Origin of the sequence: Corynebacterium sp. ES2730-CONJ (genome assembly GCF_024834055.1) — a bacterium.
In the GTDB taxonomy this organism is placed as follows: Bacteria; Actinomycetota; Actinomycetes; order Mycobacteriales; family Mycobacteriaceae; genus Corynebacterium.
On record NZ_JANUXZ010000001.1, the window covers coordinates 115,343 to 494,339 of the forward strand.

Here is a 378,997-nt window from a genome sequence, read left to right on the forward strand (position 1 = left end):
GGACAACCAGTCTCCATGCTCATTCCAAAGGTTGTAGGCTTCAAACTCACCGGAGAGATCCCAGCAGGAGTAACCGCTACCGACGTAGTTCTCACCATCACCGAGATGTTGCGCGAGCACGGAGTTGTGCAGAAATTCGTAGAATTTTATGGGAACGGGGTCAAATCTATCCCGCTGGCTAACCGCGCAACTATTGGCAATATGTCGCCAGAGTTTGGCTCCACGTGCGCAATTTTTCCTATCGACGAAGAGACCACCAAATACCTGCATCTAACAGGCCGCTCCGAAGAGCAGGTAGCCCTCGTCGAAGCCTATGCAAAAGCTCAAGGGATGTGGCTTGAAAAAGACGCCCCGGAAGCCCTCTATTCCGAGTACCTCGAGCTAGATTTGAGTACCGTAGTACCTTCACTCGCCGGTCCGAAACGCCCTCAGGACCGAATTCTGCTATCTGACTCAAAGCAACAGTTCCGCGCAGACCTACCGACCTATACTGCCGATACCGACACCCTCGAGCCGGTCCGCCTTGAGGGCGCGTTCGAGCGCACTGCTAATTCCTCTCGTTCCGGCAACGGAGAGAGCGCCGCTTTAGCGAATACAGGTCGCCCATCTCGACCCGTGGTTGTTACCTCACCAAATGGCGGCGAGTTCACTGTTGACCACGGCATGGTCGCTATCGCCTCCATCACGTCGTGCACCAATACCTCAAACCCATCAGTGATGATCGGGGCCGGCCTCATCGCCCGTAAAGCGGCAGCCAAGGGGCTCAAAGCAAAACCATGGGTAAAGACCATCTGCGCTCCTGGATCCCAGGTTGTAGACGGTTATTACCAGCTAGCAGATCTCTGGAAGGACCTCGAGGCCTTAGGATTTTATCTATCCGGTTTTGGGTGTACCACCTGCATTGGAAATTCGGGCCCCCTACCGGAAGAGATTTCAGCTGCAATTAACGAATACGATTTGGCTGCCACAGCTGTCTTGTCTGGAAACCGCAACTTCGAGGGCCGCATCTCTCCTGACGTGAAGATGAACTATCTGACGTCCCCGATCATGGTTATTGCCTATGCTATCGCTGGCACGATGGACTTTGATTTCGAGACCCAACCTCTTGGAGTCGATCAGGACGGAGCCGAGGTATTCCTCAAAGATATCTGGCCCTCTACCGAAGAGATCGAGGAGACGATCGCGCAATCGATCAGCCGCGAACTTTACGAAGCAGATTATGCAGACGTTTTCAAGGGGGACAAGCAGTGGCAAGCACTCGATATCCCCACTGGGACCACCTTCGAGTGGGACGACGACTCCACCTATATTCGCAAGGCTCCATATTTCGACAATATGACTGTAGAGCCTGAACCTGTTACTGATATTGCAGGCGCCCGCGTCCTAGCTAAACTTGGCGACTCAGTGACCACAGATCACATCTCCCCTGCTTCTTCAATCAAGCCAGGCACTCCCGCAGCCCAGTACTTGGACGAGCACGGTGTCGCCCGAGAGGACTATAATTCCCTCGGATCACGCCGTGGAAACCATGAGGTCATGATGCGCGGAACCTTTGCCAATATCCGCCTCCAGAATCAGCTCGTCGACATCGCGGGTGGCTACACCCTCGACTTCACACAGGACGGTAACCCTCAAGCGTTTATCTTCGATGCTTGCCAAAATTATAAGGCTCAAGATATTCCTCTGGTTGTGCTCGGAGGCAAAGAATACGGAACCGGGTCGTCGCGAGACTGGGCTGCTAAAGGTACTAGTCTTCTTGGCGTAAAAGCCGTGATCACAGAATCTTTCGAAAGGATTCATCGCTCCAATTTGATCGGAATGGGCGTGATCCCCCTGCAGTTCCCGGAGGGTGAGTCGCACGAGAGTCTCGGTCTGACTGGTCACGAAATTTTTGACATTGAGGGAATCGCAGCCATGAATTCGGGGGTTACCCCTGATACCGTCAAGGTCACAGCCCGCTTAGATGGCAAGGTTGTCGCAGAATTCGACGCGATCGTACGCATCGACACTCCAGGGGAGCTCGCATACTACCTCAACGGCGGCATCTTGCAGTACGTGCTTCGCAATATGGCTAAGTCATAGGAGTCAGTTCGCTGTGGGATTGAGGACGATCCCAATCCTGAGGGAAGCCAGATGGCTTCCCTCAGCCTCCCATAAATTTCGAGCTTTAACGCACTGAAAAATAAAGGACTTCGCGATGCCTATTGTGTCCGATAGCGAACTCATCTCGCGACGCCAAGATATCCTCGATGGCGCCAGGCGCTGCTTTGCCGAATACGGCTACGAGGGGGCCACCGTGCGTCGATTGGAGCGATCAATTGGCAAATCACGTGGAGCGATCTTCCATCATTTTAAGGATAAGGAAAACCTCTTCCTCGCTCTTGCTCGCGAAGATGCCGAACGGATGGCGGAGGTTGTAAGCAAAGACGGATTAGTCGAGGTGATGCGCAGTATTTTGGAGAATCCCAAAGACTATTCGTGGTTATCCACGCGGCTCGAAATTTCAACTATGCTACGCACTGACTCTAGTTTTCGGCAACGGTGGATTGAACACCAACGCACTCTAGACGATGCCCTGCGCGAGCGGCTGCGCCTCAACCTGGAAAAGGGCGGCTTGCGTACTGACGTGAGCTTGGAGGTTTTACATACATATTTGGAAACGGTATTCGATGGGCTCATAACGAGGCTATCGTCAGGAGCCGACACCACCGACCTGCAAGCTATCCTACAAATTGTAGAAGGTAGTGTACGAAGTAGTTCTTCATAACCTACAATAAGACTTCTTATGGCTGATTTTCTTTTTGTATCCTTGCGCCAAGGTAAAAGTGGACACCCAGTCGCCTTATCCGAGTTTGCTGACTTTCGGCGGGCGAGCAACCTGGGAGCCTCTGACATCGACCATATAATTTTAGAATCCGAGCGCGACACAATTGGGGACACCTCGCAGTACGCAGGCATAATAGTCGGGGGAAGTCCTCTCCACGTCTATCCTGAACCGTATTCTGTATACCAACAACACGTGCACCGTCAGCTCGATATGCTGATCTATGGCGATAAACCTGTCTTTTTAATATGCTTTGGCGCTGGCTACTTGGCGCACGCCACTGGTGGAACTGTCGCCCGTAAGCACCCCGAAGAAACCGGTATTACCGTTGTTGTCCCCGCCTCTCAAACCGACCCCATCATGCAAGGCCTGCCAGCGAGATTCCAGGCGCTTACCGGCCATACGGAAGCCATCGAGACTGTCGGCCCAGAGGTTGAGGTGCTAGCTTCTGGACCTAGTTGCCCGTACCAGCTGATCCGTTTCCGCGACCACGTTTGGGCCTCCCAGTTTCACGGAGAGATGGACTACGAAGGGGTCAGGGCTCGCATGAGCTTCTATATGCACAGTGGGTATTTTGATCCACAGGATTTTGACAAGATTCTCCAGTCTGTCGAAAACTTTGACCCACGCTGGGCGAGACACGTCCTGTGCAATTTTATCGCCCACTCGCGCAGCCTCACCGCTACAGGCCCCCGTTAATTGTGCTACCCAACGCCGGGTTCTTCTGGGGTCGATGAATATTCTCAAAACCCTGTAACATACTCCCTATGTTTGCCATTATGACCGTTACCGGTATAGATCATACGGGGATTATTGCCGCAGTATCGACAGCCCTAGCTGAACTCAATGTAAATATTCACAATGTGTCGCAGACACTCATGGAAGACTACTTCACCATGATTCTTCATGTTGCCTTCGATGAAGACTCCATTGATCTCAAAATGATTCAAGAACGCATGGAAGCGATTGAAAAGCGGGAAAAGCTGGTTATCAGAATCCAATCGCAGGCCATCTTCGATGCTATGAATCTCATTTAAAGAAAGATCGAGATGACTATTCAACATTCTTCCGATGCTGTACTAGAAACAATCGCCATGATCGAGCAGTACCGGCTCGATATCCGCACGGTAACCATGGGAATTTCACTGCTCGACTGCGTGCGCGGATCCATGCAAGAAACCTGCGATGCTGTTTATGAAAAAATAACAACCCAAGCAGCACACTTGGTAGAGACCTGCGTAGGTATCGAGCGCGAACTTGGTATCCCGATAGTTAACAAACGTATCTCTGTCACCCCCATTGCTCTGATTGCTCAAGCCCACAAAGAATCTCCCCTGCCACTGGCCCATGCACTCGATCGCTCAGCCAAGACGGTAGGTGTGGATTTTGTAGGTGGTTATTCAGCCCTTGTAGAAAAAGGCATGACCGCTGGGGATCGGCGCCTAATCGAGTCCATCCCACAAGCGCTCACAGAAACCGATCTGGTGTGTTCGAGTGTAAATATCGCCTCATCGCGTGCCGGGATCAATATGGATGCGGTGGCCTTGATGGGCAGAGTTATCAAAGAGGCAGCGGAGCTGACCAAAGAGCGCTCCGCTATCGCCTGCGCCAAGCTCGTAGTCTTTGCCAATGCTGTGGGGGATAACCCCTTTATGGCTGGCGCTTTCCATGGTGTCGAAGAACCAGATTGCGTGGTCTCCGTAGGTGTATCCGGCCCTGGCGTGGTTAATCGGGCTCTGGGAGATCTCAAGGGCGCTAGCCTTAACGACGTGGCTGAAGCCATTAAAAAGGCTGCATTCAAGATTACTCGTACGGGTCAGCTAGTAGGTACCATGGCAGCGCAGCGGCTTGGTATCCCGTTCGGAATCGTCGATCTGTCCTTAGCCCCTACCGCTGAGATCGGCGATTCTGTGGCTCTCATCATGGAAAATATGGGGCTGGATCAGGTGGGGACTCACGGCACAACAGCTGCGCTTGCTCTACTCAATGACGCTGTAAAAAAAGGCGGTATGATGGCGTGCTCACGCGTTGGAGGGCTGTCCGGCTCCTTTATCCCAGTATCTGAAGATAAGGGCATGATTGACGCAGTTCGGGCCGGGAATATCAGTATCGATAAATTAGAGGCGATGACCTCAATCTGTTCGGTAGGTCTCGATATGGTGGCGATCCCGGGCGAAACTTCAGCATCTCTCATTTCTGGGATGATTGCAGATGAATCAGCTATCGGCGTGATGAACCACAAAACCACCGCTGTGCGCGTTATACCGGTCCCTGGGACCAAGCCTGGCGACGAAGTTAATTTCGGCGGGCTGCTAGGCTATGCGCCCGTTATTCCAGTGTCTCAAGTAGATAACTCTCAGTTTATTTCACGTGGCGGTTTTATTCCCGCCCCGCTGCACGGACTAAGAAACTAAACGATCGTTCTCACCGTCTCGCAATGAACCTCCTTCTTATCATGGGAGGTTCATTTTTTTAGGCCACGGCTGAGAAAAAGTATGGGTCCGATGATGTCGATGAGCGTAATAAAAAACCAGCGTCTTTTTGATCCGCGGATTCTGTCATGCGGAGTGTAATAGAGAAAGTGCCATGCTGTGAGGGCAGCACATAGATCTATTCCAAGGAGCGCCAAGAGTTTCTTCGACATCTCACCATAGTACGTGATGGTTGGTTAAGATAGCTCCACGATCTCCATATATTCGTCGCTCCACAGATCTTCATCGCCATCAGGGAGGACGATAACGCGCTCTGGATTGAGTGCTCGCACAGCGCCTGGATCGTGAGTCACCAACACCACAGCACCCTCGTAGGTGGCCAGGGCGTCGAGAACCTGTTCGCGGGAGATCGGATCTAAGTTATTCGTCGGTTCATCGAGTAGAAGTACATTAGCCCGAGAGGAAACGAGGCTAGCTAGCGCAAGACGGGTTTTTTCACCGCCCGAAAGGGTCCCGGCTGGCTGGTCTAGTTGCTCCCCGGAGAACATGAATGCTCCTAGTAGTCCACGCAAATCCTGCTCCCCTGCTTCGGGGCAAGCGGCGATGGTGTTTTCCCACACCGTTTGATCCGGATCGATGGTGTCGTGTTCTTGGGCAAAGTAGCCAATTTTCAGGCCGTGGCCAGTGACTACTCCCCCCTCACCATCGGTACGTTCTACCCCCGCAAGTAACTTCAACAGCGTGGTCTTGCCAGCGCCGTTGAAACCCAGAACGACCACCCGGCTCCCTTTGTCAACTGCGAGATCGACTCCAGAGAATACTTCGAGCGAGCCGTACATCTTGGTCAGACCACGACCATTGAGAGGAGTTTTTCCACAGGGAGCTGGAGCCGGAAATTTGATATGGGCCACGCGGTCGCCTGCTCTAATCTCATCGGTTTGTGCGACCATCTTCTCCGCCCTTGCCAACATCTGCTTTGCAGCGGCTGCTTTAGTGGCTTTGGCACCCAGGCGAGCTGCCTGGTCCTTGAGTGCGGACGCTTTTTTCTCAGCATTTGCGCGCTCGCGGCGGCGCCTAGCTTCATCAGTAGCACGAGCGTCGATATACTTCTTATAGCCCATATTATAAATATCAGCTTCTGCTCGAACGGCGTCGAGAAACCAGATCTTATTACATACGGCCTCGAGGAGTTCCACATCGTGGCTAATCATAATCAAACCACCCTCGTGCTTTGAGAGAAAGCCACGCAACCATAGGATCGAATCAGCATCAAGGTGGTTTGTCGGCTCATCGAGAAGAAGGGTGGTCTCGGATTTACCGCTTCCAGCCGAAGCTGCGAACAGTATCTGGGCAAGCTCTACACGTCTGCGTTGCCCTCCGGATAGGGTTTTAAGGGATTGATCGAGAATCCGCGCCTCTAGGCCCAGATTATCGCAGATGCGTGCGCACTCTGCGTTGGCTTCGTAGCCTCCGAGGGCATGGTAACGTTCCTCTAATTTTGTATACTGCCTAATTGCTTTGTCGCGTTTAGCATCACTGCCAGCGGTTTCCATAATCGACTGTTGCTTGGCCATATTGCGATTAATAGCATCGAGGCCACGAGCGCTGAGCACCCGCTCACGTGCGGTCTGCTCAATATTTCCCTCACGTGAGTCTTGAGGTAGATAACCAATAGTGCCTGACCTGACTACGGATCCTCCATAGGGTTCGGTTTCTCCCGCTAGGATTCGCATAGTGGTGGTTTTACCCGCCCCGTTACGGCCTACTAGGCCAATTCTATCGCCTGGCTGGACTCGTAAATGCTGCCGCGTGGCGTCAAGCAGGGTGCGCGCACCCACTCGGACTTCAAAGTCATTGGTCACAATCACAAAGCGCCATCCTAGCACCCGAGAGCAAAGGGAGAAATTCCTCCCTTGGGGAAAGCCTGGACTACACCGAGAATCCTAGCGCACGCAGTTGCTCCCGGCCTTCCTCAGTGATCATATGCGGACCCCATGGAGGATTCCACACCCAATTGAGCTGCAGTTTTTCAATTCCGCCGTTACCGACTACCGCACTCTGCGCTTGGTCTTCGAGAACATCGGTCAGCGGGCAGGCTGGTGACGTGAGCGTCATATTGATATGGGCTTCATTCTCATTTTCGATCCAGATATCATAAACCAAACCTAAATCCACCACGTTGATGCCTAACTCGGGATCGATAACGTCGCGCATATACTCTTCGATGTCGAATGCTTTGGCTTCATCCGCCTCGCTTTGTTCGGGGATGATATGAGTGCGGTCAATGATTCCGGTATGTGGGTCGGCGTGCGGTGGTTCTACATCGTGGTTATCGGTCATTATTAGTCACTTTCCGTTAATTATTACGATCGAGAGATTCGCTCAAGGCCGCTTCGAAGGCTTTCCATCCCAGAAGTGCGCATTTTACCCGAGCGGGGTATTGGGAGACTCCTGCGAAGGCCACACCGTCACCGATCATGTCGTCGTCGCCCTCATAGGTGCCTCGCGAGGTAATCATTTTCTCAAATTCGGCTATTTTCGCGCGCGCTTGCTCGACTGTTAATCCCATCAATTCCTCCGCCATTACTGAGGTGGAAGCTTGGGAAATTGAACATCCTTCCGCTTGGTACGAAATATCTTTTACTTCGCCGTTGGATCCAAGAGCAAGCCGAAGAGTCAGTTCGTCCCCGCACGAGGGATTTACATGGTGAACCTCGGCATCATGGCCTTCGCGCAACCCAGAGAACTTTGGGTTCTTGTAATGATCAAGGATAACTTCTTGATACATGGATTCCATATTCATTGTGGCTTCCTTTTTTCCTAGCGCGTCCCGAAAAAGTTCTGAGCTGTAGCGATAGCCCCAACTAACGCGTCTATATCTGCCTTGTCATTATAAAGGTAGAAGGAGGCGCGTGCCGTGGACTGCATCTGCAGCTTTCGATGTGCTGGCCATGCGCAGTGGTGTCCAACTCTGATGCACACACCCTGATCATCGAGAATTTGCCCTAAGTCATGGGGATGAATTCCCTCGACATCGAAACTAATGACCGAGCCACGGTTGTCAGCCTTAGTGGGGCCGGCGATTTCTAACCCTGGGATGGAGGATAATTGCTCCAAACCATAGCGGGTGAGCTCTTGCTCATGGTGATGAATTGCTTCCATCCCAATAGCGTTGAGAAAGTCACACGCCGCACCTAGTCCCACTACCTGTGAGGCCATTTGCGTACCTGCTTCAAAGCGCTGCGGGGCCGGCGCATAGGTGGAATGATCCATGTGCACGACCTCGATCATGGAACCCCCAGTTAGAAATGGCGGCAACTGGTTGAGCAGCTCACTTTTACCATATAGTGCTCCGACTCCCGTAGGACCAAGCATCTTATGGCCGGAAAAGGCCGCAAAATCAACGTCGAGCTCCACCACGTCAACTGGCATATGCGGAACTGATTGACACGCATCGAGAACGATGAGTGCACCTACCGCTCTAGCCTTGCTGACCAGGGCGGGAATATCAGAAATAGCGCCTGTCACATTTGACTGATGGGTACAGGCAACGACCTTTACTGAGTCATCGAATCGCAAGGAGTCGAGATCGATACGACCCGTTTCATCCATGTCGAGCCAGGCGAGCGTGGCCCCCGTACGGCGACAGAGTTCTTGCCATGGCACGAGGTTGGCATGATGCTCCAGCTCGGTGACTACTACGGTGTCGCCGGCACCAACGGCCCACTCCCCTGCGCGGGGATCCCCAAGGGTATAGGCAAGGAGGTTGAGTGCTTCGGTCGCGTTTTTAGTAAATACCAATTCGTTTGGCTGCGCCCCTATAAATTGCGCGATACGCCCGCGTGCACCCTCATAGGCGTCGGTAGCTTCTTCAGCAAGCTGATAGGCTCCGCGGTGTACTGGGGCGTTCGTGTAGAGGACAAACTCCTCCTCCGCGCGCCACACCGGCAACGGGCGCTGCGAGGTTGCCCCAGAATCGAGGTAAACCAGGCGGTGTCCGCCTCGAACAGATCGGGAAAATACGGGGAATTCCTGGCGGATACGCTCGATATCAAGGGTGCCCGACGGTGTATGAAACATAAGTTCCTCGCTACTTTTTCAATATTGGGGAAAGGTTAGTTGAGGAACTGATCGTATCCATTAGCTTCCAGCTCATCTGCTAATTCAGCACCACCAGACTTTACAATTTTGCCGTCGGCAAAAACGTGCACGAACTGCGGGTTAACGTAGGTGAGGATGCGCTTATAGTGCGTGATCATGAGGATACCGCCATCGTTGTCCTGCTGGTAGCGGTTAATACCATCGGAAACAACTCGCAATGCGTCAACATCGAGGCCTGAGTCTGTCTCGTCCATAATGGCGAATTTGGGCTTGAGCAAACCTAACTGAAGAACCTCATGGCGCTTTTTTTCACCTCCAGAGAATCCGTCATTGACACTGCGTTCGCTAAAGCTTTTATCGATGAGCAAATTCTCTTGCTCAGTTTTTACCTCATTGATCCATGTCCGTAGCTTTGGCGCTTCACCGCGAACAGCTGTGGCGGCGGTTCGCAGGAAATTTGCCATGGAAACCCCGGGAATTTCGGTTGGGTACTGCATCGCCACAAACATCCCGGCGCGAGCACGCTCATCGACGTCCATATCCAAGATATTGACGCCATCGAGGAGAACCTCCCCCTGGGTGACGTGGTAGCGCGGATGCCCCGCTATGGTATAGGAAAGTGTGGATTTACCGGAGCCGTTGGGGCCCATAATAGCGTGCGTTTCACCAGATTTGATGGTGAGATTTACTCCTTTGAGGATCTCTTTCGGCCCAGCGTTTTCATCTGTGGGGATGACTTGGGCATGGAGATCTCGGATTTCAAGGGTGCTCATTAATATTCCTTATGAGTTAAGAGGGGTTTAAGATGTGGCTTTTTTAAGCGTGCGCAGGGTTTCTAGCTCTTGCAGAATTCTGTTTTCGAGGTCCTCACGAATGGGATCAAACGGAATTTTTCCGATCACTTCAGAGAAGAAGCCTCGCACGATGAGCCGTCGAGCTTCATCCGCCGGTATTCCCCGGGATCGTAGGTAAAACTCCTGCTCATCATCAAATCGTCCGACTGTAGCTGCATGACCTGCGCCTTGAATTTCACCAGTTTCGATTTCCAGGTTTGGCACAGAGTCGGCTCGTCCACCTTCCGTAAGAACAAGATTCCGGTTCGCTTCGTACGTGCTGGTTCCTTGTGCGTTCGGGCGGATGAGGACGTCGCCTACCCATGCGGTGTGGGCCTCAGCCCTCTTCTCTGCTGAATGGGATTGCAAGGCCCCTTTGTACAACACATTTGACGTGCAGTTCGGCTGCGCGTGATCGACGAGAAGTCGCTGCTCAAAAAATTGTCCAGAGTCCGCAAAGTAGACGCCCAATAACTCGGCGTCCCCGCCAGGAGCGGTGAATCGGACGCGAGGTACAATGCGCACGAGATCTCCACCGAACAGGGCAGCATAATGGCGTAGGGTGGCATCGCGACCAACTACAGCCATCTGCGAACCGCAGTGGACAGCATCGTCATCCCATGAGTCGTCGACGATAACATTCAATTTCGCATTGTCGCCTACAATGAATTCGATATTGTCAGCGTGTACTCCGGACCCTTTATAGCGAAGATTAATGGTGGCTTCTGCCGCTTCGCCTACCTCGATGACCACATGACTAAACGTGGTCACGTCATGGCCAGCACCGGTAATAGTGATGGAGATGGGTTCTGGATTTATCGCCGCGTCTGCAATCTGAACCACGGTGGCATGAGAGGTCGAGGTAAAAGCTTGGGCGCTTATTCGATCGATAGGTTTACCCGCGCGTCCAATCAAGGGCGAATCCATGGTGACCTTCTCGACCTCCACGTGTGTTGCCGTTTCAGGAACCGCAATGTCGATGAGGGTGTCCGTTACGGGTGCGAAGCTCCCGTCGTGAAGCCCTTTGAGGCGACGCAGCGGAACGAACCGCCACACCTCGTCCTTTCCCCGTGGGATTTCGAATTCGTTAACATCCGTGGAAGAGAATATGTCGCCCTTGTTACCATGGACGGTTGAATTTTTTTCTGTAGTACTAGCCATGTGGGTTAGCCCACCGATCCTTCCATTTGCAATTCGATGAGACGGTTGAGTTCGAGGGCGTATTCCATGGGCAATTCCTTGGCAATAGGCTCGACGAATCCGCGCACAATCATAGCCATAGCCTCGTCCTCAGCAATACCTCGAGACATAAGGTAGAAGAGCTGTTCCTGGGATACCTGAGAGACAGTCGCTTCATGACCTAGCGAGACATGGTCATTGCGAATATCGTTATAAGGATAGGTATCCGAACGTGAGATATTGTCGACGAGCAGGGCGTCGCATTCAACATTCGATGTTGAATGGTTGGCATTAGCATTAATGCGTACAAGCCCACGATACGCTGCTCGGCCGCCTCCTCGAGCTACCGATTTCGAGACGATATTCGACGATGTATGAGGTGCCATGTGGACCATTTTCGCGCCAGTGTCTTGGAATTGGCCTTCACCGGCAAAAGCTACGGAAAGGACTTCTCCTTTAGCGTAGGGACCGGTCATCCACACCGCTGGGTATTTCATGGTGACCTTGGAGCCGATATTGCCATCGACCCACTCCATCGACGCACCTTCCTCACACTTGGTGCGTTTGGTCACAAGATTGTAGACGTTATTAGACCAGTTTTGGATGGTGGTATAGCGGCACCGCCCGCCCTTCTTCACAATAATTTCCACCACAGCTGAGTGTAGGGAGTCAGATTTGTAGATCGGAGCGGTACAACCTTCGACATAGTGCACGTAAGCATCCTCGTCAACGATAATTAGAGTGCGCTCGAATTGGCCCATATTCTCAGTGTTGATGCGGAAATAGGCCTGCAGAGGAATATCAACGTGCACTCCTTTAGGCACATAGATAAAAGAACCACCTGACCATACGGCAGTATTCAATGCTGAGAACTTATTGTCGCCAGCTGGAATGACCGTTCCAAAGTACTCGCGGAATAACTCCTCGTGCTCCTTAAGTGCGGTGTCAGTATCGACGAATATGACCCCGAGTTTTTCTAAATCTTCTCGAATCTGGTGATACACCACTTCAGATTCATACTGTGCAGCTACTCCTGCTACGAGGCGTTGTTTTTCAGCCTCGGGGATACCTAGACGGTCGTAGGTATTGCGGATATCTTCGGGAAGCTCTTCCCAGCTCGTGGCTTGGCTCTCAGTGGAGCGCACGAAGTATTTGATGTTGTCAAAATCGATTCCACTTAGGTCCGCACCCCAGGTGGGCATAGGCTTCTTGCCAAAAAGATCGAGAGCTTTGAGTCGCTGTTCCAGCATCCACGCTGGTTCCTGTTTCTTGTCAGAGATATCGCGGACCACATCCTCATTCAGGCCGCGTCGCGCCTGTTGTCCTGCATCATCACGATCATGCCAGCCGTAGTTATAAGGACCAATGGACTCGATGATCTCATCGTCTGTAGGGGGTTGGAGAGTGTGGGGGTTTACGGGTGCTTGGGTCATTGAATACGTTCCTCTCAAGCAATTACTAGGAGACCGATGTAGATCTATTAACGGGGCGGATGGGTATATTAGTCGTGCAGATACCGTGGCCATCAGCGATTGAGGCGAGTAGTTGAACATGGCGGCCGAGCACTTTCGCTATCACCTCATGCTCGGCCTCGCATAACTCAGGGAAATCGGCGGCCACTTCCGAGATCGGGCAGTGATGCTGACAAATCTGAACGCCTTGTCCGGCATTGTTCATAGAAGCCGCGTAGCCGTGTTGTGTAAAGACGTCCACGAGCTCGCTTACAGCTTCCTCAATCGTGTCGCCTTCACAATTAAAATCTCCGATAAGTTCTAGCGCACGTTTGCGAGCGAAGGCCCTAACAGCCTCCTCCCCGCCGTGTTGCCTTAATGTTTTCAAAGCTGCCACTGCTAGCGAGTCATAATTGTGGCCAAACTGTGCTCGACCTCTGTCGGTTAGGCTAAATGCCCTGGCGGGTCGCCCCCGAGTGGATCGTTGATGCGCGGAAACCGATGTTATTTCCGCGAGGCCTTCCCCGACCAATATATCGAGATGGCGGCGAATTCCTGCAGTAGAAAGGTTCAAATGTTCGGCTAATTCGGAGGCGGTAATGCGATTATGCTTGAGAATTTCGCTCATGATGGCATGACGCGTTTCACCATCAGTTGAGCGCGATTCTCCGCGATTGATGTGGCCCATCGCTTCACCTCCTTGTACTGCCCTAATATCGCCCTAATATCGTTATGGAGCTGACCGTCTAGATTTCTTTAGACAACACTAGTGTTACCTAAATGGCGGCACTGTTACAACCCCGAAAAGTGCCTATCGCTCTCACCTCTAGTATTTAGGGCACCCTATCAACGGTTTTGCTACTCAAACAGGGTGAGGGTGGTCGTTTTTTCTCAGACTCCTCTCAGTGCGTTCCACGGTTGCGAAACACTTGCGATGCGAGGTTTCAGCTTGAGCCTAAGTCCGTTACTGCAAAAGATTGAGTTAAGCTGAGTGAGTGAGCAAGAATGCACCCTTGTGGTGGAACCGAGCCCTCCGCACCGTGCTGCGTATTCAATCAATTCCACCCTCTCTACAGACGGAAAGCGGTGAACGCTATCACGATACCTCCCTGCTGGTAAAGGCCACCAGCGGCGTCGATCTCATCAAGACTCTCCGCGATGGCAGCGTAACCCTGATCGGCGATTCTACCGAGGCGGAAATGGAACCCACAGTCAGGGATCGTATCCACACCCCACTCACGGCCATTGATCTCGAACGTTTCGCCTTCACCAGATGGATGGGCACACTAGGATCCCTACTCCTTAGCCTAGGGGCCCTGGGAGCAGGAGCCCTGCCCGTAGTGAACTCACCTTATACTGTCTTTCCTGGTGGCACTCTCATGGCTAGAATGCTCCAAGCATCAACAGTGCTGTGCTTTGTTGGCATAGCTCTCTTAGTCCTAGCGTGGCTATTTATGGCGCCGTTTGCCGGGGTAGCCTTGAAAGAGGCTCATACGCGTATGGGTCTTATTAGCATGTCGATGACCAGGCGTACTTTCGTGGCTTGGAGCTTACCGCTGATCGCAAGCGCACCTATGTTTACTCAAGATATTTACTCATACTTAGCCAACGGTGCGATTGTAGTGATGGGTCTCGATCCATATAGCGCGGGACCTGTAGATCTCCTCGGGACTGACAACGATCTGGCCCGTTCGGTACCGTTCATCTGGGCCCATTCCCCCTCCCCTTACGGGCCCGTAGCATTAGGAATCGCTGCCTTGATCTCATTCCTCACCAATGACTCCATCGTGCTTGGGGTTCTTGCTCACCGCATCATCTCTCTCCTTGGGGTTGCTCTAGCCGGATGGGCTCTTACTCACCTAGCAAAACGCTGCGGTGTTCTCCCGCAGGCCGCATTATGGCTAGGGATACTCAACCCGCTCACTATCCTCCACCTCATTGGTGGCATCCATAACGAGTCGATCCTGCTCGGTTTACTCATGGCAGGCATTGAAGTCGGCTTACGCGGAGTGGATTACATGGAACGCTCGGGCTCGAGGCGAGCAGTCATTTTGCTAGCAACCAGTGGCCTTCTCATTAGTCTCGCAGGAATGGTTAAAGTTACCGGCTTTATCGGACTCGGTTTCATCGGAATGGCTATTGCTAGAGTCATTCACCTGCGCGGCCGCAGCACACCCTCAGCTTGGCTGATCGCTGTTGCGCTGCAGACCTTTTGCATGATCGCTGCTATCCTCACCGTCACGTGGGTCAGTGGGATCGGCTCAGGGTGGATCACTGGCCAAGGCGGGGCCATAGCCGTACGCAGCTGGATGTCTATATCAACTGCCCTCGGAGTAATCTTCGGATTCGTGGGGAAATTTCTCTACTTAGGTGATCACACCGAAGCTATCCTCATCATCACCCGACTGTCGGGGTTGGCGGTTGCAGGTTTTGCTATGGTGCGGTTACTCCTGCGCACCTATCAGGGCGCCATTCACCCTGTGGGTGCGCTTGGGATATCAACTCTAGTAATGGTGGCGTTCTTTCCCGTCGTACACCCGTGGTATATGCTGTGGGCGATTCTACCCTTGGCCGCGTGGGCTAATAGGGAGGTTTTTAGAGCCGCAGTCATTGCGTATACGCTCTTACTGAGCTTTTTCGTTCTTCCGCGGGGGTTATCACTGCCTCCAGAAACGGTACTTTCGATTTATACCGCCTCAGTCGTTGGATTGGTAGTAATTATCAGCCTCATGTACGTTTCCTACCGGAGAAATTTCAAACGTCGCATAGACTAGGGTGTTGTGAAGATGACTCCCACCAAAACCCCTGCTCTCAGGGTCTCAAGATTGAGCAAGGTTTTCGGAGATATACAGGCGCTTAAAGATGTTAGTTTCAGCGTTCCCGAGGGAAAAGTTCTGGCTCTCCTAGGCCCCAATGGTGCTGGTAAGACGACGCTGATTGATATCTGCGAAGGTTTTCAGAAGCCGACGCACGGCGCTGTCAGCGTTTGCGGTATCGATCCGGTTACCAGGCCTCAGGATGTGCGCGCAATTATTGGCATTATGTTGCAGGAATCTGGATCTTATTCGGGCATTAGGGTCGAAGAAATGCTGAAGTTGTCGGCGTCCTATAATGCTAATCCCCTTGATCCCGATTGGCTGATTGAATTGCTGGGCTTGGGTAATGTCAGGTCAACGACCTATCGGCGACTTTCCGGAGGGCAAAAGCAGAGACTAGCTTTAGCTCTCGCCCTGATTTCGCGCCCGAAGGTGGTCTTTCTCGATGAACCCACAGCCGGATTGGACGCACAATCTCGTGTTCTAGTCTGGAGATTAATAAGGCAACTACGCGCCGACGGGGTTACGGTCATCTTAACCACGCATTTAATGGACGAAGCCCAGGCTTTAGCTGACGAGGTGGTCATTATCGATCAGGGAAGCGTGGTCGCAGCCGGTAGTCCTAGCGAACTGCGTAAAGAAGCCTCTCCGGGCTTAAAATTCGAAACGGATCGAGACCTTGACATAACCGCTGCGCCGTGGGCGGCCTTGGGCGTTGAAGCGATTCGCCCCTTGGTGTACTCGATACCAACTGAACCCACCCCAGCCTTGATTTCTCAGCTTGCCCGATTGGCTGCCGAACAAAACGCCCTAATTATTTCATTGTCGACCGAGGCCCGAAGTCTCGAGGATATTTTCCTTGAGATCACTGGACGCGCTTTAAGAAGTTAGAAAGAGCTATTCTATGACTATTTCTCAACCGCAGCCTGGTCATATCCCCCCAGGTATCTTTAGCCCACAACCACAGCGGGCCTCTGTGATGCATATGCTGAAGTCCCAGGGAAAAATTGAAGCCTTGTTATTTTTGCGTCATGGAGAGCAATTTCTGCTGAGCTTTGTCATCCCGATTGGCATCATCATTGCAGCATATTTTCTCCCTCAGCTCGATACGTATAGCCCCCATTCCCCGATTTTCCCTACGGTTCTTGCTATCGCAGCGATGAGCTCGGGCTTTTCAGGTCAAGCAATTTCTCTAGCTTTCGATCGTCGCTATGGGGCGTTGAAAAGGGCGGGCGCCTCGGGTGTACCTGCCTCCACAATTATTCTGGGAAAAGTAGTAGGACTGCTTGTAGTCTCCAGTTTGCAGGTAGCGTGCCTTACCCTGGTTGCACTTATAACCGGGTGGAGGACGACCTTCGGCTTCGGGGTCATTGGTGTGGTCATCTTTTTTGTCGGGGTTGCCTGTTTTACTGCCTTGGGAATGTTCCTTGGTGGAACTCTCTCCTCTGAAATGGTGCTGGGTTTAGCAAACCTTATATGGGTGCTTTTGGTGGGGGCGGCTAGCTACCTGACCTTCAACGTCGAGTCCATCCACCCGCTGTACCACATTATTCCTTCCGTAGCTCTGGCTGATGGAATTGGTTCAGCATTTGCCGGTCAGTTTCCAGGTTTCGCTGTGCTCAGCTTGATAGTATGGACAATCCTGGGCATCGCTGCATCGATCCGTTTCTTCTCTTTCACAGATTAGTCGAGTACTATTCATAAGATATTTCTCACAGATTCATCGGTTAGGTGTTAATAACTTTCAGCGCCTTGCGTTGCGGGGTAAAATAATCGCGTGTCTAGCATGCAAGAATCTATCCAGCGCCGAGCAAAATTCCTTATCCCATATCAGCGGCGATTAGTACTATTTGTGCTGCTTGCCCAGGCAGGTATTACTGTGACTGGCTCCATTGTCCGGGTGACAGGATCAGGCCTCGGGTGTAATACATGGCCTTTATGCCACGAGGGCTCCCTCGTGCCAGTTCCGGGGGCTGCACCGTGGATTCACCAAGCAATCGAGTTTGGCAATAGGCTCCTCACTTTTGTTCTCATCGGCATAGTCATCGCTGCCTTTATTTCTATTGTGGCTGCTCATCGACGCAAAGAACTCGTGATACACGGAATTGTCCAGGGAATCGGTGTCATCATTCAAGCTGTTCTCGGCGGAATCTCGGTTCTGCTAGATCTTCAGTGGTGGTCCGTCGCCATTCACTTCCTGCCGTCCATGCTCCTCGTCTGGTTAGCTGCCATCTTCTATATTCGAGTGGGGGAACCCGATGCTGGTATCCCCCACCGCACCTACGATCAATCACTGCGCTACCTCGTATCCTTCGCAGCTGGGTTGCTAGTTCTCGTGCTCGCTACTGGAACCATGGTGACAGGAGCCGGGCCTCACGCTGGTGACTCCGAAGCAGGAATGCAGGGGCGTCTTGAGGTCGACATTGCATGGATGGCCCATATTCACGCGTGGACAATGTATTTATTGCTCGCAGTGGTCACACTTATCGCCGCATCGTTAGCTTTTCAACGCGTTCCAACCAAAACCAAGACAACGACCCTGTGGCTTATCGCTACAATAGTGCTCCAGGCACTCATTGGAGTCATACAATACCGCTTAGGGGTGCCTCGCTGGACGGTGCCTGTCCATATCGGCTTCAGCTCTGTCGTCGTGGCGCTCCTCGGCTTCCTCTATGCCCAAGGCTGGAGCCGTCACCCAGAAGACACCTCGCCTGAACAGGAATATCATCAACTCTGATTTTTAACCCCCTAGCAGATCCTAGGGGGTTCGTTGTATCACGATTGGGACGATTCCTCGCGATCACTGGTGAAATTCACTGATCAAATGCATATGACTAACCCAGGAAAAGATCTCATCGATGCATATCGTGCAGATATTAATAGATCGTGACCTCAGATCAGCCCTGAGCAGTAATTGCGCTCCGCTTGGGGTTGATCAGGATGTGTTCGAGCTAAGAGAGATAGCCAGCTTCGCTAGGAATTAAGGCAGTGACTACAGTCGACGGTCTATTAGTTGACCACGAGTTTATATTCAGTTACGAATAATTCCCCCATAAAAGACCTGCAGGGTCAAGCTAACTCAATAGACGATAGGCAGTGCAATATCAGCCGAAACCTAAAACCACAGGGACGAGAAGAAAATGTTAATCGCGCACACGTCATATCGTTGTGTTCGGCTTTTATGACCATGCCGCCAGGTCGTATAAAACTTGGGGCATAGCGTGTTCATTAAATTCAGCGGCATCGGCTTCCTGGTGTGCGGTGATAACTAAAGCGGCACAGCCTATATGACCCCACAGTCACGGATCGAGATTTCATGCAGCAGACAAATTTCTCAATACTAACGCGTGTGCTGTGGCCAGCAATCCGCTACGAACAACCACGATACTTCCCAGTTCAACGGGCTAATTGCTAGCTCAAACCGTCTCTATCCACTGATATATCTAGGTTTTTCCCTGCCTCGCCTTAGGCAACTGTCTAAGCTTTCTGAGCAGTCAGACATTCTTTGTTCTGAGCAACTCGCCACACTTTGGCTTGTGGTTCGGTTGTCCCTCTTTTGCTCCCTAACGAGAACGGCAGGGAGATGCTGTGGTGTCAGAAAGTGTGGAGTATACAGGCGAGGTTTTCTCGATCACCAAGCTTCGAGGCATAAGGTTCGCAGAATCAAGCGGATGGACACGAGCTTTCTCGAGGCAAAAGTTTCAGCTAAGTAGCTGGAAATTGTTCTAATTCACACCATCTAATTTGCCGAGATACGTCGTGTATCTGCCAAATTCTGGGATAGTTCCGACCTAGCGGGCCCTGCGTTAACTCATCGTACTGTTTGATGTAGGTCATGAGGAGCTGCGTGCTCTATCCCCGAGGCACCTTGATTCATTGATATATGCACACGCGTATTAGGAGAACCCCGGTTAGGCATAGAATCATCGGCTAAAGGATTAGGTGTGCATTCTCGCGTGTATAGCCGTCGCTTCGGCGTTGAGAAAAAGATCATTGTTTCACGTCCCCTTTAGTCAGCTGTCACTGCTCCAGCCTGGCAGCAGATAGACAATAACCCTTGAGATGCCCCCATGAGGATGACGGAAACCGCACTGGCGATTTCTCCAATCGTTCTCTTGTGGTGTACAAAATATCTCGATGTGCATTTAACTGGCGAGAGTGCAGCCACAACCATGAGGCTGATGAGCTAAGAAAGGCTATGTGACTATCGTATAGTTTCAAGCGATACGCTCGGCTTTTGCTACGTTTCCTTGAGCTCGAAAGTCTGAGGAAGTGTGCGCCCGGGGACCGAGGCTCATTCTTAGGCCACAAAAAAGGGATCAAGCATCGCACCGAAAGTTTCCAAGCCTAAAATAGCGTCGACCGATAGCGCTACAAAGAGCACAGCTAAATAGTTATTCGACAAAATGAAGAGCTTGAGTGGTTTGACCGGCACGCCACGCTTGACTCCTTGATGGAGCCGAATCGCCATAAATAGAAAGCCTGCTCCTGAGATGATTGATCCCACTGCATAAATCCATCCAGCCGCGGGAATAAGAAGGAAGGTGGTTATAACCGTGGCAACGGTATAGCCAACAATCTGCCGAGTCACCTCAACTTCCTCCCGGACTACCGGCAGCATGGGCACTCCAGCGGCCTTGTAATCTTCCTTATACTTCATGGCCAAGGCCCACGTATGCGGGGGCGTCCAAAAGAAAATGATCAGGAAGAGTACGATGGCCTGCCACCAGTGAGCCAGGTCTGTTCCAGGCATATTGTCTTTAATTACGGCCCACCCCACTATCACAGGCATGCAGCCCGCCGCGCCACCCCAAACGATATTCATATGGGTGCGCCTTTTTAAAAACTTTGTGTAAACAAAGATATAAAAAGCAATGGTGAGCATCACACATACGGCCGCTAAAAGCGAATTGCAGAGGAGCCAGAGAAAAAGAAAGCTCAAAACAGTAAGCGCCCACGCGAAGATGGTGGCATTTCGGTTGGAAACCGTGTGCCTGACAAGGGGGCGCGAACGAGTCCTCCCCATTTTCTGATCGATATCGGAATCCGCCACCATATTGAAGGTATTAGCAGCTGCTGCCCCCATCCAGCCTCCTATGACGGTCAACAGGATGAGCGCGATATTATTCTCCCCACGCTCAGCCTGCAGCATGGCGGGAATGGTTGCTACCAAGAGGAGTTCAATGACCCGGGGCTTCGTCAACGCAATATAGGCCTTGATCGTCTCCAAGGATTATCTCCTCCATAATTTCTGTGAAAGTACGTTTCTCAGCATACTGGAAAAACTCAACGAAAAGATTTGAGCCACAGTCATCGAGCGGGGGAAACGTTATCGTACCTAGTCCAAGGTACTCCTCATTGAAGAGTTTGGCTTATCAAAACTCCCTCGCTTCGTTCATTTTGTTCGCCGTATACCAGCTCCAGCCAGCTCGCTGCCATCCTTGAAGCCAAATGGCGCTAAACTGTGGGATGTGGTTCGCGCATAAACTCGCTTGCGCGAGCCTCGACCACGAAAAAATATTAAAGGACGGACTATCACTGTGACCTTATCTCCTGAGCTTAAAAAGCATACGGTTCGCAATTATCCAGATCACTGGAGTGATTTGGATACACAAGCCATTGACACCGCTCGCATCCTCGCTGCAGATGCCGTGCAGAAATGCGGCTCAGGGCACCCCGGCACCGCAATGTCACTGGCGCCGCTTGCCTACACCCTGTATCAGCACACGATGAATGTTGACCCCCAGGACGATCAATGGGTAGGCCGTGACCGTTTTGTACTCTCGTGTGGTCACAGTTCGCTCACTCAATATATCCAGCTGTTTTACGGAGGTTTTGGCCTGGAACTCGATGACCTCAAGGCCCTGCGTACCTGGGGCGCAAAGACCCCAGGTCACCCCGAGTACCGCCACACTAAAGGCGTGGAAATTACCACCGGACCACTCGGTCAAGGGTTAGCCTCCGCGGTGGGTATGGCTATGGCGGCACGCCGTGAGCGCATGCTATTCGATCCGGATACGCCCCAAGGTGAGTCACCATTCGATCACTATATCTACACCATCGCCTCCGACGGCGATATGCAGGAAGGGGTAACGTCTGAGGCCTGTTCGCTCGCGGGTACTCAGAAGCTAGGTAACCTCATCGTCTTTTGGGATGATAATAAAATCTCCATCGAAGAGGAAACCGATATTGCCTTTGACGAGGATGTTTGCGCACGCTATCGGGCGTATGGATGGCAAGTACTAGAAGTTGAGAGTGGCGAGGATATCGTCGCCATCGAAGAGGCTATTGCTGCGGCCCAGGCTGACCGCCAGCGTCCATCGTTTATTCGGGTTCGTACCATCATTGGTTATCCCGCCCCAACTATGATGAATACCGGCGCTGTCCATGGCGCTGCCCTGGGCGAAGAGGAAATCGCCGCCACAAAGCGAGAACTCGGCTTTGATCCTGAAATCCACTTCCCTATCAGCGATGAGGTATTAGCTCACACCCGCAATTTGGTCGAGCGCGGTGCAAATAAGCATGCCGAATGGTCACAGAAATTCGAGCAATGGTCTCAACAGCACCCCGAAAAACGGGAGCTCTTCGAGCGTCTTAATAAGCGTGAGCTACCAGCTGACTTCGATGCTGATCTACCGACGTGGGAGGCCGGGGACTCAGTGGCTACCCGCAAGGCCTCAGAGTCGGTCATTCAGGAACTGGCGAAAACCCTGCCTGAGCTTTGGGGCGGCTCCGCCGATCTAGCTGGTTCCAATAACACCGTGATGAAGAGTGAAAAATCATTTGGACCAGAGTCTATTAGCACCTCCACCTGGACTGCGGCACCAGATGGCCGTAACCTCCATTTCGGTATTCGCGAGCACGCCATGAGTGCGATTATGAACGGAATCGCGCTGCACGGGGGCACGAGGCCGTACGGCGGAACCTTCTTAATTTTCTCCGACTATATGCGCCCCGCTGTGCGTCTAGCCGCCCTCATGGGAACTGATGCTTACTATGTCTGGACCCACGATTCCATTGGACTTGGCGAGGATGGTCCCACTCACCAGCCAGTAGAGCAACTGGCCAGCCTTCGTGCTATCCCCGGACTATCACTTATTCGCCCCGCCGACGCTAACGAGACTGCAGCGGCTTGGCGCGCAGCGCTACTCTACAAGGAAGGCCCAAAGGGTTTAGCGCTCTCGCGCCAGAATCTCCCGGTCCTAGACGGCACTAAAGAGAAGGCTCGCGAGGGACTTCGTCGTGGCGCTTATATACTCAAGGAAGCCTCTGCCGCTACGCCTGAGGTCCTACTCATGGCCAGCGGATCCGAGGTTCAGTTGGTAGTAAAGGCAGCTGCTCAATTGGAGAAGGAGGGTATTGCCGCCCGCGTTGTTTCGGTTCCCTGCCTCGACTGGTTCGAGGAGCAAGACCAGGCCTACCAAGAGTCCGTACTGCCACCTCACGTACGCGCCCGCGTTGCTGTTGAGGCGGGAATCTCCATGCCGTGGCATCGCCACCTAGGATTGCAGGGGCGGGCTATATCGCTCGAACATTTTGGCGCCTCGGCTCCAGCCGACAAACTGTTTGAAGAATTTGGTTTCACGGTCGACAACGTCGTGAAAGCCGCTAAAGACAGTCTGGCTGCCTAGGAACCAGTAAAGAAGTAGTGCGGGCGGAACTGAGATCTGAAAGTTTCGCCCGCATTTAAATACTTTCGTTAAAAACCTCAAGGATGAAACCATGAATGCAATAGATAAGCTCCAAGCCGTTGGAACGTCCACCTGGTTAGATGACCTCAGCCGTGATCGCATTAACTCTGGAAATCTTCGACGAGTTATCTCCGACAAAAGTGTTGTGGGAGTGACCACCAACCCCGCTATTTTTGCTCATGCAATGTCGCAAGGCTCTGCCTATGATGATCAGATTGCAGCGCTTAAAGAGCAGGGAATGCCCGCAGACGAGGCCGTCTATGAAATGAGTATCCAAGATGTTCGCGACGCGTGCGATATTTTCCGGGATATCTACCTCGAAACTCAGGGGAAAGATGGCCGCGTCTCGATTGAAGTAGATCCGCGCATTTCAGATGATGCGGCCGCAACTTTAGCTCAGGCGCGGACCCTATGGGAGCGTGTTGATCGGGAAAACCTCATGATCAAGATCCCGGCCACCGAAGGCTCGCTCCCCGCAATATCAGCAGCACTTGCTGAAGGAATCAGCGTTAATGTCACGCTCATTTTCTCCGTCGAACGCTACGGCCAGGTGATCGAGGCCTATATCGACGGAATCAATGCCGCCTACCGAAACAATCTGGATGTGACAAAAATCCACTCTGTGGCTTCGTTTTTTGTCTCCCGACTCGACACCGAAATCGACGCGCGACTCGAAGATATCGGCACACCGGAAGCTCTGGCCATGCGGGGTAAAGCGGGCATAGCTAACGCTCGAGTGGCCTACGCGCTATTCGCTGATCAATTCAAGAGTGCAGATATGCCAGCAGGTGCGCATATTCAGCGGCCGTTGTGGGCTTCGACCGGCGTCAAAAATCCCAACTACCCCGCCACCCTGTATGTAACCGAGCTGGCGGGCCCACTAACCGTTAATACAATGCCTGAGAGCACAATTGATGCCACGCTTGAAGCGGAAGATATCAAGGGTGATACCCTCAGTGAAGCCGAGAACGACGCGGCCAAGGTGCTCAGCACCTTACAAGATCTAGGTATTGATCTGCCAGATGTTTTCGAAAAGTTGGAAGCTGAAGGGGTCGAGAAATTCGTGGCAGCGTGGGAGGACCTGCTGGAATCAATGGGAGCTCGGCTGCAGTAATAGCGAAGCCCTCATTGCAGTGGGCTATCGCGGTTATGTGCAGAGTGTGAGGTTAATTCTGGTGCCGAGTAAGATGCGAGGACGTGAGTAAAAGCGTGCAAAAAATAGATAGTGATCCTCAAGAGTGGCTTCATCCGTTAAGAAGCACCAGCGACAAAAGGCTACCTCAGATAGCTGGCCCCTCTGGCATGGTGATCTTCGGAGTGACTGGTGACTTGGCTCGGAAAAAACTCTTACCAGCCATTTACGATCTCGCCTCCCGCGGGTTATTACCAGCTGGATTCTCCCTCGTGGGCTACGGTCGCCGCGACTGGACAAAAACGGATTTTGAAGAATATGTTCTCAAGGCGGTTAAATCTGGAGCCCGCACTGACTTCAATGAGAATATTTGGCACCGATTGGCCGAGGGCATGCACTTTGTTCGAGGCAATTTTGATGATGACCAGGCATTTGATTCGCTCGCAGCCAAGCTTGAAGAACTGGATCGCGACCGTGGAACCGCAGGTAACTGGGCATTTTACCTTTCGGTGCCGCCGGACTATTTCTCCGATGTCTGCCACCAGCTAGAGCGCTCCGGAATGGCTAAGGGCCCCAAGGGCTCATGGCGACGGGTCATCGTGGAAAAGCCCTTCGGGCATGACCAGAAAACTGCGAGAGAGCTAAACAATATCATTAATTCCGTCTTCCCAGAGCACGCGGTCTTTCGCATCGATCACTATCTAGGCAAAGAAACTGTGCAAAATATTATGGCGCTGCGCTTTGCCAATCAGCTTTTCGATCCGCTCTGGAATTCCCACTATATTGACCACGTGCAAATTACTATGGCCGAAGATATCGGTCTAGGAGGGCGCGCTGGCTACTATGACGGCATCGGGGCTGCCCGCGATGTTATTCAAAATCACTTGATCCAACTTCTCGCTCTCGTTGCCATGGAAGAACCGATCGACTTCACTCCAGAACAACTCCAAGCAGAAAAGATTAAAGTACTGCGCGCAACCCGCCCTGTTGAGCCCTACGGTAAAACTACTGCTCGAGGCCAATACACGGCTGGCTGGCAAGGGTCTGAATTTGTCCGAGGTTTGCGCGAGGAAGATGGATTTGATCCAGATTCCACAACCGAAACATACGCCGCCTGTACCTTAGAAATTAATTCTCGTCGATGGGCCGGGGTCCCCTTCTTTTTGCGAACAGGTAAACGACTGGGGCGTCGCGTCACTGAAATAGCTCTCATATTCAAAGATGCCCCCCATCAACCTTTCTCCGAGGGATCACGCCACGCCCAGGGCCCAAATGTAGTTGTTATTAGGGTTCAGCCCGATGAAGGGATGCTGCTGCGCTTTGGCTCTAAGGTCCCAGGGTCGGGAATGGAAGTGCGCGATGTGAATATGGACTTCTCCTACAGCGAAGCTTTTACAGAAGAATCTCCTGAAGCCTACGAACGTCTCATTCTTGATGCCCTCCTCGATGAGGCGTCTCTCTTCCCCACCAACGAGGAGGTTGAACTCTCTTGGAAGATTCTCGACCCAATCCTCGATTATTGGGCTAGGCGCGGGCGTCCCGATGAATATGCTGCAGGTACGTGGGGGCCCGCTTCTGCTGATCGTATCCTCGCTGGTTCGCACCGTGTGTGGCGGCGTCCATAGATGAAGGTAGCAAACTGATGATTTTTTGCCTAGATAATTCCAGTACCAGCGAGATTGCTAATACCCTGGTAAAAATGCGTGATAATGGCATGCAGGGCACCACGTCCCGAGTGCTTACTTTGCTGGTAGTCGTCGCAGCTACTGATCCTCTTGAGAGCATCATCGAGGCAACTAAGATGGCTTCGCGAGAACATCCTTCTCGTGTCATCGTTCTTGTCAAAGGCGATACCGACGCTGACCATCACCTCGATGCTGAGGTGCGGATCGGAGGTGATGCGGGTGCTTCCGAGCTCATTATCATGAAGCTCCACGGTGAGGTCAATGACCACCTGGTTCATGTGGTGACTCCGTTGCTGCTTCCAGATACCCCAATTGTAGTCTGGTGGCCATTTAGCTCCCCCGCTTTTCCTAGCGAGGATCCGCTGGGAAAGATAGCCCAACGTCGTATCACCGATGCACGCTTTGATAAACTTGTCGATGCTTTGTACCACCGCCGCAACTCCTATGCGCCAGGTGATACCGATATCGCATGGGCTCGTCTCACCCCATGGCGCGGCGTATTAGCTTCGGCATTGGATCAACCTCCACATGAGGACATTCGCTCAATTACAGTCTTCGGTCCTGCGAACTCACCTTCTGTCGATTTGGCAGCTGGTTGGCTGGTCGATCGATTAAGGGTACCCACGACCAGAAAGATTTTGGAGGTGGACTCCGATGACGAGATCCCAGTGGCATTGGTGGAGATCGAAAGAGAATCTGAAATATTGGTGCTTCGATCAGACCCTCAAAATCAGACAATTTGTGTTGAATCGGGCGATATGAAGGCCAAGGTGGCGGTCAATGTTCGCTCAACGGCAGACTGCTTAGCAGAGGAACTTCGTCATCTCGATCCCGATGCCGCATACCACAAGGCTCTGCGTGGCCTAACCGCCGTTCATTACCCATCGGTTTAATTTCTGAAGGAACTAAGAGAAATGGTAAAAATAAACAGCTTTAACACCGTGGAGCCGCTTCTAGAACAGGCTGCAAGAGACCTTAGGCGTCTTATACTCTCGATTAACAGCACTGGTGGAGCGCACTCCGACGGTGTGGCCCGGATCGTGCTGACAGGCGGTGGGGCTGGGATTGGCATCCTCAGAGAACTGAGGACCATGGATATCAATTGGGAACTCGTTCATCTCTTCTTCGGTGATGAACGTAATGTGTCCGTCGATCACAGCGATTCTAACGAAGGACAGGCGAGGGAGGCGCTCCTAGACCACATTGATATTCCTGAGGCGAATATCCATGGGTACGGATTAGGTGGAGTCGACTTAGAGGACGCGGCGCACTCCTATGAAGCTGTCCTGAGCGATTTTGCTCCCCAAGGTTTCGATCTTCACCTCTTGGGAATGGGCGGCGAGGGCCATATCAATTCCATATTCCCTCACTCTCCTATCCAAAAGGAAAGTCGACGATTAGTTCTCCCCGTTTTCGATTCACCTAAGCCACCGCGGGAGCGCGTATCTTTGACCTACCCGGCGATTCGCCGCTCAGATTATGTGTGGTTCTTGGTCTCTGGGTCAGAGAAATCCCGGGCAGCATCTGCGTTGGTTGGGTGCGAGGATTTTACCCAGTGGCCGGCTACTGGTGCGTATGGGCGAAAGGAAACAGTTCTCTACGCGACTCAGGATGTACTCAGTTAAGAAAAAATCCCCTCGTTAGAGGGGATTTTTCTTATACTGCATAAGATTGGATGAGATTTAGAGCAACGATACAGGTCATCCAGATGAGCCCTGTAACAATGGTGAAGCGATCGAGGTTCTTTTCTACCACGGTAGATCCCGAAAGGTTAGACTGAACGCCGCCACCAAAAAGGCTGGAGAGTCCGCCACCTTTACCGCGGTGCAATAAAACAAACAGAGTCATCAAAACACTGGAAAGCACCAAAATAATCTGCAGGGCGAGAACCATTTAATAAAACCTTCTTTGATTCGTTTTCACAGCTACCCTATGGAGCAGCTTTTCGTCTTCACCATGATACACCACATTATCACTAGCCTGAATTCCGCAGTGCGGTTGCTAAACCGTTCATCGTTAAACGAATCCCGTAGCCGACGGAGGCCTCTCGGTCACCCTCGGATCCATCTGCACGATACCGTCTCAGCAATTCCGCTTGGATAACATTGAGTGGCAGCAGATAAGGATACCGGCGACGCACTGATCGAGCGAGCTGCGGGTTGTCGTAGAGCAGTTCTCTGGCTCCCGAAATAGCGAGGAACATTTCCTTAGTGAGCTCGTATTCTGCCTGGATCGTTTCATAGATCCGAATAGCGGCTTCTTGATCTTCAACTAATTCTGAATACAACTTGGCTAGAGTCATTTCAGTCTTCGACATCACCTGGGCCATATTGGACAGCAGCGCATCGAAGAATGGCCACTCCTTATAGAGCATCCTTAGCTTTTCTAGGCGTGCGTTAGGATCTTCACCCTGTTCAATCCAGCATTTCAGCGCGGTTCCCACGCCAAACCATCCGGGCAGCATCACGCGTGATTGGGTCCAGCTTAGTACCCATGGAATAGCCCGTAGATCTGAGATAGCCTCAGTCTGCTTGCGCGAGGCAGGGCGTGACCCTATATTCAGTGACCCAATCTCAGCCAGCGGCGTCGATGCTTTGAAATAGTCAATGAAACCTGGGTCCTCATGAGCTAAAGCTGCATACTTTTCCTGGCTTAGGGCCGAGATATCTCGCATAATCTGGTGTGCTTCTTCTCGCGCGGGATTCTTCTTTTTCAGTAGCGTCGCCTCTATAGTGGCAGCAAGCAGTGTTTCCAGATTACGACGGGCCGTCTCCAGCGTTCCATATTTGGCAGATATAACCTCTCCCTGTTCGGTGATGCGCACCGCGCCCTGAACAGCACCATGCGGTTGGGCTAATATCGCGTCGTAAGAAGGTCCGCCTCCTCGACCCACAACACCTCCGCGGCCATGGAATAAACGCAGCCTGATATTATGGCGCTGGCTAAGTTGAACGAGATCCACTTCGGCGTCGTAGAGCGCCCAATTCGCGGCAAAGTATCCTCCGTCCTTATTGGAATCTGAATATCCGAGCATGACCTCCTGCATATCGCCGCGCTGGCGAAGGTAGGAACGGTAAAGCGGGATGCCCCATAGCTCCTCGAGGATAGTAGAACCAGCGGCCAAATCATCGATAGTCTCAAATAGCGGAATAATATCGATATCGCCTGTGGGATGATCTCCGTTGGCCTCGATAATGCCGAACTCTTTGAGTAGTACCATCGGCTCTAAGATATCGGAAACGGATTGTGCCATCGATATGATCGAGTGAGGAATCATCCGAGGACCGAACTTATCTATCGCCCGCTTAGCTTCTTCGAGCAAATCAAGCTCGCGTTGGGTGGCCTCGCTGAAGTCTCCTCCGCTCTTAGAAATGAGTGGTCGCCGCGAGCGCAATTCGCGCAAGAGTATTTCTCTCTTAGACTGCTCATCGAGGCTACGATAATCTTCTGTCACCTGAGCGTGGGCGAAGATCTCTGTCAGAGCGTCCTCGTAGCTATCAGAATTTTGACGTAAATCCATCGAGTAGAGATTGAAACCGAAGGTCATGAGGGCCGTGCGCACTAACGCTAATCGGTCTTCAGCGATTGTGTCATCATTTGAAGCACGCAGCGAGGCGTCAATGATCTCTAAGTCACGAGCAGTTTCCTCGGCGCTGGCATAAGGTTCATGGATCTGGTACCAATCGTCCTCTGGTGCGGCGGATTCGATGAGGGAGGCTAGAGTGGCCATCATGCGACCGCGAATTCCATGAATCGCACGTCGATAGGGTTCATCCACACGGCCGGGTATATCGTTGTGCCCCTGAGCGGCCAGTTCTAGTAGCTCTTCGGTGACGCTCGAAATCCGGTCTGAGATACTGAGTTCATGTTCGAGCTTATGCAGCTGCGCTATATAGTATTTCAGGACAGTTTCGGCAGCACGGGTAGTGGCATAATGAAGCGTTTTTGCTGTGACATAGGGGTTTCCGTCGTGATCACCACCGATCCACGAGCCTGGCTTGATGGCAGCGCCTTCACGGGCGCGGATGCCATAGTGGTCAAAAAGTTGGTGCTTCACGCTTTGGTTAAGCTCAGGGATGGCCTGCAGAAGGGCTAATTTATAGTACCGCAAACCCACCTCAATCTCGTCTTCGATTGTCGGCCGGGCTACTCGCATCAAAGCAGTCTGCCAGAGGGTATTCATCCATCGCTTAATCTCATTCTCGATGTGGGACAACCGGGATTGAGTGAGGGCATTTTCTCCAGCTTGAATAACTCGGTGCCGGCGTCTGAGCTGCTCAGTGATATGACTCTGGGCATCAAATACTGTGCGACGTCGAGTTTCGGTGGGGTGCGCGGTTAGTACCGGCGCGATTTCGGCATTGGCTAGCATATCCGCTATATCTTCCCCAGCTACTTCGGAGTCGACGAGCTTTTTCCAGGTTGCTTCCAAAGTGGAGTCTTTTGCTGGCTCCCCCTTCTCGCGCGAAGCAACAAATTCGCAATGGTCGTGAAGGTCCTCCACAACGTTGGCCAGGAGAGCAAAGTGGTAGAAGCCGCGAACCACAGGCAGGAATGCTTCTGAAGTTTGGTCACGGAACATAGCAACTAGCTCCTGGATACCTGCCTCATTTCTGGCTACCTTGAAGGACAGTTGCCGAGCCGCCTCGACCCGCTCGAGTACCTCCTCACCCTCTTGCTCTGCGATAACCTTGCCGAGGAGTGAACCGAGATACCGCATATCTTCTTTCACTGAAATTGTCATAACTGCTGATCAGCCTCACAATAGAAAAGTACTTTAAAACCGCCTGTGTTAACGCAACCGGCTGAATATGCGCCACCTACCCTAGTTGTTAGTGCACGCAGCGCTGAGATGGTGGACAAAAAGGAGAGGCTTCGACCTTCACAAGCGCCGAAGCCTCACCGTTAACCTCTTATTTATAGGGCGCCACCAGCAGCATTAGCTGCCAGTTTTGCGAATGCCTCACCGTCGAGGGAGGCACCGCCCACGAGGCCTCCATCTACATCGGGCTGAGACACTAACTCAGCCACAGTCTCAGCCTTTACCGAACCGCCATAGAGGATCCGCATCTGATGAGCGATCTCCTCGCCGGCCAGTTCCTTGAGCAAACCGCGGATTGCGGCGCATACTTCTTGAGCATCCGCAGCGGAAGCAACTTTGCCGGTACCGATTGCCCAGACCGGCTCATATGCGATCACGGTCTTGGCGAGATCATCGGCGCTCAGTCCGGCCAGCGATGCACGAGTTTGCTCGACTACATACTCTACGTGCTGTCCAGCCTCACGGATGGGCAGTTCTTCGCCGACACATACTATGGGGTGCATGCCATGCTTGAGCGTAACTTGAGCTTTGGCGGCGACGAGTTCATTACTTTCCCCGTGGTATTCGCGACGCTCAGAGTGGCCGATAACAACCCAGGAGCAGCCGAGTTTCTCGAGCATGCCAGCTGCAATTTCGCCAGTATAGGCGCCAGATTCGTGACGGGATACGTCTTGAGCGCCGTAGGTGATCTGTAGCTTGTCACCCTCTACGAGGGTTTGCACCGAGCGTAAATCAGTAAAAGGTACAGTCACTGCGACGTCGACCTTCTCGTAGTACTCCTTGGGCAAAGCAAAAGCGAGCTTTTGAACGCAGGCAGTCGCCTCGAGGTGATTGAGGTTCATCTTCCAGTTGCCAGCGATAAGTGGTTTACGTGCCATATTTTTCACATTCCTTTCCGTGCGAACCTCACGGGATTCGCCGGGTAGTCGATCCATTGAGGCAAGGAGGTTGTATCCTTGCCTAGTGTTGAAGTCTTCTAGCCTTCCAGTACCTTCACGCCAGGCAATTCTTTACCTTCAAGGAATTCTAGGGAGGCGCCACCACCAGTGGAGATATGGCTAAATCCCTCCTCCTTGAGGCCAAGGCTACGGACAGCGGCCGCGGAATCGCCGCCACCAACAACGGAGAAGGCTCCGCCAGAGGTAGCATCGATGATTGCTTCAGCGATTCCCTTAGTGCCCTTCGAGAAAGCCTCAAATTCGAAGACGCCCATGGGTCCGTTCCAGAAGATGGTCTTAGCTTCCTTAATCACAGCGGCGTATTTCTTGACAGTTTCAGGTCCAACATCCAAGGACATCCATCCCTCCGGAATGCTGTCGCGTTCAACGATCTTGGTTTCTGCGTCTTGAGCGAAGTGGGAGGCGGAAACGAGATCAACAGGAAGAACGAGCTTGTCTCCAAAAGTTTCCATCAGAGAACGGCAGTTATCAATCTGTTCCTCCTGAAGCAGGGATTCTTGAACGTTGATGCCCTTGGCTGCGAGGAAGGTATAGCACATGCCTCCGCCGATAATGATCTTATCTGCCTTGCTGGCAAGTGCTTCGATTACCCCGAGTTTATCGGAGACTTTGGCGCCCCCCAGGATGACGGTATACGGGCGCTCGGGAGCGTCCACCATCTTGCGGAGCACGTCGATTTCCTTTTGCACCAGATGACCAGCATAGTGGGGCAGCCGCTTGGCCACATCATAAACCGATGCTTGAGCACGGTGGACAACGCCGAATCCATCGGATACAAAGGCCCCCTTCTCAGCAGCAAGGGCTACGAGCTGGTCGGCGAAGCTGCCACGCTCGCCTTCGTCTTTCGAAGTTTCACGAGGGTCGAAGCGTACATTCTCAAGCAGCAGGACATCTCCATCGTTGAGGCCATTAGCGCGCTCGTGGGCGTCCTCCCCCACGACATCCGCTGCTAGAGCGACGTACTGTCCGAGGGCCTCAGACAGGGCCTCTGCGACAGGAGCGAGGGAATATTTTTCGTTCACTTCACCCTTGGGGCGGCCCAGATGGGCCATGAGAATAACGCGGGCACCGGCTTCGGAAAGAGCCTTAATAGTAGGCAGCGAGGCAGTGATACGACCGGCGTCGGTAATTTCACGGGCGTCGTTGAGTGGAACGTTGAAATCAGAGCGCACGAGGATGTGGCGTCCGCTCACGCCTTCTTTGATGAGATCTTGGAGAGTTTTGACAGCCATTTTAAGACAAGCCTTTCTAGAGGTAATGAGGAGAAAACAAGAGGAAAGCCCCAGCCCCTACCGTGAGGTAAGTGCCGGGACTTTCACTAGTCTGTGCCGCTAGAGGTACTATGACGATGACTCACGAGCGGCTCAGATCACGTTTCTTAGAGGCGCTCGCCCACGTACTCGGTGAGAGCAACAAGCTGGTTGGAGTAGCCCCACTCGTTGTCGTACCAAGAAACAACCTTCACCTGGTCGCCGATGACCTTGGTCAGACCGGAATCGAAGATGGAAGGGGAAGGGTGGGTAACGATATCAGTGGATACCAAAGGCTCATCACTGTAGGTAAGAGCACCCTTGAGCGCGCCCTCAGCGGCCTTCTTCACGATCTCATTGACTTCTTCAACGCTGGTCTCGCGGGAAGCGGTGAAGGTCAAGTCGGTAGCGGAACCAGTGATAACTGGAACGCGCATTGCAAAGCCGTCAAGTTTGCCTTTGAGCTCTGGGAGAACCAAGGCAACAGCCTTGGCTGCACCGGTGGAGGTAGGCACGATATTCACGGCTGCAGCGCGGGCACGGCGCAAGTCGCTGTGAGGTGCATCGTGGATGCGCTGATCACCGGTATAAGCGTGGATGGTGGTCATGAGACCCTTTTCAATGCCAAGACCATCATTAAGGGCCTTAGCAAGAGGTGCCAGGCAGTTAGTGGTGCAGGATGCGTTGGAGATGATGTGATGGTTCGCAGGATCGTAGTCGGTGTGGTTGACACCAACAACGAAGGTTGCATCTTCGTTCTTTGCTGGAGCGGAGATGATAACCTTCTTCGCTCCGGCCTCGAGGTGAGCCTTCGCTGCATCAGCGTTGGTGAAGAAACCAGTGGACTCGATAACGATGTCAACGTTGAGGTCGCCCCATTTGAGGTTCTTTGGATCGCGCTCTGCAGTGACAACGATCTTGTGGCCATCTACGGTGATGGACTCGTCGTCGAAAGCGACCTCTTTACCCAAGCGGCCTAGAACGGAGTCGTTCTTGAGCAGGTGAGAAAGGGTCTTGTTATCGGTCAGGTCGTTAACTGCTACAACCTCGATATCGGCGCCGCGCGCCTCAATGGCACGGAAGAAGTTGCGGCCAATACGACCGAAGCCGTTAATACCAACACGAATAGTCACTGATTATCTCCTTGAAAAAGTAGAAATACTTGTTTTGTCCGACATATGAGTTCGAAGCTGAGTTAGATCCCGTATGGGAATTTCTCACTTACGCAAATGCTTCGAAAGCTTTGTGCCGTCACCTTTACAGTGTAGCGAGTTATGGGTCTTTGCGCACGGATGATTTCATCGAGCGTATAGCGGCCATTTCGGCTTCTCTGCCATCTTTGGGGGTACTTTCCTGCGATATAACCCCTGAAAATCGAGAATCCGGTTCTCAAAAACCACATAGCTAGGCATGTCTACCCCCAAAGGTGCCACCCCTATCCCATAGTTCATAACAATCGTATGTGGGATTCCCACTTCTTTAGTGAGGCCGGGTGAATATGGTCACACCGCTATCTCATGCGAAGAGAATGAGGATCGGACTTCGTGAAAAAGATAGTCCAATAACAGCTATAGCTCGTCCAGTAGCTCCTCGGTAACCGCGGTCAGGGTATTGGGAAGACCAAGTTCCTCTGCGCGTTTGTCAGCCATGGATAAGAGCCGCCTGATTCGACCGGCCACTGCATCTTTGGTCATTTGGGGATCAGCAAGCCTCCCTAGCTCCTCCAATGAAGCTTGGCGGTGTCTCACCCTCAGTAAGCCTGCTTCTGCAAGATGGTCGGGAACATCGTCCCCTAAGATCGCCATGGCTCGTTCTACCCGGGCAGCCGCCGCCACTGCGGCACGCGCTGAGCGACGGAGATTGGCATCGTCGAAATTGGCCAGTCTATTCCCGGTTGGGCGAGCGTCCAAGCGCTGACGTTTTTGGTCCCACTGGATGCGACTGGAATGAGCGCCAAGCCGCGATAGCAGTGCCGAAATGGCCTCGCCGTCGCGAATAGTTACTTTCTCCTGTCCCCGTGACTCTTTAGTCTTTGCGGTTATGCCAAAACGCCTCGCACACCCAGCCAAAGCCAGGGATGCCTCTTGTCCGGGGGCAGCGATCTCTAAACCGCTGCTGCGCCCTGGGTCGCCTAGCGTGCCCGCAGCCAGGAAAGCTCCTCGCCATGCCGCCTCTTGGTCTGTGACCGCCCCTGCAATGACTTGGGGTGGTAGACCAACAACGGTATGTCCTGAGCGAGTGACGAGTCCCACGCGCCGGATGAGCTTATCAGCATCCTCGCTTATTCTCAGCAAGTATTTGGGGGCTTTCCTTGAGGAATGCGCACCTAGTTCCATCAGGGAAACGTGGTTTCCAAATAGATCCTCGATCTCTTCCTTGACGCGGCGCGCCACGCAGAGCGCATCGAGCTCTATCTCTACGACGATATGATGCGGAAGGTGCTCGATTGTCCCCGCCAAACGTATAACGGCTGCGATTTCGGCAATGCGTGAGCTTCGCCGAGTGACCGTCACAGTGCACAGTTCTTGCTTTATCTGAGCGCTTAGTCCGGTCATACGACACACCTTCTTTTCCAGTGATCTCTATAATTGGGCGGCCAGCATTCACCTCGACTCATCAGGATTGGCTGCTCGCCAAGGAGATATTGTACTAGCTGTGGCGAGAATGGAGAGTTCCCTCCCCCTCACCCGCCCGATCTGAATACTCCTGTCGCAGTGCAGCTGCCAATTTCCGGGGGTCGTGACGTGAAGTATAAGCCCCCCTATAGTCTGCTTCTCTTAGATCGTAGAATTTTAATTGTGCTCCTATGCTCTCAGCAGCACGCTCGAGGTGAGTGCGATCAGCTTGTGTACCCAATGCAGAGGAATCAGCAATAACGATATCGGCGCTAAAGTTCTGCGCATGCTGTCGCATAATATGCAAGTGTCGTTCCGCACTAAAGCCGGCTGTCTCCCCTGGTTCGGCATCCAAATTGAGTATGACGATACGGAGCGCGGAGCTTTGATTAATGGCTTCCACCATCTCAGGAACAAGCAAATGCGGCAAGACCGAGGAAAACCAAGATCCAGGTCCCAAAGTAATCACATCGGCCTGCTCCACTGCGCAAAGTGCTTCAATGCATGCCGACGGCTTATCGGGGATAAGCCGCACTCGGCGCACCTGGCCCACAGTGGTGGCAACAGCTACTTGCCCCCGCACTTCGCGCATAATTCTTGGATCCGATTCCAGCCCTTGGACCTCCGCCTCGATATCAAGTGGTTGATCAGCAAGCGGTAGTACGCGACCCTCCGCTCGTATCATCTCAGCAACGGCATCGAGAGCCGCCACTTCGGAACCGAGCACGTCATAAAGACCAGAGATGAGCATATTGCCCACTGCGTGTCCTGCTAACGCTCCGTGCCCTCCAAAGCGGTGCTGTAGAGTTTCCTCCCACAGTTTTCCCCGCTCATCGTTTGGAGCAAGAGCTGCGAGAGCCATCCGCAGATCCCCTGGAGGTATTTGACCAAGTTCGCGGCGGATTCGACCAGAAGATCCTCCGTCGTCTGCGACGGTTACGATCGCAGTGATTTGGTGCGGGCTAAGTTGGCGCACCGCGCGTAGGGTTTGGAAGAGGCCATGGCCGCCGCCGAAACTTGCCACTCGAGTATCAAAAAACATTAGTCCAGCCTAGTGGCGATCGATATCGCGATGGCTAACGGTGATATCAAGATCGTCGATAGCACTGAGCCGCCGCCCGATCTCCTCCGCGATGGCAACTGAGCGGTGATGTCCACCAGTACATCCGATCGATACAGTGATAAAACGCTTGCCTTCATGGGCGAAGCCCTCGCGCATATCCACGAGCATGCGGAAAAAATTGTCGAGAAATTCTTCTGCTGCCGGTTGACTCAGAACATATCGGGCTACTGGCGCATCGATACCTCGGAACGGCCGCAACTCCGGAACCCAGAACGGGTTGGGCAGGAAGCGGACGTCCACCATGATATCGGTATCTCGTGGGGTGCCGTGCTTGAAGCCGAAGGATTGAACGGTAATATGCTGTTTTTGGCCAGAGAAATCCGAGAAGTTTGGCTCGATTGATCGGCGCAAGTCATGTACTGAGAGATCAGAGGTATCGATAACGACATCAGCGGATTCCTTGATGGTGGCGATGAGTTCGCGTTCGCGCTCAATGCCGACCAGTAGAGTGCCGCTGCCTTGGAGGGGATGGGTACGACGCAAGTTATCAAAACGCTTGATGAGCACATCGTCACGCGCATCCATGAACATGACCAGCGGTTGCAGTCCCTTTTTCTTCAACTCATCGATGACTTCATCGAGGCCAAAAGAGAAGTCAAGAGACCGCACATCTGAAACTATTGCGAGCTTATTGACAGGGGAGCTATCTCGCGCGCAGAATTCCACCAAATTGACTAGCAATTGTGGAGGTATATTTTGGGTGACGTACCAGCCCATATCCTCGAGCACTCGAGCTGCCGATGATAGTCCGGCTCCCGACATCCCCGTAATAATGACCGGTGGGTACTCAGGATTAGCTATAGAGTCAGTGTGCATACCAAAGATTATAACGGTCTCAGAAGCTTCCGCGGGCTTAAAGCTGGATGCGGGGATCAGGAATCTTTATGCAAGGCTTGGAAAACCTGAGCCGCAAGTGCTGGGCCGAATCCCTTAACCTCACGGATTTCTTCTTCGGTTGCAGCCTTTAATTTTTTAACGCTGCCAAAATGTTTAACTAGTTGAGAACGTCGATAGGTTCCTAACCCTGGAATATCGTCCAACTCACTCCGGCGCATACGAGTACTGCGCTGCTGTCGGTGAAAAGTTATAGCGAAGCGGTGGGCTTCATCGCGTAACTGTTGAATGAGGAAGAGCGCTGCGGAATTTCGTGGCAGAATGAGCGGGTACTCCTCCTGGGGTATCCACACTTCTTCTAGACGTTTTGCGATTCCAATCACTGCCACATCGGTTATCCCTAATTCATCAAGGACAGCCTGGGCTGCGTTGACTTGAGGGAGGCCGCCGTCGACGACGAAAAGCTGAGGCGCATAGGCAAAGCGCTGACCCTGGTCCTCGTTCAATTCCTCATCGCTGAAAACATCGCTAGTGTCCTCGGGCATGGCACGCTTATCTTCTTGATAGCGCAGGAATCTACGCCGTGTTACCTCGGCTATTGAGGCGACATCATTAGAATGTCCATCCCCCGCTGCCTCTTTAATTTTATAGCGTCGATAGTCGGATTTCTTCGGTAGACCATCTTCGAAAACTACGAGAGAAGCTACAACATCTGTGCCCTGGATATGGGAGATATCGGTGCATTCAATGCGTAGCGGTGCTTGTTCGAGGAAGAGTGCATCCTGGATCTCTTGAAGGGCTGCCGATCGAGCTGTGAGATCACCGACGCGTTTGATTTTATGTTGCTTCAGTGCTTCCTCAGCATTGCGTTCAACTGTTGTCATCAACGTGCGCTTATCACCGCGTTGTGGAATTCGGATATCGACGCCACTACCCCTTAGATCCTCGAGAAAAGCACGGGTGTGATCCACATCCGCGGGTGGAATCTGTACTAGCACCTGGCGTGGTACTACGTCTCCAGGGCGCCGTGCCGCATGATCAGAATTGTGCGATTGCTGATCAACACCGCGCCTGATGATTTTCTTCTCAGATTCGAGCGTATAGCTTTCCTGCTCGAGCGCTTGTGAATAAAATTGGATGAGGAAATTTTGCATAACTTCGCGCAACTCCGCCTCTGTATCATCGGTGCGGTCTACCACCCATCCCCGTTGACCGCGCACCCTGCCCTGGCGCACGTGGAAGAGTTGAATGGCGGCGGCGAGAGGATCGTGTGCAAGGGCTATAACATCGGCATCGGTGCCATCGCTGAGCACGATTGCCTGCTGTTCGGTGATTTTATTGACTGCCCCCAGGTCGTCACGCAACCTGGCCGCCTTCTCAAAGTCGAGCTCTTCAGCTGCTGCGAGCATCTCCCGTTCTATTCGTTTAACCACTGAGTCGGTACTGCCAGACATAAAGCTCACTAGACCATTAACGATCGCACGGTGCTCCGCTTCATCGACCTTCCCTGTGCACGGCGCACTGCATTTATCGATATAGCCCAACAAACATGGACGGCCCAGCGATTCGTGGCGTTGGAACACTCCCTTGGTGCACGTGCGCATGGGAAAAACGCGAGTCAAAAGATCTAAGGTTTCCCGCACCGCCCACGCGTGGGAAAAGGGCCCGAAATACCTAATTCCCTTTCGTTGCGGGCCGCGGTAGAAAAACGCTCGGGGAAAGCGTTCACCGACGCTGACCGCCAACACTGGGTAGGACTTATCATCTCGGTACTTAATGTTGAACTGCGGGTCGAATTTTTTAATCCACGTATATTCCAGTTGTAGCGCCTCAACCTCGCTACCGACGACTGTCCATTCCACTGCCGCTGCAGTGGTGACCATTTGGCGAGTACGTGGATGTAGCTGAGAAAGATCTTGAAAATAGTTGCTCAGACGGTTACGGAGATTCTTAGCTTTCCCGACGTAGATCACCCGCCGATTGGGGTCGAGAAATTTATAGACGCCCGGCTCGCTTGGGATGGTCCCTTTGGCCGGGCGGTAGCTAGCTGGATCTGCCACTCTTAATCTTCCGGCATGAATTTAGCCTCAAGGGCGCGGAACTTCTCTACCGCGTCGACAGAACGCAGGCCATCGGCCTTGAGAATGGCCCAAATGGGAACGTATTCGAAGTCTGGTAACTCGAGACGCGCCATCCATGCTCGTTGAGGGATGTCCAGACCGTAAATGACTGCCCACGGATAAAATTGAGTGCCAATGAAATTGCGGACCTCCACCCCATCTTCGTTTGCACGTAGCCGAGGCCGTGAGAGTGCGATATAGATTACTGTGGCAAAAACGCAGCCAACGAGAAAATATCCTATCTGATCAATGAGGGTAACGGCCGCTCCGGTGTCTCCGACGGCAACGATAAAGGCCAAAAAGGTATGCAGCGCTACGGTAATCAGGGAAAATACGATGGCGTATAGTCGCATTTTGCCGCTGGATATATCAAGCATCCACGGCTTGGTGGTGGTAAGAGCCGCATCTGCTGCCACATAGTTCTGGAGCGTGCGCTCATTCATGCTGGTGGGCTTTTTTTCTTCCACTGCTCCCCTACTTTTCTGATCACAGTCGTCGTAGTGGCCATTCAATATGTTTCATAGAAGCATAGCTAATGATCCTGGACGATATCTTCCACTGGGGATTATACCGATATTTCAAAGGGTGCTTGGTAACCCAGGCTACTGGCTTAACCCTCTCCACCCATATCAAGTGCAATCTCCGAAGCTAGTACGGTGGGGCTACGGAGCTCTTTGAAGCGCGCGAGATACTTGCCCACTATATTAAATTCCACGTTAACGATATCGCCGGCGACAACCTTGGCCAGATTATTGGGTGTTGTCGGTACCGCTACCTCAAAGAATTCTGGGCCTAGCTGTTCGACGGCCAAACTGGTGCCGTTCAAAGCTACCGATCCCTTGAGAACCAGATATTTCGCACAGCCGACGGGAATGCCGAACCTCAGAATGTCACCGCTATGACCTTTGACCCGCGTTCTCAGCGTGCTCACGGTGTCGATGTGCCCTTCGACTATATGTCCTTCAAGTCGTGCATGCGCGTGCAGTGGGCGTTCAAGGTTAACGTGGGCCCCTCGTAGGAGGCGCCCTAAATTGCTGTGATCTAAGGTGTGCGTGGTGATATCACTCACCCAACCGCTCTCCCCAAGCGATTTGATGGCTAGACCCACACCATTTACGGCGATGATCGCGCCATTATCGGCATCACTAAGAACCTTTTGTGCGGCGAATTCAATCTCGGTGCAGTGGTCGCCTTTGCGAATATCTTTTACAATTCCCACTTCTTCGATGATTCCAGTGAACACGAACGGTTCTTCTTCCCATAGCAGATAGCCACGACCCAAGTCACAACCCTAAATATCTAACCTTAATCGATCGACGAGTCTGGTTTGGGGTTTTTAGCAGCTAACCACGTTTAGCTATTGGTTGCAGCTCGAGTAGCTAGTTCTCTGAGGTGAGCTACAACCGCGTGCGGGTTTGGAGAGCCAAAAACTGCAGAGCCGGCTACAAAAGCATCGCAACCTGCGGCGGCTGCCTGCTCGATCGTATCGGTTCCAATGCCGCCGTCGATCTCTATGAGTGTGGAGAGATTGCGATGGGTGATTTCCTTTCTTAACTGCCGGACCTTCTCCAATTGCTCTGGCATAAACGACTGGCCTCCGAAGCCTGGCTCAACGCTCATCACTAATACAAGGTCGAATTCGGCGAGTACGTCTATATACGGCGTTAGGTCCGTCCCTGGGCGTAGGGAAAATCCTGCCCTGACCCCGCGGCTGCGAATATGACGCGCTAGTGCCACAGGGTCATGTGTTGCTTCCACATGAAAGATGACGCACGCGGCGCCCGCATCGATATAGGAGTCTACCCACTTCTCAGGTTCCTCAATCATCAGGTGAACGTCGAGTTCTTGCGAAGTGAGCTGGTGCACGGTTTCTGTGACCATCGGACCAAACGAAAGATTAGGAACGAAGTGACCATCCATAATATCGACGTGGATCCAGTCAGCATTGGATACCGTCTTAATGTCCTTGGCCAGGTGGGCGAAATCAGCAGCCAGAATGGATGGGGCAATAATGGCGCGGGATTCTAAATCACTCATGCCCCCATCGTAGTCGCTTCTGTTGAATGCGTTAGTTCTTCCTTAATACAGCGAAGAACATGGCATCTGTGCCATGTCGATGTGGCCACATCTGTACAGACAACTCATCTCCAGTCTGCTCCATACCGAGAGCAAACGGGTGAGCATCGCACTCTGTCACCGGGAGTTTTTCTACCGCCTTGTCGACGATGGCGCGAGTTTCGCGGAGATCAGGAGAGCAAGTGGAATACACCACTACTCCACCTGGCCGCACTAAGGTAATCGCCGATTCCAGCAACTCATACTGCAAGGTAGAAAGTTGGGTGATATCCGCTTCTTGTTTGCGCCACCGTGCTTCGGGGCGACGCCTGAGAGCACCCAAACCGGAACAAGGAGCATCGACGAGAATGCGATCGAAGCCTGGTTGCAGTCCAGAGTCTCGACCATCAGCGGTATGAACCGTCACCGGTAGATTGCGCACAGTTTGGGCCACTAACTGGGCACGGTGTGGCTGTAGTTCTACTGCGTCTACACGAGCCCCCTCCATACGTGCGAGGCTCGCGATCAGTGCAGTCTTTCCCCCCGGACCGGCGCATAAGTCTGCCCACCGGCCGGTGTCGTCGCCTTCTAATTCAGCCTCTACCAAGGCTCTAGCAATAAGCTGCGAACCTTCGTCCTGGACTGCTGCAAGTCCTTCCCTGACTGGTTCGAGACGTCCCGGATCACCTGATTTTAGATAAACGGCATAGGGGGAATATTTCCCGATCTCTCCCCCAGTTATAGCAGCCAATTCCTCCGCAGAGATCTCACCGGGACGCGCCACAAGGTGCACTGTAGGACGCAAGGAATCAGCATGAAGCGCCTCCTCTAATTCTCCTAAACCGAGAATTTCAGCGAAGCTTCGCGCGATCCATTCAGGATGTGCATGACGAAAAGCAATCGCCTCTAATTCGCCGTGAGGTGTCAGCGATTCCAGCAACTTTTCTTTATCTTTTCGGGAGATATGGCGCAAAATCGCATTACTAAAGCCTTTGGCTTTCTCCTGCCCGATAGCCCCTACGAGCGTGACAGTGGAGTCAACTGCGGCATAGGGGTCAACCCTGGTGTAGAGGAGTTGGTAGGTTCCGAGCCGCAGAGCGGCCAAAACGCCCTTGTCGATCTCTGGCAGCGGGCGTGAAGAGCAATGCGCGATCACGGCATCGACGACCCCTTGTACGCGGAGTAATCCATAGGTCAACTCCGTGGCGAAAGCGGCGTCGCGGCGCTTCAAGCGGTAGTCACGCAGTAGTTGCGGAAGAGCCAGGTTCGCGTATGCCCCTTCCTCGTTGACGCGGTAAATAATATCGAAGGCCACCGCGCGGGCGAGGTCGACGTTCAGCAGATCATGTGGGTCTCCACCGGGAGTGTAGTAAAAACGTGACGAGCTTTTCTCATAGGTTTTGCTGCGCTGTGATCGCGGGCTCTGAGAGTCCGATGAGGGCGGGACAGCTTGGATGCCCTTCTTAGCGTTGGAACGGGAGCGAAAGCCACCAGCCGAAAATGTCATTGCATAACCAACCCTTCTGTAGTACTCAAACCCCGCGCCCAGTCAGCAGCGTTCATCATTTTTTTGCCCGGCGCTTGAACTTCAGTCAAAGCCACACTACCTGAACCGGTTCCTACCAGAACTCGTCTCTTCTCGATCAGAAGCTCCCCGGGCGCCAATGAATAAGCCGCATGGTCCTCGCAGAGATGCACGCGCCCAAGTTTTATCCTGTCGGCGCCCAGCATTGTCCAAGGCCCGGGCGTTGGAAGATGGGCTCGGATATGTCTATCGATATGCGCAGCGCTGAGTGTCCAATCGACCCGAGCGTTAGCAACGTTGATCTTGGCCGCATGTGTTACAGAACCTTCCTGGGGTTTCAGCAGCGCCGTACCCGAGGCTAACTGATCCACCGACGAGACGAGGAGATCCGCTCCCAGATCGCTAAGGTGAGCCAATAACTCTCCCGCCGTCTCAGTACCGATCATGGGGTATTCCACGGTGTCGATGAGCGCACCAGTATCAAGTCCCTCATCGATCCTAAACGTGCTTGCTCCAGTTAGTCGATCACCGGCAGCAATAGCAGCTTGAACGGGGGCTGCTCCGCGCCACCGAGGTAGCAGGGAGAAGTGGAGATTGATAAAACCGAAAGGTACCGCATCCAGCAGATCACTGGGGATCATATTTCCGTAAGCAACGACAGGGACACAGTCTGGATTGAGTCGCGATAACGCTGCGCGAAATTCATCTCCATCTTCGGTTCCCGCTTTCAGCGTATGCGGCCGTAGCACTTCTATGCCGTTGTCAATAGCAAGCTGCGCCACCGGTGAAGGATGAAGGGCACGCCCTCGTCCTTGGCGAGCGTCAGGTCGGGTCAGGACAGCCACAACCTCGTGATCTGAGGCAATAAGTTTTTCTAAGGCTCCGACCGCGGGCTCTGGGGTCCCTGCGAAAATTAGACGCATATAGTTTTTCTTTCTGTACTGGCGAGGACTTTTCCACATTTAGCTTGTATTTTCTGCTCCCTACTATAAGCGACTCGAAATCCTTTGCAGAAAAATAGCGTGAGCTCTCGAGCTAGAGAGCACCAGGAGAGATAGGCTTAGCCAATCCGGAGAGGATCCACTTGAATGCGCAGGGGTAATGTTTGCTTCTTGAGTGCCCTCGCATATGCGGCTTTGGAGAGCGCCCTGCCAAGCTCGTCCTTGGGGAAAAGAGGAGCTCGAATAAGAATCCGCTGTGGTGGACCGAAGGAATCCTGATCATATTCACCGGGTAAACTCTGTCCAGGTGGCAGATCCACAGGTCCTAAAACTACGGCGGATGGTGGCAGTTCGACGATTCTCAAAAATTGTTCCACGGCACCCGCAGCGCCATCAATGGCTGCCATATGAACGGCAGGGGGCAAATTTACTTCGGAGCGTTCGGCTAATTCTCGAGCCGCGTGCCCAGGGGCATCCCACCTGATCAAATGCTGCACAACGGCTAAGCCTGGGTCCGCAACGATCACAACCTCTCCCCCATGCCGACCGGGAATGACCAAGCTGGAGGCGGACATCCAAGATTTAAAAGCCTCCTCGGTGGCCCGCAGATCTTGCCGCCCTAGGAGTGACCATGTATCCAATAACACCGCTGCTCCATAGCCGAGACCGTCAACGGTCGGCTCCGCCCCCGGTGTGGCAATAACGATGGCTGGCTTGTCTACGACGGTGGCGAGTATATTTTTCCCTCCCGACGTTCGGATTGGCGTCTGTGGGAAAGCTAGTCCGAATTCTTCAGCAGTCCTTTCTTGCCCTAAGACGACTGCGCGTAGCTGTTGTTTGCCACATTCCATACATCGATAATTCGGTTCTTGGCGGCCACACCACTTACATTCCGGAACCGCTGCAGCAACCGGATGGTGCCTGTCCGACGGTGTGAGGGCACGAGGATGCATCCGAGAGTTAGAAATTCCTAATGGTCCGTTGCACCCTCGACAGCGGGCGGGATGCCTACAATTGCCGCAACTGAGAACAGGAATATAGCCTTTTCTAGGTACCTGAACAAGAGCAGGAAGCCCTTTCTCTAGACTGGAGCGGATCGCTTGGAAGGCACTACTGGGTAGACGAGAGTTGCGGGCATAGCGGTCGCGTTCGAGAGCGAGATCGGTATCCGCGCTGGCATGTATTCTTGGCATCGAGCGCCTAATAACTTCACGGGGAGCACTCAGATCGTGAACCCAGCCTGATTCCACGAGCAACTGGCTTTCGGCGGTTCGTGTCCACCCAGCGAGGATGAGTGACGCTTTTTCTTGAGCTGATCGAGTAGTTAAAACTTCGCGGGCGTGTATATAGGGAGCACGCGGGTCGACGAGATTCTCATCACCATCATCCTTTAATATAATCAGCGATAATTTATTAACCGGTGCAAAAGCCGCACTCCGAGTACCTATGACTAAGCGGCCTTGGCCGTGCAGGACCGAGAGAAAGCGGCGGTATCGCGCCTGCTTACCTAAGGATGACGTAAGAATAGTAATTTGCTTGGTTCCAACAAGGGTACGCAGAGCCTTCTCAAGGCGGTCCACGTCACGCTGGTGTGGCACCACGATGAGTGCCCCTCGCCCCTCGAGTGCGACTTTTACCGCTAGATTGGCCATAGCTAGCGCCCAGTCCTCCTGGGGCGCAAATTGCCATGCTGCCCGAGCTATTTTCTGAGCGAGTACCGCATCGACGAAACTAGTTCCGTGAGAGTATTTAGCGAATGCGCTCAGGTCAGGCTCGCTAACCTCACCGCAGTCTTCCCATGCTGTTGTGGTATCAGAAGTTTCAGCTGCTGCATGGCGGCTCGGAATGGCAGCACGTATGAGATCGCTGGTGATCCCCCCATATCGCGCTGCTAAGGCGGCAATTAAGGCTCGCAACTTCTCGGTGTACACAACCTCGGGAGAAATCACTCGCTCGAGCCATTTCAGTTCTCCTGGGTGATCGGGGTCAGAAACGCGGTCGATTACCACCGCGTTAACTAGGCGGTGAGCAAATCGGACCCTTACCATGACCCCTGGCTGGCAGTCTTCGGATTGTTCAGCGTCGATACGATACTCGAATATTCGGTCGAGTTGAGATAGCCCCAATAAAGGCAAAACCCGCGCCACCGGAGCATAGGGTGCTGGTTCGCGAGTTTTAGCCATAGTAGAAATATATACGATAGGTGCGACGCTCGGCTGTTAGGCTCGGGCTGCTAGAATTCGGTTTGCCACCTCGGAGAGTTGATCAACCCGATCAAGCCTTTCCCATGGAAGATCCAGATCCTCACGGCCGAAATGACCGTAGGCTGCTGTCTGCCGGTAGATTGGGCGCAGCAGATCGAGGTCGTGGATGATGGCGGCGGGTCTGAGATCGAAAACCTCCGTTACTGCATATTGGATATCTGCATCGCTGAGTCCGTTGAGAGCCGTTCCGAATGTCTCGACGTATAATCCTACTGGGTTAGCTCGGCCGATTGCATAGGCTACCTGCACTTCTGCCCGTCGAGCCAAGCCCGCTGCCACAATATTCTTAGCAACCCATCGCATGGCATAGGCCGCAGACCGGTCAACCTTACTGGGATCTTTACCCGAGAAAGCTCCACCACCATGGCGAGCCATGCCACCGTAGGTATCAACGATAATTTTGCGCCCCGTCAGACCTGCATCCCCCATGGGGCCGCCGATAACAAAGGACCCCGAGGGGTTTACCAGTACTTTCTTATCCGCGGTTGTGATCAACTGATCGAGCTGGGTTTCTGCAATCACCCAGTCGATGACATGGGTCGTGATCTGTTCGGCCAGCCATTCCTGCGTAATCTCAGGATCGTGTTGCGCCGATACCACAACCGTGTCAAGTGCCACTGGACGATCGTTTTCGTCATAAGCGAGTGTTACTTGAGTCTTACCATCGGGTCTCAGGTGTCCTACGATTGATTCCTTTCGCACCTGGGTAAGGCGTCGCGCAAGTCGATGCGCTAAGTAAATCGGCAACGGCATATAATCGGGAGTTTCGTCTGAGGCGTATCCAAACATCAGACCTTGATCGCCCGCTCCAGCTTGATCATTTTGATCTTCAATTTCGCCGCTCCGCGCTTCTTGTGACACTGAGACCGAGCCGCCAATTTCTGGACTTTGCTCGCCGATGGCTATATTGACGCCGCAGGTACTTCCGTCGAAGCCTACATGAGAGGATACGAAGCCAATCTCTCTGAGCGTAGAGCGAACTAGGGTGGCAATATCAACATAGGACTGGGTTCGTACTTCCCCCACCACGTGGACCTGTCCAGTGGTGACGAGTGTTTCCACTGCAACGCGAGAATCCTTGTCGCTAGCGAGCATGGCATCGAGAATGCCATCCGAGATGGCATCACAGATTTTATCTGGGTGCCCCTCAGTCACGGATTCACTTGTGAAGTACCGAAGTGCGGTGGTCTCAGACATATAATTTTCCTCTAGTTCAATTTTAGGGGCCTATGCGTCGGCCTTTACTTTTACATAGGATCGCGTCACACATAGCTTCAGCGATGCGAATGAACTCACCCTAATATAGACCAAGCTGTCTAAAATCACAAAGACCTGGTCTCCAGATGGGACTCGACGCTGTCGAGAATGGCTGAGGCAATAACGGCCTTGGATGCCTGGGCTAACTCACTCGTATGCCCGTCGCGGTGCAAGATATAACCAGCATTTGTTGTTTGACCGAATACTTTCCCGCTCCCAACTTCGTTGAGCATCATCAGGTCACAGCCTTTTTTAGCCAGTTTGCGCAGCCCGTAGTCTAGCGCTGTATATGTGCTATCACCGGTTTCTGCAGCAAAACCCACTATAACAAGCGATTGCGGTAGGGTGCCTTGGTCGCGCTGCTCCACCACCGAGGCCAGAATATCGGGATTCTCAACCATCTCGATGGTGGTTAGCCGTGCGGCCGCAGAGCCGTCTTTTTTTAATTTTGTTGTCGCCAGCTGAGCTGGGCGATAGTCCGAGACCGCCGCTGCCATGATGAGCACATCCGCATCTGCTAACTCTTCAGTTAATGCCTGATGCATATCGAGCGCAGATTCCACGATGATCAGGCGGGCACCGGCGGGCACTGGTAGTTCTTGGGTATTGCCAGCGATGATCACCACGTTGGCGCCGCGCTGGGCGGCAATCTCGCCCAAAGCATAGCCTTGACGCCCGGAGGAATGGTTGCTGATGAACCGCACTGGATCGATGGCCTCTTTAGTCCCCCCCGCTGTGATGACGATTTTCCGGTTAACTAAGCTCTGCTCGAGGTGAACCCCGGCACCAACACTGCGTGCGAGCTCGGCGATTTGGAGCGGCTCCAGCAATCGCCCCGGACCTGAGTCCTTACCTGTCAACCGTCCATGGGCTGGATTGAGCACGACGTAACCACGAGATCGCAGCACCGCGACATTGTCGACAGTGGCGGCATTCTCCCACATCTCGGTATGCATGGCAGGAGCAAAGACCACTGGGCATGTGGAAACTAAAATGGTAGCTGCGAGCAAATCATCAGCTCGGCCACTAGCAACCCGAGCCAGCAAATCAGCTGTTGCTGGCGCTACGATGATCAGATCCGCCTGCTGGCCAATGCGTATATGCTGGACACCAGCGACATTTTCAAAAACTGAGGTAGCTACGGGATTACCACTGAGCGCCTCGAAGGTGGCTGAGCCGACAAATTGCAAAGCGGCCTCAGTAGGAACCACGATGACATCGTCCCCACATTCCTTGAAATGACGAATCAAGGCACATGCCTTATAGGCAGCTATGCCTCCGGCGACGCCAATGACGATGGTGCGCGGTGTACTCACCTAAAATCCTCTCGCTTGGATATCCACGATCTTCTATTAAATTAGATGGCTGCGATAGTGGTCAATAATAACCGAAAGCACCTCCGACAAAATCTGCCGAAGGTGCTAGCTGGCGGAAGCCGCTGAGAACTCCCCACAGCGGAATCGTCTAGCCTTCCTCGTGGTCAAGAAGTCCAGATTCAATTTCTCGCAGAGCGATTGATAGTGGCTTTTCTTGGTGCTCCGGAGTGACTAGAGGCCCAACAAATTCGAACACTCCCTCGTCTTCCTGCTGAAAGTAGGAGTTAATTTGGCGGGCACGTTTGGCCGCAAATATGACAAGGGCGTATTTGGAAGATACCCGTCCGAGCAGCTCATCGATAGGAGGTGCCGTAATGCCCGTAGGCTTGTCGTAGACGCCCTGATTTTTCTCGTTAGCGTTGCTCACGTTAGTTTCTCTTCACCTTCATTGTGTTGATAAATTTTCCCTGCCCTGCACTTAGATTAGCCGGCTTGGGTATTGCATACAAAAAGTACTCAGCCTGAGCAGTCAGGCATGATACTCAGCTTCGAAAGATGCGCACCAGCCGAGTAACCGCTTCTTCGAGGTCGTCGTTAACAACAATATGGCGGAATTCGTGCTGCGCTTCCATCTCTACCCGGGCGGTCTCTAAGCGCCGATTGACGGCAGCTTCATCTTCGGTGCCACGACTAGTAAGGCGCTCAACAAGTGTGTCCCAACTAGGTGGGGCCAAAAATACAGATTCAGCCTCAGGCATCATAGCCACTACGTTGCGCGCCCCTACGAGGTCGACCTCGATGAGAACAGGGCGTCCGGCTGCAAGCGCGTTCTTGACGGGTTGAGCAGGAGTCCCGGAGCGCTGCAATCCTCCATGGATATCAGCCCACTCCAGCATTTCACCCTTGTCGATGCACTCTTGGAAGTACTCAGCAGTGACAAAGAAGTAGTCCCTGCCATCCTGCTCGCCAGGGCGAGGCCCCCGTGTTGTCATCGATACGGAAAAATAAAGGTCGGGTAGTTCCTCGCGCAGCCTTTTCACCACCGTGGATTTGCCCACTGCGGAGGGACCGAGCAAAACAACCAACCGACCACGGGCGCTGGCGCCACTCATGTGATTAATCCTCGGAGAATCCGAAACGCTCCAGGAGCGCACGGCGCTGACGATCGCCGAGACCACGTAGACGACGCGTCTGAGCAATTTCGAGCTCTTCCATGATTTCCTTGGCCTTGACCTTACCAACCTTGGGCAGGGACTCCAACAGCGCAGAAACCTTGGTCTTTCCGATAATTTCGTTCTCGGAAGCCTTCTCGAGGACTTCCTTCAAAGTGATGTCGCCGCGCTTGAGTTCTTCCTTGAGCTTAGCGCGAGCTTTACGTGCTTCTGCAGCCTTTGCCAGGGCTTCTTTACGCTGCTCGTTGGTCAACTGTGGGAGTGCCACGTTGGAGCCTCCAAATCGTTAGGGAAATACTGGATTAAAATTCTTGTAGTGCGCCTTTGCACAGATCACGCAAAGGCTCATGCGAAAATCTACCACAAAATATTTGTATTACAACGTTGAAATTAATAATGCTGTTCTGCCCGCTTCACGGTAATTTGCAAATCTTCTGGTACTACCCTATTTCTCGGTTAAAACCGCAGGTCAACAACGTGTAGACCTGCGGTCTGAATAAACCCTCTGAACTGGTGTTATGAGAATTCCTCAGCACATTTTCGAGCCTCGTCGCGGAGTTTGCTAGCACTCGGCCCATATCTGAGGATCGCCCGCGAGATATTAGGGAAACTTAAATCGGTTACCCCCTTTGTAATGCGAGCAACATCACTCGCCTGTGCTCCCTGAGCACCCACTCCCGGGAGCAAAACTGGCCCGTTGAACTCACTGAGATCAGGAGGGTTATCCACTGTTGCTCCAATAACCACGCCGATATCACCCACGGAGTGAGTATGGTGCTGGTTATTGACTGATGCGGCCGCGTTAACGATCTGTTGGGAAACCCTAACGCCGTGGGCGTCACAGTGGTTTTGAAGGTGTCGAGCCTCTGGGTTGCTTGTTGCAGCCAGGACGAAAAGGCCGCCCTTATGGTGGTGAGCGAGCTCGATAACAGGCTGGAGAGAGCCAAAACCTAGATATGGGGAGACCGTTACGGAATCGGTTCCCAGCGGCGAGGAGGGATCCAACCACGCCCGAGCATATCCTGCCATAGTGGAACCAATATCGCCTCGTTTGGCGTCGGCAAGCACTAGAGTTCCAGCCTGCCTAAGCTCACTCAGAACAGTTTCTAGCACCGAGATACCAGCAGCTCCGAAAGCCTCGTAGAAGGCAACTTGAGGCTTGATCAAAGCCACATGGCCGGCGAAGGCTTCAACGCAGATCTCAGAGAATTTCTCGATACCAGATGGGGAGTACTCTAAACTCCACGCGCTCAGTAACTCAGGGTGTGGGTCGATCCCCACACATAAACGGCCCCACCGTCGCCCCGCTTCACGCAACCGGTAACCAAAACCAGCACCTTGTTCCATATCAATTGGATTCATGGCGGCCCACTGCGTGATCAAGTTCTTGCAAAGCTCGCACCGAGAGAGTGCCGCGACGTCTAGCCTCTATCCCCTGCACTGCCGCCGTGACGCCTTGAACAGTGGTCACTAATGCAACACCTGCACCCACTGCGGCGACACGAATCTCATAGCCATCGTGAAGAGCCCCTGCGGATCCCGCTGGAGTATTGAGAATAAGGTCTACCTTGCCCTCGTGAATTAAGTCCACAATCGACTTACGTCCTTCGTAGCCTGGCTGGTCTACTTCGGAGCGTTTGAGCACCTGCTCGCATTCAACGCCATTACGGCGCAACATGGCTGCGGTACCAGAGGTGGCTAAAAGTTTGAATCCGAGGGATGCTAAACGCTGAATTGGGAAAATCAGGGTTCGCTTATCGCGGTTGGCAACTGACACGAAAACGGTACCCTGAGTTGGTAGCGCTCCGAAGGCTGCTTGCTCAGCTTTGGCGTAGGCCGCACCGAAATTATCAGCCAGTCCCATCACCTCACCCGTGGACTTCATCTCGGGAGAGAGCAAGGTATCGAGCATGGTGCCATCGGGGCGCCTAAAGCGAGTAAAGGGAAGCACCGCCTCCTTCACTGCGATTGGGCTTTCTAAGGGGAGCGATCCACCATCATGGTCGGTAGGGATCATTCCCTCTTCTTGCAGCTCCGCGATGCTAGCACCTGTCATGATTCGTGCCGCCGCTTTGGCTAGATGGACCCCGGTTGCTTTTGATACGAAGGGCACTGTACGAGAGGCACGTGGATTGGCTTCGATGACGTACAAAATATCGTCCTTCAGAGCGAACTGAACATTCATCAATCCCTTGACCCCAATCCCATGGGCAAGGGCCGTCGTGGAACGTCGCACATTTTCGATATCCTCGGCACCCAAAGTCATTGGCGGGAGAGCACAGGCCGAATCACCAGAGTGAATTCCAGCCTCCTCGATATGCTCCATAACACCTGCTAGATAGACATTCTCGCCATCACACAAAGCGTCAACGTCGATTTCGATAGCATTATCTAGGAAGCGGTCTACGAGAACAGGATGATCGTTCGTAATTTCCGTGGCTCGGTCTATATAGCTCTCGAGAGATTTTTCATCGTAGACGATTTCCATACCTCGCCCGCCCAGTACATACGAAGGGCGCACAAGTACGGGATAACCAATTTCGGCGGCTACCGCGCGGGCTTCCTTAAAGGAGGTTGCGGTACCGAATTCCGGAGCTGGTAGTTCCGCTTTTCGCAAGACTTCGCCAAACTCGCCGCGATCCTCCGCGAGATCGATAGCCTCGGGGCTGGTGCCGATAACGGGAACCCCAGCATCGCGTAGTTGGGCCGCGAGACCCAGAGGAGTTTGACCCCCCAGTTGCACGATCACACCTGCAACGGTGCCCGACTGGGACTCAGCATGGTAAACCTCCATAACGTCTTCGAAGGTCAGTGGCTCAAAGTATAGCCGGTCGGCCGTATCGTAGTCTGTGGAAACAGTCTCCGGATTGCAATTGATCATCACGGTTTCGTAGCCCACCCGTGATAATTCAAGAGCCGCGTGCACACAGGAATAGTCAAACTCAATACCCTGGCCGATGCGGTTCGGGCCGGAGCCCAAGATGATAATTTTCGGCTTTTCCCTCTGTGGGCTCACCTCGGACTCGGCGGCTGGATCGAGTTCATATGCCGAATAATAATACGGGGTCTGGGCCTCAAATTCTGCCGCGCAGGTATCAACAGTTTTGAACACCGGACGAATTCCTAGCGACCAACGCAAGCGGCGAATCCCCGCCTCACCAGCGAATTCTGGTCGCAACTGGGCAATCTGACGGTCGGAGAGGCCATAGAACTTAGCTCGGCGCAACAAGTCTTCTGACAGAGTTTTTGCGGCGATCATTTCTTCGCGGAAATCTACTAGTGATTTCAATTCACCCAGGAACCACGGATCTATTCCGGACTTTTCGTGAACCTGCGCGATTGTGGCACCAAGACGAAGCGCCAATTCCGCGTCATATAAACGGCCTTCGGTCGGACGAACGAGGTCCTCGAGGACGGCCTGGAGGTCTCGGGCGCGATCGCCGGCGAATACTTCATCGTCTACGGCCCAAAAGCCAGCCTGCTTATTTTCCAAAGACCGCATGACCTTTCCTAAGGCTGCGATATAATTGCGCCCGAGACTCATGGCTTCGCCTACGGATTTCATGGTGGTCGTAAGCGTATCGTCGGATCCTACGAATTTCTCGAATGCAAAGCGAGGAGCCTTAACGACCACATAATCTAAGGTAGGTTCGAAAGCTGCTGGCGTTACCTTGGTGATATCATTATCGATCTCATCGAGGGTATAACCAATGGCTAATTTGGCTGCTATTTTGGCAATAGGAAATCCCGTTGCCTTCGAGGCCAATGCCGAGGATCGCGACACTCTGGGATTCATCTCGATGGTGATCAGGCGCCCATCCTTTGGATTGAGCGCGAACTGGATATTACATCCACCAGTATCAACACCCACTTCGCGGATGATTGCGATACCCTGATCGCGCATTTTCTGGAATTCGCGGTCGGTCAAAGTCATGGCGGGGGCCACCGTCACGGAGTCACCTGTGTGCACACCGAGAGCATCGACATTCTCAATCGAACAAACAACAACGACGTTATCGGCGCTGTCACGCATCAATTCGAGCTCATATTCTTTCCATCCCAGGATGGATTCTTCGATCAACACATTGGCCTCAGGAGATGCAGCTAGGCCGCCACCGGCTATACGCTCAAGATCGTCCTCGTTATAAGCCAAACCAGAACCTAAACCACCCATAGTAAAGGAGGGTCGCACAACGACAGGGAGACCAAGTTCTGCAACGGTTTCATGCACTTGTTCCATATTGTGGCAGACTCGTGAACGGGCAGACTCTCCGCCAATCTTCGCTACAATATCTTTGAATTTCTGACGGTCTTCACCCCGTTCGATGGCTGCTATATCAGCGCCGATGAGCTCAACACCGTATGCGTCGAAGGAACCGCGCCGATCTAGCGCGATGGCGGCATTCAGCGCAGTTTGGCCTCCGAGGGTCGCCAGCACTGCATCGATGGGGTGTCCTTGAGCACGCTCTTTTTCGAAGATCGCCTCTATATATTCGGGTTCAATCGGCTCAACGTAGGTATGATCGGCAAACTCTGGGTCGGTCATAATCGTGGCCGGATTAGAATTAACCAGGCTAACTCTCAAGCCCTCGTCCTTTAAAACGCGGCAGGCTTGGGTGCCCGAGTAGTCAAATTCGCAGGCTTGACCAATGACGATTGGACCTGATCCGATAACCAGGACGTGCTTGATATCTTGGCGTTTTGGCATTGTACGCTTCCTCCTGGTTAGTTTTTCTGCTGCGCTGCCATCACGGCAACGAATTGGTCAAAAAGCGGCTGGGCATCCGTGGGGCCGGCTGCGGCCTCGGGGTGATACTGCACAGAAAAAGCGCGGCCATTGACAAGAGCTACACCCTCAACAGTGCCGTCGTTTAAGCACGTATGTGTTATCTGCGCTCGTCCAAAGGGGGTATCGAAACTTTCACCCGGTGACCCCTTTAGAGCGAATCCGTGATTCTGGGAGGTGATATCGATCTTGCCGGTGAGGTGATTAAGAACGGGAACATTGATACCCCGGTGACCGAACTTCAATTTATATGTCTCAAGTCCCAGCGCACGGCCGAGGATTTGATTCCCGAAACATATGCCAAAGAGAGGTATTTCGTGTTTGAGGATCTCTTTGACAATTCCGACCATGATATCTGCGGTAGCAGGGTCCCCTGGTCCATTGGAGATAAAAATACCGTCAGGCTGATGGGCCATAATATCTGCAAAGGAAGTATTAGCTGGAACAACAACAGTTTTAATACCGCGGCGGGCAAAATTACGTGGTGTATTCGATTTGATACCCATATCGTAGGCAACCACCGTAAACTGGGGGTCTCCCTCACTATCCACGGTATACACATCATCGGTACTGACTTGCTCCGCCAGGCTCTGCCCAACCATCTCAGGTTGGGATTTGACGATCTGGATGAGTTCGTCAAGTGGCTTGTCGGCATCGTCACCGGAGAAGATACCAGCCGTCAATGAACCGAAATGCCGTAGATGCCGCACTATGGCACGGGTATCGACGCCCTGGATACCCACGATATTCTGAGCGACCATTTCCTCTTCCAGGGAACGACGAGCACGCCAGCTGGAAACGGTGGTGGAGAGATCGCGAATCACGAGACCAGCGACCCAAATGCGGTCATCGCGAGATTCACCGTCTTCGTCATTCCACCCAGTATTTCCAATCTGAGGGGCGGTGGTCACCACGATCTGTCGATGATAAGAAGGATCTGTCATGGTCTCCTGATATCCGGTCATCGCAGTGGTGAAGACCGCTTCACCTAAAGTGCGGCCAAGAGATCCGAAGCTTAAGCCGCGGAAAACCTTGCCGTCAGCTAGAACAAGGAGCGCTGGGGTGCGCATAGGGTTATTCACTATATGAGCCTTTCGAGAATTTTCCTGCTTATTGAGCTTCGGGCGCCCTAAGCTGCGTGATGGTACCGCGTAAAATGGTGGCAATAACCCTAGCGTCAAAAGTCATCCCCGCATAGGGCGTATTGGAAGACTTCGAAGCCAGGGCCAATGGATCGACTGTCCACGGCTGATTCTCGGCAATGAGCGTGAGATTCGCGGGTTCGCCTTCAGCGATGGGGCGACCGTGGCCCGGAAGCCGGACGAGTTCGGCGGGCCGTTCAGACATGACTTTTGCGACAAAACGCCAGTTAGCCAAGCCGGAAGAGACAAAGAGTTGAGCAATGATGGCAAGCGAGGTTTCCAACCCCAGCATTCCTGGGCGAGCGTTCTCAAACTCACAGCATTTCTCCTCAGAACCATGAGGAGCGTGATCGGTAGCAACTATATCAATGGTGCCATCCAGCAGGGCATCGCGTAACGCCACCGTATCTGATTCCTCACGTAGCGGAGGGTTGACTTTATTCACGCCATCATAAGTTTCTAAACGCTCGTCGGTGAGCAACAGGTGATGCGGGGTAACCTCGGCGGATATGGGAATATCCTGACTCTTGGCCCAGCGCACCAACTCAACGGTGCCCTTAGTGGAAGCATGACAAATATGCATCCGGGTGCCATAATCCCGACAGAGTAGAGCATCGCGAGCCACTATGGACTCCTCGGCAACACGTGGCCAGCCCTGCAAACCTAATGTGGCAGCTCGTTTTCCTTCATGTGCCGACGCTCCATCTGTTAGTCGCGGATCCTCACAATGCTGAGCAAGGAGTACGTCCGTACCCTTAGCGTATTCAATAGCCCGGCGCATCAATAACGGATTGTCCACACATTTTCCGTCATCGGAGAATAGCCGCACCTTGGCTTGTGAACGCGCCATCATCCCAAATTCGGTCAGTACCTTGCCTTCAAGGCCCTGCGTAATCGATCCGACGGGGTGAACATCGCACAGACCTATGTCTTGGCCTTTAGCCCACACGGCCTCAGCGATGATCGACTGGTCCATCACGGGTTGAGTATTAGCCATAGTAAATACTGCAGTGAAGCCACCGCGGGCGGCTGCGAGCGATCCCGTCGCGATGGTTTCGGTATCTTCTCGACCTGGTTCACGTAAGTGCACGTGAATATCTACCAGCCCAGGCAGTAGAACAGCACCCTGACCATCGATGATCCGATCAGCTTGGGTTTGTTGCGAATCGAGTTCGATGATGACCCCGTTGTCAATGAGAATATTTTGGGGTTTGCCTTCGCCATAGGGGCGTATGTTTTTGAGCAATAAGGTTCCAGGAGCCGCCGGTGCGAGCTCACCCGTGGCAGGATAATGAACTGAATCAGACATCTATGTTTTCCTTCTCTGACGCGTGATTTAAAAGCCGTGGTTATCGGAATGAGCAAGCAGCGTAAATAACACTGCCATCCGGCTGTGAACACCATTGTTCACCTGCTGTAGCACTGCAGTGCGAGGTAAGTCAGCGACATCGTAGCTAATTTCCATACCGCGCAGCATTGGGCCTGGGTGCATGACAATGGCCGACTCTTTGAGCAGGGATTCCCGCTCGCGATTCATCCCATACAGGGTTGCGTATTCGCGGTGTGACGGGAAAAAACCTCCATGCATGCGTTCTTTTTGAACACGCAGCATCATTACGACATCAGCGTCTTTAAGCTCGGAATCCATGTCATAGGAGGTTCGAACTGGCCAGTTCTCCACTCCCTGAGGAAGCAGGGTACCTGGTGCTACCAATACTACGTGAGCTCCAAGGGTGCTGAGAAGATCAACGTTGGATCGTACGACTCGGGAATGGAGACAGTCACCGACGATCACGACCTTCTTGCCCTCAATCTCGCCCAGGCGTTGTCGCATAGTGACGGCATCAAGAAGAGCCTGGGTAGGGTGCTGATGCGCACCGTCGCCAGCGTTGATGACACTAGGGCCATCACCGCCTGGGGCGACCCACTCGGCCAATTGCGCGGCGGCACCAGCAAAAGGATGCCGAATGATGAGGGCATCCGCGCCTACAGCTTTGAGTGTGAGTCCCGTATCTTTGAGCGATTCTCCCTTTTGCACCGACGACGATGAGGCCGAAATATTGATAACATCGGCACTCATCCACTTACCCGCGGTTTCGAACGAGGAACGCGTTCGCGTGGAATTTTCATAAAAAACCGTGAATATAGTCCGCCCGCGCAGCGTCGGCAGCTTCTTGATTTCTCGACCCATAAGGGCCTCGCGGAAACGGTCGGCCTCGTCCATGAGTGCAAGGATCTGATCTTTGCCTAGGTCACCGATGGAAAGTAGGTGCTTCATCTTTACTTGTCGCTTCCTCGAGTTAGGATAACCGCGTCACGGCCATCAATTTCATGTAGCAGTACGGTGACATCTTCGGTGCGAGAAGTGGGAAGATTCTTGCCCACATAATCAGCACGAATGGGTAATTCGCGGTGACCGCGATCAACAAGGACTGCTAATTGTACTGAGCGGGGCCGCCCCAAATCGCGCAGAGCATCAAGTGCGGCGCGGATAGTTCGTCCCGAATAAAGGACGTCATCGACTAAGATGATATGAGATCCGTCAACTCCCCGAGTGGGAATTTCTGTGGGTTGCAGAGCGCGATGTGGCTTAGAGCTGAGATCATCACGATAAAGGGTGATGTCTAGGCTTCCAGTAGGAATATCTACGCTTGAAAACTCGGCGACTTTTTGCTGTAAACGCTTAGCCAGAGGTACGCCCCCGGAGGGGATGCCTAATAACAGGATGGACGAATTGTCAGCGGCGTCAAGGGCCGTTTTTTCGATAATTTGGTGCGCGATGCGTGCGATAGTGCGCGCCACGTCTTCAGCTTTAAAAAGCTCGACCGTAGCGGGTTTAGATTCGCTCATCGTGACCTCCTTCCCCGCCTCTCTGTGCGGTCCGTTAAAGGATGTCGTGCCCCGAATGGGGCGATGGACAGTATGAAATTGTTGCGATGGCTGATCCGCTGGCCACCGCAAAGCGACCGTATAGATTCAACTAGGTGAGATGATAGCACCTCAGGTAATAGACTATAGCAATTTCGAGCGAGCAACTCCCCCACAACTGCCATTGTGTACCCGAACTGGTAAAGCTTCCGAGCAGAAACTGGAATGAGGGCAGCGGCTGCTAGCTGGTTCATAGTCTCCCCTCATTGACAAAAAAGCCCTAAACTGGTGGGTAACGATTATCTCTACGCCTTTAGTTAGGCGCCAAGATAGGCAGAGCCTGCAAGGCTCTCCTTATCGCCATGATTCGACACGGCCGTTCTCCTAAGATCTGCCACGTCGTTTCAGCGACGTTGCCGAGTTTTAAAGCTATATCAAGAAAGAGCACACATCCTTATGAGTCTTCATTCCACCCACGTTGTCCCCGCCCCGAGGAGTGAGGTGTGGGAGTGGCATAATCGAAAGGGAGCAGTATTAAGACTCTCCCCTCCATTTTTCCCTTTCAACCCGATCTCTGAGGCGGAGTCCTTAAGCACGGGTACAACCGTTTTTGCACTCCCAGCAGGGCTGAAGTGGGTAGCCCGCCACGACCTGTCGGGGTATGTTGCTGGACGTCAATTCACTGATATCTGTGCCACAGCTCCGATCCAAGTACTGGCTAACTGGCGCCATACTCATATCTTCGACGACACCTCCATCGACGATATCCAGGCGACTGCTATCACCGATGATGTTCGCACCCGGCTGCCCAGTTTGAGCTTGAATCCAATGTTTGCGTATCGACAGCACCAAATCATCAACGATTTCCAGGCTAAAGCCCGATTCGAGGTGATAAGTGATCGGAAACTACGCGTTGCGATCACAGGGTCGAACGGAACTGTGGGACGCGCTCTCGCTGCGCAACTGAGCACTCTGGGTCACACAGTTATCCCTTTGGTGCGCAGCAATCCCGAGGGTGACCAACGCCTTTGGGACCCCGAGTGCCCCGATAAAAAGCTTCTCGAGAATGTTGATCTCCTCGTTCACCTCGCCGGTGAACCTATTTTCGGCCGCTTCAGTGAGGCCCACAAGAAGGCGCTTTGGGATTCTCGGGTGGAGCCAACCCGTAAACTCGCCCAACTCGTAGCTCAATCGGATGATTGCCACACGATGATCTCAGGCTCCACGATCGGAGTCTACGGTCACGACCGTAGTGGCGAGACCCTCGACGAAGAATCTGACACGGGCGAAGGATTTCTCGCGGATTTGGCTCGCAACTGGGAGGCTGCGACCAGTCCTGCCTCTGAAGGAGGCAAGCGGGTAGTTAACCTACGCACGGGCATCGTTATTTCAGGGCGTGGTGGTTTTCTGCCAGTCATGCGCACGCTTTTCTCGACAGGGTTAGGGGGGCACCTCAGTGATGGTTCTCAAGGTTTCTCATGGATTGCGCTCGATGACCTGACTGACATAATCATCACCGCGGCTCTTGACGGTCATATATCGGGCCCCATTAATGCCACCAGTCCCAACCCTGTTACCAATGCCGAGATGTCTAAGATGCTAGGGGCTCAGTTAAGGCGACCGGCGATATTCCCAGTCCCAACGCTTGGTCCCAAAATCCTCCTGGGTTCGCAGGGGGCCGAAGAATTTGCGCTGGCCGATCAGCGGGTACTACCGCGAGTGCTATTAGCTCGCGAGCATATTTTCAGGTATCCGGGCCTTGAGCAGGCTTTGGCTCATGAACTCGGCAATGAGGAGCTTGTCGACGCTTCTTAGACTGTTCCCCTGCCCAGGACGCTGAGCGGCCTGGGCATTTCTTATCCAGCTGTGGTGCGCCACGTGAAGTCTCAGTGTTTCGCACAGCGATAACCAGGTTACGAGACTTTCCCTGTATATACCCATAGAGGCTCTCGCCTGATTGATATCGTCGGCACGTCGACCGCATGAACGAAACTCTATCGAGTTTCCACAGCCACGATTCCAAAGATTAGATCACAGATCCACCACCGTTCGGTATTTCTGATCCACAAATGCGTTAACCCTTCGAACCTCTCGTCGAATACTTTCTTCAGTCCTCTACAGCTGGAATGGTTGCTACCGTGCGGGCGATATCGTTTCCTCGACGGGGCCGCTGCCACTAAGAATATGAACCCAGTTCACGCACACATAATTCGGACGAAAAGGCTCACCAACGTGGATCAATGGCAAAGTTTTACTTCTCATGAGCCGAATCAAAACTCAATACAACTTTGGGTGCGAACTTCGATGAATCTACCCGTAGGGAGGAATGCAACATAATCTGCGCCACGATCGCAGATATTGCTCCGCCAAAAGTTAAAAGCCGCACCTCCAACCCTGTGGTCTAGGGAGTTGAAGGTACGGCTACGCGCTTAGATGACTACGAGGAGCGTCCCGGAGTAAAGAGAGTAGTCTGGCCGTCCCTGTCCAGGTCAATGTGGTCAGAGGCAAAACCGCTCTGGTAGTTATTGGAATCGAATCGAATATTGATATCGCTTAACTCACTGGGTTTGACCGAGAGAGCTAAAATCCCAGCATCGAGCGGGCGATCAGTTTCTGCCCTCATCTCGGAGATATCACGGCCAGCAATGGTTCCGGACCATGTGCCTTCTGTCACGGGAGTAATTTTGTCGTTAACTTTTTCCACAAAGCTAAAGACAACAGGCGCGGGATTATCGGCTGCGTCAGCTTTAGGAAAATTCGCCACCATAAACTGATCAGTCTGAGGCAAATTGGTGGAGGGCGCAGCAAAGACAATAGCCGGGGACGCAACTTCTTCGTGGGTGGGCTTCGGATCCTCGATTACCACTGTGGTGCTTTCAGCGGCACGCGATCGGTTTACCTCCACAGTGTCGAGCTTCTCGCTCGATCCTGTAGCGAGCGCGGTTAATTGACCGGCTGTCTCCCCAAGTTGTGGATCGTCGAATAGCGTGGTCCCGATATCTTTCACCAAAGTAGGCGCGTTGTCTGGAATCTGGGCCTTCAGCTCACTGACGTTGATTCCGGCGCTGCCCACTATGGACAAGAGAACTGAGGTGATGAGGGCGATAATCTGCTGGACCACTGGAGAGTTGAAGTCGATGTCACCAAGAACTGGCAGGTTGAATTTCACTGCGCCATACCAACTTTCATTTGAGGGCTATGTCTAAGCGCTGAGTCGGCGGCTTACCATATCAACAACACAAGAAACATCCGACACAACTGACTATTTAAAAAACTTCTCTCATTCTAGTCACATCTGTAACAAAATAGCGAGAAAATACCCCCACCACTCTTAAATGATGGGGGTAGCCAAGCTAGATATATTTAGTCGTCTGGGTCGCGACCATCAAAGCTCTCATCGTCGGTTAAATGGGCCTCCGCTTCAGCAAGGGCATCGGCGAACCCCATACTATGCTCGTCCTCATGACCGTCTGGATCATCAAAGGCGCGCAGTTCGTCAATATTTTTCGCAATTGAATCAAGCACGCCGTTGATATAGGCGAATGCATCATCGACTGAGTACTGCGAGGCTAGCTCGATACCGTCCTTGATAGCCGTTTTAACTGGAACGTCCTCATTAAAGATAAGCTCCCATACAGCCACCCGCAGGATAGCTCGATCAACGGCTGATATGCGGTGTAGTTCCCAGTTCTCAGATAGATGAGAGGCTATGACCGAATCGATTCTATCGAGCTCTTCTGCAACCCCTGCCACTATTTCCCTGGTATATGGGTTCACTGGAGCGATCTCACTAGCTGGAAGAGCAGCTAATGAGACTCGATCAGATAACAGGGCTACCGGGTCAATATCACGGGCCTCGGACTCGTAAAGGAAATCAACCGCGCGGCGTCGCGCTTTATAGCGCGATCCATGACGCTTATACTGCGCTCGCGGTGCTGGCATAGGATTATTTTCGGACTCAGCCACGATCTAGTGATTCACGCGTGAGAGGTAGGAGCCGTCCCGGGTATCGACCTTTACTATATTACCGGTCTCCACGAACAACGGAACTTGGATTTCTGCGCCCGTTTCCAACGTAGCGGGCTTAGTTCCGCCGTTCGAACGATCACCTTGCAGTCCCGGTTCGGTGTGAGCAATTTTCAAATCAAGAGAAATGGGAAGCTCTGCAAAGAGCGGCTCTCCCTCATGGAAGGAAACTTGGATGGTTGTGTTCTCAAGGAGGAACCTCGCTCCCGAGCCAACGATATGCTCAGCAAGTTCGAGCTGCTCATAGCTCTTTTCATCCATCACCACGAAGGAAGAACCATCGTGATAGAGGTAGGTCATGTCTCGGCGATCCACGGTGGCTGTCTCAACCTTAACTCCAGCGTTAAAAGTTTTATCGGTCACCTTTCCGCTGACAACGTCCTTGAGTTTGGTACGCACAAACGCTGGGCCTTTACCTGGTTTAACGTGCTGGAATTCGATAATCTGCTGGAGCTTATTGTCGATCTTGAGAACGAGTCCGTTCTTGAAATCAGCGGTTGTTGCCACCTTTATACTTCCTTCTTCATCATTGGCATGAGTGAACGTACAAGATAATACATGATGCATCGCGGTTATTTTAACTCTTCCTCCCGAGACTGCAGACCTGGGGAGGGAGGGAATTTCTCTTAAACGATCATGAGATCTTTGCTCAGACCTGTGAGATTTTCTGCAGCTCCAGCCTGCACAATCAAGGTATCCTCGATACGAACACCTCCGCGCTCGGGTATGTATATGCCAGGTTCGATGGTTACCGTCATTCCCTCGCACAATACTCCCGCGGCATTCTTCGCTGCAGCTGGCGCTTCGTGCACATCGAGTCCGACACCGTGTCCGGTGGAATGGACGAAGTAGTCGCCGTACCCTGCTTTAGTAATAATATCCCGACATGCCTTGTCAACATCGGCAAGCGAGGTACCAGGTACTGCAGCCTTGCAACCAGCCAATTGTGCTTGTAGCACCACATCATAGATTTCTTGGGAAAAGTCCGTTGCATATCCGACAATCACGGTTCTTGTGGTGTCGGAATTATATCCCGCCGCGTAGGCACCAAAGTCTATAGTCACGATATCGCCCTCGCATAGTATCCGATCCCCAGCTTGGTGGTGCGGCATTGCAGAATTCGGGCCAGAAGCGACGATGGTGTCAAAACTGGGCCGCTCGGAGCCTCGCACCCGCATCTTATATTCCAAGTCAGCCGCAATCTCAATTTCGCTACGACCCGCTCGGATGCCACCCTCATCGAGAAGTTCTTGAAAGGCGGAATTTGCTATATCTGCGACACGTCGCAACCGCTCTTGTTCCTCTTCTCCTTTAATACGGCGCATCTTTTCAATGACCTGGGTGACAGGGACTAGTTCGAGACCCTCGCCAGCAGCTTTCTTTAAAATCTCCAGCTGAGTTACCGTGACAAAGTCAGCTTCGAAACCCAGTCGAGCAACGCCGCTGAGACCCTTGATGAGATCCGGGGCACATGCGCGGGCTTCTCGGGCCTTGATATCGGGAACCTCCGCGGCTATTTGTGTTAGGTATCGTCCGTCAGTTGCGATATCTGCCTGCCCATCAGCGTAGACAACCAAACCAGCGTTAGAGCCAGTAAAACCGGACAAGTAGCGCACGTGAGTGAGGTGGGAAATCACGAGAGCATCTAGATTTAGCTCTTTAAGTTCGTGGGCAAGTATTTTCCTGCGATTAACAAAGTAAGAACGTGCGTCCACCATGAAAATTACCTTTCTTCGAAACTCCATTCGGCCACCTTCGACCAAACTTTGCATGATCTTACTCCTGCTGCACAGGTCCTTGGGTTCTAGCTAGCTTCCGCTATTAGATAATCGAGAGCCAAAAGATAGCCACGTACACCCAGACCCGCAATTGTCCCCTTGGCAATGGGTGAGAGATAGGAGTGGTGCCTAAAGCTCTCTCGGGCTGCGATATTTGATAGATGCACCTCGATGAAACCTGCACCCTCGGATATTTCAGCAAGAGCATCTCGAAGGACTACCGAGGTATGTGTCAACCCCCCAGGGTTGATAATTATTGGTTGTTGTTTATCGACGGCTTCATGTATCCACTCCACAAGCTCGCCTTCATAGTTAGATTGCTTACAGGTAACTGTGAAACCCATGTCATTGGCATGTGCATGAAGGAGCTGTTCCAACTGGGCAAGCGTGGTCGAACCATAAATGTGCGGTTGCCTTTTACCCAACCGATCCAGGTTGGGCCCATTGAGTATTAAAATACTGCGACTCATCGCATTCTCCTTCTAAGAAATTCGCGCATAGGCCTCTTTAAGCTGTGCAGTTGTTGCGTCGTCGATTCGCGTCGGCGTAGCCACGTCGTTGAGGGCCACAAACCTTATCCGACCATCTCTGTTCTTCTTATCCACGCTCATCGCAGCGTAGAGATCCTCGAATCCAGCGTTTTGATAGCGAATCGGTAGACCGATTGAGGAAAGGATTTCCTCATGAAGCGCCACAAGATCACCTGTCATCACACCCTTGATCTCACTTAGGTGAGCAACGAATGCCATCCCTATCGCTACAGCATCACCATGTCGCCACCGGTACTGCTCATAACGCTCTACTGCATGACCAAAAGTATGTCCATAATTGAGGATCTCTCGCAACCCTGACTCCTTGAGATCCTGCGCGACCACATTCGCTTTGACACTGACTGACCGATGAATCAACTCCGGAAGGTCACCTGTGATATCGAGGCAGCGGGTGGGAGATTGCACATAGAGCTCCAAAATCTGGGGATCAGCAATAAAGCCTGTTTTTATTATTTCAGCGCTGCCAGCAATTCGGTCAGATTGAGGAACTGACGCTAGATATTGGATGTCAATAAATACTGCCGAGGGCTCATGGAAAGCTCCTACTAGATTCTTGCCACCGGGAGTATTGATGCCGGTTTTGCCTCCCACCGCAGCATCCACCATGGCTAGCACAGTAGTGGGGATGTGGATAACTTCTATCCCGCGCATCCACGTTGCGGCAATAAAACCCGCAAGGTCGGTGGCAGCTCCCCCACCAAACCCAATTATTACGTCGCGTCGGCCGATCTTCAACTCGCCGAGGCGATCCCACAGCCTTTGTGCAGTCGCATAGGTCTTTGCTTCCTCGGCGTCGGGTATCTCAATGATAGTGCTCGGAATTTCAGCCCATTGCTTTATAAGCTGGTGCGCATAGTGAGCTACCGTTGGCTGACATAACACCACAACCCGGCCGGGACTCAGGCTAGAGACGTGGGCAGCGCACTCCGCTTCGAGGCGCTCCCCTATGCACACCCGGTAGGGGCGGGGCCCACGCACATTCACCTCGGCCAACATACTCATTGACAATCCTTAGCATCATAGGATTCCATAAAGCTTAAGATATCCGCTACCACCTGCTGAGGTGGCCTGGTATCGGTGGGGATCCGGATATCCGCTACCTCTCGGTAAAGCGGAATTCGAGGTTTCACCAGTTCTTCGTAGGACATATCATCGAGTAAAGGTCGCGCCGTGGTATCGCGAGTTCTCAGGTCTCCTTCCTCAATGCTCACATCTATCCATGCCACGGGATGATCAATCAGAAGCTTTCGGGTTGCATCCTCCTCGATCGCGCCTCCACCAAGACTAAGCACACCGTTAAGCTGTAGCGCCTCCGCGATCACCTCGGCCTCTATAGCGCGAAAAGTCTCAATTCCTTTGGCCTCAATGAAGTCACGGCACCGCTGACCTGTCCGCTGTTCTATCAGCTCGTCGCTATCAATATGCGCAATATTTAGGGCACTGGACAAACGACGGGCGATAGTTGTTTTGCCGGCACCAGGGGGGCCAACGAGAACTATTTTGGGAGCCATTTTATTCCTTCCTAAAACGCTAGCCTGCGGGCGATCTGGTCTTGGTAGGCCGCGAAATTGCGAGAAGTTTCCACCAGGCTGTCGCCTCCAAATTTTTGCAGCACGGCTCGAGCTAGCACGAGAGCAACCATAGCCTCAGCCACCACTCCGGCCGCAGGAACTGCGCAAACGTCAGATCGCTGGTGGATCCCGGTGGCTGCACGTCCAGAATCGAGGTCCACAGTGCGCAGGGCGCGGGGTACCGTTGATATGGGTTTCATAGCACCTCGCACCACGAGACGTTCCCCATTAGTCATACCACCTTCAACACCACCAGCTCGGTTTGAAAGACGCCTTACCGTGCCGGATTCATCGCGCACCATCTCATCGTGAGCCTGACTGCCAAGGCGTCGAGCTTCCTCAAATCCATCGCCAATCTCGACCCCTTTGATAGCCTGTATGCTCATGACTGCCGCACTAAGTTGTGCATCTAGACGTTCTTCAGCACTGGTATGAGATCCTAGTCCAATCGGTAGACCGTCAACAATTACCTCGAAAATTCCTCCGAGGGTATCTCCCTGCTTCTTAGCCGCTTCAATCTCGTTGATCATTGACGCCTCAGCTCGCGGGGAAAACGCGCGCACGGGCGACTGGTCAATAGTTGTAGCGTCGGCTGCAACAGGGCTGGACCCGGGATCGACCTTAGAGCGACCTATAGAGACAATATGGCTGAACACTTCGACTCCCATGAGCTCTCGAAGGAGATTACGGGCGAGCGTAGCAATAGCGACTCGAGCGGCAGTCTCCCTAGCGGAAGCACGCTCGAGAACGGGACGGGCCTCCTGAAGATCATATTTCAACATTCCCGCGAAATCTGCATGTCCTGGACGAGGCCTCGTCAGTTTTTTCGCCCGACCAGAATCCAATTCTCGAGCCACGTGGGGATCATGTTCATCAAGACGATGAGGTGACATGACGGTGGTCCACTTAGGCCACTCAGTATTTCCAATCATCAAAGCGACGGGGCTCCCCATAGTTAGCCCGTGACGAATTCCCGACAGGAGACTAAGTTCATCTGCCTCAAATTTCATCCTCGCGCCCCGCCCGTAGCCTAGTCGGCGCCGCGCAAGTTGATAGGAAATATCCTCAGTCGTGATGGGCACGCCTGCGGGCATCCCCTCCATCACGGTGATGAGAGCTTGGCCGTGAGATTCGCCTGCTGTAGTCCATCGAAGCATGTGGCAATTATTGCACGAATAAGGGTACTTATGAATTCTACCCCCATATGAAATAGGTGCACACTGTCCCCGCTATCATCGCGGGGCCGTGGGCGATCCGTTGCTTTTTAAGGGCACAAGCTAACGCGATGGTGAAAATCTGCGCGAATATAATGGCCCACAGGACGTGGCTGCCGGCAATGAGACCTAAGGAGGGAGCGAGTTTTACATCACCCAAGCCCATTGCTAATGACTGCCCAGTTATTCGTGCACCTACAGCGATCACCGCATAGAGTCCGGACCAGACAATCGCTGGCCACCACAAATCTGATAGATAAAATGCTGGTACGAGGGCTGGAAGAGTAAGAATATTAGGAAGTCTATGGTAGCGAATATCAAAATAGCTCAGTGCTGCCATCCAAAACCCTGTCACTACGACCATCATGAGCTCTAAGGCTAGATGCCCGAGAGCTCCCTTGTCTTAAGAAACGGGCTTTTCCACAATATTCTCAGTTTTCCATAGAGAGGTGCTGGTTAAACGCGCTTCGCATCTGCTCTCGGGGAGCCGAACGACCAGTGAATATCTCAAACTGCTCATAGGCTTGATGAAGTAGCATCTCGTGGCCGCCGACCGCAGCCAGTCCCCGCGATTGAGCGAGCTGGACAAGGGGCGTGGGCCACGGGTCATAGATCACATCGAGTAGCGAAGTGCGGGCGAGAGCATCTTCATATCCCGCCAAAGCTCTACTGGGAACCGTGGAAATGAGAATATCGGCTCGCGCGGCTAGAGTAGCAAGATCCGCAGAGAAATCGCAGAATGCCAAATCGATCCCGACGGATGCTGCCAGAGAAGAAAACTCGGTAGCGCGGTCACTCCTGTTAACGATGGTGATCTTTTGAACACCAAGCTGGCCTAGTGCAAATACTGCCGGCCGAGCTGTTCCCCCAGCGCCGATAATAAGAGCCTGTCGAAACGGTGAGCGCGCTATTGCCACGAGGGCGCCAGTGATCCCCACACAATCAGTGTTATCGGCACCCCATCCGGTGCCTCTACGGACGAGGGTATTCGCTGATCCAATTACCTCTGCTCGCTCTGATTTGAAGTCAGCGCACTTTAAAGCGGCGAATTTGGCCGGCATGGTTACCGAAAAACCTAAGAAGTCCGGGGCAGCCGATTTTAAGAAATGTGCCAGCTCTCCTTCCTCCACAAGGTGCGCGCTGTAGCTCCAATCGTCCATATCAAGTGCTTGATACCCGGCATTGTGGATCAAGGGCGACAAGGAATGCTTGATAGGGGAACCGAGAACTGCAGCGCGGGGCACGAGATCATCAACCTATCGCTGTGAATCTAGTACGCCATTGGCGAGTGATTGATCGACTGCCTGCAAATGTTCCTCGAAGGTATTGGTAAAGACGGTTGTACCGGACTTGTCTACGGTCACAAAGAAGAGCCACTCGCCTGGTGCGGGGTTCTCCATGGCCTTGATAGCGGTAGTTCCGGCGGCTGCAATAGGAGAATCTGGAAGCCCGTCTTTAGCATAGGTATTCCACGGAGTCACTCGAGCACGGTCCTCCGCAGTTGTAGCTACCTCGACATCGTCGAGGCCGTAGTTGACAGTCGAGTCAAATTCTAGGCGCATGGGTTCTTCCAAACGATTGAGAATAACCCGTGCGACCTTGTCAAAATCACCCTCTGGAGCTTCACGCTCTACTAGAGAGGCTGCGGTTAACAATTCGTAAGGGGTCAATCCGATGGCTCGAGCGCGTGCTTCGATATTGGTATTTTCAAAGGTTTTGGAGGAACGCTTGAGCAGGTCGGCGAGAATTTCCTCGGCGCTAAAATGCGGGTCCACGACGTATTTGCCTGGCACGATCAGCCCCTCCAACCGGCGCGGATCGCTTGACCGTGCGGCCACCTGTGCCCTAGCCCACGTGGGGATATGGAGGTCATCCACATTGGCTGTTGCACCTGCTTGTTGCAGATCGGCGACGGACACGCAATTTGTCGAGCCCTCAAAACAGGTGACCGTAGATATCTGAGAATAAATGCCTGGGCGTTTCTTTCCTCCGACTACATTGACATCCATGAGGGTGGCACCACCTGGTATATCTAGCAGGTCGACTTGTTTGTCGTTATCAAGGAGGGCCCGCACCGCGGCAGCGGCACTCATCCCCTGGCGGAGGCGGTAAACTCCCGGCTGAATATTCCCAGCGGCTGGGTTGTTGGCGGCTGCGGTCTGAAATGCCGGGTCACTTGCAACAATTCCGCGCTCAACCAATTCAGGGCCCTTTTCGGCCATTGATGAGCCTTCTTCAATGACCACTAATTCCACTGCTCCGCTACCTTCGCCTTGAAAATCATAGGGTTTCTGGGTCGCGATACTAGCGCCGATATAGATTATTGCTCCGATAAGAAGCACTACCGAAGCGACGATTACGGCTACAGTACGCTCTCGGCGCTTGACATCATATGATTCGGTATCCATCCAACGTATCCATTTCCTCGGTTGATTCGCAGTGCTCGGCAGCTTAACTAATACTCATTGAATTATCAGACTAGTTGCTTTACCTATAATTATGGCAAATGGCGGTTGATATAGGCGAGTCGCCCATCCAACCACGACTGCAAAATTTCTACCGCTGCCGCTTGGTCGATTATCTTACGCCCCGCCTTCTCGTTGATACCTGATGTTCTTAACGCTTGCTGCGCGACCACAGTACTTAAGCGTTCATCAGCCATGCGTATAGGAATCTCGGGCAATCTCTGGGCGAGCCGCTCTGCAATATCCTGGGCGTGGAGTACACTTTTTGATCCGTGACCACGCAGGTCACGCGGTAAGCCCACGACTACTTCCACGACGTCGTTCTCTTCAACGATATCCACGAGACGATCAATGTCGGCTTTATCGTAGTCGTGGAAGCCAGTTTGTCGTTTTATAGTTTCCAGTGGCATGGCCATGGTGGCGCTGCTTCCCGAGAGCGCTGTACCGATACGCACAGTTCCCACATCTATCCCCAGACGGCGGCCCAATCCGGGATCATTGTGGCCGGGTTGATCGGGTTGCGGTGACTCCATCGTCAGTTGCTTCTCCTTAGATTGATGTTGAAAAAACAGGAGAACGAGCGTAGCTTGTCCTCCTGTTTCACCGTTGATGTTATGCGTGCTTGCGCAATTCGTCCTCGACAGCGTTAAATGCGCTCTCGATGCCATCTCTATTACTGCCAGATCCTTGGGCGAGATCAGGTTTTCCGCCACCGCGGCCATCGATATAGGAACCAATGAGCTTGACCAAGTCGCCAGCCTTAATACCAGCATCAATAGCTGCTGGGGTGACCGCTACCACGAACGGAACTTTATCCTGGTCAGGTGCAAGTAGCACCACCACTCCGGCGCCGTTGATTTTAGAGCGAATATCAGCAGCTAGTGATCGCAGATCCGAAGACTGTGTTCCCGCAGCTACCGTGGTGGTCACTAACTGGAAAGAGGCTATAGTTTGCGCCGTATCAAGTAGGTGACCTGCGCTGGCCATGAGTTGAGCTTGACGTAGATCAGCTATTTTTTTCTCGGCTTCTTTAAGTTTGGCAGCCAGCTGCGCCACTCGATCGGGTACTTCTTCACTCGGCGCTTTCAGCACTGTAGCTAAGCTCGAGACGGTGGCGTTTTGACGCGAGAGGTGGCGGAAAGAGTTCAGGCCCGAATAAGCCTCAATCCGCCGCACGCCAGATCCCACGGAAGATTCGCCGAGAACTGATACTGGGCCAATCTGTGAAGAATGGGATACATGGGTCCCGCCACATAATTCGATGGAAAATGGTCCACCCATTTCCACGACTCGGACTTCATGTCCGTAGTTCTCGCCAAAGAGCGCAAGGGCCCCCATGGACTTCGCTTCTTCAAGAGAAGTCTCAAGAGTGTGCACTTGCCAATCGCTATCGACCGCTTGGTTGGTGATTGCTTCGATTTGGGCTAATTGGCTCGGACTTAGCGCCTCTGTGTAGTTGAAGTCGAAGCGCAAATAACCCGGCTTGTTCATAGATCCCGCCTGTACGGCTGTAGGACCGAGCACCTGACGCAGAGCAGCGTGGATAATATGGGTAGCCGAGTGTGCTTGGCGAGCCATGTGTCGCCACTCTTGATCGACACTTGCGGTTACGGTATCACCGAGACCAAGGCCACCAGCGGTCACAGTTGCGCGATGAATCCATAATTTCTTAGCAATCTTTTGTACGTCGTTAACCTTAAGAATCGTGTCACCATAGCGGATTCGTCCACGGTCACCTAGCTGTCCACCAGCCTCCGCATAAAGCGGGGTGGTATCAAGGATCACCTCAACGACGTCACCTTCATGGACTTCCGAGACCTTCTCGCCCTCTCGCAGCAAGCCAATAACCCTAGAATCAGCTTCGAGATTGTCGTATCCCACGAACTGTGTCGGGTGCTCATCCACCCACTCTCGGTAGATCGACAGATCGGTGTGCCCGTGTTTCTTTGCCTGAGAGTCGGCCTTGGCTCGAGCTCTCTGCTCGTTCATCAACTTATCAAAGCCCTCGGTGTCCACTGTCAGGCCGGCCTCTTGAGCCATTTCCAGGGTCAGATCAATTGGGAAACCATAGGTGTCATGAAGCGCAAAGGCATCGGCGCCGACGATGGTGGACTGTCCGCGATCCTTGACTTTATGTGCGGCATCTTCGAATAATTGGGTACCAGCTTCGAGGGTTTTCAGGAAGGCCTTTTCCTCGGTTATGGCCACCCGCAGAATGCGCTCACGATTGTCAGCAATCTCGGGATAGGACAAGGTCATCGTGTCCATGATGGTATTCATAAATACCTCCATTGTTTGTCCCTTTGCCCCCAAAAGGCGTGCTGACCGGGTGAGGCGGCGCAGCAGTCGACGCAAGATATAACCGCGTCCTTCATTTCCTGGAGTTACGCCATCGAGAATCAGCATCATGGCAGTGCGGGAATGGTCAGCAATCACGCGGAAGCGAATATCGTTGTCGTGATGGGCCCCGTATACGGCTCCTGTCTCACGCTGCGCGACCTCAATAACAGGGCGCAACAGGTCGGTTTCATAGACATTGTCTACGCCTTGGAGAAGGCAAGCAACACGCTCGATGCCCATACCAGTATCGATATTCTTTTTAGGTAGTGGGCCGAGGATTTCAAAATTGTCCTTACCAATTCCGGCACCCCGCTCATTTTGCATAAAAACTAGGTTCCAGATTTCCAAGTAACGGGAGTCATCAGCAATTGGACCCCCGTCCTTGCCGTAGGCCGGACCACGGTCATAATAGATTTCGGAACACGGGCCGCACGGTCCCGGAATTCCCATCGACCAGTAATTGTCGGCCATACCAAGTCGCTGAATTCGCTCTAACGGAATGCCCACCTGATGGTGCCAAATATCTGCTGCTTCATCGTCATCAAGATAAACGGTGACCCACAGTCTTTCCGGGTCAAAGCCGTAACCACCATCCTCCACAGAGTCGGTTAAAAGGGACCACGCGTGCTTAATGGCCCCCTCTTTGAAATATTGCCCGAACGAGAAGTTTCCTGCCATCTGGAAGAACGTATTGTGCCGAGTAGTTATTCCTACTTCCTCGATATCGAGAGTACGCACGCATTTCTGGATTGACGTTGCCGTGCCATTAGCAAAGGGGGGATTTTGCTGCCCCAAAAAGTAGGGTTTAAAGGGCACCATACCTGCATTGACAAAGAGCAGATTGGGGTCATCCAAAATAAGCGAGGCAGAAGGTACGGCCTCGTGACCAGCCTTGACAAAGTGGTTGGTAAAGCGCTCTCGAATCTCGTGAGTTTGCATTCTTCCTCTTTCTTATTTGCGCCCTTGGCTAGGGTGCACACACAAAACCGTTATTCTAGCACCTAGCCTCGAGTTAGTTGCCTTAGCCGCTCAAGTACCCGTTGCAGCCGCTTCTCACCGCCATGGTCAGTGGGACGATAGTATTCAGTCCCGCACAACGGATCAGGCAAATATTGCTGAGCGACCACCGCCAGGTCGCTATCGTGCGGATAGATATACCCTAAAGAATTGCCCATCTCCTTAGCACCGGAATAGTGGCCGTCACGTAAGTGGGCAGGGACAGTTCCAGTTTTACCTTTTCGTATATCATCAATCGCTGCATCGATAGCTCTTAGGGCGGCGTTCGATTTTGGTGCAGTGGCTAGGTAAATTGTGGCCTCCGCCAGCGGTATACGGGCCTCGGGTAAACCAATCAAAGCCGCCGCATCAGCTGCTGCAACCGCAATAGTTAGCGCGTGCGGATCGGCTAGGCCGATGTCCTCTGCAGCATGAATGATCAATCTGCGTGCAATAAACCGAGGGTCCTCCCCCGCCTCGATCATGCGAGCCAAATAATGGATAGCGGCGTCGGGGTCAGAACCGCGAATGGACTTGATAAAGGCGCTTGTCACATCATAGTGTTGGTCCCCATCGCGGTCATAGCGCACCACCGCCCGGTCCATGCTCTTCTCTACGATATCTACGCTTATCTCTCCCCCGTCTGGAACAGCTTCTGCAGCCGCTTCCAAATAGGTAAGAGAGCGTCTAGCATCTCCCGACGCTAGCTGTACCAGTAGCGCTCGAGCATCCTCGCTCAGAGAAATGCGAGAGTTAAGGCCACGCTCGCTGCCGACTGCACGCTGCAGAACATCACCGATATCCTGCTCACTCAAAGGCTGAAGGTGCAGAACGAGAGAGCGGGAGAGTAACGGAGCAACAACGGAAAAGCTGGGATTTTCTGTTGTGGCAGCCACCAAAAGAATATCTCGACGCTCGACCGCAGCAAGCAGGGCATCTTGCTGATTTTTTGAGAATCGATGGACCTCATCAATAAACAGCACAGTTTGCTGACCACTGCGCAGTGCAAACCGAGCTTGTTCGATAACCGCCCGGATCTCCTTGACTCCCGTATCGAGGGCAGAGAGCCCTTGGAAGCTGCGATTGGTTGCCTGCGAAATCAGTGAGGCTATCGTAGTCTTCCCCGTCCCCGGTGGACCATACAAAATGACACTGGCGGCCCCGTCCCCCTCGATCAAACGCCGCAGAGGTCGCCCATCACCTAAAAGATGTTTTTGACCGACCACCTCTTCCAGTGATACTGGCCGCATCCGCGCAGCAAGTGGAGCTTGAGAACTTACACGGAAATAATCACCGCCTTGTGGGGCAGGTGGATGTGTCTCAAAAATCATATACAGAAATCATCTACTTAGACGCTCAGCCGGCTGTTCATCGACGCGGCAAACTGTGCGACGTCTAGGATGCCTTCATCAAGATCTCGGGAGGCAAAACGCCGTAGAGCTTCGAAGGTTTGCTGTAAATCCTTTCTTATCAGCAAGACGTCCTCTTCGAGCTTTTGGGCGTTTTCGTCAAATAATTCATGGGCCCACGGGTCCACAGCCTCATATAGTGCCTGCACCAAACGCTCCGTGTTGGAAGCATCTTCGTTGATCGAGGAGAGTAGTTTAGCCTGCTGCGGGTCGTCGAGATCGATATGGGTCAATGCAATGGAAAAGAATGACCAGCCTACTAAGGCGGTAAGGATGCGCATATTTAAGCGAGCTCGGGAGGCTGTATTGGGCCACAAATTTGCCACCTCGTGCACCCAAGCGTCGATAAAGAGATCTGCCTCCTCGTCACTCATGGCTTGGGCCGAAATGAAGTGGGGGAACCCAGCTATGACAGATGCTACATCGAATGTTACATCTCGGAAGCCAGCCCACTCGTAGTCGAGGAAGTGAAGGCGATTTTTGACCACCAGGATATTGTCGGGGCTTAGATCAAAGGGGGTAAAGGCCCGGTGATTTCCGGAAATCAGGCGCCGTGCCGCGGTAGCAGCGACCCGCTTTACTTCGGGCGGAACTTCTATTCCAGCTGTTTCGACCAGTCTAATCCCGAAAGGGATGGACGCCGAAATTAATTCCTCGCGGTAGTTATTGAGAGCTACAATTTCATCGTTTTGATTTAACATTCTCGATAGCAGGATTCGAAAATCAGGCTCACGGCTGGCGGTAGCTGCATGCATTTGTCCTAAAGCTCGCCCTAGCCCACGCAATAGGGTGTCACGAGACGTTTGACTAGCTACGTTAAGTAGATCAGCGACGGTATCACCATCTCCAGCATCGGAGATGATGAGAATTTTTTGAGTGATATCGTGAGCAAGCAGCACTGGGCCAGGACGTACCGATTCCGGCATGCTGGTGGTGAATTGATAGGACGCTATTTCCCGCATGAGCCGCGATTGGGTCGCAGGATGATCGGCACCGGGAAGATATTTGACTACCAGTGATTTTTGCTGCAGAAATGGCGAGGGTTGCACCCTAGCTCTCAGCACCACAGCGCTACCGGATCCAGCAAGTTCTTCGACCTCCGCAAGTCGCTGTTCTCCGCCATAACGTTGAGAGAGTACTGATTCGGCGACTGCGATGATCTCGCTGTGCTGGGGGGAATTCATGAAACCACACCTTTTTCGAGTCAAATAGGTTTAAAGGGGGCTACCCTTACAACTAATGGTTAGCCCCCTCATCTTAGCGGTGATTGCGAACTCTTAGCTCTTTTTCTCAGCTTTCTTAGGCTGGGGCTTGAAATCCACACCGGTCTCCTTACGCTGCTGCGCGGGAATCGGAGCGGGAGCGTCCGTCAGTGGATCGACTCCGCCCCCTGACTTTGGGAAGGCGATCACATCACGGATCGAATCGAATCCTCCCAGAAGCGATACGATGCGGTCCCAACCAAAGGCGATACCACCATGAGGCGGCGCTCCAAAAGCAAAAGCTTCAAGGAGGAAACCAAATTTCTCGGCTGCTTCCTCTTTACTAATGCCCATCACTTTAAATACCCGCTCCTGGATATCCTTGCGATGAATACGAATGGAGCCGCCCCCAATCTCGTTACCGTTGCACACAATATCGTAGGCATAAGCTAAGGCTTGACCAGGATCGGTGTCAAAGGTGTCGAGACACTCAGGCTTAGGCGAGGTGAATGCGTGGTGCACAGCCGTCCACTGTGAATGGCCCAACGCCACGTCGCCCGAGGCGGTTGCATCAGCCGAGGGCTCAAAGAGCGGAGCATCGACAACCCAGGTGAAGGCCCACTCGCCATCCTTGATGAGATCTAGTTTGCGGGCGATCTCATTACGTGCCGCACCTAGCAGCGCGCGTGAGCTCTTGGTGTCACCTGCAGCAAAGAAAATACAATCGCCGGGTTTAGCACCGACATGGGCGGCAATACCAGCACGTTCCGAATCGGATAGATTTTTCGCGACGGGACCAGCTAGTTCGCCCTGATCATCGATAAGGATATATGCGAGACCGCGGGCGCCGCGCTGCTTGGCCCACTCCTGCCAGGCATCAAGCTGGCGTCGAGGTTGCGAGGCGCCACCTTCCATAACAACGGCACCAACGTACTCGTTTTGAAAGACCCTAAATGGTGTATCTTTGAAGAAATCGGTGCACTCGACCAACTTGATATCGAAGCGAAGATCAGGCTTGTCGGAGCCATAATATTTCATCGCATCTGCGTAGGTCATCCGTGGGATCGGCGTGGAAATCTCGTAGCCAATGAGTTTCCACAGTTCCTTAACAATCTCTTCGGCCAACGCAATAACGTCGTCTTGTTCCACAAAGCTCATCTCAATATCGAGCTGCGTGAACTCAGGCTGGCGGTCGGCGCGGAAATCTTCGTCTCGGTAGCAACGCGCAATTTGGTAGTAGCGCTCCATCCCAGCAACCATGAGCAGCTGCTTGAATAGCTGAGGGGATTGTGGCAGCGCGTACCACGAACCAGGGCGCAAACGTGCCGGCACGAGGAAGTCTCGGGCGCCTTCGGGGGTAGAACGAGTGAGAGTTGGGGTTTCGATCTCGACGAAGTTGTGGTGATCGAGAACCGTACGGGCAGCTTTGTTGGCTGCCGAACGCAGGCGTAACGCTCCCCCTTGTGCTGGTCGACGCAAGTCTAGGTAGCGGTATTTCAGTCGAGTTTCCTCGCCCACTTCGCCGCTCTTACTCGAGTCCTCTACTTGGAAAGGCAGCGGCTCTGCTTCGTTGAGCACCTCGATATCGCTGACGTTGACCTCAATATCGCCACTAGCAAGCTGAGGGTTCTCGGAACCCTCCGGGCGTGGTTCAACAGATCCGGTAATTTTAATGCAGAATTCGCTACGCAAGTGGTGTGCCTTTTCGGCCACGTCACTCTCACGGAAGACCACTTGAGCTAGGCCAGAGGAATCCCGTAGATCTATAAATATCACACCACCGTGATCACGACGACGGGAAACCCAACCAGTGAGGGTTACTGTTTCTCCAGCTAGTTCCTTGCGGAGTTCACCGGCGAGATGAGTGCGCAGCACGTGCACCAAATCCTTTCCATTTCTCTCAATAAGTCAAGAATGCAGACTCTCTTCTAAGCAATTCACCTTACACGCGTTGCACGAAGCTCCCAATATTCATCTCCCAGCTTTACCCATAGATTCTTGACCGTCTTATCTCCGAATTTCAGTCCCTGTGATCTCAACTGCCGCAACCGAGACCGATTACTGAGGCACTCTCTGCTTGCGCAGAAACGTATATGATCAAGAGACTTGTTGTGGACCAGATCAAAACCTGCTCATGCGATGTGATCAGGGTGGAGAGGGAACTAATGACTTTTCGTCATAACCAACGTAAAACTGCCCCCCGAGCTCGTACCGGTGGAGGAACCGGAAAAATCGCCTTGGGCGGAGGGGCAGGAACCATCATCCTTGTGCTGATTGTGTGGGCCCTTGGTGGAAGTCCGCAGGAAATCCTAGGCTTGCTCAACGGCCTTAATAGCCAAGACTCCTCGATGAGCGCGCCGGCGGGTCCGGCCCAATCCCTCGACCATTGCAAGACTGGCGCAGACGCCAACAACTACGTTGATTGCCGTATCGAGTTCACGGCCCTTTCCCTAGATGCTGTGTGGGCACGCGAATTACCACGACAAATTGGAATTAACTACAACAAGCCAGGGCTAGTGATCTTTACCGGCCGCACGCGATCAGCCTGCGGTGTGGCCGGTACCGCAACGGGGCCTTTCTATTGCCCTGGTGATAGGACCGCTTATTTTGATCCGGAATTCTTCCACCAGTTAGAAACACTCGGGGCCCGGAATGCTCCTTTTGCTCAAGAATATATTGTGGCCCATGAATTCGGCCATCATATCCAGCAACTGCAAGGAACACTGGGGCTATCCAACTATAACGATCCCGGCCCAGAGTCGAATGCGGTGCGTATAGAGTTGCAGGCTGATTGCTATGCTGGCATTTGGGCGCATTTTGCCGACAAAGGACCCGATGCTTTTCTGGAACCCGTCACCCGGGAGCAGGTGTTGGATGCACTCGCCGCCGCCCGAAGTGTGGGTGACGATCATATTCAACAACACAGAGGCGGTGAGGTTCGCCCGGACCTTTTCACCCATGGTCGTTCAGATCAGCGCGAAAAGGCCTTTTATGCCGGCTATCGTTCGGGAGAGATGAGCCAGTGCTCCCTCGACGCCATCCTCAATACAACTCGCTAAACGGACATCTCTGGACGGAAATCTCGCATCGTCCACTGCCGACGCCTCTTAGCAGCCAGCATGAATAGGCTCATAAATCCCATACCGATACCTACGAGAACCAGAACAGCTATGACGCCGCGGTGATTAGCGAATATCGAACCGTGATAGATCATCTCCCGCAGAAGATTTACCGAGTAGGACATGGGATCTATGGTATGGAATAAGCGCAGAGAGGTAGGCTGCGTCTCAGGTGGGTGGAGCCCGCCTGAGGAAACCACCTGCAAAGCCATAACTGCAATACACGACACCCGACCAACCGCTGGCCCCAGGAGAGCATTGAAGCCCTGCGTAATGGTGACAAAGCTCAACGAGACCAGGCACATGAATAACCACAAACCCACTTCATGGTGAGCGCGCAACTGTAAGGCACCTGCTTATACTACGAACATCGCTGTAGCCTGCGACAAGCTGATCATCGCTGCTGGAATATAGCTAGCGAGCACCCCGCTGAGCACTCCCGACCCAGAATCGACGGTGCGCCTGCCTAGAAGGCGCAGCAACACGACGATCACAGTGGAACTCTTGAACAACCCCAAAGAAACGAAGATGGGACTCAGTCCTGGACCAAATAGTCCGAGAGAATCCCGCGTTTCTAAGATTGGGACTCGCGTCGATATGCTGGCCGCCGCATTATCGGCACAATGGGGCATCTCATCGCGAGCTTGATGCAATTTCAAAGCTAGTTCGCCACTGCCGGCATCTAAAGTAACTAGCCCACTAGCCAACTGTGCGGCACCCACCGTGAGTTGCTCGGATCCGGCTGCCAACTGGGAGGTGCCGGAGGCAAGTGTGCGAATCCCACGACAAGTTCCGCAGAGCCGCCGTGCAGCAATTTTAGGCCCGACCTAGGCGATTTGCCCCGTGAGTCGCTTGATTGATACCCGATCGATATGCAGCATCAAGGTTGCTGAGCTGATGGTAAATTTCTTTTGCCCCATATTCAGTTGGTGCATCTGAGATATGAGATCCGGTCCCGAGCCTAGGCCACGCGCTCGACTATCGGACACCAGACTATCGGCAGCGTCGACAAGTGCTACTGCTTGGGGAATGCCCGTCAACCGCAACTCGGCACTCTAGTCAGTCAGTGGTACGAGAGCCCTTTTTTTGCGCGGCCACGAGACCAGTAGCGCTGCCGGTAAGTTTTTCTACGCCTTCCGAAAGCTTTTCCGCACCAGCGCCTAGCTGATTGGTGGCAGTTTGTAACTGATTCATACCCGCTGCACGTGCAGCGGCTCCCTCTACCGCGTCCCCTAGCTTCTCGCTAAGTAAGGTGGCACCGTTATCAAGCTCAACAACGCCAGCTTCAGCCCGCCGCATACTCTGTGCAAGCTCCGCGCTACCATCACGGAGTCCGGTAGCCCCCGCTTCCGCTCGAGCATAATCAACATGGAGAGGTGTAGCACCGACACTGGCACGCTCTAAACCTTTATCGATCGTGGAAAATCCCACCACCAATTGGTCGGCGACCTCGGTTCTCAAGTTTTCGCTTATAGTTGCGAGCACTCGTGTCACTACGTGGTTACCGAGGGTGGTTGCAATCAACCCATCAGCATTATCAAAGGCGGCATTAATAATAGCTCGGAGAGGATGGGGACTCGAGGCACTGACAATTGCCTGAGAAAAATCCCGAGGGATCTCCAGCCCAAAGTAGTACGTGCCGCTACCGAACCCCCTCTTTACTTCTGCAGCAGATACAAGATGACAACCAACAGCCTTCCCCTCAATAATTTTTTTAGGGCAACGAGCTCGCCGGCATTGACGTCCTCGCCCTTCACTGTTGCAGGCTGATCGGAGTTGATCAGGGCAACCGGTAATTGGTTGAGCCTACCTATAGGGTCCTAGTAACTCCATACGGAAAGGCCACCAAAAAGAAGCGGAAATAAGACGACACCCAAAATCACCAGCGGCGGCAACGTTCCGCGGCCAAAGCGTCCCAGCTCAGTGCCGATATGGAAAATACTCACAGCTATTTAACTCTCCCACATTCAGCATGCTGGTCCAGGTCTACCTGGTTCTGTGAATCTGGATGGGTCAAATTTAAAAAGATGCACTCTATTCCCGCCGTGTCACTGTTGCAGGAGCTAACGATCACTGGCATTGTAGCGCTGAACGCTCCGAGAATTTCCATACGCTGCTGCCACAGCTTTATACTGCGCAATTGGTCACAACCGTCGACGACCGACAGTCGTGCCTGCGGCCTGGACATTAAAGCCAGCACTATTGTTAGTAGGAATCGCTGATACGGCTCCAAATCTCCTACTATCGTTCTACTGGCTCTCGTATCTGGAATGCAGTCCTCTCCTGTAACACCGCCGGCAAAGCCAAGCGCTGAGACTAAAAACTGATAATATGCGAGATCGTCGATGCTGTTGGGTGTGCGGCGATACCATGGCAGCTGCCAAGCCGCCTGCTCTCGCACCACACTGCGAACTGTCAAACTCAAGGACCCCCGCAAGTCCAATAGCAGAAAAGCGTTCCTGGAGTGAGCGTGAATATTGGAGAAAAAATAACACCTCTTTTGGATTTCATGCGCCCAGCAAAAGTGAAGGAAAGGAGAGTTGATGCTCGTTTACGCGCTGTATAGGGGAATGTTGGCCCTCGATCCGGAACGCTAAAACCCGGGTACTCGTGTCCCGATTAGACTCTCAGCCTTCGGACAATCAAAAGCTCACCCACTGTTTCTTCGACCTCTTCTGAAGCCTCACTTCTTGACATATCAGCCACTAAGCCGCTGGTGTTGGGGTAATAAATTTGATCCCTCTAGCTAGTTTAATCCGATATTGCCGCACTGAAACCCACAAGGTCTGACCGCGTCTATAACCGGGACGGTAAGCAAACCATGCGCCCATAATTTTTCCAATCTCCGCCCTTCCACTTATTCTCTTTATTCTCTGTGACTTGAGCTGTTCCACCCGCATCCGTAATGACGCCACCCGTTTCACCTATCGAACAATTTTCGACCCTTGCGGCAGTATTTTTAGTTACAGTCAAGATATGGATTCCGCGACGACCGACTCCCACGTCCACCGTGCTTGGCCCTTCCTAGCAGCTTTCAATGATATCGAAAGCCTTTTGCGCGGTGAATTACAAGCCCCTCACCACGAAAGTTTTCGGCAACTTGTCTATGGTGCTGTTAAAGACAAATTACTAAGTAAAGATCAAGCTCAGATGCTGATCGATTTTGCCGAGCTTCGTAACGCCCTTGCGCACGGTGCCTATGATGAAGACTTCGAACCGATTGCCGAGCCCAATGAGAAAACGGTGCGCCAAATCGTCGCGCTACGGAAAATGCTACACACGACGCCTCCGGTAATGCAGGTGCTGCCCCCACAAAAGGTCCGCATCTTCAAACCACATCATCCTATTGTCCAGCTGCTGAGTTCTCGTGTGAACAAGTACCCGATCTACAAAGGAGATATATTCCAGAGATTATTGATTCCCGCCGATATCATCGACTATTTGCGCGACAGTTCTTCGCAATGGACAATCCCTGAAACGCTGCGAGTTGAGGACATAATAGCCCAGTCAGCCAAGCACCGACCTGTAGTTTTTCTTGATCAACTCGCTACGGTCCCCGAGGTTATCACAGCACTGAATACAATCGGTGAGTCCGAACGTCCGCAGGCGGTCATCATCACAGCTCATGGGCGGCGCGATGAGAAAGCGATACGTCTGATAACAGCAAGCGAAGCAATCCGCCTAGCGCAGAGCTAACGGTGCTCCTTTCCGTGCCATTTATTACGATCGCCAATTATGACTATCAGCGTGAAGGATCTTTTCAGTATCGGGATTGGCCCGTCATCGTCCCATACTGTCGGACCCATGCGGGCCGCTAAAATCTTTGCCGAAACCGCCGCCCTGCAACCTGGCGATCATGTGACGATCACTCTGTATGGCTCGCTTGCGGCTACCGGGAAGGGTCACGGGACCGACCGTGCCATACTTTTAGGTCTAGCAGGCTATGCCCCGGAAACTATATCCCCTCATACAACACCGGTATATGGAACCGCTATTCCTGTAGACGGTAAGATCGCTGAAATCACGTATCACCTAGAGTTCTCACCCGTACCCCTCGCCGAACACCCCAACGCACTCACCTTCGCAACTGATGCGATCAGCCGTAGATATTTCTCGGTAGGTGGCGGCTTTGTTGTCAGCGCAGATGACCTCGGGATATCTCAGCGTTTAGCTAACACCGCCAGCTCCGCGAGCTCCCGAGAGCCTCATCCCTTTCATTCCGCACACGAGCTATTAAAACTGACACGGAGTATCCGGCTCCCGATTCCGGACATTATCGTAGCCAACGAAAGCGCTATCGATAACTCAGGCCTCGACGTCTGTGCCTATCTTGACCTGGTATGGCAACATATGCAAGAGTGCGTCCGCTCGGGTCTGACAACACGCGGGGTACTGCCAGGTGGATTGCATATTGCGCGCCGGGCGCCCGATCTTTATGCGCGTCTCACCACCCTTGAGGACGCAGAGCACCAGGATATTTTAGCGGGTATGGAATGGCTCAACGTCTACGCTTTAGCTGTCAATGAGGAAAACGCAGTGGGCGGAAGAGTTGTGACTGCGCCCACCAACGGTGCCGCGGGTATCATCCCAGCAGTCATGCACTATATAAGAGATTTTCGGAAGCCGAGCAACCCCATGTGGCACCGCGACTTCCTCCTGACCACAGGAGCTATAGGGATAATAATCAAGAAAAATGCCTCCATTTCCGGGGCCGAGGTTGGCTGCCAGGGAGAGGTTGGTTCTGCGGCTGCTATGGCGAGTGCCGGATTGGCCCAAGTTTTGGGCGCAAGCCCTTCACATATCGAAAATGCTGCCGAAATCGCACTTGAACATAATTTAGGTTTGACGTGCGATCCGGTAGGCGGCCTTGTACAAATCCCCTGTATCGAAAGAAATGCAATTGCAGCTGTTAAGGCTGTCAATGCGGCGCGTCTGGCCCTGCTCGGCAGTGGTCTGCACCGAGTTTCACTCGACGATGTCATCCAAACAATGGCCGAAACCGGCCGCGATATGATGAGCAAATATAAAGAAACCTCCACGGGTGGTCTCGCAGTCACCCTAGGTTTGCCGGTCTCTCTAACCGAATGTTAGACAGCGGCTGCGCCAGAGGGCTGATCCTTTATATATCGAGCACGTATTCAATCACCTTATTGCGGGCAACCTCGATCTGTTCGTGAGTTTTGAGGTTCTTCACGCTCACCACCCCGGCTGCCAGCTCGGAATCGCCAATCACCACAGCGATCCGCGCCCCCGCACGATCTGCGCCCTTCATGGCCCCTTTCAGCCCGCGATCGCCGTAGGCCATATCCGCACTAATCCCCGCGGCACGCAGCTCATCGATAATTTTCACCATAGCGCTTTTCGCTTCGCCGCCTAAGGCGATGCCATATACTTCAACTTTACTATTATCGGTGAGGCTTCGGTTTTCCGCATCGAGCGCCAGCAGAGCTCTGTCAATTCCGAGACCGAAACCGATTCCGGAGAGGTCTTGACCTCCTAATTGTGACATCAGGCCATCATAGCGGCCCCCGCCCCCGATTCCGGACTGCGCACCCAGACCGTCGTGGACGAATTCAAAACAGGTCTTGGTATAATAGTCTAAGCCGCGCACCATACGAGGATTGATTTCATAGTGCACCTCCAGGTCGTCGAGATGCCCCGTTAGTTTTTCGAAGTGGGCTTGGCTCTCGGCAGACAGATAATCTAGCATCAGCGGAGCGTTATGAGTCATCTCTTGGACCTCTGCACGCTTATCATCTAAGACTCGCAGCGGATTTAATGCAGCACGGCGACGAGTTTCCTCATCGAGCGGTAAAGTGAACAAGAATTCTTGCAGCTTTTCACGGTATTGTGGTCGGCAATGGCGGTCACCCAAACTTGTCAACTCGAGGCGGTAGCCTGTGAGCCCGATGCTTCGGAAGCATCGATCAGCTAGCGCAATGACTTCGGCATCAAGGGCGGGATCGTCCACTCCAATAGCCTCAACGCCCATTTGTTGCAACTGCCTGTAGCGTCCGGCTTGCGGGCGCTCATAGCGGAAAAATGGCCCCTGATAGCAAAGTTTAACGGGAAGCTGTCCGCGATCCAGGTTATGCTCGATTACCGCGCGCATGACACCCGCCGTGCCCTCAGGGCGCAGGGTCACAGAGCGGTTTCCACGATCCGCGAAGGTATACATCTCCTTGGAGACCACATCCGTTGATTCCCCTACACCGCGGGCGAAAAGTGAAGTTTCTTCAAAGATTGGCAACTCGATATGCTCAAATCCGGCGCGGTGGGCGTGGTTGAGAAATGTATCACGAACTGCTAAGAATTCACGCGATCGTGGGGGAATATAATCGGGGACGCCCTTAGGGGCGGAGATTTTGGAGAGCTTCTTTTCAGACACGAATTTCAACCTTAGTGAGTTATGCGAATTTAGCAAGAAATGGATTTGAGCGTTTTTCTTCACGTATCGTGGTCAAAGCCCCGTGTCCGGGAAGCACATCGAGGGTATCGTCCAGGGCCATCACTTCCTCCCTCAATGACTTCTCCATATCTGCTGGGGAAGAAGTAGGTAGATCAGTGCGTCCAATGGTTCCTTGGAACAGCACATCTCCAGTAAAGACGACCTTTTTTCCAACCAGAAGTATGGATCCGGCTGTGTGCCCAGGCGCGTGACGAACACTCAGCACCTCCTCTCCGACATTCAAGGTATCTAAATGTCGGAGAGCCTGTAGATTTTTTACTTGAGGCATGTGGTGGGCTCGAAATAGCACGCGCGATTCGTCGCTGAGGCCGGCCCCACCGTCAAGCATAAAAGCGTCGTCAGGGTGAATATAGACCGGTATATTAAAGCGATTCCCCAGTTCGGCGGCGCTGCGAGTGTGATCGAGGTGCCCATGAGTGAGCACGATACGCTCGGGATCTACTCGCTCAGTGCGACAGTGAGCTACTACTTTATCGATGGCATGCATACCTGGGTCGATAATTGTTGCCCGCCCCTCATACGTCAGAATATAGCAATTCGTTTGGTAGGGGCCCGTGGGGAATCCGAATATCTTCATGCCAACCACATTAAAGCACCTGGAGGGCGGGCTCCAAGAAGTTTTGGGATACGAACTCTAACTTTTAGCCCAGCACCGCAAGTGCCGCATCATAACTAGGCTCTTGCGCGATTTCTTCGACAAGCTCCACGTGGCGGACGATACCACTCTCATCAACCACGATGACCGCCCGGGCGAGCAAACCAGCGAGTGGAGAGCCAGCAAGAAGAACTCCCATATTTTTTCCGAAACTGGAGCGGAAACTCGAAACAGTTTCGACCTTGTTAATGCCCTCTGCCCCGCAGAATCGAGATTGCGCGAAGGGAAGATCTGCCGAGATACAGAGGATGACTGTATTGTCCAGTTGCGAGGCTTTTTCATTGAAGACTCGAACCGATTGGGCACATACCCCCGTATCTACCGAGGGGAATATATTAAGTATAAGACGCTTGCCTTCAAAATCGGCATTCGTTACTTCGCTTAGGTCTCCTTTAACGAGCGCGAATGATGGTAGTTTGTCGCCGACCACCGGGAGGTCTCCGACTAGTGGAACTTCGTTTCCGTGGAAATGTGTAGTACTCATAGTCTTCAAGAGTAGCGCCACTTCACCGACTTCACCGTCGATAGGCTAAAGTCGTTGAACGGGGACGATATCGAATCAGTCCGTGGGCTTTTCCCTTGATCGTCTGATGAACTCTGTTCCCGCTTCACTCCCACCTTGGCAGTTGATGACCGACGGGGTGGGGGGCAGCCTGCTCCATCACTAGCATACGTCGAAGATTAAGGAATTTTGGTGAGCGATAACAAACAACGTCGTGAAGAAGCACTACGCGATTTGGAGAAGGAGATTGCTTCGCGGGATCGAGCCGAGCGCCTTAAACCACTGGGATTGATTCTCACTGCAGCTTTAGCAATTGTGGTTATCATAGGCGGCGTTGTTCTCGCAGTGAAGTACACCGGTGATGACGCCAGCAATTCAGCGGCGGAGTCAATCGATCAAGAGGACTCTTTTGCAGCCGAACCTCTGACTCTAGCCCGCGCTGAGTCTCTGCAGGATACGGTAAGTTGCGACTACGCTGAGTCTGGTACTGCTGCAAAGAAGGTGAGCTTGCCAGATACATCCAATATCCAGGCAACTGGCACAGTATCTGCAACAATGACTACGAATAGCGGCGAGATCAATCTCGACCTCGATCGCTCGGTTTCCCCCTGCACGGTTAATGCCTTCACGCACTTAGCTTCAGAGGGTTATTTCAACGACACCGTCTGTCACCGTCTGACTACGTCTGAAGGCCTGAAAGTACTGCAGTGCGGTGACCCCACCGGAACTGGCACTGGTGGGCCTGGCTTTAGTTTCGCCAACGAGTACCCCACCGACGAAGCGTCTGAGGATGCGGCAACTTTACCGGTGATCTATCCCCGCGGCACCATCGCAATGGCTAATTCAGGCCCTGATACCAATGGCTCGCAATTCTTCCTTAACTACGGCGATTCCACCCTCCCTCCCCAATACACCTACTTTGGCAAGATCGATGAAGCTGGTCTTAAGACCTTAGATGCTATCGCCAAGGAAGGTGTCGACGGCGACGCGATGGACGGTGCACCAGCCAAAGAAGTCAAGATTTCTAAGGTAACCGTGGGCTCTTAGATCTTCCGGGCCACCTACCCAGCGAAAATACCCGATGCTCGAGAATGACCTCTGGCATCGGGTATTTCCATATGCACAGGCTACGATCTTGGCTAGGGCCCTTGAAAAAACTGAAGAACTTCCCTATCTTGGTCACTGTAGGCGTATCTGGAATATTGACATCTTCAACGCCAGATTCACTTCACTTACTCTCATCTCGAAAGAAGGCTTTTATGAAGCGCTTTTCCCGTTCCACTGTTGCTGCCCTGGCTCTGTCTGCAGCCATGATTGGTGGCGCGACTACCCCCGCTATCGCCGCTGAGGCCCCGAAGGATGACTCCTTCTTTGCTGGACTCGCCTTTATGTCCTCGGAAACCGATGCCAACGGCAATACCATCCCCAGCCCTGACAAGGTCAAGGATTTTATCAAAATGATCAGTGATATCCTGCGCACCCTGGAATCTCTCACCAGCCTCGCCGGCAAAGCAAATAACCTATTTGGTTAATGCGGGTTATCGCAAATGCGGTGACAGTTGCCCTTGAATGGGGGCAAGTTAAAAACACTCGAAGGGCGAAGTTAGAAATTGACACAAGTTGTGAGACAATTACTGTCACAAGCGAGAGGAAAATTTCTTCCGCCCGGCTTCATTCTTAGCATTGCTTTCACTCATGCTAAGATCAAAGCACTCAACACAGATCTACCCTCTTAATAAAAGGATAAGTATGAAAATTATTCGCACCGCCGTGGCTTCCATTGCCACCGCTGCTCTGTTGACCACTGGAACCGCCGCTGTTTCCCAGGCTGCGACCACTACTTCAACCTCCACTGCCCCTGATTCACCTAAGCCAACCGGTGAGCGCTCATCCTCCGAGGACCTTCAGGCTGGTTCCCAGGATGCAAACGGCAATATCTCCGCCAAGAAGATTGGTGAATGGATCGGGGTTATCACCAGCGTCATCAGCGTTTTGGGTGCCCTGCTAGGCTTCCTCGCTAAGGCTCAGAAGCAACTTTTCTAATTCGGTAACTACAGTAACGCCGTAGCTACGTACAGTTATTTTGACGAGTGGAATCTCTTTGCAGAGAATCCACTCGTCTCCTTGTTTCTACGTTTGCTAATGTCTTTAGCAGACCATCAGCTCTATCAACTGATGTGATTCACGGCCGTCACTTTTACCGCCTTGGTTCTGAGACGGAACTGGGACGGCTGACGCAGGAAACATCATATACGCTCCACAAGAAAGCTCAGAAACAATCATGAAAAAGTTAAAGCGGAACCTAGCCACAACCATCGCTTTGAGTATTGCGCTCAGCACCACCGTCTCGCCAGTCACCGCAGCAGAACCTCCTGCTGTACCGACGACTAGCGCGCCGATGGCTTCTCCAGTGGAGACGTCCGTACAAATACCCGTAACCACCACTCCCTCCGCAAGTGCGTCAGAGACCACCAGTGAGGTCCCACTCCCGGAGAAAACCTCCACAACTAAAGCCCCTTCTCCTACCATCGAACCTAAGCCTGAGAAACCGAGTAAAGAGGGCTCCAGCTTCAAAAACGTCCTCTTGGCTCTCATCAATGCCATCACTGGAGGTAATCTCTCCAATCTTCTCGGGCTGGGAGGAGATGCTAATAAGGGTGGCACTAATAACGAAGCAACAGAGGATAAAGAGCCCCAAACCGACCTGGAAAAAGCCACCGCTTGGATCGGTATAGCGGCCACCATCTTTAGCGCTCTCGGGGCACTTTTTGGCCTGGTTGCTAAAGCTCGAGAATTATTGAAGATTTAAGCTAACAGCAAGGAACTGCACCTACCCGCACGAGGGAGGTGCAGTTAAATTATGTTCACAGCACTCGGTAGACATCGAAAACGCCCTCAATGTTTCGAAGTTGCACCATGAGCGCTCCCAGTTGCTTTTTATCAGATACCGTAAATTTAAAGCGCACTGTCGCGATATGATCATCGGCTGCTGTTGAACTCATCGACAGGACAACAACCTTCTGCTCACTAACTACCTTGGTAATTTCCATTAAGAGGCCGGTGCGATCGAGCGCCTGCAGCTCGAGATCCGCCTGAAATACCCCTCCGCTACCTTCGTGTGCCCATGACACTTCTTTTAGGCGCTCTGGTTCTTTACGCAGTTGAGGCGCATTGCGACAATCTGCTCGATGGACACTGACTCCCCCACCGCGGGTAACATAACCAAAAATCTCGTCCCCTGGTACCGGCGTGCAGCACTGTGCGAGTTTAGCCATAACATCAGGAACATCTTCAACGAGGACACCAGCCTCGGAGGTTGCGGGAACTCGACTCGATACCAGCTCGCTAAAGGGTGTGCGTGAAACGAGATCATCCTCGGCGTCGTCGAGATCACCAAATTTAGCTATTAGTCTCTTTGTTACATGAGCTGCCGACACCGTACCTGCACCGATTGCGGTATAGAGCGCATCTACATCGTTATAGTGCAGTTCCCGAGACACTGCCTTCATTGATTCCGCGGTGAAAAGACGGTGTAGCGGTAAACCCCCGCGCTGAATTTCGGCGGCGAGCGCGTCACGTCCGGCATCGAGGTACTCCTCGCGGCGCTCTTTAGCAAACCACTGTCGAATTTTTGCCTTTGCGCGAGGGCTGACTACAAAATCCTGCCAATCTCGAGAGGGGCCGGCCTGGCTATCTTTGGAGGTGAAGATCTCCACTCGGTCGCCGCTGTCCAAGGTGGATTCTAGAGCAACGAGCTTGCCATTGATCTTAGCCCCGATACAGCGGTGCCCCACCTCTGTGTGGACCGCATAGGCAAAGTCAACGGGGGTTGACTTAACTGGAAGACTGATGACATCACCGTGGGGTGTGAATACAAATATTTGCTTAGCGGTGAGATCAAAGCGGAGGGAGTCTAAGAATTCATTGGGATCGGCTGCCTCTCGTTGCCAGTCGAGTAATTGGCGCATCCAGGACATCTGATCGACCTCGGATTCGCCACCCTTCTGCGAACCTTTAGTTTCCTTATAGCGCCAGTGAGCTGCAATACCGTATTCAGCATTGAAGTGCATCTCCCGGGTCCTGATCTGAATCTCGAGTGGTTTGCCACCCTCGCCCATCACCGTAGTGTGGAGGGATTGATAGACTCCAAATTTTGGACTTGAAATATAGTCCTTGAATCGCCCTGGCATGGCCGCGAAGAGGGAGTGCGCTACGCCCACCGCGGCGTAGCAGTTATGCACCGTGTCGGTGAGGATGCGAATTCCAACCAGGTCAAAGATCTCGTCGAATTCTTTGCCGCGAATGATCATCTTTTGGTAGATAGACCAGTAATGTTTCGGCCGACCCATCACTTCGGCTTCGATATTAGCCTCTTTGAGCCCTTGATGAAGTTGATCAATAATCTCGGTTAAGTATCGGTCCCGTGAGGGGGCCCGGTCGGCAACTAATCGGACCACTTCCTCATACTTCTTGGGATAGAGGATAGCGAAAGCCAAATCCTCCAACTCCCACTTCACGCTCGCCATGCCAAGACGGTGTGCCAAAGGTGCGATCACTTCGAGTGTTTCGCGGGCCTTCTTTGCCTGCTTTTCTGGCGGTAAGAAGCGCATAGTACGCATATTATGAAGCCGGTCGGCTACCTTAATAACGACCACTCGCGGATCTTGGGCCATTGCGACGATCATCTTTCGTATCGTCTCAGCCTCGGCCGCCGCTCCCAATGCGACTTTATCGAGCTTGGTGACGCCATCGACTAACCTAGCTACTTCTTCGCCAAATTCCATCGATAGATCGTGGATTGTATAGTCTTCGCAATCTTCGACGGTGTCGTGGAGGAGGGCTGCAATAAGCGTGGTGGTGTCCATACCAATTTCGGCAGCGATCGTGGCCACCGCTAACGGATGGGTGATATAAGGCTCCCCCGACTTTCGCAGAACACCAGCATGGAGTTTTTCTGCGGTGTCATAGGCGCGCGAGAGAGTCGCTATGTCGGCCTTCGGATGAAATTGCCGGTGAATACTCAAAAGTGGATCTAATACAGGATTTACTTTTACGCGGTTGCTGGTTAAGCTCCGCGCCAAGCGAGCTGACATGCTGCGCACAGTAGATGGCTGTTTATTAGTACTGCGTTGACTCATCTCATCTCAGCTTTCCCTATTAGCCCTGTCTTAACTTTGAATTTAACAATACCCGTACCGAGAGAGACTTCGTCGATATCGGAAAGATAAGATATGCGGTTAATCGTTAACCACAAATACTGGAGCTTGATCAATACGATGACGACCACCTAAGCCAGCAACTTCCAGCACGACGCCATAACCGGTCACGGTGCCGCCGAGTTCTGAGATCAAATTGGTAGCGGCAATAAGGGTTCCCCCGGTGGCGAGGACGTCGTCGATAAGCACGACCTTTTTGCCCTGGAGGTCAATGCCAGAAGCCGGCAATTCCAAAGCGGCGGTCCCATATTCAAGTGCGTATTCCTGGGTGTGCACCGGCGGAGGCAGCTTTCCTTTTTTACGAATGGCTAGGATGCCCAAACCGAGCCTGTAGGCTACTGCCGAACCGAGAAGAAAGCCCCTGGCATCTAGACCACCAATGAGGTCTGCGCCCATCTTCTGTGCCGCCGCTGCAAGGTCATCCACCAGTAATGAGAAGGCTTCACCGTCAGCGAGGACTGGGGTTAGGTCTTCAAAAATTACCCCTTGAACTGGGAAGTCCTTGACGAAGCGAGTTTTCTCGGAGAGTGCTTGCTGAGAATTGGCGAAGCGGGCTGTTCGGGCAACGGTCATGGTTTTCAGTCAAACTTTCTGTCAATCGAGGACTAGGCCTCATCCAACCGCCTGAAGTGAGCGGAATCGAGGTTATAGCTTCATACCCCTAAAAGGTATGAGGAATTTGGTCTAGCAGCAAATCTCAGAATTCACCTTCGGGGGCAGCCTTACTCCTGCCAGCGATCAATATTCCAGCTCAGTCCGTAGAGATCGGTATTTTCCACCACGTTGGCGATCTTCTTGTCAATGATATAAATACGGGGTTCTACAGCGATGGGGATACTGGGGACTAAATCCCAACTGCGTTGTTCGGCTTCACGAGTCGCGCCTATATTCGATGTAGAGGTAGCTCGGATCGGGAACTCTAGCATAGGGTCGACAGAGAGCAGATTGGCATCAGCTCCCCCTTCTTGGCTGTAGTACACCCCGAATTCATTGCCAAGAACCTCAGATAGATTCCCTAAACTAGGTGCTTCGCGGGATACATCGACAATAGATACGCCAGCGTCTTGACAAGAATCCGCAATCGCCTGCACCATAGCAGCCTTTCTTTTATCAGGGCCGAAATACCCAATGCGGACGGTTTGACCGCTGATGCGGGTAGCTGCAGGTATATCTGTTGCGCGGTGCGGATCGGTGATATCACGCATTTTGAGGTGGACGGGGTCCTGGGGTCTCACGGTGCGCACGGTCGTGGCAGGGGTGTCTACACCTGAAAACTCTTTACTGATATGCGCCAGCCGGGGCTGATCAATGCAGGCGGCAAAAGCGCGTCGGTTCTCAGGGTCAGCAAAGATACCTCCACTGCCAAGAACCAGTTGTTCACTGAGAACTCCAGGCTTATATATGATAGTAAAGGGGTTATTTGGGTCGTTTCTATTGACCCACGAGGCCTGAGAGGTCGAGGCTACTTCCGCAATTTGAATATCTCCACGCCCAGCTAAAGTCTGAATATCCGAACCAGAGGGCCACACAATCAAACGCTCGAGAGCAGACTTTTCACCAAAGTACCGCTCGTTACGCACCAGAGTAACTTCCCCACTCGATCCTATGGATTCAATCTTTAGTGGTCCTGAGCTTATTTGCAGCTCGGGGTCGAATTGATCGAGGTTGAACCCTGTGTTCCAAATCTGAGCGATAGGTTCCATTGCCGCAGGGTCTCGGGATTTCAGCACGTTGCTAAAAACGTCCAATGGCATGTCCAGCTTCGCTGCAATTGCATGCGCAGGCAGCAGAGTCCCCGCATTGAAAAGATGACGCCATCGTTCGCCGAAGTTATCTTTGAAAACTACTATGGCTAGCTTCCCACCGGGTACGCACTCAACGCTATCAACCTGCTGATAGAGGGGCATAGCAGAATCAAAAATTGGCCTTTGGGTGGCCGCGGTAAATGCGAGAAGGAAGGAATCGCATGTTATGGGAGCGCCGTCAGAATAGACTGCTTTATCGGAGATTTGAATCTGAACACGCTGTTGCGCACCCGGCAGGAGCCTAGCGTCCATCAGATCCGAATTGGGTATTGTCTGTCCCTCAGGTCCAGTGACGTAAATACCTGGGTACAGCCTTCCTGCTAGTTCGTGGGCATTCGTGGATCGTCCCAAACTCGAACCTACATTCGTAGTCAATAAGGGGCGATCGACGGCGTAGCCAAAGATATGTGGTGAAGAATCTTCCCGGGACGATGGGGAGGAGCATCCAGCTAAGACGGCTGCCAAAGAACTAAGGAGCGCTACGCATACACGCCCCCACATTTCGTGCTTCATAACGACCCCTTGTTAGATATGTTATTAGATCCCAGCCTAGTTCTTTAAGAGCCGTTGCAACTAATTTTTCGCTCTCCCAAAGGAATGTGAAGGTCACAATATATCTGTGCTCGACCTTATTGCACAAAGACAAACTCCCGATCACCTCTCAAAGTAGTGATCGGGAGAAAACCTTCATTATTTATACCCGGTTTAAACTCTACGAGGGCGCCAAGAGCTAGGGCCTCGATGATTGAGATCTGGTCCCTGAATCTGTCGTTTCGGCGCTCCATCAAGGTCCGCTAAAACGTCGGCATCAATGCGACCAGTTTCCCGTAACTGTTCAACAGCCACATTATGTTCCTTAGTCTTAGCTGAGCGGTTCTTCAGAGAAACGAGGAAGGGGGTAGCAAGGAAGATCGATGAAATGGTACCTTCGATCACACCGATAAGCTGCACCAGCGCCAAATCTTTGAGCGTTCCCACGCCCATGAGCCATACAGCAACAACCATCAGCGCGATCATGGGTAGTACCGAAATCACAGTTGTAGAAATCGAGCGCATGACCGTCTGGTTGATTGCAAGATTGGCATGCTCGGCATAAGTCATTTTTCGATTGCCTAGATAACCAGCGGTATTCTCCCCCACCTTATCGAAAACAATCACCGTGTCGTAGAGAGAGAAGGCAAGTACAGTCAAAAGACCGATAACGGTGGCTGGCGTTACCTCAAAGCCGAAGAGGGCATAGAGTCCGGTGATGAAAACGAGGTCCACACCGAGTGCTCCTAGGGCGGCCACAGCCATCTCCCGCTGGAGGCGGATTGCTATATAGATGAAGACCGCCAGTAGGAAAACGCCCATCGATATAAACATCCGGTTGGTAATTGTTGAACCCCATGATTCCGAAACGGTAGAATCACCAATCACATCAGGGGTAGCCTCGCCAACAAGGTTTTCTGGCTGGTACTCATCGAAGATCGCTCGACGCGCGCTGTCGATCTGCTCTTGGGTGAGCCTTTCGGAATTGATCTCTAAAATACGAGTGTCGCCGGACCCGACGATCTGAACCAGTGCAGGTTCAATTCCAGTAGCTTCCTCGAAGGTTTGCGAAACTGCTACCTTGTCAAGGTTGCCGGCAGGCATATTCATCTTGGTGCCGCCCTGGAAATCAATTCCCAAATTAAAGCCGCGGAAAAGAATGCACAGTAAGCAGACCACAATGATGGCAAGCGTGACCATATAGCTCACCCGGCGCTTGCCGACGAAATCCAACCCACCCTCACCGGTGAAGATTTTTTCCAAAGTCGTTTTCGAAGACATATTACTTCTCCTCATTCGAGGTAGGGGCTTGAGGCTGCGCTGCTGTGGCCATCTCTGGCGCAGCTGTGTCCAGCGGGGCAGATATGTTGTTGCGCGCTACGTAATCAAAAACTCGACCCAGACCGTTGGCCGCAGGCTGAGCAGTCCACGGACGACGCGACGCAAGTATGACCAAAGGTGCCGTGAAGAGGAAGGTAATGAGCAAATCAAATACCGTAGTCAGACCTAATGTAAAGGCGAATCCCTTAACTTCGCCTACTGCAAGAAGATAAACCACGACTGCAGCGATAATCGTAACGAAGTTACCAGTGATAATGGTGTTCTTGGCTCTGTCCCATGCATGGGGCACCGCTGAGCGGAACGTTCGGCCGTTGCGGATTTCATCCTTGATACGTTCGTAGATCACCACGAAAGAGTCGGCGGTGGTACCAATGCCGATGATCAAACCAGCGATACCAGCTAGATCGAGAGAATAACCGATGAGTCGACCCAGCAAAACTAGGGAACCGTAGACAAAGAGTCCAGACATGATCAGAGAAACAAGAGAAATCACGCCAAAAAAGCGGTAGAAATACAGGCTGAAAAGAGCCACTAAAATCAACCCGACGAGGCCCGCTATCAATCCAGCCTTGAGGGAGGCCACACCTAAGGATGCGGGGACAGTGATGGCCGTTCCACCTTGTTCGCCATTTTCACCGGCGAAGGACAGAGGTAGGGCGCCATACCTGAGATTATTAGCTAAATCCTGAGCTTCCTTATTAGTGAATTTACCTGTGATGGAAGTAGCCGAACCAATGGGAGTTGGGGACTGGATCACTGGAGCGGAAATCACCTTGGAATCAAGGGTGATGGCTACGTTGCGCTTGAGATAGTCCTGCGTGAGCTTAGCCCATGTAGCAGAGCCTTCGGAACCACCATCCGACTTGAAAGCGAAACTAATTTCCATCTGACCAGTCTGGGAGTTAAGACCTCCTGTAATAGGTCGGGCGGTGTCGATTTCCTCACCAGTCAAGCGCTTCGCTTGTGGCCCTTCTGTCTCGCCTACGAGCAAAGGTGCGGGGTCTAGAATATAGACTTGGGAATCCTCTTCGGAATCAGCCGAGCCGGGGTCGCAAGCCACCAGAGGTTTGGCTGGGTCGTCACTGCCTTGGAGGAGGTCTGGGTTGTCGTCGCAAATCAGCAGCGTTGCCGCTGCAAATTGGCGGAGTGGATCACTCGATTGGCGATCCTCATGCATGACTTCGAGAATTTTTTCCCGGCGCGCCGCAGATTCAATGGAATTTTGGGGAGCTTGCGGAGCTTTGGCAGTCACCGTGATCGTCGATATATCCGCGGCATCTTTTTGCTCCGCGTTATCTTTGCTGCTTTCTTCATTCGCAGCGAAAGAAGAGATCTTCTCCAATTTTTCATTGAGCTGATCGGGGCTAGCTACTCCTGCCTCGACCCAGCGATTAGCCATATCTTGGACCACTGGGATCAGCTTTGAAGTATCGAAGTCTCCTGGGTTGGCTACAGGCCTAAAGAGTAGCTGTGAGGTTTGCCCAACAGCTCGAGCCTGAGAGGTGTCTTCTCCGGGGACTGTGATGACAAGGGTCGAGCCATCGATGATGACACTTGCACCAGAGACTCCCATACCGTTGACACGATTTTCCAAAATGGTTCGTGCTTGTGCGAGTTGGTCTTGGGTCGGATCGGAGCCTTGCGGGACAAGGGTCACGCGGGTGCCGCCCTGGAGATCAATACCCAACTTGGGGCTCGCGCTGCGATCGCCGGTGAAAAAAATGAGGGCGTAGACTAAGACGAGAAGGGTGATGAATCCCGCAATGGCTCTCTTGGGCCACTGCTCCCATCGACTTCCGCCGCTTCGTGTTGTCGAAGCCAATGAAGTTTCTCCTTGTATCGGATGTGTAATGAAGGTTATCGAGGTGCCCCTTCCCTTAAGGAAGATACCTCGTCGCCGAGTGTGTTAACCCGCTTGACATAGGCCAAGCTAACAACCTGAATCTATCCTAGACCCAACTTCTCGACAGTTTGTATATGCACCCAGCTATGCTACGCCATGGTTCGACCGATCGGCGATTTTCTAAGAGGAAGTCTCATATATAGTGGAGGTCCCTGCGGGTTGAACCCGTGGGGACCTTGAGCGAGAAAGCCTGCTTTTAAGCGTCTTCGTGATCTGGAAGGGTGCGTTGCTCCTGGGTGAGGTTGCGCACGACTACTGCCTTTTCCCACGTGCTAACTACCCCAGGGGAAGTTTCTAGCTCCACGGTTGCTTCCGCTATGCCTACAACGGTGCCGTGGAGACCTGCGGTCGTAAGAACTTGATCGTTAATCATGAGGGCCTCTTGGAGCTCATGGATTTCTTGAATTTTGCGCCGTTGTTTCCTTTGCATGAGGAAACTAGGCACAAAAACCACTGCCAGAATTAGAATGAGAAGAAAAATTGAATCCATACACCCAGTGTGCCAGATAGCTAAGGGAAAGTTGGAAAACTCACACCCTTTTTAGCGCAGTCCGGTTCCAGGGCACCCCTCGGGTGGTTCCAGATCTAGATGGCGCCATGCTGCTTGGGTGGCCACACGCCCCCGCCCGGTGCGGCTAATCATACCGGCGCGAACTAGGTATGGTTCACACACTTCTTCGACTGTCGATGCTTCTTCCCCGACGGCTATGGCTAGAGTCGATACTCCTACGGGACCGCCTCCATGGCTCTTGATAAGTGCCTCCAAGACCGCGCGATCGAGACGATCGAGTCCCATCTCGTCTACATCGAAGACAAGTAATGCGGCCCTAGCTGCTTGCAGATCGATATAGCCGGTGCCATGAACCTCGGCGTAGTCCCGAACCCGTCGCAGGAGACGGTTAGCGATGCGTGGTGTACCTCTGGAACGAGAGGCGATTTCCACAGCTGCCACCGGTTCTATTTCAACGCCCATGATCGTAGCGGCCCGACTCACAACCTTGGTGAGTTCTGGAGTGTCGTAGAATTCCATCTGCGCAGTAAAACCGAAGCGATCGCGCAACGGTCCGGTGAGCATGCCCGAACGAGTAGTTGCTCCCACGAGGGTAAATGGGGCTAGTTCCAGCGGGATTGAAGTGGCACCCGGTCCCTTGCCGACGATCACATCGATCCGAAAATCTTCCATCGCCATATAGAGCATCTCTTCTGCAGGTCGCGCCATCCGGTGTATTTCATCGATGAAGAGGACATCACCCTCCATGAGATTAGACAGCATTGCGGCGAGATCACCAGCACGCTCCAGTGCCGGGCCAGAGGTCATCCTCAAGCTCGTACCCATCTCATAGGCAATAATCATCGCCATCGTCGTCTTTCCAAGACCGGGAGGGCCGGAAAGCAGAACATGGTCGGGGGTTACTCCGCGGTTCTTCGCTCCGGTGAGTACAAGATCGAGTTGATCGCGGACCTTTGGTTGGCCGATGAACTCCGTCAAACTACGCGGTCGCAGCGTGGTTTCCACATCGTTTTCCCCGTCGTTTATGGTGGGGTTGATGGGCGCATCGGGACGACGGTGCCCCGAAGACGGTTGGGGGAGTTCAAATTCGGTTTTCTCTACGCTAGCCATAATTTTTCCGCAGTTGCTCAATTCGTTCTATTCTTCCCAAGCGCCGCCAGGGTTGCGCGCAGCGCAGCAGATGTTGTGATGTCAGGGGATTCGTTTAGTACCGCGGCCAGAATTGGCGCCGCTATTTTTTCACTGAATCCCAGACCCACTAGGGCTTCGAGCACTTGATCGGCAATGGCGGAATGGGTGTCGATAGCTAAGGTATTCGCTTCGCTCTCGGCGCTTCCAAAACTGGTGACCTTGTCTTTGAGATCAACGATTAGGCGCTCAGCCATGCGCTTGCCCACTCCAGGAATTTTTTGCAGCCCCTTAATATCATGTTCGGATATCAGTGTCGAAAGCTCTTCGGCATCGTAAACGCTTTGTATCGCTACAGCGAGCTTGGGACCCAGACCCGAAACGCTTTGCAAGAGTGCGAACATATCTCGATCATCAGAATGCCGAAAGCCGTAGAGCGTTTGCGAATCCTCGCGCACAATCATGCTAACCAGCATGAAAGTCTCTTCGCCGCGGCGCAGTGTTCCAAGGGTTTTAGGGCTAGCGACTACCTCGTAGCCGACCCCGTGGCATTCAATGACTGCACTTTTTAAGGTGATATCAACGACGTGCCCCCGTAAGGAAACGATCATAATCGCCTGCCTCCATTTTGTCTTGATTCATTAACCATAGTCTAGCGGCGCCATGCCCCTCGCGGTCGTGTCTGTTGCTGTATTAGGGACCGCAGTTCCGCGTCGGACGGTGCAATATCAGCGGCGCGCTGGAGTGCTTGCTGCTTTGCTTTTCCGAGGACGCCGTTGTGGTGCCGCATGAGTGACTGGGCTCGGACTTGATTCTCCTGTTGCGCTAAGATCATCGGGGCCCGCCAGCAGTGACACACAGCAAGAGCTAAAGCATCGGCGGCGTCGGCGGGTTTCGGAGCCTCATTCAAACCGAGGATACGCGTGATCATCGCTGTCATTTGCTTCTTATCGGCGCGACCATTACCAGAGATAGCTTTCTTCACTTCTGACGGAGTGTACAAATAACAACTCAAATCGCGTTGGGCAGCAGCAAGCATAAGGACGCCCACGCCGTGAGCGGTGTTCATCACTGTTGATACATTGCCACGTTCGAAGATGCGCTCGATAGCTACCACGTCAGGCCGATACTCATCCATCCACTCGTTGACGGCCTTGCTCAACTCCAACAAACGCTTCTCTATCGCGGCATCGACGGGAGTTCTAACCACACCCACCGCCACGGGGATAACACTGCGACCACGGCCGGCTTGCACCACCGAAAGGCCACATCGCGTTAATCCAGGGTCGATGCCCATTATGCGCAACCCCTCGATGGACTTGACAGACATCCGCACCTCTCCCCTGAGCTTCTTTTGTTGAGCCTTTTATCGAGCCATTTATCGAGTCTCAGAATCTTTTGATATGAGAATTCAGAGTAACACAATCTATCACACAGATGTTCGATCACCCTTCGCTCAGCATCCGCCTCGCAGATATAGAAAATCCCCGGTGCTCGTTTCGCAGCACCGAGGAATCTTCGTGTTATTCAGCGTGAAGGGCAGCGATGACCTCGTCACTGAGGCTCATATTCGTATAGACGTTTTGAACATCGTCAGAATCCTCTAAAGCGTCGATCAGCTTCATAATTTTCTTGGCGTCGTTAAGCTCCAACGGAACTTCGACGGAAGCACGGAAATCGGAATCGGAATCTTCAACCTCAATTCCGGCTTCTTGAAGAGCTTCACGTACTGCCGTTGATTCACTAGGGGCACTTAGAATCTCGAAGTTGTCGCCTACCGCGTTAACTTCTTCGGCCCCGGCATCGAGGACCGCCATCAAGATATCGTCCTCGTCCAGTTCACCGCGCTCAACGAGTACGACTCCCTTACGGGTGAAAAGGTAGGAGACGGAACCGGATTCGGCCATATTGCCGCCGTGTTTGGTCATCGCATTACGCACCTCGGAAGCCGCGCGATTGCGATTGTCGGTCAAACACTCGATGAGAACGGCCACACCATTCGGGCCGTAGCCCTCGTACATTATGGTTTGCCAGTCGGCTCCGCCAGCCTCTTCGCCGGACCCACGTTTCCTGGCGCGTTCGATATTATCGTTAGGAACCGAGGCCTTTTTAGCCTTGCGGATCATATCGTCGAGGGTTGGGTTGGCGGAGGGATCACCGCCGCCGGTGCGTGCTGCGACTTCGATATTTTTGATTAATTTGGCAAACTCCTTACCACGTTTGGCATCGTTTGCTGCCTTTTTGTGTTTAGTCGTTGCCCATTTAGAGTGGCCTGACATTGGCTACCTTTCCTCCTCTACACCGCTACAGCCTGTCTTGAAGGTGTAGCGAGCTACGAGTTACGTATATGTTCAGCTCTGTTGTATATAGCTATATTTAGCTCTTTGACCTAACAAAGCTCCAATTATACGGTAAAAGCGCTCCCGATCGGTACTTCTCCTGCTTGAATTGGACACCGTCACCCTCAATGAGAACACCCTGATCCCGTCGATATACGTTGAGATATTCTATACCCAGAAACACTGGTTTAGAATTCTTCTGACATCCCTTCATTGCTCGGAAAAGGACATATTGATGCCCAAGATCACTCGCACCATCAGTATCCACTTCGCTTTGTGGTCGTTGTGGCTATGCGGCCGTGGCATCATGCTGTTAATGCGACCCTTCTGGGTAGATTCAGACGCTGATATTCATTACTATTTTGCCAGCCTCACGGACCCAGCCTCTTCAGGAACTGCCGAATATCCACCCGTAGGAATATGGCCCGCTGAGGTCACATTATGGCTCGCTGGAGAAGATCCGGAGAGATTTCTCCTCACATTTATTGCGCTCATTCTACTGTGCGACGCTGCTTTTCATGGGGCGCTCATATACGGCAGTCGCGGGCTTGGTACTAAAGATCGGGTCTTTGCCAGCGTATTTTGGTCCTTATTTGCGCCCCTTCTTGGTGCGGTCTACCTTTACCGTCTCGACCTCCACCCCGCTGCTGGGGTTGGAATCGCGGCACTATTTCTTTTCTCCTATCCTGCTCTGACCGCGGTCTTTATCGGATGGGCTACCATGGTTAAATTGTGGCCAGGTCTTCTAGCGGTGGCTTCTGTTCGAGGATATAGAAATACGCGCACATATATCGATATCGGTGTCGGCGCGATCACCTTAACCGTGCTCACCATCGCTGTTTTACTACGCTCTGGAGTCTGGCGTTTGCTAACCCCTTTGACGTATCAGGGTGAACGTGGGCTTCAAATCGAGTCGGTCGTTGCTACCCCGCTGCTATTTCGAGCAGCTCAGCCAGGATCGGATGAGTACGAACTTTTTTATGCAGCTTCTAAAAGTTTCGAAATTACTGGCCCCGCCGTAAGCCTAGCCCTATCGATAGCATCAGCGCTCATGCTTCTCACATTTTTGATGGCACTAACCTTTGCGCTTGTAGTATTCCGCTATGACCTGTGGAACCCACAGTTGGCGCTGAGTTTTATGGTTTCTGCAACGTCGATGTTGTTGGTGGCTAACAAAGTATTTAGTCCTCAGTATATAACATGGCTTGGCCCAATGGTCGCGGTAGCGGTGGTCTTCTGCCACCGCAAACTCGTAAGTGCTATTGCATTATTGACTTTGGCATTAGCAGGGCTGAGTCATTGTATTTATCCCTTCCATTACGCTGACCTTTTCTCCTCGGATAATCCTTTGGCCATAGGCTTGGTGGCTATCTACCTAAGAAACAGTTTGGTGGTAGCCCTCATGCTCATCAGCATGGCGTGGACGATCGTAGAGCTGCGAGCTGCCTATGCACACCGACGGGTGCCTACTCTTTAATCTCGTCATACGCGTGCAAAGCAGCGGTGCGGGAAGCCTTCACATCAACAACCGGCTCCGGGTAGATGGGGGTGTGGAGCTCTGGAACCCACGATGAGCAGTAATGGTAATCTGCGTCGAAGCGCTGCTGCTGTGTGATGGGATTGAAGATACGGAAATATGGGGCCGCATCGTCGCCGCAGCCAGCTACCCACTGCCAATTGAAGGTATTGGAGGCTAGGTCAGCGTCCACCAAACTGTCCCAGAACCACTCCTCACCCATTATCCAGTGGGTTCCAAGGTTTTTAGTGAGCAGGGAGCCGACAACCATGCGAACCCGATTGTGCATCGTGCCCGTTCGCATCAGTTCCCGCATCCCGGCATCGACCAATGGGATTCCAGTCTCACCACGGGCCCAAGCGGTAAATTCTGCCATTTTATTATCGGGCGCGATTTTCCTTTGATGAATGTCATCGATGCGGTAGCTTTCTTTCCACCATGGGAAGACAGCAAATTTTTCCCTCAAGGGAGTATCTATCATCTGAGGGTTCTCATAGAGTCGGTGCCAGGCAAAGTCTCGCCATAGTAACTCTTTGCGAAAAACGTGAGCATCAGCGCTATCTCCAACAAGTTCGAAGAGCCGGCGTATGCTAATTTCACCGAATCGTAAGTGAGGGGCGAGCCCACTGGTCGCCTTGACCGCAGGAAAGTCCCTGCCCTTGTGGTAGTTAGTTGGTGTACCAAATTTCTCCACCACCTCCCAGGCACCCTGTTCGCCGGGTTTGAAGGGAAATTCTTTAGCCCAATTGGGTTCCCCGCGATCTGCTGGCAGGAGTCTCAACTGGGCGATTTCCACCATACTGGCCTCAAGATCGGCACCGGCCCCATCGAGTTGCTCGATGAAGGAATTATCGGAAAGAACATCGGCTAGATCAACGGAAGACTGCGCGTGCAGAACCTCAAACGAGCGCTTGGAAAATGGGGTGTACACCCGATACGCCTCACCCTGTAGGGTCCGCACCTGCCAAGGTTCAAGTAGAAGGTGTCCGGGGTAACTGTGGGCTTCAATTCCACTCTCATGCACCATGCTCTTGATATGGGCGTCCATCTCACACCACGGCTGGTAGTACCTGCGAGACCAGGCTACGCTCTGTGCCCCTAAATCATGAGCTAGCTGTGGAATGAGCTTACGCGGGTCACCTAAGGCGATCTGAAGTCGGATATTGTAATCAGCTAGCTGCGTGGCCAAGGAGACGAGACTGTGGTGCAACCACCACTGAGAGGCTCGGCCAAGGGGGCGAGTCGATGAGGAGGTATCAAGAATATAGAGGGCATGAATCCGACTGTGGCCAGCCAGCGATTCCAATGCCTTATTGTCTTCGAGACGTAGATCGTCGCGGAACCACATGAGGGATATTTTCTCTGTCATCTTTTTCCTTCTTGGTTAAAAAGCGCCGACTCTAATCGGTCTCATCGTAAACGAGTTCGAAGTACTCGGGAAGTTTGGCAGTCCCGCCCAAGTGAAAAATACGCACCACTGGTTGTAGCCGCAGACTGCGGGTTGAGGTCACAGCGTCGTTATAGAATCGGTGCGCGATATGAACCCGTGCTTGAGCATCGACAATAGCGGGTTCGACGGTATGACCATCAGCTGATATTGCTCGTGCAATCTCTCGTTCCTTTTCACTTCGTCTCCTAAAGTTGCCTGGAACTAGTCCGATCGCCTCAGTGCCGGCAGTTAGGTCGCGGTACTCGGGTGCCAATGCCGCAAATACTGCTGCGCGGCGATCGAGTGCCGCCTCGAGAGCCGCGAGCGCCGCCTCAGTGCGAATATGAAGACGATGGAGACGCGCTGCGGTGGAATAAAGCGTGAATAAGAAGATCGCACCGATGACCGCACATATGACCGCAATGATGGTAGTCACTGACTCTCGACCGTCACTTTCGTACCGTCACAAACAGTCTCATATACCCGCATGATCTGATCAGCGATATTCTTCCATTCAAAATCAGTAGCACGACTACGTCCGGCCTGACGCAGCTTTTCTCTTTCGAGGGGGTTGGCAATGAGCTCTTTTAGGGCGTGATGCAGGGAGGCTGGGTCACCAGTTTTAAATAGTCGAGCAGCGGGTACGGCTGAGTGGGCATCTGAAACCGCGGCGAAAGCCTCGAGATCACTAGCTACTACCGCACATCCAGCCGCCATCGCTTCGACCAGCACAATCCCAAAGCTCTCCCCTCCAGTATTGGGGGCAACATAGATATCGGCCGCTCCCAAAATCCTTGCTTTATCCTCTTCGCTTACCCGCCCCGCAAAGCTCACACCTGGTTGGGGGCGCACAGAACCGTCTCCCATAACAGTAAGATGTGCGCATTCTTCGAGTCCTTGAAATGCCTCGAGGAGGATATCTAGCCCTTTACGCGGCTCATCTATCCGCCCTAGAAAGGCGATTTCGACCTTTTGAGAGCTAGTCTTGATCTCAGATCGCCGGAAAAATTCAGTATGAACTCCGTTAGGGATCAGAACGGGATCTCCCCCTAATTGTTCAACCTGCCAGCGTCTAGCCATTTCCGAAACTGCAATCCCACCCCGAATTTTTTCCAAGTGGGGCCTTAGTATCGGCTGAACCAAACGCAATAGCCGTGAATTGGCTGCTGAGGCATGATACGTGGCCACAATTGGTCCGTGTGCGATGGATAGACTGACAAGGGAGTAGCTCGGAGAGTTCGGCTCGTGGATATGGAGGACATCGAATTCCCCTTGTTCGATAAAATCTCGAGCGTGGGCGAATGTTTTCGGCCCAATACTCAACCGGGCCACCGAGCCGTTATATTTAATTGGAATGGATGGCCCACCAGGGTGCACGAAGTCAGGGAGGGTGTCTGGGCGGGTACTTGGCCCCAGAACAGCAACGTCATGACCTTGACGGCGGAAAACTTCAGCGAGATCCAGGATATGAGCCTGCACTCCCCCAGGATGATCAAAGGAATAAGGACACACGAATCCGATTCTCATATAATCCCTCCTCTCCACAGGCCGATATTACGATCCCACTCAGTCTAATAGCCCGTCAACTTCAGCAATGAAAAAGCTTAAGTGCCTCTTCGATCAGTTGGCCATACTGGCTGCAGGACATGCCAGTCTGCGGGGTGCTCTCGGATATTTTCTTCCATAATTACTGCCTGAGCTTGCAACATCTCCGCCAAGGTTGTGTGGGCTATCGGTTCGGAGATTTTTATTCCCCACCCGGGGTGAGCGGCGTTCCCCTCGAACCAATTAGCTACGACCAACAAATCGGCTCCGGTATCTAAGGCAAGTTTCACGGCACCAGTTGGCATCGTTGTTTCTTCGCCAAAAAATTGGACTTCTAACCCCCGCCCACCTAAGTCACGTTCTCCCAGCAGGCAGACCACCGTTCGAGATTCAAGATCGCGAGTAAGTTGGCCCATGGGAGATCGACCCAACTCATCTCGGTGAGGGTACACCGTAAAGCCCAGACTTTCCCGAAAAGTGAGGAAGGCTCGGTATAGGATCTCCGGCTTTAGGCGCTCAGCTACGGTACTAAAACCACCCGCTAGGTGCACAAGATAGAGGCCTGCGAGATCCCAATTTCCTGAGTGGGTCAGAACTAAAATTGTCCCGCGTTCTTCGGATAGGGATTTCAGCAGATGCTCTTTACCCTGGATATTCTGCTCAATTGCATCAATGACACTGGGGTCATGAGCAATAAGTGGCAACCGAAAGGCTTCTAACCAATAACGCATATAAGAACGCATTGAGTTTTTTACTAAATCTCTGGTGGTATTTTCAGGACCCACAACCCGCATGAGATTTCTGCGTAGCTGCTCCAAGCCGCGTCCATTTTTACTCGCACGATCTGCAAAGCACATAAATAACGGAGCTGCGATGCTTAAGGGCAACCACTTAACCACAGACCAGCCCGCAAGATAGGCATAGGTGGAGGCGAGACTAAGAAATTTCTTGGTTTTTATAGGAGTCATCGTGAGGCTCTTATTCTCATCAGTGGATCTTAAAGCTTCGCCCCGGTTGGTGGAGCAATGGGGTCAAGTGCTCGGGGATCCTTTTTGGCCATGGCTAGACGCTGAATAACAGTAAAGACGCTCCCGACTGCCAAAACCCAGAGAGCTATATCAATAGCCCATGGTACTCCTAGCCCAGTGAGTCCCAGCCCTAGCAAACCAATGATCAGGCGCTCTGCGCGCTCGATGAGCCCACCATCCATGGTCAAGCCACTAGCTTCTCCGCGTGCTTTCACATAGGAGATGACCTGTGAGGCAATAACCACAGTAAAGCTAGCCGCGATCAGGGAATGTGAAGCCTCGTAGCTAAAAATCAGCCACCACGTAATCGAGGCAAATAGCACTCCGTCGGTAATACGATCGCACGTGGCGTCGAGAGTGGCACCAAAAGCCGTGCCCGAGCCGCGCAGCCGTGCCATTGTGCCGTCAATGAGATCAAATGTTGTAAAAAGAGCCGACAGTACAGCTGCTAGAACAAGATGGCCTGTAGGTATCAAGGTCACGGCGATAATAATGGTAATGAATGCTCCGATAACGGTGACAGCATTTGGGGTCAGTCCGACCTGCAATAGCATTTTAGCCAGCGGTTCCGTGAGCACTGCCGCTGGCTTGCGTCCTCGTACGCTAAGCACCGTTCGCTCCAATATCGCTAGGATCTGACTGGGTGAGATCACGCCACCCTGCCGCCAGGAGGCTGCGAGTATCACGCAGCAGTTGCGGCAGTACTTTGGTTCCTTCGATGACTGTCATGAAATTAGCGTCGCCATTCCACCGAGGCACGATATGTAGATGCAAGTGTTCCCCTACGCTCCCACCTGCTGAGCGCCCTAGGTTAAATCCAACATTAATGGCGTCCGGTTGCGACACCTGCTTGAGAACCCGCACTGCCATCTGAGCGAATTGCATGAGTTCGGTCATCTCTGCAGCCGTGAGATCTTCGAGATTCGCTTTCTGCTCATAAGGGACGACCATCATGTGCCCGGCATTGTAGGGGTATAAGTTGAGCACGCAGTACACCAGCTCACCTCGGGCTACGATTAGACCGTCTTCATCGCTGAGCGCTGGGATGCGGATAAAAGGGTTATCACGCTGAGATGATTGGTCATCGTGAGCGCCTTTGTTCACAATATAGTTCATGCGATAGGGAGCCCATAAGCGGATAAGTCGATCTGGGATACCTACTCCAGTATCGACATAATTGGATTGACTATCGTCCACGCTACTCACTTCCCATATCGTGCTTCCCGAATCCTGCACAAGGGCCTACTCACCCTCGCTTCGGCGGTCGAGCTGTCGTTACCCTGTGCCATCACCATCCTATTCTAGATAACAATCAGCACGCACAGACACAGCGGCGGGCTAGCCCAGATCTTTCTGGATCTAGCACCGCCGCGTTCTCGGCTCATTAACGAGCCGCTAATTTTTCCTTAATAATTTCGGCAGATGGCTGGGAATTTTCTCGGCCAAAAATCCAGGCCTCGATGATCGCTACCGCGTCGCCAACGGGAACTCCGTTAACTTGACTACCATCTAGGAAACGGAAGGATACTGCCTGCGCTTCCACATCCCGCTCTCCGGCAAGTAACATAAACGGTGCCTTAGCCTGGGTGTGATTTCGGATCTTTTTCTGCATCCGGTCATCAGAGGTGTCAACGCTCGCACGGATTCCGCGGGCCTGAAGTTGCCCGCACACCATTTCAAGGTGATCTGAGAACGCCTCGGCAACGGGAATACCCACTACTTGGTGCGGAGCTAGCCATGCAGGAAAAGCACCTGCATAGTGCTCGAGAAGCACTCCGAAGAATCTTTCAATCGAACCAAAAAGTGCACGGTGAATCATAATAGGGCGCTTCTTGGACCCGTCAGAGGCAGTGTACTCCAGATCGAAACGTTCTGGCAGATTGAAATCTAGTTGTACCGTGGACATTTGCCACGTGCGCCCAATGGCATCGCGCGCCTGTACCGAGATCTTCGGGCCATAGAAAGCTGCACCTGCCGGGTCGGGTACCAATTCGAGGCCCGAATTGTCTGCGACTCGCTGCAAGATCGCGGTCGATTTCTCCCAAATTTCATCCGAACCCACAAATTTATTGGGGTCCTTGGTGGAAAGCTCAAGGTAGAAATCATCCAAGCCATAATCGCGGAGCAGAGAAATGATGAAATCTAAGACTGTGGTGAGCTCACGCTCGAGTTGGTCCTCGGTACAGTAGATATGCGCGTCATCCTGGGTGAACCCTCGAGCTCGTGTGAGCCCATGTACGACTCCTGATTTTTCGTAGCGGTACACGGTACCAAATTCGAAAAGGCGAAGCGGGAGTTCGCGGTAGGACCGACCTCTCGATGAAAAGATCAGATTGTGCATCGGGCAATTCATGGGCTTGGCATAATAATCCTGCGCCGGCTTAGTAACAGTGCCATCATCAGCACATTCGCCGTCGAGTTGCATAGGAGGGAACATCCCCTCCGCGTAGAAATCGAGATGCCCTGATTTCTGGAAAAGGTCACCCTTAGTAATATGCGGGGTATTAACGAAAGAATAGCCAGAAGCAATATGGCGACGGCGTGAATGCTCCTCCATTTCAAGGCGGACAATCCCGCCGTTGGGGTGGAAGACTGGGAATCCTGAACCAATCTCGTCGGGAAAGGAGAACAGATCAAGTTCCGCGCCCAGTCTGCGGTGATCGCGCTTTTCTGCTTCTTCTAACATATGCTGATATTCAGAGAGGATATCGGCGGATTCCCATGCGGTGCCATAGATTCGCTGGAGGCCGGCCTTGGTCTGGTCGCCGCGCCAGTACGCCGCCGACGAACGCGTCAGGGCGAATGCCGGAATGTACTTGGTGGTAGGGATATGCGGTCCGCGGCACAGATCGTACCATTCAACCTCGCCGCTGCGCGGATTCACATTGTAATATCCCGTTAGTTCCCCTGAACCAACTTCGGTTGCCTCATCAGAAGTAGGATCGACTGAACCTTTGTCCTGTATGAGCTCGAGCTTATAGGGCTCATCTCTCAGCGCTTCCTCTGCCTCAGCTTGCGTGGCATAAACGCGACGTTCAAAACGCTGCCCTGATTTAATAATCTTCTTCATGCGTTTTTCCAAACGCCTGAGATCGTCAGGAGTAAAAGGTTCGGCTACGTCGAAATCGTAGTAGAAACCGTTCTCGATAGCAGGGCCAATTCCGAGTTTTGTCCCAGGGAACTCCGCTTGAACAGCCTGCGCTAAAACGTGAGTGGCGGAGTGGCGGATCACCGCTCGTCCGTCCTCGGTATTAGCGGGAACAGGGGTCAACTCAACGTCTTGATCAGGGATATAGGAGAGATCCCGTAACTGGCCGGTGGCATCCTTAACGCACACAATCGCCTCTGGACCCTTATTGGGTAAGTCCAATTCCCGCATTGCAGCACCGGCGGCTACACCTTGGGGACAAAGAAAAGCGGCATGGGGATTTGCGGCAGCAGTAAGCTGTGCCATATGGGGTGTGCTCCTTTGAGCTCAGGCGCCCCCGTCAGACCTGGACGCGAGCGCAGAAGAATGGGATAAACCGCTACCGACACCATCACTACGAAGGATATGGTCAGACATACGCAGTACGAGGTTGGCAACTAGCAAGCTATTTTAACTGATGCTTGAATCCTTCGAAAATATCGCTTGAGGAGACCGACGAGCCGTTATGTCCGGACTGGGACTCTGATCCACTTCACGAACTTAGGTTTCCAGCAGTGATTGGCCCCAGAAGTGCTCTGGGCCATCCTCTGAAGTTCCAGGCGGTACAATAAACACAGCCGAGCCGATGTGGGTATTCCACTCATTCAACCGGTCGCCGGCATCGAGACGCTTCTGGATCTCAACAAACTGCCGGAGCGGATTCTGCTGGAAACACACAAAGACTAATCCCGAATCCGAGGTACGGGGCGAGCCAGGCTGCGGCGGATCGTCAAAGTTATACGCTCGGCGACGCAACCGTTGCTTTGGTTTATCCGCCGGCGGTGCGGCAAGCGCCATGTGGCTACGCGGGTCGATAACGGGTAATCCAAGCTCATCCGTGGCATCAAAATCTGCGTCGTCGTGCTCGCGCTCGCCTGTCAAGGGAGCGCCCGTGTCGAGGGCGCGACCAAGCGCGACTTCTCGAGAGGTGCGATCGAGGCGCTCCCAGTCATCGAGGTCCATACTGATGCGCCGAACGACCATGCAGCTGCCCCCGTGCGCCCAAGAAGGCGCATCTTGCTCGGAATCGATCCAAATATAGTCGTCATATTCATCCTTGCTATGAGGATTGACAGTGCCATCAATTTGACCGAATAGATTGCGGGGAGTTTCATCGGGTTTGAGAGCCCCATTGGCATTGAGGAAGCCCTCTTGCACCCAGCTCACCTGAGCAAAATCGAGAGCTGCTAGTTGCATGCGTCGGCTAGCGAAAGCGAGGGTTAGGGGGTCATCGGAGCATATTTGCAGCACCATATCCGCCTCGCCCCACCGGGGGTCTAGAGCGTCGCGCTCGAAGGCAGGCAGCGGCCCCAACCACGATGGTCGCTGGTCCGCTGCACCGATGATATCGAAAAGTCTTGCTCCGAATCCGCAGGTAATGGTGAGATTAGCTGGCTTATTGATCATTTCGGGCTCAAGGGAGCCTAAAGGGGCCTGACCGCGACACAGTCGACGAGCATCTTCCGTCCACAGCTTCAACAAGCGGCGTACCGATTCGCGATCATTATTGGAAAAAAGTTGAAACGCGACGACTCGCAGCAAGGCCTGTGCAGGAGTTGCTATCCCTGCCTGGTGCGGACCGTCAAAAGGTACACGAGCGTTTTCTAGGAAGGGGTCCGCATCGGTGTCAGCTGGCTGAGCTTCAGCTAGAGGAGTCGAGATTACCGAAGCGGCGCCGACGGATGCCCCCGCGCCGAGGAGAAAATCCCTCCGGCTAAATCCACTCAAATTGCGTCCCGCGTTATGCGGACACCCCGTACTCATTATTGCATCACCTTAAAAATGTCGTTGTGCGGGCACTAGGACTCGCAGCCTTATGAAAAGCGTGTGAATGATCGAAAGTGGGAGGAGGAAATATCCCAAGAAATTCCCCGCTCCCACCATCACTATTTATCCCATACTCAATGCGATGGAATTATTTCTCCATCTTCTCCATCTTATCGTCATGGTCCATCTTGTCGTGGTCCATGTGGTCCATGGAATAGTCCTCGTCGCCAGCGGAGATAGTCCGTACTGGGATATCTTCAAATTCCAGCTCTGAACCGTCGGCTAGACGCAACTCGATATCGAGATCGTCACCGGCCAGCACCGGTTCCGTGAGACCCAAAATCATGAAGTGGTCATGACCAGGTTCGAGAACAGCAGTCTGACCTGCCGGGATCATTAGACCATCAAGCTTCTGCTGCATTTTTCCATCGACAACCTCGTGAATCTCGAACTTCGCGGCATCAATATCAGCACTGAAGCTGGTGATGTGGAGATCTTGATCAGAGTTATTGTGCAGCACACCGAAAATGGCGGTCATTCCACTGTCCACACCAGCAGCTTTAACGTAAGCATCGGAGAACGTCAGGGCTGGCGTATCTTCCAGGATTTCCTCTTCTGGGGAAATCGTGGTAGCGATGGGGTCCTCGATCAAAGGAGAGCCAGCCTCTTTATCGGAGCAGCCAACCAGGGCGAGCCCGGTGAGAGCAACAGCGGAAGCGGCGAGTCCAGCTCGACGTACGAATAAAGATTTCATAGGAATATATTCCTCCTGTAAGATTTGTTGAGATTAATTGGGTATTTCCCTCAGTGCTTAGCGGCCATTTTTAGGTTTGCCGCCTTTATTCCTCTGGCGTTGGCGGGCAATTGCTAGCGCCACAATAATAGCACTAAGCGCCACTACACCTAGCAGCCACAACCACCACTGCTGTGAGTCCGATGTAGTGTCTGCGGGATCGATTGCAGCTGATTCCGACGGGCGAGCAGCCGTTATTTCTGGAGTAGTCGAGGGTGCGCCAGAGGCGGTCCCTTGAACTGTGAACGTGGTTTTACCGCGGGTTGAATGCCCATCGGAGGAAGTAATTTGGAAGCCTATGGTGTACGCCCCAGGCGGCAGAATAAGATCAGATGGCATATCAAGACTTACTAGTCGACCGTCTACCTCAGGTTCCCCGCTCGTAATAATGGTGCGGTTTTGGTCAGTCAAGGCCATAGAGTTGAATCCCTCTTTTGGCTCAGCAGAGAACTCGAGGACCAGCCGACGTGGGGTGCCGTCAATGACCTCCCCATCGGCTGGCGAACCACCGACTACCACATCATGTGCTTGCGCATGATGGATAAAGTCTGGGAACAAAGCTCCTACACTCATCGGTAATGCGCTGAGGCAGCCTATGGTGGCAACTTTTCGCACTAATACCTTCATATATCCTCATTCTCGTCTTGATATTCTATTTCGAAGCGTACTACGACTAGGGATTTTCTGCCTCCTTTAGCCCACCTAGCTATACCCGTGAGGACGGAGAGAGACATTGATCTCTCAATCCCTTTGGGTTACGCCTATTACCCCTCATTAGTTTGGTGCTGAGTTTAAAATACCCAGCCGGCCCTCGATATTGTCTTTAGATGATCCGGGAAATTCCTTGTGGGATCCACGCTGCATCACCTCAACGATCCATAATGCCTTGACTCATAGGAACTGAACGAAAGTATATTCCAGTTTCTAGTCTTCCTAGACTCCTTCCTCAAAGAGAACTTTGGCCACATTCGGCTGACCGTAGTTCAACGCTAACTTCTCCACACGCGCGCAGTTGGGACTTGACTATATGGGAGTAGAGATGAGGTTAGGAGAGGAAGAGTGGTGATCGTGCTCCTCCTTCGCTGCCGCCCGCCGGTGGACGGGGAATATGCCGAGCTTTGATTTGAAAATCAGCAGATCTCAAGCTCGTTGTCCTTTGTGAGGACATTCGTACAAACCGAGATATTCTCGTTGCGCAATCAGGGTTATGAGGATGAGGCTACGGACCCCTATGGAAGAGAGATAGTCAGTAAAAATGCCGCACCAAGCGCAGGGCTCCCACACATATAAGGGGTTCACCCGGTAAAAAAATTCGATGGGCGATTGGGGCATGCCGCAGACCTCTCACTCCAGTGATGTCAGTTCCGAAAGCCAAATATAGGGGTTGGCGCGGATTCGCAGATCACTGAGCACGACTCCTCCGACGTACCTGATGGCTTGTCCGCGGTACAGCGTTAATCTGATGGCACAGGCGATTTATCGCACTCTACTTATCAAGATACTTGTTGCTAAAAGAAAGCACCCAGCAGGGACAAATGCCTCGATTGTATTGGGCATAAGTATCAGCTGGGTGATGCATGGAGCGGATGACGAGACTCGAACTCGCGACCCTCACCTTGGCAAGGTGATGCGCTACCAACTGCGCTACATCCGCATGAGTTTGTCAAGGGTTGGTGCGCGATACTGGGATCGAACCAGTGACCTCTTCCGTGTGAAGGAAGCGCTCTCCCGCTGAGCTAAACGCGCAAAATTGGAGGTGGAAACGGGAATCGAACCCGTGTGCACGGTTTTGCAGACCGTTGCCTCACCACTCGGCCATTCCACCGTGGCATTCCTGCCTCGGAGCACTGAAGAGTGCCTGAGCGGATGACGAGACTCGAACTCGCGACCCTCACCTTGGCAAGGTGATGCGCTACCAACTGCGCTACATCCGCATATATTGTTTTAAAGAGCTTCTTTGCTCTGGTGCGCGATACTGGGATTGAACCAGTGACCTCTTCCGTGTCAGGGAAGCGCTCTCCCGCTGAGCTAATCGCGCATAGCTTTGTGTTCAAAGCTGAGCGGATGACGAGACTCGAACTCGCGACCCTCACCTTGGCAAGGTGATGCGCTACCAACTGCGCTACATCCGCAGACGACATTCCATGGTAGGGATTTTGTCGTGCGGATGAAACTTTAATGCCTCATTGCATCTGAACGCAAATCCACGAGCCAAAACCCCATTGAGCTGGAGCTGAGCAGATTTCGCAGATTTTCTAGGCCCTAGGAAGTCAGATGGCGGTGATGCCGCGCACCGAACCCGCTAAATCCCAAACCTGTCACTTCGTTATTATTAGACTCATTAGTCATGAGCGCTCCGGTTGTTTACCCTGTAATTTTGCCCGCTGGCGACACTCCACCACCTGATTTCCTCACCCACCAGGTGGGTCTCAGCACTGTGAGATTTGATTTTGGTACTCGGCTGATAGGGATCACAAGCATTAATGGGTCATCGACTCTTGCAGGCACCAGTGGGGGGTTGGGCAATGCTGTAGATCAAGCTTTATTACTGTATATGCGAGCTCTTTCCGACGTCGTTTTCGTGGGCGCGCAAACGATTCGTAGCGAAAAATACGGCCCCATAGTGGAAAATCTTCAAAGTCAACGTATTCGCCGCACATTTGGGCGCGATCTACCGCCTCGGATTGCTACTCTTACAGCAACACTGGATTTTTCTGGTGCAGCGGAATTTTTTGCTGGCACGCCCCCACTGATTTTCACTACCTTTAAAGCTGCGAGAAGATATCCAGAGCGCCTAGCATTCGTGAAGAATCAAGGAGCTGAGGTGATTTTTGGCGCCAATCTCAGCCCGCGCTACTGCGTTGGTTGGCTACGACGAGCTGGAATGACGAATATTTGCGTGGAAGGTGGAACGCGTGTCATCACCGATCTGATGTCAGCGGATCTGGTTGATCACCTTCATCTCACTTTGAGCCCGTGCATCATTGATAGCTCGAATCTTCGCCTATTTGGGAACCACATCGACGACGCGCGTCACTTTCAACTCCATTCTCTCGCGGCGACCGATGATGGAACCGTTTTCCTCCACTACGAACGATCGAAACGATATATGGTTGAAGATTGAAGAATTTTAGACTCCGTTCGAAGGTAGGGTGGGACTGCAGTGGCATTAGCTATCCAGCAAAAACTTGATTCCTTGTGGGTGCGCCGCGCGCCTCAGCATGCTCGTGACCACCACCCAGCACCGCGCGGGACTTCCATGGACTCTATTGGCAATGCGTGCCTATGGCCGTTGGCTCTCTTGCTCGTGGTTCACCGGTTATTCTTCCTCGCCATCAACGGTTCGATCACCGACGATTATACGACCGTCTATACGGCGCTACGCCGCTTTATCGAGGGTGTCAACGTTTATAATGAAAATTACACATTCGTTGATCCGCATTATCTATACAACCCCGGCGCGACACTCATCCTAGCGCCTCTCGCCTTTCTTGAGCCCTTTGCTGCGGCGCGCTTTGCTTTCATTTGCTGTAACGCCGCCGCGATCATTGTGTCATTGGGGCTACTAACGCGCCTGAGCGGCTTTAAGCTTTCCTCTCTAGCCTTCCCCACCGCGATTAGCATCGCATTTATGACAGAAGCGGTGCAGAACACGCTTGTCTTTTCTAATATCAACGGAGTTTTACTGTTGATTTTCACCGGCTTTATTATTTGCCTGTGGTCGGAGCGCACGGTATGGGCAGGTATCCTCATCGGCTTTGCCATATTGATCAAGCCTATTTTCTTGCCCCTGCTTTTCTTGCCCGCTGTTCGCGGACAAATTTCGACAATCCTTGCTGGTTTAGGGGTACCGCTTATTCTCAATCTCGTTGCATGGCCTATTATCCCAGGCGCCAGTGACTATATCCGGCGCACTATCCCGTATTTGGGCGAGGTGCGCGATTACGCCAATGCATCATGGCAGGGATTCTCCGTCTACTTTGGTCTGCAGCCGTTTCTCGCCACGGGTGTGTGGGTTCTTTTCGCCTCGATAGTTGTTGTTGGTGTTATCTTCTTGCTGAGGATTCGACTCACCGATCCTCTCGTATGGATCACGACGACGTCTGCACTCATTCTCAGTGGGGTTTTTCTGCTGTCGTCGCTCGGTCAAATGTATTATTCGATGCTGCTTTTCCCTTTTGTTTTTACGGTATTCTCGCGAATGAGCGTGCTGCATTCGTGGGGTGCCTGGGCTGGTCTATACCTGGCACTAGCGCCGCTCGATTACGGATCAATCGTGAGTCCACAGCTGGGCTGGTGGCTCAATGTCTATCAAGCTACCGCCGGTTGGGCATTGCTTATCGTTGCTATATCCACCACGGCGGTACGGTGGACATTGATGGAGGGGAAGCAGCTCTAGACGCCCCTGGTGATCTTTGGTAGGTTTCTAGTATTAAGCACACCCAATTTAATAAGGAGATGCAATGACTGACTTTAGGAAACTTAGCGATTCCCAATGGCGCGAGCGCCTCAACTCCGAAGAATACCGAGTGCTACGCCAGGCTGGAACCGAAGCTCCACACACCGGACAGTATACTAATACAACAACATCGGGGATTTACTCCTGCCGGGCCTGTGGCACGGAGCTGTTTCGCTCCACGGAGAAATTCGACTCTCATTGCGGCTGGCCTTCTTTTTTCTCCCCGCTAGCTGGAGATCGGATCATTGAACGTGAAGACCGCTCACTAGGGCACGTCCGTACGGAAGTCATATGCGCACACTGCCACTCCCATTTGGGCCACGTTTTTTCGGGCGAGGGCTATGACACACCTACCGATCTGCGTTATTGCATCAACTCCGTATGCTTAACTCTGCAACCGGAGCAACCTTGAGCAATTGGCAGTAAAAAATCCCCGCCATATAGCGGGGTTTTTTCTATGGGAGAGCTTTAATTAGCTCGGCGAGATCTGTCACCCTCCGCCCTGTAAAGAAGGGTAGCTCCTCGCGAACATGCAGCCTAGCCTCCGTGTAGCGCATATCATGCATCAGATCAACGATACGATGAAGTTCCGGTGCCTCAAAGGCCAGCATCCACTCATAATCGCCAAGGGTAAAGGATGGGACGGTATTTGCCCGCACATCAGGATATCCCCGGGCTTGCCTGCCGTGTTCAGCAAGAATCCGACGGCGATCTTTAGCATCCATTACATACCAGTCGTAGGAACGAACGAAAGGGTAGACACAAATCCACGCACCTGGATCTTCGCCCATAATGAAACTAGGAAGATGGGATTTATTAAATTCGCTAGGGCGGTGCAGGCCATTTCCGAACCAGACAGCTGTTGATTTTCGCCCCAGCTTAGTCTCACGCCTGAAGCTTGTGAGGGCTTTCTGAATATCTTCCCACTGCTCCGCATGCCACCAGATCATGAAGTCCGCCTCAGCCCGACAACCCGCAAGATCATAAAGACCCCGCACCGTGATCAAACCTGAGTTTGCCATCTTTGTAAAAAATTCTTGAGCATCAGCCGCAATCTCGGCCTCCCCTTCGTGTACCGCCAAAGGCTGCACCTTGAATACAGCAAATTGTGAGTACCGCTGAATGTTATTGAGCTCTTCGAAGTTTAGTTTCTCTGCCATCTAAAAGATCCTTTGCACTGCCGGCCGACTGGTTGGAGCGGGATATCTGCCCCGCACTTTAGAACTAAACCCATTATATCGACACTCATCCAAAAGATTGAACCCCTACTAGAATATAAGTATGGTTCTCATCACGCAGGCTGGCCTAATATCCGGCATCTTTCCGCCCATAGGCGGCGTGGCAACTCACAGAAGCTTAGATTTTTCGATACCTTTTGATTCGTGACCGAAAATCCCAAATCTCCACTCCCCAAAGAGTCTGGCTCAGACGAGGCCATACCGGAGAACTTCTCGCGCGCCGTGGAGTCCATGCACCAGGCTCAGCTACGCCCAGAAATCTCTCTCGGCACCATTCGCCCACCACAGCGGCTTGCACCTTTTTCCCATGCCATTGGCTTGGAGGTCATTCATGATGATCAACCGCTGACAACACACAGCGACGATGACGCATTCGGTCGGCTGATCCTGCTTCATGACCCACACGCTGAGGATACTTGGGATGGTGATATGCGCTTAGTTGCGTATATCCAGGCCGATATGGATTCCCAAGTAGCAGCTGACCCTCTTCTTCCGGAGGTAGCGTGGCAGTGGTTAGCGGAGGCACTTGAAGGCGTTGGGTATACGAATTTAGGGGGAACAGTCACCTCCACCACATCTGTTCGCTTCGGGGAGATTGGTGGCCCACCATCGGCATACCAGCTCGAGATGCGAGCATCGTGGACCGCTAGCGAAAGCGATCTGAGCACTCACGTCGCAGCCTTTGCGGAAATCTTAGCTCATGTCGCTGGTCTGCCACCCGAGGGTGTGCGCGAATTAGATTCAGTGAACTCTAAGTAGAAGAATATGTCCAGAATCTTGGGTGTCCCACGCGAAGGAACCCCCTCCGTGGCCACAGGCGCCCGCGAAATAGCCGCTGCGGTCAGTGTCTTGGAATTCGGCTACGGCCCTTTTGCCATCGATACTGAACGGGCCGCAGGTTTTCGCTATGACGACCGAGTCTTTCTGCTCCAGGTTCGCCGCGAGGGGGCTGGAACAGTGTTGTTCGACGTCGAAAGTGATCGCGCAGCCACTTCAACATATCTGGAACCAATCCTTAATGGCGCCGATTGGATTCTCCATGCAGCAATATCGGACCTACCCAGCCTAGCGGCCCTTGGCCTGCATCCAGGGAGACTTTTCGATACCGAAATAGCTGGACGGCTTTTAGGCTACGACAAGGTCAACCTTGCAGCTATGGTTCAGCATTACTTTGATCGGGAGCTGCTCAAGGGCCACGGAGCCGAAGACTGGTCTAGGCGGCCCCTTCCTCAGGAGTGGATTAACTATGCCGCTCTCGATGTGGAGTTGCTCATCGAATTAGCTCGCCTTATGGCCAAAGATCTCAAGGATGCAGGAAAAATCACTTGGATAGAACAGGAATGCCAGTTCGTTCAGACTCGCTTTGCCCACTACCAAGCCCCATCAAGACTGTGGACCGACACCAAAGGCCTTAACTCTCTGAAAACCCCCCAAAAATTAGCTGTTGCCCGCGCCCTATGGCAGGAGCGTGAACGAGAGGGTTCGATGGAAGATCTGGCCCCGTCTGCAATTTTGCCGGATCGGGTTTTGGTGGCTCTAGCATCGTCCATGCCGACTCATGCCTCTAAAGTTCTCCGCACCAAGGGCTACCCTCACCGGCTTCGCTCTCGGGCTACGACGTGGGCGAAAATTATTGCAGAGGCCAAGAGAACTGACTCAGCTCTATGGCCAGATCCGCTCGAACTTCCCCACAAAGTGCACACCACATCAGGCGGTGAGATCACCGTATTATCCAAACGTGCTATACAGCAGCACTACCCTGCAGTCTACGAAGAACTGGAGTGGGTAAATAGTCAGCTGGCCAAAAGAGCAGCTGAGTTAGCTGTGCCGCAAGAGAATATCATCACTCCAGCCGATAGCCGCGCTCTGGTGTGGGCGATTGCCCACGAGGGTCTCGTCAGCAGCGAACGGGAACTGCAGAGCTACCTAAAGGATGTTGGGGTACGCCCTTGGCAGGCGGGACTAGTATTCCGGATTTTCAGCCGTCTCATCAATAGGGCACGACGCCACTAAGGTTTCAATCCATCCCTGCAACGACGCTGTAATGCCGCGAGCATCCAAACCTACCTCCGCAAGTAATTCATTGCGGCTGGCATGTTCCGGAAAGATTTCAGGGAAAGCTAACTGCCGAATCGGGGTATCGATATCGCTTGCTGCTAGAGATTCCGCGATCATCGATCCGATGCCACCATGGATAACGCCGTCCTCAATGGTAACGACGAGATCATGGTCGAGTGCCATTTCGAGAATGGAGGGGGCGACGGGCACCACCCAACAGGGATCAATCACCGTAAAGTCCACTGGTATATGTGTGCAAGCCTCAACCGCCGAGAGGGCCGGCTCAGCCATAGGACCCACCGCAATGACAAGTATCTTCTTCTCTGCGTCTCGAGCCGAGCTATAGAGGACTTCCACACCATCTGCACGTTTTTCCAGGGCCGGAAAGACTGGGGGCAGTGCCCCTTTTGGAAAGCGCACAACGCTGGGCCCTTGAATCTCTATTGCCTCATCGAAAAGCTCACGTAATTTTAGCCCATCTCGCGGGGCGGCCACGTGGATACCCGGGACTATGCCAGTAATCGCAAAATCCCAAACGCCGTTGTGGCTTGCTCCGTCGCTCCCGGTGACGCCAGCGCGGTCGAGAACCAGGGTAACGGGCTGTTTTAAAAGAGCTACGTCCATGAGGAGTTGATCAAAAGCCCGATTGAGAAATGTCGCGTATACCGCAACCACGGGGTGTAAACCCCCCAGCGCCAAGCCGGCTGCTGAGGTCAAGGCGTGCTGTTCGGCGATGCCAACATCAAAAAAACGTGCGGGAAAGCGCTGCTGAAAGGGCACCAGTCCGGTAGGGCCCGCCATCGCTGCTGTAATGGCAACGATATCATCGCGGCGTCCCCCGGCCGCTACCAAGGCCTTACTGAAAATCGCCGTCCAACCAGGAGAATCTTTGGAGACAGGTAGTCCAGAAACAGGATCAATAGCGCCGGTGGAGTGCATGAGTTCCGCTGCGTCATTTTCAGCAGGTGGATAGCCGCGACCTTTTTCTGTAACGACGTGAACGATAAGAGGACCTTCGAAATCACGAGCATAGTTGAGAACATCTTCGAGAGCTTCGGAATCGTGGCCATTGACAGGACCAACATATTTTATTCCCAGCTCATTGAACATCTCTGTGGGTATGACTGTGGATTTGAGCCCCTCCTTAAACGCATGGAGTGCATCAAAAGTTCGCTCCCCCACCCAGCCGAGACGCTTAAGGGTATATTTGCCGTGCTCCATCACTCTGTCATACGTAGGGAGAGTGCGTAGCTTTTTTAGATTCTCCGCGAAACCACCGATTGTGGGCGAGTAACTGCGCCCATTGTCGTTGACAACGATTACGACTTTGCGTTTTTTGGAGGCGGCAATATTATTGAGCGCCTCCCAGCACATGCCACCTGTTAAAGCGCCGTCTCCTACTACTGCGACGACACAGCGATCGGTTTCCCCTTTGATTTCAAAAGCCTTAGCCAGTCCGTCTGCATAGCTTAAAGAAGCAGAGGCGTGAGACGACTCAACCCAGTCGTGCGGAGATTCTTTCCGAGACGTATAGCCAGATAGTCCACCCTTTTGCCGAAGAGTATCAAATTGGTTCATGCGCCCCGTCAGCATTTTATGCACGTAAGACTGGTGGCTGGTGTCGAAAATGATTGGATCTTTAGGCGAATCAAAGACTCGGTGCAGTGCGATGGTGAGTTCCACAACGCCTAAGTTCGGCCCCAAGTGGCCTCCGGTGGCGGCTACTTTCTCAACTAAGAATTCTCGTATTTCCTCAGATAGCTGCGCCAAATCTTCAGGCTTGAGCCTCTTGACATCAGCGGGGTGTGTAAGTGTTGCGAGAATACTCATGGGCGAAAGAGAAACCTTTGTCCTTTCTCATACTGATCGAAAATCGGTCCTCTCCGATCAGATTTGGAGGGAGTCCACAGGGTCACTGTTTTTCCCACGCACTAATAGTTATTGTCCATCATATCGGCTGAGCGTCTCAGACGGCTAATACTCATTCTACCCCGTAACTTAAGCCTAAGAGCGCAGGAAGAGGCCCATGCTTTCCAGATGATGGGTGCCAGGGAAAGCGTCAATCATCACGCACTCAGAGAAAATATACCCCTGATCGACAAATCGTCGCACATCTCTCGCAAAGGTCGCAGGGTCACAACCGATATGAATAACGATATCCGGTTGAGCAGCAGCAATACCCTCGATAACCCCTGACGCAGCCCCGGTACGAGGCGGGTCGAGGACTACAATATCCGGGTTTGGCAACTCTCCCAGGGCAGCCTCAACGGAATTAGTAATAAAGGTTATCCCCCTATCGAAAGCCTTTCGCCCCGCGCGCGCTGATCCCGGAGATGTTTCCACCGAGTAAATTGTGGCTTGGGGGTTTGACCCTTCCCGAATGGCTGGAACGAGCGCCCCCACTCCCCCATAGAGGTCCCAAGCTAGCAACTCGTGAGACTTAGGACCGTAGTTTTTCAACCACGAGGTAATCTGCTGCGAATACGTTTCGAGGGCAGCCACATGAGCTTGCCAGAATGCTGTTGCTGGGATCTTAAAAGTATATCCAGCGACTTTTTGGATAGCGTGATCGCTGCCTTCTATGACCTTTGTGATGGTTTCACTCCGCCGCCCGCGAGGCGCTTTGGAGATCTCGACGATATGACGGTTATGATCGTCGTCCATGACCACGATCACCTCTGCATGAGGGGTAAAACGACGCGCCTCTTCTCCCACCACTGAATCAAGCAGTCCTGGCACTGCTTGAGCACACGGGGCCGCAGATATAACGTCATTCGACCGGAGAGCCCGCATTCCCGCGCGGCCTTGGTCGTCAACACCCAATCGCATGCGGGTCCGCCACCCCTGATAAGGATTGAGTGCCAGTTGCTGGATGTCGGGCAGATTTTCTAGTCCACCGAGGCGGGTGAGTTGGTCTCGCAAGATGGTGGTCTTTAAGCCCACGGCGCTTTTGGGTTCAAGGTCTCCAAAGTCGCAACAGCCGGCGCCTAGAGCAGCTGCGGGACACCGTTGTTCGACCCTCGCGGGTGCTGGTTCGAGGACATCGATGAGTAGCGCTCTGGCAAAGTTCCGCTTCACCTTAGTGACCTCAGCTAGGACAGTATCACCTGGGTAGGAGCTTTGGACAAAGATCACTCGGCCGTCGAAGATGGCGATACCCTCCCCACCGTGGGCCACTCGCGAGATCTTGAGCTCGAGTCGCTGCCCCGTGGACAGTTTTGGTTCAGTGGAACTGGGGTAAAAGTTCATGACAATAACCTAGTTTTCGTCGTTGTTGGTTAATCCGCAGGCGTGGTTTTGAGGGCCGCGGTGGCTTTGCGCACCATGACTACGGTAAATACCATGACGAGTGCGGACAGTGGCCACCCCATCAGCAGACGCGCTATGGCCAGGGAATTGGTGGCATCGGAATTATAGAAAAAGTTTTGAACATAAAAGCGCACGGCAAAAACCACAGCCCACCCCGCGGTGGCCCAGGTATAAGCCCTAACTGCCTGCGGGTTTTTTTGCCACGCCATGCCGTCCCCGTTGATCCCTTTCCATATCACTCCGACCAAGGGCCATCGCACAATAATGGATACAATGAAGATCGCTGCATACAAGGCCGATATCCAAATTCCGAAAAGGAAGTAGCCTTTCGCGGACCCGGTATACCAAGCGATGCCGGCCGCAATAGCCACGCCAAAAAAGCCGGAAATGGCGGGCTGGAGATTCTCTTTACGCACAAGGCGCCACACTAGGATTGCCACGGCCACTAGAAGTGCTGCTGCGATACCAGAATGCAGCCCCCATCTATTGTTGACGGGCACAAAGGTGATCACAGGTACACTCGATGCGACTAGACCCCCGAGGCCGCCCATTTGGTCTATAAGATTGGGTTTTGTCTCAGAATTAGATTGGTGATCGTTCACAGATAGTCTCCTGGACTTAATTCAAAGACACGGAGTTATTGGGGAAACCTCGACCGTTGTTCTGCTGGGAGCGGCGTTGCATCTCCTGGGCGACCTGTTCAGCCAAAGGCTGCGGAAGAGCTACCGGCAAAGAGGTACCAGGAAGAATCGGATCGTTGCCACGGTAGACGAAAGTACGCGCCGCTATCTCGCGGCCCAAGGCTGCCATATCATCGGCTTTATCGAGCGGGGCCGCCAAGGTCATACGTAGCATCCAGCGAGGGCCATCAACGCCGATGACACGGATGGTTCCGCCCTGTTGCGGGGCTGCCCCCACAATTTCCGGTCCCCAGGGGCCCATTTCTTCGCTCACACTGAGACCTTGTTTGCTCATGTCCGCGGTGATTTCTGCGCGAGCCTCATCCCAGTGTCCTCCAGAACGAGGGGCGGCAAAGGCAACCGGTGTGCAACGACCATATTCAGTGAGGACATGGAGCATCGTAGGACCGTTGGGTCCCATCTCAACCTGCACCTCGGAACCTATAGGGAGCGGCACCTGTAGGGAACCTAGATTGAGGATGCCTTGGGCAAAGTCTCCAAACTCGAACTCATCGATATCGACCGAGTCGCCGTCGAAAGGCCCCATGCCCCCATTAACGGCGTCATGAGCTGGGTGAGCTTCGAGCGGCTCTGTCTCGGACTTGTGGGGGGCACTACTATTATCTTTTGAGAACGGCCAGAGTGACATGTCCAGATACCTCTTTATCATTATATTTACGTCATGTGGCGCCAGCTAGAACGCCTGATTAAATCTCAGCGCCTTAGAGCCATTATCTCTCAGCGTTGAGAACACCTATCCCAGCCTAACGTAGACCAGTTGATCCGTGCCCCCCGACTCCGCGCTCGGTGTCATCGAGTTCAGCAACCGCTACGAAATCAAAGAGTTCCACTTTTTGTACGAGGAGCTGAGCTATGCGCTCTCCACGCTTTATTACGATAGGTTCACGGGGATCGAGATTGATGAGACACACCTTAAGCTCCCCACGATAACCAGCATCGATAGTGCCCGGAGCGTTGACAATTGACAGTCCTTTTTTCAATGCCAAACCCGAACGCGGATGCACGAGGCCGACGGATCCTACAGGCAGGGCGATAGCGATCCCAGTAGGGACGAGAGAGCGCTCACCCGGCTCCAGGGTTAAATCGATGGTGGAGTACAAGTCCACGCCTGCGTCGTCACGGTGGGCCCGCCTCGGAACAGGAAGGCCCGGATCGAGCAATTTCAGGGCGACTGTTTTCACTGGCTCGGTATAGGTATGCACAGAGTAATTCCTTTGTTGAGACTTAAATATTCGCAAGACTTCTCGCGTTATCTCCTGCAAGCAGGATAGCCTAAGACCTAGCGCTCAGCCTAGCGACCAACTCCTTGGCTTTTTCCCGAAGATCGCCGCTACAATGAATACCGTGAGTGACAGTGAAAAGAAAACAGCGTCGAAGCCGGCCATTCTCTACTCCGAGCGCCAGTGGGTGCCGTGGTATTGGTGGCTGATGGCAACCTTCGTAGTTTCGCTTATTTCCGCGCAACTGGGTCTCAACAGAAGTCTAGTGTGGACTGTGGTGTCAGCGGTTTCCTTAGGCGCTCTTGCAGTCTGGCTCCTGCTTAGCATGTCGAGTACTCGGGTGCGAGTGGAACGAGATCCCGACGGCACCCGATGGCTGGTCACTGGCCAAGCAAACCTCCCCCATACTGTAGTGTCCCGCAGCCTAGCTGTTCCAGCAACCGCTAAACGTAATGCGATGGGACGACAGCTCGACCCTGCAGCCTTCGTGGTCTCCCATGGGTGGGTCCCAGAAATGGTGATGCTTGTTCTTGACGATCCCGAAGACCCCACCCCTTATTGGCTTGTGGCAACCCGCGATCCTGAGAAACTATTGCGGGCCTATCTACCCGATCAAGCCGATAAAGCGACACAGTCCCTGAACTAGGAGGTGCGGACGCTACTTTTCTAAGTAGCGTCTTTTTTAGGCACAATCCATGCAGATGATGCTGCCGTCGTCCTCGACGTGGTCGATTCGTTTCTTGCGCTGCACAATAAAGCATGAGGAGCACGTGAATTCGTCATCGCGACGGGGAACCACGGAAACGTTCAATTCCTCGCCTGTGAGATCGGCTGTGGGGATCTCAAAGGAATCGACCATCTCATCGTCATCATCGAGTGTCGATGAAGCTGATTCTTGAGCCTTGAGACCTTCGAGAGAATCGGCCTCAATGTCATCGTCGGAACGACGGCGTGGTGCGTCATAGTCGGTAGCCATACCTTCGATCCCCTCGCTTTCGGTTTAGCTAGCTGCACCCTCTCAAAGGATGCGAGATTGTGAAGTGTTAGTTGTCGCTATTTATACACGGAATCGAGTTTCTTGTCACACTCTTTCCCATTTTCGAGCAAGCAATACCATAATGCAGCAGCGTTTATGCAAGCAAAAAAGCGCTCCTACTTGCAGCTACACAGCGACTTTCTCCATGTGAGTACCTATTTTAAGAGCTTATAAAGCTCTCGGAGAATTTAAGATTTATCACTATCAGGATATTGGGATGGTCTCGTACTCGTCCACTAAACTATGCGCCATGAGCAGAATTGGATTTGGAATCGATGTTGGCGGCTCTGGAATTAAAGGAGCTCGCGTTGACTTGGATACCGGCGAATTCGTCGGTGATCGCATTAAGATTTTGACGCCGAAGCCCGCCACCCCTCAAGCCGTTGCGGACACGTGCAACGAGATCTTAAGAATCGCAGGATGGGATGGGCCGGTCGGCATCACCCTCCCCTCGGTGATCAAAAATCAGTTCGTGCTTTCCGCAGCTAATATCGACCCCTCGTGGATTGGCGTAGATGTTCGCGAGTTATTTGCTCATCACCTCGGCGAGGCTCGCCTGATCAGCGTACTCAACGACGCTGATGCCGCCGGCTTGGCCGAAGTGACCTTCGGCGACGAAAAAGCATCAAAGGGTGCAGTTATTTTGCTAACCTTCGGTACCGGTATCGGATCCGCCTTCATTGTAGATGGCACCCTGTTTCCAAATACAGAGGTAGGGCATATGATCGTCGAGGGACGTGAAGCTGAGTCATTCGCTTCGTCTTCCGCTAAAGACAGGGACGAGATTGGCTACACCAAGTGGGCCGCTCGGGTATCCACAGTTCTCAAGGAATACGAGAGGATCTTTAATCCCACGCTGTTCATCGCCGGCGGTGGCATCTCCCGCAAGGGCGACAAGTGGATTCCGAAACTAAGCAATGAGACCCCTGTTATTGCAGCAAAATTGCGTAATCGCGCTGGTATCGTGGGTGCTGCACTGGCGGTCGAGCACCGCTTATTCCCCTAGATTACCGCTAGATTGCTTAGTGTCGCTGCGTTGGATATTTCCGAGGAGAATCCAACGCAGCTAATTCCAGAGTATTATTTAGGCTTTTGCCTGCGCGTGCTCTATAATTGCCGTTTGTCTGACGGAGACCCAAGGTTTGGCTCTCCCCGGATTCTATGATCTTAATAATAAAGTCACTACGCGCAGCGCATAGACCTGATACGTCCCCTGCGAACTACCCTTCACCCTTAACGGACTGACATTAAGATCACCGAGACACGTCAATATCTCTCGTTCCCACCCGGGAAACTAGCAGTACCATGGACTTTGTTATAGGAAAGACTCGTGGGTATCGCACGGGGATATCGGCATAACTGTTAATTTTTCTTTATGCTGGAATAAGCATCATAGTGATGGTCACTAATGTGCATAGAGTTTATTTTTGTCGTTAACGTAGTGACCACGCCGGAGAAGGGGCAATTGTGACTGAAACGAAAAAGACTGCAGCAAAGAAAGTAGCGCGTAAGACGACCCGCAAGGTAACCAGAAAAGCTACCAGTAAGAGCGCATCGACATCGCAAGAGCCAACTGTATCCAGCGCTCAAGTAGAGGAAAGTACTGACACCGAATCGACTACCAAGCGGGTCGTGAAGAAGGTAGCGAAGAAGGTCACGCGGACAAAATCTGCTCAGAGCGCGACTAGAGCCGAAGCCGAAGCCGACGCAGGTTCCGAAGAGTCGGCGTCTTTGCCTAAAAAGGTCTCTCGGAAGGTTGCTAGCTCCCGTAAGGTGCAGCCCAAAGCCGAAGACGCTCCGGAGTCGGAAAAACCGAAAACTCGAGCTAAAAAGACTGCAAAGAAATCTGCGAAGAAGACGGCCAAAAAGACTCGGACTAAAAAAGTTGCAGAACCTGTTGTCGAGGTAGAAGATACCGGCGTTCTCGACGAGTCCTCCGATGAAGACGTTGACGTTGATCTCATCGCCGATGATACTTTGATTGACGATGATGCTGAGGATTTCAGCGCTGAAATCGATGAACTCGACGTCCCAGATGACGACGACGAGGATGCTGAAGACGACGAGGACGATGGGTCGTCGGTATGGGACGAGGATGAGTCCGCAGCCTTGCGTCAAGCCCGTAAGGATGCCGAGCTTACGGCCTCAGCCGACTCGGTTCGCGCATACCTCAAACAGATCGGTAAAGTTGCGCTGCTCAATGCTGAGGAAGAAGTTTCACTCGCTAAGCGAATCGAGGCTGGACTCTATGCAACCTACCGCATGGACCAGATGACAGAAGCTTTTCATAATGGCGATAAGGAAGCGAAACTGACCCCCGCAGTCAAGCGCGACCTCAGGGCTATCGCTCGCGATGGCCGCAAGGCCAAGAACCACCTACTCGAAGCAAACCTACGTCTCGTCGTTTCCTTGGCGAAGCGCTATACCGGCCGGGGTATGGCTTTTCTTGATCTGATTCAAGAGGGCAACCTTGGACTCATTCGTGCTGTGGAAAAATTTGACTATACCAAGGGCTACAAATTCTCAACTTACGCCACGTGGTGGATTAGGCAGGCTATTACCCGCGCTATGGCCGACCAAGCACGAACGATCCGCATTCCAGTCCATATGGTGGAGGTCATAAATAAGCTCGGACGCATTCAGCGTGAACTGCTTCAGGATCTTGGCCGTGAACCCACTCCGCAAGAACTTGCCAAGGAAATGGATATCACCGAGGAAAAAGTCCTCGAAATTCAGCAGTATGCGCGCGAGCCCATTTCGCTGGACCAGACGATCGGTGACGAAGGCGATAGCCAGCTGGGTGATTTCATTGAAGATTCTGAGGCCGTTATCGCAGTCGATGCGGTGTCGTTCACGCTTTTGCAGGACCAACTGCAAGATGTCCTCCATACCCTCACCGAACGTGAAGCTGGAGTTGTGAGACTTCGCTTCGGGCTCACGGATGGCATGCCACGAACCTTGGACGAAATCGGCCAGGTCTATGGTGTTACACGCGAGCGTATCAGGCAGATCGAATCTAAAACCATGTCTAAGCTGCGCCACCCCTCGCGTTCCCAAGTACTGCGCGATTATCTTGACTAACGCTGGACGTTAATATCACAATTTTAGACCCCTCGGATAGTCCGAGGGGTCTAAAAATTTCGCTCATTCCCAAGCGAATACGGCAGGCCATATATCGTATTAGTGGCCGATTTCAGCCGCGGTGAGGTGACCTCGATGGGAAGATCGCGTATACACTCTATTACTCCAGTGCCACACTAGCTATATCTGCATAACAGACCCGCACTACTTGTAGTAACTCACCGTTGCACCTGCGTCAGCTGTGGTGAGGGAGCAGCAGAACCGGCACCTTGCTGGGCTGTCCACGCACTATCGATCTCGGCGTCGACGAGGGGTGTCGGACTCCACATGCGTTTTTTAATGGGTGAAGCATGAAAATCTAAACCAGCACATAACTGGGCCTCCGCGATCGCTGCGTAAAGGTTACCCACCCCCAAATAGGACGTTATTAGGGTAAAGAGCAGTTGGGCGCAGCGCTATTCTCCACACACAGTCTTACACGATGTCAGCCATATAATGCCGTATAAGAGTGACCCGCGCCCCCTAGGTACGTAACTGTACCGATGGTCCGAGAGAAACCTCATGCCCACGGTCTATAAAAAGCCACAACAAATATGGGGACCATACTCGTCCGGGCTCGGTCGCATGCATATCTACCGCCAGCGCCCCGGCAAAAGTCGAAAGTCCAGCACCAGGCTGAGCCGTGGTCCGGATTACACAGCAAATGAGTATTTTGCGCGTCTACACATGGCTGCACCTCGCACTCGTAGCTTGATCTCTCTACCCAGGTATCTGTGCCAATAAGCAAAAAAGTGGTTACCGTAGCTCTTGACCACGGTAACCACCTCACCTAGGTAGTAGTAGCTACTACTGGTTAACGAGCTGCTGCTCGATGCAGGTTTGAAGCTCCTCACCCTCATACTGGGCGCAATCCCCCACGATAGCGCCGAACTGCGCAAAGACGAGTCCGAAAACGATGGTTAGTAGAAGTGCCAGAATGCTCAAGACCAGACCTGTGATGGCCATACCTTTTCGACCGGCACCTGGGGCGAATTTCTTCACCTTAACCAAGGCTACAATGGAGAGCACGAGTCCCACCAGTGCTACAGCCCAAGAAATGATAACGCCAACAACGGTGAGGGTGAGCACCAAAGCTACAGCCGAAACAATCAGAGCTGCAAGTGCGAGGCCATTTTTTGCTACGACGACCGGTGTTGCTGCAGGCGCGGGATCGACGGGATTGTAGGCGGGCAGGCTCTGCTCTGGTTGTACGAACTCGTCATTGTTGTTATAGGGATTGGTCATAAAGATGTCCTTAGAGAGTAGTTATTTGTAAATATGGAGAAAATTTTTCTCCGCGTTCTACGGTATTGCTCCCCTGCGCTTTCGTTTCTGTAGCTTCGCGGGGTACATACCAGCGGGGACTATCCTACAGCACTTATTCTCTGCAACGTTTAAGCCCCACCACTCCATAGCCACAATCGGGGCTACCACCGTCGCAAATAGGCTATACGCTCGCGCAACTGATCAGCAGAGCACATTGCCGTGGGGGGGCCTCCGCATCTAGCTCTTACTTCTGTGTGGATGGCCCCGTGAGGACGTCCAGTACGGGCCGCTTCCATAGACACTAGGCTATTGAGCTCTTTGCGCAGTGTTGGGATTTCCTTACTAGCAACGTGATCGGTGGAAGAGTCGCTAACGTGGTTAGCCCTTTCTTTTTCTCGCTGGGCAATTTGCTCGGCCTGCCTCTGACGCAGTAATTCCCGCATCTGTTCAGCATCGAGAAGGCCTGGTAAGCCGAGGTAATCAGCCTCCTCAGCCGAACCTGCAATCGAACCCGTTCCATACGTAGAGCCATCGTATATCAAGGAATCAAGCTCCGCCTCGGCTCCTAAAGACTCATAACTACGTTCTAGATCGGGCTCGGTTTCTGTCCGGTTAGCTTGAGCCAGAAGATCATCATCAAAACCTTCTTTAGATCGGTGAGGTTTACCCAAAACGTGATCCCGAGAAACTTCCAACTGTGCCGCTAGTTCCAGCAACACGGGTACCGACGGTAAAAAGACGCTCGCGGTCTCCCCAGGGCGGCGCTTTCTTACAAAACGTCCAATTGCCTGAGCAAAGAAAAGCGGTGTTGCAGCGCTCGTGGCGTATACGCCCACGGCCAACCGCGGCACATCCACCCCTTCGCTCACCATGCGCACCGCCACCATCCATTCATCGCTGCTTGCGGAGAACTCCTCAATCCGATCTGATGCACCCACTTCATCGGAGAGGACCACAGTAACCGGTGTTGAACTCCAGTTTTCCAAGATCTTGGCGTAGGCGCGCGCTGTGGTCTTATCAGTAGCGATAACTAAACCACCAGCATCGGGGATCGATTTGCGTAATTGGAGAAGCCTCGTGTGGGCCGCACCGAGGACAGCAGGTATCCAGTCGCCTTTAGGGTCAAGCGCAGTGCGCCAAGCGCGTGCGGTTTGCTCCGGTGAAAGAGCCTCGCCAAGGCGCGCTGCGTATTCTTCACCAGCGGAGTTACGCCAACGTGCCTCCCCTGAGTAGGACAGGAATACCACCGGCCGGACCACGCCGTCGGCGAGAGCATCGGAATAGCCATAGGTGTGATCGGCTTGGGAGACGAGGTGCCCCTCGCCATCTTCGTCGTAGCGGACGAAGGGGATCGTGGAATCATCGGAGCGAAACGGGGTTCCCGTGAGCGCGAGGCGCCTCGTGGCATCGCGATACGCCTGCCGGATTCCATCGCCCCAGCTCTTTGCATCCCCGCCGTGGTGAATCTCATCAAGGATCACGAGACTCCTGTGCGCCGTGGTGATGGCATAGTGCTTGAATGGGTGCATGGCAACTTGGGCGTAGGTCACCACAATGCCATGGTAATGAGGGTTAACTGCGCCCGAATTTTTGAAATGAGGATCTAGAGAGATTCCTACCCTCGACGCCGCCTCCGCCCACTGCACCTTCAGGTGCTCGGTGGGAACCACCACGATGACTCGTTCTACGACGTGGCTGTTTAGCAACTCGGTGGCAACCCGCAGCGCGAACGTCGTTTTTCCAGCTCCTGGAGTGGCAACAGCGAGGAAATCTGAAGGTTGAACGGCAAGATATTTCTCTAGCGCTTGACGTTGCCAAACGCGCAGATCATTACTCACTATTTGCGCATACTCCTGTAAATGCTTTCGCAGTCGGGACACACGGGGGACCCAGGTTTTGCTTGCTTGGTTACGGGAAAGGTTTCACCGCAGAGAGCAACCACGATGCGACCGGATACTGCCGATTCCACTATCTGATTTTTCTTCACATAATGGAAAAACTTCGGAGTATCGTCGTCAAGAAGCTCATCGCTACGAATATCTGGACGTTCGATCGTTTGAGTTTGAGTAGTCACTCCTCCTATTGTGCCCCACGTTCGCCTCTGACGCGAAGCGAGACTAGGTTTATAGCTATGGAGCAGGATAAACGAGATACCTCGCACACAGGCGCGGCACCTGACTCCTCGCCTACCATTATCGACGCTACCTTCCGACCACTCTCCGCACAACGGATGAGTCAGAGAATATGGTGGCCTGGGAGAAGGAAAAAAGCTGCGCTCATTACGTCGGCTCGGCAGTCCCCGGCTGAGAATCGGAAGCAGCGCGAACGCCAATATGCGATCATCCAAGCGATCAGGCTGCCATTTCTAGCACTCGCGGCATTTAGCTACCTATATCTCGAGTTGGTGTGGTTCTCTGCCGTGCTATTTGTCATCTCGGTCCCGTTACCATGGATCGCGGTAGTCATCGCTAATGGAGTGGGACAACCGCGTGATCCGCGCGAAAGATCTGTGTACAAGCCGGCTCTGGCGCGCCAGCAATTATCCCACAATTCCCGGCCTGGTCCCGCCGCTATTGACTCCGGCGATACAAACTAATCTGAGAAAGTGACGAAACTTTATGAAATTTCCCGCCACTGATCATCTGCAGGAACAACACGATGACTTTGTGCGTTGTGCTGCCCAACTAAAGGCAGCCCTTATCAGTTACGAGTTCACGGCTGATGGGGTGCGCGAATTTTTAGGCGAGAATGCCTATAAGGCCCTCTACCGAGGCGAACCCCATGCGGTGCTTTTTTCTATGAGAAATAGCCGAACCCAACCACTGGCTCAATTAATAACTGTATTTCTCCTTCATCGGGCGTTAAGCGAGGAAGGTCTCACCAAAATTTTCGGCAGCGAACTGCTCCACGACCTGATTCGAGTCGGCATCTTGGGGCCTAAATCCGCAAACGATAGCCACGTGACTGCGCTCATCGATATCCATCCCCACAGAGTTGACGGCAATGACTATTTTGTTTTTTCGGACTGCGATGCCTCTCAGTTGAGTAACTACATCCCCGGAAAGGATCACGTTCTAGGGGTGGGTGCAGCCAGCCTCTCTTTGTTATCGGCAACCAGTCGCAGTGCTGTGTCCTCGGTACTCGATCTGGGAACCGGGTCCGGCATCCAGGTATTGGGCCAGTTGCACGCGGCAGAGTCGATCACGGCGACCGATATTCATCCACGTGCTCTGCTATTTGCCCACGCAACCCTCGTGGACACAGCAGGGCTGATATCCGATAACCGCGCCACCGTTGATATTCAGCGCGGGAGCTGGTTTGAGCCAGTCCGCGGGCGTCGCTTCGACCGCATTATCGCCAACCCACCCTTCGTGGTTGGTCCTGATGATGTCTCGCATATCTATCGAGATTCAGGTCTCGCTCTTGATGGAGCAACGCAGTTATTGATGGAAAATATACCCGACTATCTCAATATGGACGGCACAGCTACGCTTTTAGGATCGTGGATTCACGAGTCCGGGCACTCCTTCCAGCAGCGTTTAGCATCGTGGCTTCCAGATAAGGGTGTGATGTGTTGGATACTCGAACGCGACCGGGTTTCGCCTGAACATTATTGCGGCACGTGGCTACGCGATGAATCCATCGATCCCCGGAGCGAACAGGGTGCTCACAAGACTCTCCATTGGCTCGACTTTTTTGCTTCCCATCATGTCTTAGCCATCGGATTCGGTTTTGTCTTCATCAAGAGAATCTCTGATGATCTGCCGTCAGATATTCTTGTTGAAGAACTCACCCACCCCATTGAGGATCTTGCTCAAGAGGCTGAAGAGTATTTCGCCCGTATCTCGTGGCTGCACGCCCAGACCGAGAACGAGATTCTGCAGGCTCGCTATCAGGTGCGTCCCGGTATTGCCCAGGAGGAGATAAGTGTGGCAAATGCAGAAGAGGCTATGGGCTTTGTTCCCGCAGCCAGGCGAATAACCCGCATGGACGGACCGAGATGGTCTCACGATATCGACGCCGAGCTAGCCGCTATTTTGGCTGGGCTACACCCTGAAGGCCTTAACCTCAGCGAAGTTATCGAACTCTTTGCTATCAGTCGTGGTCTCGATCCGGATCTAACCCAACAAGCTGCGCTCCCCGCGGTAGTGGATCTGATTCGTCACGGATTTATCATTCCTGCCGATCTTCTATCTGGGTCCTAGTATGAGGGCAGTTTTAATGCGTGTCAGCGAGGCTCAAGTTAGGGTAGATGGCCACATAGTTGGCCAGATTTCGTGTCCGGAATATGGCGGCATACTGGCCCTTATTGGTGTCGCAGCAACTGACGATGAATCTGACGTTGACACGATGGTGCGCAAGATAGCAGAACTGAGAATTCTCAAGGGCGAGCGTAGCATCTCGGACTTAGCAGCCCCAGTTCTCCTTGTTTCCCAGTTCACCCTTTTAGGACGAACCGCAAAAGGGCGGCGACCTTCGTGGTCCGATGCCGCTCACGCTGAGCAAGCGCGTGCCCTCTTTAATGCTGTAGTTTCGAAGCTCGCCAACCGCGGTATTTCCTGCGAACAGGGGGTATTCGGGGCAGATATGCAGGTGGAGAGTGTTAATGAGGGGCCGTATACGGTTCTCGTGGATACTCGAGCCACACTGTGACAGCGAAGGAAATAATTTTTTTCCAGAAGTAGGCGCGCATTCGGCCTAGGGGAACAAAATCCATCGATGCCCCGTTGTTAAATATAGAAACGTCGCTACCACATCTACCTCAGATTAGTTTATCGCTGTGAGTAAAGTAGCGTGCTTGAGTATAAGACGGAGAAAGCGGGGCACAAGTCGATGACGGCTGCTAAATACACCGAGAACACTGATGATGCTGTGCAGGAAAATATTCTCGACGACCCCCGTCCAGAAGTGGATACCCGCTCGCGACGGGGACAAACCAATGATAACCCCTCCGCAGATCTTGTTCGTGTCTATCTCAATGGTATTGGCAAGACCGCCCTGCTTAACGCGGAAGATGAGGTCTACCTCGCTCAAACTATCGAGGTCGGTCTGTATGCCGAGCATCTCCTGCAATCGGCCGAACGTCCCCTCACCCGAGCCATGAAACGCGATTTGAAAGTATTAGTACGCGACGGGCGAAAGGCTCGATCACACCTCCTGGAAGCTAATCTGCGGTTAGTTGTTTCCTTAGCCAAAAGATACACCGGTCGCGGGATGCCTCTGCTTGATCTCATTCAAGAAGGAAACCTGGGGCTCATCCGTGCCATGGAGAAATTTGATTATTCGAAAGGCTTCAAATTCTCCACGTATGCAACGTGGTGGATTAGGCAGGCGATTACCCGGGGGATGGCGGATCAGTCGCGCACTATTCGCCTTCCAGTTCATCTGGTTGAGCAAGTTAATAAGCTCTCGCGAACCAAGCGTGAGCTCTATCAGCACCTCGGGCGCGAGGCTACCCACGAAGAGCTTGCCGAGGAAACGGGTATTGATGCCTCAAAGATTGAGATGCTTCTACGCCAATCGCGTGATCCCGTCTCGCTTGATATGCCGGTGGGCGCGGATGAGGAAGCTCCATTAGGTGATTTCATCGAGGACTCTGAGGCTGCAGATGCAGAAGCTTCGGTGGTTGCTACCCTGCGACATGCCGATATTAGAGAGGTAATCTCCACCCTAGAGCAGCGCGAACAAGATGTGATCCGAATGCGTTATGGGCTCGATGATGGCGTTCCTCGCACCCTCGATCAGATTGGGCGCCGTTATGGGCTTTCGCGGGAGCGGGTACGTCAGATCGAGCGCGAAGTCATGCGGAAATTGCGCGATGGCGATCGGGCCGAAAAATTACGAGCCTATGCCCACTAGATAAGACGATCGGGTTATCCCCTTGGGGGTAACCCTTTTCTCAAGGTTGTTCGACGCCTGATTAACGCCTGATTAACGCCCTGAATGTGCCAGCCTTAGTGCCTGTGCTAGGTGTGGTGGACACCACTTCTCCGCCTTGGGGCTTTTGTTGTTATTATTTATTCCACGAGACCTCTGCGTGGGTCATCCCACATTTTGTTTACTATTAAAATTCACCCGAGCATAAATTCCACCTATAATTATTGGGAAAAGCGCCCTGGTGGTGACTCACTGCGAATGGAAGGCTAAGCCATGAAAGACCTCGTTGACACTACTGAAATGTATTTGCGCACCATCTTCGAATTAGAAGAAGAAGGGATCACTCCCCTACGGGCACGTATTGCCGAGCGCCTCGAACAATCCGGACCTACAGTGAGTCAAACTATTGCCCGTATGGAACGCGACGGCCTCGTCGTTGTCGCTAGCGATCGCAGCCTCCAGATGACTGTGAAGGGGCGAGCACTCGCCATTTCTGTCATGCGTAAACACCGCCTGGCCGAGCGCCTGCTTGTCGATATCTTAGGCCTCGACATTAATAAGGTGCATGAAGAAGCGTGCCGCTGGGAACATGTTATGAGCGAAGAAGTTGAGCGGCGTGTTATTTCAGTGATTGGCAATTGCGAACGGTCACCCTTCGGCAACCCCATCCCAGGGCTTGAGCAGCTCGGTGTTCACCTTCAGGAGCCCGCAGGTCCGGGGGTCCGTGCCACTGATACTAGGAATATCAGCACTATTCAGCAGGTACGCATCGTTCAAATTAATGAAATCCTCCAAGTAGACCCACATTATTTCAAAATGTTGTATGACGCGGAGATGACTGTGGGAACCACGGTAGAACTCCAGCACCGCGAAGATGGGGGCATCTCTCTGATAAAGGGAGACAAGGTGATCCACCTCGATGAGGAGATGGCTCACGCCGTTCGGGTTGAAGCTCTCTAGACACTAGAAAGGCTAAGGGTTTGAAACTCCTAGTTACCGGAGGCGCAGGCTATGTAGGTAGCGTGTGCGCCCAGTACCTCATAGAACGCGGTCACGAGGTTGTCATTATCGATAATTTCTCCACCGGAAACCGCGAGGCCGTACCCAAGAAGGCGCAGCTTCACGAAGGCGATGTGGCTGACCTCATTGATCCCGTGCTCGCTTCTGGGCGTATCGACGGCATCCTCCACTTCGCAGCTCGCTCCCTTGTAGGTGAATCAGTAGAAAAACCTCACGACTACTGGCACGGTAATGTCATCACCACTCTTGGCATTCTCGACAGCATGCGACGCCATGGGGTTAATAACCTGGTTTTTAGTTCCACGGCTGCTACCTACGGTGAACCCGATGAGGTGCCCATCACCGAAGATATGCCTACTTCGCCGACGAACCCATACGGGGCCACGAAACTAGCGATCGATCATGCTATTTCTTCGTATGCTCATGCCTATGGCTTGGGAGCCACGTCACTGCGGTATTTCAACGTAGCCGGAGCTTATGGACCTATCGGAGAAAACCGAGAGATTGAAACCCATTTAATACCGCTCGTCCTCCAGGTTGCTATGGGGCATCGTGAAAAGATCATGATTTTCGGCGACGATTGGCCGACCCCAGATGGTACCTGTATTCGCGACTATATCCATATTCTTGACTTAGCCCAAGCACATGCCCTTGCACTAGAGAGTAATACTCCCTTCACCCACAGGATTTTCAATCTTGGTTCTGGTGATGGTTATTCGGTCAAAGAAGTCATAGATACCTGCCGAGAGGTTACTGGTCATTCGATCCCTGCAGAAATTAAGCCCAGACGTGCCGGGGATCCAGCTGTGCTTATTGCATCCTCGAGCAAAGCTCAGAAAGAGCTGGGCTGGAAACCAGAGCATAAGGACCTGCGCACCATTATAGAAGATGCGTGGGCGTTTACCTCCAACCTTGGAGATCAAGCGCACAGTAGCTAGGCGGCAGCGCGGCCATTTTTGAGGAGGTTAAGCCAGGTACGGTCACACCCTCTTTTTGCGGCCTCGATGAGCTCTTCTTTTTTACCTGCTGTATAACACTCATATATGAGTTGACTAAGTCGGTGATGAGGGTCCAACTCCCCCACGGCGCGCTCATCATTTGGGTTGGCGATGCAGTGGGCAAGGTTCACGCAACATAGGGCATTTGCCCGAATATCTCCGCCGTACCGCGCTGCCACCTCGTGGGCAAGTTTTATGGCCGCTCCGGGGCTTATAAAGAGCACTCGAAGAACGGCGTCTCGTAGGGTTATATGCCCCATAAACTGGGCGAGCACATCTATATCGCAATCAGTGATCGGCCGTAAAGGATCCGCTTCGATGCTGAGAAGAATGGTCGCTAGGTCGTGACAGCGATTCAACAGAGTGTCGGGATCAACCTGAGCGCGAGCCACCATCTTTCTACTTTTAGCTTCCGTGGATGCAGCGGAAGTTGGGATGCGACCAGTGATAAAACCCTTTTGCTTGAGATTGGATTTCTTATCGGTAAAAGCAAGATGGTACCGCTCACCGGCGCTCAAGGAAGGGATGAGCCAGCAGCCATCGAGAGGACGGAGTGGGTGGAGAGATTTGAGCAATGGGCCAGGATCTAGCTCGCCGTGGATGATGAGACCGAAACAATACCGTGGAGCCATCGCCGATATTTTCTCTGCTAGCTCTGGGACGGCTTCGGTATCTCTGAGGGCGAATACCGCCACAATGGAGTGCGAAGCATCAAGCGCCGCTACAACTATCCTTTTATCTGACGGAGCTCCAAGGTATGGCGAAAGGCTGGACAGGAATATTGCAGCGTCGAATGGTTTCATATATCCATCAGAGCGCCTCGTGTTGGTCCTCGCGCGGCGGAGCGTCGTGGGGTCCGGATAATTGTGGATAACGAGGTAGTTTTAAGAAAAACTCAGTGTTTGACTAAATCGGCTAGAATTGACCTTTAACTATCTACTAGGGAGGTGTGCCATGGAAAAGCGCATATATGAACTCGAATTTCCTGCTCCGGAGTTTTCTGCGGCGAGGAACGAGGGCCCCTCTCTCATTATTGCCCTCGATGGCTTCGCCGATGCCGGCTCCGCTGTGAGTGACAGCGCGGAGCATCTTCTGGCCGCATTAGAGCATCATCTCGTCGCTTCCTTTAACAGTGACGAGCTCTTAGATTATCGCTCCCGCCGTCCTACAGTAACGGTGGACAATAACTCGGTCGCCCATATTGACGATTTCATGCTGGCGCTTCATGTGCTCAAAGATACGAAGAATAAGTCCTTCCTTCTGTTGTCCGGTCCCGAACCAGATCTACGTTGGGAGGCCTTTAGTGAGGTCATTGCCGATTTGGTCGAGCAGTTCAATGTCTCCCGCACGCTGTGCCTCTACGCCGTTCCTATGACAGTTCCCCACACACGTCCCCTGGTTCTAAGCGCGCACGGCAATTCACAGGAATTACTCGCTGAGCACTACACCCTTGATACACGCTTAGAAGTACCGGGATCAGCATCGCTTTTTATCGAAAAGGCGCTGGCGGATTCCGGGCGGAAAGTGGGCGGCTATACAGCACATATTCCCCACTACGTGGCAGCCTCTGACTATCCCGAGGCAACATTTACCCTTCTTCAGGAGGCCGCCAATACATTGGACCTGGAGTTACCGTTGGGAAGCTTGAAGGAGGATATACCTAAGGTATTTGCCATGATCCAGGAGCAAGTGCAGTCTCATCCTGAAATGTTGAGTATCGTAGAACATCTTGAGCACCAATATGATGAGTCGATGGCGCGTTACCGAGAGAAAATCGAATCCGAACGGGGACGTGCTTCCCTTCTCGGCAACGAGATTCTTGATGCAGAGAAGCTTGGTGCTGAGTTTGAACGTTTTTTGCAGGACATTGAAGATGATAAATCTGAATAATTGAGTTCAAAGAGCTTTTCTGAGTTAAACAGCTAAGTCGTAAGCGAGGGTGGCTATGAAATTGACCGAGGTATTGCCCGATTTAGCGGAGGTGCCTGATTCTCTCATTGATGAGGTTATCTATGACTCCTTCCAGCAATGGGCTACGTCCCGCTCAATTAGCCTCTACCCTGCTCAGGATGAGGCAGTTTTCAGCTTAGTTGCTGGTGATAACGTTATCCTTGCAACCCCCACAGGAAGTGGGAAATCAATGGTGGCCATTGCAGCACACTTCATTGCTCTCGCTCGCGGCCAGCGTAGTTTCTACACCGCCCCCATTAAAGCTTTAGTTAATGAAAAATTCTTCGCTCTGTGTGAGATTTTTGGCGCGGAATCTGTCGGCATGATGACTGGCGACGCCACTGTCAACGGTAACGCTCCGATCATATGCGCGACCGCAGAAATTGTTGCCAATATTGCCTTGCGTGAGGGTAAAGATGCAGATATAGACCTAGTAGTAATGGATGAATTTCACTATTACTCCGAGCCGGATCGTGGTTGGGCGTGGCAAGTACCTCTTATCGAATTGGCACAAGCCCAATTCTTGCTTATGTCTGCAACTCTGGGCGAGACTCGCTTTTTAAGGGAGGATTTGAGCGCCCGAACTGGTCGGACAACTTCCCTCATCGGTCAAGATACAAAGCGTCCGGTTCCGCTTGATTTCTCGTTTGTCTACACCCCCATTCATGAGACAATTGAGAATATTCTGAGTACCTCCAAGGCTCCTGTCTATGTTGTACATTTTACCCAGCGCGATGCCATTGAGAGAGCGCAATCGCTAACCAGCCTGTCCATAGTCAATGCTGAAGAGAAAAAGAAGATTGCACAAGAGATAGGTGATTTTCGTTTCACCACCACCTTCGGCAAAACTCTATCTTCACTATTGCGGCGTGGAATTGGAGTGCACCATGCTGGCATGTTGCCGAAATATCGGCGTTTAGTGGAAAAATTATCGCAAACGGGTCTACTGAAGGTTATCTGCGGAACAGACACACTCGGCGTGGGCATTAATGTCCCAATCCGCACGGTACTCTTTACGGGATTAGCTAAATTTGACGGCTCTAAGATGCGCATTTTAGCATCCCGGGAGTTCCACCAGATAGCGGGTCGAGCGGGTCGAGCAGGCTTTGACTCTGTTGGCTACGTGGTCGTTGAGGCAACCGAACATGAAATTGAGAATTGGCGGATGCGAGAACGCGCAGGTGCAGATCCTGCGAAAATCAGGAAGCTACGCAAAAAGTCTGCACGTGATGGGGAAATTACCTGGACTAAGAAGACCTTTGAACGACTCATCGAAGCGGAATCTGAGGGTTTACGCAGTCAGTTCAGAGTAAGCACCTCCATGCTGATTAATATTTTGTCCCGCGAGGGTGACGGATTTGAGCATATGCGCCATTTAGTGCGCAGTAATCACGACCGGCGCGGCAAGCAAAACAAAGATATTCTCAAAGCTCTCGAGCTATTCCGCAGTCTCTTGGATGCTGGGATCGCCAAGCGACTTGAAACCCTAGATGCCACGGGGAGACGCTATATTCTTACCCAAGAGCTCCAGCGAGATTTCGCCCTCAATCAACCATTGAGTCCTTTTGCAATGGCGGCTCTGGAACTCCTCGACCCGGATAGCCCCACCTTTGCTCTTGATGTGGTGAGTACGTATGAGGCGATTCTGGAAGACCCCAGAGTCCTCTTGATTGCACAGCAAAAGCAGCGTCGAGGAGAAGAAATCGCGGAATTGAAGGCAGAGGGGGTTGACTACACCGAGCGCATGGCCATAGTTGAGGATATTACGTGGCCCAAACCGCTAGCGGAAGAGTTAGAAAAAGCCTACGAGCTCTATGCTCAGGAGGTCCCCTGGGCACGAGAATTCGAGCTACGACCCAAATCGGTCGTGCGAGAAATGATAGAGAAAGGCATGACGTTCTCGGATCTGGTGGCCACCTATTCTTTAGCCCGCGCAGAAGGGGTCATCTTGCGCTATCTCACGGACGCCTGGCGCACACTACGACATTCAGTGCCGACTGAATTTCTCAATGAGGAGCTAGACGATATTATTGTTTGGCTCGGCGAAGTAGTGCGCCAAGTCGATTCTTCTCTTGTCGACGAATGGGCGCAAATGGCAGATCCTGACGCGCCTATCTCCGAAGTGACTCTCCAGCAGGAATTAGCCTTTGGAGTGGAAGATCCAACGGCAGTCAGCGCTAATCGTCGTGCCTTCGGCATTATGGTGCGCAATGCAATGTTTCGGTTGCTGTCGCTTTTCGCCTGGGAGAAAGAGGCAGAGCTCGAGACCATGACCGATTATTTAAGCCCTCAACCAGACTTTGGGGCTTGGATGGATAATTATTTTGACGAGTACGCGGATATAGACACAAGTTCCGCGGCGCGCAGCGGTGACTACTTCCACCTTAAGGAGGAAGGCAGGGTTATGAAGGCCACCCAAATCCTCAAGGATCCCGAGGATGATCGGGCTTTCCGTTTCATAGCTCATGTCGATCTCGATGCCTCAGATGAGGCGGGCGAAGTACGCTTTGCTTCGATCGATTTTGTCGGATAAAGGAAAAATCTCCTCGGTTGGAAGACCAAGGAGATTTCAGGCGTTTGCTGTACTAGCTGAGAATTTCGTCGATATCGAAAGCTTGAGCTAGCCCGTGAACGGTTGCTGCGATCTTGATGGCCTCGAAGATTTGCTCCTTGCTGAGCCCTTCTTTACGCAGAATGTCCTCATGCGCAATCGTGCAGTGTTCGCAGCCGTTGATGGTCGAAACTGCGGTGGCCCATAGTTCAAAATCTGACTTGTCCACTCCGGGATTAGCCATGACATTCATACGAAGGCCTAAGCGGACCTGGGCATAATCGTCGCCGAGCCACCCTTTGGCGCGATAAGCGACATTATTCATGCCCATAATAGAAGCTGCAGCAAACGCTGCTTCATACGCTTCGGGGCTCAGATTTTCCTTAGCTTCAGCAGCTATTTCCTGTAGTACCACAGCATTACGGGATGCTGCTGCTGCAGCTAAGAAGGTACCCCACTTTTGCTGCTCAGTGAGAACTGAAGCACGCGCGAGCGAACTCACGTTGAGTTTAAGATCCTTAGCGAATTGCGGCACCGAAGTCTTGAGGTTGTCAATGCTCATATTATTTCAGGCCTTCTTGAAGAACGGAGAAGCGATCGATGCTCTTGGTCGGATCGTTCTTTTGCCAGTTGCAGGCGCAAACTTCTTCCGACTGCAGAGCGTCAAGAACCCTCAGGACCTCGTCAACATTGCGACCCACGGCATCTGGAGTCACTGTGACAAATTGAATATATCCATCAGGATCTACAATAAAGGTTGCCCGATCAGCTACGCCGTCGGCGTTTTCAACACCGAGAGCGCGAACCAACTCGTGCTTGATATCGGAGAACATCGGGAAAGGAATGCTTTTGAGATCTTCGTGCTGTGCTCGCCAGTTGAAGTGGGAGAACTCGTTGTCAACGGAACCACCGAGTACCTGGGTATCGCGATCTTCGAAATCCTCGTTGAGCTTTCCAAAAGCAGCAATTTCGGTTGGGCACACGAAGGTGAAGTCTTTGGGGTAGAAGAAAATTACCTTCCACTTACCTTGATATGCGTCGAGGGAAACAGTCTCGAAGTAGTCTTCAGGTGAGGCGGCGTTGACATCGTGCAAGTCGCCACCTTTGAGTGCGGTGAGACTGAATTCGGGGAATTTTTCGCCAATAGACAAAACTGCCATGGGTATGCTCCTTCAAGCGGATGGTTTCTGAAACTGTCGGCCGATGAACCGGCTCTCCATTGATATCTTACATCCGATAGACACATTGCGCTAACGACTGAACCTATAATTAAAGAATGGAGAAAAAGGTTTTGACTATCAATCTTGCTAACTGGGTTCCCTCACCCAGGGTTACCCACTCAACTCAAAATATCGACTTTCATTGTTAATTTTCTGCTATAGATCAACTGAAAATAATACTTCCTTTGCTATTGTCTATAGCTATGATGAACAAAGAGTATCGGCCTACCCTCGCCCAGCTTCGCACCTTCGTCACTATTGCGGAGAATAAACATTTCGGTACAGCGGCCAGTAAATTAAATATCTCCCAACCCTCGCTCTCACAAGCCCTCGTTGCTCTCGAACAAGGCTTAGGAGTACAACTGATTGAGCGTTCCACCAGGCGAGTTATTATTACTCCAGCCGGCGAGAAGCTCTTCCCACTCGCCAAGGCTACCTTAGACGCTGCAGACACCTTTATCGCCCACGCTCACGGCGCCTCAGGCACGCTTACCGGCCCCCTCTCTTTAGGTATTATCCCCACCATCGCACCCTATATTTTGCCGCAGATATTTACGAAAGTACGAGAAGAGTATCCCAATTTAGAACTCCAAATCGTTGAAGATCAAACACACCATCTCATTAACCAGTTGCGAGATGGCACCATAGACTGCGCATTACTAGCTTTACCTACGAATACAGCGGGTCTGCATGAGATTTCTCTCTACACAGAGTCCTTTCTCATGGTGGTTCCTGCTGATCATTCCCTAGCCGGGCGCGACGACTTAGTATTGGAGAACCTCAAAGATGTATCGCTCCTCCTCCTTGATGATGGCCATTGTCTCCGGGATCAAGTAGTAGACTTGTGCCGCCAGGCTGACCATAACTTTTTACCCACAACATACAAAGAAACTCGCGTGGCGTCCCTAACCACCGTTTTACAGCTCATTACCGCAGGTATGGGAGCTACCCTCATTCCCGAATCCGCTGAAGCAATCGAGTGCTCTCGAACGCATGTGGCCACAGCATCTTTTGCCGAGGGAGTCACGGCTTCGCGAGAGGTAGGCTTAGCGTTTAGAAATTCCTCAATACGTACCACTGACTTCGAACTCCTAGGACAGCTTATTACCCGCGCCTTTGATGATATTCGGCACCAGCGTCCTGGGATCAGGTAAAAAAATTGCCCGCATAGGCGGGCAATTTTTTTCTACATCTCCGGGTACTCTCCGTGAGCAAGCTGCCGATACATATGCACGGAAAAATGGTATATGGCGGGCAACAGAATGACTGCGCCCAAACCGCAGGTCACGATAGTTCCCAGACCGGCTACTAAACCAATGAGAAGGGTGGCTCCTAAAACTGGGAAAAAGTTCTTCAGAACAATTGAGATTGACGTGCCGATGGAACCAATTACCGAATCGCGGCGATCAGCAACCAAATACTCACAGAAGCTTAAGAACAGCGAGGCAATAAAGAGCCACAAGTTAGAAACCAACACGGTCGTAATAAGAGCCCCAATGGCCACTGTGGGGAGGCCAGTTTCTGGATCAACAAACATCGTGGAGGAGTTAGCACCGAGAGCTACTTGAATGAGAAGCGTTGGTACCTGAATAATCAGGCTTACAAGAAGCGCCACAAGGAAAACAGGAACATAGTTAGTGCGCTCTTTCATTCCTGCCCAGCTCAATGGGCGACCATCAATCTGGTCAAGGAGGAGAGCCAGCAAGAATGGGGAAAGTGCAGCAATGATTAGGGAGATCCCAAATGTGAGGAGGGTCGAACTCAGCGAATCCTCTGCTTGTACCTCATAGATAGCTCCATCAACCGCGTTGGGGTCAGCGATCATCCCACCTGAGCTGTAAAACCCTAAGACACCGTACGCTATACCGACAATCAGGCTCAGCAGGAGAAAGAGCGCCGCCCCGCCGATCCAGAGTAAAGGCTTAGCAAACGTAGCCTTGAAGGCGTAGCTAAAGGCCATCATGATATCGAGGCCCTTGTCCCGAGTCACCATGCGTGTTTCAGTGTAGGGGTTGATCTTATCTGGCCGATCCTGGACAGGATCGGAAAAGCCGGCTGAGGTGCCATCACCGTAGTAGCCATATGGATTTTCGCTATACGGTTGAGCATTCTCCGGGTGCTGGAAACCCTCAGAACCTGGATCTTCACCTAATGGTGGCTCGTGCTTGTCTGTCATGATTTATGCCTTCCTGTTACGTGAAATACGAATACGGATATAAGGGTATCCAAAAACTTTCACCACTGCTGGCACCACCCCTCAATGTGAGGCCCTTAAAATGGGCGCCACCCTTTCCATACACTAAAGTGATTTAGCAACTATGTCTATACCTACATCACATGACCACAACACAAATCAGCGAGGTCGCCGGCGACGCAATCAGACACAGCTAGATCCAGCGCACTCGCAGCTAAGAGATACGCTTCGAGCTCGCTTGGATAATGTGAGCCTAAGTGATGCCCGAGTTTTTGGTATCAGACTTAAAAAAGCACGCAGCCTGAAGGCCCTTTGTGCGATCGAGAATGATATCACCCGCGCCGAAAAACTCGTCCATTCGCGCAGTATGCTCGTACCCGACATTGTCTACCCTGCTAGCCTTCCTGTTTCCGGCCGTAGAGACGATATAGCGGCAGCGATCCGCGATCACCAGGTCGTTATTATCGCTGGCGAAACTGGCTCAGGTAAAACCACGCAATTGCCCAAAATATGCCTAGATTTAGGGCGCGGGCGACGGGGGCTCATCGGGCATACCCAGCCCCGTCGACTAGCAGCACGAACCGTAGCGGAACGAATAGCCCAAGAACTCGGCCAACGTGTAGGCGAAACCGTGGGTTATGCCATCCGCTACGACGATTCGGTTGGGCCAGCGACCGCTGTCAAACTGATGACGGACGGTATCTTGCTGGCCGAAATGCAACGAGACCGCTATCTCAACAACTACGACACCATCATTATCGACGAGGCACACGAGCGGAGTCTCAATATTGACTTCCTGCTCGGCTATCTCAAACAGCTTTTGCCTAAGCGCCCAGACCTTAAGGTGATTATCACCTCCGCAACCATTGATCCCGAACGCTTCGCGCGTCATTTTGGACCCTCGCCTGATAAGCCCGCACCCATTATTGAGGTATCGGGGCGAATCTACCCCGTGGACATTCTCTACCGCCCCTTGGAATTGGTCGAAGCAGATCGAACGGTAGAAGTGGATCCTCTCGATGGGCTTCTTCTCGCTATCGAGGAACTTATGGGCTACGGTGAGGGCGATATCCTATGTTTCTTCGCCGGCGAGGCCGATATCCGAGAAGCACTCGAGGCAATTGAGGGCCGAGGGTGGCCACGTGTAGAGGTCGTTCCGCTCTTCGGACGCCTATCTAATAATGAGCAACACAAGGTCTTTAGCCCACATTCCATCAGGCGCATAGTTTTAGCAACCAATATCGCCGAAACATCCCTCACAGTTCCAGGGATTCACTACGTGATTGACACTGGCACAGCACGAATCTCGCGATATTCGGTCCGCACCAAAGTCCAGCGGCTGCCAATAGAACCGATATCCCAGGCTTCCGCTAACCAACGATCCGGCCGATGTGGACGTGTAGCCGACGGTGTAGCTATACGGCTGTACTCGGAGCAGGATTTCCAATCTCGCCCCGAATTTACCGATCCTGAAATTCTGAGAACGAATCTAGCCAGCGTTATTCTCCAAATGTCAGCTCTCAACCTTGGCGATATCGAGGACTTCCCTTTTATCGAAGCCCCCGATACCAAGGCCATCCGGGACGGAGTATTGCTGCTGCATGAACTCAACGCCCTCGAACAGACGGAAACAGCAAATGGGAGCTATAAACTTACCCCAATTGGTCGAGACGTGGCTCGCATCCCGCTCGACCCACGTATGGCCCGTATGCTCGTTAAAGCGTATAAACTGGGGTGCCTGAAAGAGGCCCTGATCGTCGTAGCCGCCATGAGTATCCAAGAAATTCGCGAGCGTCCCCTCGACAGCCAAGCTCAGGCGGATCAACTCCATGCCCGATTTAAAGATAAGAAATCCGACTTCTCGACCTATCTCAATCTGTGGGAATATCTGGCAACGATTCGCCAAGAATTATCTGGCAACCAATTCCGCAAGCGTGTATCCCGAGAATATCTCAACTATATGCGCATTAGAGAATGGTTTGACTTAGTTCACCAGCTGATAAATATCTGCTCCCAATTAGGGTGGAACCTTTCTACTGTGCAGGAGCTCAGTGATTTTGTTCGGGGAAAAAAGCAGGGACTTTCTCAGTCACACGACTTGCTCATAGACCAAAATCAGACTGATGCCTTGCACCAATCTCTATTATCGGGTCTTCTCTCCCATATCGGTATACGAGAGCTGGACAGCAAAGAATACCGAGGCTCCCGCAATACTCGGTTCATGATTTTCCCCGGATCCGCGCTCAGTTCTTCGAAGGCGCCGTGCGTGATGGCTGGCGAACTCGTAGAAACGTCGCGTCTCTGGGCCCGCGATGTTGCGGAAATAGATCCACGGTGGGTGGAAAAATTAGGTGGCCCGCTTCTCAAGCATCAGTATTCGGAGCCGCACTGGTCGGCAAAAAAGACGGCAGCGATGGCGTACCAAAAGTCCACTCTCTACGGAGTTCCTGTTGTCATCGACCGGCTTGTCCCCTATCACCGAGTTGATCTGCGAGCTGCCCGGGATATCTTCATTCGCCACGCTCTGGTACAGGGCGAATGGACCACTCACCATTCTTTCTTCCACGAGAATAGGGAAAAACTTGACCGCGCACAGGACATCGAAAGCCGCGCTCGCCGACGCGATATCGTCGTGGACGAAGACACGCTCTTCGATTTCTACGAGCAACGAATCCCTGAACATATTGCTTCGGGGCGCTCTTTTGATAATTGGTGGAAGCGGAATCGGGCGAAAAATCCGCATCTTTTAGACTTCAATCCCGAGAATTTGGTCAACGAACAAGCCCGCGATATCACCGAGGACCTTTACCCAAGCTTCTGGCACCTTAAAGATATGAAGCTGGAACTCAGTTACGAGTTCGATCCCGGCAGCCATAATGATGGCCTCACGGTTTATGTCCCGGTGCCGCTGCTGGCTGGACTCGACCCAGATCCATTTCAGTGGCTTGTTCCTGGTCTACGCGAAGAGCTCATCACTGAATTAATCAGATCGCTACCCAAACCTCTGCGGCGACAAATCGTTCCAGCTCCAGAGTTTGCGAAAAAAGTTCTCCCCCTCCTTGATGCCAGACTTTCTACTCCGTTAACCGCACAGTTATCAGAGCAACTAGGAAAGTTAGGTGCCCAAGGTTTAAGCCCTAGCGCATTTGATTGGGAAAAAGTTCCTGATCACCTCAAAGTGAATTACGCCGCGATCGATCGTCGCGGGAAGGTCATTGATCACGACCGCAATCTCACTCGTCTAAAAAAGCGGCGTTCGGATCAAATCAAGTCCTCCGTGGCAAATATTTCCCAAAACGTCAATACCCGCATTTCACAGACGTGGGCTGCCGACACTTTAGGAACTATCGCCGAGGAAGCGGCTGCCACGGTCGACGGACTGCCCGTGACCACCTATCCCGCATTAGTAGTTACTGAAAAGGGCGTAGCTATTCAGGCGATGGGCACCCGGGCCGAAGCTGAGCAGGCGATGATGACCAGTACGATGACCCTGTTGATGCGGGCCATTAACGTCAACGATCAAAGGATGCTTAATGGACTTAGTCTCAAGCAACGGGTAGCGGTGGAGAATTATCCCCATGGAGGTTCGCACGGACTCGTCAACGATGCTCGTATCGCAGCAATTCGAGATGCACTTATCGATCACGGTGGCCCGGTGCGAGACCCAGAGAGATACCAGCAATTAGAGGCTCTCATCAGAAATGATGCTCCGTCTAGGGTGCGCAGGATGATTGTAGATATTGCACCAGGACTGGTCGAATACTTGGCTGTTTCTGCAGAGCTACACAACTGGACCGGCGAGGCCATCGAGGATATGAGGAAGCAATTAGCGTTCTTGCTACCAGCACAAGCGCTAACGATTTATGGGATAAGACGTCTGCGACACCTTCCCCGGTATCTCAAAGCCATGCAATATCGGCTCGATGATATGGCGGCCAACCCCGATCGAGATGCAGAGTATCAGCATCGAATTGAAAAGCTTGAAGATCAGTTATCACTTCGCATCGAGAACCTCCCCCCAGCGCGGCGACGGTCACGTGAGGTCAAAGATATTCAGTGGCTCATCCAGGAGTTACGCGTCAGTTTCTTTGCTCAGCGATTAGGCACAGCGGAAAAGGTCTCAGAAGCAAAAATTAGTAAAGCTATCACTCGCCTGACATAAATTTAAAAGGGATGGGGGCATACTCCCTCCATCCCTTGGATCTTTTTAGTTGTTTTCAGCCTCGCGCTCGCGGCGATGCATCAGGCGAATCTCAGCCTCAAAGTCGGCAGCTGATTCGAACGATTTATAAACCGAAGCAAATCGAAGATAGGCCACCTCATCGAGTTCTCGCAGTGGATCGAGAATAGCCAAACCAATATCATTGGCGTGAATCTGCGAGGAACCGTGCGACCGGACAGTGGCCTCCACTTGCTGCGCAAGAAGCTTCAAAGCATCATCGCCCACATCGCGCCCCTGGCATGCTCTTCGAACTCCAACAATCACCTTTTCCCTACTAAAGGGTTCAGTGAGGCCGTTCCGCTTCATCACGAGTAGTTGAGCTTTTTCTACCGTGGTAAAGCGCCCGCCACACGACATGCACTCGCGCCGGCGTCGAATCGCCGCACCAGATTCGGCGACCCGAGAGTCGATCACTTTTGATTGCTCATATTGACAGAAGGGGCAGTGCATAGTCGTACTCATACCTTTTCGGATAAAAAGCGATATTTACCTACATCATAGACCGCCCCGATTTAACCACCCAGCGGAATCGAGGAATAGGAAGCGACGGCATATGCACTTTCCCCGTCGGGTTGGCTACTAGCCCCCTCGTCGTTAGCGACGAGCAGTCCGAAGAATATGAAAAGACCAAAGATGCCACCCGCAATATAATTTTTCCAAGCGCTATCACCTTCGTCGTGAGAAACTATCTCCGGATAGGTTGTACCGCGCTGCGGCTCATGCTCGAAGGGGTTGGATACGAGCGAATAAGACAACGTGCGTATATAACGAGGTCCGCTACTACTATGCGTGAGCGATCGAATAGCTCCTCCATCCCAAACCTCAGCCGGAGGAACCATAACAGCATCTGCCTTGTTCAATGGTTCTAATATCGTCATGGTGTGGCTCCTTATATCTCGCTAAAATCACCGGGTCTGGACTCATGATCTATTTCTAACAGTTATGTTCGAATTTAACGTCCCCACAGATCCAAAGCGGGGCTCAATACTATCCATTTAGCAACTATGTTCGAATTATGCTCATGTTCGAGAGATATGTCAATATACAAGTGTGAAATCTCATTTTTTTGCTGCTCAGGAACGCCTTGGGTGGGCGCAGATTTTTCGAACACTATCGCGCAAATAGTAAGTGCGTTCTAATAATTCGGAGTTCTTTACATCTAAACTCGCACAATCGAACACGGTGCCCTAAACTAAATAATCGAATACCTTGGCGAGTCAACTCGCGAGGACCAACCCACTCAAGGAAAGCGCATTATGGCCTCCAAGAAGACCTCCGACGCAACCAAAATTTCTGGCACTCTAGCTCGGGAGAAATTATCAAAGCGCCAGGAGACCATCCTCCAAGTCATCAACGACGCTCTGGTTCTGCGCGGCTACCCGCCCAGCATCCGAGAAATTGGGGATGCCACTGGCTTGCAGTCCACTTCCTCTGTTGCCTATCAACTCAGAGAGCTCGAGCGCAAGGGCTATATAAAAAGGGATGCAAATAAGCCGCGTGCTGTTGATATCAAGGTCAACCTCTCTCCACAGCGCACTGCCGCCAAGAAGGATTCTCAACCCATCAGTGTTCAAGACGAGAGTGATCGTGCACATACTTCCTATATACCGCTCGTCGGGGCGATTGCGGCAGGCAACCCGATTCTAGCCGAGGAAAATATCGACACCTACTACCCTGTACCCAAAGATTTTGTAGGTGATGGCGACCTCTTCATGCTCCAGGTCGTTGGCGAGTCCATGCAAGACGCCGGAATACTGGACGGCGACTATATCATCATCCGATCTCAGCCTGTTGCCAATAACGGCGAGTTTGTGGCGGCTATGATCGATGGGGAAGCTACGGTCAAGGAGTTCAGAAAAGATCGAACCGGCATCTGGCTGCTGCCACACAACCCAGTCTTCGACCCCATCCCCGCAACTCCCGAAACCGAAATCTTGGGAAAGGTCGTCTCGGTATTTCGCACCTTTTAGGAACTACCGCCCGAACCCTGCGGGGGTACAAACATTACCCCCGAAACGGAATTGTCAGTGAAATCACAGGAAACAACATAAACAAAGAACTAGTGTGTTTATCAGTTTTTCCCCAGCTAGATGAGTCAATTTGAGCGGCCTCGTAGAGGTATAGGTGTGGTTTTTAGGTCGTGATCGCACGGCCACTTCTGATTTTCCCCACATAAACATGCAAGAATAAAGGGAGGAATTTTCCAAACAAAAAGAAAACGGGCATCATTTCTCGCAGGCCTATGCCCGTTTCTAGGGCACCCGCCGCACATGCTCGGGGCAATATGAGGAGTGATTGAGACCATGTATTCAGAAGAACGCCGCCGCCAAATTGCTTCTCTTACCGCTGTGGAAGGACGAGTTAACGTCACCGAATTAGCCGCACGCTTTAATGTCACTGCCGAGACAATCAGACGTGATCTTGCGGTTTTAGATCGCGAGGGTGTCGTCCACCGGGTCCACGGAGGCGCGGTGGCGAACCAGACTTTTCAAACCACTGAATATCCCCTCGATACCCGAGCCCGTTCGGCCTCGGGGGCAAAAAATTCCATCGCACAAGCAGCGGTCAGATTCCTTCCGCCTTCACAGGGAGGAATATTCCTTGATGCCGGTACAACAACAGCAGCCCTGGCAGATATCATCGCGCTACAACCCCAAGCCAAGCAATGGGCGATCGTCACTAATTCTTTGTCCATTGCTCTTAATTTGGCCAATTCAGGTCTCGACGAAATCCAGCTACTCGGAGGCAGCGTTCGCTCAATTACCCAGGCAGTTGTCGGTGATACCGCACTAAGAACCCTCGCACTGCTGCGTGCTGAGGTTGCGTTTATAGGGACTAATGCCCTCACTCTTGATCACGGTCTCTCGACAGCGGACGCGCAAGAGGCTGCTATTAAATCCGCCATGATCACCAATGCACGCAAGATCGTCGTCCTGTGCGACTCGACTAAAATGGGTACAGATTATCTCGTGAGCTTTGGTTCAATTGCAGATATCGATGTTATCATCACTGATTCCAATGCCCCCGAATCCTTTGTAAAAGCACTGAAGGAAAACAATATAGAGGTAGTAATCGCAGACTAGGCACAAAAATATCCCGCTAGTCATAGCTACTAGCGGGATTAGTTCTAACCTTCGAGGATGTCACGCACCTTGGCGCGGGCATCCTTAGCACCGTCTGCGTGGAGAGCAGCCTGAGCAGCTCTCTGGCAGGTCTCAAAATCAACGGCTGCTAGCTGTGCACCCACTCCGGCGATAGCTGTCGCAGCGGTTGATAGCGAGTTCACACCTAAACCGGTGAGCACGCATGCAAGCATGGGATCTGCTGCTGCCTCACCGCAAACGCCAACAGCGGTATTCGTCCGCTGGCCTTCCTTGCACGTGAGATCGATCAAACGCAGCACGGCTGGCTGCCATGGATCCGTGAGATAGGCGAGCTGAGGAGACAACCTGTCGGCGGCCATCGTATACTGTGTCAGATCATTGGTGCCAATGGAGACGAAGTCTAGATACTGCATGATTTTATCTGCCATAAGGGCAGCCGCCGGAACCTCAATCATGGCACCTGCGACGAGGCCACGCTCGCGGCACAAATCTGAGAACCACTTGGCCTCTCGAGTTGTGGCTACCATTGGAGCCATTACCCACGTCGGAGCGGACTCGTCACGGCCTAGTTCACGAGCAGCTTGTGCAATAGCGTCGAGCTGACGGGTCATCAGTGATTCATTAGACAAGGCGATGCGCAAACCACGAACGCCCAGAGCTGGGTTAGTCTCGTCAATAAGGGATGCAAAAGCTATAGGCTTATCAGAACCAGCATCCAAGGTGCGTACAACTACTTTGGAGTCCGGGAACTGTTCGAGGACCTTTCGGTAAATGTCGGCTTGCTCATCAACACTTGGTTCTTCGGTGGCATTCAGGAAACACAACTCAGTTCGGAATAGACCGACTCCCTCAGCTTGTGATTCCTCAGCTGCAATGCGAGCGGCTTTACCGTCTTGCACATTGGCCAACAGCTGAACAGCATAGCCGTCCTTGGTTTGTGCCGGACCTCGCCACTTGGAGACCCACTCAGCTAATTCATCCGACTTGCGCTCTGCTGCTTGAGCAGTCTCCGGATGAGGCTCTACCTCGATAGTTCCCAGGTAACCGTCCACCAGTACGTGCGTTCCGGCTTTGATATCGGTGATTTCTGATCCAGCTGCGACAATGCACGGCACGTTGAGCTGGCGTGCAATGATGGCAGTATGAGAGGTAGGACCGCCTAATTCCGTGACTAAACCGACGAAGTATTTAGTATCAAGCGCCGCGGTATCTGCTGGAGAAAGATCATCGGCGAATAGCACCACGCGCTCATCGACATCGGGGAGCCCAGGCTCTGGTTCACCGCGAAGCTCCGCGATTACACGATCGCGAATATCCTTCAGGTCCGTGGTGCGCTCGGCCATAAGACCACCAGCGGCTTCAAACATGGACACAAATTTATCGGTGGCAGCCATCACAGCGTACTCCGCGGTGTGTCCACCCTTGATTCCCTTGGTCACTAGCTTGCGCCAGCCACGGTCGTTTACCATACCTGCGGTAGCCTTCAGTACAGCAGCGGCGTCGCCCACGGCATGCTCCGAGCGCCTGAGTAGGCGTCCGGCCACAATATCGGCAGCTCCAGCGAAGCGCTCTACCTCTGGCGCCCGAAGATCTTCGGCAAGCTGGGGAGACTCTTTGGGCAGCTCGGGGCGGGCGCTGATCCATACAGCCTTCGCGTAGCGGACACCCCCTACCACACCAGTACCTTTATATTTCGTGTTACCAGTCACATCGCTTGTCAATATAATTCATCCTCACTTTTACATAGCTAACAAACCCAGAACACCACAAAAATCCCAAAAAAGCAATACGATTCACACATTCGGGCGTCAAAACTCACCCTCTTTGTTGGGTTTTAATTGACATCTAAAAATAATAAGGCTTACTCTTCAAGGAAGATCCTGTTATCCTCTCAGCAGCGCGTCACTGAGCTGCACCTTAGCTTCGATGGCTGGATATCAACTCCGTATCAACTATGAGATATTTCAGCCATGAGCTAGGTTGCGGGATCCGCAACGGTTCAGGTGCCCCTCATAGCACCACACGGAAAGCGTTTTGTCCTGTTCTTCATACGCGCAACCCGGCTTTGTGCCATGGTGCCTTCGATGAAAGCCAGTAATTTTTGTGATCGTCACCCTCACTACCAACCCGAGCATAGATACAACTTTTCTGCTAAACGACGAGCTGCGTCCAGGTGGAGTGCACCGCATGGAAACGTCACTCAGTTCAGCTGGAGGCAAAGGGATTAACGTATCCCACGCTATCTTCAAGGCCGATCGCCGAACTCTGGCAGTTTTCCCTTGTTCGAAATCTGACCCGCTCCTCCCCCTCATCAGGCAGACCGGGATCCCCTACCGAAACCTCGAAACTTTAGGTTCTACACGAGTTAATACCACGCTTTCTTCCCCGAAGGGCATAACGACAAAGCTGAATGGCCAGGGTGCATCCCTCAATAGGCGAGATCAACTGCGACTGGTAGACCTGCTGCTGAACACCCTTGATCATGCGAGTTGGGTGGTACTGGCCGGATCGCTGCCGCCTGGGACCTCGCCGTCTTTCTATACGGAGCTCATCACCCTTATCAAAGGTGAATTCCCTCATCTCAACATCGCTGTTGATACGTCGGATGCTCCCTTGCAGTCGGTTAGCGACAACCTCCTGATAGCGGCGCCTGACCTTCTCACCCCCAATAGTTTCGAACTCGGCCAGATTATCGGAATACCCGGGGAAATGCTGGAAAAAAAGGCCTTCGACGACAATATCGAACCTATCATCTTGTCTTCACAGAAGATTCTCAAGCGCGGCGTCAAGGAACTATTGATCACTCTCGGAGCAGCAGGAGCAATATTGGCTACAGAAAGCGGCATATTTTTCGCTAAGGCGCCACATATCAATGTGCGCTCGACGGTCGGCGCGGGTGACTGCGCTCTGGCGGGTTATCTCATGGGGCGTACTAGGGGGCTGTCTTACCCCGACTCTCTAGCTTTGGCGACCGCTTATGGCTGCGCCGCCGCTTCTTTGCCAGGGACCGAGATACCAGACCCCGCTGGAGTACATCCGGAGCGCATAAAGATTAGCCAATGGACTTAAAAGACCCACTTAGGTAGCACAAGCGTCGATAATTGCCTAGAATCAAGTTTGACTCTTGAATTGCGACTTCTAACGTCGCAGCTACGTATAGCTCTGAGTTAATACAAGAGAATGAGTTTAATGACCCGGTGGGCACGTTATGCGTCCACTTTTACTGAAAGGATCCATTCCTATGGCTTCTAAGACCGTTGTTGTCGGCTCCGCAGTCGGCCTACATGCCCGCCCTGCTTCCATCATTGCCGAGGCTGCTGGTGAATTTGATGAGGACATCTTCCTAAGCATTGAAGGCGAAGACGATGACGAAACTGACGCTGCGTCCTCGTTGATGATTATGGCCCTCGGCGCAGAGAAGGGTGACAAAGTTACGGTTGTTTCGGAAAACCCTGAAGCCGTAGAGAAAATCGCTGCCTTGATCGAAAAAGATCTCGACGCCTAGGGCATATCGAACAAACGCGGGTCACTATGAGCCCGCGTTTTTTATTTGCGCCTGAGGAATTTCCTCAAGAGCTGCAGTGCAGGCTCCCTATTGAAGAAGTTCCGTTTTACCCCCTCGGTTATTGTATTTTTTGCGACCTTCGGCACCTTTTTCCCTTGACTGACACGAGCCTTTTGCAGCTCACCTTGAAGTTGGGTCGCTTGCGCGCCCAAGGTTTGCAAACCGCCTATGCGTTGCTCGCCCATGAGAGCCCCACCCTGTTCTAGGATTTCTAAGGCTGGTTCAAAAGCTCCGCGGTCTCTTAAACGTTGTGCTTCCTCAAGGCTGGAAAGCTTTGTGTCGAGGCCTTTGATCACCTGAATTTCTGCAGCGCTAACGCCCTGGGCGGTCACCGCGTCTTCGTTTTCGGTGTTAATCAGCAGATAGTAAACAGCGAGCTCAAGATCATCGAGGATTTCGGTGGCTTGAGTGGTTGCCAAATTAGTGGATGTGGAATAGAACTCGTCTGAGAACTCTGCCATCTCTAATTCCAGACGCATCTCCCCAATTAATCCTAAGGCGCGTTGAAGGTCGACGCGGGAGATGATTGCACTGTTTATCATTAGCATCCGCAGGGGGGCATGGAAAATGGGCGGAATGAGATCCATATGACCGCGGAGTAAAGGTTCAATCGCTGCTCCCAGGCGCGCCCCAGCGCGCAGGAATCCCTCGCTCATGAGTTTGTTACTCACGTCGTAGAGAACTTTGATCATAAGTGGCTCGTAGACTTCAGTCTCCTCAATAAGTCCAATGAACTCATCCGTGGCGTCGACTAAAGCATTAGACTCATTGCTGGCCTCGAGCTCAATTTCCGCAGCTTCGCTGATCATCATATGCAGTCTGAGGACCGAAATCTCTATGTGGTTTTCGGCAATCATCTCCTCGTCTTGAGCCTCAAGAAATTCCTCAAGGAAGAGCTGAGTTCTCATTTTGGCGATTGTCGCCACGGAATTGCGGATTGCCAAAGATTGCGCGAATTCTTGCGAAAGTGTGTCCCACAGGGAGATAGCTTCGGAACACAGTAACAGGATCTCCGCTGTTTCCTTGGTGGGTTGTGCCATAAAATCACTGATACTGATTTGGAATGCTGCGAATACGAGATCGAGACTCGTTTCATTTCCAAATTCGGGATATCTCCGGGCAAAAATAGCCAACGCTCGCGCCCGCTCAATAGAGCGCCCCGAGGACAGTTTGAGGGCTCGGAAAAAGTCCACATGGATAAAAAATTGCTCAGGTTCGCCATTCCATTGCTGCTCTAGACCATGAGCGTGTTCGTCGAGGACAGTGCGAATAAGATCCACATCTGCTAGCCGCCACAACATCAATTCCAACTCTACGAGGATCATGCGTAGCTCAAACTGCTCCGTTTGGTGATAATTGTTGTATAGCTCCACGGCGGCATCAAGCAGACTACGCATGAGTGCGATATCCACCGTGACCTCAAATTCCTGCTGTTTGAGGTGTTGGATATGTATAAAGGCCATATTGCGCATCTTCAGTACCTGCAGAGTGGGCTCTGGCACCTCGAATCCGTAGCCACTGTGCTCCCCGAAATATTCGTCATCGCTGAGTGCGATCGTACAAGCGTCAACAACCAGATGCCAGGCCTCCACTGCTTGTTGGCGACGCAGTTGCGCGTCCTTAGATTCTTCCGCGAAAACCTGTTCCTCGTTGGAGGTTTCCAGCGCCCGGGTGGAGTCCTGAGCATCAGCAACCAATTGGTGGATTTTCTCGAGATAGTTTTCGCTCATATCGTATAAGGTAGCAAGATTTTCACTGCGATATTAAAGGAGGCTGCCCAAGGAACGAGATGCACAATATCTGGCACATAAAATATGAGCGCTGGCACCTCTCCCCTCGCCTATTGTCAACAGACTATACAAGGGACGCTCCAGCACACCCTGCCTTAAATATCCCTAACTTCTATAAAGTCCCTAGAGCGCCTATCGGTGCATTCGGCCTTGCTAATCCTGATGATCCACTTAATCCCCTGCCAACTATAACAGCCAGATCTGCCGTGGTAACCAGCAGAAATAGAACATGGAAAAATAGGTGCGACTTATCCTGGGTCACCCCATGCCTAAATATGCGCGACCACTTTCGTAGATAGCCGACAACTAGCCGGCGGAGCACAGCATATACCAACACGATCGCATCGATCCCTCTATCCAAGGCCTATTTTTCAAGAGAAAAGAGAGACAAAACTCCACCTACACATGCGTCGCCCCTAAGGATATCCGCCATGATCACGATTGGGTCCAGGATTTATCTCAGGATCGAGGAATAAAATCAGCCGCGACAGCAGGCTCGGGGTATAGGACAGGAAGACCCCAAGGGTAAGCTCAAGGGGTTAGAAGTTGGAAGACTAATATCAAAACACAGCTCAGAACTGTGCGTTCTGGCCTTCGCCCAAGGTAGTATACACCCGTTTCAATAGCGGGTAGATGATAATAATGCCAACAGAACCCCACGCTATGCCTTCTAGTTCTACTCCAAATATCGGAAGGGTGAGATTACCAATGCCTGCGACCAAGGCGATAGCGGCGGCGGTTAGATTAACCGGATTGTTAAAGTTAACATGATTGTCTTGCCAAATTCGCACGCCTAACATGCCGATGAGACCGTAGAGCACCAATGCTGCCCCACCGAGAACACCGACAGGAATCGTGAAGATTAAAGCACCAAATTTTGGAATGAAGGCTAGAATCACGGCAGTAAGTGCCGCAATCCAATACGCAGCTGTTGAATACACCCTGGTAGCAGCCATAACACCAATATTTTCGGCATAAGTAGTAGTACCGGAACCACCGAAGCCGCCAGCTAGGGTGGTACCAATTCCATCAGCAATAAGAGCATCACCCGCAAGGTCGTCGAGGTCGCGTCCAGTCATTTCACTGACTGCTTTAACATGACCGACATTCTCAGCGATGAGGACAATGACCACCGGTAGGGTAATAAGGATTGCGGAAGCGGTAAACTGCGGCGTATGAAATTGTGGCAAACCAACCCATGGTGCCGCAGCTATAGTCTCGCGGGCCCCCTCCGAAAGATTGCCACTTATGGCTGCAAATAACCAGCCGATAATGACACCTAGAAGGATTCCCAACCGCGCGATCATTCCGCGACCAGCAACCGTGCAAAATAAAATTGCAGCCAGGGTGACTGATGCCACCACTGGCTGCTCTTGGAAATTATTGACGGCTGCTGGTGAAAGATTGAGACCTATGAGAGCCACGATCGCTCCCGTGACAGCCGGCGGCATCACCATATCGATGACCTGCTTACCCATCGCCTTAACAATAAAACCCACCGCGATGAGGGCGATACCGGCAGCGAATACGCCACCTAACTGCACTGCGATCCCCTCGGATTGGCTCGCCATGAGGGGCGCGATAAAGCCAAACGACGAGCCTAAATAGGAAGGCAGGCGATTCCTGGTGACCAAAAGGAAGATCATTGTCCCCAAACCTGAGAACAATAAAGTGGTATTAACGGGGAAACCAGTAAGGGTAGGCACCAAGAGCGTAGCGCCAAACATGGCGATCACATGCTGCATACCGATCCCGATGGTGCGACCCCAACTAAGTCGCTCTTCAGGTGCTACAACTGCACCAGGTTGAATTGTCTTGCCGTCTCCGTGGAGGGCCCAGCCCAGGGTAGATTTACTCACAAAGGCTTATTATCCAACGGCATATGACGTTTTGTAAATTTCTCCCCCAACCAGGCTCTAGGCATGACCTTCCGCAGAGGCGATCTGGAACTCCGCCAACTGGTTGGCCATAGACTGAGGTAAGCGAACGTCCATCCTCGTTCCCTCTTCGGTGTGGGATTCCTGCAGCACTGTTCCCAGGTGGTGCAGCTTAGAGACGATATCGCCACGGGTATAGGGGATGAGCAGCTCGGCATGGGCATCGAGGGAGTTGAGGAAAAGCTCAACTCGAGCTTCTAACGCTGGAATACCCTCACCAGTTTTGGCAGAGACGAAGACAACATCGTCGAGCGCATGTCGCAATTCAGCGAGAACCAACGGATCAGCCTGATCAATCTTGTTCACCACGATGATCTCCGGGGGAGCGTCGGCTTTTTGCTCACGCACGATTTCACCGATCACCTCGTTAACAGCAGCGATCTGCTTGAGCGGAAAGGGATCCGAACCGTCGACAACATGGAGGACCAGATCTGCCTCCACAACCTCTTCAAGGGTTGATCGGAAGGCCTCGACCAACTGCGTGGGAAGGTGGCGCACAAAGCCGACCGTGTCGGTGAAGACCACGTGGCGACCATCGCCAAGTTCTGCTTTTCTCGTGGTAGGATCAAGGGTGGCGAAGAGGGCGTTCTCCACCAATACCCCGGCCCCTGTCATGGCATTGATCAACGAGGATTTTCCAGCATTGGTATAGCCCGCGATGGCTATCTGGGGGATCGAGGAATCGCGGCGCTGTGAGCGCTTAACGTCACGGGCGGTCTTCATCCCAGAGATCTCTCGACGTAGCTTCGCCATATCAGAACGAAGTCGGCGGCGATCGGCTTCAATTTTAGTTTCGCCAGGACCACGCAGACCGACACCACCATTGGAGCCTGCACGTCCACCCGCTTGGCGTGATAGTGCCCCACCCCACCCACGAACGCGAGTAATCAGATATTCCATTTGTGCAAGCGAGACCTGTGCTTTTCCTTCTTTACTCTTCGCATGTTGCGCAAAGATATCGAGAATCAGCATGGTGCGGTCGATAACTTTGACATCGAGAGCTTTCTCTAGTGCAATCATCTGGCTGGGACTTAGCTCACCATCGCAGATAACAGTATCTACTCCGGTGTCATTAACGATCTCTTTGAGTTCTTTAACTTTACCGGAGCCGATATAGGTACTGGGGTCGGGACGGTCGCGCTTTTGGTAGAACATATCGGTGATATGCGAGCCTGCAGTCTCTGCGAGAGCTGCCAATTCCTGCATTGTTGCTTCGATCTCGGCGGTAGTGCCCTCGGTCCACACGCCCACGAGGATGACTCGCTCGAGACGGAGCTTCCGATACTCGACGTCATAACCGTCTTCTTGGTCGGTCGCATGGAGTTCGGACTCACCGCCGATTCGCCTTAAGGAACTACGCTGTTCCAAATCGAGTTCACCGACCGTAGGTTGAGCGCTCACTAGGCCGGTGAGGTCGTGGCCGGAAGGCTCGGTGGGTACTGTCTGCTGGTGGTCGCTGAAAGCTTGGGCGAGTAGTGCGTCGTGGTCGATTTCGTTATTTTTCTTATTATTGTTCATCGTTACTACTCATTGTCTCACTTCCTAGGCAGTCTTGGCCAATATTTAACTGGTATTCATAAAATGGTAAAGACCGATCCCACTGGATAGTATGGGTCCTATGAGTCATGATTTGGAAGCCCTAGGCTTGAACTACGAGCACTGGCAAGATGCCGTGGAGGCAGCTATTGCTACTAATAATCTCTCTGTCACAGGCGAGGTTCGCGGCGGACAATTAATCCAATACGCCGACCCCTCTGGGGCTCAGATCAATATCCTAGCTGTGGAACCCTTCGCAACATTCGCGGGGTTTGAAGCCGAGACCACGAATTTTGGGCATATCGCGATGATCAATGATGTGCTCGCACTTGTGGAGGTTGTTGATTGCCACGGCGCTCCGATCACGACCCTGACAGTTAATCTCGCTCAAGGTCCGTTGTTGGTCGATGAGTCACAACAGCGCTGGCAACAAGTGGGTATCACGGCGCTGGTTGACGAGCACACACTCGTCATACACCCAGATGAACAAAGATATCGCGATGCCTCCGGTCGTGAATCGGGGTACATCGAATCTCCAGGAGCCGAAGTAATTAACGCTGGCTCAGCTGCCTCTGCTCCAACAGCCGCTGTTAAATTTAGCGCGCGCGTCTTGCAAGCCGAGTATCGCCGTAACGCCCTCAATGGTCAGCAGTTCATACACTGCACTATCGATGCTTCGATAGCATTGGACCTATGCATGCCATACCAAACAGAGCTGCCTGTGAAGGGCAGCGTCATCACGGGCGAAGCTCTCTTGGTGGGATCTGTAGTCGCTCCTCAGGGCTGTAGTTCGGGGGGTTGCGGCTGCGGCTCCGGTGGTTGCGGCAGCCATTAATAATTAGACGCTAAGAGACGAGATCTTGTAATCTGAAGGCCTTATGAGCGAATTAGAAGCAATCGACGGTGGGAACCCCCAGCCAACGTGGCCGTGGCCCGTGGTGCTGGTGTGCTGTGCACTGTTGATCTTCTTTTTCAAAATCGAGGGAGTCTTACTGTCTGTCTTCATCCTGGCGGGGGTCTTTCTCATTACTAAATTCCAACCAAATTATCAGGAGGGCTCGGCCCTGAAGTCCTCGATCACTCTGTCGAAAGAGGATATTGAGGACGTATTGGCCGAGTACGACAAATTCTTACATGGTATGGAGGCAGACGATCTAGCTGATCGCACAATCATAAGACCAGCCCTAGCTGACTCGGATTGTACGGAGCCCGATATTTCAGAGTTTATCTTCTTGTCTAAGACGTCCAAGCGCTTCGTCTCCCGCCTCGATTCACGTTTGCGCCGCAACCTCTCGGTAACCCAACTAGAAGAACTTCTCAAGATCACCGATGCCCGAGCCCTCGAACTGCAAGAGTCGTGGATACGGGCACGCCGCGCTGCCCAACGGCTCGGCACTGATTACAAATCTTCCTAGCGATCAGTATAGGCTTTAAGATCGATCGTTCCCCGCGCTACGATCTGCGAAGGGCCACTCAAAATTGCCCTGTCTTCGGTAATTTCCACAGTCACCTCGCCGCCGAGAACCCCTACGTGCAGCGTCCCAGTGGTATCCCCCCGATCTGCAAGAGCAGCCACGGCCGCAGCTACGGTTCCCGTTCCACAGGAACGGGTCTCACCTACTCCGCGCTCATATACACGCATATAGATATCTCCACCGGGTTTGAGCGCAATGATCTCCACATTCACACCAGAGGGGAAAAAATCACGATCAAAGACCGGTGGCGCCATCTCCAGAGAATTAAGGTGCTCTGCCGTCATTCCAGGTACCACACAGGCAAGATGGGGGTTACCTGTGCTCACTGCTAATCCAGCAAAGGCTTGTCCCGCTACGGTACACGTGGATAGACCGCGGACCTGAACCGATCCCATATCAACGCTGACCATCGCACGGTGAGGATCGGCGGCTAAAACCCGCACCCGACGCGCCCCTGCGCGTGTTCCTACCGTAAATTCGGTTGTACCCACGAGGCCTTCCACGCTGAGCACGTGGGCGAATACTCGTAGTCCATTCCCGCACATCTCGGCCACTGATCCATCTGCGTTGTAGTAGTCCATAAACCAGTGTGTTGCGTTAATGCCCTCGGCGAGCTCAGAGATATAGCCTCCTTCCTGTAGCGCCCCGGCATGAGCAACGCGCAGCAACCCGTCGGCACCGATACCGGAATGCCGGTTGCAGAGGGCCTGGATGATCTCGGGGGCTAAATCTAAGCTGGCAGCTGGATCGACAACGATTATGAAGTCATTTTCCGTACCATGACCTTTTATAAAAGGTACGAGATGGGCTGAGGTATTCACTGATCGATCCTTTCTCGGTTAAGGGGCACTTATAGTTTCTAGGATATCCATGGTTTGAGATAGGGTATCGCCGCTGGCCTTGATCCACTGCACCCGCGGATCTCTACGGAACCACGATCGCTGGCGGCGGACGTATCGCCGTGTCCCTATCACAGTTTTCTCCCATGCCTCTTCAAGATCCATATTTCCGGTGAGTACCTCCAGCATTTGGGAGTAACCTATGGCGCTGCCCGCAGTCGAATCAGCTCGTAACCCATGGTTGCGGTAGAGATTTTCCACTTCTGCTGCAAAGCCGCGATCGAACATCAGGTGGGTGCGCTGTTCGATTCGTGGGTTCAGCCACTCAGGTGTGGTAGCCAAACCAATGATGGTTGTATTCCAGCGCGGCGCGGCGCTTTTATCTGGCTGCGAGGCTTTATACGGTTGACCAGTTAATTCAATGACTTCAAGGGCGCGAACGGTCCTACGAGGATCTTTATCTTCGATGATTTCTGCAGCGACAGGGTCGAGGTGATGCAGATAGGCGTGGAGTTGGTCAATGCCATCTGTTTCGAGGCGCTGTTCCCAATAGGCTCTTACTCCAGGATCGGTTGGAGGGAATTGCCAGTCGTCGATTAGCGATTGTACGTAAAGCATGGACCCACCAACGAGTAGAGGGGTTTTTCCGCGTCGTTGGATATCTTCTACACAGGCGATAGCTCGCGCTTGATAATTCGCAACCGATGCCCGTTCGGTGACATCGAGGATATCAAGTAGGTGATGCGGTATTCCCTCGCGCTCACCGACGGTGAGTTTGGCGGTCCCTATATCCATGCCCCGGTAGAGTTGCATGGAATCAGTATTGACAATCTCTGCATTAAGGTGGTGGGCAAGTGCGATGCTCAGGCTGGACTTTCCAGAGGCTGTAGGCCCGATTATCGCCACTGGATGAGGCAAAGTGGCAGCCATAATATCCCTTCGTGTTGCATACTTGAGGTCCTAGTGTAGAGCAGTATCCACACGGATATTGATATGTGCAACATAGCGCGCTACTCCCAGGCTGGAGTCGACGTGAATGAGTTCAGATTTGAGGAATTCCTGTCGGTAGTTGGCCAGTTCTAACCATAGGTCGGGGTTTTCCACACCGGCCTCGAGAAGAAAATTGTACGAGATCCTTCGAAAATTTCTTCCCTGGAGAAGATCGAGGCACCAGCGATCACTTGCGCTAGATTGCGGTAGCAGACTTAAAGGAGCGCGTTCGGTCATGCCGGCGCTTCCGTCGAGCATGAGGATAATGACCTCCCCATCGCAAAGGGGGCCTATAGACTCACTCGTGTGAGTGATGGAAGCCTCTTCGTATGGAAGTAGGTGTCGAGCGATAATCTCTGGTAGATAGTGGCCTGAACTGACCCGATACGAGGTGGGTGCCCACGCCTGCAAGCTGCCGGTGTGACGAGTAAAGTCACGTCTACACTTGCGGTACACAATGCGAGTTGAGGCGGCCTTCCCTGTCACTAGCTCGGTGAGCTTTGCCCTCGCCCGCTGGTACAGTAAGGCTCCTTGCTCATCACCGCGACCGATCCCGGGGATAATGGCCGGAGAAGGCGGAATGAGAATCAAATCGCTTGCCATAGAGTTTCCTCGAGACTGATCGTTGAAATTTCTCCCACACCATTCTAGCGTGTCTGAGTGGCTAGATTCTCTACCCCCGCTTGGTTAGCTGGGGGATCATCAAGCAATGACATTCATTGGCTGCAGCGGTATGTTTATCACAGGAGCATTTTCATCTCTCCGCTCTGTGAAGTGGGAGATGCTCTCTCTAGTTGTTTCCCGTTGAGGCAGCCGCGTCGCGCGGCACGATCGCATGAAGTAAAGGATGGCACCGACCATGACCAGTATCCCTAAACCCGTACCCCGCCCTGGCACTCTTGCTGGTGCTAAGCCCGCCACGGTGGCACCAATAGTTACCGCTACACCGGTGAGCGATCCAACTCAGTGGGGTCGTGTAGAGGAAGACGGCAGCGCCTATGTCACCACCGCTCACGGGGATCGTCTTATTGGCTCATGGCAGGCTGGTACTCCTGCTGAGGGTCTCGCACATTATGGGGCGCGATACGATGATCTTGCAACTGAGGTCGCATACCTGGAAAACCGCCTCGTCAGTCACCCTAATGAGGCATCGCATATCAAGACTAAGGCTAACGAACTTTTTGCCAGTCTCGCAGATGCTGCAGTTATCGGTGATCTTGCAGCCCTTGAAGATCGTCTGAAATCTACCATTGCAAATGCCGATGAAGTAGGACATAAGGCTAAGGAAGAAAAGGCACGGCGCCGCGAAGAGAATATCAAGCGCAAGGAGGCGCTCGCCCTGGAGGCGGAGGATCTCGCGGAGAAGTCCACCGACTGGAAACAGGCGGGTGACCGGATTCGGGAAATCCTCGATGAGTGGAAGACCATTCGCGGCATCGATAGGAAGACTGATGACGCTTTGTGGAAACGCTATTCCCGGGCCCGAGATTCTTTCAACCGGCGCCGGGGGGCTCACTTTGCCGAACTCGATCGAGGACGCGCTGCAGCTCGTCGTGTCAAAGAAGATCTTGTCGCTCGTGCAGAGGAATTAAAAGACTCGACGGATTGGGGCGAAACCGCCCGAGCTTTCCGCGATTTGATGAAAGAGTGGAAGTCTGCTGGGCGTGCACCTCGTGACGTTGACGATAAATTGTGGGAGGCTTTTAAGAGCGCCCAGGATCACTTTTTCGAGGCACGTAATGCCCAGGCCCATGAGCGTGATGTGGAATTTGAGCACAACGCCCAGGCTAAGCAGGAGCTTCTCGATCAGTATGATGCGCTGATCAACCCCGAGAATGGGCTGGATAAGGCTCGAGCTCACTTGCGAGAATTGCAGGAAAAGTGGGAAGCCATCGGATTTGTTCCTCGCGATAGGGTGCGCGAATTCGAGCAGAAGATCGGCAAGCTGGAAAAGCGCGTGACTCAGGCTGCCGATGAGCAGTGGCGGCGCACCGATCCCGCGGCGCAGGCGCGCGCCGCTCAATTTAGTGCCAAAGTTACGGAGCTTAATGCTCAAGCTACTGCTGCCGAAGAAAAAGGGCAGGCCAAAAAAGCTCAGTCACTGCGTGAGCAAGCTCAGCAGTGGCAGGAATGGGCAGATGCTGCGTTGAGCGCAGTTGAAAATCGCTAAATAATAAGCGGCCAAGATACCCATCTTGGCCGCTTATCTAATCGTCTACCGGTCTTATTTTTCGTTTGCGTGATGCTCGCTGTCGTCTGTCATCAATAAGCAGTGGATTCGGCTCTGGATTTACCCTCGCCTGGCGCTGGGCGTATCCCACTTCATCCAGGTTTTCTCGGGCAGCTCGCATCTGGGCGATCTCCTTTTGCCGATCTGTACGCTGCCACACAATCAGGCTCAGCACTACTACCGCAAAGATAACGGATCCGACCTCTAGATAAAATCCGGGACCTATCCCTGGAGCCGCTCCTACTTCTTTATCCTGCAATCGCATCCACAAGGCGAAGACGGAACTAACAAGACCGACTCCGCTCAGCAGCCAGGCCACCCAGCCGAATATGGTGCGAGACGTCGTCAACAGAAGACCTCCCATGACGAGCACACCGAGGGCGGAGACAATAACAAATACCTGCTCCGCGATCCCGATGCGGATTCCCTCCGATGGTGCGCGAAGGAAGAGTACCTGCCAACCACGCATATCACCCGCGTGCGGTATGAGCAGGCCCACCGCGAAGAATAATTGGGCAAGCCGGAGGTAGGGCCCATAGGGGCGGTAGGAGATGATGCGTGATGCCTCCCGCTCCTCAAGTGCTAATTGTGCTGGGCTAAGATTCTCTAGCTCTGCTGACACCTATTTCTCCTCGCCATCAACATATTGCTTGTTGCAGCATCATTCTACACCCTAACAACAGCCACCTTGTTCGTCCGGTACTCGAGCTGGCCGGCCGATGGGAGGCAGGCCCAGGCGCACGCCAACTGGCGGGGTAGTTGGTAGTTGTCCTTGCGCGCTCATATCACCGGCCTTTGTCGCACGGTAGGTCAATACCCCGTGGTCAGCTGTCACATAATAGGACTTCGCACCAGTGATTTCCACGGTGACTATATCGCCGGGGCGAATATCGATCGAAGAACCGTCAGCGTGCATTTGTGGTGCGAAGTGAACGAGTCGACCATCTCGAGCTCGTCCTGAGAGCCGGTGGGTGAGCTCATTTTTGCGTCCTGCTGCTTCTTGCACTAATAACTCGACTTGGCGGCCGATAAGCTTACAGTTTTCTTCGAAGCTGATCTGCTCTTGCAGTGCTATCAATCGTTCGTACCGCTCTTGCACAACGTCTTTGGGTATCTGGTTCTCATACTCGGCTGCTGGAGTTCCAGGCCGCGGTGAGTATTGGAAGGTATAGGCAGAAGAGAAACGTGATTGTTCTACCACAGCAAGAGTTGCTTGGAAATCTTCCTCGGTTTCGCCTGGAAAGCCCACGATAATATCGGTAGTAATGGCAGCGTGTGGAATCTTGTGCCGCACTTCCTCCAAAATTTTGAGGAACTTCTTTGACCGATAACTGCGACGCATCTCTTTGAGAACCTTGTCGGATCCCGATTGCAGAGGCATATGCAATTGGGGACAGATATTGGGTGTCTCAGCCATCGCATCGATGACATCTGAGGTGAATTCAGCAGGGTGAGGCGAAGTAAAACGCAATCGCTCCAAACCGTCTATTGTCCCGCAGGCACGCAGCAGCTTGGAAAAAGCGAAACGATCGCGAGGTAAATCTGGATCCGCAAAGTGGACACCATAGGCATTAACATTCTGCCCGAGCAACGTCACCTCACTAACGCCTTGATCTACCAAGGCCTGTACCTCGCTGAGAATATCACCTGGGCGGCGGTCTGTTTCCTTGCCTCTGAGAGATGGAACGATGCAGAAGGTACAGGTATTATTACATCCCACCGATACCGATACCCAGCCCGCATAAGCCGACTCACGCTTGGCGGGGAGCACGGAGGGGAACTGTTCAAGCGCGTCAAGGATTTCTACCTGGGCCTTGTTGTTGTGCCGCGCCCGATCTAGAAGCGCCGGAAGTGATCCGATATTGTGGGTTCCGAATACTACGTCTACCCACGGAGCCTTTTTCAGCACCACATCTTTGTCTTTTTGTGCCAGGCAACCCCCCACCGCTATTTGCATATGTGGTCTTTGCTCTTTGAGTGCACGCAGATTGCCAAGAGTGCCATACAGTCGCATATCGGCATTTTCGCGAACTGCGCATGTATTAAAGACTATAAGGTCAGGGTCTCTTCCTTCGGCGACGTGCTGATATCCGGCTTCCTCAAGCAGGCCCGAAAGGCGCTCTGAGTCGTGGACATTCATCTGACAGCCAAAGGTGCGAACCTCGTAGCTAAGTGGAGACCGCGATGAATCGGTAAGGGCTGAAGGATTATTGGTGGCAGACACTTGGGTGATTCTAGCGCTTGCCTTAATTTTTGACGAACTGCATCGAGAACTTTCGTTCTTAGAATTAATCAGACTACCCTGCCGTTTATACCTCACCCCCGCCACACGTGATCGTGCAGCACTTTTTCTACTTTTCCCACACCCGCCTTACTGCAGTGACATAAGCATCACCAGGCTAGAACTATGACACAAAACACATACGGGCATGGGAGCCCCTCCTCCGATCGGTTCCCTATTATCAGGCTCGATGGCGTCAACAAGTATTTCGATGACTTCCACGCTCTGAAAAATATCAACCTCGATATACCGCGCGGTCAAGTGGTCGTCGTCATTGGGCCATCGGGCTCGGGCAAGTCCACGCTGTGTCGCGCGATTAACAGACTAGAAACCATCGAACAAGGCACCATCTATATTGACGGTGAGCGTCTACCTGAAGAAGGAAAAGATCTCGCGCGGCTTCGCAGCGAGGTGGGCATGGTTTTCCAATCATTCAACCTTTTCCCTCATATGACCATCCGTGACAACGTCACGCTCGGCCCCATCAAGGTGCGGGGTATGCCTAAAAACACAGCTCAGGCCCTCGCCCTCGATTTGCTCGACAGGGTTGGAATTGGAAATCAAGCGAAAAAGTATCCAGCTCAACTCTCAGGTGGCCAACAGCAGCGAGTTGCTATAGCCCGTGCTCTGGCAATGCAACCCAAGGTGATGCGATTCGACGAACCGACCTCTGCTTTAGACCCTGAAATGGTTAACGAAGTTCTCGACGTGATGACAGACCTTGCCCACGAAGGTATGACTATGGTCTGCGTCACTCACGAAATGGGATTCGCACGCAAGGCTGCGCACCGAGTTCTTTTCATGGCCGACGGTGAAATCATCGAAGACAGCGATCCTCAGTCCTTCCTCGATAATCCGCAGCACGAGCGGTCTCAAGATTTCCTCGGCAAAATCCTATCCCATTAAATCCCTTTACAAATCTCTAGGAGAACCACTTATGAAAAACTCTCACTCCACCTCTATTGCTTCTATGACCACCCTCGCAATTGCCGGATTAGCTACCCTTACCAGCTGCGGTTCTACCGAGGAGTCTGGCGCAGGACTAATCGCACATATTGAAGCAGGATCAGTCACAGTAGGAACTAAATTCGATCAACCTGGACTCGGCCTCAAAGAAGCCTCGGGGGAACTCACCGGACTTGACGTTGATGTTGCCACCCATATCGTCAACCGAATCGCTGCCGATAACGGCTGGGAGGAGCCGGAAATAACATGGCGCGAGAGTCCTTCTTCGCAACGCGAAACATTGATCCAAAACGGCGAAGTCGATCTCATCGCGGCCACCTATTCGATCAACAAATCGCGCACTGAAGCTGTCAACTTTGGTGGCCCCTACCTGCTTACTCATCAGGCACTACTCGTGCGCTCAGATGATGACCAAATCACGAGGCTAGAAGATCTTGGTGCTGGCAAGATTTTATGTTCGGTATCGGGCTCCACCCCCGCCCAAAAGGTCAAGGACTCGCTTCCAGACGTGCAACTTCAAGAATATGACACCTACTCTTCATGCGTGGAGGCGCTGCGCCAGGGCAATGTCGATGCCATGACCACCGACGCCACTATTCTCAATGGCTACGCAGCTCAGGATGAAGGCGCCTTCACAGTGATCGAGATGACTAAGGACGATATGCCTTTCACTGATGAACATTATGGCATTGGTCTGGCCAAGGATGATCAAGAGGCTACTGACGCTGTTAACAAGGCACTACAAGAAATGTACGACTCCGGTGATTTTGCAGCGCTCATCACCAAAAACCTCGGTAAAAATGCCACTGGTGTCTCCACTGACGTCCCAGGAGACCTTGCCTTTATTGGTTAGATCACTCAATCAGCCCAGCTGATTTTTGAGATGCTTTCCATCGAAGATGGCAGTTTTTGCCTCTTTATTGTAGAGGTAACTATTGAGAAGGAACTATATGGATGCACTATGGGCACAACTCGGGCCAGCTATCCTTCCGGCTTTTTGGATCACCATTAAACTGACTATCCTTTCTGCACTAGGGCGCTGGCCATCGGGACCATCCTGGTATCTATGCGGGTGTCCCCGATTGGGATCCTGCGCACGCTAGCCACCCTCTATATCAATACAATAAGAAATACTCCGCTCACCCTGGTCGTGCTGCTCTGTTCCTTCGGCCTCTACCAAACCCTCTGATTGCAATTAGCCCAGCGCGACTCTACATCTTATCTCGTAGATAATAACTTCCGTCTCGCCGTGATTGGATTCACCATCTATACCTCTGCTTTCGTAGCAGAAAGCTTGCGGGCTGGGATTAATACCGTGGACTTCGGCCAGGCGGAAGCGGCGAGATCTTTGGGCCTTAATTTCCGGCAGACCTTCATCGCTATAGTATTCCCCCAAGCATTCAGAGCCGCTGTTGTCCCTCTCGGCAATACCCTTATTGCCCTGACCAAAAACACTACCGTAGCTTCGGTTATAGGAGTAGCTGAGGCATCTCTTTTGATGAAAGAGGTTATTGAGAAGAATGCCAACCAACTGTGGATCATTTTCGGATGTTTTGCTCTTGGCTTCATGATTCTTACGATCCCTATGGGGCTTATCGTAGGCCGCGTCTCGCAGAAAGTGGCGGTTAGTAAATAATGTCTACTCGTGCCACAGTTCTCTACGACACTCCGGGCGCCCGCGGCCGTCTCTTCAATCGCATCTACACCTTTGCTACCTTGGTTATGGCTCTCGCTATAGCTGGATGGATCTTCACCATCCTGGGAAGAGAGGGACAACTCGAGGCCGATAAGTGGACCCCTTTTCTTCGTGCTAATACGTGGACGACCTACCTTCTTCCTGGTCTCCTGGGTACCCTGCAGTCGGCTTTTGCATCGGTCATCCTAGCTATCGCCATCGGAGTGCTCCTTGGGCTCGGAAGATTATCGCAATGGCGAATCATCTCTGTGTGTTGCGCTGCCTTCGTGGAGTTTTTTCGCGCAATTCCCGTCCTGCTTCTGATTATCTTCGCTTATCAGCTTCTCGCGGTATACAATATCGTGTTTCCTCGTTACCTAGCTTTCACAGCGGTCGTAATCGCCCTCACCTTGTACAACGGTTCGGTCATAGCCGAATTTTGCGCTCTGGTATGAAGAATTTACCCAGGGGTCAGTACGAGGCGGCGGCTCTCGGCCTCAGTCATGGACAAACGATGAGGTCAGTTATGCTCCCTCAGGCCATTGCCGCTATGTTGCCGGCGTTGATCGCTCAGGCGGTGATCGCTATTAAAGATTCGGCGCTAGGTTATCAGATTGGTTTCGTAGAGGTAGTCAGACAGGATATTCAATCATCGGCTTTCAACCGAAATTATCTAGCCTCACTTGTCGTGGTGGCAGCCATTATGATTCTCATCAACTACACCCTCACCGTGTTCGCGGAAAGGGTGGAACGCCAATTGCGCGCCGGGCGCGCTCGGCGGAATATTTTCGCCACGGTCCCCTATCAACCCGATCCTGGAATCGATACCAAGGATTCCGTTATAGTTGATTGGCACGATCCAAACCACAAGGATCTGCGCGACCCTGGGCGATTTTAGAGTGCTTTTATAACTTACGCGCTGAGCTTAGTTCACTGATTCGCTCATCCAGCACTGATCGTCCGATGTTTAGGCTTAGAGAATCTGAGTACCCGCGCCGCGCTAATACGCCGACAATACGACGCAGAAATTTTTGGTAATCCTGGTAATCAGAGGGGGCTGTATGTACACTCCGAGCCTTTTTCTCAGCAAGAGCTAGAGCGGCGCGATACTCGTCGTTTTCGTCGATTTGAGCGAGTGCTTTTAGCCTGAGGTCCTTAACAATTCCTTTGTCGCGAAGCTCGTGGTCTAGGGCCTGTTTCGACTTACCCCTCTTCTCATGACGCTGTCGCACCCACTCAAAAGCGAAACTCTCGTCATCGAGAAGGCGCGAAGAGCGAAAATCGTGAATGACTTCCTCGATAAGTGCTTCCGCGAACTCCATATCCATCAACCGCGATCGCAGTTCCGCTTCGGAGCGTGGCCGCTGATCGAGGAGCAACAAGGCGCGCCTGCGGATTTGCTGTTTAAGTTTGTCCTTTTCCTTGTCGAATAGGGAGCTGCCATCTCCGGCGTAATTGTTAAGAGCTTTCTTCAGTTCGGCGAGTGTTTGCGCGTGCGACGTCATTGTGGAAGTTTTTTAGTCCTCGTCATCAAAATCAACATTGGGCACGAGATCTACTGGCTCATCGCTGAGTTCATCGTCAGTATCGGCATACTCGCCCACTTTAAGCTTTTGTAGGATTTTTTGCTCGATCTCATCAGCCAACTCTGGACTATTGCGGAGATTAATCCGCACTTTTTCCTTGCCCTGTCCCAGCTGATCTCCCTCGTAAGTAAACCAGGAACCGGATTTTTTAATGATGCCGTTATCAACGCCCAGATCGATCAATGAAGATTCACGAGAAATACCCTCCCCGTACATGATGTCGAATTCGGCAACCTTAAAGGGAGGCGAAACCTTATTCTTGACCACCTTCAACCGAGTCCGGTTACCAATGGCATCTTGGCCATCCTTCAGGGTTTGGATACGACGCACGTCACAGCGTACTGAAGCGTAGAATTTGAGCGCTTTTCCACCTGTAGTGGTCTCGGGAGAACCGAACATCACTCCAATTTTTTCTCGAAGCTGATTAATAAAAATCGCCGTAGTCCCTGAATTATAAAGAGCACTAGTCATTTTGCGCAGCGCCTGGCTCATCAAACGGGCTTGCAGTCCCACGTGAGAATCGCCCATCTCCCCCTCCACTTCAGCTTTTGGTGTCAAAGCAGCGACAGAGTCGATGACAATAATATCGATGGCACCGGAGCGCACTAGCATATCGGCAATCTCAAGTGCCTGCTCACCGTGATCTGGTTGCGAGACTAACAGCGCATCAGTATCAACACCGAGTTTACGCGCATATTCAGGATCTAAAGCATGCTCAGCGTCGATAAATGCCGCTATTCCGCCAGCCTTCTGCGCCTCTGCAATGGCGTGCAGAGCTACCGTGGTTTTACCGGAAGATTCTGGACCGTAAATCTCTACCACGCGCCCGCGGGGAAAACCACCGATACCAAGGGCGATATTGATTGCGGTATTGCCAGAGGATATCGCACTAATAGGTGGACGTTTCTCGTCACCCAGACGCATCACAGCACCTTTGCCAATCTCCTTTTCAATAAGAGCGAGCGCTGCATCTAGAGCTTTAGTCCGGTCGCTTCCAGCTGGCGCTTTAGATTTAGTGGTTTTCTTCGGAGCCATAGGGCATTCTTCTTTCTTGTCGGCAGTCTTAGGCGGGATGCTATAACGAACACTCCGCATTCATCTTCTATAAGACTGCTCTGTATTAGTTGCAGTTCCTTAACGATCTGTGTGTAATCATAATAAATGAGATGGTTCGAACCGTTAGTTTACAGGAACATATGTTCGAAAAGAAATCTTAGCGCTCTGTCAACTCTAAAGATCTTGACCGAGCCAGCGTTCCTCTGGAATGCGGAAATCGTGACAAAGCCCCCACCAGATTTCTCGCACTTCGGTACCCTCGGCTAGTAACTGCCGAGCAGTTTTGCCAAATTTTTCGATAACATGACTATCGACCAGCCAGGCACCTTGAGCCGAGCCGAATTCTTCATTAACCAATTGGTGAAATTCCGTCAATCGCATAGGGATAGTTTAGCCATATATTGAGCGGCTGCTTTTCTTGAACGGCGTTAAATACTATGGTTATGAATATGAATTCGTCCTCTTCACGCGCAGGCGTCCAAGATCTTGCCTATATTGCTGTATTTACAGCTCTGATCATTGTTCTAGGCTTCGTTGCCATCCCCATCGGTACAGCCGGTGTGCCTATTGTATTGCAAAACGCTGCCATAATTCTCGCTGGGCTCGTTCTTGGTCCGAAGCGCGGACTTAGCGTAGCTCTGCTTTTCTTGGGCATCGGTCTACTGAACCTCCCAATCCTAGCGGGGGGACGCACTCTTTTCGCCGCCCTCGCTGGCCCCACAGTGGGCTATCTTGTAGGTTATGTATGCGCTGCATTCGTGGCAGGTCTCATTGCCTATCGTGCCCCCAATTCAGACCGCGCACGCAGCACACTCTTCATCACTCTGGGTGGTTTCGCCGGCCTATTACTGCAGTATTTCTTCGGCGTTGTCGGGTTAATGCTGCGCGCTAACATGGATTTGACTGCTGCGGTAGTGGCTCAAGGACCGTTCATTCTTCCTGATATTGCCAAGGTTGTGTTCATCATCTTCATCGCCCTCGCAGTTCATGCTGCTTTCCCAGACCTCAAGCGTCGATAAAACAAGCATTCATTAGCGCTGCTACGGGGACAGCCCTGTGCAGCGCTTTTAACGAAAGTATCCCCATGAGCGTCATCGCATTCGAGAATGTAACCGTCAACTACGATGATCGGCTCGTGCTTAGTAATATTTCCACCGAGCTCACTGAGTCGCGCATCGGTATCATAGGGGCAAATGGCGGTGGTAAATCCACTCTAATCCGGCTGATCAACGGTCTCAGCGAAGCCTCGACCGGTACTGTCACCGTGGATGGGATCGATGTAGCCAAAAAGGGCAAAGAGATTCGCAGAAAAGTAGGTTTTGTCTTTTCGGATGCCGATAATCAGATTGTGATGCCTACTGTTGCCGAGGATCTTGCTTTTTCTCTGCGCCGCCTCAAGCTTCCCAAAAGCGACCGTCAAAAACGGGTAAAGGACATACTCGAGCAATTTGGCCTGGCTTCCCACCACGATCACTCGCCGCATCTTCTATCCGGCGGCCAAAAACAGCTCCTCGCTTTAGCTAGTGTCATGATGGTCGAACCAGATATCATAATTGCCGACGAGCCTACAACCTTGCTCGATATGCGCAATAGGCTCGAGATAAAGAAGACTTTTGCTCGTCTCCCCCAGCAACTGATCGTGGTTACCCACGACCTAGATTTCATTCGCGATTTCGATCGCGTGCTGCTCATTCATGATCATCGAATATATGCTGACGGCAAACCCGAGGACGTCATTGCGAGCTATGAGACTCTCATGCAGGAGATGACGGCATGATTCGTTCTGTTCCCCTCGGGGTTTATATCGACCGAGACACGGTCATACATCGCTTGGCTCCCATCTGGAAATTTCTCTTTCTTTTTATTTTCGTTGTGACCACAACAATCTGGGTGCATAGCGTCTATCTAGCTCTGGTTTTGGTAGGGGCGGGTCTGGCCCTTCATGCTCTCGCTAGAATCCCTCTTCAGGTGGCTTGGGGCCAACTATGGCCGGCCCTTCCTGTGCTCATCATGCTCGGTCTCTTTCAGGCGTGGCAGCTTGGGATTGCCGAGGGGGCCAGATTGGTGCTGGTTATTTTTTCGGCACTAGTGCTCGCTACGCTTTTTACTCTCACCACTCGGCTCGAGGATCTCATGGATTCTCTAGAGTTTTATCTCAGACCACTAGCTAGATATGGGATGAATGTAGATGCCATTGTGCTAGCCATCTCACTGACCTTACGTCTGATTCCGGTGATGCTGAGTACCGTCAATGAGGTCCTCGATGCTCGCAAAGCACGCGGCGCCGATTTCTCGGTCTTAGCTTTTGGAACCCCTGTGATCATCCGGGCTATTCGCCGTGCCCGCGGTATTGCTGATGCTTTGTGGGCACGAGGAGTTGGAGACTAGAAAAGGTGCCCTTGAAAGGACACCTTTTCTTCTGCAGACTATTATCTAAGATTCGTCGCGGAGTTCATCAAGACGGCGGGTCACGGGGTCGTCTCCGCTAATTGCCTTTTTCTCGCTAGTAGCCATCTCTGCGCGTATCTGCTCGAGACGAGAATGTCCAGCAAGCTGCACTCCGGCCTGCTCGATTTCGACCATGCGACCACCAACCGAGTTCTCGGCAAGCTCAGCGGTCCCCAGCGCATTGGCATAACGACGCTCGATTTTCTCGCGCACCTGATCCAAATTAGGGGTATTACGCGCGGTAATCGAATTCATCGAGGTGATGGAATCAGCCACCTTCTCCTGCATCTTCGCTTGCTCTAATTGGGAAAGCAGCTTCGTCCGCTCAGCTACCCTCTGCTGCAGGGCCATGGAGTTGCGTTCTACTGCTTTTTTCGCTGCCGTTGCTTGCTGCAGAGCTTGATCATGTAGCTGCTTAGTATCCTCTACAGATTGCTCTGCGGTTACGAGCTGGGCAGCAAAAGCCTCGGCAGCGTTTTCGTATTCCTGCGCCTTCTGATCGTCGCCAGCAGCGCGAGACTTATCTGCTAACTGCAGTGCCTGACGCGTATTAGCCTGAAGTTTTTCAATTTCAGCAAGACGCCGATTCAATTGCATTTCCAATTGACGCTGATTTCCGATCACTGCCGCAGCTTGTTGCGAGAGTTCCTGGTGCTGGCGCTGGGCATCCTCAATAGCTTGCTGAATTTGAACCTTCGGATCGGCATGCTCTTCGATTTTGCTATCGAAGAGAGCCATGAGATATTTCCAGCCTTTAGTAAACGGGTTAGCCATCGGGAATTAAGCCCCTTTCAGGAACGAGTATTAGTGATAAAGATCTGCACGTCCATCTTAGACGATCGCACGCTCTCCTACCTAGAAAGCCTTTAGACGCCAACGAGCTCCGGCTCAGCGTTACTGAGCGCCATGGACCCAGCAGCCTCAATTAAAACATCGGCAACACTGGTTCCCAGCGCATGACAGACACTAGCCAATAGTTCTGAGGACACCTCTTTGCGTCCACGCTCAAGCTCTGAGAGGTACCCGGGCGATACTCGTGATATTTCTGCGAGTTCTCGCAGCGTGACACCTCGCTCGGCGCGAAAGGCACGTAGTGCTGCACCAAGAGCTTGCCGCAGCAGCGGCTCCGAAGCCTTTGGCTTGGGCTTTTCAATAACTGCAGTATATTTCATCATCACTCAGCTAACGTTCTAGCTATCGCAGAAGTTCCCGAACTAGATTCCAGGAAAATCCTCAAGGCAGCCCTAACAGCTAAATACCGGATGGCGTCGCGGTCGCCGCAAAGATATGAAGCACTACCGAGAATCTGAGCCGCAGAATATGCGGATACCTGACCTTCTGGGGTAGCTAAACCCACCCATACTTCACCTACGGGGTGACCGTCTTGCTCATCAGGGCCTGCCACTCCGGTGAGCGCCACTGCCCAATCGCTTCCCACTACATTCCGAGCACCCTGTGCCATAGCTCGTGCGGTATGCGGACTCACCGGCCCGAAATCCTCGAGAATATGCTGCGGGACATGAGCCAACTGGTGTTTAGTATCAGTGGCATACGTTATCAGGCCCCCGCGAAATACCTGACTTGCCCCGGCAACCCCGGTAATCGTGGCTCCCAGCAGCCCCGCACTCAGTGATTCACACACACTCAACGTTTGCGAATTGGCGCGCAAACGTGCAACAACGCGGATAGCGAGGTCGGTGTTCACCCCCTAGCCTTCTTCACCGCAGCGGCGTCGATAAGATACTGCACACCCGTTAGCGCTGTTACTGCCACAGTTATATACATAAATAATGAGACAATGAAGCTCATATAGTCTGGTAGCGGAATCAAGTAGAGCGCCACCGCCACTGTCTGCAAAACCGTTTTGAATTTTCCACCCTTCGAAGCAGGGACGATGCGACCCTTGCGTAGCTCCACCATCCGCCACACCGTGATGCCAACTTCCCTGACGAGAATAATAACGGTGACCCAGATAGGGAGAGCGCCTGTAATATTAAGAGAAATAAACGCGCCCGCCATTAATGTCTTGTCAGCTATGGGATCGGCGATCTTACCAAAATCGGTGATGAGGTTACGCGAGCGAGCGATATCGCCATCTAATTTATCGGTGATCATCAGCGCCGCAAAAACCACAAAAGAGGCCCACATCCATCCAGGCCGCGTACTCTCACTGGTGAGGACCAGCCAGACGAAGAGCGGAACAACAATAATCCTTAAACTAGTAAGAATATTGGGAATATTGAGGTTACTTGGCTTGAGTTGATCGGGGCTGGGAGCATTCATATTTCCCGATTTTAGCAGCCTCTTTCAGCTCTCGAAATTGCTGGAGACTAGACTATTAAATATGACAGTTTTCGCAGTTGAATACAGCTACTCCCCTACTAGTCCAACCATTGCCGAGATCCGTCCTCAGCATCGCAGTTTTCTAGCCAAGCTCAAGGAACAAGGAATTCTCATCGGCTCAGGCCCGTATACGGATGGGAAGGGCGGTGCACTTATTATCATCCAGTTAGCAGATGGAGCCGATCTCAATCAAGCTCGAGAACTTCTCGATCATGATCCCTTCTTCACCTCAGGTGCTCTGGAGAAACGGCACTTCCATACCTGGAATCCGGTGCTCAATATCTTTGGTAGTGCTTAAATATATTTGAATAGAGAAGATATGAACGTGAGAGAGGGCCCGACGTTCACCGTCAGGCCCTCTCTCACTAGTTAGTTATGCTGGGGAGTTTTTCTTCGATTTGATCAGCGAGGCGATAATTGCCACCGCCAAAATTCCCACGATGATGAAAAGGGATGTCAGCGTATCCACTTCCACAACACTGACAGGTTCACCGCCGTTGATAAAGGGCACACTATTCTCGTGTAGCGCGTGCAAGATAAGCTTGACGCCGATAAAGGACAAGACCGCCCCTAGTCCGTAGGAGAGATAAACCAAGCGATCGAGGAGGCCGTCGAGGAGGAAGTACATCTGACGCAAGCCCAATAAAGCCAGCGCATTGGTGGTAAAGACAATATAAGGTTCAGTAGTAATTCCATAGATGGCAGGGATTGAATCGAGAGCAAACATAACATCGATCAATCCAATGGCTAAGAGCGCGACGAAAAGAGTAGTGACCGCGAATTTACCCTTCTTGTGCACGAAGAGGTGGTCACCTTCATAGCCACTCGTAACAGGCACGACTTTTCGTAACATCCGAATGACCCACATATCGTCAGGGGCAGTCTCGGGAGCATCGCGAACCTCATCCACAATGAGCTTGATCGCGGTATACAGCAAGAAGATGCCGAAGATATAGAAGACATCTGACCACAGGCTGATTAAGGCTGCGCCCGCCAGGATGAAAATCAGTCTCAGAATGAGTGCCAAGGCTATCCCGATGAGCAAGACTTTCTGCTGGTATTTGCGTGGTACCTTAAAGGATCCCAAGATCAGCGCGAAAACAAATAGGTTATCAACGCTCAGCGCTTTTTCGGTGATATAACCAGTGAAGAATTCGATTCCGTGTTGGTGGGGATTACCCGGTTCGCCCCAGGTCAGCCACAGAAAACCTCCGAAGGCAACAGCTAGTGCAACATAGAAGGCAGACCACCACGCTGCTTCTTTGAGGGTCGGTTCGTGGGGGGTGCGAACGTGGGAGTAGAAATCGAAGATAAAAAATCCGCTCACTACAGCACAGGTAATAACCCATGTTAGAAGATTGACTTCCATTAAAAAGACCTCCGGTCTCATTCGAGGACAATATTTTTCCGAATAAGCCAGAGGTCTCTCCCAGCCAGCACCAGGTACTAGCCCAACGGAACCGGATCCCTATAAAGCGTGCTTTATAAATCACGTGCTGACGATTCACGTTGTCACCGGGGTACTCCCCTCCAACGATCTACGATGCTAGCACAGCCATGCAGCGGCCTAGGATCCGCGCCCTAGAAGGCGTTGCCTGTGGGGTTGTAGGTCACAATATTTGTGTCGTCTTCCTCACGCGGCGCTTGCTCGGGATCTGCTCCTTTTAGCAGCCACAAGATTGATTCTAATTCCTCTGGTTTGGCAATAACTTCCCGAGCTTTCGATCCTTCCGAAGGGCCGACGATATCGCGCGATTCCATAAGATCCATCAGCCGGCCTGCCTTGGCAAAACCGATGCGCATCTTGCGCTGCAGCATCGAGGTGGATCCCAGCTGAGAGGTTACTACTAGCTCCACTGCTTGCAGCAGATCATCCAGATCGCCTCCGATATCTTCGTCTATATTCTTCTTCGCCTCGGCGGCTTTGTCCTCGGTTACGCCCTCAGTATATTCTGGCTCACCTTGGGATTTAGCGGCGTCGACTACTGCTTGTACTTCTTCATCGGTTACATACGCACCTTGAATTCGTTTCGCCCGGCCGCCTTGTGGGATGAACAGACCGTCGCCCATGCCGATGAGTTTTTCAGCGCCTGCCTGATCTAAAATCACACGAGAATCGGTCAGGGATGAGGTAGCAAAAGCCAGGCGGGACGGCACATTTGTCTTGATGAGCCCAGTCACCACATCTACGGAGGGTCGCTGCGTAGCAAGGACGAGGTGAATACCTGCGGCACGCGCCTTTTGGGTAATGCGCACGATGGACTCTTCGATTTCCTTCGGCGCGGTCATCATGAGATCGGCTAGCTCATCGACGATGCACACGATATAGGGATACGGTTTATATTCACGCTGTGAACCCAGTGGAGTCTGAATTTCGCCATTTTCTACTTTACGGTTGAAGTCCTTGATATGACGCACGCGAGTGGATTTCATATCCATATATCGCTGTTCCATTTCTTCGACCAACCATTGCAGTGCAGCAGCGGCTTTCTTTGGCTGGGTAATGATGGGGGTGATTAAGTGCGGAATACCTTCATAGGGCGTAAGCTCCACCATCTTCGGATCCACCAAAATCAGGCGGACTTCTTCCGGCCGCGCCCTGGTCAGCAGCGATACTAGAAGTGAATTTACAAAAGCAGACTTACCCGAACCTGTGGAACCGGCCACGAGTAGATGGGGCATCTTCTGGACCGAATGTGCCACAAATTCGCCCTCGATATCCTTGCCTAGTCCCACCAGCATCGGATCATGATCGCCATGGATGGCAGGTGCGTTGAGGACATCAGCCAGGCGAACTACTTCCCTATCCGCATTGGGGACTTCGATACCTACCAAAGATTTGCCAGGAATTGGGGTGAGCAGCCGTACGTTATCAGTGGCCACTGCATAGGCTAAATTAGACTGCAGGTTTGTGATCTTCGAAACCTTAACGCCCGGGCCCAATTCGACCTCATATCGAGTCACTGTAGGCCCTCGGCTCAGTCCCACCACATGGGCGTCCACCTTAAATTCCTCGAAGACCGCACTGATGGCCTCAATCATGCGGTCGTTAGCCGCCGAGTGCCCCTTAGGCGGCGCCCCGTTCACTAGAAGTTTGGTTGAGGGTACTTCGTAATCAGAGTGAATAATCTGTGGCGCTGAGGCGGGCTCCACGTCCTCTTCGACCGGCGCGGGGTCTGTATGCTCATCCACGGGACCTATGAGAGTTGGTCGCGAATCAGACGCGGGCGCTGCGGCCTCAGTCGGTTCTGCCATTGGTTGTGAAGCAACCACGGGTGCCGCGGACTCGGTCCGTTCTTCCGTTGGCCGGGGCAGAATAACTGTTTGCTCCGAGACCACTGGGAATTCATCGGTTTCCGATGCTTCATTGACGGGGTAGTTATCCATCGGGCCGCCCCCAAAGAGCGGCTGCGGATTATTTTCTATACGGCGCACACGTTGATACGGTGGTCGGATCTCCGCGGGCGCTGGGCGAGTTCGGCGAGCGATAGTTGTGTCTTCCTCGGCCTCGGAATATTCATCCTCATCATCCCCGTTGAGTTCGTCGTTCTGATTGCGGCGCTGCTCGACAAATTCTGTTGCGGCGTCGATGCACTCTCTGATGCTGATACCTGTGAGCTTGAGCGCGCCGTAGATGATGATGATAAATAGCAGGGGCACGGCGATAAAGCCGCTAAAGCCCTGCGCCAAAGGCCCACCGATATAAGCACCCAAGGCGCCACCGGCCAACTGGCGCTGCGACCACTTGTCAGGAAGACCGGCGAAAATATGGCATAGTCCCAACATTGATAGCACTATCAAGCCACCGCCAAGCACCATGGAACCCTTCATATTAAGGCTGGGCTGCTTCTCAAGCATGACTAATACGGCAACAACGAGAAGAATAATCGGGAGGATATACGCGCCAGCACCAACGAGAAGGTGTGCCACCGTGGAAATCCACTGCCCAATGGGACCTGCGATGCTTAACCATTCAGAAGCCCCGAGAACGATGACTAAACCAATAAGGACGAGTCCGAAGCTGTCTCGGTGAGATTCCTTCTCAGCATCACGTGTATCTTCTTCGAATTCCTGGTTCTCGTTGGGGTGGTCTTCGTCCAGAGGATAGAGGTCGTCTTCTTGACCAGCTACGGATCGTGTCAGAGTACCCACGCCGTGGGCTGCTGCTGAAAAGAGGGTGCCCAGTCCCCCACCCACCGCCTTCAGGGCGGAGCCTGTGCGTTCCTCGGATGATTCAGCCGCACGTCTGGCCGAACGAGCGTAATTGCCCGAGGCGGCAAATGCCGTTGTGCTCACTCGTCTTTCTGGTGCTCTGCGAGATGATCTGTCACCAGAACGTGAGGGGGGACGTTTAGGTCCGGCCCCTCCGCGGCTGGAGGAAGTGCTTTTGGCAGTCATGTCTTAAAGCTTAACCTCAAAAATCACACTATTCACATTTGAAACACTTTCGAACCGTATTTTCCCTCGATCAACCTCAGAGACTTGATCGATCGATTCCGTCATAATCATCGACGATATCGACATGAGCCCAATCGCGGCCGTAGAGATAGAGCAGGATTTCACCCACATCACCCCGAATCCTTGCCACCTGGTCCCCTTTAGTGGCGACCCCACGCTTGTTTTTTCCCACAAACCGTTGGAAACCGTGAGGTTCGATGACGACGGGCACACGTGAACTCCGCAACATCATCGGTGCGAGCCACTTCAGCAAAGTATACAGTTCTTTGTTTTCCGCATCGGTAAAGTTGCGGGGTGCCACCGAGTCCGGCTCCGATCCACGACGTAAATCCTCGTGGTGAACAAAGAACTCTGCAGCATTAACGAAACGATCAAGGTATCGAAACGGGCTCAAAGCACCTGGACCTTGTTCAAAGCAATCGATAAGTTCCTGGTAGTCACGGTTCGCCGCCTTTTCGGACTGTTTTTTCAAGCTACCTTCAAATCGGGAGCTCACAATACCCAAAGCGGCTGGAAACTCATTTTCACGCACCACCAGGTGAACAAGAAGATCTTTGGCGTTCCACTGGCCACACAGTGTAGGCGCCGAGGGGTCAGTATCTCGAAAAAGGGCAGCCAAGCGGGAACGTTCGGAAGATGAAAGAGTCATATATTTAGCCTACCGATCTTCTTTTGTTTTGGCATAAGCTCGACATAAAAAATCCCCGTCTGAATGAGGCGGGGATTTTTTAGTTACCAACTCGGACGCGAGCGACGCACATCCTCATCGGGTATCGGAGTGCTGTTATCTGAAGACATTGGCACCACCGTGGGCATAATCATTGGCTTACGACGCCATGTCTGCTCCACGTAGCGGGAGACTTTTCGCCGCAGTTGTTGCACCATACGATAGGGATCGTTCTCCCCTTCCGCCGCGAGATCATTCATGGTGGTGGAAACTAGATCTTTGACCTCGGGCATCATCGCTATAGCATCCTCAGAGAAGCCCTTAGCTTGCACTGTGGGGGCTTCGAGGAGACGGCCTGTGCGATTATCAATCACAGCAGTGATAGAGATAAGACCTCCCTCGCCAAGGGCCGTGCGATCATCAAGCACTTCTTGATCGATATCGCCCATGGTGACGCCATCCACATAGAGGTGCCCAATAGGGATTTGACCCGCGATCTCTACCTTGCCGTCGACCATATCGACGACCACACCGTTTTGCGCTAGTACAGTATTTTCCCGCGGCACACCTGTGGCAATGGCAAGTTCCTTGTTGGCGCGCAAGTGTCGCCATTCACCGTGTACAGGCATCGCGTGGCGTGGGCGCGCAGCGTTGTAGAGGAATAATAGCTCGCCCGAATAACCGTGGCCAGAGGTGTGTACTTTGGCATCTCGACCGGTGATCACGGTGGCTCCGATTTGAGCCAACATATTCATCACGCCAAATACAGCCTCTTCGTTACCGGGGACCAAAGAAGACGAAAAAATTATAACGTCTCCATCGCGAACAGTAACCTGGCGGTGCTCGCGACGAGCCATCCTCGACAGAGCGGCCATCGGTTCACCCTGGGTACCGGTAGTAATAAGGAGAACCTTCGATGGAGCCATTTTGCCGGCATCGTCCATGGACACAATAGTTCCACGCGGGGCCTTGAGATAGCCGAGCTTCTCGGCAATTTCCATATTACGAATCATGGAGCGGCCGTTGAATGCCACCTTACGTCCGCACTCCGCAGCGGCGTCAATTGCCGCCTGGACTCTGTCAACGTTGGACGCGAAACACGCTAGAATGACCCGCTGCTTCGCATCGGTGATGATACGTCGCAATGCAGGGGCAATATTAGATTCGGATTCAGATACACCAGGAGTGGTGGCGTTTGTGGAATCACACAGGAATAGGTCAATCCCCTCATCCCCGAGCCTCGAGAGTGCAGGCAGGTCGGTGGGCTTTCCATTGGGAGGGGTTTGATCGAGCTTAATATCGCCGGTCATCACGACCATGCCAGCTCCAGTCTTGATTGCTACACCTAAGCAATCGGGTATGGAGTGATTGACATGCCAGAAACGAATATTGAACGGTCCGCGATCGAGGTTGGAATCTTTATCTACCTCCGTGATCTTCGGGCGAATTCGATGTTCGCGACATTTTGCCATGATGAGAGCAGTCGTGAAACGCGAGGCGAATATGGGGAGATCGGGGCGCAGCTTTAGCAGCCATGGAATGGCGCCGATATGGTCCTCGTGTCCATGTGTGATCACCAGTGCTTCAACCTGGTCTAATTTGTCTTCGATGGGCGCGAAATCTGGGAGGATCAAATCAACGCCGGGTTCGCCTGATGACGGGAAAAGTACACCACAGTCGACAATAAGCAACTTATTGTTGTACTCAAAAACGGTCATATTTCGTCCGATTTCCGAAATGCCACCTAAGGCATAAATGCGCAAACCGTTCCGCTTCGGCTTACCGGGCAACGGTAGGCGACCAGTAAGATCCGCACCTTGCATTGATTTCACCACATTACGGCGACTGTCGCGCTGACCACTTTCTTGGCCATGACCCTTTTTATTTTTCTGAGGGCCGCGATTATTTCTGCCACGTCCCTGCGTGGCATTCTTGCGTTTTTCGCTTGGCGCGCCCGATGTATCAGGGCTTCCTTCGGGCGAGATGAAGGTTGGGGCGTCTGCAGTCTCTGGCGAGCCAGCTTTTCGCACAGCTCGTCGGTTGCGACTACGGGTTTCACTCATTAGTTAATACTCCAGCTATTTTCATATCGTGGCTGAGAGCTTCATATTCCTCTACTGAGGGAGCAAGGTTGGGTAGGCGGGGTTCGCCCACATCTATGCCCTGCAGCCTTAAACCAGCTTTGGCAAAGGCCACTCCACCCAAGCGCGCTTGGGCACGCACGAGTGGAGCTAATGAAGCGTTAATCTCACGAGCTTCCGCGAGATTGCCGTTGTTAAAATTTTCGTACATTTCTCGCAATTGCCGCGGAGCTAGATGCCCGATCACCGATATAAACCCGACGGCGCCTACACTCAACCAAGGAAGATTGAGAGGGTCGTCACCGGAATACCATGCCAGATTGAGCGCATCGATTAGTGCAGTCGACAGGGCGATATTTCCCTTGGCGTCCTTGACAGCCGCAACTGTTGGAAGTTCCGCTATCCGACTCAGGGTGTGCGCCTCGATCGCTACTCCCGTGCGCCCTGGTATGTCATAAACACAGATGGGGAGCTCGGTTGCTTTCGCGACTGTGGAGAAATGTTGGTAAATGCCTTCTTGACTCGGTTTGGAGTAATACGGCGTGACAATTAAAAGCCCATCTGCGCCAGCGTCGGCGCAGGCTTTTGATGCTTCCACCGTGGATCGTGTGTTATTAGTACCAGCACCAGCAATTATTCTGGCCGCTGCTCCTATTTCCTCACGGACGGCGGTGAGCAGGTCGATCTTTTCAGTAAGCGTGGTGGTCGGAGCTTCGCCGGTCGTTCCCGAGAGAACGAGCGAATCTACTCCGTTATCAACGAGGTGGCGGGCCAGCTTAGCAGCTGCGCCGAGATCAAGTTCACCATTTTCGTTAAAGGGGGTAACCATAGCAACGGAAATCGAGCCGAAATACTCGGCCCCCGTTAGCGCTACTAAACCTTTGCTCATGACCTTCAACGTTACCTTCTTTTGAGCATAAGTTTGGCATCCACCGCCCAGGGGTTGGAAATAATTCCTTAAAAGTCGCTAACAAATGGGCTTGATGCCATACGTGAACCGTCGCTTAAGGTGGTGACCTCAAAGTCTGAAAAAACCGCAGGAGCGGCACTTCTTAAGACCTCCGCACACCGCACAGCGACCTCCCGGATTTCATTATCGGCGTGCTCACTCGCGCGCATTCCGATAAAGTGGCGCCAATTGCGAAAATTGCCAGAAACAACGATTCGCGATTCCGTCGCATTGGGCAAAATAGCACGAGCAGCCTGTCGAGCCTGCTTTCTCCGCAGCAGTGCGTTGGATTCACCATCGAGTTGTTGCTCGAGCGCATCAACAAGCTCGTTGTAGACGAATCGAGTCTCATCGACGGCTTCCATAAACAGGCGTCGAAGTTCTTCGTTCCGATCAATCAATGGAGGAACGACAACCTCAGCATGCTCGGCATGGACAAATCGCTGCGACAGCTGCGAGAAACTGAAATGCCTATGGCGGGTTAATTCATGTGTAGCGGCACGAGATAAACCTCGTATATAGAGGGTCGCAGTCGGATGCTCCAACAATGCGAGGTGACCGACCTCCATGATGTGGCGGATATAGGCGGAATTATCTGCGGTGCGAGGATTCGGTTTATCAAAGGTTTCATAACAAGCACGCCCCGCAAACTCGATGAGAGCCTCCGAATCTGGGGTTTCTGGGGGAGTATCCCACTCGATATCTGAGGGTGCATAGAAGGAACTACACGCAATTAACTCGACGCGTAAGTGGGCAGTCTTAGCCATTGCTACCAATACCCAGGTAGTGCTCGAGGCCTACGGTTAGACCCGGGTGCTTCCCAATCTGTTGGATGCCCTCATAGACTCCTGGCCAAAAAGAAGACCGATCATAAGAATCCTGGCGAATAGTCAGGGACTGTCCTTGGGTGCCAAAGATAACCTCTTCGTGCGCAACCATGCCCGTCATTCTCACCGCATGCACTGGTACCCCATCGACGAGCGCCCCCCGTGCTCCTTCCAGGCTTTGCTCTGTCGCATCTGGCATCGCTTCCATTCCAGCGGCAGCGCGCGCCTGAGCGATCATTTCCGCAGTATGAATAGCAGTTCCTGACGGGGCATCGAGTTTTTTAGGATGGTGATATTCCACGACTTCGGCGGATTCGAAAAAACGCGCCGCTATCCTAGCAAAATGCATGGTCAGCACAGCTGAGATGGCAAAGTTAGGGGCGATGAGGCAGTGAGCCTTGCCCTCATCACACCACCTGTGCACCTGGTCGAGGCGCTCCTGGGTAAAACCAGTAGTCCCGACCACACAGTGAATGCCATGACGTAGGCAAAATTCGAGATTGTCCATCACCGATGACGGTGTGGTGAAGTCCACAATGACTTCGGTTCCTGTCTGAACTAATTGTGCCAGGTCATCACCGCGATCAAGAGCGGCTGAGAGCTCCAGATCCTCCTGAGATTTGATGCCGTCGACGATTGCTTGTCCGACGCGTCCGTGTGCGCCCAGCACACCCACTTTGATTGTCATGAAAACCTCTTTCTCGCGTTTGCTGTCTAATAGTGTAGAGCAAATGCGGAAGCGCTAAAAAGGTCCGATCCTTCTCAGAAGGATCGGACCGTAGGATCTAGTCGAGTCGACGAGCCCCGTAGCTTGGCGTTGCGAGGAGGAATTCCGGTATCGGGAACCCCTGATCCCTAGCCTTGGTGTCTATCCGGCGAGCTAACTCGGTAGCTTCGTGGGTTCGCACAAGAGCGATGGCACTTCCGCCAAAGCCTCCCCCGGTCATGCGCGCTCCGAGGGCGCCTATGGCTCGCGCTTCTTCGACAACGAGGTCGAGTTCTGGAGTAGATACCTCATAATCATCACGCAATGAAGCGTGCGACTGCCACATTAACGTGCCAAAACCAGCGATATCGTTGGCTTTGAGTCTATTGATGGCCTCAGCAGTACGGTCTATCTCCGAAACGACGTGCCTGACCCTGCGATACACCACCTCTTGCCACTGTTGTGCGCTTTGGCTAGCGGGCTGGTTCTTAGCTGCCCAGCTTGCCGCCACCTCGAAAGGATCCTCCACCTGGCGAAGTGTGGAAACTCCCGCCGCGTGGGCAACCCCATCGATAACCGCTCGCCGTGAAGCATACTGCCCATCGCCGAGGAAATGAGGGGCGTTAGTATTACAAATCAGTAGGCTTAAGCCCGCCGACTCGATATCAAAAGGAACGTGCTGACTGCTGTTATCACCGAAGTCTATTGCAAGAGCGTGTCCGGGACGCGCAAAGAGCGAAATCTTTTGATCCAGCCCGCCGGTCGAGGCTCCTACGATCTCGTTTTCCGCTCGCATGGTGGCTACGACAAGGTGCTCGCGAATCTCATCGTTGAGATTTCCTGGGTGGATTAATTCCACCGCGGCTAGGGCGGCCGAACACTCGATCGCAGCCGAACTGGATAATCCAGCTCCCACGGGCACATCGGAGACGACCGCAATATCGAAACCTTGCTCGTCAATGACTCCCGCTTGGTACGCGGCCCAAATTGAACCAACGACATAACCAGCCCAAGAAGCGGGATGTTGGGGGCCAATATCGCGAAGATCTATAGACTCGATCTCAGAATTAGGCCAATCCGAGACGACGGCGAGTTTCCGGTCATCTCTACGTGCGATCGCTACATAGCTGCGCTGACCCAGCGCGAAGGGAAGACATATACCGCCAGCATAATCTACGTGTTCCCCGATCAAATTGACTCGCCCCGGCGCGGCAACAGTGATTTCTGGGGCTCGGTTGAATGTGCGAACAAATAACTCTCGTGCCAGGCTAGCACCGGCACCGTCGCCGTGTGTCTGCATCCAACGTGGGCTATAAGACATCAATCTTCCCCTCTAAAAGATCTCGGAAGCGTTGAGCGATCCGCTCAGGTGTTGTATCGGAGATCCAAGCGCCCTGAGCTGACTCTGACCCCGCTAAGTATTTCAAGCGGTGTGGTGATCGCATAAGGGAAAATAACTGCAGGTGTAGCCTGCCGAATGTTCGATCCGCACCAACTGGCGCTTGGTTCCATCCAGCGATATAAGGAGTTTTGTCGACGCCCTCAAAGAAATGATCGAGAGCTTGTAATACGGTGAGATAGATACGAGCGAGCTCATCTTTTTCGGGATTGCTCAACTCCGCAAAGTCTGCCACGTGTCGACGCGGCATGAACATCAGTTCGACTGGCCACTTAGCTGCTGCGGGGACAAATACCACCCACTGTTTTCCCGCTACCACAATTCGTGTCCCTGCCTCTAGCTCGGCAGTGAGGTAATCATCAAAAAGATCTCGACCAGTGCGTTCTTGGTGCGCCCGGGCGCGATTGACAATCGCTTGAGCGCGGGCGGGGAGGAAGGGATAGGAATAGATCTGGCCGTGGGGATGCTGGAGAGTGACCCCGATCTCCTCTCCCCTATTTTCGAAGGGAAATACCAGTCTCACCCCCTTAATACGAGAGAGTTCAGCTGTCCGATGCGCCCACGCTTCTATCACTGTGCGCGCCCTAGTCAGGCTGAGGTCCTTAAATGATTGGGACGCTTCAGGTGTAAAACATACGACCTCGCAGCGGGCATATGCCGGCTGGCGCGGCACCAACTCGATACCGTCGACCAGGTGGGCGAAATCATCGGGAATATGCATATGGGTAGACAAAGACGGGAATCGGTTTTCAAAGACCACGACGTTGTAGTCTCGAGCAGGGATTTCGGTGGGGTGTTTACCCGGGTGCGAGGGGGCGAGGGGGTTGAGGTCCGCCGGCGGCATAAAAGTCCGATTCATGCGATGCGCGGCATACACTACCCAGTCCCCAGTGAGGGGGTCACAGCGCATCTCTGATTCGGTGGTCGCCGCGGGTAAATCGCGAGGGTCGGTAAGCTCACGCGTTTTCTCGCCGGTCGTATAGCTGGGATCGTCGTCGAAATATATCAGTTCGCGGCCGTCGGCAAGCGTTGTGCGGGTTACCCGTATATCAGTCATGAGTCTTAGTGCTCTTTGACTTCCGGTATGACCGGGTTCAGTTTTGCCCACAGGAAAAATACTGCGGCGCAGCCCACCATCGCGAGACCAACCCAGAGGTTATAACCGGCATCTTTGGGCATACCGGTGCTGGGGTCGATACCTGGGTCGATGGCGAGGTAAGCGAAAACAAGGATGACGCCATAGATGCCGATGAGGGCGCCGATTACGTTTCGGATATCAAAGGCACGCGCTTTGATTGAACGTGGATGAGCCATTGTGCTGGTCCTTTACTGTGGTTTAAGCGAAGACGATATTAAGAACGATGACCATAGCCATGCATAGGGCACCCAGTGGAACTGTGCGCTTATACCAGGCCACACCTACCTCGGCAGCATCGCTCAAGTCCTCCTTAGGGGTTACCGAGCGTACGAAGCCCACCATCTCATGATCGGCTTTAGGTACCGTAAGAGCAGAGACAGCAATGGAGATGGCGATATCGACAGCGAAAGCTAGGGATGCGGCAACAAAGGCTGTGCCCTGACCCGGAAGATTGAACAGAGCCGCCTCTGAGCCGGAGAACGTGGCTAGAACCCAGTAAATAATGGCAGAAAGAGTACCGCAGACCAGGCCCACCCAGCCGGCGGTGGGGGTCATTCGCTTCCAGAACATACCGAGTATGAAGGTGGCAAAGAGCGGAGCGTTGAAGAACCCAAAGAGAGTCTGGAGATAATCCATCACGTTGCCGAAGTTCTGCGCGATCAGGGCGGTGAAAATCGCGATTACTGTTGCGGCTACAGTAGCAAGACGACCAAAGCCTAAATAATAACTATCCTCTCGGTCTTTGACTACGTATGTTTGCCAAATATCGTAGGAGATCACGGTGTTGAACGCGGAAATATTGGCAGCCATTCCAGCCATAAATGCGGCCAAGAGACCAGCGAGAGCCACCCCGAGTAGACCGCTAGGGAGGAGATCGCGCATGAGGTACAACATGGCATCATTTGGCTTGGCACTGCCGTCCATAATGGGGGCTACTGTAGCACCGGCAATCATGCCGGGGATGACCACTATGAAGGGCACGAACATCTTGGGGAAGGCGCCGATAATCGGAGTCCGTCGCGCTGCGGACAAGGAATCTGCTGCCATGGAGCGCTGTACTTCAACGAAGTTGGTAGTCCAATAACCGAAAGACAGCACGAAGCCGAGGCCAAAAACCAGCCCAATCACGGAAATAATTGGATTATCAAAACCCGAGATATCGGTGCCAGGCCAGGTGTGGAAGTGGCTTTCCTCTGCCACTCTCTCTTTCAATCCCGACCATCCGCCAACATTGTGCAGGCCGATAATAGTCAGCGGCAGCAGCGCAGCAATGATCACGAAGAATTGCAAGACCTCGTTATAGATAGCAGCAGAAAGACCACCGAGAGTGATATAAGAGAGCACAATAACCGCGGCAATGATGAGGGTCAGCCATAGTGGCCACCCGAGCAGGGAGTTAACTACCTTTGCCAGCAGGAGCAGGTTGATACCAGCGATCAAAAGTTGGGCAACGGCAAAAGAGATAGCGTTAACAAGGTGCGCTCCGGGGCCAAAACGCCGCAGCATAAACTCGGGTACTGAGCGTACTTTCGATCCGTAGTAGAAGGGCATCATCACGATGCCGAGGAAGACCATGGCGGGGATGGCGCCGATCCAGAAATAGTGCATCGTTTGGAATCCGTACTGCACACCGTTGGCTGACATACCCACAATCTCCACGGCACCTAAGTTCGCAGAAATGAACGCGAGGCCAGTCACCCATGCGGGCAGGGAACGTCCGGAGAGAAAGAAGTCAATCGAACTTGAAACTTTTGAGCGAGCCGCCCAGCCGATTCCGAGAACGAATGCAAAATAGAGTGCCACAAGCGCATAATCGACCCATGAAGCATCAAGTTTCAGCGCAGATTCAGCCATGGGCATGGCTGCCTCCTTTAAAGAGTAGGAACGAAGGAAGGACAAAGCCGCAGCCTGGGTGGAATATTGTCAGACTGGGCGGTTTTATTAAGTTGTTGTACGTTGGTAGGCGCCTATACTCACACTGACTTTTTTCACCTCATTCGGGGCGATGGTCATAAGGTCGGTGCCGGAACGTAAAGCATCGGGCGGGCATGTCATTGGCTCCACAGCCACTGCTCGCCCTACCCCTGGGAAGCCGCAGCCACGAGCAGGGTCTGGGGTGAAAACCTGCATCCAGGAAATTGACTCGTCGCCTGTAATCCTCACTCCACGTCCGCTCCGGGGGTCGATGAGAGTTGCCTCATTAACTCCAGGCCCGAAGCAATGGTCAAAGAATACTCCTTCAAGTGGCATCCCCTCTCCTAGCATCTCGAGCTGGTGTGTCGTAACAGTGCCTTCGTTCTCCAGAGTGTGCAGTGGAGAGACAGGGCCGGCTGGGAGATTCCGGGAAGTTTCGAGTGGGAGATACGATGAAACCGAGTGAAGAGCCAATAGACTTCGATCTACCGGCGCCCCTTGGGCACATATATACGGGTGGAAACCGAACCCAAAAGGCATGGCAGTATCTGATGTATTGTGGGCCTGGAAATCTAGACTCAGGCCGGTTTCAGCTCCAAGTGACCACACCACGGTATAGGTCACTGCCCACGGCCACCCGGGATGTGGTTGATCTCGAAGGCGTAGGGTTGCGGAGTGTGGAGAGAGGCTAATAACCTCGAATTCTTGGCGACGAATAAATCCATGAATCGCATTGTGGCGGGCCGCCTCGCTGCGCTCGAGTTCAAAGGTGCGCCCAGCACATATGAAGCGCCCGTCCGCGGTCCGGTTGGGCCAGGGGGCCAAGAGTTGGTGGGCACCTAAGGGAGCTGGCTCGCCTGGGTTATAAGACTGAATGAGTGGTCGCCCGCGATAACTGAGCTCGCGCAGACCGGCGCCCCTACAGGTTATGACAGCGCGGTAGTCCGATGCCTCCAGTACGAGCTCCTGAAAATTCTTACCCATAACGGTAGCCTTTCGAGTTATTACCGCTCCACACACATGGTGATCATCATCCAAAAGTTATATTAGCTTTTAGATAAAGAGTTGTTAACGATTATCGCCATAAAAGATGAGGTCCTTTAGTTGAATAAGTACACACCTGATGTGTAAGCGTTGTGTTTTATTCGACATCGCAGTTGCAGCGTGAACTAATTCACATTATCTTTACCCCCACTTGGGCAAAGCCAATAGGATGCACAAGCATGCAGTTCGCGCGTCCCTTATATCGTGCGCGATGTCGGATTCGGGGACCACCTAGGTAGGCTTGTCTTGCTTGGGGTCCTATATCTCTGCGCCAACTCCGTGCCTACTCTGCGCCCCATGTAATTAGGGATAGCCTTAGATATCTGATTATGCACGGAGTCTACTACCCTGTACTGGTATTCACGCTAAGCGGTTGGTCTACACCTGCTCGCGCCCGGTAACAGCAGATGCCTTTACCAGAGGGAGCACATCAGAATCTGACCAAAGTCCTCGGTAATTTTTTCTAGCTATCCGCTTGCTCTGCCCCGTGATTTTAATACCCGGTACTGATGGGAAACCGGCGTAGATTTCTCATCAAAACCATCGGTGGGATAAAAAAAATTAAATAGGTTCGAGCGCCTGACATGGCGTGAGCTCCGCTGAGCTCGACAACGCTACTCCCTTGAAGCGTGATGGAGCGTTATCAGTGCCCTAAAAATCACAATGACCACCACACCCCAGTATGTGGGGTGTGGTGGCTCATAACGGAGTTTCTGCTTAGCTTTCTTCCTCGTGACTAACTAGGCCTAAGGAAATCTTGCCGCGGTTATCGATATCGAGGATTTCAACCTCGATTTTCTCGCCCACGTTTACGACATCTTCGACTTTACTAATGCGCTTGCCATTCCCGAGCTTCGAAATATGTACTAGACCGTCGCGACCAGGTACCAAGGAAACAAACGCACCAAAAGCAGTAGTCTTGACCACGGTACCAAGGAATTGCTCGCCTACCTTAGGCAACTGCGGATTAGCGATGGCATTAATGCGCTCGATGGCAGCATCTGCAGCCTTGCCGCCGGTTGCGGAAACATAGACGGTTCCATCGTCTTCGATGGAAATATCGGCACCAGTCGCCTCGGTGATTTCATTGATGGTCTTACCCTTCGGCCCGATCACCTCACCGATCTTTGACACAGGAACCTTAACCGAGGTGATTCGCGGAGCGTATTCACTCATAGCATCGGGTCCATCAATGACCTCAGCCATTGTATCCAAGATATACAGACGAGCATCGCGAGCTTGAGATAGGGCTGCTGCGAGTACCTCAGAGGGGATACCGTCGAGCTTGGTATCGAGCTGCAAGGCGGTGATGAAATCTGCTGTACCGGCAACCTTAAAGTCCATATCGCCAAAGGCATCCTCAGCACCCAAGATATCGGTCAGCGCCACATAGGCGGTCTCCCCATCGACCTCATCGGAAACTAGGCCCATAGCAATACCCGCAACGGGAGCCTTCAGTGGCACCCCGGCATTATAAAGCGAAAGCGTTGAGGCGCATACCGAGCCCATCGAGGTAGAACCATTGGAGCCTAAGGCTTCGGAAACTTGACGAATCGTGTACGGGAATTCTTCCCGGGACGGGATCACTGGAATAAGCGCACGCTCAGCAAGAGCACCGTGACCTATTTCGCGGCGTTTCGGTGAACCCACACGGCCAGTTTCACCCACCGAATATGGCGGGAAGTTGTAATGGTGGAAATATGTCTTCGACGTTGTTGGCGACAGCGAATCAATCTGTTGCGCCATCTTGAGCATATCAAGCGTGGTCACACCCATGATCTGAGTTTCTCCTCGCTCAAAGAGCGAGGAGCCATGTGCCCGCGGAATGAGATCTACTTCTACGCCCAGGTCGCGCACATCGGTGACACCACGGCCATCGATACGGAAGTGATCGGTGAGGATCATGCGACGCACAACCTTCTTCATCACAGCGTTATATGCGGCACGGATTTCCTTAGCAGCGGTCTCCTCGCTTCTCTCGTCCGTAGTAAAACGCTTGACCAGTTGGGCCTCGACGTGCTCCATATATTCATTGGTGGCATCATCGCGCTCTTGCTTTGCCTTGATAGTGAGTAGGGAGCCCAGTTTTTTGGTTGCCTGCTTCTCCACCGCGGCGAAAATATCATCTGAATAGGGAGGGAAGAGAGGAAACTCTTGGGTCTCCTTTGCAGCTCGCTCGGCAAGACCAAGCTGGGCTCGGCAGAGCACCTCGATAAAAGGCTTGGCTGCTTCCAAACCTGCCGCTACAACATCTTCCGTTGGAGCTGGTTTGCCATCCTTGATCTTGTCTACAACGGACTCGGTGGCCCCCGCTTCCACCATCATAATGGCGACGTCTTCGACGGTCTTCCTTCCCTGCCGCTTAGTAATGATGCGGCCAGCCACAACGAGCTCGAACAGAGCCTCCTGATGCTGGGCGTGAGTGGGGAAAGCAATCCACTGCCCCTTGGGGTGTTTCTCATCTGCGACAAGCGCCATGCGCACGCCGCCTACAGGACCAGATACGGGTAGTCCCGAGAGCTGGGTTGCAGCGGAGGCGCCGTTGATGGCTACGACGTCGTACATATCTTCTGGATCGACTGATAAAACGGTCACCACGACCTGCACTTCGTTGCGCAGCCCCTTCACAAAGGTAGGGCGCAAAGGACGGTCGATAAGACGGCACGCGAGGATCGCTTCGGTGGAGGGGCGGCCTTCACGGCGGAAGAAGGAACCTGGGATGCGTCCCGCGGCGTACATCCGTTCTTCAACATCGACGGTCAGGGGGAAGAAGTCAAAGTTTTCGCGGGGCTGCGAGGATGCTGTCACCGTTGACAGCAGCATATTATCGTCGTCGAGATAGGTAGTAACAGAACCACCCGCTTGGCGGGCTAGTTGCCCGGTTTCGAAGCGGATGGTTCGGGTTCCAAAATCGCCGTTATCGATGGTGGCTATTGCTTCGGTAATGCCAACTTCGGGATCCTCAGTAAAAGTAACTAATTTTTTTGCACTGCTCATGCACGTTCTCCTCTTTATTGTGCGTGCTTTTCGACGATCATCGGTGCCGTCTTTCTACCATGATTTATATCTTCGGTATTTTTGTTTTCGGATATCCAAAAAACGCAACAAGAACGACTTTAACACAACTTCACCCAGTCTTTAGCCCCAAACAAAAATCCCTCCCACAAGGGGAGGGATTCTTTTTTCTTAGAGCTTAACGACGCAGACCCAAACGAGCGATGAGATCGCGGTAACGGTCAACGTTATTGGCTGCCAGATACTTCAGAAGACCACGACGACGACCCACCATCAAGAGCAGACCACGACGAGAGTGGTGGTCATGTTTGTGGGACTTGAGGTGTTCGGTCAAGGTATTGATGCGGTGAGTGAGCAAGGCAACCTGTGCCTCGGTCGAACCGGTATCAGTCTCGTGCAAACCAAACTCAGCGAGAATGGCCTTCTTCTGCTCTGCATTAAGAGCCATGGGGTTACTCCTTGAAATTTCCAGTCCACATTAAACGTCATCACCGCCTTATAAACGGTGGTTTTTCAAACTGCTGTGAACCACAGTAAGAGAAACTTCAACGACTATAGCACGAGCGTTGACTTTTCGTGCACTTAGCTCGCAGCGAGTGTGGTGTAATGCATAAAGAGCTGCTTAAAACGCTGCACATCCACCCCGAGGGCTACCTTGACATTTTTCCTGTGATTCCCCAAACGTGTGGTGTCGCCCGTGGTCCGCCCACGCAGCGGTTCCGCTGTGTCGACCATGAGGTTCATGTTGTGATAGACAGCAAGATCCGGGTTGAGTGCAATAGCCACAGCAAGCGGATCGTGGAGCCCACACCCACCAAGCGTGGGATCAAATTCGGCATAGGCATCGATATAGTATTCTGCGAGTGCGGTAATAAACTCCGCCCGTGAATTCTCAAGCTCCCGCCAGATCGCGAGATCATCGGGAGTCAATAGCGTTTGTAAGGTGATGTCGAGCCCCACCATGGTGATATCTTCGACTTCACGAAGCACTCGATCAGCGGCCTCGGGATCCTGATGGATATTCGCCTCTGCCCACGGCTTCACGTTGCCCGGTACGGTTAGTGCCCCTCCCATGAAGACAATATGAGCCTTATGTGCAAAGGTGGGATCTTTCGCTATTGCCGTAGCAATGGTGGTCAAGGGCCCGGTGGGAATAATAACGAGATCATCGCCGAAGGTATGCACGGAGGTGATCAGGAAATCTGCGGCATCTCGGTTCTCTCCACTTTTATGCGGTTCAGGGATTATCATATTTGCAATCCCATTTGCCCCATGAATAAACGACGAGATTTCAAGGACTTTAAAATCTGAAGCACCAAGAGCCTTAGGCGGGCCGGCATAGACTTTGATATCGGAGCGTTTAAAGAGTTGTGTCACCGCTAGATTATTGCGCACGCTGGTGGCAATATCGACGTTCCCGTAGGTGGAGGTGATCCCGACGAGTTCGACCTCGGGATGGGCCGCGCAGTAGCCGAGGGTATAAGCGATTGCCAGCGCGTCGTCGATGCCTGTATCGAGGTCAAGAATGATCTTGGTGTACATGTCACTCTCCGATCAGTAAATGTCCTCGCCTAGCCTTATGAGGAATGGTTGAGTATATCTAAGGTATGTGCCACGTCCTTGTCAATGGTGGCAACTAGTTCATCGATGCCGCTGAACGTTTCCATGTCACGAACGAAATCTACGAATTCCACTACCACGGTATGTCCGTACAGATCGGCATCGCGCCCAATAACAAAACTCTCAACACTGCGGCGTTTATCGCCGAATGTGGGGTTGTGGCCCACCGAGATCGCTGCTGGGTAGCGAGTATTATGCTCCATATCCCCATCTATTGGGGCTTCGGAGATCACTCGTAACCATCCGGCATATACGGCGTCTTTTGGCAAGGCTACCGAATCAGGAAAGTACAGGTTGGCGGTGGGATAGCCCAATTCTCTTCCGCCGCGTCCAGCACCGCGGACCACTTCGCCACACACCTCGAACTCGCGACCCAAAGCGTGGTTAGCTAGGCGAATCTCACCGCAACTGAGATATCGACGGATCGAAGTGGAACATATGGTCTCCCCGTCGTCGCCAAGGAGATCCTTAATATAGATCTCAACCCCGTACTTTTTGCCTAAGTCCTGCAATATTTTCGTGGTGCCCTCGGCATTGTGACCAAAGGTGAAGTTTTCACCCACGACTACAGCGCGGGCGTGTAAGGAATTGACGAGAACCTCTGTGAAAAAATCCTCAGGGCTCAATTGCGCTTTGTCTACGCTGAAGGTCATCGCGAGGATGAAGTCTATTCCCTCCTGAGCCGCCAACTCAGCTCGCCTTTCCACGCTAGCTAGCAGTGGAGGCATTCGGTCCGGGCGCAGGATTGCCAGCGGGTGTGGGTCGAAAGTGAGAAGGATACTGGGTACCTCGAGCTCATCTGCTCGTTTAACGGCGGCATCGAGTAGCGTCTTGTGACCTCGGTGCATGCCGTCGAAGACGCCGATACTCACCACACTAGATGTGAGATCTGCCGGTATATTGTCGAGTCCACGCCATATATTCACGCCGCTTAGTTTACGGGAAAATGGGCGAAAGGTGATAGCAGCTCATAGACTTGGGATTTATGACTGACATGCCCTCTTCCCTACTCGACCGTTCTGGCCTCGTTATCGTGGATAAGCCTGCTGGGCTGAGCTCTCACGATGTAGTGGCGCGCGTCCGTCGCGCCTTTCATACACGCGCAGTCGGTCATGCCGGGACGCTCGACCCGATGGCTACTGGTGTCTTAGTTTTAGGGGTTGAGCGCGGCACTAAATTTTTAGCACATTTAGTCCATGCCACAAAGACTTATGAGGCGATAATCCGCCTTGGATCGGCATCGACCACCGATGATGCCGAAGGTGAGGAAATCTCACGGGCTAGCGCAGCTGAGCTTGCTGAGGTGAGTGTGGAAACGATCAACGCTGCCATCGGACCATTTCGTGGCGATATCATGCAGCGCCCAGCCCGAGTTTCAGCTGTTAAAATCGACGGCAAGAGAGCCTATCAGCGAGTCCGTGATGGCGAGGATATAGAGATTCCTGCTCGGCCAGTAACAATTTTCTCCTACTCTGTCTCAGATATTCGCCCTCACAGCGATCATATTGACGTAGATATTCGGGTGCAGTGCTCTTCAGGGACTTATATCCGTTCTCTGGCACGCGATTTGGGAGAGGCTCTAGGCATCGGCGGTCATCTTATTTATCTGCGCCGTACCGTGCTCGGCCACTTTTCTCTGGAGGACGCTCGAACCCTTGAGGAACTCGAGAAGGCACCACAACTATCCATGAGCCTAGACCAAGCCCTCCCCCATTGCTACCCTGTTCTCGATATTACTGCAGACCAAGCTCGGGATCTGTCGATGGGCAAATGGCTCCAACCAGTGGCGCAGGAGGGACCATTTGCCGCGGTAGACCCAGATGGCCGAGCTATTGCCCTCGTTAAACAGCAGGGCAAGAGGCTGGCCAGCATCTTCGTGGCACGACCCAACACTTTGAACTAGGCGCTCTCGCTCAGCACCGCAGTTGCCGCAATAATATAGCCATCTGCAATCATCCACCGTCCCTCGATAAAAGGGACGGGGGTGGGCCGGACCAGAAGGTAGGAGACGAAGTTTCCATCTAGGCGAATATCGATTTCGGCCTGTTCGAAACCGAGCCATCGATGGGTCAGTGGGAACCACGCTTTATACGTGGCTTCTTTGGCACAGAACAGCAAGCGATCTGCACACGTGATACCTTGTTTGCGTAATTGCTCGAGTTGGGCGAGTTCCCCTCGCCGGGCAATCGACCCCAGGATCCCCTCTGGTAAATGCTCAGCTATCTCTGCATCGAGTCCCATTGAGCGCACCCGCGATCGTGGTGCCACCACCGCAGCTCGCAGACCGTCGGTATGAGTGAGGGAGCCGGAAACTGCCTCTGGCCATACCGGCATTCCGCGTTCTCCACGCACAATGGGGTGCCCTGATTCGCACCCGAGTGCCCGTAAGGCTTGGTGGGCACAAAAGCGACCGTCGCCGAACTCGGCCTTTCGTTTATCAACCGCATGGTGCACCGCTGCTTGTTCCGTGGGGTGCAATTGCCTGAAATGCCGAAGATCAACGGATTGAGGATCCACTTTGAGGACATGGAAGCGAGCGGACTCAGGGAATAAATTAGCCTCTACCATGCGCTATGATGCCTCCACGACTGGGTAGGGCCACTGTCGACTATTGATAGTGGCTTGCCACTCTCGCGGATAGCCCAAAGAGACCTCGAGGTGATTGATACCCTCCACCTTTAGGCACCCAGGATTGTGGAGGTGACCATACACTACCGCTTCGGCCTGATATCGTTGCGCCCAGGTACGCGTATGACGAGTTCCGCACCAGAGGCCGATCTCTTTATATGTGAGCTGGTTCACCGGCTCTACCACGAGCGGCCAGTGATTAACCAAAATAGTGGGGCCGGAGATTCTACTCAACCGTTTGACCGAGTACGCGAGCCTGTCCCAGCACCACGCGCGAATATCGACAAAGGGAGCTATAGCGAATTCGTCGGTTAGCATAATGCCCTTATCGCGAGCGGCTTGCACTGCTTGCTCGACGCTAAGATCGGGTTGCCTAAAGGAGTAGTCATAGAGCGTAAATAACGGCACAACCGTACGGCCGTGGAATACAGGATACGGATCTTCAGGGGTTAGGACATCAATTTGCCGGCAACGTCGCACTAATTCTTCGTATTTCGCCCGGCCCAGAAAGGTATCGCCGGTGCGCATAAATAACTCGTGGTTGCCTGGTACCCAGATTACTGTGGAAAATGTGCGGCGTAGCTTGCCAAGAATTTTAATGACCACTTCGGTGCGCTCAGCCACATCGCCAGCGACAATCAACCAATCGGACGGATCACGAGCCTTGATGGATTCGATCATCTCCCGGTTGTGCTTAACCGCTCCATGCAAGTCGGCGACCGCCCACAGCGTTTGGGTCATATTCACTCCTTCGAAGTGGGTACGCAGAAGCTGGAACGCACTATCTTTCAGTATAGGTTGCGTAGTTGGAAGCGAGGGCCCGGCTGGCCCATTTCATGGAATAGAAGCGCCCCACAACGCTGAAGAATCGGATCATCATAAAAGCGAGAATCCCCCACCAGACCCCTTGCAGGCCTAAGCCAAAGTAGTTGGCAATCCACACTCCCGGCAGGAATCCGCCGAGGACACCGATAAGCGTCGTGGTTCGCAGGTATGCCGCATCGGCTGCGCCCAATAAAACTCCGTCAAGGGCGAATACCACACCAGCTACGATAATCATAAATACGAGCTGCCACCATGGGCCCGCGATCTCTTTAAGAACCGACTGATCGGTGGTAAACAGAGGAGGAACCATCCGGTAACTGGCTGCGAGCACTGCCGCGAGCAGCACAGAAAATCCCAGAGAATAGAGCAAAATTCGCTGACCTACTTGCCTAGCAGCCTTCAAACTCTGCGCCCCTAACGCTGCACCCACGAGGGTCTGGGCAGCAATAGCCAGAGAATCGAGGAGCAGGCTAAAGAAATTCCACAGTTGAAGAAGTACCTGGTGCGCGCCCAAAGCTTGCGCACTGATGCGTCCAGCTACCGCGGCTGCAGACAAAAAAGCCACCTGGAAGGCGAGAGAACGAACAATGAGATCTCGACCCAGAATTAACTGATCCTTAATGATCCGCGCGTCGGGAGCCCAGCTCCCCTTATGCATAAGCACCAGGGCTCCTACAAACAGACCAGCCATAATGGCTTCGGCAGCCAGAGTCGCCCACGCCGACCCGACGATTCCGTAGCGGTGAACCAATACCAGAATGAGAACCGCGCCTGGACCTAGGCCCAGCAGCGTGAAAATGAGCGGTAGCTTCGTATTTTGAATCCCGCGCAGCCAGCCGTTACCCGCCATGGAACATAGCACCATCGGGATCGCGAAAGAAGTGATTCGCAACCAGGTGGTCGCGAGCTCGCTTACCTCTGAATTAGCGGAGATCCACAGGCTAAACCATGGAGCCCCAAACCACATAATCAGTGCGAGCACGATTCCCACGGCGATCCCCACCCAAGTTGCCTGTACCCCTTCGGCGATAGCGCTGCTTCGATCCCCCGCTCCGAAATATCGTGCAGAACGGGCAGTGGTTCCATAAGAAAGAAAAGTCAGCTGCGTGGTCACAATAGAGAACAATGTCGTTCCTGTTGCTAAAGCCGCTAAGAACTCTCCTCCTCCAAACCGTCCGACTGCTGCAGTATCGAGTAGCAGGAAGAGCGGAGTAGCAATGAGGACGCCAAGGGCAGGAAGCGCCAGCGCGAGAATTGATCGAGCACTAGGCAACTCATACGTATCCGAGTGGGACTGCTCAGTAATCATCGAATTATTCATAGCCTATCGGCTGCGAGCGCCTAGCTCTAGTTCTTGTAGGGATTCTCGTCGCCAGCGGGCCGGGCATTCTTCCGCAACTCCGCCAATTCTGCATCGCGCTCACGAGCCCGCGCTAAGAGATCCTCCATGCGGGCAGAGGTCTCCGGGACGGTATCGAGTTCGAATTTCAGGGTAGGTGTAAAACGCACTGAGAGCGCTTCACCTACTATCTTGCGTAGTGAACCACGAGCTTTTTCCAGCCCTTCAGCGGCTCGTTCGTGGTCTGCTGGCTGGTCGATGCTAGCTCCACGCACGGTGTAGTAGAGAGTCGCATCGTGGAGGTCACCGGTTACTCGAGCGTCGGTGATCGTAACAAATTCCAAACGCGGATCTTTGATCTCCCGTTCGATGGCGGTAGCAACAATTTGTAGGATCCTTTTTGCCAGACGCTGTGCGCGAGAATTATCTGCCATGAAAACTCACTCCTTGAATAATATTTTTTTTATCACGAGGTGCGGGGGCGCTCACTTTTCGGTGCACCTGAACCTCTCTTAAATAGTATCGGTTTAGTGCTCAATTAACGATCCGAGGCGAGAAAGCTATATAGCGCAGAAAAATCCCGCTGTGAGAGGGATATTCTTCTCACAGCGGGATAGTCAGCCTATTTATCGCGAGGTACTTCGACCTTCTCGTAGGCTTCGATTATGTCGCCCACCTCGATATTCGGGTAGCTGAGCACCATACCGCACTCATAACCTGCAGCCACCTCGGTCACGTCGTCTTTTTCTCGACGTAACGAGCTGATTGTGGCATCACTGGTTACTACGTTGCCATCTCGGATCAAGCGGATCGATGCACCACGGCGCATCTTGCCATCTTCGACCTTGCAGCCCGCGATAAGGCCGACAGAGGAGGCCTTAAAGATGGCGCGAATTTCAGCGCGTCCGACATCGCGGTCTTCGTAGACCGGCTTGAGCATGCCGCGCAGAGCGGACTCAACTTCCTCAATCGCGCGGTAGATAACCGTGTAGTAGCGGATATCTACACCCTCAGCGTTTGCTTCCTCGGTTGCCTTACCTTCGGAACGCACGTTGAAGGCGATGATGACGGCATCGGAAGCGGCAGCAAGCGATACGTTGGTCTGGGTTACTGCACCCACGCCGCGGTCGATGATATTGAGCTCGACTTCGTCGTCCATATCGATCTGTAGGAGGGCTTCCTCCAAAGCTTCCACCGAACCGGCGTTATCGCCCTTAAGGATGAGGTTGAGCGTGGAGTGCTCGCGCAATACTGCATCCAGATCCTCGAGAGAAACGCGCTTGCGAGTCTTCGCAGCCAATGCGTTGCGCTTGCGGGCATTTCGCTGATTTGCAATCTGGCGAGCGACGCGATCATCCTCAACAACCAGTAGGTTATCACCAGCGCCTGGAACTCCGTTGAGGCCCTGTACCTGGACTGGACGCGATGGACCAGCTTCCTCCACGTCATTGCCGTGCTCGTCGACCATGCGGCGAACACGACCATATGCGTCGCCGGCTACGATCGAATCGCCGACGCGCAGGGTGCCTCGCTGCACAATTACGGTGGCCACCGGGCCACGGCCGCGATCCAGGTGTGCTTCAATAGCAACGCCTTGGGCATCCATCTCGGGGTTAGCACGCAGATCCAATGAAGCATCCGCGGTGAGCAGAACCGATTCGAGGAGGTTATCGATATTGATATTTTCCTTAGCGGAAATATCAACGAACATGGTGTCGCCACCATATTCCTCCGGGATCAGTCCATATTCGGAAAGTTGACCACGGATACGATCAGGAGAAGCCCCCGGCTTATCAATCTTGTTCACAGCCACAACTACTGGCACATCTGCTGCCTTGGCATGGTTGATCGCCTCGATGGTCTGGGGCATCACTCCGTCATCTGCGGCCACCACGAGTACGGCGATATCAGTGGATTTGGCACCACGGGCACGCATGGCGGTGAAGGCCTCGTGTCCTGGCGTATCTAGGAAGGTGATCTTTCGATCGCGGCCCTCGATATCAACCTGAACCTGGTAGGCACCGATCCCCTGGGTGATTCCACCTGCCTCGCCGGAACCGACGTTAGCCTTCCTGATGGTATCCAGTAGTCGAGTTTTACCATGGTCGACGTGGCCCATTACGGTCACAACTGGAGGCCTAAATTCTAGATCGTCTTCGGTTCCGGCGTCTTCGCCAAACTGCAGATCGAAGGTCTCCAGTAGCTCACGATCTTCATCTTCTGGGGAAACGACCTCAACGACGTAGTTCATTTCTTCGCCCAAAAGCTGGAGGGTTTCCTCGGAAACGGAAGCCGTGGCTGTTACCATCTCGCCCAAGTTGAACAGTGCTTGCACCAATGCCGATGCATCGGTATCAATCTTGTCAGCAAAGTCGGAGAGAGAAGCTCCGCGAGCGAGCCGCACGGTAGCGCCAGCGCCATTGGGCAGCGCGACGCCACCAATGACATTTGGCACCTGCATGGACTCGTACTCGTTACGCTTCTGCCGTTTCGACTTGCGTCCGCGGCGAGGGGCGCCACCTGGGCGTCCGAAAGCACCCGCGGTTCCTCCGCGTCGACCACCGCGACCTGCGCCGCCTGGTCGATTCGGTCCAAAGCCGCCGCCCTGATTATTGCCACCTCGGCCACCTCGACCCCCAGAAGCTGCGCGCTCTGGCATAGCTCCTGGTGATGGATGGTTCGGCATCATAGCTGGCGAAGGACGACGTCCTCCTCCTTGACGCTCTTGGTTATTCGGACGATCTTGTCCGCCTGGGCGCTGACGATCACCTTGAGGGCGATTGCCACCCTGACCTCCGCGAGCACCGCGAGCTGGGCGGTCGCCGGTGGATCCTCCTGGGCGCGGACCGGGGCGCCCTCCTGGACGCGGACCTGGTCGGTCTTGGCCTCCGGTAGAGAATGGGTTATTTGCCACTCGACGTGCGCCTGGCTTTGGAGCAGGCTTCGCTTGTGGCTTTGGCATTGTCCCTGGGGTGGGTCCCGCTGGCTTAGCAGCTGGAGCAGGCTTATCAGAGCTTGCACTAGCAGGCTCTGAGAAAGTTGGGCTTGCCGGCTTGGCAGTTTGGGCTGCTGGATTGACAGGCTTCGCTACTTGCTCAGTGGGCTTCGCTTTGGGTGCAGCTGGTTTTGCTTTTTGCTCCACAGGTTTCGCAGGGGTGGCGGCAGGCGCACTTGGCTTGGGAGAAGCCGGTTTTGCAGTCTGAGCTGCTGGCTGAGCGGCTGGAGCGGCTGGCTTTGCGACCTGAGCTGCGGGTTTAGCCGCTTGGGCTGCAGGTTTAGCAGGCTTTGCTGCGGGTTTGGTAGTCTGCTCAGCTTTTTGGGTATCAGCTTGAGGTGTTTCTGCGGCGGCAGGTGCAGCTTCCGCCTGCGCGGCATAATGCGCCTTCATGCGCTTGACTACCGGTGGTTCTATGGTTGAGGAAGCAGTTTTGACAAACTCGCCTTTATCTCTGAGTGTGGCAAGTAACTCCTTGCTGGTGATACCGAGCTGTTTAGCGAGCTCATGTACACGTAATTTTCCGGGCACTTTTCTCCTTGTGTTATGGATAGAAAACAAGCAGATAGCCTGAAGTCCTGGAAAATACCCGCGGAGTACAGCCTATATGCAGTTTTCTAGCCGAATGTCATTGACGTTCATCGCTGATGCTTCATGATGTGCTCATCAGTGTTCGGTCTCTTTCTATTTCCTTGGTGTGTTCGTGGCTCGCCTGAATATGTTGGCGCAACGAACGGGTATCGAGTGGTCCCGACACGCGCAGCGACCGGGTAAACGCCCGCTGTTTTTCCGCTAATTCCACTGCTTCAAGATTTGGGGTAATCCAACATCCACGACCTGGAAGCCGGCGGTGCGGATCGGGCACGAGTGCATCTTTATTCGAACTGAGAACAACGCGCAAAAGCGTGCTGTCATGAGCCCGGGTACGGAAGGCGATACAGGTGCGAATACGGATAGTCGGTGCATTAGCGCCGTCGCCTGGCGACGACTGCATAAAGCTCGAGCTCACGTACTATTCCTTATCTTCGACCTTCACAGGCCACTCGCACTATTGATTCCAATATCAAGTCTGCGTAGTTTAAGCGGTAGCGTTTGATCTTTTCCCCCGCTTAGATATTATCGACATCTTGATAATACTGGCAGTAAAAATGAAACAGCTCTGCGTGACTGCAAATTCCACAATCAACAGGGCCTAAACCCATAGTAGTCGACGGAACAGAAAAAGTTAAGTTCTTTCCCCCTAAGAGACCGTGCATCGCTGTCTATATAGATGTCGGCTCAACACGGTCGTCGGACTAATGATCTATTCCGCGTCGGAGCGAATATCGATTTTCCAGCCAGTCAGGCGAGCGGCCAAACGAGCATTCTGTCCCTCTTTGCCAATAGCTAAGGAGAGCTGATAATCAGGAACTGTCACTTGGGCGATCTGCTGCTCGGGGTCCGTAATAGTAACATTGACTACTTTCGACGGAGCGAGCGCATTTCCTACATAGGTTGCAGGATCGTCGGAAAAGTCGATAATGTCGATTTTCTCCCCTCCCAATTCCTGCATGATATTACTGACTCGTTGTCCACGCGGCCCGATGCATGCACCTTTTGCGTTAAGCCCTTTGACATTAGCTTTCACAGCAACCTTGGAGCGATGGCCTGCTTCGCGCGCAATGGAAACGATCTCTACCGAGGAATCGGCAACTTCAGGGATTTCTAGCTCAAATAGCCGACGCACGAGCTCTGGGTGGGTACGCGAGAGATTAATGCTGAGCGAGCGTTGATTCTGACTAACCCCCACGACAAAGCTCTTGACGCGGTCTCCGTGGTGCAGCTTTTCTCCTGGAATCTGTTCAGCTGGAAGAAGCACGCCGTCTTGGCCGTCCATCTCGGTACCAAGGTGGACCACTACCATGCCGCGCTCGTTGGCCATAGCATCGGCTTGAACGACACCAGTAACAACAGTGCCCTCATAATCCGAATATGCTACATACGCCTGCCGAGCTTCAGCCTCGCGGAGCCTTTTAACGATTGCGTCTCGCACAGCGTGGGCGCCGAGTCGATCGAAGTGGCTTGGGGTATCATCGTATTCCGATTCCACGTTGCCCTCGGCATCGAGGCTGGAGACGATGACCGCGACGGAACCTGTTTGAATATCGATATCCACCCGGGTACGCGTATTGTCCTGTGGAGGGACATCTTTATACTCGCGGTAGGCGAACATCAAAGCGGTGGCAATGGTATCGACCAAGTCTCGCACCGGGATACCTTTTTCCGATTCAATTGCTTTGAGTGCCGCAACATCAATATTCACTTTTAATAAAGTCCCTTCGTGGAGATTAAATCTGACTGTTTTAGCTAACTACACAGTGGCCAGCTCGTCAAAAGACATGGACACAAGCTCGAGTTCGGACTGAGGTGCGTCAGAAAACTCAACTTCCTGGTGTGCGTGCAGGATCTGTTCAATCTCGAAAGCTGCTGCGCGAGCTATCCCTTTTGTACTGCTAATGAGCACGACGTGAGTGTGATCCTCATTCAGGGGACCAACACGAAACCGCTCCTTTTTATCATGGACGACCACCGTCACCAGGCGGCCACGGGCACGGCGCCAGTGACGCGGTAGGGTTAACGGCAGATCCAGACCCGGTGTACCAACTTCGAGGGTATAACCGGCACCAAAGTTGAGCCTCCGGGCCTCCTCCTCGGCATCGAAAAGCGCAGAAATTTCCAACGACAAAGCCTCAAGCTGGTCTGAATGTGGGTGCTCATCAGAGTCAATGGCAATGGCTACGGTGGTTTTCTTGCCAGCGAGAGCAATACGGATATCTTCAATATCTACACCATACTGCGAAGCTAGGGGTTCTAGAGTTATCAGGAGAGTTTCTTTGCTAGGAAAAGCCATAAGGGCGATGGTAGTACAATGACCGACTATGACACGATTTCGCATCTCATTCCTGCCCCTATGCGCTCTCGTCCTCGGTCTTATCCTCGGTGGCTGCGCAGCCCCATCACCCCACCCCACCTTGGCTGGGCTTTACCGGGTCAGCGAGGGGGAGCAACAGCAAGAACTGGGTGCCGAGATCGCCAGGTTGTGCGGTCACCTCAGGGATGGCGAGGTCCCGGCCAGTTGCACTCCTGAGGGAACTGATACATTCCTGACAGAATCCTCGACACAGGATTTTTCCGCCGATACAGCGGGCATCCTCAATATTATCGCTGATATCCCTCAAGAGTCTCTGCCTCTTATCGTTGACCAATATCTCTTCTATGCCACAACAAATGCCGAACCTATTTCCCAAGTAGTGGTTAAGTTGGATATTCCCGCTGCCGCACAACGCAATCCAGACGGTACGGCTCCCCAACAGGAACCAGATCCCGAGACCCACTCTCATAATGCTGCTTTTGTTGATCTCGTTGCGGCCAGGGAAGCGCTACGCCGCGAATACGGTTTTCTCTACGCCCTTGGCATGGCAACTGCATTTGCTGACGATATGCAGGACCAGAGAATAGCGCAGCTGGAAAAAGTCCATCAGCGAATTGCGGATAGTCTGGAGTTCGCCCTCAACGAGGATGCTTTTATCCCGGTGCCAGCGGCCGGATATAGCTTCGATGATCTCGAGCTTCCTTACGATGATAGAAGTGCAGCCGCATTTGTGGACGAGCTAGTTGCAAGTAACGAACGGGACTGGCAAGCCTTCGCTTCCCAGGCGCATCATGCGCCATGGCGCACGACTTCACTGAGCACCTTAGGTTACCTGACGAATCCACAATAGGCACGCAGCAGAAAAGGGCCACGGACGCTAGAGAGTCCCGTGGCCCTTGATACTCGAAATTATGCGGTGACCGTGTCGAGAATAGTAGAGACGATATCAGCGGCGTCGACTTCTACAATGTCGTGACCCCGACGGCGTAGCTCGACCTTGCCTTCACTAAATGAGCGCCCCAGCACCACTACATACGGGATACCGAGGAGCTCCGCATCCTTGAACTTAACTCCTGGGGACACCTTAGTGCGATCGTCGAACAGGACCTCGACACCTTTATGATCTAGTTCTGCAACGAGGCGATCACCGGCAGCTAAGGCTTTTTCGTCCTTATTAGCCACAACAACGTGAACGTGATAAGGGGCCACCTCAAGTGGCCAATTCAGACCTCTGTCATCATGACGCTGCTCAGCCAGGACAGCCATGAGCCGCGATACACCAATTCCGTAGGAACCCATGGTGGGGATGACTCGCTTGCCGTTTTCATCCAAGATCTGCACATCGAAAGCCTCGGTGTACTTCCGCCCCAGCTGGAAAATATGACCGATCTCGATACCACGAGCCAAGGTAAGGGAGCCTTGACCGTCAGGCGCTGGGTCACCTTCGCGTACCTCGGCCGCCTCAATATATCCATCAATAGTAAAGTCGCGGCCAGCAACAACGTTGTTGGCATGTTTCTCGAAAGCATTGGCACCAGTTAGCCAGGCTGTTCCCTCTGCCACCCGAGGGTCAGCGAGAACTCTAATGCCGTGCTCATTGAGCGCCTGAGGGCCGATATAACCCTTGACAAGGAACGGACGAGCGGCGAAATCCTCCTCAGAGGCCAACTCCACTTCAGCTGGCTCGAAAGAGGCCTCGAGACGCTTCTCATCGACTTCGCGATCACCGGGCAACAAAATACCAATAAGCTCATCGTCCTGGGCGCCCGGCGTGTGCACCTTGACCATGAGGCATTTGAGCGTATCACTAGCGCCACATTCCCGCCCATCGATACTAAGACCACTGCGGCGTGCCCACTCCACCAGGTTGTCTATAGTTTCAGCGCCTGGGGTGTCATGAACCTCGAGGGGAGCTTGGCCGGCGATTTCCCGGGGAGTACCTGGTTGAGTTGTTACAGCCTCGACATTGGCAGCATAGTCTCCCTTCGTGGCACGCACGAAGGTGTCTTCACCATGAGGAGAAATAGCAAGAAATTCCTCCGAAGCCGATCCGCCCATCGCACCCGAGGTTGCTTTACAGATCGCGTATTCAACGCCGAGACGGTCGAAGATATTCTGATAAGCCTGACGGTGGCGAGCATAGGATTCCTTCAGACCAGCGTCAGTCATGTCAAAGGAGTAGGAATCCTTCATAACGAATTCGCGGCCCCTGAGGATACCCGCGCGAGGGCGTTCTTCGTCACGATATTTAATTTGGATTTGATACAGCGTCACAGGGAAGTCTTTATAGGAGTTATAAAGATCCTTAACCTGAGCCGTGAAAAGCTCCTCATGGGTGGGCCCCAATAACATATCTTGACCCTTGCGGTCCTTGAGTCGGAAGAGTGAGTCCCCGTACTCTGTCCAGCGGCCAGTTTGTTCATAAGGGTCGCGCGGAAGGAGTGCTGGAAATAACAATTCTTGGCCACCGATAGCGTCCATCTCTTCGCGAACGATATTTTCGATCTTTTTCAAGGTGCGTAGCCCGAGCGGAAGCCAGGTATACACTCCCGGGGCAGCGCGGCGAATATAGCCGGCGCGCACAAGAAGTTTGTGACTAGGTACTTCAGCATCTGCTGGGTCTTCACGCAGGGTACGTAAGAAGAGTGTGGAAAGACGAGTAATCATGGTTGGTTAGTTTAGCACCAGCTTTGTACCTTACTGACCAAGGCTCTAATAGCTTGCTCATCTGTGACCTGAACTGGTGCTGCTCCCCCACCCGGCCCGGCGGGTCCTCGCTCAACAAATGTCGAAGCTGAACTATGAATGGCGGCTACTCCGGTGGTCGCCAGAGCATCAATATTATCTGGGCGGATGCCTCCTCCAGCCATAATTTCGATCTCCGGTACGTGGGCTACGAGCATCGCCAATTCCTGGGCTCCAGCAGGGGCACTAGATTGTCCACCGGAACTAAGGATGCGCTTGATTCCGAGGTCCTTGATGCTGTGGCAGGCATCTATTCGCGAGGGTACTGTATCGAATACACGGTGCAGGGTCACCTCCGCGCCGTGAGCATGATCGATTAAATAACGCAGCGCAGGTATGTCTAGAGTGCCGTCTGATCGAGCAGCCCCAATAACAACTCCGTCGGCGCCGGCGCTAATGGCCTGTGAAATATCAGTAGCCATCACTTCGATCTCAGCCTCGCTATAAACGAAACCGCCGGGCCGCACCCTGATGAGGACGTGGGTGGATATGATTGTGGAGCACGCCTGGATATTGCCAATGGTGGGAGTAAGCCCACCGGTTGCGGATAGTCCCACGCATAACTCGATGCGGTCGGCTCCTGCGTGGGCAGCCTGGGCTGCTCCTACCGGGTCTTGCACTGCGATTTCAATGGCCGGGTATCTCATAAAGAATCCTCTTTGCTGACGTTAGGAGTCGGGATATTTAGATGCTTCATGTGCAAGTGACACCCTAAGTATATGGCCTAAGTCCAGCTAAACTCCACAACCGGTTGTTGGATTCTTGCGGTGATTGGCCCATTGGGATAGAGCATCGCTGATCGCTTGGCTATATAGCTCGCGACCTTGCTCATTGGGATGAATTCTGTCGGAATAAAGCTTGTCGGGGTTCGCCTGAGCCAGTTGGCACCAGGGAGCAATATAGAGATTCTCATAGGTGTCTTGAGCACGGGCGATACGTTCTTGAGAGATGGGAATCCAGGTGCGCTCGCCATAAGGCATCACCATAATGACCACGCGCTGCTGGCCGATTATATCCATGACCTGTTTCAATGCCTCCTCGCTTAGTGCTCCGTTGGTTCCAAAACCTAGAACGACAAAGGGATCAAGGCGCCCCGCATCAGCTAATGACTGGAGGATACTTGGTGCTGCCACGAGCGACCGCGACACTTCGGCATCGATATACATGCCCGGAAAGTTCTTCTCCAGGGCAGGTACGGACCCGAGCATAACGGAATCTCCCACAGCCGTCATTCGATCCCCTGTGGGAGGAAGCTGCGGTCCATATAAGGGGGTGGCAACGTCTGTTGCCTCTGCAGCTGGAATTGCTGTGATCTCACGCGGCGCTGTCTGATTGTGAGCCAGCCGCTCTAACTGGGATTGAAGTTCAGTTTGTTGCGGAGAGCGCACGATGGCCAGCGCAGCAGCCGCTAAGAGGGTTATAAGCGTTCCCGCCACCACAGCACGAACTCGAGGGTCAGAGCTACGCCATAGGTGCCGATATCCGCGCCGGCGTACGGGGGTTTCCACAAAGACATAACTGAGATGGCTGATAACTAGGCTGGTGATCAGCGCGAGCAGACCAATGACCTCCGAATGCTGTGCCCACATCTGTTGGTGGTTGAGTTCTTGCAGGAGAACAACGATTGGCCAGTGCCATAAGTATAGGGAGAAGGAACGTTCACCGAGCCACCTCAGCACCGAGGTCCCCATCACACGGGAGAGTATTCCTACCTCGGAACTTACTTGCGCCAGAATCAAAACAGTGAACAGTGAGGCTAAAACCAGGCCTCCGCGGTATGTGAAGGCAGCCGTATCGGATACGACAAAGAAGAGAGTCGTTAGTCCGATCACACTGAGCACCCCGACCACAACACCAGGTAAACCAGCTAAGAGGTTTCGGTTGCGAGGCCAGGAATCCGCATGAGGGTCTGCAGAGGTCGAGGTCATGATCAGAGCTAAAAATACCCCCATTAACAGCCCGAAGCTGTGGGTATCCGTTCCGTAATACACGCGGGTGGGATCGGCTGCTGGATCATAGAGAGCGAGCATCGCGGCAAATGATGCAGTGCCAAGTACTAAGACCGTCGCAAGGATCGCACACCCTATTTTCTTAAACATCCTCATAAGGGCCACGAAGATTAGTGGCCAGATGAGATAGAACTGCTCCTCCACGGCAAGCGACCAGTAGTGGGCTAAAATCTGCACCCCTGAATCGGCAAAGTAGCTGGCACTTGCGGCAATTTGAGTCCAGTTGTTGGCAAAAATCAGTGTGCCCGCAAACTGCTCACCTAGTTTGACACTGGGGTCACCACCGACGAGTCCTGCAAGAGCGGTGGTGATGATTAAGACGATAAAAGCTGCCGGGAGGATGCGTCGTGCGCGGCGAATCCAAAATTTCTTTAGATCAATCCTTCCCAGGACCGAATACTCTCGAACTAAAAGTGAGGTGATCAAGAATCCCGACAGCACAAAAAACATATCCACGCCCATAAACCCCCCGGGCATGGCCGAGCGGAAGAAGTGGTAAAAGACCACTGCCATCACCGCGATTCCGCGCAGCCCATCGATGCCAGGGACTCGACGAATTCGATAGGTCACGGTTTTCTTGGAATCATCGTGCTGCTGGGAGCTGGCTGCCAGGTGGTTGCGGTCCCCCACTCTCTTTGCCACGGGGTGCGGAGCAGGCGGCTCTGGGGTCTTTTTAAGGTTTTCTTCCCCGATCCTTCCACGGCTGCCCTTGGCGATGGCCGCTTCGAGATCGGCCGCGAAATCCGGTCGAACGGGTTTGCGGACAGTTGTTATCGTATGCCCCGTTAGCAACCTCAGCAGTGCTAAAAGGAGGCTAAGCATTAGGTAGCGCACGAGGGCAGCTAACCAAGGGACTGCCCGTATCACTCGCCGCGTGACCGCTGTGATAAAGCGGGTGACGCGACGGTTTGAACCGGATCCCTTGCGATTTAATGGTCCTGCCAACACGTGTCCACTTTGTCCTCGTTACTCGCGCCTATCGCGGACTCACTTAGTCCACGACCGTCCCTCATCCACCGCTATTAAAAAGGAAGGGGCGAAAGGGCCTTACAAAGTAGTCATCTTAACGCATCACCCCAACCTTCAGTATTCACTGCGTTCACGGCCGAAAAATTAGCCGAGCTCCACCTCGGCGGGGATGAGAAGTGTACGGTGAAAAACTATGTTGATCATACTTCCCCCATCCGAGACCAAAGCTCGAGGTGGCAGTGGAGCGCGGCTTTCTTGGGACACTCTCTCTTTCCCCGTGCTCAATCCCATCCGCCGCAGCATCGCCCGGGATCTTGGTGCCCTCCATCCTGATGAGGCTTTGCAGGTACTCAAAATTTCGGAAAACTTGAGAACAGAAGCCGTCTCGAATACACACCTTCTCCACTCCCCGACTATGCCCGCCATTGAACGCTTTCAAGGTGTGCTTTTCGATGCCCTCTCCGCCGATACTTTGCCCGTATTCGCTCGAGAGCGCCTAGCTGTTGGGGATGCACTATTCGGTCTGGTCAAGGCAGATGACCTCATTCCCCACTACCGCTTATCAGCTCATGCGAAGGTGCCTTACCGAGAGGATCGCAATATTTCTCCGGCACCGACGATGAAAAAAAGATGGGGTGCGGCCATCTCAGCGGAACTGGCGAAACTCGATGAACTGATTATAGATATGCGCTCAGGAGCTTATAGACAATTAGGCCCAGACAAACAGGCAATAACTGTTCGAGTTGAAAGCGTCAAGGCTGACGGGAGTCGGTCAGTTGTCAGCCACTTCAATAAGCATTATAAGGGGCTCCTCGCACGAGCGTTGGCTATCACTGACACGGAGCCGACGTGCGTGCAGGATGTATTAAAGACCGCAACTCAGGCCGGCTTCGATGTTGAACACGGTGGCGGGCGGGACATGATCCTTGTAGTTCGCCCCTCACAACCTCATCCCTAAGGCTACAGTCCCGCTACCTCGCCGATCACATATACAGCGGGCGGCTTAATGTGGTGAGTACTGAAGGTCTCGGCGAGGGATTCAAGGGTACAGCGGTACGAACGCTGCTCGCTGGTGGCTCCATTTTCTATAACCGCTGCTGGCATCGTTGGTCGCATCCCAGCATGAATGAGGCGTTCAGCGATTCGGGGAGCATTCTTAACACCCATGATGACCGCCAAAGTTCCCCCAGATTGAGCCAGAGCATCCCAGTCGATCAGACTCTGAGGATGCTCTGGCGGCAGATGTCCAGAGATAACCGTAAAGCTGTGTACAACTCCCCGTTGGGTAATGGGGATTCCTGCGAGAGCAGGAACTGAGATTGCACTTGTCACCCCTGGTACAACCTCGACTGTGAGGCCATGGGCGGAGAGATATTCAAGCTCTTCAAAACCGCGCCCAAAAACATACGGATCTCCTCCCTTGAGGCGAACAACTTTCTTACCAGCGCGAGCGTGCTCGACGAGTAGTTCATTGATCTTTGACTGAGCCACTTGATGACCGTATGGCAGCTTGGACACATCGATAATTTCTTTGCTGTCAACATTGCAGAGTCGGTCGAGTTCTTGGGTGGGGCCGAGGTGATCGACGAGTACTATATCGGCAGCTTGGAGTCTGTTCATTCCGCGAATGGTCATGAGATCCCAGGCGCCCGGCCCTCCACCGAGGAGCACAACTGGGTGGGTCTTGATTTCAGTCATGGTAAATAAGCATAGTCATAGATAAAGTAATCTCCATGCATCTGCATCAGGACTTCGCCGCCGCCCTTCCCGAACTGGTTCATCCCGCCACACCACCTCATTTTCCCAGCTTGCAACAAATTTATTGCAATACCGACGTGGCGACTTCCCTGCTCTTAAATCCGGCTGATCTCAGCGCAGATAGGCTGGCTAGCCTGCTGGAAAATAATTATCCCGCCATGGCTTATGCGGGCCACCAATTCGGTCACTTCTCTCCGCGCTTAGGAGACGGGCGAGCTTTGCTCCTCGGTGAACTCACAAAGGGCGAGGACGTGGTGGATCTTCATCTAAAAGGCAGTGGCCCGACCGTTTTCGCACGCGGAGGTGACGGAAAAATGCCGGTTGATGCAGCGTGGAAGGAAATTATCTACTCCCGAGCACTTACTGGTCTAAAAATTCCCAGCTCTCGCATTCTTGCGGCTTTTACCACGGGTGAAATGATAAAAAGAGAGCAACTGGTACCCGGCGCGCTCATCATTCGAGCAGCCTCAAGTCATATCCGCGTAGGAACTTTTCAATACGCTGCGACGCTGGGAGATAACGTCGTGCAGACCTTGTGTGATTATACGATCGCTCGTCACTATCCTCTCGCCCGCGGGCCCGAGCGTTACCGGGATTTTTTCTCCTCAGTAGTAGAGCGTCAAGCTCAGACGGTGGCGCTGTGGATGCGCCACGGTTTCGTGCACGGAGTGATGAATACTGATAACACCACATTAAGTGGGGAAAGTATTGATTTTGGGCCAGCAGCCTTTAGCGATACCTATAACGATGATGCCTGCTATTCGTCGATTGATACGCATGGACGTTATCGCTACGGTTACCAGCCATCGATTCTTGGCTGGAATTTAGCGCGCCTGGCTGAGTGCCTTGTTCCGTTGGTTGGACTCGAGTGGGCCCAGGAAACCATGGCCACCTTTGGTGAGGTGTATTACCGCCAGTGGCTCAAGTATATGGGTCGTGCGCTCGGGATCTCCCACCTCGAGCGGTCATACCTGGAGAGTACGATCGAGGAGTTTATGGAGTTGATGAAAAATGATCAGCTCGATCGCACGCTCGTCCTTCGAGCACTCAGCGAGCAGCGCGCTCTACCACAGGTGGGCGACCTCGTAGATTCGGGGGCATGGGCGTCTTGGATGGCTAGGTGGCGAAAAATGGATCCAAACTTCGCGGCGATGCTGAAGGTGAACCCCGTTTATATCGCCCGTAATCACCTCGTGGCGGCAAGTAGCGAGGACCCGCGGGTGCGCACCCTCCTCCTTGACGTTTTGGGGGATCCTTTTAGGCGCAGAACTGGGCAAGACTATGCGTTCTTGGAGCAGCTCGCTCCCCGGGACTTTGGACCCTACCACACGGTTTGTGGCACCTAGGAGGTTACTCGTTGGCACGCTTGAATAAAGCGCTGCACCATCTCAGGATAAGCGGCTGGATGAGTGTGTAGATAGGAAGCGTGGACGGTCGCCGTGGTGAAGCCCTCGCTCTTGGTATTACCGTAGTAGTCTTGCCACGCCCATGCGGGGTCGAAGCCCTCGGCGGTTTCCTGATCCACACCGCTGTGGTGAAATTCGTGGCCGGTAATGCGCTGTCCGGCACGGCATAGCAAATTATCGCCCAGTGCCACAGCGCTTCGGTAACCCAAGGTGAGACGCTTTTTCATACTCGCTGATACCGGGATCGCTCCAAGCATATGCCGCTCATCGAGGCGATCGACAAGCCATAAAAGCCCCGCACATTCCCCATGTACTGGCTTTTTCGCGGCGATATGTCTTCTGATATCCTCCCTTAAGCTGTCGCGGGAGGCGAGGATATCGGCATACTCTTCAGGGAAACCTCCTGGGATGATAATTCCCTCGCATGAAGGAAGTTCGTCGACGAGGGGGTCGAATTCCACGACTCGCGCTCCACCAGCCGCCAGCAGCTCACGATGCTCGGCATAGGAAAAATTGAAGGCAGGACCACTAGCAATTGCCACGGTAACAGCATTCCCACGGTCCATGAGGGCAGCGGGGTTCCAGCTGGGGCCGGAATAACTAGTGGAGGCGAGCGCAGCGATGGCATCGGTATCGCAGTAGCGGTCTACTAAATCAGCCATGTGGGCGATGGCTTCGGCCGCCTGGTGACCGTGTTCTGTGGCGGTGACTAGCCCGAGATGTCGTGATGGTACGGCCACCGCATCTTGGCGAGGTATGGCGCCCACCACGGGGATACCTTCGTATTCGACCGCCTGTGTACAAATATCGCGGTGGCGTTCGCTACCAACCATATTAAGGATGACACCTGCAATGCGAACATTTTTATCTGCGGTGGCGAAACCACGTACGAGGGCTCCTACTGACTGGCTCATACCGCGAATATCAACGACCAGAATAACGGGTAGCCCGAGTAGTCGGGCAATATCGGCTGAGGATCCGAGTCCATCAGGGATGCGGCCATCAAACAGTCCCATCACGCCCTCCACGACGGCAATATCGCATCCGCTGGAACCATGTCGATACAATGGCCCTATCAGATCCGCGCCACACATCACCATGTCAAGGTTGCGCCCGGTGCGTCCCGCGGCCAGTCCGTGATAACCAGGATCAATATAGTCAGGACCGACCTTGAAGGGCGCGACGGACATGCGGGCGCTGAGGGCCGCGATGAGGCCGGTGGTTATGGTCGTTTTTCCTGTCCCAGAGGCGGGGGCAGCGATTAAAATCCCCGGTGTTGTTGGCTCCCGATCCCGGGATCTCTGCGACTGAGCTCTATCTACCATTCGATTCCTTTTTGCCCTTTACGACCAAGGTCCATGGGATGCTTAACCTTGTGCATGTCGGTCACAAGATCGGCGAGTTCAATGAGTCGGGGGTGAGCATTGCGTCCTGTCATAACTATGTGCTGGACACCGGGGCGGTTGGAGAGGGTCGTGATAACATCGTCGATATCGATCCATCCCCAGCTAACGGGATAGGTGAATTCATCGAGCACATAGAAGTCGTGGTGTTGATGAGACAGGCGATGCTTAATTTCCTCCCATCCCTCGAGGGCTTGCCGAGCATGGTCAGCCTCGTTTCCTCGCTTTTTCGACCAGGACCATCCTTCTCCCATTTTGTGCCACTCCACTGCGCCCCCGATGCCCTCGTCGAGGTGGAGCTGGCCGAGTTTTTTGAAGACTGATTCTTCGCCGACTCGCCATTTGGCAGATTTGACGAATTGAAAAACTCCGATATTCATGCCTTGGTTCCACGCGCGCATGGCCATGCCAAAGGCAGCGGTGGATTTTCCTTTACCGGTGCCCGTGTGGACCGCCGTGACGGGGAGCATACGACGTTGCCGGGTTGTTAAACCGTCGTCGGGAATTGAAAGTGGGTCTAGTTGTCCGCGGGCCATCTCGGGTGCTCCTTAAAATAATAAGTTGTTACGTTTTCACTTTACGGGCTCTTGGGAAAGCTGGATGGGCAATAGTGTTTAGAATGCGTCAATAATACCTGTAACCGAATCAGCGTTTAATTCGTCGACTTTAATGAGTGCTCCGTGTATATTTTCAGCCAATTCACGAGCTAAACCGAGTTGGATACGTCCCGGTTTCTCGCAATCGATCACTATATTTGCCCACGCTTTTCGACGCGCGATGACTTCGCTGATGGTGCGTAGTCGCTGCAAACCATCAGGGCCGGTGGCGCGTCCATCAGAAAGAATCACTAGTATTGCTGGGCGTCCTGGCTCGCGGCGTAATTCCCGCTCGATGAGCTCCGATGCAAGGCTGAGTCCTTCAGCGAGCGGGGTGCGTCCTCCCGTTTTAACATCTGCTAGTCGTTTGAGGGCTATGTCGATGGAGCCGGTGGGTGGTAGGACGATTTTAGGATTCGTGCCTCTCACGCTAATGACAGCGACTTTATCGCGGCGCTGGTAGGCATCTCCCAGAAGGGATGTCACCGCACCTGTTACGGCAGCAAGGCGATCGCGCGCTGCCATTGATCCTGAAGCGTCGACTAAGAAGACAATGAGATTAGATTCCTTTGAGCGCAGGGTTGATCCCACGAGGTCATCGGGGATGAATTCGAGGCGCCCACCATCTATGCGCGCCCCCCGTTCGGCTGCATTGCGAATCGTTGCGACCATATTTACTCCGCGTCCCGTCGCGCTGGCGCGCACCACGGACCCTTCTCTGGTATGGGCTGCTTGCCGTCGTCCTGGAGTTGCCTCGTTTTCGGTCTTTCTCCGCTTACGGCGTAGCTGTCGGACTGCGAAAGGTAGCGCCCTGATCGGCGCTTACCTCCTCGGTTTCACTCATATCAGGAGTATTAGAGTCATCGTCTTGCGATGCGGGTGGCTGATCGCGATTGTGCTGCTCAGAGCTCTCAAAGGGATCTTCATCGGGGTGGGATTGTTGGGCCTGATCCATGACCTCATCGAGCTGTGATTCGTCGAGACCTGGCTCGTCGAATGGATTGCGACGCTTGCGGTGCGCAAGAGCTAATTCGGCGGCAACGCGTATATCTTCGTCTGTTACCTCCACGCGACCCTTGAGGGCTGCGTGGGCGATGGCTGTTCGAGCTATGACGAGGTCAGCACGCATTCCGTCGACATCGAAACTTGCGCAAATAAAGCCAATACGCTCCAAGTTGGTATCGCTGAGTTCGATCGATCCCACCAATTGTTTGGCCTCAGCGATCGTACGCTCAAGCTCTAATTCCTGCGCGCGCCACTTCTCGCAGAAAATTCTGGGGTTTCGATCAAATTCCAGGCGGCGGCGCATAATTTCGGTGCGCACCGCCACGTCCCGAGAAGCCTCTACTGCGACCGAGAGGCCGAAGCGATCGAGTAATTGAGGGCGCAACTCTCCCTCCTCGGGATTCATGGTGCCCACTAGAACAAATTTAGCGGCAGCAGAGTGAGAGATTCCATCGCGTTCGACGGTGACTATCCCTGTTGCGGCTGCGTCGAGAAGCGCATCAACGATGTGGTCGGCCAGTAAGTTGACCTCATCAACATAGAGCACGCCCCCGTTGGCGGCAGCCAGCAAACCTGGGCGGTATTCAGCTCTACCGCTGTGCAGGATGGTTTCCAGGTCGAGCGCGCCTACTACTCGATCTTCGGTAGCCCCAATCGGTAGATTGATCAAGGGCGCGCCTTCTAATAACCCAGCGAAGGCGCGAACTGTCGTGGTTTTAGCTGTACCTTTTTCGCCGCGAATGACAACCCCGCCAATTTGGGGACTAATGGCGTTTAGAAGGAGAGCCACCTGTAGTTTTTCATGGCCGACTACGGCGGAGAAGGGATATAGTGGAGGGATCTGAGCGCTCATATCAACCCAAACTTTCTTAGCCTCAAGCATAAAGGCCTCGGAGGACTACTAGTACCAGACCGCATGCGGGCCTCATTGTGGTCTACTTTAACCACAAATAAGGCCCGAGTGAAAAGCTACACTATTTTTCGCAGCCGTTACTCTTCTAATTGCAGAGTCTGCTGGGTATAGGCCCACATCTTGTTGAAGAGTTCCCGGTCAGTTCCGAGTTTCACTCCATAGGATGGCATCATTTCCTTGATTTTGTCGCCCCACAAGACCATGCGCTCTCCAAAGCAGTGTTCCAGAACCTCGACCATTGCTGCTGGAGCAATTGAAGCTCCGGGAGAGGCGCCGAGCAGCCCAGCGATCGAGCCATCGCGGTGGGAGATCAGGGTGGTACCAAACTCGAGGGAGCCGAATGACGGGCCAACCACCGGCTTGATGACCTGAACTCGCTGCCCTGCGACCACAACCTCCCAGTCATCTTCCTCGGCGAGTGGCATATATGCGCGCAGCGACTCCATTTTCGCGGAACGATCTTTCAGCAATTCCTGAATGAGGTATTTCGTCAATCCTAATTCGCGGACTCCGACAGACAATAAGGAAGGAAGGTTCGTTGGCTTGACTGAGTGCAAGAGATCAAACCAGGAACCATTCTTGAGGAATTTTGGCGTCCATCCTGCATAGGGGCCAAATAGAAGTCCCCTCTCACCGTCGATCATTCTCGTGTCGAGGTGGGGTACCGACATCGGAGGCGCCCCAATATCGGCTTTGCCATAGACCTTGGCATGATGCCGTGAGATAATCTCTGGATTTGTACACCGCAACCATTGCCCCGCCACGGGGAATCCGCCGTAACCGCGGATCTCTGGGATTTTGGATTTCTGCAGAAGTGGGAGAGCCATGCCGCCCGCGCCAACGAATACAAAATTGGCGCGATAGGTCGACTCTTCACGGGTGTGAACGTTGCGTACTGTGACCTTCCACTTCTTGCCCTCTCGTTTGATGTCGGTTACCTCATGTCCGTAGCGGATTTCGGTACCCTCCTCGGCGGCGTTTTTCAAAAACTGCCGAGTTAATGCACCATAGTTGATATCGGTCCCGCCATCGAACCAGGAGATAGCCACTTTTTCGTTGGCATCTCGACCCTCGGCCATCAGCGGCAGCTTGGTATTGAAAACTTCGCGGTCATCGGAGTATTTCAGTCCTGTGAATAGCGGATGCTGGGCAAGCGCTTCATAACGCTTACGCAAATACGACACCTGATCGGGGCCTCTGCCAAAAGAGATATGAGGCACCGGGTGAATGAATTGCCGCGGATTGGGTAAAACTCCTTGGTTGACTTGGAAGGCCAAGAATTCCCTTGATAATTGGAAGCGCTCATTGGTCTGAAGAGCGGTGGAGATATCAATGCGCCCGTTGACTTCCGGTGTGTAGTTCAACTCGCACAGTGCTGAGTGACCCGTGCCTGCGTTATTCCAGGGCGACGATGATTCCAGCGCCGCACCATCGAGGCGTTCGAAGATGAGCTGCGACCACTGCGGCTCTAATGTGCGCAGCATAGCGCCTAGGGTAGCGCTCATAATCCCAGCGCCGATGAGGATGACGTCTACATCATCCTCCACTGTTTTTCCCGCGGTCATCGAGTCATTTATGCCATTATTCATAGTAAGAACTTCCTTGGTTAGATCTGTTTCTGAAAGCATATCTAGCTTGAAACGGTCTAGTAGCTATCTCGTTGCCCGTAGCGTGCTGACAACTATCCTTGTGAGAAAATGATAAGAATAAGTGTACGCCACTCCACCCTAGTGAGTGTGACCCAAGACAAATGGTACCTACTCGCCATCATAGACTCGATCCTTGCACTGAGGCTGTGCGTAAAGGCCTCATATGCCCACCCCTTTTTAGGTGTCCCATTCATCTGCTACCCCTATCCATCCATCCTTTATTGAGTTACACCTTGATACTTCTGAGGCCTTTTCCAGCAGTTGGCTGGCCCATTACCGTGATCTACATCTATCCCTCAAGCCACTGATATAAAACTCGGGCTACACTACGAAGTATGAAATCACCGACGCATTCCGAACGCTCCTATAGCCCAGATCTTCCCCGAAAAAAGGTGCCGCCTGCACCTCCGACTTGGGATACGGCTCAGTGGGAGGACGATATTCTAGGCTCGGAATTCCGGCAGCTTACTTTTGATCTGGGGTCTGACCCGGACGAGGAAGGACGGGTGAGTACCACCCTCATCCGGCACCAAAGTCACCGCACAGAGCCAGCCCAAACGGCCGTCCTCTATATCCACGGTATGACCGACTACTTTTTTCAGACACATTTAGCCGAGCACTTTTCCCACAACAGTTTTGACTTCTTTGCTCTTGATTTGCGTAAATGTGGGCGCTCTCGACAGGCGGGTCAAACGTGGCACTATACCTCGCATATGGATCACTACTACCCGGATTTGAGTACCGCGGTGGATTTCCTCAGCTCGAAATACGACTCCATTGTGCTCATCGGTCACTCGACTGGCGGACTCGTTGTCGTCGACTGGCTTGATCATATTAGGCGTACAAACCCGACCCTTCACTCCGTGGTCACAGCCGCTATTCTCAATTCCCCGTGGTTTGATGTCCCACTCCCGAAGGCATTGTATCCTTTTGCTTACCTGTTGATCGGAACCGTAGGCTATTTCAAGCCTTTCACCCCGTTTACGCTCGGGAATTTAGGTACTTACGGAGAGTCCGTGCACAAGGATTACTCTGGGGAATGGGATTTTGATACACGGATGAAACCGATTGGGGGGTGCCAGAAGTACTTTGGGTGGATGCGTGCAGTGATGAGGGCGCAGCTCAAACTGCGTCGCCGCACCATCAACACAGGAGTTCCGGTCCTTACTCTGTGTTCCTCGAGGTCGCACACGTCCATGGTCATCGACGATTATTCTCATCGGAGTGATACTGTGCTCGATGTTGATCAGATAAAACAATGGGCGCCCTTTGTTTCCTCACACTCGACCATCGTGGAGATCGAGGATGGTATGCACGATCTATATCTATCTCCGCGGCCCGTCCGCGACCGAGCTCTCCAGGCCTCGACGACGTGGCTGCAACACCTTCAGTAATCCCTCGTTATAAGGAATTTTATGAAAACTGCTCATTTTGACCTCATCGTTATAGGCGCCGGTTCTGGAAATATGATTCCAGGCGAGGACTTCCGCGATAAATCCATCGCTATCGTAGAAAAGGGCGCGTTTGGCGGCACCTGCCTGAATGTAGGATGCATTCCTACTAAAATGTTTGTCTACGCCTCCGAGGTGGCGGGCATGATAGCCGAATCTGAGAAGTACGGCATCGCCTCCGAGCGCGGCGAGATTGATTGGAACAGCATTCAAAAACGCGTATTCGAGGAACGCATTGACCCCATCTCAGCGGGCGGCGAGGAATACCGACGCGGTCCTCAGACGCCTAATATCGAGGTTTTTGATCAGCACGCTCGTTTCACCGGCCCCCGCACTATTCGCACCGCTCAGGGTGCAGAGGAATGGGAAATTACCGCTGAGGACATCGTCATCGCTGCTGGCGCTCGGCCAAGAATCCCCGAAGTAGTCCGGGATATTGATTTTTTTACTAACGAAAATATCATGCGCATCGAGCGCCTTCCTGAGACGATGGCGGTGTGGGGTGGCGGCTTTATCGCTCTCGAATTTGCCCATATCTTCCATCAGCTGGGAGTAAAAGTAACCATCATTAACCGTTCGGATCTTCTCTTGCGGCGATTGGATGCTGATATCGCCGAGCGGATCACGACACTTACAGCGCAGCAGATGGATACCCACGTGGGTGTCGAGATTGTTAAAGCTGAGCAGTCAAAAGAAACAGGAGCCGTGGATCTCGTTCTCGACAATGGTCACACCGTGCATGCAGATATGTTGCTAGTAGCAACCGGGCGCATCCCTAATGGAGATTTGATGGATCTAGAAAAGGCTGGCATCGAACTCGATGCAGGTCGGATCAAGGTCGATGATTTCGGGCGCACTACGGCTGAGGGCGTATGGGCTCTGGGAGATATATCCTCACCATTCCAGCTCAAGCACGTTGCTAACGCAGAGTCCCGGGCGATTAGCCACAATCTCCTCCACCCTCATGATCTCGTTCCCATGCCCCATGACAACGTGCCTTTTGCCATTTTCACCCATCCTCAGATTGCTAGTATAGGTCTCACGGAGGCTGCCGCACGCCAGCAGGGTCATGAGCTAACCGTGAAAATCCAAGACTACAAAGATGTAGCCTACGGATGGGCTATGGAGGACACCACGGGCTTTGTCAAACTTATTGCAGATAGGGACAGTGAGAAACTTTTGGGAGCCCATATAGTTGGCCCCCAAGCTTCCACCCTGATCCAGCCGCTGATCACTGCGATGTCTTATGATCTTAATATCAAAGAATTTGCCCGCAAGCAGTACTGGATTCACCCAGCTCTGCCGGAAGTTGTGGAAAATGCTCTCTTAGGACTGGAGTTTGCGTCGGCCTAAAATCTGCACGTACCCCCGCGATCTCTACGTAGCGATCGCGGGGATATTTTAGGATATTTCCTGAAGAAGCTGATCGAGATCCCAATGGTCTTCAATATGGTCCGCGATCATATCGAGTTGTGTCAACCGTTCAGCTGCGAAATCGGTAGTGGGGCTGATAACAAAATCGTTTTTTCCTAGCGCACCTGCGATGTCTCCGAGGAATTCACGCCGGAAGTTGTTATTTTCCATTTGCCCGTGCCGATGAGTGCCAAAGAAGTTTCCGCGCCTTAATCCCTCGCCTGAAATCCACGGGTCATCGTGTGCTCGCACCAGCTGGCCATAGTGCACTTCATAGGCCCCGTGGTCATGACGGATCAGGGTTTTGGTGTCGGCGAATTCTATATCGGCATCGAAGAAATTTAGGCCCTGAGCTGAGGTCTGATCACTAGATTCGACTGTATCGACGATGGTCTTGCACATCATTTGAAATCCCCCGCAAATTCCAAGCGTCGGTAGATTATTGATGCGACGGTGCTCGAGGGCTGCGGCGATGTGAGTATCATGCAGCCATTGTAGATCCGAGAGAGTGGATTTACTCCCAGGGATGACAACTAGATCAGCTTCGGCGATATAGTCGGGATCGACACTGAAACTTGCATTTATCCCAGGTTCGGTGGCGAGTGCCTCGATATCGGTGGCGTTAGAGATACGCGGCAGCCTGATAGCTGCAACGTTAATGCGCTGTGAGCCGAGGGCCTGCTGGTGCGGGCCGATGGTAGCTCCAGGTTGGGACTGCAGGGAATCTTCTGCATCGATCCACAAGCCCTCGATAAAGGGCAAGACGGCTTTTGTTGCCACACCGGTGAGTCGCTCTAATTCTGCCAATCCCGGCTCGAGTAGTGATTGTGTTCCACGGAATTTGTTCACTACAAAACCTTGAATGCGAGCTCGGTCTGCGGGACTAACGATCTGGTGTGTGCCGTAAAAATGGGCTAAGACCCCACCACGGTCGATATCTCCGACAAGATAAACGGGCAAATTCGCTTTCTCTGCAAGACCGAAGTTCGCTATATCAGTGTGACGGAGATTGATCTCGGCGGGAGATCCCGCCCCCTCACAGATGACGAGGTCAAATTCCTGTTCAAGTTCTTTCAACGCTGTCACCGCTACATCGCGAATATGGCTACGGTGGTGAAAATAATCGTGGGCGCTTACTACTCCCATCGCTTGGCCTCGCACGACAAGCTGGCTAGTGCGATCGCTGCCGGGTTTGAGCAGAACTGGATTGAATTTTGTCTCCGGCTCAAGACCTGCAGCAAGGGCCTGGAATGCCTGTGCCCGTCCGATCTCACCACCATCAGGGGTGACGTCAGAATTATTGGACATATTTTGGGCTTTGAAGGGTGCTACTGCGACGCCGCGGCGATAGAAAGCGCGGCAAAGTCCGGCTACGACCACGGATTTACCCGCGTCGGAAGTACATCCTGCTACTAAGAAACTCACCATATTATTCGTTACCCGTGAATAGGCTATGAGCCGGAGCTGGGAATAGTGAGAATTTCATTCCCGTCGTCTGTGATCACGAAGGTATGTTCGAATTGTGCGGTGAATTTGTGATCGGTATTTTGCACGGTCCACCCGTCTTTCCAGATCCGGTAGTCTAGGGATCCCAGATTAATCATGGGTTCGACGGTTAAGGTCATTCCTGGTTGTAGGGTATCCGTATAGGCGTCGGAATCATAGTGGAGAACCACGAGTCCGTTATGGAAGGTGGGCCCCACTCCGTGGCCAGTGAAATCCCGTACTACGTTATAGCCAAACCGCTTGGCATATGATTCGATCACGCGACCAATCACATTGATTTTACGGCCTGGTTTGGCCGCGCGAATCCCTCGCATTGTTGCCTCGTGCGTGCGCTCGACGAGGAGGCGGTGTTCCTCCGAGACGTTGCCAGCGAGAAAAGTAGCGTTAGTGTCGCCATGCACTCCATTTTTGTAAGCCGTGACGTCTATATTGACTATATCCCCGTCCTGAATCACCGTGGAATCGGGAATTCCGTGGCATACGATCTCGTTAAGCGATACGCAACAGGACTTGGGAAAACCAAGATAACCTAGGGTCGATGGGTAAGCGCCGTGATCGAGCATATACTCGTGAGCAATACGGTCGAGCTCGTCGGTAGTCACTCCTGGGGCGACTGCCTTACCAGCTTCCTGTAGGGCGCTGGCGGCAATGGCGGATGACTCCCTCATAGCTTCGATGACCTCGGGGGTCTGGATAAAAGGCTCGCCCATATTTTCACGAACCTTTTTCTTCCACACATACTCTGGTCGTTCTATGCTATCCGGGACGGTGCGAATCGGAGTGGGTTTTCCAGGCTTAATGGGACTTCTTTTCTGCATGAGTTCTATCGTAGTACGCCCCCGCTTCAGGTCGCGATTTTCTACCCGACCAGATCATCTTCCTATTGCCCGCCCTCTCTTAGCTCATCGAGACGACTAAAGAAGCGATCGGTCATCGCTACAGCCGATTCTGAACCCCCACCGAGGACGATGAGCGTGGCAAATGCGATATCATCACGATACCCTGTAAACCATGAGTGGGATCCTGAGTTAATTTCGGCCTCGCCTGTCTTCGCGAAAATCTTTCCACCAGCGCGCATTCCGGCGGCCGTGCCCCCTGGTTCGGTCACGGCACCCATTAGAGCCCGCAATTGTTCGATAGTAGCTGGATCGGGATCTTTCTTCTTTCCTGTTACCTTGGTGTCAAACCCAGAGATCAGCCACGGGAGTGGAGTTTTTCCGGTTGCGGCGGTCGACGAGGCCAAAGCAAGCCCAAATGGACTGACTAAAACCTCTCCTTGGCCGTAGCCGGACTCTGTACGTTCAAGGGGCTTCTCCCCTGTGGGGACCGAGCCAGTCACGGTGGCGAGTCCCGGGATCTCATAGTCCACTCCGAGGCCGAATTCCTTAGCGACAGCCTGCAGTTCTCCTGCGTGCAAGTCGGTTGATATCTGTGCGAATGTCGTGTTGCAGGAACGCGCAAACGCGGTTTCTAAGGGAACATTTCCGAGGCTGAAGCCACTATAGTTATTGACTATGCGTCCATAGATATTCATCGAACCAGGGCAAGGGACCACAGTGTCGGGGTGAAGGCCCCCTTGTTCGATACCCGCTGCAGCGGTGATAATTTTAAATGTCGAACCAGGTGGGAATAGGCCCGTCAGGCCGAGGGCACCTTGTTTATCTGCTTCTTTTGTTTGAGCCACCGCCAAAATCTCTCCCGTTGTGGGGCGTAGTGCGAGAATTATGGCTTGTTGCTCACTGCGCATCGCCACGGCTTCCTCCGCAGCCCGTTGCACAAGATGATCCAAACTAATCTCGATGGCGGGAGCAGTATCCGGTTCGTGGTGCTCGATGGTATCAATCACCGCTCCATCGTGGGTCACCACCACGATACGCCAGCCGTTGACTCCGTCGAGACGATCGTTGACGAGGTGGGCCACACGGGACACGATCTCGGGCGCAAATCCCGGATCTGTTGACACCATCGCTGCTTCTTCGTGGAAAATTATTCCCGGTTTTCCTCCCAAAATAGCCTTGATCTGAGCTGATATTTCCTTGCGCGCGGTGGTCACCGAGTAAACTCCGCTGGCTTCTTGTAGATTAGCGGCTAGAGTGGCCTCATCGATAAGGAGAGCGTTGGGATCAGTGCGGTGAATCTCGGCGAATGCTGCCGCAATGGCCCGTGCCATTGCTCGTCGATCCCCTACTTGATCGAGATCGACCAGGATCCGATCCACAACTCCCGGAACGAGTACTGCTGCCCCATCAGAGGAAATGATGCTTGCCCGTTGGGCATTAATGGCACGTAACTCTAGGTGCTGATTGGCCCCTAAGCGCGGGTGAATTATCGAGGGCTGCCAACGGATCACCCACTGATCGTTGAATTTATTTAAAACCAGAGAGCTCTCATATTCCAAAGTGCGCTCGCGCGGGATAATCCATGTGAGCTGGTAGTAGACTGTAGCTAGAGTTTCACGCGCCTCGACCTTTGTGATAGTAGCCTCGAGAGCGTCGGCTTGCAGCCCTTGGAAAGTTTCCGCGAGGACATTTTCCGCGTCTTTCGGTATATCGGTAAGAGCAGCGGCTGCGGCGAAATCTTGGTCGATAAAGTGGGAGAGAAATTCTTGCGCTATTGGCTTTACTGCGGCTGGTTTAGGGGTACAGGCCGTAAGCGAAGCGATGAGGAAAACGGCGCATACAAGGGCCTGCGGTGACCGCAATAAAGCTCTGATCATGGGAAAATTTTAGCACTCAGCCATGTGCTTATTGCGATGGCGCACCTATTTCTTTGATCGAGACAAAACCCGACGGTCTTGAAGCGGGACCGTCGGGTTATATGCGTGGAGGAAATCTTTAGGATGTGATGGAAACTTTAGTGGTTCCACCCTCTTTGATTTCGAGGCCCTCAGCCTCAGCAATCTTCATAGCTTCTTCGATCAAAGTTTCCACTATCTGGGATTCCGGAACCGTCTTTATAACTTCTCCCTTGACAAAGATTTGCCCCTTGCCATTACCGGAAGCTACTCCCAGATCGGCGTCTCGGGCTTCCCCAGGTCCATTGACCACGCAACCCATAACAGCGACTCGCAGTGGAATATTCATGCCGTCAAGAGCAGCCGATACTTCTTCGGCTAGGGTATACACGTCAACTTGAGCACGTCCGCAGGATGGGCATGAAACAATTTCGAGGCCACGTTCACGAAGTCCCAGCGATTGCAGGATTTGGTCGCCAACTTTGACTTCTTCTTTTGGATCCGCCGACAGTGACACCCTAATCGTATCGCCGATTCCCTCGGATAAGAGTGCACCAAAGGCAACAGCAGACTTGATCGTGCCTTGGAAGGCTGGGCCGGCCTCGGTAACGCCAAGATGAAGCGGGTAATCACACTGCGCAGCTAGTTGGCGGTAGGCTTCCACCATGATGACTGGGTCGTTGTGTTTGACAGAGATCTTAATGTCGCCGAATCCGTGTTCTTCAAATAGAGAAGCCTCCCACAGCGCAGATTCCACGAGGGCCTCAGGCGTGGCTTTCCCATATTTCTCTAGTTGGCGCTTATCGAGGGATCCAGCGTTAACACCGATCCGAATGGGAACCCCAGCTTCACCGGCCGCTAGGGCCACCTCTTTAACTCGGCCGTCGAATTCCTTGATATTTCCTGGATTAACACGCACTGCCGCACAGCCTGCTTCGATAGCTGCGAAAATATATTTCGGCTGAAAGTGAATATCGGCAATCACTGGAATGGGCGATTTCTTCGCAATAATCGGCAGCGCTTCAGCGTCGATGGGTTTGGGGCAGGCAACGCGTACGATATCGCAGCCTGATGCCGTAAGCTGCGCAATTTGCTGCAGGGTGGCATTGATATCGTGCGTCTTGGTGGTTGTCATTGATTGAACTGAGATGGGATATTCGGAACCGACGCCTACGCTACCAACCTGCAGTTGACGGGTGGTGCGCCGTGGGGCCAAAACTCGGGGCGGAGTTGAGGGAAGACCTAAACCTATCGAGGTAGACACTGAAACAGTTACTCCTTTATCCGTCATTCCCCAAGGGGGAAATGAAAAATGTGCGAAGCCTCAAATCGGACTTAATGAGTTAGTAAACCGGTGCTTCTTTTTCATAGCCTACCACCGACGTGGGCAGCGCTTGGCAGTGCCTATACCTTAGGTTTCCCTAAGATATAAGCGAGCGATAGCTAAAGCTCAGCATTAGAATAACCGAACTGGGTTCACTATATCGGCCACGATAACAAGCACTCCGACAATAGTCAGTAAACCTGCAAAAAATAAGGTGACCGGAATGAGTTTGGTGTAATCGGCTGGTCCGGCTGGGGCTAGGCCGCGGAGGGCGCGGAAGAAATCTCGCACTTTCTCGTAGAGCACCACAATAATATGTCCGCCATCGAGAGGCGGTAATGGTACGAGATTAAAAAATGCGAGGAAAAGATTAAGGCTGGCAAGCATCATAAAAAACATAGCCCATAAAGATCGCTCTACTAATTCGCCGCCTACTCTCGAAGCTCCCACCACACTAATAGGACCATCTTGAGCACGCTCTGCGCCAAAAATAGAGGCTACGACGCCGGGGATCTTCGCTGGGAACTGTGCAAGTCCGCGAGCGGTTTCCTTGACTGCGGTATTGGTGAAGGAGGCCGTGGCCGATACTGCTTCGATGGGGCCAAATCGCTTGATATAATCAAGCGGGGCGCTGCTAATTCCAATAGCTCCAACCGTCACGGATTCACCCGTGGTGGTAATCCTGCGAGCCGCGGCCACCTGCACCGTTATATCCTGCACCTCTCCAGCTCGTTCTATACTGAGCTCGATCACTTTACCCGGTTTGTCGAGAATATATTGTCGCAGCTCACCGAAATTTCCGAGGGGATTGCCGTTTGCGGCGATGATCTTATCACCTGGCTGAATCCCCGCCTCCCCCGCGGGCCCGAGGCCGGAACATTCACTGAGGGATCCATCCGCTCGCTGTATTTCAGCGACGCACCCAGTGCTCGCCACAGTGGCACGCACATCTGCACGTGGGTCGGGCAAGCCAGAAGATACAGCTATGCCATAGAGGATTGTGACGGCAATCAGGAGGTTCATCGCGATTCCTCCCATCATGACGATGACACGCTGCCACCACGGCCGATTACGCATCGCATAGGGGGCCTCCTCCGCGGTGACCTCGTCCTGATTGGTCATCCCAGCAATCTCGCAGAAACCACCGAGAGGGATCATCTTCAAGCCGTATTCTGTGTGCCCGCGATGCACGGAAAAGAGGGTGGGTCCGAATCCGATGAAATAGCGCCGCACCTTCATATGAAAAGACCGAGCCGCAAAATAGTGCCCCCACTCGTGCAAAGCGATTGTGAGTGCAATTCCTAGGGCGAACAGTATCACTCCTGCTATATAGCTCATCTAATTATCTTTCTCCGCAAAATTACCTAGTTATGGTCCTGAGGAATTGGTCCGTGCGCAGCCTCGCCTCTCGCTCAACGGCGAGGACCTCGTCGATTGTGGTGGCGGGTTCGGCAAAAGCTGGGGCTTGGGAGAGTATCTCATCCACGGTGTCGACGATCTGCGGGAATTTAATGGACCCTTTCAAATAGGCAGCAGCCGCTTGTTCATTGGCTGCGTTATACACTGCTGGATAGGTTCCACCTTCGCCAGCTGCTAGTCGAGCAAGACGCACGGCAGGAAATGCCTCATCATCGAGGGGCTCAAATTCCCACATATGCTGGTGGGAAAATTGGAGGGCTGGTTGAGCCTCCTTCACGCGGTGAGGCCAGTTGAGTGCCAGAGAAATAGGCAGTTTCATCGAAGGGGGCGAAGCCTGAGCAATAGTTGCCCCGTCGTGGAAGGTGATCATGGAATGCACTATAGATTGCGGGTGCACGGTGACTTCAATGAGATCCGGAGCGATATCGAAAAGCAAGGTGGCTTCGATTAGCTCTAGCCCCTTATTCACCATCGAAGCTGAATTTAGGGTATTCATCTGCCCCATGGACCACGTGGGATGATTGGCCGCCTGCTGAGGGCTGACATCCCACATTTGCTGTCGTGTCCAACCACGGAAGGGACCCCCTGAGGCCGTAAGTACGATGCGCGCTACTTCTTCGCGGTGTCCAGCTAGAAGACACTGTGCCATGGCGGAGTGTTCGGAGTCTACAGGGATGATCTGACCCGGCTCAGCTGCTGCTATGGCCAAACGTCCACCTGCGACAAGGGATTCTTTATTAGCCAAAGCCAAATAAGCACCGCTGGCTAGCGTGGCCATCGTTGCAGCCAAGCCCATGGAGCCTACCAGCGCGTTCAAAACGGTATCGGCGGGTACTGCCTCCACAAGTTCCTTCGCAGAATCGGATCCTTGGAGTACTGCTCCACCGAGAGCTTGAGAGACTACCGCGGCCGCTGCGGGGTCAGCGACAGCTATGTGATCGGGGGTCAAACCGAGAGCACGAGCCTGAGAGATGATAAGTTCTGGGTTGCGACCACCGGCAGCTATGCCACATACCGTGAATTTATCGGGGTTATCGGCGATCACCTCGAGGGCCTGGGTGCCGATCGAGCCCGTACTGCCCAAAATTAAAATTCGCTTGCTCATCTTTTCTATTGTTCCACTAATGTGCCCAACTGGAGAATAGTTGCCTGTAACTGGGTAAAATGCGGATCTCAATCCTATCGATAATAGCCACCATCCCCCTATAGTGGCTGTACTTTTGGTGGATGGATGTGATCGCACTAAGTGACGTCATCAGGATTCATGATGGCGCCACCAAGGCTTCGAGCACAATAAAGCGCGTATACGGTATGTGCTGGATCCTTCTGCAGCGCATGGGGTTTAGACCCACCTCGCATTTGCGGTACCGATATGCCAAAATGGTGACGTATAACCAGTATTATTAGTAGCGAAGTATCAGTAAGTAATATAAGGAGACTCGCGTGGCAGGTTCACACGAAATCACCCCGGAAGTTCATAATGGTGTGTCCACTTTGGATGAGCCTTCGGCTGCATGGGGGTGGCACCATCTAGGCCGCCACGCTGTCCAGCTATCTGGATGGACCACTGTATTTATCCTGTTGGCCTACAATTTTGGTAATCATACCGGACATGTAGAAACCTTTTATCTCTTTACTTTCGCGGCTCTTATTGCCGTCGGACTGCTGTGGCAGATCTTCGAGCCCCAGGGTAAACAAACGCGGACTCTCACCGCGCGCAATAAGCCCTTAGGCCATGAGGAACCAGACTGGGCCTATCTTCAAGCCACGGTCTCTGGCCCTTATGCTCAGCTGAAAGACTCTGAGTTGCGCGCTCTCAATATCGAGCCTTCGCGTGTGGCACACTTGCGTGCCCTCGACAACTAAGCGCTACGCATCTTAAAAAAAGGAACGGCCGATTTGGCCGTTCCTTTTTTATAATTCTACTGCGATGATTGGCTCAGTTCATCGGCGGCAAGCTGCCCACAGGCGGCGGCTATCTCCTGGCCCTTGGTATTGCGAACTGTGCACGTAACGCCCTGAGCGATAACACGGCGTACAAACTCTTCCTGGCGTTCTACAGGCGATGCGTCCCATTGAGACCCCGGGGTCGGATTGAGGGGAATGAGATTCACATGCGCCTTGGATCCGAGCGCCTTGTGTAATCGTTTGCCTAGAAGATCAGCGCGCCACCCTTGATCGTTGATATCTCTGATGAGTGCATATTCGATGGAAACGCGCCGTCCGGACCGATCCGCATAATAAGCGGCGGCGTCGAGGACCTCCTCTACCGCCCAACGGTTATTGACGGGGACTAAGCTATCGCGCAACTCGTCGTCGGGGGTATGCAGTGAAACGGCTAGTGTAACGGAGAGATCTTCGTCCGCTAACTTGCGAATCGCAGGTGCGAGACCCACCGTCGAGACGGTTACATTTCGCTGCGATATTCCAAAACCCTCGGGAACGGGTTGCGTAATTTGGCGCACTGCAGAAACCACACGCTTATAGTTCGCTAGCGGTTCTCCCATTCCCATAAATACGATATTGGAGAGGCGTCCACCCTCACTAGCCATCGTTGCGGCCGCGGCGCGCACCTGATCGACGATTTCTCCGGTGGATAAATTGCGATCCAGCCCTCCCTGCCCAGTCGCGCAGAACGGACATGCCATTCCACAGCCCGCCTGAGAGGAGATACACAAGGTTGCGCGTTGTGGATAGCGCATTAATACTGACTCCAGGAGAGTCCCGTCGTGCAGTCGCCATAAGGTTTTTTGGGTCTCCCCATCATCAGCCTCGACTACCCGCACCTGCCTCATCAACGGTGGAAAAAGCTTTTCCGCCACACGTTCACGATCCTTCGCAGGTAGATCGGTCATGGTGCGCGGGTCGGATTCGAGACGCCCGTAATAATGTTTGGCTAGCTGATTGATCCGAAACCTGGGCAGCCCCATCGCTTCGGCTGCAGCCTGACGCTCCGCGGTGTTTAAGTCAGCAAAGTGAGTAGGTGGCATGGATCGCCGTGGGGTGGAGAAATTGAGAGGAATTGCAGTAGCCATAGTCACTCCATCTTTTCATGTTTTGATGCAAAGGTCGATTAAGCACAGATTCTCGTTCTACCCAGCCGTGCCAGGCGTGCTCCAGATTCCATCTGCCGCCGCGAGCTCCAACACCGTTGCGATGGAGCTATCGGACGGTTATATTTTTCGTTCTAATGCTCACCCTGTATATAGCAGGCGCCGGTAACGATCACTCTGAACTTCCGCAAATATTTAGGGGCATTGCACGCGATGGTGATGGTATATATATCAGGGCTGCTAGTAGGCTGTGCGTCCAGGCGATATTTCCCTTAGTATGAGCCCTCTCCCTTCGATAGAGTCCATATCTTAAACTTTTAAAACTGACAGTTGCCACTTGGGTTGGGAGAACCTTGAGAAGGTCGCGGGCAATACCCCTTGGGGCCAGCTTTATACGATTGGGGGATTGTGGTGGTTTAGCTGTGAAAAATAGTTGCGTTGTTCCGCTGCTTAACGTTGAATTGATAATATGAATCAACTTAATCCCGAATCTCATCCCCTAGACGCCGATCCGGTCGTGGTCAACCCTGGCGATGCAAATCCCGCGACTTCAATCACCCCTGTTGCCCATGAAGGTGCAGCTGTGACGCCTGCCACCGCGGTCAACGAGGATAAAGCGAGCGCGACATCTTCCACATCCGAGGTAAAAAGCTCTATTGCCGGTGGCACATGGGTGGCCTTGATCCTAGGGGCGCTGCTTCTTATTGTTCTTTTGGTCTTCATCCTGCAAAATCAGCAACAAATTGAACTGGTCTTATTCGCTTGGAACTTTACGTTCCCAGCTGGGGTTGGCTTCCTTCTCGCAGCTATTGCAGGCGCACTTATTATGGCTTTGGTCGGCGGTGTACGCATTCTACAATTGCGCAGTCAAGTGAAGAAAGCTGCTCACCACATCTAGTTCTTCGCTTTAAAAAAGATCGAAAAAACCGTAGCTCCCTCGGCGCTACGGTTTTCTCATTTGATATTTAGCTTGCAATAAAACTCAAGACTAACCACGTCACCATGGCTGCGGGCAGCATGCCGTCAAAGCGATCCATGACGCCACCATGGCCAGGGAGCAAGTCCGACATATCCTTAATTCCTAATTCGCGCTTAAATTGGGATTCAACGAGATCACCCAGAGTGGCACAAATAACAAGACCAATCCCCAGAGCTATCCCCCAGAACCATTCGTAGCCGAGGAGAAAGTGCACACTCATGGCTCCAGTAGCTACCCCAAAAATTACGGAGCCTGCAAAGCCCTCCCAGCTCTTTTTGGGGCTAACGGCCGGAGCCATGGGGTGAGAGCCGATGAGCACCCCGACGATATATCCACCCGTGTCGGAGGCAATCACGCACAGCGCGAAGGTAGCAATAAACATCGTCCCGCTTATTCCGCCGTCGCCCTCAAGCAAAGACATCATCGCAGCAAAGCTACCAAATAACGGGACCCACGTAAGGACAAAGATTCCCATAGCGGTATCACGCAAATAGTTTTGTGGCGGGGCGTGGCGTCCGTGGTGGAAGAGTCTAGAGAACATTAGTAATAACACGGCCGTGACAAATCCGGAGACTAACCCCTTGGGGCCAAAGAAGAGACTGAGCCACAGCATCAGTTGGCCCCCAATTTGCAGCCACCAGCGTTGGACGATATAGCCCTTTTCATTCAACCGCGACATCACTTCCCACATAGCAATGGAGATGGCGATGGAGACGAAGAGGTACCAACCATGAGGTCCCGAGAACATTGCGAGGGCAGCGAGCACAAAGAGGGCGACTCCAATCAGAATCGCTTGTTTGAGATCGCGCCCCGCAGAATTCCTAGGCCTAGGTAAGCGGCGAGGTGTGGACGGCATTAATCATTTCCTTCAATCACGCACGCGCCATAGATCCTCAGAGAATATGAGAGGATCAGAAGGCTTGTGCGGGCCGAGCCGTTTTCCTCATATCGATAACGGCCGAATTCGGGGTCGGTGATATGTGGATTAAACTTCCATGAGTTCGGATTCTTTTTTGCCTACTACTTCATCAACAGCGGCAACATATTTAGCTGTGAGCTTATCAAGTTCCTTTTCGGCAGAGTTGACTTCGTCCTCACCGGCGTCGCCGTCTTTTTGGATCTTCTTAAACTGATCCATCCCCTTGCGACGAATATTACGGATGGCAATCTTGCCATCCTCGCCTTTGGATTTAGCTAATTTAACCATATCCTTGCGACGCTCTTCGGTGAGCTGTGGGATGGTCACTCGCAGCACTTGTCCGTCGTTGGTCGGATTAACACCAAGATCGGAGTTGCGGATCGCATTCTCTATTTCGCCCATCATGGACATTTCATAAGGCTTGATCAGGAGCATTCTTGCTTCTGGCACCGAAATGGTCGACATTTGAGTGATCGGAGTGGGCACACCGTAGTAGTCTGCGATGACTCCATTGAACATGGCGGGATTAGCGCGACCGGTTCGAATGGTCACCAAATCCTCTCGGGTGTGCTCGACGGAGTTGCTCATGCGTTCTTCGCACTCGAGGAGAATATCGTCTAACATTTTTCCTTCTTCTATGTGTTGGTAATGGTATGCGTTATGGGGGAAATTCTTTTCTCCCATAACAATCTTTTGGGTACTGTGGCCCGACCGGGTGCAATGGTCGATGCCGACTTTTAAATCTAGCTACTGGTTGAGAGTCTGAGCCCAGGGCCTAGGATTTCACCAAGGTTCCAATTTTCTCGCCAGCAATAGCACGGGCAATATTGCCTTCGGTGAGGAGATTGAAGACGAGGATCGGCATATTATTGTCCATGCAGAGGGAGAAGGCGGTAGTATCGGCTACTTTGAGGCTCTTTTCTAGTACCTCACGAGGGGTTATAGACTCATACAGCACAGCGTTAGGATTCTGGCGGGGATCATCAGAATAGACCCCATCCACGCCCTTAGCCATCAGGAGCACCTCGCAGTCGATCTCGAGTGCGCGCTGTGCAGCTGTGGTATCCGTTGAGAAATAGGGCATACCCATCCCCGCCCCGAAGATAACCACTCGCCCTTTTTCCAGATGGCGCTTGGCACGCAGGGGCAGGTACGGTTCCGCTATTTGAGCCATATTGATGGACGTTTGTACGCGGCATTCAATACCTTCTCGTTCCAGAAAATCTTGCAGTGCGAGACAGTTCATGACGGTCCCCAGCATTCCCATATAATCGGAGCGATTACGGTCGAGGCCTCGCTGCTGTAATTGGGCGCCCCGGAAAAAATTGCCGCCGCCAATGACTACTGCGATTTGTGCTCCGGAGCGGGCAACCCCAGCGATTTGACGTGCCACATTGGAAACAACGTCTGGATCGATACCCACTGCTCCCCCGCCGAACATTTCACCACCCAGCTTAAGCATGACCCGCTTATAGCCAGTACGAGGTTCCTCAAATTCAGTTATTGTCATAGTCCACAGCGCCTTTCCTCATATTCAACGATCGCGGTTATCCTGCACTTCTCTTTAAGAGGGAAGACAAACCGCTTTGTGGAGTTCATCTCGTCCTCGCCACCAATTGACCGCGGTGAGGATGAGACAGCAGTCTCAAATTCTTTATTTTACCTTATCCCTGATAAAACCTTGGTTCCCTCGAGGACACAATCGTTCCTATGGACCCCTCACCTACCCAACCGATATAGCTGTATCAGGCGGTAAAAAGCGACTTCGCTCCCTCTATCTCCGTGCGGAGGGGAGGAAGCGAAGTCGCAGATTGGTCAGTGAATTACTTTTAGTGCTGGCCAACCTCGAAGCGGGCAAAAGCGGTAATGGTAACGCCAGCGGCGTCCATCAGTGCCTTGACAGTCTTCTTGCTATCCGCAACAGAAGGCTGCTCGAGAAGAACGACGTCCTTGTAGAAGCCGCCAAGACGGCCTTCTACAATTTTGGCGATTGCAGCCTCTGGCTTACCTTCGGCGCGAGTGATCTCTTCAGCGACGTGGCGCTCCTTATCCAAAACATCTTCTGGGATATCTTCGCGAGTTAGGTACTGAGCCTTGAGTGCAGCAATTTGCATCGCGGCGGAGTGAGCAGCCTCTTCAGCGGCCTCTCCTTCACCGGTGTAGGCAACCATGACACCGACTGATGGTGGCAGGTCAGCGGAACGGTGGTGCAGATAAACGGAAACTTTCTCACCGGCGAGGGTAACGGCGCGGCGGAGTTCGAGCTTCTCGCCGATTTTTGCCGAGAGTTCCAGGATTGCCTCACCAGCAGTCTTATCACCGAGAGGTGCAGCAGCCAGCTCCTCGGGGGTATTAGCATTCACGCGAGCAGCGGCATCGGCAACACTCTGGCCAAATTCTTTGAATTCAGCGTTCTTTGCCACGAAGTCGGTCTCGGCGTTAACCTCAACCATTGTATTGCCAGAGACCGCGATGAGACCTTCGGATGCGTTGCGCTCTGCACGCTTTCCGACATCTTTAGCGCCTTTAATGCGCAGAATTTCGACGGCCTTCTCAAAGTCACCGTCGGTTTCAGCCAACGCATTCTTGCAGGCCAGCATGCCGGATCCGGTGATTTCGCGCAGCTTCTTTACGTCTGCAGCGGTGTAGTTCGCCATAGGGGGCGATCCTCCTCAGTTGTTGGAATTTTTACTAATATCTCTGTGCCTAGAGTACTCATCATGGAGCAGACTCGCACTGAAATACGATGTATTTGTTTGTGATTCTTTCTCTGTTCCGCGTTTTAAGCGAAAGGAAAAGAATGAGCGCCCCACCAATATATATAGCCGCCAAAGTTTTCGTGGCTGAACCGGTGAGGCGCTGCATCTATAGTCTCGTTATCCCCTCGCAGCTTGGCTGTTATCGAGTAGGAGCTCGGAGGCTTGATGGTGGGAAGTACTTATTTGGCTTCAGCTTCCTGCTGCGCCTCTTTAGCTTCCTCAGCAACCTCGGCAGGGGCCTCCACCTTAGCGGCTACCTCTACCTTGTCCTCCTTCTCGCCAGCTGCGTCTTTAGCAGCTGCCAGAGCGCGCTCTTCGCGGGCTTTCTTGCCTTCAATAACGGCGTGAGAAATGACCCGGGTCAAAACTGCAATGGAACGGATAGCATCGTCGTTGCCAGGAACTGGGAAGTTCACAACGTCAGGGTCACAGTTGGTGTCAAGAATGGCAACCACTGGAATATTGAGCTTATGTGCCTCGGCTACGGCAATATGCTCCTTGTTGGTGTCAACTACCCACAAGGCGGAAGGAACTTTGGTCATATCGGCAATGCCACCAAGTACGCGCTCAAGCTTGGTCCGCTCACGGGTGAGCATGAGGACTTCCTTCTTCGTGCGGCCTTCGTAGCCGTTCTCAGCGGCATCCATGGCCTGCAATTCCTTCATGCGGTGCAGACGCTTGGAAACAGTCTGGAAGTTGGTGAGCATGCCACCCAACCAGCGGTGGTTCACATAGGGCATCCCAACGCGCTCGGCTTCGTTAGCAATGGGCTCTTGAGCCTGCTTTTTGGTTCCAACGTAGAGGATGGTGCCGCCGTGAGCGACGGTCTCTTTGACGAACTCATAAGCCTCATCGATGAACGTCAGGGTTTGCTGTAAGTCGATGATATAGATGCCATTGCGCTCGGTGAAGATAAAGCGACGCATCTTTGGGTTCCAACGACGAGTCTGGTGGCCGAAGTGCACACCAGAATCGAGAAGCTCGCGCATGGATACAACTGCCATGGTGCTTCCTTTCTCTAGTAATTTTGGTTATATATCACTGGGCTTTCCCCAGTTCCTAGCAGCCAGCACCGACAGTAACACCGTTACACCCTGAAATATTAGGATTCACGGACCATGTCACTGATCACCGGCGTATTCCTGGCACATCCCCACACAAAGTGCGTTTGATACGACTGGAATACACGTGACTGCGCGAAATTTAAGCACGTGAATGCTAGGACATATCCAAGACGTATCCAAAGCACACACTGCCGTTGGTGAATTCTAGCGGAGCTAAGTAAGCTAATCAAGTCGAAAACCCGCCATATAGTCGGTCGACTTAATCTTTTTGAAAGGACACAGTTATCCACATTTGTGGCTCACAGCAGTTACCAGCACAGGCGCAGAGGCGGCCGTAGTGGTGCACTGTCATTATGGCTATGCTCACAAACATCAAATTGATCGTCATAATATCGGCGGGATTGAGTGTTCTCTCTATCGACGGCGTCGTCGCCGCGACTCCGAATGAACTCTATTCATCTAGCCAAGCGGCGTTCATAGACCCGATCACTGGCACTTCAACCGTCTCCTTTGTCATCCACGGCTTCGATGATCTCGAACACAACTGGCACGCTGGGCACCGCGGGGTGGATCTTCGCGCCAGTCGCGGAGCACCGGTTGTAGCTGCCGGTGAGGGGGAGGTGTATTTTTCGGGCTCAGTTGCCGGAGTGCCGTCAATCTCTATCCAGCATCCGAACGGGGTACGCACCACCTATACGCCTGTCGACAGTACCCTCTCTAACGGAGATCCGGTGTATAAAGGTCAGGTCCTAGGAACCTTAGGAAATTCGGGGCGAGACCATGACGGATTGCACTGGGGTGCCAAAATAGCCTCCGATCGCTATATTGATCCACTTTCTCTTCTTGCGGATATAGATATCCGCCTCAAACCATGGAATCACATGAAAATCTGAAATCCACCGTCGACCCGTACAACATCAATACCCTCGTGACTACTAGGCTCGGGGATGCGATTGCTTGTAGGCCTCATAGAGCCGTTGGGAAGAGACATGGGTATAGATTTGCGTTGTGTTTAACGATGAATGACCTAAGAGTTCCTGCACCATTCGCAGGTCTGCACCACCGTCCAACATATGGGTGGCTGCACTATGGCGGACAGCGTGTGGCCCTAGCCCCGCGATGCGCAATTCCAGCCCGGCGCGCTCAACTAACCGCCGTACCACACGCGGATTAATACGTGCGCCTCTGGAACCGAGGAAAAAGGCGGGAGTGGATTCTTTGATTAACTCTGCTCGGGCTTGATCGCGGTAGGTAATAAGGCTTGTTCGGCACGGGTCTCCGAAGGGAACGACGCGCTGCTTATTGCCCTTGCCGGTGACTGTAACGACCATTCTGGTGAAGTCGAAGTCTCCCAAGTCGATACCGCAGAGTTCGGATACGCGGATTCCCGTGGCATAAAAAAGTTCCAAGATTGCGTGATCGCGCAGGTACTCCGGCTCGCGGGTGGCTGCGGAGGCTGTCATGAGTTGATTAATCTTAGGTGCGGGTACGACGTGGGGGAGATTGCGCGCCGGGGTGGGGCTTTGCAGGCGTTGGGCAATATCGCCTTGGATATAACCTTTTTTAAAAGCCCAGGTAGAAAAACTACGGATTGCAGCGATTCGTCTTGCCATGGTGGCCCGGGATTTTCCAGATTCAACCGCACCCGCAAGCCATGCCCGTAAATTTTTGAGACTGAAGTCCGTGAAGTTGCGGTAGGTGGCTGCAAAATCGCGCAGATCGGCGCGGTAACCTCTTACGGTCGCCGGTGAACGCCCCACCACAACTTCGAGGTGGGTGAGATAATCTGCTATTGCGGTCTCGAGTTGGCCGTATTCATTATCTGAACCCGTCATATCTCTAGCGTAGGCGGATGTGAGCCTAAAGGTCTAGAGCACCGTTAGCTTTCGCCGCGAATCCAATAATTGCGCTTCCGGCTCACCATATTTTTCCCGTGCAATTCAATAAGGAGGTGCATGGTTAATCCCACGGGTAGTCCTGCACGTTCGGCTATATCAGTTGCGCTTAATGGCTGCGCATGTGTGGAATCGTAGACCCGCAATTCGTTCCGAGAAAGTCTTTGGACCGCTGTGGGTGCAAAATCGAGCTCGTATTGTGCTTCGGGGTCGACGGTACCCAGAGGTTGTACGAGTTCTCTGACCTCGTTCGGGGATCGAACCATCTGCGCTTCACCTGTTTTTATTTTCTCCAAGCACCCAAAGGAATTGATATCCGTGATAGGGCCTGGAACTGCCATGGGCTGGCGGCCGAGACTTGCCGCCCACTGCAGGGTATTGAGAGCCCCGGAACGCCATGCGGCTTGAGTGACAACGGTTCCTTGCCCAAGAACTGCCGCGAGCCGGTTGCGCGTGAGGAAGCGGTGCCGATACGGCGGCGCATCTGGAGGGTATTCGCTGATGAGTGCCCCACCAGGGGATTTCGCTATGGACCGAAACAGTGCCCTATTTGCCGCTGGATAGCTTCGATTGATTCCGCATGCCTGAACGACCACGGTCGCTCCACCCGCGTTGAGAGCTGTAGCGTGTGCGATGGTGTCCACGCCGAGTGCTCCCCCGGAAATAATGGTCCATTGGTGTTTGACGAGCCCTGCAACCATGAGTTCAGTGACATCGCGTCCGTATGCGGAAACAGCGCGAGTTCCTACCACTGTCAGTGATTGAGCGGTTAGAGCACGAATATTTGCCCCCTTGACCCACAGTGCATGGGGCCTCGCTGCGTCAGGTTGCTGACCTTTTGGGGACTGGCTCATGCCACGCTCAGCGAACCCGAAGCCCGAATCAAAAAGCTCACCTGGCCATTCCTTGTCCTCGGGTGTTATTAATCTAGCGCCGCAGTCATGGGCTTTGTCTAGGTCCTCTTTCGCCCGATCAATATGATAGCGAGCGGCCGTTGCAGCCGCTAAGGAGCCGATCCACGGAGCCCGCTTTTTGACTCCACACGCAATCTCCTCAATATCATGGCCTTGATCGATCAGGGCTTGGAGATGCCGGCTGGGACCTTCGATGACGCGCGATAGATAGGCCCACGCTTCGATTCTTGAGTCAGATATTGGCATAAGATCTCTCCGATCCGCGCAGTTTACTGGCACGCGCGATATGATCTACCCCAGGCTGGGGCGCACCTTCGAGGTCGGCGAGGGTCCAAGCGATTTTTAAGATTCGATCAACTCCTCGTTGTGTGATGAGTCCGCGGGCTAGAAAACTACTCATCATCGCCATGGCTTCGTCATCTGCGGGGTGGTTTCGGCGCACTACCGCTGGCTCCAATGTGGCATTGATCATTGGGCCGAAGCCCGCTTTTTCCCAACGATAACGCGCTCGACTTCGTGCTTGGCTCACCCGTTGGGCAATATTGGCAGAAGACTCGACAGTAGTCGCTGGGGTGACGGTTCCGCGGCTATGAGTCTTGGCATAGATATCGATCCGATCCCGCAGCGGTCCAGAAATATTAGCCAGGTACTTGGCCCGCGTAGTGGCGGAGCAGGTACATTCACTAACTTCATGTGCTGCACAGCGGCACAGGTTGGCGGCCATAATGAGCAGAAACTGTGCTGGTAATTCGATGATGCGGTGGCGGCGCTGCAAGCGCACGCATCCTTGTTCAAGGGGGACGCGAAGATGATCGAGCACCCTAGCGGGGATCTCCGAAACCTCATCGAGGAAGAGGACTCCGTGATGTGCCAGCGATGCCGCACCGGGCTTAGGGTGCCCATGTCCTCCTCCGATGAGTGCCGCCGCGCTCACGCTGTGATGTGGGGCTACGAAGGGGGCACGATATGCCTCATGGCTCATTCGCTGCCCTGCACGAGCATAGATCGCTGCGGTTTCAATGGCTTCCGCTTGATTCAAAGGGGGAAGAATGGTGGGGATTCGCTCGGCGATCATGGATTTTCCACTTCCCCTAGGCCCGGTTAAAAAGAGTGAGTGACCGCCAGCAGCCGCAATTTCGGCTGCCTCTTTCGCTACTGATTGATCCATGATCTGGTTCATATCAACGACACCCTGTGGTGGTGTCTGTGGGTTGGGGCAACTCGATACGGTTGGGAGGACTATATCCCCTCGTAGCCAAGCCACGATATCGCCGACAGTCTTCGCCGCCCTGATCTCAACGCCGATACCGGCGGCTACTTGAGCTTCTTCGATATTGGCATGAGGAATGATCGCTGTTGGTATTTTATTACGATGAGCGCACAGTATTCCAGGTAAGGTCCCACGAACCCCGCGGAGGCGACCATCTAAACCGATTTCTCCCACAATCAAGGTGCGAGCGGCGCGCCTATGAAGATCTGTGTCTCCCGATTGCGCAACTAAGATGGCGGTGGCTATAGCGGCATCGAAGTGGTTGCCCGTTTTGCTGATATCCCCGGGCAGGAGGTTCACCGTGATCTTAGTCTTCGGCCAAGGAAGGTTGCGATTGTGGGCGGCTGTTTTTATGCGATCTTTAGCCTCGATAACTGCGGCCGACGCCATCCCTACGATATAGGTTCCAGGCAGACCCGGCCCTATATTTGCTTCCACTTCTACGGGTATGGAGTTGATCCCATCAAAGGCTACTGAATAAGTTTTAGCGAGCACCCGAGTCCACCCCTCGATACCAGGTGATCTCAGCGAAGCGACCATCGCGTGTGACCACAGTGATAACGTCAAATCGCATGGGCAGGAAAATTCGCGTTTTCGCCCATAAAATCGCGGTGGCCCGCATCCGCCGTAGTTTCTTCTGATCTACTGCTTCAGCGGCTCCATAGGTGTAGGAGCTTCGAGTTTTCACTTCTACCACCACACGTATGCGGTGGAGGGGATCGTAGGCGATAATATCGATCTCTCCGCATGGATAGGCGATATTGCGACCAAGGATCTTAAGACCTCGCCGCCGCAGAAAATCGACGGCTGCGTTCTCGCCGACGGTGGCGAGTATTGGAGGTGGCAGTTGCTGAGTTGAAGAAGATAAAGAGGTTATAGACATTGGGGTGCTCTTCTCTAGCAAGGCATAAAACTTAAAGTGATTGGACGCAGATTTTTCTGCGCTCACTTCTTAGCGTTGACGAGAACGGGCACCGTGGCAAAGGTAAAATATGCTGGCAAACAGATTCTGTGGGATTCTGCTTAAAGGGTCCATATGGACCATAGCTATCATTGGTCTAAATGGACCCGTAAAAGATCGAGTTGCGTTGCCTCTAGTCAGGGATGACTAACTCAGGTTTATCTAGTTCTTCAATATTGACATCTTTGTACGTTATAACTCTCACGTAGCGAACAAAGCGTGCGGCTCGGTACATATCCCACACCCAGGCGTCGGACATCCGAACTTCATAGTAAACATCAGCGCCGTTGGTATGCGGGATGAGCTCCACCGCATTAGCAAGATAAAAGCGCCGATCAGTTTCTATCACATAGGAGAATTGACTAACCACATCCCGATACTCGCGGTATAGGGCTAGTTCGACATCAGCCTCATAATTCTCTAGATCTTCAGCGCTCATCAATCTGTTCCTCCCTTTGATGTGGGAAATTTTCTTGTGCCAGCCACTGCTTATGCGCTGCGGCTATATTTGCATAACTATAACGATGAATAGGGCTGGCTCCATGGAGGCGCACCGCGTGGATATGCTCACGGGTGCCATACCCTTTATGTCGGGCGAAATTATAGACAGGGTATTTCTCATGGAATTCCTCCATCACCGTATCCCGCGCGTATTTAGCCAGAACCGACGCGGCTGCAATGCACCGCGCTTGGCTATCGCCGCCGATAATCGGCAAGGAGGGCGCGGAAAAACCTTCAATGCGCAGGGCATCAGTCAGAATATAGTGCGGGCTTAGTTTTAATTGAGCCACCGCTCGACGCATACCAGAAGTATTCGCATTCTGAATTCCGCGGATATCAATTTCTGGGGCGCTGATATGAACAATTGCGCTTGCGAGTGCGTAGCGGAGGATCAGTGGGTATAACTGGGCTCTTTTTACCGGTGTGAGTTTTTTGGAATCGGTTAATTCCGCGAGTTCGGCAATGGGATGAGAGGGTAATATGCACGCGGCGATTGTAATAGGGCCAGCGCAACTCCCCCGCCCTGCTTCGTCGACCCCCGCAACGGGCCCTAGACCTGCTTTGTCTAGGGCGACTTCGAAGGTGCGAAGATATTTCAGGGTGCGCATGGATAATATGGTTAACTAATTGGTGCCTAGGTCTACGTGCTCAATAAAACCAGTGCGCGGTAGGGGGAAGAGAATAAAGGATACTTTACCTTTCACATTATCTACGGGGATGGTTCCTTGGGTGTTGTCCCCCAAGTGGTAGCGCGAATCGGCTGAGTTGGTTCGGTTATCTCCCATCATGAAGAGGTGTTGGTCGGGTACTTTAACCGGGCCGAAATATGGGCCCCCGCATGCATCGGAACCAGTGTCAGGCGAAATTGGGTATTGAGGTGGGGTATTGATAAAGGAATCGCTTGTTCGCTTCCCGTCAACCATGACGCCGGAATCACCCGGCAAACACTGCACGGTTTGTCCTCCCGTAGCAATGACGCGCTTGACTAGATCGTTTTCATCTGGAGCGACGAATCCGATGAAGGCTCCTGCCTCCTGGAGACCAGAGATAAGAGGATTGGTGGAGCGCGAAGATACGAAATTCGTGTTCCATGAATCGGTACCCTTAAATACCACTACATCGCCTGGCTGAGGGTCATCGAATGCGTAGGTTATTTTCTCTACAAAGATGCGGTCGCCGAAGCAACCCGCGCATCCATGCAAAGTGGGTTCCATCGATTGCGAGGGTATGAGATAGATGCGGCCGACGAATACTTGCAGAATCGAAATGAAGATAATGGTGAGGAGAACAACCAGCGGTATCTCGATATACCAGGGCTTTTCCTTCTTCTCTTTCGGCTTCTTATCGTCGGGATCTTTCGCGCCCGATGCGTCATATGCTGGATGCTGATTCACACTGTGGAATCTTAGCAGCATCTCGTGCAGCGTCTGATTCCTATTGCTAGATATCGGATGACTAAGCTGAGCTGGCACCAACAAAAAATCCTGTGGGCGGATGGTCTCCGTACCCACAGGATGAATTCTTTTTACGCCAGAAAAACTAGCGCTTTTCGCGAATCTTGGCAGCCTTACCACGTAGATCACGCAGGTAGTACAGCTTAGCTCGGCGAACACGGCCCCGAGTGATCACGTCGATCTTTTCAATATTGGGGGTGTGCACTGGGAACGTACGCTCCACACCGATACCGAAGGACACCTTGCGGACGGTGAAAGTCTCACGGATGCCGGATCCCTGGCGGCGGATTACGACACCTTTGAAGATCTGCACACGAGACTTGCTGCCCTCAATAACCTTAACGTGGACGTCAAGAGTATCGCCGGCGCGGAAATCTGGGATATCGTCGCGCAATGAAGCTGCATCAACTTTGTCAAGAAGGTTCACAGTTAAACCAATCCTTTTCTTTTATAGGAAAGAGGAACCTAGCGGCACTTCCTTCTAAAAAAACTTTTGGGCGCTCGTGCTGGTTCATATCCACTACAGAGTATTGAAGGCTGGCAAGAAACCAGACAACTGTGGGAATATTACCGTTGTTAGCTAGGAACATCAAGTTAGCTCAGGGAGGCCACCATCCGTCGCTTGCGGTCTCTTCAGCTCCCTCCTTTTCACCGCGCAGAGATCTGCTCCTTCGAGCGTGAGGAGAAATTCCTTGATGACCATGGGGGCTGCGAACCCGCCGAGTGAGTGCGCCGCTACGACGCGGTGACATGGGACGATGAGCAGGAGTGGATTGGCTCCAAGTGCGCGTCCCACCGCTCGGGCGGTTCTTGGTTTTCCAATAGCACGAGCTAATCCTCCGTAGGTGATCATCTCCCCCCTCGGAAGGGTTTGAAGGGCTCGGTATACACGCATCGCAAAGTCGGTTCCCTGAATCTCAGGCGTGATGAGACCCTCGTCAGGTTCGTCTCCGGCAAAATACTGAGCTAACCACTGTCGTAATCCAGCCGCAGCATGAGCTGGAACGGTATCATTCGAGATCTGATTCTCGTCGGGGAAGCCGCGCTGTTCGCGGTGCCACAAACCCACAATACGCGTTCCGCAGAAACGGGCCCGCAATTGTCCTACTGGAGAGTCGATATCGATGCTCGCATAGTTTGGTAGGCGCGCCATGGCGAGACTAGTTTTGTTCCAGGTTATTTTCCAGGCCGGCGCGTCGCATGGCATCAGCTAGAGAGCCGGAGGCCGACGCTTGCTGTTTCCTCTGCGGCTGTTTCTTATTAGGAGACCGCGTCGCTTTTTCATCTCGAAGGCGCATGCTGAGACTAATTCGATGGCGCTGGGGATCCACGTCGAGAACCTTCACGCGCACGACTTGGCCCGAACGGACAACCTCGTGGGGATCAGAGATAAATTTCTCACTCATAGCGGAAATATGCACTAATCCGTCTTGATGAACCCCAATATCAACAAATGCACCAAATTGGGCAACGTTGGTCACAGTTCCCTCTAGAATCATGCCTGGCTGGACGTCACCAATCGAGGTCACGCCTTCCTTAAAGACCGCCGTTTTGAATTCTGGGCGAGGATCTCGACCAGGCTTATCTAATTCAGCCAGAATATCTACCACGGTGGGAACACCGAACATATCGTCTGCGAAGTCAGCTGGATTGAGGGAGCTGAGAAGCCTGGTATTACCTATGAGGTCAGCAACGTCGAGGTTGGCGCTGCGTGCAATCGCGCGCACGACCGGATAAGCCTCTGGGTGCACGGCGGAAGCGTCGAGGGGATCTGCGGCACCGGTGACTCTTAAAAATCCAGCGCACTGTTCGAAGGCCCGCGGCCCCAGACGGGGTACGTTCTTGAGTGCAGCTCGAGAGCTGAAAGAACCATGCTCATTGCGGTAAGAAATGATATGGCTGGCGATCGTTGGGGTGATACCAGCCACCTTGGTGAGCAAAGGATGGGAGGCGGTGTTGAGATCTACGCCGACCCCGTTGACGGCATCTTCAACGACGGCATCAAGAGTTGACGCTAACTTTGCCTGGTTGACATCATGCTGATACTGGCCCACCCCAATTGCCTTCGGATCGATCTTGACCAATTCGGCGAGGGGATCCTGCAAGCGCCGAGCAATGGAGACAGCGCCGCGCAGGGAGACATCCATATCGGGAAATTCCTGCGCTGCTAGTTCGGACGCAGAATACACCGAGGCACCAGACTCGCTCACGACCACTGGGATCGGGCGGGCTGCGCCGGATTGTGAGGTAGCAGCGGCAATTTCTGTTGCTAGTTTCTCCGTTTCTCTCGAGGCCGTTCCGTTGCCGATTGCGATTAGTTCCACTGCATAGTGTTGGCACAGGTGAGTGAGGTGCTGGCACGTCTTGTCCCACTGGTTGTGAGGCTGATGGGGATAGACCACAGCGGTATCGAGAACTTTTCCGGTGCCGTCGATCACCGCACATTTCACTCCGTGGCGATAGCCCGGATCCAAACCTAAAGTGGTGCGTTGACCCGCGGGCGCTGCAAGCAGGACATCTTTGAGATTGCGGGCAAAAACATCGAGGGCGCCTGCTTCGGCCTTCTCATTTAAGCGCATCCGCGTATCGAGGCTCGCACCGACATAAAGCTTGGTTTTTCAGCCCCATCGCACCGCGTGGTCGAGCCATGGATACCCAGCGGTGAGCCCCAGATGCTTCATGACCAGTCCGATATAGAATTCATCATCCCCCGGGTTTAATTCGAGCTTAAGAATCCCTTCTTTCTCTCCTCTCATGATCGCCAGAATGCGATGGGAAGGGAGGCTATGGAAGGGTTGGCAGAAATCGAAGTAGTCGGCGTATTTCGCCCCTTCCTCAGCTTTACCGTCAATTAATTGTGAAGATAGTACTCCATTTCTAAACATGGCCTCGCGGATCTCAGTGAGCAGATCCGGGTAGAATGTCAACCGGTCAACAAAAATGGCAAGCGCACCTTTATGCACAGCCTTGATATCAGGGAAATCGGCGTGGATAAATCGCGCTGCATACTCATCTGGGTCATGGGGTTTATCGGTCATGAGCTCGTCGAGGAGGGCTTCGAGACCTGCTTCGCGTGCGGTATCAGCCTTGGTTTTCCGGCGCTTTTTATAGGGTGCGTAGAGATCTTCTAGGCGGGCTTTATTCTCGCATCCCGCAATGAGCTCACGCAGTGTGGGGGTAAGTTTGCCCTGCTCGTCGATGGCACTGAGGACAACGTGCTTACGGGCCTGAAATTCCTCTAAATATTGGCTGCGTTGGTGAATATGACGCAGTTGGGAATCGTCAAGTCCACCGGTGTGTTCCTTGCGATAACGGGCGATAAAGGGAACGGTATTTCCAGCGTCGATTAGCGCCAGGGCACGGCGAACTTGATCGGGGTCGACACTGAGTTCCGTGGCAATGGTCTCGACATGAAACGCTGCTGACTCACTCATGAGCGTTATTGTAGTCAGGCCAGAAATCGATTGTGAAAAGGAAAATACTACCGCCATCATGGACTTCGACGACGGTAGTATAGGAGGAAGGTTCTAGCCAGTATGCCCTTTCAGGAGGTCTGCAAAGCTTCTGACTTCGGGATTAATGGTGGTATTGGAGCTACGCTGCGGTAGTGAATCGTAATCGGGACCGAATCCAACAACTCCGGAGTTGGTGCTCACAATATGCTCTGCAAGTTCGGTAGCAGCACGGTTGACGCGGTGTTCGATCTCGCTGTCGGAACCGAAATCATCGGTGGCCGCGAAGACCGCAGTTGGCACAACCACAGCTCTCATATAGGCAAATAGCGGGCGCATCGCATATTCGAGAGCGAGCGAATGCCGTGGGGTTCCCGCGGTAGCTGCGATCAAGACAGGCATCCGAGTTAATGCCTGCGGATCGAGAGTGTCAATGAACATCTTAAATAGCCCTGAGTAACTTGCCGCAAAGATGGGGGTTGCCGCCACCACAGCGTGAGCGTCGGTGACGTTGTCCATAGCCTCACGCAGTTTATCGGTATAGATACCTGTGGTCATCACCGTGGCAAGATCAGTTGCGTATTCGGTGAGGTTCACATACTCAACCTCAAGTCCCTCACCCCGCTTAGAAACCTGGGCCACCACCGATTGCGCAATACGTTCGGCCAAAAGCCTGGTACTCGAGGGGCTAGACATTCCAGCGTTAAGCACTAATAGTTTCTTCATCTCTACCTACTTTCCTTCAGCCGGAATAACGAGGCGATGGTACGAGTTCTCACCTTCAGCAACCAAGCTCGCGTGGGTTGGAGGATCGCTTGGTACGTGGGCGGGGCGACGAGCTTCGAATTCTTGTCGTAGTACTGGGGCGATTTCCTTACCCAGAATCTCGATCTGCTCGAGCACAACCTCCTGAGGAAGACCGGCATGGTCGATTAGGAACATCAAACGCTGGAAGTCGCCTACCGCATCGGCATAGCCGAGGTACCGTTCAATGATCTGTTCTGGGGTCCCCACCGTCAGTGGGGTCATGCGAGTGAAATCTTCCATAGAAGGCCCGTGTCCATATACTGGCGCCTCGTCGAAATAAGGGCGGAAAAACTCCTGAGCCTTACGCTCGGTTTCGGCAGCGAAGAATTGTCCCCCGAGACCGACTATTGCTTGATCGGCGGCACCGTGTCCGTAGTGCTCGAAACGCTGGCGATAGAGATTCACCATGCTGGCGGTATGTTCGATATTCCAAAATATATTGTTATGGAAAAACCCATCACCATAATAAGCTGCTTGCTCGGCAATCTCGGTGGAGCGGATGGAGCCGTGCCAGACAAAGGGGGCTACGTCGTCGAGGGGCCGCGGAACGGCTGTGAACTGTTGTAGTGGGGTGCGGAATTCCCCCTTCCAGTTGACATTTTCCTCACGCCACAATCGACGTAAAAGGTGGTAATTTTCTACTGCTAATTCAATGCCTTTGCGGATATCTTTACCAAACCAAGGATAAACGGGGCCGGTATTACCACGGCCCATCATCAGGTCCACCCGGCCTTCCGCTAGATGCTGGACATACGCATAATCTTCAGCGATTCGAACGGGGTCGGTGGTGGTAATCAGAGTCGTAGCTGTGGTGAACTGGATATGACGAGTTTGAGCCGCTAAGTGAGCCATTAAGATGGGCGGATTCGCCGGAGCCACGAAAGGCGGGTTGTGGTGTTGCCCTGTACCGAAAACGTCGAGGCCTACTTCTTCGGCCTTCTTGGCTATGTCTACGGTGGCCTTAATACGCTCGTGTTCGGTTGGGGTTGTACCTGTCGTTGGGTCTTTGGTTACGTCGCCGATTGAGAAAATTCCGATTTGCATAACCATAGAATAAATAAAAGTTGTAGACGTGTCAACAACTAGGGACTCTCAACCCTCATCCCCGGCTCACCACCACAAAATTTGCAGCTTAATGTTCTACCTCGACCGCTTGTTGTGCCTACACAGAGGTTAAGCACCGCTCATATCTAGCGAATCAGCTCTCCTCAGTTTTAAATTGGCAGATAGCATCGATGTGGGGATTTACACTTCCCTCCACACTGGTGCCATACCAGTAGGTTTGAGGGGGAAACGAGGAGCTTACAGCCTGGGTAGCCGCCTTCAAGTCCAACTTGGTTGATCCGTGGATCAGTACCCTAAATAGGACTTCAACCAAAGGAACGCGGCCCTCACGCTGTTCATATTCCGAAACCAGCATATTTTCCGGCTCGCAGCTCATGGTTACCGCCTCACTATGAATCGCACGCACTGTATAACCGTGCGATTTAAGAGCTACCGGTAAATCGGCCACGAGTTGATCGAGTGTCAACGGATCCATCAATACGGAAAGATCAGTTGTCACAGCTCGATTAGTCATCGAATTCCGTTCCTCGCTCTTTCTTTTTAGGTTGGTCGGCTAAGAAGGTGCATTCACGTAAAGCCTGCATATCTCGAGCACTCAACTCTACTGCGTCCAAGAGATCTGGGCGTACGAGATAAGTTCTTAAAAGAGCTTGATCGCGACGCCACCGCGCCACTTTTTGGTGATTACCGGAGAAAAGTACCTCCGGGACATCAAGATTACGCCACTGCCGCGGCTTGGTATAACTTGGCCCCTCAAGCAAACCAGTGGAAAAACTATCGTCCTCATGGCTGAGCTGATTGCCTAAGACGCCAGGAATCAATCTCACCACGGCTTCGGCAATGACTAAAGTAGCTACTTCCCCACCGATGAGAACATAATCACCAATGGAGACCTCACGCACCCGATAACGTTTGTGAGCGTCATCGATGACTCGCTGATCAATACCCTCATAACGCCCGCAGGCAAAGACGATATGATCTTCCACCGCAAATTCCTCTGCATCCCGCTGGCTAAAGGGTTTACCCGACGGGGTGGGAACCACAAGCAGGGGTCGAGGATCTCGACAATCCGCACGGGCTTCATCAAGGGTGGAGGAATTATCGCTGGACCTGTGACGGTGCGCCGTGGCGGAGCTAAGATCCTGAGCAGTGGAGAATAGTCCATCTCGCGTAGCTATATCGTCGAGGGCTGGCCCCCACACCGTCGGTTTCATGACCATACCAGGTCCTCCACCATAGGGAGTATCATCGACCGATTTATGCACATCATGAGCCCACTGGCGTAAATCATGCACGCCAACTTCAAGAATTTTCTGCTCAATAGCCTTCCCGAGGAGTGCATGGCGTAGTGGCTCAAGATATTCGGGGAATATTGTGATGATATCAAGACGCATTAGAGATCCAGGAGCCCTTCGGGAGGGGTAATAACCAGGAAGCCAGATTCGAGGTTAATATCTGGCACGATGGCGTGCACAAAAGGTATCAGCGCCTCTTTGCCCGAACGCAACCGTACTTCAAGTAGTTCACCTGCTGGTCCGTGGCTTACTCCGATAACCTCGCCAATATGTAGACCGTTATGGTGGACCTCCAGACCTTCCAATTCGTGGTCATAAAAGGCCTCTTCGTCATCCTCAGCATCAAGGGGCTCGGCATAAAAGTGAGTGCCGCGCAAACTATCCGCTTGAGTGCGGTCAGCAATTTCTTCAAATTTAATTAATAACCGATGCTGATGTGGCCTGAGACTCTCAATAGTTAATACGCTATCCTTGCGGCCCTGACGAGCCTTCAGGGGCTCACCGACCCGAAACCGAAGCTCCGGATCATCAGTGGTTATCTCTACAGCCACTTCGCCCTTGATCCCGTGGGATTTTACTACCTTGCCAATCATCAATTCCATGGTCAATACCATAGCAAACACTGCTTAGAGCATAATCCCTGGGCATAAATTTTGGCGCAGAACTATCGGGACTGAACTATAGTGGCGGGTATGAATACTGAGCCCGTACATACCCCAGAGACTTTCGGCAACCTCGACCGCACCGACAGCGGTCTCACCGTCATCGACGCCCCGCAGGCAGCACCACAACCGCACGGGGATAAACCCGGGGTGCAAAGGGTAGCTCGAGCAAATGGCGCAAATATCATTCTCTTTAATTTCGCCCCAGGCCAAGAGCTCAAAGATCACAAGGCAGCGCACCCCATCACAGTGCAATGTTTAGCCGGCTCACTTGTCTTCGGCTGTCATGGCGATAATATCGTCCTAACCCCTGGACGTGTTATTCACTTGGATGCGCATACGGTCCACCGCGTGAGTTGTCCGACCGAGGCCGCAGCTGAGAATATTCTGCTTCTCACCATGCTCACACCGGTTAAGGATTAGCTAGCGCCCTTGCAAAGCACTGAGATTTTCGGCAGCAGCCTCGTAGAGCTCATTGATAATCGGATCATTGAATTCTCCATTTTCCACCATATCGATAACATTGCGATAGCACAGAGCTGCCGATTCGTTCTCCCCTAGTTCCTCGCGCACAGCACCCATCTCGTAGGTGGCATAAATCAGTGGCGTCCGGTGGGCGGGATCGGGGGAATGCTCGGCAATCTCGACACAGCGACCGAAGTAGTAAATGGCACTGGACCAATCCCCTTCGCTTTGCGCAAATATTCCACAATCGTATAGGTACCTTACCGCTTCGGTAACCGATGACACCATGTCGAGACCGTGGCGATCCAGTTCCACGTGCTCCCAAATATTTCGAACGAGAAATTCTACCGCTTCGTTAATCTGCTCGATTTTCAGCGCCCGGTAGATATCGCTCATAGCTTCTTCACAGTGACCATCCTGATATAAGCGTTGGGCTCGTTCGGCAAGAACCAAGGCTAATAGAGAACGCCCACGATGAGACTCCTCGTACGAATCTGCTGCAAAATGAGCGGCTCGTTCCCCAAGAAACGTGGTGGCGGTGGCGTTATCTCCCGTCTTCAGCGCTTCGGCATGTAAATAGAGAGCTAGAATAACTCCGTAATCGCTGACAGGGGCGCTCTTTTCATAGTCAGCGAGAATATCTAAAGCTTCCTCTGTGGCTACACCAGGTTCGACAGTGACCAAACACTCGATGCGCATGGCTTGGAGTTCGTGGTGGGTTGTCAGAGACAGAAACTCTTGGCCGACTTTAGCGTCGTCGCGCTCCTGCTCCGGACGCGCGTCCCAATCGTAGAATTCCATTAATCGATCAATCTCAATCAATGCCTCTGGGTAACGCGCCCCAGCCATGAGATAGAGAGCATACTTCTTGCGCGCAATGAATTCGACCCCGGGACTATCCTGCATGAGCGCTAAATCGGCAAGAGTCCGCGTGTGCTCCTGGAGCACGGGGAGGATAACGGGATCCTGTATGGCACCCGACGATTCCACGCTATCGAGAAACTCGATATAGAAGTCAAGACCCGCGCTCGTATTCCGAACTTCTGGCCAGGAGAGGACACGCTCATAACAGTGGATCCGTTCCAAGCCATCAAGAAGCGCGAGATTTCTTTCTAAGATAGCCACAATAGACTCAGGAACCATGGAAAAGAGCACATCGCGACGTTCGCCCAACCACGGTATAAAAACTCGCAAAAATTTGCGACCTTGCCACGCATTTTCCAACATAGTTAAAAGCTGCAAACCAGTGAACTCGTGAGCTGGTTCTAAAGCGATCGAGTTCAGTCGCTGCAGTAACTGGGCGACGGGAGTGGTATAGCCAGGCTCCGTCTGTAGGCGCGCATATTCGAGCCAGCACCACCCACTATTGCCGGAAAAAGGGAGAGAAGAGGCCTTCAGGGCGTGCTCTTTTACCCTGTCCCATCGATTAAATTCGGCGTGCATCTCACACAGATAGATGTGAATACGACCCTGTTGCGCATCGTCGACCGTAGCAAGTAATTTCTCTAGTTTCTCGATCGCATCCTCGATATCACGATCGAGACCGCTGGCAGCGAGATGCAGACATTCCTCTATGGGATCCACTCTCAAGTTCTCCCTTCCCAAGGGTTAACAAAGCCCTTTTCAGTGCCTCGCCATCATTCTAGATCACGGATGCACACCGAAAAGGGCTGCGAAAAAATTAGGAAGAATTACTCTGAATCCTCGACTGATTCCTCAGCTTTAGCTTCTTCCTTAGCTTTAGCTTCTGCTTCTGCCTTAGCCTTAGCGTCAGCTTCTTCCTTAGCCTTACGCTTCTTTTCCGTAATAGCCTCAGCAGTAGGGCCCTCATTAGCCTCAGCGAGTGCCTTGTTGAAGAGCTCGAGCTTGGAAGGCTTCTCTTCTGCCACCTTCAAGGTACCTTCAGCACCAGGTAGTCCCTTGAACTTCTGCCAATCGCCTGTCACCTTTAGCAGAGCGAGAACAGGCTCGGTAGGTTGAGCACCCACGCTCAACCAGTACTGAGCACGCTCAGAGTCGATCTGGATGACAGATGGGTCTTCTTTGGGTTGGTAAATGCCAAGGTTCTCAATGACCTTACCATCGCGTCGAGTGCGAGCATCAGCCACAACCACGCGGTATTGAGGAGTGCGAATCTTACCGAGACGCTGGAGCTTAATCTTGACAGCCATGAAGGCTTCCTTTCAGTCACTGGGCCGTTCAGACACCGGAAAATATACCGGCCGGTTGCGACCCTTTCGTATTTATCCTGCGATGTGACGTACCGTTCGGCCGGAGCCGGAGGCGGTGTAATCTGCAGGTTGCGGGGTTATCTAAAATCGTAGATAACCCCGCCAAGACTAGTACACCTCCTGTATTCGGGTCAAACTAGCGCCCTTTGCCAAAGTCGAGATTATTCAGATCGATATTTTCCATACCCTTGGGCATCTGGGGAAAACCGCCGCCCATTTGCTGCTGCATTCTTTGTAATTCCGCAAGATCAGGCATACCCTGACCTTGACGCTTCGGGGCCTTCCGCTTCCCGTTCTTCTTCCGACGACCCTTAGCTTGCTTCTTGGTGGCGCTTCGATTAGGAAAGCCTCCTGGCATACCCATGGAGCCAGCCATCTTTCCCATCATCTTTTTGGCTTCGAAGAAACGGTCAATCAGCTGATTGACGTCGCTCACACTCACTCCGGAGCCACGTGCAATTCGCTTGCGGCGGGAAGCATTCAGAATTTTGGGGTTTTCACGCTCAGCGGGGGTCATACCACGAATAATTGCTTGGATGCGATCGAGCTGTTTCTCATCGACCATATCCGCGACCTTGGCCATCTGCGAGCCCCCAGGCAGCATCTTCAGAAGATTGCCTATTGGCCCCATCTTGCGGATCATCAGCATTTGATTAAGGAAGTCCTCGAGCGTGAGCTCACCCGAAGCGAGCTTGCCCGCAGCATCCATAGCTTGTTCTTGGTCGATGGACTTTTCGGCCTGTTCGATCAAGGAAAGCACATCGCCCATGCCGAGGATTCGGCTGGACATGCGATCAGGGTGGAAAACGTCGAAATCTTCGAGCTTCTCACCTGTGGAAGCGAACATAATCGGTTTGCCGGTGACTTCGCGAATCGAAAGCGCTGCACCACCTCGGGCATCACCATCGAGCTTGGTGAGCACTACGCCCGTGAAATCAACGCCGTCACGGAAGGCCTGCGCGGTATGCACCGCGTCCTGGCCAATCATGGCATCGATGACAAAGAGCACCTCATCAGGGTTGATAGCATCACGGATCCCGCGTGCTTGGTCCATGAGAGTCTCATCGATACCAAGGCGTCCAGCAGTATCGACTATCACCACGTCGTGCATTTTGGTTTTGGCATGGGCGATACCAGCGGCGGCCACCTCGATCGGATCCGCATGGGAGGTGCCCATTTCATGATCGACGGTATCAATGGAGGTTCCTGGATCTGGAGCGAAGGTCGGAACCCCAGCGCGGTCGCCGACGATTTCAAGCTGCTGCACTGCACCAGGGCGCTGTAGGTCGCAGGCCACTAAAACTGGAGTGTGACCTTGATCTTTCAGGTATTTTGCAAGTTTGCCGGCGAGAGTAGTCTTACCCGCTCCTTGAAGACCAGCGAGCATGATAACCGTGGGAGGAGTTTTGGCTAGGCTGAGACGGCGGGTTTCCCCACCAAGTATGCCTGTGAGTTCTTGGTCGACGATCTTAATGACTTGCTCAGCTGGATTGAGAGCCTTGGAAACTTCGGCCCCAAGCGCGCGGTCTTTGATTCGAGAGATAAAGCCACGCACGACGGGGAGAGAAACATCGGCTTCGAGGAGGGCGAGTCGAATCTCGCGAGCCACCGCATTGACGTCAGCTTCTGAGACGCGACCTTTTGATCGCAGCCCCGTGAGGGCTTTGCCGAGGCGGTCTGATAGAGATTCAAACACGTTACTACTCATCTCCTTAATATCTTATGCTCAGCCTCGCTCCGAGGTCTCCGCACAGTTCTCTTCCCACCTATACTAACCTCTGCTTAACACTCGGGTCACGTCACGGTCTACGGCAGCTCGCTCATATCCCGGTTTGAGCGAGCACACCACAATAATGGTTGCCCCTGGAGTAGACATGCTCAGCCAGTGTAGATCGGGCAGAACCCCCATGAGGGTCCCCAGTGCGGCGCGCCGATCACTGGTACGAATTTCTAATATATCTCCGTGCCAGTAGGTGACTGGGTCGGAGCGCGTAACAGGTGGCAGCGCCGAATAAACTCCTGATTTATAGGCTTGGATGAATTCTCCCTTATCGAAACCAGTGCCTAGCGTGTTGTAGACGGTCAATTCAGCGATGATCTTCCCCCGTGATCCATCGTCGATAAAGTCTGCTTCAGTAATTGTCCATCCTTTAGCTGCGATGAGGGCAAAAAGCCTAATACTCTCTCGCCAGTACTCCCCTTCCCAGCAGATTCTGGCTTGGGATTCTTCTCCTCCTAACAGGTCCAAACCCGCGCGATAGCGAATAACCGGAGGCCGTGGTTGATGGCTGTGCAACTGAGCACGAGCTTTGGAAATGAGCAGCCTCGAGCCCGATTGCAGAGCTGGGGACCACACACCAGGACCGGTAGCTTGGGCATCTGCGGCTACTAAGACCTCTAATAACTCGAGAACAAGGAAATTGTATCCAAGGGTGTCTAAAAGCGTGTCGCGGATATTATCGGATTCAATGTCCTGGGTTGCGATGAGCCTTGGAATAAGAGTGTGATGCAGAACAACGGCGTGGACCACCGCTTGATCTTGAGCTGAGAGCTTTAAAGTCTGGGCCATCTCGACAACCATCTGCGCCCCAACCTCCTGATGACTTCGGTGGTGACCTTTGCCAATATCATGGTAGAGGGCAGATAGGAAAAGGAGGTCAGGACGGGAGACACGGCCCCGAGACCGAGCACAAAACTCTAGGACCTTAAGGCTATGTCGATCCACGGTGTGGATGTGGGTAGGTTCTCTGGGCAACATTCCCCGAATACGCCCCCAACCAGGGCAAATATTTTCCCATAACCCGTATTCGTCGAGCTCCAGAATCACCCGAGCGCTATGATCTGGTGAGGAAAGAAGAGCAAAGAAATCCCCTGTCATCGTTTTCGTCCATTCATGGCGATTCGCCCTGGGGACGGTGATGAGCTGACGCCAGACCGAGCGTCGAATGGGCATTCCAGTTCGTGCGCCAGCCGCAGCTACGCGAAGCACCAGCCCTGGGTCGCCGAGATTCGGTTGCCGGGCGAGTGTAATCTCGCCATTCTCCTCAACAACGTCGATATCGAGAGGGCGACGCTGGGCACTTCGCGCAGGGGAATTACGGCGCAGCAGATGCCTCGTCGACGCTAGAGCGGTAGTCAGAGCACCATCGATGCGGTGGGCTGCGTGAGCGAGATCCCGAGAGAGCGCATACCGGTCTGAGTAGCCCAGATCTTCTGCGACATCCACAGCGAATTCCGGATCCAGCACATCGCGTGCGCGCCGGGCATGGTAATGCAAGAGGGTGCGCGAATCCACTAATAAAGCACGTTCTTTGGATAGATCGGGGATATCGACCATATGGCCAAGGGCTAGAGCACGCAAAAATTCGTGATCGCGCAGACCCCCACGTCCATGTTTTAGATCCGGTCGCGTCATCGCAACGACAGAGCCAGAACGTCGCCACCGTGCGATGGCAAGGTCGACAAAAGCATTAAAGTTCCGGTTGAGATGGACTCGCCACCTACGCAGCACAGCGTCCCTGGTGGCCGACGTTAATTCTTTATCGCCGCGAATATGCTTGAGTTCTAATAGAGCCAATGCCGCGGTGGGATCGGAGTTGACTAATGAGACACACTCATCTCTGGTGCGCACCGCGTGATCGAGGCGGAAGGATGCATCCCATACTGGATACCACAGGTCCTGAAGATTCTCAGCGGCAATGGTGCCATCATAAATAAGCACCAGGTCCAGATCTGATTGCGGCTGCAGTTCACCGCGTGCCAGCGAGCCGGTGGCAGCGAGTGCGCTCCCTTTCGGGAGGCGGATATTGGCGAGGACGTGTGCGGCACGGGCTCTCGCGCGGTCACGGATATCGTGAGCACGCACAGAGCTAAATTGCCGCGGAGCCGCGCTCACCAGTACGCACGCGAACGACATCCAGCACGTTGGTGACCCAGACTTTACCGTCACCAATCTTACCGGTATGGGCTGCGTCGACGATGGCTGTGACGACATCGTCAATGATGGGATCCTCAACAACGACTTCGATTTTTACCTTGGGTACGAAGTCAATAGCATATTCGGCACCTCGGTAAACCTCGTTGTGGCCTTTTTGCTGACCGAATCCTTGAGCCTCGGTGACAGTCATAGCGTGAACTCCCACCTGCTCAAGCGCATCCTTGATATCCATCAATGTAAATGGTTTAACAATGGCAGTGACGAGCTTCATTATTTGTCCTTGCTAGGCTCCGTTAAGCCCACTGAAAATCTTTTGGGTACTCCCCAAAATAGTAGCCTAGCCAGCCTCCTGGCGGGGAGGCTGGCTAGGTGTCAAGAATGACCTTTTACTAACTACTAGTCATAGCGACCTCAGCCGAGGAGCGCATCAACGAAACTTTCTACTTCGAATGGAGCGAGGTCGTCGGCACCTTCACCCAAGCCCACAAGCTTGACTGGAACACCTAGGTTCTCTTGGACTTGGAAAACTATCCCACCTTTGGCTGTGCCATCGAGCTTGGTCAGCACCACACCAGTGATATTAACCACTTCACCGAAAACCTTGGCCTGATTTAAACCGTTTTGACCCGTCGTAGCATCGAGAACAAGCAGCACTTCATCGACGTTAGTCTTCTTTTCCACAACTCGTTTGACTTTGGCAAGCTGATCCATCAGATTGGCGGAATTGTGAAGTCGCCCAGCGGTGTCGATGACCACCACATCGGCTTTGTGGTCCACTCCACGTGAGACAGCATCGAAAGCTACGGATGCCGGATCGGCAGCCTCTGCACCGCGAACGACCTCTGCTCCAACCCGACGCCCCCAAGCTTCGAGCTGATCAGCTGCTGCGGCACGGAAGGTGTCGGCGGCACCGAGAAGCACCTTATGCCCCATCGATACCAGTACGCGCGCTAATTTACCGGTGGTTGTTGTCTTACCCGTCCCATTGACGCCGACCATCAAGATAATCGCCGGTTTACCTCCATAAGGGATAGCCTTAAGGGAACGATCCATGTCGGGCTTGCATGCTTTAATAAGGCATTCTCGAAGCATAGAACGCGCTTGAGCTTCAGATTCCACTCCACGGACCGCGATCATATCCCGTAGCTCTTCCACCACAGTCATGGTGATCGCCACCCCGAGGTCAGCTTGAATGAGCTCAGCTTCAATATCCTCCCACGCTTCTTCATTGAGATCGCCGGCAGAGAGTATTCCCAGCACAGATTGTCCAAAAACATTCTGCGAGCGCGCCAGTCGACCGCGCAGTCGACCCATGCGACCGGCTGCGGGAGCTATATCGTCGATGGTGTCTTCCACTCGAGCGCTTTCTGGGGAGCGATCAACAAGCCCATCGAGCCTTTCAGAGCTCGTGCTTACTTCTCCGTGAGCGGAGATATTAGCGGGTTCCACTAGCCCGGTTGGTGCGGTGTCTGAAGTGTCAGCAGCGTCCTCGGCTTTGTCATCACCGTCATTTTCTTCCAAGGCTGCGATATCTTCGAAATCAACGAGCTCGACGAAATTATCATCTAAATCATCGGCTACGCCCTCTGTATCAGCATCTACCGACCCGTTGTCTGGTAGTGCCTCGTCGGCCGCTGTGACAAGCTCAGCTTCCGGCTTAAAATCGCTCGAGATATCCGGCTTGAGATCCTTGGCACCGTCCGACGGCGGTATGGGGGCTAGTGGCTCCACCGTGGAGATCGGTGTTTGATCGGCTCCAGGAGGTTGCGGTGGATCGAGCAGCTCAGGGTGTTTCTCGGCTGGGGCGAATTGAAAGCCTCCATGAGCCTGATAATTTCCAGATTTTTGCTCTTGAGTTAGTTCTTTGGGTTGATCATCATCGGGTTTCTGGAACGCGATTGTTTTGGTTTTTCTACGTTTTAAGCCAATAACGATCAGGATGGCAACAATGATTGCCACCACGACGGCAGCTAGGATGATCCCATAGAGCGGTTCGATAGTCATGCTCCCATCTTGGCAAATTTAGAGGCTTTTCACACCTTGAACCGCGCCATGCATCAACTCTTATTGCCTAATAAAGTGTGGCCGCTCATGTGGCGGCCACACTTTATTAGGCAATTCCGGGTTTCGATAGAGCTAAAACTATCGCCTCTGCTGAGACCAGATCGCTGGTCACTAGATCGGGGACTATATCGGCCATGCGCGCCCACCCATCGGTGGCCGCATCAAGAGTTTTATTTGACGTAATGAGTCCGTGTGCCGATAACCTTGATGCCAAAGCTAATACGAAAGAAACCACTGGGCTCAGCGCCCATAAATGTTCTTGATTATTGGTATCTACTCCATCGAGCTTATCGAAGCGGATCCGAGCAAGGGCGTAAACAGTCTTGTTGGTGCTGCGTAGTGTTCGCAAAATGGTCACGGCGGCGGCGATAAGCTTTTCACCAGCGAGCAGTTGGTTCAGCTCTGTGCGCTTATTAAAGGTTTCGAACACTGCCAGTAACCGTGAGCCGTCGTCTAAGACTGCGCCCGGGACAATATGAGCGTCGTCGAAAAGTTGCTGCAAAATTGCCCGCTGTTGCGCTGGGTCAAGACCCGCAATCATCACTGTAGAGCGATCAATGCAGGCAGAGTCAAGAGTCTGATCACGCCCGGTCTTTAGAATTTCCACGACATTCTCGCCCGCCACTGCTTGTAATTCGCGGTAGAGCTGCCGAGCGGCGCTCCGCTGCTCGGCTGTAATCCCCTCGGTTCCATAAAGGTTCGAGAGAGTACCCATCAGCTCGAGCGCCCCGATCCAAGCAGCGCGATGATGGGATTCATCGGATCCGGCGCTTTTATCGAAGATGCTTCGCACAAGGCCGGTTTCGATAAAGCGCCCTGGTTGCTGTTCAGAGGTAACGAGTGAGTGTGCCAAACCACGGATAGCGGCATTCGGTTGCGCACTAAACACAGTGCGCACCGCCTTGCGGAGTTCCTCCCGACGCCCCCCAGTTGCCAATATATCCCACAGTACTGGCATCACTGCTGCTTGGGTGGGAACCTGATCGGTTTCCCCCGAGAGGAAAGCACTCAGAGTCCCCAGTCCGCCGTCTAATTCCCCATAGAAACCCTGTTGCTCAAGGGTTTGAGCTTGCGGCCCTGGTGCCACCGGGGTGCGGAGGGCTGTAAAAGGATCGCGGCGATTAACTTGCACGATAAGGTTGCCAGATCCGATATAGCGCACCGGTAATTCAGCTCTACCCTCACTGAATTCCAGACGCTCGGCTGGCTCCCACGGCGCAGTTTCTGGCCAGACCCACACCCCCCAGTAGGGGCCCAATGCATCGGAGGTGATCGTGGAGCCGTCCAGTTTTATATGAGGTAGGTCTGCGATTTCGCTATCAGCTAATACCACCGAGATACGACGGTCGGTTGCGGGATCAGTCCATTCTAGATTGACTCGACCCGTAGGAAGCATGTGGGTGGCCCCGACAATCTTCGACATATGCGCTGTATAGGTATAACCACCGTCGGTGGTGGCCATAGTCGTGGTTTTAACCGGCTGTCCGTGACGGTTGATTACGGAGATCTTGGGATCGTTCATAGAGCGCGTACCGCGCACTCGAATCTCTCCCGCGAGATCGATATGGTGCGGGTGCACGGACATCCGTGACGCTCGCCACATCGCGGGTTCGTTAATGGTGGGGAGTTCAAAGATGAGCCGCGGAGGCGAAAATCTCAGCGGGAGAGCGTCGCCCTCGTCGGTACTTATGACGAAGTCTGATCCTGGGTCAAGCGGCCCCACGGCAGGATGAGCCGGCTGCACCTCGAAGGATTTGTCACCAGGCTTAATGATGAGAGTTGCTTCTGAGAGACCTCCTTGGGACGGTATCCTGAAGGAGCCGCAGCCTCCTTGGAAAGTGCTGCGAGCTAAGGCTCCCTCCACTATGGCGAATTCATGGCGAAAGGATTCATTACGTGGTCCTCGAAGTCGCACCAGATATTCACCGACCCAGGGTGCGTCGTACAATTCTGGATCAAAGACCTCAAAAACGCCTCCTTCAGCGGGAACTTCCAAAGGCTCCGGTTGGGTGACTTCCTCACCTTGAGTTCCCGCGCCGGAAAACGAGGCAATAGAGAGGTACCACATCTCGCTGACACCGGAGCTAGTGGGTGGAAATTCTGCTAGCAGACTGGTGGAATGGACGCGCAGACCAGTCATCGTAAAAATATCGGGCAAGGCGTCATCGGGTGTCGAAAAGCTCACACGCTGCCGGGGGTCAATGGAACGAGCGCGTTTTAAATCGGCGTGGGTACCAGGCGCCACCGCGTCGATCGCTTGGGACTCGGCAAGGTCCACGTTATGGCAGGTCCACCCACTCCAGCCTTCGATAGCAAAGGACGCAGAAATAACATTGTGCGCGCCGGTGACAGGATCGATAAGCTTATAATCCTCTGGCACCAGAGCTCGCAGTTTCATATGGTGCAAGGATCGTTTATCGGTTACTGTGCCGCCGCGTTTATTAAAAAGGAGTATGGGGTCAGCAGCATCAACCACCGGCACATTCCACGTGATTGAGTTAGCTAAATCTTCGACGGTTACTTCACGAACGGGTTTGGGCAAGCTGATATCGAGTGGATCGGAATACCCTGTGACATCTCCCCACGAACGGCCTGTGCGATAAACCGTGGTGGAACCATCGATACTCACTCGCCAAGTGATCTCGCCCGAATCTGGCACTTTTTGTTCTGGCAGCCGCAGCAGCACCTTTTTGCGCCTAGCATCAAGAATAAGGCGTGGTCGCATCTCGCGATTAGCCACCCCTACGGCAGCCAATCTGTCTACGGTGCCCACTGGACGCTCTCGGAGTTCTGCTATAACCGCTTCCCTGATCGAAGTCACCAAAGATGTTCTCACGCCCTCATCTTCCCGATCCACCCACGAGTGTGGGTGCGCGAGGGCGAATTCGCGCACCGTAAGAACTCCGTCAAGGATTCGCTGGGCAAGCTCGGGGGCATGGGCAGAAAAACGAGAAAAATATGGAGGTAGCTTGTCTGGATTGCTATCGAGGGCTTCCAGCAAGAGAGGAACTTCCGTGTTGATCAGTCCAGCATGAAAGCAGAGGGTAGAGATGGGATCGGTATCAAATGTTGCTAGACCTCTACGCTTCAACGCGGCTTCTAGATCATCCTCGAGGAATTTCTCTAGCTCAGAAACTGTCTGCTGGGTGATATCAAGGCCCACACCGTTGAGGTATTCGTGGATAAAATTATCTGCATCAACGAGTTTCTGGGCACGTTGCACCAAGGTAATCAGCGCTGTGGATTCACTGATCTCTAGCAGCGCCTTGAGCGTTGAGCCTGCTGTGATCTGACGACTGAGGAAGATTCCGTATAATTTTTTGACCTTTTCCAGTTCGTCAGTTGCGAGATCGAGATCAGCAACCAAGGTTGCCGCATCGAGGTCGGCGGTGAGCTCGACGTCGTGTTGCGATGCCCATCCGAGGAGGGAGTCAGTGGGATCGGCAATAGGTTGAACCTCAGCGGGCATAGAGAGTTGCGTCCTTTCTCTTTTTAAAAAAGCAGAGTTTACCATGTTCTAAATGAAACCTAAGCGCTCATAAGGAGCTGGGGTTTTTATGTGTTCTCACTGGGTTCATTCGCTGCGAAATGACCTTGGTTACACCATCTCCGCGCATGGTCACACCATAGAGCACATTAGCTATATCCATAGTAGGTTTTTGGTGAGTAATGACGATCAGCTGTGAGTCTTCTCTAAGTTGTTCAAAGAGCGCTATCAGGCGACGCAGGTTGACATCATCGAGCGCGGCCTCCACCTCATCCATTACATAAAACGGGGAGGGTCGCGCTTTAAAAATAGCGACCAGTATTGCCAAAGCTGTGAGAGATTTCTCCCCGCCAGATAATAGGGAGAGTCGTTTGACTCTCTTTCCTGGTGGTCGCGCTTCAACCTCTATGCCGGTTGTCAGAATATGTTCGGGGTCGGTGAGAAAAAGCCTCCCCTCACCTCCGGGGAAGAGAGTAGCAAACACTCGGGGGAATTCTCGCTCGACATCATGCCAGGCATCGGTCAGCAGTTGCAGGATCTTGTGATTGACATCTTTAATCACAGTCTCTAAGTCTTTTCGAGCTTTCTCCACGTCGTTAAGCTGAGAGGACAAAAAATTATAGCGCTCTTCTAAAGCTTTATATTCTTCTAGGGCCAAGGGGTTGACCTTGCCCAGAGCACTCAGATCCTGCTGGGCCTGGGCGAGCTTGGCAGTGGCCGACTGAGCATCGAAATCTTCAGGAATATGGTGGGTGGTAAGCAAATCGTCGATCGCCATACCCATTTGTTCGGCTACTTGGCGCTCAGTCTCCTTCAGGCGCACTGCTTCCTCGCTGTAGGCGAGTTCAGCGCTATGGGCCCGAGCACTTTTATCCTTAAGTTCACGGTCTAAGTTATTTACTGCTTTCTTGAGCTGATCACGTATAAGTTTCTTCCTTGCTAGATCTGCTTGGCAGTGTGCTCGCTCATCAGCGGCTTTTTCTAAGGCTGCATCGAGGCGCTGATTAATAGTGGAAGCTAAGAAGGACACCGTGCTCGCTAGGTCTGCTTTGGCCTTGCGGTGGGCTTGAGTGCGTTCATGGCGTATCTTGTGTTCGCGCTCGTTGCGGGCTTGACGCTCAAGCGATTCCACTCGCTCTCTTTTACTCTGAAAGGCATCTTGCAGGGAGCGAAGCTGGAGGAGGGCTTCAACCTCCATCGCCTTGACCTGGGCGAGCGCAGATTGGCTTTGATCGCGGCGCTCGAGCATGGGGCTGAGATCAGGTGTTTGATCAATCTCCCCGACCAGTGCGAGACGGTCTCGAGTGACGGTGATAGCCTCTTCACAATCAGCGAGGCTGAGCTCGGCCTTTTTCCGCTGTTGCCCGTGTGTTTCCATCGCTAGCAGGATTTTCTCTTTTTTGGCCTTGTAATTATCTGCGCTTTGCTCCATTTCTCGAACGTGAGCGAGACTATCGCGAAAGTGGGCAATAAGACGAGCATGCTCGACGCGTCGCCCATCGGCACTTAAGCGCGCGCCTTCAAGAGTGCCCACTAGTTCGTTGAGCTCAGCCTGATAGGTATCTCTTTCGGCCAAGGCTTGCTCAATGGCGCTATGGACTTCTATGGCTTTCGGGGCGCTCCGATGACCGAAGATTATCCACCCCTCCCCTACCATTTCGCCATCTACGGTCACCGCTCTGAGGCGAGGTTCCTGGGCGACTAGCATGTGCGCCTGTTTCAGGTCATTGACACACACGACATCGGCCAGAAGTCTGCTTACACTAGCTCGGAATTCCTCTGCGACGGTGATATCGTCTAGCAACCACGAGGCCCCGCCGGACAGTGATATATCAAGGTGCCAGGATAGTTGCTGAGGTTGTTCGAGCATTATTGTGGTGCGCTCGATAGCCTCGTTATGTGATCCTTCAAGTGCTGCGATGATATCGGGAGCTGATGGTAAACCACCGGCGAGACTTTCTTGGTACAAGCCGAGGGCTACCCCGAGAGCTTTTTCCTTGCCGGGTTTCACCTGAATGAATTCTGCCAAGGTCTGTAGTCCCTCACGATCAGGTGCTATAACCGAAAGGGCTTCTACGGGCGCTGTGGGCAGGGTATCTCGTAACGTGCCCACGCGAGAGTCCAAAGCTGCAATCTTCTTCTCTACAAAGCGTTGTTTAAGACGCAAGTCATCGAGCCTCTGCTCTGCATCAACTAGTTCCTGTTCGGCCTGGCGGTGAGCTTCTTCTCGCAGTTCGCATTCGTCTCGCGCCACGAGTAACTGGTCAGATATTTCCTTGAGAGCGCTGACAACCTCATCCAGTTGCGCTGCATAATCAGTGTTTAGTTCCACGATACGAGCATGCTCAGCACGAGCTGCTTCTAGAGCGGTACGCTGCGATTGCTCTTGGGCTTGAAGTCTGACAATCCCCTCGCGACGATCCGCCTGCGCCTGCACATGGCGGTAGTATTCGTGCTCGGCCTCGCGGGCTTGGTCTTCTTTATCGACTACTTCCTCGCGAATGGATTCGAGAGTGTCGGTAGCGATGTTGATCTTCTCATCAGCAATCTCGCATTCGATTGCCATCTCATTCGCCCGTCTACTCAATTCCTCTGGGTCCCGTCCCGAATAAGGGGCGGGTTGAAAAGAATGTTGCCGATCATTGGCAATGCGCGCAGTGGCTGTAGCTTGCTCTTTTAACCTGGTGAATTGAAACCACATCTCTTGGGCGCGGCGGGCGGCTTCTTCTGCTTGTGCATTTTCCTCTTCGATAATTGTCAAGCGCTGGCGTTCCTCGCCAAGCGTGTTGCTAATAGCGGCTACTTCTGCAGCCGCTATCTGATGGGCATGCGCACTCGTTTCCAGTGCGCGCCTTCGGCTGCGGATGTGGTACACGCCGAGATCAAGGCGAGTCTGCCGGACCTCTGCCTGGACAGTCCGGGCGCGTTGCGCAGTCGCGGCCTGACGGGCTAGAGGTTTGAGCTGCTTTTTCAACTCGTCTGTGAGGTCCTGGAGGCGGTCCAGGTTTGCCTGCATATGGACTATTTTTCGCTCTGCTTTTTCTTTGCGTCGTCGGTATTTCAGCACGCCTGCAGCTTCCTCAATATAGGAGCGACGATCTTCTGGTTTGGAATCCAGAATTTGAGCTAGCCTTCCTTGGCCCACCACCACATGCATTTCTCGCCCGATACCGGAATCGCTGAGAAGTTCCTGAATATCCATGAGACGGGCCTTTGAACCATTGATCTCGTACTCACTAGCTCCGTCTCTAAACATTCGGCGGGTGATAGATACCTCGGAGTAGGCTATATCCAGTGCGCCGTCAGAGTTGTCAATGCTCAGCGTCACTTCAGCTCGACCTAAGGGTTTACGATCACCTGCTCCGGCAAAGATGACATCGTCCATCTTCGCCCCACGCAGAGTCTTCGCACCCTGCTCACCCATCACCCAGACAAGGGCATCGACGACATTGGATTTTCCGGAGCCATTAGGGCCAACTACTGCACATATACCGGGTTCGAATTTCAGAGTTGTTGCAGACGCGAAGGACTTAAACCCCTTAAGAGTCAGTGACTTTAAATGCACGGTAGCCATTCCTTAGTATCAGACGCATCTAGCACCTTGATTGTATTAGCTCCTCATTCAAACCATTGAATCTGAAGGGGACAAAAAAGTGCCAAGCATTTTCTTACCCTAGGTAAGTGGGTAGTATATCTGCAGCGTGGTGGCAGGGAGCTTTCTGAGTATAAATCTAGACTCCTAGTCGTGCCACGGAGATATGGGCTGTTTACGCGACCGCAATATCCTAACTAGGAGCTAAAATCATGGTGAATGCTTGTGCGCGATTCTCATTTACCGACCTCCCATTTCATCGGACCCTTGGATACTACTTCCCTTGGCATACGATAAAACGTTAGCCCAAACAGTAAAAACGATGAGCGATCAACTATGAGATGCCAACAGAAGGACAGACTATGAAGAAGAAATCATCTCGTACATGACCTTGGTTCTTCCGGCCGGAGATCGGGCTGGAGGCTAAGTTGATACCATCAATGAACTGTCGCTCGATTTTTTAAGACTCACCGTTTTGTACCCAGGCTACCCATCTATTCCACAGCAACCTCATCGACTCTGCAGGCGCTCAGCAATATGAGCGGTGCTATAACTGTTGTGGGTTCACTTATGCGATAGGTAAGAATTTGGGTTGAGCAGTCACCATAGAACTATTGAGCGTCCGCTTCTGTACGGTGCTCATGGGCACACATAAGGATTAGTGTGAATCAGCTCGGGTGTGAGTAGTTCTTCGTCGCAATCCGGGTCGAGACAGAAACCCAGCCCGCCCTATCTCTGTCGAGGCGGGTAGAACTACTAGTAGGGATTTAGCGCCGCCTTAATGGTCTAAGGTCGCTATATTCTGAGCAGTTTTCTAGTGAACGTCGAGAACGCGTGCAGCTAGCTATACGCGATGAGGAATCGCCTCAGTGCCTACTGGCAACCCGGGGCTGTATTGTCGGTAGCACAATTTGCTCGGTCGACGCGAACGTATTCACTTGGACCTATGCCTGCAGTAGCTCACGGTCGCATCCATCGGATCTTACAACCACTCCCTTGGCAGTCCAGAGGATCCGTCGACTAATGAGATTTGTTATTTATGTCGTTCATACAGGGGATATGAAACCGATATCAGACGTTGATAATTCTGGTCGGGTTTGACTGACCATCGAAGAAACCGCACCAGCGCGTGGCCGGTGCGGTAAGTCATGACTAGAAGCTGGTGACTACTTTGCCAGCCCGTCGCGTGCAGGCGTCAGAGCCATCCCACGCTTCGATATTTCTAAGCTCGGGCAGCATATCGCGGTGGAAAATTGGATCGAGGCCTTTGGCCTTTTGTTGGGTGTAGTTCTTCAACAACTTCACAGCTACTCCACCCAGTGGGACAATAGCTACTAGGTTAATAAGCACCATCAACGCGGCGAAAGTATCGCCGAGTGCCCACACCAGTGGAACAGATCCGATTGAGCCGAAGAAGACGAAGCACATAACCGCCACCCGGAAAATATTGAGTGCCGGCTTCGACTGAGTGAAGTATTCCAAATTGGCTTGGGCCAGATAGTAGTTTCCAATGACCGAAGAGAAGGCGAGGAAGAAGAGGATCAAGGTGACAAAGTGAATGCCAATGCTACCAATCTCATTAGCCAAGGAGGCTTGGGTCAGTGCTGCGCCTTCAACTTCCCCGCTAATCGTGGGGTTACCAAGCAAAATGATGAAGGCGGTAATCGAACACACCAAGAGGGTATCGAAGTAGACGCCGAGCGTTTGAACGAGACCCTGCTTGACTGGGTGGGAAACAGTGGCGGTGGCCGCGGCGTTTGGAGCGGAACCTTGTCCCGCCTCATTGGAGAAAAGACCGCGACGCATACCATTCATGAAGGCTGCACCCACAGTCGCACCGGCAATCTCGCGGAAGCCCAGGGCATGCAGGACGATATTCTCAACCATTGCGGGAACTTCGGAGATATTGATGAGCACAACCACTATGCCTACCGTCAAGTACAACAGCGCCATAAATGGCACAACCACCTGGGTAAAGTTGGCGATGCGCTTGACTCCGCCAAAGATGATGAGACCTGTAAGTATAGCCAGGACCAAACCAATACCACCTTTGAAGATGGTCGAGTCTGTTTCAAAGGAAGTAGAGAGAGCTTCGGCAATGGAATTGGACTGAATGGCATTGTAGACAAAACCAAAGGTGAAGGTGATGGCCACTGCGAAGATCATAGCCAACCACCGCATATTGAGACCTCGAGTGAGGTAGTAGGCTGGGCCACCGCGGTAGGTGCCATCGCCTTCTCGCTCTTTCCAAAGCTGTGCGAGAGTTGCTTCTACAAAGGCGGTAGCGCCGCCTAGTAATGCGATAATCCACATCCAGAAGACTGCACCCGGACCGCCGAGGGTGATAGCGACGGCAACACCAGCGACGTTGCCGGTACCCACCCGGGAAGCAGCCGAGATCGTGAAGGCCTTAAACGAGGAAATGCCTTCAGCGTCGGCTCGGGTTTCGCCTCCTTTGTCGACGACCGCTCGGAACATCTCCGGCAGCATCCGAAGCTGCACCACGATGGTTGCTATTGCGAAATAAAGCCCAGCGGCGATCAGGAGGTAAGGAATAACTTTCCAGATATTATTGTTGACCGATTCGGTTACGAATGATTCGAAGGTTCCCATGCGAGTTACCTTACAGCCGCAAGAGAACTACGTCCGCATCACAACTAAAAACTGAGAAAATTTGAGTGACTTTAGGCCCTATTATCCGAGAAAAAAGCCACATAAACTGCGAAAATTTTAATTCTTGCTGGCATTGATGAATGACAGATAGCGGCATGGATACCCCCCGCTATTAGCCCCTCTACCAACGATCTGAACCTACTAAATAACAGGTAAAGGGCTGTAGATATGAGAGTAGATCGCTTGTTTTTGGGCATTCCGGTGCTTAAGATTTAGCGATAGCCTTTCCTTTTGGCCCCTGCACCTGAGGATACTCGGGGGAAGGGTGGGCTGTCACCGAGGACCAAAGATGAGATGCTGCTGCAATAAACGCGGAAATCGCAATGAGAATAGCCCCAGTTCCTAAAACAAGAGTACCGACCCTTCTGGAATCGCTTGGCTGACTAAGACTGCTTGCTGAAGCTCCCGGCTGATCGATGGTATCTGAAGTGCCCATCTCGGTTGCGTTCACATGAGCGGTGCTGAACATGCACGCACTCAAAGCTATTGCGAGGATGCGTTTGCTAACTGTGCTCATGATACTAACTCCAATCTTTTATATTCACGTTACTTTGAATATTTAAAGCAAACAAAACGAGAAGGTTGCGCACCGAGAAACCCTTGAAAATATCCACGAAGATGATCACTATACAAGATATTAGGGATCCCCGCACAAGAAACGGACCTGGCCAACGGCACGCCTAGTTGAGAAGGCTCCGCCCTAGCTCTCAAGGTATGTGCACCTCATCCCAGATCGGCGTACCGAACAGCTTCGCTTTTAGTGCCGGCGCTGGCAGTTGGGACACAGGTGGCTGGATCTCCCTGCTACGTGTAGTCGGATAAGAACCTGACCACAGCGCTGGCAAGGCAGGCCGGTTTGACCGTAGGCGTGGAGAGATCGCGAAAAATACCCTGATTGACCGTTCACATTCACATACTGGGAATCGAAACTGGTCCCGCCCTCTCGAAGCGCACTCGTCATTACGTCGCGCCCTGCTTGAAGAAGCTCGATAATGCGTTTGATAGACAGTCTGGATGCGCGCTGCTGCGGGTGTACGCGGGCCCGCCACAGCATCTCGTCGGCATATATATTGCCGATACCGGAGACAATTTCTTGGTTGAGCAAGATACGCTTAATCTCAATATCTTTGTGCTTGATTCGGGCGGCTATCGTGTCGAGGTCGACGCACTTTTCCATAAGGTCAGGGGCAATATGGCGAATTCGGGCTGGGACCTCACGGCCGTGCACCATCTCAAGAGTGCTAATATCCCAATATCCAAATGTGCGCTGATCGACAAACCAGAGTTCGGAGTTATCGCTGAAGAGAACGCGGATACGTAGATGCGTGTGCGTGGGCACACCTTGAGGTTCGTTGTTCTTGACGAGCATTTGTCCGCTCATACCCAAGTGCACTATGACAGTGGTCTTAAGCGGTTGGTTTGCATTCTCAAGGCTGAGCCAGAGGAATTTTCCGCGTCGGTTTACCGCGGAGATGCGGCGACCAATAAGGGCTGCCTGCAGCTGCGCTTCCCCACCGGCTATATGTCGGATAGCCCGCGAGTGGTAGGCCTTAAGTTCGAGAATATTTCTGCCCGTTATATGCTCGTTGAGCCCCTGACGTACAACTTCTACTTCTGGGAGTTCCGGCATAAAAGAAGCTCGTTTCGCGCTGCGGTATCGTTGAGAATATCCAAAGCGTTATGAGCAGCCTGCTGTTCAGCCTGCTTTTTATTGCGCCCTTGGCCCGTTCCGATAATCCGCCCGAAAACCTTAACAACAACAGTAAAAAGTTGGTCGTGCTCAGGGCCTTCGCTGGTGGACTGGTAATCAGCCATCGGCAGTTTATATTCGGCAAGCCGCTCCTGCAATGTAGTTTTCCAATCTTGGTGGAGTCCGACCGCAGTTGCACGCGCGATCTTCTCAGCGAAGAGCCGCCATACCACCCCACGCGCGGTATAAAAATCATGCGCGAGGTAGATAGCTCCTAGTAAAGCCTCCATAGTATCGGCCAAAATGGAGTCTTTATTACGCCCATCCGTATGCAGTTCACCCTTTCCAAGGAGGACATAGGCGCCAAGATTAATGTCGCGAGCAATATCGGCGAGGCCATAGCGAGAAACGATGCTGGCTCGCATTTTGGATAAGTCACTTTCGGGACGAGAAGAGTACATATCGTATAGCTTCTCAGCAACTGACAGGCTCAGCACTGCGTCGCCCAGATATTCTAGGCGCTCATTATTGGCGAGATGGCCGTTTTCGTTGGCGAATGAGCGATGCGAGAGCGCTAGTTTAAAGAGCTCCTCGGGAATGTCGACGCCAAGCGCCGAGGTCAGGGGCTCCAGATCGAGAGCATTAAACGCTGCGTCGAGGGCAAGGTCCCCGCTCAATCGGGTTGATTTCCTACTCACAGGAATTTCTCCAAGCCTGCCCAGCGCGGATCGGCCTTGATGGGGCCATCGGCCAGACCGTCTGGCTCCGGTACGTTTTCAGTATCACACTCATCGGCGCACTGCGGGTTAAAGGGAAGGGTGATGCCTGCTTCGTCGATGACGGCTTGCAGGATATCGACATAATCATCGGTGAGAACTTCAATGTCATCATCGTCTCCATCAGCGTCTTCTCCCCCGATAAAATCATCGCTGAGTGCATAGACTTGCGTGATGCGGATTCGTGCGTCGGGATTCAGGGAGCTTAAGCAGCGTACGCATTGACCATTAAGGGTGGCGTTTACTGTCGCGTCAACCATGATGCCCTCGCCGAGTGAACTGATGGTGGCTTCGACGGTGACCTCAGTGCCTTTATCGATGGCGATCATGGCCGGGCCAATACGCTCGGGACTTGGCCCGGTTTGGGTGGTAAAGGTGGTTTCGCCGGTGCGAAGCACTTCCGACAGGTTGAAAATAAATGGCGATTGCGCGCTATTTTTTACGGTATTCATCGCTTTGAAACTCTACTCCCTTTTTATTCTTCTAGCAGCCTAAGGCTTCCAACAGAAGTAAAAGCCCCGAGTGCTTACTCGGGGCCTAGGGTTTCAGTAACTACTTGCTATAACGGGCGCCACCCGAAGCTCCGGCACCGCTACGCAGTGCGCTGCGATCTTTGGAAACAACCCGCAGCGTAGCGGAGAGAGCCTCTTCGAATTCAGCTAATTTTGAATCCACGAACTGATCACATTCAGTTCGCAGGCGGTTCGAATCAGCGTGTGCGGCGTCGACGATGCGGTGGGCTTCTTCATTAGCACGGCGTACCACTTCGGATTCGCTGACAAGCCGCTGCTGCTCAGCAAGCCCCTCGTCGATGCTGCGCTGGTATTGGTCGTTACCGGAGTCAATGAGGCGCTTGGCTTCAATCCCCGCGCGCTCAACGGTGCTCTCAGCTTCTCGACGGCTCGATTCTAAAAGCGCGTCAGCTTCATCCTGGGCGCGCGCCACAGTGGCATGAGCCCTGTTTTCCGCATCGGCCAGCATAGCTTCAGAGTCGCTTTGAGCATGACTCATCATCGAATGAGCTTCTTCACGGGCATCGTCTACTAAATTCTGAGCCTCAATCTGAGCCTGTCCAATGATCTCATCTTTTTGGTCGATGACGTCTTGGGCATCGTCTATTTCTATCGGTAGCGCATTGCGTAAATCATCGAGAAGCGCAAGCATCTCGTTGCGAGGCACCATGCAGTTGGCGGTCATGGGCACCCCGTAAGCTTGTTCAACGTTACGGACTAGTTCATCAAGGGATTGGAAGACGCGGTACATAGTTCCAAGCATACCTGCACAAAAGCGAGATGCGCTGTCTGCAACAACGCATCCCGCCCGAAAATTTTCTGCTTAGAAAACTCCGTGAGCCAACATGGCGTCGGCAACCTTCTTAAATCCAGCAATATTTGCTCCGATGACAAGGTCTCCCTCGTGACCGTATTCGCGGGCGGTTTCCTCGCAGGTGCGATAAATATCGCTCATAATTTCTTGCAGGCGCTGATCAGCGTAGTCAAAAGTCCACGACTCGCGGGAGGCGTTTTGTTGCATTTCCAATGCAGAGGTGGCTACACCACCAGCATTAGCGGCCTTACCAGGTGCGAAGTGGATACCAAGTTCCCGATAGACATCGATAGCCTCAGCTGTCGACGGCATATTAGCGCCTTCGGCGACGAATCTACAGCCATTCTGAGCCAGGGTGCGAGCATGATTGCCATCGAGCTCATTTTGGGTTGCGCACGGAAGGGCCACATCACATGGCAGATCCCAGATCGACCCCTCAGGGTGGAAGGTTGTTCCAGCAACTTCATCGGCGTAGACCGAAACGCGCTCGCGTCGAACTTCCTTGATCTCCTTGAGCTTTTCTACGTCCACTCCTTCTGGGGTATGAACCCAACCTGATGAATCCGAAAAACCAACCACCGTTGCACCCAGTTCTTGGGCCTTTTCGATGGCATATATCGAGACATTGCCAGAACCGGAGACCACCACTGTGGCACCATCGAAGGAGGCTCCGTGGGTTTTCATTAGTTCTTGGGTAAAGTAGACGCAACCATAACCTGTGGCTTCGGTTCGCACCAGCGATCCGCCCCAACCCAAACCTTTACCGGTAAGAACTCCAGCTTCGTATTGATTAGCGAGGCGTCGATATTGGCCAAAGAGATAACCGATTTCCCGGCCGCCTACCCCGATATCACCGGCAGGCACATCGGTAAACTGGCCGATATGGCGGCGCAGTTCGGTCATAAATGCCTGGCAGAAGCGCATGATTTCGGCGTCAGACTTACCCTTTGGATCAAAGTCCGATCCACCCTTGCCACCGCCAATGGCCTGGCCCGTCAAAGCATTTTTAAAGATCTGTTCGAAGCCTAGAAATTTTACAATGCCCAAGTTGACCGAGGGGTGAAAACGCAGGCCGCCTTTATAGGGCCCCAGTGCTGCATTGAATTGGACACGGAAACCGCGGTTTGTCTGCACTCGCCCCTGGTCGTCGACCCATGTCACCCGGAAGAGAACCTGCCGATCGGGTTCGCAGATGCGCTCGATTAGGCCGTCTTCTAGATATTGAGGATCTTTTTCTGCAACGATTTTCAGGGACTCAAAAACCTCGTCGACAGCTTGATGAAATTCAGCCTCGCCGGCGTTGCGCTTGACCAGGGTTTCGTAATAAGTATCGATGGTTTTTTTGATTTCAGACATAGTGGTTCCTTCCCTAGTCCATATAAAGCACCCCGCTTGTACTCTTGAGCTACAACCGCTACGACCGTAGTGAGAGATGATTAAAACCTATAAAAACTCTATATTCACGAGCCGAAGAGTCGGGGCGACTATTGTGTGCAGCATAATTCTACACAGCTATAGAAATTAGTACCTATTCAGCTATCGAATTCAATACCCCCTTTTGGGATAGATGCATGTCATCTGAGGTTTTTCCAGATTATCCGACCGTCAGGATCGCTATATATAGTTTTCATTAAGGGCTCGTCGTGGGGGTAAATTACTCCAGCGTGGCCCCTCGCTCGCTATAGTATGGGGCTAGAAATCTAGCCCCGAGTACCACACGATAGGAAGTTCCTTCGATGCGCATTGTTATCGCCCCCGACTCCTTCAAGGGCTCTGGTAGTGCCACCGAAATCGCCGCCATGCTCGCTCACAGCATACAAACGGAACTCTTACACCACATGGCTCCAGAGGAGATTGATATTGTACAATGCCCCATGGCCGATGGCGGTGAGGGAACCAGTGAAGTCTTCACGGGTGAGCGCATCACTCTTCCGTCTATCGACGCTAATGGGCGCCTGATTGAGGCTAGTTACACCTTCGACTCCGAGATCCACACGGCCTATATCGATCTCGCTCAAGCCTCTGGCCTCCCACTCGTAGCAGATGATCCACGACCTCTTGATGCCGATACTTTCGGAACCGGTGTACTCATTGCGGATGCTCATGCCCGCGGAGCCACCCGCATAGTCCTGGGATTAGGTGGCACAGCCACCACTGATGCGGGCACGGGTATTCTCGCGGCCCTAGGAGTGGTGCCAGTCGATACTCACGGTCGCCCAGTCGCTCACGGTGGGGGTTCTCTGAGCTCCATTGACCGCCTTGATACCGCCACCCTCAATATCGGCGCTGCCCAACTCGAGTGGATTCTACTACGAGATGTCTCCAACCCAGCCACGGGCCCAAACGGCACCGCCCGTCAATTCGCTCCGCAGAAGGGAGCAACCCCAGCTGAGCAGGACATTCTCGAGCGCGGCATCACCGATTTTGCGAGTCTCGTCGACCTCGACCCGCAAACAGTCGGCTTCGGGGCAGCAGGTGCTCTACCCCTAGGACTCATCTGGCTGTCACGGCTTATCTATGGGTCTAGCGATCATATCCATCTACTCCCCGGTGCCAAGGTTGTTGCCGACTCCCTCGATCTCATGCATCTAAGCCACGAAGCGGACTGGATTATCACCGGCGAGGGACAGTTTGACTCCCAATCCGAGGCGGGGAAAGTGGTCCTTGAAGTATTAGATACAGCCTCACACTCCCCGGCGCGCACGATAGTGGTGGCGGGGAAAATTGAGGGCACTCCTCAGGCCGATTGGACCTACACACTCATCGATGCCCCCTTGCCAGAACAGCTTCGCGACGCCGGCAAAAAGATCGCCCACGAAATTCTGAGGACATTACAGGAGGATCCTCGGAAATAATTTTCCCCTCCTTCGCCCAAAGTTTGGCAATAGGCACCGATATACCGACTATCATCAGTGCCTATGAGTTTCCTGTTTTCGCGAGTTAATCCGATCCAAACCATGGCCGATGGCACGATTAAGCAAATTAATCCTTTCTCGGGTACCGAGGTTTGGACGGTACCCGGACGCGGGCACCGCCCTCTTGATCACCCAGCCCGCGATACTCTCCCAATCACACCAGGAGAACGGAAAAACTATTGCGCTTTCTGCAGTGCTCGCTTAGACGAAACACCACCAGAAAAGGCGCGGGTTATCCGTCACGGCGAAAACGATTTTGAAATTGTAGAAAAACCCAGCTTTGCCGAAATCGATGGCACCGAGGCGGAGTTTAGGCGGGTATCAAACCTATTCGAGATCGTCAGTTACGCCTACTGGCAGGCCAACTACGGCTTCGAAATGAATGCAGCGCAACGATCATGGATGCAGCAGTACCAATCGGATCCACGCGGCATCGACCATATATTGCGGATGGTAAAAACCAAGCGCCAGGCCGCTGGACTTGACCCTGAACTTCCTAGCCAGATCCTGGTCAAGGAAGCTGAGAGCTTTTTTGGCGGTGGCCATGACCTCATTATCGGCCGACGGCATTTTTCCGATCATGCACATGACCATACGGGCCTAGCCTCCGCGGGCAGCTTAAGCGTCGTGGAGCACCGAGCCTTTATCCAGTTCACTATCCACACCATGCAGGATTTATACTCCAATAATCGCTACACCCCTTATGTTGCCGTTTTTCAGAACTGGCTCAAACCCGCCGGCGCCTCTTTCGATCATTTGCACAAGCAACTAGTTAGCATCGATGAGCGCGGGCTGGCAGCCGAGAACGAGGTAGCCAAACTACGGCAGAATCCCAATATGTACAACGAATGGGCCGTCAACTATGCCGCGATGCGGAATTTAGTGATCGCCGAGAATGAGCATGCTATCTGCTTCGCTGGCTTCGGTCACCGTTACCCCACCTTAGAGGTTTATTCGAAGTCCCCCACCCCTGAGCCCTGGCTGCAAACTCCAGCAGAAGTAGCTTCAATGAGTGACTTGATCCACGCCTGCCACGCAGCGGTTGGCCCCCATGTGCCCAGCAATGAAGAGTGGCATCATAAACCTATTGACCTAGACATCCCCATGCCCTGGCGGGTGATGATTAAGTGGCGCGTATCCACCTTGGCAGGTTTCGAAGGTGGCACAAAAGTATATCTGAACACCCTCAGTCCTTGGGATGTCCGTGACCGAGTGGTGTCATCGATGTTCCAATTAAGAGATAGCAACAGTATCTCCTCAGATATTCGGATCGCTACCGAATGCACCATCGAGCGCAACAGTCTCAAATACAATCGCCTACTTCCTTTATAAGCCTCCCACTTAAGGTTCGCACTCACTACAGTATGAAGAATGACTAACTCCATCCACGAACTCATTTCCCACACAGATCTCTCCTGGCAGCGGGAACTCTATGAATATCTTCACCAGCACCCTGAACTATCTGAGCATGAGGAGTTCACCGCGAAGAGCATTATTGGTGCGCTGGCACCTTTTGACGCGGAGGTGATTACAGATATAGGCGGTTTTGGCATCGTGGCTACTCTGCGCAATGGCGACGGACCATGCGTTTTATTGCGCGCGGATTTCGACGGCCTGCCTGTCACGGAGGAGACCCAGGTGAGCTACACTTCACAGAATCCTGGGGTTATGCATGCCTGCGGTCACGATATGCACGCAACCTCGTTACTTTCAGTCGTAGCTATTTTGGATGCGAACCGTCAAGCGTGGTCGGGCACCTTCATCGCGCTATTCCAACCGAGTGAAGAAAACGGTCGAGGGGCTCAAAAAATGGTCGACGCTGGGCTTCATGCCATCCTGCCGCGCCCCGATCTCTGCTTGGGACTGCATATTATTGCCGGCTCTGCAGGTACAGTATTCACCCGCCCGGGCCCCATTCTCACTACTGCAGACACGATTGAGATCACTATTGAAGGGAAATCCGCCCACGGCTCAATGCCACATTTGTCGATCGACCCCACCTTTACCGCTGCAGCCATTGTGATGCGACTACAGGGCATAGTAGGTCGCGAAATTTCTCCACACGATTTTGCGGTTATTTCAGTAGGAACTCTTGAATCCGGTCATTCTTCGAATACGATCCCAGGTTCAGCGCGCCTGGTGCTCAATTGCCGTAGCTATGATTCCTCTGTGCGCGACACACTCTATGCCGCAATCGAACGAGTGGTGCGAGCCGAGTGCCAAGCATCTGGAATTATAGAAGAACCTAGTATTCGCTACTATGCTCATGCCCCGCTCACCGATAACTCGGAGAAAATCTATCAGGATTTACGTCCAGTTTTCGACTCCCACTTCGGTGACAACTCACAGGTGGCCGAACGGTGGACCGCTTCGGAAGATTTTTCGAATATTCCGCGCTCGTGGGACAGCCCCTATTTCTTCTGGTTTGTTGGAGCAACGCCCAAATACGTGTGGGAGGCCGATCCAAGTAGTGCGCCAGGAAACCACATGCCCGATTTCCTTCCCGATTTCGCTCCCACACTCTCTGCTTGCGTTGAGTCTTCCTTATTGGCGGTGCTGCACTACCTGGGCCACTCATCAAAAAATTAAAATGTTCATAACTAGCACGGCACCATAACCCCATCCATCTCCATTAAGATGTGATAAATCTCAAAGCAGCAAATGTAGTCCAAACTCACATCACCCAAATTTGAACCGTTAATCACCTTTATTTAACCAGCTAGATACGGTATTAAATGATTTAGGCGGTATAAAGCGCAGCTGTAGTTTCGCTAAAAACGGGGGCAAAACAGGTTCGTGGGTATTTTCAATAGTACTTTTCAGTACGCGGCTACTAGACTGGGGCGCTAAGAAGAGATCGATGGCTTCAGATGCATTTCGCCATCGATCTATCCCCTATGATTACAGGAGAAGAACTTCTATATTATGAAGAATTCCACGAAGACCCCTGCGCTGGATGCTACTGTTGCAGGCCACGTCCGCGCCGTAGCCGGCTCATCCCCAGCTACCGCAACCAACCGCAAGTTCTGGTTCGGCCTATCGCACTCCGTTATGGAACAGCTCTCCGATAACTGGGAGAGGACCACCAAGGCCTATAACGCTACTCGCCAACAGCACTACCTGTCTGCTGAATTCCTTATGGGTCGCGCACTGCTGAATAATCTCACCAACCTCGATCTGGTTGAGGATGCAGAAAAGGCCACCAGGGAATTGGGCCACGAGCTCTCGGATGTTCTTGAAGCCGAAAACGATGCTGCACTAGGCAATGGCGGCCTCGGCCGTCTCGCCGCCTGCTTCCTCGACTCCGCCGTCACCCACGACTATCCAGTAACCGGTTACGGCATCCTCTACCGTTATGGTTTGTTCAAGCAGATTTTTGACAACGGCTTCCAGACCGAGGAGCCTGACGCGTGGAAGGAAGACGGCTACCCCTTCGTAGTCCGTCGCGAGGAAGAGCAGCGGACCGTAAAATTCGACGATATGGTCGTTCGCGCAATCCCCTTTGATATGCCAATCACCGGCTATGGCACCAAAAACGTGGGTACGCTGCGGTTATGGAAAGCAGAGCCACTGGAGGAATTCGACTACGAGGCCTTCAACTCCCAGCTATTTACTGATGCGATCGTAGAACGCGAACGTGTCATGGATCTATGCCGCGTGCTGTACCCGAACGACACCACCTACGCTGGCAAACTCCTGCGCGTACGCCAGCAGTACTTCTTCTGCTCTGCGTCCTTGCAGGCAATGATCGATAATTATATCGAACAGCACGGCAAGGATCTCAGCGATTTTGGCAAGTACAACTCGATTCAGCTCAACGATACCCACCCTGTGCTCGCCATCCCTGAGCTCATGCGTTTGCTCATGGACGATCACGGACTGGGCTGGGATGCAGCATGGAAGATCGTTACCGAAACCTTCGCCTACACTAACCACACGGTTCTTGCTGAGGCTCTCGAGCAATGGTCGTGCACCATTTTCCAGCAGCTGTTCTACCGCGTCTTTGAAATTGTGGTCGAAATTGACCGCCGCTTCCGGGAAGATATGGCTCAGCGCGGCCTCGACGCAGGGCGCATTAACTATATGGCCCCTGTCCAGGACGGCGTGGTCCATATGGCGTGGATCGCCTGCTATGCCGCTTACTCCATCAACGGTGTCGCTGCCCTCCACACCGAGATCATCAAGGCAGAGACCCTAAAGGAATGGCACGAGATCTGGCCTGCGAAATTCAATAACAAGACCAATGGTGTGACCCCACGCCGCTGGTTGAAGATGTGCAACCCGCGCTTGGCTGACCTCCTCACTCGCCTGCTTGGTTCCGATGCTTGGGTCACCGACCTTGATGAACTCAAGAAGCTGCGCAAATACGGCGAAGACGATGCCATCATGCAGGAACTTCTCGATGTTAAGGATGCTAATAAGCGCGACTTCGCCCAGTGGATCGAGGATCGCCAAGGCATTGCTATTGATCCAGAGTCGATCTACGACGTTCAGATTAAGCGTCTGCACGAATACAAGCGCCAGCTTATGAACGCTTTGTATATTTTGGATCTCTACTTCCGCATCAAGATCGACGGAGAAAGCAACGTTCCTCCTCGGACCTTTATCTTTGGTGCTAAAGCGGCTCCCGGATACGTACGTGCCAAGGGCATTATTAAGCTCATCAACGAGATCGGTCGTCTCGTCAACAGTGACCCTGAGGTCTCAAAGGTGCTGCGTGTAGTCTTCGTGGAAAATTACAATGTTTCCCCGGCCGAGCACATCATCCCAGCCTCTGATGTCTCTGAGCAGATCTCCACTGCAGGCAAGGAAGCTTCCGGCACCTCAAATATGAAGTTCATGATGAACGGTGCTCTCACCCTCGGTACCCTTGACGGTGCCAATGTGGAAATTCTGGATTCTGTGGGCGACGACAACGCCTATATCTTTGGTGCCAAGGTTGAGGAACTGCCGGAACTGCGGACCAATTACAGCCCCTACCATGTTTACGAGACCGTTCCGGGCCTCAAGCGCGTGCTCGATGCCTTCGTGGATGGCAATCTGGACGATAATCAGTCTGGTCTCTTCCACGATCTGCGCGCCTCCCTCCTCGATGGGGGCGGCTGGGAGACCCCAGACGTGTACTACGTTCTCGGCGATTTTGCCGCCTATCGCGAAACCCGCGATAAGATGGCTGCAGATTTCTACGCTGATCGCCTACATTGGGCCCGCATGTGCTGGGTCAATATTTGCGAGTCCGGCCGCTTCTCCTCCGACCGCACTATCGGTGACTACGCTCGCGAAGTGTGGAAGCTAGAAGAAACCAAAATCTAATCACTTCTGAGTGAGATCCGCGATTTGGCGCCACCGTCATATCGCGGATTTTTTTCGCCATAGCTTCGCAGCATCCTCGGGCCCGTATCTGCCCGATCAGTTCAACCGGTAATGGGGTCGCTTGCGCGGCGGGTTCTACCCAAGTACAGATCCGACACTTTAAAAAAACTACGCGGTCTCACTCTAGGATATGGTGGTGAAAGTCCGTTTGAACCGAGCACATGCTTACTACAACTATCACGAAGCGGTAGACTTCATTTTGGTGCGAGAGTTGAGATCTAGATTGAACCTCTACACTGCTGTGATCTACCACCACCATCTCTCGCTTTCCGTGAAGCCCCGCAGCAAGGTTTAGTAGCTGAAGCAGATATGAATCGAAGGAGGTCATCGTGGCAATTCATGTGTGCCGTATACTCTCAGCCGCCGTAGTGAGTACCGTGGTTCTGACGGGTCTTAGTGCGTGCAGCACCGGCGATGATGGGCAGCCTTCCGTTTACTTTCTGAATTTCAAACCGGAGCAAGAGTCTGCCTACCAAAAAATCGCCGCAGCATATACAGCTCAGACTGGTGTTCCCGTGAAAATCGAGACTGTTACTTCAGGAAATTACGAAAATGCTCTCAAAACTGAAGTGTCCCAACCAGATGCCCCTACCCTTTTCCAGCTCAATGGCCCTACAGGCTTGAAAACGTGGCAGCACTACACCGCAGATCTCTCCGATATCGCACTGACGGCGGCGCTCAAACAGCCCAATCAGGCTCTCAGGGGTGATGACGGCAAGGTTTACGGAGTGCCCTTTGCAGTAGAGGGCTACGGAATTATCTACAACGAGGAAATCCTAGATCGATACTTCGCTATGCCTGGAGCTCAAGCGACGTCAGCAGCGGATATTCGCGATTATACGACGCTCAAAGCGGTTGCCGACGATATGCAGTCTAGGAAGGAAACACTTGGCATTGACGGAGTATTCTCCTCAACATCGCTAAAAGCAGGGGAGGATTGGCGTTGGCAAACCCACCTTGCCAATATCCCTATGTATTACGAGTTTAGAGACGCCCAAAGCCATAATCTCGACACCGTGGTCTTCAAATACAACGCGAATTTTAAAAAGCTTTTTGATCTATACCTTAATAATTCCACGGTAGATAAAACCTTGACTCCGACACAGCAAGTCTCGGATTCCATGACGGAATTCGCGCTCGGAAAATCGGCTATGGTGCAAAACGGTACGTGGGGATGGAGCCAAGTCACTGAGGTGGAGGGCAGCATCATAAAGCCAGATAAAGTCAAATTCTTACCGCTTTATACTGGTATGTCCGATGACCCGCACCAGGGCTTAGCTGTTGGCACCGAGAACTATCTGGCCGTTAACGCGAAAGCCCCCAAAGAGGATCAGCAGGCGTCGATTGATTTTATCAATTGGCTATTCACCAGCGATGCCGGAAAAAAATACGTGATCGACGACCTTGGTTTTATAGCCCCTTTCAAGCAATATGCTGAAGACGATACCCCCGATAATCCTCTAGCCCGTGAAGTTGCTGTGGCTCTTTCCGATACGCACAGAATAACTATTCCGTGGGTCTTTCAGTATTTTCCTTCACAACAGTTCAAGGACGACTTCGGCTTAGCTTTAACCCAGTATGCAACTGGCAGAATGGAATGGTCTGATGTCGTGTCCCAATTCGTCGAGAGCTGGGCAGCTGAAAAGAATGCGAATACCTAGGCATCGGACTCGACTTTTCTAGTTAAATCCAACGCGGGTTCGTTTATGCGTTGTTGTAGCCCCCAACTAGTGGAACCGCGGTTTCTCACAGCTTCCTCAAGGCCCATGATTAGATGAATATATCGCAAGTACTCTTTGTCTTTCTTGTGTGCATAAAAAAAGAAGCTGCCCACTACATGGACAGCTTCTTTTTTTTTCCTAGGCCTTGATTTGCTTAACCACGGTCTCTTCACCCAGGAGATGAACCTGGATCATATTGGTGTTACCAGATACTCCTGGAGGGGTGCCGGCTACCATAACTACCATGTCATCGCGAGAATAGCGATCCATGGACAGCAGCTGCTTATCAATTTCTTCGATCATTTCATCGGTGCTTGCCAGATCAGGAGTGAGGAAGGTCTCGGCGCCCCAGGTCAGGGCAAGTTCACTGCGAACCGCCACATGCGGAGTAAATACGAGAAGCGGTAAATCCGTGCGCAAACGAGCGACACGCTTTGCGGTATCACCGGAGGAGGTAAAGGCAACCAATGCCTTGGCATTCAAGCGTTCGGCGATATCGCGCGCAGAGTAGGAAATAACGCCACGCTTGGTACGTGGGATATGGGCCAGTGGAGGCACCTCACCATCTTGCTCAGCGGCCATAACGATACGAGCCATGGTACGCACGGTATTGTGGGGATCTACACCAACCGAGGTCTCACCGGAAAGCATCACGGCATCAGCGCCGTCGAGGACAGCATTAGCCACGTCGGAAGCCTCAGCGCGAGTCGGACGGGAGTTGGTGATCATGGAGTCCAGCATCTGAGTTGCAACGATGACGGGCTTTGCATTCTCACGCGCGATTTGCACGGCGCGCTTTTGAACATGCGGAACCAGCTCGAGTGGGCATTCAACACCGAGGTCACCGCGGGCGACCATAATGCCGTCGAAGGCGAGAACGATAGCTTCGAGGCTTTCAATAGCTTCAGGTTTCTCCAGCTTTGCAATGACCGGGACGCGGCGCCCTTCCTCGTCCATGATCTGGTGGACGAGTTCAACGTCTTCCGCTGAGCGGACGAAGGAGAGAGCAATGAAATCCACGCCTAGTTTGAGGGCGAAACGCAGGTCACGAATGTCTTTTTCGGATAGGGCGGGGACGGAAATGTCCATACCAGGCAGGGATACGCCCTTGTTATTGGAAACTGGGCCACCTTCCACTACTTCGCAGACTACGTCATTGCCTTCGACGCTCTTACATACAAGTGCAACCTTGCCATCATCAACGAGGAGGCGATCGCCAGGCTTAGCGTCCTTGGCTAGGTTCTTGTAGGTGGTGGATACACGGTCGTGGGTACCCTCGACGTCGTCGACGGTGATCCGAACGATTTCACCGTTCTCCCACACAGTGGCGCCGGTGGCGAAGCGACCAAGGCGAATCTTGGGCCCCTGCAGGTCGGCCAAAATACCGACAGCGCGACCAGTTTCATCGGTTGCTTCGCGAACCCAGCGGTAGTTTTGCTCATGGTCGGCGTGGTCACCATGGGAGAAGTTCATGCGAGCCACGTTCATACCATCACGGACAAGGTTCAAAATAGCGTCCTTGCTGGCAACAGCAGGACCCAGAGTACAAACTATCTTAGTGCGACGTTCCATGCCTTAAACACTAATCGCACAAAGCCAAATGCGCTAACAAGCCGCCCTAGGTCACACCGTCGGACTAAGGAAATAAGATGCAAACGGGCATAAACGCAGCTCACTAGAAAAAAGGTGTGATAGAAATAACTTTTGACCTTATTCGGCTGCCGCTCGGTGAGGACTGATCTCCCCGGCCGACTCCCGCCCGCGTGGCAAGAGAAAGAAAACGATGCCAGCCATCACAAAGGCCGCAATGGAGACGATCGCATTGATCCTGATTCCCTCAATTAGCGTGGCCTCATCGGTGCGCATATTCTCGATAATGAACCGACCCGCGGTATAGCTCATCACATAGAGGGCAAAAACTCGGCCATGACCCAGTCGGAGTTTTCTGTCCATAAAGATAAGAAAAAAGAATACCGCGACATTCCACACCAGCTCGTAGAGGAAGGTTGGGTGCACTGTGGCAATAATTTCGCCCGTCGAGCGCCCCGTCATTGGCGCGTATTGCCCCATCTCGTCTACTCGATAATAAATCTCGAGTGCCCACGGCACTGTAGTTTCCGCACCGTAGAGTTCTTGATTAAACCAATTACCCAGTCGTCCGATCCCCTGAGCCAAAATGACGCCGGGTATGAGGGCATCAGCAAAGGGCGCAAAGGGAATCTTTCGCCACCGCAGATAACCCCATACTGCCACTGCGCCAAGGAATACAGCCCCCCAAATTCCGAGACCTCCATTGGTGATCTTTAGTGCGTCCACTGGATTACAGGTATCACAGAAGTATTTATGGTTATCGGTAATCACGTGATAGAGACGACCGCCGATTATCCCAGCGGGAATGGCAATAATAGCCGCGTCGAGGACGAGTTCTGGATCGCCACCACGCTCGTGATATCGGCGGCGACCGATCCATATCGCCACAATAATCCCCACTATGATACTCAAGGCATAACCACGCAAGGGGAAGGAGCCTAAGTACCACACCCCTTGCGGAGGCGACGGAATAGCGGCAAGTGTACTCATAATCACAAATATGCTCCCAATAATGACGGTACGTTTTAGATAGTGCGGTGAAGATATTCTTTTAACCGCGCCCCGGACAGGAGGGATGAAGTCCCACCGAGACCAGCTTTTTAGTAAATTCCTGCGGTGAATCGGCAGTCACCAGGGATTGTCCCATGACTACAGCGTCCGCACCCGAAGCCGCATAATCAAGAAGCTCGGCCGCGGTGCGCACCCCCGACAAAGCAATTTTTATAATACTGTGCGGCAAGCCTGGTGCAATATCACCGAAGGCACGACGATTTAAGGTCATTGTCTCAAAATCCCTCGCATTAACCCCGATTATGCTAGCGCCGGCAGCCAAGGCTCGAGAGGCCTCCTGCGGATTCCGCACTTCTACAAGCGCAGCCATTCCCAGTGATTCAACGCGGTCGATGAGCGCGGCAAGATGTGGTTGGTCGAGGGCGGCTACCCGAAGAGGGACCATATCAGCGCCATAGTAGCGGGCTTCGTGGATCTGGTAGGGATCGATAATAAAGTCGCGGCACATAATGGGCGTTGCCACTGCTTTGCGCACTTCGGCCATCTCTTCTAGGGAGCCATGAAATTGGCGACGCTCGGTATGGCAGGCGATGATGGCGGCACCGCCACGTTCGAATTGCTGGGCCAAGTCCACGGCGGAATCAATATGAGCGATCTCACCGACGGTGGGAGCTGCCCTTTTGATCTCAGCGATGAGGCGACAGCCCCGTTGTTCAAAAAGCGGCCGCACCGGTCTGATATCGGGAGCATGAAGTCGCGACCGTTGCTTCATTTGTTGAAAAGACATGACAGCCTCACGGGCGCGGACATCCTCACGAACGCCAGCGATGATGGATTCTAAGACCGAAGCCACTGAAAGACGATCCTTAACTTAAAGGAAGCTTTATACCGGCAAGCATAAAGCACATGGTGCACGTCTAAGGCTAATGGGGCTGATGAGTAAAACAAAAAGAACGGGTACCCCCTCTAAGAAGCCTCGAACTTTCCACCTTTCGGTTGATCTCCATCGGTCGGGTCGATACCTGCATCGAGGGCATCCCAGATCAACCGACTAGACTCGGGATCGTCTTCGAGATCGGTGACAAGATGATCACGGATCTGACTTTTGCGCTGATATACGCTGCTTCGCTGCACCAAACCCGGTCTCAGACCGATACCTATACCGCCACCGATCGCTGTGAGTCCCCCGATGATCACTAACGGTTCGTAGTTGCTAGAGATGAGAGCGAGTACGCCTGCGATTATGGCGCCTACCCCCGCTAGTCGACGCCCCAAAGCTGGAGTGAAAGGCACCGCTAAGGCACTTAGCCCCGCTGCGAAGGTAGCCAAGAGTGCCGCTGGTTCCCCGGTTGCCCGAGAACCTAGACCGATCAGTATCGTCGCCATAACGATAAGGAGACCAAAGAGCTTATAGGAGTATGTCACTCTATCGCTCCTTTTGGTTAAGATCTGCGAACGCTGTACACAAATGCTCGTGACAGGGTTGACTTCCAATAATAAGACCGTGTGAATCTGCAGTCCATGGGTTGCCTACGAGGTCACTGACTATGGCACCAGATGCTTGGGCGAGTACGACACCAGCTGCGTTATCCCATAGGTGCGGACTGAGACTGACTCCTGCCGCGAAAATACCAGCAGCCCCAAAAGCGAGATCAACTCCGACCGAACCAATCAGGCGAGAGCTGTACCCGAAGTCGGCACACATATCTCTGACTGTTCGTGCGTAACTATCATCCGTTCGAGAAAGGGACGAGATACCAATATGGCTACGCACTTTGGGGCGGGGTTCTAGTGGGGGTTGCGCTCGGCCATTAATAAAAAGCGGGGAACCCTCGTAGGCACCGTATCTACGTGACATAAAAGGGATGCTACTGAAACCAATAACGGGTCGCCCATATGCCACGAGGCTCATGAGGATTGCGCAGGTGGGATTTCCGGCGGCGTAATTTGCGGTGCCATCGATTGGATCGACGATCCAGAAAACCTCGGTGTGTTGTCCCCCAAATTCTTCCCCGCTGACGGGAATTCCGGTAGCGGCGGAAAGTTCGGCGCTGATAATTCTTTCCAATTTTAGGTCTATGGCAGTGGCAAAATCACCACGAGACTTCTCAATTTCCGGCGCTGCTCCAAGGCCTGCAGTAAATAGAGGCTCGACGCTCTTCACCACGCCTTCGGCGCGGTCGTAAAGGCTTTCGAGGTTGATCATAAAGTATTTTTTCCCATGCGTGCACGCATAGTGCTGGGGATAATCGCGCCAGCAATGCCTTCTGACTCATATCGAATTAGTTCGCTTAGCATCGCGGACGAGTCAACGCTGCCTGCTATAGTTTTAGCGTTCGTCACAGCCGCGCTATCGCGCATGAGATCGATGAACGATTCCTGTGATTCGCTCATGATAATGAGCCACTGCAATCCTCGAGCGTCGAGCTCTTCGAGGAGTTCCCAGAAATCTGCGTCGGCGGCAGTGCGCCATTCCCCACCGTGCATGTGCACGGTGATCTCGGCTGCCATGCGATCCAGAGAGGTATAAGGGTGAAGTTCCCTCAAACTGTTGACTGCAATAACTGGTATATAGCCCATCTGATCCGAGGTGCCACGGTATTCCGCAAAAACCCGAGAAATTAGGTGCTGGTAGGTTGCGAGCTCCTCTGGAATATCCGTGCCTCGCGGGATATAAATCTCGTTATCGACAGCTTCCTGGTTGAGCACTGCGCCTACGTCTGCTGGCGGAAGATCAAACCGTTGAATCAGGCTGAAAGTCATGTCATTGAGTGTAGCCGTAGTGCTAGCTTAAAAAAGCCCGTATGCCCATAGGCCGGCCGACACCAATGCCATAAGGGCCAGGATCGCCAGCGCAACCGCCACAATGCGTAGGCCCTGTCGATAAGCTGACCACGCTCCCCCGAGCATAAAACCGCCCGCCATAATAAGGACGTAGATGAGGACATAATTAGTTTCTGATTCTTGTGCGAGGGTAGTGATCAACAAATTCTTACCTTCTTCCGTCGGACTTGGTAGAGGCTCACTGCGCCAGCACCTAGAATAATTATCACTGCGGCAATAAAGGCACCATGGTAGGCGAAAATACTTGCAGTATAACCCAGGATAAATGAACCCAAACCCGTCCCGCCATCGAAACTAATATTCCACAAGGCGGATACGGTGGACAGACGCGAGGGAGGGGTGCTCTGGAACATTTTTACCATGCTTTCGTTCTGCACAGCCCCATAGCCACACCCAAAAATAATGGCTGCAACCAAGAAAAATATGGGATCCCAATGCCCTAATATGGTCACGGCTACCAGCCCCAAGCCGCTGGCAGCAAGACCCAAGGCTGGCAGGATCAAATAACCAGCACGACCCCGACTGTCAGCATAAAGACCAGCACCATAACGACTCAACATCTGAGCTCCGCCTAGTCCAGCTAGCATAAACGTGGACAGCGTCAACGAAGCCCCACTCCTATCCATAGCCGCAGGAAGGAGCGCAGAGAGCGCACCAAACCCCATGGCAGTCGCTGACATGGCAACGGCAGGTTCGAATACCTTCTGCAGCAGCCTAATATTATCGCTCCGAGTGGCCTTAAGATGAGGGCGCGGCACCGCCACAGATGGAATAAGCAGTCCCATCGCCGCAGCTGCAAGCGCCACTGCGGCGGCGAGAATATATACGCATCGGAAACTCAAAAGATCGGCTAAGTAGACGCCCGCAGGCAGCATTATTAATTGGGCAAATCCGATCCAAAATCCCATGAGACCCATCGCTTTTCCCAAGGAGCGCGCGGGGACTAGGGCCGCTAAAACCGCGGCTTGAGCGACTGTGAGAGCGCCAAAGCCGATTCCTCGCACGGCAGAAATCACAAGCAGAAAAGTGGTCTCAACACTAAATATATAGCCCAGGGAGGGGATCCCTAACATGAGGGCAGAGAAGATGATGACTGCAGTAAAGCCCCATCTCCTTAGGGCTGCAGGAGTCAGTATTTGCGCCCCGACAGTGGCTGCCATAAAGACTCCAGTCGTCGCACCGGCAAGACTCAAGCTGCCACCCGATTGGATCACGGCTAAAGGTATCAGCGGCAGAAGGAGAGAAAGATTTCCGAAGGCTCCCGCCACTGCTATCAAGATAGGGACGAATCCGGTGATGGAACAAAGCGAAGTCTTATTACTATCAACACTCATGCGGTTGCTAAAGCCAGCGTGGACTTTCTCGTCACTCCTTTACAGCTATCGACAATCCGCATCAAGGATAGTCCCCTTCTCTCCGCCTAAGCCACCTGAGATTCCGCAAAGAGCGCAGCGGGTGATGCGATCGGTTCCATCTGGGCATTGACTACCCAGCAATAGGTTGGTGCGTATTCGGCACTGAGTTCGTGAACGCACTCTAGATGGCGCGCACCTACTATATGGGTAATCCACCATTCTGCACTTCTATGGGGAAGAAATTTAGATTCCGGGGAGCTCAAGCGCAGACTAATGAGATAGGCGGGGGAAGCGCCAGGGGAATATAGCCGAATGTCCTCTCTCGCTTTCGCGCCTATCCGGTAACGGCGCACCGCAACGATAGCTGTGGGGGCTGCTGGGTAGTCGCCAACGATTTTTCGGGGAGGTCGCCACGCCCCAGTGGCCCGAGCCAGAGATCTCGGATGCTTGATCATGCTCCAAATAGACGATATATCGTTGTATAACTCATCGAGTGTCGTGGGGTGCATAACAATCGGACGGTGCTGACGGGGATCGGGAATTTTTTTCATAACGCCCACTGTAGTGAGGGAAGTAGACACCCGTCCCAGTTTTTCGAAAACTTGTTCGATTAATCCTAGGTACACAGTTCCATCAGGAGCGACTGCAGCGCTGCCCCTGTCGCTTTAAATTCAGCCTGCGTAATCTCTCGCGGACTGCTCCCATAGCGGGCTATCACGTGCATATTCATCTGTGCCCCCGCAGCAAAAGCTTCGAAGAAGTATTCATTCATCATCGTGGCATAATGGTCATCAACAACAGCGGTTACCATCGGTTCGGGTTCCCCACTGACCACGCTCACTGGATCAGCAGGATATTCCATCGCTACTTCCGCTAGCGCCCGGGAAGCGGCAACGACCGCATGCCCATAAGACCGAAAATCGCCCGCACGGCCGATTGCTGTGTGAATCGCTTGGCCCAGGGCTACTCCAGTCTCTTCGATGATGTTTTGGGGCTCCCCCAGCGGATCGGGCTCCACCAACACTTTAAGGCTGATTCGAGCGCTGTCTGCGAAAAGGAGTAATAGCTCATCGAAAAACTTAAGATGGGTGTGCACTTTAGATGTTCCACCGTCATGCAAGTCCACCGTAACTTTTACGGCCGCGTCACCGTGGTGGTTAATCACCGCGTCTTGATGGGACAATCCCCTTCGCCTCCCACTAGCCAAAAATACCCCCGTCGCAAAAATCGACGGGGGCTGGACATATATTTTAGTCGCAGAAAACCCAGCGGCCATTCTCATTAACAAAGCGCTGGACACCGGTGTATGTTCCATCAGACCAGCTCGTGGTTACGTTGGCAGAAGCTGTGGTGCCATTAACCATGATGTCCGTAATGGCATCGACACGGGAGTTGGCATTAGCAAATTCTGGAACCTCGCTAAGCGGAACATCAGGTACGAGGTCAAATTGGTTGCCAGCTTCAGCATAAATGCGGTCACGCACATGTTGGCAGGAATTATTAGGAACGTAGGTCATAAAACTACGCAAAGTCTTTTGATCCTGGAGACCGCGGATCAGCCCCTCAATCTGAGCAGCCTGTTCAGGGGTCGCTGGGCCGCCATCAGAGACAGGCGCATGCTCGGCTACCGGGAAGGGAACCTCTGTCGGAACCGCTGGGTTTTGGGGATTAGCCGGAGGAGCTGGAGGTGCGGGAGGAAGCGGTGGCTGCTCTGGCTTCTTCTCAGCATCCTCAGGAGCAGCGCTTGGTTCAGCGCTCTCAACAGTTGTTGTAACCGGAGCCTTCGTAACGGTCGAGACTGCAACCGAGGTGGTGGGAGACTCCGCCTCGTCAGAACCACATGCTACTAAGAGCAGAGAACTCGCTGCTACGGTGGCCACTGCCGCCTTCTTATAAACGAAACTCACGGTAATAAAACTCCTTATTAGGGTTGATCTCTTGTCTAAATACCCACTATAACACTCATCAACTGAGATCAAGATCCTCCCAGTGTTTTATGAGAAAGTTCCCAGCCTTTGTCAAACCTCGCTCCCCACGACGCCTTTGTCGGTCGCGCATCATCGTTATGGCAGAGGTATTAAGATACTAGGCGTGGAGTTAAATAAGAGCGCGATCATTCAAGCCAGCATCGATATTCTCAGCAGCTATGGATTAGCGGATATGACCATGCGACGCGTAGCCACACACCTTGCTGTTGCACCTGGAGCCTTGTACTGGCATATCAAGAATAAACAAGCTCTGATCGACGCCACCGCTCGAACCCTTTTAACAGATTTTCTATCTTTAGACCATCACGATCTGCGCGAAGCAGCCCTCTTTTTGCGTACCACGATGCTAGGAATCACCGACGGCGCTGAGCTTGTTGGTACGGCGCTTATCAGCAATGATCTGCGTGCTGAGGTTGAAGGTATTTTCAGTAAGGCCACCACTGCTGACACACCACAGATCGCCGCCGCGACCCTAGTCCACTATGTCGTGGGCGCCAGCGTATTTGAGCAAAACCAGGCCCAACGCCTAGGGGCCTCATTTGATGCGGACAATGCCCGTGACCAGTTTTTAGCCGGCGTTGATATCATCTTAAATGGAATTCAAGCTCTTTCGGGCTAAGATACTGGGCTATGACTACAGAACCGATTGCGGAGGAGCACTCACCCTCCAGCGTTAACGATCAACCCACCCGCAAGGTCTGGCCGGGTGATCCTTTCCCACTCGGCTCCAAATACGACGGTGCTGGCACCAATTTTGCTATCTTTTCTCATGTTGCTGAAAAAGTTGAGCTGTGCCTCATCGATGCTGATAATAACGAGGAGCGCATTTCTCTTACTGAGGTAGACGCCCATATCTGGCATTGCTATCTACCCAACGTACTTCCAGGTCAACGCTACGGGTTCCGTGTCCATGGCCCCTATAACCCCGCCGACGGCAAACGCTGCGATCCGTCGAAGCTGCTCGTGGACCCCTATGCTCGCGCCTTCGATGGCGAATTTGACGGTGATGCTTCCCTCTTCAGCTACGACATCACTCAGCCGGATAAACCAGAGGCACGCAACACCGAGGATTCCCTCGGGCATACCATGCTCTCTGTCGTCGTCAATCCCTTCTTCGACTGGGGCTCAGACCGCGCGCCCCAGGTTCCCTATCATGACACGGTGATTTACGAGGCCCATGTCAAGGGAATGACTATGACCCACCCTGACGTTCCCGAAGAACTCCGCGGAACCTATGCTGGCCTAGCACACCCAGCCATTATTGAATATCTCAAGGATCTTGGCATCACTGCCATTGAACTGCTCCCAGTACACCAGTTCTTACAGGATGACCGGTTGCGTGATCTGGGACTGCGCAACTACTGGGGCTATAACACCTTCGGCTTCTTTGCTCCGCACCTGGATTATGCAGCCGCTAAGACCCCAGGCGATGCCGTATCCGAGTTTAAGGGCATGGTTCGCGCCTTCCACGAAGCTGGTATCGAGGTGATTCTCGATGTTGTCTATAACCATACAGCCGAAGGAAATCATCTCGGCCCAACGATCGCCTTCCGAGGTATAGATAATGAGGCTTACTACCGCCTGGTAGATGGCGACAAACGCCACTATATGGACTATACGGGAACCGGAAACTCCCTTAATGTTCGCGACCCTCACCCACTGCAGCTCATCATGGACTCACTGCGCTACTGGGTCACCGAAATGCACGTGGACGGTTTCCGCTTCGACCTCGCCTCCACCCTGGCGCGCGAGCTGCATGACGTGGATAAGCTCGCTACTTTCTTCGATCTCGTACAGCAGGATCCAGTAGTCTCACGCGTTAAGCTCATTGCTGAACCGTGGGATGTGGGCGAGGGTGGTTATCAGGTAGGTAACTTCCCTGCCATCTGGGCCGAGTGGAACGGGAAATACCGCGACACCGTTCGGGACTTCTGGCGAGGCGAGCCCTCCACGCTGGGCGAGTTCGCATCCCGACTCACAGGTTCCTCGGATCTCTATGCACATAATGGGCGTCGGCCTACGGCCTCCATCAACTTCGTTACTGCCCACGACGGCTTTACCCTTAATGACCTCGTCAGCTACAACGAAAAGCACAATGAGGATAATGGTGAGGGTAACCGCGATGGCGAGTCCCACAACCGCTCGTGGAACTGTGGCGCCGAGGGTCCCACAGATGATCCCGATATTAATCAACTGCGTGCTCAGCAGCGTCGCAACTTCCTCACCACGCTCTTACTCAGCCAAGGCACCCCCATGCTGGCTCACGGTGACGAAATTGCGCGCACTCAGTCTGGCAATAATAACGTCTACTGCCAGGATAACGAGCTCGCGTGGATGGACTGGGACCAGGTGGCCGATAACCACGAGTTACTAGGTTTTACCAAGCGACTCATTCGTATCCGCGCCAACCACCCGGTTTTCAGACGCCGTAATTTCCTCGCGGGCGGACCACTAGGTGAGGACGCCCCCGATCGCGATATTGCGTGGATGGTTCCATCCGGCAAGCTCATGACCCAATCGGATTGGGAATTCGCTTTTGGCAAAGCTTTAATGGTCTATCTCAATGGAGCATCTATTGCTGAGCCCGATCGTCGCGGGCACCCGATTATCGATGAATCCTTCCTCATGATCTTCAATGCCTATCATGACGTCATCGAATTTACCTTGCCACCAGAGAACTTCGGGTCTTCGTGGAAGCTCGTCGTAGACACTACGGAACCCACGGGGTACCCACTGGAGGGTAAGGTCATCGAATCCGGGGGTTCAATGACCGTTCAGGGTCGCTCCATTCTCATCTTCCGGCAGGTAGATCCGCCGGTCAATGCTAGTGTCCCTGGCGATGAGTATGCTGAGCGAGAAGAATACGATAGCTAATACAAAAAGGGGCGGTGCCTATCTGGAGTAGCGCACCGCCCGCTGGGTTCATCAAGACACGAGGCTTTCTATGACTATTTCCATCCATGGCGGCGAAGTCACCATTACCGCGCAGGAGATCACCATTCACCCCACTCTCCTGACCGCCTCACTTGATGCCCATCCCCTCACCCTTCCGCTCGGACCAGCGCGGGTTACCCGCACCCCCAGCTCGATCCTGGGAGGTGTCGTCCAGATTGGAGATGACCCCGAGCACACGGTCACTTTTCCCCCAAATTCGGACCATCAGATCGAGTTATTCTTCCAAGCTCTAGAGGCTGCTAAGAAGGGAGAACTGGCCGCTATAGCCAATCTGGATTTCTGTGGCATCGATGTGGAAACAGCCAATAGTGACTGGGGGTCGATCTGCCAGGTTGGTTTAGCCCGGGTGCGAGACGGCCTGGTGGTCGAAACTAAGTCCTGGTTGTGCCAGCCTGCAATCGCAGGTTTCGACGAATTCAATAAAGAATTCCACGGCATTACTGAGAAAACCGTTGCTACCGCCCCACCGTTTGCAGAGATCCTTCCCGAGGTGATTGCGTGGGTCGCTGACGACGACGTAGTGGCGCATAATGCTCAATTTGATATGACAGCCTTCTTCCGCGCCGCAGCCGCAGCACAGGTTGATCCCCCGCAGTGGAATTTCGCGTGCTCGCTCGCCGCGGCCCGGTCCTGTCACCTGCCTATAGCTTCGCATAAACTTAATGTCGTCGCAGATCATCTCAACGTTGATCTTGAACACCACCATGATGCTCTCTGCGATGCCAAGGCTTGCGCAGAAATCTTCGCTGCTCTTACCCGCCTGAAGCGGACCAGTGGGAGCCTTGAGGAGGTTTTTATGACATTTGGTTTCGAACGCGGTTCGCTCAACAGCAATAGGGTTTACCCAGTGCTGCGCGCCTCTCTCGCCAGTGCACCGGTGCCAAAGGAAAGCACGCCTAGGAAATCGCAGCCGTGGGCTAAGGTTGCCACACCGGAGAAGGTCCCGGATACTAATACCGAGGCTGATCCCCGCAATCCTCTTTATGGGCACGTAGTGACCCTCACCGGTGATTTCGATCCCTTCGATAAAGGTCTCTTGTGGCAAAAAATTGCAGCTGCAGGTGCTACGGTGGCCAAGAATGTGACCAAGAAAACCACTCTATTAGTGATCGGGCCGTGGAACTGCATTACCACCAAGCAAAAACGTGCAGAAGATCTGAACGACAAGGGTCAGGCCATAGCTTTCTGGACAGCTCAAGAACTTTTTGACGTTCTTGGCCTAGACGCCAATCTCAATCCTCCTTTCTAAACCAGAAGGTATTGCGACTCATGCAGTAGGAAGTATAGCCTCCCTTAACACGTCAGCAGCTCTATATCCAGGGCGATCTCATCCTACTTCGGCTCGCTCGTCCTCGCCGCACCGTTGAAATATGAAGGAGAGCTTAAAATATCCATACCGCCCCTTATGACGAAGCAATAATAAAACCTGTCTCGGTGCCCGGTGTGCTCCACATATTAAATTGACATATCCATGAGATCATCGACGAGTATGCGTTAGAACCAACGCACAAATCGCGCTAAACCCCAGCGATGAAGGTTGTATACAAAGCTCGTTTCATCCGCTCCTTGGATGCGACGGGGAAAGCTAGATATCCCTAAACTGCTACCCCATCAATAAACCAAACGATTCTAAACCTCTCTGACTCTATACCCCATACTTAGTAGTGGTTTTCCTGCTCCCCCTGCAGGTCCTCAGCTAATGTACACGCCGGTGGCTCAATGAAGGCATCATCTCACTATTGCCTAGATTTTCACCCAGTCAAGGCGCTCCTCTTGCTCAACCCCAACGAGTAAAAGTGAGAGAACCACAGCGTCTCGCCTCCTCATAGCCCCAAGGAATGGTGGTTAAAAAAAAAATAATACCGATGGAATTCTCGTATACTGCGTTCTCGACCCATAATGCACGATCAATTCGTAGCTCCCGCACGGCGCTCGCTATGATGGGTAATCGTGAATTCGCTCTCGGATCTTCATAATTTCCACCAGGACTTCATCAAAACTCACCCTGATGCTGTACCTGAGTTCCGTGATGCTATCGAGAGGGTGCTAGCAGATGCTGGCTTAGCCTACGATCGGGTCAGCGTACGCATAAAATCGTGGCGCTCCTTGCGCGCTAAGATCAAAAAGAAGCACGCCGATGGCTCCCCTGTTTACCCCAACCCGATTCGTGATATCCACGATCTCATCGGAGTACGTATTACCACCTACCACTCGACTGAGATTCCACAGATCATTGAGGCTTTGAGCGATGAATTCACGGTGCGCCGAAGTGTGGATAAGGCGGAGCAGGCTCGCATTTCAGGAACCTTTGGCTACGGTTCTCACCATCTCATCGTGGAAGTTGATAGTAGAACCAGCGAGTTGTCTAACTATATGGGCCAAGAATTTGAGGTGCAGATTCGTACCGTTCTGCAGCATGCCTGGGCCGAATTCGAGCACGATATCCGATACAAGCGTCGATCGCGTAAATTGTCTCCTCAGGTTGATCGGGCTTTTACCCTTGCTGCAGGCTTGATCGAACTAGCCGATCAACAATTTGATCAGATTGCCGCTATCGAGGAACCTCGCGAAAGTTCCGCGGCCGATCCTGGGGTGGAATTTACTGCCGAAACCTTGCCGGGGATTATCACCATGATCAACGGCAACCAGATCCCTCAGTCGTCTATCTCCAGCTACCAGTGGCTTGAGGAGCTTCTCCACGCTCACGAAATTCGTACTGCTGGCCAACTGGAAGCATTATTGAGCCCTCGGAATATCACCCGTATCCGTGAAGCCATGAATTATAAATTCCGCCCTGGACACGTGCGAGTAATCGACGATCTTCTCCTTGCACAATACGGTCGCGAGCATATCCGCCTCACCGGATCAAGTGGAAAGCACCCTAAACAGCGCGTTCATCGCCTCGAGCGGAGTCTCCCGTTAGTTTCCCACGTCTTTTAACGGTCGCGCCCGATTAAACGATCGAGCTGTCGACGTTCCTTCTTCGTCGGGCGGCCCGCACCACGATCTCGTCGTGGGATGCCTAAATCTCTTGGCGGAGGCGGCGGCGAATGATCGATATAGCACGTTCGAGCTATGCTGGCGCCCACACGTTTTTTCACGGTTTTGGTCACTTCAACATCGGTGAAATGATGATCTGCCCAAACACTAACCCGATCTCCAGGGACGACAAGGTGCGAAGGCTTCACTGCTTTCGCATTCACCTTGATATGGCCTGCCTTGCAGGCATCAGCTGCTTTCGAGCGTGTCTTAAGTAACCGTACCGCCCATACCCAGGAGTCGACTCGAACGGGACTGTTATCGGTCACCATTGATCACGGTAGTTGATAATCGCACGAATTCGCCCGTAGTTCACACCCACTCCAGCTAAGCTAACGGCTGCGGCGATGATGCTGATGCCGATCTGCGAAACTAAAAGCCCTCCCACGGCAGCGGCCAACCCAGCACCGCCCCAAGCGACGGCGGCGCGGGCGTGACTGCGCACGGCTATTTTTCTTTGTTCGGTGCTATGTGGTGATTGAAGAGTCATAGGTTTGATTCTACCCACGTACTTCCGGCATCAGTAAGCCGCGCCCCACCTGCAGTCAGTGCCGCTAGAAAGCTTTCTAACTCCGCTTTTCCACCCGGGTCTACCGCGATTGTAAAATGTGCGCGATGCTTGTACTCCACCTCAGTCACATGAAATCCGCGTCCACGTAATTCGGCTTCTATCTTGCCTGCATCACTGTAGTTGAAGTCGGCTTGAAAAAGATCTTGACGTGCGCGACTGACACTTTCGACTTGATCAAGGCAGCGCATAACAGAATCGGAATAGGCATGTACTAGACCACCAGCGCCCAACTTGATGCCACCAAAATATCGTACGGTCACCGCTGCGATATCTAGGAGTCCGGAACCTCGAAGCACATCCAGCATCGGGGTACCAGCGGTGCCAGAGGGCTCACCATCATCTGAGGATCGCTCGATTGGGTTCGACCCGTCGACGTGGTAGAGGTAGGCGCTGCAGTGATGGCGAGCATCTGGGTAACGGGATCGAATCTCTGCAATAAACGCGCGTGCCTGCTCTTCATCTTCAACCCGAGCGATGAAGGTGAGAAATTTACTGCGCTTGATCTCAAATTCGTTAAAGAATTCTCGATGGGCTCTCGGGCGCCGATATGCTCTTGCCAACGGTTAACTCACCACAAATTCGTATTCTGGCGTTCCAGGCTCAAGGTGTCGGCAGGTAATTCGGGATGCATCCATCCGCGCTTTGAGCCCGTCGATATCGCTAGCAGACCCTAGTTGTAGACCTACCAATGCAGTGCCAGTTTCGCGGTTATTGCGCTTGAGATACTCGAATAGAGTGATATCGTCATCGGGCCCTAGGATGTCGTTAAGAAAGCTTCGCAGCTGTCCGGGCTCCTGGGGGAAACTGACTAAGAAATAGTGCTTAAGTCCGCGTTGCACGAGTGATCTCTCGACGATCTCGGAATAACGAAGGACGTCGTTATTGCCGCCTGAAATCACGCACACGACGATATCACCAGCACCAAATTTCAGATCTCGCAGCGCCGCCACGGAAAGAGCTCCCGCGGGCTCAGCTATAATTCCTTCGTTCTGGTACAGCTCGATCATCTCGGTACACACCACACCCTCACTGACCGTCAACGGGTGCAGCCGACCGAGATTCTGTTCAATTACTTGGTAGTTAATATCCCCTATACGCTTCACAGCTGCTCCGTCAACGAAGGGATCGACAGCTGGAAGCGTCACAGGGCCGTTGGCTTTTAAGGCCGCCTCCAAAGATGGAGCTCCCTTGGGTTCGACCCCCACCACTGCGGTACGAGGCGACAGATCAGCCAAATAACTTAAGATTCCCGAGATCAATCCGCCCCCGCCCACGGGGACCACAATTGTGTCAAGGGTTTTACCCAAGGCCGATAACTGAGAGAGAATTTCTGCCGCCACCGTGCCTTGGCCGATCACTGTATTTGCGGCATCAAAGGGCTCGATGATCGTCGCTCCTGTCTCCAGGGCATAATGATGAGCTGCAGCACTTGCCTCATCGAAATTTGCCCCAGTGACCTCCAAGGTAATATTCTCGCCACCGTGCACCATGATGCGATCCCGCTTCTGTTTGGGGGTAGCTGAGGGTACAAAAATACGACCGTTGATTCCCTTAGTCCGACACGCGAAAGCAACGCCTTGGGCATGATTGCCAGCCGATGCTGCCACAATTCCAGCCTTTTTCTGCTCATCACTGAGCTGTGAAATAGCGTTAACAGCCCCGCGAATCTTATAGGAACGAACATCTTGAAGATCTTCGCGCTTCAGGTAGATCTCGGCGCCCGTTAATTGTGAGAGCCTGGGGCAGAATTGTAAAGGTGTGGTGCCGATTGTTGCAGAAATTCGAGCCTGCGCAATTTGAATATCCGCTGCGTGGATATTAACCGGAGTTTGTGCTGGCGAATGATCTGCTGGGGTACTCATGAATACCTAGCTTAGCGCTTTAGGTTTCGAGCGAAAAAAATCACCTCGGCTGCGGGCTCTCACCAGCTAGTGTGCATCTGGTATCGCGCACCGTGCGGTCAAACCTGCTAACGTCTTTGCTATTGGTGATCACACTGCTTCAATGCGTTATTATCGCAAGGAATCACGCTCACTACAAGACTCACTACATTTATAAAGGAGCAAACGATGCGCCCTCGTTCTATTAGCACCCTGGTGGTCAGCCTAGGTACTGTCGCGGCTCTGATCGCCGTGCCCGCTGGAGCCACCGAAAGTTCCCAAACCACTGAGACCACTGAGACCACCGGCACCACCGGGACAACTGCAGCCCCCACAACTGAGGAGAAAAAACCCGACCACTATGGCAGTGACAAGGGTGCGGATGGCGTAGCTTCTTCCGAGGATGATTTCTTCGAGTTCAACGAGAATGGAGCCCTTGTCCGGATGGGCGACCTCGAGGAAAAGCACCTTCCCATTATTAGTGCAGTATTCGGTCTTATAGCATCTATTGCCGTTTTCGGGGCTTCGGTATTCCGGGCTTTCCCTGAACTACAGGGGATGCTCAACAACGCTCTTAAGCAGGCTGGGGTGCGCGTTTAATGCGGGTGACCCACAGTGTAGCAGCGGTTATGCTCACCCTTCCGCTTATAACCGGGCACGCAGTGGCCGCAGAGGCGCCCACTAACCAGAAACAGCAGTCAGCGGAACTCATGACCACCGACGTCGAACAGCAAGAGGGGTCACTCTATGAGCAGGCGCTCAAACCTGGTTCCTCTTTAACCGGCAGTACCCCTATCGATCTCACTATGATTGCGGCGGCCTTAGTGGGCGGTGCAGCTCTGATCTACCGCATCATTGCAGAGGGGCCACATAATTTCCTTGTGGGCCTTCGTATGCAAATCGATGATTTCATCGCTCGAACCCAGCAATTATCTACCGTGCTTGTCGGCTGAATAAAGGCGCTGCATATCCAAGCAGCGCCTTTATTCTTTAAGCCAGAATCCCAGGGCCCAAGGTCGCTTTAAGGTCACCCATAAGGCTAGCTGACCGTTCGACTCGAAGGCTTTCACCTAAGATCATTGTGTGCGATTCATCTCCGTCGACAAGGTTGAGATACACATCCGATTCCCCGCTATTAGCCAGCAAGACAGATTTGAGCTTGCCAAGATTCTCCATCGTGCATTGATCGGTGCGCAGGTTCAAACGAACTGGTAACCCGGTTCCATTTCCTATACCCAAATCGGGTATTTTCAGATCATCGCAGAAAACTCCAACCCGATCCTCCCGGATACTGATATGGGCTTTGATGAGAACAATATTGTCTTCAACGATATGTGGACCCACAATGGCATAAGTCTTCGAGAAAACCAGGACCTCAACTTGCACACCAGCATGGTCCTCCACGGTCACAATGGCCCACGGTGTACCATCTTTTTTCGATACTCTCCGATCAACGGCTGAGATGATGCCACCAATCTCGACCTCTTGGCCATGACTGACGTCCTGTGAAGCGATGATCGACAGCGGAGTCTTGGTTTGAGCGGCAAGGGCATCTTCGTAGCCATCGAGAGGATGCGCAGATACATACAGGCCGAGCATCTCGCGTTCGAGAGCCAATTGGTGCTTCTTATCCCACTCCTGATCAGGGACGTCGATAGTGAAAATCTCCGCCGGACTCGAGTCCGAATCGGCGCCGAGACCTGCGAAAAGATCAAATTGCCCCTTATCCATGGCCCTCTTCGGCCCGGTGGCGGCATCAACGGCCTCATCGGAGATAAGTGAAAGTCCCCGGCGCGGATGCCCGAGAGAATCAAAGGCACCCGCTTTGATCAGCGATTCCGTGACGCGCTTATTACAGGCGGTGAGGTCAATTTTATCGAGATAGTCAGAAAAGTTTCTATAACTGCCCTTGTCTTCGCGCGCTTTGACAATCGAATTCACCACGTCCTCGCCGACATTTCGCACCGCTCCGAGTCCGAAGCGGATATCGGAACCCACAGGGAGGAAGTTGAATCGCGATTCATTCACGTCTGGGGACAGCACAGAAATCCCGAGGTGACGACAATCCGCTAGATAGATCGCCATTTTATCTTTTTTGTCCGCCACCGATGTTAACAGTGCCGCCATATACTCAGCTGTAAAATTAGCCTTCAGGTAGGCGGTCCAATAGGAGACCAGTCCATAGCCTGCGGCGTGGGACTTATTGAAAGCGTAGCCGGCGAAGGGCAAAATCACATTCCACAATGCGTCGACCGCTTCCTTGGAAAACCCATTGCTGAAGCAGCCAGTGGAAAATTTCTCGTATTCTGCTTCAAGGACTTCTTTTTTCTTTTTACCCATGGCTTTACGGAAGCCATCTGCTTCACCCGCGGTGTAGTTGGCCAGCTTGCGAGAGATCGCCATGATTTGCTCTTGGTAAACAATCAGCCCATGAGTTTCGGCGAGAATATCTTCAAGGACATCCGCCAACTCAGGGTGGATGGGTTCTTTGGGCTTCCGTCCGTTTTTCCGGTCGGCGTATTCATGGTGCGCGCCCACTGCCATAGGCCCTGGGCGGTAGAGCGCCAAGGATGCCACGATATCGTTAAAGCCAGTTGGCTGCATGCGCTTGAGCAACTCTTGCATGCCAGCAGAGTCGAGCTGGAAGACACCCAAGGTATCTCCTCGGCTCAGCAATTTATAGACTTCAGGATCATGGGTGTCGAGGCTCTCGAGATCCACGGTGGTATCGCGATTGATCTTAATATTCTCGATAGCATCGCCGATAACCGTTAAGTTGCGGAGCCCTAGGAAGTCCATTTTCAACAAGCCTATGGCTTCACATGCTGGATAGGGCCAGCCTGTGATCAGTGCACCGTCATTTGGGCGTTTCCACATGGGAATACAGTCAAGCAGTGGAACTGAGGCCATAATCACGGCACAAGCGTGAACACCCGCCTGCCGTACCACTCCTTCAAGGCCTCGGGCAGTATCGTAGATCTTTTTTATTTCTGCGTCGGCTTCGATGAGTTTGCGAACCTCACCGGCTTCTTGGTAGCGGGGGTGCTCTGGGTCCATAATGCCAGATAGCGGGATATCTTTGGCCATTACCGCAGGCGGGAGGGTTTTAGCGATGCGATCGGCAATTTGGTATCCTGGCTGGCCGTGCAAGGTTCGAGCGGCGTCTTTCAGCGCTTGTTTCGTTTTCACGGTGCCGAATGTAATCACTTGGGCGATCTTGTCCTCACCCCAGCGCTCGGCCGCGTAGCGGATCATCTCCGCTCGGCGGCGATCATCGAAATCGATATCTATATCGGGGGCCGAGGGGCGTTCCGGGTTGAGGAAGCGCTCGAAGAGCAATCCATGCTCAATTGGGTCGATATTGGTGATAGTGAGCGCGTAGGCTACGAGTGCACCTGCGGCCGAACCTCGGCCTGGTCCCACACGAATACCCACCGAACGTGCGTATTTGATGAGCTCCGCGACAATTAAAAAGTACGAGGGGTAGCCCTTCAAATCGATTACTTCGATTTCGTATCGTGCGCGGTCGAGATATTCTTGGGGCACCTCCTGGCCAGGGAACCTCTCTTTGAGGCCTTCTGCGACCTGGTGCTGAAGCCACGAGGTCGGAGTATGTCCTTCCGGTACATCCGCAATGGGCATGCGGTCATGGGGATGTGGCTCCCACAGGCGACCATAGTCTTGAACACGCTCGGCGATCCAGAGGGTGTTATCGCACGCATCCGGAACCAAATGATCCCATAATTCACGCATTTGTGCGGCAGATTTGACATAGTAGCCGCTGCCGTCGAATTTGAAGCGATCTTGGTCGTGCATTGTTTTACCCGTTTGCACGCACAGCATGACTTCGTGGGCATGAGCTTGAGACTCCAAGACATAATGGCAGTCATTGGTCACTAGAGGTGGAAGGTTGAGTTTCTTCCCGATCTCTAGCAATTCGCCGCGAACTCTGTTCTCAATATTGAGGCCGTGGTCCATGAGCTCGAGAAAATAATTGTCTCGTCCGTAGATGTCCTGCCACATCGCGGCAGCTTCTAAGGCTTTATCAAATTGGCCGAGCCTCAGGCGCGTTTGAACGTCGCCGGAGGGACACCCAGTTGTGGCAATAATGCCGGTTGCGTGCTCAGCAATGAGTTCGGCATCCATACGTGGCCACTTGCCCAGTTGACCTTCATACGAGGCCATCGACGAGAGATAAAAGAGGTTTTTAAGCCCCTCAGCTGTTTCTGCCACCATTGTTTGGTGTAGATACGCTCCCGACGCGGAGACATCGTCGGATTTTTGGCTTTCATCACCCCACCGCTGGCGCTTGAGATCGAAACGAGAACCGGGGGCTAGATATGCTTCGATGCCGATAATTGGCTTGATGCCGGCGCCGGTCATTGCTCGGTAAAAGGCGTCCGCGCCAAACATATTGCCGTGATCGGTAATTCCCACTGCTGGCATCTCTTGGCGGGAGACTTCCTCGGCCAGCATATTCACCTTAGCCATCCCATCGAGCATGGAATATTCCGTGTGGTTATGCAGGTGTACGAAGGAAGATTTTTTTGCCATAGGTGTTGAGTCTAGTGTGTTTACTTCACCCGTGCATCTGTCTGGTGGGCCGGGAGATTTTCGAGGTTTTTAGGCTTCTGGCACTATGATGAGCGCTTATGCTGTATGTCGTTTCGGCTTATCTTCTGTGGGGTCTATTCCCTGCTTATTTTCCGCTGCTTGCTGCGGCTTCCCCTTATGAAATTATAGCCCACCGTATTGTGTGGACCGCCGTTATCATGCTGGTCATCATTTCTCTTACGGGCACAGCACGCAGACTGCGCGAGATCGACCGCACAACGTGGGGGTGGTTGTCGTTTGCCAGTATCGCTATTGCATTGAATTGGCTTATTTATGTGATTGCTGTTAATTCGGGGCATGTGGCCGATGCCGCACTCGGGTATTTTATTAACCCTCTTGTCAACGTTCTTTTCGGAATTATCTTTCTTAAGGAGCGCTTGCGTTTTCTCGAGACTATAAGCATCGGCATTGCGGTTCTCGCAGTAGTATTTCTGACAGTGCTCGCAGGTGAGCCCCCAATTATTGCTTTAAGTCTGGCATTTAGTTTTGGTACCTATGGTCTGATTAAGAAAAAAATCAATCTTCCAGCTTCGCTCACCTTGACGGCTGAAACTTTGGTGCTCACTCCTTGCGCTCTAGCGGCGATAGGTTACCTCGAATACTCCGGTCAGGGTAGTTTCGCCTCCGTGGGACCTCATCACAGTGCCCTTCTGATCGCTACAGGCGTGATTACTGCTGTTCCTCTTCTCCTCTTTGGAAAGGGCGCGCGGATGATACCACTGTCAACGGTGGGGATGTTGCAGTATATGACCCCGACTATGCAGCTACTATGGGCAGTTTTTGTTGTCAACGAGAGCGTCGATTCATGGAAGTGGATGGGTTTTATCCTCATCTGGATCGCTGTTGCCATCTATATGAGCGATACCCTCATTCGCGCCACCAGATCCCATAGATCCCATCGGTCACATAGGACTAATAGGAGACGGGTCGAACGCTAAACAGTCCCCAGCGAGCATCGGAGGGGAGAACCTCGATAGCGAGTACCTCTGAGGCTTGTGCCACCTGATCAAGAGTTGTCGGTGAGGCGTGGACAACAAGCCCCGTCACAGCATTGGGATCGAGGCCTTTCAGCCGAATTTGTTCCTCTAGATGGTCACCCCGAGGTTGAGTAATAGTTTCGGGTATACCAATGACCGCAGCTTCGCCTACCCCCACCGCATTGACTCTTTCGACCGCTAAGACGATCTCGCCGGCCAGGTCGGCGGGGATGGGACGCACAAAACTAATATAGGCAAAAGCGGGGGCATGATGCTCTCGCCTACTCATACGTGATCGCTGCTGATAATCCGCGCGCGTCTCCCCACGTTCTGGCCCTAGTACATCGCCGTTAAAGATCACGGGTGGTTCCTTGGCAGTATCGGCAACAAAGAAGCTATAACCCGAGCCCATCACGGCAAGCGATACAACAGCTAGGCCGACGCGGATAGTATCAGCCGCCATGGCTACTAAGAATTGCCAGCGCGCACTACGTCGAGCGCATGACGGAGGTCCGGTGGATATGGTGAGCAGATCTCCATCCATTTACCCGAGGCGGGGTGCTCGAAACCGAGTCTAACCGCGTGCAGCCATTGCCGCTCTAGGCCTAAGCGCTGTGCCATAACCGGATCGGAGCCGTACATCGGATCACCGCAACACGGGTGATGCAGTGCAGCTGTGTGCACGCGAATTTGGTGCGTCCGCCCAGTTTCAAGGTGTACTTCTAAAAGCGAGGCCTCCACGAAAGCTTCTAGGGTTTCATAGTGGGTAACCGCATATTTACCGTCAGTGGTCACCGCGAACTTCCATCCCGAACTTGGGTGGCGGCCAATGGGGGCCTCAATTGTCCCCTGGAAGGGATCCATATGACCTTGCACGAGCGCATGATAGGTCTTCTTGACGGTCCGCTCCTTAAAGGCGCGCTTGAGTATCGCATAACCGCGCTCGCTCGCCGCCACTACCATGACACCTGAGGTGCCAACGTCTAGACGTTGCACGATTCCGTTGCGTTCTGGGGGGCCGGAGGTAGATATTCGAAAACCCGCAGCGGCTAAACCCCCAACAACAGTGGGACCTTCCCAGCCCACCGTGGGGTGGGCAGCTACTCCTACCGGTTTATCTACCGCTATCACATCCTCGTCAGCATAGAGGATGTCGAGGCCCTCAACAGGTTCGGCTTTGGGTTCTAGCGGCTCCTGTGGCGCAGGAAGAAGCACTTCGAGAAGGCCACCTGGGGTGATCTTATCTGCCTTTCCCAGGATTTTCCCATCGACTGATATATCGCCATTAGTGGCGAGCTCAGCGGCAACGGTGCGTGAAATCCCAAGCAATTTGGACATGGCAGCGTCGACACGCATTCCATCTAAACCTTCGGGGATTGAGAAGGTGCGGTGTTCTCTCACTGGGCACTCCTCTCCGCGAGGAGCGAACGTACCACATAGATCGCGATTCCTATGGTGAGGCAGGCGTCGGCAAAGTTGAAAACCGCGAACCGTGAGACCGAAATATAGTCAACAACATGCCCAAAAAAGAATCCTGGAGGTCGTATCAAACGATCAATAAGGTTTCCCAGGGTGCCACCGCCGACAAGACCAAGGACGATACCGACCCACACCGTATTAACACGGAACGAAAAAACTAGAATGCCAATGAGCACGACCGTTTTAATGAGCGTAAATAGCCACGTCGTACTCGAGCCCAGGGAGAAGGCGGCACCAGAATTGAAGGCGAGACGAATGCTCAGCCACTCCCCCACGATCGGCCATCTGTCACCGCGGGCGATATTGGCGAGGATCCACTCTTTGATGCCTTGGTCTAGGAGAGCCAAGATCACGATGATCCCCCAGATCATGCCAGTTAAATATAAGCTTTTCGATCTCTGCACCCTCTTATCTTTGCAAAAGGTCCCTCTTTTCGCTACCTTGCCCCCGCTACCAACAGGTAGGCTACGTACATGTTTTCTCTCTCTCGTACCCTTGTCAGTCTTTCGGTAGCCATCATATTGACAGGTATTGCAGGATGTAGTGTCACCGGTGAGCGCGATCAAGTACCGGTTGACCAGGCTGTAGGTCTAGCGCTACAGCCCCCACGAGTTCGACTTATTGAGAAAGGAGAAAGCCCCCGCAACCCCCTGATCTTTCAGGATCACAACACCCCCACTCAAGCAGCGACCGTGAAGGTCGGGTCCTCGCTGAGTCAGCAGATATCGACCGGCGATACGCTCAGCCTCCAGCCTTCCTTAGACGCGGCGTCACCTGCGGTGACCACGCTTAAGGTCACTGCGGAGAGCGTCCCTGCTCAGCAATCCGAAGAGTCCACTCGAAGCGTTTTTCTCAAGGTACGCAGCGCCAATTCCGATACCGATCTCGATACTGCCCGCGGCTTCGGTTTTGGATGGTTCGCTGACGATTCCGGGAGGATCTCTTCCGTTAATTTTGCTGCTCCCACTCAGGCCACAGATGCTGCTCGAGCCCAGACAGAAGACAGTTTGCTGACCCTGGTGGGGCTACCGGTAGTTTTCCCCCAAGAGCCCGTTGGGGTCGGCGCTAGATGGACAGTTGAATCACGGATCACTAGTGCTTCCGCCAGCTACTTACAGGATATGACCTTCGAGCTTCTCGAGCGATTTGGATCTGTGGTGCGACTAGGAGTGAGTGTTCAGCAACGTCCCTCGCAGGGAGCCATCGAGGCTCAAGGGGAAAAACTAGAGGTTATCAGCGCCGAGAGTGTAAGCGAAGGCGAGTTAGTCATTGATACCTCCCACCCGCTGCCTGTTTCCGGTAGTTTAAAAATTATCGCGCGAGTTATATATGCAGCCGCGGGTAATGAGGTGCGGGTGGTACAAGATAACAGCACCGTTGTGGAGTTCGTTCCACCGCAGTAAAAAGGTAGTGGAGATACTAGGTGCAGCCACCTCCCTGCCCACGGCCACACAGGCGTCATGAGGTCAATAGATTTATAGGAACGAACATGTATATAGGTCCTGTCGCACTGAGCAATTAGAGTCTTTGAGCCAAGATCATAGGGGGGAAGATTGTGCAGCTTGCTCGCAGAGATGCCAGTGAAAGCAACCTTCAGCTCTGGAGTGTAGCGTAGGTACGCGGTGCGCACAGGCAGATTGATGATGCACTTATCGACGACTCTAGGCGGTGTGGACGCCGTGAGCGCGCTATCTCATCGAGCATAGGATACCCCCACTGCTGTGGTGAGGGGATCAAGCGGTCCCCGCATTCCCTGCTTCGCGGGGTGCCGGACTCGAGGCACCGGGCGGCCGCTGGAGTGCGTGCTCGCACGGAAAGCAGTAAGGCATAGGTGGTGATCGCGCCATCAGCGCTGGTGTATAGCTGGTTTTATGTGGTGAGTTGCTGAAACGCTCTCTATAGCCTAAGCGCATCTTCTCGTCGAGCACGAGATACCACATACACAACACCCCTTGGGAATCCCAAGGGGTGTGACTTTGCTAGGTTATTTCTTTTTCGGCGCTGATATGCTAACTTTTTCGATCTCCACACTCTGTGCGGGTGGGCCATCGACTGCGCCATCTTTGACTCCATGAGCAGCGATATCCCTAAGAACGTCCATCCCTTCAGGTTCCACGGTTCCAAAGAGTGTGTAGTTAGGGGGCAATGGGGAGTCTTTGTAGTTGATGAAGAACTGAGATCCGTTGGTATCAGGGCCCGCATTAGCCATGGCTACAGTGCCGGCCATATAGAGTCCTTGCGCAGATTCTCCAACCGGATATTCATCGGCAAAGCGGAAGCCGGGGCCACCTCGTCCGGTTCCCTCTGGGTCGCCGCACTGGAGCACATAGATCCCGTCAGTAGTCAGACGATGGCACACCGTATTGGTGTAGAAGCCGGACTTCGCCAGGTGAGCGATAATCGCCGAGGTACAGGGAGCTTTGTGCGGGTCAAGGGTTAAGGGGATATCGCCGCGGTTAGTTTCAAAGACTAAGGAGACCGGGTCAGATAGTTTGTCTTCCGGGAGTTTTTCGGAGATATCACCGAATCCCTCTGCCGTGATACCACACTCAGCGGCGAAAACCGCTGTCGCGTCTTGCGCTGCTTCGCCATTTGGTGCCGTCGATGAGTTATCAGTACTGCACCCTGCGATAAGAGCACCACTACTTAAGGTGATCAGGGCTATCTTGGCTAAGCTCTTCATCAATTCTTCGTCGCCGTCCTGTATCTTTCTGGTTAATATTTTCTACGCTGCTGGTGGGGCTGGTGGCATCTCAGCATCTTCTGGGGACGCTGGCACCCCAGGGTTCTCAGGAGCAGCAGGCTCATTACCTAAGGTCTCATTACATAGCGGTGGGACCTGTTCGGGAGTGACCGTATTGGTAATTAGGGTACAGGCCCAGGATTGGGATAGCTTCCAGTGCCCATCTTCGTAGATGAATTCTACATTCTCCGCTGGTTGAGGTTCCCGATCCGGCAGCATGAAATTGACCGTTGCCAGTACTGAGTCAGGGGTATAACCGGGAAGAATGGGCTGAACCACTTGGAACTCTGCACCTGATTCCAACTTAGAATCGGTCATGACCTGGAAGAGCTCTGGTACAGTTTCGCCACCTTGGACTGTTTTGGTCTTCTCTTCCACTGGCACGTTGGGGTCGGCTGCGAGAGCCAAGAGTGCATTGAGTTCCTCGGCAGTAGGCAGACTGGGGGCCATAGCCTCCGTGGGACTCATCGTGGTCTCTGTAGGGGCCACCGTATCGGTGGTTGCATCGGTATCGGTCGAGCAGGCACTCAAACTGAATGCGGTGGTGGCAGCAAGCGCTAGGGCCGCGATTTTCGACGAGGTCATCAAAGAAATCTCCTTTATCGGTTCACGATCGGATCTAATCCCTCTAGACTATCGCAGGAATATCCTCAGGGCGAAAAATTCTCGCACCACCAGCCACTGTGGCACCCTATATCTATGAGCTCTCCTACCTTGCCCAAGATTGTTGTCGTGACCACCGGCGGAACCATCGCTTCCGTGGCACATGCCGGCGGCGCTCGCCATCCAGAAATTACTGGCGAAAAACTCATCGCCCCGATTCGCCAGCGTTTTCATGATCAGTGCACGTTTGAGGTCAGGTCTGTTGGCGTCATTGACTCGTCCGCCATGACCTTTGCCACCATCGACACCATCGTTACTGTCTGCCACGAAGCCCTGCGCGATCCCACGGTAACGGGTGTCATAGTCACGCACGGAACCGATTCGATGGAAGAGACAGCGATCGCCCTCGATACCTTCCACACCGACGCTCGCCCGATTGTTGTTACTGGCTCCCAGGAACCGTTCGATTCGGAGCACTATGACGGCTACGATAATCTTGCTGATGCTGTAATAGTCGCTTTAGATTCAAGCGCTCGTAATATAGGAGTACTGGTCACCTTCGGTCGCGCGGTCCTAGCCGCACGCGGAATGATGAAATGGCATACCAGAGACTTCCTCGGTTTTGCCACGAATGCACCCGAGGAACCCGAGCGGGCAGAGCCGGTGCCGGTGGTTCCACTTGAAGATATTCGGGTTGACATTATTTATGCTTATCCTGGGGCTCCGCGCACTCTTGTCGATGCTGCTCTAGCAGCTGGAGCGAACGGTCTTGTTGTCGAGGCGATGGGGGCCGGAAATGTTGGTGCTGAGATGGCGGCGGCGTTGATCGACGCCCGTGAGAAAAATATTCCCGTTGTGATAAGCACGCGTGTGCCCAGAGGCGAAGTGAATGCATTGTACGGCGGGGCGGGCGGTGGTAGTACTCTCAAGGCCCATGGTGTCGTAGGCTCGCGCTATTTTCGCAGCGCCCAGGCTCGCGTGCTCCTCGCGATTGCCATCGCCTCAGGCCGTGTGCCGGAAACTCTCTTTTAGAAATCTTCCTCAGCTAGGTTGTCTGGCCACGCCAGGCTCGCTATAGGATCAGCCGGCTCTAGGAGGGGATCGTCGGTTGAGAATGTCTTAATAAATCCCGGGCCTGTCGCGCGGGTTTCAAAACGGACGGTCAGCACTCCGTGTCCACATCCTTGGATCCACCCATGACCATAGTCAGGATGGGAGATATCTTGGGTGGGGCGCCATCCGCCATTATCGTGGGAACTAATATCAACCTCGGTGCTGATTTCTGGGGTCGAGCTACGGACTCCGACCTCGTAGTCAGACTCTGCCGACGCTACTGGTTTACTGGGCAGCAATTCAGGGAATAGCATCTCCTGGCTCGGCATTTCGAGGTTGGAAAAGGATACGCCGACGAGGCGAATAGGTCCTACTTCCTGCGGATAGCGGAGGAGCAATTCCGCTGTCTTTTCTAATAATTGCTGGTCGTCGGTGGCGTAGAGGAAAGAGTGGGAGCGTGTTTCGTTGTGGTGATCGGCCATTTTAAGTTTGACACTGACAGTGCGCGCTCCTCGTCCATCTTTGAGCAAACGTTGGTGAGCGCTGCGAAAAGCGCGCTGCAAAGCCTGGTCCACATCGTCTTTTGCGATCAAATCTTCTGAGTAGGTAAATTCGGCGCCCACAGATTTTGCAATAGCGCGGGGGGCTACGGGACGGTTGTCGTTTCCCCGGGCAATCTCCCACAAAGCTAGCCCTGTGGCTCGACCGAGGGCAATTTCCACTTCTTTTTCTTCAAGCGCGGCAAAATCGGCAATCGTATGAACCCCTAGATCTTTCAATCGGCGGGAAGCCACTGGTCCGACTCCCCATAGTTTTCCTACTGGCAGAGCACCGAGAATTTCGCGCTCATCTTCGTGATTAATAACAGCTACTCCGTCCGGTTTCGCCAAACCAGACCCGATTTTTGCGGCCTGTTTTCCGCTTCCGCACCCAATAGAGCACGTGAGTCCTGTTTCTTCGCGGATTGCTTGTCGCAAGTTTTCAGCCCACGCTGTCACCTCTTCAGCCTCTTGACCATGTAGGTTCTCCGGCTCTAGGAATGCCTCGTCGATAGAGAGCTGTTCGATGAGACCCGCTTTATTTTTCACAATACGGAAGACCCGCTGAGATACTAGTGAGTAGACGTTTTTCCGGGGTGAGATAACTACGGCACTATATCCCACGAGATTTTTTGCTTGGTGCATGGGCATGGCTGAATGGGCACCAAAGGCACGCGCTTCATAGCTAGCGCCCGCTACTACTCCGCGCCCGGAGGTGCCGCCCACAAGGACGGGGCGTCCCTTGAGGGTCGGTTTGGTGAGCTGTTCCACTGAGGCGAAGAAGGCATCCATATCAATGTGCAGTACCCACCTCTTATCCATGCGAACAAGTGTACTAAAAGCACTATCAGGTGCAAATGCGGAAATTTGAGGGAAAATATGGCTATTATTTGATAGTCAAAACAACTAATATGATTAATGTGTACGCGATAAAAACATCGACCAAATACGTCCTCACACTCATCATATTGCTCGCCATCACTTGCACCCCGGCGCAGGCAAAACTCCACTCCACAACGCTTATCGGCTCCGGAACTGGCGCCGAGTACGTGGCTCTCGGCGACTCCTTCGCCGCGAACCCTAGCACCACGGAACACTACGAGATTCTTAACCCCAATGAATTCTGCCGATATGGGGATATCTCATACCCAGAAGCGCTTGCTCGATACTTCAACAGTTTTGCTAATTTCACCTGTTCAGGTGCTGTCATCCGCGACGATTATATCGGCCGGCCAGTCAAAGCCACGATGATGACACTTCTCAACAATGCCGCCCCATCTCGAGCTCTCGGCCCCGATACTCAGATTGTCACCATCACTATCGGAGGAAATGAATCCTGGAATGGTGTCCGTGACTACGGCCTTGCTGGATCAACGCCCCTTGTCACCACTGATAATTATATTATTCGTATAAAAGAGTCGATCAGCCGCATTAAAGAATTAGCTCCGCAGGCGCGTATTTTATTGGTGGGATATCCCGAAGTTGTCGGCCCCGATAATCAAGGCTGCTTGATCAGTAGTGATCGCTTTGGATTTCCGATCCACCTATCCATACCTGTAGTGGGTGCCTACGACTACGTGCGTGCTCTAAATCACGCAATGCAGGAGGCCGCCCCACTTTTAGGGGTAGAGTACGTCGATGTCTATACCGATTCGATTGGGCACGGTTTGTGTGCACCTGAGAATCAGCGCTATATCAAAGCCATTGTGGATACTCCGGCGCGCGATCCGATGTTGCCGCTACACCCCACCGAATTAGGTACTGAATTCCAGGCTCGCAAGGTTGCCGAGTATTTGAATCTACAGTAAAAAAAGAGGCCTCGCTATGAGGCCTCCTTTTTATAACTTTTTATAACCTAGCTGCGCTGCAGGTGCGCACTAACTCCACTGAGCACCTCGTGATCCAAGGTTTCGTTGCTCACGATAGAGAATTCGGTGGCTAATACTTCGCCAGCGATAAAGTCGCGGTGGCGTTGAGCCCATTCCACCTTCTCACCTGGCACCGACAGCACCACGCTGATGCGATCGGATACCTCAAAGCCACTATTCTTTCTGGCGTCTTGAAGACCGCGCACAATATCAGCGGCCCATCCCTCGGCTTCAAGGTCCTCCGAGAGCGTCGTATCCAATACCACCAGTCCACCGACGCCCTCGATGGCTGCCGTCGAGGCTGGATCGGCGGCGACGAGCCGCTCGCTAAATTCTGCTGGTTGCAATTCGATGCCGTCGGCAAGCAGGGTTCCGGTCTCTAGAATTTCGTAGTTACCAGCCTTCACAGCCTTAATCACCCGTTGTACGTCCCTGCCGAGGCGAGGACCAGCTACCTTGGCATTCACGACGGCCTCGAAGCGGCCCACAGAATCAACATTCGAAGTTAGCTCTACATTTTTTACATTCACTTCGTCGCGAATGATCGAAGTAAATTCCGCCAGCCGTTCTGCCTCAGGAAGAGCCACCGTGAGCTTCGACAGCGGTAATCGATTACGTAGCTTATGAGCCTTTCGCACAGAGGAGCTCGCCGAGCATACCCCGCGGATATCATCCATGGCGCCGACCAAGTTCTCATTGGCCGCAAAATCTTTGGCCCGAGGATAGTCCGTTAAGTGCACAGAGCGACCTCCGGTTAAGGCCCTCCAGATAACCTCCGAGATCATGGGCAGTAGTGGCGCGGTTAGACGGGTGAGCGTCTCAAGCACGGTGTAGAGGGTGTTGAAGGCCTCGGGGTGCTCTTCGTCGCCCGCCCAGAAACGCTCACGGGAGCGACGCACATACCAGTTCGTCAATGCATCACAGAACCAACGCACCTCATCACAGGCCCGTGCTACGTCGGTTGCATCGAGCGCTGTGGTGATGTTATGCACCAAATCGTGCAGCTTAGCCAGAATATAGCGGTCGAGGACGTCCTCGGAATCTAGGGACCACTGGGCCGGCTTCGAGGAATAGAGTTGGAGGAAAGTATAAGCATTCCACATGGGCAGCAAAGCTTGGCGTACACCTTCGCGAATGCCTTGCTCGGTGACAATAAGGTTGCCGCCACGCAGGATCGGTGAAGACATGAGGAACCAGCGCATAGCGTCGGACCCATCTCGATCGAAAACCTCATTGACATTCGGGTAATTGCCCTTGGACTTGCTCATCTTCAGACCGTCGTCGCCGAGTACGATGCCGTGAGCAACTACCTTCTTATACGCTGGGCGGTCGAAGAGAGCCGTAGCCAGAACGTGCATAGTGTAGAACCAGCCACGTGATTGCCCCGAGTATTCCACAATGAAATCTGCTGGTGCGTGGGTGTCGAACCACTCTTTGTTCTCAAAGGGATAATGCTTCTGCGCAAATTGCATCGATCCAGATTCAAACCAGCAGTCAAGAACCTCCGGAACGCGCCGCATCATCGACTCCCCTGTCGGATCATCGGGATTCGGACGCACGAGCTCATCAATATACGGGCGGTGAAGGGAGGTCGGCCGCACTCCGAAATCGCGCTCAAGTTCATCAAGGGAGCCGTAGACGTCTATGCGTGGATAGTTTTCATCGTCGGAGACCCACACTGGGATAGGCGATCCCCAGTAACGGTTGCGGGAGATATTCCAGTCGCGCGCACCTTCAAGCCATTTGCCGAATTGGCCGTCGCGAATATGCGCAGGCATCCATTCGATCTGCTCATGGTTGAGTTCCACCATGCGATCGCGGACTTTAGTGACCGCCACGAACCAGGACGGCAAAGCCATGTAGATCAGCGGCTCACCGGAGCGCCACGAGTGCGGATAGGAGTGCTCAATAGTTTGATGGCGCACCACCCGTTGCGCTTTTTTAAGATCTTTGATGATCTCCTTGTTGGCATCAAAGACTAGTAAACCCTCATATTCAGGAACGAGGCTGGTGAATTTTCCATCCATATCCACCGGAATCACCACATCGATTCCATGGGCCTGGCAGGCGATCATATCATCTTCACCGAAGGCCGGAGCTTGGTGTACGATGCCGGTGCCGTCTTCGGTTGTGACATAGTCAGCGCCGATGATCTGGAAGGCATGCGGGTGGTCAAGGAAATAATTGAAAACCGGCTCATAGGTCAGTCCGATCAAGTCGGTACCGGGGTGAACTGAGATAATCTCAAAGTCCCCAAGCTCAGCCGCGTAGGAGTCCACGAGGGCTCGGGCTAGTAGGAAATCTTGACCCACAAAATCCGCTGCTCCCGATGGGCCCACCTTGACGCGCACATATTCAACGTCGGGGTTGACCGCAAGTGCCAAGTTGGAGGGCAGGGTCCACGGCGTGGTGGTCCAGGCAATCGCAGCCGCTCCAACAAGATCGGGATTAGCACTACTTCCCTTTCGGAACCCAGTGATCGGCAGGGTAACCGTTAATGTGGGATCTTGGCGCATCTTATAGGAATCGTCGAGACGCGTTTCCTGATTAGATAAAGGAGTATGCTCGGCCCAGGAATAGGGCAGTACCCTAAAGCCCTGGTAGATCAAGCCCTTGTCGTAGAGAGCCTTAAAAGCCCACATGACCGATTCCATAAAGCCGAGATCCATGGTCTTATACCCATTGGCAAAATCCACCCAGCGGGCTTGTCGGGTTACATAGTCCTTCCACTCTTCGGTATAACGAAGAACCGAGGTGGCGCAGAACTTATTGAATTTTTCCAGGCCCATCGACTCGATCTCGCCCTTGTCCTTGATGCCCAGCTGCTTCTCAGCTTCCAGCTCTGCGGGCAGTCCGTGGCAGTCCCAACCGAACACACGGCTGACAAGATTGCCCTGCATGGTGCGATAACGAGGGATAATATCTTTGACGTAGCCTGTCAGAAGATGCCCGTAGTGAGGCAAGCCATTCGCGAAGGGCGGACCGTCATAAAAGACGTATTCCTCCTGCCCCTCTCGCTGGTCGATAGAAGCTTGGAAGGTGGAATCTTCCTTCCAGTATTTCAGTACTGCCTCTTCCATATCGGGGAATCTGGTTGACCCCCCTGTCATATCGACCTTGGGATAAACTTTGCCGAATTCGGACATTCAACGCTCCTTCAAGAAAAACTTGTGGGTTCCACCAGATGCAGGGACGCTAGTGTCGCGCGGTACCACCCTGCTTGAATGCCATCAGCATTCCGCTTCGTTTTTCTTGCTGCGAGGATATGACGGTCCCACCCGCTCAGTTCTACTGAGAGGAAACGCACTTCGGTGCGGTTTTCTCCGTTCTTCCGAGAAGCTCCCCCGGTGATAGCCGAGATCGTTGCCTATAGTGAGATAAATTATAGCGCGTCCTGACAAAAAAAGACCAGTTCCCACCACGAGGTGGAAACTGGCCATTAAGCTAACCGAACTACTCAGCTGGCTTAGCGGAGGTTCGGGACTCCAGCTCAGCAAGCTGCGACTCAAGGAGGGTCTTCAGGCGGGTACGGTATTCGCGCTCGAAGGTGCGCAGCTCAGCAATGCGGTTTTCCAGAGCATTCTGCTGCTGCTTGATGGTAGCCATGGTCTCGGTGTGCTTACGCTCTGCGTCAGCTTGGAGAGCATTAGCCTTGTCCTCAGCGGCCTTAATTTGTGCATCTGCCTGAGCTTGGGCCTCGGATAGAGCTTGGTAGGACTTGGTTTTCGCTTCCTCAAGGAGACGCTCGGCGGTGATATGAGCGTCGTGGACCTGCTTTTCGGAGCGCTCGCGAGCGTCATCCAAAGTAGCCTTAGCGGAAGCCTCAGCTTCGGCTACTTGTTTCTCAGCCGCGGAGCGAGCGTCGTCAAGAAGCGACTTGGACTCGGTCTTTGCCTCGTAGGTCAAGCGGTCCGCCATCTCCTGAGCCATACCAAGTACGCGGGCTGCTTGCATATGGGTATCGGCGGAGGCTGCCTCTCCGCTTGGAGCTGCGATGGTAGCAGGTGCGGATTTCTGGGCGGCAGCAAGTTCGTCCTTTGCGGACTGAGCCTCAGTCTGAGCCTTGCGCACAGCCGACTCTAGTTCGACGAGTTTCTTTTCGTATTCGGCCTTGAGCTGGTTTTCCACCTCGGCTCTTATAGCTGTCTCGTTAGCTCCACTTGGTACAGCCTGAGGAACGATACCCGATTGCAAGTCGGCGATTTGTTTACGCAGATCGTCGTTCTCGTCTTGAATCTCGGCGAGGGTATCCTCAACCAGATCCAAGAACTGATCGACCTCGTCCTCGTTGTAGCCACGCTTACCAATCGGCGGCTTGCTGAATGCGACATTATGCACATCGGCTGGAGTCAGCGGCATGGAAATTTCCCTTCGAGATTCAATCTATTTCGACGTGCTCTGTCGCTCGCCGAACTTACATTTCTTACCTAGAATAACCCACTAAAGTCGCTAAAGGTAATGAAGACACGACTAATTAAAAGTGGACTCCCGTTTATATTAGCCCCTTATTTTGATATGCGCACCAATTTCTATAAGTAAATTGCAGGTTATTACCCCATTGCTTGTGCACTCCCGTGCCTGCCCAACGGTGACTTATGATGAGCGATTACCAAGAAAAAACCCTCCCAGCGCCTCAACGAAAGTCAAGACTAGGAGGGGGATTTGCGAACCTTCACATACTGTTTAGAGCAAAACCGCTATTAAAACCTTGGAAAACGAGAGGGCGAAGAAAAGGATAAGGATGGAAACGTCGAGCGATACGCCACCGAGTGGGAGCGGAGGAACCACTCGTCTGAGCGCCTTGACTGGCGGATCAGTGACCACGAAGGCAGCCTCCGAGAGCCGGTTGAACCAGCTAGGCGCACTGTAGTTTCGAGAGAATGTCACAATCATCTCAACCAGGATGCGCGCGATAAGGACGAAGAGATAAAGTTCGATCGCCCACAACAGGATAATTTTGATAGTTTCCACGGAGAACTTCGGGCCCTTTCACAGATAAACAGGACAAAAAAAGTCCTTGTCTCGGTACACTAGTTAGCCTAGTGCACCGTGACAAGGTTTAAAAAGATGACTTCCACCATCGAGCGCCGAAATTAGTGGATATGTGCAGCCTTCTTCAACTGCTCGCTGTCAAGATCGCAGTGCTCAGGGATAACAGCGAAAATACGGTTCTCTAGCTTAACCATTCGACCACGCAACGCATAGCAAAGACCTGCGGCGAAATCGACAATTCCTTTGGCTTCCTTGGCATCCAAGGCCGCGAGGTCGAATACGACGGCATCCCCGTCACGGAAGGGCTCACCGATCTTCACGGCATCATTATTGCGGTAGATTTTCACGGAAACTACCGACGCTTCGACACGGGTACGAGTGGCATAGTGATCCTCGCGCTCACGAGCGTAGCTTGGGGTCCGATCATAGCTTTGAGGCTCCTCGAAATAGGCATCCTCAGAGTCATATGGGAAGGAGTCGGGGTCAGCGCCGAAGAAGAATTCTTTGGTGGATTTAAACAAGGACATAGTGGGAACCTTTCGGGTGTGTGCGCCGCGATCTCTCGAGCGCTACTGCGGTGGTGGAAGTATTGTCAAGTACTCAGATTATCGGGTAACAGTGCTGGACATGGAGACAAACACGCCCAATTGTGCGCCTCTATTAACTAGTGATATAAATAACACCCGCCTGACGTCCGGTATTCCCGTCCCGACGATAAGAAAAGAATTGTTGATCACTGATGGTGCATCGGTGATCACAGTCAATCGAGCGTACTCCGAGAGCGTATAACTGGTTTATGATCCCCGCACGCAGGTCCAGGCCCGGGGTCTGTTTAAGAGTTGTTGTACGCGCACCGCTAAGATGTCGTTCCACGTCGGCAGCCATAGCCTCCGGCACCTCATAGAAGTCGCCCGAGGCCGCAGGGCCTATGAGGGCATGCATCCGAGACGGAATTGCTCCAAGTTCTACCATGCGCTCGACAGTACGGCGAACAATGCCATTTCGAGCCCCCATGCGCCCGGCGTGTACCGCGGCCACGAGCGGAGCCTGCGGATCACTCAGGAGAACGGGAACACAATCAGCCACGAGAACACACATACCCAGCTTCGGTGTCGCGGTTATGAGAGCGTCCGTTGCCGGCACAGGTTGGTCTGTTGGATATTCGACAACGGTGATATTGGGTGAGTGGATCTGCTCCATCCACACCAAATTTTGTTCGTCGAGCCCGACTAATCGCGCGAGCCGCGCTCGGTTCGCGCGCACGTTGTCCTCATGGTCACCCACGTGATCTCCGAGGTTGAAGGAATCATAGGGGCTTGGGGAAACGCCTCCACGCCTGGACGTGAAGAACTGGCGCACAGGGCGCGCAGGGAAATCGGGGCCCTGAGGCCCCTCAGGCTTGGGCATATGATCTAGTAACGCATGAAGTCGGGGATGTCGAGATCGTCGTCATCCTCGGGGCGCTTTGGGGTCGGTTCGCTTATACGCGATGTAAATAAACCCCCTTTGCCACTGGAGGTATCCGAGGAGAATTCGTAGCGTCGATGGCGCGCATCATAGCTCTCTTGACTTTCACCGCTTTCACCCGAGCCCATAATCCCAGACGTGGGTGATGGTTCTGGGGTAGGTGATGCAGCCATGGCAGGCTGAGAGTCGGTGGAATTGTTGTCCCCGGTGTTATCGAAACCAGCCGCAATGACGGTTACCCGAACTTCGTCTCCCAGGTTGTCATCGAAGATGGTGCCGAAGATCAGGTTGACGTCTTCGTCGGCCTTTTCTTGAACCATCGACGCCGCCATATTCACTTCCATAAGTCCCAGATCAGATCCGCCTGCCACTGAAATCAGCACACCCTTAGCGCCTTCCATGGTGGATTCGAGCAGCGGGGAGTTAATCGCTTGCTGGGCGGCTTCCATCACACGGTTCTCACCGCTGGCTGAGCCCACGCCCATTAAGGCGGTTCCCGCATTAGCCATCACGGTTTTGACATCATTGAAGTCAAGGTTGATAACGCCTGGAGTAGTGATGAGCTTGGTGATGCCCTGGACGCCGTTGTGGAGCACTTGGTCAGCGGCGCGGAAGGCTTCCATCATGGAGAGGTTCTCGTCTCCCAATTCGAGGAGTCGATCATTAGGGATCACGATGAGGGTATCGCAGACCTCAGCTAGCTTCTCAATACCTTCGATGGCCTGCTTGGTGCGGCGGCGACCTTCGAATTTAAAGGGGCGGGTCACCACACCCACTGTCAGAGCTCCCTGCTTGCGCGCAATAGAGGCGACCACTGGGGCGGCACCGGTTCCGGTTCCCCCACCCTCACCAGCGGTTACGAAGACCATATCGGCACCCTCGAGGGTTTCTTCGATTTCTTTTTTGTGATCTTCTGCAGATTGGCGTCCAACTTCAGGATTAGCTCCGGCGCCAAGGCCTCGGGTGGCCTCGCGTCCGATATCGAGCTTGACGTCCGCATCGGTGAACATCAGTGCCTGCGAATCGGTATTCACGGCGATAAATTCAACACCCTTCAGACCTTCTTCGATCATGCGGTTGACTGCATTGACGCCACCGCCGCCAACACCAACGACCTTCATTACGGCGATGTAGTTATCTGGGGAAGTCATAAAGAAGACTCGCCTTTCTGGAAATTCTTGTGCTCGTATTAATCTAGCTGTCACCCTTTCGGGCTGTGGTCAACCAGAAAGCGTGAAGGTTTGTAGCTTCTATCTTCGCGGACGAACCCAAAAATTCTTGGTACATTTTCGTGGCGTGTCGATACCCTCAACCTAAACTTTAGAGTTTTGACATGCGATTTTAGCGTTGCGGCTCGATATTTCTAAGGGACGACAGAAACGATCGGCGCACCTGAGATATCAATGGTTTGCTCGGGTCGAGTCACCGCTACCGACAAAGCGATTGCTTTATCATGACTATTCTCATTGCTACCCCAAAAAACCCGCTTTCCATCCTTAAGAAGGAGTGCCATACTGCTTGCCGACGGTGCTTGGATCTCCGCAATCGCCGACCGCTCCGCAACGCCAATACTCTCGATTACCCCCAGGATATCGCGGTAGCCCTGGTCATCGGTCACCCCTGTCACTGCAATGAGCCCCTCGGGGTGCGGTTCGACGACAAAGACCCGCCCTTGACGGTCGATGAGGTGATCCCCGTCCTCTTTAGCTTCGTACATCACTGGCTCGTGCTCAACGATTTCGATTGCCACGGTGCTCGGAAGCTGGGTTTTTACTGTGGCCGTCAGTACCCACGGCAAGGCAACGAGATCCTGAGCAATATCCTGGGTATCTACTCGCACCGTATTCGTACCGATCAGCGGATCGGTGACGTTCTGGATATCTTCGGCGTGGGTGTGCTGGCTACCTTGGGAGATAATCTCCTTAACCGTAAATACGGGGAAGAAAAAGGCGATGGCGAAGAGAATGAGGCATATTGACCCTATGCCTACCAAGGTCAGTGATATCTTTTTCGCCATCATCAGATAAATCGATCCTTTCCAGGTCCTAGGCACCGGTGGTTAGCTCGTGTAAAAGGGACGCTCCCAACATGGTCACGCTTCCTGCCCCCATCGTGATCACCAGGTCGCCTGGTTGCAACTGTGGCGCGATAGTGGCTGCGGCTGCGGAAAAATCTGGCACAAAGCTAGCTGGGATAGTCATAGCCGAGGTGATAATCTGTGAGTCCACTCCCTCTACAGCTTCCTCGCGGGCGCCATAAATATCCAAGACATAGGCACGATCTGCAAGCGATAAGGCGCTGGCGAATTCCGAGGAAAATTCTAGAGTACGGGAATATAAGTGGGGTTGAAACACAGCAACCAAGCGTCCGTGGCCTCGAGCGGCTATTCTCTCTCGTGCGGCTTGCAGCACGGCCGCAACTTCCGTGGGGTGATGGGCATAATCGTCGTAGAGATCAATATCGTTGGCACTACCACGGTATTCAAAACGACGGCGCACCCCACCGAAGGCAGAAATTCCGCGAACCAAAGCAGCGAAGTCCCCTCCAGCGGCCACACCTGCGGTCACGGCGGCCGCAGCATTTAGCACCATGTGCTGGCCTGGAATGCTCAGGCTGATAGGCATCGACCGCTCCCCCATCTTCAGCACGGCGGTGGTGTTATCGGTGCCGGTGCTCATCGATTCAACGATCGTATGAGCAATGTCGGGATGCTGTGCGGCTGCCTCTGGTGTGCCATATCCCCATACCACCGTGAAGTCCTTAAAGTCCTCTCCCAACTGTGCGGCAGCTGGATCATCGAGGCAGACAATCAACGTACCTCCGGAATCTATTCTCTCCGCGAAATCGTAAAATACCTGCATATACGCATCATTGGAGCCGTAATAGTCGAGGTGATCGGGCTCCATATTGGTTACTACCGCAATATCGGGGCTATACCGCAACAGCGACGCATCCGATTCATCCGCCTCAGCTATGAAGAACTGGCTGAGACCGTGATGGGCATTCTTGCCTGAATCGCTGAGTTGCCCACCGATCGCATAGCTGGGATCCATGTCCGCGTGGTGCATCGCTACGACGGCCATCGAGGTGGTCGAGGTTTTGCCATGGGTTCCGGCGATGAGGATTTGCGTTTTATCGGCCATCAATTCTCCCAGGAGATCGGAGCGCCGAATCACTGGAATACCAAGTGAGTTGGCGTGCGATAATTCTGGATTATCTGGTGGGATCGCGGCGAATGAGGTGACAACCACAGTAGGGAGCTGACCTGAGAGGGTGAGGTTGTCAGCGGCGTGTCCGACAGCGATATGAGCGCCCAAGGTACGCAAATCACCAAGAGCCGGAGATTCTTTGATGTCCGATCCAGATACCACAAGCCCCCGTTCAAGAAGGATACTGGCAAGCCCTGACATACCGGCGCCTCCAATTCCCACTAGGTGAACTCGGGACAAATCATGTGAGGTGACCATGCTATCTTCCAATTCTTTAACTATGACTATGATCGAGCAACGATATCGGCCACGATATCGGCGATCGTATGGCTGGCATTACCCACCCCAGAGATCTTTGCGGCCTCACGCATGCGCTGCAGTGCATCGGGGTCACGCAGCAATGCGTCCACCGTATCGACCAGGCGGTTGGATAGTTCGTGATCTGCAATAATGCGGGCAGCACCTGCATCAACCACGGCTCGCGCATTAAGCCCTTGCTCTCCGTTGCCATGAGGAAGCGGTACATAGAGCGCGGGGACTCCTGCGGCGGTAATTTCTGCCACCGTCATAGCTCCAGAGCGGCACACGATGAGATCTGCAACCTGGTAGGCAGCCGCCATATCTTCGATATAAGGCACGCTCACCAGGTGTTCCCGAGCAGTGGGAGCGGGATTATTGGGCCCGTGTGCCAAGAGGATCTGATATCCGCGAGCGATAAGCTCATCGGCGTGCTGTTCAATGGCATCATTGAGCGACTTCGCCCCCTGAGAGCCACCGGTGACGAGTAAAGTATGGCGCGTTTCATCGAGGTTCCACAGCGACTGTCCACGCTCACGAGCCGCACGAATATCACTATCACTACCAAGTGATGAGCGAATAGGGATACCGACCACACGCCCGGGCATCCCAGAGCCTTCGACGGCGTTCAACCCTAGGCCACCAATTTTTTGGCCCAGTTTATTGGCTAGGCCAGCCCGTGCATTTGCTTCATGAACCACAAAGGGCAGACCTAGACTGCGCGCCGCTAAATATGCAGGCGCTGCTACATACCCCCCGAATCCCACCACTACATCAATGTCATTATCAGTGAGGATACGACGAGTCTGCCGAATGGTATCCAGGAGCCTGAATGGGAGATTCATCAGGTCTTTATTCACCCGGCGCGGTACGGGTACCGGCGGAATCATGCGCAGCTCGAAGCCGCGTGCCGGTATGAGGTTCTTCTCTAATCCTTTGGGACTACCTAAGGCTATGACGTTATAACCGCGGCTTTTTAACTCCCCCGCCACTGCGAGTGCCGGTTCGATATGCCCGGCGGTGCCACCGCCAGCGACGAGGATATTCACTGTCTTTGTAGTCATAATTGTTCTCAGTTTAGTCTCCATCGCATCGAACCGCTGGTATGCGCTCCGAGGTTGATCTGAAATGGCTTTTGCTCAGAACTATGAGCGGGGATATTCTCGGCGCGGTGATCGCCTGAGCGAGTTCCCGTTCATGTGACGGCGCCCACGAGCCTGTCGCGGTTGAGTTGGCTGTGGCGGAGTCCGACGCTGATTGCGCGCAGGTAGCTGCCGCGTTATTGGTGTGTGGCTTGCCCTTGTTCCCGTCCGAGGGCGTGCAGCGCCTGGGCGGTCGAGGCCCTCAAGGTGGGGTTCAGGGAGCAACAATACCCGGTCGATCCAGGGCCGGCCATTTGCCTGCATCGCTGAGATTGCATCGCTTTCATGACGCGCCGCGCTCGCAACGAGGCCCATGGCGCCCAGAGTAATGATCGCCGAGGTTCCACCCGATGAAATCATAGGCAATTGGATACCCGTCACGGGGAGCAGGGCCACTACGTAGGCGATATTAATGAAGGCTTGGAGCACGACAGCCATGACAAGTGTGGAGGACAGGAGGCTGAGATAAGGGCTGGAAGATTTCTGAGCGATACGCAGCCCGATATAGCCCAACCAAGCGAATAAGGAAATGAGAAGAACTCCACCGATCAGCCCGATCTCTTCACCAACTATGGCGAAGATGAAGTCATTATGAGCCTCTGGGAGGTAGAACCACTTAGCACGTGATTGCCCGATTCCTACTCCCGTGATCCCTCCTTCTGCTATGGAGAGTAGACCTTGATAGGACTGGAAGGATGAATGGGTAGAGTCCTCAAATTTGCCCCAGAAGATATTGAGAAATACCGTAATGCGGTCTTTTCTGAATTGGGTAGAAAACAGCGAGAGTCCGATGACTCCGATGACCAACAGCATCCCCATGGCACCAAGGAAACGGATGTCCACACCCACGAGGAATAGCAAAACCACAACGACGAGCATGAAGCTGATTGCCATCCCAAGGTCGTGCTCGGCGACGATGAGCATCGCCATCACTGCGGATACCACGAGGTACTGGACTAGCGGTTCGTGCATAGAGGTCATCCGCAATTTTTTTCCGGCTAGTTTATCGGCGCCCCACATAACAATGGCAACGCGAGCGATTTCCGAAGGCTGAATGGTCAGCGGCCCTAGGGTTATCCATGACTGCGAGCCCGTTTCCGCTAATCCCGTTCCGACCTGGGGAATGAGGACGAGGATGAGTAGCAAGATGGAAACGGCGAGAATAGCTGAGCTGAGTCGCCTTACTACCTGAGGGCGGATCTTTAAGGCTGCCCACAGGGCTACAAAGCCGAGGGACACCATGGTGAGCTGGTGCAGCGGTAGAGTCCACACGCTATTAGCTTCTCGTTCGGATTTTGCCACGGCCGCACTTGAGACCATGATGAGGCCTATGGTGGCAAGTAGCGCCACCGTTATTAAAATATTGACATAGTCGAAATAGGGTCGTGCGCTATTGTCTTTTAGCCTCATCGTGAGCTGGTGCCAGAGGCCTGGGCGCGCTGTGGACTTCGCTGTCATGGTCTGAACCCTCTTCTCATTGGTGATGCTCTGCTAGGTACTTCTTTGCCGCTTGGCTAAAGATATCCCCTCGCTGGCCCATTCCGGTGTACATATCTAGGCTTGCAGCGGCGGGCGCCAAAATCAGGCTATCGCCGGCGCAGGCTCTGTCACTTAACCAGGCGACAGCGTCGTCCATCGCGATAACGGGATCTTTTTCTGCAATGGAATAGACCTCTATATCAGGCCTATGATGTGCCACAGCACGGGCGATGGTCTCACGATCGACACCAAGAAGTGCTACGGCCTTTAATTGAGCTGCATATTTCTTAACCAAGCCGTCAATATCGGCGCCCTTAAGTTGTCCACCGGCAACCCATAAGATGGAATCGTGACCGGCGAGGGCGGCGTCTGCGGCGTGAGGATTGGTTGCTTTTGAATTATCGATCGCTTGGATGCCTCGCTCGTAAGCGATGACCTGGCCGCGGTGGCCAGCGCTTTGAAAATTCTTTAGAGCGCGAGCGATGGCTTGGGGCTCAACGCCCACAGCGCGTGCAGCGGCGGTGGCAGCTAAAGCATCGTAAAGTCCGGCAGGTCCCGGTGGCTGAATCCCCGCTATGGGAGCGATATACTCTTCTTCGGCAAAAGCTCGGTCACAAATCTTAGAATTACGCACACCTATTTGACCTTTGCGGGGCTCCTCCGCCGTAAAGGTTACGGTAGCCTTGGAGATGAAGGGACGACTAGCGACGTCATCGGCGCCCGCGATCGCGTGCTCTGCGGTGAGAATTTTGGCTTTATCCTCACAATAGGCCTGCATGGAGCCATGCCAATCGAGGTGATCTTCAGCAAGATTGAGCAATACACCCACATGGGGTCTCAGGTCCTCAGCCCAGTGCAGTTGGAAACTCGATAATTCGGCGACCACAATATCGACTCGCTCGCTCGCCTCCAGGGCCTCCGCGATTGATACCCCGATATTGCCCACCGCTTGGGCCTTGGCCCCTGACTCTCGCATCATTGCAGCGAGCATGGAGGTCGTGGTGGTTTTCCCATTAGTTCCTGTGACTGCCATCCATGTGCGAGGAGGTCCAAAGAAGCCAGCCTGATCAAGGCGGAAGCACAACTCCACATCGCCTATGACTGTGACACCGCGCTGAGCGGCAGCGTCAAAAAGTGGAGTGTCAGGGCGCCACCCTGGTGACGTTACTATGAGGGCGGTATCCGCTAGTGCGTGGTGCGCCCGTTCGGGAGTAATACCTGGGACTCCGGTGAGCTCCAGGGCGATGGCGAGTGCGGTCTCATTGGCGTCTACAAGGGTTACGTCATGGCCTTGGTTGCTGAGCAGGCGTGCCATAGCGGTACCAGATACGCCGGCTCCGGTTACGAGAATTGGTCCAGTGATATTCATTTAGTTGACTCCGTAGGAGAGAGATTCGCTGAAGAAAATCGCTAGCCCTACTCCGACGCTGAGCAGAGTGAAGGCCCAGAAGCCCCACACCACATGGATTTCGCGCCAGCCCCCTTTTTCGAAGTGATGGTGCAGCGGGGACATTCTGAAGAATCGCTTCCCCGTGGTGCGGAAAACTGCGACCTGAATGATGACGGAGATGGTTTCGAGAACGCAGATCAAAGCGATGATGATGCCCAGTAATTCGGTGCGGCTCATAACCGAAAGTGCGATCACCATGCCGCCGAGCGCCATGGATCCGGTATCGCCCATGAAGATTCGGGCAGGGTTGCGGTTCCACCACAAGAAGCCGAGGCTCGCCCCAATGCCGCTGGCGGCGATGATGGCTAGATCGAGGGGGTCTCGTACGTCATAACAGCCGGGTACGGCTGCGACACTACAGGAGTTTTGATATTGCCAAAAGGTGATGACGGCATAAGCTGAGAAGACGAGCACTGAGATGCCCGCCGCTAACCCGTCCAAGCCATCGGTCAAATTCACTGCATTCGACCATGCGGCCACCACCAAGTAGATGAAGGGCACAAAAATGATCATGCCCAAGCCCCCACCGAAGGCAAGATCGATGGTGTCTATATCACGCACAAAACTGAGATGAGTGCTTCCGGGACTAAGCCCATCCTCATTAGGGAACAAAACGATGGCGATCCCGAAGCAGATTCCGATGACAGCTTGGATCACTAATTTTTGTGTCTTCGTTAAACCTAGATTGCGCTGACGAAAGATTTTAATATAGTCATCGGCAAAACCCAGTCCCCCGAGCGCAAGGACTAAGGCGAGGGCGATGATGCCACTGGCACTCGGACCGCCATGACCGTTCAGAGCCCCGTAGACCGTGGCGAAAGCATAGGCGAGTACGATGGATACCACAATGGCAAGGCCACCCATTGTGGGCGTACCCCTCTTTGTTTGGTGGGACTCTGGACCTTCCTCCCGGATCTCTTGGCCGATCCCTGAGGCCCTAAATTTGCTTGTTAAGACCCCGGTCAGGCTCATAGCGATGATAAAACTACTAAGCGCGGCAATAATAATCTGGGTCATGGGTTATGTACTTTCCTGGTTATCTTTTATCGTTATGCGGTTATGAGGAAGCAGCCTATCTGCTACCTCCCAGAGGCCCAATGCATGTGAAGCCTTAATAAATACCACGTCGGACTCGTGGCAGATATCTTCGACTCGTGCTGCCGCGGCGTCCGGGGTCATTTCTTGGTAACTTTCTACTCCCCGGGTGAGGGCATGAGAATAGATTGTTGCCGCAGCTGGGTCTTGACCTACCGCTATGACGATATCGATCCCCTGATTGACGGCGTAGTCGATAATCTCGCGGTGGGCGGCAAGTGCTTCATCGCCTAGTTCCCCCATGGCCCCGAGCACTGCGATTACCCGATGAGTGCGCATTGTTATAGCTGCATCGATACCTGAGCGCATAGATTCCGGGTTGGCGTTGTAGCTATCGTTGATGACCACTAGGTTATCCGTTGGGCGAATATTGACATCCATACGGTTAGCTGATGTCCCTTGGTGAGAATTTAGTCCCGCGACGATATCTGCAAAGGCGATTCCCGCTCCCACGGCCGCAGCCGCGGCGGCAAGAGCATTAGAAACCTGATGAGCACCGAAAATATTGAGGTGGATAACCGCGTTTTCGCCACCGTAGTGCAACGTGAACCGGGCCCGTGAGAGCTTATCAAGGCTGATATCACTGGCCCACAGATCGGCCGGCTTTTTCGTGGAGAAGGTGAGAATCCGCGCGGATGTCCTTTGGCGCATCTGCATGACTAAGGGGTCGTCCGCGTTGAGCACGGCTACCCCTTGAGGGTCGAGAGCTTCGACCAACTCTCCTTTGGCGCGAGCAATAATTTCTTTCGACCCAAATTCCCCCATATGGGCGCTTCCTATATTGAGCACCACTCCAATCTGTGGAGGTGCGATCTGAGCTAGGTGAGCGATGTGTCCGAGTCCGCGCGCACTAAGTTCTGCGACAAGATACCGGGTGCTTTCGGTGCAGCGTAAGGCGGTATAGGGGTGGCCAATTTCGTTATTAAAGGAGCCCGGTGGCGCGACGGTTTCTCCCGCGAGTCGCGCAATACTGGCGATGATATCTTTGGTACTTGTTTTGCCGGCCGAGCCAGTAACGCCGATCACGGTGAGTTGGTCAAGACGGGTGATCAGGTGGTGAGCAAGTGTGGCTAAAGCGGCGAGCACACTGCTTACCGAACCGTCCTGGTCGTGCTCTGTGGCATATGAATTGCTATCTGCGGGGCCGATATGCGGGACAACGACCGTGGGTACGCCCGTAGGCCGCAAGCCCATGACGGCCTGGGCTCCCCGCTTCCGTGCTTGTTGTGCGAAGTCATGGCCATCTACGCGGGCTCCTGGTATTGCTAGAAAAAGATCGCCTGGTTTGATTGCCCGCGAATCAAATTCCACTGACCCATCCACGATTTCGGAGCCGGTGGCGTCCACGACAATTCCGCCCACGGCGGTGGCGATCTCATTTAAGCTCATGGCGATCATTTGCGGGATCTCTTTTCCATGGCCAGGGCTAGTTCTTCCCTATCGTCAAAGTGGTGATTGACTCCGTTGACCAGCTGTCCTACTTCATGCCCTTTTCCAGCGATAATGATCGAGTCACCAGGCTGAGCCCAATTCACTGCGTATTCTATTGCGTTTCTGCGATCCCCGATTTCTATGACGTCACCGCTCTCCTTTTCTTCCCGTGCCCCAGTGAGCATGGCCTGTCGGATCTGTGCTGGATCCTCCGAGCGCGGATTGTCATCGGTGACCACCAAAAGATCGCTAAGCCCTGCAGCTATCTGACCCATTACTGCCCGCTTAGATTCATCGCGGTCCCCGCCGCAGCCAAGAACAATGCCCACACGACCCTGAGTTTGTGCTCTCACGGTCTCTAATATGGCCTGTACTGCTGCTGGTTTGTGCGCATAATCAACCACAGCCAGAAAATCTTGACCACCGTCGATACGTTCCATGCGTCCGGGCACCCCGACGGTAGCTAAGCCCTTGACTGCCGCTGATATATCGAGTCCGAGACTATCGACGAGGGCTAGGGCGAGGCCCGCATTCGCGCTATTAAAACGCCCTGGCATAGGAAGGACAACTGGTACCGAATTAAAGCTAAACTCCTGAGATCCCGCCTTGGCACTGCGAATGCCGGTGACCTCATAGTGAGTGCTCTGGCTCGTATAATTGTCCACAGTCCTTAAAGCACGGGCTAGCGAACCCGCTCTGAGCAGCATTTTCTTTCCCCATTCATCGTCGGTGTTGATAACGGCTCGAGATGCGTGGATGGCTGATTGGGGATCGAATAAAAGGGCCTTAGCCTCGAAGTACTCTTCCATGGAGCGGTGGAAATCAAGGTGGTCTTGAGAAAGGTTAGTAAACCCTGCGAGATCAAAATGAACCCCATTGACACGCCCTAGCATAAGAGCGTGGGAGGATACCTCCATAACCACGTGGGTCACACCGCTATCGAGCATTTGGTGGAAAAGGGCTTGCAGAGTTGGGGCCTCTGGGGTGGTAAGTGAGGTAGGCACCTTCACGCCATTAATCCTCGTGCCCGTGGTGCCAATAATGCCAACCTTTTTCCCCGCTGCCATGAGACAAGCCTCTAATAGGTAGCTTGTGGTGGTCTTTCCAGATGTGCCGGTGATACCAATAACGGTTAAATCAGCAGAAGGGTCGGAAAATATATAACTGGCGACGGGGCCGAGAATGGAACGAATATCCTCCACCACTAAAATGGGGCGCTGTTCTCCTTCATCTTCAAGGATGAGCAATCCTTTGCGATCGGTGAGAATAGCTGCTGCCGCGGTGGAGCCTGCAAACTGGGCGCCGTGGACACGGGTGCCTGGTAAAGCGGCAAAGATTTCACCTTCCTGCACCGACGCCGAGTCGAGGCTAATGCCAGTGATCCCTCCCCGTGCTGCGTCTGCGTTCACCAGAGTCGCACCTGCAATGTCGGCAAGAATCGATAGGGTGATTCCTTGCTGCTGATTCTGCACTGTCACTAACCTTCTCTCCACATTGTATTTTTTGCTCGGTAGCCCTATATAAGGGGGATTCGCCGGTTGCTAAGGAACCTGCAGGATCATCGGACCTGAATCGGGGGGACTCAGCGGAATATTATCGCGATCGAGAAGCCAGCTCGCAATATCGTGGAAGAGCGGCGCTGCTGATTGCCCGCCTTCACCGTGAACACCACGTTGCGGCCGATCTAACATAAGGGCCACAACGAAGCGGGGGTCATCCGCTGGAGCGATACCGGCGAAAGTGATCCAGTATGCGGAATTGGAATAGGCCTGGGTGAGGGGATCAACCTGCTGTGCGGTACCAGTCTTTCCGGCGATTTGGTAACCCGCAATCGCTGCCGTGCTACCGGTTCCTTGTTGCAGTCCACTGGGATCGGATTGGGTGACAGAGCGGAACATATCTACCACGGTTTGCGCCGTTTCCTTACTCACTACCCGAACTCTTCGAGGTTCCGGTTGTTCAATAACGGTGCCTGAAGTATCACGGGCTTCAGCGATAATGCGAGGTTCGATACGCTCACCGCCATTAGCGAGAGTTTGATAAACTCCAGCCATTTGAAGCAATGTCCAGCTCATGCCTTGGCCGATGGGAAGATTAGCGAAGGTTCCTCCCGACCACTGTTCGATCGGCGGTAAGAGTCCCTCCGACTCGGCAGGCAATTCAATGCCCGTGGGATGTCCAATGCCAAATTTCTTGAGTAAATCCCCATAGCGCTGCTCGCCAAGACGTTGGGCTAGCATGAGGGTTCCTACATTGGAAGATTTTCCAAAAATCCCAGTAGTGGTATAGGGCACTGGTCCATGGTCCCACGCATCTTTGACGCTGACTCCCGCCATGTGGATGGATCCTGGGACGGTGAGCACCTCATCGGGCGTGCTCACACCATCCTCAATGACGCCGGCGGCAGTAATGATCTTAGCTACCGATCCAGGTTCAAAGGGCTCGGATATCGTAGGATTTCCGAAATTCTTGCCTTCGTCGAGTTGCTTTTGCAGATCACCGGTGTTATCAACGGCGTCCGTATTAGCCATAGCCAGAACTTCACCGGTGTGGGCGTCGAGAACAACTGCTGATGCGCTCTGTGCTAAAGAATTTGCTTTGGCTTGTTCTAGTTGTTGTTGCACATAGGTTTGCAGATCCAAATCGAGGGTGAGGGTAACGCTTCCTCCGTCGACGGGCAGGGTCTTATCGCGACGAGTACCTGGGATGACGGGTCCCCCATTTGAAACATCGTACGTGTACTGGCCATCGCGGCCAGCGAGAAGAAAATCTCGCGAGGCTTCGAAGCCGAACTGCCCCGCACCCTGGGGGCTTACTTTGCCTAAGACATTAGAGGCAATGGCACCGTTAGGGTATTCCCTTAAAAATTTATTCTCCACCACAATGCCGAAGAACTTATCGGCAACCATCTGCGCTATATCTGGGTCTACCCGAGCGACCAGAACCGAGTAGGTACTGTCGCTAGTCAGCGTCTGATAGATCTCCTTGGCGGAGACGTCATGATGGGAGGCTGCGTTCTCGGTGATGATGGAAGCTATTTCTGTTGCATAATTGCGCAGATAGGTATCGACGAGGCCCTCAAGGACGCTATCGCGATCTTTAACGGCTATGCTGCCCCACTTGCCTTCTTTGATCAGATCCATTTTGATCACATAGGGAAGCTCGTCGCGCAATAGATTCGGGTGAACGCTTAACATACTCGATCGCATGGTGAATGCGAGTTTTTTACCTTGTCTATCAACAATCTCCCCGCGCTTTGCATGATCCTCGAATACTCGGGTGCGCTGCTGTTCGGCGCGGGCGGCTAGTTCCGGTCCCCAAGCGATATCGATAAAAGCCATTCGCCCGATAAGAACGACCGCGATCACGACGGTTAATACTCGCACTAGAGCGATCCGCTGGCGCATTGCTTTTTGTGGGGCAGTCTTTTGTGGCGCTTTCTGAGGTCGTTCGGGCGCTAGATTCGGGTAACCGCGAAGCCGGGACGAGCTATCCTCTCGTCCCGGTCGCTGAGATCTCGGCTTATCCACGGCTTATAGAACCTCGAAATACTCTAGTTCCCTGCAGTATAGGGAGCGATATCTGCCACCACGGGACCCTCGATGGGCGCCGTAGTCTGTTGATCCATCGTACCCTGTGTGTGGAGCGGATCGCTGGTGGGGATATTAGACGTCATATACTCATCGTTGATATCGGTGATCGGGCGCGTGCGATCACTAGGGGGCCGCTGTTCGACTACGGTGCCATCGGGATTGCGCACTAAGACACCTGGCTGATCTGGAATCACCATGCCATAGCGCTGTGCTTGGCGGGCAATTTGACCTGTCGCTGCGGCTCGCTCCACGTCTCTATTGAGCGTCTCGAGCTGGTTATCCAAAGTCTGCTGCGCGATCCTTAGCTCGGTGATCCTGAAGGCTTGTTGGGTGGTCACACCAGAGACAATTGAGGCGGCCAGGAAACCGAGCAGAATGAGGAGGGTGAAGCCTACAACCGTATACACCGCGCGACGATTAGCTTGCGGGCGTTCGATTCGGCGACCACGGTGTGTGAACTGTTGCTTTGAGCCACTCTTATGTTGGAAGCGCCTTTGAGGGGCAGTCACCGTGCGGGTAACCACGGGGCGCTGAGGAGGTGCTAGCGTGCTAAGTCGAGAGCTTTGCATAGACCCCTTGCTTAAGTCGCGAGACTGACCAGTGCGCTTGCGGGGCTCGATGGTCGTTGCATTCATGATCCTATGCCTTCTTTTATTGCTTGCACAGCCCGAACCCGAACAGGGGCGGAACGCGGATTGGTATCAATTTCAGTAGCAGAAGCTTTCTCCGCTCCCCGGGTCAGAAGTTTGAAGCGAGGAGAATCATCAGGCAAATGAACCGGTAGCCCCAAGGGTGTAGTGTCCGCCGTAATTTTTTTGAAGTAATTCTTCACGATCTTGTCCTCAAGAGACTGATAGGCCATAAAGATACATCGCCCGCCTGGAGCTAAAAGATCAGTGATGACGGGAAGTACATTCTCGATGGCTTCGAGCTCCTTGTTCACCTCAATGCGTAGGGCCTGGAATGTCCTTTTTGCGGGGTGACCACCAGTGCGGCGAGTCGCGGCGGGAATAGTGGCATAGAGAAGTTCGACAAGGCGCGCCGAGGTAACAAATGGTGCTTTCTCGCGTTCCTTCACGATGGCCGTAGCGATCTTTCCAGCGAAACGTTCTTCGCCGTAGGTCTTGAGCAGACGAGCCAAGTCGCCGTGGGAGTAAGTATTGAGAATATCGGCGGCGGTGAGCCCGTCATTGCCATCCATACGCATATCGAGGGGTGCATCGACTCGGTAGGCAAAGCCTCGCTCAATCTGATCAAGCTGCATCGATGACACTCCCAGGTCAAAAAGAGCACCCGTGAGTCCGAATTCTTTTAGTAAGGTACACCCAGGGGCATCGGAGGCTCTTAAGAGAGGCAGGAAGCGATCGAAGCGAGTATTGAAGGCGATAAACCTAGAGCCAAAGGGTTTTAAACGCTCACGGGCCTGGTCTAGGGCCCGCTCATCTCGGTCGAGGCCGATAATATGCACGCTTGTAAAGGTGTTCAGAAGGGATTCGCTGTGCCCTCCAGCACCTAGGGTGCCATCAATAATGACGGCGTTATCGCCCATGAGCTCGACAGCGGGACTGAGAAGTTCAACGATCCTGTCTCGCATAACCGGTATGTGGCCGTGATTGGCCGCGGTGTGATCAAACTGAGTAGTGCTGTCAACCACAAGCGTCTCTTTCCCTTGAACTCTTCGTCATGCCAGTCGAGTTGGTGGGGTATACATAGAGCCCCATTCTTCATCCACTGGATTAGATCCAGGCTCTGATGTCGGGGAAGTACACCAGAACGACGATCAAGAATGGAGTTCATATGTACACTCCGCGTACTCGATGCAGCGTTAGAGCAAACCGCCCAAGATATCACCATCGGCAGCTGCGAAGGCTGCTTCAGTTTCTTCTTGGTACGTTGCCCAGGCCTCGGCGTCCCAGATTTCAAGGAAATCCATGGATCCTATGACCACACATTCCTTCACAAGACCCGCATACTCACGGTGCGGAGCCGATAAAGTGATGCGTCCTTGACCATCTGGCCTTTGTTCATCCGCACTTGCTGCGAGGTTACGGATAAAGGCGCGTGCCTCAGGATTCGTTCGCGAAACTTCTGCCGCTTTGCGAGCGCGTTTGACAAATTCATCCTTCGGGTAGACCGCCAGGGAATGGTCTTGCCCTTTGGTCACCATGAGACCGCCGGCTAGTTCCTCTCGAAATTTTGCCGGAAGAGTCAGGCGGCCCTTATCGTCCAGCTTGGGGGTATAAGTTCCCAGAAACATGGATGCAGGCACCCACCTTTCTTTTCCAAGCCTCGGTTGACAATCAAGGGGCAGTAATCGTGTGTCCTCCACTTATCTGCGAAGGTTTCCCGTTTACTACGTGCCCCACTCTACCCCACAATCCCCCACTTTTTGTAGCCAAACATTGAATCTACCCTTTTTTGCGCGCAAAAAATGCTTTTACCTGCGCAGATATGAGTGGGTCAAAATTTTAGCTATAGCCAGTTCACCCCTGGATTCTCCCCCATTGGTATCGTTGTACACCGCTAGTATAAGACACACCCATCATTCACAAGACTTAACAGCAGTCCTCAAAAACCTCATATTTCTGTGGCGAACTGCACCATCATCCACAACTTAACCGAGAACCATTCCAGCACTATCCAAAAAATTTAAAACCCAGCCATTGATGGTGGGGGGAAGTGGGGAGCACAATAAAAACCCCCAAGATTTCTCTTGAGGGCTGAGATAAAAAGCGTTTATTTTTCGAAGCGTTTGCGGAAATTCTCTTCCATACGCGACCCCAAGCCGTCGTCTTTGACCGGCCGTGGTAGGGTTTTCTCTCTCTTCGTTAAACCACTAGAAGCACCATCTCCACTGAGCATCCAGATAGCGCCAGCCACCATCACCACAAAGCCGACAATACTGAGGGCAACCAGCCATAGGGAGATTTGACTAAGTGCTACCCCACCGACCAACATCACAAGGCCAATGACGATAACTGCAAAGCCCCTGAAGCTCAGCGCGCTATGAGCTTCGCCTCGCGGGACCGACTTACCGAAGTGTGGATCCTCCGCCAGCAACGACCGTTCGATCTCCTTGAGTAATTCTTGCTCGTGCTCGGAAAGTGACACGGCGCCTCCCTTGGTACGCAATGCAGCGATATATTGTGAATACAACCAGCATAATGCCTTTTTATCGGGAGGAGCTGCATAAAACCGCTCTCGACATAGCAAAGATTATGCCTTCTTAGTACTACAACGGCCACCCCGAAGCGAAAGTTCCCTTAGCGAACACTTTTCTAGCCACGTCACCCCCATCTAAGAAGCCGCTGGGTAGGAGACCACGGTAATCCGATCCACCTCGTTATAAAACTCGGCCACGAGCTCGATGAGCTCATCTAAGACCTCCACGGTTAGCTGGCACTCCAATCCCGATAGAGATCGGCTACGCAATTGCGAAAAGGCTCCGATACGCTGCGCCCACTGCGTAGCCTCGCCGCCCACCATAGCTAACTGAGCAAAAACTGAACGCGGCTTCCGTTTACGCTTCGCCACGACGGTACAGGACACCCACGCAGCCGCAACCTTAATGGATGCCAGGTATGCATATTCTAAGGCGATATCGAGACGACCGTGGTCGCGAGCCTGCACCGCCTCACGGGTGAGCACCTGAGCACGGTTTAAGAAACCCGCGGCACTCCCCTGACCAGCCTGAAAACGTGTACTAGCCGAAACGACGACTCCCATTATCTTTCTCCTTAATCATTCACGCCTTTCGAGCGACGAGACTCAGGGGGCTTATGCCTTTTTAGAACGAAGATTTGCTTGTTGTAGCTCAGATTATCGAATGAGGTGGACTACACACTCCTCATTTTAGAACATATGTTCTAAAATTAAAAGGGGTATTTTCCGCTAAACAAAGTTATCTGCATAAAAACGTGGTTCCATACAAGGGTGCCTATCTTCTACTCACGCCTGAGCCCTTATGAATTCTCGGTGCTCTGTCCCCAACTGGTCAGTATTTATATCCGTGCGATGAGTTATGGCACAGACGTGCACAACACAGCGATGAAAGCGTGGCGGATTGCCTCCCTCGAAAAAGATTTTCAATCAGTTATCGCGCATGATGCCAGCCACCTTTTGGGCTTTTGTTTTGGCCACCGCGGAGCCCGCCACCAGTGGTGGGACCAAGAAATTCGGCGCGGTTTGCGTGAGCATGGGTCACACCGCTTAGAGGTGCTAGGAGATTATTTCACTATTTCCGAAATTCACGTCGAACCCCGACTCCAAGGACTGGGGATCGGCCACTCCCTCCTCCAACAGCTACTGCACAAGGTAGACTGTGAGTACGCCATACTATCTACTCCCGAAGTGAACGCAGAAGAGAATGCAGCATTCCACCTGTATAGGAACTTTGGCTTTCAAGATGTACTTCGCGATTTTCACTTTCGCGGCGATGCCCGCCCCTTTGCCATCCTCTCTAAGCAATTGCGCCCCTAAGCCAGTGCAGGCGCTCAGCTCACTACAGACCTGATGAGAGTGCGCTGCTTAAAAAAATGCTGCGCGGTAGCGGATATACCGTAAACTAGTCAGGAAGACTTGGTGACATCCGCCGCAATACGTTAATAATTCGAACTCATTCACCCGCGCGAGGAATCATGAATCAGTACCCTGCAATCGAGGATCTACCAGCTCGTGTTGAAGATAAGCTCCGCCGCTTCTTCAGCGAGCAGCGCGAAGCTATTGCTACTATCGGAGACCCTGTCTCGGAGGCTGTAGGGAAACTGGAAACATTTGTCCTAAGCGGCGGGAAAAGGATGCGACCTCTGTGCGCCTGGGCAGGTTATGTGGCAGCTGGTCATGAGTGTGAAGACGTCGAAGCTGTTATCACTGCCATATCTTCGCTCGAATTTATTCAGGCCTGTGCTCTCATCCACGACGATATTATCGATTCTTCTGATACGAGACGCGGCAATCCCACCTTTCACCGCCTCATCGAATCCACACACCGACAGCGCGGCTGGTCTCGCGATAGCGCTCACTTTGGAGAATCAGTCGCCATCCTCATGGGCGATCTCGGGCTCGTTTGGGCCGACGATATGTTCCACTCCTCTGGGTTAAGCCCCGCTGCCATCACCAGAGCCCTACCGGCATGGCGCGGAATGCGAACGGAGGTTATCGGCGGCCAATTACTTGATATCGCGCTAGAGGCTAGCTCAAGCGAAGATCTCGCCCTAGCCAATAATGTCAATCGTTTCAAAACCGCCGCCTATACCATCGAGCGCCCCTTACATATCGGAGCTGCACTCGGTGATGCCTCGGCCGAACGAATCACCGGTTTGCGACACTTTGGTAGGGAAATCGGTATAGCTTTCCAACTCCGAGACGATCAATTGGGGGTCTTCGGGGATCCTGAGGTTACCGGCAAACCAGCAGGCGACGATCTGCGCGAGGGTAAACGAACGGTACTTCTCGCCACTGCGCTCAAACTTGCTGATCCCGCAACTAAAAAGCGGATTCGAGCTGGTATAGGCAACGTCGTGGACGCTGCAGCTATTAGCCAGCTAACGGCCGATATCAAAAGCACAGGGGCCGATGAAGCAATCGAAGAGCGAATTGACACGATGGTCTCACAAGGACTTCACTATCTGGAGCAGCTTAACCTGAAGCCAGAAGTATTTGAGTTACTCTCGCAGATTGCCTCCCAGGCCACGGCGCGCGCCCTTTAGCCACTGATATGCCTGCCAGCTCACCTTTTTATTCGCACATCACCCATCTTTCCCCCGCCCGCGCTGGCCTCATCCTCGGCTCAGTCTCTGCTCTCCTGCTTACGCTAGGTTCTTTTGGTGGCGGTGCAACCCAGCGGCGCGACGGGCTACTCAAGCGTCTCGGTTGGGAATTTCTCAGCTTTGGTCACGGAGCAACGTTGTCTAATACCGCGGTGTGGGTGGGCACCATGGGTCTGATAGCGGCGTGGGTTCTTCTCGGACTCTGTCTACCAAGTTATCCCTTTATGCGTAAGGTTATGCTGTGGTGGGTGGTGCCTCTCATTCCAGCAGCTCCCCTTATGTCGCGTGATGTCTACTCCTACCTCATGCAAGGTACTCTGTTGCGCGACGGTTTCGACGCCTACACCCAAGGCCCCGCTGTTAATCCCAATAATTACCTCTTCGAGGTCTCCCATGATTGGCGTAATACCACTACCCCATATGGGCCATTGCATTTATGGTTGAGCAAGGGAATCACGATTCTAGCGGGCGATCAGGTGCTCATAGGTGTCTACCTCATAAAAGCCGTCATGCTGATCGGGTGTGCACTCATAGCTTATGGTGTGGTTCGGCTGGCGCTGATATTCGGTGTAGACAGAAGTTTTGCGCTGTGGATAGGCGTGCTCAATCCTGTCATGCTCATCCATCTTATTGGTGGCCTGCATAATGAGGCCATCATGGTAGGTCTGGTGATGGTCGGCCTCGTGAGCATCTACCGCTTTCCCAATATTGGGGGATTCTATAGCGGTATTGTGCTCATTGCATTAGCGATGTCGCTAAAGGCAACGGCGGGTTTTGTCCTACCTTTTGTGATCTGGATCGCGGTCAATCGCCACAACTCAACAGCTGCTCGGGTGCGCGCCTTTTTCTTGCACGCAACAATCGGAGCACTTCTTAGTGTAGCCGTTCTAGCGTTAATCACCACCGCTTCGGGTGCTTCCTATGGATGGATCCAAGCGCTCACGGGTAATTCCAAGGTTATAAATCCGCTGTCCGTCCCTACCCTTATCAGTGACCAGATCGCGGTTATTGGGTTACTATTTATCGAGCCCTTCCCGTATAACGAGGTTCTGGCAGTGATGCGCCAGATGGGTGCTGTCATCATGGTCGGAGGGTATCTCCTCTGTTGGTGGTGGGGTCGCACGAAACCGGTGGCCGCTATGGCTGTCATGTATATCGTGGTCTTGAGCTTTAATGCAGTGGTATTACCGTGGTACTACGCCAGTATTCTGCCATTGAGCGCGGTGGTAGTTGGACTACGCGAGAGGCCTTTACTCATCCGGGCACTCGCAGCTTGCAGCATCTTCATTGCGGCCAGCTTTACCGGTTCGGGCAATCACCAACTCTATAATCCGATCTGGGTCATCTGTTGCGCCCTGGTAGCCGTCAGCGCAGCACGGCTTATAAGAATCTAGAGACCCATAGCCTGTGCGCGCCGCATAACTTCGCGCGCTAGATGCCCGTGGAGGGCATCTATAGGACGACCAGGAAGGGAGTCATCGTCAGTGTAGAGATAGGTAAAAATTTCGGTATCGGTATAGCCACCGTCCGAGAGTAGGGCGATAAGACCTGGGACGAATTTATTGGTTGTTCCCTTCGCGGAAAGGAAATCGGCCGGAATTTTTTTGATCGCACCATCGTATACACAGATGAGCCTATGCTCGCCCAACATATCGAATACTCGGGTCACTGCAACACCCAAGCGCTGGGCATATTCAACCACTGTTAGCAATTCGGTATCGGCGGGGATTATCGAAGCTGAAACTTTTTCACTACTCACACAGCTAACATACCAAGACTTTTCTCACTGACGCAGTTTCCGCAACTCCGAGGTTTTAGGGAATAATCGAAAGCATGCAGTTAAACGTTGGCGATATCCTCGAAGACCGGTACAAAATCGAAGCACCGATTGCGAAAGGTGGAATGTCCACGGTTTACCGCTGCCTCGATACCCGCCTGGGTCGGCGCGTGGCCGCCAAGGTCATGAACGAACGCTACGTTAACGACCCTGTCTTTAGACAGCGGTTCCACCGCGAAGCCCAGGCGATGGCGCGCATCAACCACCCTAACCTTGTCGGCGTCTATGATTTCTCCTCGCAGGGGCAACACCTCTACCTCATCATGGAGTTGATCACCGGCGGCACGTTGCGGGAATTACTCGCTGAGCGCGGTCCTATGCCACCGCATGCCGCCGTCGCGGTGATGCGCGAGGTCCTTAAGGGTCTTGATGCCGTCCATCAAACCGGACTCGTCCACCGTGATCTGAAGCCAGATAATATTCTCATCTCGTCCCATCACCAGGTTAAGCTCTCCGACTTTGGTCTCGTGCGCGCCGCCGCCCACGACGGCGATCAGAACTCAATTGTCGGTACGGTTAGCTATCTGTCACCAGAACAGGTTTCCGGTGCCTCCATCACCCCAGCGTCTGATGTGTACTCCGCAGGTCTGGTGCTCTTCGAACTGCTCACCGGAGAAACACCCTTTACGGGTGAATCCGATATGGAAAAAGCGTTTGCGCGGCTCGATATCGACGTGCCTGTTCCCAGCTCTCAAATCAGCGGGGTTCCGAAGCTCATCGATGAATTGGTAGTGTCGTCGTGCTCTTTTAGTCCCAGCGAGCGCTTTAATAATGCATCGGAATTTCTACTCGCACTCGAAGACGTCGCTGAGGAATTGCAGCTTCCTGATTTCACGGTGCCCGTGCCTCGCGACGGTGCGGCCTCGCGTGCCGCTGAAGGCATAATCGAAGACGACAATTCTGCCATGTTCACAACGGCGCTAACTGCTGGAGAGATGAGCGAGAATCCGGTGGATAGCACCACCGTACTGCCAGTAATCGGCAGCAATGAAGAGACTTCCATTCTTGCCACAGAATCAGCCCCCGATTTTGACGCTCTCAACGAGACCACTACCTTTGCTCCCGTAAATAGCGCGCCACGCTATATTCCGGAGCCAGTAACCATCCCATATACCCCACCAGTGACCGCTCACAACCGCGGCAAAGGGCGACTGATTGCGTGGACAATTTTGGCCCTCATTCTCACCATTGCGGTAGCGATCGGTGGGTGGTGGTTTGGTTCCGGCCGCTACGGGGAGATCCCACAGGTCATTGGTATGGAGCGAGTAGCTGCTGAACGAGTACTGAGTGAAGCCGGTTTCTCAACCACCAGCCAGGAGGCCTATGCCAACGATATTCCGGTAGGTTTTGCTGCTGGCACCGATCCTCAAGCAGGTGGACGACAGGTTAAGGGTGACGTTGTCACCCTTTTGGTGTCCAAGGGGCGTCCACGGGTGCCTGATTTTCGGGGAATCGCTAACTACCCTCAGATTCTGGCCAATTACACATTGGCGGCTCAGGAGGGAGAACCAGAATTCTCCTCCGATATCCCAGCGGGTGAGATCAGCCGCGTGGAACCGGAACCCGGCACGGAGGTGCTTACCCAATCGGTAGTCACAGTGCATCGCTCCAAGGGGCCCGAGCCGGTGACAGTACCTGAGGTTAAGGGCCAGACAGGCCCACAGGCGCGCACCATCCTCGAAGAGGCTGGCTTCAATGTCATTATTGAAAAAATCTACGATGAGACGATGACAGATGGCAAAGTGATCAAGAGTGATCCGCCTGCTGGCGAACAAGCGGCGAAAGGTCAGGATATTACAATCTCAGTGTCCACGGCGGTAGTTCTGCCCGAGGTTGTCGGGCTTGACGCTGCCGAGGTTCGCAGCCAATTAGAGGACCTAGGCGTTAAGGTTAAAGCCACTAAACGAGCATCTTCAGCCACCGCTGCGGGCTTTTCTGATCAGGCGGTAGCCACGCTCGATCCGCCACCTGGAACACTCATCGACGCCGACGCAGCGGAGGTCACCATCATTGTAGTGTCGAGGATATCGGTTCCCGATTTTGTTGGCTTGAGCGTTGCCGATGCCGCGCGCGCCGCTCGAGACGCTGGACTCAGTTTAGTTGTAGCGTCGAGTGCGGACGACGGAGCAATTGTGACTAAGCAATCACCGAAAGCGGGTAAATCCGTTAAACCGGGCCAGCGCATAACTGCCACCGTGTCCTAGGAAAAAAGAACCCGCCATCTGGCGGGTTCTTTTTTTAATTTCTTAGCATCTCAGCGACTAGGAATGCCAGTTCAAGAGACTGTTGAGTATTCAGACGGGGATCACACGCTGACTCATAGCGACCGGGCAGATCCAAGTCTTGGATATCCTCAGCACCTCCTAGGCATTCAGTGACATTCTCTCCGGTAAATTCAATATGAATTCCGCCGGGGTGCGAGCCTAGTTCGCGGTGGACTTCAAAGAAGCCCTGAACCTCGTCGATAACCTTGTCAAAGTGACGCGTCTTATAGCCATTCGACGATGTAATGGTATTGCCGTGCATAGGGTCAGACTGCCAAATGACCTTGTGCCCTGACTCCTCCACAGCCTCGACGATTCCTGGCAGAACTGAGCGCACTTTGTCGTGTCCCATTCGCGCCACCAGAGTCAGTCGACCCGGCTTAAAGTTCGGGTCAAGCTTGTCTGCATAGGCTACAGCTTCAGCCGGGGAAACACTCGGACCGATTTTTAAACCAATGGGATTAGAGATCATGGCGGCGAAGTTCACATGGAAATCATCGATACCTCGGGTACGCTCGCCTATCCACAGCTGGTGCGCTGACAGATCGTATAAGGAGGTACGACCCTCTTCATCGGTTGCAAGGCGGAGGAGGGCGCGCTCATAATCGACAAGGAGAGCCTCATGGGAAGCAAAGATCGTAGCGTGGCGGAGTGAATCATCGTTGACTCCGCACGCTCCCATAAAGTCCAGTCCGCGCTCGATTTCTTGAGCGAGTGCCTCATAGCGGGCGCCGGCTCGAGATGTGGAGACGAATTCGCGATTCCACTCCATCACTCGGGTGAGATCGGCGGTACCCGAGGCGGTCAAGGCACGAACCAAATTCATGGCAGCCGAGGAGTTTGCATAAGCACGGATCATACGAGCTGGATCATGATAGCGTGACTCGGCGTGCGCTTCGACGCCGTTAACAATATCGCCGCGGTAGTTGGGTAGACCATTTTCGTCGAGATCGCTCGAACGGGGCTTTGCATATTGGCCTGCAATGCGCGCAACCTTCACTACTGGAGTTGACGCACCGTAGGTGAGCACGACAGCCATTTGCAGCAAGGTCTTGATATTGGCGCGAATATGGGGTTCAGTATTGGACTCGAAGGTTTCGGCGCAGTCGCCACCCTGAAGCAAGAAGGCTCGCCCTAAAGCCACATCTCGGAGATTGCTTTCAAGTTCTCTAATTTCGGGGGCAACCACGATCGGCGGCACCGATTCCAGAATCTTGCGCACATTCGCTGCGATGTGCGGGTCCCAGTTTGGCTGCTGATGGGCGGGACGCGCAATGACGTCGTCGAAGATTTCGCGAATGCCATCAGGTAGCGGCGGTAAATCTGGGAGGGCTTCTTTAGGAATATCTACTGTCCAACTCACACCTCTATGTTTATCACGAAAATCACATAGTGACTTAATCCATAGCACCCGATGTCATGACCGCATTCCTTTGATTGAGGGGCATAGCGGCCATGCAGACCTGGAATTTGGCGAGATTATGTCTGGCATCGACTAAAGCATCGTGGTTTCCTGCTGGAAGAGGAGGAAGTTGTGGTTTACCAGCTAATTCCCAGTACTGCTTAAGTTCTCGAGTATAACGTGGCAGATTCTTCGGCATCCCCTGCATATCGCCCCATAATTGAGCAAAGACCACGTGGTCATAGGCCCCGACCCAAGCCCAGAGTTCGATTGATCCGGGGAAACTGCTCATAAATTTCAAAGCTTCTGCAGCAATGCGTTCATTATTCATCCACACCGAGCTAGCGGGGTTGGGAAGCTGGTTGAGTACATGTTCTTTAACCCACGCATTGGCCAAGCGGTGGTCTGCATCAGTGGATACGGCATAGAATTCTTCTCCTGTTTGCGCCACAATGCCGATAGAGACCAGATCAATTGAGGTGCCGTCCTCGATGAATTCGGTATCATAGAAAAATCTCATCTCAGCTGTCCTTTCGACTGGGCCAGAAAAAGATCAATGCCACAGCAACGCACACCATAGGGGCGATAACCGAATTATGGAAATCCAAGGCCCCCACGATCACATAGCCGATCAGCAGCAGGAGGGTCGCGATAATCTTGATCTTCATCGTGAAGCCAAGTGTACTGATTGGGTGCGGGTGCCCCAAAGTGGTAGCGAAATAGGCGGTGGAGTGACCAACCATCTAAGGCCTGGGAGTTGATGCACTCTATGAAGCACCCATGCCCCGAGAATGGAACACCCTAGTGCTGCCCCCACCATGAAGTGAGTATGTCCGAAATGCTCGAATGGCAACAGGATGAGTAGACCAAGACTGAGCCCGATGGGGTGACCGAGATAGATCACTAAAGTATGTTGCCCAACACTAGCGAGCACAGTACCTACCAGGGGGATTTTACTCAGTGCCACGGCGGCTATAACTGCTAGAGGTAGGTAGGCTAAGCGGATTCCCACGAACTGTAGCGGCTCCCAGAAGGCAGAGAACTCGATCAATTCAATCTGGTAGGCTCCGACCGCTAAACCTCCAGCCCCAAGGAGATGGCCCGGCTTGAAAGCTGACATGGCAAAGTGCGTTATCCACGGGCGCAAGTAGGCACCTAGAAGAAAAGGGGGTAGGTAGTACAAAAAGCGGTGAATATTTGGGATGGGGAGCTGGATCAGTAGTGGCGTCACAGCGATTATTAAACTCGGGATGAGCAACTGTTGGGATAATCGCCAAGAGCGGCTCAGCCACAAGACACACGTGAAGAGAATGAGCATATACAAAAACCAATACATGGAATGTGCAGCAAATAATAGCTCAGTTAGTTCTCGCAACCCCACTATCCGCCCGCGATGGAGGTACTCGGTCAACAGCACCCATATGGGAGTCCAGAGGATATAGGGTACAAATAGGTACCACAGCCTGTGGGTGAAGAGTTCTTTGGCTGTAAAACGAGTGACTTTCAGGGCAAAAAAGCCCGAAACGAGGAAGAAAAGGGGCATTCTGAGGGGATCGATGAAGGCATTGAGTCGTGCTAAGCCGGTATCTATCCCGCCGGGGACCTCTATTGTGGCGTGGAGGGCTACGACGCCGATAATGGAGATGCCGCGCGCCACATCAGGCCACGGTAGGCGGGCCTTATCCGATGGGGTGCTCACAGTCTTTTTCTCCAGCCACTGGGGATCGTTTTTACAAGTGGCTAAGCATAACAAGGGGCGGGCTCAAAGTAGTAGTTCTGCCCCCAAAATCGGGATTTAAACTTGCGGTTCCGCCCCTCGTGGATAACCTTTTCCTGCGGCTAGGGATTCTTTGACTGTACTGGCATATATATCGACATAATCTGCCTGTGCCAGCTCAACCAGGGTCTTCATAAAATAGTCTGTGAAGGCTCTCTTCGCTTCATGAGTCTCGGGGTCTAAGCCGAGACCTGTTATATAGGCGCGGGCGTCAATAGGCTCGCCGATGCGTAGTCCTACTTTATGTGGTCGAAGAATCCAGGAACCAATGGGGTTGGCCTTTCGAGCACCGATCATAGCCACCGGCACCACAGGTACTCCCAGCTTCAGAGCTATATGTGCCATACCTGTCTTACCGCGATAGATGCGGCCATCTGGAGAGCGAGTGCCTTCTGGATAAATACCCAGGACTTCCCCATTGGTGAGAATTCGCGCCGCGGCTTCCTCTAAAGCTGCCTTGGCGTCTGACGATGTGCGATCAAGTGGAACCTGGCCTACTGCATTAAAAAACCACCGCTGAATAGCCCCGATAACGCCGGTACCGGTGAAGTACTCACTTTTGGCTAAGAAGGTCACATGGCGAGAAATCATCAGTGGCAAGTAGAAGGAATCCATCACCGATTGGTGATTGGAGGCTAGTATGACGCCACCTGTGTGGGGAATATTTTCAGCGCCGGTAATCTCGGGACGGTTATAAAGCTTCAGGAAAGGACCCATCACAATATACTTGAATATCCAATACCATTGTTTGCTGGTCATAATCCTTTGAAAGCTCCTGAATAGTCTTAATCCGTCAGGGATGGGTTAACGTAGCGCCGAGCCAAGTCAGCTACGCCTATCATACCCGCATCAGCGCCCAATTCAGCGCATTTCACCTCGGCCACGGGGCGGTGGCCGGCGCCCACCAGATTCTCAGCCATAATCGTTTTCGCAGTAGCCAGATAAAGGTCCGCATCTTGGGAGACTCCCCCACCCAGCAGAATAAGACCGGGGTCAAGGACATCGCCGACGATGGACAGACCCTTGCCCAGCCAGATAGTAAAATCCTTGAGCACCTCGGTTGCTAGCGGATCGCCTTCACGGGCCAGATGCATAATGTGGCGGCCGCTGATTGTCTTATGTGTTAAAGCTGTGGGGAGATGGTGGGGGTGATTGAGGTATTCTCGCGCGGTTTCTTCTAAAGCCGATCCCGAACAGTAGCGCTCCAAACAGCCCTTTTTCCCGCAGGCGCAGGCACGTCCATCGGGAACGACGGTAAGGTGCCCAAATTCCGGAGCGGTGCCGAAGGCCCCGCGATAGATAGTGTTTCGATCCATCAAAGTTGCCCCAATGCCGGTGCCGAGGGCGAATAATACCCAATTGTCCACACCACGGGCTGCACCGAATTGGTTTTCGCCCCACGCTGCCGAATTGGCATCGTGTTCAAGTCGAACCGGCAACCTCAGAGCCTTTTCAAGTTCTCTCTTGGCAGGATAGTCGCGCCAGGAAAGGTGCGGAGCAAAGCGCACGATTTCGCATTCAGGATCTAAGAACCCCGCAACTGCAAGTCCCACCGCAGCAATATCATGGGAGGATTTTAGATGCTCTACCGCCTGGATAATACCTCGCACAAGGGTTTCAGGACTGCGCGGGACGGGAGTAGCTACTGCATCGATGATATGTCCCTCGTGGTCAACCACGCCGGCACGCAGATTGGTTCCCCCGATATCGAAACCGACGGTGAGAATTTCATGCATGACCTTAGACAACCTTTGTACCCACTCTTTGACGTAGATTAATTATTCAAGGATATAACGTCTTGAAGCTTGGCTCTAAATTACTCGGCATAACCCAAAACTGTGCGCAGCCGCCGACCCATGGTATCCCAGGTCCAATTTTCCTCGATATTCCTCCGGCCTGCCTCCCCCATGGCACGACGTCTTTCAGCATCTTCAGCAAGGTAGCACAAGGCTCGAAGGAGCTCCTTCGAATCGTGGACTACAAGACCGCTATCAGCGGTCATGGTTTCCGGGGCACCCCCTGAGTTCCCAGCGATAACCGGCACTTGGCAAGCTTGCGCTTCAAGATAGACAATCCCTAGGCCCTCGATGTCGAGTCCGCCTCCCCTCGTGCGGCAAGGCATGGCAAAAATATCCGCACTCTGCATGAGCTCTACCTTTTCGGTTTCACTGATCCGACCTGAAAAGGTAATAGTTGGTTCATCACCTGCTAACCGGCGTAACCTCTTCTCGTCTCTCCCACTACCAGCAATAATAAGTTGGGCATGAGGATATGCGCGGAGAAATTCCGGCCACACCTGAATGAGTTGATCTTGACCTTTACGCGGAACCAGACGAGAGATGCACACAACCGTCAGAGATTCACTGTGCTGGGTGGGTCGAGGTCTAAATACGTCGTGGTCCACGCCTGAAGGCAGATGCGCAAAGTGACACGAACCTTTTTGCTCGAAGGCAGACGCGAAGCGATCCAGGGTGTAATCAGAGATATAGGTGACGCAGTCAGAGTGTTTTCCTATAGTGCCAAGGAGGGAGCGGGCAACAGGCAGCATGGACCAGCCCACTTCATGCCCGTGAGTGGTAGCCACTACGCGAGTCGCGCCGGCTTCTTTTGCTGCTGCCGCCAAGAGTCCGAGGGGAGCTGCTGCCCCGAACCACACGGTATCGACTGAATATGTGCGAATTATTTGCTGCATCTTTCGGCGCACCCGAGGAGTGGGAAGCAGCACTCGCGCGGAGTCTCTTATGATCGGGTAACTAACCGTGGCATCATAGAGTGCCGCTTCGTGTTGGTCCTGGGTAGAGGCGTAGACAACGATATCGCCCGCAGGCAGGGTATGTACAAAATCGCGCACATATGATTGGATTCCGCCTGTGGTAGGGGGGAAATCGTTAGTAACGAGTAGGATCCGCATCAGTATCTACGCGCCCCATAAAACGGCATGGAGTCCATGCTCACTACCTGAACGGGGATACCATAGTCGCTGGCGTGGAGGACTTTGTTATTACCAGCGTAGATGCCGACGTGAGTGGCCCCTGGGTAGAAGCCCACCACGTCACCGGGCTGCAATTCTGCTCGGCTAATTGGCTTACCACCCGACATCTGGGCTTGGGAGGTTCTGGGAAGTACTTTTCCTTGCTGAGCATAAGACCAGACCACTAGTCCCGAGCAGTCGAAAGCGTCGGGGCCGGCGGAACCCCACCCGTAGGGAGAGCCGAGCTTAGTCAAACCCACTTCAAGGGCTTGCATACCGGAGGGATTATCGCCCTCGATACCCGCTAATGTGTAATCTACCGGACCATTCTTCTCCACCCAGCGAGCCCGTTCTGCAGGACTGAGGGCATCAACCTGGTTAATCACCTCGGTGATCCTAGTCTTGAGCTCTTCTTTTTCTCGCTCCAGATCTTTTTGTCGAGCGATGATGTTATTACGCTTAAATTTTGCTTCCTCCAGGGCCTGACGGGCTTCGTTACGCGCCTCGTTAGCCTCGCGTGTAGCCTGCTGCAGGCTTTCTACTACCTTCTCGGTGGTATGGGTCAACGTTGCAAAATAGGCTGAGCGGTCGATGGCGTTTTGGGGATTGTTCGATCCGATAACCTGGGTGACTCGATCTTTTACTGCGCCCCGATATTTCGCCTGAGCAATCGAATTAACACTCCGTTGGTAATCGCGTTGCTTTCTCAGAGCGTCATCGGCGAGCGCCGTGGCCTCTGTAGCGCGGTGCTCGAAATCAGGTAATCCTGCTTCGGCGGCTTTTAGGTCCTCAGCTAATTGCTTGACCTCCTCGTTTTTTATATTAGCCTCTGCGGAGATCTCGCCCATACGCGCGATGAGGTTGTCCACATCACGGTCTGGAAGTTCTTGGGCATTAAGTATTGGCAACCCCAAACTCACGCTAGCAAGCACGGTCACTATGCCGACGGCACGAATGTGCACGATACTCCACCCCTTTTAGGCATATCAGATGAAAGTTAAACCGCCATTTTATCCCATCCCTCATCCAGATGGGACAAAGCGAAAAACCCCGAGCCCCTATGATTATTAGGGCTCAGGGCTTAGAGAATGGGAGCATACAGACTAGTACCGCACTGCCGAGTGGAAGGGCATCGTAGAAATTGCAGTCTCGGAGAGTGGGACACCTTCGGTGAGTGCGTGTATTACCATGCCGTTGCCGGAGTAGATACCGACGTGGGATGCACCTGAGTAGAAGACAACGATATCTCCAGGCTGTAGATCCTGGTAAGACACCGGCTGGCCCGAGGACGCCTGGGCATATGACGTCCGGGGGATGCTCTTACCTACCTGCGAATAGGCCCATGTGGTTAGTCCTGAGCAATCAAAGGCATGTGGCCCGGTTGCGCCCCATACATATGGGGAGCCGATACGAGAGCGAGCTGCATCGACTACTGCCTGTCCGAGGGTTTGGGTTTGAAGCTGCTCGACGCCAGGGAATCCGACGACGGCTGAGTAGTTAGGAACAGAGGCTTGCCCGGCAAGCGATGGGATCCACTGCTCAACACCGGGGATATTAGCGATTCCCGGTATATTCTCGATGCCTGGAATTTCCACTGCAAGATCAGTTCCAGGGACGACGACCTGCGCAGCCTGGGCGGCGGGGTTAACCAAGGTTGCTGCCGCTGCGACGGCGGTTACAGCCGCTGCGTTGCGAGCAGTCGAGTTGGTTTGACGGCGGTGCTTAGCCACGAATTCAGTCTCCAATACTAAATCTCAACCAGCCAAGGAGTGTCCTTAAAAACTGGCGGTCGCTTCGAGAAGATCTCAGTGGGACCAAAGGTAGGAAGAATTTCTCAACCCATGCTTTTTGATTTGTCTCAATAAGGTTACGAAATGATTACAAGTCGTGTCTACTCCTTAGGTGAAAAACCAGCGGATTCAGGAGGGGTGCCCTGCACAAAGAAGGATGAAGGGAGTGTTTATGAGACGTTGGTATATTCTCCGGAAAGGCCGTCTACCTGCACATAGGAGCGTTATCAAACCGTTACACTTTTGAGGTCATCCCGTTATAAAACCAACGTAAAAAGTTAATGTGATTTATAACACATTCCGGGAGATTAGGGGTATATCGGCGAAAATGTGCGAAATGCTCACGCTAAACGGCAGCTAGACGCGCCTTTTCTCTAGTTCACTCGAGTAACAGAAATGTACAGACGGCGCACGAGCATATATCCCTTTAGAACCCCTCAGATCCCCCCAGCTCTGCTCAAAAATGCGGCACAGATCTCTACCTATCACTATCTTCCATATCGTTGGCAGGAAACAGATGTCACTGCCACCAAACTGTGCGCTGTACACATCCCCTCTACGGTACTGCCAGAGACCTCTCGCAAATGGCCTACTCAGATAGCACGCGTATCGTTTCCACGGCCCCAGGGCGGGGTGTATCTTCCCAGGAGATCTTCGGGCGTTAAAAAAATGACGAGATAATTAAACGATCCCCACCGGGCCGTGTTGCATTCACAACTTGAAAATCGCGCTGGTTTAGATCGCAAACTCCATTACTACCTCCCAATAGCTCAGGAGGTAGGACGGTCATCTTGAGCTTCGTCCTTAGGCCTCGATATAGCGTGGTGGTGACGGTCCCACAACCACAACTCTTTAGACATGCTGCTGCTCGCACTCCCCATACGATCGGCTCGTTCACATGCGGGCATCTATATCGTATTCACCAGGACTCAATTTTAGACCAAATCTACTAAGGGTGTAGTAGAAACTGACGCAGATAATTAACGCGCCTTCTATCTGGCTCACCCGCGCCACAACTGCGCCGTAACTAGGCTTAAACGGGGCGCTAGCCGAATCTTTCGAGGGATATTCCATCGGGCAATTCCCCACTACCCCTGGATGCAGCAAACTTTCGGTTCGGCAACACTTGATTGAGGCCACTGAAAGCCATTCAACCTCAGCTGGTGAGTTGCGGGTAAGTTGATACAGCAAGCAAAAAAAGTGGTGTCTCCTTATATATATGGAGACACCACCTGATAGAGCCTATTTAGATTCGATTGTTATCGATATCCTCTGCCCTATTTGCTTCATTGAGATTTTCCAGCATTTCGACCTGTTCGTGGTGGTTTTCTTCTTCGATTTCTCGAGCCTTTGCAGCAATCTCTGCATCGTCGGGAGTAAAGAAGCTACCACGCCCGGGCTCGCCGGCGAATCCCAGCTGGTTCAGCTGCTTCGGCACAGCGGCACCGGCATAAGGCAGTGGGATGGGGTGTCCATTTTCGTCCACAGGTCCTAGAGGTTGGTGAACTTCGATAAAGGCGCCATTAGGCATGAGCTTGATAACGCCGGTCTCGATACCATGCTCTAGAACTTCACGATCTGAGCGCTGCAGGGCTATACACAGACGATACGTGATGAAGTAGGCCAGTGGTGGCAATACGAGAAGTCCAATGCGACCAAACCACGTCATGGCATTCAGCGATACATAGAAGTGCAAGGCGAAGAGATCGTTACCGCCGGAGAGCGTAAGTACCGCGAAGAAGGTAATACCCATAACTCCGATGGAGGTTCGCACTGGGACGTCGCGTGGACGCTGCAGCAGGTTGTGATGGGCATTATCGCCTGTCACTTTTGCTTCGATGAATGGATAAGTGATGAGCAAAACAACCATTAGACCCGCGACGAGTCCGACCCAGACGGCATTCGGTATGGTGTGGTTGCCAATATACAGCTCCCAAGCCGGCATAACGCGAGCCAAGCCGTCGGTCCACAGCATATAGATATCGGGCTGGGAGCCAGCAGATACCTGCGATGGATTATATGGGCCCAGCATCCAAATGGCATTGATTGTGGTCAATCCAGCGAGCAAGGCGAGAACACCAGCGGTGATAAGGCCGAAGGCGGCTGCCTTGATACCGAAGAGTGGGAGGATACGAATTCCCACGACGTTATTTTCAGCACGACCTGGTCCGGGGAATTGGGTGTGCTTCTGGTACCACACGAGCGCTAAGTGTGCAGCGATCAGGCCGAGGAGGATGCCAGGGATAATGAGAACGTGGGCGATATAGAAGCGATCGAGCATGAGGTCGGAGGGGAAGTCTCCTCCGAAGATCAGCCAGTGCAACCAGGTTCCAATAATTGGGAGTCCCACAATGATGGCCGACATAATACGCAGACCAACACCGGAGAGGAGATCATCTGGTAGCGAGTAACCCATGAAACCTTCGGCCATTCCGAGAAGCAGGAGTACACAACCAATGATCCAGTTGGCCTCGCGGGGACGTCGGAAAGCACCAGTAAAGAAGATGCGCAGCATGTGCACGGTCATTGAGACCATGAACATCAGCGCAGCCCAGTGGTGCATTTGTCGAATGAACAGCCCTCCGCGAACCTCGAAGGAGATATTTAATGCGGTGGCGTAGGCGCGCGACATTTCCACACCATTGAGTGGGAGATAAGCGCCGTCATAGATGACCTTCGTAATCGATGGATCGAAGAAGAGGGTCAGATAGACACCAGTCAGGAGCAGGATGAGAAAGCTGTAGAGAGCGATCTCACCGAGCATAAATGACCAGTGGGTCGGGAAGACCTTATTTATTTGGGTCCGCATACCACCAGCGAGGGTGTAGCGGGAATCGATATTATTGCCTATTTCAGCGAGTTTGTTTGTCATTATGACTTACGCTCCCAGAATGCCGGGCCGACAGACTCAATGAAGTCGCCTGCGGCGATGAGGTAACCCTCTTCGTCTACGGTAATCGGCAGCTGTGGCAGAGCACGTGCGGCTGGCCCGAAAATAGGCTTTCCGTAATGCAGAGCATCAAACTGCGATTGGTGGCACGGGCACAGGATTCGGTTCGTTTGCGCTTCGTAGAGGGAGGTTGGGCAACCGATGTGCGTGCAGATCTTGGAATAGGCGTAGTAATCGCCATAGTGGAAATCTTCTTGGCCAGCGCGCTCGATGACCTTTTCAGCGTCCGAGGAGCGCAAGCGAATGAGCATGACCGCGTTGCGAGGGCCATGAATGGAGTGCATCTGATTCTCATAGACGTCCGCCTGGGGGTCGTACAAGTCCCCATCGTTGACGAGGTCAGCAGGAAGTGGGAAAACGGTCTCCATTCCAGCTGCCACTAGATCCTCAGGGCGCATGCGAACCAAGCGGGTCACGCCATGGGTCGTATAGTGCTCACCGGAGGAGCTTTCATGCTTTTCGGCGAGGGCACCAGTGTCACGTCCAAGATAGAGCTTCACTCCCTGCTCGGAGAGTGTCCAGCCGGAGGTCCAGAGTGTACCGTCACCCTGAATGCCGAGTTTGCCGGCTTTCCACGGGTTCTTGATCATGCCGCCTAGTGGGGCGATGATCACTAAGCCAGCTAGCACGCCACCGAGACCGAGGAGACCTTGGATAACCTTACGGCGCCCTAGAGTCGAGGTATGCCATGAGTCATTCAGTAGGGCTACGATGGTGCGGCGATCGACTTCATCTGAGGGGCCATCATGGCGGCGCTGCACCGCGATTTCGTCTGGAACGATGGTCTTCACGTAAATGACCACGCCCATGCCGAGGGACAAAATGGCCAGACCAGCGGTGAGGCCAAGAAGCGGGGTGAAGAGGGTATACATCCACAGCCCGTCATCGCCATGACCCTTATACTGCCACGGCCAAGCGATATAAACGGCCAGGAAGGCCAAAGCAGCTACTATACCTAGACCAAGCCAGATGCCCACAATACGAACAGCACGCTTCTCGGCGGGGTCGTTTTTAATAGGGAACCGTTCCTTGCGGTAGGCAACGGTGACGTCATCGAGCTCCGTGCCAAGGCGCGCAAGTTCCTCGTTGGTCATTGCGTTGAGCTCTTTGTCGCTGAAGTTCTTTGAAGTATTTTCGCTCATGAGCGCGATCCAATCCACATAGCGGCGGCCACGAGGACCACGATTCCTACAAGCCACATCAACATGCCTTCAGCAACGGGGCCGATGCCACCTAAGCTCCAGCCACCAGGAGATGGGGTTTCCTTCGCAGACTTAATGAAAGCAATAATGTCTTTTTTCTCGTCCGCCGATAGCTGCCGATCGGAGAATTTAGGCATATTTTGTGGACCAGTGAGCATAGCTTGGTAAATCTCTTGCTCATTTGCTGGGTCAAGGTACGGAGCGTACTTGCCCGAAGACAATGCCCCGCCGCGCCCAGTGAAGTTATGGCAGGATGCACAGTTGAGACGGAAGAGATCAGATCCGCGCGCTACGTCGGCGGGATTGATTTTGCCGTCGAACTGGTGCCCGCGAAGAGATTCTTGGGCTACCGAACCGTCTTCGTTATAGACGATTTCGGGTCCGCCACCGTTGGCGGCTACATAAGCGGCGATCGCTAGCGATTGCGCTTCATTATAGCGAGGGGTCTTGCGAGCGGCTTGGGCTTCATTGCGCAGCATCGGCATACGGCCGGAGTGCACTTGGAAATAGACCGCACCTGATCCAGCACCGATCAGTGATGGTCCACGATCTTCCACACCCTGCAAATTGGTGCCATGGCAAGTCACACAGGCTAGCTCGTAGAGGTCTTTACCCTCTTGGATCAAAGCCTGCTCATCGGCTTGCGCAGTGGCAACTTGCGGATCTGGGGTGGCAGCGTTTACTAATAGGCCGGTGCCGGTGAGGCCGAAGGCAAGTGCAAGGGCACCAGCGAGGGTGCGCCGCAATTTCCGCTTGCCACGCACCTTCTTCGCGTGGGCGGCCAAGTCGGTTGAGCTCACCGTCTCGGAGTTTGTATGGTTGGTCTCCATCATTTTCCTTATGTCTCGATTATGGAAAGTGAATGGCTGTAGGCCAGGGGGTGGATGATCAGATCATCCATAGATGGCCGCTACGGCCTACTGAATGACGTAAATAGTAATGAACAATCCAATCCAGACCACGTCGACGAAGTGCCAATAATAGGACACCACCATCGCTGCAGTTGCCTGGGCTGGGGTAAACTTTGACATCTTGATGCGCAGCAGAATAACGACGAAGCCTAGAACACCAGCGAGCACGTGGGCTGCGTGGAAGCCAGTCGTAATAAAGAATACGGAACCGTAGACACTGCTAGGGATGGTCAGGCCGTGCTCTACCAGGTGGTAGTACTCATAAGCCTGGCCGAGAAGGAAGATCGTACCTAAAAGGATGGTCAGTGCATACCACCGACGCAACTTGAAGACGTCTCCCCTTTCTGCTGCAAAAACGCCGTACTGGGCGGTCACCGAACTCGAAACCAGAATGGCCGAGATGGCTAGGGCATAGGGGACATTAAGGTGATCAGCACCTTCTTGCCAGGACCCGTTACCGATCCCGTTCGCACGCGAGGTGAAATACATCGCGAACAAACCGGCGAAGAACATCAACTCTTGAGACAGGAACACGATCGTTCCCACACTGACCATATTAGGGCGATTCAGTGCGGCTACTCTCGGCGTTGCTGCCTTGTCTGGGTTTCCAATTGCGTTCGTCACATCTATAAGTATGGCTTGTTTCTGTTAGCCCGTCACCTCGCGCGCATGACCGGTTTCTCCGTCTATTGCCTTCTACAACACAGCTCATCATGCATTTTCCCTGTGTTTGCCGATGCACTTATGCGTAAAAATAGCCATAAGCGCAGGTCACCACAGTTACCCCCCGCAAGGGAACACTCAACGGCGTCCGACTGGTCTATAGCCACTAAGTTACTATTGTGAGCTAAAACACATGTTTCATTCAGATCGGGTCTTAAAACTCATACTTAAGTATGCCCCACGCCTACCTGCACTTTTATCGAAGGACTACCCCCCTTTATTGCCCCTGAAAAATCTCCGGGAACTTTTTTCAGTTTCATCCGACCACAACTACCCCACTAACACTCAGACCCCCACCCGACTATTTCGGGTGGGGGTCTGAGAGAAGAACGAACGGAGAGGAATCAGATCTTTAGTGCTTTTCCTTTGGTAAACCGTATTGCAGGTTCAACATCGTGGTTGTATAAATCAACGCGACGGCACCTAAAGCAATGAGCCAGTAGTGCATAAAGACGATGCCAAAGCCCAGCAGCGCAATGGCCCCGGACATAGCAGCCGGCCAAATGGAGGACGGGGAGAAGAATCCTAGTGTTCCCGCTCCGTCGGAGATCTCAGCTTCCTCCCAGTCTTCAGGAACAACATCCATGCGCACTTCGGTGAAGTGCAGATAGGCACCCAGCATGAGAGCTAGCAGGGTGGCCAAAATCAGGGAGACACCACCCGCCCATTCGAAGTTATAGCCGCCTCCATCAGCAACGAAACGGTTGCCAGTATCGTCGACATACATGGTGGCCAGGAAGTAAAGTACGGACATAATCGCCAAGAAGACGGTTATGGAGTACATGATTCGTGATGATCCGCGCATTTTCTCTTACCTCGGTCCTTTATTCGCCCGTAAGCTCACGTACATTATTGCCATCACGGGTTGCAGTGCGCCCTGAGTTGAATGGGCTCGTGGTGATTGCATAACCTGGTTCGCCAATTGCCTCTAATGCAGCTGAATTTGGAGCTTCAGGGTTGCTGCGGCGGAAGTCGAGATAGTCAACGAACTTTTCAGGCGTGACCACTCGAAGCTCAAAGTTCATCATGGCATGGTAGGTGCCGCACATTTCGGCGCAGCGGCCAACGAAGGCACCTTCCTTCTCAATCTTCTCGATCTGGAAACGACGCTCCTGCTTATTCTCCTCGGGATGGGAGTATACGTCGCGCTTGAAGAGGAACTCTGGAACCCAGAATGAGTGGCTCACATCCGAGGAAGCGAGTTGGAACTCGATGGGTGTATTGCTCGGAAGGACCAACACGGGGACCTCGTCGGTCGTACCCAAAGTCTCTATCTCGTCAAAGTGCAAATAAGACATATCGCTCTTCGAGCGCCCGTTGATTGGGTTATGACCACTCGGGTCGATCTTAGAAGCCTCGGCTAGTTCTTGGCGCTCAGTGTCGATTCCGTCGTAAGTCTTTCCGTCGGTGGTGAGTTCAGCAGCAACCTCGCGGTAGCCGAACTTCCAGTTCCACTGGTAGCCGGTGACATCGACAACAACCTGAGGATCTTTATCCAGTGCAGTAACCTTGTCTTGGGTTTGCACGGTGAAGAAGAAGAGCGTCATAACAATAACCACCGGGACGATGGTTAAAAAGAGCTCGACCGGAATATTATATTGGGTCTGACGTGGGAACTCGTCTTTACCGTCTTTTTCGGCCTTCTTTGCCGACCAGGCGAACATGCCGTAGATGAACAGGCCCCACATAATGACGCCGATCGTCCAGGCAGCTACCCATACCCATACCCAGAAGTTATACATTGCGGTTGCTTCGGGTGTAATACCCTTAGGCCAGCCCATAGCGAGGAACCAGCCGAGAGCTCCACCTGGAGCATCGACATTGCACCCCGCAAGGGTTCCAGCACCTAAGGTCAGTACACTTGCTAGAAGTGCTACCCGCCCAAAGCCACGCTTGTGTTGATTAGCCACGCGTGTCTGCCTTCCTTTTCACATTCGTTCAGTTCATCGCAGGAGTACCATTCGCCCACGAGCGGCCGAGAGTATTCCTATGCCTATCTTGACAGAATATCGTATCCAGCGCGCCCGTTAGGAACCCCATAGTCCATTTGTGCTGCTTATTTGGCCGAGAGCGGCATTTTCATTACCCCATTGACGTGGATAATTAGCTAGTTAACCTCGATAAACACGTGACTCGAATCACACTCTGCAGTTGACGCACTCAACCTTTTGAATGCCCACTAAACCGATAGCTCTCTACCCCCACACCTCTCCCCCGCATTTTAGCCAGCGCCCGCCCCACCACGCGCACCGAGCTAAGCCCGGATATATGGAGTAACCTTAGAGACCAGATTTTCTAACCCTGATACTTAGAGTGAAGGAGTCCTTAACTTTCTATGTGCGGCTTACTCGGAATCCTCTCCGCCCACGGCCAAGCGCAGACCTTTGTCTCCGCGATCGAGAGTGCGCTCCCGTGCATGCACCACCGCGGGCCCGACGAGGCTGGTACGTGGCACGATAATGACGCCGTCTTCGGTTTCAACAGACTCTCTATTATTGATCTAGCGCACTCCCACCAGCCTCTGCAGTGGGGGCCCGAAGGTCAGGAAAATCGCTATGCCATGACCTTCAACGGTGAGATCTATAACTACCTCGAATTACGCGAGGAATTACAAGCTCTCGGTTACCATTTCAATACTTCTGGTGACGGGGAGCCAATCGTAGTGGGCTACCACCACTGGGGAGCGAAGGTGGTTGAGCATCTCCGCGGCATGTTTGGCATCGCAATCTGGGACAGCGTGGACCATCAGCTCTTCCTCGCCCGCGATCAATTTGGAATCAAGCCGCTCTACTATGCCACAACCGAGAAGGGTACCGTCTTCGCATCCGAGAAGAAGTGCATCCTTGATATGGCCGATGCACTTGGTCTAGGTCTCGACCTTGATCGCAGAGCCATCGAGCACTACGTGGACCTGCAATACGTCCCCGAACCCGAGAGCCTGCATCAGGAGATAAGGCGACTTGAATCGGGTTGTACTGCTACTGTCCGCCCTGGGGAGAAGCTGGTGCACTCACGTTATTTCCGTCCCCAATTCCCAGCCCGAAAAGTAGGTCCCGCTGGTGAGCAGGAGCTCTTCGATCGCATCACCCACGCCCTGGAAGATAGCGTAGAGAAGCATATGCGTGCCGACGTCACCGTTGGATCCTTCCTCTCGGGTGGTATCGATTCCACTGCTATCGCCGCTCTAGCCAAGCGTCACAACCCTAATCTACTCACTTTTACCACTGGATTTGAGCGCGAGGGTTATTCCGAAGTCGATGTGGCCAGAGAGTCCGCAGAGGCTATTGGAGTTGAGCATATCGTCAAAATTGTCTCACCCGAGGAATACGCCGACGCCATTCCTAAGATCATGTGGTACCTCGACGACCCCGTGGCGGACCCCTCCCTCGTCCCGCTCTACTTCGTAGCCCAAGAAGCTCGCAAGCACGTCAAGGTCGTGCTCTCAGGGGAAGGCGCCGACGAGCTTTTCGGCGGCTACACCATCTATAAAGAGCCGCTCTCGCTGGCACCATTCGAGAAAATTCCGGGTCCCCTGCGCCGTGGTCTGGGGCAGCTCTCGCGCATTCTTCCGGAGGGAATGAAGGGTAAATCCCTACTCGAGCGCGGCTCCCAAACTATGGAGGAGCGCTACTACGGTAATGCCCGCTCCTTTAACTTTGAGCAGATGCAGCGTATCATTCCGTGGGCCCGCAAAGACTGGGATCACCGAGAGGTCACCGCTGGAATTTATGCTCAATCCCAGGAGATGGACCCCGTCGCCAGGATGCAACACCTTGACCTCTTTACGTGGATGCGAGGCGATATTCTGGTCAAAGCCGATAAAATCAATATGGCCCACTCGCTCGAGTTGCGTGTTCCTTTCCTCGATAAGGAAGTTTTCCACGTGGCAGAAACAATCCCCTACGATCTCAAGATCAGCCATGGGACCACTAAATACGCCCTCCGTAAAGCGATGGAATCCATCGTCCCAGCGCATGTGTTGCACCGTAAGAAGTTAGGCTTCCCCGTCCCTATGAGGCACTGGTTAGCTGGCGATGAGCTCTTTGGCTGGGCTCAGGACACCATCCGCGAATCCGGCACGGCGGAGATATTTGATAAAAATGAGGTTCTAGCCATGCTCACAGAGCACCGCAACGGTCACAGCGATCACTCTAGGCGCCTGTGGACGGTCCTCGCCTTTATGGTCTGGCATGGAATCTTCGTGGAAAAGCGCATCGATCCTGGTATCGAGCAGCGCGAATACCCAGTCGAGCTATAGGCATTCTCGAGCTATAGGCATTCGAGCGACAAAAAGGGCGCCTGTCAGGGTTTTTACCCTGCCAAGCGCCTGATTTTCGTTAGTTAAAAGAATCTCCACACGCACACGAGCCGCCAGCATTGGGGTTATCGATGGTGAACCCCTGGGACTCGATGGTGTCTTGGAAGTCAATAGTAGCTCCCGAAAGATAAGGCACACTCATCTTATCCACCACGAGTCGGACGCCGCCGATGACGTCTTCCTTGTCACCGTCGAGTGAACGGTCATCGAAAAAGAGTTGGTAGCGCAATCCGGCGCATCCGCCTGGTTGGACGGCAATCCGCAGCGCCAAATCATCTCGATTTTCTTGCTCGAGCAACGCTTTAGCCTTAGCAGCAGCCGCTTCGCTTAAAATAACTCCGGTATTGCTTTGAGTCTGTGGGGCAGTCATGAAAGTCTTTACTCCTTAACGCGGTAATTCCTGATACAACTCTACCGCAGCCATCACATAAGTGTCGGCACTGTTGGTACGTACCTCTATTATGCCTCCTTGAGCCTTTGGCCTGCTAGCCGAATTCTGGTCCCGATACGATTCCCAATGAGGCTCGGTGCAAAAGTTTTTTGTGATGCTTTCGTAAAAGCGGAGCAATATTAGTAGTCTTGATATCGTGAATTCCGATAAACAGCAGCCCGCCGAAGCCCCACGTTCCAAGGCTTATACGCCCAAGAAGGGACGCCCTACGCCGAAGCGCAAAGAAGCTCAAGCGCACCCGGGGACGTTCCAGTCGCGTTATGCCTCTGATGAAGCCTTCCTCCGCAACCGCAAGATGCGGAAAGAGCTGAAAGCTTCCATGACCAAAGAGGAGTGGAAGGCTCATAAGAAGGCCGAGAAGGAAGCACGCCTCGAGCGCAGCCGCCGCACCAAAGAGGGCATGGATCGCGGCGAAGAACGCTACCTCCTCGAACGTGATAAGGGCCCAGAGCGAGCCTATGTACGCGACTATATTGACTCGCGCCGCTATATGAATTCTTTTATGATGCCTTTTGCTCTCATCCTGCTCATTGGCATGGTGATATCCTCCTCTTGGCCTGAGATCTCCTATTTCATCAGTCTCTTTGCCATGGCTGTTATGATCGGCTTGGCCGTTGAAGGAGTCATGCTCGGCCGCGGCGCTGTGGCTGCAGTGCGCGATAAATTCCCAGCCACCGCCGAATCTGGCCTCGCCTTGGGCTTCTATGCTTTCGGCCGCGCCTCTCAACCTCGGCGCTGGCGCTCCCCGAAGCCTAAGGTTGCAGCGGGCGATTATATTGGCGGCAAGAAGAAGAAGTAGTACACATGCGTACTCTAATAGTGGGAGGGGCTCGTTCCGGTAAATCGGCTTTCGCTGAAGGCCTGGCTGGTTCGGGCCCGTGCCTGTATATAGCGACTGCTCGTGGAGCTGATGGGGACGAGGATTTTCGCGCCCGAATCTATGAGCATCAACGCCGACGCCCCTTGACCTGGATAACCGAGGACCGCGCGGATATCCGATCCGTTCTCGCCAGCCCCGAGGACTGGATCAAGCCACATACCCCGATTCTTATTGATGACCTCGGCACCTGGCTGAGTGCGCTTATTGACGCCAAAGAGGCCTGGGAGTCACCGCGTGGCTGTGTGGACGCTGAGATTGAGGAATTATGCGCGTTGATTGACGATCTCCCCGACTATTATCCACTCGTTATTGTTAGCCCTGAAGTGGGGATGGGGATCATCCCCCACTTTCACTCCGGGCGACTTTTCCGCGATGAATTGGGCCGACTCAATCAACTCGTAGCAGATATCTGCGAGGAAGTAGTCTTTGTCGTAGCAGGCCAAGCGTTACCCTTGAAGAAACAGCTGACCGACAAAGACCCGAGAAAGGCTTGAGGTTTGAAGGCTTATGCATCCAACTGATTTTTTCCCACGAGTTCACGCCCCCGATAGCGAGGTGGCGCGGCAGGCCGAGGAGTACCAGCTCGCCTTGACTAAACCTGCGGGATCTTTGGGTCGACTTGAAGAGATCGGGATTTTTCTTGCGGCCTGTCAATCGCAGCTACCTCCACGTCCCCTTATCCAACCGCGGCTGGTGGTCTTCGCCGGTGATCACGGTATCGCAGCTCGTCATGTCTCGGCCTACCCGCAAGAGGCCTCCGCACAGATTGCCGATAATATTCGCAATGGTGGTGCTGGGGTCAATGCCATTGCTAATGCTTCCGGTATCGGGATCCGTGTGGTAGATATTTCGCTCAACCATGATGTGTGGGGCGAGGAGCGAGTCTCTCGCTCGAGTGGAATGATCGATATCGAAGATGCGATGAGCGAAGAGCAATTAGTGCGCGCCATCGAGATTGGTAAGCGTATTGCCGATCAGGAAATCGATAGCGGTTGCGACCTCATCATGGCTGGCGATGCTGGAATCGGAAATACCACGATCTCCTCTACCATTATTGGTTTACTCACTAATCACGAGCCTGTTGAAGTTACCGGCCGTGGCGCCGGCTGTGATGATGAAGCGTGGAAGAATAAAGTCAGCGTCGTGCGCGATGCCATGTTCCGTGCGCGGCGCGACAAGGGCGATATTCTGACCGTTATGCGTAAGGTTACCTCTCCCGACCTGGTAGCTATGGCAGCGTTTATAGCTCAGTCCGCGGTGCGCCGCACCCCTATCTTGCTCGACGGTGTGGTGGTTGGTTCTGCTGCCATCCTCGCTGACCGTCTCGCCCCTGGAGCTCGGGCATGGATGCTCGCTGGACATCAATCCGCCGAGCCAGCCCACACCTTCGCCTTAAAATATCTGGGCCTTTCACCTCTCGTGAATCTAGGTATGCGGCTAGGTGAAGGGTCTGGGGCGGCCGCCGCCTACCCGCTGGTCAAAATGGCCTGTCATATTCTCAATGATATGGCGACCTTCGAGCAGTCCCATGTTGCTGGCGCCGATGCCGTCCCCGCCGATCGCTTCTCCAACACTCACTGATAGATGTCCGGAAAAGCTCACTTCACCTCAGGCGAGCATCAACACCCGCTCATCGAGGGCCCACTTACTGCCCTCAGCTGGCTGACGGTTCTCCCCATTCGCGGTGCGGATGTCTATGACAGGGTCACAGGCACTCGAGTCATGCTGAGTTTGCCTCTCGTGGGAGCCCTTTTCGGGTGTATTGCGGCTCTTTTGGCTCTAGCCTTTTCAGCTCTGGGGGTCAGCTCGCTTTTAGGCGCGGTTATTATTCTATTGGGGTGGGAATTAGCCAATCGCTTCATGCATCTCGATGGTTTAAGCGATATGGCAGATGCTTTGGGTTCCTATGCCGATAGCGCCAAAGCTCGTTTGATCTTGGATGACCCTCATACCGGCTCCATGGGGGCTGCTGCGATTGTGTTGGTCTTTATGACCGAGGTTGCAGCGATGTCGACGATGCTCGAACTTAGCTACCCTTTACTACTGGGATTAGCGCCGTGGGCCAGCCGGATATGCACCATGGTGCCTTGTTTGACGAGGTTCAGCCCGATTCGCCCCACAGGTTTTGGTGGCCTGATAATTGGAACGATTAAGCCACTCGCCCTCGCGTTATGGTCACTGATCTTTGTCCTTGTGGCACTATGTATCCAACCGAGCTGGGTTATTATGCTGGCTTACGGAGGAAGTATAGGAATCAGCTACGTTTTGTCGCGCTACTGTGACCATCGTTTGGCTGGGCTCAATGGCGATGCGTGCGGCTTTATCCAACAGGTATCCCAGGCAAGTTTTCTCCTGATCACGAGCCTGGGATTAAGCCTCATTTAAGGCGCGGCTACGAGTGTGTGCAGCCACTGATGGGTATCAGTGAGATCGCCCCGCTGGATTCCCGTGAGGTGCTCACGCAGCTTCATAGTGATCGAACCCGGCCGACCTTCATTAACGGCAAAATGTCCGTGCCGGGAGCGCACTGTGCCCACAGGTGTGATGACCGCAGCGGTTCCGCAGGCGAAGGTTTCCGTCATCATCCCGCTCTTTGCATCGCGCTCCCATTCATCGGTGCTAATCAGGCGCTCTTCGACCTCGTAGCCCATATCGCTTGCGAGTTCGAGCAAAGAAGCTCGAGTAATACCCGGCAATAAAGAGCCAGTGAGTTGTGGAGTGACAATCTTCGGGGCCTTGTCACCGTCGTAGACAAAGAAAAGGTTCATTCCGCCCATCTCCTCAACGTATCGGTGCTCGTGAGCATCAAGCCACACCACCTGGTCGCACCCCTTGTCTGCTGCTTGAGCTTGGGCAAGCAAAGAAGCGGCATAGTTGCCGGCACATTTGGCAAAGCCGGTGCCACCTTTCACGGCACGCACATAGTCCTCGCATAACCAAACAGATACTGGTTTGATTCCGCCTTGAAAATAGGCGCCAGCGGGGGAAGCAATGAGCACAAAGATATAGGAGGATGATGGATGTACGCCCAGGGTGGATTCGGTGGCTATGAGGAAGGGACGCAGATAAAGCGATTCCTCACCTCCGTAGGCTGGTACCCACTGCTGATCCACCGTGACCAATTGAGTGAGGGCTTCAATAAAAAGATCCTTGGGAAGTTCCGGCATAGCCAGTCGGGCGGCGGAGGACTGGAAGCGGGCAGCATTGGCATCGGGGCGGAAGGTTTTGATACTGCCGTCCTTATGCCGATAAGCCTTGATCCCCTCGAAAATGGCTTGACCGTAGTGGAAAACCGACGTCGAAGGGTCGAGGTGCAAAGGGGCGTATGGGGTCACCGTGGCGTCATGCCAGCCGGCCTCCTCAGTCCAGGAGATCGTGACCATGTGGTCGGTGAAATACTGACCAAATCTGGGGTTTTTGTGGATTTCGGCGATGCGCTCTGCGGCGGTTGGCTCGGAAGTTTTATTGATGCGGAATTCTAGGCTACTCATATTTTTAATGTACACCGCTTCATCGACGATCAGCTCAATACCTAATCCAGCGGAATTTTGGTTAAGGTTGGGGATTGGCCGAGAAAATCTCAGCTATTGTGCTTGAATAAAGGAGTCATCGATGAACGAATTATCGTCGCTCATTACTGGTGCGCGGACTCGCGTGCATTTAGAACACTCACTGCCCAATAATACCGAGGCTTTGATCATCCCCGCTTTCGCTGGTGAGGACGGTCTTGAGTTAGCAGCATCTGGGCTTTTCGACGACGAGATCGAGGCAGACCTTCTCGAACTTCTCACCGCGCTGGGTGCGACGGGCAAGAAGATGGAGATTACTAAAATCCCCGCCATCGAAGGTATCGCCGCCGATATCGTGGTGGCTGTGGGTCTTGGCGATAATGACGCTTTTGACGCGGATATTTTGCGGCAGGCGGCCGGAGTCGCAGCTCGCTCGGTCAAAGGGCTCGAATATGTAGCCACCACCTTAGGCATCTTTGGAATTCGAGAAACAGTCGAGGGCATCGTCCTAGGCGCTTACCATTATGACGGCCTTAAAACGTCCTCCCTCACCACCCCTGTCGAAAATGTCACCATCATCAGTACCCGCGAGGACGCACGGGATGACTTCGACCGCGGCCTTATTGCCGCTCAGGCGGTTACTCTGGCCCGCGATCTCGTCAATGCTCCTTCCTCACACCTCTTCCCCGAAAGCTACGCGAACATCATCGACTCGCTGGCTCAGAGCTACGGTCTTGAGGTGAGCATTCGCGATGAACACCAGCTCGCCGCAGAGGGCTTCGGTGGCATCCTAGCCGTGGGCCAGGGTTCGAGCCGCAAGCCGCGCTTGGTGCAATTGAAATACCGCGCACCTCAAGGGCACGAAGACACTAAACATATTTCCTTCGTGGGCAAGGGTATTACATTCGATACCGGTGGTATTTCCATCAAGCCCGGGGCCAATATGGATCTCATGATCACCGATATGGGTGGCTCTGCTGCCGTTATCGCCACAACGATCGCTGCTGCTCGATTAGGCTTAAATGTCAATATCACAACCACTGTCTCTTTGGCTGAAAATATGCCTGGTGGCAATGCCTACCGCCCCGGTGATGTGATTACCCACTACGGCGGAAAAACCACTGAGGTACTCAATACTGATGCTGAGGGCCGCCTCGTCATGGCTGACGCTATAGTCTTAGCCTCCGAGGATAATCCCGATTACCTCATCGATACCGCTACCCTCACCGGTGCCCAGATCGTTGCCTTAGGCGATCGCACCATGGGAATCATGGGAGATACCGAGCTCATTACGACACTCGCCGAGCTGGGCAACGTGGTGGGCGAAGGGGCTTGGCCAATGCCTCTACCGGAGGAGTTGGCTGAAGCCGTAAAATCAGAGGTCGCAGACCTGCGCAATGTGACTAATTCGCGGGCGGGCGGGATGCTTTCCGCCGGATGTTTCCTAAGAGAATTTGTCGGCGACAATATTACATGGGCTCACGTGGATATAGCTGGCCCATCATTTAATTCTGGTAGCCCATATGGATTCACCGCGAAGCGCGCCACTGGAGTGCCGGTGCGCACCTTCCTAGCCTTCCTCGATAGCCTTTCTTAAACTGATGCTGCAGGTCACGTAAGTACCTGCAGCACCCTAATACTCGCCGCGTTCGAAACGTTCGCGGCGTTCTTTTTGCTCGCGGCGCTTGCGCAAAATTCGCTCTCTCTCAATACGCTCACGCATGCGTTGGGGGTAACCAGTTTCCTCAACATCATAGAGGGCAATACCTAGTTCTTTGGCCACCACATCAATACCCTTAGGACCGCCGATGCGACGGCGGGTGAAATCACCCGATTCATCGACAAGGCACACACTCATTTCGTTAACCAGGGTTTCTGGCTCGATAAAACCCTCGACTAACAGCCGCGATGCCACCCACCCTTTGAGGTAGGCCAGGTCATTGCTGCGGATAGTATCCCCGGGAGCGCGGGGTGGCTTCAGATTTGATTTCGCGCCTTTGCGGCCAAATATATTGAACACAAGGAACAATTGTAGGGGGAAAAATAAGAACTTGCGGACATCCGTGTCACATTTCTGCCATAAAACGGGTACGCTCTAGGGGTATTAAGACCTTTTGTGACTACTGCAATCACACGTTAAATTCATAGGAGCTAAATTAACCATGGCGCACTCCGTTATCATGCCCGAGCTGGGCGAATCAGTAACTGAAGGCACGATTACCCAGTGGCTCAAGGCCGTAGGCGATACCGTCGAGGTCGATGAGGCCCTGCTCGAGGTCTCCACTGACAAGGTAGACACCGAGGTCCCCTCCCCCGTTGCTGGTGTCTTGTTGGAGATCAAGGTCAACGAGGACGATACCGTGGACGTCGGTGAAGTAATCGCCGTCATCGGCGACCCCGATGAAGCTCCAGCTGACAACCAAGACGATGAAAAAGAAGCTGCCCCCGCAGCGGAAAAGGCTCCTCAAAAAGATTCCTCTGCGACATCATCTGCTGGCGCCGTTGATGTGGTGATGCCGGAACTAGGAGAATCGGTCTCCGAAGGCACCATTACCCAGTGGCTCAAGGCCGTCGGCGATACCGTCGAGGTCGACGAGGCCCTCCTCGAGGTCTCCACAGACAAAGTAGACACCGAGGTCCCCTCCCCCGTGGCCGGCACGATCGTGGAGATCCTGTTCGAGGAAGACGATACCGTTGACGTCGGTGACGTCATTGTGCGCATCGGCGACCCCGATGCCGTTCAGGAAGAGACCAAGCCTGAGCCAGAGCCTGAGGCTAAACCAGAGCCTAAAGCTGAAGCCAAGCCACAAGCACACTCATCTGCTGGCGCCGTTGATGTGGTGATGCCGGAACTGGGAGAATCAGTCTCCGAAGGCACCATTACCCAGTGGCTGAAAGCCGTAGGCGATACCGTCGAGGTCGACGAGGCCCTCCTCGAGGTCTCCACTGACAAAGTAGACACCGAGGTCCCCTCCCCCGTGGCCGGCACGATCGTGGAGATCCTGTTCGAGGAAGACGATACCGTTGACGTCGGTGACGTCATTGTGCGCATCGGCGACCCCGATGCCGTTCAGG

Annotated in this window: 335 protein-coding genes, 6 tRNA genes and 4 pseudogenes (1 of these 345 only partly in view); 92 read left to right on the plus strand and 253 right to left on the minus strand. The window is 53.1% G+C overall.

From position 1 onward, the window contains the following. The 5 genes from acnA to NXS13_RS00560 all read left to right on the plus strand — a co-directional run. On the plus strand, window positions 1-2,082 hold the 3' portion of the coding sequence (gene acnA / locus NXS13_RS00540; RefSeq protein WP_259289224.1) for an aconitate hydratase AcnA. 693 nt of this gene lie to the left of the window's left edge; only the last 2,082 of its 2,775 coding nucleotides appear in the window; its start codon lies off the left edge, out of view; its stop codon occupies window positions 2,080-2,082. A gap of 115 nt (window positions 2,083-2,197) precedes the next feature. Next, window positions 2,198-2,767, plus strand: coding sequence for a TetR/AcrR family transcriptional regulator (locus NXS13_RS00545; RefSeq protein WP_259076874.1), 570 nt, complete (start codon window positions 2,198-2,200; stop codon window positions 2,765-2,767). Window positions 2,768-2,785: 18 nt separating this feature from the next. After that, entirely contained in the window at window positions 2,786-3,523 is a 738-nt protein-coding gene (locus NXS13_RS00550; RefSeq protein ID WP_259157781.1) for a glutamine amidotransferase-related protein, read from the plus strand. A gap of 68 nt (window positions 3,524-3,591) precedes the next feature. Continuing rightward, the gene (locus tag NXS13_RS00555; RefSeq protein ID WP_259076869.1) at window positions 3,592-3,861 is read left to right on the plus strand and encodes an ACT domain-containing protein; all 270 of its coding nucleotides are present in this window, start codon (window positions 3,592-3,594) and stop codon (window positions 3,859-3,861) included. 12 nt (window positions 3,862-3,873) lie between these two features. Continuing rightward, window positions 3,874-5,238: a PFL family protein gene (locus NXS13_RS00560; RefSeq protein WP_259076858.1), complete on the plus strand. Its 1,365-nt coding sequence runs from the start codon at window positions 3,874-3,876 to the stop codon at window positions 5,236-5,238. A gap of 254 nt (window positions 5,239-5,492) precedes the next feature. Here the strand turns inward: NXS13_RS00560 and NXS13_RS00565 are convergent, their stop codons facing one another. The 8 genes from NXS13_RS00565 to NXS13_RS00600 form a co-directional block, all read right to left on the minus strand. Beyond that, window positions 5,493-7,124 (minus strand): ABC-F family ATP-binding cassette domain-containing protein, encoded by a 1,632-nt coding sequence (locus NXS13_RS00565; protein ID WP_259076856.1) that lies wholly within the window; start codon window positions 7,122-7,124, stop codon window positions 5,493-5,495. Between the two features lie 61 nt (window positions 7,125-7,185). Further along, the gene (locus NXS13_RS00570) at window positions 7,186-7,596 is read right to left on the minus strand and encodes a metal-sulfur cluster assembly factor (protein ID WP_259076854.1); all 411 of its coding nucleotides are present in this window, start codon (window positions 7,594-7,596) and stop codon (window positions 7,186-7,188) included. 16 nt (window positions 7,597-7,612) lie between these two features. Continuing rightward, window positions 7,613-8,059: a Fe-S cluster assembly sulfur transfer protein SufU gene (gene sufU / locus NXS13_RS00575; RefSeq protein WP_259157780.1), complete on the minus strand. Its 447-nt coding sequence runs from the start codon at window positions 8,057-8,059 to the stop codon at window positions 7,613-7,615. A gap of 17 nt (window positions 8,060-8,076) precedes the next feature. Then, window positions 8,077-9,336 carry a cysteine desulfurase gene (locus NXS13_RS00580; RefSeq protein WP_259076848.1) on the minus strand — a complete coding sequence of 420 codons (1,260 nt, stop codon included), beginning with the start codon at window positions 9,334-9,336 and terminating at the stop codon, window positions 8,077-8,079. 35 nt (window positions 9,337-9,371) lie between these two features. Continuing rightward, complete coding sequence (gene sufC, locus NXS13_RS00585) at window positions 9,372-10,130, minus strand: Fe-S cluster assembly ATPase SufC (protein WP_259289225.1); 759 nt, start codon at window positions 10,128-10,130, stop codon at window positions 9,372-9,374. Between the two features lie 27 nt (window positions 10,131-10,157). Continuing rightward, window positions 10,158-11,351, minus strand: a complete 1,194-nt coding sequence (sufD, locus tag NXS13_RS00590; protein ID WP_259076843.1) for a Fe-S cluster assembly protein SufD — start codon at window positions 11,349-11,351, stop codon at window positions 10,158-10,160. Window positions 11,352-11,356: 5 nt separating this feature from the next. Beyond that, complete coding sequence (sufB, locus tag NXS13_RS00595) at window positions 11,357-12,802, minus strand: Fe-S cluster assembly protein SufB (RefSeq protein ID WP_259076835.1); 1,446 nt, start codon at window positions 12,800-12,802, stop codon at window positions 11,357-11,359. A 25-nt stretch (window positions 12,803-12,827) separates the two neighbouring features. Next, window positions 12,828-13,508, minus strand: coding sequence for a metalloregulator ArsR/SmtB family transcription factor (locus tag NXS13_RS00600; protein WP_259157779.1), 681 nt, complete (start codon window positions 13,506-13,508; stop codon window positions 12,828-12,830). A gap of 352 nt (window positions 13,509-13,860) precedes the next feature. Here NXS13_RS00600 and mptB point away from each other — a divergent pair, with 352 nt between their 5' ends. The 4 genes from mptB to NXS13_RS00620 all read left to right on the plus strand — a co-directional run bounded on the left by mptB (window position 13,861) and on the right by NXS13_RS00620 (window position 18,373). Further along, on the plus strand, window positions 13,861-15,594 hold the full coding sequence (gene mptB, locus NXS13_RS00605; protein WP_396124701.1) for a polyprenol phosphomannose-dependent alpha 1,6 mannosyltransferase MptB: 1,734 nt from the start codon (window positions 13,861-13,863) through the stop codon (window positions 15,592-15,594). A 12-nt stretch (window positions 15,595-15,606) separates the two neighbouring features. Next, the gene (locus tag NXS13_RS00610; RefSeq protein WP_259289284.1) at window positions 15,607-16,527 is read left to right on the plus strand and encodes an ABC transporter ATP-binding protein; all 921 of its coding nucleotides are present in this window, start codon (window positions 15,607-15,609) and stop codon (window positions 16,525-16,527) included. Window positions 16,528-16,540: 13 nt separating this feature from the next. After that, a complete protein-coding gene (locus tag NXS13_RS00615) occupies window positions 16,541-17,323 on the plus strand; it encodes an ABC transporter permease (RefSeq protein ID WP_259289226.1) in 783 nt (260 codons plus the stop codon). A gap of 99 nt (window positions 17,324-17,422) precedes the next feature. Further along, a complete protein-coding gene (locus NXS13_RS00620) occupies window positions 17,423-18,373 on the plus strand; it encodes a heme A synthase (RefSeq protein WP_259077101.1) in 951 nt (316 codons plus the stop codon). 1,563 nt (window positions 18,374-19,936) lie between these two features. On the opposite strand, the gene NXS13_RS00625 is transcribed toward NXS13_RS00620, so the two are convergent. Next, window positions 19,937-20,866: a heme o synthase gene (locus NXS13_RS00625; protein WP_259076828.1), complete on the minus strand. Its 930-nt coding sequence runs from the start codon at window positions 20,864-20,866 to the stop codon at window positions 19,937-19,939. Between the two features lie 310 nt (window positions 20,867-21,176). Here NXS13_RS00625 and tkt point away from each other — a divergent pair, with 310 nt between their 5' ends. The 5 genes from tkt to pgl all read left to right on the plus strand — a co-directional run bounded on the left by tkt (window position 21,177) and on the right by pgl (window position 27,769). Then, window positions 21,177-23,267 carry a transketolase gene (tkt, locus tag NXS13_RS00630; protein ID WP_259076826.1) on the plus strand — a complete coding sequence of 697 codons (2,091 nt, stop codon included), beginning with the start codon at window positions 21,177-21,179 and terminating at the stop codon, window positions 23,265-23,267. A 91-nt stretch (window positions 23,268-23,358) separates the two neighbouring features. Beyond that, a complete protein-coding gene (gene tal, locus NXS13_RS00635; RefSeq protein ID WP_259076815.1) occupies window positions 23,359-24,441 on the plus strand; it encodes a transaldolase in 1,083 nt (360 codons plus the stop codon). 83 nt (window positions 24,442-24,524) lie between these two features. Continuing rightward, entirely contained in the window at window positions 24,525-26,084 is a 1,560-nt protein-coding gene (gene zwf, locus NXS13_RS00640) for a glucose-6-phosphate dehydrogenase (protein WP_259076814.1), read from the plus strand. Window positions 26,085-26,101: 17 nt separating this feature from the next. Continuing rightward, entirely contained in the window at window positions 26,102-27,037 is a 936-nt protein-coding gene (locus NXS13_RS00645) for a glucose-6-phosphate dehydrogenase assembly protein OpcA (RefSeq protein ID WP_259076812.1), read from the plus strand. A 21-nt stretch (window positions 27,038-27,058) separates the two neighbouring features. Beyond that, window positions 27,059-27,769 (plus strand): 6-phosphogluconolactonase, encoded by a 711-nt coding sequence (gene pgl, locus NXS13_RS00650; protein ID WP_259076810.1) that lies wholly within the window; start codon window positions 27,059-27,061, stop codon window positions 27,767-27,769. Window positions 27,770-27,800: 31 nt separating this feature from the next. Here the strand turns inward: pgl and secG are convergent, their stop codons facing one another. From secG to pyrR, 26 genes are all read right to left on the minus strand, one after another. Continuing rightward, window positions 27,801-28,037, minus strand: coding sequence for a preprotein translocase subunit SecG (gene secG / locus NXS13_RS00655; RefSeq protein ID WP_259076808.1), 237 nt, complete (start codon window positions 28,035-28,037; stop codon window positions 27,801-27,803). An 82-nt stretch (window positions 28,038-28,119) separates the two neighbouring features. Beyond that, complete coding sequence (ppc, locus tag NXS13_RS00660; RefSeq protein ID WP_259076806.1) at window positions 28,120-30,888, minus strand: phosphoenolpyruvate carboxylase; 2,769 nt, start codon at window positions 30,886-30,888, stop codon at window positions 28,120-28,122. A 173-nt stretch (window positions 30,889-31,061) separates the two neighbouring features. Next, entirely contained in the window at window positions 31,062-31,844 is a 783-nt protein-coding gene (tpiA, locus tag NXS13_RS00665) for a triose-phosphate isomerase (protein WP_259076803.1), read from the minus strand. A 98-nt stretch (window positions 31,845-31,942) separates the two neighbouring features. Continuing rightward, window positions 31,943-33,157: a phosphoglycerate kinase gene (locus tag NXS13_RS00670; RefSeq protein ID WP_259076801.1), complete on the minus strand. Its 1,215-nt coding sequence runs from the start codon at window positions 33,155-33,157 to the stop codon at window positions 31,943-31,945. A 146-nt stretch (window positions 33,158-33,303) separates the two neighbouring features. Continuing rightward, the gene (gene gap / locus NXS13_RS00675) at window positions 33,304-34,308 is read right to left on the minus strand and encodes a type I glyceraldehyde-3-phosphate dehydrogenase (protein WP_259076798.1); all 1,005 of its coding nucleotides are present in this window, start codon (window positions 34,306-34,308) and stop codon (window positions 33,304-33,306) included. A 435-nt stretch (window positions 34,309-34,743) separates the two neighbouring features. Further along, the gene (gene whiA / locus NXS13_RS00680) at window positions 34,744-35,730 is read right to left on the minus strand and encodes a DNA-binding protein WhiA (RefSeq protein ID WP_259076796.1); all 987 of its coding nucleotides are present in this window, start codon (window positions 35,728-35,730) and stop codon (window positions 34,744-34,746) included. A 94-nt stretch (window positions 35,731-35,824) separates the two neighbouring features. Next, window positions 35,825-36,832, minus strand: coding sequence for a uridine diphosphate-N-acetylglucosamine-binding protein YvcK (yvcK, locus tag NXS13_RS00685; RefSeq protein ID WP_259076781.1), 1,008 nt, complete (start codon window positions 36,830-36,832; stop codon window positions 35,825-35,827). Between the two features lie 9 nt (window positions 36,833-36,841). Next, window positions 36,842-37,729, minus strand: coding sequence for an RNase adapter RapZ (gene rapZ / locus NXS13_RS00690; protein WP_259157778.1), 888 nt, complete (start codon window positions 37,727-37,729; stop codon window positions 36,842-36,844). Window positions 37,730-37,785: 56 nt separating this feature from the next. Continuing rightward, a complete protein-coding gene (gene uvrC / locus NXS13_RS00695; RefSeq protein ID WP_259076776.1) occupies window positions 37,786-39,807 on the minus strand; it encodes an excinuclease ABC subunit UvrC in 2,022 nt (673 codons plus the stop codon). A gap of 2 nt (window positions 39,808-39,809) precedes the next feature. Further along, complete coding sequence (locus tag NXS13_RS00700; RefSeq protein WP_259076772.1) at window positions 39,810-40,310, minus strand: PH domain-containing protein; 501 nt, start codon at window positions 40,308-40,310, stop codon at window positions 39,810-39,812. Window positions 40,311-40,477: 167 nt separating this feature from the next. After that, window positions 40,478-41,110: a riboflavin synthase gene (locus NXS13_RS00705; protein WP_259076759.1), complete on the minus strand. Its 633-nt coding sequence runs from the start codon at window positions 41,108-41,110 to the stop codon at window positions 40,478-40,480. A gap of 110 nt (window positions 41,111-41,220) precedes the next feature. Then, window positions 41,221-41,904, minus strand: coding sequence for a ribulose-phosphate 3-epimerase (gene rpe, locus NXS13_RS00710; RefSeq protein ID WP_259076749.1), 684 nt, complete (start codon window positions 41,902-41,904; stop codon window positions 41,221-41,223). Between the two features lie 31 nt (window positions 41,905-41,935). Next, window positions 41,936-43,429 carry an RsmB/NOP family class I SAM-dependent RNA methyltransferase gene (locus NXS13_RS00715; protein WP_259076747.1) on the minus strand — a complete coding sequence of 498 codons (1,494 nt, stop codon included), beginning with the start codon at window positions 43,427-43,429 and terminating at the stop codon, window positions 41,936-41,938. After that, window positions 43,426-44,370 carry a methionyl-tRNA formyltransferase gene (fmt, locus tag NXS13_RS00720; RefSeq protein ID WP_259157777.1) on the minus strand — a complete coding sequence of 315 codons (945 nt, stop codon included), beginning with the start codon at window positions 44,368-44,370 and terminating at the stop codon, window positions 43,426-43,428. Before fmt ends, NXS13_RS00715 begins: the two co-directional genes overlap by 4 nt. A 137-nt stretch (window positions 44,371-44,507) precedes the next feature. Beyond that, window positions 44,508-46,571, minus strand: a complete 2,064-nt coding sequence (locus tag NXS13_RS00725) for a primosomal protein N' (RefSeq protein ID WP_259289227.1) — start codon at window positions 46,569-46,571, stop codon at window positions 44,508-44,510. Window positions 46,572-46,607: 36 nt separating this feature from the next. Continuing rightward, entirely contained in the window at window positions 46,608-47,849 is a 1,242-nt protein-coding gene (gene metK, locus NXS13_RS00730; protein WP_259076739.1) for a methionine adenosyltransferase, read from the minus strand. A 125-nt stretch (window positions 47,850-47,974) separates the two neighbouring features. Further along, window positions 47,975-49,225: a bifunctional phosphopantothenoylcysteine decarboxylase/phosphopantothenate--cysteine ligase CoaBC gene (coaBC, locus tag NXS13_RS00735; RefSeq protein ID WP_259076737.1), complete on the minus strand. Its 1,251-nt coding sequence runs from the start codon at window positions 49,223-49,225 to the stop codon at window positions 47,975-47,977. A gap of 148 nt (window positions 49,226-49,373) precedes the next feature. Then, window positions 49,374-49,652, minus strand: coding sequence for a DNA-directed RNA polymerase subunit omega (gene rpoZ / locus NXS13_RS00740; RefSeq protein WP_259076734.1), 279 nt, complete (start codon window positions 49,650-49,652; stop codon window positions 49,374-49,376). Window positions 49,653-49,767: 115 nt separating this feature from the next. Beyond that, window positions 49,768-50,337 carry a guanylate kinase gene (gmk, locus tag NXS13_RS00745; RefSeq protein ID WP_259076730.1) on the minus strand — a complete coding sequence of 190 codons (570 nt, stop codon included), beginning with the start codon at window positions 50,335-50,337 and terminating at the stop codon, window positions 49,768-49,770. Between the two features lie 4 nt (window positions 50,338-50,341). Next, entirely contained in the window at window positions 50,342-50,665 is a 324-nt protein-coding gene (gene mihF, locus NXS13_RS00750) for an integration host factor, actinobacterial type (protein ID WP_259076728.1), read from the minus strand. A gap of 248 nt (window positions 50,666-50,913) precedes the next feature. Continuing rightward, a complete protein-coding gene (gene pyrF, locus NXS13_RS00755) occupies window positions 50,914-51,759 on the minus strand; it encodes an orotidine-5'-phosphate decarboxylase (RefSeq protein WP_396124691.1) in 846 nt (281 codons plus the stop codon). After that, a complete protein-coding gene (gene carB, locus NXS13_RS00760; RefSeq protein ID WP_259076726.1) occupies window positions 51,746-55,105 on the minus strand; it encodes a carbamoyl-phosphate synthase large subunit in 3,360 nt (1,119 codons plus the stop codon). Before carB ends, pyrF begins: the two co-directional genes overlap by 14 nt. Before the next feature lie 17 nt (window positions 55,106-55,122). Further along, the gene (gene carA / locus NXS13_RS00765; RefSeq protein ID WP_259077099.1) at window positions 55,123-56,253 is read right to left on the minus strand and encodes a glutamine-hydrolyzing carbamoyl-phosphate synthase small subunit; all 1,131 of its coding nucleotides are present in this window, start codon (window positions 56,251-56,253) and stop codon (window positions 55,123-55,125) included. A gap of 40 nt (window positions 56,254-56,293) precedes the next feature. Beyond that, window positions 56,294-57,634 (minus strand): dihydroorotase, encoded by a 1,341-nt coding sequence (locus NXS13_RS00770; RefSeq protein ID WP_259076719.1) that lies wholly within the window; start codon window positions 57,632-57,634, stop codon window positions 56,294-56,296. Between the two features lie 27 nt (window positions 57,635-57,661). Beyond that, entirely contained in the window at window positions 57,662-58,603 is a 942-nt protein-coding gene (locus tag NXS13_RS00775) for an aspartate carbamoyltransferase catalytic subunit (protein ID WP_259076717.1), read from the minus strand. 2 nt (window positions 58,604-58,605) lie between these two features. Beyond that, window positions 58,606-59,175: a bifunctional pyr operon transcriptional regulator/uracil phosphoribosyltransferase PyrR gene (gene pyrR, locus NXS13_RS00780; protein WP_259076715.1), complete on the minus strand. Its 570-nt coding sequence runs from the start codon at window positions 59,173-59,175 to the stop codon at window positions 58,606-58,608. 474 nt (window positions 59,176-59,649) lie between these two features. On the opposite strand from pyrR, the gene NXS13_RS00785 reads away from it, so the two are divergent. Further along, window positions 59,650-61,008, plus strand: coding sequence for a TIGR01777 family oxidoreductase (locus tag NXS13_RS00785; protein WP_259076713.1), 1,359 nt, complete (start codon window positions 59,650-59,652; stop codon window positions 61,006-61,008). A 622-nt stretch (window positions 61,009-61,630) separates the two neighbouring features. Here NXS13_RS00785 and NXS13_RS00790 read toward each other — a convergent pair. From NXS13_RS00790 to aspS, 16 genes are all read right to left on the minus strand, one after another. Continuing rightward, window positions 61,631-62,362 (minus strand): hypothetical protein, encoded by a 732-nt coding sequence (locus tag NXS13_RS00790; protein WP_259076709.1) that lies wholly within the window; start codon window positions 62,360-62,362, stop codon window positions 61,631-61,633. A 194-nt stretch (window positions 62,363-62,556) separates the two neighbouring features. Beyond that, a complete protein-coding gene (gene nusB / locus NXS13_RS00795) occupies window positions 62,557-63,135 on the minus strand; it encodes a transcription antitermination factor NusB (protein WP_259076707.1) in 579 nt (192 codons plus the stop codon). 27 nt (window positions 63,136-63,162) lie between these two features. Continuing rightward, the gene (gene efp / locus NXS13_RS00800) at window positions 63,163-63,726 is read right to left on the minus strand and encodes an elongation factor P (protein ID WP_259076705.1); all 564 of its coding nucleotides are present in this window, start codon (window positions 63,724-63,726) and stop codon (window positions 63,163-63,165) included. 119 nt (window positions 63,727-63,845) lie between these two features. Then, window positions 63,846-64,937 carry a Xaa-Pro peptidase family protein gene (locus NXS13_RS00805; RefSeq protein WP_259289228.1) on the minus strand — a complete coding sequence of 364 codons (1,092 nt, stop codon included), beginning with the start codon at window positions 64,935-64,937 and terminating at the stop codon, window positions 63,846-63,848. 86 nt (window positions 64,938-65,023) lie between these two features. Beyond that, complete coding sequence (gene aroQ, locus NXS13_RS00810) at window positions 65,024-65,467, minus strand: type II 3-dehydroquinate dehydratase (RefSeq protein ID WP_259076700.1); 444 nt, start codon at window positions 65,465-65,467, stop codon at window positions 65,024-65,026. 12 nt (window positions 65,468-65,479) lie between these two features. After that, complete coding sequence (gene aroB / locus NXS13_RS00815) at window positions 65,480-66,541, minus strand: 3-dehydroquinate synthase (RefSeq protein ID WP_259289285.1); 1,062 nt, start codon at window positions 66,539-66,541, stop codon at window positions 65,480-65,482. A 5-nt stretch (window positions 66,542-66,546) separates the two neighbouring features. Further along, complete coding sequence (locus tag NXS13_RS00820) at window positions 66,547-67,059, minus strand: shikimate kinase (protein WP_259076698.1); 513 nt, start codon at window positions 67,057-67,059, stop codon at window positions 66,547-66,549. Window positions 67,060-67,070: 11 nt separating this feature from the next. After that, complete coding sequence (gene aroC, locus NXS13_RS00825) at window positions 67,071-68,276, minus strand: chorismate synthase (RefSeq protein WP_259289229.1); 1,206 nt, start codon at window positions 68,274-68,276, stop codon at window positions 67,071-67,073. Window positions 68,277-68,313: 37 nt separating this feature from the next. Continuing rightward, the gene (locus NXS13_RS00830) at window positions 68,314-68,700 is read right to left on the minus strand and encodes an A24 family peptidase (protein ID WP_259076694.1); all 387 of its coding nucleotides are present in this window, start codon (window positions 68,698-68,700) and stop codon (window positions 68,314-68,316) included. A 64-nt stretch (window positions 68,701-68,764) separates the two neighbouring features. Continuing rightward, complete coding sequence (locus NXS13_RS00835; RefSeq protein ID WP_259076682.1) at window positions 68,765-69,577, minus strand: shikimate dehydrogenase; 813 nt, start codon at window positions 69,575-69,577, stop codon at window positions 68,765-68,767. Between the two features lie 12 nt (window positions 69,578-69,589). After that, window positions 69,590-70,741: an endolytic transglycosylase MltG gene (gene mltG, locus NXS13_RS00840; protein WP_259076680.1), complete on the minus strand. Its 1,152-nt coding sequence runs from the start codon at window positions 70,739-70,741 to the stop codon at window positions 69,590-69,592. Between the two features lie 89 nt (window positions 70,742-70,830). Continuing rightward, the gene (ruvX, locus tag NXS13_RS00845) at window positions 70,831-71,331 is read right to left on the minus strand and encodes a Holliday junction resolvase RuvX (protein ID WP_259076677.1); all 501 of its coding nucleotides are present in this window, start codon (window positions 71,329-71,331) and stop codon (window positions 70,831-70,833) included. A gap of 79 nt (window positions 71,332-71,410) precedes the next feature. Continuing rightward, entirely contained in the window at window positions 71,411-74,077 is a 2,667-nt protein-coding gene (gene alaS, locus NXS13_RS00850; RefSeq protein ID WP_259289230.1) for an alanine--tRNA ligase, read from the minus strand. 62 nt (window positions 74,078-74,139) lie between these two features. Next, window positions 74,140-75,465: a replication-associated recombination protein A gene (locus NXS13_RS00855; protein ID WP_259076670.1), complete on the minus strand. Its 1,326-nt coding sequence runs from the start codon at window positions 75,463-75,465 to the stop codon at window positions 74,140-74,142. Between the two features lie 17 nt (window positions 75,466-75,482). After that, a complete protein-coding gene (locus NXS13_RS00860) occupies window positions 75,483-76,727 on the minus strand; it encodes a phosphotransferase (protein WP_259157770.1) in 1,245 nt (414 codons plus the stop codon). A gap of 93 nt (window positions 76,728-76,820) precedes the next feature. Then, on the minus strand, window positions 76,821-78,620 hold the full coding sequence (gene aspS, locus NXS13_RS00865) for an aspartate--tRNA ligase (RefSeq protein WP_259076664.1): 1,800 nt from the start codon (window positions 78,618-78,620) through the stop codon (window positions 76,821-76,823). 290 nt (window positions 78,621-78,910) lie between these two features. Between aspS and NXS13_RS00870 the strand changes: the two genes are divergently transcribed. Further along, window positions 78,911-79,804 carry a neutral zinc metallopeptidase gene (locus NXS13_RS00870; protein ID WP_259076661.1) on the plus strand — a complete coding sequence of 298 codons (894 nt, stop codon included), beginning with the start codon at window positions 78,911-78,913 and terminating at the stop codon, window positions 79,802-79,804. Here the strand turns inward: NXS13_RS00870 and NXS13_RS00875 are convergent. Genes NXS13_RS00875 through NXS13_RS00890 form a run of 4 tightly spaced genes read right to left on the minus strand, consistent with a single transcriptional unit; the run spans window position 79,801 to window position 81,388 of the window. After that, window positions 79,801-80,205, minus strand: coding sequence for a YhgE/Pip family protein (locus NXS13_RS00875; RefSeq protein ID WP_259076660.1), 405 nt, complete (start codon window positions 80,203-80,205; stop codon window positions 79,801-79,803). The two genes, NXS13_RS00870 and NXS13_RS00875, sit on opposite strands and share 4 nt — an antisense overlap. Window positions 80,206-80,220: 15 nt before the next feature. After that, window positions 80,221-80,679: a hypothetical protein gene (locus NXS13_RS00880; RefSeq protein WP_310593315.1), complete on the minus strand. Its 459-nt coding sequence runs from the start codon at window positions 80,677-80,679 to the stop codon at window positions 80,221-80,223. A gap of 12 nt (window positions 80,680-80,691) precedes the next feature. Further along, window positions 80,692-80,904, minus strand: coding sequence for a hypothetical protein (locus NXS13_RS00885; RefSeq protein WP_259289231.1), 213 nt, complete (start codon window positions 80,902-80,904; stop codon window positions 80,692-80,694). Between the two features lie 19 nt (window positions 80,905-80,923). Continuing rightward, on the minus strand, window positions 80,924-81,388 hold the full coding sequence (locus tag NXS13_RS00890; protein ID WP_259076655.1) for a hypothetical protein: 465 nt from the start codon (window positions 81,386-81,388) through the stop codon (window positions 80,924-80,926). A 1,452-nt stretch (window positions 81,389-82,840) separates the two neighbouring features. On the opposite strand from NXS13_RS00890, the gene NXS13_RS00895 reads away from it, so the two are divergent. After that, the gene (locus tag NXS13_RS00895; protein WP_259076652.1) at window positions 82,841-83,560 is read left to right on the plus strand and encodes a hypothetical protein; all 720 of its coding nucleotides are present in this window, start codon (window positions 82,841-82,843) and stop codon (window positions 83,558-83,560) included. Between the two features lie 39 nt (window positions 83,561-83,599). Further along, the gene (locus tag NXS13_RS00900; protein WP_259076650.1) at window positions 83,600-84,955 is read left to right on the plus strand and encodes an L-serine ammonia-lyase; all 1,356 of its coding nucleotides are present in this window, start codon (window positions 83,600-83,602) and stop codon (window positions 84,953-84,955) included. Window positions 84,956-84,983: 28 nt separating this feature from the next. On the opposite strand, the gene hisS is transcribed toward NXS13_RS00900, so the two are convergent. The 3 genes from hisS to tpx form a co-directional block, all read right to left on the minus strand. After that, a complete protein-coding gene (gene hisS, locus NXS13_RS00905) occupies window positions 84,984-86,252 on the minus strand; it encodes a histidine--tRNA ligase (protein WP_259076648.1) in 1,269 nt (422 codons plus the stop codon). Window positions 86,253-86,271: 19 nt separating this feature from the next. Next, a complete protein-coding gene (locus NXS13_RS00910; RefSeq protein ID WP_259076645.1) occupies window positions 86,272-86,910 on the minus strand; it encodes an MBL fold metallo-hydrolase in 639 nt (212 codons plus the stop codon). A gap of 64 nt (window positions 86,911-86,974) precedes the next feature. Beyond that, window positions 86,975-87,472, minus strand: coding sequence for a thiol peroxidase (tpx, locus tag NXS13_RS00915; protein ID WP_259076643.1), 498 nt, complete (start codon window positions 87,470-87,472; stop codon window positions 86,975-86,977). Window positions 87,473-87,682: 210 nt separating this feature from the next. On the opposite strand from tpx, the gene NXS13_RS00920 reads away from it, so the two are divergent. The 4 genes from NXS13_RS00920 to NXS13_RS00935 all read left to right on the plus strand — a co-directional run bounded on the left by NXS13_RS00920 (window position 87,683) and on the right by NXS13_RS00935 (window position 90,299). Then, window positions 87,683-88,537 (plus strand): peptidylprolyl isomerase, encoded by an 855-nt coding sequence (locus tag NXS13_RS00920; RefSeq protein WP_259076641.1) that lies wholly within the window; start codon window positions 87,683-87,685, stop codon window positions 88,535-88,537. Between the two features lie 212 nt (window positions 88,538-88,749). Then, a complete protein-coding gene (locus tag NXS13_RS00925; RefSeq protein WP_259076639.1) occupies window positions 88,750-89,022 on the plus strand; it encodes a hypothetical protein in 273 nt (90 codons plus the stop codon). A 217-nt stretch (window positions 89,023-89,239) separates the two neighbouring features. Next, complete coding sequence (locus NXS13_RS00930) at window positions 89,240-89,533, plus strand: hypothetical protein (RefSeq protein ID WP_259076636.1); 294 nt, start codon at window positions 89,240-89,242, stop codon at window positions 89,531-89,533. 238 nt (window positions 89,534-89,771) lie between these two features. Further along, complete coding sequence (locus NXS13_RS00935) at window positions 89,772-90,299, plus strand: hypothetical protein (RefSeq protein ID WP_259289232.1); 528 nt, start codon at window positions 89,772-89,774, stop codon at window positions 90,297-90,299. 55 nt (window positions 90,300-90,354) lie between these two features. Here the strand turns inward: NXS13_RS00935 and NXS13_RS00940 are convergent, their stop codons facing one another. The 10 genes from NXS13_RS00940 to NXS13_RS00985 form a co-directional block, all read right to left on the minus strand. Then, window positions 90,355-92,628: a bifunctional (p)ppGpp synthetase/guanosine-3',5'-bis(diphosphate) 3'-pyrophosphohydrolase gene (locus tag NXS13_RS00940; protein ID WP_259076622.1), complete on the minus strand. Its 2,274-nt coding sequence runs from the start codon at window positions 92,626-92,628 to the stop codon at window positions 90,355-90,357. 99 nt (window positions 92,629-92,727) lie between these two features. Beyond that, on the minus strand, window positions 92,728-93,279 hold the full coding sequence (locus NXS13_RS00945; RefSeq protein ID WP_259076620.1) for an adenine phosphoribosyltransferase: 552 nt from the start codon (window positions 93,277-93,279) through the stop codon (window positions 92,728-92,730). A gap of 149 nt (window positions 93,280-93,428) precedes the next feature. Further along, complete coding sequence (locus tag NXS13_RS00950; RefSeq protein ID WP_259289233.1) at window positions 93,429-95,024, minus strand: ABC transporter substrate-binding protein; 1,596 nt, start codon at window positions 95,022-95,024, stop codon at window positions 93,429-93,431. A gap of 192 nt (window positions 95,025-95,216) precedes the next feature. Continuing rightward, window positions 95,217-96,323 (minus strand): protein translocase subunit SecF, encoded by a 1,107-nt coding sequence (gene secF, locus NXS13_RS00955; RefSeq protein ID WP_259076616.1) that lies wholly within the window; start codon window positions 96,321-96,323, stop codon window positions 95,217-95,219. Window position 96,324: 1 nt separating this feature from the next. Next, a complete protein-coding gene (secD, locus tag NXS13_RS00960) occupies window positions 96,325-98,205 on the minus strand; it encodes a protein translocase subunit SecD (protein WP_259076613.1) in 1,881 nt (626 codons plus the stop codon). Between the two features lie 277 nt (window positions 98,206-98,482). Further along, the gene (yajC, locus tag NXS13_RS00965; protein WP_259076611.1) at window positions 98,483-98,776 is read right to left on the minus strand and encodes a preprotein translocase subunit YajC; all 294 of its coding nucleotides are present in this window, start codon (window positions 98,774-98,776) and stop codon (window positions 98,483-98,485) included. Between the two features lie 51 nt (window positions 98,777-98,827). Continuing rightward, complete coding sequence (gene ruvB, locus NXS13_RS00970) at window positions 98,828-99,907, minus strand: Holliday junction branch migration DNA helicase RuvB (RefSeq protein WP_259076600.1); 1,080 nt, start codon at window positions 99,905-99,907, stop codon at window positions 98,828-98,830. 17 nt (window positions 99,908-99,924) lie between these two features. Beyond that, window positions 99,925-100,536 (minus strand): Holliday junction branch migration protein RuvA, encoded by a 612-nt coding sequence (gene ruvA / locus NXS13_RS00975; RefSeq protein WP_259076590.1) that lies wholly within the window; start codon window positions 100,534-100,536, stop codon window positions 99,925-99,927. Between the two features lie 41 nt (window positions 100,537-100,577). Beyond that, a complete protein-coding gene (gene ruvC / locus NXS13_RS00980; protein WP_259076588.1) occupies window positions 100,578-101,255 on the minus strand; it encodes a crossover junction endodeoxyribonuclease RuvC in 678 nt (225 codons plus the stop codon). Window positions 101,256-101,448: 193 nt separating this feature from the next. Continuing rightward, complete coding sequence (locus NXS13_RS00985) at window positions 101,449-102,204, minus strand: YebC/PmpR family DNA-binding transcriptional regulator (protein ID WP_259076586.1); 756 nt, start codon at window positions 102,202-102,204, stop codon at window positions 101,449-101,451. Between the two features lie 295 nt (window positions 102,205-102,499). Between NXS13_RS00985 and NXS13_RS00990 the strand changes: the two genes are divergently transcribed. After that, a complete protein-coding gene (locus tag NXS13_RS00990; protein ID WP_259289234.1) occupies window positions 102,500-103,741 on the plus strand; it encodes a hypothetical protein in 1,242 nt (413 codons plus the stop codon). Here NXS13_RS00990 and NXS13_RS00995 read toward each other — a convergent pair. The 16 genes from NXS13_RS00995 to NXS13_RS01070 all read right to left on the minus strand — a co-directional run bounded on the left by NXS13_RS00995 (window position 103,731) and on the right by NXS13_RS01070 (window position 115,661). Then, window positions 103,731-105,149 (minus strand): deoxyribodipyrimidine photo-lyase, encoded by a 1,419-nt coding sequence (locus NXS13_RS00995; RefSeq protein ID WP_259076582.1) that lies wholly within the window; start codon window positions 105,147-105,149, stop codon window positions 103,731-103,733. The genes NXS13_RS00990 and NXS13_RS00995 overlap by 11 nt on opposite strands. Window positions 105,150-105,180: 31 nt before the next feature. Further along, window positions 105,181-105,645: a hypothetical protein gene (locus NXS13_RS01000; RefSeq protein WP_259076580.1), complete on the minus strand. Its 465-nt coding sequence runs from the start codon at window positions 105,643-105,645 to the stop codon at window positions 105,181-105,183. Beyond that, window positions 105,642-106,736: a glycosyltransferase family 4 protein gene (locus NXS13_RS01005; RefSeq protein ID WP_259076578.1), complete on the minus strand. Its 1,095-nt coding sequence runs from the start codon at window positions 106,734-106,736 to the stop codon at window positions 105,642-105,644. The genes NXS13_RS01000 and NXS13_RS01005 overlap by 4 nt, the downstream gene beginning before the upstream one ends. Before the next feature lie 77 nt (window positions 106,737-106,813). After that, window positions 106,814-107,722 (minus strand): phosphatidylinositol mannoside acyltransferase, encoded by a 909-nt coding sequence (locus NXS13_RS01010; protein ID WP_259076576.1) that lies wholly within the window; start codon window positions 107,720-107,722, stop codon window positions 106,814-106,816. Window positions 107,723-107,751: 29 nt separating this feature from the next. Next, complete coding sequence (pgsA, locus tag NXS13_RS01015; RefSeq protein ID WP_259076574.1) at window positions 107,752-108,393, minus strand: phosphatidylinositol phosphate synthase; 642 nt, start codon at window positions 108,391-108,393, stop codon at window positions 107,752-107,754. Next, the gene (locus NXS13_RS01020; protein WP_259076572.1) at window positions 108,386-108,988 is read right to left on the minus strand and encodes an HIT domain-containing protein; all 603 of its coding nucleotides are present in this window, start codon (window positions 108,986-108,988) and stop codon (window positions 108,386-108,388) included. The genes pgsA (NXS13_RS01015) and NXS13_RS01020 overlap by 8 nt, the downstream gene beginning before the upstream one ends. Before the next feature lie 178 nt (window positions 108,989-109,166). Next, a complete protein-coding gene (gene thrS / locus NXS13_RS01025) occupies window positions 109,167-111,236 on the minus strand; it encodes a threonine--tRNA ligase (protein ID WP_259076570.1) in 2,070 nt (689 codons plus the stop codon). Between the two features lie 234 nt (window positions 111,237-111,470). Further along, complete coding sequence (locus tag NXS13_RS01030; protein WP_259289235.1) at window positions 111,471-112,733, minus strand: Dyp-type peroxidase; 1,263 nt, start codon at window positions 112,731-112,733, stop codon at window positions 111,471-111,473. 151 nt (window positions 112,734-112,884) lie between these two features. Next, on the minus strand, window positions 112,885-113,490 hold the full coding sequence (locus NXS13_RS01035; RefSeq protein WP_259157749.1) for a copper chaperone PCu(A)C: 606 nt from the start codon (window positions 113,488-113,490) through the stop codon (window positions 112,885-112,887). 57 nt (window positions 113,491-113,547) lie between these two features. After that, entirely contained in the window at window positions 113,548-114,156 is a 609-nt protein-coding gene (locus NXS13_RS01040; RefSeq protein ID WP_259076550.1) for a copper resistance CopC family protein, read from the minus strand. A 951-nt stretch (window positions 114,157-115,107) separates the two neighbouring features. Further along, a tRNA-Gly gene (locus NXS13_RS01045) sits at window positions 115,108-115,183 on the minus strand. 17 nt (window positions 115,184-115,200) lie between these two features. Continuing rightward, a tRNA-Val gene (locus NXS13_RS01050) sits at window positions 115,201-115,275 on the minus strand. A 5-nt stretch (window positions 115,276-115,280) separates the two neighbouring features. After that, a tRNA-Cys gene (locus NXS13_RS01055) sits at window positions 115,281-115,354 on the minus strand. Window positions 115,355-115,390: 36 nt separating this feature from the next. Further along, window positions 115,391-115,463 (minus strand) — tRNA-Gly (locus NXS13_RS01060). A gap of 29 nt (window positions 115,464-115,492) precedes the next feature. After that, window positions 115,493-115,567: transfer RNA gene (locus NXS13_RS01065), tRNA-Val, on the minus strand. A gap of 21 nt (window positions 115,568-115,588) precedes the next feature. After that, window positions 115,589-115,661: transfer RNA gene (locus NXS13_RS01070), tRNA-Gly, on the minus strand. A 215-nt stretch (window positions 115,662-115,876) separates the two neighbouring features. On the opposite strand from NXS13_RS01070, the gene NXS13_RS01075 reads away from it, so the two are divergent. From NXS13_RS01075 to msrB, 3 genes are all read left to right on the plus strand, one after another. Then, window positions 115,877-116,653, plus strand: a complete 777-nt coding sequence (locus NXS13_RS01075; protein WP_259076548.1) for a dihydrofolate reductase family protein — start codon at window positions 115,877-115,879, stop codon at window positions 116,651-116,653. A 39-nt stretch (window positions 116,654-116,692) separates the two neighbouring features. Continuing rightward, complete coding sequence (locus tag NXS13_RS01080) at window positions 116,693-117,928, plus strand: glycosyltransferase family 87 protein (protein ID WP_259076547.1); 1,236 nt, start codon at window positions 116,693-116,695, stop codon at window positions 117,926-117,928. A 64-nt stretch (window positions 117,929-117,992) separates the two neighbouring features. Next, window positions 117,993-118,400 (plus strand): peptide-methionine (R)-S-oxide reductase MsrB, encoded by a 408-nt coding sequence (gene msrB / locus NXS13_RS01085; RefSeq protein WP_259076539.1) that lies wholly within the window; start codon window positions 117,993-117,995, stop codon window positions 118,398-118,400. Window positions 118,401-118,443: 43 nt separating this feature from the next. Here the strand turns inward: msrB and hemQ are convergent, their stop codons facing one another. Beyond that, window positions 118,444-119,148 carry a hydrogen peroxide-dependent heme synthase gene (hemQ, locus tag NXS13_RS01090; RefSeq protein WP_259076536.1) on the minus strand — a complete coding sequence of 235 codons (705 nt, stop codon included), beginning with the start codon at window positions 119,146-119,148 and terminating at the stop codon, window positions 118,444-118,446. 222 nt (window positions 119,149-119,370) lie between these two features. Here hemQ and NXS13_RS01095 point away from each other — a divergent pair, with 222 nt between their 5' ends. Beyond that, a complete protein-coding gene (locus tag NXS13_RS01095; protein WP_259157748.1) occupies window positions 119,371-119,985 on the plus strand; it encodes a DUF3000 domain-containing protein in 615 nt (204 codons plus the stop codon). Window positions 119,986-119,991: 6 nt separating this feature from the next. After that, a complete protein-coding gene (locus NXS13_RS01100) occupies window positions 119,992-121,239 on the plus strand; it encodes an HRDC domain-containing protein (protein ID WP_259076533.1) in 1,248 nt (415 codons plus the stop codon). Here NXS13_RS01100 and dxs read toward each other — a convergent pair. The 5 genes from dxs to dut all read right to left on the minus strand — a co-directional run bounded on the left by dxs (window position 121,189) and on the right by dut (window position 126,496). Next, window positions 121,189-123,114, minus strand: a complete 1,926-nt coding sequence (dxs, locus tag NXS13_RS01105; protein ID WP_259076532.1) for a 1-deoxy-D-xylulose-5-phosphate synthase — start codon at window positions 123,112-123,114, stop codon at window positions 121,189-121,191. The genes NXS13_RS01100 and dxs overlap by 51 nt on opposite strands. Before the next feature lie 174 nt (window positions 123,115-123,288). After that, window positions 123,289-124,533 carry a class I SAM-dependent RNA methyltransferase gene (locus tag NXS13_RS01110; RefSeq protein WP_259289236.1) on the minus strand — a complete coding sequence of 415 codons (1,245 nt, stop codon included), beginning with the start codon at window positions 124,531-124,533 and terminating at the stop codon, window positions 123,289-123,291. A 29-nt stretch (window positions 124,534-124,562) separates the two neighbouring features. Then, window positions 124,563-125,195 carry a DUF3159 domain-containing protein gene (locus NXS13_RS01115; protein WP_396124688.1) on the minus strand — a complete coding sequence of 211 codons (633 nt, stop codon included), beginning with the start codon at window positions 125,193-125,195 and terminating at the stop codon, window positions 124,563-124,565. A 16-nt stretch (window positions 125,196-125,211) separates the two neighbouring features. Then, the gene (locus NXS13_RS01120; protein WP_259076528.1) at window positions 125,212-125,922 is read right to left on the minus strand and encodes a DUF3710 domain-containing protein; all 711 of its coding nucleotides are present in this window, start codon (window positions 125,920-125,922) and stop codon (window positions 125,212-125,214) included. A 115-nt stretch (window positions 125,923-126,037) separates the two neighbouring features. Continuing rightward, window positions 126,038-126,496: a dUTP diphosphatase gene (dut, locus tag NXS13_RS01125; RefSeq protein ID WP_259076526.1), complete on the minus strand. Its 459-nt coding sequence runs from the start codon at window positions 126,494-126,496 to the stop codon at window positions 126,038-126,040. Window positions 126,497-126,629: 133 nt separating this feature from the next. Here dut and NXS13_RS01130 point away from each other — a divergent pair, with 133 nt between their 5' ends. After that, window positions 126,630-127,160, plus strand: a complete 531-nt coding sequence (locus NXS13_RS01130) for a DUF3093 domain-containing protein (RefSeq protein WP_259076524.1) — start codon at window positions 126,630-126,632, stop codon at window positions 127,158-127,160. 36 nt (window positions 127,161-127,196) lie between these two features. Here NXS13_RS01130 and NXS13_RS01135 read toward each other — a convergent pair whose 3' ends face one another. Then, window positions 127,197-127,490: a DUF4193 domain-containing protein gene (locus tag NXS13_RS01135; protein WP_259076522.1), complete on the minus strand. Its 294-nt coding sequence runs from the start codon at window positions 127,488-127,490 to the stop codon at window positions 127,197-127,199. Between the two features lie 310 nt (window positions 127,491-127,800). Between NXS13_RS01135 and ppgK the strand changes: the two genes are divergently transcribed. Next, complete coding sequence (gene ppgK, locus NXS13_RS01140) at window positions 127,801-128,556, plus strand: polyphosphate--glucose phosphotransferase (protein WP_259076520.1); 756 nt, start codon at window positions 127,801-127,803, stop codon at window positions 128,554-128,556. A gap of 464 nt (window positions 128,557-129,020) precedes the next feature. Further along, window positions 129,021-130,631 (plus strand): annotated as a pseudogene (locus NXS13_RS01145) (RNA polymerase sigma factor); the annotation flags it as partial. Between the two features lie 218 nt (window positions 130,632-130,849). Here NXS13_RS01145 and NXS13_RS01150 read toward each other — a convergent pair. The 4 genes from NXS13_RS01150 to NXS13_RS01165 form a co-directional block, all read right to left on the minus strand. Then, window positions 130,850-131,041, minus strand: a complete 192-nt coding sequence (locus tag NXS13_RS01150) for a hypothetical protein (RefSeq protein ID WP_259076510.1) — start codon at window positions 131,039-131,041, stop codon at window positions 130,850-130,852. 436 nt (window positions 131,042-131,477) lie between these two features. Continuing rightward, window positions 131,478-131,915: a DUF4870 domain-containing protein gene (locus tag NXS13_RS01155; RefSeq protein WP_259076508.1), complete on the minus strand. Its 438-nt coding sequence runs from the start codon at window positions 131,913-131,915 to the stop codon at window positions 131,478-131,480. A gap of 182 nt (window positions 131,916-132,097) precedes the next feature. Further along, window positions 132,098-133,774 (minus strand): DEAD/DEAH box helicase, encoded by a 1,677-nt coding sequence (locus tag NXS13_RS01160; protein ID WP_259289237.1) that lies wholly within the window; start codon window positions 133,772-133,774, stop codon window positions 132,098-132,100. Further along, window positions 133,774-134,010, minus strand: a complete 237-nt coding sequence (locus tag NXS13_RS01165; RefSeq protein ID WP_259076505.1) for a DUF3039 domain-containing protein — start codon at window positions 134,008-134,010, stop codon at window positions 133,774-133,776. Before NXS13_RS01165 ends, NXS13_RS01160 begins: the two co-directional genes overlap by 1 nt. Before the next feature lie 57 nt (window positions 134,011-134,067). On the opposite strand from NXS13_RS01165, the gene NXS13_RS01170 reads away from it, so the two are divergent. The 6 genes from NXS13_RS01170 (at window position 134,068) to galE (ending at window position 139,771) form a co-directional block, all read left to right on the plus strand. Then, window positions 134,068-134,532, plus strand: coding sequence for a DUF3099 domain-containing protein (locus NXS13_RS01170; RefSeq protein WP_259289238.1), 465 nt, complete (start codon window positions 134,068-134,070; stop codon window positions 134,530-134,532). 22 nt (window positions 134,533-134,554) lie between these two features. Then, window positions 134,555-136,141: a class I SAM-dependent methyltransferase gene (locus NXS13_RS01175; protein WP_259289239.1), complete on the plus strand. Its 1,587-nt coding sequence runs from the start codon at window positions 134,555-134,557 to the stop codon at window positions 136,139-136,141. 1 nt (window position 136,142) lies between these two features. After that, window positions 136,143-136,589, plus strand: coding sequence for a D-aminoacyl-tRNA deacylase (gene dtd, locus NXS13_RS01180; protein WP_259076500.1), 447 nt, complete (start codon window positions 136,143-136,145; stop codon window positions 136,587-136,589). Between the two features lie 180 nt (window positions 136,590-136,769). Next, window positions 136,770-137,795: a sigma-70 family RNA polymerase sigma factor gene (locus NXS13_RS01185; RefSeq protein ID WP_259077095.1), complete on the plus strand. Its 1,026-nt coding sequence runs from the start codon at window positions 136,770-136,772 to the stop codon at window positions 137,793-137,795. Window positions 137,796-138,086: 291 nt separating this feature from the next. Beyond that, window positions 138,087-138,773 carry a metal-dependent transcriptional regulator gene (locus tag NXS13_RS01190; protein WP_259076495.1) on the plus strand — a complete coding sequence of 229 codons (687 nt, stop codon included), beginning with the start codon at window positions 138,087-138,089 and terminating at the stop codon, window positions 138,771-138,773. A gap of 20 nt (window positions 138,774-138,793) precedes the next feature. Next, window positions 138,794-139,771, plus strand: a complete 978-nt coding sequence (galE, locus tag NXS13_RS01195) for a UDP-glucose 4-epimerase GalE (RefSeq protein WP_259076493.1) — start codon at window positions 138,794-138,796, stop codon at window positions 139,769-139,771. Here the strand turns inward: galE and NXS13_RS01200 are convergent. Further along, on the minus strand, window positions 139,768-140,634 hold the full coding sequence (locus NXS13_RS01200) for a DUF4192 domain-containing protein (RefSeq protein WP_259289240.1): 867 nt from the start codon (window positions 140,632-140,634) through the stop codon (window positions 139,768-139,770). The genes galE and NXS13_RS01200 overlap by 4 nt on opposite strands. A gap of 151 nt (window positions 140,635-140,785) precedes the next feature. Between NXS13_RS01200 and NXS13_RS01205 the strand changes: the two genes are divergently transcribed. Together NXS13_RS01205 and NXS13_RS01210 are read left to right on the plus strand one after the other, a co-directional pair. Further along, entirely contained in the window at window positions 140,786-141,721 is a 936-nt protein-coding gene (locus tag NXS13_RS01205; protein ID WP_259076488.1) for a PAC2 family protein, read from the plus strand. Window positions 141,722-141,776: 55 nt separating this feature from the next. Beyond that, the gene (locus tag NXS13_RS01210) at window positions 141,777-144,314 is read left to right on the plus strand and encodes an RNA helicase (protein ID WP_259289241.1); all 2,538 of its coding nucleotides are present in this window, start codon (window positions 141,777-141,779) and stop codon (window positions 144,312-144,314) included. Window positions 144,315-144,366: 52 nt separating this feature from the next. On the opposite strand, the gene NXS13_RS01215 is transcribed toward NXS13_RS01210, so the two are convergent. Together NXS13_RS01215 and NXS13_RS01220 are read right to left on the minus strand one after the other, a co-directional pair. After that, a complete protein-coding gene (locus NXS13_RS01215) occupies window positions 144,367-144,894 on the minus strand; it encodes a carboxymuconolactone decarboxylase family protein (protein WP_259076478.1) in 528 nt (175 codons plus the stop codon). A 1-nt stretch (window position 144,895) separates the two neighbouring features. Continuing rightward, window positions 144,896-145,492 (minus strand): peroxiredoxin, encoded by a 597-nt coding sequence (locus tag NXS13_RS01220; protein WP_259076477.1) that lies wholly within the window; start codon window positions 145,490-145,492, stop codon window positions 144,896-144,898. A 263-nt stretch (window positions 145,493-145,755) separates the two neighbouring features. On the opposite strand from NXS13_RS01220, the gene NXS13_RS01225 reads away from it, so the two are divergent. Further along, window positions 145,756-146,706, plus strand: a complete 951-nt coding sequence (locus NXS13_RS01225; RefSeq protein WP_259076476.1) for a hydrogen peroxide-inducible genes activator — start codon at window positions 145,756-145,758, stop codon at window positions 146,704-146,706. Window positions 146,707-146,738: 32 nt separating this feature from the next. Here NXS13_RS01225 and NXS13_RS01230 read toward each other — a convergent pair whose 3' ends face one another. Beyond that, on the minus strand, window positions 146,739-147,728 hold the full coding sequence (locus tag NXS13_RS01230) for a hypothetical protein (protein ID WP_259076474.1): 990 nt from the start codon (window positions 147,726-147,728) through the stop codon (window positions 146,739-146,741). A 142-nt stretch (window positions 147,729-147,870) separates the two neighbouring features. On the opposite strand from NXS13_RS01230, the gene hrpA reads away from it, so the two are divergent. Continuing rightward, a complete protein-coding gene (gene hrpA, locus NXS13_RS01235; protein WP_259289242.1) occupies window positions 147,871-151,908 on the plus strand; it encodes an ATP-dependent RNA helicase HrpA in 4,038 nt (1,345 codons plus the stop codon). Window positions 151,909-151,953: 45 nt separating this feature from the next. Here hrpA and nrdR read toward each other — a convergent pair whose 3' ends face one another. Continuing rightward, window positions 151,954-152,418 carry a transcriptional regulator NrdR gene (nrdR, locus tag NXS13_RS01240; protein ID WP_259077094.1) on the minus strand — a complete coding sequence of 155 codons (465 nt, stop codon included), beginning with the start codon at window positions 152,416-152,418 and terminating at the stop codon, window positions 151,954-151,956. A gap of 62 nt (window positions 152,419-152,480) precedes the next feature. After that, the gene (locus NXS13_RS01245; RefSeq protein ID WP_259076470.1) at window positions 152,481-152,846 is read right to left on the minus strand and encodes a hypothetical protein; all 366 of its coding nucleotides are present in this window, start codon (window positions 152,844-152,846) and stop codon (window positions 152,481-152,483) included. A 378-nt stretch (window positions 152,847-153,224) separates the two neighbouring features. Between NXS13_RS01245 and lexA the strand changes: the two genes are divergently transcribed. Together lexA and NXS13_RS01255 are read left to right on the plus strand one after the other, a co-directional pair. Then, on the plus strand, window positions 153,225-153,938 hold the full coding sequence (gene lexA, locus NXS13_RS01250) for a transcriptional repressor LexA (protein ID WP_259076468.1): 714 nt from the start codon (window positions 153,225-153,227) through the stop codon (window positions 153,936-153,938). Between the two features lie 333 nt (window positions 153,939-154,271). After that, window positions 154,272-155,051, plus strand: coding sequence for a DeoR/GlpR family DNA-binding transcription regulator (locus NXS13_RS01255; protein ID WP_259076466.1), 780 nt, complete (start codon window positions 154,272-154,274; stop codon window positions 155,049-155,051). 44 nt (window positions 155,052-155,095) lie between these two features. On the opposite strand, the gene ptsP is transcribed toward NXS13_RS01255, so the two are convergent. Next, the gene (gene ptsP, locus NXS13_RS01260) at window positions 155,096-156,781 is read right to left on the minus strand and encodes a phosphoenolpyruvate--protein phosphotransferase (protein ID WP_396124686.1); all 1,686 of its coding nucleotides are present in this window, start codon (window positions 156,779-156,781) and stop codon (window positions 155,096-155,098) included. Window positions 156,782-157,175: 394 nt separating this feature from the next. Here ptsP and NXS13_RS01265 point away from each other — a divergent pair, with 394 nt between their 5' ends. Both NXS13_RS01265 and NXS13_RS01270 read left to right on the plus strand, forming a co-directional pair. Next, window positions 157,176-158,141 carry a 1-phosphofructokinase family hexose kinase gene (locus NXS13_RS01265; protein ID WP_259076464.1) on the plus strand — a complete coding sequence of 322 codons (966 nt, stop codon included), beginning with the start codon at window positions 157,176-157,178 and terminating at the stop codon, window positions 158,139-158,141. 172 nt (window positions 158,142-158,313) lie between these two features. Then, window positions 158,314-158,577 carry an HPr family phosphocarrier protein gene (locus NXS13_RS01270; protein WP_259076462.1) on the plus strand — a complete coding sequence of 88 codons (264 nt, stop codon included), beginning with the start codon at window positions 158,314-158,316 and terminating at the stop codon, window positions 158,575-158,577. A 41-nt stretch (window positions 158,578-158,618) separates the two neighbouring features. Here NXS13_RS01270 and NXS13_RS01275 read toward each other — a convergent pair whose 3' ends face one another. The 3 genes from NXS13_RS01275 to hflX form a co-directional block, all read right to left on the minus strand. Continuing rightward, window positions 158,619-160,367 carry a hypothetical protein gene (locus NXS13_RS01275; protein WP_259076460.1) on the minus strand — a complete coding sequence of 583 codons (1,749 nt, stop codon included), beginning with the start codon at window positions 160,365-160,367 and terminating at the stop codon, window positions 158,619-158,621. A 632-nt stretch (window positions 160,368-160,999) separates the two neighbouring features. After that, window positions 161,000-162,286 (minus strand): uracil-xanthine permease family protein, encoded by a 1,287-nt coding sequence (locus tag NXS13_RS01280; protein WP_259289243.1) that lies wholly within the window; start codon window positions 162,284-162,286, stop codon window positions 161,000-161,002. Window positions 162,287-162,343: 57 nt separating this feature from the next. Further along, window positions 162,344-163,882, minus strand: coding sequence for a GTPase HflX (hflX, locus tag NXS13_RS01285; protein WP_259076456.1), 1,539 nt, complete (start codon window positions 163,880-163,882; stop codon window positions 162,344-162,346). A 100-nt stretch (window positions 163,883-163,982) separates the two neighbouring features. Between hflX and NXS13_RS01290 the strand changes: the two genes are divergently transcribed. Both NXS13_RS01290 and NXS13_RS01295 read left to right on the plus strand, forming a co-directional pair. Next, entirely contained in the window at window positions 163,983-164,735 is a 753-nt protein-coding gene (locus tag NXS13_RS01290) for a hypothetical protein (protein WP_259076454.1), read from the plus strand. A 43-nt stretch (window positions 164,736-164,778) separates the two neighbouring features. Continuing rightward, window positions 164,779-165,315 (plus strand): hypothetical protein, encoded by a 537-nt coding sequence (locus NXS13_RS01295; protein WP_259076452.1) that lies wholly within the window; start codon window positions 164,779-164,781, stop codon window positions 165,313-165,315. Here NXS13_RS01295 and dapF read toward each other — a convergent pair. Genes dapF through NXS13_RS01310 form a run of 3 tightly spaced genes read right to left on the minus strand, consistent with a single transcriptional unit; the run spans window position 165,312 to window position 167,807 of the window. Further along, a complete protein-coding gene (gene dapF / locus NXS13_RS01300) occupies window positions 165,312-166,196 on the minus strand; it encodes a diaminopimelate epimerase (protein WP_259076450.1) in 885 nt (294 codons plus the stop codon). The two genes, NXS13_RS01295 and dapF, sit on opposite strands and share 4 nt — an antisense overlap. An 18-nt stretch (window positions 166,197-166,214) precedes the next feature. Beyond that, window positions 166,215-167,144: a tRNA (adenosine(37)-N6)-dimethylallyltransferase MiaA gene (gene miaA / locus NXS13_RS01305; RefSeq protein ID WP_396124889.1), complete on the minus strand. Its 930-nt coding sequence runs from the start codon at window positions 167,142-167,144 to the stop codon at window positions 166,215-166,217. Window positions 167,145-167,174: 30 nt separating this feature from the next. Further along, the gene (locus NXS13_RS01310) at window positions 167,175-167,807 is read right to left on the minus strand and encodes a hypothetical protein (protein WP_259076448.1); all 633 of its coding nucleotides are present in this window, start codon (window positions 167,805-167,807) and stop codon (window positions 167,175-167,177) included. 256 nt (window positions 167,808-168,063) lie between these two features. Between NXS13_RS01310 and NXS13_RS01315 the strand changes: the two genes are divergently transcribed. Continuing rightward, window positions 168,064-169,374 (plus strand): DUF349 domain-containing protein, encoded by a 1,311-nt coding sequence (locus tag NXS13_RS01315; protein ID WP_259076446.1) that lies wholly within the window; start codon window positions 168,064-168,066, stop codon window positions 169,372-169,374. A gap of 37 nt (window positions 169,375-169,411) precedes the next feature. On the opposite strand, the gene NXS13_RS01320 is transcribed toward NXS13_RS01315, so the two are convergent. After that, window positions 169,412-170,056 carry a hypothetical protein gene (locus NXS13_RS01320; RefSeq protein ID WP_259289244.1) on the minus strand — a complete coding sequence of 215 codons (645 nt, stop codon included), beginning with the start codon at window positions 170,054-170,056 and terminating at the stop codon, window positions 169,412-169,414. A gap of 51 nt (window positions 170,057-170,107) precedes the next feature. Continuing rightward, entirely contained in the window at window positions 170,108-171,658 is a 1,551-nt protein-coding gene (gene miaB / locus NXS13_RS01325; protein ID WP_259289245.1) for a tRNA (N6-isopentenyl adenosine(37)-C2)-methylthiotransferase MiaB, read from the minus strand. Between the two features lie 234 nt (window positions 171,659-171,892). On the opposite strand from miaB, the gene NXS13_RS01330 reads away from it, so the two are divergent. The 4 genes and pseudogenes from NXS13_RS01330 (at window position 171,893) to NXS13_RS01345 (ending at window position 175,254) form a co-directional block, all read left to right on the plus strand. Next, complete coding sequence (locus NXS13_RS01330; RefSeq protein ID WP_259289286.1) at window positions 171,893-172,621, plus strand: amino acid ABC transporter ATP-binding protein; 729 nt, start codon at window positions 171,893-171,895, stop codon at window positions 172,619-172,621. Window positions 172,622-172,652: 31 nt separating this feature from the next. Then, window positions 172,653-173,534, plus strand: a complete 882-nt coding sequence (locus NXS13_RS01335) for a glutamate ABC transporter substrate-binding protein (RefSeq protein ID WP_259289246.1) — start codon at window positions 172,653-172,655, stop codon at window positions 173,532-173,534. Between the two features lie 97 nt (window positions 173,535-173,631). Beyond that, window positions 173,632-174,317: pseudogene (locus tag NXS13_RS01340) on the plus strand (amino acid ABC transporter permease). Further along, a pseudogene (locus NXS13_RS01345) lies at window positions 174,317-175,254 on the plus strand (amino acid ABC transporter permease). Before NXS13_RS01340 ends, NXS13_RS01345 begins: the two co-directional pseudogenes overlap by 1 nt. A 7-nt stretch (window positions 175,255-175,261) precedes the next feature. On the opposite strand, the gene NXS13_RS01350 reads toward NXS13_RS01345, so the two are convergent. From NXS13_RS01350 to NXS13_RS01360, 3 genes are all read right to left on the minus strand, one after another. After that, entirely contained in the window at window positions 175,262-175,861 is a 600-nt protein-coding gene (locus NXS13_RS01350) for a regulatory protein RecX (protein WP_259157709.1), read from the minus strand. 12 nt (window positions 175,862-175,873) lie between these two features. Then, window positions 175,874-176,977 carry a recombinase RecA gene (recA, locus tag NXS13_RS01355; RefSeq protein WP_259076434.1) on the minus strand — a complete coding sequence of 368 codons (1,104 nt, stop codon included), beginning with the start codon at window positions 176,975-176,977 and terminating at the stop codon, window positions 175,874-175,876. Between the two features lie 195 nt (window positions 176,978-177,172). Beyond that, complete coding sequence (locus NXS13_RS01360) at window positions 177,173-177,379, minus strand: DUF3046 domain-containing protein (RefSeq protein WP_259157707.1); 207 nt, start codon at window positions 177,377-177,379, stop codon at window positions 177,173-177,175. Between the two features lie 68 nt (window positions 177,380-177,447). On the opposite strand from NXS13_RS01360, the gene NXS13_RS01365 reads away from it, so the two are divergent. The 3 genes from NXS13_RS01365 to NXS13_RS01375 all read left to right on the plus strand — a co-directional run bounded on the left by NXS13_RS01365 (window position 177,448) and on the right by NXS13_RS01375 (window position 179,386). Beyond that, window positions 177,448-178,017, plus strand: a complete 570-nt coding sequence (locus tag NXS13_RS01365; protein ID WP_259077090.1) for a biotin transporter BioY — start codon at window positions 177,448-177,450, stop codon at window positions 178,015-178,017. 65 nt (window positions 178,018-178,082) lie between these two features. Beyond that, complete coding sequence (locus NXS13_RS01370; protein ID WP_259289247.1) at window positions 178,083-178,775, plus strand: energy-coupling factor ABC transporter ATP-binding protein; 693 nt, start codon at window positions 178,083-178,085, stop codon at window positions 178,773-178,775. Continuing rightward, complete coding sequence (locus NXS13_RS01375; RefSeq protein ID WP_259076428.1) at window positions 178,772-179,386, plus strand: energy-coupling factor transporter transmembrane protein EcfT; 615 nt, start codon at window positions 178,772-178,774, stop codon at window positions 179,384-179,386. The genes NXS13_RS01370 and NXS13_RS01375 overlap by 4 nt, the downstream gene beginning before the upstream one ends. Window positions 179,387-179,431: 45 nt before the next feature. Here NXS13_RS01375 and NXS13_RS01380 read toward each other — a convergent pair whose 3' ends face one another. The 4 genes from NXS13_RS01380 to pgsA (NXS13_RS01395) all read right to left on the minus strand — a co-directional run bounded on the left by NXS13_RS01380 (window position 179,432) and on the right by pgsA (NXS13_RS01395) (window position 181,729). Beyond that, entirely contained in the window at window positions 179,432-180,220 is a 789-nt protein-coding gene (locus NXS13_RS01380; RefSeq protein WP_259076426.1) for a PspA/IM30 family protein, read from the minus strand. A gap of 92 nt (window positions 180,221-180,312) precedes the next feature. Continuing rightward, window positions 180,313-180,621, minus strand: a complete 309-nt coding sequence (locus NXS13_RS01385; RefSeq protein WP_259077089.1) for a helix-turn-helix domain-containing protein — start codon at window positions 180,619-180,621, stop codon at window positions 180,313-180,315. Further along, entirely contained in the window at window positions 180,621-181,151 is a 531-nt protein-coding gene (locus NXS13_RS01390) for a CinA family protein (protein WP_259157702.1), read from the minus strand. The genes NXS13_RS01385 and NXS13_RS01390 overlap by 1 nt, the downstream gene beginning before the upstream one ends. Then, on the minus strand, window positions 181,148-181,729 hold the full coding sequence (gene pgsA / locus NXS13_RS01395; RefSeq protein ID WP_259157701.1) for a CDP-diacylglycerol--glycerol-3-phosphate 3-phosphatidyltransferase: 582 nt from the start codon (window positions 181,727-181,729) through the stop codon (window positions 181,148-181,150). Before pgsA (NXS13_RS01395) ends, NXS13_RS01390 begins: the two co-directional genes overlap by 4 nt. A gap of 61 nt (window positions 181,730-181,790) precedes the next feature. Here pgsA (NXS13_RS01395) and NXS13_RS01400 point away from each other — a divergent pair, with 61 nt between their 5' ends. Further along, window positions 181,791-182,087, plus strand: a complete 297-nt coding sequence (locus NXS13_RS01400) for a YciI family protein (RefSeq protein ID WP_259076414.1) — start codon at window positions 181,791-181,793, stop codon at window positions 182,085-182,087. 75 nt (window positions 182,088-182,162) lie between these two features. On the opposite strand, the gene NXS13_RS01405 is transcribed toward NXS13_RS01400, so the two are convergent. The 16 genes from NXS13_RS01405 to NXS13_RS01480 all read right to left on the minus strand — a co-directional run bounded on the left by NXS13_RS01405 (window position 182,163) and on the right by NXS13_RS01480 (window position 202,533). Continuing rightward, the gene (locus NXS13_RS01405) at window positions 182,163-183,158 is read right to left on the minus strand and encodes a TerC family protein (RefSeq protein WP_259076412.1); all 996 of its coding nucleotides are present in this window, start codon (window positions 183,156-183,158) and stop codon (window positions 182,163-182,165) included. A gap of 212 nt (window positions 183,159-183,370) precedes the next feature. Then, complete coding sequence (locus NXS13_RS01410) at window positions 183,371-186,187, minus strand: DNA translocase FtsK (RefSeq protein WP_259289248.1); 2,817 nt, start codon at window positions 186,185-186,187, stop codon at window positions 183,371-183,373. Window positions 186,188-186,263: 76 nt separating this feature from the next. Then, window positions 186,264-186,896: a TIGR03085 family metal-binding protein gene (locus NXS13_RS01415; protein WP_259076401.1), complete on the minus strand. Its 633-nt coding sequence runs from the start codon at window positions 186,894-186,896 to the stop codon at window positions 186,264-186,266. 83 nt (window positions 186,897-186,979) lie between these two features. Beyond that, the gene (locus tag NXS13_RS01420; RefSeq protein WP_259076399.1) at window positions 186,980-188,977 is read right to left on the minus strand and encodes a ribonuclease J; all 1,998 of its coding nucleotides are present in this window, start codon (window positions 188,975-188,977) and stop codon (window positions 186,980-186,982) included. Continuing rightward, window positions 188,970-189,884 (minus strand): 4-hydroxy-tetrahydrodipicolinate synthase, encoded by a 915-nt coding sequence (gene dapA, locus NXS13_RS01425; protein WP_259157698.1) that lies wholly within the window; start codon window positions 189,882-189,884, stop codon window positions 188,970-188,972. Before dapA ends, NXS13_RS01420 begins: the two co-directional genes overlap by 8 nt. 68 nt (window positions 189,885-189,952) lie before the next feature. Beyond that, window positions 189,953-190,711 (minus strand): FAD-dependent thymidylate synthase, encoded by a 759-nt coding sequence (gene thyX, locus NXS13_RS01430; protein ID WP_259076395.1) that lies wholly within the window; start codon window positions 190,709-190,711, stop codon window positions 189,953-189,955. Beyond that, window positions 190,704-191,459, minus strand: coding sequence for a 4-hydroxy-tetrahydrodipicolinate reductase (gene dapB, locus NXS13_RS01435; RefSeq protein WP_259157697.1), 756 nt, complete (start codon window positions 191,457-191,459; stop codon window positions 190,704-190,706). Before dapB ends, thyX begins: the two co-directional genes overlap by 8 nt. A gap of 97 nt (window positions 191,460-191,556) precedes the next feature. Continuing rightward, window positions 191,557-192,798, minus strand: coding sequence for a galactokinase (galK, locus tag NXS13_RS01440; protein ID WP_259289249.1), 1,242 nt, complete (start codon window positions 192,796-192,798; stop codon window positions 191,557-191,559). Continuing rightward, complete coding sequence (gene galT / locus NXS13_RS01445) at window positions 192,788-193,933, minus strand: galactose-1-phosphate uridylyltransferase (RefSeq protein ID WP_259289250.1); 1,146 nt, start codon at window positions 193,931-193,933, stop codon at window positions 192,788-192,790. The genes galK and galT overlap by 11 nt, the downstream gene beginning before the upstream one ends. A 5-nt stretch (window positions 193,934-193,938) precedes the next feature. After that, entirely contained in the window at window positions 193,939-194,190 is a 252-nt protein-coding gene (locus NXS13_RS01450; RefSeq protein WP_259157694.1) for a cell wall anchor protein, read from the minus strand. Window positions 194,191-194,212: 22 nt separating this feature from the next. Next, window positions 194,213-195,874: a sodium:solute symporter family protein gene (locus NXS13_RS01455; protein WP_259076385.1), complete on the minus strand. Its 1,662-nt coding sequence runs from the start codon at window positions 195,872-195,874 to the stop codon at window positions 194,213-194,215. 81 nt (window positions 195,875-195,955) lie between these two features. Next, window positions 195,956-196,912 (minus strand): aldose 1-epimerase family protein, encoded by a 957-nt coding sequence (locus NXS13_RS01460; RefSeq protein WP_259076383.1) that lies wholly within the window; start codon window positions 196,910-196,912, stop codon window positions 195,956-195,958. 777 nt (window positions 196,913-197,689) lie between these two features. After that, a complete protein-coding gene (locus NXS13_RS01465) occupies window positions 197,690-199,969 on the minus strand; it encodes a polyribonucleotide nucleotidyltransferase (protein WP_259076373.1) in 2,280 nt (759 codons plus the stop codon). Window positions 199,970-200,165: 196 nt separating this feature from the next. Then, entirely contained in the window at window positions 200,166-200,435 is a 270-nt protein-coding gene (rpsO, locus tag NXS13_RS01470) for a 30S ribosomal protein S15 (protein WP_259076371.1), read from the minus strand. 134 nt (window positions 200,436-200,569) lie between these two features. Beyond that, window positions 200,570-201,529: a nucleoside hydrolase gene (locus tag NXS13_RS01475; RefSeq protein WP_259157692.1), complete on the minus strand. Its 960-nt coding sequence runs from the start codon at window positions 201,527-201,529 to the stop codon at window positions 200,570-200,572. A gap of 35 nt (window positions 201,530-201,564) precedes the next feature. Continuing rightward, window positions 201,565-202,533 carry a bifunctional riboflavin kinase/FAD synthetase gene (locus tag NXS13_RS01480; RefSeq protein WP_259076367.1) on the minus strand — a complete coding sequence of 323 codons (969 nt, stop codon included), beginning with the start codon at window positions 202,531-202,533 and terminating at the stop codon, window positions 201,565-201,567. A 68-nt stretch (window positions 202,534-202,601) separates the two neighbouring features. Here NXS13_RS01480 and truB point away from each other — a divergent pair, with 68 nt between their 5' ends. Beyond that, the gene (gene truB / locus NXS13_RS01485) at window positions 202,602-203,510 is read left to right on the plus strand and encodes a tRNA pseudouridine(55) synthase TruB (RefSeq protein ID WP_396125058.1); all 909 of its coding nucleotides are present in this window, start codon (window positions 202,602-202,604) and stop codon (window positions 203,508-203,510) included. Here the strand turns inward: truB and NXS13_RS01490 are convergent. The 8 genes from NXS13_RS01490 to rimP form a co-directional block, all read right to left on the minus strand. Then, window positions 203,507-204,175, minus strand: a complete 669-nt coding sequence (locus NXS13_RS01490; RefSeq protein WP_259157687.1) for a 4'-phosphopantetheinyl transferase — start codon at window positions 204,173-204,175, stop codon at window positions 203,507-203,509. The two genes, truB and NXS13_RS01490, sit on opposite strands and share 4 nt — an antisense overlap. 3 nt (window positions 204,176-204,178) lie before the next feature. Continuing rightward, complete coding sequence (locus NXS13_RS01495) at window positions 204,179-204,976, minus strand: metallophosphoesterase (RefSeq protein ID WP_259076349.1); 798 nt, start codon at window positions 204,974-204,976, stop codon at window positions 204,179-204,181. A gap of 40 nt (window positions 204,977-205,016) precedes the next feature. Next, complete coding sequence (locus tag NXS13_RS01500; RefSeq protein ID WP_259157686.1) at window positions 205,017-206,381, minus strand: MATE family efflux transporter; 1,365 nt, start codon at window positions 206,379-206,381, stop codon at window positions 205,017-205,019. Between the two features lie 26 nt (window positions 206,382-206,407). After that, window positions 206,408-206,833 (minus strand): 30S ribosome-binding factor RbfA, encoded by a 426-nt coding sequence (gene rbfA, locus NXS13_RS01505; protein WP_259076344.1) that lies wholly within the window; start codon window positions 206,831-206,833, stop codon window positions 206,408-206,410. Window positions 206,834-207,021: 188 nt separating this feature from the next. After that, window positions 207,022-209,925 carry a translation initiation factor IF-2 gene (gene infB, locus NXS13_RS01510; protein ID WP_259289252.1) on the minus strand — a complete coding sequence of 968 codons (2,904 nt, stop codon included), beginning with the start codon at window positions 209,923-209,925 and terminating at the stop codon, window positions 207,022-207,024. A gap of 121 nt (window positions 209,926-210,046) precedes the next feature. Further along, entirely contained in the window at window positions 210,047-210,403 is a 357-nt protein-coding gene (locus tag NXS13_RS01515; protein WP_259076340.1) for a YlxR family protein, read from the minus strand. A 294-nt stretch (window positions 210,404-210,697) separates the two neighbouring features. Next, window positions 210,698-211,696, minus strand: coding sequence for a transcription termination factor NusA (nusA, locus tag NXS13_RS01520; RefSeq protein WP_259157682.1), 999 nt, complete (start codon window positions 211,694-211,696; stop codon window positions 210,698-210,700). A 48-nt stretch (window positions 211,697-211,744) separates the two neighbouring features. Continuing rightward, window positions 211,745-212,284 carry a ribosome maturation factor RimP gene (gene rimP / locus NXS13_RS01525; RefSeq protein ID WP_259289253.1) on the minus strand — a complete coding sequence of 180 codons (540 nt, stop codon included), beginning with the start codon at window positions 212,282-212,284 and terminating at the stop codon, window positions 211,745-211,747. Between the two features lie 28 nt (window positions 212,285-212,312). On the opposite strand from rimP, the gene NXS13_RS01530 reads away from it, so the two are divergent. Continuing rightward, window positions 212,313-213,155, plus strand: a complete 843-nt coding sequence (locus tag NXS13_RS01530; RefSeq protein WP_259076329.1) for a DUF4439 domain-containing protein — start codon at window positions 212,313-212,315, stop codon at window positions 213,153-213,155. A gap of 59 nt (window positions 213,156-213,214) precedes the next feature. On the opposite strand, the gene NXS13_RS01535 is transcribed toward NXS13_RS01530, so the two are convergent. The 3 genes from NXS13_RS01535 to NXS13_RS01545 form a co-directional block, all read right to left on the minus strand. Continuing rightward, window positions 213,215-214,972, minus strand: a complete 1,758-nt coding sequence (locus NXS13_RS01535) for a proline--tRNA ligase (protein ID WP_259289254.1) — start codon at window positions 214,970-214,972, stop codon at window positions 213,215-213,217. An 11-nt stretch (window positions 214,973-214,983) separates the two neighbouring features. Beyond that, window positions 214,984-215,697, minus strand: coding sequence for a copper homeostasis protein CutC (locus tag NXS13_RS01540; protein WP_259076326.1), 714 nt, complete (start codon window positions 215,695-215,697; stop codon window positions 214,984-214,986). 87 nt (window positions 215,698-215,784) lie between these two features. Beyond that, window positions 215,785-218,007 (minus strand): acyltransferase family protein, encoded by a 2,223-nt coding sequence (locus tag NXS13_RS01545; protein ID WP_259157679.1) that lies wholly within the window; start codon window positions 218,005-218,007, stop codon window positions 215,785-215,787. Window positions 218,008-218,221: 214 nt separating this feature from the next. On the opposite strand from NXS13_RS01545, the gene yaaA reads away from it, so the two are divergent. Further along, window positions 218,222-218,986, plus strand: a complete 765-nt coding sequence (gene yaaA, locus NXS13_RS01550; protein ID WP_259076322.1) for a peroxide stress protein YaaA — start codon at window positions 218,222-218,224, stop codon at window positions 218,984-218,986. 2 nt (window positions 218,987-218,988) lie between these two features. On the opposite strand, the gene cobA is transcribed toward yaaA, so the two are convergent. Beyond that, a complete protein-coding gene (cobA, locus tag NXS13_RS01555; RefSeq protein ID WP_259076321.1) occupies window positions 218,989-219,726 on the minus strand; it encodes a uroporphyrinogen-III C-methyltransferase in 738 nt (245 codons plus the stop codon). A 35-nt stretch (window positions 219,727-219,761) separates the two neighbouring features. On the opposite strand from cobA, the gene NXS13_RS01560 reads away from it, so the two are divergent. After that, window positions 219,762-221,132, plus strand: a complete 1,371-nt coding sequence (locus NXS13_RS01560) for a protein adenylyltransferase SelO family protein (RefSeq protein WP_259157678.1) — start codon at window positions 219,762-219,764, stop codon at window positions 221,130-221,132. On the opposite strand, the gene NXS13_RS01565 is transcribed toward NXS13_RS01560, so the two are convergent. The 5 genes from NXS13_RS01565 to mqo form a co-directional block, all read right to left on the minus strand. Next, window positions 221,129-222,517 (minus strand): cobyrinate a,c-diamide synthase, encoded by a 1,389-nt coding sequence (locus NXS13_RS01565; RefSeq protein WP_259289255.1) that lies wholly within the window; start codon window positions 222,515-222,517, stop codon window positions 221,129-221,131. The two genes, NXS13_RS01560 and NXS13_RS01565, sit on opposite strands and share 4 nt — an antisense overlap. After that, on the minus strand, window positions 222,511-223,131 hold the full coding sequence (cobO, locus tag NXS13_RS01570; protein WP_259076315.1) for a cob(I)yrinic acid a,c-diamide adenosyltransferase: 621 nt from the start codon (window positions 223,129-223,131) through the stop codon (window positions 222,511-222,513). Before cobO ends, NXS13_RS01565 begins: the two co-directional genes overlap by 7 nt. Window positions 223,132-223,209: 78 nt before the next feature. After that, window positions 223,210-223,896, minus strand: a complete 687-nt coding sequence (locus tag NXS13_RS01575) for a VWA domain-containing protein (RefSeq protein ID WP_259157849.1) — start codon at window positions 223,894-223,896, stop codon at window positions 223,210-223,212. A 70-nt stretch (window positions 223,897-223,966) separates the two neighbouring features. Continuing rightward, complete coding sequence (locus NXS13_RS01580) at window positions 223,967-225,049, minus strand: ATP-binding protein (RefSeq protein WP_259289256.1); 1,083 nt, start codon at window positions 225,047-225,049, stop codon at window positions 223,967-223,969. A gap of 137 nt (window positions 225,050-225,186) precedes the next feature. Beyond that, window positions 225,187-226,686: a malate dehydrogenase (quinone) gene (mqo, locus tag NXS13_RS01585; RefSeq protein ID WP_259077087.1), complete on the minus strand. Its 1,500-nt coding sequence runs from the start codon at window positions 226,684-226,686 to the stop codon at window positions 225,187-225,189. A gap of 407 nt (window positions 226,687-227,093) precedes the next feature. Between mqo and NXS13_RS01590 the strand changes: the two genes are divergently transcribed. Both NXS13_RS01590 and mtr read left to right on the plus strand, forming a co-directional pair. Continuing rightward, window positions 227,094-228,152, plus strand: a complete 1,059-nt coding sequence (locus NXS13_RS01590; protein WP_259076312.1) for an alpha/beta hydrolase — start codon at window positions 227,094-227,096, stop codon at window positions 228,150-228,152. 21 nt (window positions 228,153-228,173) lie between these two features. Further along, a complete protein-coding gene (gene mtr / locus NXS13_RS01595; RefSeq protein ID WP_259157674.1) occupies window positions 228,174-229,562 on the plus strand; it encodes a mycothione reductase in 1,389 nt (462 codons plus the stop codon). Window positions 229,563-229,610: 48 nt separating this feature from the next. Here the strand turns inward: mtr and NXS13_RS01600 are convergent, their stop codons facing one another. The 6 genes from NXS13_RS01600 to dxr all read right to left on the minus strand — a co-directional run bounded on the left by NXS13_RS01600 (window position 229,611) and on the right by dxr (window position 237,710). Next, window positions 229,611-231,050 (minus strand): cobyric acid synthase, encoded by a 1,440-nt coding sequence (locus NXS13_RS01600; RefSeq protein ID WP_259157671.1) that lies wholly within the window; start codon window positions 231,048-231,050, stop codon window positions 229,611-229,613. 23 nt (window positions 231,051-231,073) lie between these two features. Beyond that, complete coding sequence (gene map, locus NXS13_RS01605; protein ID WP_259076306.1) at window positions 231,074-231,946, minus strand: type I methionyl aminopeptidase; 873 nt, start codon at window positions 231,944-231,946, stop codon at window positions 231,074-231,076. A gap of 62 nt (window positions 231,947-232,008) precedes the next feature. Then, window positions 232,009-233,844, minus strand: coding sequence for a penicillin-binding transpeptidase domain-containing protein (locus NXS13_RS01610; protein WP_259289257.1), 1,836 nt, complete (start codon window positions 233,842-233,844; stop codon window positions 232,009-232,011). 118 nt (window positions 233,845-233,962) lie between these two features. Continuing rightward, window positions 233,963-235,153 (minus strand): flavodoxin-dependent (E)-4-hydroxy-3-methylbut-2-enyl-diphosphate synthase, encoded by a 1,191-nt coding sequence (ispG, locus tag NXS13_RS01615; protein ID WP_259076302.1) that lies wholly within the window; start codon window positions 235,151-235,153, stop codon window positions 233,963-233,965. A gap of 165 nt (window positions 235,154-235,318) precedes the next feature. Then, window positions 235,319-236,524, minus strand: a complete 1,206-nt coding sequence (locus NXS13_RS01620) for an RIP metalloprotease (protein ID WP_259157669.1) — start codon at window positions 236,522-236,524, stop codon at window positions 235,319-235,321. A gap of 22 nt (window positions 236,525-236,546) precedes the next feature. Next, on the minus strand, window positions 236,547-237,710 hold the full coding sequence (dxr, locus tag NXS13_RS01625; RefSeq protein ID WP_396124886.1) for a 1-deoxy-D-xylulose-5-phosphate reductoisomerase: 1,164 nt from the start codon (window positions 237,708-237,710) through the stop codon (window positions 236,547-236,549). A 338-nt stretch (window positions 237,711-238,048) separates the two neighbouring features. On the opposite strand from dxr, the gene NXS13_RS01630 reads away from it, so the two are divergent. Beyond that, window positions 238,049-238,471, plus strand: coding sequence for a DUF2631 domain-containing protein (locus NXS13_RS01630; protein ID WP_259076300.1), 423 nt, complete (start codon window positions 238,049-238,051; stop codon window positions 238,469-238,471). A 56-nt stretch (window positions 238,472-238,527) separates the two neighbouring features. Here the strand turns inward: NXS13_RS01630 and rlmN are convergent, their stop codons facing one another. Next, a complete protein-coding gene (gene rlmN / locus NXS13_RS01635) occupies window positions 238,528-239,640 on the minus strand; it encodes a 23S rRNA (adenine(2503)-C(2))-methyltransferase RlmN (protein WP_259076299.1) in 1,113 nt (370 codons plus the stop codon). Window positions 239,641-240,127: 487 nt separating this feature from the next. Here rlmN and NXS13_RS01640 point away from each other — a divergent pair, with 487 nt between their 5' ends. After that, window positions 240,128-240,556, plus strand: a complete 429-nt coding sequence (locus tag NXS13_RS01640; RefSeq protein WP_259289258.1) for a lipopolysaccharide assembly LapA domain-containing protein — start codon at window positions 240,128-240,130, stop codon at window positions 240,554-240,556. A gap of 67 nt (window positions 240,557-240,623) precedes the next feature. Here NXS13_RS01640 and NXS13_RS01645 read toward each other — a convergent pair whose 3' ends face one another. From NXS13_RS01645 to rpsB, 5 genes are all read right to left on the minus strand, one after another. Further along, window positions 240,624-241,493, minus strand: a complete 870-nt coding sequence (locus tag NXS13_RS01645) for a phosphatidate cytidylyltransferase (RefSeq protein ID WP_259076297.1) — start codon at window positions 241,491-241,493, stop codon at window positions 240,624-240,626. A gap of 129 nt (window positions 241,494-241,622) precedes the next feature. Continuing rightward, a complete protein-coding gene (frr, locus tag NXS13_RS01650; RefSeq protein WP_259076296.1) occupies window positions 241,623-242,180 on the minus strand; it encodes a ribosome recycling factor in 558 nt (185 codons plus the stop codon). A 151-nt stretch (window positions 242,181-242,331) separates the two neighbouring features. Then, window positions 242,332-243,066, minus strand: coding sequence for a UMP kinase (pyrH, locus tag NXS13_RS01655; RefSeq protein ID WP_259076295.1), 735 nt, complete (start codon window positions 243,064-243,066; stop codon window positions 242,332-242,334). 319 nt (window positions 243,067-243,385) lie between these two features. Continuing rightward, on the minus strand, window positions 243,386-244,213 hold the full coding sequence (gene tsf, locus NXS13_RS01660; RefSeq protein WP_259076294.1) for a translation elongation factor Ts: 828 nt from the start codon (window positions 244,211-244,213) through the stop codon (window positions 243,386-243,388). A 281-nt stretch (window positions 244,214-244,494) separates the two neighbouring features. Continuing rightward, on the minus strand, window positions 244,495-245,319 hold the full coding sequence (gene rpsB, locus NXS13_RS01665; RefSeq protein ID WP_259076293.1) for a 30S ribosomal protein S2: 825 nt from the start codon (window positions 245,317-245,319) through the stop codon (window positions 244,495-244,497). Window positions 245,320-245,732: 413 nt separating this feature from the next. Here rpsB and NXS13_RS01670 point away from each other — a divergent pair, with 413 nt between their 5' ends. Further along, window positions 245,733-246,272 carry a M23 family metallopeptidase gene (locus NXS13_RS01670; protein ID WP_259076292.1) on the plus strand — a complete coding sequence of 180 codons (540 nt, stop codon included), beginning with the start codon at window positions 245,733-245,735 and terminating at the stop codon, window positions 246,270-246,272. 42 nt (window positions 246,273-246,314) lie between these two features. Here the strand turns inward: NXS13_RS01670 and NXS13_RS01675 are convergent, their stop codons facing one another. The 15 genes and pseudogenes from NXS13_RS01675 to rimM all read right to left on the minus strand — a co-directional run bounded on the left by NXS13_RS01675 (window position 246,315) and on the right by rimM (window position 259,607). Then, window positions 246,315-247,214 (minus strand): tyrosine recombinase XerC, encoded by a 900-nt coding sequence (locus NXS13_RS01675; RefSeq protein WP_259289259.1) that lies wholly within the window; start codon window positions 247,212-247,214, stop codon window positions 246,315-246,317. Between the two features lie 44 nt (window positions 247,215-247,258). After that, on the minus strand, window positions 247,259-248,434 hold the full coding sequence (locus NXS13_RS01680; RefSeq protein WP_259076290.1) for a DNA-processing protein DprA: 1,176 nt from the start codon (window positions 248,432-248,434) through the stop codon (window positions 247,259-247,261). Then, entirely contained in the window at window positions 248,421-249,953 is a 1,533-nt protein-coding gene (locus NXS13_RS01685) for a YifB family Mg chelatase-like AAA ATPase (protein WP_259076289.1), read from the minus strand. Before NXS13_RS01685 ends, NXS13_RS01680 begins: the two co-directional genes overlap by 14 nt. Next, a complete protein-coding gene (locus NXS13_RS01690) occupies window positions 249,943-250,341 on the minus strand; it encodes a YraN family protein (RefSeq protein WP_259076288.1) in 399 nt (132 codons plus the stop codon). Before NXS13_RS01690 ends, NXS13_RS01685 begins: the two co-directional genes overlap by 11 nt. A gap of 211 nt (window positions 250,342-250,552) precedes the next feature. Then, a complete protein-coding gene (locus NXS13_RS01695; protein ID WP_259076287.1) occupies window positions 250,553-250,858 on the minus strand; it encodes a DUF2469 domain-containing protein in 306 nt (101 codons plus the stop codon). After that, window positions 250,848-251,528 carry a ribonuclease HII gene (locus NXS13_RS01700; RefSeq protein ID WP_259289260.1) on the minus strand — a complete coding sequence of 227 codons (681 nt, stop codon included), beginning with the start codon at window positions 251,526-251,528 and terminating at the stop codon, window positions 250,848-250,850. Before NXS13_RS01700 ends, NXS13_RS01695 begins: the two co-directional genes overlap by 11 nt. A gap of 15 nt (window positions 251,529-251,543) precedes the next feature. Continuing rightward, entirely contained in the window at window positions 251,544-252,335 is a 792-nt protein-coding gene (gene lepB / locus NXS13_RS01705; protein ID WP_396125059.1) for a signal peptidase I, read from the minus strand. A gap of 124 nt (window positions 252,336-252,459) precedes the next feature. Next, window positions 252,460-252,801 carry a 50S ribosomal protein L19 gene (gene rplS, locus NXS13_RS01710; protein ID WP_259076284.1) on the minus strand — a complete coding sequence of 114 codons (342 nt, stop codon included), beginning with the start codon at window positions 252,799-252,801 and terminating at the stop codon, window positions 252,460-252,462. Window positions 252,802-252,963: 162 nt separating this feature from the next. Further along, on the minus strand, window positions 252,964-253,527 hold the full coding sequence (locus NXS13_RS01715) for a methylated-DNA--[protein]-cysteine S-methyltransferase (RefSeq protein ID WP_259289262.1): 564 nt from the start codon (window positions 253,525-253,527) through the stop codon (window positions 252,964-252,966). A gap of 7 nt (window positions 253,528-253,534) precedes the next feature. Beyond that, window positions 253,535-255,808 (minus strand): annotated as a pseudogene (locus NXS13_RS01720) (Tex family protein). Between the two features lie 93 nt (window positions 255,809-255,901). After that, window positions 255,902-256,552, minus strand: a complete 651-nt coding sequence (locus NXS13_RS01725; protein ID WP_259076280.1) for an FMN reductase — start codon at window positions 256,550-256,552, stop codon at window positions 255,902-255,904. A gap of 6 nt (window positions 256,553-256,558) precedes the next feature. After that, window positions 256,559-257,677 carry a CE1758 family FMN-dependent luciferase-like monooxygenase gene (locus NXS13_RS01730; protein WP_259076279.1) on the minus strand — a complete coding sequence of 373 codons (1,119 nt, stop codon included), beginning with the start codon at window positions 257,675-257,677 and terminating at the stop codon, window positions 256,559-256,561. 154 nt (window positions 257,678-257,831) lie between these two features. Then, on the minus strand, window positions 257,832-258,212 hold the full coding sequence (locus NXS13_RS01735; RefSeq protein ID WP_259076278.1) for a hypothetical protein: 381 nt from the start codon (window positions 258,210-258,212) through the stop codon (window positions 257,832-257,834). Next, entirely contained in the window at window positions 258,205-259,092 is an 888-nt protein-coding gene (trmD, locus tag NXS13_RS01740; RefSeq protein ID WP_259076277.1) for a tRNA (guanosine(37)-N1)-methyltransferase TrmD, read from the minus strand. The genes NXS13_RS01735 and trmD overlap by 8 nt, the downstream gene beginning before the upstream one ends. Further along, complete coding sequence (gene rimM, locus NXS13_RS01745; protein ID WP_396124681.1) at window positions 259,092-259,607, minus strand: ribosome maturation factor RimM; 516 nt, start codon at window positions 259,605-259,607, stop codon at window positions 259,092-259,094. The genes trmD and rimM overlap by 1 nt, the downstream gene beginning before the upstream one ends. A 78-nt stretch (window positions 259,608-259,685) precedes the next feature. On the opposite strand from rimM, the gene NXS13_RS01750 reads away from it, so the two are divergent. Next, entirely contained in the window at window positions 259,686-260,078 is a 393-nt protein-coding gene (locus NXS13_RS01750) for a cupin domain-containing protein (RefSeq protein ID WP_259076274.1), read from the plus strand. Here NXS13_RS01750 and NXS13_RS01755 read toward each other — a convergent pair whose 3' ends face one another. From NXS13_RS01755 to gdhA, 15 genes are all read right to left on the minus strand, one after another. Beyond that, a complete protein-coding gene (locus NXS13_RS01755; RefSeq protein ID WP_259076272.1) occupies window positions 260,079-261,704 on the minus strand; it encodes a hypothetical protein in 1,626 nt (541 codons plus the stop codon). 107 nt (window positions 261,705-261,811) lie between these two features. After that, window positions 261,812-262,291, minus strand: a complete 480-nt coding sequence (gene rpsP, locus NXS13_RS01760; RefSeq protein ID WP_259076271.1) for a 30S ribosomal protein S16 — start codon at window positions 262,289-262,291, stop codon at window positions 261,812-261,814. Window positions 262,292-262,487: 196 nt separating this feature from the next. After that, a complete protein-coding gene (gene ffh, locus NXS13_RS01765) occupies window positions 262,488-264,047 on the minus strand; it encodes a signal recognition particle protein (RefSeq protein WP_259077084.1) in 1,560 nt (519 codons plus the stop codon). A gap of 75 nt (window positions 264,048-264,122) precedes the next feature. After that, window positions 264,123-266,267 (minus strand): [protein-PII] uridylyltransferase, encoded by a 2,145-nt coding sequence (locus NXS13_RS01770; protein WP_259076269.1) that lies wholly within the window; start codon window positions 266,265-266,267, stop codon window positions 264,123-264,125. Next, window positions 266,221-266,559, minus strand: a complete 339-nt coding sequence (locus NXS13_RS01775; RefSeq protein WP_259076267.1) for a P-II family nitrogen regulator — start codon at window positions 266,557-266,559, stop codon at window positions 266,221-266,223. Before NXS13_RS01775 ends, NXS13_RS01770 begins: the two co-directional genes overlap by 47 nt. Before the next feature lie 140 nt (window positions 266,560-266,699). Then, window positions 266,700-268,292, minus strand: coding sequence for a signal recognition particle-docking protein FtsY (gene ftsY, locus NXS13_RS01780; protein WP_259076266.1), 1,593 nt, complete (start codon window positions 268,290-268,292; stop codon window positions 266,700-266,702). A 106-nt stretch (window positions 268,293-268,398) separates the two neighbouring features. Beyond that, window positions 268,399-271,821 (minus strand): hypothetical protein, encoded by a 3,423-nt coding sequence (locus NXS13_RS01785; RefSeq protein ID WP_259076264.1) that lies wholly within the window; start codon window positions 271,819-271,821, stop codon window positions 268,399-268,401. 67 nt (window positions 271,822-271,888) lie between these two features. After that, window positions 271,889-275,404, minus strand: coding sequence for a chromosome segregation protein SMC (gene smc / locus NXS13_RS01790; RefSeq protein ID WP_259076262.1), 3,516 nt, complete (start codon window positions 275,402-275,404; stop codon window positions 271,889-271,891). 1,179 nt (window positions 275,405-276,583) lie between these two features. Beyond that, a complete protein-coding gene (locus NXS13_RS01795; protein WP_259076251.1) occupies window positions 276,584-278,044 on the minus strand; it encodes a sodium:alanine symporter family protein in 1,461 nt (486 codons plus the stop codon). 265 nt (window positions 278,045-278,309) lie between these two features. Then, a complete protein-coding gene (locus NXS13_RS01800; RefSeq protein ID WP_259076248.1) occupies window positions 278,310-278,621 on the minus strand; it encodes a hypothetical protein in 312 nt (103 codons plus the stop codon). Between the two features lie 240 nt (window positions 278,622-278,861). Further along, window positions 278,862-279,734, minus strand: a complete 873-nt coding sequence (gene mutM, locus NXS13_RS01805) for a bifunctional DNA-formamidopyrimidine glycosylase/DNA-(apurinic or apyrimidinic site) lyase (RefSeq protein WP_259076245.1) — start codon at window positions 279,732-279,734, stop codon at window positions 278,862-278,864. After that, window positions 279,713-280,492: a ribonuclease III gene (gene rnc / locus NXS13_RS01810; RefSeq protein WP_259076243.1), complete on the minus strand. Its 780-nt coding sequence runs from the start codon at window positions 280,490-280,492 to the stop codon at window positions 279,713-279,715. Before rnc ends, mutM begins: the two co-directional genes overlap by 22 nt. Further along, window positions 280,489-281,022: a DUF177 domain-containing protein gene (locus NXS13_RS01815; protein ID WP_259076240.1), complete on the minus strand. Its 534-nt coding sequence runs from the start codon at window positions 281,020-281,022 to the stop codon at window positions 280,489-280,491. Before NXS13_RS01815 ends, rnc begins: the two co-directional genes overlap by 4 nt. A 100-nt stretch (window positions 281,023-281,122) precedes the next feature. After that, the gene (locus NXS13_RS01820; protein ID WP_259076238.1) at window positions 281,123-281,833 is read right to left on the minus strand and encodes a DivIVA domain-containing protein; all 711 of its coding nucleotides are present in this window, start codon (window positions 281,831-281,833) and stop codon (window positions 281,123-281,125) included. Between the two features lie 72 nt (window positions 281,834-281,905). Beyond that, window positions 281,906-283,252: an NADP-specific glutamate dehydrogenase gene (gdhA, locus tag NXS13_RS01825; protein WP_259289264.1), complete on the minus strand. Its 1,347-nt coding sequence runs from the start codon at window positions 283,250-283,252 to the stop codon at window positions 281,906-281,908. A 380-nt stretch (window positions 283,253-283,632) separates the two neighbouring features. Here gdhA and NXS13_RS01830 point away from each other — a divergent pair, with 380 nt between their 5' ends. The 5 genes from NXS13_RS01830 to NXS13_RS01850 all read left to right on the plus strand — a co-directional run bounded on the left by NXS13_RS01830 (window position 283,633) and on the right by NXS13_RS01850 (window position 291,845). Beyond that, the gene (locus NXS13_RS01830; RefSeq protein WP_259157647.1) at window positions 283,633-284,751 is read left to right on the plus strand and encodes a glycerate kinase; all 1,119 of its coding nucleotides are present in this window, start codon (window positions 283,633-283,635) and stop codon (window positions 284,749-284,751) included. A 63-nt stretch (window positions 284,752-284,814) separates the two neighbouring features. Further along, window positions 284,815-286,143 carry a DUF4921 family protein gene (locus tag NXS13_RS01835; protein ID WP_259157646.1) on the plus strand — a complete coding sequence of 443 codons (1,329 nt, stop codon included), beginning with the start codon at window positions 284,815-284,817 and terminating at the stop codon, window positions 286,141-286,143. Between the two features lie 39 nt (window positions 286,144-286,182). Further along, a complete protein-coding gene (locus NXS13_RS01840; RefSeq protein ID WP_259076228.1) occupies window positions 286,183-287,400 on the plus strand; it encodes an amidohydrolase in 1,218 nt (405 codons plus the stop codon). A gap of 336 nt (window positions 287,401-287,736) precedes the next feature. Further along, window positions 287,737-290,124 carry a glycogen/starch/alpha-glucan phosphorylase gene (locus NXS13_RS01845; protein WP_259157645.1) on the plus strand — a complete coding sequence of 796 codons (2,388 nt, stop codon included), beginning with the start codon at window positions 287,737-287,739 and terminating at the stop codon, window positions 290,122-290,124. A 389-nt stretch (window positions 290,125-290,513) separates the two neighbouring features. After that, window positions 290,514-291,845, plus strand: a complete 1,332-nt coding sequence (locus NXS13_RS01850; RefSeq protein ID WP_259076223.1) for an ABC transporter substrate-binding protein — start codon at window positions 290,514-290,516, stop codon at window positions 291,843-291,845. Between the two features lie 198 nt (window positions 291,846-292,043). On the opposite strand, the gene pyk is transcribed toward NXS13_RS01850, so the two are convergent. The 11 genes from pyk to NXS13_RS01905 form a co-directional block, all read right to left on the minus strand. Beyond that, window positions 292,044-293,477, minus strand: a complete 1,434-nt coding sequence (gene pyk / locus NXS13_RS01855; protein ID WP_259076221.1) for a pyruvate kinase — start codon at window positions 293,475-293,477, stop codon at window positions 292,044-292,046. A gap of 138 nt (window positions 293,478-293,615) precedes the next feature. Continuing rightward, a complete protein-coding gene (lgt, locus tag NXS13_RS01860) occupies window positions 293,616-294,485 on the minus strand; it encodes a prolipoprotein diacylglyceryl transferase (protein ID WP_396124680.1) in 870 nt (289 codons plus the stop codon). A gap of 61 nt (window positions 294,486-294,546) precedes the next feature. Continuing rightward, window positions 294,547-295,359, minus strand: a complete 813-nt coding sequence (locus NXS13_RS01865) for an indole-3-glycerol-phosphate synthase (protein ID WP_259076217.1) — start codon at window positions 295,357-295,359, stop codon at window positions 294,547-294,549. A gap of 113 nt (window positions 295,360-295,472) precedes the next feature. Further along, window positions 295,473-295,931, minus strand: a complete 459-nt coding sequence (locus tag NXS13_RS01870) for a Trp biosynthesis-associated membrane protein (RefSeq protein WP_259076215.1) — start codon at window positions 295,929-295,931, stop codon at window positions 295,473-295,475. A gap of 1 nt (window position 295,932) precedes the next feature. Next, entirely contained in the window at window positions 295,933-296,712 is a 780-nt protein-coding gene (locus NXS13_RS01875; RefSeq protein WP_259076213.1) for an inositol monophosphatase family protein, read from the minus strand. Continuing rightward, the gene (locus NXS13_RS01880; RefSeq protein WP_259076211.1) at window positions 296,709-297,269 is read right to left on the minus strand and encodes a hypothetical protein; all 561 of its coding nucleotides are present in this window, start codon (window positions 297,267-297,269) and stop codon (window positions 296,709-296,711) included. Before NXS13_RS01880 ends, NXS13_RS01875 begins: the two co-directional genes overlap by 4 nt. A 27-nt stretch (window positions 297,270-297,296) precedes the next feature. Continuing rightward, complete coding sequence (locus NXS13_RS01885; RefSeq protein ID WP_259076209.1) at window positions 297,297-297,494, minus strand: hypothetical protein; 198 nt, start codon at window positions 297,492-297,494, stop codon at window positions 297,297-297,299. After that, complete coding sequence (locus NXS13_RS01890; RefSeq protein WP_259289265.1) at window positions 297,488-298,684, minus strand: MFS transporter; 1,197 nt, start codon at window positions 298,682-298,684, stop codon at window positions 297,488-297,490. Before NXS13_RS01890 ends, NXS13_RS01885 begins: the two co-directional genes overlap by 7 nt. A gap of 86 nt (window positions 298,685-298,770) precedes the next feature. Further along, window positions 298,771-299,256, minus strand: a complete 486-nt coding sequence (locus NXS13_RS01895; protein WP_259076206.1) for a hypothetical protein — start codon at window positions 299,254-299,256, stop codon at window positions 298,771-298,773. A 65-nt stretch (window positions 299,257-299,321) separates the two neighbouring features. Next, a complete protein-coding gene (locus NXS13_RS01900) occupies window positions 299,322-299,888 on the minus strand; it encodes a hypothetical protein (RefSeq protein WP_259076203.1) in 567 nt (188 codons plus the stop codon). Between the two features lie 67 nt (window positions 299,889-299,955). Then, window positions 299,956-300,612, minus strand: coding sequence for a nuclear transport factor 2 family protein (locus tag NXS13_RS01905; protein ID WP_259076200.1), 657 nt, complete (start codon window positions 300,610-300,612; stop codon window positions 299,956-299,958). Between the two features lie 184 nt (window positions 300,613-300,796). On the opposite strand from NXS13_RS01905, the gene NXS13_RS01910 reads away from it, so the two are divergent. The 4 genes from NXS13_RS01910 to NXS13_RS01925 all read left to right on the plus strand — a co-directional run bounded on the left by NXS13_RS01910 (window position 300,797) and on the right by NXS13_RS01925 (window position 306,588). Then, window positions 300,797-301,312, plus strand: coding sequence for a TetR family transcriptional regulator (locus NXS13_RS01910; protein WP_259289266.1), 516 nt, complete (start codon window positions 300,797-300,799; stop codon window positions 301,310-301,312). An 11-nt stretch (window positions 301,313-301,323) separates the two neighbouring features. Continuing rightward, window positions 301,324-303,567, plus strand: a complete 2,244-nt coding sequence (gene glgX, locus NXS13_RS01915; protein ID WP_259076185.1) for a glycogen debranching protein GlgX — start codon at window positions 301,324-301,326, stop codon at window positions 303,565-303,567. Window positions 303,568-303,637: 70 nt separating this feature from the next. After that, the gene (locus NXS13_RS01920) at window positions 303,638-304,897 is read left to right on the plus strand and encodes an exonuclease domain-containing protein (protein ID WP_259289267.1); all 1,260 of its coding nucleotides are present in this window, start codon (window positions 303,638-303,640) and stop codon (window positions 304,895-304,897) included. 701 nt (window positions 304,898-305,598) lie between these two features. Further along, a complete protein-coding gene (locus tag NXS13_RS01925; protein WP_259157640.1) occupies window positions 305,599-306,588 on the plus strand; it encodes a GTP pyrophosphokinase family protein in 990 nt (329 codons plus the stop codon). Here NXS13_RS01925 and NXS13_RS01930 read toward each other — a convergent pair. The 4 genes from NXS13_RS01930 to ilvA are packed head-to-tail and all read right to left on the minus strand — an operon-like array spanning window position 306,585 to window position 309,120. Continuing rightward, the gene (locus tag NXS13_RS01930) at window positions 306,585-306,959 is read right to left on the minus strand and encodes an RNA-binding S4 domain-containing protein (protein ID WP_259157639.1); all 375 of its coding nucleotides are present in this window, start codon (window positions 306,957-306,959) and stop codon (window positions 306,585-306,587) included. The genes NXS13_RS01925 and NXS13_RS01930 overlap by 4 nt on opposite strands. After that, the gene (locus NXS13_RS01935) at window positions 306,953-307,177 is read right to left on the minus strand and encodes a hypothetical protein (RefSeq protein WP_259076171.1); all 225 of its coding nucleotides are present in this window, start codon (window positions 307,175-307,177) and stop codon (window positions 306,953-306,955) included. The genes NXS13_RS01930 and NXS13_RS01935 overlap by 7 nt, the downstream gene beginning before the upstream one ends. Next, the gene (locus NXS13_RS01940; protein WP_259076169.1) at window positions 307,174-307,818 is read right to left on the minus strand and encodes a YigZ family protein; all 645 of its coding nucleotides are present in this window, start codon (window positions 307,816-307,818) and stop codon (window positions 307,174-307,176) included. The genes NXS13_RS01935 and NXS13_RS01940 overlap by 4 nt, the downstream gene beginning before the upstream one ends. Before the next feature lie 3 nt (window positions 307,819-307,821). After that, window positions 307,822-309,120, minus strand: coding sequence for a threonine ammonia-lyase IlvA (gene ilvA, locus NXS13_RS01945; RefSeq protein ID WP_259076166.1), 1,299 nt, complete (start codon window positions 309,118-309,120; stop codon window positions 307,822-307,824). Window positions 309,121-309,327: 207 nt separating this feature from the next. Here ilvA and NXS13_RS01950 point away from each other — a divergent pair, with 207 nt between their 5' ends. Beyond that, window positions 309,328-309,738, plus strand: coding sequence for a hypothetical protein (locus NXS13_RS01950; RefSeq protein WP_259076163.1), 411 nt, complete (start codon window positions 309,328-309,330; stop codon window positions 309,736-309,738). Window positions 309,739-309,767: 29 nt separating this feature from the next. Next, on the plus strand, window positions 309,768-310,091 hold the full coding sequence (locus NXS13_RS01955; protein ID WP_259157637.1) for a hypothetical protein: 324 nt from the start codon (window positions 309,768-309,770) through the stop codon (window positions 310,089-310,091). A gap of 37 nt (window positions 310,092-310,128) precedes the next feature. On the opposite strand, the gene dnaE is transcribed toward NXS13_RS01955, so the two are convergent. After that, window positions 310,129-313,692: a DNA polymerase III subunit alpha gene (gene dnaE, locus NXS13_RS01960; RefSeq protein ID WP_259076158.1), complete on the minus strand. Its 3,564-nt coding sequence runs from the start codon at window positions 313,690-313,692 to the stop codon at window positions 310,129-310,131. Between the two features lie 98 nt (window positions 313,693-313,790). On the opposite strand from dnaE, the gene rarD reads away from it, so the two are divergent. After that, window positions 313,791-314,690, plus strand: a complete 900-nt coding sequence (gene rarD / locus NXS13_RS01965) for an EamA family transporter RarD (RefSeq protein ID WP_259076156.1) — start codon at window positions 313,791-313,793, stop codon at window positions 314,688-314,690. Here rarD and NXS13_RS01970 read toward each other — a convergent pair. Genes NXS13_RS01970 through lspA form a run of 3 tightly spaced genes read right to left on the minus strand, consistent with a single transcriptional unit; the run spans window position 314,665 to window position 316,579 of the window. Further along, a complete protein-coding gene (locus NXS13_RS01970; RefSeq protein WP_259289268.1) occupies window positions 314,665-315,192 on the minus strand; it encodes a hypothetical protein in 528 nt (175 codons plus the stop codon). The two genes, rarD and NXS13_RS01970, sit on opposite strands and share 26 nt — an antisense overlap. A 5-nt stretch (window positions 315,193-315,197) precedes the next feature. Next, entirely contained in the window at window positions 315,198-316,085 is an 888-nt protein-coding gene (locus tag NXS13_RS01975; protein WP_259077082.1) for an RluA family pseudouridine synthase, read from the minus strand. Window positions 316,086-316,126: 41 nt separating this feature from the next. Beyond that, window positions 316,127-316,579 carry a signal peptidase II gene (gene lspA, locus NXS13_RS01980; RefSeq protein ID WP_259076152.1) on the minus strand — a complete coding sequence of 151 codons (453 nt, stop codon included), beginning with the start codon at window positions 316,577-316,579 and terminating at the stop codon, window positions 316,127-316,129. A gap of 102 nt (window positions 316,580-316,681) precedes the next feature. On the opposite strand from lspA, the gene NXS13_RS01985 reads away from it, so the two are divergent. Then, window positions 316,682-317,611 carry a hypothetical protein gene (locus NXS13_RS01985; protein WP_259289269.1) on the plus strand — a complete coding sequence of 310 codons (930 nt, stop codon included), beginning with the start codon at window positions 316,682-316,684 and terminating at the stop codon, window positions 317,609-317,611. A 581-nt stretch (window positions 317,612-318,192) separates the two neighbouring features. Here NXS13_RS01985 and NXS13_RS01990 read toward each other — a convergent pair. Together NXS13_RS01990 and NXS13_RS01995 are read right to left on the minus strand one after the other, a co-directional pair. Further along, on the minus strand, window positions 318,193-318,891 hold the full coding sequence (locus NXS13_RS01990; RefSeq protein ID WP_259076148.1) for a peptidylprolyl isomerase: 699 nt from the start codon (window positions 318,889-318,891) through the stop codon (window positions 318,193-318,195). Window positions 318,892-318,933: 42 nt separating this feature from the next. Continuing rightward, complete coding sequence (locus NXS13_RS01995; RefSeq protein ID WP_259076146.1) at window positions 318,934-319,536, minus strand: hypothetical protein; 603 nt, start codon at window positions 319,534-319,536, stop codon at window positions 318,934-318,936. Window positions 319,537-319,644: 108 nt separating this feature from the next. On the opposite strand from NXS13_RS01995, the gene NXS13_RS02000 reads away from it, so the two are divergent. Further along, on the plus strand, window positions 319,645-320,586 hold the full coding sequence (locus NXS13_RS02000; RefSeq protein WP_396124697.1) for an asparaginase: 942 nt from the start codon (window positions 319,645-319,647) through the stop codon (window positions 320,584-320,586). Here NXS13_RS02000 and NXS13_RS02005 read toward each other — a convergent pair. Beyond that, the gene (locus tag NXS13_RS02005; protein WP_259076142.1) at window positions 320,583-321,968 is read right to left on the minus strand and encodes a DNA polymerase IV; all 1,386 of its coding nucleotides are present in this window, start codon (window positions 321,966-321,968) and stop codon (window positions 320,583-320,585) included. The genes NXS13_RS02000 and NXS13_RS02005 overlap by 4 nt on opposite strands. A 98-nt stretch (window positions 321,969-322,066) precedes the next feature. Between NXS13_RS02005 and NXS13_RS02010 the strand changes: the two genes are divergently transcribed. Continuing rightward, entirely contained in the window at window positions 322,067-322,954 is an 888-nt protein-coding gene (locus NXS13_RS02010) for an SGNH/GDSL hydrolase family protein (protein WP_259076139.1), read from the plus strand. Window positions 322,955-323,001: 47 nt separating this feature from the next. Here NXS13_RS02010 and ileS read toward each other — a convergent pair whose 3' ends face one another. From ileS to NXS13_RS02110, 20 genes are all read right to left on the minus strand, one after another. Continuing rightward, complete coding sequence (ileS, locus tag NXS13_RS02015) at window positions 323,002-326,160, minus strand: isoleucine--tRNA ligase (protein ID WP_259289270.1); 3,159 nt, start codon at window positions 326,158-326,160, stop codon at window positions 323,002-323,004. 307 nt (window positions 326,161-326,467) lie between these two features. Next, window positions 326,468-327,373, minus strand: a complete 906-nt coding sequence (locus tag NXS13_RS02020) for a DivIVA domain-containing protein (protein ID WP_259076135.1) — start codon at window positions 327,371-327,373, stop codon at window positions 326,468-326,470. A gap of 324 nt (window positions 327,374-327,697) precedes the next feature. Next, window positions 327,698-327,985: a YggT family protein gene (locus NXS13_RS02025; RefSeq protein WP_259076133.1), complete on the minus strand. Its 288-nt coding sequence runs from the start codon at window positions 327,983-327,985 to the stop codon at window positions 327,698-327,700. A gap of 122 nt (window positions 327,986-328,107) precedes the next feature. After that, entirely contained in the window at window positions 328,108-328,533 is a 426-nt protein-coding gene (locus NXS13_RS02030) for a cell division protein SepF (RefSeq protein ID WP_259076131.1), read from the minus strand. Window positions 328,534-328,666: 133 nt separating this feature from the next. After that, window positions 328,667-329,413: a peptidoglycan editing factor PgeF gene (pgeF, locus tag NXS13_RS02035; RefSeq protein ID WP_259076130.1), complete on the minus strand. Its 747-nt coding sequence runs from the start codon at window positions 329,411-329,413 to the stop codon at window positions 328,667-328,669. 5 nt (window positions 329,414-329,418) lie between these two features. Further along, window positions 329,419-330,624 (minus strand): cell division protein FtsZ, encoded by a 1,206-nt coding sequence (gene ftsZ, locus NXS13_RS02040; protein WP_259076128.1) that lies wholly within the window; start codon window positions 330,622-330,624, stop codon window positions 329,419-329,421. Window positions 330,625-330,836: 212 nt separating this feature from the next. Beyond that, entirely contained in the window at window positions 330,837-331,493 is a 657-nt protein-coding gene (locus tag NXS13_RS02045; protein ID WP_259076126.1) for a cell division protein FtsQ/DivIB, read from the minus strand. 25 nt (window positions 331,494-331,518) lie between these two features. Further along, complete coding sequence (gene murC / locus NXS13_RS02050; protein WP_259157633.1) at window positions 331,519-332,940, minus strand: UDP-N-acetylmuramate--L-alanine ligase; 1,422 nt, start codon at window positions 332,938-332,940, stop codon at window positions 331,519-331,521. A 26-nt stretch (window positions 332,941-332,966) separates the two neighbouring features. Next, window positions 332,967-334,043, minus strand: coding sequence for an undecaprenyldiphospho-muramoylpentapeptide beta-N-acetylglucosaminyltransferase (gene murG, locus NXS13_RS02055; RefSeq protein ID WP_259157632.1), 1,077 nt, complete (start codon window positions 334,041-334,043; stop codon window positions 332,967-332,969). 81 nt (window positions 334,044-334,124) lie between these two features. Beyond that, window positions 334,125-335,579 (minus strand): putative peptidoglycan glycosyltransferase FtsW, encoded by a 1,455-nt coding sequence (locus NXS13_RS02060; RefSeq protein ID WP_259157631.1) that lies wholly within the window; start codon window positions 335,577-335,579, stop codon window positions 334,125-334,127. A gap of 16 nt (window positions 335,580-335,595) precedes the next feature. Continuing rightward, on the minus strand, window positions 335,596-336,969 hold the full coding sequence (gene murD, locus NXS13_RS02065) for a UDP-N-acetylmuramoyl-L-alanine--D-glutamate ligase (RefSeq protein WP_259157630.1): 1,374 nt from the start codon (window positions 336,967-336,969) through the stop codon (window positions 335,596-335,598). Then, window positions 336,970-338,067 (minus strand): phospho-N-acetylmuramoyl-pentapeptide-transferase, encoded by a 1,098-nt coding sequence (mraY, locus tag NXS13_RS02070; protein ID WP_259076093.1) that lies wholly within the window; start codon window positions 338,065-338,067, stop codon window positions 336,970-336,972. Window positions 338,068-338,070: 3 nt separating this feature from the next. Continuing rightward, complete coding sequence (gene murF, locus NXS13_RS02075) at window positions 338,071-339,543, minus strand: UDP-N-acetylmuramoyl-tripeptide--D-alanyl-D-alanine ligase (protein ID WP_259157629.1); 1,473 nt, start codon at window positions 339,541-339,543, stop codon at window positions 338,071-338,073. Next, on the minus strand, window positions 339,540-341,048 hold the full coding sequence (locus NXS13_RS02080; protein ID WP_259289287.1) for a UDP-N-acetylmuramoyl-L-alanyl-D-glutamate--2,6-diaminopimelate ligase: 1,509 nt from the start codon (window positions 341,046-341,048) through the stop codon (window positions 339,540-339,542). Before NXS13_RS02080 ends, murF begins: the two co-directional genes overlap by 4 nt. A gap of 69 nt (window positions 341,049-341,117) precedes the next feature. Beyond that, the gene (locus NXS13_RS02085; protein WP_259076086.1) at window positions 341,118-342,983 is read right to left on the minus strand and encodes a penicillin-binding protein 2; all 1,866 of its coding nucleotides are present in this window, start codon (window positions 342,981-342,983) and stop codon (window positions 341,118-341,120) included. Between the two features lie 146 nt (window positions 342,984-343,129). Further along, window positions 343,130-343,804, minus strand: coding sequence for a hypothetical protein (locus NXS13_RS02090; RefSeq protein ID WP_259076084.1), 675 nt, complete (start codon window positions 343,802-343,804; stop codon window positions 343,130-343,132). Next, window positions 343,801-344,823: a 16S rRNA (cytosine(1402)-N(4))-methyltransferase RsmH gene (rsmH, locus tag NXS13_RS02095; RefSeq protein ID WP_259076081.1), complete on the minus strand. Its 1,023-nt coding sequence runs from the start codon at window positions 344,821-344,823 to the stop codon at window positions 343,801-343,803. Before rsmH ends, NXS13_RS02090 begins: the two co-directional genes overlap by 4 nt. A gap of 171 nt (window positions 344,824-344,994) precedes the next feature. Then, window positions 344,995-345,426, minus strand: a complete 432-nt coding sequence (gene mraZ, locus NXS13_RS02100; protein WP_259076079.1) for a division/cell wall cluster transcriptional repressor MraZ — start codon at window positions 345,424-345,426, stop codon at window positions 344,995-344,997. 479 nt (window positions 345,427-345,905) lie between these two features. Beyond that, window positions 345,906-346,280, minus strand: a complete 375-nt coding sequence (locus NXS13_RS02105; protein WP_259076077.1) for a DUF3040 domain-containing protein — start codon at window positions 346,278-346,280, stop codon at window positions 345,906-345,908. Between the two features lie 186 nt (window positions 346,281-346,466). Continuing rightward, a complete protein-coding gene (locus tag NXS13_RS02110) occupies window positions 346,467-346,895 on the minus strand; it encodes an SAV_6107 family HEPN domain-containing protein (protein ID WP_259076075.1) in 429 nt (142 codons plus the stop codon). A gap of 207 nt (window positions 346,896-347,102) precedes the next feature. On the opposite strand from NXS13_RS02110, the gene NXS13_RS02115 reads away from it, so the two are divergent. The 3 genes from NXS13_RS02115 (at window position 347,103) to NXS13_RS02125 (ending at window position 350,331) form a co-directional block, all read left to right on the plus strand. After that, a complete protein-coding gene (locus NXS13_RS02115) occupies window positions 347,103-347,648 on the plus strand; it encodes a GNAT family N-acetyltransferase (RefSeq protein ID WP_259076073.1) in 546 nt (181 codons plus the stop codon). A 158-nt stretch (window positions 347,649-347,806) separates the two neighbouring features. Then, on the plus strand, window positions 347,807-348,877 hold the full coding sequence (locus NXS13_RS02120; protein WP_259076070.1) for a polyprenyl synthetase family protein: 1,071 nt from the start codon (window positions 347,807-347,809) through the stop codon (window positions 348,875-348,877). 8 nt (window positions 348,878-348,885) lie between these two features. After that, on the plus strand, window positions 348,886-350,331 hold the full coding sequence (locus NXS13_RS02125; RefSeq protein WP_259289271.1) for an alpha-(1->6)-mannopyranosyltransferase A: 1,446 nt from the start codon (window positions 348,886-348,888) through the stop codon (window positions 350,329-350,331). Here NXS13_RS02125 and NXS13_RS02130 read toward each other — a convergent pair. Continuing rightward, window positions 350,328-350,696, minus strand: coding sequence for an Rv2175c family DNA-binding protein (locus NXS13_RS02130; RefSeq protein WP_259076066.1), 369 nt, complete (start codon window positions 350,694-350,696; stop codon window positions 350,328-350,330). The two genes, NXS13_RS02125 and NXS13_RS02130, sit on opposite strands and share 4 nt — an antisense overlap. A gap of 74 nt (window positions 350,697-350,770) precedes the next feature. Between NXS13_RS02130 and pknB the strand changes: the two genes are divergently transcribed. Continuing rightward, window positions 350,771-352,978: a Stk1 family PASTA domain-containing Ser/Thr kinase gene (pknB, locus tag NXS13_RS02135; RefSeq protein WP_259289272.1), complete on the plus strand. Its 2,208-nt coding sequence runs from the start codon at window positions 350,771-350,773 to the stop codon at window positions 352,976-352,978. A 34-nt stretch (window positions 352,979-353,012) separates the two neighbouring features. Here pknB and NXS13_RS02140 read toward each other — a convergent pair whose 3' ends face one another. The 15 genes from NXS13_RS02140 to NXS13_RS02210 all read right to left on the minus strand — a co-directional run bounded on the left by NXS13_RS02140 (window position 353,013) and on the right by NXS13_RS02210 (window position 368,674). Then, entirely contained in the window at window positions 353,013-354,401 is a 1,389-nt protein-coding gene (locus NXS13_RS02140) for a class II 3-deoxy-7-phosphoheptulonate synthase (protein WP_259289273.1), read from the minus strand. Window positions 354,402-354,435: 34 nt separating this feature from the next. Next, a complete protein-coding gene (locus NXS13_RS02145) occupies window positions 354,436-354,960 on the minus strand; it encodes a polyadenylate-specific 3'-exoribonuclease AS (protein ID WP_259157625.1) in 525 nt (174 codons plus the stop codon). Window position 354,961: 1 nt separating this feature from the next. Next, window positions 354,962-355,108 carry a hypothetical protein gene (locus NXS13_RS02150; RefSeq protein ID WP_259076057.1) on the minus strand — a complete coding sequence of 49 codons (147 nt, stop codon included), beginning with the start codon at window positions 355,106-355,108 and terminating at the stop codon, window positions 354,962-354,964. Beyond that, window positions 355,105-356,139 carry an acyltransferase family protein gene (locus tag NXS13_RS02155; protein WP_259076055.1) on the minus strand — a complete coding sequence of 345 codons (1,035 nt, stop codon included), beginning with the start codon at window positions 356,137-356,139 and terminating at the stop codon, window positions 355,105-355,107. Before NXS13_RS02155 ends, NXS13_RS02150 begins: the two co-directional genes overlap by 4 nt. Window positions 356,140-356,235: 96 nt before the next feature. Beyond that, the gene (locus NXS13_RS02160) at window positions 356,236-356,976 is read right to left on the minus strand and encodes a 1-acyl-sn-glycerol-3-phosphate acyltransferase (protein ID WP_259157623.1); all 741 of its coding nucleotides are present in this window, start codon (window positions 356,974-356,976) and stop codon (window positions 356,236-356,238) included. Window positions 356,977-357,002: 26 nt separating this feature from the next. Further along, the gene (locus NXS13_RS02165) at window positions 357,003-357,953 is read right to left on the minus strand and encodes an ROK family protein (RefSeq protein ID WP_259289274.1); all 951 of its coding nucleotides are present in this window, start codon (window positions 357,951-357,953) and stop codon (window positions 357,003-357,005) included. Between the two features lie 80 nt (window positions 357,954-358,033). Further along, complete coding sequence (locus NXS13_RS02170; RefSeq protein ID WP_259077079.1) at window positions 358,034-359,131, minus strand: glycosyltransferase family 4 protein; 1,098 nt, start codon at window positions 359,129-359,131, stop codon at window positions 358,034-358,036. Further along, window positions 359,128-360,150, minus strand: a complete 1,023-nt coding sequence (locus NXS13_RS02175) for a C40 family peptidase (RefSeq protein WP_259157622.1) — start codon at window positions 360,148-360,150, stop codon at window positions 359,128-359,130. The genes NXS13_RS02170 and NXS13_RS02175 overlap by 4 nt, the downstream gene beginning before the upstream one ends. Window positions 360,151-360,291: 141 nt before the next feature. Further along, window positions 360,292-360,918 (minus strand): C40 family peptidase, encoded by a 627-nt coding sequence (locus NXS13_RS02180; RefSeq protein ID WP_259157621.1) that lies wholly within the window; start codon window positions 360,916-360,918, stop codon window positions 360,292-360,294. 1,306 nt (window positions 360,919-362,224) lie between these two features. Further along, the gene (locus tag NXS13_RS02185; RefSeq protein WP_259289275.1) at window positions 362,225-363,850 is read right to left on the minus strand and encodes a cytochrome bc complex cytochrome b subunit; all 1,626 of its coding nucleotides are present in this window, start codon (window positions 363,848-363,850) and stop codon (window positions 362,225-362,227) included. Further along, entirely contained in the window at window positions 363,850-365,070 is a 1,221-nt protein-coding gene (locus tag NXS13_RS02190; RefSeq protein WP_259076041.1) for a ubiquinol-cytochrome c reductase iron-sulfur subunit, read from the minus strand. The genes NXS13_RS02185 and NXS13_RS02190 overlap by 1 nt, the downstream gene beginning before the upstream one ends. Next, window positions 365,067-365,963: a c-type cytochrome gene (locus NXS13_RS02195; protein ID WP_396124677.1), complete on the minus strand. Its 897-nt coding sequence runs from the start codon at window positions 365,961-365,963 to the stop codon at window positions 365,067-365,069. The genes NXS13_RS02190 and NXS13_RS02195 overlap by 4 nt, the downstream gene beginning before the upstream one ends. 84 nt (window positions 365,964-366,047) lie before the next feature. Further along, window positions 366,048-366,665 carry a heme-copper oxidase subunit III gene (locus NXS13_RS02200; RefSeq protein WP_259076036.1) on the minus strand — a complete coding sequence of 206 codons (618 nt, stop codon included), beginning with the start codon at window positions 366,663-366,665 and terminating at the stop codon, window positions 366,048-366,050. A gap of 451 nt (window positions 366,666-367,116) precedes the next feature. Beyond that, on the minus strand, window positions 367,117-367,569 hold the full coding sequence (locus NXS13_RS02205) for a cytochrome c oxidase subunit 4 (RefSeq protein ID WP_259076034.1): 453 nt from the start codon (window positions 367,567-367,569) through the stop codon (window positions 367,117-367,119). A gap of 19 nt (window positions 367,570-367,588) precedes the next feature. Further along, on the minus strand, window positions 367,589-368,674 hold the full coding sequence (locus NXS13_RS02210; protein WP_259157618.1) for a cytochrome c oxidase subunit II: 1,086 nt from the start codon (window positions 368,672-368,674) through the stop codon (window positions 367,589-367,591). A 425-nt stretch (window positions 368,675-369,099) separates the two neighbouring features. Here NXS13_RS02210 and asnB point away from each other — a divergent pair, with 425 nt between their 5' ends. After that, window positions 369,100-371,022, plus strand: coding sequence for an asparagine synthase (glutamine-hydrolyzing) (asnB, locus tag NXS13_RS02215; RefSeq protein ID WP_259289276.1), 1,923 nt, complete (start codon window positions 369,100-369,102; stop codon window positions 371,020-371,022). Between the two features lie 79 nt (window positions 371,023-371,101). Here the strand turns inward: asnB and NXS13_RS02220 are convergent, their stop codons facing one another. Continuing rightward, the gene (locus tag NXS13_RS02220) at window positions 371,102-371,452 is read right to left on the minus strand and encodes an iron-sulfur cluster assembly accessory protein (RefSeq protein ID WP_259076025.1); all 351 of its coding nucleotides are present in this window, start codon (window positions 371,450-371,452) and stop codon (window positions 371,102-371,104) included. Between the two features lie 217 nt (window positions 371,453-371,669). Here NXS13_RS02220 and NXS13_RS02225 point away from each other — a divergent pair, with 217 nt between their 5' ends. From NXS13_RS02225 to NXS13_RS02240, 4 genes are read left to right on the plus strand one after another with little or no spacing between them, the layout of a single operon-like run. Next, complete coding sequence (locus NXS13_RS02225) at window positions 371,670-372,332, plus strand: DUF3043 domain-containing protein (RefSeq protein ID WP_259289277.1); 663 nt, start codon at window positions 371,670-371,672, stop codon at window positions 372,330-372,332. Between the two features lie 5 nt (window positions 372,333-372,337). Then, window positions 372,338-372,907, plus strand: a complete 570-nt coding sequence (locus tag NXS13_RS02230; RefSeq protein WP_259076020.1) for a bifunctional adenosylcobinamide kinase/adenosylcobinamide-phosphate guanylyltransferase — start codon at window positions 372,338-372,340, stop codon at window positions 372,905-372,907. Between the two features lie 13 nt (window positions 372,908-372,920). Continuing rightward, on the plus strand, window positions 372,921-373,994 hold the full coding sequence (gene cobT, locus NXS13_RS02235; protein ID WP_259076018.1) for a nicotinate-nucleotide--dimethylbenzimidazole phosphoribosyltransferase: 1,074 nt from the start codon (window positions 372,921-372,923) through the stop codon (window positions 373,992-373,994). 3 nt (window positions 373,995-373,997) lie between these two features. Continuing rightward, window positions 373,998-374,798 carry an adenosylcobinamide-GDP ribazoletransferase gene (locus NXS13_RS02240; protein WP_259076005.1) on the plus strand — a complete coding sequence of 267 codons (801 nt, stop codon included), beginning with the start codon at window positions 373,998-374,000 and terminating at the stop codon, window positions 374,796-374,798. Here the strand turns inward: NXS13_RS02240 and NXS13_RS02245 are convergent. After that, the gene (locus NXS13_RS02245; RefSeq protein ID WP_259289278.1) at window positions 374,795-375,904 is read right to left on the minus strand and encodes a branched-chain amino acid aminotransferase; all 1,110 of its coding nucleotides are present in this window, start codon (window positions 375,902-375,904) and stop codon (window positions 374,795-374,797) included. The two genes, NXS13_RS02240 and NXS13_RS02245, sit on opposite strands and share 4 nt — an antisense overlap. A gap of 121 nt (window positions 375,905-376,025) precedes the next feature. On the opposite strand from NXS13_RS02245, the gene NXS13_RS02250 reads away from it, so the two are divergent. Continuing rightward, complete coding sequence (locus NXS13_RS02250; RefSeq protein WP_259289279.1) at window positions 376,026-377,519, plus strand: leucyl aminopeptidase; 1,494 nt, start codon at window positions 376,026-376,028, stop codon at window positions 377,517-377,519. Between the two features lie 36 nt (window positions 377,520-377,555). On the opposite strand, the gene NXS13_RS02255 is transcribed toward NXS13_RS02250, so the two are convergent. Next, the gene (locus tag NXS13_RS02255; RefSeq protein ID WP_259075997.1) at window positions 377,556-377,942 is read right to left on the minus strand and encodes an oxidoreductase; all 387 of its coding nucleotides are present in this window, start codon (window positions 377,940-377,942) and stop codon (window positions 377,556-377,558) included. 142 nt (window positions 377,943-378,084) lie between these two features. On the opposite strand from NXS13_RS02255, the gene NXS13_RS02260 reads away from it, so the two are divergent. After that, the coding region (locus NXS13_RS02260) for a biotin/lipoyl-containing protein (protein ID WP_310470050.1) at window positions 378,085-378,997 on the plus strand (913 nt) is incomplete at its 3' end.

What these genes read in the sequence shown, in the direction of transcription:
- NXS13_RS01875 (WP_259076213.1), bottom strand. Translation starts at nt 296,712, where the DNA reads ATGATCAACCTCGAAAGCCTTTACGACCGCGCCGAAGGCGTGGTGAAG.
- lgt (WP_396124680.1), bottom strand. Translation starts at nt 294,485, where the DNA reads ATGAGTACACTTGCCGCTATTCCGTCGCCTCCGCAAGGGGTGTGGTAC.
- NXS13_RS01600 (WP_259157671.1), bottom strand. Translation starts at nt 231,050, where the DNA reads ATGGTGAGTTTCTTAGTAGCAGGATGTACTTCCGACGCGGGTAAATCC.
- sufU (WP_259157780.1), bottom strand. Translation starts at nt 8,059, where the DNA reads ATGAATATGGAATCCATGTATCAAGAAGTTATCCTTGATCATTACAAG.
- rimP (WP_259289253.1), bottom strand. Translation starts at nt 212,284, where the DNA reads ATGGCTTTTCCTAGCAAAGAAACTCTCCTGATAACTCTAGAACCCCTA.
- NXS13_RS00925 (WP_259076639.1), top strand. Translation starts at nt 88,750, where the DNA reads ATGAAGCGCTTTTCCCGTTCCACTGTTGCTGCCCTGGCTCTGTCTGCA.
- carA (WP_259077099.1), bottom strand. Translation starts at nt 56,253, where the DNA reads ATGCGCACCCCAGCGCTCCTTGTTCTAGCTGACGGCAAGGTTTTCCGC.
- thyX (WP_259076395.1), bottom strand. Translation starts at nt 190,711, where the DNA reads ATGGCTAAGACTGCCCACTTACGCGTCGAGTTAATTGCGTGTAGTTCC.
- NXS13_RS00550 (WP_259157781.1), top strand. Translation starts at nt 2,786, where the DNA reads ATGGCTGATTTTCTTTTTGTATCCTTGCGCCAAGGTAAAAGTGGACAC.
- NXS13_RS01975 (WP_259077082.1), bottom strand. Translation starts at nt 316,085, where the DNA reads ATGCGTGTCGACGCTGCCATGTCCAAATTGCTTGGGATTTCACGCACC.
- yaaA (WP_259076322.1), top strand. Translation starts at nt 218,222, where the DNA reads ATGTTGATCATACTTCCCCCATCCGAGACCAAAGCTCGAGGTGGCAGT.
- cobA (WP_259076321.1), bottom strand. Translation starts at nt 219,726, where the DNA reads ATGACTGAAATCAAGACCCACCCAGTTGTGCTCCTCGGTGGAGGGCCG.
- sufC (WP_259289225.1), bottom strand. Translation starts at nt 10,130, where the DNA reads ATGAGCACCCTTGAAATCCGAGATCTCCATGCCCAAGTCATCCCCACA.
- NXS13_RS00555 (WP_259076869.1), top strand. Translation starts at nt 3,592, where the DNA reads ATGTTTGCCATTATGACCGTTACCGGTATAGATCATACGGGGATTATT.
- NXS13_RS01010 (WP_259076576.1), bottom strand. Translation starts at nt 107,722, where the DNA reads ATGACTCCTATAAAAACCAAGAAATTTCTTAGTCTCGCCTCCACCTAT.
- NXS13_RS01735 (WP_259076278.1), bottom strand. Translation starts at nt 258,212, where the DNA reads ATGACTAATCGAGCTGTGACAACTGATCTTTCCGTATTGATGGATCCG.
- NXS13_RS02240 (WP_259076005.1), top strand. Translation starts at nt 373,998, where the DNA reads ATGTCCGGAAAAGCTCACTTCACCTCAGGCGAGCATCAACACCCGCTC.
- NXS13_RS01530 (WP_259076329.1), top strand. Translation starts at nt 212,313, where the DNA reads ATGACACGATTTCGCATCTCATTCCTGCCCCTATGCGCTCTCGTCCTC.
- recA (WP_259076434.1), bottom strand. Translation starts at nt 176,977, where the DNA reads ATGGCTCCGAAGAAAACCACTAAATCTAAAGCGCCAGCTGGAAGCGAC.
- NXS13_RS01405 (WP_259076412.1), bottom strand. Translation starts at nt 183,158, where the DNA reads ATGGAAGTCAATCTTCTAACATGGGTTATTACCTGTGCTGTAGTGAGC.
- NXS13_RS00615 (WP_259289226.1), top strand. Translation starts at nt 16,541, where the DNA reads ATGACTATTTCTCAACCGCAGCCTGGTCATATCCCCCCAGGTATCTTT.
- NXS13_RS01690 (WP_259076288.1), bottom strand. Translation starts at nt 250,341, where the DNA reads ATGTCTATAACCTCTTTATCTTCTTCAACTCAGCAACTGCCACCTCCA.
- NXS13_RS01315 (WP_259076446.1), top strand. Translation starts at nt 168,064, where the DNA reads ATGACCAGTATCCCTAAACCCGTACCCCGCCCTGGCACTCTTGCTGGT.
- NXS13_RS01815 (WP_259076240.1), bottom strand. Translation starts at nt 281,022, where the DNA reads ATGAATACCGTAAAAAATAGCGCGCAATCGCCATTTATTTTCAACCTG.
- NXS13_RS01185 (WP_259077095.1), top strand. Translation starts at nt 136,770, where the DNA reads ATGACGGCTGCTAAATACACCGAGAACACTGATGATGCTGTGCAGGAA.
- ppc (WP_259076806.1), bottom strand. Translation starts at nt 30,888, where the DNA reads ATGACAATTTCAGTGAAAGAAGATATGCGGTATCTCGGTTCACTCCTC.
- ilvA (WP_259076166.1), bottom strand. Translation starts at nt 309,120, where the DNA reads ATGAGTACCCCAGCAGATCATTCGCCAGCACAAACTCCGGTTAATATC.
- NXS13_RS01930 (WP_259157639.1), bottom strand. Translation starts at nt 306,959, where the DNA reads ATGGTGACCGATAACAGTCCCGTTCGAGTCGACTCCTGGGTATGGGCG.
- NXS13_RS01725 (WP_259076280.1), bottom strand. Translation starts at nt 256,552, where the DNA reads ATGAAGAAACTATTAGTGCTTAACGCTGGAATGTCTAGCCCCTCGAGT.
- yvcK (WP_259076781.1), bottom strand. Translation starts at nt 36,832, where the DNA reads ATGTTTTTTGATACTCGAGTGGCAAGTTTCGGCGGCGGCCATGGCCTC.
- ruvC (WP_259076588.1), bottom strand. Translation starts at nt 101,255, where the DNA reads ATGTCTGTCAAGTCCATCGAGGGGTTGCGCATAATGGGCATCGACCCT.
- secF (WP_259076616.1), bottom strand. Translation starts at nt 96,323, where the DNA reads ATGTCTTCGAAAACGACTTTGGAAAAAATCTTCACCGGTGAGGGTGGG.
- galT (WP_259289250.1), bottom strand. Translation starts at nt 193,933, where the DNA reads ATGACTGATATACGGGTAACCCGCACAACGCTTGCCGACGGCCGCGAA.
- NXS13_RS01130 (WP_259076524.1), top strand. Translation starts at nt 126,630, where the DNA reads ATGAATACCGTGAGTGACAGTGAAAAGAAAACAGCGTCGAAGCCGGCC.
- NXS13_RS01040 (WP_259076550.1), bottom strand. Translation starts at nt 114,156, where the DNA reads ATGAAGGTATTAGTGCGAAAAGTTGCCACCATAGGCTGCCTCAGCGCA.
- pyk (WP_259076221.1), bottom strand. Translation starts at nt 293,477, where the DNA reads ATGGAACGTCGCACTAAGATAGTTTGTACTCTGGGTCCTGCTGTTGCC.
- NXS13_RS01270 (WP_259076462.1), top strand. Translation starts at nt 158,314, where the DNA reads ATGGCTTCTAAGACCGTTGTTGTCGGCTCCGCAGTCGGCCTACATGCC.
- gdhA (WP_259289264.1), bottom strand. Translation starts at nt 283,252, where the DNA reads ATGTCTGAAATCAAAAAAACCATCGATACTTATTACGAAACCCTGGTC.
- NXS13_RS00950 (WP_259289233.1), bottom strand. Translation starts at nt 95,024, where the DNA reads ATGAAGCACGAAATGTGGGGGCGTGTATGCGTAGCGCTCCTTAGTTCT.
- rarD (WP_259076156.1), top strand. Translation starts at nt 313,791, where the DNA reads ATGCTGTATGTCGTTTCGGCTTATCTTCTGTGGGGTCTATTCCCTGCT.
- NXS13_RS01290 (WP_259076454.1), top strand. Translation starts at nt 163,983, where the DNA reads ATGAGTCATGATTTGGAAGCCCTAGGCTTGAACTACGAGCACTGGCAA.
- ftsY (WP_259076266.1), bottom strand. Translation starts at nt 268,292, where the DNA reads ATGACTATCGAACCGCTCTATGGGATCATCCTAGCTGCCGTCGTGGTG.
- NXS13_RS00940 (WP_259076622.1), bottom strand. Translation starts at nt 92,628, where the DNA reads ATGAGTCAACGCAGTACTAATAAACAGCCATCTACTGTGCGCAGCATG.
- thrS (WP_259076570.1), bottom strand. Translation starts at nt 111,236, where the DNA reads ATGGCACAGCTTACTGCTGCCGCAAATCCCCATGCCGCTTTTCTTTGT.
- murD (WP_259157630.1), bottom strand. Translation starts at nt 336,969, where the DNA reads ATGAATATCACTGGACCAATTCTCGTAACCGGAGCCGGCGTATCTGGT.
- dtd (WP_259076500.1), top strand. Translation starts at nt 136,143, where the DNA reads ATGAGGGCAGTTTTAATGCGTGTCAGCGAGGCTCAAGTTAGGGTAGAT.
- mltG (WP_259076680.1), bottom strand. Translation starts at nt 70,741, where the DNA reads ATGGATACCGAATCATATGATGTCAAGCGCCGAGAGCGTACTGTAGCC.
- NXS13_RS01410 (WP_259289248.1), bottom strand. Translation starts at nt 186,187, where the DNA reads ATGACTGCCAAAAGCACTTCCTCCAGCCGCGGAGGGGCCGGACCTAAA.
- NXS13_RS01335 (WP_259289246.1), top strand. Translation starts at nt 172,653, where the DNA reads ATGAAAAACTCTCACTCCACCTCTATTGCTTCTATGACCACCCTCGCA.
- NXS13_RS01795 (WP_259076251.1), bottom strand. Translation starts at nt 278,044, where the DNA reads ATGGGAACCTTCGAATCATTCGTAACCGAATCGGTCAACAATAATATC.
- NXS13_RS02090 (WP_259076084.1), bottom strand. Translation starts at nt 343,804, where the DNA reads ATGAATGCAACGACCATCGAGCCCCGCAAGCGCACTGGTCAGTCTCGC.
- NXS13_RS01715 (WP_259289262.1), bottom strand. Translation starts at nt 253,527, where the DNA reads ATGGCGCGCCTACCAAACTATGCGAGCATCGATATCGACTCTCCAGTA.
- NXS13_RS02145 (WP_259157625.1), bottom strand. Translation starts at nt 354,960, where the DNA reads ATGAGATTTTTCTATGATACCGAATTCATCGAGGACGGCACCTCAATT.
- NXS13_RS01640 (WP_259289258.1), top strand. Translation starts at nt 240,128, where the DNA reads ATGAATCAACTTAATCCCGAATCTCATCCCCTAGACGCCGATCCGGTC.
- NXS13_RS01230 (WP_259076474.1), bottom strand. Translation starts at nt 147,728, where the DNA reads ATGACAGACAAGCACGAGCCACCATTAGGTGAAGATCCAGGTTCTGAG.
- pgsA (WP_259157701.1), bottom strand. Translation starts at nt 181,729, where the DNA reads ATGAATGCTCCCAGCCCCGATCAACTCAAGCCAAGTAACCTCAATATT.
- NXS13_RS01970 (WP_259289268.1), bottom strand. Translation starts at nt 315,192, where the DNA reads ATGGCGGCTGATACTATCCGCGTCGGCCTAGCTGTTGTATCGCTTGCC.
- carB (WP_259076726.1), bottom strand. Translation starts at nt 55,105, where the DNA reads ATGCCAAAACGCCAAGATATCAAGCACGTCCTGGTTATCGGATCAGGT.
- NXS13_RS01560 (WP_259157678.1), top strand. Translation starts at nt 219,762, where the DNA reads ATGCATCTGCATCAGGACTTCGCCGCCGCCCTTCCCGAACTGGTTCAT.
- NXS13_RS01775 (WP_259076267.1), bottom strand. Translation starts at nt 266,559, where the DNA reads ATGAAGCTCGTCACTGCCATTGTTAAACCATTTACATTGATGGATATC.
- tal (WP_259076815.1), top strand. Translation starts at nt 23,359, where the DNA reads ATGAATGCAATAGATAAGCTCCAAGCCGTTGGAACGTCCACCTGGTTA.
- aroQ (WP_259076700.1), bottom strand. Translation starts at nt 65,467, where the DNA reads ATGAGTCGCAGTATTTTAATACTCAATGGGCCCAACCTGGATCGGTTG.
- NXS13_RS01420 (WP_259076399.1), bottom strand. Translation starts at nt 188,977, where the DNA reads ATGAGTGAAACCCGTAGTCGCAACCGACGAGCTGTGCGAAAAGCTGGC.
- NXS13_RS01610 (WP_259289257.1), bottom strand. Translation starts at nt 233,844, where the DNA reads ATGATCAGAGCTTTATTGCGGTCACCGCAGGCCCTTGTATGCGCCGTT.
- nusB (WP_259076707.1), bottom strand. Translation starts at nt 63,135, where the DNA reads ATGCCAGCACCGCGAGCGCAGTATAAGCGTCATGGATCGCGCTATAAA.
- NXS13_RS01540 (WP_259076326.1), bottom strand. Translation starts at nt 215,697, where the DNA reads ATGAGATACCCGGCCATTGAAATCGCAGTGCAAGACCCGGTAGGAGCA.
- NXS13_RS01190 (WP_259076495.1), top strand. Translation starts at nt 138,087, where the DNA reads ATGAAAGACCTCGTTGACACTACTGAAATGTATTTGCGCACCATCTTC.
- NXS13_RS00645 (WP_259076812.1), top strand. Translation starts at nt 26,102, where the DNA reads ATGATTTTTTGCCTAGATAATTCCAGTACCAGCGAGATTGCTAATACC.
- NXS13_RS01620 (WP_259157669.1), bottom strand. Translation starts at nt 236,524, where the DNA reads ATGAGCTATATAGCAGGAGTGATACTGTTCGCCCTAGGAATTGCACTC.
- pyrH (WP_259076295.1), bottom strand. Translation starts at nt 243,066, where the DNA reads ATGACAATAACTGAATTTGAGGAACCTCGTACTGGCTATAAGCGGGTC.
- NXS13_RS02120 (WP_259076070.1), top strand. Translation starts at nt 347,807, where the DNA reads ATGAATCAGTACCCTGCAATCGAGGATCTACCAGCTCGTGTTGAAGAT.
- NXS13_RS01670 (WP_259076292.1), top strand. Translation starts at nt 245,733, where the DNA reads ATGGCTATGCTCACAAACATCAAATTGATCGTCATAATATCGGCGGGA.
- sufB (WP_259076835.1), bottom strand. Translation starts at nt 12,802, where the DNA reads ATGACCCAAGCACCCGTAAACCCCCACACTCTCCAACCCCCTACAGAC.
- NXS13_RS01750 (WP_259076274.1), top strand. Translation starts at nt 259,686, where the DNA reads ATGAATACTGAGCCCGTACATACCCCAGAGACTTTCGGCAACCTCGAC.
- frr (WP_259076296.1), bottom strand. Translation starts at nt 242,180, where the DNA reads ATGTTAGACGATATTCTCCTCGAGTGCGAAGAACGCATGAGCAACTCC.
- rimM (WP_396124681.1), bottom strand. Translation starts at nt 259,607, where the DNA reads ATGGTATTGACCATGGAATTGATGATTGGCAAGGTAGTAAAATCCCAC.
- NXS13_RS00775 (WP_259076717.1), bottom strand. Translation starts at nt 58,603, where the DNA reads ATGAAGCACCTACTTTCCATCGGTGACCTAGGCAAAGATCAGATCCTT.
- NXS13_RS00820 (WP_259076698.1), bottom strand. Translation starts at nt 67,059, where the DNA reads ATGGCTCCCAAAATAGTTCTCGTTGGCCCCCCTGGTGCCGGCAAAACA.
- lepB (WP_396125059.1), bottom strand. Translation starts at nt 252,335, where the DNA reads ATGCTGCTAAGATTCCACAGTGTGAATCAGCATCCAGCATATGACGCA.
- NXS13_RS01205 (WP_259076488.1), top strand. Translation starts at nt 140,786, where the DNA reads ATGGAAAAGCGCATATATGAACTCGAATTTCCTGCTCCGGAGTTTTCT.
- NXS13_RS01370 (WP_259289247.1), top strand. Translation starts at nt 178,083, where the DNA reads ATGAGCGTCATCGCATTCGAGAATGTAACCGTCAACTACGATGATCGG.
- NXS13_RS01110 (WP_259289236.1), bottom strand. Translation starts at nt 124,533, where the DNA reads ATGAACTTTTACCCCAGTTCCACTGAACCAAAACTGTCCACGGGGCAG.
- NXS13_RS00830 (WP_259076694.1), bottom strand. Translation starts at nt 68,700, where the DNA reads ATGATGGTCGTAGTGACAGGGTTTTGGATGGCAGCACTGAGCTATTTT.
- NXS13_RS01220 (WP_259076477.1), bottom strand. Translation starts at nt 145,492, where the DNA reads ATGGCAGTTTTGTCTATTGGCGAAAAATTCCCCGAATTCAGTCTCACC.
- NXS13_RS01535 (WP_259289254.1), bottom strand. Translation starts at nt 214,972, where the DNA reads ATGATTACTCGTCTTTCCACACTCTTCTTACGTACCCTGCGTGAAGAC.
- rpsB (WP_259076293.1), bottom strand. Translation starts at nt 245,319, where the DNA reads ATGGCAGTTGTATCCATGCGCGAGCTTCTCGATTCTGGTGTGCACTTC.
- NXS13_RS02125 (WP_259289271.1), top strand. Translation starts at nt 348,886, where the DNA reads ATGCCTGCCAGCTCACCTTTTTATTCGCACATCACCCATCTTTCCCCC.
- NXS13_RS00770 (WP_259076719.1), bottom strand. Translation starts at nt 57,634, where the DNA reads ATGTCTGATTCAGTTCATTATCCTGCCACGGGTGAGCTCGCACCGGCG.
- murC (WP_259157633.1), bottom strand. Translation starts at nt 332,940, where the DNA reads ATGGTCACCTCACATGATTTGTCCCGAGTTCACCTAGTGGGAATTGGA.
- map (WP_259076306.1), bottom strand. Translation starts at nt 231,946, where the DNA reads ATGCAGAAAAGAAGTCCCATTAAGCCTGGAAAACCCACTCCGATTCGC.
- ruvX (WP_259076677.1), bottom strand. Translation starts at nt 71,331, where the DNA reads ATGGAGTCACCGCAACCCGATCAACCCGGCCACAATGATCCCGGATTG.
- NXS13_RS01890 (WP_259289265.1), bottom strand. Translation starts at nt 298,684, where the DNA reads ATGAGTGTTGATAGTAATAAGACTTCGCTTTGTTCCATCACCGGATTC.
- NXS13_RS01590 (WP_259076312.1), top strand. Translation starts at nt 227,094, where the DNA reads ATGAAATCACCGACGCATTCCGAACGCTCCTATAGCCCAGATCTTCCC.
- NXS13_RS00910 (WP_259076645.1), bottom strand. Translation starts at nt 86,910, where the DNA reads ATGAAGATATTCGGATTCCCCACGGGCCCCTACCAAACGAATTGCTAT.
- NXS13_RS02110 (WP_259076075.1), bottom strand. Translation starts at nt 346,895, where the DNA reads ATGGGAGTCGTCGTTTCGGCTAGTACACGTTTTCAGGCTGGTCAGGGG.
- NXS13_RS01120 (WP_259076528.1), bottom strand. Translation starts at nt 125,922, where the DNA reads ATGTCACTCTGGCCGTTCTCAAAAGATAATAGTAGTGCCCCCCACAAG.
- NXS13_RS01840 (WP_259076228.1), top strand. Translation starts at nt 286,183, where the DNA reads ATGACTAACTCCATCCACGAACTCATTTCCCACACAGATCTCTCCTGG.
- NXS13_RS00700 (WP_259076772.1), bottom strand. Translation starts at nt 40,310, where the DNA reads ATGAATGAGCGCACGCTCCAGAACTATGTGGCAGCAGATGCGGCTCTT.
- NXS13_RS01215 (WP_259076478.1), bottom strand. Translation starts at nt 144,894, where the DNA reads ATGAGCATTGACAACCTCAAGACTTCGGTGCCGCAATTCGCTAAGGAT.
- mutM (WP_259076245.1), bottom strand. Translation starts at nt 279,734, where the DNA reads ATGCCGGAACTCCCAGAAGTAGAAGTTGTACGTCAGGGGCTCAACGAG.
- mraY (WP_259076093.1), bottom strand. Translation starts at nt 338,067, where the DNA reads ATGACCCAGATTATTATTGCCGCGCTTAGTAGTTTTATCATCGCTATG.
- NXS13_RS01035 (WP_259157749.1), bottom strand. Translation starts at nt 113,490, where the DNA reads ATGAAATCTTTATTCGTACGTCGAGCTGGACTCGCCGCTTCCGCTGTT.
- NXS13_RS00545 (WP_259076874.1), top strand. Translation starts at nt 2,198, where the DNA reads ATGCCTATTGTGTCCGATAGCGAACTCATCTCGCGACGCCAAGATATC.
- NXS13_RS00855 (WP_259076670.1), bottom strand. Translation starts at nt 75,465, where the DNA reads ATGATTTTTGAGACACATCCACCTGCCCCACAAGGCGGTGATTATTTC.
- NXS13_RS01360 (WP_259157707.1), bottom strand. Translation starts at nt 177,379, where the DNA reads ATGCGATTGACGGAATTTCACCAATTGGTTAATGAAGAATTCGGCTCG.
- NXS13_RS00580 (WP_259076848.1), bottom strand. Translation starts at nt 9,336, where the DNA reads ATGTTTCATACACCGTCGGGCACCCTTGATATCGAGCGTATCCGCCAG.
- ileS (WP_259289270.1), bottom strand. Translation starts at nt 326,160, where the DNA reads ATGTCCGAATTCGGCAAAGTTTATCCCAAGGTCGATATGACAGGGGGG.
- whiA (WP_259076796.1), bottom strand. Translation starts at nt 35,730, where the DNA reads ATGACCGGACTAAGCGCTCAGATAAAGCAAGAACTGTGCACTGTGACG.
- dxr (WP_396124886.1), bottom strand. Translation starts at nt 237,710, where the DNA reads ATGAGCAAGCGAATTTTAATTTTGGGCAGTACGGGCTCGATCGGCACC.
- NXS13_RS01175 (WP_259289239.1), top strand. Translation starts at nt 134,555, where the DNA reads ATGAAATTTCCCGCCACTGATCATCTGCAGGAACAACACGATGACTTT.
- NXS13_RS00935 (WP_259289232.1), top strand. Translation starts at nt 89,772, where the DNA reads ATGAAAAAGTTAAAGCGGAACCTAGCCACAACCATCGCTTTGAGTATT.
- secG (WP_259076808.1), bottom strand. Translation starts at nt 28,037, where the DNA reads ATGGTTCTCGCCCTGCAGATTATTTTGGTGCTTTCCAGTGTTTTGATG.
- NXS13_RS01950 (WP_259076163.1), top strand. Translation starts at nt 309,328, where the DNA reads ATGCGCCCTCGTTCTATTAGCACCCTGGTGGTCAGCCTAGGTACTGTC.
- NXS13_RS01465 (WP_259076373.1), bottom strand. Translation starts at nt 199,969, where the DNA reads ATGAGCAGTGCAAAAAAATTAGTTACTTTTACTGAGGATCCCGAAGTT.
- NXS13_RS01680 (WP_259076290.1), bottom strand. Translation starts at nt 248,434, where the DNA reads ATGCCAATATCTGACTCAAGAATCGAAGCGTGGGCCTATCTATCGCGC.
- NXS13_RS01385 (WP_259077089.1), bottom strand. Translation starts at nt 180,621, where the DNA reads ATGATGAAATATACTGCAGTTATTGAAAAGCCCAAGCCAAAGGCTTCG.
- NXS13_RS01400 (WP_259076414.1), top strand. Translation starts at nt 181,791, where the DNA reads ATGACAGTTTTCGCAGTTGAATACAGCTACTCCCCTACTAGTCCAACC.
- NXS13_RS01845 (WP_259157645.1), top strand. Translation starts at nt 287,737, where the DNA reads ATGAAGAATTCCACGAAGACCCCTGCGCTGGATGCTACTGTTGCAGGC.
- cobT (WP_259076018.1), top strand. Translation starts at nt 372,921, where the DNA reads ATGCATCCAACTGATTTTTTCCCACGAGTTCACGCCCCCGATAGCGAG.
- NXS13_RS01275 (WP_259076460.1), bottom strand. Translation starts at nt 160,367, where the DNA reads ATGAGCGAAAACTATCTCGAGAAAATCCACCAATTGGTTGCTGATGCT.
- NXS13_RS01365 (WP_259077090.1), top strand. Translation starts at nt 177,448, where the DNA reads ATGAATTCGTCCTCTTCACGCGCAGGCGTCCAAGATCTTGCCTATATT.
- NXS13_RS01455 (WP_259076385.1), bottom strand. Translation starts at nt 195,874, where the DNA reads ATGCCCATGGCTGAATCTGCGCTGAAACTTGATGCTTCATGGGTCGAT.
- NXS13_RS00560 (WP_259076858.1), top strand. Translation starts at nt 3,874, where the DNA reads ATGACTATTCAACATTCTTCCGATGCTGTACTAGAAACAATCGCCATG.
- NXS13_RS01245 (WP_259076470.1), bottom strand. Translation starts at nt 152,846, where the DNA reads ATGACGATATTAGAACCATTGAACAAGGCAGATGCTGTTATGGTTCCT.
- rpe (WP_259076749.1), bottom strand. Translation starts at nt 41,904, where the DNA reads ATGAGTGATTTAGAATCCCGCGCCATTATTGCCCCATCCATTCTGGCT.
- NXS13_RS00785 (WP_259076713.1), top strand. Translation starts at nt 59,650, where the DNA reads ATGAGTCTTCATTCCACCCACGTTGTCCCCGCCCCGAGGAGTGAGGTG.
- NXS13_RS01350 (WP_259157709.1), bottom strand. Translation starts at nt 175,861, where the DNA reads ATGACGTCGCACGCGCAAACACTCGCCGAACTGAAGAAAGCTCTTAAC.
- NXS13_RS01375 (WP_259076428.1), top strand. Translation starts at nt 178,772, where the DNA reads ATGATTCGTTCTGTTCCCCTCGGGGTTTATATCGACCGAGACACGGTC.
- NXS13_RS00990 (WP_259289234.1), top strand. Translation starts at nt 102,500, where the DNA reads ATGCCCAAGATCACTCGCACCATCAGTATCCACTTCGCTTTGTGGTCG.
- aroC (WP_259289229.1), bottom strand. Translation starts at nt 68,276, where the DNA reads ATGCTTCGATGGACTACAGCAGGCGAATCTCACGGCCAAGCTCTCATC.
- NXS13_RS02005 (WP_259076142.1), bottom strand. Translation starts at nt 321,968, where the DNA reads ATGGATAAGAGGTGGGTACTGCACATTGATATGGATGCCTTCTTCGCC.
- miaA (WP_396124889.1), bottom strand. Translation starts at nt 167,144, where the DNA reads ATGGCTGCCACTTTGCCTCATCCAGTGGCGATAATCGGGCCTACAGCC.
- NXS13_RS01985 (WP_259289269.1), top strand. Translation starts at nt 316,682, where the DNA reads ATGTTTTCTCTCTCTCGTACCCTTGTCAGTCTTTCGGTAGCCATCATA.
- NXS13_RS02150 (WP_259076057.1), bottom strand. Translation starts at nt 355,108, where the DNA reads ATGAAGATCAAGATTATCGCGACCCTCCTGCTGCTGATCGGCTATGTG.
- NXS13_RS01295 (WP_259076452.1), top strand. Translation starts at nt 164,779, where the DNA reads ATGAGCGAATTAGAAGCAATCGACGGTGGGAACCCCCAGCCAACGTGG.
- NXS13_RS00620 (WP_259077101.1), top strand. Translation starts at nt 17,423, where the DNA reads ATGCAAGAATCTATCCAGCGCCGAGCAAAATTCCTTATCCCATATCAG.
- NXS13_RS01200 (WP_259289240.1), bottom strand. Translation starts at nt 140,634, where the DNA reads ATGAAACCATTCGACGCTGCAATATTCCTGTCCAGCCTTTCGCCATAC.
- ppgK (WP_259076520.1), top strand. Translation starts at nt 127,801, where the DNA reads ATGAGCAGAATTGGATTTGGAATCGATGTTGGCGGCTCTGGAATTAAA.
- NXS13_RS01030 (WP_259289235.1), bottom strand. Translation starts at nt 112,733, where the DNA reads ATGAGTACGGGGTGTCCGCATAACGCGGGACGCAATTTGAGTGGATTT.
- NXS13_RS02060 (WP_259157631.1), bottom strand. Translation starts at nt 335,579, where the DNA reads ATGACAGCGAAGTCCACAGCGCGCCCAGGCCTCTGGCACCAGCTCACG.
- pgl (WP_259076810.1), top strand. Translation starts at nt 27,059, where the DNA reads ATGGTAAAAATAAACAGCTTTAACACCGTGGAGCCGCTTCTAGAACAG.
- NXS13_RS00945 (WP_259076620.1), bottom strand. Translation starts at nt 93,279, where the DNA reads ATGACCGTTGCCCGAACAGCCCGCTTCGCCAATTCTCAGCAAGCACTC.
- lexA (WP_259076468.1), top strand. Translation starts at nt 153,225, where the DNA reads ATGGCCTCCAAGAAGACCTCCGACGCAACCAAAATTTCTGGCACTCTA.
- NXS13_RS01225 (WP_259076476.1), top strand. Translation starts at nt 145,756, where the DNA reads ATGATGAACAAAGAGTATCGGCCTACCCTCGCCCAGCTTCGCACCTTC.
- NXS13_RS01695 (WP_259076287.1), bottom strand. Translation starts at nt 250,858, where the DNA reads ATGAGCGCTGAAGATCTAGAGAATTATGAGGCTGATGTCGAACTAGCC.
- NXS13_RS01580 (WP_259289256.1), bottom strand. Translation starts at nt 225,049, where the DNA reads ATGAGCGCTCAGATCCCTCCACTATATCCCTTCTCCGCCGTAGTCGGC.
- metK (WP_259076739.1), bottom strand. Translation starts at nt 47,849, where the DNA reads ATGTCTGAGACCACCGCACTTCGGTACTTCACAAGTGAATCCGTGACT.
- NXS13_RS00570 (WP_259076854.1), bottom strand. Translation starts at nt 7,596, where the DNA reads ATGACCGATAACCACGATGTAGAACCACCGCACGCCGACCCACATACC.
- NXS13_RS01495 (WP_259076349.1), bottom strand. Translation starts at nt 204,976, where the DNA reads ATGACCCAAACGCTGTGGGCGGTCGCCGACTTGCATGGAGCGGTTAAG.
- NXS13_RS01730 (WP_259076279.1), bottom strand. Translation starts at nt 257,677, where the DNA reads ATGCAAATCGGAATTTTCTCAATCGGCGACGTAACCAAAGACCCAACG.
- NXS13_RS02245 (WP_259289278.1), bottom strand. Translation starts at nt 375,904, where the DNA reads ATGAGTAGCCTAGAATTCCGCATCAATAAAACTTCCGAGCCAACCGCC.
- NXS13_RS01005 (WP_259076578.1), bottom strand. Translation starts at nt 106,736, where the DNA reads ATGAGAATCGGATTCGTGTGTCCTTATTCCTTTGATCATCCTGGGGGA.
- NXS13_RS02030 (WP_259076131.1), bottom strand. Translation starts at nt 328,533, where the DNA reads ATGTCCTTGTTTAAATCCACCAAAGAATTCTTCTTCGGCGCTGACCCC.
- sufD (WP_259076843.1), bottom strand. Translation starts at nt 11,351, where the DNA reads ATGGCTAGTACTACAGAAAAAAATTCAACCGTCCATGGTAACAAGGGC.
- NXS13_RS01645 (WP_259076297.1), bottom strand. Translation starts at nt 241,493, where the DNA reads ATGCCGTCCACACCTCGCCGCTTACCTAGGCCTAGGAATTCTGCGGGG.
- NXS13_RS00805 (WP_259289228.1), bottom strand. Translation starts at nt 64,937, where the DNA reads ATGGTGGACGCACGTTCTTACTTTGTTAATCGCAGGAAAATACTTGCC.
- dxs (WP_259076532.1), bottom strand. Translation starts at nt 123,114, where the DNA reads ATGAGTATTCTCGCAACACTTACACACCCCGCTGATGTCAAGAGGCTC.
- NXS13_RS01835 (WP_259157646.1), top strand. Translation starts at nt 284,815, where the DNA reads ATGAGTTTCCTGTTTTCGCGAGTTAATCCGATCCAAACCATGGCCGAT.
- yajC (WP_259076611.1), bottom strand. Translation starts at nt 98,776, where the DNA reads ATGGATTCAATTTTTCTTCTCATTCTAATTCTGGCAGTGGTTTTTGTG.
- NXS13_RS01490 (WP_259157687.1), bottom strand. Translation starts at nt 204,175, where the DNA reads ATGGTAGAGGCTAATTTATTCCCTGAGTCCGCTCGCTTCCATGTCCTC.
- galK (WP_259289249.1), bottom strand. Translation starts at nt 192,798, where the DNA reads ATGTCTTATAGCCCACGTTGGATGCAGACACACGGCGACGGTGCCGGT.
- NXS13_RS01675 (WP_259289259.1), bottom strand. Translation starts at nt 247,214, where the DNA reads ATGACGGGTTCAGATAATGAATACGGCCAACTCGAGACCGCAATAGCA.
- NXS13_RS02185 (WP_259289275.1), bottom strand. Translation starts at nt 363,850, where the DNA reads ATGACAAACAAACTCGCTGAAATAGGCAATAATATCGATTCCCGCTAC.
- trmD (WP_259076277.1), bottom strand. Translation starts at nt 259,092, where the DNA reads ATGCGTCTTGATATCATCACAATATTCCCCGAATATCTTGAGCCACTA.
- tsf (WP_259076294.1), bottom strand. Translation starts at nt 244,213, where the DNA reads ATGGCGAACTACACCGCTGCAGACGTAAAGAAGCTGCGCGAAATCACC.
- NXS13_RS00610 (WP_259289284.1), top strand. Translation starts at nt 15,607, where the DNA reads ATGACTCCCACCAAAACCCCTGCTCTCAGGGTCTCAAGATTGAGCAAG.
- dnaE (WP_259076158.1), bottom strand. Translation starts at nt 313,692, where the DNA reads ATGGCAAAAAAATCTTCCTTCGTACACCTGCATAACCACACGGAATAT.
- gmk (WP_259076730.1), bottom strand. Translation starts at nt 50,337, where the DNA reads ATGAGTGGCGCCAGCGCCCGTGGTCGGTTGGTTGTTTTGCTCGGTCCC.
- asnB (WP_259289276.1), top strand. Translation starts at nt 369,100, where the DNA reads ATGTGCGGCTTACTCGGAATCCTCTCCGCCCACGGCCAAGCGCAGACC.
- NXS13_RS01155 (WP_259076508.1), bottom strand. Translation starts at nt 131,915, where the DNA reads ATGACCAATCCCTATAACAACAATGACGAGTTCGTACAACCAGAGCAG.
- NXS13_RS01460 (WP_259076383.1), bottom strand. Translation starts at nt 196,912, where the DNA reads ATGGGTAAGAATTTTCAGGAGCTCGTACTGGAGGCATCGGACTACCGC.
- mraZ (WP_259076079.1), bottom strand. Translation starts at nt 345,426, where the DNA reads ATGTTTCTGGGAACTTATACCCCCAAGCTGGACGATAAGGGCCGCCTG.
- NXS13_RS01895 (WP_259076206.1), bottom strand. Translation starts at nt 299,256, where the DNA reads ATGAAAAAAATTCCCGATCCCCGTCAGCACCGTCCGATTGTTATGCAC.
- truB (WP_396125058.1), top strand. Translation starts at nt 202,602, where the DNA reads ATGCCCTCTTCCCTACTCGACCGTTCTGGCCTCGTTATCGTGGATAAG.
- NXS13_RS01380 (WP_259076426.1), bottom strand. Translation starts at nt 180,220, where the DNA reads ATGGCTAACCCGTTTACTAAAGGCTGGAAATATCTCATGGCTCTCTTC.
- murG (WP_259157632.1), bottom strand. Translation starts at nt 334,043, where the DNA reads ATGACTACAAAGACAGTGAATATCCTCGTCGCTGGCGGTGGCACCGCC.
- pyrF (WP_396124691.1), bottom strand. Translation starts at nt 51,759, where the DNA reads ATGAATCCAATTGATATGGAACAAGGTGCTGGTTTTGGTTACCGGTTG.
- tpiA (WP_259076803.1), bottom strand. Translation starts at nt 31,844, where the DNA reads ATGGCACGTAAACCACTTATCGCTGGCAACTGGAAGATGAACCTCAAT.
- murF (WP_259157629.1), bottom strand. Translation starts at nt 339,543, where the DNA reads ATGATCGCCATGAGCTTAAATGAGATCGCCACCGCCGTGGGCGGAATT.
- NXS13_RS02020 (WP_259076135.1), bottom strand. Translation starts at nt 327,373, where the DNA reads ATGCCGCTGACTCCAGCCGATGTGCATAATGTCGCATTCAGCAAGCCG.
- NXS13_RS01700 (WP_259289260.1), bottom strand. Translation starts at nt 251,528, where the DNA reads ATGCGCACCCTGAAATATCTTCGCACCTTCGAAGTCGCCCTAGACAAA.
- NXS13_RS01830 (WP_259157647.1), top strand. Translation starts at nt 283,633, where the DNA reads ATGCGCATTGTTATCGCCCCCGACTCCTTCAAGGGCTCTGGTAGTGCC.
- NXS13_RS01415 (WP_259076401.1), bottom strand. Translation starts at nt 186,896, where the DNA reads ATGACTCTTTCATCTTCCGAACGTTCCCGCTTGGCTGCCCTTTTTCGA.
- NXS13_RS00600 (WP_259157779.1), bottom strand. Translation starts at nt 13,508, where the DNA reads ATGGGCCACATCAATCGCGGAGAATCGCGCTCAACTGATGGTGAAACG.
- NXS13_RS01500 (WP_259157686.1), bottom strand. Translation starts at nt 206,381, where the DNA reads ATGAATAATTCGATGATTACTGAGCAGTCCCACTCGGATACGTATGAG.
- NXS13_RS01075 (WP_259076548.1), top strand. Translation starts at nt 115,877, where the DNA reads ATGAGCGCTCCGGTTGTTTACCCTGTAATTTTGCCCGCTGGCGACACT.
- NXS13_RS01210 (WP_259289241.1), top strand. Translation starts at nt 141,777, where the DNA reads ATGAAATTGACCGAGGTATTGCCCGATTTAGCGGAGGTGCCTGATTCT.
- pgeF (WP_259076130.1), bottom strand. Translation starts at nt 329,413, where the DNA reads ATGCCCAAGCCTGAGGGGCCTCAGGGCCCCGATTTCCCTGCGCGCCCT.
- NXS13_RS01995 (WP_259076146.1), bottom strand. Translation starts at nt 319,536, where the DNA reads ATGACCTCGTCGAAAATCGCGGCCCTAGCGCTTGCTGCCACCACCGCA.
- NXS13_RS00670 (WP_259076801.1), bottom strand. Translation starts at nt 33,157, where the DNA reads ATGGCTGTCAAAACTCTCCAAGATCTCATCAAAGAAGGCGTGAGCGGA.
- NXS13_RS00715 (WP_259076747.1), bottom strand. Translation starts at nt 43,429, where the DNA reads ATGACATTTTCGGCTGGTGGCTTTCGCTCCCGTTCCAACGCTAAGAAG.
- ispG (WP_259076302.1), bottom strand. Translation starts at nt 235,153, where the DNA reads ATGACGGATAAAGGAGTAACTGTTTCAGTGTCTACCTCGATAGGTTTA.
- NXS13_RS01450 (WP_259157694.1), bottom strand. Translation starts at nt 194,190, where the DNA reads ATGGCTCATCCACGTTCAATCAAAGCGCGTGCCTTTGATATCCGAAAC.
- NXS13_RS01475 (WP_259157692.1), bottom strand. Translation starts at nt 201,529, where the DNA reads ATGTACACCAAGATCATTCTTGACCTCGATACAGGCATCGACGACGCG.
- NXS13_RS02205 (WP_259076034.1), bottom strand. Translation starts at nt 367,569, where the DNA reads ATGCGCGGATCATCACGAATCATGTACTCCATAACCGTCTTCTTGGCG.
- ruvA (WP_259076590.1), bottom strand. Translation starts at nt 100,536, where the DNA reads ATGATCGTTTCCTTACGGGGGCACGTCGTTGATATCACCTTAAAAAGT.
- NXS13_RS01310 (WP_259076448.1), bottom strand. Translation starts at nt 167,807, where the DNA reads ATGGCAAGCGATTTGATTCTCATTCCGCCTTCTCCGGCCATTATCCCC.
- NXS13_RS01935 (WP_259076171.1), bottom strand. Translation starts at nt 307,177, where the DNA reads ATGACTCTTCAATCACCACATAGCACCGAACAAAGAAAAATAGCCGTG.
- NXS13_RS00895 (WP_259076652.1), top strand. Translation starts at nt 82,841, where the DNA reads ATGGATTCCGCGACGACCGACTCCCACGTCCACCGTGCTTGGCCCTTC.
- NXS13_RS02165 (WP_259289274.1), bottom strand. Translation starts at nt 357,953, where the DNA reads ATGCATGAAATTCTCACCGTCGGTTTCGATATCGGGGGAACCAATCTG.
- dapB (WP_259157697.1), bottom strand. Translation starts at nt 191,459, where the DNA reads ATGACAATCAAAGTGGGTGTGCTGGGCGCACACGGACGCGTCGGACAA.
- NXS13_RS01255 (WP_259076466.1), top strand. Translation starts at nt 154,272, where the DNA reads ATGTATTCAGAAGAACGCCGCCGCCAAATTGCTTCTCTTACCGCTGTG.
- NXS13_RS00870 (WP_259076661.1), top strand. Translation starts at nt 78,911, where the DNA reads ATGACTTTTCGTCATAACCAACGTAAAACTGCCCCCCGAGCTCGTACC.
- NXS13_RS01770 (WP_259076269.1), bottom strand. Translation starts at nt 266,267, where the DNA reads ATGTCGTTCGCGTGCGTACTGGTGAGCGCGGCTCCGCGGCAATTTAGC.
- NXS13_RS00860 (WP_259157770.1), bottom strand. Translation starts at nt 76,727, where the DNA reads ATGAATTCCCCCCAGCACAGCGAGATCATCGCAGTCGCCGAATCAGTA.
- tpx (WP_259076643.1), bottom strand. Translation starts at nt 87,472, where the DNA reads ATGAGTACTACACATTTCCACGGAAACGAAGTTCCACTAGTCGGAGAC.
- NXS13_RS00930 (WP_259076636.1), top strand. Translation starts at nt 89,240, where the DNA reads ATGAAAATTATTCGCACCGCCGTGGCTTCCATTGCCACCGCTGCTCTG.
- hflX (WP_259076456.1), bottom strand. Translation starts at nt 163,882, where the DNA reads ATGAACAATAATAAGAAAAATAACGAAATCGACCACGACGCACTACTC.
- NXS13_RS01785 (WP_259076264.1), bottom strand. Translation starts at nt 271,821, where the DNA reads ATGCCCGCTGAGGTTCAACCTATTGCCGATCCCACTGACTCCCTCCTC.
- NXS13_RS02190 (WP_259076041.1), bottom strand. Translation starts at nt 365,070, where the DNA reads ATGAGCGAAAATACTTCAAAGAACTTCAGCGACAAAGAGCTCAACGCA.
- NXS13_RS01565 (WP_259289255.1), bottom strand. Translation starts at nt 222,517, where the DNA reads ATGGTAGATAGAGCTCAGTCGCAGAGATCCCGGGATCGGGAGCCAACA.
- NXS13_RS01170 (WP_259289238.1), top strand. Translation starts at nt 134,068, where the DNA reads ATGGAGCAGGATAAACGAGATACCTCGCACACAGGCGCGGCACCTGAC.
- NXS13_RS01955 (WP_259157637.1), top strand. Translation starts at nt 309,768, where the DNA reads ATGCTCACCCTTCCGCTTATAACCGGGCACGCAGTGGCCGCAGAGGCG.
- NXS13_RS02160 (WP_259157623.1), bottom strand. Translation starts at nt 356,976, where the DNA reads ATGACCAGCAAACAATGGTATTGGATATTCAAGTATATTGTGATGGGT.
- rpsP (WP_259076271.1), bottom strand. Translation starts at nt 262,291, where the DNA reads ATGGCTGTCAAGATTAAGCTCCAGCGTCTCGGTAAGATTCGCACTCCT.
- cobO (WP_259076315.1), bottom strand. Translation starts at nt 223,131, where the DNA reads ATGGCCCGCGGACAACTAGACCCACTTTCAATTCCCGACGACGGTTTA.
- rbfA (WP_259076344.1), bottom strand. Translation starts at nt 206,833, where the DNA reads ATGGCAGATAATTCTCGCGCACAGCGTCTGGCAAAAAGGATCCTACAA.
- pyrR (WP_259076715.1), bottom strand. Translation starts at nt 59,175, where the DNA reads ATGAGCGAATCTAAACCCGCTACGGTCGAGCTTTTTAAAGCTGAAGAC.
- NXS13_RS01135 (WP_259076522.1), bottom strand. Translation starts at nt 127,490, where the DNA reads ATGGCTACCGACTATGACGCACCACGCCGTCGTTCCGACGATGACATT.
- ftsZ (WP_259076128.1), bottom strand. Translation starts at nt 330,624, where the DNA reads ATGACTTCCCCAGATAACTACATCGCCGTAATGAAGGTCGTTGGTGTT.
- NXS13_RS01800 (WP_259076248.1), bottom strand. Translation starts at nt 278,621, where the DNA reads ATGAGCACAGTTAGCAAACGCATCCTCGCAATAGCTTTGAGTGCGTGC.
- nrdR (WP_259077094.1), bottom strand. Translation starts at nt 152,418, where the DNA reads ATGCACTGCCCCTTCTGTCAATATGAGCAATCAAAAGTGATCGACTCT.
- NXS13_RS01920 (WP_259289267.1), top strand. Translation starts at nt 303,638, where the DNA reads ATGACTATTTCCATCCATGGCGGCGAAGTCACCATTACCGCGCAGGAG.
- NXS13_RS02230 (WP_259076020.1), top strand. Translation starts at nt 372,338, where the DNA reads ATGCGTACTCTAATAGTGGGAGGGGCTCGTTCCGGTAAATCGGCTTTC.
- NXS13_RS00900 (WP_259076650.1), top strand. Translation starts at nt 83,600, where the DNA reads ATGACTATCAGCGTGAAGGATCTTTTCAGTATCGGGATTGGCCCGTCA.
- msrB (WP_259076539.1), top strand. Translation starts at nt 117,993, where the DNA reads ATGACTGACTTTAGGAAACTTAGCGATTCCCAATGGCGCGAGCGCCTC.
- hemQ (WP_259076536.1), bottom strand. Translation starts at nt 119,148, where the DNA reads ATGGCAGAGAAACTAAACTTCGAAGAGCTCAATAACATTCAGCGGTAC.
- ruvB (WP_259076600.1), bottom strand. Translation starts at nt 99,907, where the DNA reads ATGGCTAGCGTAGAGAAAACCGAATTTGAACTCCCCCAACCGTCTTCG.
- lspA (WP_259076152.1), bottom strand. Translation starts at nt 316,579, where the DNA reads ATGATCTGGGGGATCATCGTGATCTTGGCTCTCCTAGACCAAGGCATC.
- NXS13_RS02250 (WP_259289279.1), top strand. Translation starts at nt 376,026, where the DNA reads ATGAACGAATTATCGTCGCTCATTACTGGTGCGCGGACTCGCGTGCAT.
- NXS13_RS01100 (WP_259076533.1), top strand. Translation starts at nt 119,992, where the DNA reads ATGTCCAGAATCTTGGGTGTCCCACGCGAAGGAACCCCCTCCGTGGCC.
- pknB (WP_259289272.1), top strand. Translation starts at nt 350,771, where the DNA reads ATGCAGTTAAACGTTGGCGATATCCTCGAAGACCGGTACAAAATCGAA.
- glgX (WP_259076185.1), top strand. Translation starts at nt 301,324, where the DNA reads ATGACTACAGAACCGATTGCGGAGGAGCACTCACCCTCCAGCGTTAAC.
- NXS13_RS02045 (WP_259076126.1), bottom strand. Translation starts at nt 331,493, where the DNA reads ATGATGGCGAAAAAGATATCACTGACCTTGGTAGGCATAGGGTCAATA.
- hrpA (WP_259289242.1), top strand. Translation starts at nt 147,871, where the DNA reads ATGTCTATACCTACATCACATGACCACAACACAAATCAGCGAGGTCGC.
- NXS13_RS00985 (WP_259076586.1), bottom strand. Translation starts at nt 102,204, where the DNA reads ATGTCAGGCCACTCTAAATGGGCAACGACTAAACACAAAAAGGCAGCA.
- NXS13_RS02195 (WP_396124677.1), bottom strand. Translation starts at nt 365,963, where the DNA reads ATGATGGAGACCAACCATACAAACTCCGAGACGGTGAGCTCAACCGAC.
- NXS13_RS01820 (WP_259076238.1), bottom strand. Translation starts at nt 281,833, where the DNA reads ATGTACCGCGTCTTCCAATCCCTTGATGAACTAGTCCGTAACGTTGAA.
- NXS13_RS01880 (WP_259076211.1), bottom strand. Translation starts at nt 297,269, where the DNA reads ATGACTTTCAGCCTGATTCAACGGTTTGATCTTCCGCCAGCAGACGTA.
- NXS13_RS00725 (WP_259289227.1), bottom strand. Translation starts at nt 46,571, where the DNA reads ATGGCTAAAACTCGCGAACCAGCACCCTATGCTCCGGTGGCGCGGGTT.
- NXS13_RS02220 (WP_259076025.1), bottom strand. Translation starts at nt 371,452, where the DNA reads ATGACTGCCCCACAGACTCAAAGCAATACCGGAGTTATTTTAAGCGAA.
- rpsO (WP_259076371.1), bottom strand. Translation starts at nt 200,435, where the DNA reads ATGGCTCTTAATGCAGAGCAGAAGAAGGCCATTCTCGCTGAGTTTGGT.
- rlmN (WP_259076299.1), bottom strand. Translation starts at nt 239,640, where the DNA reads ATGGCTACTGCAATTCCTCTCAATTTCTCCACCCCACGGCGATCCATG.
- dapA (WP_259157698.1), bottom strand. Translation starts at nt 189,884, where the DNA reads ATGAGCAAAGGTTTAGTAGCGCTAACGGGGGCCGAGTATTTCGGCTCG.
- NXS13_RS02085 (WP_259076086.1), bottom strand. Translation starts at nt 342,983, where the DNA reads ATGCGCCAGCGGATCGCTCTAGTGCGAGTATTAACCGTCGTGATCGCG.
- NXS13_RS00995 (WP_259076582.1), bottom strand. Translation starts at nt 105,149, where the DNA reads ATGACAGAGAAAATATCCCTCATGTGGTTCCGCGACGATCTACGTCTC.
- mtr (WP_259157674.1), top strand. Translation starts at nt 228,174, where the DNA reads ATGAAAACTGCTCATTTTGACCTCATCGTTATAGGCGCCGGTTCTGGA.
- alaS (WP_259289230.1), bottom strand. Translation starts at nt 74,077, where the DNA reads ATGCAAACTCACGAGATTCGAGAGCGCTTTACCAACCACTTTGTCAAG.
- NXS13_RS01990 (WP_259076148.1), bottom strand. Translation starts at nt 318,891, where the DNA reads ATGAAGAGCTTAGCCAAGATAGCCCTGATCACCTTAAGTAGTGGTGCT.
- rapZ (WP_259157778.1), bottom strand. Translation starts at nt 37,729, where the DNA reads ATGCACACTGACTCTATAGCTAATCCTGAGTACCCACCGGTCATTATT.
- fmt (WP_259157777.1), bottom strand. Translation starts at nt 44,370, where the DNA reads ATGCGTCTAATTTTCGCAGGGACCCCAGAGCCCGCGGTCGGAGCCTTA.